The following is a 367,359-nucleotide window of genomic DNA, read 5'->3' on the forward strand; positions in this document are numbered from 1 at the left end:
CGCGATGGCCGTTTATCTGAAGTCACTGCCCGACAATCAAGGCCGCAAGACCGGACCGTCCGCGAAAGTCGATCCCAAGACGTTCGCGCTCGGCAAACAGATCTACGCCGACAAATGCGCGCTGTGCCACGGCGCCAACGGCGAAGGCCAGTTGCCTCACTACCCGCCGCTCGCGGGCAATCAGTCGATCGAAATGGATTCGGCGGTGAATCCGATCCGCATCGTCCTCAACGGCGGCTTCCCGCCGGGCACGAAGCGCAACCCGCAGCCATATGGGATGCCGCCGTTTGCGCAGGAACTGAACGACGCCGAGGCGGCTGCCGTGGTCACCTATATCCGCACGGCCTGGGGCAATCACGGCCAGCCGGTGACGGCCCGCGAGGTCAGCGAGTTGCGCAAGGCGCCGCTACATTGAACCGCCGCACTGGAGAACCCACGAGATGGATGCGAACGACACCCGCAACGCGCCCCCGCCCACCGACGACGAAGTGGAACGCGTCGTCGCGGCGGGTCCGCATGGCGCCATCGCGCTGGCCGGCGTCGCCACGGTGATCGTCATGGCGATCTGGTTCGGCTTCTACTTTTTCGCGTTCCTGCCGCGCGGCATCATTCACTGACCATGTCGACCAATCCCAATCATCAACCGGATAGCGGCCACGCGGTCGCGATGCGCGCCGAGCGCCGCTGGGCGATCTTCGCGGTCGGGCTGATCGTGCTGATGCTGGCCGTGATCGTCTTCTCCGGCCTGCATTGGGCGATGATGCCGCCGTCGCGCGTCGAAACGATCGACCCCGCGCGCCTGCAACTGTCGGGCGAATTCGTCGAGGACAATCTCGGCAGCGCGGTGCAGCCGGACGGCTCGGTGATCGTGCGCTTCATCGCGCAGCAGTATTCGTTCACGCCGCAATGCCTGCTGGTGCCCGCCGACACGCCGATCACGATCCGCACCACCAGTGCCGACGTGGTGCACGGCCTGCTCGTCACCGATACCAACATCAACACGATGGTCGTGCCGGGCTACGTCGCCACGCTGAACACGCAGTTCGACCACCCCGCCGATCACGCCATGCCGTGCCACGAATTCTGCGGCTTCGGCCATCAGACCATGTGGGCGCATGTGAAAGTGATCGACAAAGCCGCCTTCTTCGAGCAAGCCCGACAATCACGGAGGCTGAGCTGTGTTTCACGCTAAGCGACTCGTTCTCGCGCATTTCTGGCTCGCCTTCATCACGTTCCTGATCGCGCTCTTTCTCGGCGCGTGGCAGATGCTGGTGCGCAGTCCGCTGGTGCCGTGGATTGGCGACCCCGAGTTGTACTACCGCTCGGTGACCGCGCACGGCTCGGTGATGGCCTACGTGATGCCGACGCTGGTGTCGATGGGCTTCGGCTACGCCATCGTCGAACTCGCGCTCGCACAGCGCCTCGCCGGCCTCAAGTGGGCATGGGCCGCGTTCATCATGCTGGCGGTCGGCGCGGTCATGGCGATGGTGCCGGTCGCGCTCGGCTCGGCCTCGGTTCTCTACACCTTCTATCCGCCGATGATCGGCAGCCCGTTCTATTACCTGGGCGTGGTGCTGGTGGTGGTCGGCTCGTGGATCTGGGTCGCGCTGATGCACGTGAACCTGCGCATCTGGAAGCGCGCGAACCCGGGCAAGGCGGTGCCGCTCGCGATGTTCGCCAACGTGGCGGGCGCGTATCTGTGGGCGTGGACTGCCGTCGGCGCGGCGCTCGAAATCCTGTTCCAGATCCTGCCGGTCGCCTTCGGCCTGACCCGCACGATCGACGCCGGCCTCTCGCGCATCCTGTTCTCGTGGACGCTGCATGCGATCGTCTACTTCTGGTTGGTTCCGGCGTACATCGCTTACTACACGCTGGTGCCGCGCGCGATCGGTGGACGGCTCTACAGCGATGCGATGGCGCGCGTGTCGTTCATCATGTTCCTCGTGTTCGCGATGCCGATCGGCATCCACCATCTGTTCGTCGATCCGCAGGTCGGCTCCGGCTTCAAGTTTCTGCACGCGGTGTTCACCGGCATGGTGTCGGTGCCGACGCTGCTGACCGTGTTCACGATTTGCGCGTCGGTGGAAATCGCTGGCCGGCTGCGCGGCGGCAAGGGCGCGTTCGGCTGGCTCACCGCATTGCCGTGGCGTAACCCGATGATGCTGGTGATCGCGTTCTCGTTCGTGATGCTCGGGCTCGGCGGCGCGGGCGGCCTGATCAACATGAGCTATCAGCTGAACGCAACGGTGCACAACACGCAGTGGGTGACCGGCCACTTCCATCTGATTTTCGGCGGAGCGATCGTCATCATGTACTTCGCGATCGCGTATGAACTGTGGCCGCAATTGACCGGCCGCGCGATCCTCTCCGAAAAGCTGGTGCGCACGCAATTGTGGCTGTGGTTCATCGGCATGATGACGGTGACGCTGCCGTGGCATTACGTCGGCCTGCTCGGCGCGCCACGCCGCATGGCCTTTTACGACTACTCCATGTCGGGCATGCAGGACCAGGCGTTCTGGGTCGGCATGTCGGCGGTGGGTGGCCTGGTTCTGGTGGTGTCGGGCGTGCTGTTCGTCTACATCCTCGCGAAGTCTCAATTCGGGCCGGCGGTGCAGCCGCAGGCGTTCCGTTTCGCGAGCGCGGTGCATCCGGTCGAACGGGTGCCCGCCGCGCTCAATAGCTTCGGCTTGTGGGTGGCGTTGATGATCGGGCTCACTGTCGTCAACTACAGCGTGCCGATCGTGCAGTTGCTCAGACTGCCGCAGACCTCGGTGCCGGCGGTCGTCATCGGAGCGCAGCGATGAGTGAGGAACGCGTCTTCAGCTTGCGTAACCCGTGGTTCACCTGGAGCGTGGGCGGCACGATTGCGATTGCGATCGTGGGGATTCTGATCGGTTTCATCTGGCTGCCCTCGGCGAGCAGCGCATTCGGCGACCGTGGCTTATGGGCGACGATCTGCGGCGCCGCCGGCGCGCCGTCGAACTGGTATAGCGGCGCCAGCGCAGGCGGCCCGGTGCCGAGCGAGGTGGTCGTGCTGCCGCCCTGGCACCCGACGCGCTCCAGCGCGGATTCGATCGGCCGCGGCGCGACGATCGCCACGCAGAACTGCTCGATGTGCCACGGCGTGCTCGGCACGCCGCCGGTCACAGCGCCGGCGCTGGCCGGACAGTACCCCGACGCGGTCTATAAGGAATTGCGCGACTATCAGAGCGGAAGGCGGCAGAGCGCGGTGATGCAGGCCATCATCGTGGCGCGCAGCGATCAGGATCTGCAGGATCTCGCGGCTTACTATACGTCGCTGGCGCGAGGCCCAGCGGCCGAGACGCCGCGCGTCGGCGAAGAACCCGACGCGAACGCGGTGCGGCTGGCAATGCAGGGCGATCCGCAGCGCAATATCGCGCCTTGCGCGGCTTGTCATGGCGAGTTGGATCGCAAGGGTGCGGCGCCGTGGCTGGGCGGACAGTCGTCGATTTATCTCGCGGGGCAGATGCGCGCGTTTGCTTCCGGCGCGCGGCATAACGACATCAATGAACAGATGCGCCACGTGGCGCGGCAGTTGACGTCGGCGGAAATAGATAGTTTGGCTAAGTATTACGCGGCCATGCCGTAACGGCCCGCTCACGTGCGCGGCGCCTGTCGTCCCGCAAACGTAAAGCGCCGCCGTGCGCAACGCGCATCCTCGTCAAGCCGTGGCGAACTCGCCCGCGTCGTTCAGCTTCGGCGCAACGGCAGCAGTTGCGCGCCGCCCCGCGAAAGAAGCTGCGGACCCAGCGGAACCGCTGCCCGTCTGGAACACCGCCACCGCCGCTGACAAACGCCGCGCCTGATCTTCCAGCGAACTCGCCGCAGCAGCAGCCTGCTCGACCAGCGCGGCATTCTGCTGCGTCACCTCGTCCATCTGCGCGACTGCGAGATTGACCTGATCGATGCCGGTGCTCTGCTCGGTCGCGGCCGCCGCGATCTCGCTCATGATCGAACTGACACGCGCGATCGCGTCGACGATCTCGCTCATCGTCGAGCCCGAGCGTTCAACCAGTTGCGAGCCGGCCTGCACGCGTGCGGTCGACGCATCGATCAAGCCCTTGATCTCCTTGGCCGCCGCCGCGCTGCGCTGCGCGAGCGAGCGGACCTCGCTCGCGACCACCGCGAAGCCGCGCCCCTGCTCGCCTGCGCGCGCCGCTTCGACCGCCGCGTTCAGCGCGAGGATATTGGTCTGAAACGCGATCCCCTCGATCACGCCGACAATATCGGCAATCCGCCGCGAGTCGTCGACGATGCCATGCATCGTCCCCACCACCTGCTCGGTGAGATCGCCGCCCTGTGCGGCGAGGCTCGACGCGCCCTGCGCGAGCGAACTCGCCTGCTTCGCGTTGTCGGCCGTCTGTTTGACCGTCGACGTGAGTTGTTCGATGCTCGCCGCCGTTTCTTCGAGCGATGCGGCCTGCTCTTCGGTGCGTTGCGACAGATCGGTGTTGCCCGCGGCAATCTCGCTCACGCCGGTGTCGATCGATTCGGTGCCTTGACGCACAGCGTTCACCGTCGTGATCAGCGACTCCTGCATCTTGCGCAACGCGGCCGCGAGACGGCCCATTTCGTTGTTGCTCGACACGTCGATGCGGCTCGTCAGGTCGCCGTTGGCGATCCGCTGGAACTGCGCGATGGTCGCGTCGACCGGACTGACGATTGCGCGCATCAGCACGACGCGGCCAAGCCACGCACCCAGCAGCGACAGCACCATGCCGACCGCCACCGCAATGGAGATCGCATAGAACAGGTCCTGCGCGTCCTGATAGCGCTGCGCGCCGTGATCGAGCTGCAACTGTTCGAGCGCGAGCATCGCCTTCTCGTACGCGCTATAGAGCGACGGCAGCTTGTGCGCCTGCAATTGCTGGAATGCGTTGCGGTCGCCCGACTTGAGCGCGGCGAGCGCCGGTTCGACGCCCTCGTGCAGGAAGGTGTCGCGCTTCGTCTGCATGTCCTTGATCAAGCGCTGTTCGTCGGCATCCGCGCTCGCGCGGCTCACATAGTGGGCCAGACGATCGTTGGATGCTTTCTGGTACTGATCGAAGCGCTTAAGCACGGCATCCGCGCCATCCTGATCGTTCAGTTCGACCAGCGATGCGTAAGTGGCCAGCGCGAGACGCAGGCGCAGCAGTTGTCCGGCGCTGCCTTCGAGGTCGGCGACGGCTGGCGTGTCCACGGTGTACATCTGCTGCAGCGACGCGTTGCTGGCTCGCAGCGACAGCAGCCCTGCGGCGGCGCCGATCAGCAGCACGATGCCGAAGAACGCGATCATCAGGGTGAGGCTGGTGCGAATCGACAGATTTCTCAACATCGGACTTGTCTCCATGGGGTTGCCTGGCCGATGGTTCAGAAGCGGCCTCGGCCACGCGTGCTGCGCCCAAACCCCATTCGGCCAGGCCCGCAACTTTTGTCTAAAATTTAAGCGAACACCACATAGAGTGACTACGGCGGGATTACGGAAAACTTTATGGTTGATGGCGCATACGTTTGCGCTCCGTCAATATTCGGACGAGGCCGCGAGACCATTCGCGCAATGCCTCCTTTTGCGGGACTGTCCGGGTTTCCGGCGCATTGCAGTTGAGGGAAAGTGGCGAGGCGCGTGTCTTCGGAGCATTGACATGTCAGAAGTCGGTTCGGCTCTACTGGTGTTCGCGTTGTTGCTGATGGCGACCGGCATCGGCGTGTGGGTGCGGCCCCTTCTGCCCGAGGAGCACAAGGCGCACGAGACCGTGCAGCTCATCCAGCTGGTGATCGGCATGCTGGTGACATTTGCCGCGCTGGTGCTCGGCCTGCTGACGGCGTCGGCGAAGTCGAGCTTCGACACCGTGTCGAACGATTTGCGCACCTTTGCGGCCGATCTGATCGAATTCGACACGACCATGCGCGAATTGGGCAGCGATACCGATCAGTCGCGGCATCTGCTGCGCCAGTACGCCGCGGCGGCAATCGCGTCGACGTGGCCTCAGGAGCCGGCACCGAGCGGCGAGTATCCGAAGGACATCGGCACGCAGGACAATACGCAGAAGCTGGAGAACGTGCGGCTCGGCGATATGTTGACCGCGGTGGGCCGGGAATTGCGGCAAGTGCAAACGCATGATTCGTTGCAACAGCGCGCACTCGAAGATGCGTTGACCCAATACCGGCGCGTCGTGGACGCGCGGTGGAAGATCATCGAAGAAGCGCACAGTTCGATTTCGCAGCCTTTCTTCAAGACGCTGACGTTCTGGCTGGGCGTGATCTTTCTGAGCTTCGGGTTGATTGCGCCGCGTAACACGCTGGCGCTCGTCACTATTTCGCTGGGGGCAGTGTCGATTGCTTCGGCGATCTATGTAATCGTCGATCTGGATACGCCGTTTTCGGGGCCCATCGTCATTTCCAGTTCGCCGATGAGAGATGCGCTCACGCATTTGAGGCGGTGAGGATGGGCACGGTACGTACGCGGCGTTCATTGAGCGGCCTGCCGCGTTAAGCATCGGCGTCGCCCGTGTTCGTCACCGATGCCGCGCCGTTCACCGGCAAAAAAATGGCCCCGAATCTCCCTCTTCCGAGAGAGACCGGAGCCACCTTTACATCTCGATACCGTTTCTTTTAGAACGCTTATGGGCACTAAAAAATGTCAATAGCGCTCGATGTGAGTGAGTGAAAGGGTCTCGGCGACAGTGGGTTCTATGTTCGTCAATAAATCCGGCTCATATGGAGTGTTATTGACGTTTCCGAGCTGTCGCGAAGGTCTGGCTTGGAGTTGACTCAGCAACTGACCGGTGAGACCAACCTGCCGGAAGTGCGCCCTTGGCATCGCCTCAACAGCTGCCCGTGCAGCGTCAACGTCGCCGACCAAGATGACCTGCTCTTGCGCGCGAGTGATGGCAGTGTAGAGGAGCGTCCGGTCAAGCAGCCGATTGCCAGTGACGGGTATGACGACCCGGGGCCACTGGGACCCCTGCGCTTTATGAACGGTAATCGCGAAGCCGAGCTCAAGGTCATCGAGCATGTCTTCGAAGACAGGTCGCCGCTCTCCGTCATCCCAAAGAATCCAACCTATGGCGAGTCCACTCTCCTCGCCAGCGTCGTTGGTCAGCATTCGGGGCGGGTCTTCAATCTGCACAAGACGACCGAGCGAACCATTCTGCAAGCCAAGCGACCACAGATTCCGGGTGCATAGCACAAGGTCATTTTCGTGGAAGCCGGTCCGAACGGCGGAGTCATGTTCGTCGCTCCAGAGTGTCAGTGGCCGCGACCCGGCTGTCAGCGCAGCCTGACATGCCGCGTTAAGCCCGCGAGTCCCGTCCGGTCCGTTTCTTCGAGCACAGAGAATCTGGGTGTTCCCCGGGTCTACCTGATAGAGCCTGAGCACCGTCTCAGCGATGCTGTCCGGTCCATCGTGGCGCAAGGTCGCACAGGCCAGCATCGAAATCGGCGCTGTTGGGTCCGCGGGTAGAGTCGGCCACACGCCGTTTCGAATGGCCTGTGCGGCCCGTGCTATTGCGTCGCCATATCGCTTGACTACCTTGAGCTCCGAGGACGAGATTTGAGGTAGCCCGACGAGCGCGTGCAGAACCAGGCCGGGACCGACGGGCATCAATTGGCCCGGGTCACCGACCAGCAGCAAACGCGCGTGCGCGGGCAGTTCCCTACACAGCCGATGCATCGTCACGATATCTAGCATGCTCGCTTCATCGACTACGACGACCAAGGAACCATCGAGTGCCTCGCGACCCACATTCCTCAGGAAGCTCGCGATGGTCGCGGCCGGGCGGCCCGTGGACTCTTGCATCCGTTTTGCAGCACGTCCCGCGAGAGCCATCTGATATATGCGAATTCCGGCGCGTTCGTAGGCAGCGTAAATGGCTTTTAGAACCGTCGTCTTGCCGACCCCGGCTCCGCCAGTAACGAGCGCGAAGGTGTTGTTCGCGGCGACGTACACCGCCTGACGTTGCTCGTCGTTCAGTGCCAGTCCCTCCGCCGTCTCGTAACGCTGTAAGAGCCTCTCGAGCTCAGTGCCACTGACGACGGATTGGTCCGACGGGTCTAGAAGCCGCTGCGCGATGGCCTGCGCTACAGCCGTCTCCATAACCAGCGGTCCGGTGGGGTGAATCACGTCGTCGTACCCGAGAACGTAGCTGCCGTTCCAGTGCCCCTGGTCGAGTGCGGCGTCAATCAGTGTTCGCCACCGGAACTGTGGAGTCTGCGGGCCGAACACGCCAACCAGCCGCTCCGCGAGCATGGCGCGTGTAGCACACGTGTGACCTGAATCGAACAGACGGTACAGAGCCTCCTCAATGGCACCACGCAGCCGCCTGTGGTCATCTAGGCGTATCGAGAACTTCGACCGGGCTAAGCCGTCGACCGCTTTCCACGTGGCACAGAACGAGACAAGGCGATAAGGGTCTTCTTCAATACGGACGGACGCGTCCGCTCCGAAGAACTTAAGGATTTTTCGACCAATCGTCGTGTCGAATCCATGTCCCTGAAGCCACTGGAGCGTACGGGTATCTCCCTGCAATGCCCAGGCTGCAACTGCGTGCGTTGCTGACGCCGCGGTGAGCACCTTTGTCAGAGTTGCGACATCTCCTTCATCCAGCAACGCGAACAACCGGTTGCCAAACGTCTCCCACAGTTTGCGGGCCTTACCATATCCAATGCCCCGAAAGTCGTCGCTCTCGGCCATCAGCGTCACGACATGCTCGCCGGATGGAAGCAAGAAGTCCAGTTGAGTGGGCTCGATTTGCCGTTCGGCGACTTCGAAGCCATTGACGAGGCTGGTGCGTTGCACGCACGGGCCGTCGACGCGCCACCATTGCCCAACCTGGACCCGGTTTTCACCGAGGAGGGCCCCGGACGCGCGGACCACATAGTATGCGCGGGCATCGAAGACGTTCCCCTGCGCGTCGATTGCAAGGCCGGCGAAGATGCAGCCGCCCATCCCACGTGGGTTCTGGCTCCGAATTGACGTTACACGCAGGGTCAGCGCAGTGCTCACCGCAGAAGCCTCCCCGTCGTGGCAAGCGCCTCATCAAGCAGGGTGTACTTCTCGAGCTTGCGTTTCAATGCCTCATTCTCAGCACGCAGTGCTGCGTTATCGAGCTCGAGGCGGTTCAAGCGCTCGGTGTTCATTGACGCGCGCTGCCGACCGGCCTCGCGAAGCGGCAGCTCACCCTCGGCCTCGACAGTTTTCTGTGCGAGAGGCGGTAGCACGCCAGCGGCCCGCAATTCATCCTCCTTCGCCTTCAGGACGGCCTTGATGCGCGGATTCTGGCTCAGGGCGGACTGCGCAAAGCCGCACTCCTTGGCGATTTCCTTACGGGAGAGCACGCCTCGGCTCGCCATAGCACGGAATTCGTTCTCGGTCTTGGTCGCCAGCCAGGCCTCAAAGGCGACCAAGTTCTGCTCGGCGATTTGTTGCCCATTGGCCATCGTTACCCCTTCTTCGCAACTTGGATAGGGCGGCCCTTGCGAGGACGGTCACTGGACTCGCGGTCTACACCGGGAAGAGGCTGATTTAGAAACTCGCGGGTCAAGTTCCGAGTGTGCGCGTTATATGCCCAGCGAGCGAACTGCTCGAGGAGCCGATTATTTTCACTCTCCAGCCGCTGATTCTCACCCCTCAGACGCGCTATCTCATCAAGGGCCAATTTGAGTTCCGGCGAATCATCGTGAGTGTCCGGCTCGTCACTTTGGTCCGCTAGCGCTGCCTTGCGGACGCCGAAGGCCAATCTGATTCGCTCATGCCGATGCAGCGCCTGCCGGGTGTAACGTAGCTTCTTCCGCCTCTCAACAGCATCGATAAGCAGTTCCCAACTAAGCTTTCCGCTCCATCCATCGAGCAGGTCGACGATACTCGCAACGACCTCATCGTCGAGATTCTTGGCTCTGACGCGTCTCATACCGATACCTCGTCATTAGCCAGAGGTTGCAACACACCCGTTTGCCTCACCGCAGTGGGTAGCGCCTGGCGAAATTCAGTCGCCTGGTCAATGCGTGAAGGACGGTTTGCCGGAGCAGGCTGGATAATTGCGCCTCGCGCAACAGAAGGGTTATCCAGAATCTCGAGTATTCCGGCTAGCCTTGCGACGTGTAGCTGGTGATGCTCCACCCACTCGCTCGCTCCAAAGTCTCCATCTCTTTCCGCCTGGACAGCCATCGTCAGCAATCGTGTCGCTTCGGCATACGCCTGCCTGATTCTCTGTTCTTTTTCTGTCTCCCCCTTTATACACACCTGCTCTTCACAGTTCAGACAGTCACGATGCATTTGGCACGGCGACATAACGTAGTCGTGGATACAGTATCCGAAGTCGGTGGTATGTGCTGTAGGAACCTTGAGTCGCGCAAATTCGTCGCGCGAGATGAGCACCGCACGGGGTGCGACGGAAAGCGGTCCGAACAGGCGTGTATCGTCTCCGACCGCAGTCCGGACGCGTGCCAACAGCGATTCGGTTGACTGTTGGTCGTAGTACTCGTTTTGCCGTACGTCCTTACGCCCGGACCATTTCGCTATGTCAAGCTGGCTCATCCCGCCGGCTTGAGCCAGCGTGTTCAGATAGTGCCGGAACTGATGTGACGATACGCGAATAGCACTCCCGTCGGGCTCGAAGAAACCACATCTGTCGAATATGGATTGAATCCCGGAAGAGGACCTCGCGCCAAGGCGGTTGTAAATGGCAAACTGACTTATCGGCTCAATTATGCAACGGAACCTCGCCTTGGCTGCATGCAGTTGGTTGCGTTGCACAACGCAGAGCGCCTCTCGATAGCGAAGTCCAGTCTGCGCGCTCAACACTGGAAAGCCCGGAGGAAGCTCCTTTAGTACGGAGGCTTGCACGTCAGCAAAACGCACATAACCGCGCCGATTGCGAACCTCCAATTCGATTCCATTTGCATGGCACCATTGGGACGCGGTGTTCCTGTCGACCGGTTCTGCGAACAGGACTTCGCTGAGCTCCTCCATGCTCAACCACTCGCTCGACCGGAGGGCCTTCAAACTGTCGGGCAAATAAATCTTATTTGGATTTTTCTCGTACCAAGCGGCTACTTCGCGCGCCTCTTGGGTCATTTGACGAATTCTTCCTACGGCCTTCGTCACAACATCTGCCATTGACGCAATGACCCATTTAACCATTGGGGCGGCACCTTTCGCGGGCCACCAGCGCAGACCGTAGCTTTCGACTCCATTTTTTGGGTTCTTCTGCCTTACTTCGCACTTTTCGGGAAGGAGCAGGCATTCGTTGATGCGGTCTGGGGCGGAACAAAGCACCGCTGCCAACGAAGACACCAAAACGTCCGACGGCAGCGTAGCGAGAAGGAATACCTTGGGCAAGGCATTCAACGCGGCCTCCGAAGGGAGCTTTTGTGACCGACGGTCATCAAACTCTTTACCGACTTTTACGCGGAAGTCGTCGGGCTTTTTGGTTGGGTTGTGCCATCCAGCGAGCGTTGATGTCAAACGATTGGCTTGCAAAAAGTCTGCAAGTATCTGCAGTTGACCGGCGACGAGGTTGAGCGTGCTTGGCGCAAACCGCCCGGGAAGGCTCTTGAGCAGCTGTACTGCACGATTCAAGATTCCAGAATCGATGTGAACTGGGTTCGCTGTCCCGCTTTCACGAAGTGCCGCTTCGATGGCCCGAAGCGCCGTTAAGCGGAAGGAAATATTTATGGTCGGCCGCATGCCTTGCTGGTAACGTATATATGACTTGGCAAACGACAGAAACGGCTCGGCCATCATCACGTCGTGCTTTCCACGTCGATGCGACGTGTCAAGATTGCTGAATGGCAAACGAATCCGATGGTACCTAGCTTTAGCTTCAACGCTGCCCGTGATGTCCCAAACATCTTGCGAGAAGTCGAGCGAGGCACCAAATACGGTCAATTGAGTTTTGGAAAGCTCGACGAATCCGGCCAGATTTTCCTCGGCGTCAAGCTCCACGCGCGGAACGAAGGTGACTATTTCAGCCATTGTCGGCATTCCTCGAAGCGCGCACTTCTTCGCAAAGTTGAATTACCTGAGCAACAGCCAGAATGCCTCTGTCGTTGATAGATGCGATTCGCATATCGGTTGTTTCCATGAGCCGCTCCCGCTCCCTCAGCAGATAATCAAGCACTTGCTCGTGTGGCCCGTCGAGCCAAGGTTCAAAGCTGTTGCACGTGTAACACGCAATAGGCTTGAGGAAGCCGCAGAACCCATGTTTGCCACAACTCGATACGGCCTCAAACGTACCGGTAATAGCGGGAGCTCTAATCCGACTGGCTGGGTCCTCTCTACGGGATGACTCGGACGCGTCCTGAATAAGCTTTCCCGTAAAGGCTTGAGCTAGCGGTGCCATCTGAAGCGCGACGGCCCGGTCAATTTTTTCGACAATCGCCGGCGTTGAGCCGACGTAAACAGCCACGTGCTGCGTATCTGAGTGGTCGAGCAACTCCGCGATTACCAGTTCTCCATGCCCTTCCTCAGCGGCGCGCGTTCCTATTGTTTGGCGAAACCGCTTCGGGCTGATGTGTATAAGGTCGCAGGTGCGCTCTGAGACAACGTTCAAAGCTTTCAATGCCGCCTGAAGGCGGTAACCCAAATTGGCGGCAGTGGCGTGATACGAATATCCGTCAGGTGCTGCTCCAATCTCCTTCGCTGGGAACAGCGGTGCATCTAGCGGGTCGTCGAGCACGCCGGTGAAGTCCGATTGGACGCGTAACGCATAGTTGGCGACGAGCTTGCCAACCTGAGGTGTCAGCATGCGCTCCTTGAATGCACCCCGTGCGTCGCTGTCCCTCGTCTTCGCACGCGGAACACGCAAGCAATATGAAACCAAGCCATCTTTCGCCGGCATTGTCACCATGTCTCGAACCTTCAGAGCCGCGTACTGTTTGGGTCGCTGTCCGAGCAACATAAATAGCCAGCACAAGACATATTCGCTCAGCGCGATTTCCCTCCGGCCATAGGAGGCATTCAACTCGGTTTGCAGTGCCTCCAACTCGATGTTCGTGAATGGGCCTTTCACCGGGTCCATCGTCGCCGTTGCTGCTCCCTTAATGTTGGCCTTGAGGCGCAATTGACGAAGCAACACGATTGCGTCGTAGGCCACGCCCGGCAAACCGTGCGCATGCCACCGCTTGAACAGCCCTGAAAGCAAAGCGACCTTCCACTCATTGGCCGACCCTACGTGACCTTTGTAATTCAGCAGGTCAACACTCGTGATTTGTTCAATTGGCGCGCCAGTCGCATCGAACATGAGCCAAAGCAAGTCCCGCGCTCGATAGAACAGATTTTTCAAGTGCGAAAGTGACGAGTGTTCGGCGTACCAAACCAGTTCGAACCTGAACGCGGAGAGGAAATGGTCGCCCAGCGGAGGCAACGCATCAAAGGGCAACCGCACCTTCAGGGTGGCTTCATGGATTTCCCATGGCTCGGCTTCAGTACTGAATACTGCTCCGCCACGTGTTCTGACAGTCTTCGGTATGGCGCCGACGTACGGTATTGCAGTGAGCAGACCCTCCGCAGACTCAACTTTCATCACTTGGAATCACCATTTTTTGCTGCAGCTCAATCGACGCCTTTTTCGATTTGCGCTCGATGTGACGCTTGTTGTAGGTGTCGGCGGTCTCGGACGAAGGGTTCCATCCCATCAAACGAGACCGCATTTTTTTCTCGTGCTCCGAAGTTTCTCCCTGTTCGTCCATCGTTTTGGAGAAGTTGTCATTCCATGTATGTCGAATCGCATGGGGAAACACCTCCTCTGGCAAATCAGGGCACCGCTGTCGCAGCACGGAGAATATCTTGTTGAGTCCACGTAGAGACAAGGGCTGTCCGCCGTTGGCTACGAACAGGAATGGGTGCTTGCGGGCGCCAGCGATTTCTCGTCGCACTTCGATGATGTACGCTTGGGTTCGACGAGCAAGGTCGTCACTCAAGACGAGCTGCCGGTCGTGCGTCTTTGTGTTGGGCTGGTGAGCGCGTGGGTCGACCTTGTCGTCGGGGCGCCGCGCGATGAATACCTCGTTTTTCCGCAAATCCACATCGCTTAGCTTGACGCCCAGCAATTCGCCGCGTCGCACCCCCAGGCCCATGAACCAGCGCACAATGAGAGCGTTGCGAACCTTGGTATGTCGCCCCGTCCACGGATTTTGCTGCGAGTCAGGTTCGATAACCTCCCACAAACGCGTCTGTGCTTCCTCCGAAAGACCGGTTCGCGCGTTCGCACTATTTCGCCCCTTCGCCGCTGCAACGCGTGCGTCAAGAGCGGGAATCACAACATCCTTGGCAAGGGAGAGTGCGGCGTGGGTAGGGTGCCGTGTGGAAAGACTAAGCAAGTGTCTGTCGACACGCCATTTTAGGTACTGTCGGATATAGCGCACGCGAACGCCGGCGGAATCGCCAGCGACTTCTCGATTGGGCGCTTTCGAGCGTGCACGGTAGGTTTCAAGCGACGCGATAAGCTTGCGGGAGGCGCTGCTGTCGACCAGCCCCTCCTCCGCCCTCGACTCGATTAAGTCCAGTGGCAGCCGACAAAGTTGCGCCAGTGCGTCAACCTCCCCCATCTCAAGGAGACGCCCGTCGCGCAACCGTTCCTCAAGAACAATTTCTTGAAGGTCGCAAAAGAGCACGAAAACCTTTATGGAGCGTAAGACTTGCTCAATAGTGGCGCTCGCCCTATCGCGTTGTCGAAACTCGACAAGCGTGAATACCGTGACATCAAATTCCGGGAGGCCCGTGCGCCGGTCCACCAGAAAGGCAAACCGTTCTCCCGACTCAAAAACGACGTTCTTGACCGCGTAACGGACACTCATTATTTACATTTAAAAAAGTAGGCCCTTCGCGACAAGATACATGGGGCCGGATTAAATGTAAATAAGAAAAAAGCCTGCAACGGTAGGGGTTGCAGGCTTTTTGTTTACGCTGGGCGAAAAGGGCCCATTAGAACGGAATATCGTCATCCATCTCATCAAAACCGCCGCCGGCCGGCGCGCTCGGGCGGCTCGCGCCACCACCACCGCCAGCGTTACCGCCGCGCGAACCGCCACCCGACACCGCGCGACCACCGCCGCCGCCGCTACGCTCGGACGGCTCACCGCGGCTATAGCCGCCTTCATCGCCGCCGCCCATCGACGCACCGCCGCGACCGCCCAGCATTTGCATCTGCTCGGCGACGATTTCGGTCGAGTAACGATCGGTGCCGTCCTGCGCCTGCCACTTACGGGTGCGGATACGCCCTTCGAGGTACACCGACGAGCCTTTCTTCAGATATTCCGAAACGATTTCCGCGAGGCGGCCGAAGAACGACACGCGGTGCCATTCGGTGGCTTCCTTCATCTCGCCGGACGCTTTGTCCTTGTACCGATCCGTCGTCGCAAGGCGGATGTTCGCCACTGCGTCGCCGCTCGGAAGATAACGGACTTCCGGATCGGCTCCGAGATTGCCGACGAGAATGACCTTGTTCACGGATGCCATGAGTTTCTCCTGTTGATTCCGTTACGGGCGGCGCGACAATGCGCGGTTCGCGTCTCATGGCTGGCGGGCCGGAGACCAGAATCGCGCCTCTGCCCGCCGCCGGGTGAGTTCTGGGTGAATTCGGGATGTGCCCCCGAGTGCGCCGCGCGTGCGCTCTATTACGCTTTGCGCGGCGGCTGTTTCATCTTTGCGGCGATTATAAGCCAGCAAAAGACAAGCCCCGAACAGGCAAAGAACACCGCGCTTTGTCCATCCACTTTCAGCAGCCAGCCGCCGATCATGCCGCCCAGCGCAAGACCGATCGACTGCGTAGTGTTATACACGCCGGCCGCCGCGCCTTTGCGGGTTCCGGGCGCCAGTTTCGACACCAGCGAAGGCTGCGACGCCTCGAGAATGTTGAAGCCGAGAAAGTACACGAAGAGGATCGCCGCCACACTGAGAATCGTATGCGGAGCGACGCCCAATAACAACTGTCCGATCAGGATAAGACCGATCGCGGACAGCAGCACGATCTTCATCTTGCCGCGCTTCTCGGCGGCGATGATCGCCGGCACCATCATCACGAAAGACAGGCCCATCACCGGCAAATAAACCTTCCAGTGCGACGCGACCGGCAAGCCGCCCGCTTCGAGAATGCGCGGCACCACGAGGAACAGCGCGGTCTGCGTCGCGTGCAGCACGAGCACGCCGAAGTTCAGGCGCAGCAACTCGACGTTGTGCAGCACTTCAGCGAACGGCGCGCGCACGTGCACCGGCTTCGGCGCATCGGGCACGACCCACAGCACGAGGCCGATCGCGAGAATCGAGAAGATGCCGACCAGCGTGAACAGCCCGCTCATGCCGAGCCAATGGAACACAATCGGCGCGCCGACGATCGCCACCGCGAACGACACGCCGATGCTGCCGCCGACCATCGCCATCGCCTTGGTGCGATGCTCTTCGGACGTGAGGTCGGCGATAAACGCGATCACCGCCGACGACACCGCGCCCATCCCCTGAATCACGCGGCCGACGATAATCCACGTCATGTCGTGCGCGCCCGCCGCGACGAAGCTGCCAAGTGCGAAGATCAGCAGGCCGGTCGCGATGACCGGCTTGCGGCCGACCTTGTCGGAGATCCACCCATAGAAGATGTAGAGCATCGACTGCGTGACGCCGTACGCGCCGAGCGCGATGCCGACCAGCAGCACGTTGTCGCCGCCCGGGATGGTCTTCGCGTAGATCGAGAACACCGGCATGATCATGAACAGACCCAGCATGCGCAGCGCGAAGATGGCGGCAAGCGACACGGTCGCGCGCAATTCAGGCGCGCTCATGCGTGTGGAAGTGGCGGACGGATTGGACATCGGGAGCGTTCTTTGGATGAGCTGGGCGGCACACTGCGAGCGACCGGCGGCGGGCAACCGGCAACCGGTCCGTTGGGACGGCCACGAGCCGGCGGCTTGACACGTGATGGGCGCAATGCCCTCGGCACGGCTTTCGAGCCGTCAGCCTTGCAGCACTCCGCTGGCGCTTCGCTGTGCCTTGTACTCGCGGAAAACGGCCCCAGTTAAACCCCTTCCCCGCGGCGCTAAACCGCTGCCTTACAGCCTGCCTCGCGGGTTGTTTCCGCTGTCAGGAAGCCGTAACGGCGGCCTTGAAAAGTCGTTATAGTAGCAGGTTTAGCCTCTTCCTCTTTCCGCCAGTTCATGGAATAAATCCGTGGAACAAATCCGTATTCGTGGGGCTCGCACCCACAACCTGAAGAACGTCAATCTGGACCTACCCCGTCACAAGCTCGTCGTCATTACGGGCCTTTCCGGCTCGGGCAAATCGTCGCTGGCGTTCGACACGCTCTATGCGGAAGGACAGCGGCGCTACGTCGAAAGCCTCTCCGCCTACGCGCGCCAGTTCCTGCAGTTGATGGAGAAACCGGACGTCGATCTGATCGAAGGGCTGTCGCCGGCCATTTCGATCGAACAGAAAGCGACCTCGCACAATCCGCGCTCCACGGTCGGCACGGTCACCGAAATTCACGACTATCTGCGCTTGCTGTTCGCGCGGGTCGGCACGCCCTATTGCCCCGATCACGAGATTCCGCTCGAAGCGCAAAGCGTGTCGCAAATGGTCGACGCCGCGCTCGCGTTGCCGGAAGAGACCAAGCTGATGATCCTCGCGCCCGTGGTGGCGAACCGCAAAGGCGAGCACGTCGAACTGTTCGAGGAAATGCAGGCGCAGGGCTTCATCCGTTTTCGCGTGCGTTCGGGCGGCGGCACCGCCAATGAAGGCGTCGCGAAGATCTATGAAGTCGACTCGCTGCCGAAGCTGAAAAAGAACGACAAGCACACGATCGACGTGGTCGTCGACCGGCTGAAGGTGCGCCCGGACATGAAGCAGCGCCTCGCCGAATCGTTCGAAACGGCGCTGCGTCTCGCCGACGGCCGCGCGATCGCGCTCGAAATGGACACGGACAAGGAGCACCTGTTCAGCTCGAAGTTCGCCTGCCCGATCTGCTCGTATTCGCTGCAGGAACTGGAGCCGCGGCTCTTCTCCTTCAACAACCCGATGGGCGCCTGCCCGGATTGCGACGGCCTCGGCCAGATCACCTTCTTCGATCCGAAACGGGTGGTCGCGCATCCGTCGCTGTCGCTCGCGGCGGGCGCGGTGAAGGGCTGGGACCGGCGCAACCAGTTCTACTTCCAGATGCTGCAAAGTCTCGCGGCGTTCTACGAGTTCGACATCGACACGGCCGTCGAAGACCTGCCGGAGAAAGTGCGCAAGATCCTGCTGTTCGGTTCGGGCAAGCAGGAGATTCCGTTCTCGTACATCAACGAACGCGGCCGCACCTCCGTGCGCGAGCATGTGTTCGAAGGGATCATCCCGAATCTGGAGCGGCGTTATCGCGAGACCGATTCGGTCGCGGTGCGCGAAGAGCTCGCCAAGTATCAGAACAACCAGCCGTGCCCGGCCTGCGCCGGCACGCGCTTGCGCCGCGAAGCGCGCTTCGTGCGCATCGGCGCGGACGGCGACGCGCGCGGCATCTTCGAAATCAGCGGCTGGCCGTTGCGCGATGCGCTCGGGTATTTCCAGACGCTGCGGCTGGAAGGCTCGAAGCGCGAGATCGCCGACAAGGTCGTGAAGGAAATCGTCGCGCGGCTGATGTTCCTGAATAACGTCGGGCTGGACTACCTGTCGCTCGAACGCAGCGCGGAAACGTTGTCGGGCGGCGAAGCGCAACGGATTCGCCTCGCCTCGCAGATCGGCTCCGGCCTGACCGGTGTGATGTACGTGCTGGACGAGCCGTCGATCGGCCTGCATCAGCGCGACAACGACCGGCTCATCGCCACGCTCAAGCATCTGCGCGATCTGGGCAACTCGGTGATCGTCGTCGAGCACGACGAAGACATGATCCGCATGGCCGACTATGTGGTCGATATGGGGCCCGGCGCGGGCGAGCACGGCGGCATGGTGATCGCGGAGGGCACGCCCAGGCAGGTGCAGGCGAACGCCGCGTCGATGACCGGGCAGTACATGTCCGGCGCGCGCAACATCGAATTCCCGGACGAGCGCAAGGAGCCGGACGAGCGACGCCTGCGCATCGTCGAGGCGTACGGCAACAATCTGCAACGGGTGTCGCTGGACCTGCCGGTCGGCCTGCTCACCTGCGTGACCGGCGTGTCTGGCTCGGGCAAGTCGACGCTGATCAACGACACGCTGTATCACGCGGTCGCGCATCACCTGTACGGCTCGGCCACCGAGCCGGCGCCGTATGAGGCGATCGAGGGCCTCGAGCATTTCGACAAGGTCATCAACGTCGACCAGTCGCCGATCGGCCGCACGCCGCGCTCGAACCCGGCCACCTACACCGGCCTCTTCACGCCGATCCGCGAGCTGTTCGCGGGCGTGCCCGCAGCCAAGGAACGCGGCTACGATCCGGGCCGCTTCTCGTTCAACGTGAAAGGCGGGCGCTGCGAAGCCTGTCAGGGCGACGGCGTCCTGAAGGTGGAAATGCACTTCCTGCCGGACGTGTACGTGCCTTGCGACGTCTGCCACGGCAAGCGCTACAACCGCGAGACGCTGGACGTTCAGTACAAGGGCAGGAACATCAGCGAAGTGCTCGACATGACGGTGGAAACCGCCTATGAGTTCTTCAAGCCCGTGCCGGTCGTCGCGCGCAAGCTGAAAACCTTGCTGGACGTGGGTCTCGGCTATATCCGGCTGGGCCAGTCGGCTACCACGCTGTCGGGCGGCGAGGCGCAGCGCGTCAAACTATCTTTGGAACTGAGCAAGCGCGACACGGGTCGCACCCTGTACATTCTTGACGAGCCGACCACCGGTCTGCACTTTCACGACATCGCGCTACTGTTGGAAGTCATCCATCGGTTACGCGACCAGGGTAATACTGTCGTGATCATCGAGCATAATCTCGATGTAATCAAAACAGCCGACTGGGTCATCGACCTCGGTCCTGAAGGCGGAGCGGGCGGCGGGCAGATCATCGCTCAAGGCCCGCCTGAGCAGGTTGCGAAGTCGAAGGCAAGTTTTACCGGCAAATATCTGGCGCCGCTGCTGAAGCGGGCTGCCAGCAAAAAGTAACGCTGCACAACATGGGTTGGAGACGGAATAAGTCATGGCCAAGCGGAATCAGGCGCGCGACAACGGGCAAGTGCAGGACCTACGCCCACGCCCGGTCAGGCTGACTAGCGACATGAGCCTGCCGAAGCTGTCGGCAGTCGAAATCGGCAGTTATGTTCTGATGCTGGTCGGCATGTGGGCAGTCATCGAACTGAAGCTGCTCGGCGCGCTGCTCGCCGGACTGCTGGTGTTCCAGCTCGTGCATACGATCGCGCCGCGCATCGAGCGACACATGTCGAGCATGCGGGCGCGCTGGCTCGCGGTGGTGATCCTGTCGACGTTGATCGTGGGGGCGCTCACGGGGCTCACGCTCGGCATCATCGAGCATTTCGAGAACGACGTGCCGAGCGTGCAGAATCTGCTCGATCAGGCCATGCAGCTGATCCATCAGGCGCGCAGCCGGATCCCGCAATTCGTCGCCAACTCTCTGCCGGTCGACACCGAGCAGATGAAGGCCAAGGCGGAAGAGCTGATGCACACCCACGCCAACATGCTGCAGCAAAGCGGCACGACGGCGGCACGTGGCTTCACGCACATCCTGATCGGCATGATCATCGGCGCGATCATCGCGGTCGGCGCGCAGCAGCATATGCACCGGCTGCCGCTGTCCACGGCGTTCGTCACGCGCGTCACGCGGTTCGCCGACGCGTTTCGCCGCATCGTGTTCGCACAGGTGAAGATTTCCGCGATCAACGCGGTCTTCACCGCCATCTTTCTGCTGGTGATCCTGCCGATCTTTCATGACCGGCTGCCGCTGTCCAAGACTCTGGTGCTGGTGACGTTCATCGTCGGCTTGCTGCCGGTGATCGGCAACCTGATCTCGAACACGATCATCGTCGCGGTGGCGCTGTCGGTGAGCTTTCCGGCGGCGGTCATGTCGCTCGTGTTCCTGATCCTGATTCACAAGCTCGAATACTTCCTGAACGCGCGCATCGTCGGCGGGCAGATCGAGGCGCGCGCGTGGGAATTGCTGATTGCGATGCTCGTGATGGAAGCGGCGTTCGGCATGCCCGGGGTCATCGCGGCGCCGATCTTCTATGCGTATATCAAGCGGGAACTGATCTATCTGCGGCTGGTGTGACCCGCCGCTCGGCAGAGCGTGCAAGGGAAGCGGCACTTCGGTGCCGCTTTTTTTTCGCGTTTTGCGTTTGATCCCCGTAACGCAAGGATAGACGTCGTGCTGACGGGAAGCTTGCGGTAGTTCGCGCAAGTCCCTAAGATGCGAACAATTCCCATTCACATCAAGTCTACTTCGTGACGCCCCCTCAGCATTTCCGCTCCGCCCAGGCGGCCCGCGCATGAGACGCCAGCTCGTCCGCCTGCATCGCTGGCTCGGCGTCGCCACCGCGCTGTTCCTCTTCGTCGCCGGGCTGACCGGCGCGATCATCGCGTGGGACCATGAGCTCGATGCGGCGCTGAACCCCTCGTTCTTCAAAGCCCGCACGGACGCCCCGGCGCTGTCGGGGCTGGAGCTGGCACGTCGCGTGGAAGCCGCCGATGCGCGGCTGCAGGTGACTTATCTGCCGCTCACCGCCGAACCGGGCCATACGCTGCAGATGATGGTGCTGCCGCGCACGAACCCCGCCACGAAGCAGCCCTACCCGCTCGACTTCAACCAGATCGCCGTCGATCCCGCCACCGGCGCGATTCAGGGGCGCCGCGAATGGGGCGTCGTGTCGCTCGCGCGGATCAATCTGATTCCGTTCATCTACAAGCTGCACTACACGCTGCAATTGCCGTTTACCGGCAACTTCGATACGGGCACGTGGCTGATGGGCATCGTCGGCATCGTGTGGCTGTTCGATAGTGTGATCGCGCTCGTGCTGTCGTTTCCGAGCTTCAAGGCCTGGCGCAAGTCGTTCGCGTTTCGTCTGAAGCGCGGCGGCTATGCGCTCACCTTCGACCTGCACCGCTCCGGCGGCGTGTGGATCTGGGGCCTGCTGATGATCATCGCGCTGACATCGATATCGATGAATCTGTCCGCGCCGGTGGTCCGGCCCGTCGTATCGCTGTTCTCGAAGCTCACGCCGGACCCGATCAACAACCCGGAGCTTCTGCGCGCGCCGCAGCCCGGCGATCCGGTGTTGAGCCGCGAGCGGATCGTGGAACTGGCGGAGCAGGCCGGCAAGGCGATGAACCTTTCCGCGCCGCCAGGCGGCGTCTACTACGCGCAATTCCTGCATGCATACGGTGTGGGCTTCTATGCGCCCGGCAACGATCATGGCGACGTCGGCCTCGGCAACCCGTGGATGTATTGGGACGCGGCCACCGGCACGCCGCTCGGCAAAACGATTCCCGGCAAGGGCACGGCTGGCGACATCTTCATGCAGGTGCAATTCCCGCTGCACTCAGGACGGATCCTCGGACTCGGCGGACGGATTCTGATCAGCGCGATGGGCGTGGCGGTCGCCATGCTGAGCGCGACGGGCTTGTTGATCTGGCTGAAGAAGCTGAATGCGCGCCGCCGTTCGGCGCAAAACGCCGGACTTGCGCGGAGCCCGGGCGGATCGGCGGCGCAGTCTTAGGTGAAGGTTGCGCCGGCATCGGTCGGCGCGCTTTGCGGGGAATAGCACGGTAGGGGCGCGACGACCGGGCGTGCTATCGCTTGAGTACTCCGTGCAGTGATTGCGCAGCGGTTAAGCGGGCCAACCAGCCGCATCGCAGAGAGATGGAGACAGACCTCGCCGCCGCCCGCTGCAAGCGTGAGGAGCGCCTAACGCGCCCCCCACTCCTACCGGAACACCACCGTCTTACTTCCGTTCAATACCACGCGATGCTCCACGTGCCACTTCACCGCACGCGCGAGCGTCACACATTCGACGTCACGCCCGATCGCCGTCAACTGCTCCGGCGTCATGCTGTGGTCGACGCGCTCCACTTCCTGCTCGATGATCGGACCTTCGTCGAGATCCGTCGTCACGTAGTGCGCGGTTGCGCCGATCAGCTTCACGCCGCGGTCGAACGCCTGGTAATACGGCTTCGCGCCCTTGAAGCTCGGCAGGAACGAGTGGTGAATGTTGATCGCGCGGCCGGCCAACGCTTCACACAGCTTCGGCGACAGAATCTGCATGTAGCGCGCGAGCACCACCAGATCCGCCTGATGCTCGTCGATCACTTCGAGCACGCGCGCTTCCTGCGCGGCCTTCGCGTCGGGCGTGCCGCCCGTCAGCGGGAAGTGATGGAACGGAATGTCGTAGCTGGCGGCGAGCTGATAGAACTCCTTGTGGTTCGAGATGATCGCCGGAATCTCGATGGCCAGTTGACCGGTGCGGTAGCGGAACAGCAGATCGTTCAGACAATGGCCGATCTTCGACACCATGATGACCACGCGCGGCTTCACCGACGCGTCATGCAACTCCCAGCGCATGCCGAACTGCGCGGCGAGCGCCGTGAACGACGCGCGCAACGCGTCCAGCCCCGGATCGCCGCCCACCTGCTGAAAATGCACGCGCATGAAGAACTCGCCGGTGCGGCTGTCGCCGAACTGCGCGGAGTCGAGAATATTGCTGCCACGCTCGAACAGAAAGCCCGACACGGCGTGAACGATGCCGGGCCGGTCGGCGCACGACAGTTTGAGAATAAAGCTGTGATCGGTCGACATGACCTGGGTGACTCCCTTCTTCAATGCGTAGTTTGTTCAGTCTTTACGGCTGGCTGCAGCGGGCTGTTCGTTGCGGGAGTGCCCGGCTGCCGTCGCCGCACGCACCTAAGCGAGCGCCGGCGGCGCGAACAACGCTTCGATGCCTTCACACGCGTCTTCATCGATCCAACGGCGGCGCAGCAGACAATCCAGCGTGGCGAGACTCGCGTCCACCGTCAACGCGCCCTCTTCGATCCAGCGCGCCACTTCATCGATGCGCGCGAGCCGGTGTTCACCCACCTCGCCGTCCTGATTGCGCGGCGCGAAATCGGCCGGCAGCGCGAGGTCGTAGATGAAAATCTGTTCTGCCTGCGTGCCTTCTGGCAACGTTTGCAGCACATGCGCGGTGCGCCCCGCCACGGCGCGCGCGGCGATCTCCTCGGGGATGCCGGCCTCTTCCCAGCACTCCTTGATGATCGTCGCCTCGATGCCGAAGCCCCAACCGATCCCGCCTGCGACGACATTGTCGAGCATGCCGGGGTCGGTCGCCTTGGTGTCGCTGCGGCGCGCGATCCACAACTGCGGCGCACCATCCGCGTATTCTACGACGCCGTTCAGATGCACCGCGTAGGTCATCGTGCCGAAGAAGCGCGACGCCGCGCGTTCGATATACGCGAGCGGCGGTGCGTCGAACGCATTGCGGATCGCGTAGGTCTCGTTGCGCCAGCCGGGAATGCGGCCTTCGGCGGCGAGCGCGCCGATCACCGAGCCGAGCGCCGCGCTGCGCAGATCGACGGTATTGAACGCGGCCGAGAGCGTCACGCGGGCGCTGTCGTCACCACCCTCCATGTCGAACACATCGGGCCAGCGTTCGAGCAACGGCACATCGCTCGCGCGAATCCAGCCGACCTGTTCGGCGCCGATCCAGAACGGCCGATGCGCGGCGGCGTCGAACCGGCGCGCGGCGGTGAGGCAAGGCAAGGTCATCTCAAGCTCCAGCTAGACTTTTCACACTGCGCGGCTGGCGGGTGCCGCGCGCTGCATTCATCGCGTCAATCACGCAACGCGACGCGAATCCCGATCGCGATGAACGTTGCGCCGGCCAGGCGATCGAGCCACACGCCCACGCGCGGCCGACGCTTGAGCCAGCCGCCGATGATCCCCGCGCACACGCCGAACAGCGAAAACACCACCACCGTCTGCAACATGAACAGCACGCCGAGCTCGAGCATTTGTACCGTGACGCTTTGCGCGCCGCGCGGCTGCACGAACTGCGGCAGGAACACGACGAAGAACAGCGTCACTTTCGGATTCAGCAGGTTGCCGAGCACGCTCTGGCGAAACACCGTCATGAGCGGCTGCGGCGCGCGCTGATGCGCGGTCGCGAGCCCCTGGCTGCGCAGCGCCTTGATGCCGATCCAGACCAGATAGGCTGCGCCGGCCAGCTTGATCGCTTCGAACGCGAGCGGCGAGGAGCGCAGCAACGCGGCCACGCCGAGCGCGGCCAACGTCGTGTGAAATGTGATGCCGGCCGCGAAGCCGAGCGCGGCGACGAGACCCGCCGCGCGGCCCTGCGAGATGCCGCGCGCGAGCACTTGCAGATTGTCCGGGCCGGGCGCCACGGTGATGGCGATCGAAGTAGCGAGAAACAGCAGGAAGTTGGGCATCGTTGTTACCTTCTTCGTGTGCGGCCGAATGCGCGGAGAAACGCGCGCACAAACGCGCCAATCAGCGCGTGCTCAATGACCGTCGAAGCTCGTCGCCGTGTAGAGCGCGAGGCCGCCGTCGCGCAACAGCTTCGAGCCGCCCAGTTCGGGCAGATCGACAATCGCCGCGCCTTCCACGACAACCGCGCCGAGCCGTTCGAGCAGAATCTTGCCGGCCATCATCGTGCCGCCGGTGGCGATCAGATCGTCGATGATGACAATCCGGTCGCCGGGCTCGCACGCGTCCTCGTGAATCTCGACCGTCGCCGTGCCGTATTCGAGCTCATACGATTGCGCGAGCCGCTTATACGGCAGCTTGCCCGACTTGCGGATCGGGATGAAGCCGAGGTTCAACTCGTACGCGAGGATTGGCCCGATGATGAACCCGCGCGCATCCAGCCCGGCGATGTAGTCGAGCTTCGCGTCGATATAGCGCTGCACGAACAGATCGATCAGCACGCGCAGCGATCTGGGCTCCTGCAGCAGCGGCGTGATGTCGCGAAACTGCACGCCCGGCTGCGGCCAGTCGGGCACCGTGCGGATATGGCTTTTGATGTAGTTGGCCGCATCGAGCGGCGCGCTCACGAGCGCGTTGGACATGATGTCTCCGGCTGGACCTCGACAGGTCCGATGAAAAGCTGAATCAGGGTGGCTCGCGCCGGGCGGTCTGCAAGCACGGCACGGCAACAGCAGCAGCGGCGACGAACCAGCCGCGCCAGCCGCCTCCGCAACCGCCCCGCTAGGCCGCGGCGGCGCCCGCGCGGCGGTGCTTCGAAAGCAGTTCCTCGGCCTGCGCCAGTTGTTCGGGCAGACCGCGCAGCACCACGATGTCGCTCGCGCGCAGCTTGGTGGACGGGTCCGGCTCGACGCCGCGAATGCCGTGCCGGCGAATCGCCGTCACTTCCACCCCCAACTCGAACAAGCCCAGCTCCGCCAGCGTGCGACCCACCGCGTCCGCGTTGGCGTCGACCGGCACCGATTGTAGCCGCACCTGTTCGTGGCCGTCGTCGTCTTCCATGTCGTCGGCGCCGTGGAAATAGCCGCGCAGCAGCGCATAGCGCTCGTCGCGCATCTCCTCGACGCGCCGCACCACGCGCCGCATCGGCACGCCCATCACCACCAGCGTATGCGAGGCCAGCATCAGACTGCCTTCGACGATTTCCGGAATCACCTCGGTCGCGCCGGCGGCCAGCAGCTTTTCCAGATCGGCGTCGTCGACGGTGCGCACGATCACCGGCAGCGTCGGCTCCAACTCGTGAATGTTGTGCAGCACGCGCAATGCCGATGGCGTGTTCGCGTAGGTGATCGCGATCGTCGCCGCGCGATGGATACCGGCGGCGAGCAGCGACTCGCGCCGCCCGGCATCGCCGAACACGACCGATTCGCCCGCTGCGGCCGCGGCCGCGACGCGATCGGGGTCGAGGTCCAGCGCCACGTACGACAAACCTTCATGCTCCAGCATGCGCGCCAGATTCTGGCCGGAGCGGCCGTAGCCGCAAATGATCACGTGGCCGCTTTGCTTCAGGCTTTGCGTCGCGATGCGCGTCATCTGCAACGACTGCATCATCCATTCAGTCGACGACAGCCGCAGCACGATGCGGTCCGCGTTCTGGATCAGGAACGGCGCGGCCAGCATCGACAGCAGCATCGCCGCGAGAATCGCCTGCAGCAGCGTGGCGTCGACCAGATGCCGGTCGAGAATCAGATTCAGCAGCACGAAGCCGAACTCGCCGGCTTGTGCGAGGCCGATACCGGTGCGCATCGCGACGCCCGGCGACGCACCGAACAGCCGCGACAAGCCGGTGATCATCACCGCCTTCAGCAGCAGCGGGCCGACCAGGAATGCGAGCACGACGAGCGGATGCTTCCAGATGACGAGCGGATTCAGCAGCATGCCGGTGGTCACGAAGAACAGACCGAGCAGCACGTCGCGAAACGGCTTGATGTCCTCCTCCACCTGATGCCGGTACGGCGTCTCGGCAATCAGCATGCCGGCGATGAACGCGCCGAGTGCGAGCGAGAGCCCGAACTTGTCCGTGATGAACGCCGCGCCGAGCGTCACCAGCAACAGATTGAGAATGAACAGTTCCTGCGAACGGCGCCGCGCGACCACGTTGAACCAGCGCGTCATGAAGCGCTGCCCGACGATCAACAACAGTGCCAGTGCCACCACGATCTTGATGGCCGCGACCCCGAGCGCGCTGACGAGATCTTCCGACTTGCCGCCGAGCGCCGAGATGATGATCAAGAGCGGCACCACCGCCAGATCCTGGAACAGCAGGACCCCGAAGATATTGCGGCCATGCTCCGTTTCGATCTCGAGCCGCTCCGCCAGCATCTTGCTGACGATCGCCGTGGACGACATGGCCAGCGCGCCGCCCAGCGCCACGCTCGCCTGCCACGTGATATGCACCCAGCGCTCCAGCGCGAAGCCGAGCGACACCGCCACCGCGACCGTGCCGATCACCTGCAACAGGCCGAGGCCGAACACCAGCCGGCGCATCGAGCGCAGCTTGGAGAGCGAAAACTCCAGCCCGATCGAAAACATCAGGAACACCACGCCGAATTCGGCGAGGTTTTGCGCGCCGGCCGAATCGGGAATCAGGCCGAACGCGTTCGGCCCGACGACGATGCCGACCGTCAGATAGCCGAGCATCGGTGGAAGATTCAGAAAGCGAAAGATCACCACGCCCGCTACCGATGCCAGCAACAGGAACAGCGTCATCTCGAGCGGGGAAATCATCGGCAAAAACGCATCGGTAAAGCGTCCTCGTTCGTCAGCGGAACCGCGCACGCAAACGCCGTGCGACAAGGTTGAGGGGCCGGTAAAAGGCCTGATGAAGGCAGCGGCTTGGCACAGCAGGCCCGGCGCGGCGAACAGGCGCCTTTGCTATACTCCGCGCATGATAGCGAAAATCAATGGCGACCGGGCACTCATGCTCGCTCGCGACGTGCTCGACATCGAAGCGGACGCCGTGCGCGCCCTTCGTGACCAACTCGACGATGGCTTCGTAGGGGCGGTCGATTTCATCCTGGGCTGCCGTGGGCGGGTGGTCGTGTCCGGCATCGGCAAATCGGGCCATGTGGCCCGCAAGCTCGCGGCCACGCTGGCCAGCACCGGTACACCCGCGTTCTTCGTGCATCCTGCGGAAGCCAGCCATGGCGACCTCGGCATGGTCACTTCGGACGACGTGTTCCTCGCGCTGTCCAATTCCGGCGAAACCGAAGAACTCGTGGCCATCCTGCCGCTGATCAAGCGGCTCGGCGCGAAGCTGATCGCGATGACCGGACGCCCGTCGTCGAGTCTCGCACAACTGGCCGACGTGCACCTGAATTCCGCGGTGTCGAAAGAGGCCTGCCCGATGAATCTCGCGCCGACCGCCAGCACCACCGCCGCGCTCGCGCTCGGCGACGCGCTCGCGGTTGCGGTGCTCGACGCGCGCGGCTTCGGTCGCGACGATTTCGCGCGCTCGCATCCGGGCGGCGCGCTCGGGCGCCGTCTGCTCACTTATGTACGCGACGTGATGCGCACCGGCGAGCAGGTGCCGATGGTCACACCCGAGGCCACCGTGCGCGACGCGCTGTTCCAGTTGACCGCCAAGCGCATGGGCATGACCGCGATCGTCGACCACGACGGCCGCGTCACCGGCATCTTCACCGACGGCGACTTGCGCCGCGTGCTCGAACGCGACGGCGATTTCCGCCAGTTGTCGATCGCCTCCGTGATGACCGCCGGCCCGCGCACCATCGGCCCGGACCACCTTGCGGTGGAAGCCGTGGAACTGATGGAGCGCTTCCGCATCAATCAGATGCTGGTCGTCGACGAAGCAGGCAAGCTGATCGGCGCACTCAACATGCACGACCTGTTCTCGAAGAAGGTGATCTGATGGCCATTGCCCCTCCTACCGCCACCGAACGCGCAAGCCGCGTGAAGCTGATGATTTTCGACGTCGACGGCGTACTGACCGACGGCGGCCTGCTGTTTACGGCGGAAGGCGACACGATGAAGGGCTTCAACTCGATGGACGGCCACGGCATGAAGCTGCTGCGGCAGGCCGGCATCGAAACGGCCATCATCACCGGGCGCAAGTCGGGCATCGTCGCGGTGCGCGCGAAAGAAATGAACATCATGCACGTTTATCAGGGCGTGCAGGACAAACCCCAGGCGTTTGCGGACCTTTTGCAGCAAACCGGCATGAGCGCGGAAGAATGCGGCTACATGGGCGACGACTGGGTCGACCTCGCTGTGATGCTGAAGGTCGGCTTCGCCGCAGCGCCGGCCAATTCGCATCCGGAAGTGATCGCGCGGGCCCATTGGGTCAGCGAAGCGCGCGGCGGCCACGGCGCCGCGCGTGAAGTCTGCGATACGCTGCTGCGCGCCCAGCACAAGTATGAAGCGCTGCTTGCGGCCGCCTGCAGCGGCGAACAGCGGGGCCTCGTCGGATGAACCAGTTCCGGCTGACTTCGCTGATTCCGCTGGTCGCGATGGCCTTTCTCGCCGGTATCACGTGGTGGCTCCTGCAAGCCACGCTGCCGCGGCAGAACGAAGGCCCGCCCCACCCGAAGGCGCACACGCCCGACTACTTCGCGGACAACTTCTCGGTTTCCGAACTCGATCAATCGGGCGCGACGCAATATCGGCTGGCCGCGCAATCGCTGATTCACTATGAAGACGACGAGCTGAGCGATCTGGTCAAACCGGCCATGCGCGCGTTCCAGCCCGGCAAGCCGATCGTCACCGCGACCGGCGACACCGGCAAGGTGAACGCCGACGCGTCGATCGTCGACCTCTACGGCAATGCGCGCATTCTGCGGGCTCCCGGCTACGGAGATCCGCAGATGCAGGCAGATTCGGAGCATTTTAGGGTGCTGGTCAACGACGATGTGATCGAGACCGAAAAGCCGGTTAAACTTCAGCGCGGCATGTCGGTGATGACTGCCAGCGGCATGAACTACAACAACGTCACCCGGGTGATGCAGCTGTTCGGCAACGTGAGAGGCGCCATCGCCCCGTCCGAAGCAGGCGGCAGCTCGCCCAAGCAACCCGGGTAATCCATTCCAGGCGTGACTGCATGAACGAATCGTTCCCCCGTTTTAATACCGGCCGCACGCGCACCCTGTCCGCGTGCCGCGCCGGACTCGCTGCGCTGCTCGTCGCGTTGCCGCTGGCCGGCTTCGCGCCGCTCGCGCACGCGGATCGCGCCGACAAGGACAAGCCGCTGAACATCGAAGCGGACAACATGACTTACGACGACCTCAAGCAGGTCAACATCTTCACCGGCCACGTGGTCGCCACCAAAGGGACGATCGTGATCAAGGCCGATCGTGTCGAAGTGACGCAGGACCCGCAGGGCTATCAGTACGCCACCGGCACGTCGAGCGGCGGCAATCTGTCGTATTTCCGCCAGAAGCGCGAAGGTCTCGACGAATATATCGAAGGCACGGCCATCCGTATCGACTACGACGGCAAGCAGGATCTGACCACGCTCACCACGAACGCCACGGTCCGCCGCCTGCAGGGTCTGTCGACGGTGATCGACCAGGTGCGCGGCAGCGTCATCACGTATGACGGCCAGAGCGACTTCTATACCGCGAAGGCAGGCAAGGACGTCGCCGGCCCGGGCAACCCGACCGGCCGCGTGCGCGCGATGCTGTCGCCGCGCAACGGCGGCGCCGCGCCCCTCACCGGCGCGTCGGCCACGCTCGCGCCGTCCACCACCATCCAGGGAGCGCCGAATCAGTGAGCACCTCCGCGTCCCTACCCAATCGCAAGCCGGCCGGCACCAGCAGTTCGCTGGTCGTGCGTAGTCTGAAGAAGCGTTACGGTTCGCGCACGGTCGTCAAAGACGTGTCGCTCGACGTGAAAAGCGGCGAAGTGGTGGGCCTGCTCGGCCCCAACGGCGCCGGCAAGACCACCTCGTTCTATATGATCGTTGGCCTCGTGCCGCTCGACGCGGGTGAGATCGATCTGGACGGCAAGTCGATCAGCCTGCTGCCGATCCATAAGCGCGCGTCGCTCGGGCTGTCGTATCTGCCGCAGGAAGCTTCCGTGTTCCGCAAGCTCTCCGTTGAGGAAAATATTCGCGCTGTGCTGGAATTGCAGCATGAAGACAACGGCAAACGGCTCAGTAAGGACACCATCACGTCCCGCACCGAAGCTTTGCTCGACGAGCTGCAAATTGCGCACTTGCGGGAGAATCCGGCGCTGTCGCTGTCGGGCGGCGAGCGTCGCCGGGTCGAAATTGCCCGGGCGCTGGCCACCAACCCGAGCTTCATTCTGCTCGACGAGCCGTTCGCGGGCGTCGACCCGATCGCGGTGCTGGAAATCCAGAAGATCGTCAAGTTTCTGAAGCAGCGCAATATCGGCGTCCTGATCACCGACCACAACGTGCGCGAGACGCTCGGCATCTGCGATCACGCGTACATCATCAGCGACGGCAGCGTGCTGGCCGCCGGCGCGCCGAGCGAAATCATCGAAAACGAAAGCGTGCGGCGCGTCTATCTGGGCGAACACTTCCGCATGTAAGTGCACAAGGGAATACCGGCGGTGCGAGCGCGCATCCGCCGGGTCCTTTTGCGGCAACCGCACATCAGCACTTTTGACCTGGGCCGTCCGCGCCCAGCACCGCCGAAAAAAGGCGCACGCGCAATTGCGAATGTCGCAAGGTATCGCGGTCGTGGCAAACTCTCTACAATGAATCTCAACTTGCCATGAAAGCTAGCCTCCAACTCCGCCTATCGCAGCATCTTGCGCTGACGCCACAACTGCAGCAGTCCATCCGACTGCTTCAGCTGTCTACGCTCGAACTGCAGCAGGAAGTCGCAATGGCGATCTCGCAGAATCCACTCCTCGAAAACGAGGACGACTGGATCGCGAGCCCGTTGCGCGTGGCGGCGGACGGCTCGCTGATCACCCAGGCGCCCAGCTCTTCCGCGCCGCAGGACCAGATGGGCGGCAACGGGTCGCCCACTTCCGCGAGCGGCAGTGAGCGCACCGAAAATGGCGAGCCGCAGGGGGTCGACGAATACAACGGCCTGTCCGGCGACAGCAACGGCGATACGTCGCAATGGAACCTCGACGACTACGGCCGCTCCGGCAACGCGTCGGACGACGACGATCTGCCGCCGCTGCAAATCCACGAATCGAGCACTTCGCTGCGCGACCACCTGATGGCGCAATTGCGCGTCACCCAGGCGAGCCAGCGCGACCGGGCGCTGATCACGTTCCTCATCGAGTCACTCGACGACGACGGGTATCTCGCCGCCACACTCGAAGAAGTGCAGGCCGATCTGCCCGAAGAACTCGAAGTCGACCTCGACGAATTGAACGCCGCGCTGGCGCTGTTACATAGTTTCGACCCGGCCGGGGTCGGCGCGCGTTCCGCGTCGGAATGTCTGAAGCTGCAACTGCTGCGGCTCGATCCGACGCCTACGCGAACACTGGCGCTCGACATCGTCGCCCACTACCTGGAACTGCTCGCGGCGCGCGATTTCACGCGTCTGCGCAAACATCTGAAGGCGAACGACGACGACCTGCGCGATGCGCACATGCTGATCCGCTCGCTCGAACCGTTCCCGGGCGCCGCATACGGCAAGGCCGAAGCAGACTACGTGGTGCCGGACATCATGGTGCGCAAAACCGCCCAGGGTTGGCAGGCCGAACTAAATCCGGAGGTGGTGCCGAAGCTGCGCATCAACCACCTGTACGCGAATATTCTGCGCAATAACCGGGGCGATCCGGGCAGTGGATCGTTGCGCCAGCAACTGCAGGAAGCACGCTGGCTGATCAAGAATATCCAGCAACGTTTCGAGACCATCCTTCGCGTCGCGCAAGCAATTGTCGAGCGTCAGAAGAGCTTTTTTGTGCACGGCGAAATTGCCATGCGCCCCTTGGTTTTGCGAGAAATTGCTGATACGCTGGGCCTACACGAGTCGACTGTCTCGCGTGTGACAACCGGTAAATACATGCTGACCCCATTCGGGACGCTGGAATTCAAGTATTTTTTCGGTTCGCACGTTTCAACCGACACGGGCGGCGCGGCCTCTTCCACGGCGATTCGCGCGCTCATCAAACAACTGATAGGAGCGGAAAACCCGAAATCGCCTCTCTCAGACAGTCGCATAGCCGAACTGCTGGCGGAACAGGGCTTCGTGGTCGCACGGCGTACCGTTGCGAAGTACCGCGAAGCGCTCAAGATCCCGGCAGTCAACCTGCGCAAGTCTCTGTAGCCCGTCGCCTTCCGCGGCGGGCATTTACCGGCCGCTCCGCAGTTGGCGGACAGGCCGGCCGATGCGACCTGCCAGATGTCAGTCACCGGGGGGCGACTCAGGCAAGCCGACAGATCGACCGGACCTCTGTCATCGTGCGGAACAAGCGGCCTCTAGCTTGGAGAAGCACTATGAATCTGCAGATCAGTGGACACCACCTCGAAGTAACGCCTGCGTTGCGCGAATACGTGATCACCAAACTGGATAGGGTGCTAAGACATTTCGATCAGGTAATCGACGGCAGTGTGGTCCTCTCGGTCGACAACCACAAGGAAAAGGACAAGCGTCAAAAGGTTGAAATCAACCTGCATCTGAAGGGCAAAGATATCTTTGTCGAGAGTTGTGACAGCGACCTTTACGCTGCGATCGATCTGATGATCGACAAGCTCGACCGGCAAGTGATACGCCACAAGGATCGGCTACAAGGCCATCAGCACGATGCGATCAAGTACCAACCGGCGCCGCAACTGGACGTGCCGCCGCAATAAGGGAAATTAGAGGGTTTTCCTCATTACTCTTAGGTTGGTAAAACCGCCCGGAATCGGGCGGTTTTTCGTTTCTGGACGCGTTTTTCCCACAGCGGCGCAGCTTGTGGACCAAATCGTTAAAAACCCATCACGCATGGATGGCGCGCCGCACCATCAGCAGCTACCCTGTTCTATAATGTTCCGGTTACCATCAGGGTCAAGCTAGCTCACACGGAAATCGGCCGGTCGGAGTCTGCGCTTTCAGGCTCCAACGCGCGTCTTCGCGAGCATCGAACGAATGGAACGCCACTCAAACGCCCTAGCGAGGAGAACCCAGGCCACGTTTTCGCCTGTCAACATGAATCGTTTAGCCAAATTTCTTCCCCTCGAGAACGTCGTCGTCGGACTATCGGTCACCAGCAAGAAGCGTGTGTTCGAGCAAGCGGGCCTGATCTTCGAGAACCAGAACGGCATCGCCCGTAGCACAGTCACTGACAATCTGTTCGCGCGCGAGCGCCTCGGATCGACGGGGCTTGGCGAAGGCGTCGCGATTCCGCACGGTCGGATCAAAGGCCTGAAGCAGCCGCTCGCCGCGTTCGTCCGCCTTGCCGAACCCATCCCCTTCGAGTCGCCTGACGGCCAGCCGGTCTCGCTGCTGATCTTCCTGCTCGTGCCCGAGCAGGCCACCCAGCAGCACCTCGAAATCCTTTCGGAAATCGCCCAGTTGCTGTCCGACCGCGAGGCGCGCGAGCGCCTGCACACGGAAGAAGACCGCGAATCGTTGCATCGCCTGCTCACTCAGTGGCAACCTTGATGCATCGGCGGTTATCCGCCCGCATGCGAATACCGCCCGGCAACGCGCGGCCCGCGTTCGCGCGCCCGCGTCCTTGCCAGGCAAGCGGCCCACACTGGAGTCACTGACTCATGGATACGTCCAGCATCAACGCCCAAAGCATTTTCGACGACAACGCCGCCGCGCTGAAACTCAGCTGGCTGACGGGGCATGAAGGCTGGGAACGCGGCTTTTCTTCGGAATCGGTCGCAAATGCCACGTCGAGCGCCGACCTCGTCGGCCACTTGAACCTGATCCACCCGAACCGGATCCAGGTGCTCGGCGACGCCGAAATCGACTACTACAAACGCCAGACCGACGAAGACCGCTCGCGCCACATGGCCGAGCTGATCGCACTGGAGCCGCCGTTTCTGGTGGTGGCGGGCGGCGTGGCCGCGCCGCCAGAACTGGTGCTGCGCTGCACGCGCTCATCCACGCCGCTGTTCACTACGCCGATGTCCGCCGCCGCGGTAATCGACAGCCTGCGGCTGTACATGTCGCGCATTCTCGCGCCGCGCGCCACGCTGCACGGCGTGTTTCTCGACATCCTCGGCATGGGCGTGCTGCTCACCGGCGACTCGGGCCTCGGCAAGAGCGAACTCGGGCTGGAACTCATCAGCCGCGGCCACGGCCTCGTGGCCGACGACGCAGTAGACTTCGTGCGCCTCGGTCCGGACTTCGTCGAAGGACGCTGCCCGCCGCTCCTGCAAAATCTGCTCGAAGTGCGCGGCCTCGGCCTGCTCGACATCAAGACGATTTTCGGTGAAACGGCTGTGCGCCGGAAAATGAAGCTGAAGCTGATCGTGCAACTGGTGCGCCGTCCCGACGGCGAATTCCAGCGGCTGCCGCTGGAAAGTCAAACCGTCGACGTGCTCGGCCTGCCGATCAGCAAGGTCACGATTCAGGTGGCCGCGGGCCGCAACCTCGCGGTACTGGTCGAAGCGGCGGTGCGCAACACGATCCTGCAACTGCGCGGCATCGACACGCTGCGCGACTTCATGGACCGCCAGCGCCTCGCGATGCAAGACCCCGACAGCCAGTTTCCCGGCAAGCTGATCTGAAGCAGCAAGACCTGCAGCGCCCGCAGCCGAGGGCTGGCCGTGGGTACGCGCATAGGGACCAGATGCTATGATGAAATGTACGGTTTCGACGACTCCATGCGCATAATCCTGATCACTGGTATATCCGGCTCCGGCAAGTCAGTTGCCCTGAACGCGCTCGAAGACGCGGGCTATTACTGCGTCGACAATCTGCCGCCGCGCTTTCTGCCGCAACTCGCCGCCTATCTCGCCGACGACGGACAAGATCGCCTCGCAGTCGCGATCGACGCGCGTTCGAGCGCGTCCCTCGATGAAATGCCCGCGATGATCCGCGATTTGTCGCGCGCTCACGACGTGCGCGTGCTGTTCCTGAGCGCCAGCACGCAGTCGCTGATCCAGCGCTTTTCCGAAACGCGCCGCCGCCATCCCCTCTCCGGCTCCCCCGCGCACGACGCGGACGTGGGCCTGCTCACCTCGCTCGCGGAAGCAATCGAGCGCGAGCGCGAACTCGTGGCGGGACTCGCCGAGTTCGGCCATCAGATCGACACCAGCAATCTGCGCGCGAACGTGCTGCGCGCATGGGTCAAACGCTTCATCGAGCAGAAAGAGGCGGGGCTCGTGCTGATGTTCGAGTCGTTCGGTTTCAAGCGCGGCGTGCCGCTCGACGCGGATTTCGTTTTCGACGTGCGCACGCTGCCGAACCCGTACTACGATCATGAATTGAGGCCGCTCACCGGCCTCGACAAACCGGTGATGGATTTTCTCGACGCGCTGCCGGTCGTGCATGAAATGATCGACGACATCGAGAAGTTTCTCTCCAAGTGGCTGCCGCATTTCCGAGACGACAATCGCAGTTATCTGACCGTCGCGATCGGTTGCACGGGCGGCCAGCACCGCTCGGTGTTCATTGCGGAGACGCTTGCCGCGCGTCTCGCAGCGTCGGCGAATGTGATTGTGCGGCATCGCGATACGCCGGTCGATGTCGGCGAATCATCAAAGCTAGTGGCTTAACCGGCCGCACCGCGCGGCCTTAACCCGAAGCGTTGCGCCCCATGTCTACTACTTCTACTGTGCTCGCCGATGTGCCGCTGTTTCCGCTGCATACGGTGCTGTTTCCCGATGGACTGCTGCCGCTGAAAATCTTCGAAGCGCGCTACCTCGACATGGCGCGCGACTGTCTGCGAGAAAAAACGCCGTTCGGCGTGTGCATGCTGAAAAGCGGCGCGGAAGTGGCACGCGAAGATGAGCCTTCGGTGCCCGAAGCAATTGGCTGCCTCGCCGAAATCGAAGAATGCGACGTCGAAGCCTTCGGCATGCTGTTGATTCGCGCACGTGGCACACGTAGGTTTCGCCTGCTGTCGCATCGCGTGGAAAGCAGCGGTTTGCTGGTCGGCATGGCCGAACCGATCGGCGACGACATGCCGCTCGAAGGCAATGAACTGCTGGCCAAATTCGGCGCGTGCGCGGAAGTGCTCGAACGGATCATCGCGACGATCCGCGAACGGGACCCGGACAGCTTGCCGTTCGCGGAGCCATTCAGGCTCGAAGATCCGTCATGGGTGTCGAACCGTCTTGCGGAAGTGCTGCCGATCGCATTGCGGGCGCGTCAGAAACTAATGGAACTGCGTGACGCCGGCGCGCGGATCGATGTGGTTCATCACTACATGCAGCAGCATCAACTCTTATAAGTGCGGCTGCGCATGTAGCGGACCAGTCGGCTTTCTTCGTTAGATCAACGAACCCTGCAAACCGTCCAGCAGTTTGCGCACCGGCGCGGGCACCCCGAATGAATCGAGATCGCTGAGGGCGACCCACGCGGTGTCTGCATCTCCAAGCGCGGCCAGAGTGCCCTCGCCCCGATCCAGTTCCGCGAGCCGCGGCTCGATATCCAGCTTGAAATGCGTGAACACATGCGTGAGCGGCGCGAGCGGCGAAACCGCGCCGTCGCTGCCGAAGGCGCGTGCGCGCTCGGCGAGCGCGGCTTCATCGGCGGCTTCGGGCAGGCTCCACAAGCCGCCCCAGATGCCTGACGGCGGCCGCTTCTCCAGCATCACCGCATTACCGTCGCGCAGCACCAGCATCCAGGTGCGGCGCGTCGGCACGGCTTTCTTCGGACGCGCCGTCGGCAATTCGCGCTGACGTCCGCTGACATTGGCCACGCAGTCGGCAGCGAACGGGCAACGCAGACAGTCCGGCTTGCCGCGCACGCAGAGGGTCGCGCCGAGATCCATCAAACCCTGCGTGTACGAACTGACGTCGTCATCCGATGCATTCGACGGCAGCAGCGACTCCGCCAGCGTCCACATCGCGTTTTCGACCTTCTTCTCACCCGGAAAACCGTCGACGCCGAATACGCGCGCGAGCACTCGCTTCACATTGCCGTCGAGAATCGTCGCGCGCGCGCCAAAGGCGAACGAAGCAATGGCCGCCGCCGTCGAGCGGCCGATGCCGGGCAACTCCGCGAGCTGCTCGACCGACGCCGGAAACGCGCCGCCATGCTGCTCGACCACGACTTGCGCGCAGCGATGCAGATTGCGCGCGCGCGTGTAGTAACCGAGGCCGGCCCACAACGCCATCACGTCGTCCGCTGGCGCGGCGGCGAGTGCGGCGACATCGGGAAAACGAGCAAGAAATTTCGCGTAGTACGGAATCACCGTCGATACCTGGGTCTGCTGCAGCATGATCTCCGACAGCCAGATGCGATACGGATCGCGCGTGTTCTGCCACGGCAGATCATGACGCCCGTGCCGGCGCTGCCATGCGATCAGGCGCGCTGAAAAATCCGGCATCTGAGGAAACGCAGCCGCTTCGGATGCGGTGGGCGAAGCGGCACCCGGAGTTAAACGAGATGGCATTGAAGTTCTAGCGCTGGCAGGTGGGACAGAAATAGGTGGAACGCTGCCCCTGCACGATCTGTTTGATCGGCGTTCCGCACACGCGGCATGGCAGGCCCGCGCGATCATAGACGAAATAGTCGAGCTGGAAGTAGCCGCTTTCCCCGTCGCTGCCGACGAAATCGCGCAGCGTGCTGCCGCCCTTCTCTATCGCGGCGGCGAGCGTCACGCGCACGGCGTCCGCCAGCAGTTCGTAGCGCACCAGCGAGACGCGGCCCGCCGCGGTGGTCGGCCGGATGCCAGCGCGAAACAGACTCTCCGACGCATAGATATTGCCAACGCCAACGACGATTTCACCGGCCAGCAGCGCCTGCTTCACCGACACCTTGCGCCCGCGCGTGAGCCGATGCATCAGCGCGCCGGAGAACGCGGGCGAGAACGGCTCGACGCCGAGCCCCGCGAGCAGCGGATGCTCGAGGATGTCGCCGGCTTCGCGCGGATGCCATAGCACCGCGCCGAAACGCCGCGGATCGCGATAGCGCAAAATGAACTCGTCGAAGATCCAGTCGATGTGGTCGTGTTTCGCCGCGGCCGGCGGATGCGGCACGTGCCGCAGCACTCGCAGCGTCCCGGTCATGCCAAGATGCACGATGAACCAGCCTGCGTCGATTTCGAACAGCAGATACTTGCCGCGCCGCTCGACTTTGCGCACCACGTGGCCGCGCAAGGTTTTCGCAAGGTCGGCCGGAATCGGCCAGCGCAGCGCGGGCGTGCGCACCTCGACGCGCTCGACCTTGCGGCCGGACACATACGGTTCGATTCCCCGTCGGGTAACCTCAACTTCTGGCAACTCTGGCATTTCTAACTGGTCTGCAACTTGCGTAAGTGGTTGTGCGCGTATTGTAGCGAGCGCGTTACAATCGTCCGAAACATTGAACGGATTTCCATGAACTTGTCCTTCGTGAAGCTGTTTTCGAAGCACCCGGCTCGCGCGCCCCGCGTGCCGCACGCCGTGTCCGCTCGCCGGATACTCGGCGCAGCCGTGCTCGCCGTCTGGGCGCTGGCCGCCGTGCCCGCGCACGCGCAGGATCCGTCACCGGATTCGGATGACAGCTCGGTTACGCTGCCTGACCCGCTGGGTCCGGCATCGGCGGAAGACCAGAAGGCGCTGCCCAGCGTGCCGTTGTCGAGCCAGATCGTGTTCCAGGTGCTCGCCGCCGAAGTGGCGCTGCAACGCGACCAGCCGGCGCCCGCCTATCAGACTTACCTCGCCCTCGCGCGCGACACGCACGACCCGCGCATGGCGCAGCGCGCCACCGAAATCGCGCTGGCCGCGCAAAGCCCGTCGGACGCGTTGGCCGCCGCACAGCTGTGGCAGCAGTATGCGCCGGACTCGGAGCGCGCCGCGCAAATCGACGCGTCGCTGCTCGTGTTGTCCGGCAAACCCGACGACGCCGGGCCTATTCTCGCCCGCGAACTCACGAAAGTGCCGGCGGAGAATCGCGGTAGCGCGATTCTCGCGTTGCAGCTGCTGCTGTCACGCGGCCCGAACCGGATCGGCGGCTTGCACGTGCTGCAGGATCTGCTCAAGAACGATATGAACCGGCCGGAAGCTCAACTGGCCATCGCGCGCCAGCAGTTGCTGTCGGACGACGCGCCGGGCGCGCGCAAGTCGCTCGAACAGGCGCTGACGCTGAAGCCGGACTATCTGCCTGCGGCGCTGTTGCTGTCGCAGATGGGTCCGGAAGAGCGCAAGGAAGGCATCGCGTCGCTTGAAAAATACGTGCAGCAGAACCCGAAATCGCATGACGCGCGTCTCGCGCTCGCTCAGATGTACCTCGCGAGCGATCGCCTGGACGACGCGCAGAAGCAGTTCGAGATCATGCGCAAGGCCAATGCGAACGACCTGACGCCACTCATGGCGCTCGCGCTGATCAAGATCCAGCAAAAGAATTTCAACGACGCGCAAGCCTATCTGATCCAGTATGCGCAACTGGCCGAAAAAACGCCGGGCGCCGATGCGGGCCAGGCGTACATCTACCTTGCGCAGCTGTCGCTCGAACAGAAGAACGAAGCGGCCGCGAGCGACTGGCTGAACAAGATTGCGCCCACGAGCCAGCAATACATGCCGGCGCAGATCACGCGCGCGCAACTGCTCGCGAAACAAGGCAAGACCGACGACGCGCGCAAGCTGCTGGCTAACCTGCAGGCGTCCGATCCGCGCGACCTGGCATTGCTCGCCCGCACCGACGCTGCGATCCTGTTCGACGCGAAGCGCTACCCGGAAGCGGAAGCACGTCTGCAACAAGCCACCGCGGCCTTCCCCGACGATCCGGACCTCACCTACGACTACGCAATGGCCGCCGAAAAGAACGGTCATTACGACGTGATGGAAGCTCAGTTGCGCAAACTGATCCAGACGCAGCCCGACAATCCGCAGGCGTACAACGCGCTCGGCTATTCGCTGGCCGATCGCAATCAGCGCCTGTCGGAAGCGGACAAGCTGGTTGAGAAGGCGTCGTCGCTGGCACCGAACGACGCGTTCATCATGGACAGCGTCGGCTGGGTCAAATACCGGATGGGCGATACGTCGGACGCGATCAGGCTGCTGCGCAAGGCCTACGACCTTCAGCCTAACGCCGAAATCGGCGCGCACCTCGGCGAAGTGCTATGGAAAAGCGGCGACCACGATCAGGCTCGCGCCGCGTTCCGCGACGCGCGCAGGCTGGAGCCGGACAACGACACGCTGGTCAAAACGCTGCAACGTCTTCAGGTGAACGATCTTTGATGCGTCTTTCCCGTTTGATTTCCTTTCCCCGAGCACCGCGCGGCGCGGCGCTCGGCTTCGCAGCGGCAGCGGTTGTCGCACTGGCCGGCTGTGCATCGGTGAAACCGCAGGGGCCGTCCACGTCGAATGCCGCGACTGCGGTCACCGCGCAGACGAGCCGTTCTTACCAAGGTCGCTTCTCGGTCCAGTACAACGACCAGAACGGCCAGCCGCGCAACGCATACGGTAACTTCTCATGGCAGGAAACGGGCGACACCGTGACCCTGCAATTGCGCAACCCGCTCGGCCAGACGCTGGCTATCGTGACTTCGTCGCCGGCTTCGGCCACGCTCGAGTTGCCGAACCGTCAGCCGCTCACCGCGGACAATGTGTCCACGCTGATGCAGAATGCGCTCGGTTTCGCGTTGCCGGTCGAAGGGCTGCGTTACTGGCTGCAGCCGTCACCGGCCCCTACGTCGCGCGCCACGACTGAGAAGGATCCGCAGCAACCGTCGCGTCTGAAGGAGATCACACAGGACGGCTGGACGATCGACTATGTTGCCTATGCCGACGCACCCGCCACCGGAGTAAAGCGCGTCAACCTCAGCCGTTCGGAGCCACCGCTCGACATCAAGCTCGTGCTGGATCAGTGACCCGCGTCGCCGCGTCGCTTGACGCATCTTTGCCGCTTCTTTGGCGCCGCTTTGGCGCATGTAGCCTCGACTCATGATTGAAACGACCGATTCGCTGCGCGATTGCCTCGCGCCAGCGAAACTCAACCTCTTCCTGCATATCACCGGCCGCCGGCCGGATGGTTATCACACGCTGCAAACGGTCTTCCAGTTACTCGACTGGGGTGACACTCTGCACTTCAAGCGACGTGACGACGGACTCATCACGCGCAGTACCGAGATCGCCGACGTACCGCAGGAACACGACCTCACTGTGCGCGCCGCGACGCTGCTCAAGTCGCATACGGGCTCGCGCGAAGGCGTCGAGATTGAAATAGAGAAGCGTCTGCCGATGGGCGGCGGCCTCGGCGGCGGCAGTTCCGACGCGGCGACGACGCTGCTGGCGTTGAACCGCTTGTGGAAACTCAACTTGCCGCGCCTGGAATTGCAGGCGTTGGCATTGCAGCTCGGTGCGGACGTGCCGTTTTTTATTTTTGGAAAAAATGCGTTCGCACAGGGTGTCGGAGAATCTTTAGACGTTGTACAATTGCCGCCGCGCCACTTCCTAGTGGTGACACCGAGGGTGCAGGTTCCAACTGCAGCGATTTTTTCCGAAAAAGCGTTGACAAGAGATTCAAAGCCCCTCATAATTACGGACTTTCCTGCAGAACTTAGCTGCAACACTGAATGGCCGGAAAGTTTTGGCCGGAATGACATGCAGCAGGTTGTCGTAGGGAAGTACGTGGAAGTAGCGCAAGTGTTGCGATGGTTTGACAACATCGCGCCAGCGCGGATGTCTGGATCAGGTGCAAGTGTCTTTGCAGCGTTCCGTAGCAAAGCTGAAGCAGAAGCGGCGCAAGCCAAACTGCCCGGCGAATGGAACAGCGCAGTGGCCGCCGGTCTGGATCAGCATCCACTCTTTACTTTCGCGTCATAAGTTTTGCATCGCCGAACGAAACTCCACGTTCGGCGGAGCTCAGAGTTAGTGTAGGGGAGTCGCCAAGCTGGTTAAGGCACCGGATTTTGATTCCGGCATGCAAAGGTTCGAATCCTTTCTCCCCTGCCAAAAATTCTCGCATTTCCCCTCGCCCCCCAGCCTGAAGCAGGTGCATGATGAGCAGCCATGACGGCCTGATGGTTTTTACTGGCAACGCGAATCCCGCGCTTGCGCAGGAAGTCGTCAAAATCCTCGGTATTCCCCTCGGCAAAGCAATGGTTAGCCGTTTCTCGGACGGTGAAATCCAGGTCGAGATTCAGGAAAACGTGCGTGGCAAGGATGTCTTCGTCCTGCAATCCACGTGCGCACCGGCAAACGACAACCTGATGGAACTGATGATCATGGTCGATGCGCTCAAGCGCGCATCCGCTGGCCGGATCACCGCCGCCATCCCCTACTTCGGTTATGCCCGTCAAGATCGTCGCCCGCGTTCCGCGCGCGTCGCCATTTCGGCGAAGATCGTGGCGAACATGCTGGAAATCGCCGGCGTCGAGCGGATCATCACGATGGATCTGCACGCCGACCAGATTCAAGGCTTCTTCGACATCCCGGTCGACAACATCTACGCAACGCCCGTGCTGCTCGGCGATCTGCGCAAGCAGAATTACGAGAACCTGCTGGTGGTTTCGCCGGACGTCGGCGGCGTGGTGCGGGCCCGGGCCTTGGCGAAGCAGCTCAATTGCGATCTCGCGATCATCGACAAGCGTCGCCCGAAGGCGAACGTCGCCGAAGTGATGAACATCATCGGTGAAGTCGAAGGCCGTACCTGCGTGATCATGGACGACATGGTCGACACCGCCGGCACGCTCTGCAAGGCAGCACAAGTTTTGAAGGAACGCGGTGCGAAGCAGGTGTTCGCTTACGCTACCCACCCGGTTCTGTCGGGCGGCGCGGGCGAGCGTATCGCCGCTTCCGCACTCGACGAACTCGTTGTCACGGACACGATCCCGCTCGGCGAAGAAGCCCGCTCGTGCGCAAAGATCCGTTCGTTGACCAGCGCCGGCCTGCTTGCCGAAACGTTCTCGCGCATCCGTCGCGGCGATTCGGTGATGTCGCTGTTTGCTGAAAGTTAAGATTTGCGAAGGCGCAGGGTATCGCTTAATGCGGCACGCTGCGCTTTTGCACAATCGGCATGAACGAACGAAGGTTCGTGCCGCAGCTCTGGGGCCTCAGCCGTAACGGCTTGGAGGCCCCGTTTTTACTGCCTGGTCGCGGGCAGTGCATTGGAGATTCAACATGAAAGTAGTCGCTTTCGAGCGTTCTTTGCAAGGTACGGGTGCGAGCCGCCGCCTGCGTAACTCGGGCAAGACCCCGGGCATCGTATATGGCGCTGGTGCTGAAACGCAATTGGTCGAACTGGACCACAACGCGCTGTGGCACGCGCTGAAGAAAGAAGTTTTCCATTCGTCGATTCTCGATCTGGAAGTGGCAGGCAAGTCGCAACAGGTTCTGCTGCGCGACGTGCAATACCACCCGTTCCGTCAGCTCGTGCTGCACGTGGACTTCCAACGTGTCGACGCGAAGAAGAAGCTGCACACCAAGGTGCCGCTGCACTTCATGAACCAGGAATCCAACCCGGCAGTGAAGCTGTCGAGCGCGGTGATCTCGCACGTCGTCAATGAACTGGAAATCGAGTGCCTGCCGTCGGCACTGCCGGAATTCATCGAAGTCGACCTGGCGCAGATCGAAGCGGGTCAAGCGGTTCACGCTAAAGACATCAAGCTGCCGGCAGGTGTGTCGCTGGTTGCTCACGTCGAAGCAGAAAACCCGGTGGTCGCAGCTGCAACGATCCCGGCTGGCGCAATCGCTGAAGGCGACGCCGCTGCTGCTGAAGGCGAAACGCCGGCTGCTTAAGAACCTTTCGGGTTCCGAGCAAGCAATCCTCTCGATCCGTTTTCAATGAAACGGTCGATGTGACCCGCCGAGGTTCGCCCCGGCGGGTTTTTTTTCGGTTTTTTTCGGCCGGGCCGAGTTCGACTCGCGGGCCAGACGGACCTACGCAATCATGATCAAGCTGATCGTCGGGCTCGGCAATCCGGGCGCCGAATACACCGCGACGCGCCACAATGCCGGCTTCTGGCTGGTCGATCAACTAGCGCGAGAAGCGGGCACCACGCTGCGCGACGAGCGGCGCTTCCACGGTTTCTACGCGAAAGCGCGGCTGCACGGCGAGGAAGTGCATCTGCTGGAACCGCAAACGTATATGAACCGCTCCGGGCAATCGGTCGTGGCGCTGGCGCAATTCTTCAAGATTCTTCCCGACGAGATTCTGGTCGCGCACGACGAACTCGATATGCCGCCAGGCAGCGTCAAGCTGAAGCTTGGTGGCGGCAGCGGCGGTCATAACGGGTTGAAGGACATCACCGCGCATCTGTCGTCGCAGCAGTATTGGCGGTTGCGGATCGGGATCGGCCATCCGCGCGATCTGATTCCCGAAAGCGCGCGCGCCGGCGCCAAGCCGGATGTCGCCAATTACGTGTTGAAGCCGCCACGGCGTGAAGAGCAGGAATTGATCGATGCATCGGTGGAGCGCGCGCTCGCCGTGATGCCGAAAATCATCAGCGGTGAACTGGAGCGCGCGATGATGCAATTGCACCGCAACGCCTGAGCTGCCGCGCTCGCGGGCGTATCGCTGCAAGGCTACCGCCATCGACTGAAACTACCTCGCAAGGGGCCGGAGTAAGCGCTAAAGCGCTAACTGAAACTACCTCACATGGGACCGGAGTAAGCGCTAAAGCGCTAACTCCGGTCGACACAGGAGAATCGCTTGAGCCGCTATTGGAGTGACATCGTTCACCGTCTGACGCCGTATGTGCCGGGCGAGCAGCCCGTAGCCGCGCATCCGGTGAAGCTGAACACCAACGAGAATCCGTATCCGCCGTCGCCGCGTGTGCTCGACGCGATCCGCCGGGAACTGGGCGAGACCGGCGAGTCGCTGCGGCGCTATCCCGATCCGACCGCGCTCAAGCTGCGCGAGACGGTTGCCGCTTATCACGGCATCCGCGCCGACCAGGTGTTCGCGGGCAACGGCTCCGACGAAGTGCTGGCGCTCACGTTCCAGGCACTGCTGAAGCACGACAAGCCATTGCTGTTCCCGGACATCACGTACAGCTTCTATCCGACCTACGCGCGCCTCTTCGAAGTGGACTATCGAACGATCCCGCTCGACGACAGCTTCGCGATCCATGTCGACGACTACGCGACGCCGAACGGCGGCGTGCTGTTCCCGAATCCGAATGCGCCGACCGGCCGTCCTCTGCCGCTCGCGGAGATCGAGCGCCTGGTGGCGAGCAATACCGAATCTGTCGTCGTGATCGACGAGGCCTATGTGGATTTCGGCGCTGAGTCGGCGATAGCGCTGATCGACAGCTATCCGAATCTGCTGGTCGTTCAGACGATGTCGAAGTCACGTTCGCTGGCCGGCATGCGCGTCGGCTTCGCGTTCGGCAATCCGGCGCTGATCGACGCGCTGAACCGCGTGAAGGACAGCTTCAACTCCTATCCGCTCGACCGCCTAGCGCAAGCGGCCGCCATCGCCGCGTACGAAGACGATGTCTGGTTTCGCGACAATTGCGCGAAGGTAATTGCGAGCCGTGAGCGGCTGGCCGCGGAATTGACGGCGCTTGGCTTCGAAGTGGTGCCGTCGGCGGCCAATCTGCTGTTCGCGCGCCATGAAGGCTACGACGCGGCCACGCTCGTACTGCGGCTCAGGGAAAAGGAGATTTTCGTGCGTCACTTCAAGGCGCCGAGAATCGACCAGCATCTGCGAATCTCGGTCGGCACCGACGCCGAATGCGACATTCTGCTGGCCGCGCTGCGCGACATCTTCAGCGCTTACATCGGATAGCAGTCACGCGGCGCAGCGGCAAAGTCATGCCTCTGCAAAAAAAAAAACGGCGAGGCCAAGGCCTCGCCGTTCGTTCATTCACCCAGCTAATCTCACGCGCCCTTGGCGGCCTGCAGCGCGTGGTACTTCGCCATCAAGCCATCGGGCGTTTCCAGATGGTCGGGGTCGCGCGGGATGCACTCGACCGGGCACACCTGAATGCACTGCGGCTCGTCGAAATGGCCGACACACTCGGTGCATTTCTTCGGGTCGATTACGTAGATTTCCGTGCCCATCGAGATTGCGTCGTTCGGGCACTCGGGCTCGCACACGTCGCAATTGATGCACTCGTCGGTAATCATCAAGGCCATGCTTCTCTCACTTCACGCCGGCCGCAGCCGGCTTTGATCCGTCAAACCGACACTTTACGCCGGTTACGGCTGCGACGCCGAAGCGCCGTCGTTCGGATCCAGCGCGGCGACCTTCTCGTGCAGCCATTTTTCGACCGACGGGAACACGAACTTGCTGACATCGCCGCCCAGTTGCGCGATTTCGCGCACGATCGTGCCCGAGATGAACTGGTACTGGTCGGACGGCGTCATGAACATGGTTTCGACGTCGGGCAGCAAATAGCGGTTCATGCCCGCCATCTGGAACTCGTATTCGAAGTCCGACACGGCGCGCAGGCCCCTCACGATGACGCGCGCATTATTGGTGCGCACGAAGTCCTTTAGCAGGCCTTTGAAGCTCATCACCTGGACGTTGGGGTAGTGCCCGAGCACCTCATGAGCGATGTCCAGGCGCTCTTCCAGCGTGAAGAACGGCTTCTTGTTGCGGCTGTCGGCAACGCCCACCACCAGCGTGTCGAAAATACTCGACGCGCGCCGAACGAGGTCTTCGTGACCGCGCGTCAGCGGGTCGAACGTGCCCGGGTACACGGCGACTACCATGAGACTTCTCCTCTCTTCAGACAAAGGGGCACGTCAAAGCGTCCACGCGACGCATTTGGCACCGACCGCGCGCGTGAGGGCAAACCGCCCGGCGCTTGTTTGGGAACGCGCATTATTCCTCATTTTCGCGCTGCAGCAAATGATAGTGGACCGCGCCCGCTTTCCCTTGCCGCACGATCTCCCAGCCCGCGAGCGTGTCGTTCCCGTCGAGTTCGAGCGCTTCGCCGGCCTCCACGTACAGAAAACCTTCCGCGCTGACGAGCGGCACGGCCAGCGCGAGCGCCTTGGCGAGCAGGTCGCCGTCGAACGGCGGATCGAGGAACACCACGTCGAACGAGCCGGGCGAGAGACTCGCAGCAAGACGCAAACCGTCCGCCTCAGCGATTTCGATCGTGCGCGCGGCCAGCCGTTCCTGATTCGCGCGCAACTGTCCGGCGGCTCGCGCGTTGCGTTCCACCATCAGCACCCGCGCCGCGCCGCGCGACGCGGCCTCGAAGCCGAGTGCGCCGCTGCCGGCGAACAGGTCCAGGCAGCGCTGGCCATCCAGGCGCTGGCCGAGCCAGTTGAACAGCGTTTCGCGCACGCGGTCGGGCGTGGGGCGTAAGCCGTCGAGATCGAGCACGGGCAAGGGCGTGCGCTTCCAGTCCCCGCCGATGATACGGATGGCGTGCGGCTTGCCGCCTTTGGACGAAGCGCCATGGGCGCGTGAAGGTACGGAACGAGGCATGCAGTTTCAGTGACGTTATCAAAGCGCCCGCGATGTCGACACATACGGGCCGGAGCGCCAACGTTACCACAGGGGCGGCGCGCGTCCAGCCTGGCCGATCGGCCGATACGACGGGCGGCGGCGCGCCTGATAAAATGTGCGGCTTCCAGCGCCTTGCATCCCGCATCGCAACGCTGCCTGCCGCTCCCGCCGGTCCCGTACCGGTCGCGCGCATCGGCGCGCGCTCTCACCACGCCAGATCATGTTCAGCTTTTTCAAACGATTCAAGGGTTCGAAAGAGTCCGATACCGCGCAAGACGAATCGCAGGCGGCGCCGGAAGGCGCGGCGGCCGAAGCCGTCGCACAGGCGCCTGTCGCGCCTGTATCCCCCGCTACACCTGTTACGCCGCCGGCTCCGCGTCCGGCGGCTCCGCTCAGCGTCGACATGCCACCGGCCACCCCGTCCGCGCTCGAGCCGCAGCCCGAGCCGGCGGAATCCGCGCTCGAAACCGTCGAGATCGTCCCGCCGCCGGTGCAGGACGCCGGCGCCAAGCGCTCGTGGCTGACGCGCCTGAAGACAGGCCTGTCGAAGACGAGTTCGAATCTGACCGGCATTTTCGTCGGCACGAAGATCGACGAGGATCTGTATGAAGAACTCGAAACCGCGCTGCTGATGTCGGACGCGGGCGTCGAGGCCACCGAATTCCTGCTCGAATCGTTGCGCGAAAAAGTGCGCAGCGAGCGCCTCACCGATCCTCAGCAAGTCAAGGGCGCGCTGCGCACGCTACTGGTCGATCTGCTCAAGCCGCTCGAAAAATCGCTGATGCTCGGCCGCGCGCAGCCGCTCGTGATGATGATCGCGGGCGTCAACGGTGCGGGCAAGACCACCAGCATCGGCAAGCTCGCCAAGCATCTGCAAAGTTTCGATCAATCGGTGCTGCTGGCCGCGGGCGACACGTTCCGCGCCGCCGCGCGCGAGCAACTGGCGATCTGGGGCCAGCGCAACAACGTGACGGTGGTGTCGCAGGAAAGCGGCGACCCGGCGGCGGTGATCTTCGACGCGGTCGGCGCCGCGCGCGCGCGCAAGATCGACGTGATGATGGCGGACACGGCCGGCCGTCTGCCGACCCAGCTGCATCTGATGGAAGAACTGCGCAAGGTGAAGCGCGTGATCGGCAAGGCGCACGACGGCGCACCGCATGAGGTGCTGCTGGTGATCGACGCGAACACCGGCCAGAACGCGCTCGCGCAAGTGAAGTCTTTCGACGACGCCCTCGGCCTCACCGGCCTGATCGTCACCAAACTCGACGGCACCGCGAAGGGCGGCATTCTCGCCGCGATCGCGCGGCAGCGTCCGATTCCGGTGTACTTCATCGGTGTGGGCGAGAAGGTCGAAGATTTGCAGCCGTTCAGCGCGGAAGAGTTTTCAGACGCGTTGCTGGGCGGTTGAACGCGGGCGCGAGATTCGCTGGCGAGCCAAGCAAAAAGGGCACTCCGAGGAGTGCCCTTTTTTCATTCGCGACCGTGAAGCCATCGGCCCATCATTCCGCATCAGGCTGCACGCCCGGCGCCGCGCGCGCAAACGCATCGATCTGCATCGCGTGATCGTAGATGCGCTGAATCGTCGGAAACTTCGCCGTGTCGACCTTGAAGCGCTGCGCGTTGAACACCTGCGGAATCAGACACGCGTCGGCGAGCGTCGGTGTGTCGCCGTAACACAGCTTGCCGGTGCGCGCGTCGCCGGCCAGATGGGCTTCGAGCGTCGCGAAGCCCGCGTCGACCCAATGGCGATACCAGGCGTCCTTCGCGTCGTCGTCGACACACAGCGTGTGCTTCAGATACTTCAGCACGCGCAGATTGTTCAGCGGATGGATCTCGCACGCGACCTGCAACGCCACCGACCGCACATACGCGCGGGCGGCCGGCGCCTTGGGCAGCAACGGCGGCTCGGGATGCGTCTCCTCCAGATACTCGATGATCGCGAGCGACTGCGGCATCACTTCGTGGCCGTCGACCAGCGTCGGCACGATGCCGTCCACGTTGACCTTGCGATATTCGGGCTTGAGCTGCTCGCCGCCGTCGCGCACGAGGTGCACCGGGACGTAGTCGTATGGCAGATTCTTCAGGTTCAGCGCAATGCGCACGCGATAGGACGCCGAGCTCCGGAAATAGCTGTAGAGCTTCATGTTGTCTGTCTCCTCCGACCCACCGTCCATCAGACGACGCGCACGCTGAACTCGCCGAGTCCGTCGACGCCACCCTTCATCAGATCGCCCTGCACCACCGCGCCGACCCCTTCGGGCGTGCCGGTGAAAATCAGATCACCGGGCTGCAATTCGAACAGCGTCGACAGATAAGCGATCGTCTCGGCCACCGACCAGATCAGTTGCGACACGTCCGAGCGCTGCTTTTCCTCACCGTTCACCGACAACCAGATTGCCCCCTTGCCGACATGGCCGACCGTCGTTACAGGATGAATCGGGCCGAGGGGCGCCGAGTGATCGAAGCCCTTCGCGGTATCCCACGGACGCCCCATCTTCTTCGCTTCGGATTGCAGGTCGCGGCGCGTCATGTCGAGACCAAGCGCGTAGCCGTACACGTGGTCGAGCGCGCTTTCCGCCGGAATGTTCTTGCCGCCTTTGCCGATCGCGGCCACCAGCTCCATTTCGAAGTGGACGTTTTTCGACTGCGCCGGATACGGGAACTCGCCGGTTGCACCGGGCGCAACGTACAGCACCGCATCGGCCGGCTTGGTGAAGAAGAACGGCGGCTCGCGGTCGGGGTCGTGACCCATCTCGCGCGCGTGTGCTTCGTAATTGCGTCCCACGCAGTAAATACGACGCACCGCAAACTGCTCGCTGGACCCTACGACCGGCACCGCCGCCTGCGGTGCGGGTGCAAATACGTAACTCATCCCGTTCTCCGTTGTTTGATTTGTGCCGCCGATGCGACGATAAAAGATCGAGTGTAACGCGCAGTCAGGCAAGCTGCGTGGGACTCCGGGCACGCACACGCAAAAGCGGGTGCTGTGGGCGCCCCGTCTCGCCGGATCGCCATAGATGCGATACTCACACCGAGTAGCGTCCCCCGAATACCGTGGCGAGCCGCCTGTCGCGGCACGCCACCTCGCCCTAATACGCCCGATGACCGACTCCGCCGACACCGCCACCGACACCCCTTTCCCCTGCGCCCGCTTCATCAAGGAAATCGGCCGCGGCCCGCATGGCGCGCGCGCGCTGACCGCCGACGATACCCGCGCGCTCTACAGCGCCATGCTCGACGGCCGCGTGGGCGAACTCGAACTCGGCGCAGTGCTGCTCGCCTATCGCGTGAAGGGCGAATCCGCCGACGAACTCGCCGCGATGCTGGCCGCCGCGCATGCGTCGTTCGAGCCGATCCATTTGCCGCATGGCGCGTTCCGGCCCGTGTCGATTCCCACCTACAACGGCGCGCGCAAGCAGCCGAACCTGGTGCCACTGCTTGCGTTGTTGCTGGCGCGCGAAGGCGTGCCGGTGCTGCTGCACGGCGTCACCGAAGATCCGGGCCGTGTGACGAGCGCCGAAATCTTCACGCACCTGAAGATTCCGCACGCGCAATCGCACGCCGATATCGAAGACGGCCTCGCCGAGCGTCGTCTCGCGTTCGCGCCGATCGACGTGCTCGCGCCCAAGCTCGCGCGCCTTCTCGCGCTGCGCCGGCGCATGGGCGTGCGCAATTCGACGCACACGCTCGTCAAGATCCTGCAGCCGTTCGCGCCCGCTGGGCTGCGCCTCGTGAACTACACGCATCCGCCGTATCGCGACAGTCTGACGCAGCTGTTCAACACGCATCCGGACGCGGCCGTGGGCGGCGCGCTGCTTGCGCGCGGCACCGAAGGGGAAGCGGTGGCGGATACGCGGCGTCAGGTGCAGGTGGACTGGCTGCATGACGGCGTGTGCGAAACGCGCGTGCCGCACCAGCGCTCGTCGCCGGATGCGCCGGAAGTCGACCTGCCCGAAGCGCGCGACGCCGTGACCACGGCCGCGTGGATCGACGCCGTGCTGCGCGGCGAAGCACCCGTGCCGAGCGCGCTCGAACGGCAGGTCGAACTGATCGTGGACGTCGCGAAAATACCGGTGTGACGCGCGCGGCGCGAGTCGCCGCGTCAGTCGCTCCATGCGCCGCCGCGCGGCTCCCATAGCGGCGGTTACCGCGCGCGAAGCAACGGCCGTGGGTTGACACGCTGCTTGATACCGTCATACATTTAGCCCCATGCGTTCCCTTCCGAACACCCTCCGAATTACCTTCGGCCGCCTAGCGCGGCCCCTATCGCTACGCCTGGCGTAAGTCACGCGTAGCGCCGCGCGCTGGCAACCGCTGTTGCCGTCGAGCGGTCCTCCGGTCAGTTCCGCAGTTTCCGCTTCACCCCCAAAGCAGTTCTTCACAACCAGTAGTCGTTTGCATTCGTCCGTTTACAGTGCGGACGAAGCGCGAGGGTCAAATGCACGTTGCCTGGGCATCATCCACGTTCGTTTTCGTCGCCATGACGCTTTTCGTTCGCGCCCGTTCGTTGTTGCCGCTAGCCACCGGCTGGCGGACCGTGCATCCGTGGCAGTCCGCCAACCGCTCAATGCCACCCCCTTTCGCATACGACACAACGAACAAGGCACATCATGTTGCACATTCCCGCTGAGAAATATCGCCCCTTCCCCGCTGTGCGCCTCACCGGCCGCAAATGGCCGAGCCGCACGATCAATGACGCGCCGGTCTGGATGAGCACCGATCTGCGCGACGGCAATCAGGCGCTGATCGAGCCGATGAACGCCGCGCAGAAACTCGAATTCTTCGAGATGCTGGTCGCGATCGGCTTCAAGGAGATCGAAGTCGGCTTTCCATCGGCGTCGCAAACCGACTTCGACTTCGTGCGCAAGCTGATCGAGGAAAAGCGCATTCCCGACGACGTGACCATCGAGGTCTTCGTGCCTTCGCGCCCGGAGCTGATCGCGCGCACGTTCGACGCACTCGACGGCGCGCCGCGCGCGATCGTGCACCTGTACAACGCGATTTGTCCGTCGTTCCGGCGGATTGTCTTCAACCAGTCAAAGGCCGAGATCAAGGCGCTGGCTGTGAACGGCACGCGCATCATCAAGGAACACGCGCAGGCGCGGCCCAGCACGCATTGGACTTTCCACTACTCGCCCGAAACCTTCAACACGACCGAGCTGCCGTTCGCACGCGAGGTGTGCGATGCGGTCGCGCAGACCTGGCGGCCCACGCGCGACCACAAGATGATCGTGAACCTGCCGGCGAGCGTCGAGGCGGCGACACCGAACGTGTTCGCCGACCAGATCGAATGGATGGACCGCAATCTCGGCTATCGCGACAGCATCGTGCTGTCGGTGCATCCGCATAACGATCGCGGCACCGCGGTGGCCGCGGCGGAACTGGCGCTGCTGGCGGGCGCGGACCGCGTCGAAGGATGCCTGTTCGGCAATGGCGAGCGCACCGGCAATCTGGATCTCGTCACGCTCGCGTTGAATCTGGAGGCGCAGGGCGTCGATATCGGCCTCGACTTCTCGGATATCGCGGCGGTCCGGCGCGTAGTCGAGCGCTGCAACCGAATTCCGGTACATCCGAGACATCCTTATGCGGGCTATGAGGCGATGCGAGCGGCCCAAGCGGCTGGTGGCCAGGACGGCGCCGGGGCTCGGGACGGCGCAGCGGACGCAGCCAACAGCGCGGATCGTCCTGACTACATCGAAGGAGCGCTGCGGCGCGTCGCCGCCTGAGTTTTTTTGAGCGAGGGCGCGTACCCCGCGCTGTCATTCCGCCGGCGTGCTCACAAGGCGCGGCCGGCAAGACGAAGTGGGCTCAAAAGGCTCACTCGAGCGCGCACCGCGTCGCCTGCCACGCGATCAGGCGCCATTGCCCGTCCTCCTGCGTGTGAATCGCCGTATAGGCAATCGGAAACAGCAGCGCGCCGTTATTCGCTTCCATTTCGATCAACGCGCGACCGGTGACGACACACGTCTCGCGTCCCACCGGCAGCACCTCCTGCGACTGCACCTCGATCTGCCTGTAGCGGCGGCGCCCGCCGGTAATCCCGTCGATGAACTGTCGCTTCGTTTCACGTTTTCCATTCGTATGGACATAGCTCACGTTGTCCGCGAGCAGCAGGTCGAGCGATTGTCCGTCGCCCTCGACCATCGCACGAAAGCGCTCTCGCTCGAGCCCGCGAATCGCTTCGATCATCTTTGCCACCATTGCTCAGCCCCTCGCACCGGTGAGCCGAACATGGCCACGGCTGTCAGAAGTTATATTGCAAATATAGCTGGCTGAAATTTATACCAGGATTGGGCTCTTTGATACCGCCGTCGGAAATATGCTGGAAGCGGTAGCCGGTCAGATATTGCTGACGGCTGCCGAACTGCACGCCTACGCCGGCCAATTCGGCGAACTGGAACGCATTGCCGAGGGTGAAGGTGGAAGAAATGCGCGGGCTCGTCAGCAGGCGGATGCCCGCGCCCAGCTCGACGAAGGGCCGCAGCGATCCCGATCCCTTGATGAAGCGGATCATCGGCGTCACGCCGATTTCGCCGATGTTGTTGTGCACGTCGCCTTCGTTGGTGTGCCACCAGGCCACGTGCGCTTCGCCGATCAGCGAGAAATGCCAGTCGCCAATCCGCCACCAGGTGAGATCAGGGTCCCAAGCCACGCCGAGATCGAATTTTTTGACATGGCGATCGCCAGCTCCGGCGGCCACCTGTACGCCGAACTGGTCGGCCGACGCCGCCGCGCAGGCCGCAAACGACAGGGCCGTCACCACGCCTTTTAGAGCCAGACCACGCGAATCATTCTTTTTGTTGTTCATCCAAACACTCGAATTCGACGAACGTTTCAACGACGCGTAACTGTTTTGCATATTCTAGATACAATCCGGTCGATAAATCGTATGAAGAATCGATCATTTTCACAATTAGTCACGTCGAATTCGGAAAAATCGATCATTTATATGAGCGAACACGCTGTGCCGGGTAATTTCTACGCGTTCTGCGCCGCAGCCGCAACCGGCGTATGATGGCTATTAGAACCTCAATACCAATAGGATTTATGGAACCCGGATGCCCCTACACCCTCTAAGTATTAGCACTCAGTAAATCAGAGTGCTAACATCCATCGCTGGAGTCGTTTACTGAATACGCTTTTGCCTGATTCCAAAGGAGTTTCCTACGTGAGCTATGCAATGACCCTTCCGAGTACTTTGAGCCCGTCGTCGGCTAAGGCCGCTTCGGCAGGTGCACTGGCGCTCTCGCATTCCTCCCTGCTGCCCGGTCAACTGGGCAATATCGACGCCTACATCCAGGCCGTTAATCGGATTCCGATGCTGACGCCGGCGGAAGAACGCCAGTTCGCCACCGAATTTCGCGAGCAGGACAATCTGGAGTCCGCGCGCCGTCTCGTCCTGTCGCACCTGCGGCTGGTCGTGTCGATCGCGCGCAACTATCTGGGTTATGGACTGCCGCACGCCGACCTGATCCAGGAAGGCAACATCGGCCTGATGAAGGCCGTGAAGCGCTTCGACCCGGCGCAAAACGTGCGCCTCGTTTCATACGCCATGCACTGGATCAAGGCCGAGATCCACGAATACATCCTGCGCAACTGGCGGATGGTGAAAGTCGCCACCACCAAGGCGCAGCGCAAGCTGTTCTTCAACCTGCGCAGCCACAAGCAAGGGCTGGGCGCGTTCACGCCGGACGAGATCGAAGGTCTCGCCAAGGAACTGAACGTGAAGCGCGAAGAAGTCGCCGAAATGGAAACGCGCTTGTCCGGCGGCGACATCGCGCTGGAAGGCCAGGTCGAGGACGGCGAAGAGTCGTACGCGCCGATCGCCTATCTGGCCGACTCGCATAGCGAGCCGACCGCCGTGCTGGCTTCGCGTCAGCGCGACCGGCTGCAAAGCGACGGTATCGCCAATGCTCTGGAGGCGCTCGACGCCCGCAGTCGCCGCATCATCGAGGCACGCTGGCTCAAGGTGGAAGACGACGGTTCGGGCGGCTCGACGCTGCACGAACTCGCCGACGAATTCGGCGTGTCGGCCGAACGTATCCGGCAAATCGAAGCGAGCGCAATGAAGAAGATGCGCGGCGCGTTGACCGAATATGCTTAAGGCCTGACAGCCAACAACCCGCCGGTTCGTCCGGCGCACCAGCCAGCACCAAGCCCCGCCCTCGCAAGACGGCGGGGCTTTTTTCATCCGCCCCGCCTGTAAGCGCGTTCGCGCCGCCCACCTCCGTTCGAGAAGATGCATGCCCACCATGCACTCCTTGACCTATAACAAGCTAGATAGCAATACTGGATCAACGCGGCGAGTTTCGCGACTCAATGCCGCACTGTCAGATCAATGCGCGCGAGGATCCGCTCCTAAAATCGGGATGCACTCGCCAGACCGCTCGAGCGGCCTGGATCCAGCCGGATTAACCGGTGTGAAGTCGCTTTCGACCGATCATGACCATAGCCCTCAATCGCAACAACTCTCTCCGGTCTCGCTGGCGTCAGCGGTTCACCCGGTGGGTGCGCGGTCCAACAATGGCACGGGACGTGGCCATTGTCCTCGCCATCAAGTTCGTACTGCTGATCGCGCTCAAGTACGCATTTTTCAATCATCCGCAGGCGGAACACATGTCGATGCCGCCTGAACAAGTCGCACAGGCATTGTTGTCCGTGCCCGCCTCGCATCCGTCTCAAGGTGATCAACATGCCCGTTAGCGAAGTCGTAGAACTGTCGCGCCTCCAATTCGCCATCACGGCGCTCTATCACTTTCTGTTCGTGCCGCTCACGCTTGGGCTGTCATGGCTGCTCGTCATCATGGAGTCCGTCTATGTCATGACCGGCAAGCAAATCTATAAAGACATGACCCAGTTCTGGGGCAAGCTCTTCGGCATTAACTTTGCAATGGGCGTCGCCACGGGTCTTACGCTGGAATTCCAGTTCGGCACCAACTGGGCGTATTACTCGCATTACGTCGGCGATATTTTCGGCGTGCCGCTCGCCGTTGAAGGGCTGATGGCGTTCTTCCTGGAGTCGACCTTCGTCGGTCTGTTCTTCTTCGGCTGGAATCGGCTTTCGAGAATCCAGCATCTGATCGTCACTTTCTTCGTCGCACTCGGCTCGAATCTGTCGGCTCTGTGGATTCTGGTCGCCAACGGCTGGATGAACAATCCGGTCGGCGCGAGCTTCAACTATCAGACCATGCGGATGGAACTCGACAGCATCTTTTCCGTGCTGTTCAATCCGGTCGCGCAGGTGAAGTTCGTGCACACCGTGTCGGCCGGTTATGTGACGGCGGCGATGTTCGTGCTCGGCGTGTCGTCGTGGTATCTGCTGAAGCGCCGCGACACCGAGTTCGCGTTGCGCTCGTTCGCGATTGCCGCTGGTTTCGGTCTGGCGTCGACGTTGTGTGTGATCATACTCGGCGATGAATCGGGTTACACCACCGGCGAAGTTCAGCAAGTGAAACTGGCTGCCATCGAATCAGAATGGGAAACCGCACCCGCACCGGCACCGTTCACGATATTCGGCATTCCGAACCAGAAGGAACAGCGCACGGATTACGCAATCCGCGTGCCTTACGCGCTCGGCATCATTGCAACGCGTTCACTCGACGAACCCGTGGTCGGTCTGAGAGATCTGATTACGCGTAACGAAGGCCGCATCAAGGAAGGCATGGTGGCCTACGCCGCGCTGCAAAAGCTGAAGCAAGGCGACGCCACCGACGAAGCCAAAGCCGCCTTCGACGCTCACAAGGAATTTCTCGGCTACGGTCTGCTGCTCAAGCCGTTCACCGCGAACGTCACCGACGCCACGCCGGATCAGATTGCTCAGGCGGCCGAACGAACAATTCCGCCGGTCCTGCCGCTGTTCTTTTCGTTCCGCCTGATGGTCGGCCTCGGGCTGCTGTTCCTCGCCACTTTCGTGCTGGCGTTCTGGTTCTGCGCGCAACGCACGCTGCTGCTGGAAAGACGCCGCTGGTTCCTGCGCTGGGCCGTGTGGGCGATTCCGTTGCCGTGGGTTGCGGCTGAGTTCGGCTGGATCGTCGCTGAAATGGGTCGTCAACCGTGGAGTATCGCCGGCATTTTGCCGACCAACCTGGCCGCGTCGAATCTGACGACCCGCGATCTGTATCTGAGCATTGCCGGCTTCGTGCTGTTCTACACGGTGTTGTTCATCATCGAGATCATGCTGATGTTCAAGTACGCACGGCTTGGCCCTTCGTCGCTGCACACAGGCCGCTATCACCATGAGACAAACCAGCCGCTGAATCAGCCGCTGCCGACCAACACGGCCGCCTGATTCGCCGCTACCGCGCTTCAAGGGAAAAACAATCATGGATTACGCAACCCTCAAATTGATCTGGTGGGCGTTGATCGGCGTGCTGCTGATCGGCTTCGCCCTCACCGACGGCTTCGACATGGGCGCAGCGATCCTGCTGCCCTTCATAGCGAAAACCGACGCCGAACGGCGCATTGTCGTGAACACGGTCGGCGCGACATGGGAAGGCAATCAGGTCTGGCTCGTCACCGCGGGCGGCGCGATGTTCGCCGCGTGGCCGCTGGCGTACGCGGCGTCGTTCTCGGGCTTCTACTTCGCGATGTTGCTGGTGCTGTTCGCTCTGTTCTTCCGGCCGGTCGGGTTCGACTATCGCGGCAAACGTGAGAATCCGCGCTGGCGCACGGCGTGGGACTGGGGGCTGTTCGTCGGCGGCTTCGTGCCGGCGCTGGTGTTCGGCGTCGCGTTCGGCAATCTGCTGCAAGGCGTGCCGTTTTCGTTCGATACCGACTTGCGCGTCACGTATCACGGCGGTTTCTTCGGCCTGCTGAATCCGTTCGCAGTGTTGTGCGGTCTCGTCAGCGTGTCGATGCTGACTGCGCACGGCGCGGCCTTCGTGAGAATCAAGTCGGATGGTGTAGTCGCCGAGCGCGCTTCGCGGGCGCTGCGCATCGCTTCGCTTTGCGCGGTCGTGCTGTTCCTGATTGCCGGCGCGCTGGTGGCCACGATGATCGGCGGCTATCAGATCGTCGACGGCCCGCCGCTCGACGCGGTCGCCAATCCGTTGATGAAAACCGTGATCGGCGCACCCGGCTTATGGCTCACCAACTACGCCGCTTATCCGTGGATGGCGATCGCGCCCGTTGCCGGTCTGGCCGGCGGTGTGCTCGCCTTGTTGCTCGCGCGCTCACGCTTCGAGAAGAGCGCGTTTCTGTCGACCGGATTGATGATCGTCGGCGTGATTCTGACGGCGGGCTTCTCGATGTTTCCGTTCATCATGCCGTCGTCGCTCGACGGCCGCAGCAGCCTGACCATGTGGGATGCGACGTCGAGCCGCATGACGCTGCAGATCATGCTGGTCGCCGTGATCATCTTCCTGCCGCTGATCCTGCTGTACACAAGCTGGGTGTATCGCGTGATGCGCGGCAAGGTGACCGCCGCGGCGCTCAAAGAAAATCACCATTCGATGTATTGATCGGCACTACGTTTAACAGGAGTTTGTGATGTGGTATTTCAGTTGGCTGCTGGGGATCGGCGTTGCGTTGGCGTTCGGCATCATCAACGTGATGTGGCTGGAATCGCGCAGACCGGTGGAAACGGCAAAGGCCAGGACGCGTTAATGCAGCATATGCCGGCTGCGGGTCGGTAAACGTAGAAGCGGCACCTTGAAAATTCAAGGTGCCGCTTTTTTAATTGCCGCTGCTCTTATTGCGGCGCGGCTCCTATCGCCACAATACCGAACGCCAGGCAGCGCGGTGCGCTTGCCTGGCGCCGCTCGCGTTACGCAGGCAACGGAGTTGCACCGCCGCTTTGCGTCATGCGCGTCGCCAGCTTCGCGGCATAGCGCTGCGCAGCCTCGCCGACGACGATATGAAACGTGTCGGCGGAGACCCACGCCGTGTCGAGCGCAGCGAGACGCTGGCGATCGACCGCCGACGGATCGCGCACGACGACACGCAGACGCGTCGACGCCACCGCATCCAGCGACACCACGTTGCTTGCGCCGCCGAACACGGCGAGCCAGCGCAGCGGGTCCGGGTCGAGCGGACCGCCTTGCGCGTCCGTAGCGGCAGGCGCAGTGGCAGTCGCCGCGGGCGCAGCCACCGCAACGGGAGCAGTTGCGTCCACCTTCACCGCATCGCCACCACCCTGCGCGATCACCGTGCGCATCTCATCCGCGATGATGTCCGCTTCCGGTCCGATGATCACCTGCACGTTGGTCGCTCCGCGCTTGAGCACGCCGCGCGCGCCGATCGACTTCAGCTCGCTCTCGGAGACCTTGTTCGAATCGACCACCGACAGACGCAGACGCGTCGTGCATGCATCCACCACCGACAGATTCGACGCGCCGCCCAGCGCCGCGATATAGCGCTGTGCGCGCGGCACGGCGGCACCGGCTGCCGGCGACACGAAGCCGCCCGCCGCGAACGAGTCGACTTGTTCATCGGCGGCAGCGGGTTCGCGTCCCGGCGTCGCCATGTTGAACTTGCGGATGAAGAAGCGGAACAGCCCGTAGTACACCACCGAGTACACCAGACCGAGCGGAATCGCCCACCAGCCTTTGGTCGACAAGCCGTAGTTCAGCACGTAGTCGATTGCACCTGCTGAGAACGTGAAGCCGAGGTGAATGCCGAGCGCCGAACAGATCGCGAGCGACAGCCCGGTCAACAGCGCATGGATCACGTACAGCACCGGAGCGAGGAACATGAAGCTGAATTCGATCGGCTCGGTCACGCCCGTCAGGAACGAGGTCAGCGCCATCGAGAACAGCAGGCCGCCGACCACCGCGCGGCGCTCCTTCGGCGCTTCATGGAACATCGCGAGACACGCGGCCGGCAGGCCGAACATCATCACCGGGAAGAAGCCCGTCATGAACGTGCCCGCGGTCGGATCGCCCGCGAAGAAGCGATGCAAGTCGCCCGTCACGGCGGCGCCGCCCGGCGGCGTGAAGGTGCCGAACACGAACCACGTCAGCGAATTGAGGATGTGATGCAAACCCGTCACGAGGAGCAGCCGGTTCAGCACGCCGAACACGAATGCGCCAAACGCACCCGCGGTGGTCAGCCAGTGGCCGGCCGTATCGATCACGGCCTGCACCGGCTGCCACACGTAGCCGAACGCAATGCCGAGCGCGAGACAGACCACCCCCGTGGCAATCGGCACGAAGCGTTTCCCTCCGAAGAACGCGAGGTAATCGGGCAGCTTGATGTCCTTGTACCGGTTGTACAGCAAGCCCGCGACGATACCCGCCACGATCCCGGACAACACACCCATGTTGAGCTTGTCGTTGATGTCCTTCATCACCGCGGTCTGGACCAGATAACCGATCGCACCCGCGAGCCCCGCGACGCCGTTGTTGTCCTTCGCGAAACCCACCGCCACGCCGATCGCGAACAGCAGCGGCAGGTTGTCGAAGATCGCGCCGCCGGCGTCGGCGATCATCTTGATGTTGAACACATCGGGCTGGCCCAGGCGCAGCAGCAGGCCGGCGACCGGCAGCACCGCGATAGGCAGCATCAGCGCGCGTCCCAGGCGCTGAATCTTCAGAAACGGATTCCCATCCATTGATATCTCCAATCCTTGTCTCGTGGTCGAACTTCGTCGTTGAGTTTTGTTGCGACTTCTACCGCTATAAGTAAAGACTGTGCGAAGCTGGTTACGGACCGTGTGGGGTTCAGTCCAGAGGCCAGGTTTCGCGGCTTGCTGCTCTTACCGCCTGCGCCGATTCGAGCGCCAGGGCATCCTGGGCGCGTTGACGGCACAGCTGATAATCGAGGTTGCGCACGCGCGCCTTGATGCCCGGCACCGACACCGGGTCCACCGACAGCTCGGTCACGCCGAGGCCGACGAGCAGCGGCATCGCGAGCGGATCGCCCGCCAGCGCGCCGCACACGCCGACCCATTTGCCATGCTTGTCCGCGCCTTGCACGGCGGCCGCGATCAGGCGCAATACGGCCGGGTGCAGGCCGTCGGCTTGCGCGGCGAGATCGGCCTGACAGCGGTCCATCGCGAGCGTGTACTGCGTCAGATCGTTGGTGCCGATCGACAGGAAGTCCGCGTGCTGCGCCAGTTGATCCGCCAGCAGCGCCGCCGACGGCACTTCGATCATCACGCCGACTTCGATCGGTTCCGTGCGGCCCGCTTCGCGCGCCAGTTCGTCGATACGCTTGCGGATACGGATCAATTCGCCGACATCGGTGACCATCGGCAGCAGGATGCGCACGGCGCCGAGCGGCTGCACGGCGAGCAGGCCGCGCAACTGATCGTCGAGCAGATCCGGGCGCACCTGAGCGAGACGAATGCCGCGCAGGCCGAGCGCCGGATTCGGTTCGGGCGGCAGCGTCAGATAGTCGACTTCCTTGTCCGCGCCGACATCCAGCGTGCGGATGATCGCGGTGCGGCCGCTCAATGCATCGACGATCGACTGGTAGCTCTGACGGTGTTCGTCGGTGCTCGGCGCAGCGGCGCGGTGGATGAACAGCAGCTCGGTGCGCAACAGGCCGACTGCATCGGCGCCGTTGTCGACGGCGGCTTTCGCGTCATCGAGCGTGGCGATGTTCGCGGCCACTTCGATCGCGCGGCCATCGGACGTCATCGCTGCCTGCTGCGAAGTGCGGCGATTCGCTTCGCGCACGTCGGCGAGGCGGCTGCGCTCCAGACGCGCGCGTTCGACGTCGAGTTCGGTCGGCGCGAATTCGAGGCGCCCGGTGCTGGCGTTCACCACCACTTGCGTGCCTGGAGGAATCGCATGCAACGCGTCGCCGACCGCGACCAGCGCGGGAATGCCCGCTTGGCGCGCGAGGATGGCCGCGTGCGAGGTCGCACCGCCGCGTGCCATCACCAAAGCGGTGACGCGCGAGCGATCCAGCGACGACAGGTCGGACGGCGTGAATTCTTCGGCCGCGAGCACGGCTTCTTCCGGCAGCGTGCGCGCCGCCGCGTTCGTATAACCGAGCGCGCGCAGCACGCGCTTTTCGATATCGCGCAGATCGGCGGCACGTTCAGCGAGCAGTGCGTCTTCGATCTTGCTCAGGATTCCGATCTGTGCGCGGATCGCTTCGCGCCACGCAAAGCCGGCGCTCTTGCCGAGACTGATCAGATCGCGCGCGGCGTCGAGCAGTGTGGGATCTTCCAGCAGCACGCGATGCACCGCGAAAATCCCCGCTTCGCCGACCGCGCCGCGCTGCGACGCGTCGCGCACGGTCGTGTCGAGATCGGCATCGACGGTGGCGATCGCCTTGTCGAGCAGGCGGCTCTCCGCAGCGGACGTGCCGTTCGCCGGTTCCGGCGGATCGATGTCCGCGTCGTCCCAGCGCACCAGCTTGCCGACCGCGATGCCCGGCGCCGCGCACACGCCCGCGAGCGTATTCGGCGCGAGTGCTTCGCCCGCCGGACGCGGCACCGCTTGCGGCGCCGGCGAGCTTTGACGCGCCGGTTTCTCTTCGACTTCACCCTGCGCTTCGCGCGTCAGTTCGTTGGCGACTGCGTCGACCGCGGCTTTGGCTTGCGGGCCGACGCCGAGCAACTCGATGCTCGCGCCTTCGCCTGCGCCGAGACCAAGCAGACCGACCACACTTTCGATCGCGGCCTTGCGCCCCTCATAACGCACTTCGACGCGCGCATCGAAACCGCGCGCCGCTTCGCGCGCACGCGCGGCGGGCCGCGCATGCAAACCGCCCGCGTGAACCAGCTTGACCTGCAGACGGGCCTCCTCCGTGACGTTCGTCGCGCTCGCCTGGCGCGCCGCGTCGGCTGCCGCGCCGTCGCGGGCGCGCAGCACCAAGAGCGGCGTTTCACCCGCCTTCAGCAGGCCGCGTTGCGCACGCTCGACGATCTCGAACGCGTCCGAATTGGCAATGGCGATCACCGACACCAGGCTCGGCGCATTCAACGCGACCTGATCCTGATCGAACTCGATCAGCACGTCGCCGGCACGCACTTGCGCGCCCTGCTTGACCATCGGCGCAAAACCTTTGCCGTTCAGCTCGACCGTGTCGATACCGATGTGCAACAAAATCTCCGCGCCTTCGGCGCTCGCGAGCGTCACCGCATGACCGGTGCGCGCGAGATGGGTGACGGTGCCGTCGCATGGCGCGACGAGCCGCCCTTCCAACGGATCGATGCCGATGCCGTCACCGAACATGCCGCCCGAAAACACCGGGTCGGGCACGTTCGCGAGCGGCACGACCGGACCGGTCAGCGGCGCGAGCAAAACAATGTGGCCTTCAGAATGGCTCATCAAGCGGGACTCCTCGACACGTCGCATCTGATTTCTCTTCAGTGAGTTTCGGTGACTTTGTTGAGATGGCGCGGCGCGTCTGGATTGCGCCCGCGCGCGGCGGCAAGGCCGGCGGCCATCACGTAAAAGGACAGGATGGCGGCGATCGGATCGAGCGCCGCGTGAGCGGTGGCGGCCAGCGGCAAGGTGGCTTCGGCCACGTCGTCCGGCGCGGCGAGCAACACGCGCGCGCCGCGCGCCCGCATGTCGTGCGCGAGTTGCAGCAGACCGGCCTGTTCGGGGCCGCGCGGCGCGAACACCAGCAGCGGGTAGTCGCGGTCGATCAGTTCCATCGGACCGTGACGCACTTCCGCGCTCGAAAACGCTTCGGCCTGAATGCCGGAGGTTTCCTTCAGCTTGAGCGCGGCTTCCTGCGCGATCGCGAGACCCAGACCGCGGCCGATCACGATCATGCGCTCGATGCCGCGCAGTTCGTCCACGGCCTTCGACCAGTCGAGCTTGCCTGCGGTTTGCAAAGCATCGGGCAGCGTGTTCAACGCGCCGAGCAGTTCGGCATCGTCCTGCCAATGCGCGACCAGTTGCGCGGAAATCGACAGCATCGCGATATAGCTCTTGGTGGCCGCGACGCTCAGTTCCGGGCCGGCGACGAGCGGCAGTTGCCATTCGCACGCATCGGCCAACGGCGAGTTCGGCGCGTTCACGGCGGCAACGGTCAACGCGCCCGCTTGGCGCAATGCCGCCATCGTGCCGACCAGGTCCGGACTCTTGCCCGATTGCGAGAACGCCAGCGCGAGCTGATCGCGCACTTGCAGCGGCGCTTGCTGGAGGGTCGCGACCGACATCGGCAGCGACGCGACCGGCACGCCGAGGCGGCTCATCGTCAGGCTGGCGAAGTAGCTCGCCGCATGATCCGAGCTGCCGCGCGCGACCGTCAGCGCGACGTGGCGCGGCTGTTCCGCGAGCTTCGCCGCGAGGGCCGCGACGCGCGAGGTGTCCGTGAGTTGCGCGGCGACCGTTTCAGCGGACGCCAGTGCCTCTTTAAGCATATTCGACAATTGCTTCTCCTTCGACGTAAGTCGCGGTCAACGCCAGTTCACGATCGAACACGACCACATCGGCCCACGCGCCGCGCGCGATCCGGCCGCGGTCCTCGAGACCGAGATAATCGGCGGCGTAGCGCGACAGACGGTTTGATACATCGGCGATCGGCAGGCCGATCGAGGCGAGATTGCGCAGCGCCTGATCCATCGTCAGGGTGCTGCCGGCGAGCGTGCCGTCGGCGAGACGCACGCCGCCCAGGCACTTCGTCACGTGCTGGCTGCCGAGGCGGTATTCGCCGTCGGGCATGCCGGTGGCCGAGGTGCTGTCCGTCACCACGTACAGGCGCGGGATCGCGCGCAAAGCCGCGCGGATCGCGCCCGGATGGACGTGCAACAAGTCGGGAATGATTTCGGCAAACTCGGCGTGCGCGAGCGCCGCGCCGACGAGCCCGGGATTGCGGTGATGCAGCGGCGACATCGCGTTGAACAGATGGGTGAAGCCGCACGCGCCGTGCTTGAGCGCGGCGACCGCGTCGTCGTAGGTGCCGAGCGAATGGCCGAGCTGCACGCGCACGCCGCGCGCGGCCATCGCGGAGATGATCTCCATATGGCCGGCGATTTCCGGCGCCAGCGTGACCACGCGGATCGGCGCGATCGACAGATACTTCAGCACTTCGTCCATCACCGCCGAGACCGCCGCGTCGGGTTGCGCGCCGAGCTTGCCGGGGTTGATGTACGGCCCTTCCAGGTGCACGCCGAGCACGCGCGCGCCGCCTGGCGTGCGCACCTTGGCGTTCTTGCCCAGCCCGGCGACCACGTTCATCAGCTCGTCGCGCGGCGCGGTCATCGTGGTGGCGAGCAGGCTGGTCGTGCCGTAGCGCGCATGCGTGCGGGCGATGACTTCGATCGCGTCGCCGGCTTCCATCACGTCGGAACCGCCGCCGCCATGCACGTGCAGATCGATGAAGCCGGGCAGGATGTACGGCGCGTCGTTGGTCGACGGATCGACGCGTTCGCCGGTGAGCGCCGTGATACGGCCGTTTTCGTATTCGAGCGTGCCGTGAATCCACCCATCGGTGGTGAGTATGTTTCCGGTCAGCATGAGTCTCTCTGATAAGACGTGATACGGGTGTGACTGAATTGCGCTCGCGGCGCCGCTTCTGCCGCTTCTGCCCTCTCTGTCGGTTGGCCGCGCGGCGAGGCCTGGCTCGCCATTCAGGTGCGCAATTCAGCGACGAAGTCGTAGTAGTCGTCGCGGCAATAGGTGTCGGTCAGCTCGATTGCGCGCTGGTCGGCGCTGTAGCCGATACGGGTAATGACCAGCAACGCCGTGCGCGGTTCGATGTCCATCAACGAGGCGATCTCGCTCGACGCGTTGACCGCCCGGAAGTGCTGCAACGCGCGCACGACGGCGGCGCCGCGTTGTTCCAGATAGCTGTAAAGCGATACGCCGATCGCCTGCGGGTCCGGCACGATCGCCGCCGGCAGCGCCGAATGCTCGACCGCCATGACGATGCCGTCCGCGCGCCGCAGGCGGCGCAGACTCGCGACTGCCGCGCCCGGCGAGAGCCCGAGGTGCACCAGTTCGTCGCGGTTGGCGGCGCGGATGGCGCGCTCCAGCCACACCGAATCCGGCCGGAAACCGCGCTGCTGCATCTTCTTCGTGAAACCGGTGAGCCGCGACAACGGATCTTCGACGCGCGGCGTGATGAAGCTGCCCGCGCCGCGCGCACGCCGGATCAAGCCCTGCTCGACCAGCAGTTCGATCGCCTTGCGCGCGGTGATGCGCGACACGCCGATCGCATCCGACAGCGTGCGCTCCGACGGCAGCGCTTCGCCGGCCGACCATACGCCGCAATGGATCGCCGTCGCCAGATTGCGCGCAAGCTGCAAATAGAGCGGCGTGACGTTGCGGGCGTCAGGCATCAGTGCGGACCAGCGAGTTTCCATGGGACTCCGGCGGCCGTCGAGAAGAGGTCGGCCTACGAAAAATGAGAGCCCATTATATAACCAACATAATACCAGTCAACCGATTGGTTCCATGCTGGTATGACGAGGTTCAAAGCCTTGCGGGATAAGGCTCCCGAGGCTGCGAGGGGGCTGCGCGGACGGTATTTCCGCGCTAAGGATTTACCCGTACTGGGCTCCGTCGAGCGTACCGGCGTGTGTCGCAGTGCTTCTTCTGGCGACCGTCCGGGAGCATCCGCAAACGTACCTTTTTAATACCAGTTAGCTGAGGTGCTTGCCGGCGTGGCTTTGTTATCCACAGGCGTTCCCATATAGTGCGGATACCAAGACATAAAAATTCCCCGGGGGACCAGCATTTGACTGATTCCGAGGCGCTGCGACGCGCTCAGGCCGTCCGCCATTTCAACCGTTTCTACGTGCAGCACATTGCCGCACTGCATGAGCATCTGGCGAAGAGCGCGTTCTCGCTGACCGAAGTGCGCGTGCTGCACGAACTCTCCCGCGCACGTGCACAAACAGCCTCGGCGCTTGGCCGCACCCTCGGTCTCGACAGCGGCTATCTGAGCCGCCTGCTGACCAGTTTCGAACGGCGCGACCTGATCACGCGCCGGCCGTCCGACTGGGACGGACGCCAGTCGCTGATCGCCCTCACCGCCGCCGGTCACGCGGCCTATGAGCCGCTCGATAGCGCCGCCATCGATGAAGTGCTGGCCGTGCTCGACGGCCTGAGCGCGCTTTCCCAGCAACAGCTGATCGCCGCGATGAAGCTGATCGAGCGGCTGCTCGGCGACACGCCGAACCACGAACTCGTAATACTGCGCCAGCCGCGCGCCGGCGAGTGCGGCTGGCTAGTGCATCGGCAGGCGCAGTGGTTCGCCGCGGAATACGGCTGGGATCGATCGTTCGAGGGATTGCTGGCGCGCGTCGTCGCCGACTACACGCAGCGCAACGATGCGCTGCGCGAGATGTGCTGGGTCGCGGAGCAGGACGGCATGGTGGTGGGTTCGGCGTGCATCGTCGGAGTATCGACGACGATGGCGGGGGTGCGCCTGCTGTGGGTCGAGCCGGATATGCAGCGCCTGGGCATCGGCACGCAATTGCTCAGCGAATGCGTGCGGTTCGCGCGGCGCGCGGGCTATACGAAGCTCACGCTGACAACCGCCAGCACGCTCGCACAACCGCGGCGGCTCTGCGAGCGCGCCGGCTTCAGGCTTGCCGGCACGGCGGCCTTGCGCCGCTTCGGCCAGGATCTGACGATCGAGAGGTGGGAACTGGAGTTGTAGCGGCAGGCGCGGCGTCCCTGCGGCCGCACGCGCCTGGCTGGGATTCGTCGCTTAGAACGACGGCACCATCGAACCCTTGAACTGGGTCTTGATGAATTGGCGCACGTCTTCCGACTGGTAAGCCGCGACCAGCTTCTTGACCCACGGCTTGTCCTTGTCCTGTGCGCGCACGGCGATCAGGTTCGCGTACGGGCTGTGGATGTCTTCCAGCGCGATCGCATCCCTGGTCGGCTGCAGGCCGGCGGCCAGCGCGAAATTCGTGTTGATCACGGCGGCGTCGACATCCGACAGCGAACGCGGCAGTTGCGCGGCGTCGAGTTCGACGAACTTGATCTTCTTCGGATTTTCGGCGATGTCGAGCGGCGTGGCGTTATTGCCGCCGGTGCCCGCGCCAGCCTTCAGCTTGATCAGACCCTGCGCCTGCAGCAACAACAACGCGCGGTTTTCGTTCGACGGATCGTTCGGCACCGCGACCTTCGCACCCTGCTGCAGATCCTTCAGCGACTTCAGCTTTTTCGAGTAGATGCCGAGCGGCGAGATGTACGTGAGGCCGGCATTGACGAGCTTGTAGCCGCGCTGCTTGATCTGGCTATCGAGGTACGGCTGGTGCTGGAAGCTGTTCGCGTCGAGGTCGCCTGCGTCGAGGGCGGCGTTCGGCTGCACGTAGTCGTTGAATTCGACGACCTTCACGTTCAGGCCTTCACGCTTCGCCACTTTCGTGACCACCTCCCAGATTTGCGCATCCGGGCCGCCGATGGTGCCGACCTTGATGACTTTGTCGTCGGCGTGCGCACCGAAGCTGGTCAGGATCGCCGCGCCGGCGACCACTGCGGAGAGGGCTTTGAGGATGTTTCCGCGCTGCATGTAATTCTCGCTGTTTCTAATTCGATTCTCTGATCGGTGTCAGATCCGGGGAGCCGGCTGCGGCACGCGCGAATGCGAGTGCGCCGCCAACTGGACCCTAAATGGTCTCATATGCGCAGCAAGATGGGAAATACCACGATCGCATATGGATATGCGTATGAAGCGGCTCGGGACCGCGTGCGGGACTACCGGCACGCGGTCGGCGGGGAGGTTAGAAGGTGGTCCAGTCGCTGTCGGCGGCGATGGGGGCGGCTGTCGTGCGGGCGGACCTTGTCGCGTCGGCAGGGGTGCGCGCCGCCACGGGCCTCGTGCTCGCCGCTGCTGCCTGAGGCGCAGACAGCTTCGGTTCGGTGCGTGCCGACGCTTTGGGCTGAGCCGCCGCGCCGCTCTCCCGTGACGCGGCCGGTTGCGCCGCCGGCGCCGCTCGGCGCGCCGTCCCGGCAACAGCGCGCTCGCTCGCGGTGGCCGCGCCATTCACGCGAAACGCGCTCACCGTGTCGCGCAACCGCCCGGCCTGATCCTGCAGCGAAGCCGCCGCGGCTGTCGCCTGCTCGACCAGCGCGGCGTTCTGCTGCGTCACTTCGTCCATCTGCGTGACCGCGCGGCCCACCTGCGAGATGCCGCTGCTCTGCTCCTCCGACGCCGCCGCGATTTCACCCATGATGTCGGTGACGCGCTGCACCGCCTGCAGAATCTCGCCCATCGTCGCGCCGGCCTGCTGGACCAGCGTCGAGCCGTTGTGCACGCGCTCGACCGATGCGCTGATCAACAGCTTGATCTCCTTGGCCGCCGTCGCCGAACGCTGCGCGAGGCTGCGCACCTCGCCCGCGACGACCGCGAAACCGCGCCCCTGCTCGCCGGCGCGGGCGGCTTCCACCGCCGCGTTCAGCGCAAGAATATTGGTCTGGAACGCGATCCCTTCGATCACGCCGATGATGTCCGCGATCTGCCGCGAGCTATCGTTGATCTCACCCATCGTGCCGATCACGCGGCTCACCACGTCGTTGCCGCGGGTCGCGATTTCGGACGCGTTGTGCGCGAGCCCGCTCGCCTGACGCGCGTTGTCGGCGTTCTGCTTGACGGTCGCGGTCAGCTCTTCCATGCTCGCCGCGGTCTCCTGCAGCGACGCCGCCTGCTGCTCGGTTCGTTGCGACAGATCGCCATTGCCGGCGGCAATCTGCTGGGTCGCCGACGCGATCGATTCCGCCGAGCGCCGGATCTCGCCGATCGTGCGCTGCAAACGGCTCTGCATCGCATTCATCGCGGCCATCATGCTGGTCGTGTCCTGCGGACGCACCTCGACCGCTTGCGTCAGGTCGCCCTGCGCGATGCTGGCCGCGAGCCGCGCCGCCTGCTCCGGCTCGCCGCCGAGACTCGCGCGCACGTTGCGGATGATCAGCACCATCGCCAGCGAAACAACCACGCCGATCACCAGCACGACGATGAGATGGCCGAGCAGCGTTTCGTAGTACACCGTGTCGATGTCCTTGATGAACACGCCACTCGTGATATTCCAGTCCCACGGCGCGAAACGCACCACGTAGCTGATTTTCGGCACCGCCGTTTCGCTGTGCGGCAGACGTCCGCGATACTCCGCGAAACCGCGTCCGCTCGCCTTGGCCGCGTCGACGATCGCCACGTACAGCAGCTTGCCGTCCGGGTCCTTGAAATCGCCGACCGGCTTGCCGGCCATTTGCGGCAGCGTCGGATGCATCAGCACGACCGGCTTCGAATCCATCACGAACAGGTAACCCGACTCGCCGTAGCGCATCGTGGCAAGACGTGCGAGCGCTTCACGCTGCGCGTCGGCCTCGCTCATCTTGCCGCCCTGCGATAGCGCGTAGTAGCCGCTCACGACGCCCTGCGCCGCCTCGACGAGGTTCACCATGCCCGCCTTGCGCTCGGCCAGCATCGTGCTGCGCGTTTCGACCGCGCTCCACAGCCCGACGCCAAGCAGCCCCAGCCATACGAGCGCGAGCGACAGCCACAGTTTGCGATTCAAACTCATCCTGCTCATTGTTGTGGTCTCTCTCGTGTGATCCGTGTTCAGTTTGCGGCGCGAACTTGCAGCGTCGCGATCGGCGCAAACGATTGCCCTAGGTATATCGGCACGTCGCGAGATCAACTTGAGAAACACGGCAAGGAAACGGACTGCGTTGCACGGCGGCGGCTCGGGCTCGTCCTGATCGCGCACAACAAAGCGTCCGCTGCCTGATAATTCAAAGCCGTGGCCGTGCATGCGAGTGTGAAGTGCGCGCGGCCCATTCCATTGCCTGCGAGAACGCTCATGTACGTGATCAACCTTATCTACACCGCATCGCTCGAACGCATCGACGACGCACTGGACGCGCATCGCGCGTTTCTGGCGAAGCAGTTCGAAGCGGGCGTGTTCGTGGCCGCCGGGCCGAAAGTGCCGCGCGACGGCGGCATCATTCTGGCGGTGCGCATCGAGCGCGAGAAGCTGGACCAGATCCTCGCCAGCGATCCGTTCGCGCAGCAGCAGCTCGCGCGTTACGAAGTGACGGAGTTCAAGACGACGCGTCTCGCGCCCGGGCTGAATTTGCCGATGCCGGCTTGAGGCCTGGTTGAGGCTGGTTGGGAGTTGATTACAGCGAGGGGATGTGAAAACGGGCGCGTGCTCGGGTCACGCGCCCCTGTCTAGTCTGCCGCGTATCAGTCGAGCAGCAACTTGATATCGTGCACCCACGGCGTGGCGCCCTGGCCGTCACGCGCGAACAGACGCAGCTTGCCTTGCGTGTCGAACACATAGCTCGCCGCCGTGTGATCCATCGTGTAGCTATCGGGCGTCTTGCCCGGCGCCTTCGCGTAGTAGACGCGGAAGTCTTTCGCGACCTTGGCGAGTTGAGCGTCATCGGCCGGACGCAAGCCGACGAAGGTCGGATTGAACGCCGGCACGTATTGCGCCAGCAAGGTCGGCGTGTCGCGTTCGGGATCGACGGTGACGAACAGCACCTGCACGCGCTTCGCGTCCTCCGGCCCGAGTTGCTGCAACGCCTGAGAAAGCTCTGCCATCGTGGTCGGACAGACATCCGGGCAATGCGTGTAGCCGAAGAACAGCACCACGACTTTGCCTTTGTAATCCGCCATCGTGCGGATTTTGCCGGACGTATCGGGCAGCGAGAAGTCGCTCGCGAATTGCGTATTGCCGGTGATGTCGAGATTCTGGAACGCGGGCGGCTGCTTGCCGCAGCCCGCCGCCAGTACCGCGCCGCCAAGCGCGCAAGCAATCACAGCAGCACGCGCCGCGCGCGCGAAGCGGTTGTTGAACATGGTGTTACGCGCCGATCAGGACGCGCGCATAGTGGTCGATCAGCAGCGCGGCGAACAGCAGCGACAGGTACACGATCGAGTAACGGAAGGTTCTGCGCGCCAGATCATCTGAGTACTCCCGATAGATCTTCCACGCATACGCGAGAAACACGGCACCCAGCAACACCGCGGCCGCGAGATAGACCACGCCGCTCATCCCGGAGATGAACGGCATCAGCGTGACCGCGAACAGGATGATCGTGTACAGCAGGATATGCAGACGCGTGTATTTCTCGCCGTGCGTGTTCGGCAGCATCGGCAGACCGGCGTTTTCGTAGTCTTTGCGGCGATACAGCGCGAGCGCCCAGAAATGCGGCGGCGTCCACACGAAGATGATCAGCACCAGAATCCAGGCGTCACCCGGCACGTGGCCGGTGACCGCGGCCCAGCCGAGTGCCGGCGGCATTGCGCCCGACGCGCCGCCGATCACGATGTTCTGCGGCGTGGCCGGCTTGAGCAGCAGCGTATAGATGACCGCATAGCCGACGAAGGTGGCTACCGTCAGCCACATGGTCAGCGGGTTGGCGAACGTGTAAAGCGTCCCCATGCCGAGGCCGCCGAGCACCGCCGAAAACAGCAGAATCTGCGCGGTGGTGATCTCGCCGCGAGCAGACGGCCGCCACGAAGTGCGGCGCATTTTCGCGTCGATTTTCTGTTCGACGAGGCAATTGATGGCGAATGCCGCGCCGGCCAGCAGCCAGATGCCGACGGTACCGCCGATCAGCACCGTCCACGGCACCATGCCGGGCGTCGACAGGAACATGCCGATGACGGCGCAGAACACGGCGAGTTGCGTGACGCGCGGCTTCGTCAGGGCGATGTACTGGGAGACCCGGCTACCGGGTGTTTGGGAGAGTGTTGTGCTGTCCATGTGGAGTCACGCTGGCGCGGCATCGCGCGCGGGGAGCACGGCGCGGCCGGGACGGCTATAAGCGATCCGAAAGTTTAACATAACGAGCAAAAGCAGCAGGATCGCGGCCCCACCGTTATGCGCGACCGCAATCGGCAAAGGCCATTGCAGGACGATATTCGAGAGCCCTGTGACGAACTGGACCAGCACCACCAGCAACACGCCGTTCGCCGGCCGCCGCAGCGATTCGAAGCGGCGCAGTTTCAGCGCGAACCACAGCAGATAGGCGATCACCACGAATGCAAACGTGCGGTGCGTCCAGTGAATCGCCACGAGCGCGTCCTGGGTGATCACGTCGCCGTCGCCGGTCATGCCGAGCGCACGCCATAGGTGGAAGCCATGCGCGAAGTCCATCGGCGGGACCCATTGGCCGTTGCAGGTCGGGAAGTCGGTGCAGGCGAGCACCGCGTAGTTGGTGCTGACCCAGCCGCCCAAGGCGATTTGCGCGACCAGCAGCGCCAAACCCGCCAGCGCCGCCGCGCGCCAGCGCGCGGCTTCGGGTTCGTAAGCGGGCAATGGGGTGAGCCGCGCGGCCAGCCAGCCGAGCGTGCCGAGCAGCGCGAGACCGAGCAGCAGATGCGTCGTCACGATGACCGGCTGCAGTTTCATCGTCACGGTCCACGCGCCGAATACGCCCTGCACGAGGATCAGCAGCAGGAGCGAGGTCGTCCACCACGGCGACACATGCAGCGGACGGCGCTTGATGCGCGCCGTCCACGCAATGATCGTCTGCGCGATGATCAGCACGCCGATCGCCATCGCGAAGTATCGGTGGATCATTTCGATCCAGGCCTTCGTCATGCTGACCGGCCCGGTGGGCATGGCCTGATGCGCGGCGGCAATCGCCGCGTGCGCGATGAACGGCGACGACGTGCCGTAGCAGCCCGGCCAGTCGGGACAGCCGAGCCCGGAATCGGTGAGACGCGTGAAACCGCCGAACATCACCAGATCGAGCGTCAGGAAGGTGGTCAGCCAGACCAGCTTGCGGAATTTGTTGTCGTCGGCCTTGACCCAAACGTAGGACAGCGGCAACAACGCGATACACAAGCCGATCAAGGCCAGTTGCAATACGAACATCTCTTCTTACCCTGGTTGCGGCATCAGCCGATGCTCGACCATTTGAGCAGCTTGGTCACGTCGACCTTGATCTTGCTGGGGTTCGGATCTTTCGGGAAACGCATCATCAGATTGCCGTTCGGATCGACCATGTAGATGTGGTCGGTGATCTGGGTGCCCTGGTCGGCGGGCAGCCATGCGGAGACCTGCGCCGGATCGGCGATCAGCATCTCGGTGCCGGGATAGGCGGTTTGTATCACGTCAGCGACCTTGCCTGCATCGGTGCGCAGCCACACTTCCACGACGCGCTCGCGTTCCGGGCCTTGGGCTGCGCGGATTTGCCGCATGAAGTAGAGCTTGGTGACGCAGGCTTTGTCGCACGCACTGCTGTCGACTGAAATCAGCAGCCAGTGGCCGCGCAGCGTCGCGAGCTTCACCGGCTTGCCGTCCTCGCCGGTGACCACGAGCGAGTCGGGGATCGGCCGTTGCGGTTCGACCAGCGTGCCGTAGCTCGTGCTGCTGCCGCTCGGCTTGATCACGTAGTACATGAAATACGACACGGCGATCGGCGCGGCGCAGATGATCGCCAGCAGCAACAGCATCCAGCGGCCGCGCTGCCAGGAGCCTTTGCCGTTGGGTTGACCAGGCATCGCTTTCGGGGCTGCGGATTTGCCGGCTTGCGGCGAACGGGGAGATTGCGTCGACACTACGGACCTCTTTCAATGATTGCGCGGCTGGCCGGCCCTTTGCTGGACCGGCAAGCCACATGTGCTGCGATACGCGCGCGGCGCGTGCATTTTCCCATTAAGTGCGCAGCGCGTTCTTGCCTATTGCGCGACTGACTGGCAAGCGTTCTTTCCTGTTTACGCGCCCGGCGCGCGTTCTTTCCTCGCGGCGCGCCGCGCGGCGTAGAGGCCGAAGGCCAACGCCGCTGCCGCCATGCCCCACCACTGGAACATGTAACCGTAGTTGCGCTCGACGCCGCTAGTTGGCGCAGGCCAGTCGCGAACCAGCTTGTCGCCGTCGTCGCTCAATTGCTGAATCACGAACGATTGCAGCGGCAACCCGGTTTCGGCGGCATACGCGGCGATATCCAGATTCTGGCGGATCAACTGATGCGTAGCCGAACCGCCCTGCCCCAACTCGAAGGCGCGCGATGCATCGGCGCGCGCGATCCCTTCGATCTCGATTTCGACTTGCGGCGTCGTGTACGGCGCGATGGTCTCGCGATTGCTCATGTTGCGCGGCAGCCAGCCGCGATTGACCAGCACGTAACCGCCGTCGGCCAGTTTAAAAGGCATCACGACGTAAAAGCCCGGCTGGTCGTTATACGGACGATTATCCAGGTACACGACCTTGTCCGCGACAAAACTGCCGCGCGCTTTCACGCGATGAAATTCGATGTCCTTCAGCGCGACCGGGGCGGCGCTTACCGGCTGTGCGGGTGCGCTTTCGAACTGCGTGATGTGCGCTTCGAGCGCTTCCTTCTGATGCGCGCGATCGCGCTGCCAGAAACCGAGCCGCACGGTCACGACGATCACCAGCAGAATCAGCAGCGCGGGAATCACGCGGATCTTCATCGAACACGCTCCGGCATTGCTTGCGGCGCCATCTGGAACCGACGGCAAACGCCCGCGCGGGGTGCGATAATAAACTTCTTGCCTCTGCGCTTCCTGGTTTCAGCCAGTTCCATGCACATTCTCGTTCCCATTGCCTTCACTCTGATCATCGCCAGCATGGTGTCGGCGTTGTATTTCATGATGCATGACAAGGGCAAAACCAAGCGGATGGTCTGGTCGCTCGCCACACGGGTCGGCCTGTCTATCTCGCTGTTCCTGTTCATCCTGTTCGCACACTGGATGGGCTGGATTCAGTCGACCGGTATTCCTTACGGGCGTTGAGTCCCACGCAAAAATTTCCGCGCCGCTAAACAAAACGCCGCCCTGACAGGTCGAGGGCGGCGCCGCTTGCGTCCTTGCATACTGCTCGTGCGCGCCGCCCCGCAGGACGTTGCGCGAACGGCCTGCGCATGCCGGGTAGCCGGTCGGCGCAGGCCAGACTCCGTTACAGCCAGTACACGACGATGTACAGCCCAAGCCACACGACGTCCACGAAGTGCCAGTACCAGGCTGCCCCTTCGAACGCGAAGTGATGCTCCGCCGTGAAGTGGCCGCGGATCAAACGCGCCAGCACCACGGCCAGCATCGTGCCGCCGAGGAACACGTGGAAACCGTGGAAGCCCGTCAGCAGGAAGAACGTCGAACCATACACGCCCGACGCCAGCGTCAGGTTCAGTTCGTTGTACGCATGGAAGTATTCGAAGCCTTGCAGGAACAGGAAGCAGACGCCCAGCACGAGCGTAGCCGCGAGCCAGACAATCGCCTTCTTGCGATGATTTTCACGCAACGCGTGGTGCGAAACCGTCAGCGTGGCGCCCGACGACAACAGCAGCGCCGTGTTGATGGTCGGCACCGGCCACGGCTGCATCGACTTGTAGGTCGAGACCAGCGCTGCCGGACCGTTGTTCGGCCACACCGCCGAGAAATCCGGCCAGATCAGCTTGTAGTCGAGGCTCCCGAGCTGATGCATCGCGATTTCGCGCGCATAGAACAACGCGCCGAAGAACGCGCCGAAGAACATCACTTCGGAGAAGATGAACCAGCTCATGCTCCAGCGGTACGACTTGTCGACATTCTTGCCGTACATGCCGCCTTCGGACTCGGCGATCGCGTCACCGAACCAGTGCCACAGCGTAAAGAGCAGCCACAACAAGCCGGCGACGACGCCGATCGGCGCCCAGTCAAGCTCGTTGATCCAGGCCGCAAGCGATCCGAGCATGACCAGCAACCCGACCGCGGCGCTGATCGGATGCCGCGACGGATGCGGTACGAAATAGTACGGGCTCTCGTTTTGACCGCTCATTCTTGATTCTCCACTTCAGTCCAGTTGTTCCGGAATGTCCGGCTGTATCTTCGGCGGCGCGTCGATACCGCACCGCTTCACTCTAATTCGTGGGCCCTGCTTTGCTCGCCCTGCCGCGCGCCTGAACGTCTATCCCACTACAGCGCGCACAACCAGAATCAGCACGCCGATCAGGATCGCCGCACTGATCAACGCGGCCGCAATCACATGCAGCGGGTTCAGTTGCGCCGCATCCGCTTCCAGATCGCGCCGCTTGCGCACGCCGAAAAACGACCAGAACACGGCACGCATCGACTGGCCGAAACTGCTCTTGCGCGGGCTGCCGCCGTTATCGCTCATCTCGTCTCGTCTTCCTTCGCCCGCGGCTCGCGCCGTCAGGCGGGATTGGCGGAGGGCCCCGCCGTTTTGGCCGCGGGCGCCGCGCTCCCGGCCGTCGCCGCGGCCGGCGTGTTCAATTCGAAGAACGTGTACGACAACGTGATCGTCTTCACATCCTTCGGCAACTTCGGATCGACCACGAACACCACCGGCATCCGCTTGGTCTGATTCGCCGTCAACGTCTGTTGCGTAAAGCAGAAACACTCGATCTTCTTGAAGTACTCGGTGGCCTGCTTCGGCGCGTAGCTCGGAATGGCTTGCGCCTGAATCGTGCGCGCCTGTTCGTTGCTGACCTCGTACATCACCGTGGTCACTTCGCCCGGATGCACGTCGAGGCTGCGCTGTTCCGGCTTGAATCCCAATGGGCCGCGCGCGTTCGCGTCGAATTCGATCGAAATCGTCCGGCTCATGTCGACTTGCGTATTCTTCGCCTCGCGCGCCGTGGCATCACGCTGCACGAGATTGTTGATGCCGGTGATCTGGCAGATCGCGCGATACATCGGTATCAGCGCGAAACCGAAACCGAACATCATCAACGCGACGATGAGCAGCTTGATCAGCATCGAACGGTTGAAAGAGCGATCGGCCTGAGCCGGCGGTTGCGTCGACATCTCAATCCTCAACAAACCTGCAGACAGACTCCAACGGTCGCGTCAGGTGAAAAACCACTGCTTGATGATGACGCTCGCGAAAAAAATCGCCGCGACAATGAACATCACAAGACCTATCCGCCTGTTGCCCGCGCGAATCTGTTCGGGTGTACGTCTTTCTTGTGGATTGCGCGCCATGCTCGATTTTCTGAATACTTTCCGTGACCGGCGGCGGGTTGCTGCCGCCGCCCGGCGGCTGCCCGGTTCCGCTCGACGCTATAGCACGCCGCCGAAGCCAGGCATCTCGCCGAAGACCGCTTACTCGACGGTCGGCGGGTGTTCGAACGTGTGGAACGGAGCCGGGCTCGGCACGGTCCATTCCAGGCCCGTTGCGCCGTCCCACGGCTTGTCGCCCGCCTCTTCGTGCTCGCCGCCGCCACGGTAGGCCGGCAGCGCAACCGCGAACAGGAAGTACACCTGTGCCAGACCGAAGCCGAACGCGCCGATCGAGATGACCTGGTTCCAGTCGGTGAACTGAGCCGGGTAGTCTGCGTAACGACGCGGCATACCTGCGAGACCGACGAAGTGCATCGGCAGGAACGCGAGGTTGAAGAAGAACATCGACGCCCAGAAGTGAATCTTGCCGCGCGTTTCGTTGTACATCCAGCCGGTCCACTTGGGCGCCCAGTAGTACCAGCCGGAGAACAGCGCGAACAGCGAGCCCGCCACCAGCACATAGTGGAAGTGCGCCACCACGAAGTAAGTGCCGTGATACTGGATGTCGAGCGGGGCCATTGCGAGCATCAGGCCCGACAGACCGCCGAACGTGAACACCAGCAGGAAGCCGACTGCGAACAGCATCGGCGTTTCGAAGCTGAGCGATCCGCGCCACATCGTCGCGACCCAGTTGAACACCTTCACGCCGGTCGGCACGGCGATCAGCATCGTCGCGTACATGAAGAACAGTTGGCCCGTCACCGGCATGCCGGTGGCGAACATGTGGTGCGCCCAGACCATGAACGACAGAATCGCGATCGACGAGGTCGCGTACACCATCGAGCTATAGCCGAACAGTGGCTTGCGCGAGAACGCCGGGATCACCTGCGACACGATCCCGAACGCCGGCAAGATCATGATGTACACCTCGGGGTGCCCGAAGAACCAGAAGATGTGCTGGTACATCACCGGGTCGCCGCCGCCTGCCGCGTTAAAGAACGACGTGCCGAAGTGACGGTCGAACAGCACCATGGTGATCGCGCCTGCGAGCACCGGCATCACGGCGATCAGCAGGTACGCGGTGATCAGCCACGTCCAGACGAACATCGGCATCTTCATCAGCGTGAGGCCGGGCGCGCGCATGTTCAAAATCGTCACGACGATGTTGATCCCGCCCATGATCGACGATGCGCCCATCAAGTGGACTGCGAAAATCGCGAAGTCCATGCCCGGGCCCATTTGCGTGGACAACGGCGCGTAGAGCGTCCAGCCCGCGGCAGTCGCACCGCCCGGCGAGAAGAACGAACCCACCAGCAGCACCGCCGCCACCGGCAGCAGCCAGAAGCTGAAGTTGTTCATCCGCGCGAAAGCCATGTCCGACGCGCCGATCTGCAGCGGCACCATCCAGTTCGCGAAGCCGACGAAGGCCGGCATGATCGCGCCGAACACCATGATCAGCCCGTGCATGGTGGTCAACTGGTTGAAGAACTCGGGACGCATGATCTGCAAGCCCGGCTCGAACAGCTCGGCACGGATCATCAGCGCCATCACGCCCCCGGAGAGGAACATGGTGAACGAGAAGATCAGGTACAGCGTACCGATGTCCTTGTGGTTGGTTGCGAACAGCCAACGGCGCCAGCCATGCGGCGTTTCGTGGGCATGGTCGCCGTGCACGTGCTCGTGGCCTGCGACTACATCGTGTCCGATGCTAGACATGACAATCTCCTAAAGCGAATACTGCGGTGCTGACCATGAACACGTCAGGCAGCCGGGCTGATCTGGACACGCCGGGCTTCTTTCGCGTCGGTGCCGCCCGTGATCGTTTCCGGCTTCTTCAAAATAATATGGTCTTCGGCAATGCCGGCTGCTTTCAGCGCGTCGCGCACCGCTTCGGCACGACTCTTCGCGAGCTTCGCGTTGAGGTCGGCGGAGCCGGTGGCGTCGGTGAAGCCCGACAGCGTGAATTTCGCATCCGGATGCGCTTTCGCGTAGGCTGCAGCCGCGTCGACCGCCGCTTTCGCGTCGGCCGGCAGCGTGCTCTTGCCGGTCTCGAAGTAGATGCTGGCCGGCAATGCTTCCTGCGCCGCCGCCGCGCTATCCGAGCCGGCCGCCGCAGCTTCCGCACCCGAAGCCGCCGCTGCGCCGCTTGCCGCTGCACCCGCGTCGGTCAGATGGTTGCCGCCTTCCGGCAGCTTGCCGTTACGGGCGTCCGCCACCTGCTTCGGCTGGAGAATGTCACCTGTGTGGTTGCCCCAGGAGTTGCGTTCGTACGTGATTACCGACGCGATTTCGACGTCGTTCAGCGTCGGCGCCCACGAAGGCATCGCGTTCTTGCCCTTCAGCACCAGGCTCACGTGCTCGGCGATCGCGCCATTCGCAATCTTGCTGCCGTCGAGCGCCGGAAATGCGCCCGCGCCCTTGCCGGTCGGCTGGTGGCAGACCGCGCAGTTCGCCGCATACACCTTGCCGCCGCGATCCATCAGCTCGGCCATCGTGTAGGTCTTATTAGGATCGTCCTGGCCAGCGGCCATTTTCTTCTTCTGCTCGTCGACCCACTTCGCGTAGTCTTCGGCGGACAGCACCTCGACCACGACCGGCATGAACGCGTGTTCCTTGCCGCACAGTTCGGTACAGAAGCCGCGGAACGTGCCGACCCGGTTAGCCTTGAACCAAGTGTCGCGCACGAAACCCGGAATCGCGTCCTGCTTCACGCCGAAGGCCGGCACGTACCAGGAGTGGACCACGTCGTTCGCGGTGGTGATGATGCGGATTTTCTTGTCCACCGGGACGACCAGCGGATTGTCGACTTCCTGCAGATACAGCGTGGAAATCGGCTTGCGGCCTTCGGTTTCGGCGCGCGGCGTGGCCAGCGTGGACAGGAAGCCGATGCCCTCGCCCGGACCCTTCACGTAGTCGTAGCCCCATTTCCACTGGTAGCCGGTGACCTTGATCGTGAGGTCCGCGTTCGTGGTGTCCTTCATCGCGACGACGGCTTTTGTGGCGGGCAGCGCCATCAGCACGACGATCACGAACGGCACGATCGTCCAGATGATTTCAACGGTGGTGCTTTCGTGGAAATTCGAAGCTTTGTGGCCCTTCGATTTGCGGTGAGCAAAGATCGAATAGAACATGACGGCGAACACGCCGACAAAGATGACCGTACAAAGAGCCAGCATGAACATGTGGAGGCTGAAGAGCTCCTCAGCGATTCTCGACGCAGGCGGCTGGAGATTGATCGCGTTGACGGCAGGGCCGCCCGGAGCATCGCCCACTGCCAGGGCGGCACCGGCGAAAAGCAGTCCGCTCATCGCCAGCACGCTCATGAGCGCTCGCTTGATTGTTTTCATAGCTTCCTTACCCAAATTTTCCATTCAAACCCTCGACCCCGCTGGCCTGTCCCGCGCTCCCCTTGAACCGCGCGTGCCCCGCCGCGTCTAACAACGCGAGAGCCACATACGCAATTCGCCTGCGAACTGCGCGCGCCGATACTGCGCGAGATGTTGCCCGATCATGATCGTCTGGCCGCGCGAGACCAGTTTGATCTGGTCACGCGGCGTTGAGCCCGGCTCGACCCGCACCCAGCGCGGATTGAATTCGAACTGCGTGAGCTGCTCGGCGCTGACCTGCTCGATCACCAGCCGGTTCGGAAACAACCGGACGCGTTCGTAATCGACAGCATGACGCGCATAAATGGCAAACGCGATGCCCACCGCGAGCAATTCGATACCGGTGAACGGCAACACCAGCCAGGCGCCGACCAGAACCAGCATGAAAGCAATTGCCAACGAGAACAACGCAAGCGACACATAGAGACATACGAACTGCCGCGGCGACATCGAACAGTTGCGTTTCATTGTCCAGTCTTTGAGGACCGGTTCTGAATCCGCCAGCAGATCTGTTGCGTCCACCGCTGCCTCCCGCGAATCACCGCCTTCGGCCATTTCTCGCGGCCATCGATTCCGGCCGCGCGAACCCTACCGCGTCACTTCATGTTGCAGCCCTGCGCCTCGGGCCTGCCGCCCCAAATGTGGGAACTCCGGGCGACAAACTGACGCATTATAGGCGCGATCCATAGCATCCACAAGCAAGCCCCGATTGGCCCACAAGCCAGGCGTGACAAGCCTTAGCGCCGTTTTGACCCGCCTTTTGCGGGTCTTGCGAAGTGCAAATTTCAGACATAACGGATGTCCTCTTTACCGCTTCAACGATTCCTCGACGGACCTCGTCCGATGTCCTCGATTCGCACGATGCCGTGTCCTTCGGCCGTGGTGCGAGGCACCGCTTTCCATGCGTGTCCGTAGATCACCTCGAAGGTCAGCGCGATCGTGCCGTCGGCCCGGCGGCGCGATTCGAGCGCCGCCAGCAAGGCCTTGTGCAGCCTGCGCGCGGCAGCGCCGGACAATGCTTCGCGCTCGAACGGATACGCACCCCAGCGGCGTACGTCGGCAAGCAGCGACTCGGGCGACTTGTAGGTGATGGTGAGGGTTTCCTGGTCCATCACGGGAATTTCGAAGCCGCTTTCGACCAGCATATCGCCGAGGTCGTGCATGTCGACAAAGTCGATCACATGCTTGCGCGACGCCACGCCGTGCGCGGCCTCGACCTCGGCGTAGGCGCCACGCAATTCCTTAAGCGTGTCCGGGCCGAGCGTGCTGAACATCAGCAGGCCGTTCACCTTGAGCACGCGCTGCCACTCGGGGAACACGAGATCGGGCCGCGAGTGCCAATGCAGCGCCAGATTGGACCAGATGAATTCAAAGGCGCCGGACGCGAACGGCAGCGCCGAGAAGTCGGCCTGCGCGAACCGCGGGCCGCGCGCGCCGAGCGCCTTGCCGAGCGACGCCGGCAAAAAGCGCCGCCAGCTCGTGTCGCCCGCATCGTGGTGCAACGCGCGCGTCAGCATGCCGTGCGACAGATCGGAGCCGAACACCGGCGCCTCGGGAAAGCGCTCGCGCAATGCGGGGATGTCTTCGCCCGCGCCGCAACCGGCATCGAGCACGCTAGAGGGTGCAACCTTGATGTAATCGAGACGCTCGCGCATGCGCTGCGCAATCTCGCGCGGCAGGAACGCAACCTCGCCGAAGGTCGCGGCGCGGCGGTCGAAAATACGCCTTAGGCGCTGGGAATCATAGGCCGGACGGCCAGATTGAGCGGAAGTTGGGGGCATGAGTGTCGTGCTGGCGTAGAGCAGGAAGTATACTCGTTCGCTTCCCTGCATTCAGCGTGAAAGGCCTTCGCGGGCGTCCCCTCGTGTTATTGCGACCATTTTCCAACTCTTCCGGCGGCAGCTTCGCGCGTTTCGCGCGCCGTCTGCATTCGGCGTGGCCGCATGTGATGCACGCCGTACTGCCGAACCTATGCGCGTTGTGCGGCAATATGTCGCACAAAACGTTGTGCGCCGGCTGCGACGAGGCGTACTGGAACGAGAGCCGCCTGCGCTGCACCGTGTGCGCGGTGCCTTTGCCGGCGACGCGATGGTCGAGTCGCGCGCGCTATCGTTGCGCGGACTGCATTGCCGAGCCACCGCCGTTCGATGCGACCTTCGCGCTCGCCGACTACCGCGCACCGCTCGACACGCTGGCGGTGGGCCTGAAATTCCGCGCGCGGCTGATGCTCGCGCGTGAGTTCGCACAGCGCCTCGCGCGGCTCGCGCAAGACGGCCGGCAAGATGATTCCGACTGGCCCGATGTGATCGCGCCGGTGCCGCTCGCCGGCCAACGTCTGACCGAGCGCGGCTACAACCAGGCATGGCAGATCGCCAGGCCCTTGGCCCGCGCGCTGAATGTACGCAGCGACGCCACCTTGCTGCAGCGGGTGGTCCACACCGCGCCGCAGTCGCGGCTCGATCTCGACGCGCGCCGCCTGAACGTCGGCGGAGCGTTCAGGGCCACGCGAGCGGTGCGCGGTCTGCACGTCGGCATCGTCGACGATGTGATGACGACCGGCGCGACGCTCGAGGCGCTCGCGCGAACGCTCAAAGCCGCCAGGGCGCGGCGGGTCACGAACTTCGTCGCGCTGCGCACACCGAAAAACTAGTCTCCACGTGGTCTCACTATGTTCAATGTCGTTCTCGTAGAACCGGAAATCCCGCCGAACACCGGCAACGTGATTCGCCTGTGCGCCAATACCGGCGCCCGGCTGCATCTGATCGAGCCGCTCGGCTTTCCGCTCGACGACGCCAAACTGCGGCGCGCCGGCCTCGACTATCACGAGTATGCGCAAATGAATGTGCATGCCGATTGGGCCGCGTTTGTCGCGAAAGAAACGCCGGACCCGGCACGCATGTTCGCGTTCACCACGCGCGGCTCGGGTCGCTTTCACGAGCATGCGTTCCAGTCAGGCGACTGGTTCGTGTTCGGCGCCGAAACGCGCGGCCTGCCCGACGCGGTGCTCGACCAGTTCGCCAACGATCAGCGCGTGCGTCTGCCGATGCGCCCCGGCAACCGCAGCCTGAATCTGTCGAATACCGTCGCGGTCGTGGTGTTTGAAGCGTGGCGTCAGACCGGCTTCGACGGCGGCGCGTGACGGCGCTTCAATTCGCCTTCGTAGCGCGCGAACATCGCGTCGTCGAAGCAGGCGAACACCACCTGTTCGATTTGCGGGGTGCGCGGCAACGTGTCGAGCACCGTGGCGAGCGCGATCCGCACCGCGTCGTCGGCTGGGAAACGGTAGATGCCGCAACTGATTGCGGGAAACGCAATGCTCTTGCACCGCGCGTCGTGCGCCAGTTCCAGCGAGCGCCGGTAGCACGACGCGAGCAGATCGGTCTCGCCGTGCGCGCCGCCTCGCCACACCGGGCCGACCGCGTGAATCACGTGGCTGGCCGGCAAGCGGTAGCCGCGCGTGAGTTTCGCATCGCCCGTCGCACAGCCACCCAATGTTTCACATTCGTGCAGCAAGTCCTTGCCGGCCGCGCGATGGATTGCGCCGTCCACGCCGCCTCCGCCCAATAGCGACGTGTTCGCCGCGTTGACGATCGCATCCACGTCGAGCGTGGTGATGTCGACCACGCGCGCTTCCAGCGTGCAGGCATTGAATGTGAGCATGAGAGCCTCGCCGATCCGAAACGTCGATGAAAACGTGGACAGCGATAAGGGGCAGCCGTTCAACGCTGAAGCGCGCTAAACGGCTGAAAGACAACGCTTATTCAGCTTTGGAATCGCGCCGCAGCAGGGCGCTGACGGCGTCGCGAGGCGCTACGCCGTCGAACAGCACGGCACAGACCGCTTGCGTGATCGGCATCTCGATCGCGTGCGCGCGTGCGATCGCAAGAACCGCTTGCGCACAACGCACGCCTTCGGCCACGTGACCGAGGCCGCCGAGAATGTCGTCGAGCGTGCGGCCCGCGGCGAGTTGGAGGCCGACCGTGCGGTTGCGCGACAGATCGCCGGTAGCGGTCAGGATCAGATCGCCCAGGCCGGTCAAGCCGGTGAATGTTTCCGCCCGGCCGCCGAGCGTCACGCCGAGGCGCGACATTTCCGCCAGCCCGCGCGTGATCAACGCCGCGCGCGCATTCAGGCCGAGGCCGAGACCATCGGCAATGCCCGTCGCAATGGCGAGCACGTTTTTCACCGCGCCACCCACTTCCACGCCGACGATGTCGTCGCCGGTATAGATGCGCATCGCGTCATGATGAAACGCGGCGACCGTGTGCTCGCGGCACGCCGCCGACGCGCTCGCGATCGTCAGCGCGACCGGCAAGCGCTGCCCGACTTCGCGCGCGAAGCTCGGACCGGACAGCACGCCGTTGCTGCGATGCTCCGGCAACTCGGTCGCGACCACCTGATGCGGCAGCAACTGCGAATCGGCTTCGAAACCTTTGCACAACCACACCACGTGCGCCGGCACCTTGCCTGCGTCGCGCATCGCGCGAAACAGACCGCGCAGTCCGGCCACCGGTGTCGCCACGACGCATAAGGCGTCGTCGGCGAGCGCGTGGTCGAGCACTGCGCTCAGGTCCGCTTCGTAGCGAAGCGCCGCCGGCAAAGCAACGCCCGCCAGATAGCGGGCGTTTTCATGCGAAGCATGGAGATCGGCGATGAGCGCGGGCTCGCGCGCCCACAACACCGTGTCGTGCCGTGAGGCCAGATGGCCGGCGAGGGCCGTGCCCCATGCGCCGGCGCCGAGGACAGCAACCTTCATAGCCGGCACCGCCTGCGACACGTTAGTGCGTGACGCCGTTCTGCGCCGCGCCGTCCTGACTGCCCAACTGCGCGAGACGTTGCTCGTAGAGCGCCTGGAAGTTGATTTCGGCGAGGTGGATCGGCGGGAAGCCGGCGCGGGTGATCGCGTCGGCGATGTTCGAGCGCAGGTACGGGAACAGGATCGTCGGGCAGGCAATGCCGACCAGCGGATCGATCTGCTCGGCCGGGATGTTGCGGATGTCGAAAATGCCGGCCTGCTTGGCTTCGATCAGGAACGCGACCTTGTCCGACACCTTGGCCGTAACGGTGCCCGTGACGAGGATTTCGAACACGGTGTCGGCGAGGCGCTCGGCCTTCACGTCGACTTCGACTTCGACCGACGGCATTTCCTGCTCGAGGAAGATGCCCGGCGAATTCGGCTGCTCGAGCGACATGTCCTTCAAATAGATGCGCTGGATGTTGAAGAACGGCTGGTTATTCTCGTCGGACATGATTGAGTGATTCCTGATAGGTATGCATGGTGGCGGCGCATGATTGCATGGCCGCCAGATCGTTGCGGCGTCTCGCCCGTCCCGGCAGGACAGACACACGCCGGCTTGTATTTCACCCGCCCGCTCGCGCGCCCGGGGGCGCGCGAACTCAGGCGGCTTCGAGCAGCGGCATCAAACCGCCCGCGCGATCGAGCGCGGACAGGTCATCGTACCCGCCGACATGCGTCTCGCCGATGAACACCTGCGGCACCGTGCGACGACCGGTCCGGGTCATCATCTCCTCACGACGGGCCGGATCTTTGTCGATCAGCACCTTTTCAACCTGCTCGACGCCGCGCGACTTTAAAAGACGTTCGGCCATCTGGCAATACGGGCACACCTGGGTGCTGTACATGATCACTTTGTTCACTTCGCTGCTCCTTGTTTCACAACCGGCATACCGGCTTTCTGCCAGGCGTCGACACCGCCTTCGAGAACGTGGACTTCCGCGTAGCCTGCATCCTGCACGATACGCGCTGCCTTGTTCGACTGCTGGCCGGTCTGGCATACCAGCAGCACCGGGTTGCTCTTGTTCTTCACGAGTTGCGCGACCTTCGCCTGCAACTCCGCGAATTCAAGGTGCCGTGCCGCGGGCAAATGCCCTTTGGCGAAGTCGGCGGACGAGCGTAGATCGATCACCGCCGCGTTGCGCCGGTTGATCAGTTGCGTGGCTTCAGCGGCCGACAGGCCGCCGCGGCCGCGCCGGCTGATCGTCGGCCACAGCAGCAACCCACCGGAGATGAGGACGATCGCGATCAGTACAAGGTTTGTGTAATCAGTGAAAAACTTCACGGAAAATCCGCCGAAAAAGAGAGAAATCGAAAAGGGCAATCGAGCCATTATAAAATAACCGTCTGACGCGATGGCGGCGCTCCTCTAAAGGACCCTCGCTGCGCTTTACCGCTTCCTTACTACCGACCGGCAATCTCATGTACAAACTCGTTCTCATCCGCCACGGCGAATCGACGTGGAACAAGGAAAACCGCTTCACGGGGTGGGTCGACGTCGACCTCACCGAGCAGGGCAACCTGGAAGCGCAGCAATCCGGCATGCTGCTGAAAGACTCCGGCTACACGTTCGACATCGCCTACACGTCGGTGCTCAAGCGCGCGATCCGCACCTTGTGGCACGTGCAGGACAAAATGGATCTGATGTACCTGCCGGTCGTGCATTCGTGGCGTCTGAACGAACGCCACTACGGCGCGCTGTCTGGCCTGAACAAGGCCGAAACCGCCGCGAAATTCGGCGACGAGCAGGTGCTGGTCTGGCGCCGCAGCTACGACACGCCGCCGCCGGCGCTGGAGCCGACGGACGAGCGCGCGCCCTACGACGATCCGCGTTACGCCAAGGTGCCGCGTGAACAACTGCCGCTCACCGAGTGCCTGAAGGACACGGTCGCACGCGTGCTGCCGCTGTGGAACGAGTCGATCGCGCCGGCCATCAAGTCGGGCCGCAAGGTCGTGATCGCCGCGCACGGCAACTCGATCCGCGCATTGGTCAAGTACCTCGACGACATCTCGGACGACGACATCGTCGGTCTGAACATCCCGAACGGCGTACCGCTCGTCTATGAACTCGACGAGAACCTGAAGCCGATCAAACACTACTATCTGGGCGACCAGGAAGCCATTGCGAAGGCGCAAGCCGCGGTTGCCAGCCAGGGCAAAGCAGGCTGATTCCGCCGTCGCGCCGCGGGCCGTTGCACTGAAAAGTACCGCAGAGCAGAGGCCAGCGGGCCGCGGGCCGCGCCAGCTGGCCACGCGTACCGGCCGGCACGGCCGGCCTCGTGCAAGTGAGCCGTTCGAGCCGCCATCCGCGTGTTACGGCAGATTACTTCGCTAGCGCGAGCCCCATCGCACGAACCAGCTCTGGTCTGCACTGTCGAATCACGATTGTCCGCCCTGCCCCCTGACTGGGCGGGTGTGCAGTTATACTTGTCCGTCCAATCTCAATCGACGCTGCCACGCGCTTCCGACCGCAACAGACTCTATGCGAAAGAACCTGAAAAATATCGGCCTGATTGCCGCGGGCCTTGCTACCGGTGCATTTGCCACCCTGCAACTGTCCGCCTCGGCCCAGCAACCCGCTAGCGCCGCCGCACCTCTGCCGCTAGACCAGCTCAGGCTCTTTGCCGAAGTGTTCGGACAAATCAAGCACGAATACGTCGAACCGGTCGACGACAAAAAGCTCCTCACCGCCGCGATCAAGGGCATGGTGTCGAGCCTCGACCCGCACTCGTCGTATCTCGACAAGACCGATTACGAGGAACTGCAGGAGCAGACCAAGGGTCGCTTCGCGGGTCTGGGTATCGAGATTTCGTCGGAAGACGGCCTGATCAAGGTGATTTCTCCGATCGAAGACACGCCCGCGTTCCGCGCCGGCATCCGTCCGGGCGACCTGATCACCCGCATCAACGACAAGCCCGTGCGCGGCATGACGCTCGACCAGGCGGTCAAGCAGATGCGCGGCGAGCCGGGCACCAAGGTCACGCTCACGATCTTCCGCAAGACCGACGACCGCACGTTCCCGCTCACGGTGACGCGCGCGATCATCAAGGTCCAGTCGGTCAAGGCGAAGATTCTGGCGCCGGGCTTCGCGTACGTGCGCGTCACCAGCTTCCAGGAACGCACCACGCCTGATCTGGCCGCCAAGCTGCAAGACATTGCGCGTCAGGAGCCGAACCTGAAGGGTCTTATCCTCGATCTGCGCAACAACGGCGGCGGTCTGCTGCAAAGCGCGGTCGGCGTGGCCGGCGCGTTCCTGCCGCCGAATTCGGTAGTGGTGTCCACCAACGGCCAGATTCCCGATTCGAAGCAGGTCTATCGCGACACCTACGACAACTACCGCCTGCAGTCCTTCGACAACGATCCGCTGAAGGACATCCCGGCAATCTTCAAGACCGTGCCGATGGTCGTGCTGACCAACGCGTATTCGGCGTCGGCGTCGGAAATCGTCGCGGGCGCGCTGCAGGATCAGCATCGTGCGCTGATCCTCGGCAAGACCACCTTTGGCAAGGGTTCGGTGCAAACCGTGCGCCCCATGACGGCGGACACCGCGCTGCGCCTGACCACCGCGTACTACTACACGCCGAGCGGCCGTTCGATCCAGAACAAGGGCATCCGCCCCGACATTCCGGTCGATCAGTACGCAGAAGGCGATCCGGACGACGCGCTCGTGACCCGCGAAGTCGACTACTCGAATCACCTTGCGAACACACAAGACCCGAACGAGAAGAAGGAAGCGGAACAGCGCGAACAGGAACGCATGGACCAGTTGCGCCAGCTTGAAGAGCAGAACGACAAGAAGACGCCGGAACAGCGTCAGAAGGATCGTGAGCGCAAGCCGGTGGAATTCGGTTCGAACGACGACTTCATGATGCAGCAGGCACTGGACAAGCTCGAAGGCAAGCCGGTTCAGGAATCGAAGTCGCTGACCGAGCGTCGTCTTGCGCAGAACAAGCCGGCCACGTCGGCGTCCGCGCCGGTCGCGGTGAAGCCGACCCAACCGGTTCCGGGTGGATCGGGAACGGCCCCGGCCGCAGTTCCGGCGCCTGGCTCGGCTCCGGCTACGCAAGGCAAGTAAGCAGCAACCCTCGCGAGTCTTCACGGCGAATCATGCCGCGAAGATTCGCCGCAGGACCCTCTACGAGCCGCACCCTTCGCGCGACTAAAATAACAGCCACGAAACGCGCGTTGCAGCCCGCAGGTCTGAGTCCCATTGCGCGACACACTCGCGCGCCCCGCCATGAATGACGATCAACTCCTCCGTTACTCCCGCCACATCCTCGTCGACGAAATCGGCATCGAGGCGCAGCAGCGCTTTATCGACGCGCACGCGATCATCATCGGCGCGGGCGGTCTGGGTTCTCCCGCGGCCATGTACCTCGCGGCGGCAGGCGTTGGTCGTCTGACACTGGTCGACGCCGATACGGTTGATTTGACCAACCTGCAGCGGCAGATCCTGCATGTGAGCGCGTCGGTCGGGCGCCGGAAGGTGGACTCCGGACGCGACGCGATCGCGCAGATCAATCCCGAGGTGGTGGTGAACGCGGTCGCCGAGCGGGTCGACGATGTTTGGCTCGATCGCGAGGTGCCCCATGCGACCGTCGTGCTCGATTGCACCGACAACTTCGCGACACGTCACGCGATCAACCGCGCGTGCGTGAAGCATCGCGTGCCGCTGGTATCGGGTGCGGCGTTGCGTTTCGACGGCCAGATCAGCACGTTCGATTTCCGCGATGAAGCGTCGCCCTGCTATGCGTGCGTGTTCCCGGAAGACCAGCCGTTCGAAGAAGTCGCGTGCTCGACGATGGGTGTGTTCGCGCCGACGGTCGGCATCATCGGTTCGATGCAGGCCGCCGAAGCGCTCAAGGTGATTGGGGAAATCGGCACGCCGTTGCGGGGCCGTCTGATGATGCTCGATTCGCTGCGGATGGAATGGAACACGATGCGCGTTGGGCGCCAGCCGGATTGTCCGGTATGCGGCGAGCCGCATCGGACTTGATGTCTGCGCTGAACCAAAGCTGAACGGAAAACGCCGCACACGAGTGCGGCGTTTCACATTGGGACACGCGCCCGGCTAGCCGACCCTTCAGGCCTCCGCGACTCGCTTGAGCGCGGCCTGCACCTCTTCCGGTTCGAAAGAAGCGAGCACATCGGCCACCGGCTTCTCCAGCGTCTTCAGATGCGAACGCAGCACCTCCTGCTTGACCTCCAGTAACTGGCTCGGATGCATCGAAAACTCGGTCAGACCCATGCCGAGCAACAGACGCGTCAACGCCGGATCCCCCGCCATCTCACCGCACACCGACACCGGCACGCCCGCGCGCTTCGCCTCGCGCAGCGTGAAGGCGATCAGATGCAGCACCGCCGGGTGCAACGGGTCGTACAGATGCGCCACCGAGTTGTCCGCGCGATCGATTGCCAGCGTGTACTGGATCAGGTCGTTGGTGCCGATCGACAGGAAATCGAGCCGCTTCAGGAACAGCGGCAACGCAATGGCGGCAGCCGGAATCTCGATCATCGCGCCGACCTGCACGTTCGGATCATAGGTAATACCCGCGTCGTCCAGTTGACGCTTGGCTTCGCGAATCAGATCGAGCGTCTGGTCGATTTCCTGCGCATGCGCGAGCATCGGAATCAGAATCTTCACCTTGCCGAACGCCGATGCGCGCAGAATCGCGCGCAATTGCGTGAGGAACATCTGCGGCTCCGACAGGCTCCAGCGAATCGCCCTGAGCCCCAACGCGGGATTCGCGGCGGTCTCGTAGCCGTCGCCGCCGCCCATCGAATCGAGCGGCTTGTCGGCGCCGACGTCGATCGTGCGGATCGTGACCGGCAACCCGTTCATCAACTCGACCGCCCGACGGTACGCGTCGAACTGCTCTTCCTCTTCGGGCATGCGGTACTTGTGATTCATGAACAGAAACTCGGTGCGGAACAGGCCGACGCCGGTCGCCCCCGAGTTGACCGCCGCGCGCGCGTCGTCCGGCAGCTCGATGTTCGCGCACAACTCGATGCGTGTACCGCACAGCGTTTGCGTCGGCGAGAATTTCAGGCGCTGCAGCTTGCGCTGCTCCAGTTCTTTTTCGCTTTGACGGTACGAGTATTCCTCGAGCACGATCGGCGCGGGATCGACGATTACGATGCCGTGATCGCCGTCGACAATGATCAGGTCGTCCTGACGGATCAACGCGCTCGCATGCTGCACGCCGACCGCGGCCGGAATGCCCAGACTGCGCGCGACGATCGCCGTATGCGAGGTGCGGCCGCCGAGATCCGTGACGAAGCCCTGAAACGTCTGCGTCTTGAACTGCATCATGTCGGCGGGTGCGATGTCGTGCGCGACTACGATCATCTCGTCACATGCGCCGTGCACGCCATGCCCGAGCGTAGCCGACGCCCCCGCGAGCGCCTTCAGCACGCGCTCCACCACTTGCTCGATGTCGGCTTTGCGCTCGCGCAGATATTCGTCTTCGATATCGTCGAAATGGCGCGACAGTCGCTCCAGCTGTTCGGTCAGCGCCCACTCCACGTTGTAGCGGCGCGTGCGGATCAGGTCGATGGTCTCCTGCACGAGCATCGCATCGTTCAGGATCATTGAATGAACGTCGATGAACGCGCCCATTTCGCTCGGCGCGTCCGCGGCGAGATCGGCGCGCAGCGTGTGGAGCTCCCGATGCACGTGTTGCTGGGCCGCGCGAAAGCGCTCCACCTCCCCGTCGATCTGGGCGGGTTCGATCAGATAGTGGTCTACGTCAAGTGCGGCCGGTGCGATCAGATAGGCCCGCCCAATGGCGATACCGCGTGACACGGGAATTCCATGCAGCGTGAAGGACACGCGCACCTCCTCTAGTTGTGTGATGCCGCGGCAAACCGCTGCAATGCTCTCAGACTATCGTCGTCATTATAAATTCCGCGCCCTCCGCGCGAGTGTCACGGGTGTGTGCAGCGCAGCACGAATTAACGCAATCAATACGACAACCCGCCTTCAGCCGCTTTCGTTTCAACGACGCGAGTAGTGTGGGGTGATCTGCCATTGTCGCGCGCTAAAAAAAACGCCGCGGACAGCCGCGGCGTTGGTGCTCATTGCAACGTGCACGCGCGACTTCACTGACCCTCGCCGAATTTATCGGCAATCAGTTTCAACAATGCGTCCATCGCATCTTTTTCGTCGGCGCCTTCCGTTTCGATCAGCACCGTGCTGCCGATGCCCGCGGCCAGCATCATCACACCCATGATGCTTTTGGCATTGATGCGGCGGCCATTGCGGCTCATCCAGATTTCCGCCTGGTAGTTGCCCGCGAGTTGCGTCAACTTGGCCGACGCACGTGCGTGCAGCCCCAGCTTGTTCACAATAGTCGTTTCCTGTTGAAGCATGTGATGTCCAGAGCGCGGGTAATGTGTTGTGAAAGGTGAACCTGCAAGCAAAGCACTTGCGACGCGTTTGAAGGGTGACGCGGTCCGCTTACAAACCGGCCGCGTCGGTCTTCTGGGTCAGGTCAGCCTCAGCCGGCAATGCGGGCAGACAGTCGCCGGGCGCAGCATCCGGTGGCAACGCCGGCGAGCAGTCGCAGGACGCCGGCACGGGCGCCGGGGTAGCGGGTCCGATCGCATGCACGCCCTTGGTCGCGCCGGTGAGCGCCTTGTCGACCAGCGTGTCGAGCGGCGTCGCGCGATAACACACCGCGCGCACCAGCATCGGCAAATTGACGCCGCATAGCACGCGCACATTCGGCACCGTGGCGAGTCGGCCCGCGATATTCGCCGGCGTCGCGCCGAACATATCCGTGAGCACGAGCGCGCCGTTCTCTTCCTTCAGCCGCTCGATTTCCGAATAAGCGAACGCGACCATTTCCGTCGGTTCGCAATTGGGCGATACGTCGATCACGCCGATGCGCGCCGGCAAGCCACCATAGATGTGCGAAATACAATCGCGCAACGCGGTGGCAAATGGAGCGTGCGCAATGATCAGAATGCCTGCCATGTCAGCCTTACTACAAAAGAACGGCCTCGAACCGTGGACCGGGACGAAGCCCGATTCGTCAGCGCCCTCGACCGGCCGTGGGTCATGAGAGCCGGAACGCACCCTTTGACGAGCGACTGCCGACGCGTGGCGCGATGCCGGCGCCGCCGAAGCCCTGCTCGTTCACCTTCCGCGAGCCGTGCCGCCGACGCCCGTCACAAGGCATCGATCCGGCTTGGCGCGGAAGAGCGGGCATTGTATCAGGCTCATTTTCCCGCCAAATACGGCGCCGCGCTCGCGGCGACTTGCCTCGATCTACTACTCAGGTTGGGCGCCCCGGCGCGCATTCAAGGCCCGCGCTTCAAGCCGCCGCGCGCTCCAGCGCGTCGATGAACATCGCGGCCACGTCGAAGCCGGTCTGATCCATGATCTCGCGGAAACACGTCGGACTCGTCACGTTGACTTCGGTCAGCCAGTCGCCGATCGCATCCAGCCCGACCAGCAACAGACCGCGCGCCGCGAGCACCGGCGCGAGCGTGTCGGCGATCTTGCGATCATGCTCGGTGAGCGGGCGCGCGACGCCCAACCCGCCGGCCGCCAGGTTGCCGCGCACTTCATTCCCCTGAGGAATACGCGCGAGCGAATACGGCACGGCTTCGCCGCCGATCAGCAAAATACGCTTGTCGCCCTCCTTGATCTCGGGGATGAACTTCTGCGCCATCACCGAACGCGCGCCGTCATGGCTCAACATTTCGATGATCGAGCCGAGGTTCATGCCGTCGGCCTTCACACGAAACACGCCCATGCCGCCCATGCCGTCGAGCGGCTTGAGGATCACGTCGCCGTGCTGCTCATGGAACGCGCGCAAACGGCTCGCGTCGCGCGTGACCAGCGTGGGCGTGACGAATTGCGCGAACTCGCCGATCGCCAGCTTTTCCGAATGATCGCGAATCGCCTGCGGCTTGTTGAAGATGCGCGCGCCGCCGCGCTCGGCCAATTCGAGCAGCCACGTCGACGTCACATATTCCATGTCGAACGGCGGGTCCTTGCGCATCACCACCGCAGTGAAGCTTTTCAACGCGCGCGGCGCCGCGGGGTCAGCGGCGTACCAGACGTCGCGATGCAGATCGGTCACGTCGCCGACGATCGCCACACGCTGCACGTTCGCTTCGACGTCGCCGCCCGTCCACGCCAGATGCTTCGGCTCGCACGTGTACACCACGTGGCCGCGGCGCGCCGCTTCCGCCATCATCGAATAGGTCGAGTCTTTGTAGATCTTGAACTGCTTGAGCGGATCGGCGATGAAAAGAATATCCATGAAGGTTCCGGTGCGCCCTGACGGGCTTGGCATTGATCGTAAATATAGTCGGTGAAAATGGCGATGGCGGCACGCATGCCGCCATCGGCCACCTCGGGTGGCTTAGACCTGGATCGCTTCCGGATCGGTCTTTTCCAGTTCGACCGATGCGGCCAGCAGTCCGAGCCGCGCCACCACGCCGTACATGTAGAAGCGGTTCGGCGGCGCCGCGCCGGGCTTGGCGTGTGCGTCGGGCAGCGCCGTATGCTCGAAGCCGAGCGGCACGAAGTGCATGCCGGGCGCGTTCAGATTCTGGTCGCGCTCGCGGCTGCCGTGCACGCGGTAAAAACCGCCCACCACATAGCGGTCGATCATGTAGACGACCGGTTCCGCGACTTCTTCACCGATGCGCTCGAAGGTGTACACGCCTTCCTGCACGATCACGTCGTGCACTTCGAGGCCGTCCTTGGTGGCCGCCATCTTCGCGCGTTCGCGCTTGGTGAGCGCGGCCACTTCGGATGCGTCGTGCACGGTCATCACACCCATGCCATAGGTGCCCGCGTCCGACTTGATGACGACATACGGTTTCTCGGAGATGCCGTACTCGCGATACTTCTTGGCGATCTTCTTGAGGACGCCGTCGATCGCGTCGGTCAGCGCTTCCTCGCCGGTGCGCTCCTGGAAATCAACGCCTTCGACGTGCGCGAAGTACGGATTGATCATCCACGGATCGATCTCGACCATCTTCGCGAACTTTTTCGCAACGTCGTCATAGCAGGAGAAATGCGTCGATTTGCGGCGCACCGCCCAGCCCGCATGCAACGGCGGCAGCAGGTACTGCTCGTGCAGATTTTCGAGCACAGGCGGAATGCCGCCCGACAGATCGTTGTTCAGCAGAATCGAGCACGGGTCGAAATTCTTCAGGCCGAGGCGCCGCTGCGAACGCTCGAGCGGTTCGAGCACGAGCTTCTGCCCGTCCGACAGCGCGATCGTGACGGGACCATTGATGCTTTCGTCGAGCGTACCGAAACGCACGTTCAAACCGGCCTGACGCATGATCGCGGCCAGACGCGCGACGTTTTCCAGGTAGAACGCGTTGCGCGTGTGGCGCTCGGGAATCACCAGCAGGTTCTTCGCGTCCGGGCAGATCTTCTCGATCGACGCCATCGCGGCCTGCACGGCGAGCGGCAATACTTCCTGCGGCAAGTTGTTGAATGCGCCGGGGAACAGATTGGTGTCGACCGGCGCGAGCTTGAAACCAGCGTTACGCAGATCGACGGAACAGTAGAACGGCGGCGTGTGCTCCTGCCATTCGAGCCGGAACCAGCGTTCGATGGCGGGTGTGGCGTCGAGGATCTTCCGCTCGAGATCGAGCAGCGGGCCGTTTAACGCCGTAACTAGGTGCGGAACCATTGATCACTCGCAGACTGGAGAAAAAAGATTGTAGAGCAAATGCTTTGTCCATTTGGGGACGGTTTCTCCATTCGCAAGCGGACGCGAATGCATTCTCGCTATGGCGATGATAGGCAGGAAAAACTGCCGCTTGCAAGAGAGCGGACAAGAAAAAAGCCCGCCATGAAGGCGGGCCAAATCGCTGTGCTTACACCGTGATCCAGCGAGCCCGGGAGCGCGGGCTCGCGGAGCGTTCCTTATTCGACGTGCTCGCCATGCAGGCTCACGTCCAGGCCTTCGCGCTCCTGTTCTTCCGTCACGCGGATGCCCATCACCATGTCGATGACCTTCAGCAGGACGAAGCTCACGACGCCACTGTAGATCAGCGTCGTCAGCACGCCCTTGGCTTGCAGAATCACGCTGCCGTCCGCGCCGCCGATGTCCTTGACCGCGAACACACCGGTCAGCAGCGCACCCACGATCCCGCCGATGCAGTGCACGCCGAACGCGTCGAGCGAATCGTCGTAACCGAGCTTGTGCTTGAGCCACGTTGCCGACCAGAAGCAGACCACGCCGGCCACGATACCGATCACCAGCGCGCCGAGCGTACCGACGAAGCCCGAAGCCGGCGTGATCGCCACCAGACCCGCGACCGCGCCCGACACGATGCCGAGCACCGACGGCTTACCCTTGGCCGCCCACTCGGCGAACATCCAGGCGAGTGCCGCTGCGGCGGTTGCCACTTGCGTGGCGAACATCGCGAAACCGGCACGGCCGTCAGCCGCCACCGCCGAACCCGCGTTGAAGCCGAACCAGCCCACCCACAGCATTGCGCCACCGATCAGCGTGAGCGTCAGGTTGTGCGGCGCCATCGCTTCCTTGCCGTAGCCGATACGCTTGCCGAGCACGAGCGCGCAGACCAGCGCCGCGATACCGGCGTTGATGTGCACCACCGTGCCGCCCGCGAAGTCGAGGATGCCCGCTGAAGCCAGCCAGCCGGTCGGTTCCCAGACCATGTGCGCGATCGGCGAGTAGACGATGATCGACCACAGCGTCATGAACACCAGCATCGCCGAGAATTTCATACGGTCGGCAAACGCGCCCGTGATCAGCGCCGGGGTGATGATCGCGAACGTCATCTGATAGACGCAGTAGACCGTTTCCGGGATCGTCGGGGCCAGATGGCTGACGGTCAGCGTCGTGGCCTTGTCGCCCTTGACGTAGTTCATGCCCGCCATGAAGACGCGCGAGAAGCCGCCGATGAACGAGCCGCCCGGTGTGAAGGCAATGCTGTAGCCCACCACGATCCAGACGATCGTCACGACGCAGGTGATCGCGAAGCTTTGCATCAGGATCGCGAGCACGCTCTTCTTGCGGACCATGCCGCCGTAGAACAGCGCCAGACCGGGGATCGTCATGAACAGCACGAGCGCGGTGGAGGTCAGCATCCAGGCGGTGTCGCCCGAATTGATCTTCGACGAATCGACCGAGAACGGCGCGGTCGGGGCTGCCGGTGCTGCCTCGGATGCAGCAGGCGCGCTGGCAGCCGCAGCGGCGGAAGCGTCAGCGGCCGGCGCCGAAGCGGCGGGTGCAGCCGAAGCGTCCGGCGCCGGCGCGCTGGCCGTCGCCTCAGGAGCCGAGGCCGCGGCAGGAGCGGAAGCGTCGTCCGCGAGGGCGGCGCCCATACCGCCCGCGACCAGCGAACCGGCCATCAGCAGGGACATCAATAATTTGCGCATCTTTCGTTTCCTCTTGTCGCTATTTGTGTCGCAATCTTTTCGTATTACAGAGCGTCCGCGCCGGTCTCACCGGTGCGAATCCGGATCACCTGTTCGATCGGCGTGACGAATATCTTGCCGTCGCCGATCTTGCCGGTGCGTGCCGCGCGTTCGAGCGCTTCGATCGCCTGGTCGACGATGTCGTCCGAGACAGCCGCCTCGATCTTCACCTTCGGCAAGAAGTCGACCACGTATTCAGCCCCCCGATACAGCTCCGTGTGGCCCTTCTGACGGCCGAACCCCTTGACTTCCGTCACCGTGATGCCCGAGACGCCGATGGCCGACAAGGCTTCGCGCGCCTCATCGAGCTTGAACGGCTTGATGATTGCGGTAATGAGTTTCATGACATCCCTCGCTAAGTTGCGTAACCCGTTTGCGTACCCATAACCTGTTCGCGTGGTCTCGTTTCACTGCCGGGGAAAAGCTTCCGACAGTGCGCGCGGGGCAGTAACAGCAACTCGCATGCCATGTTGTGTCAGACTGCGCCCCGCGCGCTTCGCGCAAGGGGCACAAGCGGCCTTGGCCGGATGGCTAACGATGGCGGCGCGCGGTGGCGCGGCGTATGGATCGTTGCTAGAGTGTCCGAAGGGTTTGGACGCAGAGGCGCGCACCAAAGCCGCTCATGCGGCAGCAGCGCTTAACGCGGCACGCACCAAGATTGCCCATGCGGGGCGACCGAGCACAGGCGTAACGAGAAATGCACATCTTTTGTGCACAAAGGGGAACACCATGAAACAACCGAACGATGTTTTTAACGACTTTCAGGCTCGCATGAGCGAGCTGTTCAAGAACTCGCCGGCCAAAGATGTCGAACGCAACGTCAAAGCCATGCTATCGCAGGGCTTTTCGAAACTCGATCTGGTCACGCGCGAGGAATTCGATACGCAGACTCAGGTGCTGGTGCGCACCCGCGCGCGCCTCGAAGAACTGGAGCGCCGCGTCGCCGAACTCGAACAGAAGCTGCCGGTCACGACGCAAATGCCCTAATCACGCGCTGCTCGCAGCGCACTAGCTGCGTCGTGCTGCACATCACAGGCAAGCGAGCCGTGACGTCATCAGCGTTTTAGGGGACTCGCGCGCGCCCTTGGCGCGCCGTCCGGCGGGAGAAAACATGTCGCTTGCCGTGGTGCGCAGTCGCGCGCCGGCCTCCGGCCGCGCGCCCGAAGTAACCGTCGAGGTTCACCTCGCGAACGGATTACCCTCTTTTTCGATCGTCGGCCTTCCTGATCTGGAAGTGCGCGAAAGCCGCGAGCGCGTGCGCGCGGCGCTGCAAAACTGCGGCTTCGATTTCCCGGTCCGGCGCATCACCGTCAATCTCGCTCCCGCGGATTTGCCCAAGGAATCCGGCCGCTTCGATCTGCCGATCGCGCTCGGGATACTCGCCGCGAGCGGACAGATTCCCGCTGAATCCTTGCTGTATCGAGAGTTTGCCGGCGAACTGTCGCTGACGGGCGCACTGCGGCCGATGCGCGGCGCGTTCGCGATGGCTTGCGGGACCGCGCGCAGCGCTGTTGCCCAGAGCGGTAGTGCGGCGGCTTCGCTTTCATCGCTTTCCAGCGAGCCGGCAACGGCCCACATCCCGCCGGACCGCATTCCACAGCTCTACCTCCCTGCGTCCAGCGCGGCGGAAGCGGCGCTCGTACCCGGCGTCGATGTCTACGGCGCAGCTGACCTGCCGTCGCTGTGCGCACATCTGACGGACACACCCGACGCGCGGCTCGCCCCCGTCGCCGCGCCGGACCTCGCGGATACCGGGCCCGCCCTCGTTCCTGACATGGCCGACGTGATCGGTCAGCGCGCCGCGCGGCGCGCGCTCGAAGTGGCTGCGGCCGGCGGGCATCACGTGCTGCTGATCGGGCCGCCCGGCGCGGGCAAGTCGATGCTCGCCGCCCGCCTGCCGGGCCTGCTGCCGCCGATGACCGACGACGAAGCGCTCAGCTCCGCCGCCCTGCTGTCCGCGAGCCGCGCCGGTTTCAGCCCGGCGCAGTGGCGGCAGCGGCCGTTTCGCGCGCCACACCATTCGTCGAGCGCGGCGGCCCTGGTCGGCGGACGCAATCCACCGCAACCCGGCGAAATCACGCTTGCGCACCTGGGCGTGTTGTTTCTGGACGAGCTGCCCGAATTCGATCGCGTGGTCCTCGAAACGCTGCGCGAGCCACTCGAAGCTGGCCGCATCACGATCTCGCGCGCCGCCTTGCAGGCGGATTTCCCGGCGGCCTGCCAATTGATCGCCGCGATGAACCCCTGTCCATGCGGATGGCGCGGCGACCCAGGCGGCCGCTGCCGCTGTACGGCGGAGATTGTGGCTCGCTATCTGCGCAAGCTGTCCGGCCCGCTGCTCGACCGGATCGACATCCAGCTCGAGATTCCGGCGCTCACGCCGGCTGAGTTGTCGGCCCGGGCGACCACGACGGGCGAAGCGAGCGCGGCCATCGCGCGGCGGGTCTGCCTCGCGCGCGAGCGGCAATTGCTCAGGCAAGGCAAGACCAATCATGAACTGGCTGGACGTGAAGTGGACGAAGTCTGCCGTCCCGACCCGGCGGGTGAATCTCTGTTGCGCGAAGCCGGCGAGCGCTTCGGCTGGTCGGCGCGTGCTTACTACCGGGTGCTGAAGGTCGCGCGCAGCGTCGCCGATCTGGCCGGTTCAGCGATGCCGGGTGCCGCCCAGATCGCGGAAGCGATCCAATATCGCCGGGCTTTTGGCTCGGGATGAAGAGAAAAATATGCTGTCAAGACTTGACTTATGCACATGTACGCGCTCCCGATAGATTTTGATACATCTGAAAGGCGCATCGAAAGTCGCCTCCCAAAGCCTTTGATTTGATTGATTTTTTTAAAACGGTGCACACGGGCGACCGCTGACAGAATGCCCACGGGATGGGCATCTACGGCAAATGGCGTCGAGTTCTCAACAGAGTTATCCACAGGCGCGTCGCGAAAGTGGAAAACTTCAACGTAAACCGGGAATTAGCGCGTGATGCTGCGAAGGAACTTTCACTGCCCGCGGCAATCCATCACGCGCCGAATCGGCCAAAAATGCCGATTTCAATACAGCTGGAACGACGAAAAAAACTGGTCGACCTGTTCCTGCGGCAACGGCTTGGAAGCGATGATCGCCGCCTGGTAGACATGCCGTCCGCGCGCCGCCAGCCGCGCGTAGACGGTGCGCATTTCGTGCTGCGAGCCTGCTTCGCCGCTCAGCTTCATTTCGAGCCCCGGCACCTTGCCGCCTGCGGCGAGCGGGATTTGGACCGCATGCGCATCCGGCGCCGCGCCTACGTTACGGGCGAGGCCGTCGCGCAGAAAATCGAGCGCGGCGCGCTGGGTGACTTCGTGGTCGTCCGGCAGCATCACCGTACCGACCGCGAACACCGCGTTGCCCGCCTCGGCTGTCTGCATAGCCATCTGCATCGGCGCGCCGTCGATTTGCACCGCGCGCTGATCGTTGCCCGGCTTCGCCGGAAAGTCGACGGTGTAGCCATTGTCGTTGTTCATGATGGTGCGCCAGTCGAAAGTCGGCGAGCAGGCACTCAGCGCGACGCCGAGCGCCAGCGTGCCGAGCACCGCACGCCCCCGCGGCAGTCCCGAAGAAGCGCCTGGAGAACCGGCCGGCCGCGTCTCAGCGGACGGATCACGCCGGCAGCGGCTACCCAGGACAAAACACAAAGGGATTCGGGACAGAAAATGGCAAACGCGGCGGCTAACGCGGCAAGCAACTCGGAACATGGGGACAGAAGATCAGACTGACCAGAACGTAAAACCCTATTATCCGCTGCCGACTCCGCTCCTGCCGCGCCAGCGGAATGGAGCTACAATAACGGCGCCATCCTGCACCGGGGCTAGCGCCCCAACCGACCCACTGTCCCGCGCGCTCCGCGCGACTCCCGAGGTTCTGTTCATGAGCTCCAACCCCTCCGCCGCCCGGCGCGCGAACCCGCTTCGCTACCTCATCGCGGCTGCCGTGGCCATCGCGCTGGCCGTCGCCGGGTATTTCGCGTTTGCCGGCCAACAGCGCGTGCCCGATGCGACCTTCACGCTGCTGTCCGGCCAGAAGCTCACGACCGCCGACCTCAAAGGCAAGGTCTACCTCGTCAACTTCTGGGCGACGAATTGCGACACCTGCATGAAAGAGATGCCGCAGATGGTCGAGACCTATAACCGCTTCAAGGGGCAGGGCCTCGAATTCGTCGCGGTCGCAATGAATTACGACGCGCCGATGTACGTGACCAATTACACGCAAACGCGTCAGTTGCCGTTCAAGGTTGCGATGGACGACGGCTCGGCCGCCAAGCAGTTCGGCAACGTGCAGCTCACGCCAACCACGTTCCTGATCGACAAAGACGGCAAGATTCTGAAGCGCTACGTCGGTGAGCCGCAGTTCGCGGAACTCGACCAGTTGCTGGAAAAAGCGCTGAAGGCGTAACGCCAGCCAGCCCATTCTGAACCGATCAGATTCAAACGCGCCGGCATCGCCTCGTGCCGCCGGCGCCGTCACTTCTCAGCGCTCCCCTCCCCTTTGGCCGCAAGGCCATACCGCTTGATCTTCTCGTAGAGCGTGGCTTTGCCGAGCTGCAGCTTGTCCGCCGCCGCCGCGACCACGCCCCCCGCCTCCTCCAGCGCTTGCGCGATCATCGCCCGCTCGAATTGCTCGACGCGCTCCTTCAACGGCTGCGTGGCCGCGCCGTCGTCGGCGAAAGACATGACCGGATCGTCGGCGACGCCGAGCACGAAGCGATCGGCGGCATTGCGCAGTTCCCGCACGTTGCCGGGCCAGTCGCGCTGCATCAGGCTCGCGCGCTGGCGATCGGTGAGGATCGGCGCGGCCCGCTGATAGCGCACCGCCGCATCCAGCAGGAAGTGTTCGAAAAGCGGCACGATGTCCTCGCGACGCTCGCCCAGCGGCGGCAACGCGATCGTCACCACATTCAGCCGGTACAGCAGATCGCGCCGGAACGAACCGTCCGCGACATGCTCGGCCATGTCGCCTTTGGCCGCGGCGACTATGCGGCAATTCACGCGAATCGGCTGGTTCGAGCCTAGCCGCTCCAGCACGCCGTCCTGCAACACACGCAGCAACTTGACCTGCAACGCGAGCGGCGTGCTCTCGATCTCATCGAGAAACAGCGTGCCGCCCGATGCATGTTCGAGCTTGCCGATTCGCCGTTTTGCCGCGCCGGTGAAAGCGCCCGGCTCGTAGCCGAACATCTCCGACTCGAACATCGGCTCCGGCAGCGCGCCGCAGTTCACCGCGATAAACGGCTTGTCACGCCGCGGCGACAACTCGTGCAGACTGCGTGCGATCAACTCCTTGCCCGCGCCGGTGTCGCCATTGATCAGCACGGAAGCGTCGGTCGGCGCGATATTCGCGATCAGCCTGCGCACCTGTTCGATCGCGGGACTGCGGCCGATGATCCGCGGCGCCACCGTGCCCTGCCCGGCCAACTCGCGACGCAACGCGAGGTTTTCCAGCACCAGCTTGCGGCGCTCCAGCGCGCGCCTGACGGTTTCGATCAGCCGCTCGGACGCGAACGGCTTTTCGATGAAGTCATACGCGCCGTCGCGCATGGCCTGCACGGCCATCGAAATATCGCCGTGGCCCGTGACGAGGATCACCGGCACATCGGGTGCGCGCTCGTGGCACTGCGCGAGCAGATCGAGACCGCTCGCGCCGGGCAGGCGAATGTCGCTGACGATCACGCCGGAGAAATCCGCGCTGATCATCTTCGCCGCGGCCTCCACCGACGCATGGCCGATCACCTCGAAGCCCGCCAGTTGCAGACTCTGCACGCTGGCGCGCCGCACCAGTTCGTCGTCTTCGATATACAGCACTTGCAGGCCGTCGTTCATCGCGTTTTCCATCTTGATTCAGGAGCCCGTGGTCAGCGGGTCCGCCGGTGTGTTCGTCTGCACGCGCGCGCGGCGCAGCGTCAACACGAATAATGCACCGCCGTCCGGCGCGTTGCGCGCGACCAGCGTGCCGCCGCAATCGCGTGCGATCGACGAGGAGATTGCAAGGCCAAGGCCCAAGCCCTGGCCCATCTCCTTGGTCGTGAAGAACGGTTCGAACAGACGCGGCAGGACATCGTCGGGAATGCCGGGGCCGTTGTCGCTCACCGCGAATGACAGGTTTGCCTCCGCGACTTCGATTTCCACCACGATGCGCGGCGCGCTCATGCCGGCGGTCGCGTCGAGCGCATTGCCGAGCAAGTTGATCAGCACCTGTTCGAGCCGCAGATCGTCGCAATTCGCAATCAGCTCGGGATGGTCGTCGGCGAGACTGAGCGGTGTGCGCGTGCCGCTCGCCGCATCAAGCAAGGTGAACTCGACTTCGACTCCCTGCAAACGCTTCTGCAGCAATCCGACGACGTTGCGCAGCGCCCGCACGACCGGCGCACGCGCATTGCGCGGCCGCGCCCGGCCGACGAACAGCTTCAACTGATTGGTGATCTTGCCCATCCGCTCCGTGAGCGCCGCAATCGCTTCGAGATTCTCGCGCGCCGACGCCTGGTCGCCGCGTTCGAGCAGCACGCGCGTGTTGTCCGAGAAACCGCGCAAAGCGGCGAGCGGCTGATTCAGTTCATGCGTGATGCCGGCCGCCATCTGACCGAGGGCGGCGAGCTTGCTCGCCTGGATCAGCTCGTCGTGCGCGGCGCGCAATTCCTGCTCTGCGCGCGTGCGTTCGGCCACTTCCTTCTTCAACTGTTCGTTTGCCTCGGAAAGGTCCGCGGTGCGCTCGGCGACGCGCTGGTTCAGTTCCGCGTAGGCCTTTTGCAGCAACGTGCGGCTGCGCATCACTTCGCGCACGCGAGCGCGGCGCATGCGCCAGTAGAACGCGAGCAGCACGATCGAGATATAGCCAAAACCGGTGACGATGGTCGCCTTGCGCGCATCGGCGTCGACTGGATCGACGGGCGACATCGTGATCAGATGCCAGTCCGGCTCGCCCATGCTGCGCCGCGACGCGAGATAGCGCGGCGCCTGGCGGCCGCCGCCGATGCGCACGATCTGCGCGTTGCCTTCGAGCGTGCGCTGGATCGTCACCGGCAGCGGCGGGATCGGCTGCTGCGCGTATTGACGTGCCTGGTAGATCGAATCGGCGACCGGCCCGGAGAGCGGCCGTATCGTGTGGTACTTCCACGCCGGCACCGACGACAGAAAGATCACACCGTGATCGTCGGTGACGACGAGCGGCTCGGACGCATCCGCGCCCTGAAACCATTCGAGATCCAGTTTGACCACCGCCACGCCGACGATCTTGCCGTCGCGCCGCACCGGCTGCGAGATGTAATAGCCCGGCGCCTGCGAAATCGTGCCGATGCCGAAGAAGCGCCCCACGCGGCCGTCGATCGCATCGAGAAAATATGGCCGGAACTGATAGCCCGCGCCGATGAAGCTGCCCGGCCCGCGCCAGTTGCTGGCGGCGACGCAATAGCCGTCAAGCGGAATGATGTACGTGACCGTCGCCCGCGCATGAAGGTTGAGGTCTTCGAGATAGAGATTGGCGCGCTTGACGTTGACCGCACTGGGATCGACGAGCACGTCCTGCACGATGGGATGCTCGGCGAGCAGATACGGCAGCGATTCGTAACGTTCGAGCGTGCTTTTCAGCGCGCTGGCGGTGCGCTCGACGCGCACGGCGGCATTGCGCCGCAAGTTGTCGATCCCGCTTTGCCACGCGATGCTATAGGTCAGCCAGCATGCCGCCGCGAGCCCGGCAACGAGCGCGAAGAGGATCAGCAGGCGGCGCGTCACGTTGGTCATGTCCGTTCGGTAGGGATCGGACATTGTGGCATAAGGCGGCGCGCCGGCGGCGCCAGCTTCGCTGGCCAGCGGCGGCGCAGTGGATCGGCGCGGAGCACCCGGTTTCATGACGGGCGTCCGCGGCCGTTACGGTTGGAGTCTGAACCGGCGCGCGGCTTAGGCGCTGGCCGGTTCTTTGACCGGCACGTCGCCGCGCAACGCGGCATTCAGCTTGTTGCGGTCCAGCTCCTTTTCCCATGCCGACACCACCACCGTTGCCACGCCGTTGCCGACGATGTTGGTCAGCGCGCGGCATTCGCTCATGAAGCGGTCGATGCCGAGAATCAGCACCATGCCCGACAGCGGAATGGTCGGCACCACCGCCAGCGTCGCGGCCAGCGTGATGAAGCCCGCGCCCGTCACGCCGCTCGCACCCTTCGAGGTCAGCATCGTCACCGCCAGCAGCGTGAGCTGCTGCATCCACGTGAGCTCGGTGTTGGTCGCCTGGGCGATGAACAGCACGGCCATCGTCATGTAGATGTTGGTGCCGTCGAGGTTGAACGAATAGCCGGTCGGCACCACGAGGCCCACCACCGAGCGCGAGCAACCGAGCTTTTCGAGCTTCAGCATCAGTTGCGGCAGCGCGGCTTCGGACGAGCTCGTGCCGAGCACGATCAGCATCTCTTCCTTGATGTACGCAACGAAGCGCAGGATGTTGAAGCCCACCAGGCGCGCGATGATGCCGAGCACCACCACCACGAACACGATCGAGGTCAGATAGAACGTGCCGATCAGCTTGAGCATCGGCAGCAGCGAACCGATGCCGTACTTGCCGATGGTGAACGCCATCGCGCCGAACGCGCCGATCGGCGCCAGCTTCGTGATGATGCGCACGATGCCGAACAGGATGTGCGAGAGACCTTCGATGAAGTTCGTCACGACCTTGCCCTTCTCACCGGCTGTCGCGAGCACCGCGCCGAACAGCAGCGCGATCAGCAGGATCTGCAGGATTTCACCTTGCGCGAAAGCCGACGACAGCGTGTCCGGGATCAGATGCATCAGGAAGTCGACGGTGGTCTGGCCGTGCGCCTTCGCGGCATACGAGGCGACTGCCTTACCGTCGAGCGTGGCCGGATCGATGTTGAAGCCGGCGCCCGGGCGCAGCACGTGCGTGGCGAAGAGGCCGAGCACGAGCGCGAAGGTCGAGACGATTTCGAAGTACAGCAGCGCCTTGCCGCCCACGCGCCCAACCTTCTTCATGTCTTCCATGCCGGCGATACCCGTGACCACCGTGCAGAAGATGATCGGCCCGATCACCATCTTGATCAGCTTGATGAAGCCATCGCCGAGCGGCTTCATGTCGACGGCGAGGTTCGGGTAGTAGTGCCCGAGTGCAATACCGATGATGATGGCCACGATCACCTGGACGTACAGCACTTTATAGAAAGGTTTCTTCACGATGGTTCCTGCTGGGTGGAGATGAGCTCAAGGCCTGCCACACTGCGCATCACGCGAACGAAGATTCGTTACGCCCGTGCACGGCAATAGGCCGCGACAAGACGACGAATCTAGAAATACCGGGAAGGGAAATCGGACATCGTTGTCTCCTTGCTTTAGTTGTTGGACCGTTGCGGCCGCGTGATCTATTTCGCAAGGTCGATGCCAGCTGAGTGACGCGCCTATGTATTTGATTTATGTAGTGTTTTTATATCAGCGATACGCATGCCGTCCGGGATTCCGGAAATCCGGACGGACGCCGTCGGGGAATCCGGAATTCATTGAAGCGATGTCTCCGGGAAAACCCCGACGGGCTTGAGCATACGTGCCCGGCGGGTGCGCGGCTGCATTTGGCATATCGACGACGCTCGGCGCACTGCGCCGGCTCCATCGACTGCTGCATTTCATGGACGCATGGCCAGCATGTCGTGCGGCAACAGGTCGAGGCGATCCGTGCAGATCATATCGACGCCCCATTGCGCAAGCAGTTGCGCACGCGCCGGAGCGTTCACCGTGTAGGCCAGCACGCGCAGCCCCGCGGCACGGATTTGCGCTACCAGCGGCTCGCTCAAATACCGGTGGCTCGCGTGCAACGACACGCAGTCCAGTTCGCGCACGATGCGCAACCAGTCCGCCGGCACCTGTTCGAACAGCATGCCGCGAGGCAGCGACGGCGCGGCGTCGCGCGCCGCGGTCAGCGCGTCGAACGAAAACGATGACAACAGCGGTGGCGTTTGCCCTTGCCACAGTGTCAACGCGCCACCTGCCACCAGCGTCCCGGTGAGTGCGTCGCGACCCGGACACGGCTTGATTTCGATGTTGCCGGCCGTCGCGCGCGCATCGCTGCGCCGCATCCGCGAGAGTCGCGAGGCGCGTGCCGGCGAATTGCGCTGCGCGCCAGGCGCCAGCGTTCAGCGCTCAGAGCGATCTGAACAGCGGGCTTTTCGCCAACGCTTGCGCTCCATCCGCACTGGTCAGGAATTTCTCCGTATAGATGTCGCGCTCGAACAGTTGCCCTTGCATCAGCGTTCTGATGGACGCTTCGATCATCACCGGCGGCCCGCATAGATACGCTTTGTGGCCGCGGAAGTCGTTGGCGAAGTGAGCTTTCGCGGCTTCGTGAACGAAGCCGCGAAAGCCATCCCACGTCGAATCTTCAGCCTCGCTGGAAAGCGCGGGGACGTACGTGAAGTTTGCGTGCCGCGCGGTCAACTCGACGAAAAATTCGTGGTAGTAAAGTTCGGCCCGATCGCGCGCGCCATACACCAGAGTGATCGGCCGCCCATCGCCCTGCTCCAGCAAATCCAGCAGCATCGACCTGGGGCTCGAAAGCCCCGATCCGCCTGCAATCAGGATCACGGGCTTCGCGTCCGACGCCCGCACGAAGAATCGGCCGAACGGACCGCTGAAGCGAATCTTGTCGCCGGGCTTCAACCCTTCGTGCAGGTAGCCGGTGCCTTTTCCGCCCGGCACGCGTCGGACATTCAGTTCGATCAGCTTCGACGAACCGGGATGGCTGGCGAGCGAAAACGCGCGCGGCATGTCTTCGCCGGGAATATGGACGTTCACATACTGACCGGCCTGAAACTCGATACCCTCGTCAGCGAGTTCGATAAAGATGCCCTTGATCGTCGGCGTCAGGTCGACGCTCTCCTTCACGCGGCCGCTGTGGTCCTTGACCGGGAAGTGACGCGCATCGACGTCCTCGTCGATATCGGCCTCGATCGTCAGATCGGATTGCGCCGTCGCGCAGCAGGCAAGGCACTTGCGTTCGTCGCGCTCGAAGTCCATCAGCGCGAACGGCGACGCGTTGCCGTGCTCGACCTCGCCGTCGGTGACCTGCACCTTGCAGGTCGCGCACAGGCCGTGACAGCACGCGTGCGGCAGCCACACGCCGGCTCGAAGACAAGCGTCGAGGATGGTCTGGTCATCGTCGATTTCAATCGTGTGCCCAAGCGGCTCGATGGTTAGCTGATAGCTCATTGCAGCGTCTCCTTGATTCGTGATTGCATGAGCCGTGGCTTCAGCTGCATGAGCTGTTGATGCCGGACAGACCGGGCGTGCGAAAGCGGATCACCGCCTTGTGCTGCAAGCCGTTTTCTCCGAGCGTCCGGTTGAACTCGGGCGTGAAGCGCTCGTTGGAGCGAAACCATTCGATCTCGCCGATGTCGACCTTGTCCCAGTCGGGATGCGACGAATAGATCCCTGGAATGACCTCGTTCGCGAGCGTGGCGAAGGTCATCTCCGGCGCGACTGGAATGCAGTGCGGCGCACAGAACATCAGATGATCTTCCCAGCCGATAAACAGCAGGCGGCTGCCGTGAAAGTTTTCTTCACGGTCTTTCACTTCGCCCTTGTAGCCTTCATTGAGTGCAATAACTGACATAACTTGTCTCCTGCGGGATTCGATTGACGTGCGCTTCTCACGCTCAGGCGGTTTTTTCGGCTTGCGCGGTTTCGCGCGTCTCTTCACCTGCGTGACTGGGCCTGCCGGTCCAGCGCAGCCAGTTCCTCCTGTCCGGCGAATCCTCGAATTCGTGACCGTCTTCGCCCGCGTTGATGTGGTAGTAACGCAGCACTTCGGCGAGCGGATCGAAGTCGGCGGCCGTGGGGTCGGCGTCTTTCTCGAAACAGTTGCCCTGGAAAATCTGGTGCACGGGCAACCACGCTTGCACGTACTTCTCCGGCTCGTTGTCGAAGATGTCCTTGCAGCCGTCCGAGCAGAAGTGATACTTGTTGCCGAGGTAGTCGCTTTCGCGATAGCAAATTTTGGTCGGATCGTCGGGCTCGGTGAATGCCATCGGTATCTGGCAGATCTGGCAGAGCATCGGCAACGTGTTGTTGTAGAAGCGCTTGCCTTGCTGCTGCTGTTCGCGCCAATACTCGAGACGTGGCCGATAAAGTTTGTCGAAAGTCGCCGGATACTTTTCGGCCAGCCAGGTCATTTCGTCATCGGACGGAATCCACGTGTGCATCGCCGCTGCGTGCGTGTAGTTGTAGAAGATGCCCCACGCCTCGTGCGAAATGCGGTCCTTCTCTTTCGACGCAACCTCGTGATACTTCGGAATGCGAATGCCGTAGCGTTCGAGATCGTGAAACAACGCGCCGCCGTTTTTCTCGAAGTAGGTTTCCCACGCTTCCTGCCAGGACATGATCCGTTTGGGCAGCATGTAGTCCATCATCATCGCGACCAGCGTCAGCAGGCGATAGCCGCGCCAGAACCATTTGTCGACCCACTTCTGGATGATCGGCACGTTGCCGGGGTCCTGTTCGAGCAGAAACTTCACCACTTCCAATCCCAGTGTCATGTGACGCGATTCGTCGGACTGCGCGGAAAAGCCGAAGGTCACGGTCGCCATGTCGCCGTTGAACGCGGCGCCCGACATGAACGGCATAAACAGCAGGTTGGTCAGCACGTACTCAAACGAGAACGAAATGGCGGTCACGAATTCGAACGGCCCGGCGCTCATCGCGTCCTCGAAATACGACTTCGGCACCGACAGATACCAGACCCGGTCGTGCATGTGCTTGAAGTCGTGAAAGCCGTTGAAGAACTTGTTGTAATGGCTGATCGTGTGGACCTGCGTTTGCGCGTGACGCAGTTCGTCGATCGCCTGCATCTGGCAAGCGATCCGCGCGCCGGCCCCGCGAAAGTTGCGCCCGGCGAGCGCGAAGCCGCGATGCGCCGCGTACTCGAGCGGACTCACGCCGGTCAGGAACAGCTTCAGCGCGTTGATGTAGCGCGGATCGGTGACGTTGAACTGGCCGTTGTTCTGCTGGAATGCGTCGATGATCGCGTACAGCTTGCGTTCTTTCTCGCCCTGATATTTCCAGTAGGCATCCATCGTGAGACGGAACGGATCTTCCCATTTGTCCCAGTCGTGGACCTTGATGCCTTCGAATCTGTCGTACGGAAAGACCTTGTCCATCGGCTGATAGGTGGTCTCCCATCCGAGGCCCCGCGTCAGCATTGCGTAGTTTTCCTTGATGCTCAGTTTTTTCGGCGTCGTGCTAGTGGTGCTCATGGTATGTCTCCCGTTCGCCGCTCAGGCTTTCCATTCAAGAACGAATTCGTCGTCTGTCTCGTCGATGTTGCCGCCCAGCGAGATCAGGTTGAGTTGCAGTTCACGCAGATCGAAGTCGCGGCCGATGCGCGCTTCGATCGATTCACGCCGGATCACCAGGCGGCCAACGGCGTCGATCTTGACCATCGCCGGAAATGCGTTGACGACGGCGTGGGGGTTGTCCGCTTCGATCGCTTCGATGATCGGCCTGGAGTCGTCGTTGGTCTGAAACGCAATGAAGACGGAATCAGCCATGATTCGCCTCCGCAGCGGCTGCGAGCGGCACGCCCTGTTTCGACACACGCGCATCGAACGCTTCGGCGATCTCGCGCAATGCGGACTCGGCTTCGGACTCGCCGAGCGCGGCGGCTGCAAGCGGGTGCAGCGCATCGAGCACTCGGGGACGCCACTTCGCGATCCACTGGACGAGCAGCGTGGCGTTGTCCGCCGATTCCGACGCCGCGGTCTTGAGCGTCGCGTCGACCCAGCGAGTCGACTCGTCGAACCAGAGGCTCGCGAACTCGTTTAGCATGCCGATACCAGCTCCGTACTGTTGCGACAGACGCTGATCGATATGGCGATAGACGAGCGGATACAGCAGACCATCCAGCACGACGTTCTGCGCGACGTAGGTCTCGAACCAGTCCTTCACCACCATCGTGTCCTCGACCACGCGACGCAGGCCCTGCCACATCGGGTCGTTGAGCCAGCGCTCCTTGCCTTCCAGCAACGACGTACCCTGATTGCCGTCGAGCAGCAGACCGAGGCGCGACAGGTATTGCGCAATGCCGAGCCGGTCCATGCTGTGAAACATGGTGGCTTGCGTGATTGCCGTGCCCCATCCATAGCCCGTCACGAAGCAGTTGTTCGTATTGGCCGCCCACTCGACGTGCCGCAGCGGCACCATCAGCGCGGCGATGTGCGCTTTCACGTCGTCCGGAAGGTCGCTCAGCAGGCGTCGTTTGGAAACGAACTCGATGTTCTTCTCCATCGCGTCCTGCTGCCGCGCACGCGTGATCGTGTACGCACCGTAGTAATACTGCCGAGGGTCCTTGAACGCATACCAGTCGTTCATCCTGATCGCGGTGCGGCCCTTGTCGTAGAGCGCGAATTCGGGCTCCCACAACGGGCGGTAGTGAAAGTTGTCCTCGGGCTGCAATTCCAGCGTCGCTTCCTGATATCGCGAAGCGGGCTTGTCAGCGCCGAGCCGTCGCGCGACGTGAGAGAAGGTCTGGCGGATCGGCTGGACCGCCGAGGTTTTGATGTCGATTTGCATAGGGGTGTCTCCTTGGTTTTCTATTCCGGTCAATCAAACAGACCTGGCTTTCCGTAGCGCCATTTCAGTTGTTCGGAGTCGAGTGCTTCGGCTTCCTCTCGACTCAGATGGACCACATGGTTTGCCGTGCAAAAAGAGTCGTAGTCCTGAAACGCCATGACGAGCTCGACGCTGAGCCCCGGGTCGCCGATGGCGAAGTCGAACTCGACAAAGCCATCGTCGCGACATTGCCGGACACGCACGTAGCGCCGGGTGACGTCGAAGGCTCGCAAAGGCGGCTCGATGTAGGGCGGATGCAATGGCATTGCTGTCTCCTGTCGGTCTAATCGGCACATCGGGTTCGGCCGCGCGGTTCACGCCGTGAGCCGCTTCACGTTTTGGTCCCGATGCGGCGTTGGCGCCTCTTTATGCAACCCCTATGCCAACGACCCGTTCAAGCGCGGCGGATGCAGCGCATCACCACGCGTAAGCCCTTGCGAATCAACACAAAAAATCATTGGCAGCAATCCGGCGACGAACCAGCCGCGCACCATCGAATCCGTGACGCTCGATCAAATGAGCGAAATCAGGCGCGCCCGGGTCATAGCGACCCGATCAAATCGATATCCGGGAACACCCGATGTCGGCTGGCACGCGATTCGCGGTGCGCCGGGTTGCGGAGCGTTGCATACTGATGGGCAATGCCGGTCGATGGAACTTGAAGAAACGTGGTGGAGACGAATCCTGATGGTCACTCGAGAAAAAGCGCAGCCGGCGGCTAGCGAACGCATGTCGCTGGTCTCGCCCAAGGGCGGCTGCGTGGACAGCCTTCGATATCCGGACATCGCGGACCTCATGTCGCGGCTGCATTTCGCGCCGGGCGACGGGCGCATCTGGCTGGACGATCAACGCATGCTGCTGGTTCACACCGGCTCGGTGGGCGTGATGCGGCGCGAGCTGATCGAGAGTCTGGGCATCGATGCCGCGCGCGGCCTCCTCACGCGGATGGGCTACAACTCCGGCGCGCGCGATGCGGAACTGGCGCGTAAGGTCCGCCCCGATAGCACGATCACCGAAATGTTCGCAGTGGGTCCGCAACTGCACATGCTGGAAGGCATGACCTTCGTCGAACCGGTGCGGCTTGAAATCGATGTCGAGAAAGGCGAGTACTACGGCGAATTCATCTGGAAGAATTGCGCTGAGGACGAAGAGCACATCCGCATTTATGGTATCGGCGCCGAGCCTGTGTGCTGGACGCAGATCGGTTATGCGTCCGGCTATACCAGTGTCTTCATGGGACGGCCGATTCTTTATCGCGAAGTCGAGTGCCGCGCGCTGGGGCAAGCGCAATGCAGGATCGTCGGCAAGCCGGTCGAAGAATGGGGTGAAGAAGCGGCGGACGACCTGCGGTTCATGCAGGCGCAGTCGTTCACGCAAGGACTGTCCGCGGGGGCGGTCAAACGCGAGCAGAGCGTGGCCGTTCTCGGCGACGTGAGCGCGCAAACGCCGACGGCTTTCGGCGACGCCAATATGGTCGGCGCGTCGCCCGGGTTCAATGCGGTGTGCCACATGATCCGGCGCGTGGCGAGCACGCGCGCGACGGTCCTGTTTCTTGGCGAGAGCGGCGTGGGCAAGGAAGTATGCGCGCGCACGCTACATCGGATCAGCGCGTGCAGCAACGGTCCGTTCATCGCGGTCAACTGTGCAGCGATTCCGGAAGCGCTGGTCGAGTCGGAATTGTTCGGCGTTGAACGGGGCGGCTTCACCGATGCCAAACAAAGCCGGCCCGGCCGGTTCGAACGCGCGAACGGCGGCACGCTGTTTCTGGATGAGATCGGCATTCTCAGTCTGACGGCGCAGGGCAAATTACTGCGCGCGCTGCAGGAAGGCGAAATCGAAAGAGTCGGCGATACGCAGACACGCCGCGTCAACGTGCGGGTTGTCGCGGCAACCAACCTGGACCTGAAGGACGAAATCCGCGCGGGCCGCTTCCGCGAGGACTTGTACTTCCGTCTGAACGTGTTCCCGATCCGCGTGCCTTCGTTGCGCGAACGGCGCGAGGATCTGCCGGTGCTGCTCAACCACATGCTGCACAAGTATCGCGAACTACATCAGCGCGACGTAACCGGCTTTACCGGGCGTGCCATCGACGCGATGCTGAACTACGGCTGGCCCGGCAATATTCGCGAGATGGAAAACCTCGTCGAGCGCGGCGTGATTCTCGCGCCGGATGGTGGCGCAATCGATATCAGCCATCTTTTCACAAGCGGCGAAACGATCGACGCGGAGATGTTCGGCCTTGGCACCAACGGCGCGTTGACGCCGACAGGTTCCTTGCTGGACCAGGCAGCCGCCACGCCCGACGCGGAAATCGAGCGCGTCGCCAGAAAGGTGAACAGTCTGCTGATGGGGATCAGCGGCGATATCGAACCGACCTCGCTCGACGATATTGAAACCGCTCTGCTCAAAGGCGCCGTGCAGCGCGCGCAAGGCAATCTGTCGGCTGCGGCGCGCACGTTGGGGATTACGCGGCCCCAGCTTGTCTATCGGCTCAAGAGCCGAGGTCTGCGGGTGTAGGTCATCGCGAGGGGCGGCCGGTTCGGCCGCCATCCGTCGCGCTGCGTGGCAGTGTACAGCGCTCACCCACGCATCGCGATTGCGCCTACGATGCCACCCGCGTCCGCAGCCTGCCTGCACCGAGTTCAGGTAGAAGAAGTGTGCTCACCACGCCGATCAACAGGCTGAACAGCACGTAGTACAACGGCGCGGCATTGCTGCCCGTCACCTTGACGAGCCACGTGTTGATGAACGGCGCGAGCCCGCCGAACAGCAGCACGGCCAGGTTGTACGTCAGCGCCGCTCCTGTCGAGCGCACGCCCACCGGAAATACTTCCGTCAATACGATAGGCACGGGCGCCCAGATAAAGCTCATGAAGAACGAGACGCCCACTTGCAACATCAGCAGCGACTGGAACGAAGGCGCAGCGATGAAGTGGTGGAAGAAGAACCACGCAGCGACGCCGTAGCCGAGCATGCCCGGCAGCAGCACCGCCTTGCGTCCGTAGCGGTCGGACAGATAACCCGCCAGCGGACAGCACAGCAGGATCACCGCCGTGCCGAGAAAGGTCGCGAGATTGGCGTCCGCCGCCGCGATGCCGAGCCGCTGCTTCGCGAAGATCGGCAGGAAGAACACGAATACGTACGCGGAGACCGTGCCCACCACGCAAATGCCGGTGCTGGAGATCATCTCGCGCGGATACTTTCGCACGAGGTCGCGCAGCGGCGTGCGCGTGGCCTTCTCTGTCGAGGTGGTCGCGGTGCGGCGATAAGCGAGAAACTCCGGCGATTCGTCGACCTTCGAACGGATGATCCACCCTACCGGTCCGATCAGGATGCCGACGAGAAACGGCAGGCGCCAGCCCCAGCTTTCCAGTTGGGCTGCGTCAAGCCGCGTGGTGAGCAGATACGCCACCGCCGCCCCCAGCGAAAACGCGAGCGCCTGCGAACACATCTGGAAGCTGCCGAAGAATCCACGGCGATGAGCCGGCGCGAATTCCACCAACATGGTGGTCGCGCCGCTGAACTCGCCGCCGGCTGAAATGCCCTGAATCATCCGCGCCAACACCATCAGGATCGGAGCAGCGACGCCGATTGCGGCATATGTCGGCAGCAAGCCGATCATGCCGGTGCCGACCGCCATCAACGCGATCGTGACCGACAGCGCCTTCTTGCGCCCTACCCGGTCTCCATACAAGCCCAACAGCACGCCTCCGAGCGGACGCACGGCAAACCCGATGCCGAAGGTCGCCAGCGTCAGCATCAGGGAGGCGAGCGGGTTGTCGGCCGGGAAATACAGCCGCGCGATGGTCGCCGCAAATAGCCCGTAGATGGCGAAGTCGAACCACTCGAACGCATTGCCGAGAATGGAGGCAATCACCACCTTTCTGACCATCGCCGGCGACGGCATGGGGTTTGCGGATATTCCTGTTCTCCTTGATGGGGTGATTGGCGCGCGGGTCTAACCCAACAGACGCCGCACGATTTCGATGAACACCGCCGCGCCAGCCGGCGCGGTGTCGTCGTCGAAATCGAATTCCGGGTGATGGCAGGTCAAACCGTCGTGGCCCAGGAAGAAGTACGAGCCCGGGCGCTGCTGCAACATGAACGCGAAGTCTTCGGATGCCATCAGCGGCGCCACGTTTGGGATCACGTTGTCGACGCCGAGCACGTGTTCCGCGGCGGCCCGCACCACTTCGGTCTGCTCGGGCGTGTTGACGGTGGGGGGTGAACTTTGCAGATGCTCGAATTCCACCGTGCATCCGTACATGCGCGCGGCACCCTCGCAAATGTCGCGTAGGCGCTTCAACGTCAGCTCCTGCGCGGCGACCGATAGCGTGCGCACGGTCCCTTCCAGCACCGCCGTGTCCGCAATCACGTTGATCGCGGTACCCGCGTTGAACTTGCAGACGCTGACGACGGCCGTATCCAGTGGATCGATATTGCGACTCACGATGCTCTGAATCGATTGCACGATGGCCGCGCCGATCATTAGCGGATCGACCGACCGATGCGGCATCGCGGCGTGGCTGCCGACACCTTGTATATTGATCCTGAAGAGATCGCAGGCCGACAAGATCGCCCCGCTACGCACGCCGACCTTGCCCGCTGGCAGCGCGTTGTTGTTGTGCAGTGCGTAGATTTCGTCGCAATGAAACCGCTCAAACAGGCCGTCGCGGATCATCTCTGAGCCGCCGCGCAAAGTTTCTTCGGCGGGCTGGAAGATCAGATGGACAGTGCCGCGAAACGCGCGATGCGCCGACAGGTGCTTTGCGACGCCCAGCAGAATGGCCGTGTGGCCGTCGTGACCGCAGCCGTGGAAGATGTTGTCGTGCGTCGAACGGTACGCCACGGAGCCCTTCTCCTGCATCGGCAGCGCATCCATGTCCGCGCGCAGCCCGATCGACGGACCCGCCCCCAGCGTACCGCGAATCGTGCCGACCACACCCGTTCCGCCGACCCCGGTCTGGACCTCGACGTCCCAGCTGGTCAGCAGGTTGGCAACCATTTCGGCGGTGCGATGCTCGTGAAAGCCAAGCTCCGGATGCCGGTGAATATTGCGCCGCCACGTCCGCATCGATTCAGCGAGCGCACCCCACTCCACATTTGTCTGCATGCCTGCATCCCTTGAAACATGATGTACGTAGCTTCCCGCCCTCACCGTAGCGGGGCGAAACCCGTTTCACAAAGATACTTTAATAGTTGAAAGTTTCAACTAGTGCTTTTACGTACAGATCGGTGCGACAACGAAGGTTCGTCTATCATCGGGATTGATGAGGGCGCCAGCACGTGCGGCGCCCCAGACGCTCCCACTCACCCCGAACCGGATAACCCGAAGCGGTATGCCATCTGCCAAACCGAAAACCAGCGCCGTTGCCCAAGACCTGAAATTTGCGCAATACCTCACGTTCAAACTGGACCTGATCAAGACCGAAATGATCAGCCGGGCCAATGCGGTGTACAAACCGGCGTGCGGTTTCGACGTGCGCTCACTGCGCGTGCTGCGGATCATCTGCGACGAACCGGGCATCACGGCGACGGCCGTGAGGGAGCAGACGTTGATTGAAAAGACGCTGCTGTCCAAGGTGATGGCTGACCTGATCGAGCGCAAGCAGGTGCGGCGGACCATCCATCCGGACGATGCGCGCCATTTACAGCTATGGCCGACTGCCGCCGGCAAGCGCACGCGCGCGGCCAGCGACGAACTGGGGCGGGAGCTGGAAGCGGAACTGTTGTCAGTACTCAGCGACGACGAGCACGCGGCGCTCGACCAGATCGTCGACAAGCTTGTCGGAGCGTTTCGCGCTTCGGCTCAACGCGAAGGCGCAAAATCCGCCGACTGACGGATTCGCGACGAGATGGATTCGGCTGGCGCACGCCGAGCAGAGACGCCGAGCCCATAAAAAAAGCCCGCAACACGTGCGGGCTTCCTTGACACCTGTAGCAACGAGCTAAACCCTTCAGACCACACCCGCTCCATGCGCCTGCAAATCGGCGTGGTAGCTCGAACGGACCATCGCGCCCACTGCCGCGTGCGTGAAGCCCATCTTGTACGCTTCTTCCTCGTACATTTTGAAGGTGTCCGGATGCACGTACGAGCGCACCGGCAGATGGTGTTCCGACGGCTGCAGATACTGGCCGATCGTCAGCATGTCCACGTTGTGCTCGCGCAGATCGCGCATCACTTGCAGGATTTCTTCTTCGGTTTCGCCGAGACCGACCATCAGGCCCGACTTGGTGGCGACATCCGGATGCAGCGCCTTGAAGTCCTTCAGCAGCTTCAGCGAATGCGCGTAGTCCGAACCCGGACGCGCTTCCTTGTACAGTCGCGGCACCGTTTCGAGGTTGTGGTTCATCACATCGGGCGGCGCGGCGTTCAGAATGCCGATCGCGCGATCCAGACGGCCCCGGAAATCCGGCGTCAGAATTTCAATGCGCGTTTCCGGCGACAGCTCACGCGTCTGACGAATGCACTCGACGAAGTGCGCGGCGCCGCCGTCACGCAGATCGTCGCGGTCGACGCTGGTGATCACCACGTACTTCAGCTTCAGCGCGGCGATGGTGCGCGCGAGGTTGCCCGGTTCTTCCAGGTCGAGCGGATCGGGACGGCCGTGGCCGACGTCACAGAACGGACAGCGGCGCGTGCACTTGTCGCCCATGATCATGAAGGTCGCGGTGCCCTTGCCGAAGCATTCACCGATGTTCGGGCAACTCGCTTCTTCGCACACCGTGTGCAGATTGTGCTCGCGCAGAATCTGCTTGATTTCGTAGAAGCGGGAATTGCCGGTTGCCGCTTTGACGCGAATCCAGTCCGGTTTCTTCAGCTTTTCGATCGGGACGATCTTGATCGGGATGCGGGCGGTTTTGGCTTGCGCCTTCTGCTTCGCGGTGGCGTCGTACGCCGGCACGCCTTCGGGCGCGGGAGAAGCTGCGAGGTTCGCGGTAACGTCAGTCATTCGTTCGGGTCCAGTCAGGCGGTGAGCGCACCGGCCTGTGATTGGGCGACGGCCGCGGGACTGCCGTCGAGGTTTGCGGTGAGGCGTGCTGCCAGGGTGCGGGCCACGTCGTCCCAGCCGGCGGCGACGCCGAGCGTTGCCATGTCGACCGTTTCGAGCCCCGCGTAGCCGCATGGATTGATGGCCAGAAACGGCCGCAAGTCCATCTTCACGTTCAGGCTTACGCCGTGATAGCTGCAGCCGTTGCGGATCTTCAAACCCAGCGCCGCTATCTTGGCGCCGGCGTGGAGCCCGGCGTCCGGCCCGGGCGCCACGTAGATGCCGGGGGCGCCCGCCTTGCGTTCTCCGGCGAGATTATACGCCGCCAGGGTCTCGATCACGGCCTGCTCGATCCGCGTGACCATCTCGCGCACCATGAGCTTGCGGCGGCGCAAATCGAGCAGCAGGTAGGCCACCACCTGCCCGGGCCCGTGATACGTGATCTGGCCGCCCCGGTCGACCTTGACCAGCGGGATGCCGCTGTCGGCGGCCAGCAGGTGGGCCGGATCGCCGGCCTGGCCTAGCGTGAAGACCGGAGGGTGTTCGACCAGCCAGATTTCGTCGGGGGTGTCGGCGGTGCGGGCGTCGGTGAACGCGCGCATTGCTTCGAAACTGACTTCGTAGGGTTCGCTGCCGCGCCAGCGCAGCGTAAGCGGCGCCGTGGCGGGCAAGGGAGACGGGGAAACCGGGGTGGCGCACATGATCCCGGCAGTTTACCGAAATCTGGGCATCCGCGCCGGACGTGAGTGCATCGAGGGTGCCAGGCGGCGACGGTGGGGTCGCCGCCCGGGTTGATTAGTGTGCGGATCGGCGGCGTTCGTGGCTGGGTCGACGCACGGGCGCGCCGCTCATGGCGGCACGGCCGCGCCGTCTCACCGAACCCGCGGGCCGCCGCCAGCCCTCCTCAAACCGTGCGCCAGCCGCCTCGCATGCGCATCAGCAGCCGTTCGCCGATCCGCGCGAGCCAGTTCAGCGCGCGCTCGTCGCAACGCGTCGGCACGGAAAACGCGACTTTCGCGTGCGTGGTGCCCTCGGCGCTCAGCCAGAGCCGCTCGCCGCGCCGCAGCCGCAGCGTGTGGCCGGGCTGCAGCCAGTAGTCCTCGGTGTCGTCGCTGCGCGTGACCCAGATCGCCCCGCCGTGAACGACCAGCTTGGTGCTGCGGGCGACCTTCATCGGCAGCGTTTCGCCGTTACGGATTTCGAACGCGATGCTAGAGGAAATTTCTCGCATAATGCCCTCGTCAAAAGTCGTTTCATGGCTACAATCGTAGGCGTAGCAAGGGTTTACGCAAAACGATCAATTTTCACCTCTATGTGAGAAATATTGCGATGGACCTCCGTCAACTCCCCGCGCTGAACGCGATCAAGGCATTCGAGGCCGCCGCCCGCCACGAGAGCTTCTCGCGCGCCGCCGACGAGCTGTTCGTCACCCACGGCGCGGTCAGCCACCAGATTCGCGCGCTGGAGGCCGAACTGGGCGTCTCGCTGTTTGCGCGCGACGGCAAACGCGTGCGGCTCACCGAAACTGGCCGGCGCTACGCCACGCAAGTGCGCAGCGCGCTGATGGCGCTCGCCGACGCCACCCGCGAAATCCGCGCCGGCGATCGCGAGCGGCGCCTCGTGGTGTCGATGCTGTCGTCGTTCGCCGCGCGCTGGGTGACGCCGCGCATCGGCAGCTTTATCGAGGCGCATCCGCAATGGGATCTCGAACTGCTGTCCACCAATGCGCTAACGGACTTCGCGCGCGACGACGTCGACGTGGCGATCCGTTTCGGCTTCGGCAAATATTCGGGGCTGCACGCTGAGCTGTTGCTGGAGGAGATTTTCTTTCCGGCCTGCGCGCCGAATTTCAACGGCGGCAAGCTGCCGAAAACGCCGGCGGATCTCGCCCAGGTCCCGCTACTGCGTTCCGACGACGAACTCTGGCGCCCGTGGTTCGACGCCGCCGGACTCAGCGCCTGGCCGGAGCCGAAGCGCGGCGTGCTGTACCAGGATTCGTCGAATCTGCTGCAGGCCGCGATCGACGGTCAGGGGATCGCGCTCACGCGCCGCTCGCTGGCGATGCACGAGATCGCCGCGGGCCGCCTCGTACGGCTATTCGATGTGGCTTGCCCGAGCCCATGGCAGTACTACTTCATCTGCCCGCCGCAAATGCTGGAAACCGCCCGGGTCAAGGCGTTCCGCGACTGGGTGTTCGACGAGGTGGGGAGGTTCAAGCAGTTGTTCGACCGGGCTTGCGAGGCGGGGCCCGCTGCATGTGCCGGTCTGGCGGCGGACGCGTTGCGCGTCGCGCCGTGACACGAAGTAGCGCGCGCTGCGTTAAAGCACCACTTTGACCATCGGATGGCCGGTCAGCGCGCGATAGATATCGTCGAGATGCTCGCGGCTCGTAGCGCGCACCGTGACCGTCAGGCCCGTGTAGTTGCCGCCGCTGGACGGCCGCGTCTCGACGCGCGACGCGTCGACTTCGCCGTCGAACTGGCGCACCACGGTAATGATGGTTTCGGCGAACTCGGGGTGCGATTTGCCCATGATCTTGATCGGGAAATCGCAGGGGAAATCAAACAGTGAGTCGTTCGCGGGATTCATTCTCTACTCCTTGCTGCGCTTGTTGCGCGCGTTGCGCTTCCTTGGCCTTGGCTCGCTGATACGCCGCATACAGCGCAGCAAAGACCGCACCCGGCTTGCCCTCGCCGACCGGCTGGCCGTCGAGCCTGGTGACCGGCAGCACCTCCTTGGTGGCCGAACTGACGATGATCTCGTCGGCCGCGCGCAACTCGGCTTCGCTGATCTCACGCGCTTCGAAGCGGATCCCGCATTCGCCCGTCAGCTCTTCGATCAGACCGTAGCGAATCCCTTCGAGAATCTTGTGGCTGCGCGGCGGCGCCGACAACACGCCGTCCTTCACCATCCACACATTCGACGACGAGCCTTCGGTCAGCACGCCGTCGCGAAACTGGATCGTCTCGAACGCGTCGTTTTCGGCCGCGTATTGCGCCATCAGCACGTTGCCCAGCAGCGACACCGACTTGATGTCGCAATTGAGCCAGCGGCGATCCTCGGCGCTCACGCAGGGCACGCCTTGCGCGCGCTGCGCGGCGTCGGGCAGATGCAGCGGCGTGACCATCACGAACACGGTCGGCTGGATGCCGGCCGGAAACGCGTGGCCGCGCTTCGCGACGCCGCGCGTTACCTGAATATAGGCAATCGCGTCCTGGTCTGCCGGCAAGCCGCCGTCCGCCTCGTTGGCGGCGACCACGCGCTCGATCAGCTTACGCCAGCCGGCGTCGTCGAACGGATTGGCGATGCCGATCTTGCCGACCGATCGCGCGAGCCGCGCGAGGTGCTGCGGGAACCGAAACGCGGTGCGGCCGTCCTGATGCTCGAACAGCGGCGCGTACAGCGGCGCGACTTCGTAAATGCCGTCGCCGAAAATAAAGCCGCGGTCGAGAACCGGCACGCGCGCTTCGGACAACGGCACCAGCTCGCCATTCAGATAAACGATCGGGTCCAACGAAACAGCGGAAATAGCGGTCATTGCGAACGGACTCTTACTTCTTCTTGTTGAACATCAGCATCAGCGAATCCCACACACGACCCACCACGCCGGCTTGCGGCACGGCCTGCAAAGCGACCACCGGGAATTGCGCGAGCACCTTGCCGTCGGCCACCAGCTTCGCGGTGCCGACCTGCTGACCATTCGCGATCGGCGCGATCAGCGGATCGATCTGCTCGATCTGCGGCTTCACCTTGTCACCCATGCCCTTCGGCACGGTCATGTACTGGTCGCCCTTCACGCCGATCTGCACGCTGTCCTGCGCACCCTTGTAGACGCGCGGCGTGCCGACCACCTGATTCGCCTTGTACAGCCGCACCGTGTCATACGCGGTGTAGCCGTAGTTCAGCATCTTCAGGCTGTCCTGCACGCGATCGTGCTCCTTGGTCTCGCCCATCATCACCGCGACGAGACGGCGCGACGCGTCGTTCGTGCCCGGCAGCGAACGCTTGGCGCTCGCGATCAGGCAGTAGCCCGCCGCCTGCGTGTGGCCGGTCTTCAGGCCGTCCACGGTCGGGTCGATCCACAGCAGCCGATTGCGGTTCGGCTGCTTGATCTTGTTGTACGTGAAATCCTTGACCGAGAAGATGTTGTAGTAGTCCGGGAAGTCGCGAATCAGGCGCGCCGACAGCACCGCGAGGTCGCCCGCCGAGGTGTAGTGCTGCGGGTCGGGCATGCCGTTCACGTCGGCGTAATGGGTGTGCGTCATGCCGAGGCGCTGCGCTTCGGTGTTCATCATGTTGACGAACTGCGCTTCGCTGCCGCCGACCAGTTCGGCCAGCGCGATCGCCGCGTCGTTACCCGACTGGACGATCATGCCGTACACCAGATCGTGCACGGTCACCGGCTTGTTCGCTTCGATAAACATGCGCGATTCGTCGGTGCGCACGCGGCGCACCGCTTCGCTCGGCATCACCGTCTGGTCCATGTTGATCTTCTTCGTCTGCAGTGCTTCGAAGACGAGATACGCGGTCATCAGCTTGGTCAGCGAGGCCGGCTCCACGCGCTCGTCGGCATTGCCGGACGCGAGCACCTGGTTGCTGGTGGCGTCGACGAGCACCCACGAGCGCGCGTTCACCGCCGGCGGCGGCACTTGCGCGAACGCGCTGCTGGCGGCGAGGGTCGCCGGCAACACGATGCCGAGGGTGACGGCGCGGCTAAGCTTGACGGGAACGAAAGAAACAACTGACGGGAATGACGTGCGGCCGGTGGTGGAGAAACGCATAGGGTCGATTCGTGCGGAAAAATACTTCGCGCGCAGGGCGCATAGTTTGGAAGAGCCGGTCAGCGGGCGTCTGGCCGTAAAACGGCGCGGCGCCCATTGGACTTCCGGCGACGCGATCGGTTCACGCAGCACGCCCCGCACCGGCGCCGCTGCGCGCGAAAAGCACGCTACGCGTCGCGCGAACTGCCGGCTGGGCGGCGCTGCGCCCAAAAAAGAGCGCTCATTATACGCGCGCTATTCCGCCAATCTTGCGCAACGGACGGCGATTAATTTGAGATTTCGCGTACCTGTACCCCGGAAAACGCGCGCGGCACCCGGCTCATCGCCAAGCGTCGACGATGATCCGCTTCAGCACGTGCAGCTTGCGATGCAGAAAATGTTCCGCCCCCGGAATCACGACCACCGGCAATTCCTGCGGACGCGCCCAGTCGTAAACGGATTGAATGGGAACCGTCTCGTCGATTTCGCCGTGGATCACGAGCGTGTTTTCCGGCACGGGCGCGACGTCCCAACGACTCGCCGCGGTGCCGACCAGCACCATTCGCTCGATCTCCTGACCTTCCTCGCGCAGCTGCGCAGCCACATGCGACAGCACGAACGTGCCGAACGAAAAGCCCGCGAGCACGAGCGGCAGATCGCGCTGCCCGGCTTCGGCGCGCATGTGATCCAGCACCGCGCGCAGATCGTCGCGCTCGCCGATGCCCGCATCATGCTCGCCTTGCGTTTGCCCGACGCCGCGAAAATTCGAGCGATACGTGACGTAGTTCAACTGCACGAGCGTGCGCGCGAGCGTCTGCGCGACCTTGTTGTCCATCGTGCCGCCGAACAGCGGATGCGGATGCGCGACCAGCGCGATGCCGCGCGGCGCGGCGCCGTTCTCGCGCATCTCGTCGGGCAGATCCAGCGCGACCTCGATCTTGCCGACCGGGCCGTCGATCAGATATTTCTTCGTGTGTACGTTCATGGCAATGCTTATTGATCGATTTTCAGACGCTCGACTATCTTCCCGTTCGCGAGGTGCGAGTCGACGATCTCGTCGATGTCGCTCTCGTCGACATACGTGTACCAGACGCCTTCCGGATACACGACGACCGTCGGGCCAAGCTCGCAGCGATCGAGACAGCCTGCCTTGTTGATGCGCACCTGGCCGGGGCCGGCAAGGCCGAGTTTCTTCACGCGCTTTTTCGCGTACTCCTGCATCTCCTGCGCGTTGCAGTTCGCGCAGCTCGGGCGCTCGGCGCCGGGGTCGCGTTGATTCAGGCAGAAGAAGACGTGGTACTTGTAGAAGGAGTCCATGATGTCCGGGGGCGAGACTGTAAGGGAGGGCAATGGCGCTGTCAGCGCGCCTCTTGTGCGGACGATTATAGCGAGCGAGGCTGATGACCGCCGACGCGGGCCATGCGCGCGGCGGCGCACACGTAGGCTTCATGCGCGCTTCAAACGCGCGTCACACACGCCTCACGCACATCTCACACGCGCTTCGTGCGCCGCCCGAGCCACGCCTGTTCGACGACAAACGCCAGCCACACGAGCGCCGCGTACGGCCAGATCCACGCGAGCCAGCGCGCCAACCCGTTGAAGTGCAGATACCGCCCTTGCCGCCAGTCGGCCAGCACGACATCGAAATACGGATTCACCGGTAGCAGATTGACGAACACCAGCGCGACCACCAACGCCACGCCCGCCAGCGCCGCGCGCGTCCTGCGCGCCAAAGGCAGCGCGACGAGCGCGCAAGCCGTGCCGCACACGAGCCCCGCGAGCGCGCCAGGTGTCGCCCAGTCGAATGCAAGGCCTGACTGCGATTGCAGGAATGTGGCGCCCACCTTCACGCACAAGGTCATGACGATGAACAGCAGCAGCAGACGCACGCGCGGCGCATGGCGGCGCACCGGCAGCGACGCCAGCGCGAGCGCGGCGAACAGGTTGAGCGTGGTGATCACGGCTTCCCACGCGTCGTCGGGCAGCCACGCGGCAGCCAGCGCCGGCCATGCGCCGATGTGCCAGCCCGGCGGCGTCCACGCGAGCAGCGCGTCCTGGGTCGTCGAATCGAAACGCTGCCACAACGCGCGCGGCCAGTTGCCGAGACCGAACAGGAGCGGCGCCGGGTACATCGTCGCGAACGGCCATGCGGCGACGAGGCACGCGAGCGCCGCGCGGTCGCGTTCGAACCACAGCAGCCGCAAGCGCCTCAGCAAGCCGCGATCGAGCAGCGCACCGGTCGCCGGCGACATGATGGCCGCGCCGAGCAGCGCGCCGAGCGTGTTGGCGGCCAGATCGAGGTTGGAAGCGACCCGCGTCGGCAAATAGGTTTGCACCGCCTCCATCGTGCCGGACAGCAGCGCGCCGAGCACGAATGCCGCCGCGACCGCCAGCGGACCACGCCAGCGCGGATAGACCGCGAGCACCACCAGCGCGCCGAACGGCATATAGCCGACCACGTTGGTGACGACGTCGAACGCCGTCAGGTACTGCGGCATGGGATCGAACAGATAGGCGAACGGCGCGAGACCCAGCGAACGCCAGCCCGAAAACGGATACCACGACCCGTAGACGATCAGCGCCGCATACAGCAGCAACGCTTGCCGCGCCAGCACCGACGGACGGCGCAGCCAGGGTCTTTCGCTCATGCAGCGCTCCGTTGCGTGCGCTGCCGGCCGGTCATTGCGCGGCGACCGTCGCCTGCGCGCCAAGCCACACGACGATCTGCGCGACCAGATCGTCGCTGGCCGTGGCGAGCGCGCGCGCACCGCCGATCGCATCGGCCGAACCGGCGGGCGCGCGCGTGCTGAACGTGCGCTGGCCGATTACCTTGCCGCTACGCGTGAGGGTGGCGCGCGCGCTGATCGCCCCGTGGCTTTCCGTCTGGCTGTCGAAAACCTGCTCGAACTCCATCAGATCGACTTTCAGCACCGGCGCGGCCACGCCGTCGGCACCCGTCAGCACGGTGCCGTGCGAACTGAGCACGCCACGCAGACGCTGGGTCAGCAACTGCGACGGCATCATGGTCCAATGGCTGTTCGCATACGACGCCGTTTGCTGCGCGTCGACGTAGCTGAGCCGGTAGATCAGCCGGTCGGACTCGAGCACCGGGGGTGCGGTCACGTCGAGCACCTTCACGGCGGGCAGCGAGCCCGCCGACGCCACCTCGCTCGGCGGCCCGAAATCGTAGCGAATGTCCGAGACCACCGCGGACCTGCCCGCGCAACCCGCAACCAGCACGCCGAACGCGAGCAGCACCGCCGCGGCGGCGCCCGAGGACCACAACCGTTGAATCGAGCGTGACATGAGAACGTTCCTTTCTTCAAACCTTCGGATTCAGCGTGCGGCGCCGGCGGCGGGCCACGCGAAGCCGGCCTCGCCCGGACCGGGCGCCGCAGCCGGCGCGCCGAACAGCACGCTGCGCGGACTGGTGCTGAACGTGTCCGCCGCGCGATCCACCGAGCGGGCCGCCGAACGCACATCCTCCGCGAGCGAGTTGACGCGCGGCAAGGTGTCGTAACCGACCCGCGACGACAACTCCTGCAACGTGCCGTTCATAGCCGTGAGCGCGTCGCCGGCCTGCTGCGCCGCCGTGCCGACCTTGTTCAGGTTGGTCTCCAACGGGCCGTTCGGGCGGTTCAGGCCGGTGATCATCTGGTTGGTCGACGCCAGCGTGCGATTCAGTTGATCGATCGTCGCGGGCAGCTTGGCGGTGGCCGGCGCGATCTGCTGGGTCAGCGTGGCGACGCCGTCGGCGGCTTTCTGCAGGCTCGCCGCCGTGCCCTGCAACTGCGCGGCCATCTCCGGCGACAGCATATTGTTCACGTCGTCGGCGACCTTTTCGAGCTTGCGCAGCAATATGTCGCCGCGCTGCTGCAACTGGTCGAGCAGACCGGGGCGCATCGGCAGCTGCGCCACATTGTGAATCGACGACGGCAGCGGCCGCGGATCGCGCCCGTTGTCATCGAGCTGGATGAAGGCAATCCCCGTCACGCCCTGGAAGCCCAAGCTGCCGAACGTCGAATGGGTGATCGGCGCGCGCGTATCGACGAGGATCCGGACCAGAATCTGGCCCGGATGACTCGGATCAAATTTGATCGACTGCACCTTGCCGACGTCGAGCCCGCGATAGCGCACGGCGGCATCGGCAAAGAGCCCCGTCACGTTGGTGCGCGCGATCAGATCGTAGGGCACCCGCACGGAACGGTCGACGTTGAACAGGAAAGCCGCCGCCGCGATGGCCAGCAGCAGGACGATCGTGAACAGTCCGGCCCAGAAGGCGTGCGATTTGTTTTCCATTGTCAGTGTTCCTGGTTCACAGCGGCAATTCGGACGACGCCGGCACCAGCGCCGCGCGCGGCAGCTTCGCGCGGCGCTCCGGCGGCAGCGCCTGCAACGCGCGGCGCCCACGCAGGCCGAGGAAATATTCGCGGATAAACGGATGATCGACGCCCGCCGCCTCTTCGACCGGCGCGGCGACCAGCACCTTGCGATCGGCCAGCACGGCGACGCGGGTGGACAGCGCGACCATCGTGTCGAGGTCGTGCGTGACCATCACCACGGTCAAACCCAGCGCGCGATGCAACGCGGAGATCAGCTCGACGAATTCATCGGATGCCTCAGGGTCGAGCCCGGCGGTCGGTTCGTCGAGGAACAGCAGTTCGGGTTCGAGCGCAATCGCGCGGGCAATGCCGACGCGCTTGATCATTCCGCCCGACAGCGCCGACGGCATCTTCGACGCATGCTTGCACGGCAGGCCGACCATCTCGAGCTTGAGCATCACGATGTCGCGCATCAGGTCTTCGGGCACCGTGCCGAGTTCGCGCACCGGCTGCGCGATGTTGTCGAACACCGACAGCGACGAGAACAGCGCGCCGCGCTGAAACAGCATGCCGGAGCGGCTGCGCATCAAGAGCGCGGTTTCCGGTGAGATGGTCGCGAGGTCCTCGCCGAACAGCTTGATGGTGCCGGACGACGGCCGCTCCAGGCCGAGAATCTGCCGCACCAGCGTGGTCTTGCCGGAACCCGAGCCGCCGACGATCGACACGATCTCGCCGCGCCGCACGTCCAGGCTCAGATGCTGATGCACGATGTTGCGGCCGTAGCGCTTGGTGATGTCGATCACCTCGATCACCGGCTCGGCGATCGACGGTACGGGTTGGCCGCGCACGGCCTGGGTGAGTGGCGCGATCATCCGAGCCCCACGTTCTGGAAGAGAATCGCGAACACCGCGTCCGCGAGAATCACGATGGTGATCGAGGTCACCACCGAGGTCGTCGTGCCTTCGCCGAGACTCTGCGAGTTGGCCTTGATGCGGAAGCCGAAGTGACAGCCGGCGATCGCGATCAGCATGCCGAACGCGGCGCCCTTGCCGAGGCCGATCCACAGATTCGCGATCGGCACCACGCCCGGCAACGCGCGCGCGAAGTAGCTCATGTCGATGCCGAGCACGATCTTGGCGGCGAGCGCGCCGCCAGTCAGCGCGATGATGTTGGTCCACATCACGAGCAGCGGCATCGCCACGCCGAGCGCGACCACGCGCGGCAGGATCAGACGCAAGCCGTGCGGGATGCCCATCACGCGCATCGCGTCGAGTTCCTCGGTCACGCGCATCACGCCGATCTGCGCGGTGATCGCCGAGCCCGAACGGCCGGCCACCAGAATCGCCGAGAGCACCGGGCCCAGTTCGCGGATCACCGCCAGCCCGAGAATATTGACGATGAACTGGTTGGCGCCGAAGAGCCGCAACTGCTGCGCGGACAGGTAGCTGAGCACGATGCCGATCAGGAACGCGACGAGCGCGGTGATCGGCAGCGCGCGGGCGCCGGCGTTGTAGATGTTCGCCGAGATTTCGGTCCACGGCGTGATTTTCGGCTTGCGCAGGATCGCGAGCAGATCGAGCACGACGCGCCCAAGCATCGCGACGCCGCCGTACAGATGCTCGAAGAACGAGAAGATTGCAAGTCCGAGGCGCGTGAACGGGTCGAACTTGACCACCGGCTCAGCCTTCTCGCGCACCGTGTCGAGCAACGCGATGCGCTCGAAAATGTCGCGCTGCGTATCGTTGAGCGTGGTGTCGGGCGGCATCTTGTGGCCCCACACGCGCCACAGCGCCTGGCCGCCGACGTGATCCATCCTGTCGACCCGCGACAGGTCCCACTGGCCGATACCCTCGGCGCCGGTCAGCGAGCGCAGCAGAGGGATCACATGCCCAGTGTCGCGGTCGCGCGCAAGCGCGAGCGCCGTCCACTGGCCCGAAAGCCGGACGATCTTGCCTTGGCTGCCGGCCGCGACTTCAAGGCCGGGCGGAGTGTCGTAGTTCAAGGATCGCGAGAATCTGGTTATCGGTTTAGGGGCCATTGTAACGAACGCGCGGCGGATAGGCCGTGCTCGAATCCTCATGGAGTTCGCTGTCGCTACAATATGCGCTATGAACGCTTCCAAGACCCCACCCCAGGCCGCGCCCGCGGCTGCAACGGGCGCCGACTGGCGCATCGACCGCGAGCGCGCCGTCGCGCTGTTCGGCGCGCACGCGAATGACTGGCCGATCGAAATCGTCGAGGAAACCGGCTCGACCAACGCCGACCTGATGACGCGCGTGAAGGCGCTGCCCCGTCGAGCCGGCGCGCTGCCGCGGCCGATCGTGCGAGTCGCGTATCTGCAGACCGCCGGCCGGGGCCGCCGGGGCCGTCCGTGGTATGCGGAGCCGGGCAATGCGCTGCTGTTTTCGGTCGCGTGCGTGCTGCCGCGTCCGCTCGAAGGGCTCGCGGGCCTGAGCCTCGCCGTCGGCGTCGCGCTGGTCGACGGACTGCGCTCGCTGCCGGTCGCCGGCCCCGGCCAGATTGCGCTGAAGTGGCCGAACGACGTTCTGCTCGAAGGCGACAAGCTGGCCGGCATCCTGATCGAAACCGCGTGGAGCACCGACGACGCCAGCGGCGTGGTGATCGGCATCGGCACCAATGTGAAGGGCGCCGACGAGCTGGCGGCCAAGGTCGGCGCGCTGAACGCCGGCGTACCGCCGCAAGCGCGCGGCACCGTGCCGACCGCGCTGCAACGGGCGTTGCCCAACGCCAATCTGACCGACACCCTCGCCGCCGAATTGAACGCGCTCGAACCGGCACTGCAACGCTTCGGCGCGGAAGGCTTCGCGCCGTTCCAGGCGCGCTGGAACGCCGTGCATGCTTACGCGGGCCGCGAAGTGGTGCTGCTGGAACAAGGCGAGGAACTGGCGCGCGGCGTAGCGGCGGGCGTCGACGAGCGCGGCCAGCTGCTGCTCGATACCGCGAGCGGCCGCCAGACCGTTGCGAGCGGCGACGTCTCGCTGCGTCTGGCCGACGGTGCCGCATGACGAGCGGCGCGCCTCATCTGCTGATCGACGCGGGCAATAGCCGGATCAAGTGGGCGCTGGTGCGAGCGGACGGCACGCAGCTCGCGGCCGGCGCGCTGGCCCATGTCGCGCACGGCGGCGCCGATCAACCCGACTGGTCGAGCTTGCCGACGCCCGCCGGCGCCTGGTTGTCCAACGTAGCCGGCGAAAGCGTGGCCGCGCGGATTGCGGCGCTGCTCGACGCGCACTGGCCGCAACTGCCGCTCACGACGATCCGCGCCACCGCGCAGCAATGCGGCGTGACCAATCGCTACACCACCCCGCAGGCACTCGGCAGCGACCGCTGGGCCGGCATGATTGGCGCGCACGCGGCGTTTCCCGGCGAACATCTGCTGATCGCGACGTTCGGCACGGCGACCACGCTCGAGGCGTTGCGGGCGGACGGCTGCTTTGTCGGCGGTCTGATCGCGCCTGGCTGGACGCTGATGATGCGCTCGCTCGGCGAGCACACCGCGCAACTGCCGACGCTCGATGCCGCCGCGGCCCGCGGCCTGCTCGATGACGGCAGCGCGCCCGCCGCGTCGCGCCGCGGCCCCTTCTTCGCGACCGATACGCCGCGCTCGCTGTCCGGCGGTTGCACGCTGGCGCAAGCGGGTTTGATCGAGCGGAGCTGGCGCGACTTGCAGGATGAATGGCAGGTGCCGGTGCGGCTGGTGGTCGGCGGCGGCGCTGTGGACGAAGTGGCCAGCGCGCTCAAAGTACCGCATACTCGCCACGATTCGCTCGTGCTGTCCGGCCTGGCGCTGATCGCCGCCGAACACGTACCGCAACACGGCGTCTAAGTCGCGGCCCTGCAGACGACAGCGGCTCACTTTTTTCTCGACGGGGACAACCGACAATGCTTCGCTGGCCGATCGCCATTTTGTTACTCGCCAACATCTTGGCATTTGTCGCGGTGCGTGGCGTTTTCGGCCCACCGCCCACCGCCGGCGGACGCGAGCCCGTTCACCTGAATCGCGAAGTTCACCCGGACTGGTTGAAAGTGCAGGCGGTCACGACTGCGCAAGCGGCCGATCAGCCGGTGGTCGGCGGTCCGGCGCCGGCAGCGCCGATCTCGGCATCCGAATTGCCGCAGTAACGAGGCGGACGCGGACAGGTCCAAGCGGGCCGCGTGGCCCGCACGGCCCCAGGCTTCCCTCTATATGACGACGTGACGACATTACGACGCCACGTCCGCAGCGGCCGCTAATCAGCCTTGCGTGCGCACCTTCTTCAGCAGCGCGGTAGTCGAGCGATCATGCTCGAACGGAATGGCCAGCGCCTTGCCGCCCCAACCGCGCACGATGGCCGACTCGGGCAGCGCGTCCATATCGTAGTCGCCGCCCTTGACCAGCACGTCGGGCCGCAGCGCCGAAATCAACTCGACGGGCGTCTTCTCGCCGAAGCACACCACGTAATCGACACTCTCCAGCGCCGCCAGCAACGCCATCCGGTCGGCTTCGTTGTTGATCGGCCGGTCGTCGCCCTTGCCGAGCATGCGCACCGAAGCATCGCTGTTCACGCCGACGATCAAACAAGCGCCCAAGGCCTTGGCATCGGCGAGATACGTCACATGCCCGCGATGCAGGATATCGAACACGCCGTTGGTGAACACGACCGGCGCGCTCAATGAAGGGCGCAGCTTCGCCAGTGCATCGCGCGTAAGAATCTTGCGTTCGAAAGTAGCAGCCATCACAGAGCGGAGGAAAGAGAAAATGCCGTCACGATACACGGCGTACACTATCAAGCAAAACGGTCCGGCAAGCTCAAGCCTGCCGGACCGTTTTCTGAAACCATCAAAACTTTGCGCGGCGCGGTCGCCGAAGCGGGCCTGAGTTCGCGCACCCAACGCGCGAACTCACCCGCATCAATCGCATCAAGCCGGTTGCTCCGCCGACTTCTGATCCGCCTGCAAGCGCGCAACCACTTCCTTGCGATAACGGTTCAATTCCTGCGCCGTATTGAACGTGCGCTCGAACAGGATCGACAGATTGTGCAGAATGCGCTCGACCACCTTCTTTTCCCAACCGTCGTCGAAACGGATCTGCTCGTCGAGCCAGCGTTCGAGCCACTCCGGGTCCGGCAGGCGCGATTGAATCGTGTCGCGCGGGAACAGCGCCTGATTCACGTGCAGGTTGGTGGGATGCAGCGGCTTTTCCGTGCGGCGCGCCGATGCCATCAGCACACCGATCTTCGCAAACGCAGCACGCGCGATGTCGCCGGTTTGCGCCATCGCTTTCTTCATGTAGCGCAGATACGCGCCGCCATGACGCGCTTCGTCGCGCGAAATGGTTTCGTAGATCTGCTTGATGACCGGCTCCGTGTGCCATTCGGCCGCGCGGCGATACCAGTGATTCAGGCGGATTTCGCCGCAGAAGTGCAGCATCAGCGTTTCGAGCGGCGGTGCCGGATCGAATTCGAAGCGCACCGCGTGCAGTTCTTCTTCGGTCGGGCACAGTTCGGGCTTGAAGCGGCGCAGATATTCCATCAGCACCAGCGAATGCTTCTGTTCTTCGAAGAACCACACGCTCATGAACGCGGAGAAATCGCTGTCGTGATGGTTGTCACGAAGAAACATTTCCGTGGCGGGTAACGCCGACCATTCGGTGATCGCGTTCATCTTGATCGTCGCGGCCTGCTCGTCGGTCAATAGCGATGCATCGAACTTGTCCCAGGGAATGTCTTTCTCCATGTCCCATCGAACGGATTCGAGCGATTTATAAAGTTCCGGATAAAGCATGGTGTTCATAGTCCCACCCCTGTTCTGCGCATACTGTCTGTGTCTGTCACTACTACGTGTAGCAATTTTTGCTCACGACGAACGAAACGCGCCGTCTGTCGGCCAAGCATTCAATTTTACGCGGTAATCGGCTGCCCAGATGCACCGGGCAGCAAAGAAGTCCGGGCGCGTGCGCCAGCGCGGATAACTTTGGATACGTTATGCGCTGGGCGGCCAACCGTGGGTGAGGGATACCCTGTGCCTGAGGTCGAGCCAGTTTGCGATGAAAACCGCACCTTCCAGCCCTGCGCCGGTGATTCCCGGCGTCGAATTAAGCGAGGGCGGCTGGATTGGTTCTTTTCAGCGCACGCCCAAAAGCCAAATTAAGCTTACACAATGATAGCACGCTGACTTGTCCGAACTCGCGTGACGACAGCCGCAAATGCGCTAGTTGATTGACATTTTTCAACAAATTGCACGATTCGCGCAGTGTCGCGGATAAACGGGGGCAAAACCATGACACGCGGCGAATTTATCGTTTAGCGTCGTGCCGGCGCGTGGCTTGCTTCCCGCTGTTCCGCTTTTCGTTCTGTCTTTCGTTCGTGGCGTTAAGTAGACTTTTTCGCGCTTGAACCGCTCGCGCTCGTGCTACCCGCGCGCTTTGCGGCCGCCGGCGCCCGTTTCGCGGCCGGTCGTTTCGTGGCAGCCTTCGTGTCGTCGGTCGACGCAGGCGAGGCGCCAGCCGCTGGACTGCCCGCTGCCGGCGCGCTCTCCGCATCCTGCGCGGCGTCTGTTGCCGCCCTTCCACCCGCCGCGGCCACGGCCACTGCCGGTTGCGTCACAGCGAACTGGGCGATCTGGTTGAACTGGGATTGCAGCAGGTTCCACCATGCGGACGCGTCGAACGCGGGCGTGGCGGGCGTCTCTTCTTCGCCGTTTTCGGCTGAAGCCTCGTTGTCCGCTTGCGGCGCGGCACTTTGCGGCGACGCGGCACTTGGCGCGGCCGGAGCGGCCGGATGCGGCCAGCCGCGCGCCGGCGCGGGACTCGGCGCGGCGGACGCCGCAGCCGGCTGCGCCATCGACGACTGCGCGAACGCGCCGAACGCCCGCAGTGCCGAGAGCGTCGCGCGCTGCACTTCGAGCGCCTGAATCGCGGACTGCAGCATGCTCAGATTGAGCTTCAGCCATTGTTCGACCGCGCGCATGTCGGTGATGCGCTTGTCGAGTTCTTCGATGTTGGTGAGCGGCGCCATCATGTCGGACATCATCGACAGCGACGGCCCGAGGCCGCCGCCAGGTTGCGCACCGGTGAGCGCGGAGCCGAACGGCGAGAGCCGCATCATGCCCCACAGCTGATCGAGCATTTCAGCGGGCGGAAAACCCGGAAAGCCGGGAAAGGGCGGCGTGGAATCAGTCGTGTCGGTCATGCTTGTCGCCTCGCTGCATAGGGGGAAGGAGTGAGCGCGATGCGCGCGCGGGTGAGTCGATCATACCTTGCGGAACACGGCGTCAGGGTCGCTCATCGCCCGCTGCGCCGTTGTCGGCGCCGGTGTTTGCACCATTGCCCGACGCTTGCTGCGGCGGTTCGCGCCACGGGTCGGCCGCGCCGAAATCGGGTGCGCGGCGCTCGCGCAGTGAGTTCACGCCTTCACGCACGTCCGGTCCGGCAAAACCCATGAATTCCAGCGCGAGCGACGTATCGAATGCGGGCCCCGCCGAGCGCAGCCAGTTGTTCAATGCGTACTTGGTCCAGCGGATCGCCGTTTGTGAACCATTGGCGAGCTTGCGCGCGACTTCGAATGCCTTGGGCAGCAGATCGGTTTCATCGACGGCGAGCGACACGAGGCCGATGCGCTCCGCTTCTTCACCACTCACCGGCTCGCACAGCATCAGGTAGTACTTGGCCTTCGCCATCCCGCACAGGAGCGGCCAGACGATCGCCGCGTGATCGCCGGCGGCGACGCCTAGACGCGTATGCCCGTCGATGATCCGCGCACCCTTCGTCGCGATCGAGATATCGGCGAGCAGCCCCGCCACGAGTCCCGCGCCGACCGCCGGACCGTGCATCGCCGAAACGATCGGCTTGCTGCAGTTGATCACGTTGTAGACGAGATCGCGCGCCTCGCGCCACACGCGCGCGCGCACGTCGAAATCGGTCGCCATGTCCTCGACCAGTTGCAGATCGCCGCCCGCCGAAAAGCCCTTGCCCTCGCCGCGAATGATCGCGACCCGTGTGTCGGGATCGCGGTCGATGTCGCGCCAGATCTCGGCGAGTTCGAAGTGCATCCGCGCGTTGGCGGTAGCGAGTCCGCTTTTGTTCGCACCCTCGCCGCTCATCACGACTTCGAGCACGCCATGCGGATGACGATGCAACTGGAGCGACTGGTAGTGCGCGTAATACGCGTCGTTACTGTGTGGTGCGTGAGACATGGTAAGCAATCCGTATGTTGCTGCGGCGGTTGAGTCGGTTGAACCGTGGCCGCGCCGGCAAGCGCATGGGCTGCGAATTCAACGCGGCTGATAAACCCACTTCGCGTTCCTGATTTCGACCATCACGCGCGCCCGTTGATCGAGCCCGAGATGATCGGTGGCGCTCATGTTGACCACGCCGTTGGTGTCCGTGAGTCCATGCGTCGCTTCGAGCGCATCGCGCAGCGCGCGGCGAAATTCCGGCGTGCCCGGCGCGCCCGCCTTCAGCGCGATCGGCACGGCCTGGTTGAGCAGCGCGCCCGCGTCCGAGGTGTACGAGCCGAACGCCGACACGCTGCCCGCTCCGCGCAGCGCCTCGAAGCGCGCGATGTAGTCGAGCGCGAGGCGCTTGGCCGGATGGTCCGCCGGCAATTGCGCGGCGACCAGCACCGGGCTCGCAGGCAGGAAGGTGCCGTTGCAATCGGCGCCGCACACGCGCAGGAAATCGTTATTGCCGACCCCGTGATTGTGATAGATCAGCCCTTTGTAGCCGCGTTCGCGCAGCGTCTTCGGCGGCAGCGCGGCGGGTGTGCCCGCGGCGCCCACCACCACCGCATCGGGATGGGTCGCGAGAATTTTGAGGACCTGGCCGGTCACGCTCGGATCGGTGCGATTGAAGCGCTCGCTCGCCACCATGTCCATATGATGCAGTTGCGCGAACTTCGCGACTTCGGCGTAGAAGGTCTCGCCGAGCGCGTCGGCCTGGCCGATGAACGCGATGGTTTTGACGCCGTGTGTGCTCGCGTGTTCGGCGATCGCCGAGGCCATCATCGCATCGGTCTGCGGCGTCTTGAATACCCAGTGCCGTTTCGCATCGACAGGCTCGATGATCTTCGCCGACGACGCCAGCGAGATCATCGGCGTTTGACCGTCTGCGACCACGTTGATCATCGCCAGCGAATTCGGCGTGATCGACGAACCGATGATCGCATCGACGTGATTCTCGGAGATCAGCTTCTTGGTGTCCTGCACGGCCTGGGTGGTGTCGGAGGCGTCGTCGAGCACGATGTACTCGACTGTCTGGCCGCCGATCTGTTTGGGCAGCAACGCGACCGTGTCGCGTGCGGGAATGCCGAGTGACGCGGCCGGTCCGGTGAGCGACAGCACGAGGCCGATCTTGACCTGGGCGGACGCCATCACGGGCAATGCGCATGCAAGCGCTGCGCACAGCGAGGCGGCGCGACGCGCGAGCCGGCCGCGCGGCTGGCGCGCGCTCGCGTTCACACTCGCGCGCACGTTTCCAGATTCAAGGGATTCCAATCGCGGCATGCTGTCTCCTCACGTCGGTTTTTCGTTTTGATGGACTGCCGGTGCCCGCTCACGCGCTGCTGGGCGCGGATCTCGGGTCTTGCTTTTCAACGGGTCTGATGCGGGTTTTTCCAACACCCAGCGGCCAGCCACCCCGGCCCTGCCGCCGCGCCAGTCAGTGTAGCCGCGCGCCGGGGCGGCGGCATCGGGCGAAACCCTTTCGCCCGTATGAGGTTTGCGTCGAGGTTGGCGCGGATGCGCTCGCAGGTCGCATGCCGCTCTGCACGCGACAAGCCGCCCTCGAACCCAACTTCAATCCTGCGGCGCGATGCCCTGCTCGATCGAACCGAAAATCGACTTGCCCGCTTCATCGAGCATTTCGATCTTCACGACATCGCCATACTTCATGAACTCGGTTTGCGGCGCACCGTGCTCGATGGTTTCGAGGCAGCGCTTCTCGGCGATACAGCAGTAGCCACGCTTCGCGTCCTTGTTCGACACCGTGCCCGAGCCGACGATCGCCCCGGCGCGCAGATTGCGCGTTTTCGCCGCGTGCGCGATCAGTTGGCCGAAGTGAAACACCATGTCGGTGCCGGCATCCGGCTGGCCGACCTTTTTGCCGTTCCAGTGCACGATCATCGGCCGGTGGACGCGGCCTTCGCGCCAGTGCTCGCCCAGTTCGTCGGGCGTGATCGCAACCGGCGCGAACGACGTGGCCGGCTTGCTCTGGAAAAAACCGAAGCCCTTCGCGAGTTCGGCGGGAATCAGATTGCGCAGCGACACGTCGTTGACGAGTGTGATCAGCCGCACGCTTCTGAGCGCCTGGTCGGGCGTGACGCCCATTGCCACGTCGGCGGTAATCACGGCGACTTCCGCCTCGAAGTCGATGCCGAACGCTTCGGATGCGCACACTACATCGTCTTTCGGACCGATGAAGTCGTCGCTGCCGCCCTGGTACATCAGCGGGTCGGTCCAGAATTCCGGCGGCATTTCGGCGCCGCGCGCGCGCCGCACCAGTTCGACATGGTTCACGTACGACGAGCCGTCGGCCCATTGAAACGCGCGCGGCAGCGGCGCCATGCATTCCTTCGCGTCGAAAGAAAAGGTGTTGCGCGCACGGCCCTGATTGAGCGCGTCGTACAGGTCCTGCAGTTGCGGCGCGTAGAAGGCCCAGTCGTCGAGCACGCGCTGCATGGTGGGCGCGATCGCGTCGGCGATGGCCGCGGTGTGCAGGTCGCGGGACACGACGATCAGTTGGCCGTCGCGCGTGCCGTCCTTCAGCGTGGCAAGTTTCATAGAGGAGTGAACACCGTGTTAGTGACGATAGAGGGAATCTATTCTACGATGGTGAATCGGCGTGACCCAAGTGGACGGCGGCGTGTGCGGGTAGAGGCGGGTTGCGCGCGCGGGCTATCAGCCGCGCATTGCCAGACATGATGGCAGGCGCGGGCGCGAGTGTCGCTGCGCGGCTACCCTTGCCAGCCCTGCTTGTTGACCACGCTTGTAAGCCCGCTTGTAAGCCCTACTGTCACGCGCAGCCACTCATTTCTTTCCGTCATTTTTTAAACGCGCTCGATGCGCCCTGCTCATGCCCTCAACTGCCCGCTCCGGCGCGATCCGCCCCCCCGCCGACAACGCCACCGCTGAACCGTTCGACGCCCCCGAAGCCGACGACGAAAGCATCGAGGCTGGCGAAGAGAAACTGCGCTCGGGCATCCAGTCGATCGAAGTCGGTTTCAAACTGCTCGACGTGCTGACCCGCGAACCGCGCGCCATGATGCTGCGCGATCTTGCGCAACGCGCCGGCATGAGTCCGGCGAAAGCGCATCGCTATCTGGTGAGTTTCCTGCGCCTAGGCGTCGTCGCGCAGGACCCGCTGTCGGGCCGCTACGAGCTGGGCGGCTTCGCGTTGCAACTGGGGCTCGCGCGGCTTGCGCGCGTCGATGGCGTGAAGCTCGCGCGTATCGCGCTCGCCGAACTGCGCGACCGGCTCGATCTGACGGTGGGCATTGCGGTGTGGGGCAATCAGGGGCCAACCATGGTTCACTGGATGGAATCGAGCCATCCGGAGAAGGCATCGTTGAAACTGGGCGACGTGATGCCGCTGCTCAGTTCCGCGACCGGTCTGCTGTTCGCCGCGTATCTGCCAGCCAGCAAGACCGCCGCGATGCTTGAGCGCGAACTGGCCGACTCACGCCGCTCGTCACATATGAGCGGCCCGCGCACGCGCGAAGAGGTGGACAAGGTTCTGGCCGAGGTGCGCGAGCACCAGGCGGCGCGCGTCGAAGGGATGTTGCTGCCGACCATCCACGCGTTCTGCATGCCTGTGTTCGACTCGACCGGCGAACTTGCGCTCGGCCTCGTCACGCTTGGCCAGGAAGGCGCGTTCGATATCAGTTGGGGCGGCGAGATCGACAGGGCGCTGCGTGAATGCGCGGAAAAGCTTTCGTACGAGCTGGGGTATAGTGCCGCGCCGCGTCACGCGGATTGATGTCGCGGTCGCGACTCGGTCAAAGGCGCTGAAACTTGAAGCTGGTGGCACTGCGCAGCACGTGCTGTGCAAAACGTTTGGCTTGCGCGCGTTTTCGCCGGCGCGGAACATCGTGCGTGGTCAGGTGGTCGAAATCGTTCGCGGCACGATCTCGCGACTGATCACGCGTTAGCGCATCAGATCGGGCGCCTTTTGCGGGCAACCGCCGCAAGCGCGCCACACTCAGCAATCTCAACTCTTTCGGTCCCACACATTCATTTGCCGATGGCCACCGCTTCCGCCACACGCCGTTCCAATCGACCGCCGCCCAACGGGCCGCGCGACGGCTCGCACGCATGGCGGTGGCTTGCGGTACTCGCGGCGGTGGCCGTTGTGCACTGGATCGCCGCCCAGTGGTTCGAGCGCAACCGCGCGACGCTGAATCCGGCAGACCACGAGCGCGTGCCGGTGCAAGTCGCGCTGCTGACGCCTGAGCGGATCGAAACCAAACCCGCCGACGCCGCGCCGCCCAAGCCTGCCCCGACGCCGGCGCGCAAGGCCGTGGCGCGTCCGCCGCGCGAGCATGTGCTGACCGCGCTACAGCCGGCAACGCAAGCCGCGCCGCCGGCTGTAGCGGCATCGGACGCGGCGGCCAGTGCGCCGGCCGCGACGCCCGGCCCGGGCGCGAACGCCGGGGCCGGCGCGACCACCGCCGCAGCCAGCGCACCCGCTGCCGCCAGCGCGCCGCAAGCGTCGACGGGCGTGAAGTTTTCGGTCCCGCCATCCGGCGAATTGCAGTACGACACGTTCTACAACGGCGTGCGCAACCCGCTCGGCACGATCCACTGGACCAGCAACGGCCAAAGCTACGAAATGATTGTCTCGGTGCCGGTGCCTTTTGTCGGCCCCTTCGTCTATTCAAGCCATGGCCGCATCGACGCGTTCGGCCTCGCGCCGAACCAGTATGTCGAAAAACGCGGCCGTCGCGCGGAAGACATCGCGATCTTCAATCGCAACGAAAAAAAGATCGCGTTCACACGCACGCCGGCCACGCTGCCGTTGCCTGACGGCGCCCAGGACCGCTTCAGCATGGTGATGCAACTCGCCAGTCTCGTGCGCGGCGACCCGGCTGCCTACAAGCCCGGTGTGACGCGGCAGTTCTTCGTGGTCGATAACGACAGCGGCGAAAATTGGCCGGTCGAGACGATCGGCGACGAAACGATCCGCACGACCGAAGGCTTTCTCGATGCGCGTCATTTCAAACGCCTGCCTCGCCATGATGGCGATATGCGCCGCATCGACGTGTGGCTCGCACCGTCGCTCGGCTGGCTGCCGGCGCGCATCGTGCAAACGGAGCCGAACGGCACGCAATTCGAGCTGTTGTGGCACGGCAAGCTCGATCTCGACAACGCGGCCTCGGTCGATGGCAATGGCGCAGCCGCGGCCGCCCCTTCCCCGTCCGACAATTCGGCAAACCCTCAGCCCGCCGACACACCGGCAACTACGCCCGGCGCCACGCCCGCTTCGCCGCTCGATTCGACCGGGCCAGGCATCATCAAGCCCTGACATCCCCTTCGAGAACAGGGTCTTCCAAAGATCGTCGAAACTTCAGCGACGACGCTGACTCGCACGACTTGCTGCAACCGTTCACGTGGCCGCTGCGTATACAAAGCAGAGCAGAGGCACCACCCCGCGCGCGCGAACGAACCTTTCCACTGCGTCCCCTTCAAGGAGCCCGCATGCAAGTGAACATCAACGGAATCGAAACGCGCTACGTGTTGAGCAACGAGGGCGGCGGCCCGTGGCTGACGTTCATTCATCAACTCGGCGGCGACCTGTCCGTCTGGGACCAGCTTGCCGGCTATTTCCGCGCCGACTACACCGTGCTGCGCTACGACGTGCGCGGCCACGGCGACACCGCGCTATCGGATAAGCCGTTCGGCGTGAGCGATCTGTCAGACGATCTCGCCGCGCTGCTCGATGCGCTCGGCGCCCCGACGACGCATCTGGTCGGCATGTCGATGGGCGGCATGATCGCGCAGCAGTTCGCGCTAAACCACCCTTCGCGCGTCGACAGTTTGACAATTGCCGACAGCACGAGCGGCACGTTGCCGGAAAACCGCGCGGTATGGGACCAGCGCGCCCATGCGGCGCGCAGCGATGGCATGGCAGCGCTGCTGTCCTCTACGTTGAACCGTTGGCTCACGCCCGACTTTCAGGCCGCGCATCCCGAAGCAGTCGAACAGATTCGCGACGTGCTCGCGCATACGTTGCCAGAAGGCTACGCAATGGCGTGCGAAGCGCTGCGCGATTTCGACATAGGCAGTAAGCTGGGAACTATCCGTTGCCCGACTTTGACTGTGGCGGGCCGCCACGACTCGGGCACGTTACCTGCTGCTACGCGGGCAATAGCAGACGCCATCGAAGGCGCACAGTTCGAACTCCTCGACGCCGCACACCTCGCGCCCATCGAGCAATCTCACCGTTTTGCTGCACTGCTTGAAACGTTTCTTGCAAGGCCGGTCTAACCGGTAGGTTCGGAACTTTTACAAGCGTCAATCCGGACCCACCCCTTGAATTCCACAATGTACGCTCCACGTATGGTGCAGAAACGGCCAGGAGCCAACGGAAATAAGGAGTGTCGCCATGCAAATGATCTACAACAGCCCCAACTATTGTGTCGTCGAGTTTCCGCCGCAGGAAGGTCTGCTGGCCATGAAGTCGGGTGGCTACGAGATCGTCGACAAAAACTTGCAGCGTGAGATCTACATTGACGGTGCTATGGCGGCGCGTTTTCGCGAGCACGTGCAGAAGCTGATCGAAGAGGAACCGTCGCTGGACGAAGTCGACGAATTTCTCGGCCAGTTCGACAGCCTGATGCATCAGCCGGTGATCCTTCACTAACCACGGGACAGAAGATTCAACTCGACGTTCTTGGCGACCAACATTGATTGACCGCGCCGCCGCTCCAGCCGGCGGCCCTTTTGTAAGACGGTCAGCAATCATGAAGCGGCCCAGCAGGCTTTCGCCTCGCTGGGCCGTTTTCTATGCAGGCGTTCGGGCGTTTCAAAGCGGTCGCCCGCGATGGTGACCCACGCGCTTCTGATTTCGCGTTATCTTTCCCGCACCACCCCTCCGTCACGACGGCCGAGGCGGCCGCTTCGCCCGCGCCGGGCGCATCCGGCCGGCAGCGGCTACAATGACAGGTTTTCCGAAAAAGCCGGCGCAAGCCCTCCTCGTCCGCCATGAACCAGCCTGCTCAAACCGCCACGCCAGTCCGTCCCGAGCCCGCCTACACGCGCGGCACGGCGCTGCCCGCGCTGCTCAAGTCGCGCATCCTGATTCTGGACGGCGCAATGGGCACGATGATCCAGTGCTACAAGCTCGACGAAGCCCGCTATCGCGGCGAGCGCTTCAAGGACTACGGGCGCGACATCAAGGGCAACAACGAGTTGCTGTCGATCACGCAGCCGCAGATCATCGCCGAGATTCACGAGCAATATCTGGCCGCGGGCGCCGACATCATCGAAACCAACACGTTCGGCGCGACCACGGTGGCGCAAGCGGACTACGGCATGGAAGCGCTGGCCGTCGAAATGAACCTGGAGTCGGCGAAACTGGCGCGCGCCGCGTGCGACAAATATTCGACGCCCGATAAGCCGCGCTTCGTCGCCGGCGCGATCGGACCGACGCCGAAGACCGCGAGCATTTCCCCCGACGTGAACGATCCGGGCGCGCGCAACGTGACCTTCGACGAACTGCGCACGGCCTACTACGAGCAGGCCAAGGCGCTGCTCGACGGCGGCGTGGACCTGTTCCTCGTCGAAACCATCTTCGACACGCTCAACGCGAAGGCCGCGCTGTTCGCGCTCGACGAGCTGTTCGAGGACACCGGCGAGCGTCTGCCGATCATGATCTCCGGCACCGTCACGGACGCATCCGGGCGGATTCTGTCGGGGCAAACCGTCGAGGCGTTCTGGAACTCGCTGCGTCACGCGAAGCCGCTCACGTTCGGGTTGAACTGCGCGTTGGGCGCGGCGCTGATGCGGCCGTATATCGCCGAGTTGGCAAAGCTGTGCGACACCTACGTGTCGTGCTATCCGAACGCAGGTTTGCCGAATCCGATGAGCGATACGGGTTTCGACGAATTGCCCGCGGATACCTCCGGCCTGCTCAAGGAATTCGCACAGGCCGGTCTCGTGAATATCGCCGGCGGCTGCTGCGGCACGACGCCGGAGCACATTGCGGCGATCGCGCAGGCGCTCGCCGAAGTGAAGCCGCGCCAGTGGCCGACCCAGTATCGCGACGCCGCTTGAGTCTCATGAGTCAGGCGGCCAGAACACCGACCGCCGCTCCCGCGTCATCGAAGCAGACGCACCCAAAGACGTACCTCAGCCGCATTTAAGTCGCACCCAAGCCGCACCTCAACGCAAGCAATCGACTCGCACATACGCCATGACCGATCACACCATGCGCCTTGCCGGCCTCGAGCCGTTCAACGTCACGTCCGGGACGCTCTTCATCAACGTCGGTGAACGCACCAACGTGACGGGCTCGAAAGCGTTCGCGCGAATGATCCTGAACGACCAGTTCGACGAGGCAGTCGCCGTCGCGCGCCAGCAGGTCGAAAACGGCGCTCAGGTCATCGACGTCAACATGGACGAGGCGATGCTCGATTCGAAGGCGGCGATGGTTCGCTTCATGAATCTGATCGCGTCGGAACCGGACATCGCGCGCGTGCCGATCATGATCGACTCGTCGAAGTGGGAAGTGATCGAAGCGGGTCTGAAGTGCGTGCAGGGCAAGGCGATCGTCAACTCGATCTCGCTGAAGGAAGGCGAAGAGGCGTTCCGTCATCACGCGAACCTGATTCGCCGCTACGGCGCGGCCGCCGTGGTGATGGCGTTCGACGAGCAAGGCCAGGCCGACACCTTCGAGCGCAAGACGCAAATCTGCAAGCGCTCGTATGACTTCCTCGTGAACGAAGTGGGCTTTCCGCCGGAAGACATCATCTTCGATCCGAACATCTTCGCGATCGCCACCGGCATCGAGGAACACAACAACTACGCGGTCGACTTCATCAACGCGACGCGCTGGATCAAGCAGAACCTGCCGTATGCGAAGGTGAGCGGCGGCGTGTCGAACGTGTCGTTCTCGTTCCGCGGCAACGACCCGGTGCGCGAGGCGATCCACACCGTGTTCCTCTATCACGCGATCCAGGCGGGGATGGACATGGGCATCGTGAACGCGGGGCAGCTCGGCGTGTATGCCGACCTCGATCCGGAGTTGCGCGAGCGCGTGGAAGACGTCGTGCTGAACCGTCGCGAAGACGGCACCGACCGGCTGCTCGAAATCGCCGACAAGTTCAAGACCGGCGCCGCGAAGAAGGAAGAGAACCTCGAGTGGCGCAACCAGCCGGTCGAGAAGCGTCTGTCGCACGCGCTCGTGCACGGCATTACCAACTTCATCGTCGAAGACACCGAGGAAGTGCGCGCGAAGATCGCTGCCGACGGCGGCCGGCCGATCAACGTGATCGAAGGCCCGTTGATGGACGGCATGAACATCGTCGGCGACCTGTTCGGCCAGGGCAAGATGTTCCTGCCGCAAGTCGTGAAGTCGGCGCGCGTGATGAAGCAGGCGGTCGCGCATCTGATCCCGTTCATCGAAGAAGAAAAGAAGCAGCTCGCCGCGGCCGGCGGCGACGTGCGCGCGAAGGGCAAAATCGTCATCGCCACCGTGAAGGGCGACGTGCACGACATCGGCAAGAACATCGTTTCGGTGGTGCTTCAGTGCAATAACTTCGAAGTGGTCAACATGGGCGTGATGGTCCCGTGCAACGACATTCTCGCGAAGGCGAAGGTCGAAGGCGCGGACATCATAGGGCTGTCGGGCCTGATCACGCCGAGCCTCGAAGAGATGGCCTACGTCGCATCGGAAATGCAGCGCGACGACTACTTCCGCGTGAAGAAGATTCCGCTGCTGATCGGCGGCGCGACCACCTCGCGCGTGCATACGGCGGTGAAGATCGCGCCGCATTACGAAGGCCCGGTGGTGTACGTACCGGACGCGTCGCGCTCGGTGTCGGTGGCGTCGAGCCTGCTGTCCGACGAAGGTGCGGCGAAGTACGTCGACGAACTCAAGGCCGACTACGACCGCATCCGCGAGCAGCACGCCAACAAGAAAGCGCAGCCGATGGTCACGCTCGCCGAAGCCCGCGCGAACAAGACCAAGGTCGACTGGGCGAGCTACCAGCCGGTCAAGCCGAAGTTCATCGGCCGCCGCGTGTTCAAGAACTATGATCTGAGCGACCTCGCGAACTATATCGACTGGGGTCCGTTCTTCCAGACGTGGGACCTGGCCGGCCCGTATCCGGCGATCCTGAACGACGAGATCGTCGGCGAATCGGCGCGGCGCGTGTTCTCCGACGGCAAGTCGATGCTCGCGCGTCTGATCCAGGGCCGCTGGCTGCAGGCGAACGGCGTGATCGCGCTGTTGCCGGCCAACACCGTGAACGACGACGACATCGAAATCTACACGGACGAATCACGCTCGGAAGTCGCGCTCACGTGGCGCAATCTGCGCCAGCAAAGCGTGCGCCCGGTGGTGAACGGCGTGATGCGGCCGAACCGGTCGCTCGCCGACTTCATCGCGCCGAAGGACTCGGGCGTGGCCGACTACATCGGCATGTTCGCGGTGACCGCGGGTCTGGGCGTCGATGTGAAGGAAAAGCAGTTCGAAAAGGATCACGACGACTACAGCGCGATCATGCTGAAGGCACTCGCGGACCGCTTTGCGGAAGCGTTCGCCGAAGCGATGCACGCGCGCGTGCGGCGCGACCTGTGGGGCTACGCGAACGCCGAAACCCTCTCGAACGACGACCTGATCGCCGAAAAGTATCGCGGCATCCGCCCGGCACCCGGCTATCCGGCCTGCCCGGATCACCTGGTGAAGGGCGACATGTTCGACGTGCTGCAAGCGAACGAAATCGGCATGAGCGTGACCGAATCGCTGGCGATGCTGCCGGCGGCGAGCGTGTCGGGCTTCTACCTGGCGCACCCGGACAGCACGTATTTCTCGGTCGGCAAGATCGGCCGGGATCAGCTCGAAGACTACGCGCAGCGCATGTCGCTGTCGAAACAGGATGCCGAGCGGGCGTTGGCGCCGTTGCTGTGAGCCATGTGGCGGGAAACCCACTATATCGGGTCTGAAAGACTGAATATTTGCGGCATCGTAATTTTCGGCTTTGTAGACTGAAGCGGTTTTATCTCGCCAGACGCGGCCAAAACGCGTCGGCTCATCCAATTGCAATCGCCAACGGAGAAAATCGTATGAAGAAGCTGACGCTGTTATTGACTGCTGTTTCGCTTGCGGTGGGCGCCTCGGCGGCGCTGGCCCAGCCCGCTGCGCCGGGCGGCTCCAGCGCGGTGAGCTCGTACTCGCCGCCGACGGTGAAACACGTCAAGAAGCCGAAGAAGCAGAAAACGACGAAAGGCGCGTCGGCTCCGATGGCCGCGCCGGCGGACGCCGCGAGCCAGTAACAGCACGGCCCGTCGATCGGAACAGAGCGTTGAACGACAAAGAGCCCGCATCGAGCGGGCTCTTTTCGTTGGGTGCGCCTTTGATGCGCCGGGGTTGGATCACGAGGCGCTGCCGTCTGAACACACGCCCTCGCCCGCCACGACTGAAATCAGAGCCCCCAGACGATATCCGCGTTTTCCTTCTGCGCCGCGCGCAGCATGTCGAGGAACGGATACGCGCGCTGCGCTAGCCCCGGCGGAATCTCGTGATGATCGTGGCCATCCTCGCCTTCATGGAAATGGCCGTCGTGTTCGGCGCGCTCCTGCTTGTCGAAGGTGATCGCCGCCTCGAGTTTCTCGATGGCCGTGCCCAGTTCGTCGTGGGTGATGACACCCCGCGCCCCAAGGCGTTTGCCGACAATGCCGACCAGATACTGAGCCAGATTCTCCAGCATCATCACGTCTGGGCAGGCGCGGCATTTGAAAGTAATCAGCATGACTGTTCCCTTTTTCGTTATGTCGGATCGACGCGCGAGCGCCCCAAAGGCGGCCGCCGGCGCGCGCTACGTTGACTCGCCGATCAGGCGCGGCGGCCACGGCCCTTGCTGGGCATCTCATTGAACATATTAGCACCTGCTAAAATCCGTCTGGACGGAAAAGCGCGCCGCAATGCGCCGCGCGCGGCGAAGCGCAGGCAGCGTGGCCGGGCCGATGGGCCGCAACCCCGCAAGCCGCGGCAGCCACCGCCACGGCACGCTGCCATGCACCGCTAAGCGCGTTGCAGGCAAAGTGCCCGATCGCGCGCCCGATGCGCCGCTTTCCACGCTTCTGACGAATCGGCTGCGCCAGCCGCGCGGCCGGCGCCTCTTCCGCATCACCGGATTGCCTCACTGGACTCGCAACAAGCATGCTGCCCGCACATAAACATACCCTCGAAACACTGCTCGCCGACACCGTGAAGCAGGTCGCGCTCGCCACGCAAGGCGCGAGCGAAGCCGCGTTCGTGTCGCCCACCATCACGCTGGAGCGCCCCAAGGTCGCCGCGCACGGCGACGTCGCGTGCAATGTGGCGATGCAACTCGCCAAGCCGCTGCGCGCCAATCCGCGCCAGCTGGCCCAACAGATCGTCGACGCGCTGCTCGCGCAGCCGCAAGCCCAAGGTCTGATCCAGGCGGCCGAAGTGGCCGGCCCCGGCTTCATCAACCTGCGCCTCGCGGCCTCGGCCAAGCAGGCGGTGATCGCCGCCGTGTTCGCGGAGCAAGAGGCCTTCGGCCGCTCGCACCGCGACGCCGGCAAGCATGTGCTGATCGAATTCGTGTCGGCCAACCCGACTGGCCCGCTGCACGTCGGCCATGGCCGCCAGGCGGCGCTCGGTGACGCGCTGTCGAACGTGCTGGCCTCGCAAGGCTGGGACGTGCATCGCGAGTTCTATTACAACGACGCCGGCGTGCAGATCCACACGCTCGCGCTGTCGACCCAGGCGCGCGCCCGCGGCCTCGCGCCCGGCGACGAAGGCTGGCCGGCTTCGGCGTACAACGGCGAGTACATCGCCGACATCGCGAAGGACTATCTGAACGGCGCCACGGTGGCCGCGAGCGACGGCGAGCCGGTCACCGGCGCGGGCGACGTCGAGAACCTCGAGGCGATCCGCCGCTTCGCGGTAGCCTACCTGCGCCGCGAGCAGGACATGGACCTGCAGGCGTTCGGCGTGAAGTTCGACCAGTACTACCTGGAGTCGTCGCTGTACACGGAAGGCCGGGTCGAGAAAACCGTCGACGCGCTGATCGCCGCCGGCAAGACCTACGAACAGGAAGGCGCGCTATGGCTGCGCACCACCGACGACGGCGACGACAAAGACCGCGTGATGCGCAAGACCGACGGCACCTACACGTACTTCGTGCCGGACGTCGCCTATCACGTCGCCAAGTGGGAGCGCGGCTTCACGAAGGTCATCAACATCCAGGGCTCGGACCACCACGGCACGATCGCGCGGGTGCGCGCCGGCCTGCAGGGTCTCGGCATCGGCATTCCGAAGGGCTATCCCGACTACATCCTGCACAAGATGGTCACGGTGATGCGCAACGGTGAAGAGGTGAAGATCTCCAAGCGCGCCGGCAGCTACGTGACGGTGCGCGATCTGATCGAATGGTCGGGCGGCGCGACGCCGGGCTCGGAAGCGGCCATCGACCTGATCGATGAGGAGACGATTCGCCGCGGCCGCGACGCCGTGCGCTTCTTCCTGATCTCGCGCAAGGCGGATACGGAATTCGTGTTCGACATCGACCTCGCGCTGAAGCAGAACGACGAAAATCCGGTGCATTACGTGCAGTATGCGCATGCGCGCATCTGCTCGGTGATCGCCGAATGCAAGACGCGCTACAACACTGACGAGAGCACGCTCGCCAGCGTCGACGTGTCGCCGCTCACGAGCGAACGCGCAATGGCCCTGCTGAACAAGCTCGCCGAGTTCCCGGACATGCTGCACCACGCCGCCGACGAACTCGCGCCGCACGCGGTCGCGTTCTACCTGCGCGACCTCGCCGGGGAATTCCACTCGTTCTACAATGACAGAGCCGAACGCGTGCTGGTCGACGATGCGGCTGAGCGCAATGCACGCGTCGCGCTACTCGCCGCCACGCGTCAGGTGCTGGCCAATGGTCTCGCGACGATCGGCGTCTCCGCTCCCGTCAAGATGTAACTCCTCCGGCGCAACATGCACGCGGCCGTCGCTATAATCGGCGGCCGTTCCTGGATTCTTTTTGCAGGTGATTCATACGATGGCAAAACCACGCCGCACAACAAAGCAATCGAAACAAACCGGGGGGACTTTTCTCGGCATCGTGCTGGGCCTGATCGTCGGCCTTGCGATCGCGGTAGTGGTGGCGCTGTATATCACCCGTGCGCCTACGCCGTTCGTATCGAAGGTGGCGCCGCCCGCGGCGTCCGACACCGGCACCGGCACCGGCCAGGCGCAATACGATCCGAACCGTCCGCTGCAAGGCAAGACGCCGGGTCAGCCGGTGCCGCAAGCCGCGCAACCCTCGCCGCCGAACACTGCGCCGGGCCAGACCAATTCGCAAACCCAGTCGGGCATGCTCGAAGAACCGCAGATCGTCGAAGTACCGCCGTCGGCCGGCAACGCGAACGGCACGGCGGTCGCACCGAAGCCGTCGCCGGATAACGGCACCGGCGCCAGCGTCGCACAGGCTCCGGCGAAGAAACCGCAAGCGTCCAGCGCGCCGGCCGCCACCGCGGCGGGCTCGGCGCCGAAGAGCACGTCGGCTGCCACGGCCGCGAACGGCAAGCCGAGTTCGGGCGCAGCGCCCGCGCCGGCTGACGCGAATACCGGCTACTTCCTGCAAGTGGGCGCGTACAAGACCTCCGCCGATGCCGAACAGCAGCGCGCGCGTCTCGCGTTCCAGGGTTTCGAATCGAAGGTCACCCAGCGGGATGCGGGCGGCGTCACGTACTATCGCGTGCGCATCGGACCGTTCTCGAAGTTCGAGGACATGAATTCGAGCCGTCAGCGTCTGTCGGACGCGGGCGTGGATACCGCCGTGATCCGCTTCACCAAACAATAAACAAACGGTAATCGTCGGCACGCGCAGCCACCGAACTATCGGCGCGCTGCGCGTGTCACAAGCACGTCGGACGACTGCAACGTGTCATGCCGAAACTAAAAACGGTGACGGGCAATTGCGTGGCGCCACCGTTTCATCGCCTACTCGAGTCAACCCAACATGAAAAAACTACTGAGCATTCTGTTTCTCTCGCTGGGCCTGGTCGCCGCCACGGCGCAGGCATCGCCCGCCGCGCCGGTAGCGGGCAAGGACTACACCGTGCTGGCCACACCGCAGCCCACCGACGTGCCGGCCGGCAAGATCGAAGTTACCGAGTTCTTCTGGTACGGCTGCCCGCATTGCAACGAATTCAACCCGTACCTCGAAGCATGGGTCAAGAAGCAGGGTCCGGACGTGGTGTTCCGGCGCGTGCCGGTCGCCTTCCGCGACGACTTCATTCCACATTCGAAGATGTTTCACGCGCTCGACGCGCTGGGCCTCGCCACGGAACTGACGCCGAAAGTCTTCAATGAAATCCACGTCAACAAGAACTACCTGATGACGCCGGAAGAGCAGGCCAAATTCCTCGCGAAGAACGGTGTCGATCCGAAGAAGTACATGGAAGCGTACAACTCGTTCTCGGTGCAAAGCGCGATGCAGAAAGACAAGAAGCTGCTCGAAGACTACAAGATCGACGGTGTGCCGACGATGGCCGTGCAAGGCAAGTATGAAACCGGCCCGGCCGCGACCAACAGCCTGCCGGGCACGATCCAGGTGCTCGACTACCTGGTGCAGCAGGTCCGCGCCAAGAAGATGTAAAGACGAGGCGCCGGAATGAGTTCACCACTGAAGGTTTTCATTACCGGCGCTTCGAGCGGCATCGGCCTCGCGCTCGCCGACGAGTACGCCCAGCGCGGCGCGATTCTCGGCCTCGTTGCCCGCCGCGGCGACGCCCTCGCCGCGTTCCAGCAGTCCCATCCGCACAACGCCGTCTCCCTCTATTCCGTCGACGTTCGCGACGCCGAAGCGCTCGCCGACGCGGCCGCGCGCTTCATCGCGCAACACGGCTTGCCCGACGTCGTGATCGCCAATGCCGGCATCAGCCGCGGCGCCGTTACCGGCCATGGCGATCTGCGGGCCTTCCGCGAAGTGATGGACGTCAACTACTTCGGCATGGTCGCCACCTTCGAGCCGTTCGCCGCCGCGATGATCGCCGCGAAGCGCGGCACGCTGGTCGGCATCGCCAGCGTCGCCAGCGTGCGCGGCTTGCCGGGCTCCGGCGCATACAGCGCGTCGAAGTCGGCGGCGCTCAAGTATCTCGAAGCGTTGCGCGTCGAGATGCGGCCGTACGGCGTCGGCGTGGTCACTATCGCGCCCGGCTATATCCGCACGCCGATGACCGAGCACAATCCGTACACCATGCCGTTCCTGATGGACGCGGACCGCTTTGCGGTGAAGGCCGCGCACGCGATCGAGCGGCAGACCGCTTTCGCCGTGTTCCCCTGGCAGATGCGCATCGTCGCGATGCTGCTGCATGTGCTGCCGCGCTGGCTCTACGACTACGCGTTCGAACGCGCGCCGCGCAAGCCGCGCGTCACCGCCGAATAAATCATGCAGCCCCGTGCGTTCGATGCAGCCGGCGTCGCGCACGAAACAGCGGGTGTCCACGCGCGCATCGTGTCGCTGGTGCCGAGCATCACCGAAACCCTCTTCGCACTTCACCTCGACGGGCAGATCGTCGGGCGCACCGGATTTTGCGTGCATCCGCGCGACAAGGTGCGCGCAGTGCGCAAGGTCGGCGGCACCAAGGCTGTGAATCTGGACGCCGTTCGCGCGCTGCGCCCTACTCATCTGATCGTCAATATCGACGAAAACGAACGCGATACCGTCGAGCAATTGCGGGCATGTGTGCCGCACATCGTCGTGACCCACCCGCAGACACCGCAAGACAACCTGGCGCTGTACGCGCTGCTGGGCGCGATCTTCGACTGCGACCAGCAAGCGCAGCGCCTGAGCGAGATGCTCGAAGACCGGCTGCGCGCCGCCGCGACTCACGCGTTCACGGCACAGAGCGTGCTGTATCTGATCTGGCGCGAGCCATGGATGACCGTCGCGCGCGATACATATATCGCCGCCATGCTGCGGCTCGTGAACTGGCGCACGCTGCCCGACGTGCAAGGCGGAGCGGCAGGCGCCGCGCGCTATCCGACGCTCGACTTCGACGCCGCGCCGTGGCTCGCCGGCGTCGATCGCATCCTGCTGTCCAGCGAGCCGTATCGCTTCACATCGACGCATCGCGATGCGCTCGCGCGCGATCCGCGCCTGGCCGGCAAACGCATCGAATTGATCGACGGGGAGATGGTGTCGTGGTACGGCGTGCGCGCGATCGAGGGCGTTGACTATCTGATGCGGCGAGCGAGCGCGGCATGACAATATGGATATGCGGATTATGTTGTTGTCGCCGCAATCCCCCTTCGATAAGCTTTCGCGAAGGCCGCGACGCGCATGGGCAGGCTCACCCGCCCCTGCGCGAGCGCCGGAAACGTATCACAATCGGTGGCGACGCCAACGTCCTGCCTGCGTCACCGGAATAACCACACAACCAGACGCACTGCCTGACTGCGCTTGTTATGGGAGAACCTATGCGCTTCAAACTGCTCGCGGCCGCCGTACTGTTCACGGCGCCCGCGCTCGTGCTCGCCAAACCGCTGACCGTCTGTACCGAGTCGAGCCCCGACGGCTTCGACGTGGTGCAGTTCAATTCGCTCGTCACGACCAATGCGTCGGCCGATGTGGTCTTCAATTCACTGGTCTCGTACGACGAGGCCGCGAAGAAAGTGGTGCCGGCGCTGGCCGACAAATGGGACGTGAGCGCCGACGGCCTCACCTATACGTTCCATCTGCGCCCGAACGTGCAGTTCCAGACCACCGACTACTTCAAGCCCACGCGCGCGCTGAATGCAGACGACGTCGTCTTCTCGTTCGAGCGCATGCTCGACGACAGCAACCCGTGGCACAAGGTGGCGGGCGCGAGCGGCTTCCCGCATGCGCAGTCGATGGGTTTGCCGAAGCTCATCAAGTCGGTCAGCAAGGTGGACGACAACACCGTCAGGTTCGAACTGAACGCGCCGGACGCGACCTTCGTGCCGATCCTGACGATGGGCTTCGCGTCGATCTATTCGGCCGAATACGCCGACCAGTTGCTCAAGGCCGGCAAGCAGGTCGATCTGAATGCAAAGCCGGTCGGCACCGGCCCGTTCGTGTTGAAGAGCTACACGAAAGACGCGGTGATCCGCTACGACGTGAACCCGACCTACTGGGGGCCGAAGCCGAAAATCGATCGACTGATCTACGCGATCACACCGGACGCGACTGTTCGTGCGCAGAAGGTGAAAGCGGGCGAATGCCAGATCGCGCTGTCACCGAAGCCGCAGGATCTGGCCGACGCCAAGGGCGACAAGTCGCTCGCCATCGTGCAGACCCCGGCATTCATGACGGCGTTCGTCGCGTTGAATACGGAGAAGAAGCCATTCGACAATCAGAAGGTGCGCGCCGCGCTGAACATGGCGTTCGACCGCACCACGTATCTGAAGACCGTGTTCGACAACACCGCGACGCCGGCCACGAACCCGTATCCGCCGAATACGTGGAGCTACAACAAGTCGATCAAGGGGTGGCCGTACGATCCGGTGAAGGCGAAGAAGCTGCTCGCCGACGCGGGCTATCCGAACGGCTTCGACACGACGATCTGGGTGCGGCCGAACGGCAGCGTGCTGAATCCGAATCCGAAGGCCGGCGCCGAGCTGCTCCAGGCCGACTTCGCGAAGATCGGCGTGAAGGCGGACGTGAAGGTGATCGAATGGGGCGAATTGATCAAGCAGGCCAAGCAAGGCCAGCATGATTCGCTGTTCATGGGCTGGGCCGGCGACAACGGCGATCCGGACAACTATCTGTCGCCGCTCTTCAGTTGCAATGCGGTGAAGTCGGGGATCAACTTCGCGCGCTTCTGCGATCAGGATCTGGACAAGCTGATCGCCGACGGCAAGGCCACGCCTGACCAGGCCAAGCGAACCAAAGCGTATGAACAGGCGCAGCAGATCATCCACGATCAGGCGCTGTGGATTCCGCTCGGGTACCCGACCGCCGCAGCGATCACGCGCACGAACGTGAGCGGTTATCACGTGAGTCCGTTTGGACGGCAGAACTTCGGGACGGTGGCGGTGCAATAATTCCGCACGCGCCGGAAGGTACACAAAGGCGAACGAAAAACAAAAAGCCCGGTTTGCGCAACAGCGCAAACCGGGCTTTTTTATCGGCGCGTTGGAACGATCACGCCACCGAAAAACGGATCACGCCGTCCGCGTCCTGCGTGCGCTTCAGCTCGCCCGCGAGCCACAGCAGATGCAGATGCGCGAGCGCCTCACCCAGCGCGAACGTCATCTGATGGATATCGAGCTGGCGCTTGAACATCAACGGCACGATGTCCGCGGCGCTACGCGGCTTCTCCATGCACGCTTCGCGCACTTCGGCCAGGCGCGCATCGTGATGCTCGCGCAACTGCTGGATACGGGTGCGCACGCCGCGAAACGGCTTGCCATGCGACGGCAGCACGAGCGTGTCTTCAGGCATCACCTCGTAGCGCTTGAGCGACTCCAGATACAGCGCGAGCGGCGAGCCTTCCGGCTCGATGTCGAACACCGACACGTTGGTCGAAATGCGCGGCAGCACCATGTCACCGGAAATCAGCACGCCGGTCTCTTCGCAATGCAACGCGCAGTGCTCCGGCGAATGACCAAAGCCCGTCACCACCCGCCACGTCTTGCCGCCGATCTTCACGCCGTCCGCTTCGCGCAGACGCCGGTATTGCGCGGGAATCGCCTGCACGAGGCTCGTGTAGTAGCTCTTGCGATTGCGCAGTTGCTCGAGCGAGTCCGGATCGTTCAGGCCATGCCGCGCGAAGTGCCGCGCCGCCGCCTCGCCGCCCGCGTTCGAACCGTCGCCGGTGGCCATCACGCGGGCCTGCATGTATTCGCCGAGCGTCATCCAGAGCCGCGCGTCCCAGCGCTGCTTGTCACCGCCGCTGCACACCCAGTGCGCGAGGCCGATGTGGTCCGGATGGCAGTGCGTGACGATCACACGCAGCACCGGCAAGCCGTCGAGCAGCGAGTCGAACACGGTCTCCCAGTTCTGCTTGATGGTGTCCGACGTGATGCCGCAGTCCACCACCGTCCAGCCCTGCTTGCCGTCGATCTCGTCACGCAGCAGCCACAGGTTGATGTGATCGAGCGCAAAGGGCAGCGGCATGCGCAGCCAGAACACGCCCGGCGCGACTTCCATCGTGTGGCCCGCTTCCGGCAAGCGGTCGTCGAATGGGTACTGGAGTTGATGTTCGAGTGCATTCATTGGGGATGTCTTCCTCCGTCGGCCGTCCGTCATGGCAAGGTGTGCGATGCCGGGTGGCGTGGTTGTGGCGTTATGGTGGCTGTTTCTGCCCTCTCGCGCCGTGGTTGCAGCAATGGTTGCGTTCAGCTCAAGTTGACGATAACGTAAACGTCGATTCTATCGTTCAATCCGATTTTCTGCCCGGCCACGGGATGCCCCGATGAACACGCAATACACGATCACCGAGCTCGCGCGGGAATTCGACGTCACGCCGCGCGCGATCCGCTTCTACGAAGATCAGGGTTTACTCTCGCCGAGCCGCGAAGGGTCAGGCGGTCTGCGCCGGGTCTATTCGGGCCGCGACCGAACCCGGCTGAAGCTCACGCTGCGCGGCAAGCGGCTCGGCTTCACGCTGTCGGAAATCCGCGAGCTGCTGGATGTGTACGAATCGCCGACCGACACCGTGCCGCAATTGCATGCGTTCCTTGCCACGGTAGCGCGTCATCGCGAGGTGCTGGAGCGTCAACTGGAAGACCTCAACGCGACGCTCGAAGATCTCACGCAATATGAAGCGCAGGCGCGTGCGCTACTCGATGGCGGGGCACGTGAGGCCCGGCCCGCGTGAGCGCGGCGCGCCGCAGAGGAAACGCAACGTAACGCAGTTAAGCGCAGTGAAGTGAAGCGCGACACGAATTTTTTTGCTGGAAGTTGCGCCGGTGAACCCGAACCGAACCGGTGCAATGAGCGGAGATAGTCTGAAAGTCGGCCAACGCCTGAGAACGCCCACAAGGCGTCCAGGCGCGAGCCGAGCGGCGCGATGCGTCGCGGGCCCACCCGGACGATACAATCACGGGTGTCTTCACGACACGGGACGAATGCACGGTCGACATGAATCACTTCCCTAAACTGCTGTCGTCGCAAATCGGCTTTGACGTCGCCCAGACGATGCTCGAAGGATTCGACCGCCATTACCGGATCTTCCGCGACGCCGCGATCCGCGCGAAAACGCTGTTCGAAGCCGGCGACTGGCACGCCCTGCAAAAGCTCGCGCGCGAGCGCATTACTTCGTACGACGAGCGCGTCGAGGAATGCGTCGAAGCGCTCGAAGACGAATACGACGCGGAAAATATCGACGACGACGTGTGGCAGCAGATCAAGCTGCACTACATTGGCCTCCTGACCACGCACCGCCAGCCCGAGTGCGCGGAGACGTTTTTCAATTCGGTGTGCTGCAAGATCCTGCACCGCTCGTATTTCAACAACGACTTCATTTTCGTGCGCCCGGCGATCTCGACCGAATACCTTGAGAACGACGAGCCGGCCGCGAAGCCGACCTTTCGCGCGTACTACCCCGGCAAGGATGGCCTCGCCGCGACACTCGAACGCATCGTCACGAACTTCCAGCTCGAGCCGCCGTTCGAAGACCTGACGCGCGACGTCGGTTGCGTGGTGCAGATGATTCACGACGGGTTCGGCGCATTCGACGAAGCACCGAACTTCCAGATTCACGTGCTCTCGTCGCTGTTCTACCGGAACAAGTCGGCCTATATCGTCGGACGGATCATCAACGGCGATGCGCTGCTGCCGTTCGCGGTAGCGCTGCGTCATGTTAAGCCGGGCGTGCTTGCGCTCGATACGGTGCTGCTCACGCGCGAGCAACTGCTGATCATCTTCAGCTTCGCGCACTCGTATTTCCTCGTCGACATGGAAGTGCCGTCCGCTTACGTCGAATTTCTCGGCACCATCATGCCGGGCAAGCCGAAGGCGGAAATCTATACGTCGGTGGGCTTGCAGAAGCAGGGCAAGAATCTGTTCTATCGCGATCTGCTGCATCACCTGTCGCATTCGAGCGATCAGTTCATTATCGCGCCCGGCATCAAGGGGCTCGTGATGCTGGTGTTCACGCTGCCGTCATTCCCCTATGTGTTCAAGCTGATCAAGGACAGCTTTCCACCGCCGAAGGAAACCACGCGCGCGAAGATCAAGGAAAAGTATCAGCTCGTCAAACGGCACGATCGTCTCGGCCGCATGGCCGACACGCTCGAATATTCGAGCGTCGCGCTGCCGGTGTCGCGGCTCGATGAAGCGCTCGTGCGCGAACTCGAAAAGGAAGTGCCTTCGCTGATGGAATACGACGGCGCGAACCTGGTGATTCGCCATATGTATATCGAGCGCCGCATGGTGCCCCTCAATCTGTTCCTGCAAAACGGCAACGACAGCGACGTCGAGCACGGCATCAAGGAATACGGCAACGCGGTGAAGGAACTGATCCAGGCGAACATCTTCCCCGGCGACATGCTGTACAAGAACTTCGGCGTCACGCGCCATGGCCGCGTCGTGTTCTACGACTACGATGAAATCGAATATCTGACTGACTGCAACGTACGCGCCGTGCCGGCGCCACGTAACGAGGAGGACGAAATGTCGGGCGAGCCGTGGTATTCGGTCGGCCCGCACGACATTTTCCCTGAGACGTACGGCACTTTCCTGCTCGGCGACCCACGCGTGCGCCGTTCCTTCATGCAGCATCACGCGGACTTCTTCGATCCCGCGCTGTGGCAACGGCACAAGGATCATCTATTGAAAGGCGAACTGCCCGACTTTTTCCCGTACGACAGCAGCGTGCGCTTCTGCGTCCGCTATCCGGAGCGCTTTGCCGATGCGCGTTTTGCCGCGTCGGCTGCCTCGGCCGCACCGGATACGCCCGCAGCCGTGCCCAGCGTACGCGTGGCGTGAAGCGCCTGCGCCGTCCGCATCATCGACTGCATCGTCCGAACCTTATGTAACGACTTCGACCTGTCAATGGGTCGAGCAACCGCCAAGACGCACAAGACGCACCATGAACACGAACGCTTCCACCTCTTCCAACCCGCTCTCGCATCTGTTCGACAACAACGACGCCTGGGTCACACGCAAGCTGTCCGAAGACCCCGAATTTTTCTCGCGCCTCGCGCATCAACAGGCGCCTGAGTATCTGTGGATCGGCTGCTCCGATTCGCGGGTGCCGGCCAACCAGATCATCGGCTTGCCGCCGGGCGAAGTGTTCGTGCACAGAAACATCGCCAACGTGGTGGTGCATACCGATCTGAACTGCCTGTCGGTGATCCAGTTCGCCGTCGATCTGCTGAAGGTCAAGCACATCATGGTGGTCGGCCATTACGGCTGCTCGGGCGTGGCCGCGGCACTGCACGGCCGCCGCGTGGGTCTCGCCGACAACTGGCTCGCTCACGTGCAGGACGTGCGCAGCAAGCACGCCGCGCTGATCGAGGAATGGCCGCTCGGTGAAGCGCGGCATCGGCGGCTGGTGGAGTTGAACACGATCGAACAGGTGGTGAACGTGTGCCGCACCACCATCGTCAACGACGCATGGGCGCGCGGTCAGGAGCTGACCGTGCACGGCTGGGCGTATGGCGTGCATGACGGCAAGATGCGCAACCTCGGCATGACGATCAGCGACGCGGCCGCGCTCGAAGCGACCTACAAGGAATGCGTGGCCGCAGTGTCGGCAAGCGGCCCGCGCAACGCGGACAACGACGTGGTGGCCGCCGACGCGGCGCAGCTCGGCGACGTGCCGGCCATCGTCGAAGGTGTAATCAAGGAGCTTAAACATGAGTGAGACAAACATGAGCGAAAAGCGTAGTGAAGCGCAGGCCGATCCGGTTGTCATCGTGAGTGTCGCGCGCACGCCGATGGCGGCCTTTCAGGGCGACTTCGCATCGCTCACCGCGCCGCAGTTGGGCTCGGTGGCGATCGAGGCCGCCGTGCAGCGCGCGGGCCTGAAACCCGAACAGATCGACGAAGTGGTGATGGGCTGCGTGCTGCCCGCCGGCCTCGGCCAGGCGCCCGCGCGGCAAGCCGCGCTCGGCGCCGGCTTGCCGCTCGCCACCGGCAGCACGACGGTCAACAAGATGTGCGGCTCGGGCATGCGCGCGGCGATGTTCGCGCACGACATGCTGGCCGCGGGTTCGGTCGACGTGATCGTCGCGGGCGGCATGGAGAGCATGACGAACGCGCCCTATCTGCTGCCGAAGGCGCGTGGCGGCATGCGCATGGGCCACGGCCAGGTGATCGATCACATGTTCTATGACGGCCTCGAAGATGCGTACGAAAAAGGCCGTCTGATGGGCACCTTCGCCGAGGAATGCGCGGCGTCGTTCGACTTCACGCGCGAGGCGCAAGATGCGTTCGCGGTCGAATCGCTCAACCGTGCGAAGCGCGCGAACGAGGACGGTTCGTTCGCATGGGAAATCGCGCCGGTGAAAGTGGCGGGCCGCAAGGGCGACGTGACGATCGATCGAGACGAGCAGCCGTTCAAGGCCAACCTCGAAAAGATTCCGACGCTCAAGCCCGCGTTCAGCAAAACCGGCACGGTGACGGCGGCGAATTCGTCGTCGATTTCCGACGGCGCCGCCGCACTCGTGATGATGCGCGAATCGACGGCGAAGCGCCTCGGCGTCGAACCGATCGCGCGCGTGGTCGGCCACTCGACCTTCGCGCAGGAACCGGCGAAGTTCACCACCGCGCCGGTCGGCGCGATTCGCAAGCTGTTCGAGAAGAACGGCTGGCGTGCCGACGACGTCGATCTGTATGAAGTCAACGAAGCGTTCGCGGTCGTGACGATGGCCGCGATGAAGGAGCACCATCTGCCGCATGAAAAGGTCAATGTGAACGGCGGCGCTTGCGCGCTCGGCCATCCGATCGGCGCATCGGGCGCGCGGATTCTGGTCACGCTGATCGGCGCATTGAAGAAGCGCGGCCTGAAGCGCGGCGTCGCGACGCTGTGCATCGGCGGCGGCGAGGCGACGGCGATGGGTGTCGAACTGGTTTGACGCGCTTCGCTGCGTCGTCAAAACGCTGAGGTATTCGATGAAGACAGTGTTGATTGTCGGTGCGTCGCGCGGCATCGGCCAGGAGTTCGCGCGGCAGTACAAGAAGAGCGGCTGGCGCGTGCTCGCCACCGCGCGCGACGACGCCGCGCTCGACGCGTTGAACGCACTCGGCGCGGAAACCTTCGCGGTGGACGTGACCGTGTCCCAGCAGATCGCCGCGCTCGGCTGGAAGCTCGACGGCGAACGGCTCGATGCGGCGATCGTGGTGTCGGGCGTGTACGGCCCGCGAACCGAGCGCATCGAGACGATCACCGCCGAGGACTTCGATCACGTGATGCACACCAACGTGCGCGGCCCGATGCAATTGGTGCCGATCCTGCTGCCGCTCGTCGAAGAAGCCGGCGGCGTATTCGCGGTGATCTCCAGCAAGATGGGCAGTATCGCCGACACGAGCGGCACGAGCGGCTGGTTGTATCGCGTTAGCAAGGCGGCGCTGAACGACGCGCTGAAGCTCGCGTCGCTCGAAGCGTCGCGCGCCACGTGCGTGTCGTTGCATCCCGGCTGGGTGCGCACCGACATGGGCGGCGCGCAGGCGGCAATCGACCCGGAGCGCAGCGTCGCCGGTATGCGCGAGGTGCTCGCGCAGGCGGCGGCCGCGCGCGACGCGTTCAACGGCCGCTTCTATCAATACGACGGCACGCCGCTCGACTGGTAAGGAGACAATTCCATGGTGCTGGATCAGGATCACCTGATGGTCCGCGACGCGCTGCGTAACTTCGTGCGCGAAGCGATCACGCCGTATGCGGCCGCGTGGGACCGGGAGCGCACGTTCCCGCGCGACGTGCACCGGCAGCTCGCCGGACTCGGCGCCTACGGCGTGCTGGTGCCCGAAGCGTATGGCGGCGCGGGCATGGATGCGCTGGCGCTCGCGCTGATTCTCGAAGAGATCGCCGCGGGCGACGGCGGCACGTCGACGGCCATCTCGGTCAACAACTGCCCGGTGTGCAGCATTCTGCTGACTTATGGCAACGACGCGCAGAAACGCGACTGGCTGACGCCGCTCGCGCGCGGCGAGATGCTCGGCGCGTTTTGTCTGACCGAACCGCAAGCCGGCTCCGACGCGTCCGCGCTGCGCACCACCGCGACGCGCGATGGCGACTCGTACGTGCTGAACGGCGTCAAACAGTTCATCACGAGCGGCAAGAACGGCAACGTCGCGATCGTGATGGCCGTGACCGACAAGACGGCGGGCAAGCGCGGCATCAGCGCGTTCATCGTGCCCACCGATGCGAAGGGCTACGTGGCCGCGCGAGTCGAGGAGAAGCTCGGCCAGCATTCGTCGGATACGGCGCAGATCGTCTTCGAAGACTGCCGCGTGCCGGCCGCGAACCTGATCGGCGCGGAAGGCGAAGGCTATCGGATCGCGCTGTCGGGGCTCGAAGGCGGGCGCATCGGCATAGCCGCGCAAAGCGTCGGCATGGCGCGCGCCGCGTTCGAGGCCGCGCTGAGCTATGCGAAGGAACGCGAGAGCTTCGGCGCGCCGCTCTTTTCGCACCAGGCGGTGCAATTCCGTCTCGCCGACATGGCGACGCAACTCGAAGCCGCGCGTCAATTGATCTGGCACGCGGCGGCGCTGAAAGACGCCGGTCTGCCGTGCCTGACCGAAGCGGCGATGGCCAAGCTGTTCGCGTCCGAAGCGGCCGAGCGCATCTGTTCGGCGGCCTTGCAGATTCACGGCGGCTACGGGTATCTGAGCGACTTCCCGGTCGAGCGGATTTATCGCGACGTGCGCGTGTGCCAGATTTACGAAGGCACGAGCGACATCCAGAAAATTTTGATTGCGCGCGGTCTGAATTAAAAGCTTGATGAATACGATACAACGACCTTCCGACTGCCCTTGCGGCGGCGCCGAACCCGGCCAGGGCAGCGGCGCCAAGGCGCCCCGTTTCGCGCAATGCTGCGGCCGCTATATCCACGGCGGCGAGCCCGCGCCGCGTGCGCTCGAACTGATGCGCTCGCGTTATAGCGCTTACGTGGTCGGCGCAACGGATTATCTGCGCGCCACCTGGGCGCCGCACACCTGCCCCGCCGATCTCGATGCGGACCCCGCGTCGTCCGGCGCGCCCCGTTGGCTCGGACTGCAGATCAAAGCGTTCGCCGAAATCGACGCCGATCACGCGACCGTCGAATTCGTCGCACGTTACAAGGTGGGCGGGCGCGCGCACCGGCTGCACGAGTTGAGCCGTTTCCTGCGCGGCGACGACGGCCTCTGGCGCTATGTCGACGGCGAGGTCAGCGAGTAGCGTGTGATTCGTCGCGCGCTGCCCGTTCACGGTCATTCACGAAGGGGAACCGAGGCCGTGGGCATCATTTGCGCGGGACGAGGCGCTCCCCCCGGACGATTCAATACACGGCGCAAGGTGCTTCTAAGAGGCGCGACGATTCTTTCCTGGAACAGTATCGACGCGACGAGAATCATTACCAGATAGACCGGATACGCCGATAAATGCGCCGGCACCTCGCTTGCCGCCTCAGCGCACACATGCAGTCTATGAACACAAGACAAAAGCGGGTAGGGAATGCCAAGCATCTTCTGGATTTTCAGAAATCCGCTAAAGAGCGGTATTTGTAGAGCGAAGATCGATAAAGAAGCGTTTCCGAGCCGCCTCGTCCAACCGACAACGTGTGGCGACGCGCACTGGAACAAACTCGCAGAAACAAATATCACTGCGACTTGCACGGGCAAGATCGCACCGTTGTGAAGAAGGACTTCCCAGAATGGCGGCCCCTCCGCGAACAGATAAGCGGCGCCGATGAAAAGCGCTGCTAGCGTTCCTGTCAGGATTCGCCGGTGACGCGCAACGATTCCGGCGATTTGTTGGGAGTGCTCCGCGAATATGCCGTAAGCGAGAATGCCCGCGAAAAATTCCGGCAACCGTATCAGCGGATTGGTGTGGAGCATCCCCATCGCCCACACGCCGTACCAGCCATTTACGACGACAATGACCGCCGGGAGAAGGCTGGCGACCCACATCGCAGCCAGCAACGGCCACTTGCGGCGCACGGACAGCAAGCGAGGGGCGGCTACTGGAAATAGCAGATAGAAAAAGAACAGCGTCGACAGCGACCACGATGGAATATTGAACGATAGGTAAAAGGGATTCCACGCCTGAAGCAGCAGGATCTGCAAAATCGCATTGATTGACACCTCCGCGGTGCTCATCGTGTGCATTATCGGTGGCGCGGAATCGAGATTACTCAGTTCAACGTCGAATGGATGGAAATTAATGGTCATCAATGTGACCGTCAACATTAACGTAATAATGTGGATAGGATAAAGATTGGTGAACCGATTAATAAAGAATCGGGATGCCGAAACCTTTTTCCTTTCGCCCGACGTCATTTCTACCGAAACGTGCGACAGAATAAATCCGGACAATATAAAAAAAATACTGGTCGCGCCACCACCGAACTTGAATATGTCAGCCCAAGGCATTGCCTGCGCTGCCGGGTATTCAAGCAGCGTGTGGTAAATGGCTAGATAGCAGGCCAGCAAGAACCGCAGGACGTCCACACCCGGGAGCGCTCCCTTCATTTTCATTTCCCCTGCCTTACGGATAAATTAGGAATTTTTCTGCACTTCCTTTCATTTTTATTCAATCGATATTTCAAACGAAAGGATTTCGCGCAACTCGACGCGCACGAGAGATTTATTGATCGTTGGCAGGCGGTATGTGCGATTTCGCACCTGCCATATTGCAAAGAGGGGTTTGCATCGACCGATTGAAGTTCGCGCGTCTGATTCACCGCATGCACTGCCCTTTTTTACCGCCCTAATGAGAAAGGTAATGAGAACCCTTCCGTTATTTATCCATGTCAGTTTGCAAACTGAAAGGAAACGTGACAGGTTTTGCCGGTTGAAAAAATCAGTGGAGGTCGTGAAGCTAAGCCTGAATTTGTTGCAACGACAGGTTTTCGACAGCGTGCGACAGGGCGATACGTTGTCGCCCCCTTTATTGCACGACCGGGCATGGCTTCCGCGCAACACCTGTGACGGCGATTGGCCGCGATCTAGCGCTCCTCATCCACTCAAAAGACCGCTCGAAGCCACAAGAAATAGGCTCCTTGACTAAGCACGCAAATTTTGCGGCGCGGGTTCTCCTTGATTGCACAAAACAAAATTGTCGTGCCAGGATAAGGCCTTAGCTTCATGACGTCACGTTGCGAGAGCGGATCGATACCGGCTCCGCAAAATGCGCAGGAGCCCTGCCGATCACCAGACAGTGTGGGTTCGGCGGCAGGCTCGAGCAGCATGAGTGGCGTTCATCATCGGCGCGTGGGGTCGCGTCGGCCGTTTGGGTTCATCCCGTGCGATCTCGATTGGCGTACGTGCGCTTCGCGCACTGCGTACGCGAATGGGTTTTTGTTTGTCGAAAACGTGGACGAAAGGCGAATGTCAGCCACGAATCCGGCAAACAGACATCACGGTGTTCAGGGCAGGTCTTTGAGGCAGGTGCGTGAATGGTGTTCAGCAAGGTTCTGACGAAGTGTGCGGTGATCTGTGCAGCGGCTACGTGCGCTGTCGCAATCGCGCATGCCGATCCGCTCGCCGACACGCAGGCGGGACCGCTGACACGCGCGCACGTGCCGCGTATCGCGCTCGACGACGACCTCTACCTGCCGACCGCGCGCCTGAACGAACAGATCATTCGCGTGCCGGTCGACGCCGACGGCACGGTCACGCTCGAAACGACGATCTATAAGCCGGACGGCGCAGGCCCGTTCCCGATGATCGTGTTCAACCACGGCAAGATCCCCGGCGACCCGCACACGCAGGAGCGCAGCGACCCGCTGCCGCTGGCGCGCGAATTCGTGCGCCGCGGCTACGTAGTGGTCGCGCCGAACCGCCAGGGCTTCGGCCGTTCGGACGGCGTGTATGAGCAGGACGGTTGCGATGTCGAACGCAACGGCCTCGGCCAGGCCGGCGACGTGGCGGCCACGGTCAACTACATGTCGAAGCAGCCTTACGTGGACGCGGCCCATATCGTCGTGGCCGGCACTTCGCACGGCGGCCTTGCGACGATGGCCTACGGCACCGAGGCGGCCCCGGGCGTGCGGGCGCTGATCAATTTCTCGGGCGGCTTGCGGCAGGACGCCTGCACCGGCTGGCAGGGCAACCTGACGCACGCATTCGGCGCGTATGGCGAGAAAACCAAAGTGCCGTCGCTGTGGATGTACGGCGACAACGATTCGGTCTGGACCGCGCCGCTGGTGGCCGCCATGTACTCGGCTTACGGCGCGCACGGTGCGAGCGCGAAGATGGTCGATTTCGGCAACTACAAGAACGACGCGCATCGGCTGGTCGGTGACCGCGACGGCGTGCGTGTGTGGTGGCCGGCTGTCGAGGCTTTCCTTGCTCGCGTGGGGATGCCGACGGGCGTGCAGTATCGGGTCGCCGATCCTTCTGCGCCGAAGGCAAGCGGCTTCGCCGCGCTCGATGCGGTGGACGCGGTGCCGTTCGTCGATGAAGCCGGGCGCAATGGGTATCGGAACTTCCTGCATCAGTATCCTAGCCGCGCGTTTGCCGTGTCGGATTCGGGTGCGTGGTCGTGGGCCGAGGGCGGGGATGATCCGATGTCGGTGGCGGTCGCCAATTGCCAGAAGCAGAGTTCGGACCCTTGCCGGTTGTATGCGGTGGATAACTCGGTTGTTTGGGGCGTTCAGGGTTCGCAAACGGCGGATGGCGGGCAGGGTTCTTCTGCTGGCGGTGATGATGAAGGGCGGCGGGCTATTGCTAGTCGGGAGTAGCGTAGGTTTTTGGGCCTGCGCCATGGCTGATTAATTGCGTGCTCTCGGTGCTGTGGGACCGCTGCTAGGCAGATGCCTCAATTCGACTCCCTGCTCTGCTCGATATTCCCTAAGGAAGCCGCAGCCGGTTTGGCCGCACTCCGGCTACCGGTCGCTCCGTCGATAAACTCAATAGCCTTGATGAGCGTTAGCGCATAAGGCAACAAGTCAATTTTCCTATAGCCTGGTCTCGCAATGTGGTGGTGCTACCGCATAGCACCACTGGTGGATGGATCAGGCAGAAGGCGCAATCGCGTGCACCTCGCGCGCTCCTGCATTCGAGAAGCACATGTGTCGCCTGCTGGTACTACGCTATTGGCGGGCGCGGCCCCGGCCATATTTCCTACGGTCCGCGACCGGGCCGATGATGGACACGAGGGGCTGATTATCCTGATGCCATCGCTAAGTCATCCGTAGGATCAATGCAAAGGCGTGTCGGCATGGCGAAACCGCGAGGGTACAGCCAGTCGCCTTAGCCTCATCCAAGAAGACGCGTCTTGCCGCCGAAAGAGCGCGCCCCCATCACTAGCGCGGCGAGCGCTAGCACGCGGCTTGCTGATACGGGACGGCCAAGGCAGTCCCGTCATCCTGTGAAGGTTTTCTCTTCCTCACGCTCATGAACGCCACTAAATCCAGCAGAGACAGCCACTGCTCACAAAGCCTCTCAACCCGGCGCCCCGGCAAAATCCCCGTCCCACGACCCGATTCCTGCCGACACCCCCCAACTACTTTGTCGTCGTCAACTCCGCCGATCAGCGACCTTCGCGCGCAAACACAAACCACCTGCACCGAACAGCGCCAAACCCCGATGCCGCAAGCAAAACCGGCGCTCCAACCCCTAGTGCACAGCGCGAAATAAACCGCTAATCTCGACCCCGCACGCCCGCCAAGGCAGCGCGCAGCGCCGGAAAAAGATGCGCGCAGCGCGCCTGAAAGGGCCCTAAAAAGCCACCCGCGCGGCGGCCAGAAAAGCACCCTGGAGTACCCTTTGGAAAAGTCAGCAGCATCCTCAGTCGCCCCTGAAGACTGGGTCGCCCGCAGCCTGCGTGCCGTGTGGCACCCCTGCACCCAGATGAAGCACCACGAGCGTTTGCCGCTCGTGCCCGTCGCGCGCGGTCAAGGCGCGTGGCTCTACGATCGCGCCGGTCATCGCTATCTCGACGCGATCAGCTCTTGGTGGGTCAACCTGTTCGGTCACGCGAACCCGCGCATCAACGCGGCGCTGAAAGACCAGCTCGACACGCTCGAACACGCGATGCTCGCCGGTTGCACGCACGAGCCGGCTATCGAACTCGCGGAGCGTCTCAGCGCACTCACCGGCAACACGCTCGGCCACGCGTTCTTCGCCTCGGACGGCGCGTCCGCCGTCGAGATCGCGTTGAAGATGAGCTTCCACTCGTGGCGCAACCGAGGTTTCGCGGACAAGCAGGAATTCGTCTGCATTGCCAACAGCTACCACGGCGAGACCATCGGCGCGCTCGGCGTCACCGATGTCGCGCTCTTCAAGGACGCCTACGATTCGTTGATCCGCCACGCGCACGTCGTGGCGTCGCCGGACGCGCGTCTCGCCCAACCCGGCGAAACCGCCGCCGATGTCGCACGCCGCGCGCTCGATCACGTTCGCTCGCTGTTCGAAGAACGCGCCGCGCGAATCGCCGCGCTGATCGTCGAGCCGCTCGTGCAATGCGCGGCCGGCATGGCCATGCACGACGCGTCGTACCTCGCCGGTCTGCGCGCACTGTGCGATCAATACGGCGTGCATCTGATCGCCGATGAAATCGCCGTCGGTTGCGGCCGCACCGGCACTTTCTTCGCGTGCGAGCAAGCGGGCATCTGGCCGGACTTCCTGTGTCTGTCGAAAGGCATTAGCGGCGGCTATCTGCCGCTTTCCATCGTGCTGTCGCGCGATGAAATCTTCGCCGCCTTCTATCACGACGACACCGCGCGCGGCTTCCTGCACTCGCATTCGTACACCGGCAATCCTCTCGCGTGCCGCGCGGCGCTCGCTACGCTCGATCTGTTCGCCAGCGACAACGTGCTTGCTGCGAACGCAGAAAAGTCGGCAAAGCTGAAGGCCGCACTCGCACCGCTCGCCGAGCACCAACAGGTCCTCAACCTGCGCCAGTGCGGCACGATCTTCGCATTCGACGCCGTGATCGACGACGCCCAGCATGCCAAAACCTTCTCGCGCCGCTTCTTCGAAAACGCGTTGCAACGCGAACTGCTGCTGCGCCCGATTGCGACCACCGTCTATCTGATGCCCCCTTACATCCTCGACGACGAAGAACTCGCGCTGCTCGCATCGCGCACTCGCGAGACTTTCGAAACCACGCTCGCGGAGACCCGCTAATGCATTTGCTCGACACACTCGCCCAAGGGCTGAAGGAAATCGACGAGCGCGGCCTGCGCCGTCGCCGCCGCACCGCCGACACGCCATGCGCCGCGCACATGACGGTGGACGGCCGCCCGATCATCGGCTTCGCCAGTAACGACTATCTCGGCCTCGCCGCGCACCCGCAACTGATTGAAGCGATCGCCGAAGGCGCGCGGCGCTACGGCGCGGGCAGCGGCGGTTCGCATCTGCTCGGCGGCCATTCGCGCGCGCATGCGCAACTCGAAGACGATCTCGCGGAATTCGCCGGCGGCTTCGTGGATGCGCCGCGCGCGCTCTACTTCAGCACCGGCTACATGGCGAATCTCGCCACGCTCACCGCGCTCGCGGGACGCGGCACGACGCTCTTCTCCGACGCGCTGAATCACGCGTCGCTGATCGACGGCGCACGCCTGTCCCGCGCCGACGTGCAGATCTATCCGCACTGCGATATGGACGCGTTGAGCGCGATGCTCGACGCGTCGGATGCCAACGTGAAGGTGATCGTCTCCGACACCGTGTTCAGCATGGACGGCGACATCGCCCCGCTGCCGCGTCTGCTCGAACTCGCGGAACGGCACGGCGCGTGGCTGATCGTCGACGATGCGCACGGTTTCGGCGTGCTCGGCCCACAAGGCCGCGGCGCGATCGCGCAAGCTGCGCTGCGTTCGCCGAACCTGATTTCGATCGGCACGCTCGGCAAGGCGGCGGGCGTCTCGGGCGCGTTCGTCGCGGCGCATGCGACCGTGATCGAATGGCTCGTGCAGCGCGCGCGTCCGTACATCTTCACGACGGCGTCGGTGCCTGCCGCCGCGCATGCGGTGTCGGCGAGCCTGCGTATCATCGGCAGCGACGAAGGCGATCAGCGCCGCGCGCATCTTCAGCAGTTGATCGAACGCACGCGCGCCATGCTGAAAGCGACGCCGTGGATTCCGGTCGATTCGTACACCGCCGTGCAGCCGCTCATCATCGGCGCGAACGAGGCGACGCTCGAGATCGCGGCCACGCTCGATCGCGCGGGGCTGTGGGTGCCCGCGATCCGTCCGCCGACCGTGCCCGCCGGCACCTCGCGTTTGCGCATTTCGCTGTCCGCCGCGCACTCGCACGCGGACCTCGACCGTCTCGAAGCCGGCCTGCAACAACTCGGAGCGAACGCGGCATGACCAGCGCGAATCAACCCGCCCTGTCCCTGTTCGTCACCGGCACCGATACGGAAATCGGCAAGACCCTCGTGTCCGCGGCGCTGTTGCGCGGCTTCGTTCGCGCAGGCCTGCAAGCCGCCGCGATGAAGCCGATCGCCGCCGGCGCATTCGAACTGAACGGCGTGCTGCACAACGAGGACGCGGATCAACTCGACGCCGCGTCGAACGTGCTGCTGCCGCCGGCCATGCGCACGCCGTATCTGCTGAAGGAACCGGCCGCGCCGCACATCGCGGCCGCGCTGGAAAACGTCACGCTCGACCTCGATCACATCGTCGCGTGTCATGCGCAGGCTGTGGAGCGCGCAGAGATCGTCGTCGTGGAAGGCGTCGGCGGCTTTCGCGTGCCGCTGACCGCGACGCAGGACACCGCCGACCTCGCCGTCGCGCTGAAGCTGCCGGTCGTGCTGGTGGTCGGCATGCGCCTCGGCTGCATCAGCCATGCGTTGCTGACCGCCGAAGCGATCGCCGCGCGCGGGCTCACGCTCGCCGGCTGGGTCGCGAACCGCGTCGATCCGGACATGACGTTTCCCGACGAAAACATCGCGTCGATCCGCGAGCATCTCGCTCGCGAATATGACGCGCCGCTGCTCGGCATCGTGCCGCATCTGAGTCCGGCTTCGCCCGAACTCGCCGCCGATCAGCTCGACATCAACCGGCTTTTGCAGACGCTGCGTCAAACGCAGCGCTGAGCCACACCATCATATCCATCCATGAGGATCGACCCCATGACGCAATTGAACATCGCTCCGACGCCCGCCGAGGCCAGCCACCATGCCAACTCCGCGGCAAGCAGCGCAAAGGCGCTCGCGCGCTGGCGTGTCGCCGACATCGTCGCGTTGTACGAACTGCCGTTCAACGACCTGATGTTTCGCGCGCAGCAAACGCACCGTGAGCACTTCGACGCGAACACCGTGCAACTGTCGACGCTGCTGTCGATCAAGACCGGCGGCTGCGAGGAAGATTGCGCGTACTGTCCGCAGTCGGTGCATCACGACACGGGCCTGCAAGCCGACAAGCTGATGCCGGTCGACGAAGTGCTCGCCGCCGCGAAGGTCGCGAAAGAAAACGGCGCGACGCGCTTCTGCATGGGCGCCGCGTGGCGCAATCCGAAAGATCGTCACCTCGAACCGATCAAGGACATGATTCGCGGCGTGAAGGCGATGGGCCTCGAAACCTGCGTGACGCTCGGCATGCTCGAAGCACATCAGGCGCAAGGTCTGCGCGAAGCGGGACTCGATTACTACAACCATAACCTCGACACGTCGCCGGAGTTCTACGGTCAGATCATCTCGACGCGCACTTACCAGGACCGTCTCGACACGCTCGAACGCGTGCGCGACGCGGGCATCAACGTATGCTGCGGCGGGATCGTCGGGCTGGGTGAATCGCGCCGCGAACGCGCCGGACTGATCGCGCAACTGGCGAACATGGAGCCGTATCCGGAATCGGTGCCCATCAACAATCTGGTGCAGGTCGAAGGCACGCCGTTGACCGGCACGGAAGCGATTGATCCGTTCGAATTCGTGCGCACGATCGCGATCGCGCGCATCACGATGCCGAAGGCGATGGTGCGTCTGTCGGCGGGCCGCGAACAGATGAACGAAGCGCTGCAGGCGATGTGCTTCCTCGCCGGCGCGAATTCGATTTTCTACGGCGACCAGTTGCTGACCACGAGCAATCCGCAAGCGGAAGCCGACCGCAAACTGCTGGAGCGTCTCGGCATTCGCGCCGAAGCCGCGCAGCAGATGCCGCTGGATCAGAGCGGCTGCGAGCACGGCTGCGACAAGCACGCTGCGCCGAACTGAGCTCTGGCATCGCGTCGCATGCGGTAATGCACGCTCAATAGCAAAGGCCGCCTGTTTTACAACAGGTGGCCTTTTTAACATCGAGGCAGAGAATCACTTCTTGTCGACGATGATCTGATCGAACGTTCCGCCATCGGAGAAATGCGTCTGTTGCGCTTTCTGCCAGCTGCCGAACATCTCTTCGACGGTGAACGTCCTGATCGGCTTGAACTCCGTCGCATGCTTGGCCAGCACGTTCTTGTCGCGCGGACGCAGATGATGCTGCGCGATGATTTCCTGCGCGGCCGGCGACCACAGATAGTCGAGATACGCCTGCGCCTCTTTGCGCGTGCCCCGTTTGTCGACCACCTTGTCGACGATCGACACCGGCGGCGCCGCCAGCAGGCTCACCGACGGATACACCGCTTCGAAGCTGTCCGCGCCCACGCCCGAGGCGATCAACGAGACTTCGTTTTCGAACGTCACCAGCACGTCGCCGATGCCGCGTTGCGTGAACGTGGTCGTCGCTCCGCGGCCGCCCGTATCGAGCACCGGCACGTTCCTGAAGATCGCCTTTTCGAAGTCGAGCGCCTGCGCGTCGGTGCCGCCGTGCTGCTTGCGATAACCCCACGCGGCCAGATACGCATAGCGTCCGTTACCCGAGGTCTTCGGATTGGCGATCACCACCTGCACGCCGGGCTTCGCGAGATCGTCCCAATCCTTGATGTGCTTCGGGTTGCCCTTGCGCACGAGGAACACCATCGTGGTGGTGTACGGCGCGCTGTCGTCCGGCAAACGCGCTCGCCAGTTGGCCGGCACGAGTTGGCCCTTTTCGGCGAGCAGATCGATGTCGTTGGGCTGGTTCATCGTCACGACATCGGCCTGCAGACCTTGCAGCACCGACAATGCCTGCGCGCTCGACGCGCCATGCGACTGGCGGATCGCCACGCTCTCGCCGCTCTTCTGCTTGTATGCCGCGATGAAGTTCGCGTTGATGTCCTTGTACAGCTCGCGCGTCACGTCGTACGACACGTTGAGCAACGACGCGTCGGCATGCGCCGTCGACACAGTGCCCAGCGCGAGCGTGATTGCCGTCATGCCGGCTGCCAGCCAGCGCGATGTCCCCGTTTTGCCTGCCATTTTGTCCCGCCCGTTTTTGATGAATTCCGTGGCCACATCAGCGTGCGGCGTGAAGCGCGATTCTAACGGATCGCTTTCCGGGCCAGCGGCGCGCGTCGTGCCCGCTCACGCTGCGCATGCGTTGCGCGCAAGACTCGCATGACAGGCCGCACGCCGCGTCACATCGCTCACACGAACGCGGGCTGCGCGGCCTCGAACGCCTCTTCGCGAAAGCGCAGCGGTGCCGCGCAATGCACGAGCGTATCGATGAAATACTTGGCGCGCGGCCACGGGCCGAAACCGGCCGCGGTGTTGATATGCCCCGCGTCGCCGAGATTGACGAACGCACTGCCGAACCGCTGCGCGAGATCGCGCGCACCGGCGAGCGGCATCCACGGATCGGTTTCGCTGCCGATCAGGATTGACGGCACGCCGAGACGGCGCGCGTCGAACGGTCCCGTGAATGCGAATTTCCGCGGGCTCGCGGGCGCCACGAACAGCACGCCGACCACATCGTTCGCATACGACGCCTGCTGCAACGCATGCGCGGCCGCGAGGCAGCCGAAGCTATGCGCGGCCAGCACGAACGGCCCGCGCTCGCGTGCGAGCAGATCGCGCAGCGACTGTGCCCAGCGCGTGACATCCGGCGCATCCCAGTCGGCCTGTTCGACCCGCAGCGAGCGCGCGAACTGCCGCTCCAGCCATGATTGCCAGTGCGCGCCCTCACTGCCGTGCAAGCCGGGAACGGTGACGAGCCGTGGCGGCCATGTCGATCTGGTGCATGAAAGCATAGGTGCCTCATCGCGGGAATCCGGGCAGCCATTGTCTCGCCGCGAGCCTGACGAACGAACCAAGTTTTTGTGCTTTGGTTATGGCTCGGCGCGTGAGCCAATGCGGTGGCCAACACGGCCTGGCTCTGCGGGCACGTGGACCCAAGTCCCGCACGCCCGTGCGCAAGCGCGCGCGATCCGTGTCGAAAAAGTAGAATGAAGCCTATCCATAGAGGAGGAGGCCTCATGCAGCAAGCGTCGTCAGAAGCGCCGCAGCCGTCGCGACGTGGCTTCCTCGTCACCCGACCCGACAACACAGGCGCTTTTCGGACCGTATGAAAATCCTCTTTTACATGCCGCATGCCGACGCCGCCGCGTGGTTGCACGACTTCGCCCGCGCGCTGCCCGAGGCCGATCTGCGCGAATGGCAACCGGGCGACACCGCACCCGCCGATTTCGCGGTCGTGTGGCGTCCGCCGCATGAGATGCTGGCCGGCCGCGACGACCTGCGCGCCATTTTCAATCTTGGCGCGGGCGTCGACGCGATCCTCGCGCTCGAACACGAACGGCCCGGCACGCTGCCGCGCAACGCCCAGTTGATCCGCCTCGAAGACACCGGCATGGGTCCGCAAATGGCCGAGTACGTGACGCACGCGGTGCTGCGTTACCTGCGCCGTTTCGACGAATATCAGGCGCTGCAAAACGAACGCCGCTGGCACGTGCTCGATCCGCATCAGCGCGAAACCTTCACGGTCGGCGTGCTCGGTCTGGGCGTGCTCGGCGCTCAGGTGGCGCAAGCGGTCGCGGCGTTCGGCATGCCGGTGCGCGGCTACAGCCGAGGCGCGCGGCAAATCGACGGCATCACCACGTTTGCCGGCGCGGCGCAGTTCGACGCGTTTCTCGACGGCGTGAAGGTGCTGGTGAATCTGCTGCCGCATACGCCGGATACGCGCGACGTGCTGAACGCGCGGACCTTTTCGAAACTCGCGCGCGGCGCGTATCTGATCAACGTCGCGCGCGGCGGCCATCTGGTCGAAGCGGATCTGCTCGACGCGCTCGCGAGCGGCCAGCTCGCCGCCGCCACGCTCGACGTGTTCCGCGAAGAGCCGCTGCCCGACGATCATCCGTTCTGGCAGGCGCCGCGCATCACGATCACACCGCACATGTCCGCGTTGACGCTGCGTGAAGAAAGCGTCGAACAGGTCGCTCGGAAAATCGAAGCGCTCATGCGGGGCGAGACCGTCGGCGGCGTGGTGAGTCTCGAACGCGGCTACTGATGTGATTGAACCGAACTGAACAAGCGAACTGAAAAAGCGCCGCCTCGCGCGGCAGGAGACAGATCATGGCCTTACCGCAGCAAGTGAAAATCGTCGAAGTCGGTCCGCGCGACGGACTGCAGAACGAAAAAGACTTCGTGCCGACCGCGACCAAGATCGAGTTGATCAACCGTTTGGCCGCGGCGGGTTTCCGCAATGTCGAGGCGGCCTCGTTCGTATCGCCGAAATGGGTGCCGCAGATGGCCGACGGCGCCGACGTGATGGCCGGTATCGAACGCCGGCCGGGGACGATCTACTCGGTGCTGACGCCGAACCTGCGCGGCTTCGAAGGCGCGCTCGCCGCGCGTGCCGACGAGATCGTGATCTTCGGCGCCGCCAGCGAAGCGTTTTCGCAGAAGAACATCAATTGCAGCATCGCGGAAAGCATCGATCGATTCGCGCCGGTCGCAGCGGCCGCCAAACAACATGGCGTGCGGATTCGCGGCAGCGTGTCGTGCTCGCTCGGCTGTCCGTATCAGGGCGAGGTGCCGGTCGCGTCGGTGGTGGATGTGGTCGAACGCTTCGCGGCGCTCGGCTGCGATGAAATCGATATCGCCGATACGATCGGCGTGGGCACTGCGAAGCGCACCCGCGAAGTGTTCGAAGCGGTGACCCGTGTGTTTCCGCGCGAGCGCCTGTCCGGCCACTTCCACGACACCTACGGCCAGGCGCTCGCGAACATCTACGCGGCGTTGCAGGAAGGCATCGAGATCTATCACGCGTCGGTGGCGGGGCTGGGCGGCTGCCCGTATGCGAAGGGTGCGACCGGCAACGTCGCCACCGAAGACGTGCTGTATCTGATGAACGGTCTCGGCATCGAGACCGGCATCGATCTCGCGCAGGTCGTGGCGATCGGCGATTTCATCTCGACGCAGATCGGCCGTCCCAACGTGTCGCGCGCCGGTAAAGCGCTGCTCGCCAAGGCGCGCAGTGACGCGGCGAACTGCGCTTGAGCGTATCCCGGCGCATCGAGGCGTGTCTGGATTTCACCAGCCTCGCTCATCGAACCCATTCAACTATCAATCAGGACCTGAAGCGATGACCGACCACGTGTCCCTCGAATCCGACGATCTCACCGTGTTGCCCGACTCGGCACGCCGCGTCGCGCTGTTGTTGCGCGAACGTGGTCACGCCGGGCGAGTCGTGATGTTGCCGGAGACCGGCAAGACTTCCGCCGAAGCCGCCGCTGGACTCGGCTGCTCGGTCGCGCAGATCGCCAAGTCGATCCTGTTTCGCCGCCGCGACGACGATGCGCCGGTGCTGGTGATCGCGAGCGGCGCGAATCGCGTCGACGAAAAGAAGGTGGCCGCGCAGGTCGGCGAGATCGGCCGGGCTGACGCGAAATTCGTCCGCGAAAAAACCGGCTATGCGATTGGCGGGGTCTGTCCGATCGGTCACGCCACTGAGCCGGTCACGCTGATCGACGCCGACCTGCTCGTGCTCGACAGCCTGTGGGCCGCCGCGGGGCATCCGCATGCGGTGTTCAATCTGACGGCGCAGGAGTTGATCGCATTGACGGGCGCACCGGTCGTGGACGTGGCGTTGCGCGAAACGGCGTGACGCGATGACCGCCCGTATGGATCACGCAGACGAACACGGCGCCGTGTTGTCGCCCTGCATCGGCGTGTGCGCGATGGATGCATCGACCGGCTGGTGCGAAGGGTGCCTGCGCACCATCGACGAGATCGCCGGCTGGTCGCTGTTCGACGACGACGAGAAGCGCGCGGTATGGGACGCCATCGAGCTACGCCACGCGCAGTGCATGGCGAACCAGACAAAGGTGAAGCGATGAACGCGCCGCCGCGCATCGTCACGATCGGCGAGACGTTCAGCTCGATGTTCGAGTTGTCGGCGGACTCGGTGAAATCGTTCGCGACGCTCGTCAACGATCTCAACCCGCTACACCACGACGAGACCTATGCCGCGCAAAGCCGCTTCGGCGGTCTGATCGCGTCCGGCACGCAGCCAAGCGCGCATTTCATGGCGCTGCTGGCGACGCATTTCTCGACCTACGCGCAACCGCTCGGCCTCGAGTTCGATATCAAGCTAAAGAAGGCCGTCCATGCGCACGACTCGCTGACCATCCGCTGGCGCGTGCGTGACGCTTACTGGAAGCCGAGCCTGAACGGCGATCTGACGCATCTCGAAGGCACTGTCGTGAACCAGCACGGCGAGACGGTGTTGACAGGCAGTTCGACCATTCTCGTGATGCCGAAGCCCGAAGCGTCCACGCACGCGAACGCGCAGGTCCGTGCGCCATGATCGCGCTGCCGGAGTCGATCCGGGTCTTCGAACGCGGCTGGCTTTCGTCGAACAACGTGCTCCTGGTCGACGACGCCTGCGCCGCGCTCGTCGACACCGGCTATGCAACGCATGCGCCGCAAACGCTCGCGCTGCTGCGACAAACGCTCGGCGCGCGGCCGCTCGATCTGATCGTCAACACGCATCTGCATTCTGACCATTGCGGCGGCAATGCGCTGTTGCAGGCGGCGTGGCCGTGCCGCACTGTGATTCCCGCATCCGAAGCCGACGCCGTGCGCGACTGGGACGAAGCGCGCCTCACCTTTCGCGCGACTGGTCAAACCTGCGAGCGCTTCAGCTTCACCGGCACGATTGCGCCCGGCGCGCAATTGCGGCTCGGCGCGCTGGACTGGCAGGTACTCGGCGCGCCCGGCCACGATCCGCATTCGCTGATGCTGTACTGCGCGCACGAGCGCATCCTGATCAGCGCGGACGCACTGTGGGAAAACGGCTTCGGTGTAATTTTTCCCGAGCTGGAAGGCGAAAGCGGGTTCGCCGAAGAACAGGCGGTGCTCGACGCGATTGCCGGGCTGGACGTGCGCCTCGTGATCCCTGGCCATGGTGCGCCGTTCACGAACGTCGAACAGGCGCTTGAACGGGCCTTTTCGCGCGTCGCGTGGCTGCGCGCCGATCCCGCGCGCAACGCGAGAAACGCGTTGAAGGTGCTGATCGTGTTCAAGCTGCTCGAAATCCGCGCGATCAGTTTCGACACGCTGCTGCAAATGCTCGACGACGCCGCCGTGATGCGCGCCGCGGCGTCGATGCTCAAGCCGCGTGGCGAATGGCCTGCGCTGGTGAAGGATATCGTCGGCGAATTGGCGGCGAAAAATGGACCACTGGAGATGGATGGCACGCGGATCATCGCGCGCCGGGCGTAGTGCGCGGGTGCTGATGCGCGCTAGCGCATCAGCTTGTGTGGGAAAGCGTCGTCAGACCCTCTGCACAAAACGGTGCCACAAAAAGAAAAGCCGCTCGACCATCGAGGCGAGCGGCGGAAATTCTGTCGGACGTGATCAGCGTCGCTATGAATGATACGCGTGGCGGTTTTTTCACCGCATCGGTGATTTCCCTACAGAAGATTGACACCGCCATTTAAGGCCGCATACACACGGTGTTACGAGACCATGACATCGCGCGGCTTACGCGCCATTGGTCCGCTCATATGAACGATCGTGCGTAATAGCACCCAATAGCACGCCCAAGTTATTCGGAATCCGTAGCGTTGCTGCTGACCAGATAAACGCAGCGTTTTTCACGTCGACGAAAAGCGCTTCTGCGGCACGATCCGCCAGCCGAGATTGACACCCGCGGCTGCCAGCAGAATCAGCACTGCGCCGAGCACCTGAATCCATGCAAGCGTCTGCCCGAATGCGACGCGATCGACGATGATCGCCACTACCGGATAGATGAACGACAGCGCGCCGGTCATCGAAGTCGGCAACTTCTGGATCGCGCCGTACAACAGCACATACATGAGCCCGGTATTGACGACGCCAAGCACGACCAGCTCGAGCCACTGCGCACCGCTCGCCGGCAGCGCGTCGAAGCGCACGAACGGCGCGAGCATCACCACGCCGAGCGAAACCTGGATCAACGCGATCAGATGCGGCGGCGTACCCTTGAGCCGCTTCGTGATGATCGACGACACCGCGTACATCGCCGCCGCGCCCACGGCATAAGCGACCCCGACGAGATACTGGCCCGGCACCGCGAGCACCGCTGGCTCGACCTTCACGACGAACACGAGCCCGATGAACGCGACCACCAGCCACGCTACCGTCGACGCGCTGATACGCTCGCGAAACACCAGCGCGCCGAGCGCGACCAGCATGAAGGGCTGCGTGTTGTAGACGGCCGTCGCCATCGAGATCGACGCGCGCGAATACGCGGCGAACAGCAACACCCAGTTGATGACGATCGCCGCGCCGCCGAGCAGCGCGAGGCCGACCATTTGCCACGAGAACAGCCTGCGCCTGAAGAGGCCGAGCACCGCGCACACGAGCGCCAGCGTCGCGCCACCGAAAATGCAGCGGAAAAACACCACGTTGAACGGGCTTTGCTGCGACGACACCACCAGCCAGCCGATGGTGCCGGACATCAGCATCGCCATGCTCATCTCCGCGGCCCCACGGCGAATTTCATTGGATGCCATGATTCGATCCTCGAATTGATTCCTGCATGACCAGCAGTGTAATTAATCCGATTGCGCGAATACATGACTAAACTTAGGCCATCCGCCGATGCAACCTAATAATCGAAGGCCATCATGAGCAAACGCCTTGCCACATCCACGCCCGCGTCGCTCGACGACACTGACCGGGCGCTTCTCGCTGCGCTAGCTGAGGACGCCCGCCAGGCGGTCAGCGAACTGGCGCGCGCGGTAGGACTCTCGGCGCCGAGCACCGCCGAACGCATCCGGCGGCTCGAAGCACAAGGGGTGATCGAACGCTTCACGGTGCAGATCAATCCACGCGCGCTCGGTTTCACGCTGCAGGCGATCGTGCGCGTGAAGCCCTTACCCGGTCAGTTGCATCTGGTGGAAGAGGTGATCCGGCGTATTCCGGAGTTTGTCGAATGCGACAAGGTGACCGGCGACGATTGCTTCATCTGCCGCCTGTATCTGCATTCGATCGAGCAACTCGACGAGATTCTGTCGAAAGTAACCGAGCGCGCGGAGACCAGCACCGCGATCGTCAAATCGACGCCGGTCGAGCGCCGTCTGCCGCCGCTCGGTTGAACGACACGCGCCGCCGCGCTCGCGACGGCGCATGAAACCAGCCGCCGAGCGCTGCTATTCGACCGCTTCGAAGAACGACAGCATTTCCGCAACCAGTTCGTCCGGCGCTTCTTCGGGAATGTAATGCCCGCACGACAGCGCACGGCCACTCACGTCGCGCGCCACGTGACGCCATTCGGCGAGCGCGTCGAAGCACTTCTCGATCACACCTTTATCGCCCCACAACACGCGAAGTGGACAGCCGATCTTGTTGCCCCGTTCGATGTCGGCACGATCGTGTTCAAGGTCGATGCTCGCCGACGCGCGGTAGTCCTCGCACATCGCATGCACGGCGCCCGGTTGCGCGAGCGCCGCGCGATAGGCTTCGAGTGCGGCGGGCTCGAACGGCGCCAGGCCTGCATGGCGACTGCCCATCACCGCATCGACATAAGCGGCCGGGTTTGCGCCGATCAGCGTTTCGGGCAACGGCTCCGGTTGAATCAGGAAGAACCAGTGGAAATAGTGTGTCGCGAACGTGCGGTCGGTGGCTTCGTACATCGCGAGCGTCGGCGCGATGTCGAGCAGCATCAGACGCTCCACCGCGTCCGCGTGATCCAGTGCCATCCGGTGCGCAACGCGCGCGCCGCGATCGTGCGCGCACACGAGGAATTTCGCGAAGCCGAAATGGCGCATCACAGCCACCTGATCAGCCGCCAGCGTGCGTTTGGAATACGGCATGTGCGTAGCGTCGCCCGGCGGTTTGCCCGACGCGCCATAACCCCGCAGATCGGTCGCGATGACGGTAAAGTGTGCCGCCAGTTGCGCGGCGCAGCGCTGCCAGATCAGATGCGACTCCGGATGACCGTGCAACAGCAACAAAGGCGGCCCTGCTCCGCCCTTCACTCCAAAAATATCGACATCGCCCACGGCGACGCGAAAGGGCGTGAAATTCTCGAAGGCCATGGCGTCTCTCTCTCTTTTGTCATTTGTGAGTGACTGCATTGTAGAAGCCCCAAATGCATGCACGGGGTGGGATATCCCACGCAAGCATAGAACCTGAACACTCCTTCCAACCGTTCGAAACAAAGCCGCCAGCGCGAAACTCGCGCTTCACCTATAATCGAACGACCGTTCTTTAATTTTCGAGCGGCCTTGCCCGATGCGTGCGGAGATCGTCGCGGCAGCGTGAACCAGTCCGCTGCGACACGCCGCATCCCATGTGCCGCTAAACTCACCCAACGCCGGGCGCCCAACCTCGCACCGGTTCGCTCAAATCAGGAGACTCGCACCATGGCATTGCCCGCCGTCCTGCAAAACCTTGCGCTGCCCGTCGTCGCTTCGCCGATGTTCATCGTCAGCTATCCGGAACTCGTGCTGGCCCAATGCAAGGCCGGCATCGTCGGCTCGTTCCCCGCGCTGAATGCCCGCCCCGCCGAGCTGCTCGACGAATGGCTCACGCAGATCCAGACGCAACTCGCCGAGCACACGGCGGCCAACCCCGCTGCGATCGTCGGGCCGATCGCCGTCAACCAGATCGTCCATCAGTCCAACACACGGCTCGAACAGGATGTGCGTGTGTGCGTCGAACACAAGGTGCCGATCTTCATCACGAGCCTGCGCGCGCCCGCACGCGAGATCGTCGATGCCGTGCATAGCTACGGCGGCATCGTGCTGCACGACGTGATCAATCTGCGTCACGCGCAGAAGGCGCTGGACGCCGGCGTCGACGGCCTGATTCTGGTGGCGTCGGGCGCGGGCGGCCATGCGGGCACGACCTCGCCGTTCGCGCTGGTCGGCGAAGTACGGCGCATCTTCGACGGCCCGATCGTGCTGTCCGGCTCGATTGCCAACGGCGGCTCGATCCTCGCGGCCCAGGCGATGGGCGCGGACCTCGCCTACATGGGCACGCGCTTCATCGCAACCCGGGAAGCGCACGCGGTCGACAGCTACAAGCAGGCGATCGTCAATTCAACGGCGTCGGACATCATCTATACGAATCTGTTTACCGGCGTGCATGGCAACTACATCCGCGAAAGCATTCTGAACGCGGGGCTGGACCCGGACGCGCTGCCTGAGTCGGACAAGAGCAAGATGAACTTCGGCAGCGACAAGGCGAAGGCATGGAAAGACATCTGGGGCGCAGGCCAGGGCGTCGGCCTGATGGACGATGTGCCGAGCGTCAGCGAACTGGTGCAGCGTTTGTCGAAGGAATATGAGGACGCGAAGGCGCGGCTGGGGATTGCGCGCCCGGCTTCGCGCTAACGCGCGGACTCAAGCAGCGCGCGCTGGCGCTCCGTTGCTGCGGCTCGCCCAATGCCGGGCCGCAGCGCATGCCGTGCATCCGCTGTAAGCGGTGCACTGCGCGCCTACATGTTGCGGCGGTACTGTCCACCCACCTCGAACAACGCGTGGGTGATCTGCCCGAGCGAGCACTCACGCACCACGTCCATCAACACCGCGAACACGTTGTCATCGTCGATCACCGCGCGCTTCAGACGTTCGAGCGCCCCCGGCGCCGCTTCGCGATGCCGGGCCTGGAAAGCGCGCAGACGTCGCAACTGGCTCTGTTTTTCAGCATCGGTGGAGCGGGCCAGCACGATCGGCTGTGGCGCTTCATGCGGATGCGCGCTCAAGAACGTGTTCACGCCGACGATCGGATACGAACCGTCATGCTTGCGATGCTCGTACAGCATCGACTCGTCCTGGATGCGCCCGCGCTGGTAACCGGTCTCCATCGCGCCAAGCACGCCGCCGCGCTCAGTCAACCGGTCGAATTCGGCGAGCACCGCCTCCTCCACCAGATCGGTCAGTTCGTCGATCACAAAGCTGCCCTGGTTCGGATTCTGGTTCTTCGCGAGTCCCCATTCGCGGTTGATGATCAACTGGATCGCCACCGCGCGGCGCACCGAATCCTCGGTCGGCGTGGTGATCGCTTCGTCGAAGGCATTGGTGTGCAGCGAATTGCAGTTGTCGTAGATCGCGATCAGCGCCTGCAGCGTGGTGCGGATATCGTTGAAGTCGATCTCCTGCGCGTGCAGGCTGCGGCCCGAAGTCTGCACGTGATACTTGAGCTTCTGGCTGCGCTCGTTCGCGCCGTATCGCTCGCGCATCGCGACCGCCCAGACGCGTCGCGCAACGCGGCCCAGCACCGTGTACTCGGGGTCCATGCCGTTCGAAAAGAAGAACGACAGATTCGGCGCGAAGTCGTCGATCGACATGCCGCGCGCCAGATAGGCCTCGACGTAGGTGAAGCCGTTGGCCAGCGTGTAGGCGAGTTGCGAAATCGGATTCGCGCCGGCCTCCGCGATGTGATAGCCGGAGATGGACACCGAATAGAAATTACGCACGCCGTGCTCGACGAAATACGCCTGAATATCGCCCATCACTTTCAGGCTGAACTCGGTAGAAAAAATGCAGGTGTTCTGGCCTTGGTCCTCCTTCAGGATATCGGCCTGCACGGTGCCGCGCACGTTCTCCAATGCCGCGCGGCGGGTCGCCGCGAGTTCGTCGTCCGTGAGCGGGCGGCCTTGTTGCGCTTCCATGCGCGCGATCTGCTGATCGATGGCGACGTTGAAGAACATCGCGAGGATGGTCGGCGCGGGGCCATTGATCGTCATCGAGACCGAGGTTTGCGGCGAGCACAGGTCGAAGCCGTCGTACAGCGCTTTCATGTCGTCGAGCGTCGCGACCGACACGCCCGAATTGCCCACCTTGCCGTAGATGTCCGGACGCTCGTGCGGTTCTTCGCCGTATAGCGTGACAGAGTCGAACGCGGTCGAAAGGCGTTTGGCCGGCATGCCCTCGGAGAGCAGTTTGAAGCGGCGGTTGGTGCGTTGCGGATCGCCTTCGCCGGCGAACATGCGGGTGGGGTCTTCGTTCTCGCGGCGGAATGGGAACACGCCGGCGGTGAAAGGGAAGTAGCCCGGCAGATTGTCGAGCATCAGCCAGCGCAGGATTTCGCCGTGGTCGACGAACTTCGGCAACGCGACCTTGCGGACTTCGGAGCCGGAGAGCGTCGTCACGGTGAGCGCGGTGCGAAGTTCGCGGTCGCGAATGCGGACGACGTGTTCGGCACCGGAATAGGCGGCCACGGTCTGCGGCCAGGTGTCGAGGAGTTTGCGCTCGCGCTCACCTAGCGCGGCGGTGCGGTGGGCGATCAGGGTGTCGAGGGGGACTGGAGCGTGGTGGGTCGCAGCAGTGACGCTCGCCTCCTCGAGCATGCGGCGCGCCTCGATCAGTTGCCAACGCTCGCGCGCGATGCGCGCTTGCGCTTCGGCTCGCTCGCGGTAAACGTGAACCGTCTGCGCAATGTCGGCCAGATAGCGCACGCGCGCCGGCGGCACGATCGCGTTGCGGCCGCTCGAAAAGCGCAGACCGTCAGGCGCCGCCAGATGCCCGCCGCCGGAGCGCAGCCCATACGCGCGCAGGGCGTCGGCGATCTGCCGATACAACGCGGTCACGCCGTCGTCGTTGAAGCGCGAAGCGATCGTGCCGAACACCGGCATCTCCTCGGGCGACTTCGCGAAGTCGGCGCGATTACGCTGCACCTGCTTGGCGACGTCGCGCAATGCGTCCGGCGCACCTTTGCGATCGAACTTGTTGATCGCGACGAAGCCGGCAAAGTCGAGCATGTCGATCTTCTCCAGCTGGCTCGCCGCGCCGAACTCGGGCGTCATCACGTACAACGATGCGTCGACGAAGGGCACGATCGCCGCATCGCCCTGCCCGATTCCGGATGTCTCGACGATGATCAGATCGAAGCCCGCCGCTTTGCACAGCATCAACGCGTCGGGCAGCGCGTCGGAGAGTTCGCTCGACGCTTCGCGCGTCGCCATCGAACGCATGTAGACGCGCGCGCCGTTGCCCCAGTCGCCGATCGCGTTCATGCGGATGCGGTCGCCCAGAAGCGCGCCACCCGACTTGCGGCGCGACGGATCAATGGCCAGCACGGCGATGGTGAGCGCGTCGCCATAATCGAGCCGGAAACGGCGGATCAGCTCGTCGGTGAGCGACGATTTGCCGGCGCCGCCCGTGCCGGTGATGCCGAGGACGGGAATCGCGGCGGCTTTGGCGAGGGCTGACAGTGTTGCGCGGCCGGTGGGATCGACGGCGTTCGCTTCGAAGGCGCTGATCAGTTGCGCGAGGCGGCGGAAGGTGGGGGATGCGGGGTCGGACGGGTTGGCGGTGTTCTCCGTGCTCACGGTGCGATTAGCATCCGCGCCGCGGCTCGTCGCGTCGGGCGCATCGCCCACTTGGCCCGCTTCCCCAGCGGAACTACCCGCGCCTGCCACCTGCTCGTCGCCACGTTTCGCACCGCGCGCTTCGAACCGCGGCAGCCGCCGCGCCGACAGATCCGCGACCCACTCCTCGACCGCCGACTGCCCCGCGTCCATCGCCGCGCGCGCGCCTGGCGCGCAGCGCCCGATCATGTCGTCGATCATCCCTTGCAGCCCGAGCCGCTGGCCGTCGTGCGGCGAATAGATCTTTTCGACGCCATAGCGCTCAAGCTCGGCGATCTCTTCGGGGACGATCACCCCGCCGCCGCCGCCGAACACCTTGATGCGCTCGCCGCCGCGCGCGCGCAGCAAGTCGACCAGATAGCGGAAGTATTCGTTGTGACCGCCCTGGTAGCTGGACACGGCGACGCCGTCGGCGTCCTCGTGCAGCGCGGCGTTGGCAACTTCAGCGACGGAGCGGTTGTGGCCAAGGTGGATCACCTCTACGCCGCTCGACTGCAGGATGCGCCGCATGATGTTGATCGACGCATCGTGGCCGTCGAACAACGCGGCGGCGGTGACAAAGCGCAGGCGCCGGCCCGCGGGCAGCTTCTGGCCGCCCGCGCGCTGCGGCGTGGACAGATCGGTCATGTCTCCCCCAGATCGTTACGCGTATGGGTGCTGGCAACCAGTATAGCGAAATGGGTCGCGGCGCCCCGGCCGGTCTAGCGGCGCGTTGGGACGCGGTGGTGCGTTGGCTGACGTGCGCCCGGCGCTAGTCCACACCGCCCGCCCATCAAGCTTGGCTCGAGCGCGCGAGCAACCCGGCCGGCCGCGAACTCCGACGCCCTGGCTAACGCCCCGCCAACGCCCTGATCTGCTCCAGCGACGGCCACAGCGATTCGTTCGAGAACCGCTCAGCCAGAAAGTCGACGAATGAGCGCACTTTGGCCGACAGATGCCGCCGGCTCGCGTAAACCACATGAATCGGCAATTCACGCGGCGGCACTTCGTCGACGAGCAGCGGCACGAGACGCCCCGCGGCCAGGTCGTCGCCGATCACCTCGGTGCCCAGCATCGCGATCCCCGCGCCTTGCAGCACGATCACGCGCTGCGCTTCGAGATGGTTGACGATCAGATTGCCCGACAGACGCACGCGCGGCGACGCGTCGCCGGGCGCGATTTCGAGCGCCGACACGCCCGCGTACTGCAAGTAGTTGTGGTTAGCGAGATCGGCGACGCTCTTCGGCGTGCCGTGTCGCCGCAGATAGGCGGGCGACGCGCACAGGACGAGGTGAGCGGTCGCGATCTGCCGCGCGATCAGCGACGACGATTTCAAACCGCTCGGCGAAGCCCGGATCGCGACGTCGAAGCCTTCGTCGATCAGTTCGACCACGCGGTCGGACAAGGTCATGTCGACGACGACTTGCGGATACTGTGCGGCATAGTCCGCCACCGCGGCCATCACGTGGCTCAAGCCGAACGCCGACAACGACGACACCCGCAAGCGCCCTTGCGGCACGACGCTGGCCGCGCCGACGGCCTGCTCGGCTTCCTCGAGTTCGGTCAGCACCTGGCTCAGCCGTTCGTAGTATTCGCGGCCCGCCTCGGTCGGCGCGACGCGCCGCGTGGTGCGGTTCAGCAGGCGCGCGCCGAGCTGCTGTTCGAGGTGCATCACATGCTTGCTCGCCATCGCCGCCGACATCTCCATCCGCTCGGCCGCGCCGACGAAGCTGCCGACTTCGACCACATGGCGGAACACTTTCATGCTGACGAGGGTATCCATCTCAATCGCTCGCTTCAGGAATCAATCGGGGTCATTTTGCCGGGTTTATTAAAAGATGGTCGGCAAACTCGTGCGATGTGAAGGCCAGAAGCGGCAAAGCCCGCCTTCGGAAGGAAGGCGGGCTTTGCTGTCGATGCTGCTGTCTGTGGCGATTTGCTGTGGCGTGCGCTTGTCCGGGCTGGCGGCGCCCATCATCGCCGTTAAGAGCAGGCCCCGCCCCAGCAGCCTCGAGACGCCGCTTAGAACTTCGCGCGCAAGCCAGCGCCGTACGTGTTACCGCTCGACTGACCGGTGATGTGGTCGTACAGGTAAGCCGCGTACACGTCCGTGCGCTTGGACAGCGGGTAGTCGTAGCCGATCGCGGCCGTCTGACGGGTCTGGTTGGAACCGCCGCCGTTACGCGAATACGCGTACGACGCCATCACCGAGCCCGGGCCGAACGGCACCGTGACGCCGCCTTGTCCCGTGTTCACATGCCAGCTCGTGACCTGCTGGTTGTTGTACGTGTACATGTACTGGCCGTAGAACTTCACGAACTTCAGGTCGTACGACACACCGGCTTGCGCGACGCTCTGGCTGCGCAGCCCAGGAACGCCCGACGTTTCGAAGCTGCCGAGGTCGCCCGGCACGTTGTTGAAGTTCACGTACTGGTAGACCGCGGTCGCGGCGAACGGGCCGTGGAAGTACAGCACCTGGCCGCTCCATTTCTTCGCGCCATTCTGCGTCGTGTTGCCGAGCGCGTACATCGCGGTGGCCGACAGGCCGCTGAAGTTCGGCGATGAATACGACACCGCGTTGTTCCAGCCCGAGTCGCCGGTCACGCCCTGATCGGTCGTGTAGGTCGGGAACGTGCCGAGGCCGAGGTACGTGTGGTACACCATCGGCGAGAACACGTACGAGTCGATGAACGGGTTGAACAGAATCGTCGACACGAACAGCGGCGTGGTCAGGCGGCCGGCCGTCACCGTACCGTACGGCGATTCGATACCGACGTACGCGTTGCGCGAGAACGTCGTGTCGCCCGTGAAGCGGCCGTACTGGCCGTTCTGTGCGCGGAAGAAGCCTTCCAGCGTGAAGATCGCCTTATAGCCGTTGCCCAGATCCTCAGACCCCTTCATACCCCAGTACGACGTCGACATGCCCCCGCCGGACACCACCACAGCGGTCTTCCCCCCAGGGAATTTCTGCGAACCGACCCATTCGTCGACCTGGCCGTAAAGTTGCACGCTCGATTGCGCAAAAGCAGACGATGCACTGGCCAGCAAAGCGGCACACGCGGTTGCCTTGAGGGTGGTCTTCAGCGCACTGCTGATGCTTGTTTTCATGGGTTCTCCAGTCTTTGTCAAAAGGGGTGCGGCTGTGCGAAAGGGGGAGCTCGCGCGAAGCAGTGTTGTCGTCCGTTCGATCATCGAGCCAATCTGGGCGGGACCATCTTTGCGGACCATTTTTATGAAAAAAAATATTGCTGGTTATTGCGGGTATATCGGTCTGGTTAGTTTTGTCGCTTATCGGCCTGTTATTGCCCTGATCAGCGGCGTCCTTATGAAACCGACGCCGGCGTCGCGACCGGACGAGCGGCGCGAACACCGCGCCGGCCGGCGCTTACGCACTCAATGACATGGAAATGACGCGCCGCCGCAGGAAAGCCCCGATTTGACGACGCCAGCGTTTTGCCTGCGAGCGTTATCAAAAAAAGTGTGGCGTCGAAACGTCACATTCGGCGGGTCGCGGGGGCGCACGCGTTCAAGCGGCGACCGAAGACAGGCAGTTGGGAAACGGAGGCGAGGGTTCGGCAGGAATGCTGAACGAGATTTGGCAGGAGCAGAGCGTGCGGGGTCGCGTCGTGGCAGGGTTGCCCGCGAGAGAGAAATGCGCGTGTTGCGAACGTCCGCCGGCGGCTACTTGCTCGCCTCTGATCGCTCGGCAGCGGCCTCGTCAGCCGCTAGTTGCGGCCCGCTACCGCTAGTTGCGATAAGGCGAGCCTTCTGGCGGACGCGGGTCGTCGGCCGGGCGCTGCATGGCGCGCGCCGAGCCGCGTTCTTCGTTGTAGCGCGCGACGTCGGCGCGAATCGAACCGCTGCGCACCGGTGCGTTGGGTGGCGGCCGCGGCACCGTGCGCGATTCGGCGCTGACCGGCGTAATGGCGCCCGCGTACTGCATGCGGCCACCGCCATCGCCGGCATAACCGGACGGTCCGGCCACACGCCGCATGCCGGGGCGATAGACATTGAAGCCATCGGCATAAGTGACGCCCGCAAATTCACGGCTGCGCTCGGGCATCCGGTCACGCGCGGGTCTTGCGGCAGACGCGCTGTAGTGGTGGCCGCCGTTGCGCGCTTGCGCAGCGACATGCGAGTGACCGGCTCCGCCAGCGCCATGCGGTAAGCCCGGTCCTTTTGCAAAGGCGAACGAACACAGCGCAGCGATGACCGCGCCCAACGCCCAGTGCCTAGTTCTCGACAACCCGTCCACCTGGTGACTCTCATGCCCGAAGACTTGCCTGAAGACCACCGTTCGAGCTGCGATGGACTTGTTCTGGGACTGGCAGAGACGCCGCGTTCATGTCGCGACGCGGGTCATCCCGACGGCCTTTGAACCGTAATTTATGGGTGGCGGCAGAGGGTGTCGAGCCAAAAAGTGTTAGGCCTCCGCCGTGGATGTAACACCTTGTTACTGCGACGTTTTTCTGCGACACAGTCCTTGCGCGCGAGCATCGAAACATCCTGCGCGCCGGGCGTTTGCAGGGCTTCGCGGACCTCCTTGCCTATGACGAATCGGCGAATGCCTTGTCGTCTGAATTGTTGAATCGGGATGGACCAATCAGAGGCCGTCGCCAATACTGACGTTGAGGCAGCGGCGGCATTCCGCCACCGCCACGGCGCCTTTTGATGCGCAACAATCATTAATCAATTCTGCAAATGAATTTGCCTATTTAATCGAATTTAAGCAACAATAGTTGTTTCCGATAAACGGCGGCGCCTCCTTCACGCGTGTGTCACGCGTGCGCGCCGCGCTATTGCGCATCACCGCATCGAGATTCCGACATGGCTCGCCCGAAACTGCTTCCCGACAACTTCACCCTGTGCCTCGTCGGCACCGTGGTCCTTGCCAGCCTCCTGCCAGTTCATGGCCAGGCCGCCGTCGGGTTCAACTGGGTGACCAACGTGGCAGTCGGCCTGCTGTTCTTCCTGCACGGCGCCAAGCTCTCACGCGAAGCGATCGTTGCGGGCGCGACGCACTGGCGTCTTCATCTGGTTGTACTTCTCAGCACGTTCGCGCTCTTCCCGCTGCTCGGCCTCGCGCTTAAGCCGCTCCTTTCGCCACTTGTCACGCCGGCGCTCTATGCGGGGGTCCTCTTCCTCTGCACATTGCCGTCGACGGTTCAGTCGTCGATTGCGTTCACGTCCATTGCCAAAGGCAACGTGCCGGCCGCCGTATGCAGCGCGTCGGCTTCGAGCCTGCTCGGCATCTTCATCACCCCCGCGCTCGTCAGTCTCGTCGTCACCAATCAGGCCGCCGCCGGCGGTGCCTCGCCGTGGCACACGGTGGGCAACATCGTGCTGCAACTGCTGGTGCCGTTCGTGGCCGGCCAGCTGCTGCGCCCGCTGATCGGCAAATGGATCGAGCATCATCGCGGCGTGCTGAAGTTCGTCGACCAGGGCTCGATCCTGCTGGTGGTGTACGGCGCGTTCAGCGAGGCCGTCACCGAAGGCCTGTGGCACCAGATTCCCCTGTCCGCGCTGGGCGGCTTGCTGCTCGTCAGCGTCGTGCTGCTCGCGCTCGCGCTGGCCGTGACGATCTTCGTCAGCAAGCGCCTGGGCTTTAACCGCGCGGACCAGATCACGATCATCTTCTGCGGTTCGAAGAAAAGCCTCGCTGCCGGCGTGCCGATGGCCAAGGTCATTTTCGCCTCGCATGCGGTGGGCGCCGTAGTCTTGCCGCTGATGCTGTTCCACCAGATCCAGCTGATGGTGTGCGCGGCGCTCGCGCAACGCTGGGGCGCGCGCGACACCAGCGGCGAGACCCAGCTCGCGCCGCGCGAGCGGACCGCCGCGGCCGTCGCACGCCGTTGAATACGCGCGCAATGCAAACAGGACATTCATAAGCGCCTCCCTGAGCGTCGTTTGAAGAAAGCCGCCTTGTGCGGCTTTTTTGTTACTTCACGCGCAAACGCGGGCGCTGTCGCCTCAGCCGGACGGCATAGGATGATTCCTGGCCGCGCACCATCCCGGTGCCGAGCGTCACTAAAAGTTCACTTAATTCCGGGCCAGACCAGCCGATAAGCCGAAGGTCGATCGCTACGTCCTTCTGCCATGCACCTTTGCTCGCCCTCCCGATCCGCCGCGCCGCGCATCGAGGAGCTGATCGCCCGGCGCGAGCTGTCCGCCGTCTTCCAGCCCATCGTCGACTTCGAAGGGGGTGCGATTCTCGGCTACGAAGGTCTGATCCGCGGTCCGGCCGGCACGCCGCTCGAAACGCCGTTCGCGCTGTTTTCGCAAGCGCTCGCCGAGGGTTGCGCGATCGAACTCGAACGCGCGGCCGCGCACACCTGCGTCGACGCGTTTGCGCGGCTCGATGTGGACGGCAAGCTGTTCCTGAACTTCAGCGCGGGCGCGCTGCGCCGCCTCGCCGACGACCGCGACGAGACGCTCGCGCTGCTGCGCCGTCGAGGCGTCGATCCGCAGCGGATCGTGGTCGAGTTGACCGAGCAGAGCACGCTGCTGGACGCCGGCGAATTCCTGCCGGTGATCGTGGCGCTGCGCGCGGCCGGCGCGCAATTCGCGCTCGACGACTACGGCACCGCGAATGCCAGCATGAGTCTGTGGGTCCGTCTGCAACCGGACGTGGTGAAGATCGACCGCTTCTTCATCCACGACATCGCCAGCGATCCGCTCAAATTCGAGGCCGTGCGCGCGATGCAGCACTTCGCGCAGGCGAGCGGCGCGCAACTGGTGGCCGAAGGTATCGAAAACGAAGCGGATCTGATCGTGGTGCGCGACATGGGGATCGACTGCGGCCAGGGTTATATCTTCGGCCGGCCGCATGCGCAGCCCGCGCGTTGCGTGACCGACAGCGCCCGCGACGCGCTTGGCGCAGGCCACATCGCCGTGTTTCCGGAAGCCACGCGCGCGCTGGGCAGCGCGTCGCCGTCGGGCAGCATGGCGTCGGAGAAGATGCTGGTGACGGCGCCCGCGCTGCCGCGTCACGCCACCAACAACGACGTGCTCGAACTGTTCAACCACCTGCCCGATCTGCACGCGGTCGCGGTGGTCGAACGCGACGAACCAGTCGCGCTGATCAACCGGCGCAGCTTCATGGACCGCTACGCGCTGCCGTATCACCGCGAGTTGTTCGGCAAGCGCCCGTGCATGCAGTTCGCCAACGCGTCGCCGGTGGTGATCGAGAAATCGATGAGCGTCGAGCAGATGGCCAAGCTGCTCGCGAGCGACGACCAGCGCTATCTCGCCGACGGCTTCGTGATCACCGACAACGGCAAATACGCCGGTCTCGGCACCGGCGAGAACCTCGTGCGCGCGGTTACCGAGGTGCGCATCGAAGCGGCGCGCTATGCGAACCCGCTGACCTTCCTGCCGGGCAACATTCCGATCAGCTCGCACATTGGCCGCCTGCTCGGCAACGAGGCCGGCTTCTACGCGTGCTACGTCGACCTGAACCACTTCAAACCGTTCAATGACCAGTACGGCTACTGGCAGGGCGACGAAGTGCTGAAATTCGCCGCCGCCGTGCTCGCCGACGTGTGCGAGCCGACGCGCGACTTCCTCGGGCACGTCGGTGGCGACGACTTCCTGATCCTGTTCCAGAGCGATAACTGGCGTGAGCGCGCGCTGCAGGCGATTCGCGCCTTCAACGAGGGCGCGCAGCGCTTTTACGCGCCGGCCGAGCGGCTTGCCGGCGGCATCCATGGTGAGGACAGGCGCGGCAACCCGACCTTCTTCGGCTTTGTGACGATGGCGATCGGCTGCGTGCGCGTCGAGCCGGCCGGCGGCGCGTCGGAGTATGGCAGCGAGCAGATCGCGTCGGTCGCGGCGCTCGCCAAGCGCCGCGCGAAGCACGCGACGAGCGGCTTCGTGCTGATCGACGCCGACGAGAGCACGGCCTTGATGCGAGGACAGGCCGAGGCGAGCCCACTGGCTTCCGAATAAGCGCGCGACGCGCAGGCCGCCCCACGCCGAAGCTTCAAAACTAGCAATTGTTTAGCTATTTTTACTAAACAGCATATATCGGGCCAACCTCAGTCTCTACGGGTATTTCCGGGTACTTATCCAACGCGCACAGGGCGGTTTTCGCATCGTTTTACTATACAATCGCCCGAACCCAAACACCCGTGCGGCCACACTCCGGAGGCCGCTTCATTCGATGGCCACCACCATCCGCGACGTCGCCCGTGCGGCCAGCGTGTCAATCGGCACCGTCTCACGCGCACTGAAGAACCAGCCCGGTCTGTCCGACGCCACCCGCGAGCGCGTGGTCGAAGCGGCGCGGCAGCTCGGTTACGACGCTGCCCAGTTGCGTCCGCGCATCCGCCGGCTGACCTTCCTGCTGCACCGTCAGCACAACAACTTCGCCGCCAGTCCGTTCTTTTCGCATGTGCTGCATGGCGTGGAGGACGCTTGCCGCGAACGCGGCATCGTCCCTTCCGTGCTGACCGCCGGTCCCACCGAAGACGTGATCCAGCAGATGCGCCTGCACGCGCCGGACGCGGTCGCGGTGGCCGGCTTCGTCGAGCCGGAAACGCTGACCACGCTGGTGGCGATGCAACGCCCGCTCGTGCTGATCGATCTGTGGGCGCCCGGTCTGCGCTCGGTGAATCTCGACAACGCCGCGGGCGCCACGCTCGCCATGCGGCATCTGTTCGAACAGCAGCGCAAGCGCGTCGCGTTCATCGGCGGCTCGCTCGCGCACTTCAGCATTGCTCAGCGCGCGCTCGGTTACCGGCAGGCGTTCTTCGAAGCGGGGCTGCTGTTCGACCCGTCGCTGGAAGTGACCATCGACGCCGGCCTCGACCCCGACACCGGCGCCGCGCGCGCCATGCTGCGCCTGCTCGACGCGCCCGGCCCGCGGCCGGACGCCGTGTTTGCCTTCAACGACGCCGCCGCGCTCGCCGCGCTGCGCGCGTGCCTCGCGCGCGGCCTGCGCGTGCCCGAGGACATCGCGATCATCGGCTTCGACGATATTCCCGCCGCCGCCCATGCCACGCCGCCGCTGTCGACCATTGCGGTCGACAAGGAAGCGCTCGGCCGGCGCGGCGTCGAGCTGCTGCTTGAAGACGCACCCGCCGAGCTGGAAGTTCGCTTGCCCGTTCAACTGATTGTCCGTGCCAGTACTTTGGTGAGAACGCCATGACGCAACCCGACCCGCTTCAACCCGCCAATGACGCCGCCGTGGTGCCGCCCGTCGACAGCTTCCGCAGCCGCGAGTTTCTGCTCGCGCACGTGCAGGACACGCTGCGCTTCTATGCGCCCAACGTGCTCGATCCGAGCGGCGGCTTCTTCCACTTCTTCCGCGACGACGGTTCCGTCTACGACAAAACCACCCGCCATCTGGTGAGCAGTTGCCGCTATATCTTCAACTACGCGATGGCGTATCGGCAGTTCGGCGACCCGCAGCATCTGGAATACGCGCGCCACGGTTTGCGCTTCTTGCGCGAAGTGCATTGGGACGATCAGAACGCAGGCTACGACTGGGAACTCGAATGGCGCGACGGCAAAAAGCGCACGCTCGACGCGACGCGCCACTGCTACGGCCTCGCGTTCGTGCTGCTCGCGTATTCGCATGCGGCGATGGCCGGCATCGAGGAAGCGAAACCGATGATCGGGGCGACCTTCGAGCTGATGGAGCACCGCTTCTGGGATGCCGCCGCCGGTCTTTACGCCGACGAGGCGTCGCCCGAGTGGCGGGTCAGTTCGTACCGCGGGCAGAACGCGAACATGCACACCACCGAGGCGCTGCTGGCCGCGCATGAAGCGTCCGGCCACCTCGTCTACCTGGACCGCGCCGAACGCGTGGCGTCGAACATCACGCTGCGGCAGGCCAAGCTGTCGCAAGGTCTGGTGTGGGAGCATTTTCACGCGGACTGGTCGGTCGACTGGCACTACAACGAGGAAGACAGTTCGAACATCTTCCGCCCGTGGGGTTTCCAGCCGGGGCATCAGACCGAATGGGCGAAGCTGCTGTTGATACTCGAACGCTTCCGGCCGCTGCCGTGGCTGCTGCCGCGCGCGATCGAACTGTTCGACGCCGCGATGACGCATGCGTGGGACGAAGACCACGGCGGCCTCTATTACGGCTTCGGCCCGGACCGCACCGTGTGCGACCACGACAAGTATTTCTGGGTCCAGGCCGAAACCTTCGCGACCGCCGCCCTGCTCGGCAAGCGCACCGGCAACGAACGCTTCTGGGACTGGTACGACGAGATCTGGCGCTACAGCTGGGCGCACTTCGTCGATCACAAATACGGCGCGTGGTATCGCATACTCACCTGCGACAATCGTAAGTACAGCGACGAAAAAAGCCCGGCCGGCAAGACCGACTATCACACGATGGGCGCATGCTACGAAGTGCTGGCTCATGCGCTGCCCGACGGCGCGGCCGCCGCGTCCGCCACGTCCGAATCAGCGGAGAAAACACCATGAACAATCCCAGCGAAAGCCCCGAATTTCCCCTCTTCGTTTCCGCCGGCGACATCCTCACCGATCTCGTGCGCACCGGCGCGTCGCAATGGCTCTCGCGGCCCGGCGGCGCGGGCTGGAACGTGGCGCGCTGTGTCGCGCGACTCGGCTTGCCGACTGCGTGCGCCGGCTCGCTCGGCGTCGATAACTTCTCCGACGACCTGTGGAACGCGAGCGTCGCCGCGGGTCTCGACATGCGCTTCATGCAGCGCGTCGAGCGCCCACCTCTGCTTGCGATCGTGCATCAGACGCATCCGCCCGCGTACTTCTTCATGGGCGAAAACGGCGCCGATCTCGCGTTCGATCCGGCGCATTTGCCGGCGGGCTGGATCGGCCACGTGAAGTGGGCGCATTTCGGTTGCATCAGCCTCGTGCGGCAACCGCTCGGCGATACGCTCGCGACGTTGGCGGCCGAGTTGCGTTCGCGCGGCGTGAAGATCAGCTTCGATCCGAACTACCGCAATCTGATGGAGCACGGCTACGAGCCGACGCTGCGCAAGATGGCGGCGCTCGCCGATCTGATCAAGGTCTCCGACGAGGATCTGCGCCTGCTGTTCAAGACCGACGACGAAGCGGCCGCCCTCGCGCAGTTGCGGGCGATGAATCCGGCCGCCACCGTGATGGTGACGCGCGGACCGGAGTCGGCCATGGTGATCGACGGTGCGTCGGTGATCGAGGCGCGCCCGCCGCGGGTCGAGGTGGTCGATACCGTGGGGGCCGGCGATGCGTCGATCGGCGGTCTGCTGTTCAGCCTGATGACTGCGCCGCAGCGCGTGTGGCCCGAACATCTCGCATTCGCGCTGGCGGCCGGCGCGGCCGCGTGCCGGCATGCCGGCGCACATGCGCCGACACTGGATGAGGTCGTCGCGCTGCTGTAATTGTCCTGCCTTGTGCGGCGCGCATTGTCGCGGACATGGAGCGCAGCCGGGGCAGGAAACCGAAGCTCCATCATCGTGCTAGGATGAAAAAACCGAAACCGTTGGAGGGAGCGGCGTCATGGACGACATCACCTATACCAAGGGAATCTACACGGCGACGGCTTCGGTAAGGGAAGTCGGCTCGGATACGTGGCAGGGCGTCGTGACCCTCGCACGCGACGAAGGCGATCCCAACGACGATCAGGAGACCACGCTCTACGAAGTGGAAGCGACTTCGTCGACGCCGGAGGAAGCGCTCGAGGAAGCGAAGGCGCTCGCTCACAGGATCCTCGGAGAAATCGAACTTTAGGCAGACCGGCGCCGCGCGCTGTCGCGCCGCGCCACCTTGAATCAACCGGCAGGAGGCGTTCATGGACGAACAGTTCTTCCTCTACGGCGTGTATTCGATACACGTCCGCCCTCTGGAACTCAGCGGCGCGCGCTGGGATGCGGAATACGAAATCCGCCATCGCGAGAAAGCGGTGAAATCGTGGACCACGGTCGGCGGCGACGGCGGGTATGCCGACGAAGCCGAAGCGGTGGCCTCCGCGCATCAGCAAGCGGTCGACGATATCGAGCACGGAGCGGGGATTCCAAAGCCGCGAGCTTTTCCGTAGGCGGTCTTCGCGCGAGGCGGGTGTCCGGCGTGACGCGACGCCCCGCTGGGGCGTCGGCTGGACTTCCGCGCACGAGTGCGCAATGTCACTGCGCGGCGGCACCGCGATGCGCGAACCATCCCGCAGCGCGCGCCCGACGCATGCGCCAACGCAACCGCGAACGGAGTTGCACGCGCCGCGCGAACATAACCGCGAACTTCATTGCGCACGCCACACCAACGCAAGGATTAGCGCCGCTGTCCACACTGCGTCAACACAGCCGACACAGCCACTTCACCCGCCGAAAATCACCCTCTACACGCCAAGCGCCATGCTACGCTTGGCCCGTTTTCATCTCCCCGAGCGCGCGATGGCCACTGAACCGTCAGACCGTTTTTCCGGCATCGGCGACGCCGAAGCGGGCGCGCAAAAGCGTCGTGCGCGCGGCAGCCGTGAACTGCGTCTGGACGATCGCGTGGTGATCACGCACGGCATGCCGACGCCGTTCTGGCAGGACCTCTATCACCGCGCGCTGGTCGTGAGCTGGCCGACGTTTTTCATCTCGCTCGCGATGCTGTTCGTGCTGCTCAACACCACGTTCGCCGCGCTCTACATGCTCGGCCGCGCGCCGATCGCCAATCAGTTTCCGGCGGGCTTCGGCGGCGCGTTTTTCTTCAGCGTCGAAACGCTCGCGACGGTCGGCTACGGCGACATGCACCCGCAAACCGTCTACGCGCACTGGATCGCGACGCTCGAAATCTTCTTCGGCATGTCGAGCATCGCGTTGGCGACCGGGCTGATCTTCGCGCGGTTTTCACGCCCGCACGCGAAGATCATGTTCGCCCGCTATGCGATCGTCCGCCCGCTCGACGGCCGCATGACGCTGATGGTGCGCGCGGCCAACGCGCGCCAGAACGTGATTGCCGAGGCCCGCGCCAGGCTGCGCATTCTGCGCCAGGAAACCTCCGTCGAAGGCTACACGCTGCGCAAGCTCTACGACCTCACGCTGGTGCGCGATCAGCACCCGGTGTTCAAACTGGGCTGGACGCTGATGCACATCGTCGACGAAAGCAGTCCGCTGTTCGGCGAAACCGCCGAGACGCTCAAAGGAAGCGACACGTCGCTGCTGCTCACGCTCGAAGGGGTCGACGAATCGACTTCGCAAACCATGCAGGCGCGCCACATGTGGACCTGCCAGCAGATCTTTTGGCAGCACCGTTTCGTCGACATCTTGAGCGAGCAGGACGGCGTGAGCCACATCGACTACTCGCATTTCGACGAAGTCGTGCCACTCGACGTTGCGCCCGTTCAGCAGGACGCGGCGGCCGGCGCGGCGACGCGAAAAATGGCGAGATAGGCGGCACGCTCAGTCACGCGCCACGCTGCGGCCCACGCGGCTCTAAACGGCACTGAGACACCCAGGGCATACCCGAACCCCGCCGCGGCATGGCAAATCCAACTCAAAACTTCATTAAAACGCACGGCTCCTCGCGCCCATTCGCGAGCGGCCCGGCAAAGTAGAAAAAATCCTCTCTAATCGGCGTTAAAAAATAGAGTCTCTTCCGCAGCGTCACTTTGTGGTCCCCACCCTCGCGCGCGGATGCGAAACAGCAACCATCTTGCATGGGATCGGAGTAAGCGCTAAAGCGCTAACTCCGATCGACACCGGAGACTCACCTATGACCGCTCGCCTGCCCATCGACGGCACGCCCGCTCTCGCCGACTACAAACTGTCCGACAATCTCACCGCGACGCGCGGCCGGATCTTCCTGACCGGCACGCAGGCACTGGTGCGCCTCGCGTTGATGCAGCGCGCGCTCGACAAGACGCGCGGCATGAACACCGCCGGCTTCATTAGCGGCTATCGCGGCTCGCCGCTCGGCATGGTCGACCAGCAGTTGTGGAAAGCAAACAAGCTGCTCGCGGCGAGCGATATCCGCTTCCTGCCGGCGATCAACGAAGAACTCGGCGGCACCGCCGTGCTCGGCACGCAGCGGGTGGAAGCGGACCCCGAGCGCACCGTCGAGGGCGTGTTCGCGATGTGGTACGGCAAGGGCCCGGGCGTGGACCGCGCGGGCGACGCGCTCAAGCACGGCAACGCCTATGGCTCGTCGCCGCATGGCGGCGTGCTGGTGGTGGCGGGCGACGATCACGGCTGCGTGTCGTCGTCGATGCCGCATCAGAGCGACTTCGCGATGATGGCCTGGCACATGCCGGTGGTGAACCCGTCGAACATCGCCGACATGCTCGAATTTGGCCTGTACGGCTGGGCGCTGTCGCGCTTTTCGGGCGCGTGGGTCGGCTACAAGGCGATCTCCGAAACGGTCGAATCGGGCTCGACGGTCGATCTCGATGCGCTGCAAACCACATGGACCACGCCGCAGGATTTCACGGTCCCCGCCGGCGGCCTGCACAATCGCTGGCCCGATCTGCCGAGCCTGACGATCGAGTCGCGGATGCACGCGAAGCTCGACGCAGTGCGACACTTCGCGCGCGCGAACAGCATCGACAAATGGATCGCGCCGAGCCCGCACGCGAACGTGGGGATCGTCACGTGCGGCAAGGCGCATCTGGATCTGATGGAAACGCTGCGCCGCCTCGATCTGACGGTCGCCGATCTGGACGCGGCCGGCGTGCGGATCTACAAGGTCGGCTTGTCGTTTCCGCTGGAGATGACGCGCATCGATGCGTTCGTTGGCGGCTTGTCCGAGGTGCTGGTGATCGAGGAGAAAGGCCCGGTCATCGAGCAGCAGATCAAGGACTATCTGTACAACCGCACGCAAGGCACGCGGCCGGTCGTGATCGGCAAGCACGCCGAGGACGGCACGCTGCTACTGTCGTCGCTCGGCGAACTGCGGCCGTCGCGCATCCTGCCGGTGTTCGCGAACTGGCTCGCGAAACACAAGCCCGCCCTCGACCGACGCGAACGCGTGGTCGATCTGGTCGCACCGCAAATCCTCTCGAACGCGGCCGACAGCGTGAAGCGCACGCCGTACTTCTGCTCGGGCTGCCCGCACAACACGTCGACCAAAGTGCCGGAAGGGTCGATCGCGCAGGCCGGCATCGGCTGTCACTTCATGGCCTCGTGGATGGAGCGCGACACGACCGGCCTGATCCAGATGGGCGGCGAAGGCGTCGACTGGGCCTCGCATTCGATGTTCACGAAAACGCGGCACGTGTTCCAGAATCTCGGCGACGGCACCTACTTCCATTCCGGCATTCTCGCGATTCGCCAGGCGGTCGCCGCGAAAGCCACCATCACGTACAAGATTCTCTATAACGACGCGGTCGCGATGACGGGCGGCCAGCCGGTCGACGGCAGCATCTCGGTGCCGCAGATTGCGCGCCAGGTGGAAGCCGAAGGCGTGTCGCGCTTCGTCGTGGTCAGCGACGAACCGGAGAAATACGACGGCCATCACGATCTCTTTCCGAAGGGCACTACGTTCCACCATCGCAGCGAAATGGACGCGGTGCAGCGCCAGTTGCGCGACACCGACGGCGTAACCGTGCTGATCTACGACCAGACCTGCGCGGCGGAAAAACGGCGGCGCCGCAAAAAAGGCGAATTCCCCGACCCGGACAAGCGTCTCTTTATCAACGAGGAAGTCTGCGAAGGCTGCGGCGATTGCGGCGTGCAGTCGAATTGCCTGTCGGTCGAACCGGTTGAAACGGCACTGGGACGCAAGCGCCGCATCGACCAGTCGTCGTGCAATAAAGACTACTCATGCGTGAACGGCTTCTGTCCCAGCTTCGTCACGGTGGAAGGCGGCAAGCTGAAGAAGGCCGCGGGCGCCGCGTTCGATCCGCAAGCGCTGGCCGCCCGCGTCGACGCGCTGCCGGTTCCCGCGACGCAGCTCGATGCCGCGCCGTACGACATCCTGGTGACGGGCGTCGGCGGCACGGGCGTCGTGACGGTCGGCGCGTTGATCAGCATGGCCGCGCATCTGGAAGGCAAGAGCGCGTCGGTGCTGGACTTCATGGGCTTCGCGCAAAAGGGCGGCTCGGTGCTGTCGTTCGTGCGCTTCGCCGCGCGCGACGAGTGGCTCAACCAGGTTCGCATCGACACGCAACAGGCGGACGTGTTGCTCGCCTGCGACATGGTGGTCGGCGCGAGCGCCGATGCGCTGCAATCGGTGCGTCATGGCCGCACGCGCATCGTCGTCAACACGCATGCGATTCCGAACGCGACGTTCGTGCAAAATCCGGACGCGACGCTGCACGCCGACGCGCTGATCGACAAGATGCGTCACGCGGCGGGCGCCGAGCGCATGTCCACGTGCGACGCGCAGGCGCTGGCGACGCGTTTTCTCGGCGACACGATCGGCGCGAATATTCTGATGCTCGGCTACGCGTGGCAACTCGGTCTGGTGCCGGTGTCGTTCGGCGCGATGATGCGCGCGATCGAATTGAACAACGTCGCGGTGCCGATGAACCAGTTGGCGTTTTCGATCGGCCGGCTGGCCGCCGAAGATCCCGCCGCGCTCGAATCGCTGTGGCAGGCACGGCACCTGGCGAAGCAGGCCGTGCGCGTCGACACGCTCGACGAACTGATCGCGCATCGTGAAGGACGTCTGCAGACTTATGGCGGCGCTGCCTACGTGAAGCGTTATCGCACGCTGGTCGATGCGGCGCGCCGCGCGGAAACCGCCGTGGATGCGACCAGCGAACGCGTGACACGCGCGGTGGCCACGACGTTCTATCGTCTGCTCGCGGTGAAGGACGAATACGAAGTCGCGCGTCTGCATACGGATGCCGCGTTCCGTGAAGCGCTGGAAGCGCAATTCGAAGGCGTGGCGGGCAAGGACTTCGGCATCAAGTTCAACCTCGCGCCGCCGACGCTCACGCGCGCGCAACCCGGCGTCAATCCCACCAAGAAAACCTTCGGCCAATGGATGTGGCCGGTGCTCGGGATGCTGGCGAAATGGCGCGGTCTGCGCGGTACGACGCTCGATCCGTTCGGCCGCACGCTGGAGCGCAAGATGGAGCGCGAACTCGCGAGCGACTACGAAACCACGTTGCAGCGCGCGCTCGCGAAGCTCGATGCGAACAACCTGGAGGACGTCGCGAAGCTCGCCGATCTGCACGCGCGTGTGCGCGGTTACGGTCACGTGAAGCTGGCGAATCTGGCGGGTGTGAAGCGTGGCGAACGTGAGCTGGCGACGCGCTTGCAGATCGATGCGGCGACGGGCAATGCAGTGAAGAAGTCGCTCGAGGAGATGAAGGGCGCGGGGCAATTGCGCGGTATTCCCGTGGTGGTGGCGAAGTAGCGTTTGCGGGCAAGAAACGCGCTGCGCAGCGTGAATGGGAAAAGCCGCTTCGGGTGTGAGCTCGAAGCGGCTTTTCTTGATCGGCTGATCCGGCCATGCGGTGCCGGCCATGCGGACGTTAGCCGCGTGGCGCGGCGCTCGGAATCGCGTTCAGCAATGCCCTGACCTGCGCGACCTTTTCCGTATCGATCGGCGCAAGTCCTTGGTCGCCCACTCGCGCGCCCGAACCGAAATGCACCGCTTCGACTGCCGTTCGGCTCACGAAGCCAGCCACCGCATCGACCGTCAAACCCGCGCCGGCCAGCACCGTGCAATGCGAGCCGCCCGCCTGTTGCACCAGTTCGCGAATCGCTACTTCCGCGTGCAGCACCGACGGCTTTCCGCCCGACGTCAGCACGTTCGTCACCACGTCGAAACCGAGTAGCACGTCGAGCGCTTCGCGCAGATCGCGCGTTTCGTCGAACGCACGATGAAAGGTGATCGCCAGACCATCGGCCGCATCGATAGCGCGCGCGAGCCCTTCGCGGTCGATCGCGCTATCGGCGTTCAGCATGCCGATCACGATGCCGTTCGCGCCCGCCGCCTTGACCGCGCGCACGTCGCGCAGCATTACCGCGTAGTCGTCGGCGTCGTACACGAACGAGCGGCTATGCGGCCGCACGATCACATTCACCGGAATCCGGACAGCGGCCACCACCGCTTCGATCAGGCCGACGCTCGGCGTCAGCCCGCCCTCACCCATCGCGGTGACGAGTTCGATACGGTCGGCGCCCGCTTGTGCGGCGATGCGCGCATCGGCGACGGTCGTGGCAATGACTTCGAGCAGGATGGACATGAGCGAAGACGGGTGTCGTTAAAACGACATCATCTCAGAAGCGCTCTTCGTCCACCCAATCGATGTCGCCGCACAACACGCAGGTCTGCTCGCCGACGCGCGTCGCCACCGACAGCGTCACGCACGGCAAGGCCTCGTTGATCGACAGATACGGACGCGTCACATGCACGCGCTCCGGGGCATTGATCGCTTCACGGAAGTACGGGCGGCGCAGCCAGTTCGCCCCTTGCGCGTCGGCGAGCGGCAGAAAGCGCGTTTCATGCGCGGCGCGATCGGCGCGCAGCACCACGTTGCGGCCCGCCTGCTTGCCCCTCGCGTCGAGCAGGAAGCAGCGCGCGGCGTGATCGAGCGCGAGGAAGTTCCAGCACACTTCGTCGAGCGGCTCGCCCGCGGCAAGCCGCTCGGCGGCGCGCTCGAAGGCCCGCAGGTACGGCGCGAGACGGCTCGCGTTGCGGCGCTCGCGAGCTTCGGTCTGGTCGCGATACCGCTCGGTGAGTTCGTCGATGCAAGCCACCGCGTGCGCCGCGTCGACCGCGCCGGGGTTCGGCCGGCCAAAGAAAAAGCCTTGTACGAAGTCCGCGTTGCAGCTGAGCGCCATCTGCGCTTCATGCTCCGTTTCCACGCCTTCGATCAGCACCAACTTGCCCGCTTCGTGCAGCAGCGCGACCAGTCCCGGCAGAATCGTCGCCATGTCGGCGCGATGCGCGGCGTGCGACAGCATGATCCGGTCGAGCTTCACGATGTCGGGATTCAACTGCCAGATGCGCTCGACGTTCGAGTGTCCCGCGCCGAAATCGTCGAGTGCGATCAGGAAGCCGCGCTCACGGAACTGGCGCACCGCGTCGGCGAGACGTTCGAGGTCTTCGGCGCGCTGTTCGAGCACTTCGAGCACGATGCGCCGCGGCGGCAGATCGAGCCGGCGCAGATTGGCCAGCAACGCGGCGGCATGATACGGATCGGTGAGCGCATCGGGGTGAATGTTCAGAAATAGCCACTCGCGCTCGGCGCCGAGCACCTTGAAGTTTTCCAGATGCAGCGTCTGCGCGAGCCGGTCCACGTGCAGCACGTCGCCCAGACGCGCGGCCTCGCCGAATATGTCGAGCGGCGACACGGCGCGATCGAGCGCGTCGTGCGCGCGCAAGAGCGCCTCGTAGCCGACCGCCCGCATATGCGAGAGGCTGAAAATCGGCTGGAACACGCTGGTCAGCGTCAGCTCGCCATGCTGCACCGAAAAACGTTGAAGCCCCGACGTCACCTCGACGTCAAAGCCATGCGGCGCGCTGGCCGTTCTATCCTGTTGCGCAATCGTCATGCAATCCTCTCACACGAGAGCCGGCCCGGTTCGGACGCGGAAGCGAACAACCCTCGGCGCCGTTTCTAAAATGTGCGTTATCGCTACTGCTTAAGCAAGCTCCATGCGCACGCTGTCGCACATTCGAATGAAATTTGCTCTAGAGATTGCACCGGCAGATGAGCCGATGCGCCGTGCGGGGGCGTAGCGCGCACCAACGAGGTGCGTGGCCGAAGGTGGGCCGGACGCCAGGTTCGATACTGCGTGTCCGCCCGTACGCGCGGCCGGCCTGCCGGACTGGCGATAGCGCAAGGCGTCGCCGGGCTACACTTTGGCCCTGGCGCCTCGTGAACGCCACGCGGCGAGATCGTCGTTCAATCTTCGCGGAAACCCGTTATATCCCCACGTATAGACCGATGGAAATAGTCTTCACCGTATTGATTCTCCTGCTCGCAGTCGCAGCTTCCGGCATCCTGACCCGCACGCTGCCGTTCAAGTTGCCGCTGCCGCTCGTGCAGATCGCAATCGGCGCGCTGCTCGCGTGGCCGAAACTCGGCTTGCACGTCACCTTTAATCCGGAAATTTTCATGGTGCTGTTCATCCCGCCGCTGCTGTTCGCGGATGGCTGGCGCATCCCCAAGCGCGAGTTCTTCATGGCGCGCCGCGCGATCCTGATGCTCGCGCTCGGCCTCGTGTTCATGACGGTGCTGGCGGTCGGCTACTTCGTGCATGCGCTGGTGCCGGCCATCTCGCTGCCGGTCGCATTCGCGCTGGCCGCCGTATTGTCGCCGACCGATGCGGTGGCGCTGTCCGGCATCGTCGGCAAGGACAGAATTCCTGGCAGTCTGATGCATATCCTCGAAGGCGAAGCGCTAATGAACGACGCGTCCGGTCTGGTCGCGCTGAAGTTCGCGATCGCCGCGGTGCTCACCGGCGTGTTCTCGCTGCGCGACGCGTCGATCAGTTTCGTGGTGATCGCCGTGGGCGGCCTCGCGGTGGGCGCTGCGGTCAGCGCGCTGTTCAGCTTCGTGTCGGTGCACTTTCTGAGGCTCAGCGAAGGGGGCGACCCCGCGCCCGGCGTCGTGATGACGCTGCTGATTCCGTTCGCCGCTTATCTGACCGCCGAGCGCTTCGAGTTGTCCGGCATTCTGGCGGCGGTCTCGGCCGGCATGATGATGAACTACGCGAGCCTGGCGAACGCGGGATCGGTGGCGTCGCGCGTGCGCGGCAACAGCACGTGGACTATGATCGAGTTCGTCTTCAACGGCATGGTGTTCATTCTGCTGGGGCTGCAGTTTCCGCACATTCTCGGCCGCGCGCTGCTCGATGCACACGAAACCAGCAACGCGCAGGTCGGGCTGCTGATCGGCTACATCGCCGCGGTGGCGGCCGCGCTGTACGCGATGCGCTTCGCGTGGGTATGGCTGTTGCGCTGGTTCGCGAGCCGCGGGGCGGCAAAGCACGGCATGGCGAGCGCGGTGCCTGGCCTCCGCATGGTCACGGTGACGACAGTAGCCGGCGTGCGCGGCGCAGTGACGCTGGCGGGCGTGTTGTCGTTGCCGGAATTGTTGCCCGACGGCGCGCCGCTGCCGGGCCGCGATCTGGCCATTTTCATCGCATCGGGCGTGATCCTGCTGTCGCTGCTGGTGGCGGTCGGTGCGTTGCCGGTGTTGCTGCGCGGCTGGCGGCGCGGCAGTGACCCGCATGCGGCCGAAGAAGCGCTCGCGCGCAGGATGGCCGCGCAAGCCGCGATTCGCGCGGTCGACCAGATCCACGATAAAGACTGCGCGGATCTGGATGAATCGGAGTCGGCGTATGCAGCGGATGTCACTGCGCGGGTGATGGACCTGTATCGGCGCCGGCTCGCGACGCTCCATGAAGAAAAGGAGCCGCGCGAAATGGCGCGCCGCGCCGATGCATTGGAGTTCAGGATGAAACTGGCGGCGATGCGTGCCGAGCGCAAGACGCTGCTCGCGCTGCGCGCCAGTCAGGAGATCAACGACGAGACCTTGAACAAGCTGATGCGCGAGGTCGATTTGTCGGAGACGGCGCTGACCGCGCGGAAGAAATAGAGCTTCGCTTGTGGTAGCGGCGGCGCCGGCTTTTTCTCGATCACGAAACAGGAGAAGAAGCCGGCAACGTTGGCGAACTGGCGCTCACCGCCGCTCAGCAAACCGAATCAGGCCACCGGCCCCTGCGCCGGCTTTCTGCGCAGCAGCGCATACAGAATGATCGCGCCGAACGTCGCGGTGCCGATCCCGCCAAGGCCAAAGCCGCCGAGTTTCAACGAAAAATCGCCCGCGCCGAGCACGAGCGTCACCGCGGCGACGATCAGATTCCGGTTGTCGGAGAAGTCTACTTTGTTGACCACCCAGATGCGCGCGCCGGTCACCGCGATCAGCCCGAACACGACGATCGAAACACCGCCCAGCACCGGTCCCGGAATGGTCTGGATCACCGCGCCGAACTTCGGCGAGAAGCCCAGCACCAGCGCGATCACAGCAGCGATCACGAACACCAGCGTCGAGTAGATCTTGGTCACGGCCATCACGCCGATGTTCTCGGCGTAGGTCGTCACGCCCGTGCCGCCGGCGAAACCGGAGACGACCGTCGCGAGTCCGTCGCCGAGAAACGCGCGACCGATATAGCGGTCGAGGTTCTGGCCGGTCATCGCGCTCACCGCCTTGATGTGGCCGAGATTTTCCGCGACCAGGATCACGGCGATCGGCGCGAGCAGGGCCATCGCGTGCGGGTCGAACGCCGGCGCCGTGAAGTGCGGCATGCCGAACCACGCGGCGTTCGCGACGATCGAGAAGTCGATCGGCTTGCCCATGCCGAGACCGTTCGTGACGATCGCGTAGATCACGTACGCGATCAGCAAGCCGATCAGAATCAGCAGACGCTGCAGCATGCCGCGCGCAAACACCGCGACCGCGCCCACGCACAGCACCGTCACGAGCGCCATCCACGAATCGAAGTTGCTGCCGCTCACGCCGTGCACCGCGATCGGCGCGAGATTCAGCCCGATCACGCAGACGATCGCGCCCGTCACCACCGGCGGCATCAGCGTCTCGATCCAGCGGGTGCCGACCGCCGACACGATCAGCCCGATGATCGCGTACACCACGCCGCACGCGATGATCCCGCCCAACGCCACCGGAATGTTCGGATTCGGACCTTGACCGCCGTACCCCGTCACCGCGATCACGAGACCGATGAACGCGAAGCTCGACCCCAGATAGCTCGGCACGCGGCCGCCCACCAGCACGAAGAACAACAGCGTGCCGATACCGGACATGAAGATGCACAGGTTCGGATCGAAGCCCATCAGCAGCGGCGCGAGCACGGTCGAACCGAACATCGCGACGACGTGCTGGATGCCCATCGCGAACATCTGCGGCCAGGCGAGGCGCTCGTCGGTGCCGACGATGCTGCCCTCGGCGGCGGCAGGCTGGCGGCGCCAGCGGGGGAAATAGGAATCGGCCACGGCGGGGGTTCTCCTCTGTTCGGCGTGATGGGTGCCGGACGGCGCGTGCAAAGGCGCGGCCCGGGAATTACGCGCGAGTGTACGGAGTGGGATTGGGCCTGGCAAGCGCGGCAAAAAGCGGGGGTGGAAGCGAGTGATGGCAAGGTCTGAAGGCATCGCGAATACCAGGCTCGTTGCGATTCGCGGCGACGGGTGGCCGGTGCCGGCTTTTTGGTCCGCCCGGATGACTTGCGGGCGACGGCGCCCGATCGGCGTCGAAACGCGATCTCACGGTGCCTGGCTCCAGGCAGTCGCGCGGGGCGCGAGCTCATGTGGCAAACCGGCGTTTCAGATTCGTCCAATACGTTCGCTTGTGGGCAGCCCTTAAACTGGCTTTGCTGCGCACCCACAATAAGCGCATGCAATGTTGCAATACTCTCCGTCTTTCGCTCACGCCTCGGCGTGAGCTTTTTTTGTCCGTGCGATTGTGCTTTCGTCGCGAGCGCATGCAGTACTCCAACGCTGAGCGGCGCGGGCAGCGCCTCACGCAGCGTCGCCCCTGTCCCGCCGAATCAACCATCAGGTCACGTCTCACGCCTCCGTAGCAGGCGTCGCTCGACCATCGAACGCCGCGGCGCTTGCCGTCGAGCGATAGCACTGCACGCGGTTACGCCCTGCGTCTTTGGCATCGTAAAGCGCTTCATCCGCCGCATCGACCAGCGCGCGGCGGGTCGCCACCGCCTTGCCGTGCGCGGTGGCGACGCCGATGCTCACCGTCAGCACATGATGCGCGCTCGCCACATGGCGGCGCCGCAACGCCTGCACCGCCGCGCGAATCTGCTCGGCAATACGCGTCGCACCGGCTTCGTCCGTAGCCGGCAGCAGCACCGCGAATTCTTCGCCGCCGTAGCGCGCCGCCGTATCGCCAGGACGCCGCACATTGCGCGCAATGCTGCGCGCCACATCGATCAGCGCGTCATCTCCCGATGAATGGCCGTACAGATCGTTGAAGCCCTTGAAGCTGTCCACGTCGATCAGCAGCATCGACAACGGCGTCGCGTTACGCTGCGCGCGGCGCCACTCGTCGTGCAGGACTTCCTCGAAGGCACGGCGATTGTTCAGGCCGGTCAGCCCGTCGGTGCGCGCCAGTTCGCGCAGCTCGTCCTCGGCCGCGCGGCGATGACGCAGTTGCTGCGCGAACAGAATCGCCAGCGTGATGATCGTCAGGTCGAGCCCGGCGATCAGCAAGCCGATGATCCACGCGCGATGCCGCCATTGCACGTAGATATCGCGCGTGGACAGCGCGACGTCGAGGATCAGCGGATACATGTCGATATGACGGAACGCATACCAGCGCTCGACACCGTCGATCGCCGCAGTGCCGAAGAATTCACCGCTCGGCTGCTGCACGAAGCGTGAATAATTGGCGGTGCCGGTCAGGTTGATGCCGACCACTTTCGGATCGTAAGGACGCCGCATCAGCATCGTGCCGTCGCTCAGCATCAGCGCCATCGATCCGCTCGGGCCGAGGTTCATGCCGTCGAACAGCCTGCGGAAGTACGCGAGGCGCATGGTGCCGACCACCACGCCGCCGAAGCTGCCGTCCGGCCGCGAAATGCGCCGGCTCAGCGCGATGCTGAGGTCCTCGCCTGTCAACTTCGGGATAAATGGGTGACTGACGAATAGGCCCACGTTGGGCGAATCGCGGTGCACCTTGAAGTAGTCGCTGTCGGCAAGATTGAGGTGGCGCGGCGGCGAGGCTTGCGAATCGAACCGCACGTTACCGGCTTCGTCCACGACGAACACCGAACCGATGTCTTTCGCGCTCACCGAACCGTCGAACAGCACCATTTGCCGAAGGGCCGGCGTCAGTTCCAGCAGGCCGGGCTGCTTCAACCCGTCGATCACCGCGCGCAGCGACAGATCATAGATCTCGAGATTGCGCGACACGTCGCGCTCGACCAGCAGCGACACGTTGAACACGGAGTCCTGTGCGCGCCGCAACGCGTCGTCGCGCATTTGCGCCAGCAACCACACGGCGATCGCAAGTATCGCGCTGGCCAGCACGAGGCTGATTGCAATCACAATGTTCGGTCGGCGCGTCACCATTGCTGTTGGTTCGAGCATGCGCTAGACAACGCGGAAAGAAATGTGAATGGACCGCCTCCGGAAGGCGCATTCCGTGAGCCGTTAAGGTAGCAGAGCAAACGCGCTTCAATTGATCGAACAGATGGGTCTTTGCCCGCCAAAACGACTCGATGACGTCCCGCCGACGCGGCGCTCAACCGGTCTTCGACCTGCGCCGGTCCAGCTCAACCGGCGCGCAGGTCGAGCGCGGGCGGACACGCCGCGCGGCTGAGCGCGCGGATGTCGGCGGTTTCGAGCACCGCTTTGGCCGCGCCGTGGCGCGCGACCGCCAGCATCGCGAGCCCCATGTCCTCGGTGCTCAGAATCCGGTTCGGCAGCAACGTGCGCAGCGTCGACAGGAAGGGGCTCGTCAGCGCGTAGAACAGCCGGTACGAGCGCGTCTTCGAGCGAGCGCCGTACAGCGGCTGGATCACGCCGGGACGGAACAGATAGACGGCTTTGAACGGCAGCCGTTGCAGTGCGTTCTCCGTGCGGCCCTTGACGCGCGCCCACATGCTGCGGCCGCGCTCGGTGCTGTCGGTGCCCGCGCCGGACACGTAGACGAAGGTCATCTGCGGGTTGAGCGCGGCGAGCGTCTGCGCGGCCGCCAGCGTGAGGTCGTAAGTGAGGCGCGAGTATTGCGCCTCTTGCATCCCAGCCGACGAAACGCCCAGGCAGAAAAAGCACGCGTCGAACCCTTCGAGCGACGCCGCTATCGCGCGATAGTCCATCAGGTCCGGCTGAATCACCTCGACGAGGCGCGGATCGAGCTGACCGCTGCGGGTGCGGTCCACCGTCTGCACCACCTCGACGTCCGGCGCGCGCAGGCATTCGCGCAATACGCCCTGCCCGACCATGCCGGTCGCGCCAAAGATCAGAACCTTCACGATACTTGCTCCTCGATCGCGCTCGGCCAGCGCGCATGGGTCAATGCTTCCGAGATTTCCCACAGGCGCGTAGCGACGGCCTGGTCGCGTGCCGGCCGCGCGATCTGTGCTTCGCCTGGCGGACCTTTTAGCTCGAAAAAGCCGGTCGGTCCGTAATAGCCTGCGGGTTTGGCGTGCGGCGCGGCGGCGGCGAATAGCGTCGGCAATGCGCCGTCCGCCGCCGATTGACTGAGCAGCGGTTCGAGCGTCCGACGGTTGAGCGCGTGCAGCAGACCGTCTGCGCCTGGTCCGTTGGCGATCAGATCGGTGCGCGCGTAGCCGGGGTGCGCCGCGTTGCTCAGGAGTCCCCAGCCGTTTGCCTCGCTGCGGCGTTGCAACTCGAGCGCGAACACCAGCATCGCCAGCTTCGACTGCCCGTATGCGGACCACGGCTTGTAGCTGCGCTGCCATTGCAGGTCGTCGAAATGAATCGCCGCGCCGTTCTTGTGCGCGATGCTGCCCAGGTTGACCACGCGCGGCTGCCGCGCCGCGCGCAGCAGCGGCAGCAGGCGCTCGGTCAACGCGAACTGGCCGAGGTAGTTGGTGCCGAACTGCAGCTCGAAACCGTCCGACGTGGTCTGCCGTGTGGGCGGCATCATCACGCCCGCGTTGTTGATGAGCAGATCGAGCGCCGCATGCCCTTGCGCGAATTGCCCGGCGAATTCACGTACGGACGCGAGACTCGCCAGATCGAGATGCTCGTAGCGCACCGACGCGGCCGGATGCCGCGCGCGGATCGCGGCAAGTGCAGCCGCGCCTTTTTGCGCACTGCGGCCGGTCAGCACGACGTCCGCGCCCGCGCCGGCGAGTGCAAGCGCCGTCTCCAGACCCAGCCCGCCGGTTGCGCCGGTGATCACCGCAAGCCGGCCGGTCTGACGCGGGATGTCCGCGGTGCTCCAATTCGCCATGTCATTCGTCCTCTGATTGCTTGGGGGCCGCGGCTTCGGCCCCGATGCCGGACGCGCGTTCAGCTTTGCGCGCCGGCGGCGGCGTCGAGGGCAAAAAAACGTTCAGTGCTGTGCGATCGCGTTCCAGAACGCCTCAAAGCCGGCCTGCCGATAACGCTCGGCATGGGCCGGTTCCTGTGCGATGAAGTCCATCGTGGTTTCGGCCAAAGCACTCATGACCGCCGACACAAACGCCGGCGGCTGATCCCGCAGCGCGCCGCTGGCGACGCTCGTCTGAATCAGTTCGTGGATGTCGCCGAACGATTGCATGCCGGCGGTCCGCGTATGCTCGGTGAGTCGCTCCGACACGCTCAGTTGAGCCATCGCGCGGCGCCTTTGCGGCTGCGCGACGCCCCAGTCGACAAACTTGTTCCACACGTATTGCACGCGCTCCCGCACGCTCGCCTGCTTCGGATAACGGGTCATCATCACATCGCGCAGTTCGGCTTTGATGTCGAGATACAGCGCGTTCAGCAGATCGTCCTTGTTGTCGAAGTACGTGAACAGCGTGCCTTCCGCCACGCCCGCCAGCTTCGCGATGCGCGCGGTGGGCGCACCCAGCCCCTGCCCGGCGATGACCTCGGCGGCCGCCGCCAGGATGGCGCTGCGTTTTTCTTCACTTCGCGGACGAGCCATGCTGAATTGCTTTCGATCAACAGTTTATAAATGAGTGATTACTCAATCATAGCAATGCGCGCTTTTCTGTTCAAGCCGTTTTTTGAGCGGCGCCATTGCGAGCTATTCGAGCTGTGTTCACCCCTTCGTCACAGGACATGCAATTGAAAGGCTTTGCTTTCAACACGCGCCTAAATGCATCAAGACTCGCAAAGATTTCCTGTTTCGTCGGTCATTGTGTGCAGCGCATGGGAGAAATGCCCGAGGTGCCTCAAGTCCGGATGTTTTCGACCCGATATCCAGTAGTTGGGATACCTATTTTGCGTGGCGTCGACGCGCGGCGATGTTTTGCCAAGCGCAGCCAGCCGCCAGTAGGAATAGACCGCGCGCGGCCACTTCGATGTTCGGCGGCCACATAGACGGTCCCATGCCCGGACCTGAGAGTCCATGCGAACGCTTTCACGTTTCGTTATTGGAGAAAATAAAATCGTGGCACTCAAGCACCTCACTATCAAAAGCAAGCTCATTGCCGGCTTCGGCATGCTGTCGCTCATCGTCCTCACGGTGTCGGGCTTCTCCTTGAAAGCGCTGACCGATTCGACCGATGGCTTTTCCAGCTTCGTGCACGGCATCAACGCGCGGGCGGACATGGCGGTGCAGGTGCGAACCGCGGTCGACCGCCGCGCGATCGCCGCGCGCAATCTCGTGCTGGTGACCAAACCTCAGGACCTCGAAATAGAGAAAGCCGATGTGATGCGCGCGCACGAAGATGTGCAAGCCAATCTGAAAAAACTCAACGACATGATCGCGACCGCGACCGACACGTCGGAGAAGGCACGCAGCCTCGTCGCGGATATCAATCGCGTGGAAGCGTCCTACGGGCCGGTCGCCACCGACATCGTCAATCTCGCGCTCGCCAACAAGCGCGACGAAGCCATCGTCAAGATGGACGACCAGTGCCGGCCGCTGCTCGCCGCGCTGATCCGCGCGACCGACGCGTACGCCACGTACACGCATGGCCGGCAGGAACAGATAATCCAGGAATATGCCGCGCATTACCAGGCCCAGCGCAACCTGGTGATTGTGATCAGTCTGATTGCGATCGCGCTGGCGATCGGCGCGTGCGTGATGATCACGCGCGCGGTGACCGGGCCGCTGCGGTTTGCCATCGACGTCGCGCGTACTGTGTCGCAAGGCGATCTGCGCACCCGCATTACCGTCGACGGCAATGACGAGACCGGCAGACTGCTGAGCGCGTTGCGCGAGATGAACGAACGGCTGACGGCGATCGTCGGACGCGTGCGCGACAGCAGCACCAGCATCGCCGGCGCGGCGCGCCAGATCGCCGCGGGCAATATGGACCTGAGCCAGCGTACCGAACAGCAGGCCGCGTCGCTGCAGGAAACGGCGTCGAGCATGGAGCAGCTCACGTCGACGGTCAAACAGAACGCCGATAATGCGCAGCAAGGCAGCATGCTGGCCGCGAACGCTTCATCGGTCGCGCAGAAGGGCAGCACGGTGGTCGGCCGGGTGGTCGACACCATGCACGACATCAGCGAAAGCTCGACGAAGATCGCGGACATCACGGGGATCATCGAAGGCATTGCGTTCCAGACAAACATTCTGGCGCTGAACGCGGCCGTCGAAGCCGCCCGCGCCGGCGAACAGGGACGCGGCTTCGCGGTGGTCGCGAGCGAAGTGAGAAGCCTCGCGCAACGTTCGTCGAGTGCGGCGAAGGAGATCAAGGATTTGATCGCCACTTCGGTGGACAAGATCCGCGACGGGTCGGCGCTGGCCGGCGAGGCGGGCAAGACGATGAGTGAAGTTACGCTGGCCGTGACGCGCGTGACTGACATCATGTCGGAGATCGCGGCGGCGTCGAGCGAGCAAAGCCGCGGCATCGAGCAGGTGAATCTGGCGATTACCCAGATGGATAATGTGACGCAGCAGAATGCGGCGCTGGTGGAAGAGGCGGCGGCGGCGTCGCGGTCGATGGAGGATCAGGGGCAGCAGCTGAATGAGGCGGTGGCGTTTTTTCAGGTTTTGAATGGTGGGGGGTTGGGTCGTCCGGCAAGTGCGATGAGCGCCTGATTGTGGCGCTTGTCCTGCTGGACCTTGCGAGTGTAGTAGTCCCTCGAGACCGGGTCCCGCAAGGCGGCAAAGGCGGAGAGGAAGAGCGCTCCCTTGAGTACCTTGTTGCCGCGTCTGGAGGGGTATTCGCCACGGATAGACGAGCCTGAGCGTCGGGTGACTTGGACGAGGCCGGCGTAGGCGGCGAGATGCGCAGCTGAGGCGAAGGTTTTGTGGGCGACCTCCGATGAGGAGTCTGGCGGCGGTCCTGACGCCGGCTCCCGGCATGCTGGTCAGGACCGGCCAAAGAGGGTGTGCGTGCACCAGTCGCTCAACTTCGCTGGCAACCTCGTCGCGTTGTTTGCGCAAAGATGCGAGTTGCTGAGGCTGGCAGCAACCACACCATTGCGCGCTGCTCAGCATCGACCCCGTCTGTTCCCAGTACCCACCCCTTTCGCCTCGAAAATCTCTCGGCGCTTCAACAGGTTAGTTCGGGGGCCGTGCCTAACTTCGGGTTAGTGCAGCACTGCCGTCGCGCCAGGTGTTGACCCAATTCGATACCGGACAAAGCTGAAGCGTGACTCTTGCGTCTTCGAGCGACACCGCCAGCGCGCCCCGGACTTGCGGCCCGAGGACGAGGTCCAGGCACGTCCAGCCCGAAATGGCGGTGCCATTATGCGAAGCGCACCAGTAGCCCTCGCCGAGTAGTGAATCGTCTTCAGTCGTGTAGGCGTTTGGCTCGCCCGAGAGGCCCGTGCCGAGCGCCTTCAGCAGAGCTTCCTTGCGGGTCCAGATACTGAGCAAGCTTTCAGCCGAATCAGGGCGTGCCGCGTCAAGCGTCTCCTCCTCGAATGCAGAGAATATCCCGCGCCCAATGCCCGCAATGTCTAAGCCGTCACTCCGGCGCTCGACGTCCACGCCAACGCGGCAATCCCATGCGAAGGCCAGCAACGCCATCCCGTCAGTGTGGGAAACACTGAACGCGAGTCTTTCAGCGCCTGGCGCCTGGAGGACAGGCCTGCCGAATTGCGTAACACTAAAGCGCAGCGATTCGGGTTTGCAGGACAGATAGCCGCCGATCAGCCAGCGGAGAATGCTCCGCCGGGCAATGAAGCGATTACGATGCCTTTCCTGCCTGTAGGCGCGTGCACGCTGTCGTTCGTCAAGGGAAAGCGTGTTGGCGAGCGCCGAGCATGCTGGTTCGATACAGGTGTCGTCCAGTACCCATATCTGCACGGTTTTTTCGGGTAACGACAGGCGACTCAGATGAGGCAACAAGAGAGAGCCGCCACTACCTACGTCTCGTGTCGAGAAGAGATCATGCCGCATGCCGTTCTATCCCTGCGCACGCCTTGGGGCGCCGACTGATAGCGTGCAGGACTCGGCACTCCATTCCAGGACGCGGCACCGGTACGCGCTCCGCGGCCCCAGCCAGGCCGGCGAGGCTGACGAAGGATGACCTAAGCGCACGCGACGCGCCGGAGCACCGGAGCGCCAGCCCGGGATTTGTCATTATTGGTCAACCCCCGGTCCAGCGCCGCCGCGACGATCTGCACGTTCGGCTCGGCGATCAGATTGAAGTGGTCGCAAGACACCTCGACAATCACCAGTCCGGCGCGCGCGACGTTCCGCCACAGCGCCATCTGATTGCCAAGGTCATTCTGCGCACCCGTCGCGCGCACATAGACGATCGGTCCCGCGCGATAGGGCCGCGGCCGGTAGATCGTCATCGCTACCCGCAACGTCTCGCGCACGCTCCGGAGCTCCGGCGGCATCAACGCGTTATGGCTGTCCGGGCGGTGTGCCATGCACCCGACGCGCATCCGCAAGTGATCGGCCGCGCCCGCGAGATTGTCCTTCACGTAACCGGGGAGTTGCGACGCAGGCACCGCGCGCAGCTTGCGCCAATGTGAGCCCATATAGCCACAACGGTGCCGCAGCCTGGCGCGCCACGGCAGGCAATGCGCGTCCGCATAGGTATCGATCAGGCACAGCAATTCGATCTGCTCGCCGGCGCGCCGCAGCTGTTGCGCGATCTCAAGCGTGACCAGCCCGCCGAACGAGTAACCGGCCACCGCGTATGGCCCCGTTGGCTGCACGGTGCGCATCTGTTCGATGTAGCTGGCCGCGATGTCCTCGACACGCTGCTGTGCCGGCTGCTCGCCGTCAAGGCCGCGCGCCTGCAGTCCAAAGACCGGGCGCGGACTCTGCATCGCGCCGATTAGCGTCCAGCATTCCATTACCGTACCGCTCACGCCGTGTACAAAGAAAAGCGGTGTGCCCGTGCCGGCGCGCATCGGCACGACAGTCGGCGACGACTGCGGCAGTGCGCAGTCGTCGATTACCGCGGCGAGGCTCGCGATCGTCGGCGCGGTCAGCAGGGTCGCGAGCGGAATCGTGCGCCCGGTTGACTGATACACACCGGCGAGCAATCTCGCCGCGAGCAGCGAATTGCCACCCAGCTCGAAAAAGTTGTCATCGCGACCGATCGGGGCGAAGTCGAACAGTCTCTCCCACTGCGTCTGCAAATGCCGTTCGAGGTCCTCGCGAGACTCGCCGACCGGCGCCAACTCACGCGTGACCGGGTTGAGCGCCGGATGACGCCGAATCGCGTCGAGGCATTCAGGATTGCGCAACGCCGCAGCGTTGCCGACCGGCAAACCGCTGATCGCGTTGCGCGCGGCCGCTTCGGAGAACTTGCCGTTATGTGTGACCGGCAACGCAGCGACGGCGATGATCCGGTCGGGTACATGCGCTGCCGACGCGCGACGGGCGAGGTCGCGGCGCACCCGGGCGGCCAACGCTGCGCTCAACTCGACGCCATCGCGCAGGACCAGCAGCAGCACGGTGCGCTGGTCAACCCTTTCCGCATGCGCGTGATCCGCCGGCATGTAGTGTGAGCGCTGCTGGACGACCATCGCCTCGCGGATTTCCCGGATGTCGTTCAATACGCGGTAGATCTCGCTCGGCCCGACGTTGATGCCACGCACATTCAGCACGCCGTCTGAGCGGCCATGCAATCGCGCAGTGCCTTGCGGCGAAAACTCGATGAGGTCGCCGTGCGTCCAGACCCCTGCGTTGCTGGCGAAATAGGCGGCGTGAAAGGCCGCACCATCCGCGTCGCCGAAAAAACCGAGCGGACGCGACGGAAACGGGTTCGCGCAGATCAGTTCGCCGATCCCGTCGGTGCGCGCGCCCTGTTCACGCGCCTGCACATCGAGCGCAAGACTCTTGCATTGAGCTTCGCCCGCGTAGACCGGCATGTTCGGATTGCCCAGCACAAAGCAGCCGAGGATGTCCGTGCCGCCTGAGATTGACTGCAGGCGCAGCGGCTTCACCTGATCGCGCACCCAGCGGAACTGCGTGTCGAACAGCACCGCTCCAGTCGACATCATCGCGCGCAGTGCGCTGAGATCGAACTGCTGTCCCGGCGCGAGGCCCGCGTCCTCGCACATCTTCAGGTAAGCGGGACTCGTGCCGAACACAGTGACGCGCTCGTTGGCGACGAGGCGCCATAACGTATCGACCGTCGAGATCGGACCATCATAGGTAACGATCTCGACGCCGGACGCAAGCGCCGACAACTGCCAGTTCCACATCATCCAGGCGCAGCTGGTGTGGAAGTACATCCGGTCGCCGGGCCGCAGGTCGCTGTGCAGCCGATGCTCCTTCAGGTGCTCCAGCAGGCTGCCGCCGGCGCCGTGCACGATGCACTTCGGTTTGCCAGTGGTACCCGACGAGAACATGACAAAAAGCGGATGGTTAAACGGGAAGCGCCGCCATTCGAAGCGCCCGGCGTCGCCGCGGTCGAGCAGTTCGTCAAGCGAATAGATCCGCTGCTTGACCGTGTCCGGCAAGGTTCCGTCATCCAGACGGACGACGCCTTGCAGCGACGGCAACGCGGCTGCCAGATCGGCGACGTTGGCCGCCACCGACGTGCCCGTGTCGAATCCCCGCGCCGCAGTGTGCGCGAACAGCAGTCGCGGCGCGAGCGGTGTGAAGCGATCGAGGATCGTCTCGACGCCCATCTCGGGTGCAGCCGTCGACAGCGTGGCACCGAGCGCGGTGACGGCCAGCGCAGTAACGACTGCGTCTGCGTCATTGCGCATCACGCAGACCACGCGGTCCCCCTCGCGCAGCCCCCATTCCGAGAGAGCATCCGCGAGACGCGCCACGCGCTCACGCAGTTCACCGCGCGTCAGGCGTATCCGTCGGCCATCTGCGTAACAGGCCGTCAGCGCAGGCGCGTCGGCGCTCGCCACCGACAGGCCCAGCAGGTTCTCCGCATAGCTCAGTTGGACCTGCGGGAAGAAGCGTGCATGCTCGCATTCGTCGCCGACGCACACAGGCTCGAGGCTGCCCGACCAGTCGAGCCCCTGCGACCATTGCATGAAGAATTGCCAGAACGTTCGATATGCCCGCACCGAGAATTCGTGCAGCGTTTCGTAGTTGTCAAAGACCTGCCCCGTGTGCGCCTGCAGGGCTGCGGTGAACGCGGTCATTTGCGACGCTGCGACGTACTCGGGGGTGCTGCTGTAAATGGGTGAACGTGCCAGAGGCGCGCCCGGGCAGAGCAACGCGTCAGGCAGTTGAAGGCGATCCATCTCACGCTCCACACAGGTGTGGCAAAACAAGGGATTGAACAGGCCAGAAAGGCGACTGTCGAGTCCATCCTATTGGTTCGCTATTTCTTCATATGTGCGGGAACGCACTGTACGACGAATCTGGACTGACGAATCTAAAACCGGGTACTTAAGCCCGTTTCCGGGGATATGAAACGCCTGGTTTTTCGCGTGTGCTGAGTGACAGGACAGGTTGCAGCTCTACATGCGGCGTGCTTGCAGCCTGCTTCGCTGCGGCCCCGATGAAATCCGCTGACTCGCGCCTCGTTCCGTCCCCAAGCTCAAGGCTCTCTTTGTAATCCAGGCTTTGCGAGTTCCCGTCCGACCTGTCGTGTCATCACACTCGATTGCCGCCGCGCCCCTTTGGACAGGGTAGCGCTTGTCACCGATTCGTCCGAGCTGAACGACGGAAACGCTGACCGTCCAATGGCGACGTCGACACGAATTGAATTAACAGCGTGACCCTAATCTAAATCAATCAACGACGCGGTTTTTGTTTCCGGCATCCAAAGGTAACAAATAAGGGAGAAGAAAATGCAGAGCGAAACATACCAAAAGAACCAGTTTTCATGTCCAATCTTTTTAGTCCACAGCGCGATATACTCTACCGTTCCGCTAAAAAGTGAAACACTAATGGCATAGGGAACCGCCAGGCCGAAGGAGCGGACTTCGACAGGAAATAGCTCAGCTTTGGTAATTGTGCTGACTGACGAATACATTGCCACAATTGCGAGTGCCGCCATAACCAAGGCAAAAACCATGAACGGGTTTTTTGTACCAGCGAGAAACGCAAAAAAAGGAATGGTCCCGAAGGTTCCTACCATTCCAAAAGTTAGGAGCAGGGGGCGACGCCCGATACGATCTGATAAGGCTCCAAAAACCGGTTGAATCACTGTGAACCCAATTAACGACAGCACTGAAATAAGGCTAGCGGTACTTCTGTCCATGCCCGCACTGTTTACAAGGAATTTCTGCATATAGGCGGCAAAAGTATAGTTCGCGACAGAACCACCCAATGTCAAACCAAAAACCATCACACAGGCCTTCTTATGGTGCATCGCCTCGCGAATCGCCCCCACTTTTCGTGGAGTTTTGGCATGTTTGGTAAAAGACTCAGTTTCTTCCATGTTCCGGCGCAGCAAAATGCCAATGAACGCAATGAATGCGCCAATAAGAAAAGGAATGCGCCATCCCCAGCTTTGTAGCTGCGTCGACGTCAAAAAGAACTGCTGAAGCAACACTAGCGTCGCCATAGCCAGAAGCTGCCCAAGAGAAATTGTGGTGTATAGGAAGCTTGAGTAAAATCCCCGTCGCCCCTTGGGCGCTGTTTCGCTCAAATAAGCGGCCGCGCTTCCACCTTCCCCACCAAGGCTGAGACCTTGTAAAATTCTGGCGATAAGCAAAATGATGGGTGCCGCGATGCCGATGGTCTGATACGTCGGAGTCATGCCAATCATGAGTGAACCAAAACACATCATCGCAACGGACACCAGCAGCGCAGACTTACGGCCGCGACGGTCAGCGTAAATCCCTAATACCCATCCTCCAATCGGGCGAACGAGAAAACCAATGGCAAACACGGCCGCGGATTTAAGTAGTGCTGCGGTCTGGTCACCATCCGGAAAAAAGCCTTTGACAAAATAAATCTCGAGTGCTGAATAGATAAACCAGTCATAATATTCGAGCATATTGCCTATGGAGCCGCTAAAGATGCCCCATAGCCGGCTTCGCATATTCATGTCAGCATTGAAACTTCCATGCGACGACTGCGGTTGATTTCGCCTTTCCCCGCCAACATAAATACTTCTTTCTGCTTGTGGTTCTTGCATCATTCCATCTCTTTCTATGTAAAAACGTTTTAGTGGTTGACCTAATAGGACTTACGCAAATTTCATCCGAAGGCTTGGATTTTTGAGTTGCTGACGGAGGAAGTCGTCGAGAATCTGGTGTTTGACCTGATGAGAGTCCGACAGGTCTGTCTGGCAATCTCTCAGCAAGCCGAATCCACACGAGTACGGCGCAGGCAATGTGATTGCGCTGGATGCGGGCTTTGCGACATTGCTGCGCTCGATCCCGGTCAGTTGCTTGGCCTCGCGATGAAACTGCTCGATCTTCCAGCGCAGGCCGCATGCGTTGTGTGTGGCCAGCGAAGAATCCTGAGTGAGGTGGTCCGTGCGGTGCGTCGACCCCTCAACCCGGAATAGCTTCACTTTGTGATGTTTGGGAAAGACTTTGATCTTGATCGTTTTGCCATGCGCGAGAGCCCCCACATCCCACTCCCGCGAATCGATGCGCTGGTACGGGGATGTCGCGCCGGAGTCATGCACCTGCCGGTTGGCGCGCCGCGGGCAAAAGGAATAGTAGATCTTCGGTAGCGACTCGATGAACAACATCAGCTCGCGTGCGGCATACCAGGTATCCATCAGGACCCGCCGGAACGGCACGCGTTTATGATGAACCAGGTTGGTCAGCATCTCGCGCACGTGATCGAGTTTCGTCTTGCCGTCGCTGTCCGGATCGTAGATCCGGTAGTCGATGACCCAGTGCTCCTGCGTCAGTGGGCTAGCGGCCACGAGCTCGACTACCTGGTCCAGTACGCTGTCAGTGTTCTTCAATTTTCAAAATGCGCGCAGAGCGTTTGGCAGTCTGCAGCACCGGTATCCGTGGCAACCATGGTGTTGTTGTCTGCGGGAGTAACGGGTGCCGTCTCTTGCTTTTTCAGCGTTGGACGACGGGGCGTGCAAACCTTCGGTGCCGACACCGACCGACAGGGTTTGGTCTCCCCGCCAATTACCCCTGATATGGGTGGCCCCCTAAAAGCTGCCCCATTCTTCTGCCTTGGCGGTTTGCGCCACCCGCCCGGGCCGTGGTGCGGACCGCTTGAAGGCTGCCGTGGCCGGCGTCTTGGCGCGCGTCGGGGCCGCCGTTTGTGTCGGCGCGACGGAACCGCTGACGCCGGCGTCGCATGAGGCGTTCAGCCTGAACATCGATACGGACGCTTTCAGATCGTTCGCCTGCGACTCGAGCGAGCTGGCGGCCGCCGCCGACTGTTCGACCAGTGCCGCGTTCTGCTGCGTGACTTCGTCCATCTGCGTGACGGCCAGGTTGACCTGGCCGATGCCCTTGCTCTGTTCCTGTGATGCTGCGGTGATTTCACCCATGATGTCGGTCACCCGTCTGATTTCGCGGGTGATCTCACGCATCTTCGCACCCGCTTCCCGTACATGGCCGGCGCCTGCCTGCACGCGCTCCACGGAATCGTGGATGAGCTCCTTGATTTCCTTGGACGCTGCCGAGGAGCGTTGCGCCAGCGAACGCACTTCCGAGGCCACCACCGCGAAACCCCGCCCCTGCTCACCCGCCCGCGCTGCTTCGACAGCCGCATTCAGCGCGAGGATATTGGTCTGAAAGGCGATGCCCTCGATGATGCCGACAATATTGGCGATCCTGTCCGAGCTGGCGTTGATGCCTTCCATGGTGTCGACGACGCGCGAAACCACGGTGCCGCCCTGCTCTGCCACCGAAGCAGCCTGCGCAGCGAGCTGGTTGGCCTGACTGGCATTGTCGGCATTCTGGGTGACGGTCGAGGTCAGTTGCTCCATGCTGGACGCCGTTTCCTCGAGCGAGGCGGCCTGCTCTTCGGTGCGCTGCGACAGGTCCTGGTTGCCCGCCGCGATCTGGTGCGTGGCGGTGGCAATCGAGTCTGCCGAAACCTTGATGGTGCCGATCGTCTGTGTGAGCTGCTCCTGCATGCGCTTCATCGAGAACAACAGGCTTGAGCGGTCATCCGGCGCCGTCTTCACCACAGCAGTCAGATCGTTATCGGCAATCCGGTTGGCGATCTCGGCGGCATAGGACGGCTCACCGCCCAGTGACCGGAGGATGCCGCGGTTGAGCAGCACCACCACAGCCGACAGGGCGCCAGCCAGTACCACCAGAATCCCCAGGCTCTGGGACAGCGACGACCGAAATGCCGCGTTGATGTCGTCGACATAGAGCCCTGTCATAAGAATCCAGTCCCACGGCCGATAGGTCACGCTGTAGGCAATTTTCGGAGAGGCCTCGGTGGCTCCCGGCTTCGGAGCGCTAAATGCGGTAAAGCCCTTGCCGTCGCGCTTGATGACAGCAACGATATCCCTGAAGAGGTAAACGCCGTTCGGATCCTTGTAGTCGTCGGCGTCCTTGCCATCCAATTTCGCGTTCGCTGGGTGCATCAGGACCCTCCGCTGCGAATTGATGATCTCCATATAGCCGTCCTCGCCATATCGCATGTTCCGGATGCGGGCCATTGCCCGCTTCTGGGCTTCTGCCAAAGGCATGACGCCGGCGGCCGCGTCGTCGCCAGAGGTCTTGACGACACTCAGGGCGATCTCCGCCGCGTGTATCAGGTCGGCCTTGCGCTCCTCCAGCCGCATTTGTCTCGTCTGGTACGCGTTGTAGATCGATATTCCGGCGAGACACAGCAAGCTCAGGATCAGCGGCAGCCAGAGTTTCTGTACAAAAGACAGTTTCATAGGATTACGAATCTTTCAGTTCGAATAATTGTAAGCAACTACATACAAACTGTATAACGGCACTTTAACCGGAAACTTCAGATAAATGAAAATGCGGGGTGCACTTCGCGGTGAGTCGATGAACTTCAATCTCACAGATAGTCCAGCCACCAAGCCGACGCCGACTGGCTCCGATCGGCGAGCATCCACAGCGCGGTTTAGCTTCAAGTTCTGATCCATACCGCGATCACGGGCCGGGTGGACATTGCGCGCCCGCTTGATGAGCGCCCGCGCGATCCGCTTTCGTGAGGGTTTCCTGCACGCGGCTAACGACGGTCCAGAGGTCGTCGCGGCAATCGTCGAAGCGGCGTGGAGAGAGAAGGTGGTTCCCGGTGATCGGCACGGGGATGGTGACGTTGGGGCGTCGGTCGCTCGCAACGTAGTGCGAGCGCTGAGCGGGCGAAGATCGTTTGTGCATCGCGGTTCAGGGTCAGGCCTGCATGCGTTTCTTCTGCTCGGGTATCAGGTCGAAGCCGTCGAGGATGCGCCGTTGATGACGTTCTGCACGAGAGGAGGACTATCAAACTAAGCCGGCAAAAGCTTACCCCTTAACGACTCTCGATCTCATAATTTATAAGTTGCCCCCAAAATTGCCCCCACCGCGACCGTGCTGCCGCGGTGGTAGCCCGATAAAGTTGGCGTAGCCGGAATCGATCGCGCCCAGCCACGCTCACTCAATACAGAACCCCGTGTGGTCACCTTGCGCGCCCTTATTCGCAGAATCCGCTGAAGATCACGAAGAATTCGTAAGCCGCTCGATCTAAGCGCCGCACGATTCGAGGTCGCCGCGCAGCGCGCGCGAACGCTCGGCAACAACTGACTACTGCTCCCGCTCATTGGGCGGCCCCCCCTGCAGATCAACATCAAGTCAGGGACGCGGGTTCGGATTCACGAATTTGGCGGTCCAGAACTGATGCTCGCCACCTTCGGCGAGGTCCAGGTTGATCTTCGATCGTGCGTTTCACTACATCGCCTACGCGAGGCGCGAGCGTCACTGTGCCCGATCTTCGTTTTTCAACAACCGCTCGGCTGCGAAGCGAAAATTCGCCGGCGGTCGAATTCGCGCGATCTAGTCGAGACTCACAACCAACCGGATTCGGCCGATACAGTTTGAAAAAGTCGCGGCGCATTGTTTTCCCATCGCTGGCAATAAATTCACCCTCTCAGACCGCCTACAAACCGCCCTACAGGCCTTGGTTAAAGGTAGAACGACCTATGAAAACCTCGCGAGATTGTCCGTCACCGATTTTTTCAACAGTATCAGCCAGTTGTAGCCGTTCGCCGTAGTGGTCGGACAGACACTTAAAACGTCGGTCCTTAACAGCGGCCCCTTGGCGTAAACGGCGACGTGATCGAGAAGTGTCTGAACCATACCGAGACAGGCGGGTCGCCAAAGTGTTTCACATACGGAGCTCGCCGCGACCGTCCAAAGAAGTACCGGTACGTTTGCACCTGATTTCTCGTCCACTCGAAGGGTTTCGTAAAATGGCCGCGGTGCAAAAATTGCTGCACATCAGTCTGTTTGCGCCTTATCCGTGGCATCAAACTCTCACGCAATCACGCACATCAAAACGCGTACTGGCCGCACTCCTGAGCGCGCCGGGAGAAGTACTGGTCAGTCTCGACGCGGATCTTCAGGAAGACCTCGACGCGCCCTCGCGTGATCGCCGCGCATCGCAATGGCGCCGAGATCGTATACGTCGTGCGATCGCGCCGCGGTCAGTCCATCATGACGCACACCCGCATCACGATCGGCCTGAGCAACTCAGTTGATGAACGTCTGGGCCGTCGGTTCGAACTCACGCGCGAGCTCTTCAGGCGTGCGTCTGGCCTTCACGAGTTCGACCATGTGCGCCCGGAATTCCGCAGCGTAAGGGGTACGATGCCCGACCATTTTCGACACCTCCTGTTCAAAAGGATATGTGTCCGTTTTCGCAGGTCAAGCTCAGTCCAATGGATCTCTGAATAGTCGGGTCGGCGGAACTGCCTAGAAAATGCCGGCAGTTGCTCTGTCCGTAGTGCTTGCAGATCGGTGTCAATCGTGCTGCTGCAGCCCGACAGCCACGTCCCGGAAAGACGCCAACGCGGCTTCTAGGTGTTCAATGATCTCTTGCTGTAGCACATCGGGTGGTGGCAGGTCATCGACGTTATCCAGGCTGTCATCCCTCAGCCAGAAGATGTCCAGACTGGCTTTGTCACGGACCATCAGCTCGTCGTAGCTGAAGTATTTGAAGCGTTCAGTTTCGGTGCGCTCGTGCCGGTTGTCCGGATTGTAGCAAGCAATGAAATCCTTCAGGTCGTCGAGTTTTAGCGTCCGAGTCTTCAACGTAAAGTGCTTATTGGTGCGCAGGTCGTAGAACCAGATCCCTTTCGTGTGAATCTGGCCGTCCTTGGGTTTGGCATCAAAAAACAGCACGTTCGCCTTCACTCCCTGGGCGTAGAAGATGCCCGTGGGCAGGCGCAGCACGGTGTGGACGTCACAGTTTTCCAACAACTTGCGACGGATTTTCTCCCCGGCGCCTCCTTCAAACAACACGTTATCGGGCAACACCACGGCAGCCTTTCCGCCTACCTTCAACATGCTGACGATGTGTTGCAGGAAGTTCAGTTGCTTGTTCGACGTGGTTTCCCAGAAGTCCTGGCGCTCGTAAGTCAGGGCCTCCTTGTCATCTTCACCTTCTTCATTGGTGAAGGTCATGCTGCTCTTCTTGCCAAAGGGTGGATTTGCCAGTACGTAATCCACCTTTTGCTTCGGCTCAGTAATCAGTGCATCCGAGCGCTCGACGGATGGTTCGCCGTCCAGCTCGCCGATGTTGTGCAGGAACAGGTTCATCAGACACATACGGCGCGTGTTGGGCACTATCTCATTGCCGCGGAAGGTCTTGTCGCGCAGAAACTCTTTCTGGCGCTTGTCCAGTTTGGCGCCCGGCCGCGTCAGCCACTTGTAGGCACCAAGGAAAAACCCACCAGTGCCGCAGGCCGGGTCGGCAATGGATTTCATCGGCTCGGGACGCACACAGGCCACTATCGCCTCGATCAAGGCGCGCGGTGTGAAGTACTGGCCCGCCCCGCTCTTGGTGTCTTCCGCGTTCTTTTGCAGCAGGCCTTCGTACAGGTCGCCCTTGGTATCGGCGCCTAGGCTGATCCAGCTTTCGGCATCAATCAGCTGCACCAACCGCGAGAGCTTGGCCGGGTCCTGAATCTTGTTCTGTGCTTTGAAGAAGATGGCGCCCAACATGCCCGGCTCCTGCCCCAGCTTGTGCAGAGTGGCGAGGTAATGCGACTCCAGCGGCTCGCCCACCTTGGACTTCAGGCTGGCCCAGGAGTAGCTCTTGGGAATATGGGTGTCGCGGTTGTAGGGCTCTTGAGCGTATTCATGGGCCAGCTTCAGGAACAGCAGGTAGGTGAGTTGTTCCAGGTAGTCGCCATAGCCTACCCCATCGTCGCGCAGTGTATGGCAGAAATTCCAGACTTTCTGGACTAGGGTGTTTGTGTTCATAAAAGAGCCTCCACCCAAGCTTTGTCGCGATGCGTGCCGATGGCAGAGCGAAGGAAGCTTGAGTATTCTTGATCAAAGGAAAGGTTTCTTTTCAGCTCGTCAATCACGAGTTGATTGGTGTTGTTGCCGGCGATAGCAATTAGGGTTGCAAGTGTCTGCCAACGGCTTCGTTTGCTCTCGGGTGTGTTCCATTCGTTGAAGCCAAGCTGCTTGATCGTGTAGTCCGCACGCTGGGATTCCCAAGTACCGTCCGGTGCCGCGGCCTTGACCTCACCATCAATGCCGTGCGCCAACAGTTCGCAGTCGGCCTGCACACAAGGGTCCAACAGCCTAGGTGACTCGGCGGCCAGCGGCGCCGCCGACACTTGGCAACGGTGAGCCTCGTCCTCAATGGGAAATTCGTTGGCCTTGCCGTGCAATGTGTCAGCTTCATCCTTTTCGGGCCGATTGCAGCGCTGACAGGAAAGGCGAAAGTTCGACCACTCATACGCCAACCAGTAGTAGCCAGAATGGCCGGCCAGTTTGATGCCATCCACCGTGATGCCGAGCTTGGGACGAAAGTGATCCACATCTAACGGCGCGCGTGGATTCTTAGCCTCACAGTACCAGCATTTGTAGCCACTGAAGGCCGCCAGCCATTTCTTGAGCTGGGTCCAACTGCCGTGCTTCGTGATGTAATCGGACCGCTGCTGATGGGTAGCGAGCATACCGACGGCCGCAACCCGGCTCTTGTAAACGATATTCCAGCGCGACGGCAGATGCGGGGGCAATGGAATGATGACGACTCTCACCGTCGCCCCTCCTGTAAGCTGCGAAGCAGGCTTTGCACCAAGGCATCCAAGGCCTTTTGCTTGTTTTCGGGAGTGACGATGGCACCCTCGATGGACGCATCTGATGTCAGATCGAATCTAGCCCGCAGATATTCCTGCTCGAGTCGATCACGCGCCGCGAAATTGAAGTCCAGCCCTTCCAGACGCTGACGGATTTCAGTCAGCGTTTTCCGTTCCACATCGCTTAGCGTGGCTTGCGTAGACAGACGATGCAAGGCGAGCAAGTCTTCGTTGGTAGCCTTGTCTAGGCTGGAGCCCAATCCGAACATGTCGCTAGTCACTATGCCGGCGAACCCCATGCCTTTTGGGTCCACGGCCGGGTTCTCGGCGTGAACTGTGCGTGTTCCGGGCTGGCGGTACAGGATCTGCACCTGCTCCTTGACCAGCTCGGCAATGGCCAAGGGGTTATGGGTGGTAAGTACGACATGGCTGTTGTCCTGCCCCTCGCTGTTTTGCCCCACAAAAGACTTCAGGTAGTTCAGGTATTCCACGCACCAACGGGGATTGAGGTGCGTATCAGGCTCATCGAGCAGGAAGAGGCTTTCGTTTTCGGCCGTGAAGCGCAGCAAACCCAGCACGGTGAGCAATTGCTGCTCGCCTTCGCTCAATTCACGAAAGGTCACACTGCCATCGTTCTTTTTCAGGCGAACGCGGATGCGCACCTCCTCAATCAGTTCGGAGACGTATGTGCTTTCCAAATCACGAAAAAACTGCGCTGGTGTCTGATTGCCGACCAGGCGGCGCAGCGCCGCAATATCCTTCACATATAGGTATTTGAATTGCAGCGTTTCTTTATTCCAGATCGAAGTTGAAACACGGCTGGTGAAGTCGACCGGTGCCAAAGCGATGTCATAGAGCCGCGAAAGGAAATCGCGCACTACGCCACGTGCGTTCCAGAAGCGTGGATCGCCATCGGGAGCTTTCGACTTCCACGGTGGTTGGCGCAACACGAACAGCACCGACTCAATACCCTCCTCTGGATCAAGACCAAGATGATTGTCCAGAAACCCCCGAACCACGTCCGACTGTTGAATCAAAAACGCCAGCAACACGAACTGGCTGTGCACCGGCATGGCGTAGAACAAACGCTTCAGGCCAGGGTCTTCGCCATTGCGCAGTTTGCTGTCATAGCTCTCCAGATAAGGGCGAAACACCTCATGCATACGCGTGCTCTCGCCCGAGTAGTAGCTGAACACATAACGTGGCAGGTACTGCCCTTCTGCCCTCAGGAACGCGGACAGCTTAAGCTTGTTGCCGGGTGGCTGTGGGTCGACGAGATCGAACTCCGGCAAGCTATGAACGAGCTTGGCCTGCCGGGCCTGCACGTCGGTAGCAACGTGAATGATGAAGGGTTCTTTCTCACGGCCCGGGTCAGCATCAATGTGGATATGCAGTGTGGCATCGCCGCTGCTCATGCGATAGGCGAGTCGGAAGGCGAACGCCGGCGTGCGCTTTTTGACGATCAGGTCGCGGAAAATGATAGCCAACGCTTCCAGCACATTTGACTTGCCAGTGCCGTTCCAGCCGATCACCACCGTCACCCAGTGGTCCTGATCAAAGTCGATGGTGACGTTCTTAAGGTTCTTGAAATGTTGCCCCGGGCCGGCGTCGGCGCTGCCAATGGTGAGTTTATCCAGACGCATGGTCAGGTCGCCAACAGCTTCAACCGGTCGTGCAACTTACGTCCTTGTGTGTCAGTCACGGCCTCCACGGCCAAGCGGCCGGACTTGTCCAGCTCGCGCAGCTCGGCATAGAGCGCTTCGATTTGTTCAGTCTGCGCGCCATCGGCAACACCGCACCGGCGAAATGCCTCTTGCGCCGGCAGCCAGTCGCCCGCCTCGGCTAGCACATCAATCAATTTACTCACCACGGTAGCGATCCCCTTCCGTTGCTTGGCTTTCTGCATCTTGGGCTGCTTCGCACGCTCTGCCCGCTCGGCACGGATGCGCTCCAGCAACAAGCTGGCCGACTCGTCGTTCGTGTCTTGTGGCACCAGTTGGCCGGAGAAGGCAGCTTTGAGGATATTTTTGCGTTGAGCGGCAGATTGCTTCAGGGCTAGTTCAATCGCCAACCTTTGCGCTGCGGCCTCATTGTCTGCCGCGTCAACCAGGCTCATGATCAACGACTGCTCGTCGATCGGTGGCACCGGAACAGCGAGGCCAGTAAAACGCCCAAGGCTGACCTTCTTTTGCGCGACACCTTGCGTCATCGGTTCAATCTGGCGTTGCCCAATGTGTGAATTGATCACCGACTTTAAGAAGTGCGGGTTCATCAGCCCGTCCCAGCATCGGATCTTGATGCAATCGGCAGTGATGATTCCGGGCGGCTGGTCATCGGGGTAAACATCTGCATCCCCGGGTGGCTCACCCATTTTTGTAACCAATACGTCACCCGCAGCAACGCTGTGAGCACCGAGCTCCTCGGCCTTTTCGGGCGTCACGTATTTGGTGTGTGCCCCACCATAGTTGCCTGACCGAATGTTGCGTACGAAAACCAAGGGGACACCAGCTTCGCGGTAATCCGGCACTTTTAGGTTGCTGCCGAAGGGACCAATCGAAAGGCTGTATCGCTCGTCAGAGGCGATCTGCTCAACACTCGCCCACACCCACCCCTCTGGCAGTTGCGGCAAATCGCTGATATTCGGCTGCACCGGATCGGGATATTTTTTCTTCCAGTCTTTGGGCAGGGTTTTGCCTTGTCCGTTGAACTTGGCGAGCTGCTTGGCTTCCCAGCGGGCACGGCGTTTGGCAAGGGTGCGTTGCAGCAGTTGCGCACCGGTTTCGGTGGGCTGATGCTGCTCGCGCCACTCGGCGGTGAGCGCACCCTCCACGGCGGATTTCAGCAGTGACTGGCGATATTGCCCAAGCTTTTTCTGCGCGGCCTGGAGTTCGGCCACGCCGGCATCGAGGTCAGAGAGCAGTTCTTCGAGTTTGGCGATGATGCGTATTTGCTGGCTCGATGACTGCAAGATGAACTGAAAAGATGAAACGTCTTTTGGCCTGACCGCTGGATACAGGGCACCCTGTACCGCGTCACACATGGCCTCAATGAAGCCATCGGTCTGTACGAGGCCAAACAGAAATTCCGGCTTGATCCATTTTGATCGCAATACATGAAAACCGGTTGAACCAATAGCGCCATCCAAGTCCTCTGGAATCAACGCAACAGCGTTCAAGTTTGGTCTCGTCATCGATACCACAACGTCCCCGGCCCTCAATACCTGCTTTGCTCGGTTTGGAGCTTCACTTGCCGGAATAGTTTTAGGGCTGACGACCTTCTTGGATTCACGGTCGACACTACTAATGTCTATGTATATGAAATCGCTCGTTGCCCCAGTTTGCTCGACCGGCTCTGCAGCAACTTCGCCGAGTGATACCAACAGATCAGGATGCATATCACTCACGCCACCAACTCCTCGTTCATTTCATTCATCAGCTCGTCGAACTGCTTGCCAAACAGGCCCCAGGCTTTTTGCAAGCCGCCCTTGTCGGCTAGTTCGGCGTAGTCAAAGTCATCGCGGCTGATGGAGCACGAGCTAGCGATGTGGTCCTTCATCAGCCGCAGCCACTCGGTTTGTTCGGGGGAGAAGGCCGTGGCGCGCTGCGCGTTGTGGCGGAAGATCCACTCCTGAAAGCGCTTATCCACCTGCTCGCTGAAAGGCTTAAGCTCGGCCTCCATTCCCAGCGCAAAGCGCACCAATGACACCAGATCGGTGAGCTGGCGCTTGCTGTCCCCACCTTTGATCCGGCCAGCCTGCACGCGGACGTAGGCGCTCCACAAGCGTTCGGTGGTGAGCATCAGCGGCGGGCGGCTCAAATGCTCGTGCAGCTCTTCGATCATGTCGAAGGTCAGTTGGCGGCGCTGGTAGGGCTGCTGGTAAAAGAAGCTCAAGGCGGCAATCTCGTCTTTGTGCTGCGCGATGTAACTGACAAAGCTGTCAATCACGGCCTTGGCTTGTGTTTCAGCTTGCTCGCTGAAACCGGAGAAAGTGACCTGATCGAGGTTAATGTGGTCGATGATCTGCTCGCGTTCACGGCGGGCGCCTTCGATCTCGTCACGCAACTCGGGCTTGTCAAACGGTCCGCAGGCGGCGGCCACGCGCTCGGCGCGAGCAGCCTCGATTTCTTCAGGCAACAGCGTGTCTTCGTTGCGGGTGATGCCTTTTCCCCGAGCTGTGGTTAGCGCCGCAGCGACGATGGCGTCGGGGTCGAGTGCTGCAATCAGGCCCTTGCCCAATTCAGCCACGGTGATCCCGCCCGAAGCCTTCTCGATGCGCGCCTGGGCTTTGACATCCAGTTGCTTGGCCAGCCGCACCAGCCGGTTAGCCAGCGAAAGCACCGTGTCGTCATCGCGGCTACCCATTGCCACGCCTTGCAGCAGGTCTTTCAACGCGACGCCAGGTTTCTTCTCCAGCGGGCGGCTTTCGGTTTTCAGCGACTTTTCCACGCCCACAGCGTCGATCAGCACGAAGCGGGTTTTGGCGCCATCGGCACTGTTGCTGACACGCTTGAGGCTGTCACCATCCAACGAGCGCACGCCACGACCTTTCATTTGCTCGTAGTACCCTTTGCTGCGCACATCGCGCATGAACAGCAGCACTTCCAGCGGTTTCACGTCGGTACCGGTGGCGATCATATCCACGGTGACCGCGATACGCGGGTTGTAGTCATTGCGGAAACTGGCGAGCACGCTGTCGGCGTCTTCCTCGGCGCGGTAGGTGACCTTCTTGCAGAACGCGTTGCCCTGAGCATAAGCCTCGCGCACGATGTTGATGATGTCGTCGGCGTGGCTGTCCGTCTTGGCGAAGATTAGTGTCTTTGGCGTTTCCTTACGGGCCGGGAAAATCTGCATTTCCACGGCGGTTTTCATGGCCTGGATCACTTGTCTAATCTGGCTGACGTTGACCACGGACCGGTCCAGCTCTTTACCGGTGTAGGCGATGCCTTCTTCGGTTTCACCCCAACGCTTTTTACGCGTTTGCCGGTCGCGGTGATCCACCCACTCTTTGGCCTTGACGGCGGCACCCTTCTGGGTGATTTCGGTCTCGATCTCGTAGACGTCGTAGCCAACGTTCACACCGTCGGCGACGGACTGCTCGTAGGTGTATTCGGCCACGATGTTTTCATTGAAGAAGCCGAAGGTTCGTTTGTCGGGTGTTGCGGTCAAGCCGATCAGATAGGCATCAAAGTAATCGAGCACCTGCTTCCACAAGTTGTAGATGCTGCGATGGCATTCGTCGATGACTATAAAGTCGAAGCTATCCACCCGCACGGCCGGGTTGTAGCGCACGAGCTTTTCCTGCTTGGTAGTTTGCTGCATTTCATTGAGCGACAGATCTTCGGCCGACTCGTCGATAGGCTCGCCCGAGAGAATCGAGTACATACGCTGGATGGTGCTGATGCACACCTGCGAATGCGGGTCAATACTGCTGGACGCGAGTCGCTGCACGTTGTACAGCTCGATGAACTTGCGCGCATCATCGGGTGGCGTGTACGCCATGAATTCCTGATGCGCCTGCTTGCCGAGGTTGCGGGTATCGACCAGAAACAAGATGCGCTTGGCGCCGCCGAATTTGATCAGCCGGTACACCGCGGTAATTGCAGTGAAAGTTTTGCCGGCGCCGGTGGCCATGTGCACCAGCGCGCGGGGCTTGTTCTGCGCCAGCGATTTTTCCAGCCCGGTGACGGCGCTGATCTGGCAGTCGCGCAGGTTTTGCGTGGGCAGGGCTGGCATCTGTTCCGCCAGCCGGCGGCGCAGGGTTCCCGGTTGGGCCAGCCAGGCGGCCAGAGTTTCGGGCTCGAAGAAGTGGAAAATCTCGCGGGAGCGCGGGGCCGGGTCGCTGTTATCGGTGAAACGGACGATCTGGCCGGTGGCTTCGAACAGAAAGCGCAGCGGCGAGTTGTCCTTACGCCATTTCAGGTTGGCGGTGGCGTAGCGCTCAGTTTGGCTTTCGGTTGCGGTGAGGTTTTCACCCGCGCTGTCCTTCTTGGCTTCAATGACGCCCACAGCGCTGCGATTGACGAACAATACGTAATCCGCCGGACCTGTATCCGTGGGGTATTCGCGCACGGCCACGCCCACCTTTGCCGATAGGTTGAGCTGCTTCATGTCCTGAATGACCCAGCCGGCTTGTTCGAGCTTTTGGTCGATTTGCTGACGTGCCTTTGTTTCTGGCGTCATGCGTGTTGCTCCCCATGGGACGGCGCCCCAGACTCGACCTCTGGGTGCTGCGTTGGCGCCGTAGTTTGGCTCGACCTTGACGGATAGGCCGGGTTTTGAGCCAAGTCGCAGCGGCCTATCGACCAGAACTTTTCACCGCCGGTCGATAGAAGTCTTTGATTTTCCTGGCTAAATGGTCCGCACAGTAGCCATCCACGCCCAGCCGGCGCGATTGTAGCATCGGGCCGACCACTTCTGCCATGCCCCGAACGCCACCCTCTGCGGCCTAATCGGGGACTTGGGGCGGGCAACCCCGCTCGACGGCCTTCTAATGATCTTTGACGGCGAGCAGGCGTGAGAAGACCGCGATGAGCAACCAGCGACAGCATAGGCGGCCGGATCGACCGAGGCTGGCCCTTGCGGGCGACTGTGCGACTTGCGCCGCGGAACCTCTACTCTGCGGCTTCCTCGTAGTCCTCGATTACCTCATCGGACATGCGCCCAAGATGCTTTAAATCGCCGATATCCTTGACATTGTCGTAAGACAGATACGTACACATTTCCTTCAAGGCGCGACCTTCCAAGAGCGAAAATACCGGGCGCTTTATTTCCTGTAGGACCTTCTCACGCTTCTCTGCGGGTGCGACGATGTGTAGCTTTAGATATATGTTCGGTTGCAACGCGACCAAATCCGCCATTCTTAAAAGGCCCGAGTAAACAGAAGTCGTATGTTCTACCTCGAACGCACGCACGATCGAGCGCTTTCGCAGCCAGAGGACATCGATCTGCTCGATGGTCTTCATGGTTGTAGAACCGTAACTAAGCGGCAACTCGTCTATTAGTGAGTCGGGCCCTGGTTGCCAGACTTTGAGCACGCGACTCCGGTCAGCCTTCGGCAACCAAATAGTAAACCCCATCGCAGCGCCGATCCTTGCGATAAGCCCCTGTATCTGCATCGATTCCCGTACCGACTCGCCGTCAACCGCGTCGTCCTCGTCTTCGTCTGGGACTGTGGGTACGGTCACACTAACGTCCTTGTTGTCGATTCGCTTGACCGTGTCCTCTCCCTTCCAGCGCGCTTTAACCGACGGAAGATAGAAGAAACTTGCAATGGTCCGTGCGGTCCCTTCCAAACCCAGCTGACGCATCCCAATAAGGATGATTCGGTTGGTTTCGACCATCCGGGTACCAATCGTCGCTGATTCCCACTCGAAGTTAACCGGCAATCCCAAAAACTCTATGACTGCACGGCGGTCATTCAACGAAACCATCGAAATATTTTTTACCGGGTCGTATGCAGCCAGGTAGGCACCTACTGTGTTGCCGCTAGGTCCCGTGAGGTTGTTCTTCTGGCCTGCGTTCATCGCATAGAGCTCGTCGATGAGATTCGCCTTACGCCGGGCATCCGATTCGTTTAGCACATCAAAAAGAAGTCTCCCGAGTTCCTTGTTGCTATGGAACTCGTTGAGCATACGCCGCCACGCTCCTTGTGGAACCATCACTTTTGCAATGGCCTCGCTATCTTTCCTATTCCCTTTTCCGCTGCGGTCCAGGATTCGGATAATCTCGTCGCATTCAGCATCGGACAAGGGACCAGGGGCGCTCGATAAAATGCGGTCATCCCAAAAATTGCGGACGCGCTGGCTCAGTTGTCGCCATACCTGATCCTTTTGTTCCGCATCATACAGGGACCGAAACTCTTGGATCAAAGCAGAAATATTTTGGGGCTTGGTCATGCAATGCTCCTGATGCATTTTTATTACTCTTGCCGCAACCGGCACCCTGTTAACTCGTATCGGACTGCAGTGGGCTGCGATTTTCGCGCACCTTGTGGATTCTGAACAACGCACAAATATTCACGCCGCCTGAAAAAGATTCCCGCTTGTGCCGTGATAGCCAGTTACGCACGCTTTGCAAATCTATTCACGAGCTTATCGAGCAGAGCTACGTGCCGCGGCAGTGTGCCCGGGCGACAGGTGCGCATATAGCGCAGCCCGATTTTTAGGTCCGAATGGCAAAGCACTTCGCGAACTGTGTTCAGTTTAGCGCTGAATATCAGGAGACGGCGGGTGAAGACGTGACCGTGGCCATGCTAACGATAGTTTTCAATGCCGGCCTGTACCAGTACCCCGGCCCACCCCGTCTTGATTTCGGTGATCGGTTCGCCCGTCGCGCTGGCAAACACGTGAACTGGATGCGCGAGCGGCTCCCATTTCTTCAGCGTATCGAACCCTTCGGCGTTCGGCGGGATGCGGCGCGTCTTGTCTCCTTAGCCGTGCTACGCCGCATGGTCACCACGCAGCCTTCATGACCGATATCGGTCCAGGTCAGTGCCACCATGCCCCCGGCCGTATGCCAGTATTTAGCCTAATCATCAGGGCCGGCAGCAGGTAGGCGGTTGTTGGTGGTCGGCGCATTCTGGCGCACCGCCGGACTGCCTTAAATGTGGGTCAATTCTGCGCGGACATGAACAAGGTTGCCGTGCGACGGTCCCCCTAGCCTTAACCCTAGTGAGGTACAAATCGTCGACCTAATCGGAAATGAAAAAAGGGCTACAGACCGAAATCTGTGACCCTTTGATTTTCATGGTCGGGGCGAGAGGATTTGAACCTCCTACCACCATCCAAGGGTGCGGCTTCTCCGAGCGCTTCAGCATCACGCAAGGCGGGTGATTGCCTACCCCCTCGCTTTTTTTCGCGGCCGTAAAAATTGAGGCTCCGCCACGGTCACGGACCAATTGGCCTAGCGATTCGATGCCCCCTACCCCTGCATGGAAGTACGGCAACGGCCCAATAAGCAAGCCGCTGCGCCGTTCGGGGCAATCGATTGGCGCTCTCGATCGCGGGCCGTCCCAGCGCCACCAATCGCGCGATAGCGCGCCGGGTCACTAGTCGCGCGGCGTGCACCTTACGCCGCGAACATCTCCCAATCGAATCGCTGCGCCCATCCGTACCAGGCGCGTGTCCGAATAGTTGTTAGTCACAGTCCCATGTGCGCCGATTCAGCACTTCACGCGCATCCCGTTCCGCCTTTAGCCCGGTGATGCGATCGTGAAAGTGGCTCAGGTTCGGTAGCAAGTCCGACAAGGGGCCGCGCACGGCGCGCTCCATCACGTCATCAAAGATTTTGTGCGGCCAGCCTTCGAGCGCCGCCAATTGCTCGATCATCGCCAACAGTTCGGTACGCATACGCTGCACGTCATCTGCCGACAAATACGGCCCCCACGGCAAATACACGCCTCCGTTTGGGTCGATCAGCGCGCCGATGCTATCGGCGGGGACGCCCGCCGCTGCCTGCAAATGCGCGACAATCGCCGATTTGTGCGCAGCGATCTCGGGTTTGATCGTCGCAATAGCGCTCGCCGGCCCCTTCATTTTCACGACATCCCCATTCAAGCTCAGGCGCACACCCATCGTCTGTGCCTTGCTCAAAATCTGCCCGGCGTTCATACGCGATCCTCCGCTTCGTCGTCCGTCATGAAATGGCCTTCGCCGTGGATTTCCGCCGCTGTATCCGCTACTCCGCTACCTGGCTTACCTGACAAGGTTTTCGGAGTAGCGAAATGATTTTCCGATCCGCTACCGCTTTCCGTGTATCCGCTACTCGCTACCTCCTGCGACACTTCGCCCGCCAATGCCGAGAAAGCAGCTGGTAGCGGATTTTGAACGTGGGTAGCGAATTGCAATTTCGCCGTCGCTACCTCCAAATGCTCGCCGACATTGGGCGGTAGCGGAGTAGCGGATACAGGGGTGCCAAGATAACGAGAAAAAGCGTCCTGGAAGTGCTCTATCCTGTAGCCCCTGCGAACGTCCCCATAGCCGAATTTGATGCTGATGGTTGAGATGCCGTATTCACCTAGCATCTGTGAGAGTTGGCGAGGAGTCATCGGCTTGCCGCGATTCAACGTCGCCCACGGCTTCTCCTCGTCATCACACAAATTGATCAACAGATCGGCGGACGAGATGCGCTGTAGGTGCCGCATCTCGAATACTTCTTGAATATCGGTCAGCAGTTCGGCACCGGAGCTTTGGGACTGCCCTGCGTCCCCCGACAGCTTAAGCGCCGCCTGCCGTGCCATCTCCGGCCACGCACCGCCCGCTACCTCGGCAATCTGTAGCAGCGGCTCCCAATTGTCGGCGGCGCGGTCGTGCAAGGCGTCGGGTATGACGGGACGGGCAGCACGCACGGCCTCCGCGCTATCGACTGCCCAGCGCGCCAGCTTCGCGCGCAGCACTTCGAACATGCTGGGTTCGGCATGGCGAAGCTTGTCCACGTGCTCATGCGGCAGCTTGCGGCGCAATTCCAGCGTTATAGAGCGATCCATGATTGTGTCGGCAAGTTGTCCGATACCGGCAATCGCCTTCGCACCCCAAACGCAAAACTGTTTCGGCGCGTGATCGTCACCCACGAGCCGAATTACATAGGCGCCATCCCTCGTGTGCCCGCAGTTAAGCAACCCGCGCAACTCCTCGTTTTCGCGCATGAAGGCGTCCGCCTCGTCGATCAGCAGGGTCGGCGCCAACGCTTCAATAACGCGAAACAGGGCGGCGGGAGTGATATTGCTGGCGGGCAGCGGGCGGCTCGATAGTCGCCCCATCAGGGACAGCAGTTGCGACTTGCCGCAACGCTTTTCGGGGGCCGTGATGGCTGCGATAGGGGCAACGCCCACGGACTCCATCAACCATGTCATCGCGATCCAGAGCGCGGCCCCGCACGCGGTCGCCTTGCCGCACACGATAAAGCGATGCACTACGCGCACAATTTCATCGAGGAGCGCCGCGCCATCTACCGGCGCATGCCACAGTTCCACGTCTGCAAAATGGCCATCCGTGGTGCCGTCCTCCTTGCGCGCCGCCGCAACAAGCTTGTCGAGCGTCGAAACCTGCGCCCCCATGCGCTTCGCTTCTTCCTTGCGCACGCGGTCGTACTGCATCGGCTTGAGAGCAGCCAAACGCTCGATTGCATGCTCGTCTGACTCGCCTTCCGTTTCCGCTGCGGTGCTGATGGTCTCGACGCGACTCTCCGGCGGCGCGCTTTTCGTCGGCAGTGCCAGTACATCATCGGCGTTCGGCATGCGGTCGTGAGTCTCTGTAAACGCCTCGATCCAGTCCATTACGTCGCCCTTGCGCGGCAAACCCATAGCGGCCACATCGAGCCGCTCTACAGTGCATCCCAGCGCTTCCAGCGTGGCCGTTACCTCGTCGGCGTACTTCGTGCCGGATTCGTCATAATCGGGAAAAATCAGCACGCGACGGCCAGCCATCCAAGCCCAGTCCGCGGCGCGCGCGCTCGTCGCGCTACCGCTGGTGACACCGACGAAACGGCCCGCACCGATCTTCGTCAGTGCGTCCGCTTTCTGCTCACCCTCGGGCACAATCAACAATGCATCCGGCGCAGCCATCGCCTCGGGCACCCCGTACAACAGCTTCCCGCCCGCCTGCACGGGCTCCTCCTTTTTCCAGCAGCTGCCGTCCTTGTAAAACGGGCGAATAAACTTGTCGTAACCCTTCGGTTTTGTCGGGTCCGGTTTGTGCATCCGCACGCGCGCATGACGAATCGAGCAATCGGCGGCGCGGTACAGGTGGAAACCGACGAGCTCAAAGCCCTTCTTGATTTCGGACTCGAACAGCTTGCGTGCCGCCTTCTCCCATTCGTCTGCGCCGAGGGCCTCATGAATATCGATAACCGTGTTCATTGGCCCTCCCATGCGCCCAGCTCGCGTGCCGCCTGGGTAAAAGACAGACCGCGGACACGGCGATACAGTTCGAGCGAGTCGCCGCCGGCTTCGCCGCAAGCGAAACACTTCCAGTTACCGCGTTCCAAGTGGATAGACAGGCTCGGGTTGGCTTCACCATGAATCGGGCAGCGAACCTGCGCATATCCCGACGCATTCGGCTTGGTAGTTTCGATGCCCATTGATGCCAGCACAGCGATTACAGATGGCAGACGGTCGCGCCGGAAGAATGTCCTATTCATAACGCCCATCCTTTTTGGCGCGCTTGCCGACAGCGAGGGGCGGCAAGTTATCGGTTGTGTCCAATGCGTCCAGCATCGTCAGCACCGAATCGTCCAGTTCTTCGGTACGCACCAGCATCACCACTGGCGGTTCGTGCGGTGTCATGCTCGTGCGCAAAACGACGAAGCCTGGTTCGCCGAAGATCGTTTCAATGTGAATGTACAAGGCGCTCATTACTTGTCCTCCACGCGGTAGTTCACGGGATCGGCGAACCAGCGGTGAATCTCACGGTTCGGCCATGCTGCGCAGCGCTGTGAAAGGCGATGGCGGCGCGGAAAGCGGCCTTCCATTTCGCGCTTGCGCAAAGTTTCGCGGGAGAATGGGACGAAGCTGCGCAGGTCGTGCCAGCGCGAGAAGCCGTCCAGCGGCAGCGCGTCGGGTGGGGGAAATTGGGCGCCGCATTCAGGTGAGGTGACTACCGCCGTTTTTGCCATCGCTAGTTCTCCTTCGCCGCGAGGGGCGAGTGGTTGGAATAGCTGGCAGTGTTACGCGTCTTCCTAGCGGCGCAACGGGACGCAACTTGGTGTCGAGGTGCAAATTACGCCCCTTTGGACCTCCTCACGCGGGGTCGGACATCGTCGCGGCCCAGCGGCTCCGAAAGGTCGAGTGCAGCAGAAACGAACAATGCCACTGCATCATCACACGGCGCGCCATACCACTCTCGAAAAAACTCGGAAATGTAATTGATGAGAATTCGCGCAGCAGGAAGTCCGCTGTTTGGCCGCTTGATTTCGGGTTCCGCGAACGCGATTTCGTCCATGCGTTGCGAATAGCTGCGCAGGACTGTGGCTAAATTGTCGTCTTCGAGTGCATCGCACACCCATTCATAGCGCGCAAGGACAGGCCATTTATCCCATGGCAGTTCCTCGCCTTCGTCGTCCTCGATATCGCTACGCCGAACTTCACCCGGGACCGGCCGATAGCTTAGAAACGGCAGAACGCGCATGTCGAGATATACGGGTTGACCAGTGGTCACACGGTAGCGAAGATGCTTGACGCCGAGATATTGGGCGAGATAGCCACGTGAAACTGCCTTGGCGTCGTCATCCACTTCAATTGCTTGCGCCAACTCCGTCGCCAGCCGGGCTACACGTTCGGCGCTACGCTTACGGACTGCGGCCGGGCGTGTCGGCACCCGCTCAGATACGCGCAACCCTCTACCAAGTTCTTCAATGAAGTAATTTGGTATATCGTCAGTGGTCCAGCCGCGAGCCAAGAAACGCGCTGCCAACGGGCCATCGCACGGGTGAGAGACCACGACGTTCCAAGCAGCGCGCATTTCGGGATGGTAATGAGCGAGGCGCCAAAGCATTGCTGCCTCGACCTCCACGGCGCCCAGGCATCGGACAAGGCCGCCGGGATAGAGCGTTTCCCAATAGGCCGGCGGATAGTGCCCATGCAAGCGCTCACGCTCGACATCCTGCCGCAACCTCTCGATGCTACCCAGCGCCTTTTCATAAGCGCAAACCAGAGCAGCCGGCGCCCAGTCGGGCATCTTTGATCGAGCGAACCCAGCGCGTCCGTCAGATTGTCGTTTGAATTCTTCATCGGCGTGGTGCCGATCCTGCGGCGTGATTTCGTCGGCCAATCTGCTCTCCGGTTGTTCCCCTAGCGAACAAGACCGCGACAGCCTGGCTAGGGGATCCCACGTTCGCTCCATTGAGAGAGGCGTAAGGCTTGTCGCTTGCCGTCATTGGGCGACGGTTGCGCGCGATTTTACTTTGGTTCTGTTCTATGAAACCGGGCTACGCCACGCCCGACATGCCAATCGGCACAACTTGGACACCCGCCTTGAGCGCATCGAGATAATCCGCCCACGCCTGCATCATCGCAGTCCGGTCCACGATAAATTTCGTGCGGTTGTAGGCCGTTCCCAGCGCGTCCGGCACCTTGTGCGCGAGTTGGTGCTCGATAACCTCGCCCGGAAAGCGCAGGTGCTCATGCAGAATTGTGCGCGCCATAGCCCGGAAACCGTGGCCCGTAATTTCTGTCCTTGTGTCGTAGCCCATACGCCGCAACGCGGCATTGATCGCCGCTCCGCTCATTGGCTTCTTGACGTCCCGTCCCGGAAAGACGTACTTGCGCAGCCCCGTCAGCGCGTGCAGCTCGCGCAGGATCGCGACGGCCTGCTTGGCGAGCGGCACCAGATGCTCTGTCTTGGTCTTCGAGACCGTGTAGCGCCATTGGGCCTTGTCAAGGTCGAACTGTGCCCACTCAGCCGTGCGCAGTTCGCCGGGACGTACGAACAACAGGGGTGCCAGACGCAGCGCGCACTGAACCACGAAGGTGCCTTGGAAGCCGTCGAGCGCCCGCAGCAGCGCTGCCACCTCGGAGGGTTCCGTCACAGACGCGAAATGGGTGTGCCGCGCCGCCGGCAGCGCACCGCGCAGATCCCCGCTCACGTCGCGCTCCGCTCGCCCGGTAGCAATGGCGTACCGGAAAACCTGCCCGCAGTTCTGATGGACACGATGCGCGGTATCAAGGGCTCCACGCGTTTCAACCCGGCGCAGCACCGCCAGTACTTCCGGCGCAGTGATGTCGGCGATAGGCCGACCACCCAGCCACGGGAATACGTCATTCTCGAGGCGTCCGATAACCTTGTCGGCGTGACTCTGGGCCCATCCCGGCGATTGCTTCGCAAACCACTCCCGAGCCACAGCTTCGAAGCTGTTCGCGGCGCGCTCAGTCGTCGCCGCCTTCTGCACCTTGCGGTCAATACTCGGATCGATGCCATTCGCGAGCAACTTGCGTGCAGCGTCGCGGCGCTCACGTGCCTGCTTCAAGCCGATATCAGGATACACGCCCATCGACAGGCTCTTTTCCTTTCCCCCGAACCGATATTTAAGTCGCCACCACTTACCCCCGGCGGGGGTAACAAGCAGATACAGCCCACGCTCGTCAAACAGCTTCTGCTGCTTGTCGGTGGGCTTTGCGTTGCGGATCTTCAGATCAGTAAGCGCCATTTTTAACCTTTGGGAATGACGGCACGCGTCGCATCGAGAAAGACACGAAGCTCGACTGTTTCTGCTGCTGTCAGGTTCAGAGAGCGCTTGCCCAGCCTGAGCGACAGAGCTCCGTCGCTATCCAGCATGAAGCGCATCGCCGCCTCGCGCCGGTCCTGTTCCTCACGCTGCGCGATGCGCTCTTCCTTGCGTACCGCGCCCGGATCGATCCCGGCGGCGAGCAGCTGACGGGCCTCATCGCGGAGCTTGCGCGCGTCGCGCACATTTACGTCGGGAAACACGCCCAGCGCGAGCCGCTTTTCCCTGCCCGCGAACCGGTACTTGAGCCGCCAGTACTTACCGCCTGACGGATGGATTTCGACGAGCAGCCCCAAGCTGTCGTACAGCTTCCGGATCTTCTCGAGCGGGACAGCGGCGCGCACCGCCGCGTCTGACAAGGGAGTCCGGTCGGTTTTGGCCATGATTGGGGTAACAGGTCTGCGACACTTCGAAGCGACCACCAGAATTACCCCAGTGTGGGGGTTGTAGCGGTTGGTGGAACCTTGCAGAAGTTTGCAACAAAAAACCCCGTGAGGCTAGGCCTGACGGGGCTTTCTGGTAAAACTTTGGTGTCGCTTGGAATCTGGTTGGTGGAGAGGAGGAGGATCGAACTCCCGACCTTCGCATTGCGAACGCGACGCTCTCCCAGCTGAGCTACCCCCCCAACGTGCAAACAATTCTAGCACAGGCATTTTCTCTTTTGCCAAGCCCAAAAGGCTGACAATTCATCACTTCGCAGGCGCGCCCGCAAGCACCCAATCCACCACCGCTCGAACATCCGCGTCGCTCATCGACTGATGCGCCGGCATCGGAATCATGCCCCACACACCTGAGCCACCGTCCTTCACCTTGAGCGCCAGTTTCGCCGGCGCCTGTGCATCGCCCTTGTACTTCGCGGCGATCTGTAGAAACGATGGACCGACCAGTTTGCGGTCCACCGCATGACATCCCATACACGCATTCGCATTAGCGACTGTGCGTCCGCGCTGCGCGTCGGCGGCGCACGCAGCCGTTGCAACGACGCTCGCCAACACGCCAATCAGCAGCGTAGAAGTCACGATCGCAACGCCACACTTCATGGCGTCGCCTTCGGATTACCCGGACGCACCGAGCTCGAATTGCTGACCGGCGCGGGAGCCTGCTGCTCAAGCGGCCGCGAGCTCACCGACGAATCCGGAATCGCGCCGACCGTCGGCTCGCCTGCATCCGGCTGCGAAGCCGCGACCGGCGCGGTAGCAGCCGCCGTGGCCGCCGCAGCAGCCTCCTGCGGCTGAATGTACTGGAACACCTTCACGACCTGGACCACACCCGGCACGCGGCTCGCAACATCGGCGCCGCGGTTGCCTTCGTCCATCGTGACGAGGCCCATCAGATACACCGAGCCCCGCTCGGCCACCACCTTGAAGTTGTTCGCCGAAATGTTCTTCTCGGCGATCAGCGCGGTCTTCACACGCGTTTCAAGATAAGTGTCATTGGTACGTGACGAGAACGAGCTGGCCGGCATGATCGCCAGTTCGTTGACGATCGTATTGACGTTGTTCAAGCCACGCACGATGCTCTCGGCGCGCTGCTTCGACACGTCCCCCGCCACCTCGCCGGTCAGCAACACGCGGCGGTTGAACACCGCCACGTTGACGTGCGCGCTGTCCGGCAAATTCTGGCTGATCTGCGACAGCGCCTTCACCTGCAACTCGCGGTCTTCGGTCTGCGCACCAAGCGTGCGCCGGTCGGTGGCCATCAGCGCGCCCCCGCCCGCCGCGCCGGCGACGGCGAGAAAGCAGCCCTGCAACGTCGCCGACAGCCCCGCCGCGAACCCAATCACCAGCACGGTTCTCACCAGTGTCTTCTTGACGCGGAATACGCTCATCAACTAGCTCTCCTTCGGAATCAGTCTCAGTCTTCGCCCAGCAACATGGCATCGATGCCGTCGCATAGACAATGGATGGTCAGCAAGTGCACTTCCTGAATTCGCGCGGTGCGCTCCGAGGGCACGCACACATGGATGTCGGTATCGCTCAATACGTCCTGCATGCGTCCGCCGCCCTTGCCGGTCAACGCGACTACGATCATTTCGCGCTCATGCGCTGCTTCGGCGGCAGCGAGCACATTCGCGGAATTGCCGGACGTGCTGATCGCGAGCAGCACGTCGCCTGGTTGACCGAGCGCCCATACCTGCTTCGAGTAAATCTGCTCGAACGAGTAATCGTTGGCGATGGCGGTGAGCACCGACGTGTCGGTACTTAGCGCGATCGCCGGCAAGCCCGGCCGCTCGCGCTCGAAGCGGCCGATCAGTTCGGCGGCGAAATGTTGCGCATCGGCCGCCGAGCCGCCGTTGCCGCAAGCAAGAATGCGATTGCCGTTTGCTAGCGCAGCGAACATCGTGTCGATCGCAGCGGCGATCGGCATCGACAGGGTTTCGAGGGCTTCGAGTTTGACTGCCGCGCTGTCGCGGAAGTGTTGTTGAATGCGTTCGACTGACATCGAGTCTCTATCTTCTACCGCGAATGGACCGCACTACGCAGCCCTGTTGTGAAGTCGTATGGCAAAGTCGCGCCACGCCGATGAACGCTGCCGGCAACGCAGTGTGTTAGCGCAAAACCATCGTGAAATGCGCAGCATCCTAAGTTGTCGGCGTGGCTCAACGGCTCGCACGCGAGCGCAAGTTTATCGTACTCACACCCGTTCTCCGCGCATCGCGTCAGACTTCGTCGGCGCGAAACGCATCGCGCAACCAGACGAGCCGGCCGCCGTCGAACGCAATCACGTCGAAACGGCACGCGGGCTGATCCCCCGAAGCGCCACTGCGAGTTGCCAGATAGTGCTGTGCCGCGCGCACGATGCGCTGCTTCTTTTGCCAACCGATGCTCGCCGCCGCGCCGCCGTAGCGACGCTGCGCGCGTGCACGGACTTCGACGAACACCAGCGCGCCGTCGCGCTCGCGCATCACGAGGTCAATCTCGCCGCCCCGGCACGACACGTTATGCGCGACGAAGTGCAAACGTTGGCGCTGGAGAAACTCGCGCGCACGCAACTCGAAAGCCGCGCCGACGAGTTTGGACCCGGCGGGTCGGGAAAAGTTGTGGGGTGGAGCGGCGCGCTTTATTGGCGTAGTTCTGGGTGTCGTACCCGGCGCTGTCTCCAATGTAGCTCTCGGCGCACTCGTCGACGCTATCCGTCGCGGGGTGATTATCGGCGCCGTCTGCTGCGCAATCCCACGTGCCGTTCTCGGCGTCGTCCGCAGCGCAATCCCATCTGCCGTTCCCGGCGTTGTCCGCAGCGACGTCTGCGGCGTGGTTCCCGGTTCACACTTCCGCGCTGCCCTCCACTCAGGTTCTATTGGTGCCGTCCCCTGCACCGTCTCAATCGCACTCCGCGGCGCGGTCGTCTGCGCTGTCTTCGGCGCAGCTGTTATTAGCGTCGCCCCCGCTGCAATCCCCGTCTCGCAGCGGCACACTCCCGCCGTCTCACCGCCGCCCGGCCTGCGCAACCCCGCGTGGCACAATGGCGGCCTCCTTCCGTCTGTTTGCGTCTTCTGCCTCATGACTCCTCTCTCCGAACTTGCGCAAGGGCAGCAGTACCCCACCGCCGCGCTCTATGTGGTGGCCACGCCGATCGGCAATATCGCCGACGTGACGTTGCGCGCGTTGCATGTGCTCGGACTCGTGGACCGCATCGCCGCCGAGGACACCCGCAACACCGGTCAATTGCTGGCGCGCTATGGCATCTCGAAACCGCTCGTCGCCGTGCATCAGCACAATGAGCGAGTCGCGGCGCTGCGCCTGATCGAGCATCTGCAGGCAGGCGAGCGCGTGGCCTACGTGTCCGATGCGGGCACGCCCGGCATCTCCGACCCCGGCGCAAAGCTCGTCGACGCCGTCCGCGAAGCCGGTTTTCCGGTCATCCCGCTGCCCGGTGCGAGCGCGCTCGCGACTGCGCTGAGTGCGGCCGGCGACTGGGTCGCGACGTTCTCCTTCCTCGGCTTTTTGCCGCCGAAGGCAAAGGCCCGCGCCGCCACGTTGCAGTCGCTCGCCAAACATCCGCACGCGATGGTGTTTTACGAAGCGCCGCACCGCATCGTCGAAACGGTGCAGGCGCTGGCCGACGCGTTCGACGGCGAGCGCAAGCTGCTGATCGCACGGGAATTGACGAAGTTACATGAAGCGCTGCATCGCGGCACCCTGGCCGAAGGGCCAACGTGGCTCGCCGCCGATCCGAACCGGCAGCGCGGTGAGTTCGTGCTGGTGGTGGAAGGCGCGTCGACGGAAGCCGCCGGCGAACAGGATCACGACGCGTTGCTGCGCATCCTGCTGGAAGAGTTGACGGTGAGCAGCGCGGCGAAAGTGGCGGCGGCTATCACCGGCGCGTCGCGCAATGCGTTGTACACGCGCGCGTTGGCGCTGAAGGCGGACGAAGAATAAAACAGAGGGATAAAAGAAAGGGCCGCGGCAGTTTCGACTGCGCGGCCCTTCGTTTTTCTGCAGACACGGCATGCGTGATCGCCGTGCCGCGCGGCGCCACCAGCGCGCCCTAAGCGGCGCACCGGCTGCCACTACATCATTTCTCGGCGCTCGAACCCGAGTTGGACGCCAGCGTTTCGTTCATCTCGGCGCGTGCTTCCTGCTGCGTCAGACCGTCGATCTGGACCCGCGCCGTCCCGATATGGCGCATGTCGAGCGCAGTGGCGGCCGCCGCCGACAGGTCGATCACGCGACCGCGAGCGTACGGACCACGGTCGTTGATACGTACGACGATCGAGCGCGAGGTGGCCGGATTGGTCACGCGCACATACGAGCCGAGCGGCAGCGTACGATGCGCGGCCGTCAGCGCGTGCATGTCATAACGCTCGCCGTTAGCGGTACGGCGGCCATGAAAGAAACGACCGTACCACGATGCGCGACCCGTCTGATGAAAGTCCGACACATCCGTGCCGTCGTCCGTCAGAGGCTTGGCGTCGGCCAACGGAGTGCCTTGCGCGGTCGGCTCTGATGCCGGCGCGCTACCGTAGGATTGCGGTCCGAAAGAGCCCGTCTGCGCTGTTTTCGTGCTACGCGGCACGTCGTTTGCAGACGTGTCGCTGGCGCCCGGAGGCGTGGCGCAACCGGCCAGCACAAAAAAGGCAAAAAGAGTCCCCAGACTGCGGGATAACCGAGTTTTCATAAGACGTGCAATCAAATTGTCGAGCCGCATCACGCGAATTTGAGCGTGTTGCCTGCGACTCCGGCGGCAATGGGCGACAACGCGCCGCGCAAAAAAGCGCAGTACGTCAAAGCCCGGATGCGACTCACTCAGCCGCTACCGCACGGTTAATTTTCACGTCTGGCGCAACCTGTCCCCGGCAGCCTGACCAGACCCCACATGCCGCCATCGAACGTGGCAAACACGTTCTTGCGCGCGCAACTCAGCGCGCAGGAACGGCGGCGTAGGCCCCACCCAGCGTCACGGCAGTTAAGTCCGTTGCAGGCGCGCGGCGCCTGGCTGGGCAAGACGTGTGCATCGAACGTATCGATGCTTGATGGCCGTCGACAAACGCGACAGCCCATACTTGAATGGCGATCCGCGGACCCATTTTTGATGGGGACGCATCGCCGTGTGACATCACAGTTTCCTGTGCATGGGGTCCATTATACCTAAAACAAAATTTTGAGATGGCAAGCACCTGAAAACCTTGATCAATTTTCACGTTCGCCGCAAAAATAGGCAGACAAATGCCCGCTGCGGCGGGCGTCCAAGCCTCGGTGACGAGCGGCGCGAGGCCGGTACAATCAACGTTTTTCCAGCGGCGCCGTCATCCATGAAAGTCACTTTGATCCCCGTCACGCCGTTCCAACAGAACAGCTCGCTGCTCGTTTGCGAGGCGACCGGGCGCGCGGCCGTCGTCGATCCCGGCGGCGACCTCGATCTCATCCAGGGCGAAATCGCGCGCCAGAAAGTGACGGTCGAAAAAGTCTTCCTGACTCATGGCCACATCGATCATTGCGCTGGTGCGAAGACGCTGGCCACGCACTATGGCGTGCCGATCGAGGGCCCCCATCCCGACGAGCGCTTCTGGCTCGACAAGCTGCCGGATCAAAGCACGCGCTTCGGCTTCCCCGCCGCCGACGCCTTCGAGCCGGACCGCTGGCTGCAGGACGGCGACACCGTGCACTTCGGCGACGAAACACTAGAGGTTTATCACTGCCCTGGGCACACGCCCGGTCACGTGGTGTTTTTCAGCCGCGCGCACCGGCTCGCGCTGGTGGGCGACGTGCTGTTTGCCGGCTCGATCGGCCGCACGGATTTTCCGCGCGGCAATCACGCGGACCTGGTGCGCTCGATTCGCGAAAAGCTCTGGCCTCTCGGCGACGACGTCACCTTCGTGCCGGGCCACGGTCCCACCTCGACGTTCGGCGCGGAACGCCGTACCAATCCCTATGTCGCCGACGGGGTACAAGCATGAGCAGCGAAATCTACGTCAGCACCGATGTGGAAGCGGATGGACCGATTCCCGGCCCGCATTCCATGCTGAGTTTCGCGTCCGCCGCGTACACGGAAGACAAGCGGCTGATCGCCACGTTCTCCGCCAATCTCGAACTGCTCGACGGCGCCAAGCCGCATCCCGTGCAGGAAGCGTGGTGGAAGACCCAGCCCGATGCCTGGGCCGCCTGCCGCAAGGACTTGCAGGGTCCCGAGGCCGCGCTGACGGCCTATGTCGACTGGGTCGAGGCGCTGCCGGGCAAGCCGGTGTTCGTTGCGATGCCGGCCGGCTTCGACTTCACCTATATGTTCTGGTACATGATGCGCTTTGTCGGCCGTTGCCCGTTTTCCTGGTCGGCGCTCGATATCAAGACGCTGGCTTTCGCGATGACGGGCCTGCCGTACCGCAAGAACATCAAGCCGCGCTTTCCGAAGCACTGGTTCGACGATCACCCGCACACGCACGTCGCGCTGGACGACGCGATCGAACAGGGCACGCTTTTCTGCAACATGCTCAAGGAGTTGCGCGCGAGTCAGGCGGCCCTGCTCGTGGCCGCCAAAGAAGGGGACGACTCAGGACAAAACACCACCGAGGAACCAGCAAATTAGGCGATCTCCCTCGCGTAAGCCGTTTTACATTGCGTTTCGTTTTCGCGCCCTCTACCATGCGTGATACGGCGACGCAAACGGAGGCGCAGTTGACACTCGATACGTTCTCACAAAAGATCCTGCGCCTGCTGCAGCTGGACGCACGCCGCTCCGTGCAAGAGATTTCCGATCAGGTCGGTCTGTCGAGCACGCCATGCTGGCGGCGCATCAAGGACATGGAGCAATCCGGGGTGATCCAGCGCTACACGGCGCTGCTCGATCGGGAAAAGCTCGGGCTGCACGTGTGTGCGCTCGCGCATATCCACCTGACGCGCCACACCGAGGGAGGCGTCGAGCAGTTCGAGCGGGAAATCGCCACCTGCCCCGAAGTCACCGAGTGCTACAGCACGACCGGCGAATCCGATTACATCCTCAAGATCGTCGCGCCCGACATCAAGGCGTACGACAGCTTCCTGCACGAACGCATCTTCAAGATTCCGGCCGTCGCGCAGGTGCGCACGAGCGTCGTGCTGCGCGAAATCAAATTCGATACGCAATTGCCGCTGTGATGGGTTGAGCGGGACAAGCTGGCGTGCTGGTCTGCGGCGTGGCCGTGTGCTCAATAGGAGCGCAAATCAGGCCGCGCCGTGCGGTTCAGCGGCTTTGACGCGAGCGCTTGCCGTGCCGCCTTGCGGCGGTGCCGCTGCGCCGCTGCCGGTTTCGGCCGTGGACGTATCCACTTCCCGCAGCACCTCCACCTTGCGGGCACCCAGGCGGCGCTTGAGTGCTTCCAGATCGATATGCGCAGGCATCGGCGCGCTGCCGCTGTCGTGACCACCGGAAGGCGCCGCCGGCAACACCATCTGCACGTCGAGCCCGGTGCTCAGGTAGTGAATGTTGACCGCCGTGGCTTTCATCCCGCTGCCCGCCAACGTCGCGTTGACCTCGTCGACCACCCGTTCCCGGCTCGGCAGACCGACCGGCGGGTGTGCCACCGCATCGTTCTCGGGATCGACGTGGATCAGCGCGTCGAGGACGCGGCTGTCGCTCAAGACACGTAGCCGCGCCGACTCGGCAATGTAATGCCCCTCCGACACGGAGATCAATGGATCGACCAGGATGTGAGCGTCGACAAGCGCAAAGTCGCCCATCTTGCGCGTGCGCAATTCATGCACGTCCCGGACGCCGTGCGTCGCAAGCAGCAGCGCGCGCACGTCGGCGGTAGCGGCTTGGTCGAGCGCGCGGTCGGACAGGTCCTGCAGCGCGTCCCAGCCGAACATCCAGCCCATGCGCGCCACCATGAAACCGACGATCGCCGCGGCGATAGGATCAAGCAGACGCACGCCGGCAAGACTGCCCACCACGCCGATCGCGACCACCAATGACGACGCCGCATCAGACCGCGCATGCCACGCGTTCGCAATCAGCATGGCGGAGCGCACACGCTGCGCTTCACGCAGCATGTAGCGAAACAGGCCTTCTTTGGAAATCAATACCAGTACGGCAACGGCGAGCGCACTGGTGTGGACGGCGGGAATGCTTTGCAAATTGGCGAGCCGGGTTCCGGCGCGCCATAACATTCCGACGCCAACTGCAATTAGCAATGCGCCCAGAAATAATGAAGCAACCGTTTCATAACGGCTATGTCCGTAATTGTGATCCGCATCGGGCTTCGCGCCGCTGTGCCGATTGGCAATCAGCACGACAAAATCGGAAATTAGATCCGCAAGCGAATGGATACCGTCTGCAAAAAGTGCTTGTGAATGGGCAAACACGCCGACGACGATTTGCAGCGTCATCAACACGGTATTGAGAACGATGCTCACAAACGTGCTTTTGCGCGCGACGCGATGTTTCTCGACGGATTGGGCTGCGGCGGCGGTAGGCATCTCAGAATCGGGATCAAAAGTTCAATCCTCATATTCTACTCGGCAGACTTCAGGGCAAGCTGCGGAGATACCAAAAAAATCCTTTTAAATCAGCTGGTTATCTAAACGAAAAGCATTCGTGTTTCAACTACACGAAGCGCATACGACACCAGCGCCGGGAAAACAAAAAACCGCGCCCTTGAACGGTACGCGGTTTCCGTTTGCTACGGCAGTGCGCCACAAGCGCAGCCGCGTAATGCAATTCGTATGACTTGCGAGCCGCAAGCGTAAGCGGCTGGCCGCAGGTATTACTTCTGGATCAGGAATTTTTCGCGGTCGAGACCGGCGATCCAGCGCGGCGGCTTGCCACGGCCCGACCACGTGCTGCCGCTATCCGGGTCACGATACTTCGGCGCAACGCCGGCGCGCGGACGAGCGGCTTTCACGCCCTTGGCTGCGCGGCCACCGCCGAGTTCAGTGAGCGAGATGCCGTAGTCGGCCATTTTCTGCTTGATTTCATTCAATACTTCTGCGTATTCCCGCGACTTCGCTTCTTCGATCTGCTTTTCGAGCTTCTCGCGCTGCGCGAGTAGTTCCTTGTAGGAAGACATAGGTTCCCTTATGGTTTGGATTAAATGACTGCCGGTCTGAAGCCGACTTGCCCTTTGAAGGTGATCATGCCTCGGAATTTGATGGCGAGATTAACACAAAATAGAAAGACCGCAAAAGCACTGGCGAAAAATTAATTCGATTCCGTTTCAAAAACTTTCCCACCGGAACTGAGTTCCGCGACTCCCTTTCAATTAGCTAATTTCGTATTTCGCTGAAAAGCGGGATCGGCGTAGCATTTATAGAATTAATTATCAAAAAATGAAATTTTAGATAGCAATCCCGCATAAACATTTCACGCCATGAAAGCTTGAACCGGAACCCGCTGGGACGTATTGAGCCGCATGCGCCGAGCTGCTATTGGCACATGAGTGCTTCCCCAAATACCGGTAAAAGCTAATTGGTGTGCCGTTGCATGCAAACTTCAAGCGCACTATGCAAGGATTCGATGTCGGGCTTGGCGCCATCGAAGGCGAACCGGTTGCGCACGCCATCCAGTTTCAGGTCCGCGCCATAGCGGTCGATGCCGAGCAGTTGAAATCCGCCAGCGTTGACGCGAGAACGGCTGAATTCTTCAATGAGCGCATTCTCTTCATCGAAACTGAGCGGCGCTAACGGATCGAGTTCCGCGCCGCCCAGCCATCCCATTGCCCCGAAGCCGCCGATATACCGCAACCGTTCGAGCCGCATGGTCCAGAACGTGAAGTCGCCGAGAACGAGGTAGCGCTCCGCATCCGGGTGATAACGCAAGTAGCGCCGCACGACTTCCGGCGTCGGGTCGACCGGTTCAAACGCGCCCAGCAGCGTGACACGTTGGCCGCTCAGCACGTCACCGTCCGGTGCGTCGACCACCAGAAAACCTGCGCGCGGGTCGGCGTGCAGGTTGTGGGTGTGCTCGGCGAGCCGGCTCACCAGAATCGTCGGGCGATGCCGCGGGTCCGGCGCGAACGGCAACATCGACGGATAAGGGAAGCCTTCCGGCTGGCGCGCGTGCGTGGCGAGCGTGCCGACCGCGGCAGTGTGCAGCAGATGCAGCGGAGCGTGAGCGGGGATGTTCAAGAGCGCATACCTCGATGGATGGGCCATGAATGGCGAAAAGACGGACCAGGCGAACCGGCCTGCCGCCAGTCGCATTCAAAACGAATAATCATCAGTATCCGGCAGCGGCCTTCCAAGCATAAGACAGCACGCTTCGCTAGAATCGAAAATCCGCTTTAGATGTGCTTTCTCACGCGGCAGCCCTCCCCGAGATCTCAGTGCCCGACCACCAAACCTCCGAATTCGCCGTCCTTCCCGCCGCTCATCGCGACCTGTCCGACACCGCGCGGCAGCGGGCCCGCTTCGCCACGATGGCCGTGTTCTTCATCGCGGGCATGATGTACGCGTCCTGGGGGGTGCATGTGCCGACGGTGCGCGACCGCTTCCAGTTGAACGCGGCGATGCTCTCGTTCGCGCTGCTGGCCGTGGCCGGCGGTTCGATCGGCGCGATGGCGGCCAATGCTTCGTGGATCGCGCGGGTCGGCACACGCCGCGCCTGCCTGGCGGGCGGCCTCGTGATGGCGGTGTGCGCGGCGCTGATTCTGGTCGTGCCGGCCTACTGGATGCTGCTGGTCGTGCTGGCCACGTTCGGCGCGGGCTTGGCCACGCTCGACGTTGCAATGAATGCCGAAGCCAGCGCCGTCGAGAAGGCGCTCGGCAAGCCGATCATGTCGTCGTTGCACGGCATGTTCAGTATCGGCGGGATGTTCGGGGCGGCGGTCGGCGGCGCGTTGCTGGCGCGCGGGATGGCGCCGGCGCTGCATCTGGCGCTCGCGGCGGCGGCCAGCGCGCTGGTCCTCGTGATGGCCTGCCCGTCCGTCTTGCCGCACGTGCCGCACGCCGAACATCCGGACTCCGCCACGCCGCGCGCGAGCCGCTGGCGCTCGCCGGCGCTGTGGGCGCTCGGCACGATCGCGCTGGTCGCGCTGATCGCGGAAGGCGCTATGTACGACTGGGCCACGGTCTACATGCGCGACGTCGTGCTGGCCTCTCCCGCGCTCGCCAGCGCGGCCTACGCGGCATTTTCGGGTGGCATGGCAGCGGCGCGTTTTGCCGGCGACGCGGTGCGCGCCCGCTTCGGCGCGCCACAACTCGTGATGATGAGCGCGACGCTCGCCTGCGCGGGCATGGTCGACGCACTGCTGCTGCCGAATTCGGTCGCCGCGCTCGCGGGCTTCGCGCTGATCGGGCTGGGCCTCGCGAATATGATGCCGGTGCTGTTCGCGGCGGCGGCGAGCGTGAAGGGCATTCACGCGGCCGAGGGGCTCGCGCACGTTGCTGGGCTGGCGTACTTCGGACTGCTGCTCGGGCCGGTAATTATCGGCGCGGTGACGCAACTGACCAATCTGACGATCGGCTTGTCGGTGGTCGCGGTGTGTTCCGCATTGATCGCCGTCGTCGGGCCGAAGGTGCTGCGGCGTTTGAAGATCTGAAGCCGGGGCGTGCGGCGGGTGCGGCGGCCCCCATATGACGCCGAGTGATAATCCGCCGGCTTACGTTACGTTGCGCGCGGGCTTTGCGCCGATGCGTTGAGCGACACATCACTCGCGCTGAGTGGCGCGGCGAGCGGCAGTGGCAGTCCGCTTGCTCTGGTGACATCGGTCGTGTCTTCGTCGACGGGCGCACTCGGTTCGGCGACGGGGGGTGAAACGGGAAGCGGCAGTCGAAGCAGCGATCCGCTTGCGCCGATCACCGGACTGCTGACCACGGCGATGGGCACCTCGACCTGGGGCAGTGAGTTCCGCCGGGGGGACTAACGGTGGCTTACTCGGGGGCCTTGGCAGCCACGTGACCAGGAAGTGACGAACGTGAATCACGGGGGCGAATAACGACAGCAATTAACGGCACGGCATTGCAAGCGTCGAAGGAGAGCGGCGAGACGGGCAACGGACCCGCCGTTTTTTAATCTGCGCCGTATCGATATTTCTTGCGATAAGCCGGGGATTTCCGGCGCTATCGTTTCAAGCGGCAATGCGCTTTTTTTGGCGGCGTTTCAAAGGTGCGTCGCCACAGTTCGTGAGACATATCGCGGCGACGCTCGTGCAAATAATCCAAAGTCCGGCACGTACGCTCGGGCCCAAAAAAAGACAAACGCGCTGGTGATTACGAGCGACCCGTTCTGAAAGTAGTACTGCTCAAAGATCACTCCGTTTGACGTGCCTGCGCTCCCACTCTCGCAAACGATTGCGCGAGCGCATAGCTCCATGAAAATAAGCATTCCAGGGCACGGTACCGCACCGCGTCGAGCAGCACAATCTCGAATAACGCAGCTGCGCCAGTCGTCGACTTAACCGCTCGCCACGGCTTCGGCATTCCTCATACCGAGCCCTCGCGCCGCAGTCCCCTGTTCCCACGCCCAAAAGAAAAAGCACGCGAGCCTCACAGCTCGCGTGCCTTTTTAACCTGCTAATCGAAGCCAGCGAATCCACCGACCTCGACCGCGCGGATTTACATCTTCACCACGTCGAGCAGCGTCTTCTTGCCCGACTTGTAGTTGTACAGCGAGATCACGCCGTGTTGAAGGTCGCCCTTCGAGTCGAACGTGGTTTCACCGATCACACCCTTGTAGTCGGTGCTCGGCATCGCTGCCAGGATCTTGGCCGGATCCGTCGAGTTCGCGCGCTTCATTGCGTCGACGATGATGTACACAGCGTCATACGTGAACGGAGCGTAGATCTGAATCGGCTGACCGAAACGCTTCTGATACTTGGCGAGGAACGCTGCGCCGCCAGACATCTTTTCGAGCGCCATACCGGCTTCCGAGCAGACGATGTTGTCGGTTGCGTCGCCGGCCAGATCCGCCAGCTTGTCGGTACAGACGCCGTCACCCGCCAGCACCTTCGCGCGCAGGCCGAGCTGCTTGGCTTGCTTCGCGAACGGGCCGCCGGTGGCGTCCATGCCGCCGTACATGATCGCATCCGGGTTTTCGCCCTTGATCTTCGTCAGAATCGCGCGGAAATCGACAGCCTTGTCGTTCGTCGCGTCATGCGACATCACGTTCAGGCCCAGCGATTTGGCGGTCTTTTCGAATTCGTTCGCGAGACCCTGGCCATAAGCGGTCGAATCGTCGACGATCGCGACGCTCTTCACTTTCATGCCCTTCGCTGCGTAGTTGGCCAGTGCCGGACCTTGCTGCGCGTCGGTCGCAACGACGCGGTACGTCGTCTTGAAACCTTGTTGCGTGTAGGCCGGGTTCGTTGCCGACGGCGAAATCTGCACGATGCCTGCATCGCTATAGATCTTCGACGCCGGAATCGACGTGCCCGAGTTCAAGTGACCAACGACTGCGACGACCTTGTCGTCGACCAGCTTCTGGGCGACTTGAGTTGCCGTGCGCGGGTCGGCCGCATCGTCTTGCGGATCGAGTTGCAGCGTGATTTTCTGGCCAGCGATCGTCAGGCCCTTGGCGTTGATTTCTTCAACTGCCAGGCGCGCGCCGTTTTCGTTGTCTTTACCCAGGTGAGCGATCCCGCCGGTCAACGGCGCGACGTGACCGATCTTGACGACCGTGTCGGCCGCAGCCGATGTTGCCAACGTTGCGAACAGCATCGCCGCAGCGCTGATCGGCAACAGCTTTTGAATCTTGATGTTCATGTAAGTCTCCAGTTTCGGTCCCAAAAACAACGTAATCGCCCTGTGCCCCCGCTTCCCCAAACACGTGTCGCTCAGTCCCGTGGACGATCACGCCGGTTGCATCGTTCATGCACTTGGCCAGCACGTTTGACGGACTGTTTGTGACAGGCGGCAAACCGTACTTGCGCGCAAGTGTAGGTGATCAAATTAATTTGTGGGACTTTTTTGAGTAAGTGGGATGAACACCAATAGCGTTTATCCCACCGGGCCCGGTCCGGACTGGATTGACTGGCTGGAAAGCGCCGACCCGTGCGGGTTTCCGCTAGGTGAGGTTTTATTCTAAAGCGTGCGGTTCGACACTTTCGCGGGTAAAACCATTAGTGATTCGAACCGCCTTTGTACTGAATAGCGGGCGCGTCGCAATGGGTTGGGACACGCGCCCGTGGTGATGCCGATTCAGCGTTCGAGGGCCGCGATCCGTGCCGTCGCGGCACGCCATTCCTGCTCGATTTGCGCGACCAGTTCGGCCGCGCCGATTCCTTCACGACGTGCACGGCCCAAGGGTGCACCCTGGCCCGACCACAGAGAAAGATAATCGCCGTTCTGCGCGCGGCTCGCGCTTTGACGCAGTTCCTGCGTCAAAGCATTTTGCACGGGATACGGCGCGATCTTGTCCATCGTTTCGCTCAAGCGCCCCATCAATGGATTGCGGATGCCACGCGCGTGGCGGCCGGTGATCGCGCGTGTGACCGAAGTCGACGTGTCGGACATGGTACGCACGCGGGTTTTCCATGCCTGCGGTATCGCGCTTTCGCGACAGGTGAGAAACGCGGTACCCATCACTGCGGCTTGCGCGCCGAGCGCGAGTGCGGCTACGACGCCGCGACCGTCCATGATGCCGCCGGCGGCAAGCACCGGCAGTCCGGTCGCGTCGACGAGCTGCGGCACGAGCGCCATCGTGCCGATCAGCGCCTCCTCGAATGCGCCGATGAAAGTGCCGCGATGGGCGCCCGCCTCGGCGCCTTGTGCGGCAATCGCATCCGCGCCGGCATCGCGCCAGGCGACGCCTTCGGCAACGTGCGTCGCGGTGCCTATTACATATAGGCCATTCGCATGCATCCGGGCGACGTCGTCGGCCGGAAGCAGGCCAAACGTGAAGCTCGCGACCGGCACGCGCAATTCGATCAGCATCTCCAGTTGCGCGCGGAAATCCGGCGCATAACGCGCGAGCGGCTGTCCCGGCGGCAAACCGAGGTCAGCTCGCAGCGGATCGATCGCTTCGAGCGCGCGACGCACGGTGGCATCGTCCGGCGCGGCCGGTTCGAGCACGAACAGATTCACGCCGAATGGACGATCGGTCAGCGCGCGAATCGCCGCGACTTCACTGGCGATTTTTTCCGGCGGCAACGCCGCGCCCGCCAGAAACCCCAGCCCGCCCGCATTCGACACCGCCGCCACCATGTCGGGCGTGGTCGCGCCACCAGCCATCGGCGCCTGCACGACGGGGACCCGCATTTCAAAGCGCTGCGCGAACGGCGTCACAAAACTGCCTTCAGTCATGATCATTTCCTTTTCCAGCGATACGCTCGCACATAGGCGAGCCGACACGACCGACTGTACCGACGCGTGCCGCAGCGGAAAAATGAATTATCGAGAATGTTTCAATCGCCTTACGAGAATAGCGACGGGCGGCACGGTCCGCGAAGCCGCGCCGGGCCTCACTGCAAGCCGTTTCTTTTGATGGCAAACTAACCGCCCGCTTTGGGCACTTTTGGCCTCTGGCATTTCGTTAAGACCAAGCTCGCGCGGCATCGCGCGGGTCAATGGAGAACAACATGAGCACGACTTCCCAATGGATCGACATCCCCGCCGGAAACGACAGTTTCGGCGGCTACCTGGCGCTGCCCAAAGGCGGCAAGGGTCCGGCCGTGATCATCATTCAGGAGATCTTCGGTGTGAACGGGCATATCCGCTCGGTCGCGGATCAGTACGCGCAAGACGGCTATGTCGCGCTCGCGCCGGACGTGTTCTGGCGCGTGCAGCCGCGCGTCGAATTGACCTATGACGGCGCGGATCGCAACAAGGGCATCGAACTGATGCAAAAGACCAACGTCGATCAGGCGGTGTCCGACATCGGCGCAGCCGCTGCGGCGTTGCGCGCGATGCCGGAAGTCACCGGCAAGGTTGCGGCAATCGGTTATTGCTTCGGCGGCCGGCTCGCGTATCTGGCCGCGGCGCAAGGCTCGGTCGACGGCGCGGTCGCTTACTACGGCGGCGGCATCCAGAATCAGCTCGACCAGGCCGCGCACGTCAAGGTGCCGATGCAGTTCCACTACGGCGAACTCGACGCACACATTCCGCTGTCGGACGTCGGCCAGATTCAGGAGCGCTTCGTGGGCCGCGGCGACGTCGAATTCCACATTTATCCGAATGCCGATCACGGCTTCAACTGCTCGGAACGTGCGTCGTATAACCAGCGTGCCGCCGCGCTCGCGCATGGCCGCACGCTGACCTTCCTCGGCGAGCGTCTGTAACTCGACGCTGTGGCGCGGTTCAGCCATCCGCTTCAGTAACCCGCGTTTTGAATTCACGCATTTATATGGGCGTTTTTGAACCCGCGTGAGTCACGCTTGCGTGCAACTCGGTTACTCTCTCAAAAGACGGCGTGTCGCTGACACGCCGTCTTTTTCCATGCGTGACGATCAACCCGGGCGACGGGAAGCCCAGCGAAGCGGGTTCATTGCATGCACAGCCCAGCGGCAGAACCACGCTCGATAGTGAGGACCCATCCGTCGTGCATCCAGACTATCTCGCCCATGACGCCATCAGCCTCGCCGAACTGGTGCGCACCGGCCAGGCCAGCGCGCGCGAATTGCTCGACATCGCGATCTCGCGCACCGAGGCCGTCAATCCCGCGATCAATGCAATTGTCCTGAAGGACTACGACGCAGCGCGTCAGCGCGCGTCACGCGACGACACGAACCGGACAAAGAATGGCGCGAACGGATCGGAAAGCACGAGCGCACAAACCGCACTGGCGGGCGTGCCCTATCTGATCAAGGACCTCGGCGCGCCGGTTGCCGGACTGCGCATGGCGATGGGCAGCCGCCACTACCGCCACTTCATTCCCGAGCAGGATGCGCCGGTAGTCACGCTCGCGAAGGCGGCCGGCCTCAACATCTTCGCCAAGACCAGCACCTCCGAACTCGGCCAGATGCCTTATACGGAGCCCGAACTATTCGGCGCGTGTCGCAATCCGTGGAATCTCGACCATACGCCGGGCGGCTCGAGCGGCGGCGCGGCGGCGGCCGTCGCGGCGGGCATCGTGCCGCTCGCGCACGCGTCGGACGGCGGCGGCTCGATCCGCATTCCGGCTTCGTGCTGCGGACTGTTCGGCCTCAAACCGTCGCGCGGACGAGTACCGCGTGCGGCGCCCGCCAGCGCCGGCGAGCTCGGCATCGATCACGCGATCTCGCGCAGCGTGCGCGACAGCGCGTTGTTGCTCGATCTGCTCGGCGGCAATGCTGAGCGACCGCTCGGCGCGCCCGGCACTTTTCTGGCCGCGAGCCGCGAGCCATGCAAGCCGCTGAACATCGCCTACGTGACCGAAGCGATGCTGGCGCCGACGCTGTCGCCCGACTCTCGCGCCGCGCTCGACGACGCCGCGCAACTCGTCAGCTCGCTTGGCCATAACATCGAGCCGGTGTCGCTCGGCATCGATTTCGCGGCGGTCCGCCATGCGTTTCTCATGCTGTGGTCGGTGACCGCCGAGGACCTGGTGCTGAACGCCGAGCGCATCACCGGCCACAAACCGCTGCGCGCCGAATTCGAAATTTCGACGTGGGCGATGGCACATGTCGGCCGCAAACTCGGCGAGCGCGGCCTGCCTGCCGCGCTCGAAGAACAGCGTCGCATCACCGAACGCCTCACCGATCTGCTGCATCGCTACGACGCGATCCTGTGCGCGACGCTTGCCGCGCCGCCGATCAAGATCGGCGAGATGCAGCCCACCTCGACGGAGCGCATGCAGATGCGCGCGGTCACCGCAGTGCCGCTCGAATCGCTGATGAAGAAGCTACTGACCGAAGCATCGAACAAGGCGTTTGCGTGGGCGGGATGCACGGAGTTGTTCAACCTGAGCGGCCAGCCGGCGATGTCCGTACCGCTTTACTGGAACGCGCGCGGGCTGCCGGTCGGCGTGCAATTCGCCGCGCGTGCCGGCGGCGAAGCCACGCTGTTACGGCTGGCGGCGCAACTCGAAGCGGCGCGGCCATGGTTCGACAAGCGGCCGCCGCTGATGAAGGCGCGCAGTTAGCCGAAGCAGCGCCGCGTACGTTCGTCACGCGAGAGTCGTGAAAGAGCGGCGCACAGGACGCATGCTTGCCGCGCGAGCAAGATCGCGTCAGACGCCGTTGTGCATGAGGCTATGTGAGAGAACGCAGCGCGCCAGCCAGCCTGCTTGACCGCCTCGACGCATGTGCATAAAAAGCGCTCGAACTGTTTCCCGCACAGCAAAAAGGCGCCTTCCGCGCGCAACGGAAGACACCTCGCCAATCTGCCTTCGATGAAGCGCCGCCATCATTCGGCGCATCCCGCGCGACGTTTTTCGTGCGTCGCGCTTCAGCGTATTCAGCTCTTCTTGTTATATGCGCTGCACCAACCCTTGCTCGCGACCTGCTTGCCCGCGAACATCGGGCAACCCGCATAGGCATCGGTTGGCTTGCCCTGGTAGAAGCTGCAATTGCCGCAGTCCTGACCCGGGGCATATTTGGCGAACTTCGCCTTGTCGACTTTGCTCGCGTCTTCCTTATAGCCGAGCGCTTGCGCGGTCGGATCGGATTCGGCGACTTTAGGTGCATCGGCGAAAGCCTGGCGCGACAGCGCGAACGTGGACGCCACACCAATGCTGGTGATCAAAAACGTACGACGGGAAGATTTCATGGGGACTCACTCCGTTTATATGAACGACTCGCCGTTCTGATGACAGCGGTCCCCAAGCATAGCAATGAAGCCGTCGCGCGTGATCGCCCAAATGATAGAGATAACCGAATTGGTAAACCCCGTGCTGGACGGCGTTACGCGCGCCCGCTCAATTCGCACACACGCTGCGCGATCGCCAGCGACGCCGTCAAACCCGGCGACTCGATGCCGAACAGATTGACGAGCCCGCGCACGCCGTGCGCAGCCGGCCCTTGAATCACGAAGTCGGCGGCGGGTTCGCCCGGGCCCGAAAGCTTCGGACGAATGCCCGCATACGCGGGCTGCAACGCGTCGTCGGGAAGCGCGGGCCAGTACGCGCGAATCGCCGCATAAAACGATTCCGCGCGACGCGGATCGACATCGTAGTTGATCGTGTCGACCCATTCGACATCCGGACCGAAGCGCGCCTGGCCGCCGAGATCAATGGTCAGATGCACGCCCAGCCCGGCCTCGTTCGGCATCGGATAAATCAGACGGCTGAACGGCGCGCGCCCCGAGATGCTGAAGTAGTTGCCGCGCGCCAGATAGAGCGGCGGCACGTGACGCGCATCGAGTCCGCGGATCTTGCGGGCCAGCGCGTTCGCCTGCAACCCCGCGCTGTTGATCACGCACGCGGCGCTGATCGTGGTCGGCGCATCGCCGCCCACCGTGATGACGAAGCGTCCATTGCTCGCTTCGATGGCCTTTACCGGCGCATGAAACGCGCACACCGCGCCGTCGCGTTCGGCGTCGCCCTGCAGCGACAGCATGAACTGATGGCTATCGACGATACCCGTCTGCGGCGAGAACACCGCATCGACACATTCGAGCGCCGGCTCGAGCGCTTGCGCCTGGTCGCCGCTGATACGCATCAGGTCGAGCACACCGTTGTCGCGCCCCTTGGCCATGATGCTTTCAAGCTGGGGAATCTGGTGGCGCGAAGTCGCGACCAGCAACTTGCCACAGCGCGAATGCGGGACGTTGTGCTCCGCGCAATAGTCGTAGAGCATCTCGCGGCCGCGCACGCAGAGCGTGGCTTTCAACGAACCGCGCGGATAGTAGATGCCCGCGTGAATCACTTCGCTGTTGCGCGAGCTGGTGCCCACGCCGATCGCTTCGGCGGCTTCCAGCACGATCACCTCGCGCCCGCGCGCCGCCAGCGCGCGCGCCACCGCGAGGCCAATCACGCCGGCGCCGATCACTACACATTCGATTTGGTCCATGTCCCTTGACGCGGCTGACATCGCCGCGCGCTGCCTCGTTCACCGATAGAGAGAAAGACAGGATGCGACTCTCGTGTGCCGCACACCGCTCGTTGTCGAACGCACCTGCCGTATCGCAACCGCCACCCGAAATTGTACGATGCCGCACAGATAGAAATGCCCGCACGTCGAAACGACTGCGGGCATTCGGTCTTGAGCGCGGCTCAAACGTAACGGCCGGACTGATCAGTGTACGCCGTCGAAGATCGAAGCGCTTGCTTCTTCGCACGCGCGATGGACTCGAAGGACTCGGCGACGGCTTTGGCTGAACCGAAAAGCCGTCGAGCGCTGCAGCTTAGCTCTGCGTGCTCGCCACGCGATGATTCACAGCTTCTACCAGGTCGGTCTTCACTTGCGCGCGCGGCACCGTATAGCCGCCGACCGCAAGTTCCTGTGCGTAAGCCGGTGCATTCGGATTCAGATTCAATTGACCGCTCGCGCGCGCCTCAGCCAATTCGGCCTTTACTTGTGCACGGGTCTTGGGACCGTTGTCGGGCGAGGCGCTCACGCTGTCGGCGGAAATCGGCGCATACGGATTCTGGTCCAGTTCACCAGTTGCGCGGGCGCGCGCAACATCGGCCTTTACTTGCGCGCGGGTCACGCCGCTCGGCTGCGTGTACGTTTCGACTTCCGGACGATACGACGTCGCCGGACCATAGCCGCTCGCGAATGCCGGTGCGGCGATGGCAGCTGAGAAAAGCAAAGCGAAGGAAGCGGTTCTCATGATGGTTTCCAATAGTCGTTGATGTTGGGTTTTGTACTTGCGGAGCGGCCTCTCGCTTCGTTGCACAGCGGCCATCTCGTTGGGTCTTAAGTGTATTCCCTGACTATCGAAAGGCCAGATCAATTGAATTCAACTTAGAATCTCAAAAAAAGAAACAATTGCTGTGGCATTCACCGCGATTCCAGAACGGATCGCCGCTTTTTTACGGAAAAAAGCCGCCCAAAGGCGGCTTTCATGCAGAAAAACGGGCAAAAACATTCAAAATCCGATCGGTTTTCGCCGATTTCCATGGTCCAGACGAATATCGCCGGCTTCGATCCGATCCCGCCCATCGATTCGCGCCGCACCGAAGCCGTTCAGAATCGCGCGTCGCATCTCACGCGGCGAAGCCAGCTTCAGCGCATCGAGCGCGGCGTCGCCGAGCACCTCGGGAAAACGCAGGCCCCAGTTGTGCGCCGAGCGGATCTCGTCATAGATCGCTTGCGCGATGCGCCGCGTGCCGTCGCGATCCGGCGGCGGAATTTCATACACATTCATCCGGTTCAGGATCGGCTCGGGAATCGAGCGCTCGTCGTTCGCCGTGGCGATCCAGATCACGTTGCCCGCATTGATCGGAATCTCGGCGAATTCGTCGATGAAACTCTGCGCGGTGTCGTGTTCGAGCAGCGCGTACAGCGCGCCGAGCGGATCGTATTGGGAATCGCCGGTGGCCTTGTCGATTTCGTCGACGGCGATGACGGGGTTCGCATAGCTGCCGTTCACGAGCGCATCGAACACCTTGCCCGGCTTCGCGTTTTTCCATTGCGACGACGCGCCCGACAGAATCCATCCCGCCGTCAACGAACTCATCGCCACGTATTGGTAAGCGGTGCCGAGCAGGCGCGCCAACTGTTTCGCGAAATGCGTCTTGCCGATCCCGGGATCGCCGAGCAGAAGGATCGGCATCAGTTCGAGCCGGTCTTCGGTCTCCAGGCACAGCGCGACCTGCTTGCGAATGTCGTCGAGCGGCACTGAAAAGTTGGGGAGCGCGTCGATCAGATCGTCGATCGACGGCATCCGGTTCGGCTTCACGCAAAAGCGCAGATTGCCTGTTTTCAGCATCTTTTCGTACGTTGCGCGCAGCGCCTCGTTCGCGCCTTCGCCGAGATCGTTCAGCGCGGTTTCGACCTGATCGAGGTCGTACACCCGGCTGAAAGACGCCACGGCGATTTCCTGTTTGACCATTGCTGTTGTCATCGCTCACCCCGTCTGGCTGGCCTTGCTGCGACGGCGCCTCGTGGCCGCCGTTTCAAGTCCAGTGTAACGACGACATATTCCCGTGCAAGCCAGCAGTCGTGCGGCTCTGCTGCTAACAACGGTTGTTTTCGACGCTTGTCGTCCTTATCTGCAATGCATTGTTGCTGAACCCGGCCCTGATCCAAGTGTCAGAAAAGCGTTGCAGCCATCGGGGGTAAGATGGCTCTCTGACCATTCGGGCCGAGTAGAGCCGGAGATCCCTTCTATGTGGAAAACCAGTATCGTCGCCGTGCTGCTTGGCACCTCGTTGCTTGCAAACGCACAACAACGGCCGGCGCAGCAGGTTGTGCAATGGCAGTTACAGGTAATGCGCGACGGACAGCAGATCGATTCGTTCGACGGCACCACCACGGTCGGCCAGGCGCGCACGGATACGCATCACAAGACGGTGCAGCATAACGTCGGCTGTAAAGACCAGCCGGCCGGCAGCCTCGATCTGTCGCGCACGCTGACGGTCTCGCCGCTGCGGGCCGATACGAACGGGATCACGCTGTCGATCGACACGCAGGAGACGCTCGAAGACGACGCCGCGCGGCAAACCGACATCGGCTGCAAGCTGCCGCCGCAGCCGCGCCAGGTGAACGCGAGCCATCCCGGTCTGACGGTTGCGCCGGGCCAATGGGCGAGCTGGACGATCGTCGACAAGGATCCGAACCTGGTCTACCGCGTGCGTGCGAGTCTCGCGGACGGCGCCAGTAATGCAAATTGATCGTTGATGAGAGCGAAGCGCGAACCTACAGCCGAACGCGACGCGCGCACAACCGAAGCCTTCAAACAGAACACGTGGATAACGCGGCATGCGAAACCCAGAAGAATTGATCCGCGAGAACCTCGCGCCGAACGATTTCGTCGCGGTGAGCTGGAACCTTCACAAAGGCCGCACACCGCTCGGCTTTCAGGCCTGGCAGGCCATGCAGCGCTGGGTCCAGTCGACCCACGCGGACGCCTATTTCCTGCAGGAAGCGATGGCACGGCGCATGCCGTCGCCGATGCTGGCGAGCAGTTTCGGCGCGCCGATCGGCGATCCGCTGAACGATGTCTGGCACTGCCAGGCCACGGAAATCGCCCGTGCGCTCGAACTCGAAGTGGCGCTCGGCCCGAACGTGTTCAAGCCGTCGTGGCGGCATGGCAATGCAATTTTGTCGCCGCATCCGCTCGATCTCGGCGGACGCTGGGACATCTCCGCGCATCGCTTCGAAAAGCGTGGCTTGCTGGTGGCGAGGGCGACCTTCGGCGGTCACTCGGTCACGCTGCTGTGCGCGCACCTTGCGCTCACGCGGCCGGCGCGCTTGCGGCAGATGAACTGGATCGCGCACTGGATCGAGAAAGAAGCACCCGACGGTCCGCTGGTGCTGGCCGGTGACTTCAACGACTGGCGCAATGACTCGGTGCCGCTGTTTCGCGAGCATGGTCTGCACGAGGTGGCGACGCTGCTCGGCGAGTCGGGCCGCACTTTCCCTGCCTTCTCGCCGGCGCTTGCGCTCGACAAGATGTTCGTGCGCGGCATGCAGCCCATCGAATGGATTCAGCCGACGCAGGAAACCGCGTGGCTGTCTGATCATTTGCCATATATGGCGCGCTTGCGGGTGGAGTGAGTGGGTGGCGGGTTCAGATTTGAATGGGCGGCGTGGCCGCCCTTTTGTTTTTACTGAGCGCTAACGCTTGCCTGCTTGCGCTCCTGCACGCATCAGCGCGTCACTGCATCAGCGCGGACCGCGCGCCGCCCTCAGCCGCGCTGCGGCGTCCACGTCAAAGTCGCGGCGATCTCCTCGCCGGGCGCCAACACGCAGCCGCCCACCTGCTCACGCATGCCGACCGCGTTGAAGCAATCCGTGGTGTTCGTCACCGGCTCCACGCAGAGCTGCGCATCGTTGGCCGGAGCGAACACGACCAGGTGATCGAACGGAGCGTCGGCGGTCATCGTCAAGCGGCGGTGTTCGTCGGGCCACGCAATGGTCGCCTCGCGCGTCCAGTTGGCGAAGTTGTTGTCGAGATCGAACGCATCGGGCGACATGCCTTCACGCAACGCGTCGACTGCGGGATGCGGGCCGAGATGCGTCGGCAGCACGTCGGCGTCGGCATGCCACATCGCTTGCACGTCGGCGTACACGCGGGTTTGCGCCGTGCGCGGATAGTACGGGTGATGCCCCATGCCGAACGGCATCGGCCGCACGGCCAGATTTTGCGCGGACAGCGTGACGCACAGCGCACCGCCGCGCAACTCGATCCGCTGTTGCGCCCGGTAGCGAAACGGCCAGTCGCCGGGCACTCGCGGATCAGGCTCGTGCTCGAAGTGCAAGTCCACCGAACCATCGCTACGCGCCCCCACCTGCCAGGGATGCCGCCACGCATTGCCATGCAGCGCGTGCGCGAAGCGCGAGTCGTTGCCGGCGAGGTCGACGGTGCCGCCGCCGAATTCGAAACGCGCGTCGCGAATCCGGTTGCAGTACGGAAACAGCGGGAAACTCGCCATCCGCAGCGGATCACGCTGCTCGAACGCCGCATGCGCAGCCGGCCGCAGCCAATGCAGCGGGCCATCGGTTGTGATCTCGTAAAAGGCCGCGAGCGCGCCGCCTACGCCGGGCGCGATCACCGCCCGCAGCGCGCCCGCCGTCAGCGTGACGAGCGTGGCAGCGATGGCGGGATCATCGAGCCACGCGAGTTCGGTGGCGGGCGGTCGGATCGGATTCAAGGAAACGTCGCGCATTGTCAGAAAAGGCAGGGCCTCGGGCGGATGGCGGCATGAACGCGCATCGGTGTCTCCTGTGTCGACCATGAAAGTTAATTTCTGTGCCGCGCACATCGCGCGGCCGGCGGAGCGTCAAAGTCCGCGGGACCGAGAATCGCACGACAAAGTGAATCGGTCAATATTATTAGTAATAAATTTTCCGTAAGGGTTCGTTCGGCAAGCTCATCGGTTCCTCCCAAATGAGGGGTTTATGTACGTTGCCTGGCGCATATTATTAGTGGTACCGTCAGCACGAAGACGCCCCAGGCATCCCCCCGCTTTTGCGCCGCCGCAGCGCGACCCACAATGAAAAAATCGACTCAACGCCGTCCGACCATGACCGACATCGCCAAGCTCACCGGCGTGTCGCAATCGACTGTCTCGCTGGTGCTGAACAACGCCACCGGCGCGAAGTTCTCCGAGACCACCCGCGACAAGGTGCTGAAGGCCGCACACGATCTCGGCTACCGGCTGTCGTTGCGCGAGCCGGTTGCCGCTTCCGCCGACGAACGCAATCTGATCGTCTACCTGGCCGACGAAATCTCCACCAGCCCGCACCCGGTCGTCAACATCGACGGCGCGCGCGACGCGGCCTATGCAAGCGGCAAGATGCTGGCGGTCTATTCGACGCACGGCAACGCCGATATCGAAAAGCAGGTGCTGGACACGGTCCTCGCGAATCCGAATGTGTTCGGCGTGATTTACGCAACCGTCTATACGCGCAAGGTGACGCTGCCGGCCGCGCTCTCGCAGGTGCCGACCGTGCTGTTGAACTGCTACACGGGCGAAGGCGGGTTTTCATCGGTGGTGCCGGCGGAAGTCGCGGGCGGTCATCTTGCCACCGAGCATCTGCTGCAAGCCGGGCATCGGCGGATCGGCTATATCAACGGCGAGCCGTGGCAGGACGCGTCGAAAGACCGCCTCAAGGGCTACCGCACGGCGCTCGCCACTGCCGACCTGCCCTACGCGCCGGAGCTGGTGCGCGACGGCGACTGGAGTTCGGGCCTCGGCTTCGAACTGACGCTCTCGCTGATGCGCGAAGCCAATCCGCCGACCGCGATTTTCTGCGCCAACGACCTCACCGCGATCGGCGCGATCGAAGCGTTGAAGCAACTCGGCCTGCGCGTGCCCGAAGATGTGTCGGTGCTCGGCTACGACGACCAGGAAATCGCCCGCCACACACATCCGCCGCTCTCCACGGTGGTGCTGCCGAACTACGAGCTGGGACGCTGGGCCGTCGAAACGCTTCTGCAGGAAGAGCACAACCGCGCTGCTGGCGCCCCGGTGCGGCATCGGATGGTCAAGCTCGATGGACCGCTCGTCGAACGCGCGTCGGTGAGGGTAATTACCGAGGCAAAAACGCCAATAATTAATATTATTAGTGATTGACCGATAATAATTCCTGGTGGAATAATCGGCACGTCTGGTCCGGGGACGCATAGCGCCGCCGGCCGGCACAAACAACTCAAAAAGCAAATACAACCCTACCTCACCAGGTACTGGAGGAAGACATGGCGTCGCTCAACACGCAATCGCGCAAGCATGCGCGCAAGCAGCAGATTCGTCCGCTGGCAGGTTCGCTGCTGGCTCTGGCAATCGGTTTCGGCGTCGCCACCGCGCACGCCGACGACGCGTTGCCGAAGTTGGTCACCAAGACCCCGTTGAAGGTCGGCTTCGCGCAGACCGAAAGCAACAACCCATGGCGTCTCGCGGAAACCAAGAGCTTCAAGGACGTCGCGGCCAAATGCGGCTGGCAGATCGTGATGACCGACGCCAACGGCTCCAACTCCAAACAGGTCTCCGACATTCAAAGCATGATCGCGCAGCACGTCGATCTGCTGGTGTTCCCGCCGCGCGAAGAAAAGCCGCTTGCGCCGATCGTGTTGCAGGCCAAAAAGGCCGGCATTCCGGTGATCCTGGTCGACCGTGATGTCGATCAATCGGTCGCCAAGGCGGGGCGCGACTACATCACGTTCATCGGCTCGGACTTCATCGACCAAGGCCACCGCGCCGCCGACTGGCTCGTGAAGGCGACCAACGGCAAGGCGAAGATCATCGAACTGGAAGGCACGACCGGCGCGTCGGCCGCCAACGATCGGAAGAAGGGCTTCGACGAAATCGTCGCGAAGAATCCGGGCATGACGATCATCGCGTCGCAAAGCGGCGACTTCGCGCGCGACAAGGGCCGTCAGGTGATGGAAACGCTGTTGCAGGCGCATCCGGACGTCACCGCGGTCTACGCGCACAACGACGAAATGGCGCTCGGCGCGATCGCCGCGATCAAGGCCGCCGGCAAGCAGCCGGGCAAGGACATCCAGATCGTCACGATCGACGGCACCAAGGGCGGCATGGATGCGATCGCCGCCGGCGAACTCGGCGCGAGTGTGCAGTCGAGCCCGTTCTTCGGCCCGCTCGCCTGCGATGTCGCGCAGCGTTACGCGAAGGGCGAGAAGATCCCGACGTGGGTCAAGGTGTCCGACCGGTTCTACGACAAGAGCAACGTGCAGCAGAGCATGCAGTACGGCTATTGATCGAGAAGCAATAGAAAGACAAGCGCCCCAAGGGGACTCGTTTCACGGCGTTGCAGCAGGAAGTCACCCGCCTTTGAAAAACGTCTCCTCGGTAGGCGGGTGACGGGAAGGGTTCGAAGCGACGCGCCCGTGATTGCACGGACCGTCGCTTCGCTTTTATGCGGCGTAACATGGCTCGACCGCGAAGCTTCGAACACGCCCCTGCATCCAGCCCGGACCCGCACGGCGATACATCCCCGTGCGAGCCTGTGCAGCACCCGCATCAGGAGGACTCCCCGTGACGGAATCCGGCAAAGAGACGCCACACTCCCCCCTCGCCCGTTCGCCGCTGCTCGAGATGCAGGACATCGGCATCAGCTTTGGCGGCGTGCCCGCGCTGCGCGGCGCCAATCTGAGCGTCGCCGCCGGCGAAGTGCACGCGCTGATCGGCCAGAACGGCGCCGGCAAATCGACCATGATCAAGATACTGACCGGAGCGTATCGGCGCGGCGCGGGCAGCGTGCGTTTCGAAGGCCAGGAAGTCGATTTCCGCACGCCAAAGCAGGCGCGCGAAGCCGGCATCAGCACGATCTATCAGGAGATCAACCTGGTGCCGTTCCGCTCGGTGGCGGAAAACATTTTTCTCGGCCGCGAGCCGCGCCGCTTCGGCCTGATCGATTGGCGCGCGGTGCAGCAGCGCGCTAGCGCGCTGCTCGAATCGTTCGGCTTGCAGATCGACGTGAAGAAGCCGGTCGGCCGCTATTCGACCGCGATCCAGCAGATGGTGGCGCTCGCGCGCGCGGTGTCGTCGGACGCGAAGATGGTAATCATGGACGAGTCCACTTCGTCGCTCGACGAACGCGAAGTGGAGCTGCTCTTCACCGTGGTGCGCAAGCTGCGCGACGACGGCCGCGCGGTGATCTTCGTGTCGCACCGGCTCGACGAGCTTTACGCGCTGTGCGACCGCGTCACCGTGATGCGCGACGGCCAGACCGTCGCGCAAAGCACGATGGCGGAGATGGACAAGCTACAACTCGTCACGACGATGCTGGGCCGCACGCTGGCCGCCGTCGTCCAGGAAGACACTGCCTCGCGCGAAGCGAACCTCGCGCGGCGCGGCAAGCAGGCCATTGCGGCCACGCATGTGAGCGCGCATCCGAAGGTGAGCGACGTGTCGCTCGAAGTGCACGCTGGCGAAGCCGTGGGTCTCGCGGGCCTGCTCGGCTCGGGCCGCACGGAGACCATGCGGCTGATGTTCGGCGCCGATCCGCTGGAGCAGGGGTCGCTGTCGATCGGCGGCGCAGCCGTCACATTGAAGTCGCCGCAGGACGCGATCGCGCGCGGCCTCGCGTATCTCACCGAGGACCGCAAGGGCGAAGGCATCGTGCCCGAGCTGTCGGTGCGCGACAACCTCACGCTGGTCTGCCTGCGCACGCTTGCGAGGAACGGCGTGGTCGACGTGAAGAAGCAGCAGGCGATCGTCGAGCGCTTCATCGCGTCGCTCGGCATCAAGCTGCGCTCCGCCGATCAGCCGATCCGCGAACTGTCCGGCGGCAATCAGCAGAAGGTGCTGCTGGCGCGCTGGCTGGCCGCCGAGCCGTCGCTGCTGCTGCTCGACGAACCGACGCGCGGCATCGACGTCGGCGCCAAGGCCGATGTCGCGAAGATCGTGCGCGAGTTGCGCGACGCGGGCCTGGCGGTGCTGTTGTCCGCGTCCGAACTCGAAGAACTGACCGCGGTGGCCGACCGCGCGGTCGTGATCCGCGACGGCCGCACGGTCGCCGAACTGAACGGCGCCGAGATGAGCGAGACCGCGATCATGGATGCCATCGCCTACGGCAGCGAAGGCCATTCGCAACTGGCCGACGCCGCGCAAACGGCTAACGCCGCCCATATCGAAGACGCGTTGGAGGGCGACCGTCATGGCGCTTAAGCTGCACACCGAGTCGCTGCACACCGAACCGGCCCGGCATGCTGACGCCGCCGCGTCCATGACCGCCGCGCCACGCGCGCAACCCGCGAGCACCGTACGGAAATGGCGGCACCTCGCAATGCAGCGCGAAATCATCGTGCTGCTCGCGATGGTGCTGTTCAATCTGATCTTCACGCCGCACTTCTGGTCGCTGCAAACCTTCAACGTGAACATGACCCAGGTGGTGACGATCGTGATCGTCGGCATCGGCATGACGCTGGTGGTGGCGACGGGCGGCATCGACCTGTCGGTGGGCGCGTCGATGGCGATCTCCGGCGCGCTTGCGCCAATGCTGTTCCTCAACATAGCGGGCCCCGGCGGCATTGCGCTCGCGTTCGTGCTGCCGGTGCTGGCGGCCGCCGTGTGCGGCGTATTCAACGGCTTGCTGGTGACGAAGCTATCCGTGCAGCCGATCGTCGCGACGCTGGTGCTGTTCATCGCCGGACGCGGCATCGCGCAGGTCGTCACCGATGGCAGCCTCCAAGCGTTCAACACGCCCGCCTTCCAGTGGATCGCGCTCGGCAAGATCGCGGGCGTGCCCTTCCAGGTGCTGCTGATGCTGGCGCTGGTCGGCGTGTTCGTGTGGGTGGTGCGCAAAACGCTGTTCGGCCAGTATCTGCTGATCACCGGCGGCAACGAAAAGGCCGCGTATCTGTGCGGCGTGCCGACCGCCACCGTGAAGCTGATCGCCTACACGCTGTGCGCGGCGCTCGCGGGGCTCGCCGGGCTGATCTCGATCTCGGTGAATTCGTCGTCGGACGCGAACGTGGTGGGGCTCGGCGTCGAGCTCGATGCGATTGCGGCGGTCGCCGTCGGCGGCACTGCGTTGACGGGCGGCAAGGCGTACATCGGCGGCACGCTGGTCGGCGCGCTGATCATCCAGTTGCTGCGCTATACGCTGCTCGCGCACGGCATTCCCGACGCGGCGGCGCTGGTGGTGAAGGCCGGCATCATCGTCGCGGCCGTTTATGTGCAGCGGCGCTCGCGCTAACGCCTAACGCAGCTCACGCACACTCCCGGACTCGATGCGATGAAAAAGAACCTTCCTATCCTGCTCGCGCTGGCGGCCCTCGTCGTCTTCGGCCTCGTGCGCTACGAGCATTTCGGCTCGGCGTACAACATCACGTCGTTCTGGCGCTACAACTCGATGTTCGCGCTGATCTCGATCGGCATGGCCTTCGTAATCATCACCGGCGGCATCGACCTGTCGGTCGGCACGGTCGCCGCGCTGGCGAGCGTGGTCGCCGCGCTGACCAGCGTGTATGGCGGCTGGGTCGCGGTGCTGGCCGGCTGCGCGGCTGGGCTCGCGGTCGGCGTGTTGAACGGCCTGATCAACACGCGGCTGAAAATCCTGCCCTTCATCGTGACGCTCGCGACGAGCCTCGGTGCGCACGGCGTGGCGCTGCTGCTCGGCAAGAACGATGCGGTGTCGATCGCGGCCGAGTCGAACTTAGGCAACTTTGGGCAAGGCGATCTGTTCGGGCTGCCGATTCCGGGCATCGTCGCGCTGGTCGCCGCGCTGGCGGGCTGGCTCGCACTGCGCAGTTCGCGCTTCGGGCGGCATGCGCTGGCGATCGGCGGCAGCGAGGAAGCCGCGCGGCTGATGGGGTTGAACGTCGACCGCACGCTGGTGACGGCTTATGCGGTGAGCGGCCTGCTGGCCGGCATGGCGGGCGTGATCCTCGCCGCGCAGTTCGGCGCGGGGCAGCCGAACGAAGGGGTCGGCTGGGAGCTGTTCGCGATTTCGGCGGTCGTGCTCGGCGGCACGCTGCTCACCGGCGGCGAGGGCTCGGTGGCGATGACGATTGCCGGCGTGCTGCTGCTCGGCCTGGTGTTCAACCTGCTGAATTTCGAAAACGGGCTGGGTTTCATCAGCTTGTCGGCTTACTGGCAGTCGGTGATTCGCGGCGTGTTCCTGTTGCTGGTGATCGTGTTGCAGGCGAGAGTGCTGAAGCAACGCGGGAAAAAGCGGGTAACGGCGCCGGCCTGATCGGCTCGCGTGAGTTGGCGGGCTTGGCGGCGCACGCTTCGCGGCGGTTCGGGCGGCCGCCAGCTCACGCTCGCACTGTTCGGCGTCATCAAAACATCATAGGCGCAGCGTCTTATCGGGCTTATGGTCTGCGCCGACCATGGCGGCTTCTTATCGCACTTGTGTACCAAAAGCAAGCCATCCAGACGACGTGCGCTTGAAGTACGTGGCACCCGCTTCGCGCAAGCTTGATTTGCCTGATTGCCCGCCCGCCTCACCGCACTTGCCAGTTTTATCAGCAGGGTCAATGCTGCAGTGCACGCCGGCTTTCGGTATGATCCCAAAAATGTTGCCCGCGCGGCGCGCCTATCCGGCGCATGCCGGACAGCCGATGGCAGCCGCCCTGCGCGGCTTTCGCCCATCGCCGTACCCCTTGCTGAAGCGCGGCGGCATCCACGCCAACGTAGTTCGCGGCGCCCGTTATATCGACAGCCGGCGCCCACGCTTGCGGGGTCCGGCAACCCGCTTCACCACGCTCAACCGCCGCGCCGCCGCCCTCAGGCAGCGGGCGCGGTAAAATAGCGGATTGCGCGTGACTCCCGATCACGGGTTAGCGCAGCATCGCCCTTGCCGTGCCGGCCGGCTAAAACGACTGGCCGCCTTTGTTTTCGCACTATCCAAGAAGCCATGAGCAACCTGAATTCACAAACCGTCCTGAGCGTCCATCACTGGACCGATACGCTTTTCAGCTTCACCTGCACGCGCGATCCGTCGTTCCGTTTCGAAAACGGCCAGTTCACGATGGTGGGCCTCGAAGTCGACGGCAAGCCGCTGATCCGAGCCTACAGCCTCGCTAGTGCGAACTACGAAGAGCATCTCGAATTCCTGAGCATCAAGGTGCAGGACGGCCCGCTCACATCGCGTTTGCAGCATCTGAAGGTTGGCGACGAAGTCCTGATCGGCAAGAAGCCGGTCGGCACGCTGATGGCCGACAACCTGCTGCCGGGCAAGACGCTGTGGCTGCTGTCCACCGGCACGGGTCTCGCGCCGTTCATGTCGATCATCAAGGACCCGGACATTTACGACCGCTACGAGCGTGTCGTGCTCACGCACACCTGCCGTTTCGTCGACGAACTGGCGTACAAGGAATACATCACCGACCACCTGCCGGCGCACGAGCACCTGGGCGAACTGGTGCAGGAAAAGCTGCTGTACTACCCGACGGTCACGCGCGAAGCGTTCCAGAACCGCGGCCGCATCACCGAGCTGATCGAAACCGAAAAGCTGTTCGCCGACCTCGGCGTGCCGGGCTTCTCGCTCGAAGACGACCGCGTGATGCTGTGCGGCAGCCCGCACATGCTGCGCGACACGCGCAAGCTGCTGGACGACCTGGGCTTCGAGGAAGGCAGCAACAATGCGCCGGGTCACTACGTGGTCGAAAAGGCGTTCGTCGGCTAAGCCACGTATCGTTTTCGCGGCACGCGCCGCCGATCCAGCAAAAAGGAGCCTTCGGGCTCCTTTTTTGTTGCTGGTTACAATTGGCGCCATCGCGACGGAAGTCTCACGTCGGCATTATTCCTACAAAAACGTGGCTTGCAAACATCAACCATTGCATGAAAAGTGAGCGCTAAGCCTTGGTAGCACTGCATTCTTTCTTTTTTTGGGATATCATCGCGCCGCACGATCAGTCGAATTGACACGCCTTTACCGGTCCGGCCTGATTGTTACTGAATGTAACTTTCGTTACTTCGCATCATCGCGTTTTGCCGTTTGCGCGCTGCGCGTGACGGCTACACCTGGGAGGCTAGAGACTCGCATGCGTTCTTTTGTCTTCGCGCCGCCGATGCGCACCCGCTTCGCGGTCCACACGGCTTCCTGAGAGGGAAACTCATGGATACGCCGACTGCCGTCCAGTTCAACGCCCCCTTTTCTTCGTCAGTGGTTCGCGACGGGTTCGACGCGCCGTCCTCGTCGACCGAACACGAGCTTGCACGGCTGCGCGCACGAGTGCGCGAGTTGTCGGCCGAACTCGTGCAGGCGCAGGAAGCCGCCTGCCGTCACGTGGCGCGCGAACTGCACGACGGCGTGGGCGCCGAGCTGACCGCGACGCGCTTCGCGCTGGCCGGCGTCGAAACCTGGCTGCCCGCCGACGCGCCGCCGCAATGCGCCGCCGCGCTCACGGTCGCGAACCGCTCGCTCGACGCTGTGTATGCAGCAAGCCGTCAGGCCATCGCGGAACTGCACGCGCCATCGCTCGAAGCGGGCCTCGCCGGCGCGCTGGCGCACTGGACCGGCGACTTCGCCATGCGCACACAGTTGCGCACGAACTTCGTCTGCGCCGCCGACGTGCGCCTGACGCGCCTGCCCGCCGACGCCGCGTTGGCCGTATTCCGGGTCGCGCAGGAAGCGCTGAACAACATCGCGAGGCACGCTCACGCCGAATCGGCAGACGTGCGGATCGAGACCAGCCGGCGTCATCTCACGCTGCTAGTCAGCGACGACGGCATCGGGCTCACACGCAACGCCCGCAACCCTCGCCACGGCCATTTCGGGCTGAGCGGCATGCAGGCGCGCTGCGCCGCCTTCGACGGCACGCTGCGCATCAGCGCCCGGCGTACCGGCGCGCAGGGTGGCGCGAGCGCCAACGCGGCACGCGGAACGCTGCTGCAGGCGCGCTTCGCCTGGGACGCGCTGCTCGCGCACGCGCCTCGCGCCGCGAGGCGCGCACTGCAATCGTGAGCGCGCCGTCATGAGCCTGCGCATCCTGATCGCCGACGATCACGCCGTGGTTCGCCAGGGCGTGCGCCAATTGCTGCTCGACCGCGGCGTGGCGCGCGAAGTCCACGAGGCGCAAAGCGGCGCCGAAGCGCTCGACGCCATCGGCCAGCACAGCTACGACGTGGTGCTGCTCGATATCTCGCTGCCCGACACGAACGGCGTCGAAGTGCTCAAGCGCCTGAAGCGCAAGGCGCCGCGCGTGGCCGTGCTGATGTTCTCGATGTATCGCGAGGACCAGTACGCGGTGCGCGCGCTGAAGGCCGGGGCGTCCGGCTACCTGTCAAAAACGGTCGACGCCGCGCAGATGATCGGCGCGATCCAGCAGGTCGCGGCGGGCCGCAAATACGTGAGCCCGGCGATGGCCGAGGCGCTCGCCGACTACGTGTCCTTCGACGGCGAGCAGTTGCCGCACGAAAAGCTCTCCGATCGCGAATATCAAACGCTGTGCATGCTCGCGTCGGGCAAGCGGCTGACGGATATCGCGGCGGCGCTGTCGTTGTCGGTCAAGACGGTCAGCGTGTACCGCACGCGGCTGCTCGAGAAAATGAAGCTGCGCAATAACGCCGAACTGACGTTCTACGTGATGAGCAACCGGCTCGTCGATCTGAACCCGGCGATGGCGGGCTGACGTCGCTTCGCCCTCGCCTTCGCCGCCTTCGCCGCCTTCGCCGTTATCGCCGCGCCATGTCTGACTGAATCGCTCGCCGTTAGCCCCCGCCGGCGAGCCCGCAAGAGAGCGAATCCCTCCCCTTTATTCGCGCGTTCGAGCGAAAGCATTGCCGCCGCGCTGCTTCCCACGCAGGAACGTCACGCGCGAAGCCCTTCCAGCCGGGAGTTTCCGCCCGTCTCCCAAGCCGTGCGCAGGTCATCCCAAAACTAGCCGGCAGCGCGCATCCGCTAAAATTACGGGTTTCCCCGACATTCGGCGCGCAACACGCGTGCACTACTGGAGACCCACGCCAATGTCCCTGTTTCGCAAAAAGAGCGTCGAGCACATGATCGCGGCAAGCGCTCAGAACGCCGGCCTGAAGAAAGCGCTCGGCGCGCTCGATCTGACTTTCCTCGGTGTCGGCGCCATCATCGGCACCGGCATTTTCGTGCTGACCGGCACGGGCGCCGTGCAGGCCGGCCCGGCGCTGATGATCTCGTTCCTGATCGCGGCGCTCGCGTGCGGCTTCGCCGCGCTCGCCTACGCCGAATTCGCGTCGACGATTCCGGTTGCGGGGTCCATCTACACCTATTCGTACGCGACGCTCGGCGAACTGGCCGCGTGGATCATCGGCTGGGACCTGATGCTCGAATACGGGCTGGCCACGTCAGCGGTGTCGGTCGGCTGGTCGGGCTATCTGCAATCGTTGCTGTCGGGCTTCGGCGTGTCGTTGCCGGTCGCACTGACGGCGGCGCCGGGCGCGTTGCCCGGCCACGAGACGCTCTTCAACCTGCCCGCATTCCTCGTGATGATGGCGATCACTTCGCTGTTGTCGGTCGGCGTGCGCGAATCCGCGCGGATCAACAACGTCATGGTGGCGATCAAGGTGACCGTGGTGCTGCTGGTGATCGCCGTTGGCGTCTTCCACGTCACGCCGGCCAACTGGCATCCGTTCATGCCGAACGGCTGGAACGGCGTGTTCGGCGCGGCGGCGGTCATGTTCTTCGCGTTCATCGGCTTCGATTCGGTGTCGTCCGCGGCGGAAGAGGTGAAGGATCCGAAGCGCGATCTGCCGATCGGCATCATTGCGTCGCTCGGCGTGTGCGCGGTGCTGTACGTGGCGGTGGCCGCGGTGGTCACGGGCATCGTGCCGTCGGCGAAGTTCGCGAATATTTCGCACCCGGTGTCGTATGCGTTGCAGGAGGCGGGGCAGACGTGGGTCGCGGGCTTCATCGACCTCGGCGCCGTGCTCGGCATGCTGACGGTGATTCTGGTGATGGCCTATGGTCAGACGCGCGTGATCTTCGCGATGTCGCGCGACGGCCTGTTGCCGGCGCGGCTGTCGCGCTTGCATCCCCGGTTTGCGACGCCGTTCTTCACGACCTGGCTGGTGGGCATTTTCTTCGGTTTGATCGGCGCGCTGGTGCCATTGAACGTGTTGGCCGAGCTGATCAATATCGGCACGCTGGCCGCGTTCTCGATGGTGTCGATCGCCGTGCTAGTTTTGCGCAAGACGCATCCTGAGTTGCCGCGCGCGTTCCGCTGCCCTGGTGTGCCGGTTGTGCCGGTTCTCGCGGTGGCGTCGTGTCTGTTCCTGATGCTCAATCTTCAGGGCGTGACGTGGGCGGCATTCGTGATCTGGCTGCTGATCGGGATGGTCATCTATTTCGGCTATTCGCGGCGTCATTCGAAGTTGGCGAAGTAATTCGTTCTTCCTGTCTGCGCGCGGTTGTTTGCCGGAAGCCGATCTGTCCCAAACTCCGCGCCATGAACAACGCAGTCATTCCGTCGGCGCCTCGCGCGTCGACGCGACCACTCATCAAACCGCCTCGCCGTTTTTGCTAGCCGCCGTTTGCTAGTTATTCGTTGCGCTAGCCAATATCGCCCATAACATCCGCCGTTTCCGCCGCCTCACGCGGCGCGAAGCCGGTGCTTGCGCGCGCCAGGCCGGAAAGCAAACTTCCCCTCATAGCGCGCCCGCGCGATTTGTGCTTTACTTTTCGGCAGCCTCATAAGAACCGCAGCACCCGTATCGGACCCCACGAGCAGGCAGCTGAAGGCAAGGAAAAACAAAGGTCCGGTCTCACCCATCAGCAATTAACTTGCATGGGACCGGAGTAAGTGCTGAAGCATGGGACCGGAGTAGGCGCTAAAGCGCCAACTCCGGATCGACACGCTAAAGCACTAACTCCGGTCGACATAGGAGACACTTCATGGCGATCAGCATCAGTCTGACGGTGAACGGCGCACCCATCAGCGCCTCAGTCGACCCCGGCACCCTACTTGTCCAGTTCCTGCGCGATCAACTCCGCCTCACCGGCACGCACATCGGATGCGATACCGCGCAGTGCGGCGCATGCACCGTTCACCTGAACGGCCGCGCGATCAAGTCGTGCAACATCCTCGCGGTGCAAGCCGATGGCACGAACGTCACTACGATCGAAGGGCTCGCGCAGAACGGTGTGCTGCACCCGATGCAAGCCGCGTTCAAACATTGCCACGGACTACAGTGCGGCTTCTGTACGCCCGGCATGGTGATGAGCGCGGTTTCGCTCGTACAGCGTCAGCCCGACCTCACCGGCGACGACGTGCGTGCCCAGTTCGACGGCAATCTGTGCCGCTGCACGGGCTATCACAACATCGTCAAGGCAGTGCTCGAAGGCGCCGCAGGCATGAAGTCATCCGGCACGGCCACCGCCAGTGCCGACACAGCGGCCACTGCGCCGGCCACCGTCTGAGGAGCCGACGATGAACGCACCCGACACCCACCTCATCGGCGCTTCCGTCGAACGCAAGGAAGACTACCGGTTCCTGACCGGCAACGGCCAGTACACCGACGACATCCTCCTGCCCCAGCAAACCTACGCGGTATTCCTGCGCTCGCCGCACGCACACGCGAAGATCAACAGCATCGACACCACAGCCGCGAAACAGTCGGCGGGCGTGGTCGCGATCTTCACCGGCGCGGACATGGCGGCGGACAAAGTCGGCAGCGTGCCGTGCGGCTGGCTGATCCACAGCACCGACGGCAAGCCGATGAACGAGCCGCCGCATCCGGTCATCGCGCATACCAAAGTACGCCACGTCGGCGATCAGGTCGCGCTCGTGATCGCCGATTCGATCAAGGCCGCGAAAGACGCAGCCGAATTGATCGAGGTCGACTACGACGTGCTGCCGGCCGTGGTCGACACCGCGCATGCGGACGACCCGGGCCAGCCCGCCGTTCACGACGAAGCGCCGAACAACGTCTGCTACAACTGGGGCCACGGCGACAAAGCCGCGACCGACGCCGCGTTCGCCAAGGCCGCGCATGTCACCACGATCGACATCGTCAACAACCGGCTGATCCCGAACGCGATCGAACCGCGCGCGGTCAATGCGAGCTACTCGGTGCAGGACGACAGCTACACGCTCTACGTCGCGAATCAGAATCCGCACGTGGAGCGCCTGCTGATGGCCGCGTTCGTACTGTCGCTGCCGGAATCGAAGCTGCGCGTGATCGCGCCGGACGTGGGCGGCGGCTTCGGCTCGAAGATCTTCCTGTACCCCGAAGACGTCGCGCTCACGTGGGCCTCGAAGAAGATCCGCCGTCCAGTCAAATGGACTGCCGAACGCTCGGAGTCGTTCGTCTCCGATGCGCACGGCCGCGATCACGTGACGAAGGCCGAACTCGCGATGGACCCGGACGGCAAGTTCCTCGCCATGCGCGTCCACACGACCGCGAACATGGGCGCCTATCTGTCGACCTTCGCGTCATGCGTGCCGACCATCCTGTACGCGACGCTGCTCGCCGGGCAGTACGCGACGCCCGCGATCTATGCGGAGGTGAAAGCGGTCTTCACCAACACCGTTCCCGTGGATGCCTATCGCGGCGCGGGCCGCCCCGAAGCGACCTACGTGGTGGAGCGTCTGGTCGAAACCGCGGCGCGCGAAATGAACCTCGATCCCGCGGAAATCCGCCGCCGCAATTTCATCCGCCAGTTCCCGTACGCGACGCCGGTCGGGCTCACCTACGACACCGGCGACTACGACTCGATCCTCACGCGCTCGCTCGAACTGGCGGATGTCAAAGGCTTCGCCGCGCGCCGGCAGGAATCCGAAAAGAACGGCAAGCGGCGCGGCCTCGGCTACTCGTGCTACATCGAAGCCTGCGGCCTCGCGCCGTCGAACATCGCGGGCGCGCTGGGCGCGCGCGCCGGTCTCTTCGAAGTCGGCCAGGTCCGCGTGCATCCAACCGGTTCGGTCACGGTGTTCACCGGCTCGCATAGTCATGGCCAGGGGCACGAGACCACCTTCGCGCAAGTGGTCGCCGACCGGCTCGGCATTGCGCTGGAGAGCGTCGAGATCGTGCATGGCGACACGGGCCGCATCGCGTTCGGCATGGGTACGTATGGCTCGCGCTCGATCGCGGTCGGCGGCACGGCGATTATGAAGGCGCTCGACAAGATCGAAGCCAAAGCGAAGAAAATCGCCGCACACCTGCTCGAAGCCGCGGCCGAGGACATCGAGTTCAAGGACGGCGTGTTCCGCGTCGCGGGCACCGACCGCACCAAGGCCTTCGCCGAGATTTCGCTCGCCGCGTACGTGCCGCACAACTATCCGCTCGACGTGCTCGAACCGGGCCTCGAAGAAAGCGCGTTCTATGATCCGACCAACTTCACCTATCCGTCCGGCGCGTATATCTGCGAGGTCGAAGTCGACCCGGAGACGGGCGTGTGCCGAATCCAGCAGTTCACCGCGGTCGACGATTTCGGCAACGTGATCAATCCGATGATCGTCGAAGGCCAGGTGCATGGCGGGCTCGCTCAGGGCATCGGCCAGGCGATGCTGGAGCGCTGCGTGTACGACAACGACAGCGGCCAACTGCTCTCCGGCTCGTACATGGACTACGCGATGCCGCATGCGTCCGATCTGCCGAACTTCACCGTCGAAACCGCGAAGGGCACGCCCTGCACGCACAATCCGCTCGGCGTGAAAGGCTGCGGCGAGGCGGGGGCGATCGGCTCGCCGCCGGCGGTGATCAACGCGATCATCGACGCGCTCGCGCCGCTCGGCGTGACCGATCTGCAAATGCCGGCGACGCCGCATCGCGTGTGGTCCGCGATTCACGCGGCCACGCAACCCCACTGAGATCCTGAGCGGAGCATTCGACATGTATTCATTCGAGTATCAACGCGCGACGGATCCGCAGGCGGCCGCCGCCATCCTCACCGCCGACAGTGACGCGAAGTTTCTCGCCGGCGGCCAAAGCCTGCTGCCCACCATGCGGCTGCGGCTCGCGCAGCCGTCGCAACTGGTCGACGTGACGCGGATTGCGGCGCTCAAGTCGATCAGCGTCGACGCAAACACGGTGACGATCGGCGCGGCGGTCTGTCATGCCGACGTCGCAGAGCACGCGGAACTGCGCCGCGTGTCGCCTGCACTTGCGGATCTCGCCGCGCATATCGGCGATCGCCAGGTGCGTGCGCTCGGCACGATCGGCGGCTCGCTCGCCAACAACGATCCGGCGGCCTGCTACCCGGCGGCGGCGCTGGCATTGGACGCGACCATTGTCACCGACCGGCGGCGCATCGCGGCAAGCGACTTCTTCGTCGGCATGTACGAGACCGCGCTGGCGCCCGACGAACTGATCGTCGCCGTCGAGTTTCCGGTGCCGGAGCGCGCGGCGTATGAGAAATTCCGCAATCCTGCGTCGCACTTCGCGCTGGTCGGCGTGTTCGTCGCGAAGTTCGCGAGCGGCGTGCGTGTCGCGGTGACGGGCGCGGCGACTTCGGTATTTCGGGTGCCGGAGCTGGAAAGCGCGCTGTCGGCGGATTTCACGCCGGACGCCGCACGCGCGGTCAGCGTGCCGTCCGCCGATCTGAACACCGACATGCACGCGAGCGCCGAGTACCGCGCGCATCTGATTCCGGTGTTGGCCGCTCGCGCCGTAACAAAGGCGAACGCATAGCGAGCCTTGCCGTTGGCGGCTGACGTGGCGTGTTTTTCAGGCACGTCAGCCGCGTTCGCTACGATACGCGAACACGCAAACATGCGACGCAGCGCGCGCGGGCCGCTTCGCGCTTCACGGGCGTCTCATATCGGCGGCCACACACGCGCGCAGATTCAGGACCACCATGCAGCCAGCTTCAATCGACGACACCCTCGCGCAACTCGCGGCCCAGCGCTATTTCGCCAGCCGCGAACTGGCGACTGCGCTGTATCTCGCGTTGCGCATGGAGCGGCCGTTGTTCGTCGAAGGCGAGCCGGGCGTCGGCAAGACCGAACTCGCCAAAGCCGCAGCCGGCATGCTCGGCACCACGATGTTGCGACTGCAATGCTATGAGGGGCTCGACACGGCCAGCGCGCTCTACGAGTGGGACTACCCGCGGCAAATCATGGCGCTGCGTCTGGCCGAAGCCGCCGGCGAGCGGCCTGACAACGACACTTTGTATCGCGGCGAATTCCTGTTGAAGCGGCCGTTGCTGCAAGCGCTGATGCCCGATGAAAACCACCCCGGCGCCCGGCGCGTGCTGCTGATCGACGAGATCGACCGCGCCGACGAGCCGTTCGAAGCGTTCCTGCTGGAACTGCTGTCGGACTTCCAGGTATCGATTCCCGAGTACGGCACGGTGCGCGCGGCGCAGCCGCCACTCGTCGTGATGACGTCGAACCGCACCCGCGAAGTGCATGATGCGCTGAAGCGCCGCTGCCTGTATCAATGGATCGGCTATCCGGAGCGCGATCGCGAACTGGAAATCGTCGCCGCGCGGGCGCCGCACACATCGGCCGAATTGCAGCGGCGCGCGGTCGATTTCGTGCATCGGCTGCGCGGCATGGATCTGTTCAAGGCGCCGGGCATCGCCGAGACGATCGACTGGTGCCGCGCGCTCGAAGCGCTCTCAGTGACGGAACTCGATCCGCAATCGGTGCAGAACACGCTGGGCGTGCTGCTCAAGTATCAGGACGATCTGGCGCGCGTGGATGCCGCGCAAATCGCACAGTGTCTCGCGACACCGGGGTAGTGAGCATGACGAACCGAACCGATGCGAGCGATAGCGATGCCACCGACTCAAACCCGCCAGCGGATCTGAGAGGCGCGCGAACCTCGAGCACAACCTCGGCCATACCCGCCGCGCCGCTCGACGGCGACACCCCGACGCTCGCCCGCAACGTCGTCCATTTCGTGCGCGTGCTGCGCGGCGCAGGCTTGCCGATGTCCCCTGCACAAGCCGTCGACGCACTCGCGGGCTTGCAATGGATCGACCTCGACCGTCGCGACGACGTGCGCGCCACCCTCGCCGCGCTGCTGGTGTCCGCGCCCGACGAACGCGACCTGTTCAACGCCGCGTTCGATCTGTTCTGGCGCGACCCCGACTGGGAAGGCAAGCTGCGCGCGCTGCTGCTGCCGAAAGTCCGCGACGGGCTGCCGCCGCCCAAACGCAACAACCGTCTCGCCGATGCGCTCGCGGTACGCGTGCCGCCATCGCCGCATCGCAACGCACCGCAGGAGACCGAACAGCACGAGTTGCACGCGCACGTCACGTTCAGTGCCGAAGAGCGGCTGCGCCAGCGCGATTTCGACACGCTTTCCGCCGATGAATGGCGCACCTTGCGTCATCTGATTCGTGGCCAACGGCTGCCGCTAGCGACCGAGCCGACCCGCCGTTTGAAGGCCGCGTCGCATGGCACGCACGCGGACTTGCGCGCGAGCGCGCGGCACGCGGTGCGTGCAGGCGGCGACTGGACGGTTTGGAAATATCGCGCGGTGGTCGAGCGCAAGCCGCCTCTCGTCTTGCTGCTCGACATTTCCGGCTCGATGAGCAGCTACTCGCGCGCGGTGCTGTATTTCTGTCACGCGCTTCTGCAGTCGCGCGAACGCCTGCAGGTGTTCCTGTTCGGCACGCGCCTCACCAACGCAACACGCGCGCTGCGCGAGCGCGACCCGGATGTGGCGATCGCAACGCTCGCCGATCTGGTGGTCGACTGGTCGGGCGGCACGCGCATCGGCGCGGCGCTCGCCGAATTCAACCGCCGCTGGGCACGGCGCGTGCTGACCGGCAGGGCCACGGTGCTGCTCGTCACCGATGGACTCGATCATGAAGCCATCGACGTGCTCGACACCGAGATGGCGCGCCTGCGCCGCTTCGCGCACCGCATCGTATGGCTCAATCCGCTGCTGCGTTTCAGCGGCTTTTCTCCGAAGGCGCGCGGCGTGCAGGCGATCCTGCCGTATGTCGACGCGCATCGTCCGGCTCATAATCTAGACAGTCTGGCTGCATTGGGCCGCGACCTCGTGCAACTCACGCGCGCGCCTCGTCCGAACTTCGCGGCCACGACAACAGCAGGAGCAAGCTCATGGAATTGACCGAAACCCACACGCTGCCGATCCCGCAACAGCGCACCTGGGAAGCGCTGAACGATACGGAGATCCTGCGCGCCTGCATCCCCGGTTGCGAAAGCATCGACGCGGACGGTGAGAACGCGTATCTGGTGGCGCTGAGCGCCGCGGTCGGTCCGGTCAAGGCGCGCTTCAAGGGGCGCATGCAGCTGACCGACATCGATGCGCCGAACGCATACAATATCGTCTTCGAAGGCCAGGGCGGCGCCGCGGGTTTTGCCAAGGGCAATGCGCGTGTCATGCTCGAAGCCGACGGTGACGCCGCGACCAAGCTCACGTACACGGCGAGCGCGCAGGTCGGCGGCAAGCTCGCGCAGATCGGCTCGCGACTCATCGATGGCGCGGCGCGCAAGATCGCTGGCGAGTTCTTCAAGCGCTTCGGCGCTCAGTTCGCCGGAGATGGTGACACTGAAACCGCGCAGGCCGGCGATGACACCGCCCCCGCCGAAGCCGCGCAACCCGATGCGGAATCGAATGATGCCACCAGCGCCGAGTCCGGCGCCGATGCAACGAAGAGGAAAAGATCATGGACAGCGTGGATCTCGAAGTCCTGAAGTCCAGCGCACGCTGGCTGAAAGACGGACATCGCGCGCTACTGGTGACAGTGGTCAAGACATGGGGCTCGTCGCCCCGTCCCGAAGGCGCGATGCTCGCGGTCCGCGACGACGGACTCGTGGTCGGGTCGGTCTCGGGCGGCTGCATCGAGGACGATCTGATCGACCGCGTGCGGCAAAGGGGCATCGAGCAGACGCATCCGGAAGCGGTCAAGTACGGCATCACCGCGGAAGAAGCGCACCGCTTCGGCCTGCCTTGCGGCGGCACGATCCAGCTGGTGCTCGAACCGTTGACGAAGCAGAGCGGCATCGCCGAACTGTGCAACGCGGTGGAGAGCGGCCGCCTCGTGGCGCGCGAAGTCGACATGACCACGGGCGCGGTGCAACTCGGCGATGCGCAGGCAACCGACGGCGTGCATTTCGACGGCGCGCGCCTGTTGACGATCCACGGCCCGCGTTACCGGATGCTGGTGATCGGCGCGGGGCAGTTGTCGCGCTATCTGTGCAACATCGCGGTGGGGCTGGATTATCAGGTGACCGTGTGCGATCCGCGCGAGGAGTACACCGAGGAGTGGGACATCCCCGGCACGACAATCGTGCGGACCATGCCGGACGATACCGTAATCGACATGAAGCTCGACGAGCGCTGCGCGGTGATCGCGCTCACGCACGACCCGAAGCTCGACGATCTCGCGCTGATGGAAGCGCTGAAAACGCCGGCGTTTTATGTCGGCGCGTTGGGTTCGAGAAGGAATAACCAGGCGCGGCGCGAACGGCTGAAGGAGTTCGATCTGAACGAGACCGAACTGGCGCGCCTGCATGGGCCGGTCGGGATTTATATCGGCAGCCGGACGCCGCCGGAGATTGCCGTCTCCATTCTTGCCGAAGTGACGGCGGCCAAAAACGGCGTGTCGCTGCCTACGTTGCTTCAGGTCGAAGGCGCGAAGGCGGCACGGGAGATCGCCGCTTCGGGCGGGACGGCTTGTAGCGTTTGATGGAAGGTTTGCGAGTGCGGCGGGGGCGGACGCCGGGCGACGCAAACCAGCCGCTCACATCAATCCGCAGACCACAGCCGCAATCACCGATCCGCCGATCAGCACGACGCCCACCACGCGGCGCTTGTTCAGCTCGGTCCACAGCAGCACACCGGTCAGCGAAAGCAGGATGAGGCTGCCTGCGATCGTGTCGATCAACAGCACCCAGCCGACGCTCAAGCCCACACCTTTGTGCAGGTTGTTCATCGTCGCGAGAAACGAGTTCTGCGTGCGTTTCACCGATACGAACCCGTTGCCGACCCAGTACTCCGCCTGCACGCTTTGCGACGGCCCCATGATGCCGACCTGCCACAGCTCCGGCTGCGTCGTGCTGCGATCGCCCCACGCCACAGGATGCGCCGGCTCGCGCTTCGTCCGTCCCGGCTTGCCGTCGATGTTCAGTTCGCTCTTGAGCCACTTCGCCATCTCCATCGGCGAATGCAGCGGTTTTTGCGGCACGGGGATCTGCATTTCCTCGACCTGCGGCTCGCCGGTGGGCACTTTCAGCGGGCCGCCCCGATGGTTGAGCAGAAAGCCGGTCACGCCGAACATCAAGCCCAGCACCGCACCCCACAAGCCGACCCAGCCATGCACCTTGCGCAGCCACTTGATGAACGTCGCGCGCCGCGAACGCTGGCGCCGCACCGCCCGCTCGGCGTCGTCCATCAGATGGTGGCCCAGTTCCGGCTTGTGAACGGTGTTGGGCGTGCCGCGCTCGGCGGCAGGTTTCATTTCGATCGATTCAGGCGCATTCACATCGGGCTCCAGGCGCGGCGACTCAATCCTTTGCCGGCGCCTGGCGCCAACGCGCGCTCACCCAGCAGCGGTCAAGAAGTGTTGAAAAAGGGAAAGGCGAACGACCCGGCTTGCGGTCCGGGCCGTCCGGTTGAGAGGCTGGCTGGCAGTCACAGAGGAGGAGAAATGTGACAAATGGCTGGCGACGTCTTTCAATTGCGAATGACTATCATTACATAATTAAGCGTTTTGCTCAATCTCAACGTCTGGCAGCCGCTTGACATCCCCGCGGCGCAAACCGACTCTAGCCGCAGATCCCGTCAACGTTACCGTTCGGATACCTGCGTGCCATGCGACTCTTCTCGGTGGTTTGTCTTGCCTCGTTCGGCTGGCTTGCCGGCATCCACGTCGCCAGCGCGGATAGGACGCCCAAGCTGGACGATCCGTACACCAACGAGGGGGAGACGCAGACCTTTACCGTCAACACCGACGGCTCCTACGCCAAGCTCGATTCGATGACGCTGCGCGTGAACAACGAAGCCGGTGTCGGGCGCGTGGCACAGCAATACGTCTGGTTCAACCGCAACATGGCGGACGTGCAGATTCTCGAGGCCTACACGATCACGGCTGATGGCGTGCGTCACGACGTGCAGCCCGAGCAGATTCGCGACGTGCAGGAAGCCCGCTCGTTCGACGCGCCGATGTTCCAGGACATCCAGGAAAAGGTGATCGTGTTCCCCGCCGTGGAGCCGGGCGCGCGCGTGCATCTCACCTATCGCAAGATGCAGAAGCAGCCGATCGTGCCCGGGGAGTTCAGCGACTTCACGCCGCCCGATCTCGCGCCGACCCGCAATTTCCGGCTGATCTACGATCTGCCCGCCGACAAACCGCTGTACGCGGACGCCCGTGGTTTCACCGCGCAGCAACCGGTGACGCGCGACGGCCGCACGCGCTACGAATATCGCTATGACAAGGCGCATTTCAGCCGGCTGGAGCATGGCTCGATCGCCTATGTGTCGTATGGCGACCGGTTGATGGTGTCGACCTATCCCGACTATGCAGCCTTCGCCGCCACCTACCGCGAATCCTCGGCGGAGCCCGGTAAACACGACGCCGCCATTGCGCGCCTCGCGCAGCAGCTAACCGCGCATGACCGCACGCCGCGCGACAAAGCCAAGACGCTGTATGACTGGGTACGTCGCAATGTCCGCTACGTGGCGATCAACATCGGACGCGGCGCCGTTGTGCCGCACAGCGCGAGCGCGATCCTCGCGAACCGCTACGGCGACTGCAAGGACCATGTCGCGTTATATGGCGCGCTGCTCGACGCGATCGGCGTGCGCAACGAGCCGGCGCTGATCAGCAGCGGCACGATCTACACGCTGCCGAGCGTGCCAGGCTATGGCGTGATCAATCACGTGATCACGTGGCTGCCGGATTTGCAGCAATACGCGGATTCGACCGCATCGAATGTGGAATTCGGTTTTCTGCCTTCGTCGGATATGGACCGGCCGACCGTGCTGGTCGGCCAGGGCGTGCTCGCCCGTACGCCCGCCACTGCGCTGATGACGCGCAGCACGGATCTGTCGATCAAGGTCGAGCCGGATGGCTCGGCGAGCTTCACGTATCACATGGAAGACGTGGGCCTGTTCGCCGAGCCGGCGCGCGCGCGTTTGCGCACGCAAACACCCGCGCAGCGCGAGGAGTCGATCGAGGCCGAGTTGCGCAGCGCCAATCTGCGCGGCACGGCCACGCTCACCACCAGCGATCTCACCGCAGCCGACGGCCCGCTCGCGATCACGATGAAAGGCACGCTGGAAAGTCTGGTGGTGCCGGGCGCGGCGGCGTCGATTCCGGCCTTGACGAGCCTCGCCGGCGGCGTCGAGGCGGACACGCGCTACTGGCTCGGCGAACGGCATCGCACGCAACCGTTCGTCTGTCACAACCTGGCGATGCATGAACATGCGCGCATCGAGTTGCCGGCGAATTTTCGCGTGCTCGACGTGCCGGAAGCGAAGCGAACCCAGGACCGCTTCGTCGATTTCCAGTCCCAGTACACGTTCGATCCGCTCACCAACGTCGTCACGATCACGCGCGACGGCACCACTCATTTCGATAGCGAAGTCTGCACGCCTGACGACTTCACACGGATGCGTCCCGCGATCGAAGCAATCGGGCGCGACGTGCGCGCCGAGGTGATCGTCAAATCGACGCTGGTGGAATCGTCGAGTGTGGCGTCGCAGACGCCTTGAAGCACAGGCTACGACGATGCACGGACAACGCCTGGCTCATACCGGCCAGAGCGGCCCTTCCTGCATCGCGCCGATCTGCTCACGCATTTCGAGGATGCGATCTTCCCAGTAACGCTGTGTGTTGAACCACGGAAACGCCGCCGGAAACGCCGGGTCGTCCCAGCGACGCGCGAGCCACGCCTGGTAGTGGATCAGCCGCAGCGTGCGCAACGCTTCGACCAGATACAGTTCGCGCGGCTCGAACTCGCAGAAGTCCTCGTAACCGGCGAGCAGATCCGCCAGCGCACGCGACGCCTCGACGCGCTCGCCCGGCAGCAACAGCCACAAATCCTGCACCGCGGGACCCATGCGGCTGTCGTCGAAGTCGACGAAATGCGGGCCCGCGTCGGTCCACAACACATTGCTCGGATGACAGTCGCCGTGCATGCGTAGCATGCGGATCTCGCCAGCACGCTCGAACGCGCGCTCGACGCCTTCAAGCGCGAGATTCACCACGGTTTCCCACGCGGCGCGCACGTCGTCGGGGATGAAACGTTGCGCGAGCAGGAAGTCGCGCGGCTCGTAGCCGAACGTGTGGATGTCGAGGGTGGGACGTTCGGTGTAGTCGAGCGTCTGCCCGACCGCGTGGATGCGGCCGATAAAACGCCCCAGCCATTCGAGTGTGTCGCGCCTGTCCAGGTCCGGCGCGCGGCCGCCCCGGCGTTCGAAGATCGAAAAGCGGAAACCGTCGAACGTGTGCAGCGTGCGGCCTTCCAACGCGCGCGCCGGCACCGCCGGAATTTCGCGCGCGGCGAGATCGGCGACGAACGCATGCTCTTCGAGAATGGCCGCATCGCTCCAGCGCTCGGGACGATAGAACTTCGCGACTACCGGCGGCCCGTCTTCGACGCCCACCTGGTACACGCGGTTTTCGTAGCTGTTGAGCGGCAGCATGCGGCCATCGGTGCGCACGCCGACCGTGCTGAGCACACTGTCGAGCGCATCGAGCACGATTTCCGGCTGGAGCCGGGCGAAAGGCACGGCGCTATGTGCCGCGTCCTGTGAGTCGAGATTGTCGTCGTTCATGCCCGCATTGTGCGCCGGGCCGCCGTCAAAGACGAGGGCGACGGTTCACAATGCGTGATTACAACTTGCACACACCTCGGAATCAAATTGCTTTCAATGTATCTGCGCGCTCGACGGACGCACCTGCTCGCCCGTATCGATCAGGTCTTCGAGGAAGAAGGGTTCAGTATTCAGGTGCGGCGAAACGCCGGGTTCGCCGGCATACCACGCCACCATGGCCATGTCGCCAAGAATGCGCATGACAATTCCGCGCGCGCCTTGCGGCACGGCGATATGCACCGACCGGACAATGGAACCGATTTGCATGATATTTCCCCGTTTCTCCCGTAGCCGGCTTTGTGATTTCATGCCGGTCAAGGTGATGATAAAAGCGCCGCTTCGCCGCTAACGTTGCGTACGCACCCAATCTGCTGCGCGTGATACGCGTGAGAGGTTCGAGTCATTGTTCCCGTTTTACGGGGCTTTGAAAAGCGCGAATAAAAGGCTGTTCAACCGTCGTTTCGCCCTATTCCATTTACGCTGTGCGCAACCGATGATCTGGGCGTAAAACGTCGTAACGAGACCATCATAAACCCTGCTGGGGTGGGATATCAAAAACGTGCACCGTCAGGACGATTCGCCCAATCCGCTCGACGTGCCCGCATGCCGTCGCGGCACGCGCCATGCCACTCGTAGCCGCGGCAATCAGTGCGTGCGCGGCGCCGCCGTCCCTGGTTTCGAGCGGGCGCGCTAGCCATGTGGATCGTTCGTCTCGCGCTGCGGCGCCCGTATACGTTCGTCGTGCTGGCCCTGCTTTTGCTGATCGTCGGGCCGCTGACGATTCTGCGCACGCCGACCGACATCTTCCCGAACATCGACATCCCGGTGCTCTCGGTGATCTGGTCGTATAACGGCCTACCCGCCGACGAGATGGAAAAGCGCATTGTGCTCAACTACGAGCGCGGGCTGTCGGTGGCGGTCAACGATATCGAGCACACGGAATCGACTTCGTTGAACGGCATCGCGGTGATCAAGATCTTTTTTCAGCCGCACGCGAATATCGACGAAGCGCTCGCGGAAGTCACCGCGCTGTCGCAGGCGCAATTGCGCTCGCTGCCGCCCGCCATCACGCCGCCGTTCATTCTGCGCTACAACGCGTCGACGGTGCCGATCCTGCGGCTCGCGCTGTCGTCGGCGTCGCTGACCGAGCAGGAGCTGTACGACTTCGGCAATAACTTCCTGAAGACGCAGCTCGCCACCGTGCCCGGCGCTTCCGCGCCCCTGCCCTATGGCGGCAAGCAACGGCAGATCATGGTCGATATCGATTCGCGCAAACTGCAGGAGCGCAATCTCTCACCGCTCGATGTGGTCAACGCGGTCACCGCGCAAAATCTGATCCTGCCTTCGGGCACCGCAAAAATCGGCTCGACCGAATACTCAGTGGAAATGAACGGCAGCCCGGATTCGCTGGCCGGCCTGAACAATATTCCGATCCGCTCGACGGCCAACGGCACTGTTTATATCCGCGATGTTGCGCATGTGCGCGACGGCTTCCAGCCACAGACCAACGTCGTGCGCGTGAACGGCCAGCGCGCGTCGCTCCTGACCATCAACAAAAGCGGCAACACGTCCACGCTCGATATTGTCGACCGCATCAAGAAGATGATGCCGACGCTGCGCAATCTCGTGCCCGCGTCGCTGAATATCGACCCCGTCGCCGATCAGTCGCTGTTCGTGCGGGCGTCCGTGCAGGGCGTCCTGCGCGAAGCGTTGATCGCCGCGTGCCTGACGGGTCTGATGATTCTGCTGTTCCTCGGCAACTGGCGCGCGACGCTGATCATCGCCGTGTCGATTCCGCTGTCGATGATCACGTCGATCATCGCACTGTCGTTGCTCGGCGAAACCATCAACATCATGACGCTTGGCGGGCTCGCGCTCGCGGTCGGGATTCTGGTCGACGATGCGACGGTGGCGATCGAAAACATCAGCCATCAACTGGAACAGGGCAAGACACTCGAACAGGCGATTCTCGACGGCGCGCATCAGATCGCGATTCCGACGCTGGTGTCGACCTTGTCGATCTGCATCGTGTTCGTACCGATGTTTCTGCTGACGGGCGTCGCGCACTATCTGTTCATCCCGCTCGCCGAGGCCGTGGTGTTCGCGATGCTGGCTTCGTATTTCTTCTCGCGCACGCTAGTGCCGACGCTCGCGAAATACCTGCTGCGCTATCACCACAAACCGGCGGACCTGCATCACGCGCCGGCGCAAACGCGCAATCCGTTCATGCGCGTGCACTACGCTTTCGAACGCGGTTTTCAGCGTCTGCGCGTGCGCTATCGCGGGTTTCTCGAAGCACGCGTCGCGCGGCCGGGACTGTTCGTGACGCTGTTTCTGCTGTGCTGTGGCGCGTCGATGCTGCTGATGCCGTTTCTCGGTCGCGACTTCTTCCCGGCTGTCGACGCAGGCACGATCGCGCTGCATCTGCGTGCGAAAACCGGGATGCGGGTCGAGGAAACCGCCGTCGTGACCGATCGTGTCGATACGCGGATTCGCCAATTGATCCCGCCCGACGAGCTGCATTCGATCATCGACAACATCGGCTTGCCGGTCTCGGGCATCAACCTCTCGTACAGCAACACCGGCACGATCGGCACCTCGGATGCCGATGTGCTGATCACGCTGAATCCCGATCATCATCCGAGCGCCGCCTACGTGCGCACATTACGGCGCACGCTGACCGACGAATTCCCCGGCGTGCAGTTCGCGTTCCTGCCCGCCGATATCGTGAGCCAAACACTCAACTTCGGCATGCCGTCGCCGATCGACATTCAGATCGTCGGACGCGAGGTGGCCGGCAATCGCGTGTTCGCCGCGCAGCTGCTGAACCGTCTGCGCACGGTGCCGGGTCTCGCGGACGTGCGAATCCAGCAGCCCGCCGACTTGCCGCGCATCTTCATCGACGTGGACCGCACGCGCGCGCAGCAAGCCGGTTTCTCGCAACGCGACATCGCGAGCAATCTGCTGATCACGCTGTCCGGCAGCCAGCAAACCACGCCGACGTTCTGGCTCAATCCGCACAACGGCGTCAGCTACAACGTGATCACCGAAGCGCCGCAATACACGATCGATTCGCTGCAATCGCTCGCGAACATTCCGTTGAATGCGAACGGCCGCAGCAATATTCTCGGCTCGCTCGCGACAATGAAGCGCGAAGCCGCCAACGCGGTACTCACGCACTACAACGCGCAAACGACCATCGACATCTTCGGCACCGCGGACGGCCGCGATCTCGGCGGCGTCTCCGACGACATCCGCAAGATCGTCGACGACGTCCGCGCCGATCTGCCCAAAACCTCGACCATCGAAATCCGCGGCCAGGTGCAGACCATGAACGATTCGTTCTCAGGCCTGTTCGCCGGCCTCGTGTTCGCAGTCCTGCTGGTGTATCTGCTGATCGTGGTGAACTTCCAGTCGTGGCTCGATCCGTTCATCATCATCACCGCGCTGCCGGGCGCGCTCGCGGGCATCGTGTGGATGCTGTTCCTCACCCGCACCACGCTGTCGATTCCCGCGCTGACGGGCGCGATCATGTGCATCGGCATTGCGACCGCCAACTCGATTCTCGTCATCAGCTTCGCGCGCGAACGCCTGCTCGAACATGGCGACGCGACGCGCGCGGCGGTCGAAGCGGGCTTCACCCGTTTTCGCCCGGTGCTGATGACGGCGCTCGCGATGGTAATCGGCATGGTGCCGATGGCGATCGGTCTCGGCGAAGGCGGCGAGCAGAACGCGCCGCTCGGGCGCGCGGTGATCGGCGGCCTGGCGGTCGGCACGGTGGCGACGCTGATCTTCGTGCCGGTGGTGTTCTCGATGATCTATCGGCGGCTCGCGGTGCGGCGCCAGCGGGCGGCCGAGCATGTGGTGAACAAGCCATGACGCGGCGTGCGGCACATATGTCATGCAACGGCGCATGCAACACAAGAGGCAGCGTCGACTGCCCACGCAATCTCACAGGGGAAGTGTGATGGAAGCACAACGTCCAGACGGTTCCGGCAGCGCGCGCGATCCCGCGAAGGCGAGGCGCGCGCGCTGGGTCATCGTCGTGGCGGCCGTGGTGGTCATCGCGCTCGCGGCCCAGGGCATCTGGTCGCGTCACACCGCGCACGCGGCGCTCGAACGCGATGCCGAGCATACGAGCCAGATGAGCGTTGAAGTCGTGCGGCCGCAGAAGTCGTCGGCCGGACTCGATCTCGTGTTGCCCGGCAACGTGCAGGCCTTTCTCGACACGCCGATCTACGCGCGCACCAACGGCTATCTGAAGAAGTGGTACGCCGACATCGGCGCGCGCGTGAAAAGCGGCCAGTTGCTCGCGGAAATCGACACGCCGGAAGTGGACGATCAACTGCGCGCCGCTCGCGCCGATCTGGCAAATGCCAACGCGAACTATGCGCTCGCGAAAAGCACCGCCGATCGCTGGACTGAAATGCTGAAGAGCAAATCAGTGTCGAAGCAGGAGACCGACGAGAAGGTCGGCGACATGCTCGCCAAGAAGGCCACGCTCGACGCAGCGCGCTTTAACGTCGCGCGTCTGGAGAAAACGCAGTCGTTCCAGAAGGTCTACGCACCGTTCGACGGCACGGTGACCGCGCGCAACGTGGACGTCGGCGCGCTGATCGATGCGGGCAGCGCGGGCGGCCCGGCGAAGGAGCTGTTTCATGTCGCGCAGGCGGATTGGCTGCGCGTTTATGTGAACCTGCCGCAGGCCTACGCGCAGCAGGTGCGCGCGCGGCAGACGGCGTTTCTCACGCTGACCGAGACGCCGTCGCGGCATTATCCGGGCACGGTGGCGCGCACCGCGGGCGCTGTCGATCAGCAACAGCGGACCATGCTGGTCGAAGTCGATGTCGACAATCGCAATGGGGAGTTGCTGCCTGGCGCGTACGCGCAGGTGCATTTCGCGTTGGGCGCGGGCGCGGCGCCGTTCACGCTGCCGGGTAACGCGTTGCTGTTCCGGCCGGATGGTGTGAAGGTCGCGACTGTCGATGCACAACGTAAAGTGAAGCTGCTGCCCGTGTCGCTCGGGACGGACTTCGGCACGCGCGTCGCGATTGCGTCTGGCTTGCGCGGCGACGAGCAGGTGATCCTGAATCCGCAGGACTCGATCGTCGATGGCGCGGCGGTGCGGATCGTGCCGCGTAAAGTGGAAGGTGAACAAGGGGCTGCTGGTGCGGCAGGCGGTGCTTCGGGTTCGGTGGCGGGCGCTTCCGGCGCGGCGGCGAAGGGCGAAGAGGCAACGGGCACTTCCAACGCGGCGGCAAGCGACGAGAAGACCACGAACGCTTCGACCTCGGAATCGGCCAGCTTATCGCCGACCATTCACGCCAGCGCGCAGCCATCCGCGAGGGCGTTGTCATGAACGCGCGAACCTTGCGCCGCAATGTCGCGCCGCGACGGGCGGCCGCGAACATTCGTCTCGGCGCGCGCGAGTTCATACGCGGCTCCGCGCGCACCGGCATGCGGGCCTCGGCATTCGCGCTGGCCGTCGCCCTCACCGCCTGCACCGTCGGCCCCGACTACGTGAAGCCGCCCACGACCACCGCAGCGACTTACAAGGAACTCGAAGGCACCGGCTGGAAGCCCGCGCAACCCGCCGACACGCTCACGCGCGGCGCATGGTGGAGCATCTACTCAGACCCATCGCTCGACGCACTCGAACAGCAGGTCGCGAACGCAAACCAGAATGTGCATGCCGCCGAAGCGCGTTTTCGCGCCGCCCGCGCGACGGTCGCGCAATACCGGTCGAGCTTCTTCCCGTTGGTCACCGCGAACGCCGGGTATTCGCGCGCGCGGACCTCGGAGAACGTGCTGCACAAATCGACCGCCGGCCTCACGCTGAACGACTACCTCGTGCAAGCCGATGCCTCGTGGGAACCGGACCTGTGGGGCCGCGTGTCGCGCAGCGTCGAGGGCGCGAAAGCGGAGGCGCAGGCCAGCGCCGCCGACGCACAAGCCGTGCTCCTGTCGATGCAAGCCGAACTCGCGACGGACTACTTCGAGCTGCGCGGACTCGATCAGGAGCGCCAGCTTCTCGACGACACGATCAAGGCCTACCGCGAAGCGCTGGATCTGACGCAGCACCGCTACGCCGGCGGCATCGCCACCGACGCCGATGTCGCGCAGGCGCAGACGCAGCTGAAGACCACCCAGGCGCAAGCGCTCGACCTCGGCGTGCAGCGCGCGCAACTCGAACACGCGATCGCGATTCTGATCGGTCAGCCGCCGTCCACTTTCTCGCTGCCGGTTGCGCCGCTCGCGGCCGTGCCGGTGGTGGCGGAAGCGGGCGTGCCGTCCGCGTTGCTCGAACGACGGCCCGACATCGCATCGGCGGAGCGGCAGGTCGCCGGGATGAACGCGCAGATCGGCGTGGCAACGGCGGCGTTTTTCCCGAACCTGATTCTGTCAGTGACGGGCGGGCTCGAAGCGACCAATTACAGTCAGTGGCTGCTCGCGCCGAGCCGGCTGTGGTCGCTCGGGCCGACGCTCGCGGGCGCACTGCTCGACTTCGGCGGACGCGCGTCCGTGAAAGAACAGGCTCGCGCGCATTACGACGAAAGCGTCGCGCAATACCGGCAGACGGTGTTGAGCGCGTTCGCTCAGGTCGAGGACAATCTCGCCGCGCTGCGCGTGCTCGAACAGGAAGCCGCCGCGCAGGACGACGCGGTGGCCGCCGCGCAGCGCGCGCTGGCGGTCGTATCGGACCGCTATAAAAACGGCGCGATCACTTATCTCGACGTGGTCGTCGCGCAGACGACGGCGCTTACCAACGAGCGCAACGCGGTGTCGATCGCGCGCCGCCGGATGGCCGCGAGCGTTGCGCTGGTCAAAGCGCTGGGCGGCGGCTGGAATGCGTCCGACCTGCCGACCGACGAACAGATCGTGCATCCGTCCGCGCCGGCCAGCGATGCGGCGGCGCACGGGTAGTTGCCGATTTCAACTATCGGTTTCGGCCGTCGGTTTCATTGCGAGGAGGAAAAGGCGGGCGGGAGGCGCTGCACGGCGTGCCGGCCCACGCCGGCTATTTCAGCGTATCCTTAACTCCTTTGTGCATTTCGCGTTTCCGAAGGAGATTTTTCTCGTGACCCCGCCGCCGGAATCCCACCGGACTGCTACCTCGGCTGTTCCCTCTTCGCTTGCTTCTCCCCGCACTGCCACCGTGTCCGACATTCCGTACCTCGAACGGGGCACGCGCGCATACTGGCGCGCCAGCATCGCGCTGCTGTTTGCCGGTTACGCGACCTTCTCGTTGCTGTATTGCGTGCAGCCGTTGCTGCCATCATTTTCCGCAGCGTTCGACGTGACGCCGGCACAAAGCAGTTTGTCGCTCTCGCTCACCACCGCCGCGCTCGCGCTCGCCGTGTTCGTCGCCGGCTTCGTCTCCGAAGGCTGGAGCCGTCACAAACAGATGACGCTGTCGCTCACGGTATCGGCCCTGCTGACCATTGGCGTGTCGATCGCACCGCATTGGCATCAGTTGCTCGTGCTGCGCACGCTCGAAGGCCTCGCGCTGGGCGGCGTGCCCGCCGTCGCGATGGCCTATCTCGCCGAGGAAGTGCATCCGGACGGGCTCGGTCTCGCGATGGGTCTTTACGTCGGCGGCACCGCGATCGGTGGGATGGCGGGGCGAGTGATTACCGGCGTCGTCGCGGATCTGTTTTCGTGGCGCGTGGCGATCGGCACGATCGGCGTGCTGGGTCTGCTGTCGATGCTCGCGTTTCGCGCGCTGCTGCCGCCCTCGCGTCACTTCGTGCCGCGTCGCGGGCTTGGCTTCGCGCATCATCGCAGCGCGCTGCTCAGGCAATTCACGCGGCCGGGGTTGCCGTTGCTGTTCCTGCTCGGTTTCGTGCTGATGGGCAGCTTCGTCACGCTGTACAACTACATCGGTTATCGGCTGCTCGCGCCGCCTTATCAACTGAATCAGACGGAGATCGGCGCGATCTTCGTCGTGTATCTGACCGGCGTGGTCGCGTCGCCGTGGTCCGGCCGCATGGCCGACACGTTCGGCCGTGCTCGCGTGTTGACCGGCAGTCTGCTGCTGATGGTGCTCGGTCTCGCACTCACGATGCTGCATCCGCTAACGATGATCGCGACCGGCATAGCGTGCGTGACGTTCGGCTTTTTTGCCGGGCATTCGGTGGCGAGCGGCTGGGTCGGACGCCTCGCCAAGGACGCAAAGGGCCAGGCCGCCGCGCTGTATCTGCTCGCGTACTACATTGGTTCGAGCGTGATCGGTTCGTACGGCGGCCATGTCTGGGCATCTCACGGATGGAATGGCGTCGCGGGACTCGTGGGCACGCTGCTCGCCATCGGACTGGTTGCGGCGATGCGTTTGCGCGGACGCGAACAGGCCCACGCGTAGCCTGCAAGCTCTCTCGGCAAGCTCGGCAAGCCGCGACCCAGTGCGCATGGAAAAACGCCAAGAAGTAAGGCCAGTGTAAGCAAACACTTCACTTTTTTCGATCTGCTTGCTGCGCTGCGCCAATCACGACGGCCCTTGCCGCGCTGGGTTCAGCGGCTTGCGAAAAATCGCCGCCATGCCGCGAAGGGCTGCTATGTCTATCTCGCCGTCTCCTATACTCAAATCGAGCGCGAACGGTGCCTGGCTCCCCATTCCGAGCCGGCCCCGCGCGAGTAATACATAAGGAGACGAATATGACGACCTACTTCACGATCGGCGATTTCATTCTGGTCATCCCGATGGCTCTGGCCGGTGCCCTGTTTGTCGGCGCGCTTCCGTGCAAGACGGAACTACGGCACAACGCGCTGCGCGTGCTAGGCGCGCTGCTCGGCGTGGTGGTCGCGGTCGTGCTGGTCGAAGGTCTGCCCGCGCTGGTGTAGCGAAAGAAAAAGCCGCCTCATGGGCGGCTTTTTCGCTTCCTGCGTTTTTATTTCTACGCGGTGTGGGTCACGCGGATCAGATCGCCTGATCCGTCGACGGCTTTTCCCACAGGTTGATTCCGCCTTCGGTGGCGTAGCGATCGATCTCCGCGAGTTCCTCTTTCGAGAACGCGAGGTTCTTCAACGCGCCGACGTTCTCACGCACCTGCTCCGCACGGCTCGCGCCGATCAGCACCGACGTCACGCGCGGATCGCGCAATGCCCACGCGAGCGCCATTTGCGCAAGACTCTGTCCGCGACGCTGCGCGATGTCGTTGAGCTTGCGCACGTGCTCGATGTTCTGCGCGCTCAAATGCTCCTGCTTCAATGATCCGCCGCCCGGCTTGTTGACACGCGCGTCGGCCGGCACGCCGTTCAGGTATTTGCCGGTGAGCAGCCCCTGAGCGAGCGGCGTGAATGCGATCGAGCCCGCGCCAACCTTCTCCAGCGTATCCAGCAGTTCGTGTTCGATCCAGCGGTTGAGCATGTTGTACGCGGGCTGATGGATCAACAGCGGCACCTTGTACTCGGCGAGCAGCTTCGTCATTTCGAGCGTCTTGGCGGCCGAGTACGACGAAATGCCGATATACAACGCCTTGCCTTGCTGCACGGCGCTCGCCAATGCGCCGGCGGTTTCTTCGAGCGGCGTGTCGGCATCGAAGCGATGCGAATAGAAGATGTCGACGTAGTCGAGGCCCATGCGTTGCAGGCTCTGATCGAGACTGGCGAGCACGTACTTGCGCGAGCCGCCGCCCTGTCCGTACGGGCCCGGCCACATGTCCCAACCGGCCTTCGACGAAATCAGCAGTTCGTCGCGATACGGTTTGAAATCGTCCTTGAACAGGCGGCCGAAATTCGTCTCCGCGCTGCCGTACGGCGGGCCATAGTTGTTTGCGAGATCGAAGTGCGTGATGCCGAGGTCGAACGACGTACGCAGGATGTCGCGCTGCGTGGAGATCGGCGTGGTGTCGCCGAAGTTGTGCCACAAGCCGAGCGACAGCGCCGGCAGTTTGAGACCCGACTTGCCGCAGACGCGGTACTGCATGTCCGAATAGCGTTCTGAAGCTGCTTCGTAAGCCATTGCTAGTGTCCTTGTTGGTGAAGTCGCCCGGCCGATGCGGGCGTGAGACGATCACACGTTGCGGGAGGCATGCCGCTTTAGAGGTTTGTGTCGAAGTGCGGCCAGACCGCTATGTTAGCCAATCGACGCGATGCGTGCAGACGCCCAGTATGCGGGATGGACGATTGCTTGCGCCTCCCCTACACTTTGGCCGGTCAACGCAGATGGGAGGAGTAGATGACGAAGGCGATTTCAATCGCGCTGATTGTCGGCGGTATCGTGTTGCTGTATTTCGGCGGACAGGCGTTCAACTCTGTTAGCAGCGACGTCGCTCGCGTGTTCACCGGGTCGCCGAGCAACAAGGCGATCATGCTGATCGTGGCAGGCGTAGTGGCGACGCTCTCCGGATTGACGGGCGTGGCGATGTCCGGCCGCAAGCGGTGATTGTTCGCGGGTTCGTGAACTTGCGCGGCGCTGGTTTTGCCTCGCGGTTCTGCGCGGGGCTTTGTGCCCCATTGCATGAACGCGAAGCAGCGCCGCCGCAGATGAAAATCTAAAAGGCCACCTCAGGCTTCGCGGCCGACCGCGTGCCCGGCAGCGGCACATTGCTCGCGCCGTGATAGGTGTACACCAGAGAAAACTTCACCTGATCGCTGAGATTCTTGCCGGCCGAATGCAGCGTATTGCAGTGGAAGAACACCACGTCCCCGACATTCAATTCGGGCGACACTGCGCTGCGAATCCACACCTGGTTCTCTTCCAGATCGGAGCGGAAAAACTTGGCCTGGTCGAAACGCTCGGAGGTGAACGCGGCGCTGTGCGACTTCGGCACGAACCACAGCGCGCCGTTATCGACGGTTTCCGGGCCGACCGCGAGCCACACCGACACCAGGTCGTCACGCTCGAACGACCAGTAGCGCACGTCGCGATGCCAGCCGGTCAAGCTGCCGTACGCGGGATGCTTGGTCATCATGCAGTTGTGATGCGCGCGCGACAGGAGCGGTTCTTCACCAAAGTACAACTCCATCCAGCCGCGAATTTCCGGCGCGGTGGCCCATTGCGCGAATGCCGGATGACGCCCATACGCATCCAGTAGCCGCCGCACCGTATGGCCGCCCGGCGAGGTTCTCGACGACGGCGCCCCGGGATACTGCAGATCCGCTTCGAACTCGATCGGTGCGGCCGCTTCCTGCAACTGCTGCTGCGCGATCTGCTTCATTTCCGCGCAACGCTCGGGCGACACCAACCCCGGCACCACGACAAAGCCCTGTTCTTGCAACGTGTGAATCTGTTCTTTCTTCGAATGAAGTGACATGGTGATCCGTTACTGTCGACTAGCTGATGCTCGATTGTAAAGCGGGCGCGATCGCGTTGCGCTGATTCCGCCGCTCCGATGCCGCAGCCTTACGCACAACTTTCACGCGCGATGCGCCATCGCGCCGCACTTCGAATGTGCAAGGACGCACGATAATCGATCGCAAAGGGCCCGGCCGAGCTGGCGCGCGACGCGGTTTGAGTCGGTAAAAACCCCTATTTGCAGGGTAAAAACCGACTTTCTGATGTCATCAATCACGTGTAGCCTGCTCGCATGTTGATCGCCGCTTCCGTATTTTCGCCTCGCGCACAGGCCGCCACGGCCCATGCCGCCGACCACCGCGCTTTTTCCTGTCGAATTCCAGGCTTTCGCGTCGTCTGTTGCGACACCGTCATTGGCACATTTGGTGCTGCTATTGGCGCATATTCCGTCGCGCGACACATTGCCTACCTGTGAAGCCATGCACACTCTTCTGAATACCCCCCTCACCCGCGCCGCGCTGAAAGCGGCGCGTCCCGCCCGCCGCCACATCGTCCGTGCGCTGCGTCATCACGCAACCCGCACGCGCGCCCTGGGCGAACAATGGCGCGATGCCAAAGCAGTCGACGGCATTCGTACCTGGTTCCAGACGTTCTTCTCCGCAATGCGTCTGCAAGGCGGCTCGCGCCGCCTTTCGCTGCGCACGCTGTTGCGCAAGCCGACGCCGCTGCGGCTGACCGTCGCAAAACGCGTAGCGGTCGTCGCGCCGCAGAATACGAGCCGCCGCCCGCGTCGCATGTCGACGAGCAGCAGCAGCGGCTGGTTTGCGTTCCCGTTTGCCAGCCGTTGAGGCGGTAGGGCGTTGAGCCGTTGAGGCGTTGAGGCGTTGAGGCGATTGTTCAACGCGTTGTCGCGCTAACAATGCGGGTACGCGCAGAGTTTTCAGTTAGGTCCGTCTCGCGATTTTTCATCGCGACCCGCATGCCTCATATTTGCTGCGCGTCAACGCGGCAAACGCAAAGGCAATAAAAAACCCCGCCCGGCTCACGCCGGCGGGGTTTTTTACTGAAGCGAAAACGGCTAGCGTTAATCCGCCAGCGCGGCAACCGGTTCCGTGCCCGCAGCTTCGGCGAGTGCCAGTGCCTTGTCCGTGGCTTCCCACGTGAATTCCGGCTCTTCGCGGCCGAAGTGACCATACGCCGCGCTCTTCTCGTAGACCGGGCGCAGCAGATCGAGCATCTGGATGATGCCCTTCGGACGCAAGTCGAAATGCTCCTGCACCAGACGCGTGATCGTCGCATCCGACACGCGGCCCGTGCCGAACGTGTTGACCATCACCGAGGTCGGCTGAGCAACGCCGATTGCGTATGACACCTGAATCAGGCAACGCGACGCGAGACCAGCGGCCACGATATTCTTCGCGACATAACGGCCGGCGTAAGCTGCCGAGCGGTCGACCTTCGACGGGTCCTTGCCCGAGAATGCGCCGCCGCCGTGCGGCGCCGCGCCGCCGTACGTGTCGACGATGATCTTGCGGCCGGTCAAACCGCAATCGCCTTGCGGACCGCCGATCACGAATCGGCCCGTCGGGTTCACGAGGAACTTGATGTCACCCTTGATGAGCTCGGCCGGCAGAGTCGGCTTGATGACTTCCTCGATCACGGCTTCGCGCAGCGTCTCCAGATCGATGTCGGGCGAATGCTGCGTGGACAGCACCACGGTGTCGATCGAATACGGCTTGCCGTCGACGTAACGCACGGTGACCTGCGACTTCGCATCCGGACGCAGCCAGGGCAGACGGCCGTCGCGGCGCAGATTCGCCTGACGCTCCACCAGACGGTGCGACAGGTGGATCGGCAGCGGCATCAGTTCCGGTGTTTCTTCACACGCGTAGCCGAACATCAGGCCCTGGTCGCCGGCGCCTTGATCGAGGTTGTTGTCGTGCGCGCGGTCCACGCCCTGCGCGATGTCCGGCGATTGCTTGTCGTACGCGACGAGCACCGCGCAGCCGCGGTAGTCGATGCCGTAGTCGGTGTTGTCGTAGCCGATGCGCTTGATGGTATTGCGCGCGACCTGGATGTAGTCGACGTTCGCGGTGGTGGTGATTTCACCGGCCAGCACGACCAGACCCGTGTTGCAGAGCGTTTCGGCAGCGACGCGCGAGTATTTGTCCTGCGCCAGGATTGCGTCGAGAATGGCGTCCGAAATCTGGTCCGCGACTTTGTCGGGATGGCCTTCGGAGACGGATTCGGAAGTAAAGAGATAGTCGTTTGCCACGTTGCAGACTCCTGTTTGGTGGTTACGGTTGAGTTTCACGTAGCCAGCTTCGGGGAGCCTTGAAGCGGCGACGCTTTAGCGGATTACCTTACCGGTGGGCGCAGATCGCATGGATCGCACCCGCTGGCTTCGCCCCGCAAGTTGTCTATTAACTCGGCGAAGCCCTTATTATAGCGACTTCCTTCGATTGTCACAGAGTGTCTACGAGTGCGGTATTACGTCAATTTTTCCGCTTTCCTGAAATCCGTCACGCGCCACGCCCCGTTTCAGGAGGCGGCGTGCTGAGCCGCTATGGCGCGCAGCTCGCGATCGGGCTGCTGAAACTTTTTGCGTTGTTGCCCTACGGGTTCGTCGCCCGTCTCGGCGATGGGCTCGGCTGGCTGCTCTATCAAGTTCCAAGCCGGCGCAAGCGCATCGTCCACACCAACCTGAAGCTGTGCTTCCCCGAGTGGAGCGACGAGCGCCGCGAAGACGTCGCGCAGAAGCACTTCCGTCACGCGATCCGCAGCTACCTCGAACGCAGCGTGCAGTGGTTCGGCTCGGCGAAGAAGCTCGAAAAGCTGATCCAGCTCGACAGCGCGATTGATCTGACGGACCCGAATCTGCCGCCCACGCTGTTTCTGGGCTTTCACTTCGTGGGCATCGAGGCCGGTTCGATCTTCCTGAACTATTCGCTCAAGCGTCAATGCGGCTCACTGTATCAGCCGATGTCGAACCTCGAACTGGAAGAAGTCGCCAAAGCAGCGCGCGCGCGTTTCGGCGCCGACATGGCGAGCCGCGCCGACAGCGCGCGCGTCGTGTTGCGCTGGCTGCGCGAACGCAAGCCGGTGATGCTTGGCGCGGACATGGATTACGGCGCGCGCAATTCCACCTTCGTGCCGTTCTTCGGCGTGCCGACCTGCACGCTGACCGCGGTGGGACGTCTCGCGAAGGTCGGACGCGCGCAGGTCGTGCCGTTCATCGGCGAAGTGCTGCCGAACTACAAGGGTTATCGCCTCAGGGTGTTCAAACCGTGGGACAACTATCCCACCGGCGACGACGACGCGGACGCGCGGCGCATGAACGAGTTTCTCGAAGAGCAGATCCCGCTGATCCCCGAGCAGTACTACTGGGTGCACAAGCGCTTCAAAACCCGGCCGCCGGGTGAACCGAGCGTGTACTGAGCTGCGCGGCCAACGCAGTCAGAGCAGTCGGCGAAAGAAGCGCCCCGGCGCGGAAATAGCGCGAGGTTCGGCGCACCCGCGGGCGCGTCACTTACAATAGCGTGATGAAACTGAAATTCACCAAAATGCACGGCGCGGGCAACGACTTCGTCGTGCTCGACGGCTACACCCAACTGGTCAACCTGACGCCGGCACAAGTGCGCGCGCTCGCGGACCGGCATTTCGGCGTCGGCGCCGATCAATTGCTGCTGGTCGAAAAACCCACCGTGGAAGGCGTCGATTTCCGCTATCGCATCTTCAACTGCGACGGTGGGGAGGTCGAGCATTGCGGCAACGGCGCGCGTTGCTTCGTCAAGTTCGTGCGCGACAGCCGCCTGACTGATCGGCGCAGCGTGCGCGTGCAAGTGCAGAAAGGCATCATCACGCTGACCATGCAGGACAACGGCGAAGTGGTGGTCGACATGGGCGCTCCGGTATTCGACCCGGAACGCGTGCCGTTCGCCACCAAGGGCCTCGAAGGCCGCAGCGAAGGCACGGACACGCTCTGGCCGCTCGACGTGAACGGGACGACGCGCTGGATTTCGGTGGTGTCGATGGGCAATCCGCACGCGGTGCAAGTGGTCGACGACGTCGAGGCCTTCCCGGTGCTGGCCGAAGGTCCGGTGATCGAGCGCCATGCGCGGTTCCCGCAGCGCGTGAACGCGGGCTTCATGCAGATCGTCGGCCGCAGCGAGATCAAGCTGCGCGTCTTCGAGCGCGGCGCGGGCGAAACGCTGGCGTGCGGCACGGGCGCCTGCGCGGCGGTCGCGGCCGGCATCCGGCGCGGGCTGCTGGACGCGCCGGTGCTGGTGCATACGCACGGCGGCAAGCTGACCATCTCGTGGGACAACACGCGTGAAGGCGAGCCGCTGCTGATGGCCGGCCCCGCGGCGACCGTATTCGAAGGCGAGATCGAACTGGCCGACGCCTTGTCCGCTTGAACTGATTGACCGATGCGCCGCCCCGAGGGCGTCGTCCTGTAGTCCTTTAGCCGAAACCATGAACGATCGCGAAGTCGCCGAATACCTGCTCGCCAACCCCGAATTCTTCGCCGAACACGCGGAAATGCTCGCGACCATCCGGCTCGCGAATCCGCACGGCAAAGCCGCGGTGTCGCTGCAGGAGCGGCAGATGGAAATGCTGCGCGACAAGAACAAGCATCTCGAACGGCGCCTCGCCGAACTGCTGCGCTACGGTCACGAGAACGACAGCATCGCGTCGAAATTCAACCGCTGGACCATCCGCGTGATGGCCGAGCGCGATCCGTATGCGCTGCCGCGCACGATCGCCCACGGTTTGCGCGATATCTTCGACGTGCCGCAAGCCGCGCTGCGCGTGTGGGATGTGGCCGAGCCCTACGCCCAGGCCGATTTCGCGCGTCATGTCGGCGAGGAAGTGCGCATTTTCGCCGGCAGCCTCACGACGCCGTACTGCGGCGCGAATACGGGCTTCGAGGCGGCGCAGTGGCTGGTGCCGGCGGTCAGCGCCGTGGCCGACGACAACGCAGCCGGCAACGCGACATCCGAGTCGGCGCACGTCACGGAATCGATTGCGCTGCTCGCACTGCGCGACCCCGAAGGCAACGAGGAAGCGCCCACCTTCGGCCTGCTGGTGATGGGCTCGGCCGACGCGCGCCGCTTTCACGACGGCATGGCCACCGACTTCCTGACGCAGATCGGCGCGCTGGCAAGCGCCGCGCTGAGCCGTCTGCTGCCGCGCTGAGCACGCGCTCACCGACGCTCGCCCGCGCCAGCCGCTCCAAAGCCCACCGTGACCGCCGCCGACCCGATCGCCGCCTACCTGTCGAATCTCGAACATGAGCGGCGGCTGTCGGCGCATACGTTGCGCGGCTACACCCACGAACTCGAAGAACTCAGGCTGCTGGCCAAAGGCCGACCGCTGGAAAGCCTGACCGCCGTCGACATTCGCGGCGCCGTCGCGCGTGCGCATTCGGGCGGGTTGACGGCGCGCTCGATCAGCCACCGGTTGTCGGCGTGGCGCGCGTTTTACCGCTGGCTCGCCGGGCGCGTCGAACTGCCGGCCAACCCGGTCGCCACCGTGCGTGCGCCGAAGCAGGCAAGGACGCTGCCCAAAGCCCTTTCCGTCGACGACGCCGCGCGCCTGATGGACAGCCCGGCCGCCGCATCGCCCGAAGGTTTGCGCGATCACGCGATGCTCGAACTGTTTTACTCGTCCGGGCTGCGTCTCGCGGAACTGGTCGGCCTCGACGCCCGTTTCACCGACGGCGACGGCTACCGTTCCGCCGGCTGGCTCAAGCTGGAATCCGCCGAGGTCGAAGTGCTCGGCAAGGGCAACCGGCGCCGTGTGGTGCCGGTCGGCAGCAAGGCGGTCGACGCGCTGAACGCGTGGCTCGCGGTGCGCGGGCAGATGGTGAAGCACGACCCGCATCCGCTGTTTCTGTCGGCGCGCGGCAATCGGCTGTCGCCCAACGTCGTGCGTGAGCGTGTGAAGCGCGCGGCGCTGGTCGCCGGCATTCCCGCCAACGTGCATCCGCACGTGCTGCGGCACTCGTTCGCCACGCACGTGCTGCAGTCGAGCGGTGATCTGCGCGCCGTGCAGGAGTTGCTAGGCCACGCCAGCATCACCGCCACGCAGGTCTATACCGCGCTCGATTTCCAGCATCTCGCCCGCGTCTACGACGAGGCGCATCCACGCGCCAAAAAACGCGACTGACGCCGCTTCGTGCGGCTCCCGGTCCCCGCTTTCGCTTCACCCGCCGTGTGCTTGTTGCCACGCGGCCCAATGCTCTGCAGACACCCTGATGAATACCGTTACGCTCAAACCGTCGAAAGAAAAATCGCTGCTGCGCCGCCATCCGTGGGTCTATGCCAACGCGATCGACCGCGTCGATGGCAATCCCACGCCCGGCGCAACCGTGCTGGTGCGCGCGCACGACGGCCGCTTTCTCGCGCGCGCCGCCTACAGCCCGCATTCGCAGATTCGCGCGCGCGTGTGGAGCTTCGACGAAACCGAGCCGATCGACCACGCGTTCTTCAAGCGCCGCGTACAGCGCGCACTCGCGCATCGCCAAACGATGGTGCACGACACCGGCGCGGTACGGCTGATCTTTGGCGAAGCGGACGGCCTGCCCGGCCTGATCGTCGATCATTACGTCGCCGACGACGCAGGCCAGCGCAGTCAGATCGTCTGCCAGTTCATGGCGGCTGGTGTCGAGGCGTGGAAGGAAGCGATCGTAGCGGCGCTGGTCGGCGCGATCGGCTGCCCGAATGTCTACGAACGCTCGGACGTGTCGATTCGCCAGAAGGAAGGGCTGGAGCAGATCACCGGGGTGCTGGCGGGCGAACCGCCGTCCGAAGCGCTGATCGCCAGCGAAAACGGCGTGCGTTATCACGTCGACGTGCGCAACGGCCACAAGACCGGCTTTTACGTCGACCAGCGCGACAACCGCCTGCTGGTGCAGCAACTCGCGCAGGGTCGCGACGTCCTGAACTGTTTTTGCTACACCGGCGGCTTCTCGCTGGCGGCGTTGAAGGGCGGCGCCAAACGCGTGGTGTCGATCGATTCGTCGGGCGAAGCGCTGGCGCTCGCCCAACAGAACGTGGCAGCCAACGGCTTCGACGCCGCGCGCGCCACGTGGCTCGACGCCGACGCGTTCAAGACGCTGCGCCGCCTGTACGACGAGGGCGAGCGCTTCGACCTGATCGTGCTCGATCCGCCGAAATTCGCGCCGTCGCGCGAGCACGTGGACCGCGCATCGCGCGCTTACAAGGACATCAACCTGACCGGCCTGAAGCTGCTGCGCCCCGGCGGTTTGCTGTTCACCTACTCGTGCTCGGGCGCGATCGACTCCGAGCTGTTCCAGAAGATCGTGTCCAGCGCGGCCGCCGACGCGCGCGTCGACGCGCGTATTCTCAAGCGCCTCGGCGCGGGCGTGGATCATCCGTTGCTCACGGCCTTTCCTGAAGGCGAATACCTGAAGGGCCTGCTGTTGCAAATCGCCTGATCGCCCATAGTTTCAGGGTTATTTCGCGCCAGGGCGGCGCTCGCGGCAGCGGCTCGAACCCCGCCCGTCAGCGCGGGCTTGACAGATATGTTTCAATAACCGGCTAGACAGGGCTGCGCGCCATCCGGCTGCCGCGCCCGGCCTATGCTTCCGATCACGCACCGTTTCACGACCTACAGGCGACCAACATGATTCCAGTCACCATCCTGACCGGCTTTCTCGGCAGCGGCAAAACGACCCTGCTCAAGCGCATCCTGAACGAAAAACACGGCATGAAGATCGCCGTCATCGAAAACGAGTTCGGCGAAGAGAACATCGACAACGAAATTCTCGTGCAGGACACGGGCGAGCAGATCATTCAGATGAGCAACGGCTGCATCTGCTGCACGATTCGCGGCGACCTGTCGCGCGTGCTGGGCGATCTGGCCGCGAAGAAGCAGGCGGGCGAAGTGGACTTCGACCGTGTCGTGATCGAAACCACCGGTCTCGCGAATCCGGGCCCGGTCGCGCAGACGTTCTTCATGGACGACCAGATCGCCAGCGAATTTTTGCTCGATGCGATCATCACGCTGGTCGACGCGAAGCACGCGAACCAGCAGCTGGATGAGCACGAAGTGGTGCAGCGCCAGGTCGGTTTCGCCGACCGCCTCTTCATCACCAAGGCCGATCTGGTCGACGAGGAGCACGTGGCCGATCTGCGCCACCGTCTGCTGCACATGAATCCGAAGGCGGCGATCAAGGTCGTCAATTTCGGCGAGGCGGACATCAAGGAAATCTTCGATCTGCGCGGCTTCAACCTGAATTCGAAGCTGGAAATCGACCCGGACTTCCTCGCCGAAGACGAACACGCGCACAGCCACGCTCACGCGCACGACGAGCACGGCCACACCCACACCGACCACGATCACGACAACTGCGATCACGACCACGGCCAGTGTGACCACGAAGGCCACGATCACGCGCATCACCACCATGCGCATCACGACGACAAGATCAAGTCGTTCGTATACCGCAACGATCGTCCGTTCGATCCGAACAAGCTGGAAGATTTCCTCGGCGGCATTCTGCAGATCTACGGCGAGCGCCTGCTGCGCTACAAGGGTGTGCTGTACATGAAGGGTGTCGATCGCAAGGTCGTGTTTCAGGGCGTGCATCAGATGATGGGCAGCGATCTGGCCGCGAAATGGCAACCGGTCGAGAAGAAGACCAACAAGATGGTGTTCATCGGCATCGAACTGCCGCAGGACCTGATCACCGACGGTTTGGACGCCTGCCTCGCCTGAGCGTTCTTCCAGTTAGCGGCGCATGGGGTGGCTTGCGCGGTGTCAGGCGCACTGCGCCCTGCCGCTCCGGGCACGCGCATCGCATGCACACTCGCGCCGTTAATCATCTGCTGAATACGCGCGAGCCGGCTGAAAGGCGACCGAAAAGTCGCGTGTGTGAAAAGCGCGTGAAAACCCTGCTGTATTAAAGCGCGCCTGACCATCGCTTTTTGGTCGGGCGCGCGTTATATTTTCGGGATATCGGTGCGCTGTAAGGAGATTTTCGCTAGTTGCGGTGCAAGATTGTGATTCAGTTACAATACGTGCCCACTGGAGAATGACAACGAATTGCCCGGTCAGCGCGTATCCGCGCCGGGCCAGACGCGGCGCCGGAAAATCTTGTCCGGGAAGCACGCCGACAATGCCTGCGACAGCCTGAGAAGGCCAGCTGCCGGCGAGCAATACCTCAGGAGCATTTGAGAATCGGTTTCCAGAGGAGTTCGGCCCCGCATTGGCGTTGCGACGCCCGGCGTGTGGGCGCCAGGCGCTTCGGCGTCACGACAGTCCACCGTCCGTGCCCGCCTTGGCGCTTTGCGTCTTCGAGGCGCCTTTGCGGGCAATACGAAAGTGCGGGCACTATGTAAGAGTTTTGCCTCACATTGAAGAAGTAAGCCAGATGACGACGAAACGACTCTTGACCGAAGCCGAAATCCTGAAGATGAGCGACAAGGATTACATGAATGAGGATCAGCTCGCCTTCTTCAAGAACAAGCTCGAACAGCTGCAGGCGGACATTCTCCGCAATGCCGGCCAGACGACTGAGAACCTGCGCGAAACCGTAATCGTGCCGGATCCGGCCGACCGTGCAACGATCGAGGAAGAGCATGCGCTCGAACTGCGCACGCGCGACCGCGAGCGCAAGCTGCTGAAGAAGGTGCAGCAGTCGATCGCGCGAATCGATTCCGGCGACTACGGCTGGTGCGAGGAAACCGGTGAGCCGATCGGCATTCCGCGTCTGCTCGCGCGACCCACGGCAACCCTGTCGCTCGAAGCGCAGGAGCGCCGCGAACTGCGCCAGAAGCTGTTCGGCGACTGAACGCTTGCGGCGCGGCTTCGGGTCCGCGCCCTGATACGCTGCTTCGTCGAGAGGCGCACGGTGAACCGTGCGCCTTTTTTCGTTTGTGCGGCGCTGTTTGCGTGACGCTGTGATGACCAGCGCACGCGGCCGCTGCCCGGCATTGTCGATATCGCGCCAATCGCTGTGGGTTTCCGCACGCGCGTACGTCTGGCGCCTCCCCACTTTGCGCGGTCCGCCGCCGCACCATTCCTGCCGCCGTACCAATCCCCCTGTTTTTTGTCTTATGCCGTTTGGCAGCTCTTGATATGACCGTGCACGCCCTAAAATAAATCGGACATGCGCTGCACGAGCGCGCGCCGGCTCTCCTGAATCCGAGCGTCGCGCGCCGTCCGTTTTCAGGTTTATCCGGTAGCGCGTCGCGCTGCCGCGCCCTACCCGTTTTGCAAAGAGGAACGCATATGGAGCAATTTCACGGCACGACGATCGTCTCCGTGCGCCGCGGCGACAAGGTCGCGCTCGGCGGCGACGGCCAGGTGACACTGGGCAACATCGTCATGAAAGGCGGTGCGAAGAAAGTCCGGCGCATCTATAACGGCAAGGTGCTGGTCGGCTTCGCCGGCGGCACGGCCGACGCCTTCTCGCTGCTCGACCGCTTCGAAGCGAAGCTGGAAAAACACCAGGGCAATCTCACACGCGCCGCCGTCGAACTCGCGAAAGACTGGCGCACCGACCGCATGTTGCGTCGCCTGGAAGCCATGCTGATCGCCGCGGACGCGACCACCACCCTCGTCATCACCGGCAACGGCGACGTCCTCGACCCTGAAGGCGGCATCTGCGCGATCGGTTCGGGCGGCGCCTATGCGCAAGCGGCCGCCAAGGCGCTCGCCGACAACACCGAGCTGTCGCCCCGCGAAATCGTGGAGAAGTCGCTGGAGATTGCCGGCGACATGTGCATCTACACGAACCACAACCGCGTTATCGAGACGATCGAGTAAGGACCTACGATGAGCACAATGACCCCCGCCGAGATCGTCTCCGAACTCGACAAACACATCATCGGCCAAGGCCGCGCGAAGAAAGCCGTGGCCGTCGCGCTGCGCAACCGCTGGCGCCGTCAGCAGGTCGACGAACCGCTACGCCAGGAAATCACGCCGAAGAACATTCTGATGATCGGACCGACCGGCGTCGGCAAAACCGAAATCGCGCGGCGTCTGGCGAAGCTCGCCGACGCGCCGTTCATCAAGATCGAAGCCACCAAGTTCACGGAAGTCGGCTATGTGGGCCGCGACGTCGACAGCATCGTGCGCGACCTGATGGAAACCTCGGTCAAGCAGACCCGCGAAACGGAAATGCGCAAAGTGCGGACCAAGGCCTGCGATCAGGCCGAGGACCGCATCCTCGACATCCTGCTGCCGGGCGCGCGCCCGATCGGGTTCGGCGCGAGTTCGAGCGCCGTCGACACCGCCGACGAAGGCAGCAGCACGCGCCAGACGTTCCGTAAGCGTCTGCGCGAAGGTCTGCTCGACGACAAGGAAATCGAGCTGGACGTCGAACAGCCGCAAGTGGGTATGGACATCATGGGGCCGCCGGGCATGGAAGACATGACCGAGCAGATCCGTTCGATGTTCGCGAACATCGGCGGCGGCAAGAAAACGCGCCGCAAGCTGAAGGTGAAGGAAGCGCTGAAGGTTCTCACCGACGAAGAAGCCGGCAAGATGCTCAACGACGAAGAGGTGAAAGCCAAGGCGGTGCAGAACGTCGAGCAGAACGGCATCGTGTTCCTCGACGAGATCGACAAGATCGCGTCGCGCAGTGAAACCGGCGGTGGCGAGGTGTCCCGTCAGGGCGTGCAGCGCGATCTGCTGCCGCTCGTTGAAGGCACCACGATCAACACCAAGTACGGCATGGTGAAGACCGATCACATTCTGTTCATCGCGAGCGGCGCGTTCCATCTGGCCAAGCCGAGCGATCTGATCCCCGAACTGCAGGGCCGCTTTCCGATTCGCGTCGAACTCGACTCGCTGTCGGTGAACGACTTCGAAGCGATTCTCGTGTCCACCGACGCGAGCCTCGTCAAGCAATACCAGGCACTGCTCGCCACCGAAGACGTGCATCTCGAGTTCGCCGACGACGGGATTCGCCGCCTCGCAGAGATCGCCTATTCGGTGAACGAGAAGACCGAGAACATCGGCGCACGGCGTCTGTACACGGTGATTGAAAAGCTGCTCGAGGAAGTGTCGTTCGCGGCCGGCAATCACTCGGGCAGAGCGGTGCAGATCGATGCGGCCTATGTCGATCGTGCGCTGAACGAAGTGGCCGGCGACGAGGATCTGTCGCGCTACGTGCTGTGATGTTCGTGCTGTTGGCGCGTCAGGCTATTTGCATTGCCTGACGCAGGTCAAACATGACGAGTAAAAAAACGGGCTGCCTTTGACGAGGCAGCCCGTTGTCGTTTTTTCACCGCGGGCGCATGCACCTACGCGCAAGCGCCACGTCGCGCTTACTGTTTGACCGGCCGCTTCGCCAACTTGCGCTGCAGTGTTCGACGATGCATGTTCAACGCACGCGCGGTGGCCGAAATATTGCCGCCATGTTCCGCGAGCACACGCTGAATATGCTCCCACTCCAGACGCGCAACCGACAACGGCGTGGGATGCTCGATCGCCTCTTCGGCTTGCAGCGCGCTCGCTTCGCTTTGCAGCGCCGACAAAATCGTTTCGACGTTGGCGGGCTTCGCGAGGTAATTGTCCGCGCCGTCTTTCACCGCTTGCACAGCGGTGGCGATGCTCGCATAGCCGGTCAGCACCAGCATCCGCGCATCGGGCTGCAAATCGCGCAACGGCGCGACGAGCGTGAGGCCGGAGTCGTTGCCCAGATGCAGATCCACCGTGATCTCACTGAACTTCTGCTGGTTCGCGAGCTTGATCGCCTCATCCGCGTTGTGCGCTTCGCTCACCGTGTAGCCACGCCGGGTCAGACCGCGAGCGAGGATGCCGGAGAAAACCTCGTCGTCGTCGATCACCAGAAAATTCTTTTCGCTCATGCCTGTTTCTCCGTGTTGGTTGGCGCGGCGCCCTGGAGGGCCGCGCCGGATAATTTGCGCCCGGCGAATGGCAGTCTCAGCACCGCACGCGTGCCGCGCGGCGCAATCGCGCTGACATCGGTCAACTCGACCGAACCCTTCAGACGCGCCGCCGCCGAAAAGGCCAGATAGAGGCCCACGCCGTGTCCGCCCTGCGTGCTGTCCACCGGCATCGCACCGAGCAGGCCGCGTAACGCAGCCGGAATGCCCGGGCCCGCATCGCAGACTTCAAACACGATCTGGTCGCCGCGCGACGCGAGCGAGCACGACAGCGTCACGTGATCGCGGCTCGCTCGCGCGGCGTTGTCGAGCAGAATCGTGAGAATCTGGCTGACGGCCACCGTATCGTCAAGACTGACTTCCGGGGGCGGCACGCCGATGCGCTCGAACTTCACATGCGGATGACGCAAGCGCCACTGCTCGGCAAACGACTCGAGCCATTCGCCAACCGGCTGCCGATTGGTCGTCGACGCGCGGCTGCGCAATCGCGCGAGCGCCGACGTGCACAACGTCATCTGCTGTTCGAGCAATTCGAGATCGGCGCTGTACGGCGCGAGCCCTTTGTCGCTGCGTGCCGCGTCCCGTAGTTCCTCGGACAACATCGCGATTGTAGACAGAGGCGTGCCGATTTCGTGTGCCACGGTGGCGGCCTGCACACCGAGCGCGACCGCGCGTTCGTCGTGAAGCAAGCGCTGCTGCGCTTCTCCGAGCGCTGCGTCACGTAGCCGCAGCGCCCGCGACATACGCGCGACGAACCATGCGATCAGCCCGACGCTCACCATGAAGTTCACCCACATGCCGGCACGATAGTAGTCGAAGAGATTCGCGGGGTTGTCGAGATTCAGCGGTACGGAATCGAAACTGAGCACCGCATAGCAGGCAACGGCGAACGCCGCGAGCCATGCCATCAGGTGCCAGGGCAACACCGCGGCGGCGATTGCCAGTGATGGCAGGTAGAGCGAAACGAATGGATTGGTGGTGCCGCCGGAGAGAAACAGCAACGCGGACAGCGCGCCGAGATCGACCCAGATCTGGCCGAACAATTCCATATTCGATTCGGGCCGCTGCTGCGAAACGCGCCACCACGTGAGGGCGTTGAAGATCACTTCGAGAGCGATCACGAGCAGCATCGCGGGCAACGGCAGATGCACGCCGATGAAGATCTGCACGATCGCGATCGTTATGAGCTGACCGATGATGGCAAGGCTGCGCAGCCAGAACAAATGGCCAAGATTGACGCGGCCGGTGTTGGTTATACGATGCATCACACTAGTTCACCTTTCGGACTGGTCCGATTTACGCCGCCGCGCTGCCGCCATAATATGGTGTATTTGCAACAGCGCCGCACAGGCCGGCTTTCTATTCTCGGCCCTTCCCTCGCGTCCCCCATGCTGCCCACTCCCACTCGCGAAGCCAACGCCTCATCAGCTTTCCTGAATTATTTGCGCGAAGCCGCTGCAGCCCGCGACAACGGCATGCCGGAAGCCGAGGCTAAATGGCTTGCCGCTGCGGCGCAACTGCATCCGCTCGACGACGCTTCGCTCAAATCGCTCATCACTGCGTTGCTCGAACGGCATCGTCACGACGACGCTATCGAATGCGCCGCCATTATTGCCCAACTCGATCCGAATCGCGCTCTGTCGCACTTTCGTGTCGGCTATACGCTGCAAATGGCCGATCGGCATCGCGAAGCCATCGCCCATTATCGCCGCGCGCTCGCAATTGAACCGGCGCTGCCGCTGTTGCGCAACAATCTCGCCGTTGCGCTGATGCTCACCGGCGGGGACATCGGCGAGCAGCTTGCGCTTCTGCAAAGCGCGGTGCGCGACGACCCCGAAAATGGGGAGGGCTGGACCAATCTCGCCAATGTGTACCGCAAGAGTCTGGATCTGCCGAACGCGCTCGAGGCGGGCGCACGCGCCGTGCAGTTCACGCCGCTCAGTCCGCTGGCGCATAACAACTATGCGCTGGCGCTACGCGAAGCGCAACGCTGGACGGAAGCGGAGCAAGCCGCTACGACGGCCTATACGCTGGCTCCGCACGACGCCACCATGCGCTCCAATCTCGCGATGCTGCAACTCATGCGCGGCGATTGCACGCACGGCTGGTTGTCGCACGAAGCGCGCTGGGACGGCTCGCGGGAACTCGGAGGCAAACGCCCGTCGATGCCCGCGCCGACCTGGCGGGGCGAACCGCTCGCCGGCAAGACACTATTCGTGTGGGGCGAGCAAGGCATGGGCGACGTGTTGCAGTTCTGCCGCTATATTCCGATGCTGGCCGAGCGCGTTCATCGCGAGGGCGGCCGTCTGCACTGGAATTCGTTCCCGCAGATGGGCGCGCTGCTCGCACGCAGCCTCGGCTCCCACGTGGACCAGTACTCGGCGGGCGGCAGCGTCGAATCGATGCCGCCGTTCGACTACGAGATCCCCCTACTCAGCCTGCCGCTGATCTTCGACACGCGCGAGGAGACGATCCCAACCTCGACGCCCTATCTGCTTGCGGATGCGGCAGCGCGCGAGTCGTGGCGCAAGCGGCTCGCCGGAGAATCGCGGCTCAAAGTCGGGCTCACATGGAGCGGCAGCCTCGGTCATCAGCGCAATCCGTTCCGGCGCGTCAGTTGGGAACGCTATGCCGAGCATTTCGGCGGCATGCAGGACGTGGCGTTTTATTCGCTGCAGCCGGGCGCGACCGCCGACGTTGCCGCCGCTCGCGCGGCCGGTCTGCCGTTGACCGACTACACCGCCGAATTCGCGAGCTTCGACCATACTGCCGCGTTTGTCAGCGAACTCGATCTGGTCATCACGGTGTGCACGTCAGCGGCGCATTTGAGCGGCGCGCTCGGCCAGCGCACCTGGGTGCTGCTCGACGTCAATCCGCACTGGGTCTGGCTGCTCGACCGCAGCGACAGCCCGTGGTACCCGAGCGCGACGCTGTACCGCCAGCCCAGGTTCGGCGAATGGCAGCCGGCGCTGCAAGCCATGGCCCATGACCTGCGCATACTGGCGGCCCAACATCGCGCTGCTTAACTGAACGGCACGTGGACAACGCGGCGCCGCCACGTGCCCGCGACATGCCAAAGCCCGCGCGCGTCAGGACAAGTCAGCGCCGTGCCCCGCCTGAGCGGCTTGGGCAATCTCAGCGGCCAGACATTCCGGGCACAGACAGCGGCTGCGTGGATCGAGCCTGTCCGCCGGCAACGGCGGCATTTCGCGGCACCAGCACTCGGACGGCTGCGCATGCATGGCACAGTCGAACGCGTTACCGCAGCGCGGGCAGCGCGCGCTGCTTTTGGAACGGGAAGCGGAAGGTTTCATGACGGGCCGGGGTATCGCGGAGGCATCGGTCAGGAAATGATGCCACGACTGGCAAGCCCGCGTGAGTTGTCCATTCGGCTAATTCACAAGCGTCATGCAAGCACGTTAAGCTTGATCGCCGATTGAGGGCTGCGTGTCGCCATTGCGCAACGCGCAATGCCCATGCCGCCCAGCGCTCGCGCCATTATCGAAAACCCTGTTGCAGCGCGCCAGTCCTGTACAATTCGCCCTGTTTTAACTGTTCCGTGCCTGAGCCTGCCGCCATGTCCGAGCTTCCCGACCTTTCGCAGATCGCGCCCACCCTGAAGGCTGAAATCCTGGCCGAGGCGCTGCCCTACATTCGCCAGTATCACGGTAAGACCGTGGTCATCAAATACGGCGGCAATGCCATGACCGAGGAGCGGCTGAAGCAAGGCTTCGCACGCGACGTGATCCTGCTGAAGCTGGTCGGCATCAATCCGGTCATCGTGCACGGCGGTGGCCCGCAAATCGACCAGGCGCTCAAGAAGATCGGCAAACAGGGCACGTTCATCCAGGGCATGCGCGTCACCGACGAAGAGACGATGGAAGTCGTCGAATGGGTGCTCGGCGGCGAAGTGCAGCAGGACATCGTCACGCTCATCAATCACTTCGGCGGCCACGCGGTCGGCCTGACCGGCAAGGACGGCGGCCTGATCCACGCGCGCAAGATGCTAATGCCGGACCGCGACAATCCGGGCCAGTACGTCGACATCGGCCAGGTGGGCGAGGTCGAGGCGATCAACCCGGCCGTCGTGAAAGCGCTGCAGGACGACGCATTCATTCCGGTCATCTCGCCGATCGGTTTCGGCGAAGACGGCCTGTCGTACAACATCAACGCGGACCTCGTGGCGGGCAAGCTGGCAGTCGTGCTGAACGCCGAAAAGCTCGTGATGATGACCAACATCCCCGGCGTGATGGACAAGGAAGGCAATCTGCTGACCGACCTGTCGGCTCGCGAAATCGACGGCCTGTTCGCCGACGGCACGATCTCCGGCGGCATGTTGCCGAAAATCTCGTCGGCGCTGGACGCGGCCAAGAGCGGCGTGCGTTCGGTGCACATCATCGACGGCCGTATCGAACACTCGGTGCTGCTGGAGATTCTCACCGAACAGCCGTTCGGCACGATGATCCGTTCGCATTGATTCCTGCCTCAAACCCGGCACACGCGGCGCGTCGCAACGGCGCGCCATGTGTGTCGTGTGTCATCGCTGCCACGCCTTACAGCGCGAGCGGCGCTTACTGCTGCATTTACGGCAACACGTACGGCAGGCCGCCACGCGCTGCTCTGTGGCGCCGGCAAGCTCTCCCCTCGTCTTCAACCGCCCGCACCGTGAACCGTCCGCGTTCGCCGCGCGCAGCGATTGTCCACGCCTGAACGGCGTCCTCCATCATGCGCACCCCCACTTCTCGACGCCGTCGTCCGCATATCGCAGGTGGCAAGCCGGTCTGGCTGTTCGATCTCGACAACACGCTGCACCACGCTTCACACGCAATCTTCCCGGCAATCAACCAAGGGATGACGCGGTACATCATCGACGCGCTGCAAGTGGACATCGACGAAGCCAATCGGCTGCGCACCGGCTACACGCAGCGCTACGGCGCGGCGCTGCTCGGCCTGACGCGCCACCATCCGCTCGACGGGAACGACTTCCTGAAGGTCGTGCACACATTCCCCGATCTCGGCTCGATGATCCGTCACGAGCGCGGCATCGCGCGGATCGTCGCGGCGCTGCCGGGCCGCAAGATCGTGCTGACCAACGCCCCTGAAGCGTACGCGCGCGCGGTGCTCGCCGAACTGCGCATCGAGCGTCTGTTCGAGCAGGTGATCGCGATCGAGCACATGCGCGATCGCCGGCGCTGGCGCGCCAAGCCCGACCACGCGATGTTGCGCAAGGCCATGCGCGACGCGCACGTGTCGCTCGAAGACGTGATCCTGGTGGAAGACACGCGCTCGCATCTGAAGAACTACCGGCGCCTCGGCATCCGCACGGTGTGGATCACCGGACATCTGCCGCGCAAGCCGCACGCGGACGGCGTGCCGACGCGTCTGCCGGGCACCGGCCGGCCGCACTATGTCGACCGGAGCGTTCGTTCGTTAAAATCGCTACGACTGGGCAGCCGCTCGGTTCGATGGAAGGGACAGCAGCCGGGACGACAGCCATGCAGCCGATCGACAAGCCTGACGAAGCCTTAGCCGAACACGAAACCCCTGCGCCGGCCGCGCAACGCGCGCAGCGCCTGAAGCCGGGCGAGCGCCGCGTGCATATCCTGCAGACGCTCGCCGCGATGCTGGAAGCGCCGAAAAGCGAAAAGATCACCACGGCGGCGCTCGCCGCGCGGCTCGGCGTATCGGAAGCCGCACTGTACCGCCATTTCGCCAGCAAGGCGCAAATGTTCGAAGGGCTGATCGAGTTCATCGAGCAGACGCTGTTCGGCCTCATCAACCAGATCGCCGACAGGGAAAGCAACGGCGTGCTGCAAGCGCGCGCCATCGCTTTGATGTTGCTCAACTTCCCCGCAAAGAATCCCGGCATGACGCGTGTGCTGACGTGCGAGGCCCTGGTCGGCGAGCATGAACGGCTGACCGAGCGCGTCAATCAGATGCTGGAGCGCGTCGAGGCGTCGCTGAAGCAGTGTTTGCGGCTGGCGCAGATGGAAGCGAATGCCGCTGCGGGCGAAGGCGCACAATCCGCCGCACACGCCGCCATACCGCTGCCCGCCGGCTACGATCCCGCGATCCGCGCGAGCCTGCTGCTGAGCTACATCATCGGCCGCTGGCATCGTTACGTGCGCAGCGGTTTCGCGCGTCCGCCCGCCGAACATGCCGACGCGCAACTGCTGCTGATTCTTCAGTAGTGCGCGCGGCGCGCGGCGTGTCGCGGGTGCGCCAGCGACGCTGTCGCGCGGGATTTTCCGCTATACTTTGCGCCTGACTGCGGTGCCCTAGGCATCGGGCACCGCATTCCAGAACACCCTGAACACCTATCACGCGCCGATTTGCTGACTCGATTGCGGGCGCGCGAGCCGCTGGGAGACCCCGCGGTTCACTATAAATGCGGCTAAAGAGGTCGTCAGCCGCGCACACAGTCTTCCTCCGTGCTTTGCCGACGCCGTCTAGCCGCCCTGTTTTTGTTAAATGGCGGAATGAATGGAATCGATCGGTATCGTCGCTCCCCAGAAAATGCATTTCACCGAGCCGCTGCAATTGCAGAACGGCAGCTCGCTCGCCGGTTACGACCTGATGGTCGAAACCTACGGCACGCTCAATGCCGCGCGCAGTAATGCGGTGCTGGTGTGTCACGCGCTCAACGCGTCGCACCATGTGGCGGGCGTGTACGCCGACAATCCGAAGGATGTCGGCTGGTGGGACAACATGGTCGGCCCGGGCAAACCGCTCGACACCGACAAGTTCTTCGTGATCGGCGTGAACAACCTGGGCTCGTGCTTCGGCTCGACCGGCCCGATGAGTATCAACCCGGCCACCGGCGTCCCGTATGGCGCGACGTTTCCCGTCGTGACCGTGGAAGACTGGGTCAACGCCCAGGCGCGCGTCGCCGATGAATTCGGCATCACGCGTTTCGCCGCCGTGATGGGCGGCAGCCTCGGCGGCATGCAGGCGCTCGCGTGGAGCATGATGTATCCGGAGCGTGTCGCGCATTGCATCGTGGTCGCGTCCACACCGAAGCTGTCCGCGCAGAACATCGCGTTCAACGAGGTCGCGCGCTCGGCGATCCTCTCGGACCCCGACTTCCACGGCGGCAACTACTACGCGCACGGCGTGAAACCGAAGCGCGGCCTGCGCGTCGCGCGGATGATCGGCCACATCACGTATCTGTCGGACGACGACATGGCCGAGAAATTCGGCCGCTCGCTGCGCCGCGCGGAAGGCGCGCTGGACGCGTACAACTTCAACTTCGACGTCGAGTTCGAAGTGGAGTCGTACCTGCGCTACCAGGGCGACAAGTTCGCCGACTACTTCGACGCGAACACCTACCTGCTGATCACCCGCGCGCTCGATTACTTCGACCCGGCCAAAGCCTTCGACGGCGATCTGACGGCAGCGGTCGCGCACACCACGGCCAAGTATCTGATCGCGAGCTTCTCGACCGACTGGCGTTTCGCGCCGGCCCGATCGCGCGAACTGGTGAAGGCGCTGCTCGACCACAAGCGCACCGTCACCTATGCGGAGATCGACGCGCCGCACGGCCACGACGCCTTCCTGCTCGACGACGCGCGCTATCACAACGTGCTGCGCGCCTACTACGAACGTATTGCGAACGAGGTGAACGCATGAACCAGCGAGCACTCGATTACCTGGCGTTGCGCCCGGACTTCCGCGCGATCGCCCGCTGGGTCGAACCGCGCGCCACCGTGCTGGATCTGGGCTGCGGCGACGGCTCGCTGCTGTCGCTGTTGACCGAAGAACTCGACGTGCAGGGCTACGGCATCGAGATCAACGACGCGGGCGTGCTGGCGTCGACGCAAAACGGCGTCAATGTGATCCAGCAAAATCTGGAAGATGGGCTGCGCCTGTTCGAAGACGGCAGCTTCGATTTCGCGATTCTGTCGCAGACGCTGCAAACCATTCATCAGACCGCCGCGATCCTGCGCGAGACGGTGCGGGTGGGCAAGGAATGCATCGTGTCGTTTCCGAATTTCGGCTACTGGGCGCACCGGCTGTCGGTGCTGCAGGGTCGCATGCCGGTGTCGAAGTCGCTGCCGTATCAATGGCACAACACGCCGAACGTGCGGGTGCTGACGATCAAGGATTTCGAAGCGCTCGCGCCGGAGGTCGGCATCGAAATTCTCGACCGCGTCGTGCTGCACGACGGACAGGTGGTGCGCTGGGGCGTGAACTGGCGTGGTAGTCTTGCGGTCTATCGCGTCAAGAAAAGCTAACGCAAGCTATCCACATGTCGAACCCGCCGCACGAGGCGCCTGCACTTACCGCTCACGAAGAACATCCCGGCTGGCGCGCGTTTCTGAATACGCGCATGCTGATCTGCGTCTTTCTCGGCTTCACGTCGGGGTTGCCGCTGTTCACGCTCGTCTATCTGGTGCAGGCGTGGCTACGCTCCGAAGGGGTCAACCTGAAGGAAATCGGCCTCTTTGCGCTGATCCAGTTCCCGTACACCTGGAAATTCATCTGGGCGCCGCTGATGGACCGCTATGTGCCGCGCTTTCCAGGCTGGCGGCCAGGCCGACGGCGCGGCTGGATGCTGGTCACGCAAATTCTGGTGGGCGGCGCGATCGCGGCTTTGGGCTTCGTGTCGCCGCGCGATTCGATCTGGACCGTCGCGGCATTGACGGCCCTGGTCGCGTTTTTCGGCGCGAGCCAGGACATCGTGATCGACGCGTACCGGCGTGAGCTGCTGAGCGATACGCAGCAGGGTCTCGGCAACGCGGTGCATGTGAACGCGTACAAGATCGCGGCGCTGGTACCCGGCTCGCTCGCGTTGATTCTGTCCGACCATTTGCCGTGGGCCACTGTCTTTATCGTCACGGCTGCGTTCATGCTGCCGGGCATGGCGATGACGCTGGTGGTCAGCGAGCCCAAAGTGCACGGCACGCCGCCGAAGAACCTGCGCGAAGCGATCGTGCAGCCGTTCAAGGAATTCATTCAGCGCGACGGCTGGCGCGGCGCGCTGTTCGTGCTCGGCTTCATCTTTCTGTACAAGCTTGGCGACACGATGGCGACCACGCTGTCCACCTCGTTCTTTCTCGACATCGGTTTTTCGCGCACGCAGATCGGCGTGATCGCGAAGACCACCGCATTCGGCGCGAGTCTCGCGGGCGGTATTGTCGGCGGAATCTGGCTGATGAAGATCGGCATCGGCCGGGGCCTGTGGATCTTCGGCATCCTGCAGATGGTGTCGACGCTTGGCTTTGCGTGGCTCGCGCATCTCGGCCCGGCATCGCCCGGTCTCACAGCGATCTACGACATCGCCGTCTGGCTGAGCGAGGGCACGACGAAGCTGCTGGCGCTGGTGGGCATCGACTGGGCCGTAGAGCTCGAGCCGCGCTCGGTCGCGCTGGCGCTCGTCTACGGCTTCGAAACCTTTGCCACCGGGCTGACGATGGCCGCGTTCACCGCGTACATCGCGAGCACCACCGACCCGCGCTACACGGCCACCCAGTTCGCGCTGTTCACGAGCCTGGCTTCGGTGCCGCGCACGCTGGCATCGGCGGCGAGCGGCTATGTGGTCGCGCAGATAGGCTGGTTCGACTACTTCATCGTGTGTACCGCGCTTGCGTTGCCCGGCATGCTGCTTCTGATGCGTATCGCGCCGTGGAGAGAGCGGTTGTGAAAGCGCAACTCTCGACTCGCGCGCAGCGCCTGGGCATGAGGCGCGCGCCATCGTTCGGGTTCAGCGCCAGCCGCGCGGCGCTAGGTGCGGTATGCGCGCTCGGCTGTGCGGGCAGCTTCGCGTTGGTGATGCCTTCGAGCGCATACGCGGCCACGTCGGCGGCCAGCGCGGCGGCACCTGCAACGGCCACCGCGACGGCCAGCGCGACCGCTACGGCAACCCCGCCAACCGCGAAGTCAGCGACGGCCGCAGCGGCTGCGGCAAACGCCGAGAGCGCGACAGCGGCGACGCCGAACAGCGCCCCTAACGCGACGAACCCTACCAGCTCACCCAACGCCGGCAGCGCGCCGGCCGCCACGCCGCCCTCTGCGGCACCGCAGGCCCCGCCGCCCGTCACCGCGAAGACACCGGCTGCGACGTCGGCGCCGCCTGCATCTCCGCCGCCGTACACGCCCAACACTTCAAACACGCAGTTGCGCTACGGCGACTACCTGGTATTCCGCAACCTGATCCCATCGCCGATGCTCGAGGCGCAAGCCGCCGAAGAGTTCAACCAGATTGCCTATGGCGCTGAACACGCGAAGCGCCTGTACGCCGACACCGACGCCCACGTCACGCGCGTGCGGTCGATCGTCGGCCGGATGATTCCGTACTCATTGAAATGGAACGAGCGGGCCAAGGGCTGGAAGTGGGATGTAGCGGTGGTGCGCTCGACCGATATCCGCATGTACTGCCTGCCTGGCGGCAAGATCGTCGTCTACGGCGGACTGCTCGACCGCCCGCGTCTGAACGACAACGAACTCGGCATGCTGATCGGCCACGAGATCGCGCATGCGCTGCGCGAGCATGCGCGCGAGCGGCTCGGCCAGCTCCAGGCCAGCCAGCTCGATTCGTCCGGCACGATCCTGCAACTGTTCGGGCTGGCCGATCTCGGCGCGGCGCCGCTCGGCATCGGCTCGCGCCTGTTGGAAATGAAGTACGAGAGCACCGACGAAACCGAAGCCGACGTGATCGGCAGCGACATCGCGTCACGCGCGGGCTTCGATCCGCGCGCGGCGGTCACGCTGTGGGACAAGCTCGCGCAAGCGACGCGCGGCGATCGTGAGCGCGGCTTCATCTACGTGCACCCGTACACGCCGGCGCGTCGTCAGGACATCATCAAGCGTCTGCCGGACATGCTGCCGCTCTATGCGAAGGCGATCGGCAAGAGCGTGGATGCGCTGCCGGACTACGCGGGCATCGGACGCCCGCGCCGTAAAACAGCCGCCGACTGAAGCCGCGCGGCGCGGGCCGGGACGTGCTTACTTCTTGACCTTGTGATCGTAGTCGACCGTCAGCGGCGCATGGTCGCTGAACTTGATATCGCGGAACACGTCGGTGCGATTCGCCTTGCTCGCGATGCCCGGCGTCGCGATCTGATAATCGATCCGCCACCCGACGTTCTTCGCGTAAGCCTGGCCGCGATTGCTCCACCACGTGTACTGCTCCGGCCGCTGGTCGAGCGTGCGGAACACGTCGACGTAGCCCACTTCATCGAACAGTTTGGTCAGCCACGCGCGCTCTTCCGGCAGGCAGCCCGAGTTCTTCTGGTTGCTCTTCCAGTTCTTGATGTCGATTTCTTTATGGACGATGTTCACATCGCCGCACACGATCACCTCGCGCTGCTGCGCCAGTTCAGCCAGATGCGGCATGAACTCGTCCATGAAACGGAACTTGGCCTGCTGGCGATCGTCTCCGCTCGAGCCCGACGGCACGTACACCGAAATTACCGACAGCTTGCCGAAACGCAGCTCGACATAGCGCCCTTCCGGATCGAACTCCTCGCTGCCGAAGCCGATCACCACTTCGTCCGGTTCGTGACGCGTGTACACGCCCGCGCCGCTATAACCCTTCTTCACCGCGTGCTGGAAATAACCGGTGAAATCATGCGGCGCCATGAATTCCGGCGTCATGTCGTCCTGCGAGCATTTGATTTCCTGTACGCACAGCACGTCTGCATTCTGTTCGCCGAACCATTCGAAAAAGCCTTTCTTCGCCGCCGAGCGGATGCCGTTCAGGTTGGCGGTAATCACACGCAACATGTCGTTCCTTTTATGTTCAATTCGTTTCTGGGGCTAACGGGCAAGGTCACTCGACCTTGATACCCTTCAGCGATTCCTTGGGAGGCGGATATTCGAGCTTCAGCTCCTGCAGCGCACGCAGCAACAACTCGGCGACCATCACGTTGCGATGCGTCTTCGAGTCGGCCGGAACCACGTACCACGGCGCGTAATCGGTCGACGTCATCGCGAGCGCGTCGCGATAGGCCGACTGATAAGCGTCCCATTGCTTGCGCGCTTCGAGATCGGACACGTCGAATTTCCAGTGCTTGCTCGGGTCGTCGATACGCGCTTGCAGACGCACACGCTGCTCGTCTTTCGAAATGTGCAGCATGCACTTGACGATGGTCGTGCCGCTATACGCGAGCATCTCTTCGAACTGGCGAATGTGGCAGCAGCGCTGCTCGAAGGCTTGCGCATCCAGTTCGCCGCGCACGGTGGGCACCAGCAGATCTTCGTAGTGGCTGCGGTTGAAGATCGTCAGCTCGCCGGCGGCGGGCGCCTGCGAATGGACGCGCCACAGAAAATCGTGCGCGAGTTCGACGGGCGTCGGCGCCTTGAACGGCACGATGTGCAAGCCGAGCGGATCGACGTCGTGAAACACCGCGCGAATCGTGCCGTCCTTACCGCTCGTGTCCATACCTTGCAGCACCAGCAACACGCGACGCTTCTGCTGCGCGTGCAGGCACTCCTGCTGCATTTCGAGCTGCGCGCCGATTTCCGCGAGCCGATCTCGGTCCGTGTCTTTCGAGCCGGTTGAAAACGGCTTCGCGCCGGGGTCGAAATCGTTGAGAGAGAACCGGGTTTTTTTCTTGCCGTTGTCGAAATACGGCACGCGGAAATCGTCGAGTTCGGGTTGCTTCGCCATCCACACACTCCGTGATCTGCGTTCGGGGGTCGCAAAAGCGGGCCCGCAAAATGAAACGGGCCGTTGCCCCACTTTCGTTTCCGGCAACAGCCCGTGATGTCCCGCGCGTGAACGCCCGGGCCGTGCGTCTTAACTCAGGACAGCTTCTTCTTCAGCAGTTCGTTCACCTGCGCGGGATTGGCCTTGCCCTTGGTCGCCTTCATCGCCTGACCGATCAGCGCGTTGAACGCCTTTTCCTTGCCGGCGCGGAATTCCTCGACCGACTTCGGGTTCGCGGCGAGCACCTCGTCGATGATCGCTTCCAGCGCGCCGGTATCCGAAATCTGCTTGAGCCCTTTCGCTTCGATGATGCGATCGGCGGCGGCTTCGTCGGTGGCCTTCTCTTCCCAGATCGCGAGGAAGATTTCCTTCGCGATCTTGTTCGAGATGGTGCCGTCGGCAATGCGTTGCAACAGCAGCGCGAGTTGCGCGGACGAAACCGGCGACGCGTCGATCTCCAACCCTTCGCGATTCAGTTGCGACGACACTTCGCCCATCAGCCAGTTCGCCGCGACCTTCGCGTTGGCCGGGCCGACCTTGCCGACCACCGCTTCGTAGTACGCGGCCATGGCCTTGCTCGCGGTCAGCACGTTGGCGTCGTACGGCGTGAGGCCGTATTGCGACACGAAGCGCTGCTGGATCGCCACCGGCAGCTCCGGCATCTCGCCCTTCACGCGCTCGATCCACGCCGCGTCGATCACGAGCGGCATCAGATCGGGGTCGGGGAAATAGCGGTAGTCGTGCGCGTCTTCCTTGCTGCGCATGGAGCGCGTTTCACGCTTGTCCGGATCGTACAGACGCGTTTCCTGCACCACCGTGCCGCCGTCTTCGATCAATTCGATCTGGCGACGCACTTCGTACTGGATCGCTTCTTCGAGGAAGCGGAACGAGTTCAGGTTTTTGATCTCGGCGCGCGTGCCGAATTCCGCCTGACCAACCGGCCGCACCGACACGTTCGCGTCGCAACGGAACGAGCCTTCCTGCATGTTGCCGTCGCAGATGCCGAGCCACGTGACGAGCGTGTGCAGCGTCTTCGCGTAAGCCACCGCTTCCGCCGCGCTGCGCATTTCCGGCTCGGTGACGATTTCGAGCAGCGGTGTGCCGGCGCGATTCAGGTCGATGCCGGTCATGCCCGCGAAGTCTTCGTGCAGCGACTTGCCCGCGTCTTCCTCGAGGTGAGCGCGCGTGAGGTTGACGACCTTCTCGTACGCTTCCTTGCCCGCCTTCTCATTGGCCGGCACCTGAATCGTCATCTGGCCGCCTTGCACGACGGGAATTTCGTACTGGCTGATCTGATAGCCCTTCGGCAGATCGGGGTAGAAATAATTCTTGCGCGCGAAGATGCTGCGCGGCGCCACCGTCGCGCCGATCGCGAGACCGAACTGGATCGCGCGCTCGACCGCGCCGCGGTTCATCACCGGCAAGGTGCCCGGCAGCGCGAGATCGACAGGGCAAGCCTGCGTGTTCGGCGCGGCGCCGAACTGCGTGGCCGCGCCCGAGAAAATTTTCGATTGAGTCGACAGTTGCGCGTGGGTCTCCAGACCGATCACGACTTCCCATTGTTTGGCCATGGTGCTCACACTCCTGCCGGTGCTTTGCGGTGCCAGTCGGTCGCGCGCTGGAACGCGTCGGCCACTTGCAGCATCCGGGCTTCATTGAAATAGTTGCCGATGATCTGCAGACCCACCGGACGCTGCGCATTCGCGCCCGCGCCGAAGCCGCACGGCACGCTCATGCCCGGCAAACCGGCGAGGCTCACCGACAACGTGTAGATGTCGGCCAGATACATCTGCACCGGATCGTCGCCCTTCGCGCCGAGATCCCACGCCACCGACGGCGCGACCGGTCCCATGATGACGTCGCAGTGATTGAACGCTTCCTGGAAGTCCTGCGCGATGATGCGGCGGATCTTCTGCGCCTGCAGGTAGTACGCGTCGTAATAGCCGTGCGACAGCACGTACGCGCCGACCATGATGCGGCGCTTCACTTCCGGACCGAAGCCTTCGGCCCGTGACTTCTTGTACATGTCGAGCAGATCGCGGTATTCGGCAGCGCGATGGCCGAAGCGCACGCCGTCGAAACGCGACAGGTTCGACGACGCCTCGGCGGGCGCGATCACGTAGTACACCGGGATCGACAGTTCGGTTTTCGGCAGCGAGACATCGACGAGCGTGGCGCCGAGCGCTTCGTACTGCTTGAGCGCGGCGTCGATCGACGCGCGCACGTCATCGGCCAGACCCGCGCCGAAGTACTCCTTCGGCAGGCCGATGCGCAAGCCGGCGAGCGGCTTGTCCGCGCCGTCTTCCTTCCACGGCTTGCCGAGGTAGCGCGTGTAATCTTCGTCGTCGCGCACGAGGCTGGTCGAATCGCGCTCGTCGAAGCCGGCCATCGCGTTGAGCAGCGTCGCGCAGTCCGCGGCGCTCTTCGCCATCGGGCCGCCCTGATCCAGCGACGACGCGAACGCGATCATCCCGTAACGCGACACGCGGCCATAGGTCGGCTTGATGCCGGTGATGCCGGAGAACGACGCCGGCTGACGAATCGAGCCGCCGGTGTCCGTGCCGGTTGCGGCGGGCGCGAGACGCGCGGCCACGGCTGCCGCCGAGCCGCCCGACGAACCGCCCGGCACCGACTGGCGGTCCCACGGATTCTGCACGGGGCCGAAGTACGAATTCTCGTTGGACGAGCCCATCGCGAACTCGTCCATATTGGTCTTGCCCACGCACACCATGCCGGCGTTCTGCAAACGCGCGACCACGGTGGCGTCGAACGGGCTCTCGTAGTTCGCCAGCATCTTCGAGCCGGCGGTGGAGCGCCAACCCTTGGTGACGAATACGTCCTTGTGGGCGATCGGCAGGCCGGCCAGCGGGCCGGCGTGGCCGGTGTGGAGCAGCGCGTCGGCGGCTTTCGCCTGCGCGAGCGTCAGCTCGTGATCGACCTGGATGAACGCGTTCAGGCCATTGGCCGCGTCGATCCGCTTCAGGTACAGCTGCGCCAGTTCGACTGCGGAGCATTCCTTGGCCGACAGTGCGGCGCGCAGTTCAGTCAGACTTTTTTCATGCATTGCGTTTTATCCTGGAAAGCGCGGCAGCGCAGTCACGCTGCCGTGGAGGCGTTCGGCTGCCCGCCGGCGAGCCTGGCCGGGAAAGCCGGCGATGGCGGACGCACGCGCCCGTTGCGCGGAGCGCCCTGCCGCGCAGGCTCGCGAGCCGCGCCGGGCTTGCCGCGCGGGTCTTACTCGATCACCTTCGGCACGAGGTACAGGCCGTCTTGCACGGCCGGCGCCGGGCGTTGGAAAGCTTCGCGTTCGACGGTCTCGGTTACGGCGTCGTTACGCAGACGCAGCGCGACGTCTTCGATCTGCTCGATCGGATGGGCAAGCGGGGCGATGCCGGTGGTATCGACCGCCTGCATTTGCTCGACGAGGCCGAAAAAATCATTGAGCTGGGCACGCGTGTGCTCAGCGTCGGCGTCGGCCAGTTCGAGCCGCGCGAGATGCGCGATGCGCTTAACATCGGTCAGGGTCAGAGCCATGCAGTCACCGGAAAATGTGGTGGGCAGCCGCAGCGTGGAAAAAACGACGCTGCAACAGCAAGTTACGACGCGATCGGACAAGTCGGAAAAAGGGGACGGCGGTGGCAAAAGTGCCATCCGTTTCCTTTAAAACATCCAAAATTATAAGGTATGATTACGCGTTCGACCCAAACCCGGACCGACTTACCAAGGCCTTTCTGAACAATTCCCAAAGATCGTTCGGATTTTCCGCCTTGGCTTTGCAACGGCCTCCGGTAGACTCCCTCGCAGCTTCAAGTTCCAGTGGCGCAACTCCCGCCCGGTTGAAGCTGTTATTTTTCCGCTGCCGCCCTACGCATACATTGCGAGGCCCGGCCCCCAGCGAGACAGGATTTTGAATGTTCGGTTTTTTGCGCAGCTATTTCTCCAACGATCTGGCGATTGACCTCGGCACCGCCAACACGCTCATCTACATGCGTGGCAAGGGAATCGTTCTTGACGAACCGTCGGTGGTTTCGATCCGCCAGGAAGGCGGTCCCAACGGCAAGAAAACCATTCAGGCAGTCGGTAAAGAAGCCAAGCAGATGCTCGGCAAGGTGCCGGGCAACATCGAGGCGATCCGCCCGATGAAGGACGGCGTGATCGCCGACTTCACCGTCACCGAACAGATGATCAAGCAGTTCATCAAGACGGCGCACGAGTCGCGCATGTTCTCGCCGTCGCCGCGCATCATCATCTGCGTGCCGTGCGGTTCGACCCAGGTCGAGCGCCGCGCGATCAAGGAAGCCGCGCACGGCGCGGGCGCGTCGCAGGTGTATTTGATCGAAGAACCGATGGCCGCCGCGATCGGCGCCGGCCTGCCGGTGTCGGAAGCCACCGGCTCGATGGTCGTCGACATCGGCGGCGGCACGACCGAAGTCGGCGTGATCTCGCTCGGCGGCATCGTGTACAAGGGCTCGGTGCGCGTGGGCGGCGACAAGTTCGACGAAGCGATCGTCAACTACATCCGCCGCAACTACGGCATGCTGATCGGCGAGCAAACCGCCGAAGCGATCAAGAAGGAAATCGGCTCCGCGTTCCCCGGCTCCGAAGTCAAGGAAATGGAAGTGAAAGGCCGCAATCTGTCGGAAGGCATTCCGCGCAGCTTCACCATCTCCAGCAACGAAATTCTCGAAGCCCTGACCGATCCGCTGAACCAGATCGTGTCGTCGGTGAAGATCGCGCTGGAACAAACGCCGCCGGAACTGGGCGCGGACATCGCCGAACGCGGCATGATGCTCACCGGCGGTGGCGCACTGCTGCGCGATCTGGACCGTCTGCTCGCCGAAGAAACCGGCCTGCCGGTGCTCGTCGCCGAAGACCCGCTGACTTGCGTCGTGCGCGGCTCGGGCATGGCGCTCGAACGCATGGACAAGCTGGGCAGCATCTTCTCATACGAGTAAGCGAGCCTCTCTCCATGTCAGTAGCGCGGATCTGGCACACGGCCCCTTGCGGGCCGGTTTGCCGTTGGCTGGACCGCCCAGCCTCCGCGCGCTGAACGCGCGTCCCGCGCGCGCCGCCGTCTCACCCAACCGCTCACGCCCCCGGCGCCGACCATGGAATACAGTCCGCCGCCCCTGTTCAAGCAAGGCCCATCCGCGCTCGCACGGCTGGTGTTTTTCGTCGTACTGGCGATTGCCTTGCTGATCTCCGATGCACGCTTCCAGACGCTTGAAATCGTTCGCGGCGTGCTCGGCGCGGGTCTTTATCCGTTGCAACGCGCGGCCCTCGTGCCGCGCGACATCTTCATGGGCGCCGCCGATCTGGCCGTGACCAGCGCGACGCTGCGCAGCGAAAACGACAAGTTGCGCACCAAAGATTTGCAGCTCTCGCAGCAAGCCAACACGGCTTCCGAACTCGCCGCCGAAAACACCCATTTGCGCGCGCTGCTGCAACTGTCGCAGCGCTCCACCACGGAATCCCTGCCCGCCGAAATCCAGTACGACACGCGCGATCCGTTCACGCAGAAGGTGGTCATCGGGCGCGGTGCGCAGCAGGGCATCCAGGACGGTTCGCCGGTCGTCAACGAAGACGGCGTGATCGGCCAGGTGACGCGCGTGTTCCCGCTGCAGGCCGAAGTCACGCTGCTGACCGACAAGGATCAGGCAGTGCCGGTCCAGATTGTGCGCACTGGCTTGCGCAGCGTGATTTACGGCACGCCGAAGGGCGACACGCTCGATCTGCGCTTCGTGCCGATCAGCGCCGACGTGCAAACCGGCGACGAACTCGTCACCAGCGGACTCGACGGCGTCTATCCGCCGGGGCTGCCGGTCGCCAAGGTCGTGCGGGTCGACAAGCAGGCCGACACGGCGTTCGCGCGCGTGGTCTGCCTGCCGATCGCGCCGGTGCGCGGCGCGCGTCAGTTGCTGGTGCTGCACTACGTGAACAACGTGCCGCCCCGTCCGGCCGAAGAACCCGACGCCGCCGCGGCCGCGAAGGAAGCGAAGAAGAAGGGCGGCAAGCAGGCCGACGGCAAAGCCGCGGCGGACAAATCCGCAGCCAAGCCCGGCGAAAAAGCCGCCGCCGAAAAGCCCGCCGCCGCCAAAAGCGCCGAAAAAGCCCCGGCCAAACCGGCCGCCGCAGAGAAGAAGCCCGCCGACAAGAAGCCGGCCTCCGAGAAAAGCGCGAAGCCGCAGGCTACGCCGGGGGTCAAGCCATGAACCGTCCGCAATACATTCTGCAGCCGGTCAATCCGTACTTCATTTCGTTCAGCCTCGCCGCGGCGTTCCTGCTGAACCTGATGCCGTGGGGGCGCCTCATCGGCGTGCCGGACTTCGTCGCGCTCGTCCTGCTGTTCTGGAACGTGCATCAGCCTCGCAAAGTCGGCATGGGTATCGCGTTTTTCCTCGGCTTGCTGATGGACGTGCACAACGCCAGCCTGCTCGGCGAACACGCGCTGGCGTACACGCTGTTGTCGTATGGCGCGATCACGATCCACCGCCGCGTGCTGTGGATGTCGCTCGGCGTGCAGACCTTCGCGGTGATGCCGCTGCTGGTCGCCGCGCAACTGGTGCCGTTCGTGATCCGTCTGCTGACGGGTGCGGCGTTTCCGGGCTGGGGTTACCTGATCGACGGTTTCGTCGAAGCCGCGCTGTGGCCGATCGCCAGCGTGCTGTTGTTGATGCCGCAACGCCGCCCGGCCGATCCGGACGATACGCGGCCCATTTGATCCCGCATCGGGGCCGCCGGCCGTTCCGTTCTGCTGGAACTCATCCGCCCGGCCCGCCCGACGCGTAGCGCTGTTCATGCCTCCCGGTTCCGGCCGGATTAGGCGCACACTCTTGATGGCCGTCATCCGGCCTTTTGCAGAATCGCATGACCGAATTCAAGGACACTCAGCAACAGCTCACGAAATTCCGCCTGCGCGTCGCGGCGGCGGGCCTGTTCGTGTTCGTCTGCTTCGGGCTGATCGGCTTCCGTTTCCTGTTCCTGCAGGTCTGGCACTACAGCAAGTACTCGCTGCAGGCCGATGAAAACCGTATCTCCGTCGCGCCGATCGTGCCGAACCGCGGCATCATCACCGACCGCAACGGCGTGGTGCTGGCGAAGAACTACTCGGCCTACACGCTCGAACTCACGCCGTCGAAGCTGAACGACTCGCTCGAAAACGTGATCGACAATCTGGCCACGGTGGTGTCGATCGACGCGCGCGACCGCCGCCGCTTCAAGAAGCTGCAGGAAGACTCGAAGAACTTCGAAAGTCTGCCGATCCGCACCCGCCTGACCGACGACGAAGTCGCGCGCTTCACCGCGCAGCGCTTCCGCTTCCCCGGCGTCGAAGTGCGCGCGCGGCTGTTCCGCCAGTACCCGCTCGGCCCGACCGCGGCGCACGTGATCGGCTACATCGGCCGGATTTCGCAGCGCGACCAGGAACGCATCGACGACGCCAGCGACCAGAACGACAGCGATCCGGACCACTACGATCCGCGTCTGGACGCGAACAACTACAAGGGCACCGACTACATCGGCAAGATCGGTGTCGAGCAGAGCTACGAAACCGAGCTGCACGGCCAGACCGGTTTCGAGGAAGTGGAAGTGACGGCCGGCGGCCGGCCGGTGCGCACGCTGTCGCGCACCCAGGCGACGCCGGGCAACAACCTCGTGCTGTCGCTCGACATCGGTCTGCAGCAAGTCGCCGAGCAGGCGTTCGCCGGACGCCGCGGCGCGCTGGTCGCGATCGAGCCGTCGACCGGCGACGTGCTCGCGTTCGTGTCGGCGCCGAGCTTCGATCCGAATTCCTTCGTGGACGGCATCGATCAGCAGACCTGGGACGATCTGAACAACTCGCCGGACCATCCGCTCTTGAACCGGCCACTGCACGGCACTTATCCGCCGGGCTCGACCTACAAGCCGTTCATGGCGCTCGCCGCGCTGACGCTGCATAAGCGCACGCCGGGATGGGGCTTCCAGGATCCGGGCTCGTACACGTTCGGCGGCCACACGTTCCGCAACGACGTGCGCTCGGGCCAAGGCTGGGTCGATATGAACCGCGCGATCGTGGTGTCGAACGACACGTATTTCTACATGCTCGCGCACGATCTCGGCGTCAATAACATCGCCAACTTCATGAAGCCGTGGGGCTTCGGCCAGATCACCGGGATCGACATTTCGGGCGAGGCGCGCGGCATCCTGCCGTCGACGGAATGGAAGCGCAAGGCGTATCGCAAGCCCGAGCAGCAACGCTGGTATGAAGGCGAGACGATCAGCCTCGGCATCGGCCAGGGTTACAACTCGTTCACCATTCTTCAACTCGCTCACGCCACCGCGACGCTCGCGAACAACGGCGTCGTGATGAAGCCGCACCTCGTGCGCGACATCGAAAACCCGATCAACAAGGAAACGCGCGCCGTCGTGCGCGATCCGAGCGACAAGATCGCGGTGAAGCAGTCGGATATCGACATCATCAAGCGCGCGATGGAAGGCGTCGTGACCAACGGTACGGCGTCCAAACTGTTCATCGGCGCGCAGTACCAGGCGGCCGGAAAGACCGGCACGGCACAGGTCTACTCGCTGCAGGGCGCGAACTACAAGGGTCACGCGATCGCCGAGCATCTGCGCGACCACGCACTCTTCATCGCGTTCGCACCCGCCGAGCAGCCGAAGATCGCACTCGCGCTGATCGTCGAAAACGGCGGCTGGGGCGCGGAGTCGGCGGGTCCGATCGCGCGCAAGGTGCTGGACTACTACCTCGTCGGCAAGAACAAGCCGGGCGCCCAGGCGGCCGCCGTCGCCGCGGCGGCATCGGCGACGCAAGACGCGTCCGCGCCGCAAGTCGGCGACGCGCCGCCGCAGCCGGAAGGGGCGGAGCCGGTCAAGATCGCGGCGGGCTTCACGGCGTTGCCGATGCCTGGCGCGGCTTCGGCGGCGGCAGCGGCTTCGGCGGCCGCGGCAGCTTCGGGTGCCTCGGCTGTGAATGCCGCATCCGCGCCTGCGGCGGCTTCGGCCGCGGTGGCCGCTGGCGCGTCGGCGGCGCTGCCCGCTTCCACGTCCGCCGCCGTAAAGAAACCCGCGCCGCGTAAATCCGGCACTCCGCATCAACCCCGTCCGGCCAGCGAATCCGCGCCGACCGCTGCGGCCCCGTCACGGGACGACGACATTCAGGCCAAGTCGCCACGCCAGCCGGTTACCGGCGGCATCGACGAGTAAGGAGAAAGGCATGCAATTCGACAAGCGCGCCTGGCTCGACCGCATCAAGCGGATGTTCGCGGGCTTCGACCGTCCGCTCGCACTGATCGTGTTTCTGCTGCTGTGCGTCGGCATCGTCACGCTGTACAGCGCGAGCCTGGACGTCCCCGGCCGCGTGGAAGACCAGTTGCGCAACATCCTGCTGACGTTCGTGCTGATGTGGGCGCTCGCCAATGTGCCGCCCACCACGCTGATGCGCTTCGCGGTCCCGCTCTATACGTTCGGGATCGCGCTGCTGGTCGCGGTGGCGATGTTCGGCCTCACGCGCAAGGGCGCGAAGCGCTGGATCAACGTCGGCGTGGTGATCCAGCCGTCGGAGATTCTGAAGATCGCCACACCGCTGATGCTCGCCTGGTACTACCAGCGCCGCGAAGGCGTGATGCGCTGGTACGACTACCTGGTCGGTCTGGTGATCCTCGCGGTGCCGGTTGGTTTGATCGCCAAGCAGCCCGACCTGGGGACGGCCGTGCTGGTGTTCGCCGCCGGCCTCTTCGTGATCTACTTCGCGGGTCTGAGTTTCAAGCTGATCGTGCCGGTGCTGGTTGCGGGCGTGATCGCGGTCGCGTCGATCGCGGCGTTTCAGGACAAGATCTGTCAGCCCGAGGTGCAATGGCCACTGATGCACGACTATCAGAAGCACCGCATCTGTACGCTGCTCGATCCGACCTCCGATCCGCTCGGCAAGGGCTTCCACACCATTCAGGCGGTGATTGCGATCGGCTCGGGCGGCCCGCTCGGCAAGGGCTGGCTGAAGGGCACGCAGGCGCATCTGGAGTTCATCCCCGAGAAGCACACCGACTTCATCTTCGCGGTGTTCGCCGAGGAGTTCGGGCTCGCCGGCGGGGTCGTGCTGCTCACGCTCTACATGCTGCTGATCGCGCGCGGGCTGTATATCGCGGCCAACGGCGCGACGCTGTTCGGGCGCCTGCTGGCCGGATCGCTGACGATGGCGTTCTTCACCTACGCGTTCGTCAATATCGGCATGGTGAGCGGGATCTTGCCGGTGGTCGGCGTGCCGTTGCCGTTCATGAGTTACGGCGGCACTGCGCTAACGACGCTAGGGGTGGCGATCGGACTCATCATGAGTGTCGCGCGGCAGAAGCGCCTGATGCAGAGTTAGCGCGGCGGCGCTTGTCGATGGTCGCGGCCGGCTGGCCCAGGCCTGAACGAAGAGTCGAAATGCAGAAGGGGCGCACCGTCAGGAGCGCCCCTCTTTCGTTTACTGCGGTTTCACTTCCTTCTGATCCCGCAACTGCGCGCTGAGCTCCTGATACTTCAGCCGCGCCGCCGGATCACCCTGCGCCGCCGCGGCCGCATAATAGGCGCGCGCCACGTTCAGATTCTTGTCCACGCCGTCGCCGCCGCGCTCGTAAAAAGAGCCGGTCACGTATTGCGCGGTCATGTCGCCGCCCTGCGCCGCCTTCTTGTACCAGACGAACGCCTGCTGGTTGTCGCGCTCCGTGCCGCGCCCATCGAGGAACTGGTTGGCGAGCGCCAGTTCCGCCTGCACATGGCCTTGTTGCGCAGCCTTCAGGAACCAGCGGTGCGCCTCGACCGGATCGCGCCCGACGAACTCGCCATCGTCGTACATCTTGCCGTACACGTATTGCGCATGCGACATGTTGGCATCGGCGGCCTTGCGCAGCCATTTCTTGCCTTCGTCGACATTGACCGGGGTGCCCTCACCGTTGAGCAGCATCATCGCGTAGTTGAACTCGGCGAGCCGGCTGCCGCGCTCGGCGGCCTTGCGGAATTCCGCAAGCGCCGCGCCGAGGTTGCCGGCGTTGTAGTCGGCCACCGCGGTTTGCGTCTCCGGATCGTTCGACTTCGCCGTCCGGTCCTGCGCATAGGCCGCCAGATTCACCGCGCCGCTCGACAGCAACACTGCCATGACTGCTGCACGCACGACGACACCCTGCACCTTCCCCTTCATGACCTGACCTCCTGCAACGCCTGGCGAGTCGCGCGCAACATCCACATGACGTCGGCGGCCAGCGCGATGAAACGAAAACCGGCGTCGAGATGCTGCTTGGCACTCGCGACATCCATGGCGAAAATGCCGGCCGCAATCCCGGCCTTGTCGGCGGCGCTGACGATGCGCGCCATCGCCGCCTGCACGTCGGCATGCTTCGAATCGCCGAGATGACCGAGGCTCGCGGCCAGATCGGCCGGTCCGACAAACACGCAATCGACACCCGGCGTCGCCGCGATCTGCTCGACCTCCCGCAAGCCGCCGGCCGACTCGATCTGCACGATCGTCGCGATCTGCGCGTTGGCCGTCTGAACGTAGTCGCGCCGCATGCCGTAGCCCGAAGCGCGCACCACGCCGGCGACGCCGCGCTGGCCGTCGAGCGCTTCAGCGGTCGGATATTGCGTGAGACGCACCGCGTGGGCGGCGTCGTCGGCGGATTCGATGTTCGGGAACATCAGCGTGCGCGCGCCGGCGTCCAGCACGCGCTTGACGAGCCACGCCTCGCTGGCGGGCACGCGCACCACCGGCTCGCTCGGCAGATGCGCGGCGGCGATCGCGCGCAATTGCGACGCGACGTCGCCACTATCGTTCGGCGCGTGTTCCATGTCGATCAGCAGCCAGTCGAAACCGGCGTGCGCGAGCGCTTCGGCTGCGGCATCGCTGCCGAGCGACAGCCACAGTCCGAACAGCGGATCGGTTTCGCTCAGACGTTGCTTGAGAGGATTGGTGAAGGTGCTCATCGCCGCGCTCCGTGAGGGCGACGGGACACATCGCCAGTCGACGCGCGAGAAAGCGGACTGCCCTCGTGGACTAGGCAGAGAATCAGGTGAAGATCGACGCGCAGGCCGTGTCGGCCCGAGTGTCTGCTGCGACGCAATGCGATGACCGGCATGTCTCGCTCCGTATGGTTATCGGAGCGATCATACCGTGGACAATAACGCGAGGGTTGCGCCGTCGGCCGAGGGGATTTCCTGCGGCGCGAGCAGCCGGCTGAGGGTTTAGTCGCGGACCACGTCGGCCCAGCAGTTCGGCGTCTCGTATAGACGCACCTTGTGCAGGCGCAGATTCACGCCGTAGTGCGCGTCGTACACGCCCGCGAGGATATCGAACGCGACAGCGGCAAGATTTTCCACAGTCGGGATGCGGTCGAGCACGACCGTCTTGTGACCCGCCATGCTTTCCAGAAAGCCGCGCACTTGCGTGTCGCCTTCGTAGACGAGGAACGCGTGATCCCACTGGTCGACCAGATGCTCGACCGCGAGCGACTTCACGTCGGCGAAGTCCATCACCATGCCGCGATCGGGCGCGCCTTCGGTGTCGACCAGATCGCCTTGCAGCGTGATTTCGAGCACATAGCGATGGCCGTGCAGATTACGACACTGGCTGCGGTGATCGGGAATGCGGTGGCCCGCGTCGAATTCAAGTTTTCGTGTAATCGTCAGCACGGCAAATCAGGGAATGTTCAGATACTTGTGGGTCTGCATCGACAGGCGCCATTGCGGATGGCGTTTGCACCAGTCGATCGCGAGCTTGGTGTTGATGTCGCGCGACGGGCCGTCCATCGGCTGGACGAGGAAATACTCGAAGTCGAGCTTCGCATACTCGGACAGGCGCTGGTTGTCCTGCGGAATCACGACCTTCAGTTCGTTGCCTTTGGTGACGACGAGCGGCGCGTCGGCCTTCGGGCTCACGCAGATCCAGTCGATCGTGTCGAGCACCGGCAGCGAGCCGTTGGTTTCGATTGCGATCTCGAAGGACGCGGCATGCAACGCATCGACCAGTGGCTGGTCGATCTGCAACATCGGCTCGCCCCCCGTGCAGACCACGAAGCGCTCGCCCTCGCCTTGCGGCCACAGCGACGCAATCATTGCCACGAGATCTTCAGCAGTGCGGTACTTGCCGCCGTTCTCGCCATCGGTGCCGACGAAGTCGGTATCGCAGAAACGGCACACCGCGTCCGCACGATCTTCTTCGCGGCCCGACCACAGATTGCAGCCGGCGAACCGGCAGAACACGGCCGGACGCCCGGCATTCGCGCCCTCGCCTTGCAACGTGTAGAAGATTTCCTTGACCGCGTAAGTCATGCTGCTTTCTGCCTCGTGTTCCTGAATGTTTCTGAAGATGATCGCCCGATGTGCGCAGGTGCCATGGCGCCCGCCGTCAGACCGGCTCGGTGACGTTTTCGCCACCCAGATAGGCTTCGTAGCCGCGCTTGCGCAAGCGGCATGCCGGGCATTCGCCACATCCGAAGCCCCATGCATGCAATTCCGCCCGTTCGCCGACGTAGCAGGTATGCGTCTCGACGCGCACCAGTTCGACCAGTTCGTCGCCGCCCAGCTCGTGCGCGAGACGCCACGTGTCGGCCTTGTCGAGCCACATCAGCGGCGTTTCGAGCAACAGGCGCGTGTCCATGCCGAGATTCAGCGTGACCTGCAACGCCTTCATCGTGTCATCGCGGCAATCGGGGTAGCCCGAAAAATCCGTCTCGCACATTCCGCCGACCAACACCTGCAAACCACGCCGATAGGCGATCGCCGCCGCGATGGTCATGAACATCAGATTGCGCCCCGGCACGAACGTGTTCGGCAAACCGTTGGCCGTGGCTTCGATCTCGATCTCGCGCGTCATCGCGGTATCGCTGATCGCGCCGAGCACCGACAGGTCGATCATGTGATCGTCACCGAGGCGGCCGGCCCACGCCGGAATCGCGCGCGTGATGGCCTGGCGAAACCCTTCGCGGCATTCGAGTTCGACGCGGTGCCGCTGACCGTAATCGAAGCCGAGCGTTTCGACCGTTTCATAACGATCGAGCGCCCAGGCAAGGCACGTGGCGGAATCCTGGCCGCCGGAAAACAGCACGAGGGCGCTACGCTTGGCGTCTTTGCGGATCACCGTGAAACTCCGTGAATGATGAGTGCCGCGTCGCGCTGCGCGAGGTGCGCCATGCAAGCAACGCGGCGCGACGCGTGCCGGCATTCTTGCCGGCCCAAAGCAGTATAGGCCGCGCCTTGCGCAAGCAGAGTCGCTGGGCGCTTATACCGCTCATCGTCGGGCGAGGGGTTCGGTGCGGGTGGCGGCCTTTGCCGCGCGGCACCTGGCGCGAATCAGGTGCCATGCTCAGATGACGCCGTTCGCGCAAGTCCTTGAACTGGCGCGATTTTATCACGCGATGCCGAACGGCGCCGAACGCGCCCCGCCGTCGGCCTGCGCGCTCGCTGAAGCAACGAATGCCCGTCAGTACCCGCTGGAAAAGGAAAAGCCCCAGGAATCTTACGACTTCCTAGGGCTGAATCTTGGTGGCCTGGGACGGAATCGAACCATCGACACGCGGATTTTCAATCTCAGCATCCGCCCAGCCGGTATCCGCCGTGACACGCAACGTCACGCAAAATCAAGCACTTAATCGCAGTCATGCGCAGTCGCACGCCCGCACGCGAATTGGCGCCTGCCAGACGCGTGGCGGATTCTAGCCCGAACACCTAAGCGCGACAACCCCGCAACGCACCCGCTGCAGTCGACCGGGATCAAAGGCCAACGGAGCAGGCCACCGACCCTTGCTGAAACGTTGCTGCATCCTATGACAATGCGTTGCACCGATTCCTGAATGCTGCGGGTCTGAACGGCGAGCACGAACCAGGCGATCACGGCGCTGCAAGCGCCAGGTCTCGTTCACAAGCCTGACGGGCGATCCGCGTTGCCGGGCGGCACGGCGCATACGGAAATATAAAGGGAGATTTCGTGAGCGTGATGAGCCTCTTTCAAGGTCGGGAATCGAGCCCTTTTTCAGGTCGGCCACCGGCCCCTTCCATGGAGACCCGCGGGGTCGAAGATGCAGCGGACTTTCATCGGCAAGGACGAATGCGGCGAAGAAGGCTTCCCCTGAATCAATCGGCGCCGGGCTCGGTGAATACGTCGAAACTGGCATGCCCCCAGCCGTCCATAGAACCCGCTGGAAAACGTGGGGACATCACGGAGGTATTTGGTGTGGGCAGTTTGTGAATAAGTCGGGCGCGTCGCCGCATCACGAAAAAGTTATCCCACGCTCACCGGCCCCATCCCAATCTTTTCAGGACAGGTGTCTTTCTCGCAAAGCACTGGCCGCAAAGGGAATTGACGGGTTGTCCACAGCAAGGTGACGCCTTTGTTAACTGTTACTACGTATACATACAGATAACCTAGAAACTACTGTAGCTCGACAGCAGCCGGTGGTTTTCAGAGGCTTTGAGCCAACAGGTTGATGAGGGTCAGCCTGCCGCATGATTGCAAAGAGTCCCTGAGAGGTCGGCCTTGGGGCACGCGGCTAACTCATCGAGAATCAACCATTCCACCGTATCGGCCGGATAGTCCTCCGGCAACCCCTTTGCCAGCAATTCCATCGCTCCTGCATCAAAGCCATTGGCAAGAGGGGAGCTTGGTTCGCTGGTCACGCCCACTCACTGTGCATTCACGCCGCATGACGAGACGCGCTCCGCTCGCCTCTCGCTGTCCCGTAACAACTCAAAGTCAAAATTTTTGTAGCCGAGGTCTGTAGCGGCATGGACATTGTTCAGCCACAGCGGCAAGTCTATTCAAGGCACGACGCTTTTTCCCAGCTGAAAGCCGGCCTAAAGTGTCGGACTTCAATCTCGCATCAATGCCATCATGCAAATCGAAATTCCTACAACTCCGGCAACGTTCGAGGGAAGTTCAACGTCGGTGCGCCAATGGCTTTCCGTCATTGCCGTAGCTGTGAGCGCGTTCGCGTTCGTGACGGCCGAGTTTTTGCCTGTCGGATTGCTGCCGCAAATCGCACACGACCTTGGCGTGTCGACCGGCGTAGCAGGTCTTATGGTCACCACGCCCGGTGTCATGGCTGCAATATTCGCACCGACGCTCATCGTCAGCGCTGGGCGGATGGACCGCCGGTACGTTTTCCTGCTTCTCACAGCCGTGCTGCTAGTTGCGAACGTCGTGTGTGCAGTCGCAGCGAGTCTTGCTGTCATGCTCGTCGGACGGGCCTTACTCGGCGCGGCGTTGGGTGGTTTCTGGACTCTGGCGACCGCTGCTGCCCCGCGACTTGTGCAAGCAAGGGATGCGGCGAAGGCAACTGCCACTATTCTGACCGGCGTTACCTGTGCAACGGTTATCGGCGTGCCGCTCGGAACGTTTATCGCGTCGTTTGCATCCTGGCGTCTGTCGTTCGCTGCCACTGCGGGCCTGGTGTCGCTCGCCTTACTGGCGCAAGCGTTCCTGGTGCCTTCGTTGCCGTCAGCATCGGCATTGCGCATCACCGATTTCAAGACGCTGCTTCGCCGGCCTCACACGAGGTTGAGCATGATGATGGTCGGGTTCGTCTTTGGAGCGCATTTCTCAACCTATACGTACATTGCTCCGCTGCTCGAGCACGACTTCTCGTTGAGTGTCATCACGCTGTTGCTTTTCGGATTTGGCCTTATCGGCTTCTTCTCGAATGCGTTGATGTCGATGGTGGTCTCGGACCATCTCAAGAAGTCTGTCGCTGCGATGGTATTGCTGCTGCTGGGCGCGCTGTCTTCAATGTTGTTGCTTGAACATTCGACCATCGGCGAGACTACAGGGATGCTGCTTTGGGGAGTCGCGTTCGGCGCGCTCCCGCTTTGCTTTAGCGTGTGGATTCAGCGCAGCACGACAGACTTGCCCGAAGCGGGTTCGGCCATGTTCGTCAGCATTATCCAAGTGGCGATTGCCGTGGGTTCGGCAGTGGGGGGCACCATCGTCGACCGGGCGGGAGTCCACGCTGACTTCACGCTGGGGCTCGGACTTGCTTTGCTCGGCTTGGTGACACTGCAACGGCTCGCTGCATTGGAACGACCGGCCAAGGCGTCTTCTTTTAATCCCACTTGCGACGCGTCGCCTGATTGACGGAACTCGACAGTCGAGGAAGGCAACCGACCGTGCGCTCAGCGACGCTCGCAGTACCCCTCTCGCGAATAGCGATTCAATTGTTCGCTCAAGCCAATTGATTGCCTATCAGCGATTCTTGCCGAAGGCCCGTACGCATCGCAAACCTGTGGTCCGACACCGTCAGGTTCGCGACGCGCACGAAGATAGACCTCGCGTCAATTCAAGACCCACCCTTGTACGTCGCGTCAAAGCCCGCAAGGTCGCCCCAGTTCGGCGAAGATAGCAACTCCGGATGGTCCTGTTGGACCTTAAGTGCGACGCTACGAAAGGCTTGTGCACATGCCGAGGAGCCGCATGGCGGCGAGACGGAAGGCGGTGCAGGCGAGTTGCTCGGTATGGGGAGATTCAGCTTCGGTGCAGAGCCCGGCCATTTCACATCAGAAAGGGCGGAACTGAGCCGCGAAAGCTGCGTGCGTGCGCTGACCGGAGCAGAGTAGGTGCCACCAGCATTGAATTTATCCGCTAGAAGCTGAAGTATCGACGTATGGTCCAGGTCACCGGAGAAGACACTGCCCGGAACGACATAGGGTGAGACCAGGAATGCGGGTACCCGTAGCCCAGTAGTTTGAAACTGATAACCGGCGACGTCGGTCGGAATATCAAGCGGGCTTACATGGTCGAAGAACCCCCCGTGCTCGTCATACGTGACAATCATCAGCGTCTCATCCCATCGATCCGACGCAGAAATCGTTTGATAGATATCGGCAAGGAACGCTTGACCCGGTGCAACGCCAGTAGGCGGATGGTCGTCGTTCGGCACCCGGTGCGGCCCATCCGTGTATTCCGGCTCGATGAAAATGACTCGAGGTAAGTTGCTACTGTTCGTCCAGTCCGCCTTGAAGCGCGAATACCGCCTGAACCTCCCTCCGCTCCCATCTAGCGGCAACGCGAGAGAAGTCACTATCTCAGGCAACCACTTGGGCATCAGGCTGAAGAACGGGAAAAATCCTCCCGACTGGTAGACACACCAACTTGCACCGTGCGCGGTCAACCAGTCGTACGCCAAGGACTGCTCGGGAAGAAAACCAGAGACATTGTCGCTAATCGCACTCTCTCCTGACATTGCCATTAAGCGATTTGCCTGAGTCCCGGTCGGAAGCGGCGCAAACCAGCTATCGCAAACTGTGAAATTTTTTGCGAAAAAATCATAAACGGGCAGCACATCGGCCGTGTAGTAGCCCATCACCATCGATAGGTCGGCTGGCGGAGGGTTTCGCGTTGCGTAGCTCGCGACGAATCCCCCCAGTTCTGGGCAACCGCCATTCGCGCATGGCGTGTTTATTTGTATCGAAATCGGCGTGCGGTCATGCGGAGGGTCGGGGATTAGTTGGGTCGACGGCGAAAGCGCGTGTAGGGCATACGTTTTGCCGCCGTAGAGGTTCGTGAAATTCTGTTGCCAGGCGGGGTCGGCCGAGAGTCCATTGACATCCTTCCCGTCGAGGCTCAGGTAGCCAAGAACGTGATCGAAAGACCTATTTTCCATCATGACTATGATGATGGTGTTGATGTTGTCAACTGACATGCTGCCTCCGATATGACGGTATCAGCGCGACGAGGTCCAACCAATGTGCGAGCCCAAAGGAAACCCGGGGAGCACGGCACATCGTGTCTTCTGACACCAACCTGTTTGCTATCCGTGCCCTACCACGCTAGCCAGTACCGGATGGGTCGACAGTTCGCTGCAAAGGTCTCGGACCTCAGACGAGGCTCGATACCAAAGGCTTCCTTCCGGCTAGACGTTAAGGCTAGTTCACGTTACATCGCTATTCAACTTCAGTTGCGTGGTAGCGTCGGCGGAGAGTGGTCCCAATGTCGTTGGGCCTCCAGCCGCTCTGCACGTCAAAGTCAAATGCGCTCGACTGGTAGTTACAGCCAGACGTGCGACCCATCTTTTTCCCAGAGGGGCGGCTCAAGACCGGACGTTGACGAGAGCATTCTTCAATGGTTCCTCGGCGCGCCACCGCCCTTCTTGCGGCGTCTGAAAAGTGCACCGAATCCAACCGCGACGAGCAATGCCGTCAACAGGCCGGCGCTCATCCCAGTCGGGCTGCGGGTGTCACTCGGAGTGGAAGCAGCAGAAGCGACAGCAGGCGAAGAGGCTTGCATCGCGACCGGCTGTGGGAGTGCTACGCCAGCGGCACTGCCTTGGCGAACGAGAGAGGCTTCCGACGTGGGGGAAGCCTGAGATGCGATTGAGGCAATTGCATCCGGGGTGGGGCCGACGGGAGCCATAGCGGTAGCCGAGGCCACAACCGGAGCTGCTCCCGTGCGAGAAGTGGTTCCGACAGACTTGGCCATGGATTTCCACTGAGCAAAGACGATGTCAACGCAGTGAACGTCTGTGCAGGCGTTGCGCGATTGCCTCCACCGGGCAAGCTGTTCGGGCAAGAGTTTCCCGCTGCTCATCAAGGCCTGCTGCTGCTCGAAGATATCGCCGTACTCATTGTTCAGGATGGCGTGGTCGCATATAACGCGCTCGGCCAGTTGCCGCGTGGTTGCACATTGAATATCGCTCGCCCATGCTCCGGCCGAACCAAAAGCTGTCATTGACAGCAGCAATGCAAAGTATCGTCTCGGACGCACCGCGTCTCCTTGAAGGTGATTGCCGTGATTAAACTGCGGCCGTTTGTGAGTGAACTCGAAATCTGTGCCAGACGTGCTCAAGGAGCACTGGCCGGCTCGGCCGCATCAGGCGTGCCAGTTCCAGTCGCGAAAAAGGAGCGCACGGCTTCGCGCATTTGCATCGCTCCAAAAGGCTGGACTCGCAAAACGCTGCGTCCGTTCCGCCCGTCGGGCTTGCTCGCGGTCGCGTTAGACCTCGATGCCCCTTCAATGGTTTTCGACCAACGCAAACGCTTCGGAAATGATGGTTTGCACATATGCGACCGAGATGCGCATTGCGGGATTTCGGGACGCTTTCGAGGCTCGCGGATAGCGCCTGTAGAAGATGCGATCGAGTGCTGTGGATATAACGCCGCAGCTGCCAAACGCGCGCTGACCATTCGCTGTGACAAGCTTGGGCGACAGCCATTCGGTTTGCTGGTGAATTCGATTACCGCCCTTGAAGGGAGGGTTCAGTTCGTGGCGACGTTGCCGCACGACGCGTGGAATTCCGCGGTTGTCGGCTGCTTCGATTGGGACCCCTTCGCGGCGTATCTACCTCTTGACGTGACAATGTTGCGGCAGGACGGGCAAGCCTGGCACCTTGACGAAGTGTTTTTGACGTTGCGCGGAGAGTCTTACCTTTTGTGGCGCGCCAGCTGCGCAGCTATCCGGCAGCGAAAGCCGAAATTCCCGCACTGGTTCACGTCAGGCACGTCTTCGTCAAAGCCAGCGCGCGGATCAACAACCGGGCTGAAAACAGTCATCAGCCGACGCGCGAACGCGAGTGACGCATTCCCCAAGGGGACTTCCTTCGGGGCGTGCGTGGCTTCTGCGATCCGGAACGCACGCAGGCTTTCTTATCGAGCTCCGGTCCGATCAGGCAGCACTTCGCGCTCAAGCGACACCTGCTTCGGCCCTCACTCTATCGCGAACAGCTCGCTGCACGCTTCGTCGCCTGGCGTCGTCACGAGACCACCCAGGATCCGTCCGCTTTCTGAGCAAGCGTGTGTTCTCTCCGCTGTTGCGTTGCGAACAATTTAACGTGACAACGCCGTCCATCCATACAGGCAACGATGCGATCACCCTCGGTACCGCAACAACAGTGTAGGGAGCGCACAAGCTCAATGCGACGCGCTGCGCCAGTCCCGCCAGTAGTGACGGTAATCCATCTCTCTGAGCTGTCTTCGGCGCATTTGCTCCCGGTGATAGTGAGCGGCGACGAACACGGCTGCCATCACCAGCACGAATGAACCTACGACAATTGTCACCGCTTCACTCATCGGAACCTCCATGGCTGATCTCTCCGGTTCATTGCAGGTGTTGACCTCCGTTGATCGCAATGTTGGCTCCAGTCACGAAGCCCGCTTCGCGCGAGCACAGGTACAGCACGAGTGCGGCGACTTCGTCGGGCTGTCCGAGCCGGCCGACCGGAATCTGCGGAATGATCTTCGTCTCGCGGATTTCCTCCGGCACCGCCATCACCATCTTCGTCGCGATATAGCCCGGAGAGATCGTGTTGACGGTGACGCCTTTCTTCGCCACTTCAAGCGCCAGCGATTTCGTGAAGCCATGCATGCCGGCCTTCGCCGCGGCGTAGTTGGTCTGGCCGAACCCACCCTTGGAGCCGATGATCGACGACACGTTGATGATGCGGCCCCAGCCACGCTCTACCATGCTGTCGCACACTGGCTTCGTCATGTTGAACACCGAATCGAGGTTGGTCCGGATGACCGCGTCCCAATTGACCTTGTCGAGCTTCTTGAAGCTGGCGTCGCGCGTAATGCCGGCGTTGTTGATCAGGATGTCGACTGGTCCGACTTCAGCGCTGATTTGCGCCATGCATCTTTCGCACGAGTCGTAGTCGGCGACGTCGACCGCGTAGGCGCGGAATTGTCGTCCCTTTGCTTCCATCCGTGCGAGCCACTCGTTCGCACCGGTGTTGCCCGGCGAATAAGTGACTACGACCGCATAACCGGCGTCATGCAACTTGATGCTGATCGCCTCGCCCAGTCCACCCATGCCACCCGTTACTACCGCGATCTGCTTTGCCATCGAATCGTCCTCGCAAAAGCTGGCCTCATGCTCATCTGGAACAATACGGCCTTCAGTCCAAGAATTGGATGTGCTGAAAACTGGAATCCCTTACCCATAAGGAATCCTTCATACATAACAGAAACCGCACCGTGAGCATCGCTGCCCACGTCAGCCCTATCGCTTCGCGCCCTCGGCTACGGGAGCCGGCTCGGGATTGCTTCGCACGGCCTTTGACGCTGTGGCCGTGATTGCGTCAAAATTGCTCTCGGCAACCTGCACGGCCTGCTGCGCCGTTTTCTGCAGCGATTCGCACAAGGTCGTGGTGGCGGCAATCACGGATTTCCACGCAGTGATCGCTACTTCGGAACCTGCGGGACCATTTTTCGCCGCTTCCTCGACGAGTGTCTGCACGCGTCCGTTGTACCGCTCGTAGTGCGCCTGCGCGAGTTGTGTGAGCTCAGCCTGCGTGGCCGACGCGATGTCGAACACTTGCCGGCCATATGACAGCGATTTTTCTGTGAAGGGCCCGGTGAAACCTGCTTGCAGCACGAACCACTGCTGCGGGTCCGTCGCGCCGGGCGCCTTCGTCAATTTCTCCTGCGCCTCGGCCAGCGTGGACCTGACGACCTGCAGGTTCAACGCGACCAGTTTTTCGACGCCTTCAAAGACCTTCCCGCTCAACTCGGAGAATGCGTCGAGGTTGGCCTTCGCAGCGGCGACTTGCTCAGTGTTCGATAGAGCCATTGTTGAATTCCTCAAAATCCGGTCCGGCACGCGAAACCCCCTTCGGACGAGGGTGTTGCGGCGGATCGCGATGGTAGATAAACCGAAGTGCAAGGACGCTTGCCACGTCGCACGTGTCGCGAAGACTTCGGACGGTCGTTACATCAACAGGCACTACAAACCAAACCCCAACCGGGAACCAAACTCCAGCAGCGACGCTTCGTTCACGACTGTTGCTTCCGCGCTCGCCATGTCGTACAGCGGCGCTCGCGTCGAACATGGGGACAGCAAACGCAGCGATTTCATTCAGGGCCGGGAGGTGGACTCCGCAGATGTCTAGCGCATCCGGGCGACGGCCTTAAGAATGGAATCGCCGTCGCTTGTGACATGAGGACGTGAGCGTCCTGACGCGAGGTTTTCCAGTGATATGAGTTGCCGCTCGCACAGCGTGTCGAGCTCGGCGCGGCCTAGATCAATCTGATCAGGCGCGGACTTGATGAGCATTAAGGTGGCGAATTCATGGGGACTCAGCATTTCGTCTCCTCGATTTAGTCTGTCTGTGCGGGAAGTATCAATTACCCTCTCCAGCGCGTATGCCCGGCAAATATTCCTGCCGTCTCCGTAAAGCGATCATTCGAGAAATCGAATCACGGAGACGCCATCATAACGGCTCAATTTCCGAATGCAATATGTGGAATGCTTTTTATTGGTGTTGCCTTTTTGTCTGTTGAATACCTTTGCATCGCGTAGCTGCACGTTGCCGCCCACACCGTAACTGAGGACCCCAGCGAGTGCCCGGCTGGCAAGGCCCTCGAACGATATGGACTTCACCCCATGTTTGAATAGATCGCTTAATTAATTAAGCCAATTGATTGACTTAATTGAGTGAGTTCATATTTGAATACTGTATTTATAGGTCAGCGCTTTCCTGGAAGGCGGTTATCTCTAGTCCGAAATTGTGAAATATTTATTAAAGCACGCGTGAATTTTCCAAGTCTCCTGAATTTCAATCAGCGAAGACTCGACAACCGTTGACTTCTACCGCTGTTGCGTCGACCAGTTCGCCCGCGCGCAGACCGGTTGCATAGCCGAAGTCAAGCAGGAAACGCAGGCGCTGTGCCGCAGCGACTGCCCAGCCGCATGGCCATTCCAACCCTTTGACCATCCGTGCGTATACGTTCCTGCAACTGCCGCTTCCATTCAGTGATCAGTTCGGATGCACATCGAACTGCTGCACAAATTCGGCCAGCGTCCGCTGGAGCCGGGCTTCCCTGCGAGGGCAGAGCATGCCATGTGCCTGTTGTCGGCCATGGCCGTCCGTCCGGCCAACTTCGCCGACTGCAAGTGGTGGGCTTTAGCCGCAGACACGAGCCGAAGTGTTTGTGCTCCCCCAACATGTAGCCAGGGCTTCACCATCTCGCGTCGTGCATCAACAGCGCAGGTGCTTACCTTGGAAGGCAGCCCTGAACCGAGTATCTCCGTCGGCACGCTTGTTGCGTTTGAATGCTGCGCGAACAAGGAGGTGACTAATATGAGCGTCTTTCTGGCTAAGGTTAGCCTTAAACCACCGCGCCGTACTTTAATCATCGCCGCGGCTGCTGTCTGTCTCGCCGCGGTCTGTGGGACGGGTATCGCGGCATTTGTCGGCGTGTTGCCCCAATCAGAACACATAGCCGTCGCAGTGACTGCAACTCCCCTCCTTGATATCCAGGTTGACCGCGCTGTTCAGTAGACTGGCACGAGCGTGGATAGATAGGCATGGGTGGGTGTCATAGCCGCCTCGCCCGCTATCGTCATGCACACCGGCTTCCCCCGTCCGCGTCCAGCCAACGCACACCTTGATGCACGCGAGACGGTGATGGACCCATGCGCAGATTCGGGCAAACCATCTTCGGACGCACGGATTTTCACAGGGTTAATCAGGCAATACCGCGACCGCCTTGATTTCAACGATATAACCTGCCGCGCCGCCAAGCATGTGCGCGCCGACCGCTGTCCAAGCCGGCAACGGGTGCGTAGTGAGGTATTGGTCACGCACCTTCATGAACAATGGCAGGTCGCGCATATCAGTGTGGTAAGTGGTCAGGTCAACCACGTCGCCCAATGATGCACCTGCAGCCGATAGAACCAGCTTGAGATTTTCGAATGCCTGGACTATTTGCGCTTCGCGGCCTTCGACCAGTTGCATGGCCATGTCACGCCCAATCTGGCCGGACACGTAAATCGTGTTGCCAACCTTGACCGCCGGGGCGTAACCAATCTTTTCGTAGACTGCCTCCATCCCGGCAGGGATAACGGCTTTGCGTTCACTCATGAAATCTGTCTCCTGAAGCGGACACGATGGCGAGGGCCAAACCTACACCGATGCACAGCGTGGCGGAGCACGTGTGTTGCCAATCGGTCGCCTCAAATTTATAAGGCCTTACCAATGCCACGCATGCGGTGCACTTGCCGACCCGGTTGCAGCAACGGTCTCTGCTCGAGACCGCATAACCCAGCTCGTAGTCGGCAAGAGAGTTGGTCACCTCCGGTTGTGACGCGTCCGCGTTCAGGCTGCTCGAGGCGATTCGCAAGTCAGCCCGTGTCGCCACCAGCCACCGGCAATACAGTGCCGGTGATATAACCCGCCTCGTCCGACGCAAGGAACAGAATGGGTGCGGCCTGCTCGTCGATGCTGCCGTAGCGTTTGAAGAAGGTCGATTCAGTGACTTGCTTCACCGCTTCGCCCATCCAGACTTTTTCCTGCTCGCTGTCACCGGCGGTGTTGCGCGGCACACGTCGCGGCGGCGCATCGGTCCCACCCGGCGCTGTGGCAACCACGCGGATGTTGTGCTCTGCGTACTCCATCGCCAGCGACTGCGTGATCGCGTTGACACCGCCCTTGGCCGCCGAATACGGTACGCGGCGGATACCGCGTGTGGCATTCGAAGAGACGTTCACGATGGTCCCGCCCCCGCGCTTGAGTAGGTGCGGCAAGACCGCATGGCAGGCGTAGAGTGTCGGCATCAGTGAGCGACGGATTTCCGCATCGATCTGTGCAGGCTCGAACTCGGCGAAGGGACGCATGCGAATCGCGCCACCAACGCCATTGATGAGAATGTCGATGCCGCCAAACGTGCGTACGGCGAAGGCCATCGCCGACGCGGCACCTTCGTAAGTCTCAAGGTCGGCGACAAACCCTGCAGTGTCCGCGCCGTCCGCTTCGGCGGCGACTTCAGAAACGAAGTCGGCGCGGTCGACGAACAGTACCTTGCCGCCTTCGGCGGCCGCGCGAAGCGCTACCGCGCGACCGATACCCTGCGCGGCGCCGGTGACCACCATGACCTTGCCAGCAAATCGTTGCGTGCTCATGCGGTCCTCGGTGCTGCGTTAGGAGTGAACTTCTCATAGTGGAAGCTGTTGGGCTTCACGCCGTTGTCGTCGAAATGCTTACGCACTGCATCGACCATGGGCGGCGGTCCGCACAGGTACACGTCCACGTCGCCATCATTGACGGCCTCCGCCGGCATGTGCTGCGTTACCCAACCCTTGCGCGGATGGGTCGACTCCGTGTCAGCCACGACGGTGCTGTAGGTGAAGTTCGGCAACTTCGCCACGTAGGCGTCGATTGCGTCGACCTGCACGAGGTCAAGGTCTCGCGTTACACCGTAGATCAGATGAACTTTTTGCTGCGAACTCGCCCGAGCCAGCACTTCGAGCATCGACAGGAACGGTGCCAGGCCTGTGCCGCCAGCGAGAAACAGCAACGGCCGCTCCACAGCGCGCAGATAGAAACTGCCGAGCGGCCCGGTCAGGTCCACCTTGTTACCTGTCTGTGCGGATTCAAGCCACGTGCTCATCACGCCACCAGGAATCTTTTTAATCAGAAAACTGATTTTCGATTCACCCGGTGCTGACGAGAAAGAATACGAACGGTGCTGCCCGCTGCCGGGAACGTCAATGTTGACGTACTGGCCCGGCAGGAATACCGGCGCGGTGGCTTCCACATCCAGTTCGAGCAGGATGGCCGCATCGTTGTGCGCTTCCACCTTTGATACTGTTGCAGCGAACTTGCTTTGCTCAGTCTTGCATGCCGTGGAAGATGCCGGAACCGCGATGACACAATCGCTTTCTGGCACCATCTGGCAGGTCAGGACGAGGCCGCTCTCCTTCTCATCCTCGGTCAGCGCATCTTCGATGTAGTCGTCGCCAAGGTCGTAGCTTCCGCTCTCGGCGCGGCACTTGCAGGTGCCACACACGCCGTCGGAGCAATCCATCGGCAGGTTAATCTTGGCGCGAAAGGCTGCATCAAGCACCTTCTCGCCGGCCTTGCATGTCACGAAGCGGGTCACGCCGTCTTCGAAATTCAGTGCAACGTTGTAGCTGGACATCTTGCCTCCTGTACCTCTAATTTCCACCGCTGTCTGCTATCAAACGTGATAAACGTCGAGCACCTGGCGGATGTAATCGTCTTTCAGCACAATTCGCTTGTAGGAAATCAACAGTTCATCGTTGACCTTTCGCAGCGTCACGAACATCGTGCCAAAAAATTGGTCTGTGGCTTTGTAGCGGTGACTGAGCGTGTTGAAGTTGTAGCGCACGTCCACTTCGTTGTCGCGCTCGGCCAGCACCTCCACATTGGTCACGTTGTGACTGGTACGGGGTTCAGGCATCGAAGCACCACTGCGTTCGGTCTTGATGCGGAACACACGGTCTTCCAGGCCACCACGGTCCGGGTAGTACATCAGCGAAATCTGGCTTTCGTGGTCATCGGTGAGCTGGTCGTCGTCATCCCATGCCGGCATCCAGTAGGTAACGTCCTCGGCATAGCACGCAAGCCATTCGTCCCACTGCCGGTCGTCGAGCAGGCGCGCTTCGCGGTACAGCGCGGCACAGATTTTCTGGTAGTCGATGCTCATGCCAGCGTCTCCCCTTGTTCCTTTTTGAGTGCGTCACGCATGACATGCACCCAGTACTCGTGCTGACACACGAAGAGGCCTTCGTCTTCGCTACGCTCACCTGAGATGCGCGGTTTCAGCCCCATATTCTTTGCATTCGCGTCGGCCCCCTCGACCCACAGCGGCGCCCCACGCGAAAGGTCATTCCACAGCGCGGTGGTGCCGGCATAGCCAGTCTGGCAAGCGCGGAACTCTTCAAGATCATCTGCCGTGCCCATTCCCGAGACGTTGAAGAAGTCCTCGTACTGGCGGATGCGGGTAGCGCGGTCGGTCGCGCTTTCGCCCTTAGGGGCGAAGCAGAAAATGCTGACCTCAGTCTTGTCTACGCTAATCGGACGTACCACGCGAATCTGGGTACTGAACTGGTCCATCAGGAACACGTTCGGGTACAGACACAGGTTTCTTGTCTGGTTGACGATAAAGTCTGCCTGGACTTCACCCACACGCGCCTTGATTTCGTCGCGGTATTGATAGACCGGGCGCACTTCTGGGTTCATCGTCTTCGTCCACAGCAGGATGTGGCCGTGGTCAAACCCGTACACGCCGGCCACCGACTTGCTCCAGCTGTTTGCATCCACAGCCTTGGTGCCGTCGACCTTGCGACGGTCCATCGTCGCAGCATAGTTCCAGTGCACGGTGCTGACGTGATAACCGTCGCAACCGTTCTCCATCTGCATCTTCCAGTTGCCGTCGTAGATGTACGAAGAGTTGCCCCGCAACACCTCCAGCCCGTTTGCAGCCTGGTCGACAATCTGGTCGATGATGACCTTCGTCTCGCCAAGGTAGTCTTCCAACGGCATCACGTCTGCGTTGAGACTGCCAAACAGGAAGCCGCGGTAGCTCTGGAAGCGAGCGACTTTCTTCAGGTCGTGCGAGCCGTTGGTATTGAATTGCACCGGGTATTCGGTGGTCTTCACGTCCTTCACTTTCAGCAGCTTGCCGGTGTTGGCGAAGCTCCAGCCGTGGAAAGGACAGGTGAAGGTGCCTTTGTTGCCGTGCTTTTTCCGGCACAGCATTGCACCCTTGTGCGCGCAGGCATTGATGACCGCATGGAGTTCGCCGTTCTTGTCGCGGGTGATAACCACGGGCTGACGGCCAATCCAGGTGGTGTAGTAGTCGTTGTTGTTGGGAATCTGGCTTTCATGCGCGAGATATACCCAGTTGCTCTCGAAGATGTGTTTCATCTCGAGCTCAAACAAATCGGCGTTGGTGAAGATATCGCGGCGGCAACGGAATACACCGTTTTCCTTGTCGTCCTGAACTGCGGTGTGCAGCAGTTCATCCAGCTGCGTGGCTTTGTCGAGAATGGCAGACATGTGTGCTCTCCTACGCGTGCTCCAGGCTATGGAGCACGCGCATCGGGTGTCGAAAGATTCTTGCGGAGAATTGAGCGGCAGCAGCGGTACGAGGTAGCAGCCGCGTTGGGCGGTTACGCCGTGGCAGACGCGCGCAGGCGATTGACGACCTGGTTATCCTTGCCCTGAACCATTGGAGTCAACTCGATGTTGAACTCGATTTCCTTGTACGCATCGGCCTTCATGCCCAGAGCAGTGCCGCCGGTCTTTTCGACCACATGGGGAATCAGGTCTTCGCGCGTGGCATAAGCGAAGTCGTCCCAGATCAGCGGGTCGCCCTCAATATTGATTTGAGTCGTCAGCTTGCGGTACTTGTCGCTGGTGACGAAGAAATGCACGTGCGCCGGACGGTTGCCATGCCGCGCGAGCACGTTCAACAGTTGTTGGGTCGCGCCATGCGGCGGGCAACCGTAGCCGACCGGCATGAGCGTACGGAATTCGTACTTGCCGTCGCCGTCAGTGCTCACAGCACCGCGCAGGTTGAACTCGCTCTGCGCCCCGGTCGGGTCGAAGTGCGAATAGAAGCCCTTTGAGTTGGCGTGCCAGCACTCGACCACTGCATTGGCGACAGGCTTGCCGTCCGGACCGGTCACCGTGCCGCGGATGACCAGCGGGCCTGCATCCTCGTCGGGATTGACGTCAATCTTCGATACGCCATCGCGCACTGGCGCACCGGCAACATACAGCGGACCTTCGATCGTACGCGGCGTGCCGCCGGTGATTTCTGCCGCCTTGTCCTCTGCGTCCATGCGGATGTCGAGGTATTTTTCCAGACCGAGACCAGCAGCAAGCAGTGCAGCTTCGCCATCCTGCCCAAGCTTGTTGAAGTAATGGACGCCGGCCCAGATTTCGTCGGGCGTCATGTCGAGGTCGTCGATGGCCTTGAACAAGTCACCCAGCAGGCGGCTGACAATCTGCTTTGCGCGAGCATTGCCATCCTGGCTTCCAACGTTCGCAGCAGCCTTCAACAGCTCCTGCACTTCCTTCGTATCAAACACTTTGACGCTCATGTCTGCTCCTGAATCTCTCTATTTTCTCTGGGGTTAACCCTCGATTCGGCACCGACTCATCTATCTGCAGAAGGTATAATCGATTGCTGAAACAGAGTGTGAATGCAGGATAATGGACATCAGAAAGGCCCGTCCAACACTGTTTTAGTATCGGTCTATATCCAGGAGGTATTGATATGGAACTGCGGCATCTACGTTATTTCGTCGCGGTGGCCGAAGAACGCAATTTCACGCGCGCCGCCCGCCGGCTGAACATTGCCCAGCCGCCTCTGAGCCGCCAGATACAGCAACTCGAAGAGAATCTGGGCGTGCAACTACTGGAGCGCAACTCGCGTCCGCTGAAGCTGACGGAGACAGGGAAGTTTTTTTATTCGCATGCCGCGCAGTTGCTGTCCCAGACAGCAGACCTCGAATCAATGACAAGACGCGTAGGGAACATCGAGCGCAGTCTCTCGATCGGGTTCGTGGGTTCGACGTTGTACGGGATGCTGCCGAAAATCATCCGGCGTTTCCGCGACGAGAACACCACAGTCGAACTCAGTCTCCACGAAATGTCGACGATGGACCAGATTCGTGCGCTGAAAGACGGCCATATTGATGTTGGGTTTGGCCGCATTCGGCACGAGGACGCAAACATCCGTCGGGTGATTCTTCGCGAGGAGAAGATGATTGTTGCGTTTCCCGAGGGCCATCCGCTTTCAGTTGCCAAACCTGTCGTCGCTCTCCGCGACCTCGTCAACGAGACGTTGATTATTTTTCCGAAGGCGCCCCGACCCAGCTATGCGGACCAGGTGTTGTCGGCATTTGACGACCGTGGTCTCAAACCTCGCAAGATATATGAAGTACGGGAATTGCAGATTGCGCTTGGCCTCGTCGCAGCAGGGGAAGGTATCGCTGTTGTTCCGAGCAGCGTGTACGGCCTGAAACGGGACGACGTCAGCTACAAGGAACTGGACGACCCGACCTTAGTGTCCCCAATCATCATGAGCATGCGCGCGCTCGACGAGTCGCGGGACATTCGGGAAATGCTCGAACTCGTCTATCGGCTCTACGAAGAAGAGAAAATACCCTTTACGCCCCGAACAGACCAGGCCCGCTGATGGATGCTATACCTCGGCGGTATGGAGCTAGACGTTAATGGTGTTGGACAGGCGATTATTGGGCACGCAATACTGCGTCAACCCATCAACTCCGCCACTCAAGGTATGAACGCCCAAATCACCTCCGTCGAAGCAATTCTGGTTGACCTCCCGACCATTCGCGCGCATCAGCTAGCCATGGCGACGATGCAGCAACAAACCCTGGTCATCGTTCGTCTGCACACGAGCGACGGCATCGAGGGTATTGGCGAAGCCACCACGATTGGCGGTCTGTCATACGGTGACGAGAGTCCCGAAGGCATCAAGCTGACCATCGACACTTACCTTGCACCTGCGCTGATCGGGCAGGACTCGACCAATGTCAACGGCGCAATGCTCAAGCTGAATAAGGTTGCTCGAGGAAACCGCTTCGCTAAATGTGCAATCGAGACGGCGTTGCTGGACGCGCAAGGCAAGCGCCTGGGTGTCCCGGTCTCAACGCTTCTGGGCGGCGCTGTTCGCACGACACTTCCGGTCCTCTGGACGCTCGCGAGCGGTGATACGCAACGAGACATCGAGGAAGCGGAAATGCTTCTCGCAGAGCGTCGCCACAACATTTTCAAATTGAAGATTGGCCGGCGTAGCGTTCGTGACGACGTAGCTCACGTTTCTAAAATCAAGTCCGCGCTGGGCGACCGCGCAAAAGTTACCGTCGACGTGAATCAGGCTTGGAATGAAGTTGACGCAACCCTCGGAATCTACGCGCTCGAAGCTGCTGGCATCGACCTCATCGAGCAACCCACACCGCGCGAACAGCGCGGAGCACTTGCCAGACTTTCCGCACGCTTCATCGTGCCCATCATGGCTGACGAAGCAGTAACCGGACCGGAGGACGCTCTTGAACTCGTACGTGACGCATGCGCGGACGTGTTCGCATTGAAGATTGCGAAGTCGGGTGGCATCTACGGGATGATGCGCGCGGCTGCTATTGCGGATGCGGCCGGCGTATCGCTGTACGGCGGCACGATGCTGGAGGGCAGCATTGGGTCGATTGCATCGGCGCATGGGTTCAGCGCTCTTCCACAACTTGCGTGGGGTACTGAGTTGTTCGGACCACTTTTGTTGAAGGACGACATTGTGACCGCGAGGCCGCAGTATCGGGACTTCGACCTTCATCTGCCTGAAGGGCCGGGCCTAGGCCTGCATATCGACGAGGACAAGCTGGCTTTCTACCGTCGCGACAAAAAATAACTGAGCACGCAGACAGTCCACCACCAAATACATCTGGACATTCCAGTAGTGTGCTGGTGGACCTGAGAGACCCCCGACTTTTTAAATGAGAGACCCATGCTCTATCTAGTAAGAATGGATGTACACCTGCCACACGATATGCCGTTGGCTCAGGCTGACGAAATCAAGGCCCGCGAGAAGGCCTACTCGCAGGAGCTTCAGCGTCAGGGCAAATGGCAACAACTGCATCGCGTGGTCGGTGAATATGCCAACTACAGCATCTTCGAAGTCGAGTCTAACGACGAACTGCACACCATTCTCTCCGGCCTGCCACTGTTTCCGTATATGACGATGCAGGTCACTGCGCTCGCACGTCACCCATCTTCCATCCGCTAAATCCTCCGGATGCCATGAATCGCGACAACGAAGGTACGCTAGTGTCCGCCGCTCCGATTGGGCGTTGGTCCGTGTCGGCAGTAACCGCAGGGCTGCTCGCCGTCATCATCTCTTATGCCGGGCCACTCGCAATTTTCTTCCAGGCTGCGCGTACCGCTCATGTTGGCAATGACGTCGTCGCGTCTTGGGTCTGGTCGATTTCGATGGGCGCCGCGGTCTCCGGAATTGCTTTGAGCTGGTGGCTGAAGCAACCAATCATAACGGCTTGGTCTGCGCCCGGGAGTGCCTTGCTCGTGACGCTTTTTCCAGGGATGCCGGTGAGTGATGCAATCGGCGCATACATCATCGCCGGTGCGTGCATTTTCGTGCTTGGCGTATCCGGGTTGTTTGACCAGATAGTGAAGCGAATACCGAAAGGGATAGCCTGCGCAATGATGGCAGGCATTCTCTTTCAGTTCGGCACCAATGTGTTCAGGTCGGTTGCAATCACGCCTTGGCTTGCGCTGGGCATGCTGGCGAGTTACATCGTTTTCCGTCGATGGGCCGCGCGCTACTGCCTTATCCTCGTTTTAGCGTTCGGTTGTGCTCTCGCCGTGGCACTCGGTTTGACGAATCTGCAGTCAGTAAGTCTCCACGTTACCCGTCCCGTGTTCACAATGCCAACCTGGTCCTGGCAGTCAACCGTGAGCCTGGCGGTGCCTCTCGTCATCGTCAGCTTGACCGGTCAATTCCTGCCTGGCTTCGCCATATTGCGGGCCTCTGGTTACCAGACACCGAGTCGTCCGGTTCTGGCTGGAACCGGCCTGGCATCGATTCTGGTGGCTTTCTCCGGCGGCATAACGATTGTCATCGCAGCAATCACCGCAGCATTGTGTACGGGACTCGACTCTCACCGTGACCCGGAGCGCCGCTACGTCGCGGGAATCGCAAATGGACTGTTCTATCTGGTAGGAGGCACCTTCGCCGGAACGGTCGTCATGCTGTTCGCTGCGCTCCCCAATACCTTCGTTGCCGTGCTGGCAGGTCTGGCATTGCTCGGTGCGATTGCTACGAACATTGTGGGGATGGTTCACGACGAGGCTCATCGCGAAGCGGCGTTCATCACATTCATTGCCACAGCCTCAAACATGAGTTTCCTGGGATTAGGTTCGGCGTTCTGGGGTATTGCCATAGGAACGCTGACGCACCTCGCGCTTGGAAGTGGCAGGCGAACTCAGTGAGACGTTTGTGCGCGAAGTGCGCAACGTCCTCAACAGTGGGAACGAGTCGCTCAAAATTTCGTCATTAAAGACATCCTATGGGTCCAGGCGCAAGCGCGGGCGCACTCCACAAATCCAATGGACACATAGAAATTAAGCGAGTGAGCCCACTTCAGTTGATGCGGAGCGCCAACATCGATTCGACGTCACCCCGCGTCTCGCCCAACCTGACTGCTCACGAATCAACTGCGCCGCAACACCAGCTGACAGATGCTCGTGCTTGACGTATAGCTCAGTGATTTGACCGAAGGTGCCTTCATTGACAGGGATGACACCAAGAACCTCGCCGCTCTCCTACGCCACGAAGCAAAAGACACTGCTTTCGACGGACAAGACACCCCTCGCTATCTCTGTTCGGTCACTCGAATCGACCTTTCCGTCCCCAAGCTCAACAAAAAGATGGTCGACAAGCTACGCGACCACCTTTGGGTCCTGCAATGGGTCCGCTGGCGGTTCCGTTGCGTCGAACGCGCTCACCACATCATCGACCTTCACGTTGACGTAGCGCTCGGTAAGCACCCGGGGAAGGCATCTTGACAAGGGCAATCGCTGAAACGATCAAGCCGTGGTCGGCGTCCAGCGATGAGGAAGCAGTTGCGTGATGTCGGCGGCACGGTGTGTCGGCAAGCGCGTCAGCACGTTCTTCAGGTAAGCCAGCGGATCGTGCCCGTTCAGTTGTGCAGAGCGGATCAGTGTCATGATCGCGGCCGCGCGTTTTCCGGCACGCAGGGATCCTGCGAACAACCAGTTCGACCTCCCCAGAGCCCATGGCCGTATTTGATTCTCGACCCAGTTGTTATCTGCAGGCACACGCCCGTCATCCAGATAGCGCGTAAGCGCTTCCCAGCGTTTGAGGCTGTAGTCGAGTGCTGCG

Annotated in this window: 332 protein-coding genes, 2 tRNA genes and 5 pseudogenes (1 of these 339 running past the window's edge); 163 read left to right on the plus strand and 176 right to left on the minus strand. The window is 63.1% G+C overall.

Going from position 1 to position 367,359, the window contains the following annotated elements; translation table 11 throughout:
- The 5 genes in view from FVF58_RS03070 to FVF58_RS03085 are tightly spaced (at most 25 nt apart) and all read left to right on the plus strand, a layout consistent with a single transcriptional unit that may run on beyond the window.
- A protein-coding gene (locus FVF58_RS03070) for a c-type cytochrome (RefSeq protein ID WP_246216914.1) crosses the window boundary here: on the plus strand, positions 1-415 show its end. The gene continues 938 nt to the left of window position 1, outside the view; only the last 415 of its 1,353 coding nucleotides appear in the window; its start codon lies beyond the left edge, outside the window; the stop codon is at positions 413-415.
- A 25-nt stretch (positions 416-440) separates the two neighbouring features.
- Entirely contained in the window at positions 441-617 is a 177-nt protein-coding gene (locus tag FVF58_RS51185) for a hypothetical protein (RefSeq protein WP_188130695.1), read from the plus strand.
- A gap of 2 nt (positions 618-619) precedes the next feature.
- Positions 620-1,192, plus strand: a complete 573-nt coding sequence (locus FVF58_RS03075) for a cupredoxin domain-containing protein (RefSeq protein ID WP_149668456.1) — start codon at positions 620-622, stop codon at positions 1,190-1,192.
- Positions 1,179-2,804: a b(o/a)3-type cytochrome-c oxidase subunit 1 gene (locus FVF58_RS03080; protein WP_149668457.1), complete on the plus strand. Its 1,626-nt coding sequence runs from the start codon at positions 1,179-1,181 to the stop codon at positions 2,802-2,804. Before FVF58_RS03075 ends, FVF58_RS03080 begins: the two co-directional genes overlap by 14 nt.
- Complete coding sequence (locus tag FVF58_RS03085) at positions 2,801-3,610, plus strand: c-type cytochrome (RefSeq protein WP_149668458.1); 810 nt, start codon at positions 2,801-2,803, stop codon at positions 3,608-3,610. Before FVF58_RS03080 ends, FVF58_RS03085 begins: the two co-directional genes overlap by 4 nt.
- A gap of 72 nt (positions 3,611-3,682) precedes the next feature.
- Here FVF58_RS03085 and FVF58_RS03090 read toward each other — a convergent pair whose 3' ends face one another.
- The gene (locus tag FVF58_RS03090; protein ID WP_149668459.1) at positions 3,683-5,335 is read right to left on the minus strand and encodes a methyl-accepting chemotaxis protein; all 1,653 of its coding nucleotides are present in this window, start codon (positions 5,333-5,335) and stop codon (positions 3,683-3,685) included.
- 307 nt (positions 5,336-5,642) lie between these two features.
- Here FVF58_RS03090 and FVF58_RS03095 point away from each other — a divergent pair, with 307 nt between their 5' ends.
- A complete protein-coding gene (locus tag FVF58_RS03095) occupies positions 5,643-6,443 on the plus strand; it encodes a bestrophin-like domain (RefSeq protein ID WP_149668460.1) in 801 nt (266 codons plus the stop codon).
- Between the two features lie 197 nt (positions 6,444-6,640).
- On the opposite strand, the gene FVF58_RS03100 is transcribed toward FVF58_RS03095, so the two are convergent.
- The 8 genes from FVF58_RS03100 to FVF58_RS03135 form a co-directional block, all read right to left on the minus strand.
- Positions 6,641-9,004, minus strand: coding sequence for an ATP-dependent DNA helicase (locus FVF58_RS03100; protein WP_223191117.1), 2,364 nt, complete (start codon positions 9,002-9,004; stop codon positions 6,641-6,643).
- Complete coding sequence (locus FVF58_RS03105; RefSeq protein WP_149668461.1) at positions 9,001-9,438, minus strand: VPA1267 family protein; 438 nt, start codon at positions 9,436-9,438, stop codon at positions 9,001-9,003. Before FVF58_RS03105 ends, FVF58_RS03100 begins: the two co-directional genes overlap by 4 nt.
- Before the next feature lie 2 nt (positions 9,439-9,440).
- Complete coding sequence (locus tag FVF58_RS03110) at positions 9,441-9,908, minus strand: hypothetical protein (RefSeq protein WP_149668462.1); 468 nt, start codon at positions 9,906-9,908, stop codon at positions 9,441-9,443.
- Complete coding sequence (locus FVF58_RS03115) at positions 9,905-11,974, minus strand: integrase (protein ID WP_149668463.1); 2,070 nt, start codon at positions 11,972-11,974, stop codon at positions 9,905-9,907. The genes FVF58_RS03110 and FVF58_RS03115 overlap by 4 nt, the downstream gene beginning before the upstream one ends.
- Positions 11,967-13,523, minus strand: a complete 1,557-nt coding sequence (locus FVF58_RS03120) for a site-specific integrase (protein ID WP_281291133.1) — start codon at positions 13,521-13,523, stop codon at positions 11,967-11,969. The genes FVF58_RS03115 and FVF58_RS03120 overlap by 8 nt, the downstream gene beginning before the upstream one ends.
- A complete protein-coding gene (locus FVF58_RS03125) occupies positions 13,513-14,796 on the minus strand; it encodes a tyrosine-type recombinase/integrase (RefSeq protein WP_149668464.1) in 1,284 nt (427 codons plus the stop codon). Before FVF58_RS03125 ends, FVF58_RS03120 begins: the two co-directional genes overlap by 11 nt.
- Before the next feature lie 127 nt (positions 14,797-14,923).
- Entirely contained in the window at positions 14,924-15,457 is a 534-nt protein-coding gene (locus FVF58_RS03130) for a single-stranded DNA-binding protein (protein ID WP_149668465.1), read from the minus strand.
- 158 nt (positions 15,458-15,615) lie between these two features.
- Positions 15,616-16,803 (minus strand): MFS transporter, encoded by a 1,188-nt coding sequence (locus tag FVF58_RS03135; RefSeq protein WP_149668466.1) that lies wholly within the window; start codon positions 16,801-16,803, stop codon positions 15,616-15,618.
- Positions 16,804-17,158: 355 nt separating this feature from the next.
- Between FVF58_RS03135 and uvrA the strand changes: the two genes are divergently transcribed.
- The 3 genes from uvrA to FVF58_RS03150 all read left to right on the plus strand — a co-directional run bounded on the left by uvrA (position 17,159) and on the right by FVF58_RS03150 (position 22,596).
- A complete protein-coding gene (gene uvrA / locus FVF58_RS03140) occupies positions 17,159-20,032 on the plus strand; it encodes an excinuclease ABC subunit UvrA (RefSeq protein WP_149668467.1) in 2,874 nt (957 codons plus the stop codon).
- A 34-nt stretch (positions 20,033-20,066) separates the two neighbouring features.
- The gene (locus FVF58_RS03145; RefSeq protein WP_149668468.1) at positions 20,067-21,152 is read left to right on the plus strand and encodes an AI-2E family transporter; all 1,086 of its coding nucleotides are present in this window, start codon (positions 20,067-20,069) and stop codon (positions 21,150-21,152) included.
- Positions 21,153-21,369: 217 nt separating this feature from the next.
- A complete protein-coding gene (locus FVF58_RS03150; protein WP_149668469.1) occupies positions 21,370-22,596 on the plus strand; it encodes a PepSY-associated TM helix domain-containing protein in 1,227 nt (408 codons plus the stop codon).
- Positions 22,597-22,802: 206 nt separating this feature from the next.
- Here the strand turns inward: FVF58_RS03150 and purU are convergent, their stop codons facing one another.
- The 5 genes from purU to FVF58_RS03175 form a co-directional block, all read right to left on the minus strand.
- Positions 22,803-23,672, minus strand: coding sequence for a formyltetrahydrofolate deformylase (gene purU, locus FVF58_RS03155; protein WP_149668470.1), 870 nt, complete (start codon positions 23,670-23,672; stop codon positions 22,803-22,805).
- Between the two features lie 105 nt (positions 23,673-23,777).
- Positions 23,778-24,638, minus strand: a complete 861-nt coding sequence (locus FVF58_RS03160; protein ID WP_149668471.1) for an NUDIX hydrolase — start codon at positions 24,636-24,638, stop codon at positions 23,778-23,780.
- 65 nt (positions 24,639-24,703) lie between these two features.
- On the minus strand, positions 24,704-25,318 hold the full coding sequence (locus tag FVF58_RS03165) for a LysE family translocator (protein ID WP_149668472.1): 615 nt from the start codon (positions 25,316-25,318) through the stop codon (positions 24,704-24,706).
- Positions 25,319-25,390: 72 nt separating this feature from the next.
- Positions 25,391-25,957 (minus strand): adenine phosphoribosyltransferase, encoded by a 567-nt coding sequence (locus tag FVF58_RS03170; RefSeq protein WP_149668473.1) that lies wholly within the window; start codon positions 25,955-25,957, stop codon positions 25,391-25,393.
- 139 nt (positions 25,958-26,096) lie between these two features.
- Entirely contained in the window at positions 26,097-28,100 is a 2,004-nt protein-coding gene (locus FVF58_RS03175; protein ID WP_149668762.1) for a monovalent cation:proton antiporter family protein, read from the minus strand.
- Between the two features lie 160 nt (positions 28,101-28,260).
- Between FVF58_RS03175 and kdsD the strand changes: the two genes are divergently transcribed.
- The 11 genes from kdsD (at position 28,261) to FVF58_RS03230 (ending at position 37,652) form a co-directional block, all read left to right on the plus strand.
- On the plus strand, positions 28,261-29,244 hold the full coding sequence (gene kdsD, locus FVF58_RS03180; RefSeq protein ID WP_149668474.1) for an arabinose 5-phosphate isomerase KdsD: 984 nt from the start codon (positions 28,261-28,263) through the stop codon (positions 29,242-29,244).
- Positions 29,244-29,804, plus strand: coding sequence for a KdsC family phosphatase (locus tag FVF58_RS03185; RefSeq protein ID WP_149668475.1), 561 nt, complete (start codon positions 29,244-29,246; stop codon positions 29,802-29,804). Before kdsD ends, FVF58_RS03185 begins: the two co-directional genes overlap by 1 nt.
- Entirely contained in the window at positions 29,801-30,409 is a 609-nt protein-coding gene (gene lptC, locus FVF58_RS03190) for an LPS export ABC transporter periplasmic protein LptC (protein WP_149668476.1), read from the plus strand. Before FVF58_RS03185 ends, lptC begins: the two co-directional genes overlap by 4 nt.
- 20 nt (positions 30,410-30,429) lie before the next feature.
- Positions 30,430-31,101 carry a lipopolysaccharide transport periplasmic protein LptA gene (gene lptA / locus FVF58_RS03195; RefSeq protein WP_149668477.1) on the plus strand — a complete coding sequence of 224 codons (672 nt, stop codon included), beginning with the start codon at positions 30,430-30,432 and terminating at the stop codon, positions 31,099-31,101.
- The gene (gene lptB / locus FVF58_RS03200; RefSeq protein WP_149668478.1) at positions 31,098-31,883 is read left to right on the plus strand and encodes an LPS export ABC transporter ATP-binding protein; all 786 of its coding nucleotides are present in this window, start codon (positions 31,098-31,100) and stop codon (positions 31,881-31,883) included. Before lptA ends, lptB begins: the two co-directional genes overlap by 4 nt.
- A gap of 185 nt (positions 31,884-32,068) precedes the next feature.
- Positions 32,069-33,586: an RNA polymerase factor sigma-54 gene (locus FVF58_RS03205; protein WP_149668479.1), complete on the plus strand. Its 1,518-nt coding sequence runs from the start codon at positions 32,069-32,071 to the stop codon at positions 33,584-33,586.
- Between the two features lie 170 nt (positions 33,587-33,756).
- Positions 33,757-34,113, plus strand: coding sequence for a ribosome hibernation-promoting factor, HPF/YfiA family (hpf, locus tag FVF58_RS03210; protein ID WP_042328814.1), 357 nt, complete (start codon positions 33,757-33,759; stop codon positions 34,111-34,113).
- Between the two features lie 277 nt (positions 34,114-34,390).
- Positions 34,391-34,906, plus strand: coding sequence for a PTS sugar transporter subunit IIA (locus FVF58_RS03215; protein WP_149668480.1), 516 nt, complete (start codon positions 34,391-34,393; stop codon positions 34,904-34,906).
- Between the two features lie 110 nt (positions 34,907-35,016).
- A complete protein-coding gene (hprK, locus tag FVF58_RS03220) occupies positions 35,017-35,985 on the plus strand; it encodes an HPr(Ser) kinase/phosphatase (RefSeq protein ID WP_115099570.1) in 969 nt (322 codons plus the stop codon).
- A gap of 96 nt (positions 35,986-36,081) precedes the next feature.
- Positions 36,082-36,975, plus strand: a complete 894-nt coding sequence (gene rapZ, locus FVF58_RS03225; RefSeq protein WP_149668481.1) for an RNase adapter RapZ — start codon at positions 36,082-36,084, stop codon at positions 36,973-36,975.
- Positions 36,976-37,016: 41 nt separating this feature from the next.
- Positions 37,017-37,652 carry an LON peptidase substrate-binding domain-containing protein gene (locus FVF58_RS03230; RefSeq protein WP_149668482.1) on the plus strand — a complete coding sequence of 212 codons (636 nt, stop codon included), beginning with the start codon at positions 37,017-37,019 and terminating at the stop codon, positions 37,650-37,652.
- Between the two features lie 39 nt (positions 37,653-37,691).
- Here the strand turns inward: FVF58_RS03230 and mutY are convergent, their stop codons facing one another.
- Together mutY and mutM are read right to left on the minus strand one after the other, a co-directional pair.
- Positions 37,692-38,819 (minus strand): A/G-specific adenine glycosylase, encoded by a 1,128-nt coding sequence (gene mutY, locus FVF58_RS03235; RefSeq protein WP_188130697.1) that lies wholly within the window; start codon positions 38,817-38,819, stop codon positions 37,692-37,694.
- A gap of 7 nt (positions 38,820-38,826) precedes the next feature.
- Positions 38,827-39,657, minus strand: coding sequence for a bifunctional DNA-formamidopyrimidine glycosylase/DNA-(apurinic or apyrimidinic site) lyase (gene mutM / locus FVF58_RS03240; RefSeq protein WP_149668484.1), 831 nt, complete (start codon positions 39,655-39,657; stop codon positions 38,827-38,829).
- Positions 39,658-39,744: 87 nt separating this feature from the next.
- Between mutM and FVF58_RS03245 the strand changes: the two genes are divergently transcribed.
- From FVF58_RS03245 to hisC, 8 genes are all read left to right on the plus strand, one after another.
- On the plus strand, positions 39,745-41,586 hold the full coding sequence (locus FVF58_RS03245) for a tetratricopeptide repeat protein (RefSeq protein ID WP_149668485.1): 1,842 nt from the start codon (positions 39,745-39,747) through the stop codon (positions 41,584-41,586).
- Positions 41,586-42,218, plus strand: a complete 633-nt coding sequence (gene lolB / locus FVF58_RS03250; RefSeq protein ID WP_149668486.1) for a lipoprotein insertase outer membrane protein LolB — start codon at positions 41,586-41,588, stop codon at positions 42,216-42,218. Before FVF58_RS03245 ends, lolB begins: the two co-directional genes overlap by 1 nt.
- Before the next feature lie 73 nt (positions 42,219-42,291).
- On the plus strand, positions 42,292-43,173 hold the full coding sequence (ispE, locus tag FVF58_RS03255) for a 4-(cytidine 5'-diphospho)-2-C-methyl-D-erythritol kinase (RefSeq protein WP_149668487.1): 882 nt from the start codon (positions 42,292-42,294) through the stop codon (positions 43,171-43,173).
- A 52-nt stretch (positions 43,174-43,225) separates the two neighbouring features.
- Positions 43,226-43,302, plus strand: a tRNA-Gln gene (locus FVF58_RS03260).
- A gap of 47 nt (positions 43,303-43,349) precedes the next feature.
- The gene (locus FVF58_RS03265; RefSeq protein ID WP_006048037.1) at positions 43,350-44,306 is read left to right on the plus strand and encodes a ribose-phosphate pyrophosphokinase; all 957 of its coding nucleotides are present in this window, start codon (positions 43,350-43,352) and stop codon (positions 44,304-44,306) included.
- Between the two features lie 163 nt (positions 44,307-44,469).
- Positions 44,470-45,087: a 50S ribosomal protein L25/general stress protein Ctc gene (locus tag FVF58_RS03270; RefSeq protein ID WP_149668488.1), complete on the plus strand. Its 618-nt coding sequence runs from the start codon at positions 44,470-44,472 to the stop codon at positions 45,085-45,087.
- 151 nt (positions 45,088-45,238) lie between these two features.
- The gene (gene pth / locus FVF58_RS03275) at positions 45,239-45,841 is read left to right on the plus strand and encodes an aminoacyl-tRNA hydrolase (RefSeq protein ID WP_149668489.1); all 603 of its coding nucleotides are present in this window, start codon (positions 45,239-45,241) and stop codon (positions 45,839-45,841) included.
- Between the two features lie 159 nt (positions 45,842-46,000).
- Complete coding sequence (hisC, locus tag FVF58_RS03280; protein ID WP_149668490.1) at positions 46,001-47,080, plus strand: histidinol-phosphate transaminase; 1,080 nt, start codon at positions 46,001-46,003, stop codon at positions 47,078-47,080.
- Between the two features lie 92 nt (positions 47,081-47,172).
- Here the strand turns inward: hisC and FVF58_RS03285 are convergent, their stop codons facing one another.
- The 3 genes from FVF58_RS03285 to rsmD form a co-directional block, all read right to left on the minus strand.
- Positions 47,173-47,430 (minus strand): YfhL family 4Fe-4S dicluster ferredoxin, encoded by a 258-nt coding sequence (locus FVF58_RS03285; protein ID WP_149668491.1) that lies wholly within the window; start codon positions 47,428-47,430, stop codon positions 47,173-47,175.
- A 63-nt stretch (positions 47,431-47,493) separates the two neighbouring features.
- The gene (coaD, locus tag FVF58_RS03290) at positions 47,494-48,009 is read right to left on the minus strand and encodes a pantetheine-phosphate adenylyltransferase (RefSeq protein WP_149668492.1); all 516 of its coding nucleotides are present in this window, start codon (positions 48,007-48,009) and stop codon (positions 47,494-47,496) included.
- 112 nt (positions 48,010-48,121) lie between these two features.
- A complete protein-coding gene (gene rsmD, locus FVF58_RS03295; protein ID WP_149668493.1) occupies positions 48,122-48,736 on the minus strand; it encodes a 16S rRNA (guanine(966)-N(2))-methyltransferase RsmD in 615 nt (204 codons plus the stop codon).
- Positions 48,737-48,977: 241 nt separating this feature from the next.
- On the opposite strand from rsmD, the gene ftsY reads away from it, so the two are divergent.
- Positions 48,978-50,165, plus strand: a complete 1,188-nt coding sequence (gene ftsY, locus FVF58_RS03300) for a signal recognition particle-docking protein FtsY (RefSeq protein WP_149668494.1) — start codon at positions 48,978-48,980, stop codon at positions 50,163-50,165.
- A gap of 91 nt (positions 50,166-50,256) precedes the next feature.
- Here ftsY and maiA read toward each other — a convergent pair whose 3' ends face one another.
- Positions 50,257-50,901: a maleylacetoacetate isomerase gene (gene maiA / locus FVF58_RS03305; RefSeq protein ID WP_149668495.1), complete on the minus strand. Its 645-nt coding sequence runs from the start codon at positions 50,899-50,901 to the stop codon at positions 50,257-50,259.
- A 29-nt stretch (positions 50,902-50,930) separates the two neighbouring features.
- Positions 50,931-51,629, minus strand: coding sequence for a fumarylacetoacetate hydrolase family protein (locus FVF58_RS03310; RefSeq protein WP_149668496.1), 699 nt, complete (start codon positions 51,627-51,629; stop codon positions 50,931-50,933).
- A gap of 229 nt (positions 51,630-51,858) precedes the next feature.
- Here FVF58_RS03310 and ybiB point away from each other — a divergent pair, with 229 nt between their 5' ends.
- Entirely contained in the window at positions 51,859-52,836 is a 978-nt protein-coding gene (ybiB, locus tag FVF58_RS03315) for a DNA-binding protein YbiB (protein ID WP_149668497.1), read from the plus strand.
- A gap of 531 nt (positions 52,837-53,367) precedes the next feature.
- A pseudogene (locus FVF58_RS03320) lies at positions 53,368-54,453 on the plus strand (2-isopropylmalate synthase); the annotation flags it as partial.
- Between the two features lie 121 nt (positions 54,454-54,574).
- Here the strand turns inward: FVF58_RS03320 and FVF58_RS03325 are convergent.
- Both FVF58_RS03325 and FVF58_RS03330 read right to left on the minus strand, forming a co-directional pair.
- Positions 54,575-54,958: a nuclear transport factor 2 family protein gene (locus FVF58_RS03325; protein ID WP_149668499.1), complete on the minus strand. Its 384-nt coding sequence runs from the start codon at positions 54,956-54,958 to the stop codon at positions 54,575-54,577.
- Positions 54,959-55,001: 43 nt separating this feature from the next.
- A complete protein-coding gene (locus FVF58_RS03330) occupies positions 55,002-55,565 on the minus strand; it encodes an acyloxyacyl hydrolase (RefSeq protein ID WP_149668500.1) in 564 nt (187 codons plus the stop codon).
- A gap of 360 nt (positions 55,566-55,925) precedes the next feature.
- On the opposite strand from FVF58_RS03330, the gene rpoH reads away from it, so the two are divergent.
- From rpoH to cydX, 5 genes are all read left to right on the plus strand, one after another.
- A complete protein-coding gene (gene rpoH / locus FVF58_RS03335; protein ID WP_149668501.1) occupies positions 55,926-56,861 on the plus strand; it encodes an RNA polymerase sigma factor RpoH in 936 nt (311 codons plus the stop codon).
- Positions 56,862-57,199: 338 nt separating this feature from the next.
- The gene (gene cydP, locus FVF58_RS03340) at positions 57,200-57,460 is read left to right on the plus strand and encodes a cytochrome oxidase putative small subunit CydP (protein ID WP_149668502.1); all 261 of its coding nucleotides are present in this window, start codon (positions 57,200-57,202) and stop codon (positions 57,458-57,460) included.
- Positions 57,450-59,045: a cytochrome ubiquinol oxidase subunit I gene (locus FVF58_RS03345; protein ID WP_149668503.1), complete on the plus strand. Its 1,596-nt coding sequence runs from the start codon at positions 57,450-57,452 to the stop codon at positions 59,043-59,045. Before cydP ends, FVF58_RS03345 begins: the two co-directional genes overlap by 11 nt.
- Before the next feature lie 34 nt (positions 59,046-59,079).
- Complete coding sequence (gene cydB / locus FVF58_RS03350) at positions 59,080-60,216, plus strand: cytochrome d ubiquinol oxidase subunit II (RefSeq protein ID WP_149668504.1); 1,137 nt, start codon at positions 59,080-59,082, stop codon at positions 60,214-60,216.
- A gap of 28 nt (positions 60,217-60,244) precedes the next feature.
- Positions 60,245-60,361 carry a cytochrome bd-I oxidase subunit CydX gene (gene cydX / locus FVF58_RS03355; RefSeq protein WP_149668505.1) on the plus strand — a complete coding sequence of 39 codons (117 nt, stop codon included), beginning with the start codon at positions 60,245-60,247 and terminating at the stop codon, positions 60,359-60,361.
- Positions 60,362-60,521: 160 nt separating this feature from the next.
- Here cydX and nagE read toward each other — a convergent pair whose 3' ends face one another.
- The 5 genes from nagE to FVF58_RS03380 all read right to left on the minus strand — a co-directional run bounded on the left by nagE (position 60,522) and on the right by FVF58_RS03380 (position 67,970).
- Entirely contained in the window at positions 60,522-62,306 is a 1,785-nt protein-coding gene (gene nagE, locus FVF58_RS03360) for an N-acetylglucosamine-specific PTS transporter subunit IIBC (protein ID WP_149668506.1), read from the minus strand.
- 109 nt (positions 62,307-62,415) lie between these two features.
- On the minus strand, positions 62,416-64,980 hold the full coding sequence (gene ptsP, locus FVF58_RS03365; RefSeq protein WP_188130698.1) for a phosphoenolpyruvate--protein phosphotransferase: 2,565 nt from the start codon (positions 64,978-64,980) through the stop codon (positions 62,416-62,418).
- A 38-nt stretch (positions 64,981-65,018) separates the two neighbouring features.
- Entirely contained in the window at positions 65,019-66,035 is a 1,017-nt protein-coding gene (locus tag FVF58_RS03370) for an SIS domain-containing protein (protein ID WP_188130699.1), read from the minus strand.
- Positions 66,019-67,122, minus strand: coding sequence for an N-acetylglucosamine-6-phosphate deacetylase (gene nagA, locus FVF58_RS03375; protein ID WP_149668508.1), 1,104 nt, complete (start codon positions 67,120-67,122; stop codon positions 66,019-66,021). Before nagA ends, FVF58_RS03370 begins: the two co-directional genes overlap by 17 nt.
- Positions 67,123-67,235: 113 nt before the next feature.
- Positions 67,236-67,970 (minus strand): GntR family transcriptional regulator, encoded by a 735-nt coding sequence (locus FVF58_RS03380; RefSeq protein WP_149668509.1) that lies wholly within the window; start codon positions 67,968-67,970, stop codon positions 67,236-67,238.
- 374 nt (positions 67,971-68,344) lie between these two features.
- Between FVF58_RS03380 and FVF58_RS03385 the strand changes: the two genes are divergently transcribed.
- Positions 68,345-69,271: a bifunctional helix-turn-helix transcriptional regulator/GNAT family N-acetyltransferase gene (locus FVF58_RS03385; protein WP_149668510.1), complete on the plus strand. Its 927-nt coding sequence runs from the start codon at positions 68,345-68,347 to the stop codon at positions 69,269-69,271.
- A 51-nt stretch (positions 69,272-69,322) separates the two neighbouring features.
- Here the strand turns inward: FVF58_RS03385 and FVF58_RS03390 are convergent, their stop codons facing one another.
- Both FVF58_RS03390 and FVF58_RS03395 read right to left on the minus strand, forming a co-directional pair.
- Positions 69,323-70,135 (minus strand): MetQ/NlpA family ABC transporter substrate-binding protein, encoded by an 813-nt coding sequence (locus FVF58_RS03390; RefSeq protein ID WP_149668511.1) that lies wholly within the window; start codon positions 70,133-70,135, stop codon positions 69,323-69,325.
- Between the two features lie 211 nt (positions 70,136-70,346).
- A complete protein-coding gene (locus tag FVF58_RS03395; protein ID WP_149668512.1) occupies positions 70,347-72,152 on the minus strand; it encodes a methyl-accepting chemotaxis protein in 1,806 nt (601 codons plus the stop codon).
- Between the two features lie 270 nt (positions 72,153-72,422).
- On the opposite strand from FVF58_RS03395, the gene FVF58_RS03400 reads away from it, so the two are divergent.
- On the plus strand, positions 72,423-72,713 hold the full coding sequence (locus FVF58_RS03400; protein ID WP_149668513.1) for a YciI family protein: 291 nt from the start codon (positions 72,423-72,425) through the stop codon (positions 72,711-72,713).
- A 95-nt stretch (positions 72,714-72,808) separates the two neighbouring features.
- Here the strand turns inward: FVF58_RS03400 and FVF58_RS03405 are convergent, their stop codons facing one another.
- The 5 genes from FVF58_RS03405 to FVF58_RS03425 form a co-directional block, all read right to left on the minus strand.
- Positions 72,809-73,426 carry an SCO family protein gene (locus FVF58_RS03405; protein ID WP_149668514.1) on the minus strand — a complete coding sequence of 206 codons (618 nt, stop codon included), beginning with the start codon at positions 73,424-73,426 and terminating at the stop codon, positions 72,809-72,811.
- Between the two features lie 4 nt (positions 73,427-73,430).
- Positions 73,431-74,336 carry a heme o synthase gene (gene cyoE, locus FVF58_RS03410; protein ID WP_149668515.1) on the minus strand — a complete coding sequence of 302 codons (906 nt, stop codon included), beginning with the start codon at positions 74,334-74,336 and terminating at the stop codon, positions 73,431-73,433.
- Between the two features lie 6 nt (positions 74,337-74,342).
- Positions 74,343-75,452, minus strand: a complete 1,110-nt coding sequence (locus FVF58_RS03415) for a COX15/CtaA family protein (RefSeq protein WP_149668516.1) — start codon at positions 75,450-75,452, stop codon at positions 74,343-74,345.
- Positions 75,453-75,475: 23 nt separating this feature from the next.
- Entirely contained in the window at positions 75,476-76,138 is a 663-nt protein-coding gene (locus FVF58_RS03420; RefSeq protein ID WP_149668517.1) for an SCO family protein, read from the minus strand.
- Positions 76,139-76,294: 156 nt separating this feature from the next.
- On the minus strand, positions 76,295-77,011 hold the full coding sequence (locus FVF58_RS03425; protein WP_149668518.1) for an SURF1 family protein: 717 nt from the start codon (positions 77,009-77,011) through the stop codon (positions 76,295-76,297).
- 111 nt (positions 77,012-77,122) lie between these two features.
- Between FVF58_RS03425 and FVF58_RS03430 the strand changes: the two genes are divergently transcribed.
- Entirely contained in the window at positions 77,123-77,332 is a 210-nt protein-coding gene (locus FVF58_RS03430) for a twin transmembrane helix small protein (protein WP_149668519.1), read from the plus strand.
- Positions 77,333-77,495: 163 nt separating this feature from the next.
- On the opposite strand, the gene FVF58_RS03435 is transcribed toward FVF58_RS03430, so the two are convergent.
- The 8 genes from FVF58_RS03435 to FVF58_RS03465 form a co-directional block, all read right to left on the minus strand.
- Entirely contained in the window at positions 77,496-78,353 is an 858-nt protein-coding gene (locus tag FVF58_RS03435; RefSeq protein ID WP_149668520.1) for a cytochrome c oxidase subunit 3, read from the minus strand.
- A gap of 129 nt (positions 78,354-78,482) precedes the next feature.
- On the minus strand, positions 78,483-78,692 hold the full coding sequence (locus FVF58_RS03440; protein ID WP_149668521.1) for a DUF2970 domain-containing protein: 210 nt from the start codon (positions 78,690-78,692) through the stop codon (positions 78,483-78,485).
- Between the two features lie 35 nt (positions 78,693-78,727).
- Complete coding sequence (locus tag FVF58_RS03445; protein WP_149668522.1) at positions 78,728-79,342, minus strand: cytochrome c oxidase assembly protein; 615 nt, start codon at positions 79,340-79,342, stop codon at positions 78,728-78,730.
- A gap of 42 nt (positions 79,343-79,384) precedes the next feature.
- Positions 79,385-79,519 (minus strand): cytochrome oxidase small assembly protein, encoded by a 135-nt coding sequence (locus tag FVF58_RS52255; RefSeq protein WP_223191118.1) that lies wholly within the window; start codon positions 79,517-79,519, stop codon positions 79,385-79,387.
- Between the two features lie 120 nt (positions 79,520-79,639).
- Positions 79,640-81,253 carry a cytochrome c oxidase subunit I gene (ctaD, locus tag FVF58_RS03450; RefSeq protein ID WP_042328733.1) on the minus strand — a complete coding sequence of 538 codons (1,614 nt, stop codon included), beginning with the start codon at positions 81,251-81,253 and terminating at the stop codon, positions 79,640-79,642.
- A 44-nt stretch (positions 81,254-81,297) separates the two neighbouring features.
- A complete protein-coding gene (coxB, locus tag FVF58_RS03455; RefSeq protein ID WP_149668523.1) occupies positions 81,298-82,908 on the minus strand; it encodes a cytochrome c oxidase subunit II in 1,611 nt (536 codons plus the stop codon).
- A 63-nt stretch (positions 82,909-82,971) separates the two neighbouring features.
- Positions 82,972-83,445 (minus strand): DUF2244 domain-containing protein, encoded by a 474-nt coding sequence (locus tag FVF58_RS03460; RefSeq protein WP_149668524.1) that lies wholly within the window; start codon positions 83,443-83,445, stop codon positions 82,972-82,974.
- Positions 83,446-83,738: 293 nt separating this feature from the next.
- Positions 83,739-84,704, minus strand: coding sequence for a methyltransferase domain-containing protein (locus tag FVF58_RS03465; RefSeq protein ID WP_149668525.1), 966 nt, complete (start codon positions 84,702-84,704; stop codon positions 83,739-83,741).
- A gap of 167 nt (positions 84,705-84,871) precedes the next feature.
- Between FVF58_RS03465 and FVF58_RS03470 the strand changes: the two genes are divergently transcribed.
- Together FVF58_RS03470 and trmL are read left to right on the plus strand one after the other, a co-directional pair.
- The gene (locus FVF58_RS03470; protein WP_149668764.1) at positions 84,872-85,573 is read left to right on the plus strand and encodes a ComF family protein; all 702 of its coding nucleotides are present in this window, start codon (positions 84,872-84,874) and stop codon (positions 85,571-85,573) included.
- An 18-nt stretch (positions 85,574-85,591) separates the two neighbouring features.
- Positions 85,592-86,062 (plus strand): tRNA (uridine(34)/cytosine(34)/5-carboxymethylaminomethyluridine(34)-2'-O)-methyltransferase TrmL, encoded by a 471-nt coding sequence (gene trmL / locus FVF58_RS03475; RefSeq protein ID WP_149668526.1) that lies wholly within the window; start codon positions 85,592-85,594, stop codon positions 86,060-86,062.
- Here the strand turns inward: trmL and FVF58_RS03480 are convergent.
- The 5 genes from FVF58_RS03480 to FVF58_RS03500 all read right to left on the minus strand — a co-directional run bounded on the left by FVF58_RS03480 (position 86,035) and on the right by FVF58_RS03500 (position 89,003).
- Complete coding sequence (locus FVF58_RS03480) at positions 86,035-86,583, minus strand: O-acetyl-ADP-ribose deacetylase (RefSeq protein WP_149668527.1); 549 nt, start codon at positions 86,581-86,583, stop codon at positions 86,035-86,037. The two genes, trmL and FVF58_RS03480, sit on opposite strands and share 28 nt — an antisense overlap.
- Positions 86,584-86,680: 97 nt before the next feature.
- A complete protein-coding gene (locus FVF58_RS03485) occupies positions 86,681-87,679 on the minus strand; it encodes an NAD(P)H-dependent glycerol-3-phosphate dehydrogenase (protein WP_149668528.1) in 999 nt (332 codons plus the stop codon).
- Positions 87,680-87,701: 22 nt separating this feature from the next.
- Complete coding sequence (gene secB / locus FVF58_RS03490; protein WP_149668529.1) at positions 87,702-88,172, minus strand: protein-export chaperone SecB; 471 nt, start codon at positions 88,170-88,172, stop codon at positions 87,702-87,704.
- 148 nt (positions 88,173-88,320) lie between these two features.
- On the minus strand, positions 88,321-88,581 hold the full coding sequence (gene grxC / locus FVF58_RS03495; protein ID WP_149668530.1) for a glutaredoxin 3: 261 nt from the start codon (positions 88,579-88,581) through the stop codon (positions 88,321-88,323).
- Positions 88,578-89,003, minus strand: a complete 426-nt coding sequence (locus tag FVF58_RS03500) for a rhodanese-like domain-containing protein (RefSeq protein ID WP_149668531.1) — start codon at positions 89,001-89,003, stop codon at positions 88,578-88,580. The genes grxC and FVF58_RS03500 overlap by 4 nt, the downstream gene beginning before the upstream one ends.
- 137 nt (positions 89,004-89,140) lie before the next feature.
- Between FVF58_RS03500 and gpmA the strand changes: the two genes are divergently transcribed.
- From gpmA to FVF58_RS03515, 3 genes are all read left to right on the plus strand, one after another.
- Positions 89,141-89,887, plus strand: a complete 747-nt coding sequence (gene gpmA / locus FVF58_RS03505; protein WP_149668532.1) for a 2,3-diphosphoglycerate-dependent phosphoglycerate mutase — start codon at positions 89,141-89,143, stop codon at positions 89,885-89,887.
- Positions 89,888-90,200: 313 nt separating this feature from the next.
- A complete protein-coding gene (locus tag FVF58_RS03510; RefSeq protein WP_149668533.1) occupies positions 90,201-91,793 on the plus strand; it encodes a S41 family peptidase in 1,593 nt (530 codons plus the stop codon).
- A gap of 162 nt (positions 91,794-91,955) precedes the next feature.
- Positions 91,956-92,714: a HesA/MoeB/ThiF family protein gene (locus FVF58_RS03515; protein ID WP_149668534.1), complete on the plus strand. Its 759-nt coding sequence runs from the start codon at positions 91,956-91,958 to the stop codon at positions 92,712-92,714.
- 87 nt (positions 92,715-92,801) lie between these two features.
- Here FVF58_RS03515 and ptsP (FVF58_RS03520) read toward each other — a convergent pair whose 3' ends face one another.
- From ptsP (FVF58_RS03520) to FVF58_RS03550, 7 genes are all read right to left on the minus strand, one after another.
- Complete coding sequence (gene ptsP / locus FVF58_RS03520; protein ID WP_149668535.1) at positions 92,802-94,550, minus strand: phosphoenolpyruvate--protein phosphotransferase; 1,749 nt, start codon at positions 94,548-94,550, stop codon at positions 92,802-92,804.
- Between the two features lie 269 nt (positions 94,551-94,819).
- Positions 94,820-95,089, minus strand: a complete 270-nt coding sequence (locus FVF58_RS03525) for an HPr family phosphocarrier protein (RefSeq protein ID WP_085482323.1) — start codon at positions 95,087-95,089, stop codon at positions 94,820-94,822.
- Positions 95,090-95,177: 88 nt separating this feature from the next.
- The gene (locus FVF58_RS03530) at positions 95,178-95,696 is read right to left on the minus strand and encodes a PTS sugar transporter subunit IIA (RefSeq protein ID WP_149668536.1); all 519 of its coding nucleotides are present in this window, start codon (positions 95,694-95,696) and stop codon (positions 95,178-95,180) included.
- Between the two features lie 340 nt (positions 95,697-96,036).
- Entirely contained in the window at positions 96,037-96,993 is a 957-nt protein-coding gene (gene gshB, locus FVF58_RS03535; RefSeq protein ID WP_149668537.1) for a glutathione synthase, read from the minus strand.
- 102 nt (positions 96,994-97,095) lie between these two features.
- A complete protein-coding gene (gene gshA / locus FVF58_RS03540; protein WP_149668538.1) occupies positions 97,096-98,385 on the minus strand; it encodes a glutamate--cysteine ligase in 1,290 nt (429 codons plus the stop codon).
- A 236-nt stretch (positions 98,386-98,621) separates the two neighbouring features.
- Positions 98,622-100,103, minus strand: coding sequence for an ammonium transporter (locus tag FVF58_RS03545; protein ID WP_149668539.1), 1,482 nt, complete (start codon positions 100,101-100,103; stop codon positions 98,622-98,624).
- Positions 100,104-100,147: 44 nt separating this feature from the next.
- A complete protein-coding gene (locus FVF58_RS03550) occupies positions 100,148-100,486 on the minus strand; it encodes a P-II family nitrogen regulator (RefSeq protein ID WP_006048089.1) in 339 nt (112 codons plus the stop codon).
- A 385-nt stretch (positions 100,487-100,871) separates the two neighbouring features.
- Here FVF58_RS03550 and FVF58_RS03555 point away from each other — a divergent pair, with 385 nt between their 5' ends.
- Positions 100,872-101,129 carry an accessory factor UbiK family protein gene (locus FVF58_RS03555; RefSeq protein ID WP_149668540.1) on the plus strand — a complete coding sequence of 86 codons (258 nt, stop codon included), beginning with the start codon at positions 100,872-100,874 and terminating at the stop codon, positions 101,127-101,129.
- Positions 101,130-101,253: 124 nt separating this feature from the next.
- Positions 101,254-102,855 (plus strand): YifB family Mg chelatase-like AAA ATPase, encoded by a 1,602-nt coding sequence (locus tag FVF58_RS03560; RefSeq protein WP_149668541.1) that lies wholly within the window; start codon positions 101,254-101,256, stop codon positions 102,853-102,855.
- A 332-nt stretch (positions 102,856-103,187) separates the two neighbouring features.
- Here FVF58_RS03560 and FVF58_RS03565 read toward each other — a convergent pair whose 3' ends face one another.
- Positions 103,188-103,868 carry a hypothetical protein gene (locus FVF58_RS03565; RefSeq protein ID WP_342802397.1) on the minus strand — a complete coding sequence of 227 codons (681 nt, stop codon included), beginning with the start codon at positions 103,866-103,868 and terminating at the stop codon, positions 103,188-103,190.
- A gap of 172 nt (positions 103,869-104,040) precedes the next feature.
- Between FVF58_RS03565 and FVF58_RS03570 the strand changes: the two genes are divergently transcribed.
- On the plus strand, positions 104,041-104,565 hold the full coding sequence (locus FVF58_RS03570; protein WP_149668542.1) for a TlpA disulfide reductase family protein: 525 nt from the start codon (positions 104,041-104,043) through the stop codon (positions 104,563-104,565).
- A gap of 68 nt (positions 104,566-104,633) precedes the next feature.
- Here FVF58_RS03570 and FVF58_RS03575 read toward each other — a convergent pair whose 3' ends face one another.
- From FVF58_RS03575 to FVF58_RS03620, 10 genes and pseudogenes are all read right to left on the minus strand, one after another.
- Positions 104,634-105,989, minus strand: coding sequence for a sigma-54-dependent transcriptional regulator (locus tag FVF58_RS03575; protein ID WP_149668543.1), 1,356 nt, complete (start codon positions 105,987-105,989; stop codon positions 104,634-104,636).
- An 18-nt stretch (positions 105,990-106,007) separates the two neighbouring features.
- Positions 106,008-108,011 (minus strand): sensor histidine kinase, encoded by a 2,004-nt coding sequence (locus FVF58_RS03580; protein WP_149668544.1) that lies wholly within the window; start codon positions 108,009-108,011, stop codon positions 106,008-106,010.
- A 48-nt stretch (positions 108,012-108,059) separates the two neighbouring features.
- Entirely contained in the window at positions 108,060-109,340 is a 1,281-nt protein-coding gene (locus FVF58_RS03585; protein ID WP_149668545.1) for a dicarboxylate/amino acid:cation symporter, read from the minus strand.
- Between the two features lie 443 nt (positions 109,341-109,783).
- Positions 109,784-110,297: pseudogene (locus tag FVF58_RS03590) on the minus strand (glycerophosphodiester phosphodiesterase family protein); the annotation flags it as partial.
- On the minus strand, positions 110,298-111,362 hold the full coding sequence (locus FVF58_RS03595; protein WP_149668546.1) for an NADH:ubiquinone reductase (Na(+)-transporting) subunit F: 1,065 nt from the start codon (positions 111,360-111,362) through the stop codon (positions 110,298-110,300).
- A gap of 40 nt (positions 111,363-111,402) precedes the next feature.
- Positions 111,403-111,765 (minus strand): phenol hydroxylase subunit P4, encoded by a 363-nt coding sequence (locus tag FVF58_RS03600; RefSeq protein WP_149668547.1) that lies wholly within the window; start codon positions 111,763-111,765, stop codon positions 111,403-111,405.
- Between the two features lie 43 nt (positions 111,766-111,808).
- Entirely contained in the window at positions 111,809-113,404 is a 1,596-nt protein-coding gene (locus FVF58_RS03605) for an aromatic/alkene/methane monooxygenase hydroxylase/oxygenase subunit alpha (protein WP_149668548.1), read from the minus strand.
- A 21-nt stretch (positions 113,405-113,425) separates the two neighbouring features.
- Positions 113,426-113,698, minus strand: coding sequence for an MmoB/DmpM family protein (locus FVF58_RS03610; protein WP_149668549.1), 273 nt, complete (start codon positions 113,696-113,698; stop codon positions 113,426-113,428).
- Positions 113,691-114,719 carry an aromatic/alkene monooxygenase hydroxylase subunit beta gene (locus FVF58_RS03615; RefSeq protein WP_149668550.1) on the minus strand — a complete coding sequence of 343 codons (1,029 nt, stop codon included), beginning with the start codon at positions 114,717-114,719 and terminating at the stop codon, positions 113,691-113,693. The genes FVF58_RS03610 and FVF58_RS03615 overlap by 8 nt, the downstream gene beginning before the upstream one ends.
- 29 nt (positions 114,720-114,748) lie before the next feature.
- Positions 114,749-115,024, minus strand: a complete 276-nt coding sequence (locus FVF58_RS03620; protein ID WP_149668551.1) for a phenol hydroxylase subunit — start codon at positions 115,022-115,024, stop codon at positions 114,749-114,751.
- Between the two features lie 421 nt (positions 115,025-115,445).
- Here FVF58_RS03620 and FVF58_RS03625 point away from each other — a divergent pair, with 421 nt between their 5' ends.
- Positions 115,446-117,275 (plus strand): sigma-54-dependent Fis family transcriptional regulator, encoded by a 1,830-nt coding sequence (locus FVF58_RS03625; RefSeq protein WP_246216916.1) that lies wholly within the window; start codon positions 115,446-115,448, stop codon positions 117,273-117,275.
- An 85-nt stretch (positions 117,276-117,360) separates the two neighbouring features.
- Here FVF58_RS03625 and FVF58_RS03630 read toward each other — a convergent pair whose 3' ends face one another.
- Together FVF58_RS03630 and FVF58_RS03635 are read right to left on the minus strand one after the other, a co-directional pair.
- The gene (locus tag FVF58_RS03630) at positions 117,361-118,665 is read right to left on the minus strand and encodes an MFS transporter (protein WP_246216917.1); all 1,305 of its coding nucleotides are present in this window, start codon (positions 118,663-118,665) and stop codon (positions 117,361-117,363) included.
- 51 nt (positions 118,666-118,716) lie between these two features.
- The gene (locus tag FVF58_RS03635) at positions 118,717-119,871 is read right to left on the minus strand and encodes a M20 aminoacylase family protein (protein ID WP_246216918.1); all 1,155 of its coding nucleotides are present in this window, start codon (positions 119,869-119,871) and stop codon (positions 118,717-118,719) included.
- A gap of 226 nt (positions 119,872-120,097) precedes the next feature.
- On the opposite strand from FVF58_RS03635, the gene FVF58_RS03640 reads away from it, so the two are divergent.
- Positions 120,098-120,598, plus strand: a complete 501-nt coding sequence (locus FVF58_RS03640; RefSeq protein ID WP_149668553.1) for a MarR family winged helix-turn-helix transcriptional regulator — start codon at positions 120,098-120,100, stop codon at positions 120,596-120,598.
- Between the two features lie 117 nt (positions 120,599-120,715).
- Here the strand turns inward: FVF58_RS03640 and lipA are convergent, their stop codons facing one another.
- The 3 genes from lipA to FVF58_RS03655 form a co-directional block, all read right to left on the minus strand.
- Entirely contained in the window at positions 120,716-121,711 is a 996-nt protein-coding gene (lipA, locus tag FVF58_RS03645; RefSeq protein WP_149668554.1) for a lipoyl synthase, read from the minus strand.
- Positions 121,712-121,725: 14 nt separating this feature from the next.
- Entirely contained in the window at positions 121,726-122,451 is a 726-nt protein-coding gene (gene lipB, locus FVF58_RS03650) for a lipoyl(octanoyl) transferase LipB (RefSeq protein ID WP_149668555.1), read from the minus strand.
- A 203-nt stretch (positions 122,452-122,654) separates the two neighbouring features.
- Positions 122,655-122,981, minus strand: coding sequence for a DUF2917 domain-containing protein (locus tag FVF58_RS03655; protein WP_149668556.1), 327 nt, complete (start codon positions 122,979-122,981; stop codon positions 122,655-122,657).
- A gap of 98 nt (positions 122,982-123,079) precedes the next feature.
- Between FVF58_RS03655 and FVF58_RS03660 the strand changes: the two genes are divergently transcribed.
- Positions 123,080-124,048, plus strand: coding sequence for a transcriptional regulator GcvA (locus FVF58_RS03660; RefSeq protein WP_149668557.1), 969 nt, complete (start codon positions 123,080-123,082; stop codon positions 124,046-124,048).
- A gap of 21 nt (positions 124,049-124,069) precedes the next feature.
- On the opposite strand, the gene FVF58_RS03665 is transcribed toward FVF58_RS03660, so the two are convergent.
- The 10 genes from FVF58_RS03665 to FVF58_RS03710 all read right to left on the minus strand — a co-directional run bounded on the left by FVF58_RS03665 (position 124,070) and on the right by FVF58_RS03710 (position 132,834).
- Positions 124,070-124,339, minus strand: coding sequence for a DUF493 family protein (locus FVF58_RS03665; RefSeq protein ID WP_149668558.1), 270 nt, complete (start codon positions 124,337-124,339; stop codon positions 124,070-124,072).
- Positions 124,311-125,288 (minus strand): D-amino acid aminotransferase, encoded by a 978-nt coding sequence (locus tag FVF58_RS03670; RefSeq protein WP_149668559.1) that lies wholly within the window; start codon positions 125,286-125,288, stop codon positions 124,311-124,313. Before FVF58_RS03670 ends, FVF58_RS03665 begins: the two co-directional genes overlap by 29 nt.
- A 13-nt stretch (positions 125,289-125,301) precedes the next feature.
- The gene (locus tag FVF58_RS03675; protein WP_149668560.1) at positions 125,302-126,531 is read right to left on the minus strand and encodes a D-alanyl-D-alanine carboxypeptidase family protein; all 1,230 of its coding nucleotides are present in this window, start codon (positions 126,529-126,531) and stop codon (positions 125,302-125,304) included.
- Positions 126,532-126,850: 319 nt separating this feature from the next.
- Complete coding sequence (locus tag FVF58_RS03680; protein WP_149668561.1) at positions 126,851-127,495, minus strand: alpha/beta hydrolase; 645 nt, start codon at positions 127,493-127,495, stop codon at positions 126,851-126,853.
- Between the two features lie 8 nt (positions 127,496-127,503).
- Complete coding sequence (locus FVF58_RS03685) at positions 127,504-127,827, minus strand: (2Fe-2S) ferredoxin domain-containing protein (protein WP_149668562.1); 324 nt, start codon at positions 127,825-127,827, stop codon at positions 127,504-127,506.
- 173 nt (positions 127,828-128,000) lie between these two features.
- Positions 128,001-129,158 (minus strand): VanZ family protein, encoded by a 1,158-nt coding sequence (locus FVF58_RS03690; RefSeq protein ID WP_149668563.1) that lies wholly within the window; start codon positions 129,156-129,158, stop codon positions 128,001-128,003.
- A gap of 31 nt (positions 129,159-129,189) precedes the next feature.
- A complete protein-coding gene (locus tag FVF58_RS03695; RefSeq protein ID WP_149668564.1) occupies positions 129,190-129,816 on the minus strand; it encodes an ABC-type transport auxiliary lipoprotein family protein in 627 nt (208 codons plus the stop codon).
- 30 nt (positions 129,817-129,846) lie between these two features.
- Entirely contained in the window at positions 129,847-130,809 is a 963-nt protein-coding gene (locus tag FVF58_RS03700; protein ID WP_149668565.1) for an MlaD family protein, read from the minus strand.
- 16 nt (positions 130,810-130,825) lie between these two features.
- Entirely contained in the window at positions 130,826-131,704 is an 879-nt protein-coding gene (locus FVF58_RS03705) for an ABC transporter ATP-binding protein (protein WP_149668566.1), read from the minus strand.
- Positions 131,701-132,834 carry an MlaE family ABC transporter permease gene (locus FVF58_RS03710; RefSeq protein ID WP_149668567.1) on the minus strand — a complete coding sequence of 378 codons (1,134 nt, stop codon included), beginning with the start codon at positions 132,832-132,834 and terminating at the stop codon, positions 131,701-131,703. Before FVF58_RS03710 ends, FVF58_RS03705 begins: the two co-directional genes overlap by 4 nt.
- A gap of 106 nt (positions 132,835-132,940) precedes the next feature.
- On the opposite strand from FVF58_RS03710, the gene FVF58_RS03715 reads away from it, so the two are divergent.
- The 3 genes from FVF58_RS03715 to FVF58_RS03725 are packed head-to-tail and all read left to right on the plus strand — an operon-like array spanning position 132,941 to position 134,975.
- Positions 132,941-133,858, plus strand: coding sequence for a biotin--[acetyl-CoA-carboxylase] ligase (locus FVF58_RS03715; protein WP_149668568.1), 918 nt, complete (start codon positions 132,941-132,943; stop codon positions 133,856-133,858).
- Positions 133,855-134,679: a type III pantothenate kinase gene (locus FVF58_RS03720; RefSeq protein WP_149668569.1), complete on the plus strand. Its 825-nt coding sequence runs from the start codon at positions 133,855-133,857 to the stop codon at positions 134,677-134,679. The genes FVF58_RS03715 and FVF58_RS03720 overlap by 4 nt, the downstream gene beginning before the upstream one ends.
- A 56-nt stretch (positions 134,680-134,735) precedes the next feature.
- A complete protein-coding gene (locus FVF58_RS03725; RefSeq protein WP_149668570.1) occupies positions 134,736-134,975 on the plus strand; it encodes a hypothetical protein in 240 nt (79 codons plus the stop codon).
- A 111-nt stretch (positions 134,976-135,086) separates the two neighbouring features.
- Here FVF58_RS03725 and rfaE2 read toward each other — a convergent pair whose 3' ends face one another.
- The 6 genes from rfaE2 to FVF58_RS03755 all read right to left on the minus strand — a co-directional run bounded on the left by rfaE2 (position 135,087) and on the right by FVF58_RS03755 (position 141,608).
- Positions 135,087-135,569, minus strand: coding sequence for a D-glycero-beta-D-manno-heptose 1-phosphate adenylyltransferase (rfaE2, locus tag FVF58_RS03730; RefSeq protein ID WP_149668571.1), 483 nt, complete (start codon positions 135,567-135,569; stop codon positions 135,087-135,089).
- A 183-nt stretch (positions 135,570-135,752) separates the two neighbouring features.
- Positions 135,753-136,625, minus strand: coding sequence for a ferritin family protein (locus FVF58_RS03735; RefSeq protein ID WP_149668572.1), 873 nt, complete (start codon positions 136,623-136,625; stop codon positions 135,753-135,755).
- A gap of 578 nt (positions 136,626-137,203) precedes the next feature.
- Positions 137,204-138,022, minus strand: coding sequence for a PhaM family polyhydroxyalkanoate granule multifunctional regulatory protein (locus FVF58_RS03740; RefSeq protein WP_149668573.1), 819 nt, complete (start codon positions 138,020-138,022; stop codon positions 137,204-137,206).
- Positions 138,023-138,104: 82 nt separating this feature from the next.
- The gene (locus tag FVF58_RS03745; RefSeq protein WP_246216919.1) at positions 138,105-139,025 is read right to left on the minus strand and encodes an enoyl-CoA hydratase/isomerase family protein; all 921 of its coding nucleotides are present in this window, start codon (positions 139,023-139,025) and stop codon (positions 138,105-138,107) included.
- A gap of 78 nt (positions 139,026-139,103) precedes the next feature.
- Entirely contained in the window at positions 139,104-140,333 is a 1,230-nt protein-coding gene (locus FVF58_RS03750) for an ABC transporter substrate-binding protein (protein WP_149668574.1), read from the minus strand.
- 291 nt (positions 140,334-140,624) lie between these two features.
- Positions 140,625-141,608, minus strand: coding sequence for a fumarylacetoacetate hydrolase family protein (locus tag FVF58_RS03755; protein WP_149668575.1), 984 nt, complete (start codon positions 141,606-141,608; stop codon positions 140,625-140,627).
- A 292-nt stretch (positions 141,609-141,900) separates the two neighbouring features.
- Here FVF58_RS03755 and FVF58_RS03760 point away from each other — a divergent pair, with 292 nt between their 5' ends.
- The 7 genes from FVF58_RS03760 to FVF58_RS03790 all read left to right on the plus strand — a co-directional run bounded on the left by FVF58_RS03760 (position 141,901) and on the right by FVF58_RS03790 (position 150,320).
- Positions 141,901-142,803, plus strand: coding sequence for an IclR family transcriptional regulator (locus FVF58_RS03760; protein WP_149668576.1), 903 nt, complete (start codon positions 141,901-141,903; stop codon positions 142,801-142,803).
- 264 nt (positions 142,804-143,067) lie between these two features.
- Entirely contained in the window at positions 143,068-144,348 is a 1,281-nt protein-coding gene (locus FVF58_RS03765; RefSeq protein WP_149668577.1) for a DUF3108 domain-containing protein, read from the plus strand.
- Between the two features lie 173 nt (positions 144,349-144,521).
- Positions 144,522-145,310 (plus strand): alpha/beta fold hydrolase, encoded by a 789-nt coding sequence (locus tag FVF58_RS03770; RefSeq protein ID WP_149668578.1) that lies wholly within the window; start codon positions 144,522-144,524, stop codon positions 145,308-145,310.
- A 118-nt stretch (positions 145,311-145,428) separates the two neighbouring features.
- Positions 145,429-145,686 carry a BTH_I0359 family protein gene (locus tag FVF58_RS03775; protein WP_149668579.1) on the plus strand — a complete coding sequence of 86 codons (258 nt, stop codon included), beginning with the start codon at positions 145,429-145,431 and terminating at the stop codon, positions 145,684-145,686.
- A gap of 341 nt (positions 145,687-146,027) precedes the next feature.
- On the plus strand, positions 146,028-147,098 hold the full coding sequence (locus FVF58_RS03780; RefSeq protein ID WP_149668580.1) for a homocysteine S-methyltransferase family protein: 1,071 nt from the start codon (positions 146,028-146,030) through the stop codon (positions 147,096-147,098).
- 46 nt (positions 147,099-147,144) lie between these two features.
- Complete coding sequence (gene metH, locus FVF58_RS03785; protein ID WP_281291134.1) at positions 147,145-149,955, plus strand: methionine synthase; 2,811 nt, start codon at positions 147,145-147,147, stop codon at positions 149,953-149,955.
- A 155-nt stretch (positions 149,956-150,110) separates the two neighbouring features.
- Positions 150,111-150,320 carry an acid-shock protein gene (locus tag FVF58_RS03790; RefSeq protein ID WP_149668582.1) on the plus strand — a complete coding sequence of 70 codons (210 nt, stop codon included), beginning with the start codon at positions 150,111-150,113 and terminating at the stop codon, positions 150,318-150,320.
- Positions 150,321-150,469: 149 nt separating this feature from the next.
- Here the strand turns inward: FVF58_RS03790 and FVF58_RS03795 are convergent, their stop codons facing one another.
- Positions 150,470-150,796: a DUF1840 domain-containing protein gene (locus tag FVF58_RS03795; protein WP_149668583.1), complete on the minus strand. Its 327-nt coding sequence runs from the start codon at positions 150,794-150,796 to the stop codon at positions 150,470-150,472.
- Positions 150,797-151,206: 410 nt separating this feature from the next.
- Here FVF58_RS03795 and argS point away from each other — a divergent pair, with 410 nt between their 5' ends.
- From argS to FVF58_RS03825, 6 genes are all read left to right on the plus strand, one after another.
- Positions 151,207-152,997 carry an arginine--tRNA ligase gene (gene argS / locus FVF58_RS03800; protein ID WP_149668584.1) on the plus strand — a complete coding sequence of 597 codons (1,791 nt, stop codon included), beginning with the start codon at positions 151,207-151,209 and terminating at the stop codon, positions 152,995-152,997.
- A 61-nt stretch (positions 152,998-153,058) separates the two neighbouring features.
- Complete coding sequence (locus FVF58_RS03805) at positions 153,059-153,880, plus strand: SPOR domain-containing protein (RefSeq protein ID WP_149668585.1); 822 nt, start codon at positions 153,059-153,061, stop codon at positions 153,878-153,880.
- A 159-nt stretch (positions 153,881-154,039) separates the two neighbouring features.
- Positions 154,040-154,678: a thiol:disulfide interchange protein DsbA/DsbL gene (locus tag FVF58_RS03810; protein ID WP_149668586.1), complete on the plus strand. Its 639-nt coding sequence runs from the start codon at positions 154,040-154,042 to the stop codon at positions 154,676-154,678.
- A gap of 15 nt (positions 154,679-154,693) precedes the next feature.
- Positions 154,694-155,467, plus strand: a complete 774-nt coding sequence (locus FVF58_RS03815; protein ID WP_149668587.1) for an SDR family oxidoreductase — start codon at positions 154,694-154,696, stop codon at positions 155,465-155,467.
- A 3-nt stretch (positions 155,468-155,470) separates the two neighbouring features.
- Entirely contained in the window at positions 155,471-156,289 is an 819-nt protein-coding gene (locus FVF58_RS03820) for a helical backbone metal receptor (protein ID WP_149668588.1), read from the plus strand.
- Between the two features lie 212 nt (positions 156,290-156,501).
- On the plus strand, positions 156,502-158,088 hold the full coding sequence (locus FVF58_RS03825; protein WP_149668589.1) for an ABC transporter substrate-binding protein: 1,587 nt from the start codon (positions 156,502-156,504) through the stop codon (positions 158,086-158,088).
- A gap of 100 nt (positions 158,089-158,188) precedes the next feature.
- Here the strand turns inward: FVF58_RS03825 and FVF58_RS03830 are convergent, their stop codons facing one another.
- Positions 158,189-159,262 carry an MBL fold metallo-hydrolase gene (locus FVF58_RS03830; protein ID WP_149668590.1) on the minus strand — a complete coding sequence of 358 codons (1,074 nt, stop codon included), beginning with the start codon at positions 159,260-159,262 and terminating at the stop codon, positions 158,189-158,191.
- 199 nt (positions 159,263-159,461) lie between these two features.
- On the opposite strand from FVF58_RS03830, the gene FVF58_RS03835 reads away from it, so the two are divergent.
- The 7 genes from FVF58_RS03835 (at position 159,462) to FVF58_RS03865 (ending at position 166,373) form a co-directional block, all read left to right on the plus strand.
- Positions 159,462-159,866 carry a MerR family transcriptional regulator gene (locus FVF58_RS03835; RefSeq protein ID WP_149668591.1) on the plus strand — a complete coding sequence of 135 codons (405 nt, stop codon included), beginning with the start codon at positions 159,462-159,464 and terminating at the stop codon, positions 159,864-159,866.
- A gap of 263 nt (positions 159,867-160,129) precedes the next feature.
- The gene (gene aceK, locus FVF58_RS03840; RefSeq protein WP_149668592.1) at positions 160,130-161,977 is read left to right on the plus strand and encodes a bifunctional isocitrate dehydrogenase kinase/phosphatase; all 1,848 of its coding nucleotides are present in this window, start codon (positions 160,130-160,132) and stop codon (positions 161,975-161,977) included.
- A gap of 103 nt (positions 161,978-162,080) precedes the next feature.
- A complete protein-coding gene (can, locus tag FVF58_RS03845; protein ID WP_149668593.1) occupies positions 162,081-162,857 on the plus strand; it encodes a carbonate dehydratase in 777 nt (258 codons plus the stop codon).
- A 7-nt stretch (positions 162,858-162,864) separates the two neighbouring features.
- Positions 162,865-164,070, plus strand: a complete 1,206-nt coding sequence (locus FVF58_RS03850) for an acetyl-CoA C-acetyltransferase (protein WP_425468914.1) — start codon at positions 162,865-162,867, stop codon at positions 164,068-164,070.
- Between the two features lie 37 nt (positions 164,071-164,107).
- Entirely contained in the window at positions 164,108-164,785 is a 678-nt protein-coding gene (locus tag FVF58_RS03855; RefSeq protein ID WP_149668595.1) for an SDR family oxidoreductase, read from the plus strand.
- A gap of 12 nt (positions 164,786-164,797) precedes the next feature.
- Positions 164,798-165,928 carry an acyl-CoA dehydrogenase family protein gene (locus FVF58_RS03860; RefSeq protein WP_149668596.1) on the plus strand — a complete coding sequence of 377 codons (1,131 nt, stop codon included), beginning with the start codon at positions 164,798-164,800 and terminating at the stop codon, positions 165,926-165,928.
- Positions 165,929-165,935: 7 nt separating this feature from the next.
- Complete coding sequence (locus tag FVF58_RS03865) at positions 165,936-166,373, plus strand: YchJ family protein (protein WP_149668597.1); 438 nt, start codon at positions 165,936-165,938, stop codon at positions 166,371-166,373.
- A gap of 32 nt (positions 166,374-166,405) precedes the next feature.
- On the opposite strand, the gene FVF58_RS03870 is transcribed toward FVF58_RS03865, so the two are convergent.
- A complete protein-coding gene (locus FVF58_RS03870) occupies positions 166,406-167,671 on the minus strand; it encodes an acyltransferase family protein (protein WP_149668598.1) in 1,266 nt (421 codons plus the stop codon).
- A gap of 920 nt (positions 167,672-168,591) precedes the next feature.
- On the opposite strand from FVF58_RS03870, the gene FVF58_RS03880 reads away from it, so the two are divergent.
- From FVF58_RS03880 to bioB, 5 genes are all read left to right on the plus strand, one after another.
- Positions 168,592-169,878 (plus strand): dienelactone hydrolase family protein, encoded by a 1,287-nt coding sequence (locus tag FVF58_RS03880; RefSeq protein ID WP_149668600.1) that lies wholly within the window; start codon positions 168,592-168,594, stop codon positions 169,876-169,878.
- Between the two features lie 1,027 nt (positions 169,879-170,905).
- Positions 170,906-172,267, plus strand: a complete 1,362-nt coding sequence (gene bioA / locus FVF58_RS03885) for an adenosylmethionine--8-amino-7-oxononanoate transaminase (RefSeq protein WP_149668601.1) — start codon at positions 170,906-170,908, stop codon at positions 172,265-172,267.
- Complete coding sequence (gene bioF, locus FVF58_RS03890) at positions 172,267-173,451, plus strand: 8-amino-7-oxononanoate synthase (RefSeq protein WP_149668602.1); 1,185 nt, start codon at positions 172,267-172,269, stop codon at positions 173,449-173,451. Before bioA ends, bioF begins: the two co-directional genes overlap by 1 nt.
- The gene (gene bioD, locus FVF58_RS03895; RefSeq protein ID WP_149668603.1) at positions 173,448-174,179 is read left to right on the plus strand and encodes a dethiobiotin synthase; all 732 of its coding nucleotides are present in this window, start codon (positions 173,448-173,450) and stop codon (positions 174,177-174,179) included. Before bioF ends, bioD begins: the two co-directional genes overlap by 4 nt.
- A gap of 36 nt (positions 174,180-174,215) precedes the next feature.
- A complete protein-coding gene (gene bioB, locus FVF58_RS03900; RefSeq protein ID WP_149668604.1) occupies positions 174,216-175,295 on the plus strand; it encodes a biotin synthase BioB in 1,080 nt (359 codons plus the stop codon).
- A gap of 93 nt (positions 175,296-175,388) precedes the next feature.
- Here bioB and FVF58_RS03905 read toward each other — a convergent pair whose 3' ends face one another.
- Complete coding sequence (locus FVF58_RS03905) at positions 175,389-176,414, minus strand: sulfate ABC transporter substrate-binding protein (RefSeq protein WP_149668605.1); 1,026 nt, start codon at positions 176,412-176,414, stop codon at positions 175,389-175,391.
- A gap of 167 nt (positions 176,415-176,581) precedes the next feature.
- Positions 176,582-177,184, minus strand: a complete 603-nt coding sequence (locus FVF58_RS03910) for an RBBP9/YdeN family alpha/beta hydrolase (RefSeq protein ID WP_149668606.1) — start codon at positions 177,182-177,184, stop codon at positions 176,582-176,584.
- 314 nt (positions 177,185-177,498) lie between these two features.
- On the opposite strand from FVF58_RS03910, the gene FVF58_RS03915 reads away from it, so the two are divergent.
- The 6 genes from FVF58_RS03915 to FVF58_RS03940 all read left to right on the plus strand — a co-directional run bounded on the left by FVF58_RS03915 (position 177,499) and on the right by FVF58_RS03940 (position 181,658).
- The gene (locus FVF58_RS03915) at positions 177,499-178,440 is read left to right on the plus strand and encodes a 2-hydroxyacid dehydrogenase (protein ID WP_149668607.1); all 942 of its coding nucleotides are present in this window, start codon (positions 177,499-177,501) and stop codon (positions 178,438-178,440) included.
- A 65-nt stretch (positions 178,441-178,505) separates the two neighbouring features.
- Complete coding sequence (locus tag FVF58_RS03920; RefSeq protein WP_149668608.1) at positions 178,506-179,432, plus strand: hydroxymethylglutaryl-CoA lyase; 927 nt, start codon at positions 178,506-178,508, stop codon at positions 179,430-179,432.
- Positions 179,433-179,517: 85 nt separating this feature from the next.
- Entirely contained in the window at positions 179,518-180,039 is a 522-nt protein-coding gene (locus FVF58_RS03925; protein WP_149668609.1) for a YbaK/EbsC family protein, read from the plus strand.
- A 4-nt stretch (positions 180,040-180,043) separates the two neighbouring features.
- Positions 180,044-180,271 (plus strand): DUF1289 domain-containing protein, encoded by a 228-nt coding sequence (locus FVF58_RS03930; protein WP_149668610.1) that lies wholly within the window; start codon positions 180,044-180,046, stop codon positions 180,269-180,271.
- Positions 180,268-180,741: a MaoC family dehydratase gene (locus tag FVF58_RS03935; RefSeq protein WP_149668611.1), complete on the plus strand. Its 474-nt coding sequence runs from the start codon at positions 180,268-180,270 to the stop codon at positions 180,739-180,741. The genes FVF58_RS03930 and FVF58_RS03935 overlap by 4 nt, the downstream gene beginning before the upstream one ends.
- Positions 180,738-181,658, plus strand: a complete 921-nt coding sequence (locus FVF58_RS03940; RefSeq protein ID WP_149668612.1) for an MBL fold metallo-hydrolase — start codon at positions 180,738-180,740, stop codon at positions 181,656-181,658. The genes FVF58_RS03935 and FVF58_RS03940 overlap by 4 nt, the downstream gene beginning before the upstream one ends.
- Positions 181,659-182,032: 374 nt before the next feature.
- Here the strand turns inward: FVF58_RS03940 and FVF58_RS03945 are convergent, their stop codons facing one another.
- Positions 182,033-182,932, minus strand: a complete 900-nt coding sequence (locus FVF58_RS03945) for a DMT family transporter (protein WP_149668613.1) — start codon at positions 182,930-182,932, stop codon at positions 182,033-182,035.
- 114 nt (positions 182,933-183,046) lie between these two features.
- On the opposite strand from FVF58_RS03945, the gene FVF58_RS03950 reads away from it, so the two are divergent.
- Complete coding sequence (locus FVF58_RS03950; RefSeq protein ID WP_149668614.1) at positions 183,047-183,517, plus strand: Lrp/AsnC family transcriptional regulator; 471 nt, start codon at positions 183,047-183,049, stop codon at positions 183,515-183,517.
- A gap of 54 nt (positions 183,518-183,571) precedes the next feature.
- Here FVF58_RS03950 and FVF58_RS03955 read toward each other — a convergent pair whose 3' ends face one another.
- Positions 183,572-184,459 carry an alpha/beta fold hydrolase gene (locus FVF58_RS03955; protein ID WP_149668615.1) on the minus strand — a complete coding sequence of 296 codons (888 nt, stop codon included), beginning with the start codon at positions 184,457-184,459 and terminating at the stop codon, positions 183,572-183,574.
- Positions 184,460-184,786: 327 nt separating this feature from the next.
- Here FVF58_RS03955 and FVF58_RS03960 point away from each other — a divergent pair, with 327 nt between their 5' ends.
- Positions 184,787-185,758: an NAD(P)H-dependent flavin oxidoreductase gene (locus FVF58_RS03960; RefSeq protein ID WP_149668616.1), complete on the plus strand. Its 972-nt coding sequence runs from the start codon at positions 184,787-184,789 to the stop codon at positions 185,756-185,758.
- Between the two features lie 104 nt (positions 185,759-185,862).
- Here the strand turns inward: FVF58_RS03960 and icmF are convergent, their stop codons facing one another.
- The 3 genes from icmF to FVF58_RS03975 form a co-directional block, all read right to left on the minus strand.
- Positions 185,863-189,363, minus strand: a complete 3,501-nt coding sequence (gene icmF, locus FVF58_RS03965) for a fused isobutyryl-CoA mutase/GTPase IcmF (protein ID WP_149668617.1) — start codon at positions 189,361-189,363, stop codon at positions 185,863-185,865.
- Positions 189,364-189,565: 202 nt separating this feature from the next.
- The gene (locus FVF58_RS03970; protein ID WP_149668618.1) at positions 189,566-190,498 is read right to left on the minus strand and encodes a LysR family transcriptional regulator; all 933 of its coding nucleotides are present in this window, start codon (positions 190,496-190,498) and stop codon (positions 189,566-189,568) included.
- A 239-nt stretch (positions 190,499-190,737) separates the two neighbouring features.
- A complete protein-coding gene (locus tag FVF58_RS03975; RefSeq protein ID WP_149668619.1) occupies positions 190,738-191,823 on the minus strand; it encodes a porin in 1,086 nt (361 codons plus the stop codon).
- 124 nt (positions 191,824-191,947) lie between these two features.
- On the opposite strand from FVF58_RS03975, the gene FVF58_RS51190 reads away from it, so the two are divergent.
- A complete protein-coding gene (locus FVF58_RS51190; RefSeq protein WP_188130700.1) occupies positions 191,948-192,115 on the plus strand; it encodes a hypothetical protein in 168 nt (55 codons plus the stop codon).
- A 345-nt stretch (positions 192,116-192,460) separates the two neighbouring features.
- Here FVF58_RS51190 and FVF58_RS03980 read toward each other — a convergent pair whose 3' ends face one another.
- Positions 192,461-192,970 (minus strand): hypothetical protein, encoded by a 510-nt coding sequence (locus FVF58_RS03980; RefSeq protein ID WP_149668620.1) that lies wholly within the window; start codon positions 192,968-192,970, stop codon positions 192,461-192,463.
- 572 nt (positions 192,971-193,542) lie between these two features.
- Between FVF58_RS03980 and FVF58_RS03985 the strand changes: the two genes are divergently transcribed.
- From FVF58_RS03985 to FVF58_RS04025, 9 genes are all read left to right on the plus strand, one after another.
- Positions 193,543-194,571, plus strand: a complete 1,029-nt coding sequence (locus tag FVF58_RS03985; protein WP_149668621.1) for a bile acid:sodium symporter family protein — start codon at positions 193,543-193,545, stop codon at positions 194,569-194,571.
- A gap of 240 nt (positions 194,572-194,811) precedes the next feature.
- Positions 194,812-196,662, plus strand: coding sequence for an EAL domain-containing protein (locus tag FVF58_RS03990; protein WP_149668622.1), 1,851 nt, complete (start codon positions 194,812-194,814; stop codon positions 196,660-196,662).
- A 214-nt stretch (positions 196,663-196,876) separates the two neighbouring features.
- Entirely contained in the window at positions 196,877-197,863 is a 987-nt protein-coding gene (locus FVF58_RS03995) for a LacI family DNA-binding transcriptional regulator (RefSeq protein ID WP_149668623.1), read from the plus strand.
- On the plus strand, positions 197,860-199,152 hold the full coding sequence (locus FVF58_RS04000) for an AGE family epimerase/isomerase (RefSeq protein ID WP_149668624.1): 1,293 nt from the start codon (positions 197,860-197,862) through the stop codon (positions 199,150-199,152). The genes FVF58_RS03995 and FVF58_RS04000 overlap by 4 nt, the downstream gene beginning before the upstream one ends.
- Entirely contained in the window at positions 199,149-200,066 is a 918-nt protein-coding gene (locus tag FVF58_RS04005; RefSeq protein WP_149668625.1) for a carbohydrate kinase family protein, read from the plus strand. The genes FVF58_RS04000 and FVF58_RS04005 overlap by 4 nt, the downstream gene beginning before the upstream one ends.
- A gap of 118 nt (positions 200,067-200,184) precedes the next feature.
- Positions 200,185-200,415: a hypothetical protein gene (locus FVF58_RS04010; protein ID WP_149668626.1), complete on the plus strand. Its 231-nt coding sequence runs from the start codon at positions 200,185-200,187 to the stop codon at positions 200,413-200,415.
- Positions 200,416-200,476: 61 nt separating this feature from the next.
- On the plus strand, positions 200,477-200,722 hold the full coding sequence (locus tag FVF58_RS04015; protein ID WP_149668627.1) for a hypothetical protein: 246 nt from the start codon (positions 200,477-200,479) through the stop codon (positions 200,720-200,722).
- A 349-nt stretch (positions 200,723-201,071) separates the two neighbouring features.
- The gene (locus tag FVF58_RS04020) at positions 201,072-202,058 is read left to right on the plus strand and encodes an ion channel (RefSeq protein WP_149668628.1); all 987 of its coding nucleotides are present in this window, start codon (positions 201,072-201,074) and stop codon (positions 202,056-202,058) included.
- A gap of 322 nt (positions 202,059-202,380) precedes the next feature.
- Positions 202,381-205,968 carry an indolepyruvate ferredoxin oxidoreductase family protein gene (locus FVF58_RS04025; RefSeq protein WP_149668629.1) on the plus strand — a complete coding sequence of 1,196 codons (3,588 nt, stop codon included), beginning with the start codon at positions 202,381-202,383 and terminating at the stop codon, positions 205,966-205,968.
- Between the two features lie 118 nt (positions 205,969-206,086).
- Here the strand turns inward: FVF58_RS04025 and FVF58_RS04030 are convergent, their stop codons facing one another.
- Both FVF58_RS04030 and FVF58_RS04035 read right to left on the minus strand, forming a co-directional pair.
- Positions 206,087-206,803, minus strand: a complete 717-nt coding sequence (locus FVF58_RS04030) for a copper homeostasis protein CutC (RefSeq protein WP_149668630.1) — start codon at positions 206,801-206,803, stop codon at positions 206,087-206,089.
- Between the two features lie 34 nt (positions 206,804-206,837).
- Positions 206,838-208,115 (minus strand): sensor domain-containing phosphodiesterase, encoded by a 1,278-nt coding sequence (locus tag FVF58_RS04035; protein ID WP_149668631.1) that lies wholly within the window; start codon positions 208,113-208,115, stop codon positions 206,838-206,840.
- Between the two features lie 395 nt (positions 208,116-208,510).
- On the opposite strand from FVF58_RS04035, the gene FVF58_RS04040 reads away from it, so the two are divergent.
- Positions 208,511-210,166 carry a Na+/H+ antiporter gene (locus FVF58_RS04040; protein WP_149668632.1) on the plus strand — a complete coding sequence of 552 codons (1,656 nt, stop codon included), beginning with the start codon at positions 208,511-208,513 and terminating at the stop codon, positions 210,164-210,166.
- Positions 210,167-210,273: 107 nt separating this feature from the next.
- Here FVF58_RS04040 and FVF58_RS04045 read toward each other — a convergent pair whose 3' ends face one another.
- The 5 genes from FVF58_RS04045 to FVF58_RS04065 form a co-directional block, all read right to left on the minus strand.
- Positions 210,274-211,581, minus strand: a complete 1,308-nt coding sequence (locus tag FVF58_RS04045) for a solute carrier family 23 protein (RefSeq protein WP_149668633.1) — start codon at positions 211,579-211,581, stop codon at positions 210,274-210,276.
- A 570-nt stretch (positions 211,582-212,151) separates the two neighbouring features.
- On the minus strand, positions 212,152-213,669 hold the full coding sequence (locus FVF58_RS04050) for a sensor domain-containing diguanylate cyclase (RefSeq protein WP_149668634.1): 1,518 nt from the start codon (positions 213,667-213,669) through the stop codon (positions 212,152-212,154).
- A gap of 203 nt (positions 213,670-213,872) precedes the next feature.
- Positions 213,873-214,574: an NAD(P)H-binding protein gene (locus FVF58_RS04055; RefSeq protein WP_149668635.1), complete on the minus strand. Its 702-nt coding sequence runs from the start codon at positions 214,572-214,574 to the stop codon at positions 213,873-213,875.
- Complete coding sequence (locus FVF58_RS04060) at positions 214,571-215,521, minus strand: SDR family oxidoreductase (protein ID WP_149668636.1); 951 nt, start codon at positions 215,519-215,521, stop codon at positions 214,571-214,573. Before FVF58_RS04060 ends, FVF58_RS04055 begins: the two co-directional genes overlap by 4 nt.
- Positions 215,522-215,623: 102 nt before the next feature.
- Positions 215,624-216,196, minus strand: coding sequence for a TetR/AcrR family transcriptional regulator (locus FVF58_RS04065; protein WP_149668637.1), 573 nt, complete (start codon positions 216,194-216,196; stop codon positions 215,624-215,626).
- A 468-nt stretch (positions 216,197-216,664) separates the two neighbouring features.
- On the opposite strand from FVF58_RS04065, the gene FVF58_RS04070 reads away from it, so the two are divergent.
- On the plus strand, positions 216,665-218,266 hold the full coding sequence (locus FVF58_RS04070) for a methyl-accepting chemotaxis protein (protein ID WP_425468911.1): 1,602 nt from the start codon (positions 216,665-216,667) through the stop codon (positions 218,264-218,266).
- Here the strand turns inward: FVF58_RS04070 and FVF58_RS04075 are convergent.
- From FVF58_RS04075 to FVF58_RS04140, 13 genes and pseudogenes are all read right to left on the minus strand, one after another.
- A pseudogene (locus tag FVF58_RS04075) lies at positions 218,212-218,626 on the minus strand (transposase); the annotation flags it as partial. The gene FVF58_RS04070 and the pseudogene FVF58_RS04075 sit on opposite strands and share 55 nt — an antisense overlap.
- Before the next feature lie 123 nt (positions 218,627-218,749).
- Positions 218,750-219,574, minus strand: coding sequence for a 4'-phosphopantetheinyl transferase family protein (locus FVF58_RS04080; protein ID WP_188130701.1), 825 nt, complete (start codon positions 219,572-219,574; stop codon positions 218,750-218,752).
- 131 nt (positions 219,575-219,705) lie between these two features.
- Positions 219,706-222,849: an acetoacetate--CoA ligase gene (locus FVF58_RS04085; RefSeq protein WP_149668639.1), complete on the minus strand. Its 3,144-nt coding sequence runs from the start codon at positions 222,847-222,849 to the stop codon at positions 219,706-219,708.
- A 482-nt stretch (positions 222,850-223,331) separates the two neighbouring features.
- A complete protein-coding gene (locus tag FVF58_RS04090) occupies positions 223,332-224,606 on the minus strand; it encodes an MFS transporter (RefSeq protein ID WP_149668769.1) in 1,275 nt (424 codons plus the stop codon).
- Between the two features lie 141 nt (positions 224,607-224,747).
- Positions 224,748-225,434 (minus strand): annotated as a pseudogene (locus FVF58_RS04095) (transposase); the annotation flags it as partial.
- Between the two features lie 246 nt (positions 225,435-225,680).
- On the minus strand, positions 225,681-227,381 hold the full coding sequence (locus tag FVF58_RS04100; protein ID WP_149668641.1) for a methyl-accepting chemotaxis protein: 1,701 nt from the start codon (positions 227,379-227,381) through the stop codon (positions 225,681-225,683).
- 1,804 nt (positions 227,382-229,185) lie between these two features.
- The gene (locus tag FVF58_RS54095; RefSeq protein WP_281291135.1) at positions 229,186-229,314 is read right to left on the minus strand and encodes a hypothetical protein; all 129 of its coding nucleotides are present in this window, start codon (positions 229,312-229,314) and stop codon (positions 229,186-229,188) included.
- A 141-nt stretch (positions 229,315-229,455) separates the two neighbouring features.
- Positions 229,456-230,919, minus strand: a complete 1,464-nt coding sequence (locus FVF58_RS04115) for a class I SAM-dependent DNA methyltransferase (RefSeq protein ID WP_149668642.1) — start codon at positions 230,917-230,919, stop codon at positions 229,456-229,458.
- The gene (locus tag FVF58_RS04120) at positions 230,916-231,710 is read right to left on the minus strand and encodes an HNH endonuclease signature motif containing protein (RefSeq protein WP_149668643.1); all 795 of its coding nucleotides are present in this window, start codon (positions 231,708-231,710) and stop codon (positions 230,916-230,918) included. The genes FVF58_RS04115 and FVF58_RS04120 overlap by 4 nt, the downstream gene beginning before the upstream one ends.
- Positions 231,707-233,392 carry an AAA family ATPase gene (locus FVF58_RS04125; protein WP_149668644.1) on the minus strand — a complete coding sequence of 562 codons (1,686 nt, stop codon included), beginning with the start codon at positions 233,390-233,392 and terminating at the stop codon, positions 231,707-231,709. The genes FVF58_RS04120 and FVF58_RS04125 overlap by 4 nt, the downstream gene beginning before the upstream one ends.
- 2 nt (positions 233,393-233,394) lie before the next feature.
- On the minus strand, positions 233,395-235,152 hold the full coding sequence (locus tag FVF58_RS52260; RefSeq protein WP_223191119.1) for a restriction endonuclease subunit S domain-containing protein: 1,758 nt from the start codon (positions 235,150-235,152) through the stop codon (positions 233,395-233,397).
- A complete protein-coding gene (locus tag FVF58_RS04135) occupies positions 235,149-237,929 on the minus strand; it encodes a type I restriction endonuclease subunit R (RefSeq protein ID WP_149668645.1) in 2,781 nt (926 codons plus the stop codon). Before FVF58_RS04135 ends, FVF58_RS52260 begins: the two co-directional genes overlap by 4 nt.
- 431 nt (positions 237,930-238,360) lie before the next feature.
- Positions 238,361-239,644, minus strand: coding sequence for a hypothetical protein (locus tag FVF58_RS04140; RefSeq protein WP_149668646.1), 1,284 nt, complete (start codon positions 239,642-239,644; stop codon positions 238,361-238,363).
- Between the two features lie 275 nt (positions 239,645-239,919).
- Between FVF58_RS04140 and FVF58_RS04145 the strand changes: the two genes are divergently transcribed.
- The gene (locus tag FVF58_RS04145) at positions 239,920-240,219 is read left to right on the plus strand and encodes a hypothetical protein (RefSeq protein ID WP_149668647.1); all 300 of its coding nucleotides are present in this window, start codon (positions 239,920-239,922) and stop codon (positions 240,217-240,219) included.
- Between the two features lie 664 nt (positions 240,220-240,883).
- Here the strand turns inward: FVF58_RS04145 and FVF58_RS04150 are convergent.
- From FVF58_RS04150 to FVF58_RS04210, 13 genes are all read right to left on the minus strand, one after another.
- A complete protein-coding gene (locus FVF58_RS04150) occupies positions 240,884-241,357 on the minus strand; it encodes a hypothetical protein (RefSeq protein ID WP_149668648.1) in 474 nt (157 codons plus the stop codon).
- Positions 241,354-243,603: a DUF3631 domain-containing protein gene (locus FVF58_RS04155; RefSeq protein ID WP_188130702.1), complete on the minus strand. Its 2,250-nt coding sequence runs from the start codon at positions 243,601-243,603 to the stop codon at positions 241,354-241,356. The genes FVF58_RS04150 and FVF58_RS04155 overlap by 4 nt, the downstream gene beginning before the upstream one ends.
- A complete protein-coding gene (locus FVF58_RS04160; protein ID WP_246216921.1) occupies positions 243,600-243,824 on the minus strand; it encodes a CHC2 zinc finger domain-containing protein in 225 nt (74 codons plus the stop codon). Before FVF58_RS04160 ends, FVF58_RS04155 begins: the two co-directional genes overlap by 4 nt.
- A gap of 52 nt (positions 243,825-243,876) precedes the next feature.
- The gene (locus tag FVF58_RS04165; protein ID WP_149668651.1) at positions 243,877-244,098 is read right to left on the minus strand and encodes a hypothetical protein; all 222 of its coding nucleotides are present in this window, start codon (positions 244,096-244,098) and stop codon (positions 243,877-243,879) included.
- Positions 244,098-244,358, minus strand: a complete 261-nt coding sequence (locus FVF58_RS04170) for a helix-turn-helix transcriptional regulator (protein ID WP_149668652.1) — start codon at positions 244,356-244,358, stop codon at positions 244,098-244,100. The genes FVF58_RS04165 and FVF58_RS04170 overlap by 1 nt, the downstream gene beginning before the upstream one ends.
- A 104-nt stretch (positions 244,359-244,462) precedes the next feature.
- Positions 244,463-245,512: a hypothetical protein gene (locus tag FVF58_RS04175; protein WP_149668653.1), complete on the minus strand. Its 1,050-nt coding sequence runs from the start codon at positions 245,510-245,512 to the stop codon at positions 244,463-244,465.
- Between the two features lie 157 nt (positions 245,513-245,669).
- Positions 245,670-246,887, minus strand: coding sequence for a tyrosine-type recombinase/integrase (locus tag FVF58_RS04180; protein ID WP_149668654.1), 1,218 nt, complete (start codon positions 246,885-246,887; stop codon positions 245,670-245,672).
- 2 nt (positions 246,888-246,889) lie between these two features.
- Entirely contained in the window at positions 246,890-247,348 is a 459-nt protein-coding gene (locus FVF58_RS04185; protein WP_149668655.1) for an Arm DNA-binding domain-containing protein, read from the minus strand.
- Positions 247,349-247,514: 166 nt separating this feature from the next.
- Positions 247,515-247,590, minus strand: a tRNA-Ala gene (locus tag FVF58_RS04190).
- A gap of 64 nt (positions 247,591-247,654) precedes the next feature.
- The gene (locus FVF58_RS04195; protein WP_149668656.1) at positions 247,655-248,005 is read right to left on the minus strand and encodes a c-type cytochrome; all 351 of its coding nucleotides are present in this window, start codon (positions 248,003-248,005) and stop codon (positions 247,655-247,657) included.
- A complete protein-coding gene (locus tag FVF58_RS04200) occupies positions 248,002-248,793 on the minus strand; it encodes a BON domain-containing protein (RefSeq protein WP_149668657.1) in 792 nt (263 codons plus the stop codon). Before FVF58_RS04200 ends, FVF58_RS04195 begins: the two co-directional genes overlap by 4 nt.
- Before the next feature lie 26 nt (positions 248,794-248,819).
- Positions 248,820-249,407 (minus strand): phosphoheptose isomerase, encoded by a 588-nt coding sequence (locus FVF58_RS04205; protein WP_149668658.1) that lies wholly within the window; start codon positions 249,405-249,407, stop codon positions 248,820-248,822.
- A gap of 217 nt (positions 249,408-249,624) precedes the next feature.
- Complete coding sequence (locus FVF58_RS04210; RefSeq protein WP_188130703.1) at positions 249,625-250,068, minus strand: YraN family protein; 444 nt, start codon at positions 250,066-250,068, stop codon at positions 249,625-249,627.
- Positions 250,069-250,465: 397 nt separating this feature from the next.
- On the opposite strand from FVF58_RS04210, the gene rsmI reads away from it, so the two are divergent.
- The gene (rsmI, locus tag FVF58_RS04215) at positions 250,466-251,344 is read left to right on the plus strand and encodes a 16S rRNA (cytidine(1402)-2'-O)-methyltransferase (protein ID WP_149668659.1); all 879 of its coding nucleotides are present in this window, start codon (positions 250,466-250,468) and stop codon (positions 251,342-251,344) included.
- 136 nt (positions 251,345-251,480) lie between these two features.
- Here the strand turns inward: rsmI and FVF58_RS04220 are convergent, their stop codons facing one another.
- Positions 251,481-252,083, minus strand: coding sequence for a septal ring lytic transglycosylase RlpA family protein (locus FVF58_RS04220; protein ID WP_425468912.1), 603 nt, complete (start codon positions 252,081-252,083; stop codon positions 251,481-251,483).
- Between the two features lie 634 nt (positions 252,084-252,717).
- On the opposite strand from FVF58_RS04220, the gene FVF58_RS04230 reads away from it, so the two are divergent.
- The 3 genes from FVF58_RS04230 to FVF58_RS04240 all read left to right on the plus strand — a co-directional run bounded on the left by FVF58_RS04230 (position 252,718) and on the right by FVF58_RS04240 (position 254,536).
- Complete coding sequence (locus tag FVF58_RS04230; protein ID WP_149668662.1) at positions 252,718-253,362, plus strand: MBL fold metallo-hydrolase; 645 nt, start codon at positions 252,718-252,720, stop codon at positions 253,360-253,362.
- Positions 253,359-253,988 carry a 3'-5' exonuclease family protein gene (locus FVF58_RS04235; RefSeq protein ID WP_149668663.1) on the plus strand — a complete coding sequence of 210 codons (630 nt, stop codon included), beginning with the start codon at positions 253,359-253,361 and terminating at the stop codon, positions 253,986-253,988. The genes FVF58_RS04230 and FVF58_RS04235 overlap by 4 nt, the downstream gene beginning before the upstream one ends.
- An 89-nt stretch (positions 253,989-254,077) precedes the next feature.
- Positions 254,078-254,536 (plus strand): Lrp/AsnC family transcriptional regulator, encoded by a 459-nt coding sequence (locus FVF58_RS04240; protein WP_012431468.1) that lies wholly within the window; start codon positions 254,078-254,080, stop codon positions 254,534-254,536.
- Between the two features lie 66 nt (positions 254,537-254,602).
- Here the strand turns inward: FVF58_RS04240 and FVF58_RS04245 are convergent, their stop codons facing one another.
- From FVF58_RS04245 to FVF58_RS04255, 3 genes are all read right to left on the minus strand, one after another.
- A complete protein-coding gene (locus FVF58_RS04245; RefSeq protein ID WP_149668664.1) occupies positions 254,603-255,856 on the minus strand; it encodes a cation diffusion facilitator family transporter in 1,254 nt (417 codons plus the stop codon).
- A gap of 287 nt (positions 255,857-256,143) precedes the next feature.
- On the minus strand, positions 256,144-256,446 hold the full coding sequence (locus tag FVF58_RS04250; RefSeq protein ID WP_149668665.1) for an H-NS histone family protein: 303 nt from the start codon (positions 256,444-256,446) through the stop codon (positions 256,144-256,146).
- A 394-nt stretch (positions 256,447-256,840) separates the two neighbouring features.
- Positions 256,841-257,503: a HugZ family pyridoxamine 5'-phosphate oxidase gene (locus FVF58_RS04255; RefSeq protein WP_149668666.1), complete on the minus strand. Its 663-nt coding sequence runs from the start codon at positions 257,501-257,503 to the stop codon at positions 256,841-256,843.
- A 197-nt stretch (positions 257,504-257,700) separates the two neighbouring features.
- On the opposite strand from FVF58_RS04255, the gene FVF58_RS04260 reads away from it, so the two are divergent.
- Positions 257,701-258,915 (plus strand): MFS transporter, encoded by a 1,215-nt coding sequence (locus tag FVF58_RS04260; RefSeq protein ID WP_149668667.1) that lies wholly within the window; start codon positions 257,701-257,703, stop codon positions 258,913-258,915.
- Positions 258,916-259,011: 96 nt separating this feature from the next.
- Positions 259,012-259,239, plus strand: coding sequence for a hypothetical protein (locus FVF58_RS04265; protein ID WP_149668668.1), 228 nt, complete (start codon positions 259,012-259,014; stop codon positions 259,237-259,239).
- Positions 259,240-259,930: 691 nt separating this feature from the next.
- On the opposite strand, the gene FVF58_RS04270 is transcribed toward FVF58_RS04265, so the two are convergent.
- Positions 259,931-261,076, minus strand: coding sequence for a branched-chain amino acid ABC transporter substrate-binding protein (locus tag FVF58_RS04270; RefSeq protein WP_149668669.1), 1,146 nt, complete (start codon positions 261,074-261,076; stop codon positions 259,931-259,933).
- Between the two features lie 435 nt (positions 261,077-261,511).
- A complete protein-coding gene (locus tag FVF58_RS04275; protein ID WP_149668670.1) occupies positions 261,512-262,615 on the minus strand; it encodes an NAD(P)H-dependent flavin oxidoreductase in 1,104 nt (367 codons plus the stop codon).
- 275 nt (positions 262,616-262,890) lie between these two features.
- Here FVF58_RS04275 and FVF58_RS04280 point away from each other — a divergent pair, with 275 nt between their 5' ends.
- Positions 262,891-263,589, plus strand: a complete 699-nt coding sequence (locus tag FVF58_RS04280; RefSeq protein ID WP_149668671.1) for a dienelactone hydrolase family protein — start codon at positions 262,891-262,893, stop codon at positions 263,587-263,589.
- Positions 263,590-263,849: 260 nt separating this feature from the next.
- Positions 263,850-265,370, plus strand: coding sequence for an amidase (locus tag FVF58_RS04285; protein ID WP_149668771.1), 1,521 nt, complete (start codon positions 263,850-263,852; stop codon positions 265,368-265,370).
- Positions 265,371-265,684: 314 nt separating this feature from the next.
- Here FVF58_RS04285 and FVF58_RS04290 read toward each other — a convergent pair whose 3' ends face one another.
- From FVF58_RS04290 to FVF58_RS04305, 5 genes are all read right to left on the minus strand, one after another.
- Entirely contained in the window at positions 265,685-265,996 is a 312-nt protein-coding gene (locus FVF58_RS04290) for a high-potential iron-sulfur protein (protein ID WP_149668672.1), read from the minus strand.
- 134 nt (positions 265,997-266,130) lie between these two features.
- Positions 266,131-267,237: an NAD(P)/FAD-dependent oxidoreductase gene (locus FVF58_RS04295; protein ID WP_149668673.1), complete on the minus strand. Its 1,107-nt coding sequence runs from the start codon at positions 267,235-267,237 to the stop codon at positions 266,131-266,133.
- A gap of 334 nt (positions 267,238-267,571) precedes the next feature.
- The gene (locus FVF58_RS04300; RefSeq protein WP_149668674.1) at positions 267,572-268,000 is read right to left on the minus strand and encodes a DUF4148 domain-containing protein; all 429 of its coding nucleotides are present in this window, start codon (positions 267,998-268,000) and stop codon (positions 267,572-267,574) included.
- Positions 268,001-268,129: 129 nt separating this feature from the next.
- Positions 268,130-268,258: a hypothetical protein gene (locus FVF58_RS54100; RefSeq protein WP_281291127.1), complete on the minus strand. Its 129-nt coding sequence runs from the start codon at positions 268,256-268,258 to the stop codon at positions 268,130-268,132.
- Entirely contained in the window at positions 268,259-269,236 is a 978-nt protein-coding gene (locus FVF58_RS04305; RefSeq protein WP_149668675.1) for an AAA family ATPase, read from the minus strand.
- Between the two features lie 265 nt (positions 269,237-269,501).
- Here FVF58_RS04305 and FVF58_RS04310 point away from each other — a divergent pair, with 265 nt between their 5' ends.
- Entirely contained in the window at positions 269,502-270,005 is a 504-nt protein-coding gene (locus FVF58_RS04310) for a hypothetical protein (protein WP_149668676.1), read from the plus strand.
- A gap of 88 nt (positions 270,006-270,093) precedes the next feature.
- Positions 270,094-270,891, plus strand: a complete 798-nt coding sequence (locus tag FVF58_RS04315; protein WP_149668677.1) for an endonuclease/exonuclease/phosphatase family protein — start codon at positions 270,094-270,096, stop codon at positions 270,889-270,891.
- A gap of 131 nt (positions 270,892-271,022) precedes the next feature.
- On the opposite strand, the gene FVF58_RS04320 is transcribed toward FVF58_RS04315, so the two are convergent.
- Positions 271,023-272,003, minus strand: coding sequence for an aldose 1-epimerase (locus tag FVF58_RS04320; RefSeq protein ID WP_149668772.1), 981 nt, complete (start codon positions 272,001-272,003; stop codon positions 271,023-271,025).
- Positions 272,004-272,360: 357 nt separating this feature from the next.
- Here FVF58_RS04320 and FVF58_RS04325 point away from each other — a divergent pair, with 357 nt between their 5' ends.
- The 16 genes from FVF58_RS04325 (at position 272,361) to FVF58_RS04405 (ending at position 291,831) form a co-directional block, all read left to right on the plus strand.
- Positions 272,361-273,413, plus strand: a complete 1,053-nt coding sequence (locus tag FVF58_RS04325) for a LacI family DNA-binding transcriptional regulator (protein WP_149668773.1) — start codon at positions 272,361-272,363, stop codon at positions 273,411-273,413.
- Between the two features lie 122 nt (positions 273,414-273,535).
- Positions 273,536-274,555 (plus strand): ABC transporter substrate-binding protein, encoded by a 1,020-nt coding sequence (locus tag FVF58_RS04330; protein ID WP_149668678.1) that lies wholly within the window; start codon positions 273,536-273,538, stop codon positions 274,553-274,555.
- Positions 274,556-274,892: 337 nt separating this feature from the next.
- Positions 274,893-276,467 (plus strand): sugar ABC transporter ATP-binding protein, encoded by a 1,575-nt coding sequence (locus tag FVF58_RS04335; RefSeq protein ID WP_188130708.1) that lies wholly within the window; start codon positions 274,893-274,895, stop codon positions 276,465-276,467.
- Positions 276,468-276,525: 58 nt separating this feature from the next.
- The gene (locus tag FVF58_RS04340) at positions 276,526-277,497 is read left to right on the plus strand and encodes an ABC transporter permease (protein WP_149668774.1); all 972 of its coding nucleotides are present in this window, start codon (positions 276,526-276,528) and stop codon (positions 277,495-277,497) included.
- Between the two features lie 39 nt (positions 277,498-277,536).
- A complete protein-coding gene (locus FVF58_RS04345; RefSeq protein ID WP_149668680.1) occupies positions 277,537-278,496 on the plus strand; it encodes an ABC transporter permease in 960 nt (319 codons plus the stop codon).
- Positions 278,497-279,162: 666 nt separating this feature from the next.
- Positions 279,163-279,933: a ferredoxin--NADP reductase gene (locus FVF58_RS04355; RefSeq protein ID WP_149668681.1), complete on the plus strand. Its 771-nt coding sequence runs from the start codon at positions 279,163-279,165 to the stop codon at positions 279,931-279,933.
- 432 nt (positions 279,934-280,365) lie between these two features.
- The gene (locus FVF58_RS04360; protein WP_149668682.1) at positions 280,366-281,214 is read left to right on the plus strand and encodes a sensor histidine kinase; all 849 of its coding nucleotides are present in this window, start codon (positions 280,366-280,368) and stop codon (positions 281,212-281,214) included.
- Positions 281,215-281,224: 10 nt separating this feature from the next.
- Positions 281,225-281,881 carry a response regulator transcription factor RqpR gene (rqpR, locus tag FVF58_RS04365; protein ID WP_149668683.1) on the plus strand — a complete coding sequence of 219 codons (657 nt, stop codon included), beginning with the start codon at positions 281,225-281,227 and terminating at the stop codon, positions 281,879-281,881.
- Positions 281,882-282,215: 334 nt separating this feature from the next.
- The gene (gene bcaP / locus FVF58_RS04370; protein WP_149668684.1) at positions 282,216-283,607 is read left to right on the plus strand and encodes a branched-chain amino acid transporter BcaP; all 1,392 of its coding nucleotides are present in this window, start codon (positions 282,216-282,218) and stop codon (positions 283,605-283,607) included.
- 508 nt (positions 283,608-284,115) lie between these two features.
- Positions 284,116-284,640: a (2Fe-2S)-binding protein gene (locus FVF58_RS04375; protein ID WP_149668685.1), complete on the plus strand. Its 525-nt coding sequence runs from the start codon at positions 284,116-284,118 to the stop codon at positions 284,638-284,640.
- A gap of 10 nt (positions 284,641-284,650) precedes the next feature.
- Positions 284,651-287,032, plus strand: a complete 2,382-nt coding sequence (locus FVF58_RS04380; RefSeq protein WP_149668686.1) for a xanthine dehydrogenase family protein molybdopterin-binding subunit — start codon at positions 284,651-284,653, stop codon at positions 287,030-287,032.
- Positions 287,033-287,054: 22 nt separating this feature from the next.
- Positions 287,055-287,852: an FAD binding domain-containing protein gene (locus tag FVF58_RS04385; protein WP_149668687.1), complete on the plus strand. Its 798-nt coding sequence runs from the start codon at positions 287,055-287,057 to the stop codon at positions 287,850-287,852.
- A 166-nt stretch (positions 287,853-288,018) separates the two neighbouring features.
- The gene (locus FVF58_RS04390; protein ID WP_149668688.1) at positions 288,019-288,906 is read left to right on the plus strand and encodes an AAA family ATPase; all 888 of its coding nucleotides are present in this window, start codon (positions 288,019-288,021) and stop codon (positions 288,904-288,906) included.
- A gap of 5 nt (positions 288,907-288,911) precedes the next feature.
- Positions 288,912-290,249 (plus strand): vWA domain-containing protein, encoded by a 1,338-nt coding sequence (locus tag FVF58_RS04395; protein WP_246216922.1) that lies wholly within the window; start codon positions 288,912-288,914, stop codon positions 290,247-290,249.
- The gene (locus FVF58_RS04400; RefSeq protein WP_149668689.1) at positions 290,240-290,836 is read left to right on the plus strand and encodes an SRPBCC family protein; all 597 of its coding nucleotides are present in this window, start codon (positions 290,240-290,242) and stop codon (positions 290,834-290,836) included. Before FVF58_RS04395 ends, FVF58_RS04400 begins: the two co-directional genes overlap by 10 nt.
- Entirely contained in the window at positions 290,809-291,831 is a 1,023-nt protein-coding gene (locus FVF58_RS04405) for an XdhC family protein (protein ID WP_149668690.1), read from the plus strand. The genes FVF58_RS04400 and FVF58_RS04405 overlap by 28 nt, the downstream gene beginning before the upstream one ends.
- Before the next feature lie 54 nt (positions 291,832-291,885).
- Here FVF58_RS04405 and FVF58_RS04410 read toward each other — a convergent pair whose 3' ends face one another.
- Entirely contained in the window at positions 291,886-292,626 is a 741-nt protein-coding gene (locus tag FVF58_RS04410; RefSeq protein WP_149668691.1) for a PepSY-associated TM helix domain-containing protein, read from the minus strand.
- A 329-nt stretch (positions 292,627-292,955) separates the two neighbouring features.
- Between FVF58_RS04410 and FVF58_RS04415 the strand changes: the two genes are divergently transcribed.
- Complete coding sequence (locus tag FVF58_RS04415) at positions 292,956-294,857, plus strand: DUF3857 domain-containing transglutaminase family protein (RefSeq protein ID WP_149668692.1); 1,902 nt, start codon at positions 292,956-292,958, stop codon at positions 294,855-294,857.
- Between the two features lie 36 nt (positions 294,858-294,893).
- Here the strand turns inward: FVF58_RS04415 and FVF58_RS04420 are convergent, their stop codons facing one another.
- Positions 294,894-295,922, minus strand: a complete 1,029-nt coding sequence (locus FVF58_RS04420) for a serine/threonine protein kinase (protein ID WP_149668693.1) — start codon at positions 295,920-295,922, stop codon at positions 294,894-294,896.
- Between the two features lie 93 nt (positions 295,923-296,015).
- Entirely contained in the window at positions 296,016-296,228 is a 213-nt protein-coding gene (locus tag FVF58_RS04425; RefSeq protein ID WP_149668694.1) for a hypothetical protein, read from the minus strand.
- A 429-nt stretch (positions 296,229-296,657) separates the two neighbouring features.
- Between FVF58_RS04425 and FVF58_RS04430 the strand changes: the two genes are divergently transcribed.
- The 5 genes from FVF58_RS04430 to FVF58_RS04450 all read left to right on the plus strand — a co-directional run bounded on the left by FVF58_RS04430 (position 296,658) and on the right by FVF58_RS04450 (position 304,799).
- On the plus strand, positions 296,658-299,840 hold the full coding sequence (locus FVF58_RS04430; protein ID WP_149668695.1) for an efflux RND transporter permease subunit: 3,183 nt from the start codon (positions 296,658-296,660) through the stop codon (positions 299,838-299,840).
- An 88-nt stretch (positions 299,841-299,928) separates the two neighbouring features.
- Positions 299,929-301,320 (plus strand): efflux RND transporter periplasmic adaptor subunit, encoded by a 1,392-nt coding sequence (locus FVF58_RS04435; RefSeq protein WP_149668696.1) that lies wholly within the window; start codon positions 299,929-299,931, stop codon positions 301,318-301,320.
- A 98-nt stretch (positions 301,321-301,418) separates the two neighbouring features.
- Positions 301,419-302,885, plus strand: coding sequence for an efflux transporter outer membrane subunit (locus FVF58_RS04440; protein WP_149668776.1), 1,467 nt, complete (start codon positions 301,419-301,421; stop codon positions 302,883-302,885).
- A 232-nt stretch (positions 302,886-303,117) separates the two neighbouring features.
- Positions 303,118-304,320, plus strand: coding sequence for an MFS transporter (locus FVF58_RS04445; RefSeq protein WP_149668697.1), 1,203 nt, complete (start codon positions 303,118-303,120; stop codon positions 304,318-304,320).
- A gap of 293 nt (positions 304,321-304,613) precedes the next feature.
- Positions 304,614-304,799: a hypothetical protein gene (locus FVF58_RS04450; RefSeq protein ID WP_149668698.1), complete on the plus strand. Its 186-nt coding sequence runs from the start codon at positions 304,614-304,616 to the stop codon at positions 304,797-304,799.
- 76 nt (positions 304,800-304,875) lie between these two features.
- Here FVF58_RS04450 and mgrA read toward each other — a convergent pair whose 3' ends face one another.
- Positions 304,876-305,919, minus strand: a complete 1,044-nt coding sequence (mgrA, locus tag FVF58_RS04455) for an L-glyceraldehyde 3-phosphate reductase (RefSeq protein ID WP_149668699.1) — start codon at positions 305,917-305,919, stop codon at positions 304,876-304,878.
- A 216-nt stretch (positions 305,920-306,135) separates the two neighbouring features.
- Here mgrA and FVF58_RS04460 point away from each other — a divergent pair, with 216 nt between their 5' ends.
- Positions 306,136-306,342, plus strand: coding sequence for a DUF3185 family protein (locus FVF58_RS04460; protein ID WP_149668700.1), 207 nt, complete (start codon positions 306,136-306,138; stop codon positions 306,340-306,342).
- Positions 306,343-306,451: 109 nt separating this feature from the next.
- On the opposite strand, the gene FVF58_RS04465 is transcribed toward FVF58_RS04460, so the two are convergent.
- On the minus strand, positions 306,452-307,213 hold the full coding sequence (locus FVF58_RS04465; protein WP_149668701.1) for a phytanoyl-CoA dioxygenase family protein: 762 nt from the start codon (positions 307,211-307,213) through the stop codon (positions 306,452-306,454).
- 102 nt (positions 307,214-307,315) lie between these two features.
- A complete protein-coding gene (locus FVF58_RS04470; protein WP_149668702.1) occupies positions 307,316-307,675 on the minus strand; it encodes a hypothetical protein in 360 nt (119 codons plus the stop codon).
- Between FVF58_RS04470 and FVF58_RS04475 the strand changes: the two genes are divergently transcribed.
- The gene (locus FVF58_RS04475; RefSeq protein WP_149668703.1) at positions 307,674-308,042 is read left to right on the plus strand and encodes a hypothetical protein; all 369 of its coding nucleotides are present in this window, start codon (positions 307,674-307,676) and stop codon (positions 308,040-308,042) included. The two genes, FVF58_RS04470 and FVF58_RS04475, sit on opposite strands and share 2 nt — an antisense overlap.
- A 236-nt stretch (positions 308,043-308,278) precedes the next feature.
- On the opposite strand, the gene metK is transcribed toward FVF58_RS04475, so the two are convergent.
- Positions 308,279-309,469: a methionine adenosyltransferase gene (metK, locus tag FVF58_RS04480; protein WP_149668704.1), complete on the minus strand. Its 1,191-nt coding sequence runs from the start codon at positions 309,467-309,469 to the stop codon at positions 308,279-308,281.
- Between the two features lie 278 nt (positions 309,470-309,747).
- Here metK and FVF58_RS04485 point away from each other — a divergent pair, with 278 nt between their 5' ends.
- The 9 genes from FVF58_RS04485 to hslU all read left to right on the plus strand — a co-directional run bounded on the left by FVF58_RS04485 (position 309,748) and on the right by hslU (position 319,347).
- Positions 309,748-310,632 (plus strand): lipid A biosynthesis lauroyl acyltransferase, encoded by an 885-nt coding sequence (locus FVF58_RS04485; RefSeq protein WP_149668705.1) that lies wholly within the window; start codon positions 309,748-309,750, stop codon positions 310,630-310,632.
- A gap of 104 nt (positions 310,633-310,736) precedes the next feature.
- Entirely contained in the window at positions 310,737-311,612 is an 876-nt protein-coding gene (dapF, locus tag FVF58_RS04490) for a diaminopimelate epimerase (protein ID WP_149668706.1), read from the plus strand.
- A gap of 58 nt (positions 311,613-311,670) precedes the next feature.
- Positions 311,671-312,393, plus strand: a complete 723-nt coding sequence (locus FVF58_RS04495; protein WP_149668707.1) for a DUF484 family protein — start codon at positions 311,671-311,673, stop codon at positions 312,391-312,393.
- Positions 312,394-312,441: 48 nt separating this feature from the next.
- Complete coding sequence (gene xerC, locus FVF58_RS04500; RefSeq protein WP_149668708.1) at positions 312,442-313,365, plus strand: tyrosine recombinase XerC; 924 nt, start codon at positions 312,442-312,444, stop codon at positions 313,363-313,365.
- 88 nt (positions 313,366-313,453) lie between these two features.
- Positions 313,454-314,656 (plus strand): class I SAM-dependent rRNA methyltransferase, encoded by a 1,203-nt coding sequence (locus FVF58_RS04505; RefSeq protein ID WP_149668709.1) that lies wholly within the window; start codon positions 313,454-313,456, stop codon positions 314,654-314,656.
- A gap of 188 nt (positions 314,657-314,844) precedes the next feature.
- Positions 314,845-315,939, plus strand: a complete 1,095-nt coding sequence (locus FVF58_RS04510) for a CobW family GTP-binding protein (RefSeq protein ID WP_149668710.1) — start codon at positions 314,845-314,847, stop codon at positions 315,937-315,939.
- Positions 315,940-316,594: 655 nt separating this feature from the next.
- Positions 316,595-317,014, plus strand: a complete 420-nt coding sequence (dksA, locus tag FVF58_RS04515) for an RNA polymerase-binding protein DksA (protein WP_012431412.1) — start codon at positions 316,595-316,597, stop codon at positions 317,012-317,014.
- Positions 317,015-317,454: 440 nt separating this feature from the next.
- On the plus strand, positions 317,455-317,991 hold the full coding sequence (gene hslV, locus FVF58_RS04520; protein ID WP_006050517.1) for an ATP-dependent protease subunit HslV: 537 nt from the start codon (positions 317,455-317,457) through the stop codon (positions 317,989-317,991).
- Positions 317,992-318,000: 9 nt separating this feature from the next.
- The gene (gene hslU / locus FVF58_RS04525) at positions 318,001-319,347 is read left to right on the plus strand and encodes an ATP-dependent protease ATPase subunit HslU (protein WP_149668711.1); all 1,347 of its coding nucleotides are present in this window, start codon (positions 318,001-318,003) and stop codon (positions 319,345-319,347) included.
- A gap of 149 nt (positions 319,348-319,496) precedes the next feature.
- Here the strand turns inward: hslU and FVF58_RS04530 are convergent, their stop codons facing one another.
- Both FVF58_RS04530 and FVF58_RS04535 read right to left on the minus strand, forming a co-directional pair.
- Positions 319,497-320,039: a response regulator transcription factor gene (locus FVF58_RS04530; protein ID WP_149668712.1), complete on the minus strand. Its 543-nt coding sequence runs from the start codon at positions 320,037-320,039 to the stop codon at positions 319,497-319,499.
- Positions 320,036-321,343, minus strand: coding sequence for an ATP-binding protein (locus FVF58_RS04535; protein WP_149668777.1), 1,308 nt, complete (start codon positions 321,341-321,343; stop codon positions 320,036-320,038). The genes FVF58_RS04530 and FVF58_RS04535 overlap by 4 nt, the downstream gene beginning before the upstream one ends.
- 123 nt (positions 321,344-321,466) lie before the next feature.
- On the opposite strand from FVF58_RS04535, the gene FVF58_RS04540 reads away from it, so the two are divergent.
- Complete coding sequence (locus FVF58_RS04540; RefSeq protein WP_149668713.1) at positions 321,467-323,104, plus strand: tetratricopeptide repeat protein; 1,638 nt, start codon at positions 321,467-321,469, stop codon at positions 323,102-323,104.
- A 63-nt stretch (positions 323,105-323,167) separates the two neighbouring features.
- On the opposite strand, the gene FVF58_RS04545 is transcribed toward FVF58_RS04540, so the two are convergent.
- Positions 323,168-323,392, minus strand: a complete 225-nt coding sequence (locus tag FVF58_RS04545) for a cysteine-rich CWC family protein (RefSeq protein ID WP_149668714.1) — start codon at positions 323,390-323,392, stop codon at positions 323,168-323,170.
- Positions 323,393-323,655: 263 nt separating this feature from the next.
- Here FVF58_RS04545 and argB point away from each other — a divergent pair, with 263 nt between their 5' ends.
- From argB to FVF58_RS51195, 7 genes are all read left to right on the plus strand, one after another.
- The gene (gene argB / locus FVF58_RS04550) at positions 323,656-324,555 is read left to right on the plus strand and encodes an acetylglutamate kinase (protein ID WP_007179687.1); all 900 of its coding nucleotides are present in this window, start codon (positions 323,656-323,658) and stop codon (positions 324,553-324,555) included.
- 248 nt (positions 324,556-324,803) lie between these two features.
- Positions 324,804-325,607 carry an HAD-IA family hydrolase gene (locus FVF58_RS04555; protein WP_149668715.1) on the plus strand — a complete coding sequence of 268 codons (804 nt, stop codon included), beginning with the start codon at positions 324,804-324,806 and terminating at the stop codon, positions 325,605-325,607.
- Positions 325,574-326,269, plus strand: a complete 696-nt coding sequence (gene slmA, locus FVF58_RS04560; RefSeq protein ID WP_149668716.1) for a nucleoid occlusion factor SlmA — start codon at positions 325,574-325,576, stop codon at positions 326,267-326,269. The genes FVF58_RS04555 and slmA overlap by 34 nt, the downstream gene beginning before the upstream one ends.
- A 292-nt stretch (positions 326,270-326,561) precedes the next feature.
- Complete coding sequence (gene metX / locus FVF58_RS04570; protein WP_149668717.1) at positions 326,562-327,707, plus strand: homoserine O-succinyltransferase MetX; 1,146 nt, start codon at positions 326,562-326,564, stop codon at positions 327,705-327,707.
- A complete protein-coding gene (gene metW / locus FVF58_RS04575) occupies positions 327,704-328,312 on the plus strand; it encodes a methionine biosynthesis protein MetW (RefSeq protein ID WP_149668718.1) in 609 nt (202 codons plus the stop codon). The genes metX and metW overlap by 4 nt, the downstream gene beginning before the upstream one ends.
- A gap of 14 nt (positions 328,313-328,326) precedes the next feature.
- Positions 328,327-329,721: an AmpG family muropeptide MFS transporter gene (locus FVF58_RS04580; RefSeq protein ID WP_149668719.1), complete on the plus strand. Its 1,395-nt coding sequence runs from the start codon at positions 328,327-328,329 to the stop codon at positions 329,719-329,721.
- A gap of 35 nt (positions 329,722-329,756) precedes the next feature.
- Positions 329,757-330,995 carry a M48 family metallopeptidase gene (locus FVF58_RS51195; RefSeq protein ID WP_188130709.1) on the plus strand — a complete coding sequence of 413 codons (1,239 nt, stop codon included), beginning with the start codon at positions 329,757-329,759 and terminating at the stop codon, positions 330,993-330,995.
- 27 nt (positions 330,996-331,022) lie between these two features.
- On the opposite strand, the gene FVF58_RS04595 is transcribed toward FVF58_RS51195, so the two are convergent.
- The 5 genes from FVF58_RS04595 to gatC form a co-directional block, all read right to left on the minus strand.
- Positions 331,023-331,802, minus strand: coding sequence for an exodeoxyribonuclease III (locus FVF58_RS04595; protein WP_149668722.1), 780 nt, complete (start codon positions 331,800-331,802; stop codon positions 331,023-331,025).
- A gap of 46 nt (positions 331,803-331,848) precedes the next feature.
- Positions 331,849-332,688 (minus strand): PPK2 family polyphosphate kinase, encoded by an 840-nt coding sequence (locus FVF58_RS04600; protein WP_149668723.1) that lies wholly within the window; start codon positions 332,686-332,688, stop codon positions 331,849-331,851.
- Positions 332,689-332,822: 134 nt separating this feature from the next.
- Positions 332,823-334,298, minus strand: coding sequence for an Asp-tRNA(Asn)/Glu-tRNA(Gln) amidotransferase subunit GatB (gene gatB / locus FVF58_RS04605; RefSeq protein ID WP_149668724.1), 1,476 nt, complete (start codon positions 334,296-334,298; stop codon positions 332,823-332,825).
- A gap of 5 nt (positions 334,299-334,303) precedes the next feature.
- A complete protein-coding gene (gatA, locus tag FVF58_RS04610; protein WP_149668725.1) occupies positions 334,304-335,791 on the minus strand; it encodes an Asp-tRNA(Asn)/Glu-tRNA(Gln) amidotransferase subunit GatA in 1,488 nt (495 codons plus the stop codon).
- A gap of 170 nt (positions 335,792-335,961) precedes the next feature.
- Complete coding sequence (gene gatC / locus FVF58_RS04615) at positions 335,962-336,261, minus strand: Asp-tRNA(Asn)/Glu-tRNA(Gln) amidotransferase subunit GatC (protein ID WP_074762686.1); 300 nt, start codon at positions 336,259-336,261, stop codon at positions 335,962-335,964.
- 377 nt (positions 336,262-336,638) lie between these two features.
- On the opposite strand from gatC, the gene FVF58_RS04620 reads away from it, so the two are divergent.
- From FVF58_RS04620 to rodA, 5 genes are all read left to right on the plus strand, one after another.
- Entirely contained in the window at positions 336,639-337,682 is a 1,044-nt protein-coding gene (locus FVF58_RS04620) for a rod shape-determining protein (RefSeq protein ID WP_004189550.1), read from the plus strand.
- Between the two features lie 153 nt (positions 337,683-337,835).
- Positions 337,836-338,939 carry a rod shape-determining protein MreC gene (mreC, locus tag FVF58_RS04625; RefSeq protein ID WP_149668726.1) on the plus strand — a complete coding sequence of 368 codons (1,104 nt, stop codon included), beginning with the start codon at positions 337,836-337,838 and terminating at the stop codon, positions 338,937-338,939.
- Complete coding sequence (mreD, locus tag FVF58_RS04630; protein WP_149668727.1) at positions 338,936-339,448, plus strand: rod shape-determining protein MreD; 513 nt, start codon at positions 338,936-338,938, stop codon at positions 339,446-339,448. Before mreC ends, mreD begins: the two co-directional genes overlap by 4 nt.
- A gap of 146 nt (positions 339,449-339,594) precedes the next feature.
- On the plus strand, positions 339,595-341,925 hold the full coding sequence (gene mrdA, locus FVF58_RS04635) for a penicillin-binding protein 2 (protein WP_149668728.1): 2,331 nt from the start codon (positions 339,595-339,597) through the stop codon (positions 341,923-341,925).
- A 10-nt stretch (positions 341,926-341,935) separates the two neighbouring features.
- Positions 341,936-343,084: a rod shape-determining protein RodA gene (gene rodA / locus FVF58_RS04640; RefSeq protein WP_149668729.1), complete on the plus strand. Its 1,149-nt coding sequence runs from the start codon at positions 341,936-341,938 to the stop codon at positions 343,082-343,084.
- A 99-nt stretch (positions 343,085-343,183) separates the two neighbouring features.
- Here the strand turns inward: rodA and FVF58_RS04645 are convergent, their stop codons facing one another.
- The 5 genes from FVF58_RS04645 to queC all read right to left on the minus strand — a co-directional run bounded on the left by FVF58_RS04645 (position 343,184) and on the right by queC (position 346,828).
- Positions 343,184-343,897: a tetratricopeptide repeat protein gene (locus FVF58_RS04645; RefSeq protein ID WP_149668730.1), complete on the minus strand. Its 714-nt coding sequence runs from the start codon at positions 343,895-343,897 to the stop codon at positions 343,184-343,186.
- Entirely contained in the window at positions 343,894-344,676 is a 783-nt protein-coding gene (locus tag FVF58_RS04650) for an HpcH/HpaI aldolase family protein (protein ID WP_149668731.1), read from the minus strand. The genes FVF58_RS04645 and FVF58_RS04650 overlap by 4 nt, the downstream gene beginning before the upstream one ends.
- 258 nt (positions 344,677-344,934) lie before the next feature.
- The gene (gene queD, locus FVF58_RS04655) at positions 344,935-345,381 is read right to left on the minus strand and encodes a 6-carboxytetrahydropterin synthase QueD (RefSeq protein ID WP_149668732.1); all 447 of its coding nucleotides are present in this window, start codon (positions 345,379-345,381) and stop codon (positions 344,935-344,937) included.
- A 6-nt stretch (positions 345,382-345,387) separates the two neighbouring features.
- On the minus strand, positions 345,388-346,020 hold the full coding sequence (gene queE / locus FVF58_RS04660) for a 7-carboxy-7-deazaguanine synthase (RefSeq protein WP_149668733.1): 633 nt from the start codon (positions 346,018-346,020) through the stop codon (positions 345,388-345,390).
- Between the two features lie 76 nt (positions 346,021-346,096).
- Positions 346,097-346,828, minus strand: a complete 732-nt coding sequence (queC, locus tag FVF58_RS04665; protein WP_149668734.1) for a 7-cyano-7-deazaguanine synthase QueC — start codon at positions 346,826-346,828, stop codon at positions 346,097-346,099.
- A gap of 229 nt (positions 346,829-347,057) precedes the next feature.
- Here queC and FVF58_RS04670 point away from each other — a divergent pair, with 229 nt between their 5' ends.
- Complete coding sequence (locus FVF58_RS04670) at positions 347,058-347,339, plus strand: hypothetical protein (RefSeq protein WP_149668735.1); 282 nt, start codon at positions 347,058-347,060, stop codon at positions 347,337-347,339.
- Positions 347,340-348,180: 841 nt separating this feature from the next.
- On the opposite strand, the gene FVF58_RS04675 is transcribed toward FVF58_RS04670, so the two are convergent.
- Positions 348,181-348,363: a hypothetical protein gene (locus tag FVF58_RS04675; RefSeq protein ID WP_149668736.1), complete on the minus strand. Its 183-nt coding sequence runs from the start codon at positions 348,361-348,363 to the stop codon at positions 348,181-348,183.
- A gap of 214 nt (positions 348,364-348,577) precedes the next feature.
- Between FVF58_RS04675 and FVF58_RS04680 the strand changes: the two genes are divergently transcribed.
- Positions 348,578-349,816: an MFS transporter gene (locus FVF58_RS04680; protein WP_149668737.1), complete on the plus strand. Its 1,239-nt coding sequence runs from the start codon at positions 348,578-348,580 to the stop codon at positions 349,814-349,816.
- 202 nt (positions 349,817-350,018) lie between these two features.
- On the opposite strand, the gene FVF58_RS04685 is transcribed toward FVF58_RS04680, so the two are convergent.
- Entirely contained in the window at positions 350,019-351,380 is a 1,362-nt protein-coding gene (locus FVF58_RS04685; protein WP_188130706.1) for an alkaline phosphatase family protein, read from the minus strand.
- Between the two features lie 1,667 nt (positions 351,381-353,047).
- Here FVF58_RS04685 and FVF58_RS04700 point away from each other — a divergent pair.
- Positions 353,048-353,460: pseudogene (locus tag FVF58_RS04700) on the plus strand (IS6 family transposase); the annotation flags it as partial.
- Positions 353,461-353,583: 123 nt separating this feature from the next.
- Here the strand turns inward: FVF58_RS04700 and FVF58_RS51200 are convergent.
- The 4 genes from FVF58_RS51200 to FVF58_RS04715 form a co-directional block, all read right to left on the minus strand.
- Positions 353,584-353,742: a hypothetical protein gene (locus tag FVF58_RS51200; protein WP_188130710.1), complete on the minus strand. Its 159-nt coding sequence runs from the start codon at positions 353,740-353,742 to the stop codon at positions 353,584-353,586.
- 28 nt (positions 353,743-353,770) lie between these two features.
- Positions 353,771-354,514, minus strand: a complete 744-nt coding sequence (phbB, locus tag FVF58_RS04705) for an acetoacetyl-CoA reductase (RefSeq protein WP_149668738.1) — start codon at positions 354,512-354,514, stop codon at positions 353,771-353,773.
- 156 nt (positions 354,515-354,670) lie between these two features.
- Positions 354,671-355,240, minus strand: coding sequence for a phasin family protein (locus FVF58_RS04710; protein WP_149668739.1), 570 nt, complete (start codon positions 355,238-355,240; stop codon positions 354,671-354,673).
- Between the two features lie 315 nt (positions 355,241-355,555).
- Entirely contained in the window at positions 355,556-355,753 is a 198-nt protein-coding gene (locus tag FVF58_RS04715) for a hypothetical protein (RefSeq protein ID WP_149668740.1), read from the minus strand.
- 682 nt (positions 355,754-356,435) lie between these two features.
- Here FVF58_RS04715 and FVF58_RS52495 point away from each other — a divergent pair.
- Complete coding sequence (locus FVF58_RS52495) at positions 356,436-356,951, plus strand: hypothetical protein (RefSeq protein WP_246216923.1); 516 nt, start codon at positions 356,436-356,438, stop codon at positions 356,949-356,951.
- Positions 356,952-357,134: 183 nt separating this feature from the next.
- On the opposite strand, the gene FVF58_RS04725 is transcribed toward FVF58_RS52495, so the two are convergent.
- From FVF58_RS04725 to catA, 6 genes are all read right to left on the minus strand, one after another.
- Positions 357,135-357,533, minus strand: a complete 399-nt coding sequence (locus FVF58_RS04725) for a RidA family protein (RefSeq protein WP_149668741.1) — start codon at positions 357,531-357,533, stop codon at positions 357,135-357,137.
- 260 nt (positions 357,534-357,793) lie between these two features.
- Positions 357,794-358,570 (minus strand): benzoate diol dehydrogenase BenD, encoded by a 777-nt coding sequence (gene benD / locus FVF58_RS04730; protein WP_149668742.1) that lies wholly within the window; start codon positions 358,568-358,570, stop codon positions 357,794-357,796.
- A complete protein-coding gene (benC, locus tag FVF58_RS04735; protein WP_149668743.1) occupies positions 358,567-359,589 on the minus strand; it encodes a benzoate 1,2-dioxygenase electron transfer component BenC in 1,023 nt (340 codons plus the stop codon). The genes benD and benC overlap by 4 nt, the downstream gene beginning before the upstream one ends.
- A gap of 39 nt (positions 359,590-359,628) precedes the next feature.
- The gene (gene benB, locus FVF58_RS04740; protein WP_149668744.1) at positions 359,629-360,117 is read right to left on the minus strand and encodes a benzoate 1,2-dioxygenase small subunit; all 489 of its coding nucleotides are present in this window, start codon (positions 360,115-360,117) and stop codon (positions 359,629-359,631) included.
- Complete coding sequence (locus FVF58_RS04745; protein ID WP_149668745.1) at positions 360,114-361,472, minus strand: Rieske 2Fe-2S domain-containing protein; 1,359 nt, start codon at positions 361,470-361,472, stop codon at positions 360,114-360,116. The genes benB and FVF58_RS04745 overlap by 4 nt, the downstream gene beginning before the upstream one ends.
- A 113-nt stretch (positions 361,473-361,585) precedes the next feature.
- Complete coding sequence (gene catA / locus FVF58_RS04750; protein WP_149668746.1) at positions 361,586-362,521, minus strand: catechol 1,2-dioxygenase; 936 nt, start codon at positions 362,519-362,521, stop codon at positions 361,586-361,588.
- Positions 362,522-362,697: 176 nt separating this feature from the next.
- Between catA and FVF58_RS04755 the strand changes: the two genes are divergently transcribed.
- The 4 genes from FVF58_RS04755 (at position 362,698) to FVF58_RS04770 (ending at position 366,446) form a co-directional block, all read left to right on the plus strand.
- Positions 362,698-363,621 (plus strand): LysR family transcriptional regulator, encoded by a 924-nt coding sequence (locus FVF58_RS04755; protein WP_149668747.1) that lies wholly within the window; start codon positions 362,698-362,700, stop codon positions 363,619-363,621.
- Positions 363,622-363,726: 105 nt separating this feature from the next.
- A complete protein-coding gene (locus FVF58_RS04760; protein WP_149668748.1) occupies positions 363,727-364,851 on the plus strand; it encodes a muconate/chloromuconate family cycloisomerase in 1,125 nt (374 codons plus the stop codon).
- Between the two features lie 96 nt (positions 364,852-364,947).
- Positions 364,948-365,226, plus strand: coding sequence for a muconolactone Delta-isomerase (catC, locus tag FVF58_RS04765; RefSeq protein WP_149668749.1), 279 nt, complete (start codon positions 364,948-364,950; stop codon positions 365,224-365,226).
- Positions 365,227-365,240: 14 nt separating this feature from the next.
- Positions 365,241-366,446, plus strand: a complete 1,206-nt coding sequence (locus tag FVF58_RS04770) for a benzoate/H(+) symporter BenE family transporter (protein ID WP_149668750.1) — start codon at positions 365,241-365,243, stop codon at positions 366,444-366,446.
- A 597-nt stretch (positions 366,447-367,043) separates the two neighbouring features.
- On the opposite strand, the gene FVF58_RS04775 is transcribed toward FVF58_RS04770, so the two are convergent.
- Positions 367,044-367,359, minus strand: a 316-nt coding sequence (locus FVF58_RS04775; protein ID WP_149668751.1) for an IS66 family transposase, incomplete at its 5' end; no start/stop codon positions are given.

This window comes from Paraburkholderia panacisoli (assembly GCF_008369935.1).
In the GTDB taxonomy this organism is placed as follows: Bacteria; Pseudomonadota; Gammaproteobacteria; order Burkholderiales; family Burkholderiaceae; genus Paraburkholderia; species Paraburkholderia panacisoli.

Excerpts from the sequence above, each read along its gene's own strand:
- FVF58_RS51185 (WP_188130695.1), top strand. The coding sequence starts at position 441 with ATGGATGCGAACGACACCCGCAACGCGCCCCCGCCCACCGACGACGAA.
- FVF58_RS03075 (WP_149668456.1), top strand. The coding sequence starts at position 620 with ATGTCGACCAATCCCAATCATCAACCGGATAGCGGCCACGCGGTCGCG.
- FVF58_RS03085 (WP_149668458.1), top strand. The coding sequence starts at position 2,801 with ATGAGTGAGGAACGCGTCTTCAGCTTGCGTAACCCGTGGTTCACCTGG.
- FVF58_RS03090 (WP_149668459.1), bottom strand. The coding sequence starts at position 5,335 with ATGTTGAGAAATCTGTCGATTCGCACCAGCCTCACCCTGATGATCGCG.
- FVF58_RS03095 (WP_149668460.1), top strand. The coding sequence starts at position 5,643 with ATGTCAGAAGTCGGTTCGGCTCTACTGGTGTTCGCGTTGTTGCTGATG.
- FVF58_RS03105 (WP_149668461.1), bottom strand. The coding sequence starts at position 9,438 with ATGGCCAATGGGCAACAAATCGCCGAGCAGAACTTGGTCGCCTTTGAG.
- FVF58_RS03110 (WP_149668462.1), bottom strand. The coding sequence starts at position 9,908 with ATGAGACGCGTCAGAGCCAAGAATCTCGACGATGAGGTCGTTGCGAGT.
- FVF58_RS03115 (WP_149668463.1), bottom strand. The coding sequence starts at position 11,974 with ATGGCTGAAATAGTCACCTTCGTTCCGCGCGTGGAGCTTGACGCCGAG.
- FVF58_RS03120 (WP_281291133.1), bottom strand. The coding sequence starts at position 13,523 with ATGAAAGTTGAGTCTGCGGAGGGTCTGCTCACTGCAATACCGTACGTC.
- FVF58_RS03125 (WP_149668464.1), bottom strand. The coding sequence starts at position 14,796 with ATGAGTGTCCGTTACGCGGTCAAGAACGTCGTTTTTGAGTCGGGAGAA.
- FVF58_RS03130 (WP_149668465.1), bottom strand. The coding sequence starts at position 15,457 with ATGGCATCCGTGAACAAGGTCATTCTCGTCGGCAATCTCGGAGCCGAT.
- FVF58_RS03135 (WP_149668466.1), bottom strand. The coding sequence starts at position 16,803 with ATGTCCAATCCGTCCGCCACTTCCACACGCATGAGCGCGCCTGAATTG.
- FVF58_RS03145 (WP_149668468.1), top strand. The coding sequence starts at position 20,067 with ATGGCCAAGCGGAATCAGGCGCGCGACAACGGGCAAGTGCAGGACCTA.
- FVF58_RS03150 (WP_149668469.1), top strand. The coding sequence starts at position 21,370 with ATGAGACGCCAGCTCGTCCGCCTGCATCGCTGGCTCGGCGTCGCCACC.
- purU (WP_149668470.1), bottom strand. The coding sequence starts at position 23,672 with ATGTCGACCGATCACAGCTTTATTCTCAAACTGTCGTGCGCCGACCGG.
- FVF58_RS03160 (WP_149668471.1), bottom strand. The coding sequence starts at position 24,638 with ATGACCTTGCCTTGCCTCACCGCCGCGCGCCGGTTCGACGCCGCCGCG.
- FVF58_RS03165 (WP_149668472.1), bottom strand. The coding sequence starts at position 25,318 with ATGCCCAACTTCCTGCTGTTTCTCGCTACTTCGATCGCCATCACCGTG.
- FVF58_RS03170 (WP_149668473.1), bottom strand. The coding sequence starts at position 25,957 with ATGTCCAACGCGCTCGTGAGCGCGCCGCTCGATGCGGCCAACTACATC.
- FVF58_RS03175 (WP_149668762.1), bottom strand. The coding sequence starts at position 28,100 with ATGATTTCCCCGCTCGAGATGACGCTGTTCCTGTTGCTGGCATCGGTA.
- kdsD (WP_149668474.1), top strand. The coding sequence starts at position 28,261 with ATGATAGCGAAAATCAATGGCGACCGGGCACTCATGCTCGCTCGCGAC.
- FVF58_RS03185 (WP_149668475.1), top strand. The coding sequence starts at position 29,244 with ATGGCCATTGCCCCTCCTACCGCCACCGAACGCGCAAGCCGCGTGAAG.
- lptC (WP_149668476.1), top strand. The coding sequence starts at position 29,801 with ATGAACCAGTTCCGGCTGACTTCGCTGATTCCGCTGGTCGCGATGGCC.
- lptA (WP_149668477.1), top strand. The coding sequence starts at position 30,430 with ATGAACGAATCGTTCCCCCGTTTTAATACCGGCCGCACGCGCACCCTG.
- FVF58_RS03205 (WP_149668479.1), top strand. The coding sequence starts at position 32,069 with ATGAAAGCTAGCCTCCAACTCCGCCTATCGCAGCATCTTGCGCTGACG.
- hpf (WP_042328814.1), top strand. The coding sequence starts at position 33,757 with ATGAATCTGCAGATCAGTGGACACCACCTCGAAGTAACGCCTGCGTTG.
- FVF58_RS03215 (WP_149668480.1), top strand. The coding sequence starts at position 34,391 with ATGGAACGCCACTCAAACGCCCTAGCGAGGAGAACCCAGGCCACGTTT.
- hprK (WP_115099570.1), top strand. The coding sequence starts at position 35,017 with ATGGATACGTCCAGCATCAACGCCCAAAGCATTTTCGACGACAACGCC.
- rapZ (WP_149668481.1), top strand. The coding sequence starts at position 36,082 with ATGCGCATAATCCTGATCACTGGTATATCCGGCTCCGGCAAGTCAGTT.
- FVF58_RS03230 (WP_149668482.1), top strand. The coding sequence starts at position 37,017 with ATGTCTACTACTTCTACTGTGCTCGCCGATGTGCCGCTGTTTCCGCTG.
- mutY (WP_188130697.1), bottom strand. The coding sequence starts at position 38,819 with ATGCCATCTCGTTTAACTCCGGGTGCCGCTTCGCCCACCGCATCCGAA.
- mutM (WP_149668484.1), bottom strand. The coding sequence starts at position 39,657 with ATGCCAGAGTTGCCAGAAGTTGAGGTTACCCGACGGGGAATCGAACCG.
- FVF58_RS03245 (WP_149668485.1), top strand. The coding sequence starts at position 39,745 with ATGAACTTGTCCTTCGTGAAGCTGTTTTCGAAGCACCCGGCTCGCGCG.
- lolB (WP_149668486.1), top strand. The coding sequence starts at position 41,586 with ATGCGTCTTTCCCGTTTGATTTCCTTTCCCCGAGCACCGCGCGGCGCG.
- ispE (WP_149668487.1), top strand. The coding sequence starts at position 42,292 with ATGATTGAAACGACCGATTCGCTGCGCGATTGCCTCGCGCCAGCGAAA.
- FVF58_RS03265 (WP_006048037.1), top strand. The coding sequence starts at position 43,350 with ATGAGCAGCCATGACGGCCTGATGGTTTTTACTGGCAACGCGAATCCC.
- FVF58_RS03270 (WP_149668488.1), top strand. The coding sequence starts at position 44,470 with ATGAAAGTAGTCGCTTTCGAGCGTTCTTTGCAAGGTACGGGTGCGAGC.
- pth (WP_149668489.1), top strand. The coding sequence starts at position 45,239 with ATGATCAAGCTGATCGTCGGGCTCGGCAATCCGGGCGCCGAATACACC.
- FVF58_RS03285 (WP_149668491.1), bottom strand. The coding sequence starts at position 47,430 with ATGGCCTTGATGATTACCGACGAGTGCATCAATTGCGACGTGTGCGAG.
- coaD (WP_149668492.1), bottom strand. The coding sequence starts at position 48,009 with ATGGTAGTCGCCGTGTACCCGGGCACGTTCGACCCGCTGACGCGCGGT.
- rsmD (WP_149668493.1), bottom strand. The coding sequence starts at position 48,736 with ATGCCTCGTTCCGTACCTTCACGCGCCCATGGCGCTTCGTCCAAAGGC.
- ftsY (WP_149668494.1), top strand. The coding sequence starts at position 48,978 with ATGTTCAGCTTTTTCAAACGATTCAAGGGTTCGAAAGAGTCCGATACC.
- maiA (WP_149668495.1), bottom strand. The coding sequence starts at position 50,901 with ATGAAGCTCTACAGCTATTTCCGGAGCTCGGCGTCCTATCGCGTGCGC.
- FVF58_RS03310 (WP_149668496.1), bottom strand. The coding sequence starts at position 51,629 with ATGAGTTACGTATTTGCACCCGCACCGCAGGCGGCGGTGCCGGTCGTA.
- ybiB (WP_149668497.1), top strand. The coding sequence starts at position 51,859 with ATGACCGACTCCGCCGACACCGCCACCGACACCCCTTTCCCCTGCGCC.
- FVF58_RS03325 (WP_149668499.1), bottom strand. The coding sequence starts at position 54,958 with ATGGTGGCAAAGATGATCGAAGCGATTCGCGGGCTCGAGCGAGAGCGC.
- FVF58_RS03330 (WP_149668500.1), bottom strand. The coding sequence starts at position 55,565 with ATGAACAACAAAAAGAATGATTCGCGTGGTCTGGCTCTAAAAGGCGTG.
- cydP (WP_149668502.1), top strand. The coding sequence starts at position 57,200 with ATGACCATAGCCCTCAATCGCAACAACTCTCTCCGGTCTCGCTGGCGT.
- FVF58_RS03345 (WP_149668503.1), top strand. The coding sequence starts at position 57,450 with ATGCCCGTTAGCGAAGTCGTAGAACTGTCGCGCCTCCAATTCGCCATC.
- cydB (WP_149668504.1), top strand. The coding sequence starts at position 59,080 with ATGGATTACGCAACCCTCAAATTGATCTGGTGGGCGTTGATCGGCGTG.
- cydX (WP_149668505.1), top strand. The coding sequence starts at position 60,245 with ATGTGGTATTTCAGTTGGCTGCTGGGGATCGGCGTTGCGTTGGCGTTC.
- nagE (WP_149668506.1), bottom strand. The coding sequence starts at position 62,306 with ATGGATGGGAATCCGTTTCTGAAGATTCAGCGCCTGGGACGCGCGCTG.
- ptsP (WP_188130698.1), bottom strand. The coding sequence starts at position 64,980 with ATGAGCCATTCTGAAGGCCACATTGTTTTGCTCGCGCCGCTGACCGGT.
- nagA (WP_149668508.1), bottom strand. The coding sequence starts at position 67,122 with ATGCTGACCGGAAACATACTCACCACCGATGGGTGGATTCACGGCACG.
- FVF58_RS03380 (WP_149668509.1), bottom strand. The coding sequence starts at position 67,970 with ATGGAAACTCGCTGGTCCGCACTGATGCCTGACGCCCGCAACGTCACG.
- FVF58_RS03390 (WP_149668511.1), bottom strand. The coding sequence starts at position 70,135 with ATGCAGCGCGGAAACATCCTCAAAGCCCTCTCCGCAGTGGTCGCCGGC.
- FVF58_RS03395 (WP_149668512.1), bottom strand. The coding sequence starts at position 72,152 with ATGAGCAGGATGAGTTTGAATCGCAAACTGTGGCTGTCGCTCGCGCTC.
- FVF58_RS03400 (WP_149668513.1), top strand. The coding sequence starts at position 72,423 with ATGTACGTGATCAACCTTATCTACACCGCATCGCTCGAACGCATCGAC.
- FVF58_RS03405 (WP_149668514.1), bottom strand. The coding sequence starts at position 73,426 with ATGTTCAACAACCGCTTCGCGCGCGCGGCGCGTGCTGCTGTGATTGCT.
- cyoE (WP_149668515.1), bottom strand. The coding sequence starts at position 74,336 with ATGGACAGCACAACACTCTCCCAAACACCCGGTAGCCGGGTCTCCCAG.
- FVF58_RS03415 (WP_149668516.1), bottom strand. The coding sequence starts at position 75,452 with ATGTTCGTATTGCAACTGGCCTTGATCGGCTTGTGTATCGCGTTGTTG.
- FVF58_RS03425 (WP_149668518.1), bottom strand. The coding sequence starts at position 77,011 with ATGAAGATCCGCGTGATTCCCGCGCTGCTGATTCTGCTGGTGATCGTC.
- FVF58_RS03430 (WP_149668519.1), top strand. The coding sequence starts at position 77,123 with ATGCACATTCTCGTTCCCATTGCCTTCACTCTGATCATCGCCAGCATG.
- FVF58_RS03435 (WP_149668520.1), bottom strand. The coding sequence starts at position 78,353 with ATGAGCGGTCAAAACGAGAGCCCGTACTATTTCGTACCGCATCCGTCG.
- FVF58_RS03440 (WP_149668521.1), bottom strand. The coding sequence starts at position 78,692 with ATGAGCGATAACGGCGGCAGCCCGCGCAAGAGCAGTTTCGGCCAGTCG.
- FVF58_RS03445 (WP_149668522.1), bottom strand. The coding sequence starts at position 79,342 with ATGTCGACGCAACCGCCGGCTCAGGCCGATCGCTCTTTCAACCGTTCG.
- FVF58_RS52255 (WP_223191118.1), bottom strand. The coding sequence starts at position 79,519 with ATGGCGCGCAATCCACAAGAAAGACGTACACCCGAACAGATTCGCGCG.
- ctaD (WP_042328733.1), bottom strand. The coding sequence starts at position 81,253 with ATGTCTAGCATCGGACACGATGTAGTCGCAGGCCACGAGCACGTGCAC.
- coxB (WP_149668523.1), bottom strand. The coding sequence starts at position 82,908 with ATGGAAAATTTGGGTAAGGAAGCTATGAAAACAATCAAGCGAGCGCTC.
- FVF58_RS03465 (WP_149668525.1), bottom strand. The coding sequence starts at position 84,704 with ATGCCCCCAACTTCCGCTCAATCTGGCCGTCCGGCCTATGATTCCCAG.
- FVF58_RS03470 (WP_149668764.1), top strand. The coding sequence starts at position 84,872 with ATGCACGCCGTACTGCCGAACCTATGCGCGTTGTGCGGCAATATGTCG.
- trmL (WP_149668526.1), top strand. The coding sequence starts at position 85,592 with ATGTTCAATGTCGTTCTCGTAGAACCGGAAATCCCGCCGAACACCGGC.
- FVF58_RS03480 (WP_149668527.1), bottom strand. The coding sequence starts at position 86,583 with ATGCTCACATTCAATGCCTGCACGCTGGAAGCGCGCGTGGTCGACATC.
- FVF58_RS03485 (WP_149668528.1), bottom strand. The coding sequence starts at position 87,679 with ATGAAGGTTGCTGTCCTCGGCGCCGGCGCATGGGGCACGGCCCTCGCC.
- secB (WP_149668529.1), bottom strand. The coding sequence starts at position 88,172 with ATGTCCGACGAGAATAACCAGCCGTTCTTCAACATCCAGCGCATCTAT.
- gpmA (WP_149668532.1), top strand. The coding sequence starts at position 89,141 with ATGTACAAACTCGTTCTCATCCGCCACGGCGAATCGACGTGGAACAAG.
- FVF58_RS03510 (WP_149668533.1), top strand. The coding sequence starts at position 90,201 with ATGCGAAAGAACCTGAAAAATATCGGCCTGATTGCCGCGGGCCTTGCT.
- FVF58_RS03515 (WP_149668534.1), top strand. The coding sequence starts at position 91,956 with ATGAATGACGATCAACTCCTCCGTTACTCCCGCCACATCCTCGTCGAC.
- FVF58_RS03525 (WP_085482323.1), bottom strand. The coding sequence starts at position 95,089 with ATGCTTCAACAGGAAACGACTATTGTGAACAAGCTGGGGCTGCACGCA.
- FVF58_RS03530 (WP_149668536.1), bottom strand. The coding sequence starts at position 95,696 with ATGGCAGGCATTCTGATCATTGCGCACGCTCCATTTGCCACCGCGTTG.
- gshB (WP_149668537.1), bottom strand. The coding sequence starts at position 96,993 with ATGGATATTCTTTTCATCGCCGATCCGCTCAAGCAGTTCAAGATCTAC.
- gshA (WP_149668538.1), bottom strand. The coding sequence starts at position 98,385 with ATGGTTCCGCACCTAGTTACGGCGTTAAACGGCCCGCTGCTCGATCTC.
- FVF58_RS03545 (WP_149668539.1), bottom strand. The coding sequence starts at position 100,103 with ATGCGCAAATTATTGATGTCCCTGCTGATGGCCGGTTCGCTGGTCGCG.
- FVF58_RS03550 (WP_006048089.1), bottom strand. The coding sequence starts at position 100,486 with ATGAAACTCATTACCGCAATCATCAAGCCGTTCAAGCTCGATGAGGCG.
- FVF58_RS03555 (WP_149668540.1), top strand. The coding sequence starts at position 100,872 with ATGAAACAACCGAACGATGTTTTTAACGACTTTCAGGCTCGCATGAGC.
- FVF58_RS03560 (WP_149668541.1), top strand. The coding sequence starts at position 101,254 with ATGTCGCTTGCCGTGGTGCGCAGTCGCGCGCCGGCCTCCGGCCGCGCG.
- FVF58_RS03565 (WP_342802397.1), bottom strand. The coding sequence starts at position 103,868 with ATGTTCCGAGTTGCTTGCCGCGTTAGCCGCCGCGTTTGCCATTTTCTG.
- FVF58_RS03570 (WP_149668542.1), top strand. The coding sequence starts at position 104,041 with ATGAGCTCCAACCCCTCCGCCGCCCGGCGCGCGAACCCGCTTCGCTAC.
- FVF58_RS03575 (WP_149668543.1), bottom strand. The coding sequence starts at position 105,989 with ATGAACGACGGCCTGCAAGTGCTGTATATCGAAGACGACGAACTGGTG.
- FVF58_RS03580 (WP_149668544.1), bottom strand. The coding sequence starts at position 108,011 with ATGAAACCGGGTGCTCCGCGCCGATCCACTGCGCCGCCGCTGGCCAGC.
- FVF58_RS03595 (WP_149668546.1), bottom strand. The coding sequence starts at position 111,362 with ATGAGCTATCAGCTAACCATCGAGCCGCTTGGGCACACGATTGAAATC.
- FVF58_RS03600 (WP_149668547.1), bottom strand. The coding sequence starts at position 111,765 with ATGTCAGTTATTGCACTCAATGAAGGCTACAAGGGCGAAGTGAAAGAC.
- FVF58_RS03605 (WP_149668548.1), bottom strand. The coding sequence starts at position 113,404 with ATGAGCACCACTAGCACGACGCCGAAAAAACTGAGCATCAAGGAAAAC.
- FVF58_RS03610 (WP_149668549.1), bottom strand. The coding sequence starts at position 113,698 with ATGGCTGATTCCGTCTTCATTGCGTTTCAGACCAACGACGACTCCAGG.
- FVF58_RS03615 (WP_149668550.1), bottom strand. The coding sequence starts at position 114,719 with ATGCAAATCGACATCAAAACCTCGGCGGTCCAGCCGATCCGCCAGACC.
- FVF58_RS03620 (WP_149668551.1), bottom strand. The coding sequence starts at position 115,024 with ATGCCATTGCATCCGCCCTACATCGAGCCGCCTTTGCGAGCCTTCGAC.
- FVF58_RS03625 (WP_246216916.1), top strand. The coding sequence starts at position 115,446 with ATGGTCACTCGAGAAAAAGCGCAGCCGGCGGCTAGCGAACGCATGTCG.
- FVF58_RS03630 (WP_246216917.1), bottom strand. The coding sequence starts at position 118,665 with ATGCCGTCGCCGGCGATGGTCAGAAAGGTGGTGATTGCCTCCATTCTC.
- FVF58_RS03635 (WP_246216918.1), bottom strand. The coding sequence starts at position 119,871 with ATGCAGACAAATGTGGAGTGGGGTGCGCTCGCTGAATCGATGCGGACG.
- FVF58_RS03640 (WP_149668553.1), top strand. The coding sequence starts at position 120,098 with ATGCCATCTGCCAAACCGAAAACCAGCGCCGTTGCCCAAGACCTGAAA.
- lipA (WP_149668554.1), bottom strand. The coding sequence starts at position 121,711 with ATGACTGACGTTACCGCGAACCTCGCAGCTTCTCCCGCGCCCGAAGGC.
- lipB (WP_149668555.1), bottom strand. The coding sequence starts at position 122,451 with ATGTGCGCCACCCCGGTTTCCCCGTCTCCCTTGCCCGCCACGGCGCCG.
- FVF58_RS03655 (WP_149668556.1), bottom strand. The coding sequence starts at position 122,981 with ATGCGAGAAATTTCCTCTAGCATCGCGTTCGAAATCCGTAACGGCGAA.
- FVF58_RS03660 (WP_149668557.1), top strand. The coding sequence starts at position 123,080 with ATGGACCTCCGTCAACTCCCCGCGCTGAACGCGATCAAGGCATTCGAG.
- FVF58_RS03665 (WP_149668558.1), bottom strand. The coding sequence starts at position 124,339 with ATGAATCCCGCGAACGACTCACTGTTTGATTTCCCCTGCGATTTCCCG.
- FVF58_RS03670 (WP_149668559.1), bottom strand. The coding sequence starts at position 125,288 with ATGACCGCTATTTCCGCTGTTTCGTTGGACCCGATCGTTTATCTGAAT.
- FVF58_RS03675 (WP_149668560.1), bottom strand. The coding sequence starts at position 126,531 with ATGCGTTTCTCCACCACCGGCCGCACGTCATTCCCGTCAGTTGTTTCT.
- FVF58_RS03680 (WP_149668561.1), bottom strand. The coding sequence starts at position 127,495 with ATGAACGTACACACGAAGAAATATCTGATCGACGGCCCGGTCGGCAAG.
- FVF58_RS03685 (WP_149668562.1), bottom strand. The coding sequence starts at position 127,827 with ATGGACTCCTTCTACAAGTACCACGTCTTCTTCTGCCTGAATCAACGC.
- FVF58_RS03690 (WP_149668563.1), bottom strand. The coding sequence starts at position 129,158 with ATGAGCGAAAGACCCTGGCTGCGCCGTCCGTCGGTGCTGGCGCGGCAA.
- FVF58_RS03695 (WP_149668564.1), bottom strand. The coding sequence starts at position 129,816 with ATGTCACGCTCGATTCAACGGTTGTGGTCCTCGGGCGCCGCCGCGGCG.
- FVF58_RS03700 (WP_149668565.1), bottom strand. The coding sequence starts at position 130,809 with ATGGAAAACAAATCGCACGCCTTCTGGGCCGGACTGTTCACGATCGTC.
- FVF58_RS03705 (WP_149668566.1), bottom strand. The coding sequence starts at position 131,704 with ATGATCGCGCCACTCACCCAGGCCGTGCGCGGCCAACCCGTACCGTCG.
- FVF58_RS03715 (WP_149668568.1), top strand. The coding sequence starts at position 132,941 with ATGAACGCTTCCAAGACCCCACCCCAGGCCGCGCCCGCGGCTGCAACG.
- FVF58_RS03720 (WP_149668569.1), top strand. The coding sequence starts at position 133,855 with ATGACGAGCGGCGCGCCTCATCTGCTGATCGACGCGGGCAATAGCCGG.
- FVF58_RS03725 (WP_149668570.1), top strand. The coding sequence starts at position 134,736 with ATGCTTCGCTGGCCGATCGCCATTTTGTTACTCGCCAACATCTTGGCA.
- rfaE2 (WP_149668571.1), bottom strand. The coding sequence starts at position 135,569 with ATGGCTGCTACTTTCGAACGCAAGATTCTTACGCGCGATGCACTGGCG.
- FVF58_RS03735 (WP_149668572.1), bottom strand. The coding sequence starts at position 136,625 with ATGAACACCATGCTTTATCCGGAACTTTATAAATCGCTCGAATCCGTT.
- FVF58_RS03740 (WP_149668573.1), bottom strand. The coding sequence starts at position 138,022 with ATGACCGACACGACTGATTCCACGCCGCCCTTTCCCGGCTTTCCGGGT.
- FVF58_RS03745 (WP_246216919.1), bottom strand. The coding sequence starts at position 139,025 with ATGTCTCACGCACCACACAGTAACGACGCGTATTACGCGCACTACCAG.
- FVF58_RS03750 (WP_149668574.1), bottom strand. The coding sequence starts at position 140,333 with ATGCCGCGATTGGAATCCCTTGAATCTGGAAACGTGCGCGCGAGTGTG.
- FVF58_RS03755 (WP_149668575.1), bottom strand. The coding sequence starts at position 141,608 with ATGAAACTTGCCACGCTGAAGGACGGCACGCGCGACGGCCAACTGATC.
- FVF58_RS03760 (WP_149668576.1), top strand. The coding sequence starts at position 141,901 with ATGCCCTCAACTGCCCGCTCCGGCGCGATCCGCCCCCCCGCCGACAAC.
- FVF58_RS03765 (WP_149668577.1), top strand. The coding sequence starts at position 143,068 with ATGGCCACCGCTTCCGCCACACGCCGTTCCAATCGACCGCCGCCCAAC.
- FVF58_RS03770 (WP_149668578.1), top strand. The coding sequence starts at position 144,522 with ATGCAAGTGAACATCAACGGAATCGAAACGCGCTACGTGTTGAGCAAC.
- FVF58_RS03775 (WP_149668579.1), top strand. The coding sequence starts at position 145,429 with ATGCAAATGATCTACAACAGCCCCAACTATTGTGTCGTCGAGTTTCCG.
- FVF58_RS03780 (WP_149668580.1), top strand. The coding sequence starts at position 146,028 with ATGAACCAGCCTGCTCAAACCGCCACGCCAGTCCGTCCCGAGCCCGCC.
- FVF58_RS03790 (WP_149668582.1), top strand. The coding sequence starts at position 150,111 with ATGAAGAAGCTGACGCTGTTATTGACTGCTGTTTCGCTTGCGGTGGGC.
- FVF58_RS03795 (WP_149668583.1), bottom strand. The coding sequence starts at position 150,796 with ATGCTGATTACTTTCAAATGCCGCGCCTGCCCAGACGTGATGATGCTG.
- argS (WP_149668584.1), top strand. The coding sequence starts at position 151,207 with ATGCTGCCCGCACATAAACATACCCTCGAAACACTGCTCGCCGACACC.
- FVF58_RS03810 (WP_149668586.1), top strand. The coding sequence starts at position 154,040 with ATGAAAAAACTACTGAGCATTCTGTTTCTCTCGCTGGGCCTGGTCGCC.
- FVF58_RS03815 (WP_149668587.1), top strand. The coding sequence starts at position 154,694 with ATGAGTTCACCACTGAAGGTTTTCATTACCGGCGCTTCGAGCGGCATC.
- FVF58_RS03820 (WP_149668588.1), top strand. The coding sequence starts at position 155,471 with ATGCAGCCCCGTGCGTTCGATGCAGCCGGCGTCGCGCACGAAACAGCG.
- FVF58_RS03825 (WP_149668589.1), top strand. The coding sequence starts at position 156,502 with ATGCGCTTCAAACTGCTCGCGGCCGCCGTACTGTTCACGGCGCCCGCG.
- FVF58_RS03830 (WP_149668590.1), bottom strand. The coding sequence starts at position 159,262 with ATGAATGCACTCGAACATCAACTCCAGTACCCATTCGACGACCGCTTG.
- FVF58_RS03835 (WP_149668591.1), top strand. The coding sequence starts at position 159,462 with ATGAACACGCAATACACGATCACCGAGCTCGCGCGGGAATTCGACGTC.
- aceK (WP_149668592.1), top strand. The coding sequence starts at position 160,130 with ATGAATCACTTCCCTAAACTGCTGTCGTCGCAAATCGGCTTTGACGTC.
- can (WP_149668593.1), top strand. The coding sequence starts at position 162,081 with ATGAACACGAACGCTTCCACCTCTTCCAACCCGCTCTCGCATCTGTTC.
- FVF58_RS03850 (WP_425468914.1), top strand. The coding sequence starts at position 162,865 with ATGAGCGAAAAGCGTAGTGAAGCGCAGGCCGATCCGGTTGTCATCGTG.
- FVF58_RS03855 (WP_149668595.1), top strand. The coding sequence starts at position 164,108 with ATGAAGACAGTGTTGATTGTCGGTGCGTCGCGCGGCATCGGCCAGGAG.
- FVF58_RS03860 (WP_149668596.1), top strand. The coding sequence starts at position 164,798 with ATGGTGCTGGATCAGGATCACCTGATGGTCCGCGACGCGCTGCGTAAC.
- FVF58_RS03865 (WP_149668597.1), top strand. The coding sequence starts at position 165,936 with ATGAATACGATACAACGACCTTCCGACTGCCCTTGCGGCGGCGCCGAA.
- FVF58_RS03870 (WP_149668598.1), bottom strand. The coding sequence starts at position 167,671 with ATGAAAATGAAGGGAGCGCTCCCGGGTGTGGACGTCCTGCGGTTCTTG.
- FVF58_RS03880 (WP_149668600.1), top strand. The coding sequence starts at position 168,592 with ATGGTGTTCAGCAAGGTTCTGACGAAGTGTGCGGTGATCTGTGCAGCG.
- bioF (WP_149668602.1), top strand. The coding sequence starts at position 172,267 with ATGCATTTGCTCGACACACTCGCCCAAGGGCTGAAGGAAATCGACGAG.
- bioD (WP_149668603.1), top strand. The coding sequence starts at position 173,448 with ATGACCAGCGCGAATCAACCCGCCCTGTCCCTGTTCGTCACCGGCACC.
- bioB (WP_149668604.1), top strand. The coding sequence starts at position 174,216 with ATGACGCAATTGAACATCGCTCCGACGCCCGCCGAGGCCAGCCACCAT.
- FVF58_RS03905 (WP_149668605.1), bottom strand. The coding sequence starts at position 176,414 with ATGGCAGGCAAAACGGGGACATCGCGCTGGCTGGCAGCCGGCATGACG.
- FVF58_RS03910 (WP_149668606.1), bottom strand. The coding sequence starts at position 177,184 with ATGCTTTCATGCACCAGATCGACATGGCCGCCACGGCTCGTCACCGTT.
- FVF58_RS03915 (WP_149668607.1), top strand. The coding sequence starts at position 177,499 with ATGAAAATCCTCTTTTACATGCCGCATGCCGACGCCGCCGCGTGGTTG.
- FVF58_RS03920 (WP_149668608.1), top strand. The coding sequence starts at position 178,506 with ATGGCCTTACCGCAGCAAGTGAAAATCGTCGAAGTCGGTCCGCGCGAC.
- FVF58_RS03925 (WP_149668609.1), top strand. The coding sequence starts at position 179,518 with ATGACCGACCACGTGTCCCTCGAATCCGACGATCTCACCGTGTTGCCC.
- FVF58_RS03930 (WP_149668610.1), top strand. The coding sequence starts at position 180,044 with ATGACCGCCCGTATGGATCACGCAGACGAACACGGCGCCGTGTTGTCG.
- FVF58_RS03935 (WP_149668611.1), top strand. The coding sequence starts at position 180,268 with ATGAACGCGCCGCCGCGCATCGTCACGATCGGCGAGACGTTCAGCTCG.
- FVF58_RS03940 (WP_149668612.1), top strand. The coding sequence starts at position 180,738 with ATGATCGCGCTGCCGGAGTCGATCCGGGTCTTCGAACGCGGCTGGCTT.
- FVF58_RS03945 (WP_149668613.1), bottom strand. The coding sequence starts at position 182,932 with ATGGCATCCAATGAAATTCGCCGTGGGGCCGCGGAGATGAGCATGGCG.
- FVF58_RS03950 (WP_149668614.1), top strand. The coding sequence starts at position 183,047 with ATGAGCAAACGCCTTGCCACATCCACGCCCGCGTCGCTCGACGACACT.
- FVF58_RS03955 (WP_149668615.1), bottom strand. The coding sequence starts at position 184,459 with ATGGCCTTCGAGAATTTCACGCCCTTTCGCGTCGCCGTGGGCGATGTC.
- FVF58_RS03960 (WP_149668616.1), top strand. The coding sequence starts at position 184,787 with ATGGCATTGCCCGCCGTCCTGCAAAACCTTGCGCTGCCCGTCGTCGCT.
- icmF (WP_149668617.1), bottom strand. The coding sequence starts at position 189,363 with ATGACCGATCTGTCCACGCCGCAGCGCGCGGGCGGCCAGAAGCTGCCC.
- FVF58_RS03970 (WP_149668618.1), bottom strand. The coding sequence starts at position 190,498 with ATGGATACCCTCGTCAGCATGAAAGTGTTCCGCCATGTGGTCGAAGTC.
- FVF58_RS03975 (WP_149668619.1), bottom strand. The coding sequence starts at position 191,823 with ATGAAAACAAGCATCAGCAGTGCGCTGAAGACCACCCTCAAGGCAACC.
- FVF58_RS51190 (WP_188130700.1), top strand. The coding sequence starts at position 191,948 with ATGAAAAAAAATATTGCTGGTTATTGCGGGTATATCGGTCTGGTTAGT.
- FVF58_RS03985 (WP_149668621.1), top strand. The coding sequence starts at position 193,543 with ATGGCTCGCCCGAAACTGCTTCCCGACAACTTCACCCTGTGCCTCGTC.
- FVF58_RS03990 (WP_149668622.1), top strand. The coding sequence starts at position 194,812 with ATGCACCTTTGCTCGCCCTCCCGATCCGCCGCGCCGCGCATCGAGGAG.
- FVF58_RS03995 (WP_149668623.1), top strand. The coding sequence starts at position 196,877 with ATGGCCACCACCATCCGCGACGTCGCCCGTGCGGCCAGCGTGTCAATC.
- FVF58_RS04000 (WP_149668624.1), top strand. The coding sequence starts at position 197,860 with ATGACGCAACCCGACCCGCTTCAACCCGCCAATGACGCCGCCGTGGTG.
- FVF58_RS04005 (WP_149668625.1), top strand. The coding sequence starts at position 199,149 with ATGAACAATCCCAGCGAAAGCCCCGAATTTCCCCTCTTCGTTTCCGCC.
- FVF58_RS04010 (WP_149668626.1), top strand. The coding sequence starts at position 200,185 with ATGGACGACATCACCTATACCAAGGGAATCTACACGGCGACGGCTTCG.
- FVF58_RS04015 (WP_149668627.1), top strand. The coding sequence starts at position 200,477 with ATGGACGAACAGTTCTTCCTCTACGGCGTGTATTCGATACACGTCCGC.
- FVF58_RS04020 (WP_149668628.1), top strand. The coding sequence starts at position 201,072 with ATGGCCACTGAACCGTCAGACCGTTTTTCCGGCATCGGCGACGCCGAA.
- FVF58_RS04025 (WP_149668629.1), top strand. The coding sequence starts at position 202,381 with ATGACCGCTCGCCTGCCCATCGACGGCACGCCCGCTCTCGCCGACTAC.
- FVF58_RS04030 (WP_149668630.1), bottom strand. The coding sequence starts at position 206,803 with ATGTCCATCCTGCTCGAAGTCATTGCCACGACCGTCGCCGATGCGCGC.
- FVF58_RS04035 (WP_149668631.1), bottom strand. The coding sequence starts at position 208,115 with ATGACGATTGCGCAACAGGATAGAACGGCCAGCGCGCCGCATGGCTTT.
- FVF58_RS04040 (WP_149668632.1), top strand. The coding sequence starts at position 208,511 with ATGGAAATAGTCTTCACCGTATTGATTCTCCTGCTCGCAGTCGCAGCT.
- FVF58_RS04050 (WP_149668634.1), bottom strand. The coding sequence starts at position 213,669 with ATGGTGACGCGCCGACCGAACATTGTGATTGCAATCAGCCTCGTGCTG.
- FVF58_RS04060 (WP_149668636.1), bottom strand. The coding sequence starts at position 215,521 with ATGGCGAATTGGAGCACCGCGGACATCCCGCGTCAGACCGGCCGGCTT.
- FVF58_RS04065 (WP_149668637.1), bottom strand. The coding sequence starts at position 216,196 with ATGGCTCGTCCGCGAAGTGAAGAAAAACGCAGCGCCATCCTGGCGGCG.
- FVF58_RS04080 (WP_188130701.1), bottom strand. The coding sequence starts at position 219,574 with ATGCGGCATGATCTCTTCTCGACACGAGACGTAGGTAGTGGCGGCTCT.
- FVF58_RS04085 (WP_149668639.1), bottom strand. The coding sequence starts at position 222,849 with ATGGATCGCCTTCAACTGCCTGACGCGTTGCTCTGCCCGGGCGCGCCT.
- FVF58_RS04090 (WP_149668769.1), bottom strand. The coding sequence starts at position 224,606 with ATGAATATGCGAAGCCGGCTATGGGGCATCTTTAGCGGCTCCATAGGC.
- FVF58_RS04100 (WP_149668641.1), bottom strand. The coding sequence starts at position 227,381 with ATGAAACTGTCTTTTGTACAGAAACTCTGGCTGCCGCTGATCCTGAGC.
- FVF58_RS54095 (WP_281291135.1), bottom strand. The coding sequence starts at position 229,314 with ATGGTCGGGCATCGTACCCCTTACGCTGCGGAATTCCGGGCGCACATG.
- FVF58_RS04115 (WP_149668642.1), bottom strand. The coding sequence starts at position 230,919 with ATGAACACAAACACCCTAGTCCAGAAAGTCTGGAATTTCTGCCATACA.
- FVF58_RS04125 (WP_149668644.1), bottom strand. The coding sequence starts at position 233,392 with ATGCGTCTGGATAAACTCACCATTGGCAGCGCCGACGCCGGCCCGGGG.
- FVF58_RS04135 (WP_149668645.1), bottom strand. The coding sequence starts at position 237,929 with ATGACGCCAGAAACAAAGGCACGTCAGCAAATCGACCAAAAGCTCGAA.
- FVF58_RS04140 (WP_149668646.1), bottom strand. The coding sequence starts at position 239,644 with ATGACCAAGCCCCAAAATATTTCTGCTTTGATCCAAGAGTTTCGGTCC.
- FVF58_RS04145 (WP_149668647.1), top strand. The coding sequence starts at position 239,920 with ATGGCAAAGCACTTCGCGAACTGTGTTCAGTTTAGCGCTGAATATCAG.
- FVF58_RS04150 (WP_149668648.1), bottom strand. The coding sequence starts at position 241,357 with ATGAACGCCGGGCAGATTTTGAGCAAGGCACAGACGATGGGTGTGCGC.
- FVF58_RS04155 (WP_188130702.1), bottom strand. The coding sequence starts at position 243,603 with ATGAACACGGTTATCGATATTCATGAGGCCCTCGGCGCAGACGAATGG.
- FVF58_RS04160 (WP_246216921.1), bottom strand. The coding sequence starts at position 243,824 with ATGGGCATCGAAACTACCAAGCCGAATGCGTCGGGATATGCGCAGGTT.
- FVF58_RS04165 (WP_149668651.1), bottom strand. The coding sequence starts at position 244,098 with ATGAGCGCCTTGTACATTCACATTGAAACGATCTTCGGCGAACCAGGC.
- FVF58_RS04170 (WP_149668652.1), bottom strand. The coding sequence starts at position 244,358 with ATGGCAAAAACGGCGGTAGTCACCTCACCTGAATGCGGCGCCCAATTT.
- FVF58_RS04180 (WP_149668654.1), bottom strand. The coding sequence starts at position 246,887 with ATGGCGCTTACTGATCTGAAGATCCGCAACGCAAAGCCCACCGACAAG.
- FVF58_RS04185 (WP_149668655.1), bottom strand. The coding sequence starts at position 247,348 with ATGGCCAAAACCGACCGGACTCCCTTGTCAGACGCGGCGGTGCGCGCC.
- FVF58_RS04195 (WP_149668656.1), bottom strand. The coding sequence starts at position 248,005 with ATGAAGTGTGGCGTTGCGATCGTGACTTCTACGCTGCTGATTGGCGTG.
- FVF58_RS04200 (WP_149668657.1), bottom strand. The coding sequence starts at position 248,793 with ATGAGCGTATTCCGCGTCAAGAAGACACTGGTGAGAACCGTGCTGGTG.
- FVF58_RS04205 (WP_149668658.1), bottom strand. The coding sequence starts at position 249,407 with ATGTCAGTCGAACGCATTCAACAACACTTCCGCGACAGCGCGGCAGTC.
- rsmI (WP_149668659.1), top strand. The coding sequence starts at position 250,466 with ATGACTCCTCTCTCCGAACTTGCGCAAGGGCAGCAGTACCCCACCGCC.
- FVF58_RS04220 (WP_425468912.1), bottom strand. The coding sequence starts at position 252,083 with ATGAAAACTCGGTTATCCCGCAGTCTGGGGACTCTTTTTGCCTTTTTT.
- FVF58_RS04230 (WP_149668662.1), top strand. The coding sequence starts at position 252,718 with ATGAAAGTCACTTTGATCCCCGTCACGCCGTTCCAACAGAACAGCTCG.
- FVF58_RS04235 (WP_149668663.1), top strand. The coding sequence starts at position 253,359 with ATGAGCAGCGAAATCTACGTCAGCACCGATGTGGAAGCGGATGGACCG.
- FVF58_RS04245 (WP_149668664.1), bottom strand. The coding sequence starts at position 255,856 with ATGCCTACCGCCGCCGCAGCCCAATCCGTCGAGAAACATCGCGTCGCG.
- FVF58_RS04250 (WP_149668665.1), bottom strand. The coding sequence starts at position 256,446 with ATGTCTTCCTACAAGGAACTACTCGCGCAGCGCGAGAAGCTCGAAAAG.
- FVF58_RS04270 (WP_149668669.1), bottom strand. The coding sequence starts at position 261,076 with ATGAACATCAAGATTCAAAAGCTGTTGCCGATCAGCGCTGCGGCGATG.
- FVF58_RS04275 (WP_149668670.1), bottom strand. The coding sequence starts at position 262,615 with ATGACTGAAGGCAGTTTTGTGACGCCGTTCGCGCAGCGCTTTGAAATG.
- FVF58_RS04280 (WP_149668671.1), top strand. The coding sequence starts at position 262,891 with ATGAGCACGACTTCCCAATGGATCGACATCCCCGCCGGAAACGACAGT.
- FVF58_RS04290 (WP_149668672.1), bottom strand. The coding sequence starts at position 265,996 with ATGAAATCTTCCCGTCGTACGTTTTTGATCACCAGCATTGGTGTGGCG.
- FVF58_RS04295 (WP_149668673.1), bottom strand. The coding sequence starts at position 267,237 with ATGGACCAAATCGAATGTGTAGTGATCGGCGCCGGCGTGATTGGCCTC.
- FVF58_RS04300 (WP_149668674.1), bottom strand. The coding sequence starts at position 268,000 with ATGAGAACCGCTTCCTTCGCTTTGCTTTTCTCAGCTGCCATCGCCGCA.
- FVF58_RS54100 (WP_281291127.1), bottom strand. The coding sequence starts at position 268,258 with ATGTTTTTGCCCGTTTTTCTGCATGAAAGCCGCCTTTGGGCGGCTTTT.
- FVF58_RS04305 (WP_149668675.1), bottom strand. The coding sequence starts at position 269,236 with ATGACAACAGCAATGGTCAAACAGGAAATCGCCGTGGCGTCTTTCAGC.
- FVF58_RS04310 (WP_149668676.1), top strand. The coding sequence starts at position 269,502 with ATGTGGAAAACCAGTATCGTCGCCGTGCTGCTTGGCACCTCGTTGCTT.
- FVF58_RS04315 (WP_149668677.1), top strand. The coding sequence starts at position 270,094 with ATGCGAAACCCAGAAGAATTGATCCGCGAGAACCTCGCGCCGAACGAT.
- FVF58_RS04320 (WP_149668772.1), bottom strand. The coding sequence starts at position 272,003 with ATGCGCGACGTTTCCTTGAATCCGATCCGACCGCCCGCCACCGAACTC.
- FVF58_RS04325 (WP_149668773.1), top strand. The coding sequence starts at position 272,361 with ATGACCGACATCGCCAAGCTCACCGGCGTGTCGCAATCGACTGTCTCG.
- FVF58_RS04330 (WP_149668678.1), top strand. The coding sequence starts at position 273,536 with ATGGCGTCGCTCAACACGCAATCGCGCAAGCATGCGCGCAAGCAGCAG.
- FVF58_RS04335 (WP_188130708.1), top strand. The coding sequence starts at position 274,893 with ATGCAGGACATCGGCATCAGCTTTGGCGGCGTGCCCGCGCTGCGCGGC.
- FVF58_RS04340 (WP_149668774.1), top strand. The coding sequence starts at position 276,526 with ATGACCGCCGCGCCACGCGCGCAACCCGCGAGCACCGTACGGAAATGG.
- FVF58_RS04345 (WP_149668680.1), top strand. The coding sequence starts at position 277,537 with ATGAAAAAGAACCTTCCTATCCTGCTCGCGCTGGCGGCCCTCGTCGTC.
- FVF58_RS04355 (WP_149668681.1), top strand. The coding sequence starts at position 279,163 with ATGAGCAACCTGAATTCACAAACCGTCCTGAGCGTCCATCACTGGACC.
- FVF58_RS04360 (WP_149668682.1), top strand. The coding sequence starts at position 280,366 with ATGGATACGCCGACTGCCGTCCAGTTCAACGCCCCCTTTTCTTCGTCA.
- rqpR (WP_149668683.1), top strand. The coding sequence starts at position 281,225 with ATGAGCCTGCGCATCCTGATCGCCGACGATCACGCCGTGGTTCGCCAG.
- bcaP (WP_149668684.1), top strand. The coding sequence starts at position 282,216 with ATGTCCCTGTTTCGCAAAAAGAGCGTCGAGCACATGATCGCGGCAAGC.
- FVF58_RS04375 (WP_149668685.1), top strand. The coding sequence starts at position 284,116 with ATGGCGATCAGCATCAGTCTGACGGTGAACGGCGCACCCATCAGCGCC.
- FVF58_RS04380 (WP_149668686.1), top strand. The coding sequence starts at position 284,651 with ATGAACGCACCCGACACCCACCTCATCGGCGCTTCCGTCGAACGCAAG.
- FVF58_RS04385 (WP_149668687.1), top strand. The coding sequence starts at position 287,055 with ATGTATTCATTCGAGTATCAACGCGCGACGGATCCGCAGGCGGCCGCC.
- FVF58_RS04390 (WP_149668688.1), top strand. The coding sequence starts at position 288,019 with ATGCAGCCAGCTTCAATCGACGACACCCTCGCGCAACTCGCGGCCCAG.
- FVF58_RS04395 (WP_246216922.1), top strand. The coding sequence starts at position 288,912 with ATGACGAACCGAACCGATGCGAGCGATAGCGATGCCACCGACTCAAAC.
- FVF58_RS04400 (WP_149668689.1), top strand. The coding sequence starts at position 290,240 with ATGGAATTGACCGAAACCCACACGCTGCCGATCCCGCAACAGCGCACC.
- FVF58_RS04405 (WP_149668690.1), top strand. The coding sequence starts at position 290,809 with ATGGACAGCGTGGATCTCGAAGTCCTGAAGTCCAGCGCACGCTGGCTG.
- FVF58_RS04415 (WP_149668692.1), top strand. The coding sequence starts at position 292,956 with ATGCGACTCTTCTCGGTGGTTTGTCTTGCCTCGTTCGGCTGGCTTGCC.
- FVF58_RS04420 (WP_149668693.1), bottom strand. The coding sequence starts at position 295,922 with ATGAACGACGACAATCTCGACTCACAGGACGCGGCACATAGCGCCGTG.
- FVF58_RS04425 (WP_149668694.1), bottom strand. The coding sequence starts at position 296,228 with ATGCAAATCGGTTCCATTGTCCGGTCGGTGCATATCGCCGTGCCGCAA.
- FVF58_RS04430 (WP_149668695.1), top strand. The coding sequence starts at position 296,658 with ATGTGGATCGTTCGTCTCGCGCTGCGGCGCCCGTATACGTTCGTCGTG.
- FVF58_RS04435 (WP_149668696.1), top strand. The coding sequence starts at position 299,929 with ATGGAAGCACAACGTCCAGACGGTTCCGGCAGCGCGCGCGATCCCGCG.
- FVF58_RS04440 (WP_149668776.1), top strand. The coding sequence starts at position 301,419 with ATGCGGGCCTCGGCATTCGCGCTGGCCGTCGCCCTCACCGCCTGCACC.
- FVF58_RS04450 (WP_149668698.1), top strand. The coding sequence starts at position 304,614 with ATGACGACCTACTTCACGATCGGCGATTTCATTCTGGTCATCCCGATG.
- mgrA (WP_149668699.1), bottom strand. The coding sequence starts at position 305,919 with ATGGCTTACGAAGCAGCTTCAGAACGCTATTCGGACATGCAGTACCGC.
- FVF58_RS04460 (WP_149668700.1), top strand. The coding sequence starts at position 306,136 with ATGACGAAGGCGATTTCAATCGCGCTGATTGTCGGCGGTATCGTGTTG.
- FVF58_RS04465 (WP_149668701.1), bottom strand. The coding sequence starts at position 307,213 with ATGTCACTTCATTCGAAGAAAGAACAGATTCACACGTTGCAAGAACAG.
- FVF58_RS04475 (WP_149668703.1), top strand. The coding sequence starts at position 307,674 with ATGCACACTCTTCTGAATACCCCCCTCACCCGCGCCGCGCTGAAAGCG.
- FVF58_RS04470 (WP_149668702.1), bottom strand. The coding sequence starts at position 307,675 with ATGGCTTCACAGGTAGGCAATGTGTCGCGCGACGGAATATGCGCCAAT.
- dapF (WP_149668706.1), top strand. The coding sequence starts at position 310,737 with ATGAAACTGAAATTCACCAAAATGCACGGCGCGGGCAACGACTTCGTC.
- FVF58_RS04495 (WP_149668707.1), top strand. The coding sequence starts at position 311,671 with ATGAACGATCGCGAAGTCGCCGAATACCTGCTCGCCAACCCCGAATTC.
- FVF58_RS04505 (WP_149668709.1), top strand. The coding sequence starts at position 313,454 with ATGAATACCGTTACGCTCAAACCGTCGAAAGAAAAATCGCTGCTGCGC.
- FVF58_RS04510 (WP_149668710.1), top strand. The coding sequence starts at position 314,845 with ATGATTCCAGTCACCATCCTGACCGGCTTTCTCGGCAGCGGCAAAACG.
- dksA (WP_012431412.1), top strand. The coding sequence starts at position 316,595 with ATGACGACGAAACGACTCTTGACCGAAGCCGAAATCCTGAAGATGAGC.
- hslV (WP_006050517.1), top strand. The coding sequence starts at position 317,455 with ATGGAGCAATTTCACGGCACGACGATCGTCTCCGTGCGCCGCGGCGAC.
- hslU (WP_149668711.1), top strand. The coding sequence starts at position 318,001 with ATGAGCACAATGACCCCCGCCGAGATCGTCTCCGAACTCGACAAACAC.
- FVF58_RS04530 (WP_149668712.1), bottom strand. The coding sequence starts at position 320,039 with ATGAGCGAAAAGAATTTTCTGGTGATCGACGACGACGAGGTTTTCTCC.
- FVF58_RS04535 (WP_149668777.1), bottom strand. The coding sequence starts at position 321,343 with ATGCATCGTATAACCAACACCGGCCGCGTCAATCTTGGCCATTTGTTC.
- FVF58_RS04540 (WP_149668713.1), top strand. The coding sequence starts at position 321,467 with ATGCTGCCCACTCCCACTCGCGAAGCCAACGCCTCATCAGCTTTCCTG.
- FVF58_RS04545 (WP_149668714.1), bottom strand. The coding sequence starts at position 323,392 with ATGAAACCTTCCGCTTCCCGTTCCAAAAGCAGCGCGCGCTGCCCGCGC.
- argB (WP_007179687.1), top strand. The coding sequence starts at position 323,656 with ATGTCCGAGCTTCCCGACCTTTCGCAGATCGCGCCCACCCTGAAGGCT.
- FVF58_RS04555 (WP_149668715.1), top strand. The coding sequence starts at position 324,804 with ATGCGCACCCCCACTTCTCGACGCCGTCGTCCGCATATCGCAGGTGGC.
- slmA (WP_149668716.1), top strand. The coding sequence starts at position 325,574 with ATGCAGCCGATCGACAAGCCTGACGAAGCCTTAGCCGAACACGAAACC.
- metX (WP_149668717.1), top strand. The coding sequence starts at position 326,562 with ATGGAATCGATCGGTATCGTCGCTCCCCAGAAAATGCATTTCACCGAG.
- metW (WP_149668718.1), top strand. The coding sequence starts at position 327,704 with ATGAACCAGCGAGCACTCGATTACCTGGCGTTGCGCCCGGACTTCCGC.
- FVF58_RS04580 (WP_149668719.1), top strand. The coding sequence starts at position 328,327 with ATGTCGAACCCGCCGCACGAGGCGCCTGCACTTACCGCTCACGAAGAA.
- FVF58_RS51195 (WP_188130709.1), top strand. The coding sequence starts at position 329,757 with ATGAGGCGCGCGCCATCGTTCGGGTTCAGCGCCAGCCGCGCGGCGCTA.
- FVF58_RS04595 (WP_149668722.1), bottom strand. The coding sequence starts at position 331,802 with ATGTTGCGTGTGATTACCGCCAACCTGAACGGCATCCGCTCGGCGGCG.
- FVF58_RS04600 (WP_149668723.1), bottom strand. The coding sequence starts at position 332,688 with ATGGCGAAGCAACCCGAACTCGACGATTTCCGCGTGCCGTATTTCGAC.
- gatB (WP_149668724.1), bottom strand. The coding sequence starts at position 334,298 with ATGGCCAAACAATGGGAAGTCGTGATCGGTCTGGAGACCCACGCGCAA.
- gatA (WP_149668725.1), bottom strand. The coding sequence starts at position 335,791 with ATGCATGAAAAAAGTCTGACTGAACTGCGCGCCGCACTGTCGGCCAAG.
- gatC (WP_074762686.1), bottom strand. The coding sequence starts at position 336,261 with ATGGCTCTGACCCTGACCGATGTTAAGCGCATCGCGCATCTCGCGCGG.
- FVF58_RS04620 (WP_004189550.1), top strand. The coding sequence starts at position 336,639 with ATGTTCGGTTTTTTGCGCAGCTATTTCTCCAACGATCTGGCGATTGAC.
- mreC (WP_149668726.1), top strand. The coding sequence starts at position 337,836 with ATGGAATACAGTCCGCCGCCCCTGTTCAAGCAAGGCCCATCCGCGCTC.
- mreD (WP_149668727.1), top strand. The coding sequence starts at position 338,936 with ATGAACCGTCCGCAATACATTCTGCAGCCGGTCAATCCGTACTTCATT.
- mrdA (WP_149668728.1), top strand. The coding sequence starts at position 339,595 with ATGACCGAATTCAAGGACACTCAGCAACAGCTCACGAAATTCCGCCTG.
- rodA (WP_149668729.1), top strand. The coding sequence starts at position 341,936 with ATGCAATTCGACAAGCGCGCCTGGCTCGACCGCATCAAGCGGATGTTC.
- FVF58_RS04645 (WP_149668730.1), bottom strand. The coding sequence starts at position 343,897 with ATGAAGGGGAAGGTGCAGGGTGTCGTCGTGCGTGCAGCAGTCATGGCA.
- FVF58_RS04650 (WP_149668731.1), bottom strand. The coding sequence starts at position 344,676 with ATGAGCACCTTCACCAATCCTCTCAAGCAACGTCTGAGCGAAACCGAT.
- queE (WP_149668733.1), bottom strand. The coding sequence starts at position 346,020 with ATGACTTACGCGGTCAAGGAAATCTTCTACACGTTGCAAGGCGAGGGC.
- FVF58_RS04670 (WP_149668735.1), top strand. The coding sequence starts at position 347,058 with ATGACGCCGTTCGCGCAAGTCCTTGAACTGGCGCGATTTTATCACGCG.
- FVF58_RS04680 (WP_149668737.1), top strand. The coding sequence starts at position 348,578 with ATGCAAATCGAAATTCCTACAACTCCGGCAACGTTCGAGGGAAGTTCA.
- FVF58_RS04685 (WP_188130706.1), bottom strand. The coding sequence starts at position 351,380 with ATGTCAGTTGACAACATCAACACCATCATCATAGTCATGATGGAAAAT.
- FVF58_RS51200 (WP_188130710.1), bottom strand. The coding sequence starts at position 353,742 with ATGAGTGAAGCGGTGACAATTGTCGTAGGTTCATTCGTGCTGGTGATG.
- phbB (WP_149668738.1), bottom strand. The coding sequence starts at position 354,514 with ATGGCAAAGCAGATCGCGGTAGTAACGGGTGGCATGGGTGGACTGGGC.
- FVF58_RS04710 (WP_149668739.1), bottom strand. The coding sequence starts at position 355,240 with ATGGCTCTATCGAACACTGAGCAAGTCGCCGCTGCGAAGGCCAACCTC.
- FVF58_RS04715 (WP_149668740.1), bottom strand. The coding sequence starts at position 355,753 with ATGCTGAGTCCCCATGAATTCGCCACCTTAATGCTCATCAAGTCCGCG.
- FVF58_RS52495 (WP_246216923.1), top strand. The coding sequence starts at position 356,436 with ATGCACATCGAACTGCTGCACAAATTCGGCCAGCGTCCGCTGGAGCCG.
- FVF58_RS04725 (WP_149668741.1), bottom strand. The coding sequence starts at position 357,533 with ATGAGTGAACGCAAAGCCGTTATCCCTGCCGGGATGGAGGCAGTCTAC.
- benD (WP_149668742.1), bottom strand. The coding sequence starts at position 358,570 with ATGAGCACGCAACGATTTGCTGGCAAGGTCATGGTGGTCACCGGCGCC.
- benC (WP_149668743.1), bottom strand. The coding sequence starts at position 359,589 with ATGTCCAGCTACAACGTTGCACTGAATTTCGAAGACGGCGTGACCCGC.
- benB (WP_149668744.1), bottom strand. The coding sequence starts at position 360,117 with ATGAGCATCGACTACCAGAAAATCTGTGCCGCGCTGTACCGCGAAGCG.
- FVF58_RS04745 (WP_149668745.1), bottom strand. The coding sequence starts at position 361,472 with ATGTCTGCCATTCTCGACAAAGCCACGCAGCTGGATGAACTGCTGCAC.
- catA (WP_149668746.1), bottom strand. The coding sequence starts at position 362,521 with ATGAGCGTCAAAGTGTTTGATACGAAGGAAGTGCAGGAGCTGTTGAAG.
- FVF58_RS04755 (WP_149668747.1), top strand. The coding sequence starts at position 362,698 with ATGGAACTGCGGCATCTACGTTATTTCGTCGCGGTGGCCGAAGAACGC.
- FVF58_RS04760 (WP_149668748.1), top strand. The coding sequence starts at position 363,727 with ATGAACGCCCAAATCACCTCCGTCGAAGCAATTCTGGTTGACCTCCCG.
- catC (WP_149668749.1), top strand. The coding sequence starts at position 364,948 with ATGCTCTATCTAGTAAGAATGGATGTACACCTGCCACACGATATGCCG.
- FVF58_RS04770 (WP_149668750.1), top strand. The coding sequence starts at position 365,241 with ATGAATCGCGACAACGAAGGTACGCTAGTGTCCGCCGCTCCGATTGGG.